Raw genomic sequence first — 461,373 nt, forward strand, 5'->3', positions numbered from 1 at the left:
CATAGAGGAAAACAATCCCGATCAAGCCCAACTTCTGATCATGCGCTTGGCGAAACAACCCTTGACTCCAACTCAGCAGGCGCAGTGGCAACTGCTGCGCGCTCAGTTATTAGCCAATACCGAACAATATCAAGAAGCTCTAGAGCAACTGAGTTTCCAAGCCAATTGGTCGTTACCTCAAGTTCAATGGCAGCAATATCACCAGCTTCGTGCGGACATATTCACGGCTCTGGATCGCTCTTTTGACTCCACTCGCGAGTTAGTGGCGCTGTACGCCCTTTCATCCAACAAGGACAAAGAAGCATTAGCGGATCAAATCTGGGCAAACCTCAATCACTACTCCGCCAGCAAAATTATCAAGCTTTCTGCTGAGCCCGATGAAGCGCAGTTGGATGGCTGGCTACAGCTTGCGATCTATATGAAAACGCTGGGTAGCGATCTACCACAACTGAAAAATACCTTAGAAAAATGGCTGGCTGAAAATCCGCAGCACCCAGCGGCAATTTATACCCCTAAAGCCATTACCGATATTTTGGCTTTAGAAATCGTCAAGCCGACTAACACCGCTTTACTGTTACCCTTGACAGGTAAATTTGCTAAGCAGGCTCAATTTATTCGTGATGGATTTGTGTTTGCCATGATGAACGATGCCGATCGCCAAACAAACGCGACGTTGACGATCATCGATACCAATGCCGAAACGCTCGAATCTGTTGATGCGATTCTGACCAGCAAACAAATTGATTTTGTTGTGGGTCCACTGATCAAAGGTAATATCGAAAAACTGCAGCAATTCCAACAAAGCCGTGGCCAAATGATCCCAACGTTGGCACTGAACATCCCGGATCAAATTGATACGACGGCGGGCGCTTGCTATCTCGCTCTATCACCTGAACAAGAAGTCGCACAAGCGGCAAAACATCTGTTCACTCAAGGCTACCGTTACCCACTGATCCTCGCGCCCCAAAACGCTTATGGTGAACGTGTGGTTGAAGCCTTTAATGAAGAGTGGCGTCGTTACAGCAAAAACAAAGTGGCAGTGAATCTTTTTGGCGACAAGCGTCAATTACAACGCAATATCAACTCCATTTTTGGCTTACAGGATAGCCAACAAAACATCGCACAGATGGAATCTCTGCTTGGTATGGGCTTAGAGAGCCAACCTCGTAGCCGCCGTGATATCGATGCTGTGTATATTGTCGCAAACAGCTCAGAACTCACCTTGATCAAGCCATTTATTGAAGTGGCTATCAACCCGGATACCCGCCCACCAAAACTGTTCTCAAACTCGAACAGCAACACAGGTGGTCGCCAATACGAAGATTTGTCAGGCGTGACTTACAGTGATATTCCACTGCTGATACAGCCAGCGCCAAGTATCAAAGAGCAGCTAACCCAAATCTGGCCCGAAAGCTCAAATGCAGAGCGCCGCTTGCAAGCTCTGGGGATGGATGCCTATCGTTTGATGGTGGAACTTCCACAAATGAAAATCGTCGAAGGCTATACGATTGATGGACAAACGGGTGTGCTAAGTATTGATGAACAATGTGTGGTTCAGCGTGAAATCAGCTGGGCAGAGCATGGTGTTCGTTAATTCTAGGCACCAAGGAAATCATTATGAACAAATGGCGGCGGACTATCTTCGCCGCCAAGGCCTTACTCTAGTCACACAAAATGTGAACTACCGTTTTGGCGAATTAGACTTAATCATGCGTGATGGAAACACATTAGTGTTTGTCGAAGTACGCTATCGAAACAACACTCAACATGGTCACGCCGCGGAAACCGTCACAAGAACCAAGCGTGCTCGCTTGATCAAAGCCGCAAATTGTTGGATGCTCGCCAACAAGATGAATAGTCACAGTGCGGATTTTCGTTTTGATGTGATTGCCATTCATCAACAAGGGCAACATATTGATTGGTTAAAAAACGCTATTACTGAAGGATAAACAATGCTCGATAGCATTAAAGACAGTTTTACCGAAAGCATTCAAATTCAAATCGCCGCAGCGGAGGCGTTACCCGATGCCATTATGCATGCCGCACAAGCCATGGTGGCGAGTTTACTTAACGGTCATAAAATTCTCTGCTGCGGTAACGGTGGCTCGTCGGTCAATGCACAACAATTTGTTTCTTGCCTTCTAAATCGCTTTGAGACCGAACGCCCAAGCTTACCGGGAATGGCTCTGACTGCAGATAACACGACGCTCACCGCCGTCGCTAACGACTACCACTATCAAGAAATCTTCTCAAAACAGGTTCGAGCTTTTGGCCAACCCGGTGATATCTTGCTTGCAATATCAACCAGCGGTAACAGTAAAAATATCATCAAAGCAATGGAAGCGGCCGTAACTCGCGACATGACGATCATTGCTCTCACAGGCAAAGATGGCGGTGAAATGGCCGGACTGCTTGGTGAAAATGACGTGGAAATTCGGATCCCATCACACCGTACCGCTCGCATTCATGAAGTTCATATGGTAACGCTACACTGCCTATGTGATTTGATTGATCAAGTGTTATTCCCAGCCCATGAAGAGTAAATATGAAAAGCATTAGACTTCTTATCGTTTCCGGTTTGCTCGCCACTCTAACAGGGTGTGCCGGACTGTTTATCGCGGGTGCCGCAACCACAGCCAATATTGTGACCGATCCGCGCAGCACGCAAGAGATCTGGCAAGATAACAATGTTGAACTTGAAGTTGCAGGCCTTGCCAATAAAGAACCTTACCGCAAAGATGCGCGCATTTCTGCCGTTGCTTACCGTGGAACCGTCGTGTTATTGGGACAGTCACGCAATGAAGCGATCTTAGAGCAATTTATTGCTCAGGCTCGTCAACTCAAAGGCGTCAAAGAGCTGCATAACCAAGTGCAAATTAAAGCGCCACTCTCCGTTGGTGAAATCAGCAACGATAGCTGGATAACTACCAAGGTAAAATCGGCGCTTTTAACGAAATCTGAGCTCAACGGCATTAAAATTAAAGTGGTGACAGAGGATCGCGTCGTTTATCTGTTTGGATACGTTTCTCCTGAACACGCAGAGATGGCCATTGATGTCGCAAGAAATATCATAGGTGTGAAACAGGTTGTGAAGGCGTTTGATTACGCTCAGTAACGATTTTGAGAGTGGGATATGAAAAAGGCAGCGATGACCACTGCCTTTTTGATTTCATGAGATTTATTTACTTCACGACACGTAAACTCGGTTTGCCTCTAGGGCGTGGAGTCTCTTCAGTGTTCTCAACCGCAACATCGCTTTCCAGCTCAATCAAGGAGTCATCTGAATCAATCTCTTCAGGAAAATCCATCATATCTAGATAAGCAGGCTCCGGCTCAAACATAGTGCCTGCGCCATTTTCACGGGCATAAATGGCCTGCACAGCATAAATAGGCACAATAACCAAATGAGGACGACCACCGAAACGGGCATTAAAGGTCACTTCATCATTGCCCAACTCTAGGTTTCCCACTGCTCGTGGAGCAACATTCAGAATAATTTGACCATCTTGAACGTATTCAAGTGGTACCTTCACGCCCGGTAAAGTGGCATCAACGACGAGGTGCGGCGTTAATTCATTTTCCAGTAACCAATCATAAAATGCACGTAGCAAATATGGTCGGCGTGGTGTCATTTGACCAATATCCATTCCGGCATCCATTAGCGAGCCAGACGCATCTCGCGTTCAGCTTCAGTCAGTGAAGCCAAGAATGAATCACGTTCAAATACACGGTTCATATACACTTTCAGCTCTTTTGAGCCAGGGCCAATCAAATCAATGCCCAGCACAGGCAAACGCCATAACAGTGGAGCAAGATAGCAATCGATCAGGCTGAACTCTTCACTCATGAAGTATTCAAACTCAGCAAACACAGGCCCTAAAGTTAACAGATCATTGCGTAGCTTATTACGCGCATTTTCAGCAACTTCAGGAGAACCATTCACTACTTTTTCTGCCAATGAATACCAGTTTCTTTCGATACGATAAATCATCAGACGGCTGTTACCACGTGCAACTGGGTAAACAGGCATAAGTGGCGGATGAGGGAAACGCTCATCTAAGTATTCCATGATGATCTTTGAGTCATACAGAGCAAGCTCGCGATCAACCAGTGTTGGAACTGTTTTATAAGGATTTAGCTCAATCAGTTCCGCTGGAAGGTTGTTCTCATCAACCAACTCAACTTCAAAACTGACGCCTTTTTCAGCTAGCACAATGCGAACCTGATGGCTATACATGTCAGATGCACTTGAAAATAGAGTCATCACAGAACGTTTGTTGGCAGCTACAGCCATGGAGCCCTCCAGTACAGATGCGGGTACAAAAAATCAATGGAGGCTAGAGCCTCCACTGATGAGTTAACAATCGGGAATTAGCGCAGCATAATAGCACAATTAGTGCACATCACGCCAATACTCTTTCTTGAGTGCGACAACGACAATGGTGAAGATCACTAAGAAACCCATTGTCCACCAGCCTAAGTTTTGGCGCTCAAGCTTCATCGGCTCACCGGAATATTCCAAGAAATTCACCAAGTCACGTACTGCTTGGTTATATTCCCCTTCACTCAATTCACCGTTTCCACGTGACTTCACGCCAACCACATGTTGAACCTCATTGCCATCGACGACTTTGGTTTCAAAAATAGGCTCAGGAGTACCTTGAAGCTCTTCAAGAACATGGGGCATACCTACGCTTGGAAACACAATGTTATTCACGCCAAAAGGACGTGAAGGATCCGTGTAAAATGAGCGCAAATAGGTATACAACCAATCGGTTCCACGCACACGAGCAACCAGTGTCAAATCTGGTGGTGGCGCACCAAACCATTTCGCTGCCGATTTATCGGGAATCGCATTTTCCATCAATTGACCAATTTTGGTCTCAGGATCAAAAATCAGGTTTTCCTTCATTAAATCAGCTGGGATGCCAAGATCATTGGCAACCCGTTCATAACGTTGATATTGAGTAGAATGGCAACCAAAGCAGTAATTCATAAACAGCTTGGCACCATTTTGTAGCGAAGCCTGATCCGTCAAATCGTTATTCGCTTTATCTAAATGCACATTTGCTCCAGCCGCCATCGCCAGTGAAGGCAGCATAGCAAACAAAACTACAATCCATTTTTTCATTTGTATGTCACCCTTGTTGGTAATGGCTTAGTGGCTTCGTTTTTGCTGTAGAAGAACAGCAACACAAAGAACATGAAGTAACACAAGCTAAATATCTGAGCCAACAGTGTGTAAGTTGGAGTTGCAGGTAGCGCGCCTAAAATCCCTAAGGCAATAAAGCTTACAGTGAACTGAGCAATATTGAATAAATGGAATTTGCTACGATAACGGTAAGAACGAACCTTACAACGATCCAGCCAAGGTAACAGGAACAATACAACAATCGACGCCCCCATCGCGATAACCCCTAGCAGCTTATCTGGAACCGCACGCAAGATGGCGTAAAACGGCGTAAAGTACCAAACAGGCGCAATATGTTCTGGTGTTTTCAGTGGGTTAGCTGCTTCAAAGTTGGGCGGCTCAAGGAAGTATCCCCCCATCTCTGGATTGAAGAACAACACATAGCAGAACAAGAATAAGAATCCCGCAACACCAATTAAATCTTTCACCGTGCCATAAGGATGGAATGGGATCGAATCGATAATGTCGTACTTCTTAGTGTAGTACTCATGGAATTTAAACTGTGATTCGTAGCCTTCACCCATTGAACCTTTTGGCAATTTGGTCTCAATACCATCAGGGTTATTTGAGCCAACTTCGTGCAGAGCCAGAATATGCAGCACGATCAAAAGCAGTAATACGATTGGCAACGCAATCACATGCAAGGCGAAGAAACGGTTTAGTGTGGCACCGGAAATGACATAGTCACCACGGATCCATAGTGTGAGATCATCACCAATAACCGGAATTGCTCCAAACAGCGAAATGATTACCTGTGCGCCCCAGTAAGACATCTGTCCCCAAGGTAACAAGTAGCCCATAAAGGCTTCTGCCATCAACACAAGGAAAATCAGCATACCGAAGATCCACAATAGCTCACGAGGCTTTTGGTATGATCCATAAATTAAGCCACGGAACATGTGCAGATAAACCACCACGAAAAATGCAGAAGCCCCGGTTGAATGCATGTAACGCAATAACCAACCGTACTCCACATCACGCATGATGTATTCAATCGAAGCAAAAGCGCCCTCTCCCGATGGCACATAGTTCATGGTTAACCAAATACCAGTCAGAAGTTGGTTGACCAAAACCAACATCGCAAGCGAACCAAACAGATACCAAAAGTTAAAGTTCTTTGGCATTGGGTATTCTGAAAGGTGTTTTTTGTACGCATTCATGGCAGGTAGGCGTTTTTCTACCCAATCAAGTAGAGCTTGCATTATGCCTCCCCTGTCTCATCAAGACCAATCACGATCCGCGTATCACTGAGATACATGTGCGGCGGGATAACAAGATTTAGTGGTGCCGGAACAGCTTGGAATACTCGCCCTGCCATATCAAATTTTGAACCATGACATGGACAGAAGAATCCAGACTTAACCCCTTGGACTTGCTCAGAAAAAGAATCTGGAAGATAAGTTGGTGAGCAACCCAAATGAGTACAAATACCGACTGCGATAAAGTACTCAGGCTTAATCGAACGGTAAGGATTCTGAGCATAATTAGGCTGTTGTAGCTCGTCAGAATTCGGATCACGAAGTTGGTTTTCGTGACTTTTCAAACCTTCAACGACAGCTTGTGAACGACGAACCACCCAAACAGGCTTACCACGCCATTCAACACGAACCATCTGCCCTTCTTCGAGTTTACTGATTTCAACCTCGACAGGGGCACCGGCCGCTTTTGCTTTCGCGCTCGGGTTCCACGATTTTATAAAAGGTACGGCAACCGCAACGGCTCCTAAACCACCCACAACGGCCGTTGTAGCGGTCAGAAATCGTCTGCGGCCTTGATTTAGAGGCGCATTACTCATCCAGACATTCTCCCATTTGCTCCTTATGGATCCTGCTTATTCCGTTTAAAGAGCAAGGCTAACAAACACGAGTTTATTTTGTATTTATTTGATAGCAAATGATAAATAAAACCCTACTTTTTGACAAGATAAAGCTACCTTTCTGTAACATTTGTCAATTCAAATCGCTCGCGGCATCACAAAAGGAACAACTTATTTATCGAGTATTGAGAAGAGGGGAATTAGGAATCTGCCAAGCAGACCTTGAGATGTAAAAAACCCGGCCATAAAGCCGGGTTTTTGAACCACATCCAGTAACACTGGAGCGTATTTTTCCAAAAGGAAAAATTAACGCTTAGAGAACTGTGGACGACGACGTGCTTTACGTAGACCCACTTTCTTACGTTCAACGCGACGAGCGTCACGAGTAACGTAGCCAGCAGCACGTAGAACAGGACGTAGAGACTCATCGTATTCCATCAGAGCGCGAGTGATACCGTGACGGATAGCACCTGCTTGACCAGAAATACCACCACCTTTAACAGTGATGTACAGATCCAGTTTCTCTACCATGTCAACCAGTTCAAGAGGTTGCTTAACAACCATGCAAGAAGTTGGACGACCGAAGTACTCTTCAAGGCTACGCTTGTTGATTACGATGTTGCCGCTGCCTGGTTTAATAAAAACACGAGCAGCTGAGCTTTTGCGACGGCCAGTGCCGTAGTATTGATTCTCTGCCATTTCCGAAATCCCCGATTAGATGTCCAGTACTTTTGGTTGTTGAGCAGCATGGTTGTGCTCAGCGCCAGCGTAAACTTTCAGCTTACGGTACATAGCACGGCCTAGAGGACCTTTTGGCAACATACCTTTAACCGCTAACTCAAGTACCATTTCTGGCTTACGCTCAATCAGCTTCTCGAAGCTGAATGACTTCAGGCCACCTGGGAACTCAGAGTGACGGTGGTACATCTTGTTCTTAGCCTTGTTACCTGTAACAGTAACTTTCTCCGCATTAACAACGATGATGTAATCACCAGTGTCAACGTGTGGAGTGTATTCAGCTTTGTGTTTGCCACGTAGGCGAGATGCAATTTCACTTGCTAGACGGCCAAGAGTTTTACCTTCAGCGTCTACAACGTACCAGTCGCGTTTTACAGTTTCTGGTTTAGCAACGAAAGTTTTCATGCTAATAATAACCCGTTAATTTAAATTTACACTTCAAGGAGCTTTCGCTCCCACTGTCTAAGAGCCCAGTCATCACCCCTTCGAGTGGGTGGCACTCTCGGCCACAAAGGACCTGCAGTAACGGTGGGTCGCAGGATTATAGAGAAGGGCGCAGAAAAAATCACCTTTTTTTGCATGAAAAGAGAAAAAAAATCCACGCCTTATAGGGGAAGCCATTTTGTGCTCAGCCCAAGTGCTCCTTCGCTAAGTAATCATGACTTTGCATTTCAATTAGGCGTGATTGGCAGCGTTTAAATTCAAATTCTAACAAACCATCGGTATACAGATCGGTAAGGGGCACTTCAGCAGAAATAACTAACTTTACATGTCGCTCATAAAACTCATCCACCAGCGCAATAAAGCGCCTCGCGGCATCATCGCTACTTTTGTTCATCTGTTTGACATCCGCCAGCAGCACGGTGTGATAAATTTTCGACAGCTCAATATAGTCATTTTGGCTACGTGCCGTTTGGCATAACTGGGCAAAGGTCGCATACAATACTCCGTCTCCAGCTGCTTCAACCGTAATCATTCGGTGATTAACGTCGATTTGCGTCTCTGGAGTCTGCTCTGAGCTGATCAACTGCTGGAAGTAACGCTGTAGGTTATCGGTCGCTTTACTGTCTAAAGGGTAATGATAAATTTCCGCTTGCTGTAAGGTTCTCAAACGATAATCGACACCACTATCTACATTTAGGATCTGACAATGCGTTTCCACCAACGCAATTGCAGGTAGGAATCGGGCTCGCTGTAACCCATTGCGGTACAAATCCTTGGGGGCAATATTCGAAGTGGCTACCAATACGATACCGCGTCTAAATAAGGCCTCGAACAGAGTTCCAAGGATCATCGCATCGGTAATATCCGAGACGAAAAACTCATCAAAACAGATAATGTTTGCCTCAGCACAAAAGCGATCAGCCACAATTTCAAGTGGATCACTGACGTCTGATAAGGTGCGTAATTCATCGTGCACCCGATACATAAAGCGATGAAAATGAACCCTAAGCTTCTTTTCTGTCGGCAAGGCTTCAAAAAAAGTATCCATAAGATAGGTTTTGCCGCGTCCGACACCTCCCCACATATAGAGACCTTGTGGCTGTTGCGTCACTGTTGGCTTCTTACCGATGAGCTTTTGCCATACAGAAGGTCGTACCACTGGCTGATTGAGGTAATTTAGCCATTGGTGATACAAATTATCTAAGGCATCGACGGCACGTGCCTGTGCTTCATCACTATAAAAATCAGTGCGTTGTAAATCTTTTTCGTATCGCTGCTTCGGAGTCATCTTGGTCTACTACAGTTACAAGGAGAGCCATAAACGCAAAATAGCTGACGTGCATTTTGCTTTATCCAACTTGGGTCTCATAGTAACATGTCCCTCGTACATGTGTAACCGATGGGTAAAAAACATGTTAAATAACAACAATAAGGAGCTGTTATGCCTTGGATCTATGCCATTGCTGGATTGCTAGTGGGGATTGCTGTCGGGATGCTGATTGCTCGTTTGACTACCCCTCAATATAAGACGCAGAAGAACCTGCAAAAAGAACTCGAGAGCGCAAAATTCACCTTAGAGCAACAGCGCCAAGAACTGTCTGATCACTTTGCGCAGACAGCAGAAATGCTCGATACCCTAGGAAAAGATTACACTAAGCTGTATCAACACATGGCGAAAACCGCCACCGATTTGATCCCCAATTTACCTGAGCAAGATAACCCATTCAGTAAATTGGCTCAGCAAAAAGAAGAGAGCAAACAGCCAGAAGAGCTCGAACAACCACCTAAAGATTATGCATTGGGTGCCACAGGACTTTTGCGCGGTGAAGAAAAAGCGATCATTCGCTCAGCGGATTTGCTTAACGCCAAAGCCAGCTAATCGATTCCCGCTACTTTACGGTGAACTTTGTAAAGGTTTTTGAGTCATAACTCACAGACTGTCAGTTGAAGTTTCTTGAAATGGACATATTTTCTACTTCAACCGGACGTTAATTTGTTGAGGAGCTTATGATGAAAAAACCTTTACTTGTTTTAACTGCTCTGTCTCTTAGTTTGAGCGCGATTCTCTCGCCTTTGCCTGCAACTGCAGCGCTTCCTCTCTCAGTCAATGGAGAGCAGATTCCTAGCCTAGCCCCGATGCTTGAAAAAGTCACACCCGCCGTGGTGAGCATTGCTGTGGAAGGGACTCAAGTTTCAAGACAGCGTCTGCCGGATCAGTTTCGTTTTTTCTTCGGACCGGATTTTCCGACCGAACAACTCCAAGAGCGGCCTTTCCGTGGCTTAGGTTCTGGGGTCATCATTAGCGCTGATAAAGGGTATGTCGTTACTAACTACCATGTCATTAATGGTGCTGAAAAAATTCGCGTCAAACTGTATGACGGTCGCGAGTTTGATGCAGAACTTGTCGGTGGTGATGAGATGTCTGATGTCGCCTTGCTCAAGCTAAACAAAGCGAAAAACCTCACCGAGATCCGTATCGCGGACTCCGATAAACTGCGAGTCGGTGATTTTGCAGTGGCCATCGGTAACCCATTTGGCTTAGGGCAAACAGTGACCTCTGGCATTGTCTCAGCGTTAGGGCGTAGTGGTTTGAATATCGAAAACTTTGAAAACTTCATCCAGACCGATGCCGCCATCAACAGCGGCAACTCAGGGGGCGCTCTGGTTAACCTTAATGGTGAACTCATCGGTATCAACACCGCGATCCTTGGTCCAAACGGTGGTAACGTCGGTATAGGTTTTGCTATCCCATCCAATATGATGAAAAATCTGACCGATCAAATTCTTGAGTTTGGTGAAGTTAAACGCGGCATGCTGGGCGTGCAAGGCGGTGAAATCACTTCCGAACTGGCTGACGCGCTCGGCTATGAATCCTCAAAAGGTGCTTTTGTCAGCCAAGTGGTTCCTGACAGTGCTGCGGACAAAGCGGGCATCAAAGCGGGTGACATCATTACGTCGCTGAATGGTAAAAAAATCGATACCTTCTCTGAGCTACGCGCGAAAGTCGCGACCCTAGGCGCAGGAAAAACCATTACTCTTGGAGTGCTGCGTGATGGTAAGAATCAAAATATTGATGTAACGCTTGGGGAGCAGCAAAATGCCAAGACCAAAGCAGAATCACTGCATCAAGGTTTGAGCGGCGCGGAGTTAAGCAACACCACTGACAGCGATCCTATTCAGGGCGTTAAAGTTACTGAGGTTCAAAAAGGCTCTGCCGCTGAATCTTACCAGCTACAAAAAGACGACATTATCATTGGCGTGAATCGTAAGCGGGTGAAAAATATCGCCGAGTTGCGTGCGATTATGGAAAAATCACCGAATATTTTGGCATTGAATATCCAACGTGGAGAGAGAACGCTTTACTTGGTTGTTCGTTAATTATCACTCAGCGTTACCGCTCATTGAGCGGTAACGCTTTCTTTCCCTCAAAAAATCCCCAAACTTGCACAAAAACTTATTCATAAGCTACAGATGCAACTTTGGCGAAATGCCTTTCCAGTGTTATTCTTGCCCACTCGCAGTGAGGAATTTAGTCAATATTGAGTTGGGGAAACTATGCTGAAATTTTGGGTTCGCTCAATCAGCCTTGGGTTGTTGGCTGCGATTGCCATTATTATGGTGACACCCTCACTACGCGCCAAATTAATGCCCGTTGTCGAACAACCACGCAACATCGGCGCTCTACAAATCTCATTTAATGAAGCGGTACGCAAAGCCGCCCCTGCCGTCGTCAATATTTATAACCGTAAATACAGCGAAAATGATCGCCGTAAACTCTCGATTCAAGGTTTAGGATCCGGTGTCATTGTCAGCGAAAAAGGCTACATCATCACCAACTACCACGTCGTCGCGCAGGCCGATCAAATTGTCGTTGCTCTACAAGATGGGCGAGCCGCAGCAGCACAATTGGTGGGAAAAGATCGCCGTACCGATATTGCCGTATTACGCGTAGAAGGCACAGGCTTACCGGTAATTCCACTCAATCCAGATTACCATCCCAAAGTCGGGGACGTGGTGTTGGCGATTGGTAACCCTTACAACTTAGGGCAAACCACGACTTTCGGAATTATCTCGGCTACCGGACGTTCATCCATCAGCGCTGATGGTCGCCAAGCCTTTATTCAAACTGATGCCGCAATCAATGACGGCAACTCAGGTGGTGCATTGGTCAATACCCAAGGTGAACTGGTCGGCATCAATACCGCCTCTTTTCAACAAGCCACCGATCTCGAAACTTACGGGATTTCGTTTGCGATTCCCTACTCTTTGGCCAGTAAAATTATGACCAAAATCATTGCTGATGGCCGCGTGATCCGCGGTTATATTGGCGTCGACGGTCAAGATATTAACTCGATGACATCACGTTTGCTGGGGAATGAGCATGTCGGTGGGATCATTATTTTAGGGGTTGACCCGAATGGACCCGCAGCCCGAGCAGGCTTTCTGGAGCAAGATATTTTGCTGAAAATCGACGGTAAAAAAATTAATGGTCGCCAGAATGTCACAGATACCGTCACCGATCTTCGCCCCGGCACTGTGGTGGATTTCACCCTACTGCGTAAGGGTGAAGAGATTGTACTCCCAGTTACGATTGGTGAAGACACTCGTGATTAGACGAGTGTGATTCTGAAAGGTTCCACTCATCGACGATGAGACCTCGACGTTAAAAAATGGAGCACAAAAAAGCGGAGCCCTTGGGCTCCGCTTTTTACTACGAGAACGAGAGTTCTAGCATTACTTCTTAGCCAGCTTCTCTTTGATACGAGCAGCTTTACCAGATAGGTCACGCAGGTAGTACAGTTTGGCACGACGTACTGCACCGCGACGTTTAACTTCAATGCTATCAACTACTGGAGAGTGAGTTTGGAACGTACGCTCAACACCTTCGCCGTTAGAGATTTTACGAACGGTGAATGCTGAGTGCAGACCACGGTTACGGATTGCGATTACGATGCCTTCAAAAGCCTGTAGACGCTCACGGTCACCTTCTTTTACCTTAACTTGAACCACAACAGTGTCGCCTGGTGCAAATTGAGGCAGGTCTTGTTTCATTTGCTCTTGTTCTAGAGCCTTGATGATGTTACTCATTGTCTAAATTCCTAGAATAAACTGATACTAAATTTAATAGGTTACTGATGACGAGTCTCTTTAATGTACTCGGTCAGTAATTGTTCCTGTTCGTCAGTCAGAGCTAGGTTTTCCAGGAGCTCCGGTCTTCTAAGCCAGGTACGGCCAAGCGACTGCTTGAGTCGCCAACGACGAATGTCCTCATGATTGCCGGATTTCAGTACCGCTGGCACTTCTTTTCCGTCCAATACCTCGGGACGCGTGTAGTGAGGGCAATCCAGCAAACCATTGGCAAAAGAGTCTTCTTCTGCTGACGCGAAATCCCCTAATACTCCCGGAATGAACCGCGAGACAGAATCAATCAACGTCATGGCTGGGAGTTCCCCACCCGTCATTACAAAATCACCAATTGACCATTCTTCGTCAACTTCAGATTCAATAATGCGTTCATCTACCCCTTCATAGCGACCGCAAATCAGAATCAGATTCTGGTTTTGCGCCAGCTCTTCCACACCTTGTTGGTCGAGTTTTCGACCTTGCGGAGAGAGGTAAATGACTTTCGTCTTACCCGGTGACGCTTGTTTCGCAGCATGGATGGCATCGCGCAAAGGTTGCACCATCATCAACATGCCGGGACCGCCACCGTAGGGTTTATCATCGACAGTGCGACGTTTGTCATGAGCGAAATCACGAGGATTCCACGCTTCAACTGACAACAACCCTTTTTTAACCGCCTGACCTGTTACTCCAAAATCGGTAACGCTGCGGAACATTTCAGGAAATAGGCTAACGATGCCAACCCACATGTTTCCTCGCTTATTCGATTTTAAGAGTTAAAACGCAGGATCCCAGTCAACTTCGATCCGTTGAGCTTGGCGATCAACAACTTTGATCACTTGCTCTTCAAGAAACGGAATTAACCGTTCCTTTTGGCCGAAAGCATCTTTCAGATTCGCTTTCACCACGAGAACATCGTTGGAGCCTGTTTCCATCATATCGGTTACCACGCCAAGGTCGTAGCCGTTAGTGGTCACTACTTGCATTCCAAACAATTCACGCCAGTAGAACTCATCTTCTGACAATTCTGGTAGTGATGCGGGGTCAATGGCAATTTCAAAGTTAGTCAGCAGATGTGCATCTTCGCGGACATCAAGCCCTTGAAGTTTTACCACCCAACCTTTGTTGTGGCGTTTCCAGCCTTCTACTTTGTATTCCACCCACTCGCCCTTTTGGTCAATATACCAAGGGCTGTAATCAAAAATACTTTCTGGATTGTCTGTGTAGGAAAAAACTTTAAGCCAGCCACGAATGCCGTAAGAAGAACCTAATTTTCCCACAACCAATTTTTCGTTTTGCTTGCTCATCGTCTCTTTACCTTTCATCGACATAAACTAGTTACTACTTAACAGTAATAATTAAGCCGCTTTTTGAGCGGTTTTAACTAGCTGTGCTACGCGATCAGACAGAGATGCGCCTTGTGAAACCCAGTGGTTCACGCGATCTAGGTCTAGACGCAGGCCTTCTTCTTGACCAGTAGCAGTAGGGTTAAAGAAACCTACTTTCTCGATGAAACGGCCAGTTGCTGAGTTGCGGCTGTCAGCTACAACGATTTGATAGAATGGACGCTTTTTCGCGCCGTGACGTGCCAAACGAATGGTTACCATGTCGTCCTCTTTGCTTTTCAAAAATAAAATTAACCCCGAAAACCACTTTGCAAAAAATTCACAAAATCAGTTTAGGGTCTCGTGCCAAAATAAAGCCTCGGGATTTTACTCTTATTCCGAGGCTTTGCAAGGGGTTTAGCTACTTTTTCGCCAGCTTAAAGCGCTACAAATTACCGTGATTCAGTTAACAAATTGGAAAGTTCACTGAACACTCAAGCGGTTGCGTGCGAGTGAATTAACGACCGAAGAAACCGCCGCCGAAACCACCACGGCCACCGCCGCCCATCAGGCCTTGCATGTTACGCATCATGCCTTTCATGCCACCTTGTTGCATTTTCTTCATCATCTTCTGCATCTGGGTAAATTGCTTGAGCAGGCGGTTTACGTCTTGCACTTGGGTACCGGAACCCGCAGCAATCCGCTTTTTGCGTGAGCCTTTGATGAGGTCTGGGTTTTGACGCTCTTTCATGGTCATTGAGTTGATGATGGCTTCCATCTGTTTGAAAACGCGATCATCCACTTTGTCTTTCATATCCGCAGGCAGTTGAGACATTCCGGGCAGTTTATCGAGCATCCCCATCATGCCGCCCATGTTTTTCATCTGACCTAACTGCTCACGAAAGTCTTCTAAATCAAAACCTTTCTTCTCTTTGAATTTTTTCGCGAGTTTTTCGGCTTTCTCTTGGTCAACGTTGCGCTGCAGATCTTCAATCAGCGACAGTACATCGCCCATACCAAGAATGCGTGAAGCAATACGATCCGGATGGAAAGGCTCTAAGGCATCGGTTTTCTCGCCGACACCGATAAACTTAATCGGTTTACCGGTAATATGGCGTACCGACAACGCTGCACCGCCACGGGCATCACCATCGACCTTGGTTAGAATCACCCCGGTCAGTGGCAATGCATCGCCAAAGGCTTTCGCGGTATTGGCGGCATCTTGACCCGTCATGGCATCGACCACGAACAGGGTTTCAACCGGATTGATCGCTTTATGCAGCGCTTGGATCTCCGCCATCATCTGCTCATCAATCGCCAAACGACCTGCGGTATCGACAATCAATACGTCGTAGAATTTCTTCTTGGCGTGATCAATTGCGGCATTCGCGATATCGATCGGTTTTTGATCCGGTGATGATGGGAAGAAATCAACGCCTAAATCGTTGGCTAGGGTTTCGAGCTGTTTGATCGCCGCAGGGCGATACACGTCAGCGGAAACCACCAACACTTTTTTCTTATCACGCTCTTTTAGGAGCTTAGAGAGTTTACCAACGGATGTGGTTTTACCCGCACCTTGCAAACCGGCCATCAAAATAACCGCTGGAGGCTGAGCGGCAAGATTCAAGGCTTCGTTGGATTCGCCCATCACAGCTTCAAGTTGCTGGCGGACGATTTTGATGAACTCTTGACCCGGAGTCAGAGATTTGGAAACTTCGACCCCCACCGCGCCTTCTTTAACGCGATTGACGAAATCACGAACGACAGGCAGCGCAACGTCCGCCTCTAACAGCGCCATGCGCACTTCGCGCAGGGTATCTTTAATGTTGTCTTCAGTAAGACGACCTTTGCCGCTGATATTTTTCAGCGTTTTGGACAATCGATCGGTTAAATTCTCAAACATCTTTTTTCTCTTCGCTAAGCGGCGATAAATTGGCGTGAGTATACCTTAGACAAACGGGCAGGCATACCCGTTACCCAATGCTCACATTCACGAATATCATTTTGAGCCATATTTTGTGCTCTAACCTCTCAAAAACGAAGGTGATACAAAGTAGCCCATTAGCACAGAGCAAGGTATAATTCGCCCACTTAACCCTTATCTATGTGGCAGGTATGGACAACTTAATCGCGATTGCCGCGGCGATGTTATATCTCTTGTCGATTGCGACCATCGTACCCGGGCTGGTCAATCAAACCGGGATCCGAGCAAAAACCGTGTTTATCAGTGCAGCGATTGCACTGCTGTTTCATGGCTGGTTACTGAGTGATTTGATCCTACACAGCAGTGGGCAAAACCTGAGTATCCTTAATGTGGCTTCTTTGATTAGCTTCATCATCTCTTTAGCGATGAGCTTAGCCATGTTCAAAACTCGCCTCTGGTTTTTGCTGCCTGTTGCCTACAGTTTTTCTGCCATTAACCTTTCTGCAGCCACATTCTTACCGGGAACTTTTATTACCCATTTGGAAAGTGATCCCAAACTGCTGCTGCACATCTCTTTAGCGCTATTTTCTTATTCAACATTGAGCATCGGAGCCTTGTATGCGCTGCAGCTTGCTTGGCTCGACCATAAGCTGAAAAGTAAAAAAGTCTTCTCTATCAACCCTAATTTACCGCCTCTGCTGCTGGTTGAGCGTCAGTTATTTAAGATCATTTTGATTGGTAACTTGCTGCTCACAGGTACCTTGTTGACTGGTTTTATCTTTGTGCAAGATATGTTTGCCCAAGGCAAAGCCCATAAAGGCATCCTCTCGTTTGTCGCATGGATTGTATATTCTATTTTGCTTTGGGGTCATTACCGTAAAGGCTGGCGCGGTAAAAAAGTGACTTGGTTTGCGGTCGCAGGCGCTACGTTACTCACCTTGGCTTACTTCGGTAGCCGTTTTGTACGTGAAATCATTCTGCGCTGAACAAGATTCATCGAGCTGTCATTTGACACTCGCAATACATTCAGCCTTTAATTAGAACTCTGTCATAAGGAAAATTCGCGTTTTGGACGACATATCAACGGGTATCTTATTTGCGCTACTCGCGTGTCTCATCATTATTTCCGCCTATTTCTCCGGTTCTGAAACCGGCATGATGGCTCTCAACCGTTACCGTTTAAAGCATTTGGCCAACAGCGGCCATAAAGGTGCTAAACGTGTTGAAAAGCTACTGGATCGTCCAGATCGTTTGATTGGCTTAATCCTGATTGGTAACAACCTCGTCAATATCCTCGCCTCTGCGATTGCCACCATTATCGGTATGCGCCTGTATGGCGATTTAGGTGTCGCAATTGCCACGGGGGCCTTAACTTTAGTGATTCTGGTGTTTGCCGAAGTCACGCCTAAAACTCTAGCCGCGCTTTACCCAGAGCGAGTCTCTTACGCCAGCAGCGTGTTACTGACGATTTTGATGAAGCTGCTTTCACCTTTGGTGCTGTTCGTTAACTTGATGACCAATGGTTTGATCCGTATTCTCGGCATCTCGCCGAAACATGGCAAAGGCGATCATTTAAGCTCAGAAGAGTTACGTACTGTGGTGAATGAAGCGGGAGGACTCATCCCTCGCCGCCACCAAGATATGCTGCTGTCGATCCTCGATTTAGAACACGTCACCGTCAACGACATCATGATCCCGCGTAATGAGATAACGGGGATCAATATCAATGATGATTGGAAGTCGATTGTGCGTCAGTTAGTCCATTCACCACATGGGCGAGTCGTACTGTACCGTGACAAGATTGACGAAGTGGTCGGGATTTTGCGTTTACGTGAAGCCTCACGCTTTATGCTTGAGAAGAACGACTTTAACAAAGAGATGCTGCTGCGCGCTGCGGATGAGATTTACTTTATCCCTGAAGGTACTCCGCTTAACGTTCAACTGCTCAAATTCCAACGTAATAAAGAACGCATTGGTTTAATCGTGGATGAATACGGTGAAATCATTGGTTTAACCACGCTCGAAGATATTTTGGAAGAGATTGTCGGTGAATTTACCACATCCATGTCTCCAAGCTTGGCCGATGAAATTACTCCACAAGGTGATGGCAGTTTCTTGATTGAAGGCAGCGCCAATATTCGTGACATTAACAAGAGCCTAAAATGGAAGCTTCCTACCGATGGACCACGAACCTTAAACGGTTTGATTTTGGAGCACCTTGAAGAGATCCCAGCGAGCCATCTGAGTGTGAAAGTGGCACAGCACAAAATGGAAATCCTCGAGCTGGAAGAGAATCGGATTAAGTTGGTCAAAGTTTACCCAAGAAAAACCAAAGTCAGCTTGGTTTAAGTTAAGCACTCAAACAAAAGCCCGAACTCAACTTCGGGCTTTTGTATTTTTAACGTGTACAGAACCGACTTAGTGAACCTTGAGCTCATTGAGCATAGATTCGGGCAGCGCCAACTCATCGTTACGGTTAACCGAAATACCTGCCGCAATCACGTTTTTCGCAATCGCTTTGGCTTCTTCGAGCGAGTGCATCGCCGCAGTGCCGCACTGGTACTCATTCAGCTCAGGAATTTGCTCTTGGCTTTCGACTTTCAACACATCTTGCATTGCGGCTAGCCATGCTTGTGCCACTTGCTGTTCTGTCGGCGCACCAATCAAGCTCATGTAGAAACCTGTACGGCAACCCATTGGTGAAATATCGATGATCTCCACTTGGCTGCCGTTAAGGTGATTGCGCATAAAGCCCGCGTAGAGATGCTCTAGAGTATGGATACCGCGCTCAGACAAGATATCTTTGTTTGGCATAGTAAAACGCAAATCAAATACGGTAATCGTATCCCCTTTTGGGGTTTGCATGGTTTTGGCAACACGCACCGCCGGTGCATTCATACGGGTATGATCGACGGTAAAACTGTCTAATAATGGCATTTCCTTTCTCCCTTTCTGGCTCGCTTACTGCGCACCACTAAAACTAAATTAACTCACCGCCTGTCAGTATACCCAAACGACTTGGAGCTGCAGGTAGGCGACAAGTAAGTGACAAATTTGTCTGGAACAAATTTGCACAGCCATCGGCTGCCTTTGGTGAGAGCCAAGGATGGCTCTCATAATCCCCATGAGCATAGGCAAACTATGTGATTGGGGTGAACGAACGTAGCCAACACCGCTGCAGCTTCAAGTAGGAAGGGTATAGGCAAAATATTGCGTTAGGTAAGCATCAAAATTGAGCGTCTCTTTCGCTTCAATGTCGGCTTGGGCTTGAGTTGAGCGGCGGACTTCCTGCTCCATCTCATCTTGTGAGTAGAACTGGTATTGGTGCTGTAAATTGACCGCTCGGTACTCGTTACCTAACGCGCAGCCTGTTTTACCTAAGCCGCCGTGCTGTTTAATTTCTGCTAGGATTTGTGCCGAGAGCGTCAGCTCAGGATTTTCGATCCAAGTCTCTAGTTTGGCACACACCGCTTGGTAGGCATCGCCGCCGAGAGCGGCATCCATAGTTTCAGCAATCACACGCAGATCGGCAAACACACGCTTCGCCCACGCTTGCAAGGTCAACACTTCACCATGGCAGCCAATTTGCAGTTCTAAGCCAGGCTTGCGACCTTCCAGTACCACTTTACGCCAGTTGTCGCGCCAACAAGCCAGTTCACAGCCATCCATAGGATCAGAATCTGACAGCGCTGTCCATGCTAAGAATAGGTCGAGGAAACGAACCTGATCTTCATTAATTCCAATCGGGCTAAATGGGTTCACATCGAGCGAGCGCACTTCAATATATTCCACCCCTGCACGCGCTAGGGCTTGCGAAGGCCGCTCGCCACTTTGTGTCACACGTTTCGGACGAATCGGCGCATACAGCTCATTTTCAATTTGCAGTACGTTGCTATTGAGCTGGCGATATTCTCCCTCTACTTTCACACCCAGTTTGGCAAACTCGGCTGAGGGGGTGCGGATCGCTTCATTCAACCCTTGCAGATACTGCTCTATGCTATTGAAACCAATTTGCAGCACACTTTGCGCGCTGTTGGTGTAGCCCAAATCGCTTAGACGCAGCGAGGTGGCATAAGGCAGATACAAGGTTTTACCAATAGACTCGAACGGCAGATCGGTTTTGCGACCTTGTAAAAAAGACGAGCAGAGTGCGGGGGAAGCGCCAAACAGATATGGGATCAGCCAACCAAAACGGTAGTAATTACGAATGACACCAAAATAGGCCGCAGATTTACTCGCTTGACGAGCCGACTCTTCTTGCTCACCAAACAAGGCATCCCAGAAACTTTCTGGGAATGAAAAATTGAAATGTACTCCGGAAATAATCTGCATCAGGCTGCCATAACGACGCTTGAGCCCTTCACGGTACAAGGTTTTCATTTTTCCAGTGTTCGACGAACCGTATTGTGCCAGCACTATCCCCTCTTCACTGCCAACGTAGCAAGGCATGGAGAGAGGCCAAAGTTTTTCATCGCCCAGCTTGGTCTGCGCGAAATGGTGAATATCCGACATCTGCGCCAGCAGAGTATCGACTTCATGCGAGACAGGGGTGATGAACTCCAGCAAGGACTCCGCAAAATCTGTGGTGATCCAACGGTGAGTTAATGCCGCTCCCAGTGCTTTCGGGTGTGGCGTTTGCGTGAGAGCACCTTCCGGCGTGTAACGCAGCGATTCGCGCTCCAATCCACGGCTAAACTTTTGAAATACTTCTGGTTTGTTTGCAACTGTTTGTAGTCGCTCGGCAAATTTACTCAAAATACGCTTCGCTTATGTAGGTGGTTCCAGTCGCACGCCGCCTGTTAAGCGTAGTGCTTAAGCAGCATAGCGAGTTTGGGGCGCAATCCGCCCCACTATTAAATGTGTACTCTAACGGATGATTTCAAGCTCTTCTAGCGGAATGCCTAACTTTTCCAACTGCGGCTTGAGTCGCTTGGCATCGCCCACCACAATAATTTGGTAATCCTCAGGATTGAACCATTTGGCCGCCAGCTCATTGAGTGTTGAGCGATCAACGCTTTTCACTATCTCATTACGTTGCTGCAGATAATCGCGATCTAAACTGTACGTCAGAATACTGGAGACAAGTTGAGCTTTCTGCGCGGGTGTTTCATACATCAGCGCATCTTGTTGACCGACAGCGAGACGTAAAAATTTCATCTCTTCCTCGCTCATCCCCGCTTGGCTGAAATGACGCATCTCTTTGATCATTTCTTGAATCGCTTCAACGGTCACATCCGCACGTACTGGAGCGTTAAATACAATGGCTCCAATCTCACGGTTACTGGCAAAATAGCTTCCTGCGCCGTAGGTATATCCTTTGTCTTCACGCAGATTTTGGTTTATCCGGCTATTGAAGTTACCCGCTAAGTTAAAATTCGCCAATTGAGTTAAGTACAGCTCACCTGTGGCATCAAAAGGAAACCCTTTACGCACCATACGTATGATACTTTGCGGCGCTCCCGGCTTATCCACTAAATAGATTTTCTGCTTAGTTAACGTTGGCACTACTTGTGGGTTAATCAGCGGGGCCGCTTCGCCTTTCCAATCGGCAATAAACTGCAACTGCTGACGAATTTCTCGCGCACTGATATCCCCCACTACCGCAATTTGTGCGCCATGCGGGGTGTAATGTTGACGGTAGAATTGCTTCACATCCTTCAAGGTCAAGGCAGAGATAGAAGCTTGCGTACCATCACCGGAGCGGGCAAACAAACTCTCTCCCCATAAGACTTGGCGGGTGGCTTGCGATGCTAACCAGCTCGGTTGCTGGTGTTGGTAAACCACGCCTTGCAACATTTGCTGCTGTAAACGTGCAAAATCACTCTGTTTGAAAGCAGGTTTGAGCAGCATCTCTTGGGTGATTTGCAACGTCTCCGGCAAGTTTTTCTTCAAACTCGATACCACAATGCTGGTTGAATAGGCTCCCGCCACGACTTGAATGCTTGAGCCGAGTTTATCCAGTTGCGCTTGAATGGCTTCGGCGCTACGGTTTTGGCTGCCTTCTTGCAGCAGGCTAGCGGTTAAGTTAGCCAAGCCTTCTTTCCCCATCGCAACTTGACGCTCGCCCGCAGGCAATTGAATTTCAATCAGTACTGTCGGTGTTTCACGTGTTTGCGTGCCAAGCAATTGTACGCCGTTGTCAAAATAGACATCGTACAGTTTAGGTAAACGTGGCTGAACCGCTTGTGCCACTTGCGGCATCTGCGAGCGATCAAAGCTGTCTTTGACTTCGCGATAGGCAAGCTGCTCGTCACCAATTTTTTGATATTCCGGCAGTTGACGTTCAGGAGTGATAAAGGTTGCCGGACGTACCGCAAAGTCCGTTTTGCCTTTTGCCACTACACTGAGTGTCACTTTCGGCTGGCCATCCAGATAGCGAGTGAATACCTGCTGCACCGACTCTGGTGTCACTGCGCGGATTTTCTCTAGCTGACTTTCAATGCGATCTGGCTGGTCAAAGAAGGTTTGATTGGCCGCCAATTGGCTGACTTTGCCTTTGACACTCTCTAGCGCAAATACAGCACTAGCCTCTTCTGAGCCGATGATCTGTTCTAGACGCGAAGCAGAGACGCCCTGCTGCTTAAACTTTTCCAGCACTTGCAGGGTTTCTTGATACAGTGGGGCGAGCTTACCTTTGGCTCCCGAGGGAGCCATGGCATACACATAAAAGGTACAGGCGAGTTCAGCACAGTCTTGGAATGCGCCCGCATCAACCGCCTTTTGAGTTTTCACCAGCTCTTGATAGAGCAGGCTGTTGTTGCCACTACCTAGGGCACTGGCTAGAGCATCCAGTGCGACTTGATCCTCTGCGCCCAAATATTGCGTTGGCCACCCTATGAGCAGCATCGGCTGCTGCACACGATCTTCCAACGTAATAAAACGATCTTCACTCAACCGTGCTGGCTGCTTCGGTGCATCTACCACATCTGGGCCTTTCGGGATCGAGCCAAAGTATTTTTGAACCCAAGCTAAGGTTTGTTTAACATCCAGATCGCCACCTATGGTTAACACCGCATTATTTGGGCCATACCAACGTAGGAAAAAGGCTTTTAAATCATTGACATCAACTCGGTCTAAATCACTGACATAACCAATCGTTTGCCAAGAATAAGGGTGCCCTTCGGGATAAAGCGCTTCACCCATTTTTTCCCACATCAAGCCATAAGGGCGGTTGTCATAATTCTGAGCGCGCTCATTTTTCACGGTATCACGCTGGATCTCAAACTTGCGCTGCGAAACCGCATCGAGCAAAAAGCCCATTCGATCCGCCTCAAGCCACAACATTTTTTCTAATTGATTGGCAGGAACCGTTTCAAAATAGTTGGTACGGTCGCGGTTGGTGGTGCCATTGAGCGAGCCGCCCGCTTCAGTGATCAAACGAAAATGCTGCTGATCGCCGACATGTTTAGAGCCTTGGAACATCATGTGCTCAAAGAAATGAGCAAAGCCCGATTTACCAATCTCCTCACGAGCGGAACCCACGTGATAGGTTACATCAACATGCACCAAGGGATCGGAGTCATCCGGTGAAAGGATCACGGTCAGTCCATTATCCAAACGATACTTCGAGTACGGGATCATGACTTTACCCGGTTCGGCTTTCACCTCTTCGACCAAGGTGACGCCTTTCGGCAAAGAAGAAAACAGCGGCAACGATGAGTCAGAACTACTGCATCCCGCTAATAACAAAAGAGAAAATCCAAACAACGCGACTTTTCTCATCACATCTCCTTAAAACAAACCGTAATACAACGCAGCAAGCAATGAATAACGCAGCGCCTTACCAATCAAAATCATCAAAAATGCAGGGAGTACGTTTAAACGCAGCCAACCTGCCGCTAAACAGAGTGGGTCACCAATAATAGGCAACCAACTCCCAAGCAACGCCCAATAACCGTAACGCTGCAACCAGAGCTTGGCTTTATGACCTTGTTTTTGTGAATCAGTTCGATGCGGCAGCCATAAACCTAACGCGTAGTTGGTCATGCCACCTAAAGTGTTACCGGCCGTTGACACCGCAACGATGAGCCAAACCGGATGTTGAGCGAGCGATAAACTCGCCAACAACGCCGCTTCTGAGCCGCCCGGTAATAATGTTGCACTGAGAAAACCACTCCAGAACAGTAAGCTCAGCGGCGATTCAGCAAAGAGAGAAGTGAGTAGCGCAGAAGAGCCATTCCACCACTCTAGCATTTCATATCAAGAAGCAACTTGCCTCGCGTGTGTCCGGATTCAATCTGCTCATGGGCTTGCGCGGCGTCTAACAATGAATAGATGTGCTGAATTTCGATTTTCAGTAGCCCAACACTGACCATATACAGCATGGTATCGAGCTGCTCTGGATTCGGATCTACCAACATGCCCGTAGCTTCAAAACCGAGTAGCTTGGCTTTTTCGCAGATAAGCTCGGCGGTTAACGTCGGTACAGTAATGACGCGAGCGTTATCTTTTAGGCATTTAAGCGCATCCAACGCCGCCTCTCCCCCCACCAGATCGATCAACACATCCACCTCTTCTAAACGCTGAGAGACGGGCGCAAATTGGTAATTGATCGCATGAGCGCCAAGCGTGGCCAGATAGTCTAAATTCGCTTCACTGCAAGTGGTAAATACTTCAGCCTTAGCAGCCAGTGCAATTTGCACCGCGATATGCCCAACGCCACCCGCCCCCGCAAGAATTAACACACGTTCACCTTCTTGGACTTGCGCTTTGCTCAAGGCTTGCGCGGCGGTTTGCCCCGCAAGGGGCAGTGCAGCAGCCGCTTCGAGCGTTACTGCATCAGGCACTACACTCAGTTCTTGTTCTGGCACGCAAACATACTGACTGTAACCACCACCGCGCAATGGGAAACCAATAAATCCCGCCACATTATCCCGCTCTTTAAGGCGGCTAACTCCCTCGCCTAACGCCACAACTCGTCCGGAGATATCGTAACCGGGTGTCCACGGCAGTTTGTCTTTATTTTGTGCTGCCGCCCATCCTAACCCCGCCCGGGTTTTCACATCGATAGGGTTCACACTCGCGAAAGCAACTTTCACTAATACTTCACCCGCTTTGGGCGTTGGAATTGGCGCACTTTGCATGGCCAACACATCCGGTGTACCAAATTGGGTAATGACGATTCGTTTGTTTTCCATTTCCACTATCCCTATCGCGCGAATAAAAAGGGATGCCGAAGCATCCCTTTGAATATATACCAATTTCTTTTAAGTCGTTAACTTTGCATCGCCATTTTGCGCAAAGTGCAACCAACTCATGCTTAACCCACTAGAGCCAGCAACACACCCGCCGCCACTGCTGAGCCCAAAACACCAGCCACATTTGGCCCCATGGCATGCATCAATAAGAAGTTTTGCGGGTTGGCCTCTAGGCCCACTTTATTGACGACTCGAGCGGCCATAGGTACCGCAGAAACACCCGCAGCACCGATCAGTGGGTTGATATCCTCTTTGGAAAATTTATTGAGGATCTTCGCCATGATCACTCCACCCGCCGTACCAATACTGAAAGCAGCGGCGCCGAGTGCCAAAATGCCTAAGGTTTCCAAATTGAGGAAGGTCTCGGCTTGCAATTTAGAGCCGACCCCCAAGCCTAAGAAAATGGTGACGATATTGATCAGCTCGTTTTGCGCGGTTTTGGACAAACGATCCACCACACCCGCTTCACGCATCAGATTCCCCAAACAGAACATGCCGACCAAGGGTGTTGCCGCAGGCAAAAACAGAATGGTCATTAGCAGCACCACGAGTGGAAACACGATTTTCTCGGTTTTACCCACGTGGCGTAGCTGAGCCATCTTGATTTTACGCTCTTCCGGCGTCGTCAAGGCCTTCATGATCGGTGGTTGAATAATCGGAACCAGCGCCATATAGCTATACGCAGCGACCGCAATTGCCCCGAGCAAATCCGGCGATAACTGGCTGGCAAGGAAAATGGCCGTTGGACCATCCGCTCCACCAATGATTGCAATCGACGAGGCATCAGCCATAGAGAATTCCATGCCCGGTACAAAGTTGAGCAAAATGGCACCAAACAAGGTAGCAAAAATGCCTAACTGAGCCGCAGCGCCTAACCACAAGGTTTTCGGGTTGGCAATCAGTGCACCGAAGTCCGTCATCGCTCCCACGCCCATAAAGATCAGCAATGGGAAAACGCCTGACTCAATACCGATATGGTAAACGTAGTACAGCAAACCACCGGGCTCGGTAAATCCTGCATTAGGAATATTGGCTAACACCGCACCAAAACCAATCGGCAGCAGCAATAACGGCTCAAAGCCTTTACGAATGGCCAGAAACAGTAACGTACAGCCGACCAAGATCATGATGATCTGTTCTAGCTCAAAATTGGCAATCCCTGTCTCTTGCCATAAGGTGATTAATCCGTCCATGACTTTCCCTTATGCCAAGCTCAGCAGTGATGCGCCAACGCGAACGCTGTCGCCTTCTTTGACATGCAGTTCCTGAATCATACCACTGCGCGCTGCACGGATTTCAGTTTCCATCTTCATCGCTTCTAACACGATAAGCACATCACCTTCTGCCACTTCATCGCCTTGTTCAACTTGGATTTTAAAGATGGTCCCCGCCAAAGGGGCAGCAACCGCTTCTGCGCCTTGAGTGGTTGTTGCAACCGTCGGTTTTAGTGCTGCTTTTTGGCCAGCGGGCACCACTGAGGTCAATTGACCTTGTGGACCCACTTCAACGTCATACACCACGCCGTCCACTTTCACACTGTAGCTCTCGATACCTGCTGCAGGTTTAGCGCTCGCAGGGGCGGTAGCCACCGGAGCGGGCTCTTTGCCGGGCGCAGGTTCAAACGCCTCTGGATTATGGCGATTTTTCAGGAATTTCAGGCCAACTTGTGGAAACAGCGCATAAGTCAGAACATCGTCTACCTGTGCATCCGCTAAGGTGATTTTTTCTACTTGCGCTTTTTCAAGCAGCTCTTTAGTGAGATGGTCAAGTTCATCTTGCAGCAGATCAGCAGGACGACAAGTAATCGCTTGTCCGCCTTCTAATACGCGCGCTTGCAGCTCTGCATTCACGCTAGCAGGCGTTGCACCGTATTCACCTTTAAGAACGCCTGCGGTTTCTTTGGTAATGCTCTTATAGCGCTCACCGGTTAACACGTTGATCACCGCTTGAGTGCCGACAATCTGCGAGGTAGGAGTCACTAACGGAATAAACCCAAGATCCTGACGAACGCGGGGGATCTCTTCCAATACCTCATCGATACGGTGCGCGGCACCTTGCTCTTTCAACTGGCTTTCCATATTGGTCAGCATGCCGCCAGGTACCTGCGCAATCAGAATGCGCGAATCAACACCTTTTAACTGACCTTCAAACTTGGCGTATTTTTTACGAACATCACGGAAGTAAGCCGCGATCGGTTCAAGTTGCTCCAATTTGAGTTGTGTATCACGTGGTGTATCCTGCAGCATAGCGACCACGGTTTCCGTGGGCGTATGGCCATAAGTCTGGCTCATTGAGGAAATCGCGGTATCAAGAATATCAATCCCCGCTTCCACCGCTTTGACTGCCGTAGCCGTAGATAAACCCGTTGTTGCGTGACAATGCAGCGCCAAAGGCACCGCGCAAGACTGCTTAATACGCGTGATTAACTCTTCGGCCTCATAAGGTTTGAGCAGACCCGACATGTCTTTGATACATAAAGAGTGGCAGCCGAGATCTTCAAGGCGCTTTGCTAAATCCACCCAAGTTTGCGTGTTGTGCACAGGGCTCGTGGTATAAGAGAGCGTTCCTTGCGCATGAGCGCCCACATCAATCGTCGCTTTTACCGCTTTTTCAAAATTGCGCACATCGTTCATCGCATCAAAAATACGGAATACATCCATGCCATTGGCATGGGCGCGCTCGACAAATTTCTCGACGACATCATCCGCGTAATGACGATAACCGAGTAAGTTTTGGCCGCGCAGTAACATCTGCATTGGGGTATTCGGCATCGCTTTTTTCAAAGCGCGTAGACGTTCCCATGGATCTTCGCCAAGGAAACGGATGCAAGCATCAAACGTCGCTCCACCCCAAGTTTCCAACGACCAGTAACCGATTTTATCCAGCTCAGCCGCGATCGGCAGCATATCTTCAATACGCATACGCGTAGCAAAGAGCGATTGGTGGGCGTCACGTAGGACGACATCGGTGATGGCTAATGGTTTAGACATGCTCATTAACTCCTTTTAATCCTTGTAATCCAGACTACTGTTTCGCTGTCGCACTGCGGTGCTGATGCACAGCCGCGGCGATTGCCGCCACGACTTGTGGACTAACGGAATCAGTGACTGATTGAACTTTTTGACTTTTCTTGGGCGTTGCAGCAGCCTCGGGTACCTCTTGCGGTATCACACGGGACATAAACTGAACGAGATAAACGAGAAGAGTAAGAAATAGGAATACCACAGCCATTCCGGTGACCATCAGAGTGGCGGCATCCAATAAGAGACTTCCAATATGTGTCATGTTGCTTCCTTTGCGTGTCATCCTGACATTCTTCGGTTTGTGCACATTTTTTGTGCTTAACGCAGAAGAAGTGGGATTATCTCGACTGAACAATAATTGTCAATTTGGTTACAAGCACTCTTTTAGCTCTGGCACAAACTGGAACAATAAATCATCACCTGAGATTGAAAACCAGCACAAGTGCAAAGCCAAGAGGCTGCTTTTTGACCGACTGAAGCTAACTTAGCGCGAAAGAGGGGCAAATACTGCGATGAAGTTAATATAGCGGGGAATATCCTTCACAAAACAATAAGTTGTAGCGCAAGGGTAAATGAGGTGTTTGCGAAATGTAAAAAAGCCCTGCATTTTCATGCAGGGCTTCTAATATGGCGCGCTCGAGAGGATTCGAACCTCTGACCGCCTGGTTCGTAGCCAGGTACTCTATCCAGCTGAGCTACGAGCGCGCAATGTTTAATGATTCGATACCGATACTCAGTATCAGGGTATTACCCTTCTCTCTTAACGAGATAAAAGTGGCGCGTCCGAGAGGATTCGAACCTCTGACCGCCTGGTTCGTAGCCAGGTACTCTATCCAGCTGAGCTACGGACGCGCAGGCTTTGAATGTTTTCACAATCGACTCCCGAAAATTCAGGAGCTTTAAATAGTGGCGCGCTCGAGAGGATTCGAACCTCTGACCGCCTGGTTCGTAGCCAGGTACTCTATCCAGCTGAGCTACGAGCGCGCAATGTTTAATGATTCGATACCGAAAAATCCAGTATCAGGGTATTACCCTTCTCTCTTGACGAAATAAAAGTGGCGCGTCCGAGAGGATTCGAACCTCTGACCGCCTGGTTCGTAGCCAGGTACTCTATCCAGCTGAGCTACGGACGCGCAGGCTTTGATTGTTTTCACAATCGACTCCCGAACATTCAGGAGCTTTAAATAGTGGCGCGCTCGAGAGGATTCGAACCTCTGACCGCCTGGTTCGTAGCCAGGTACTCTATCCAGCTGAGCTACGAGCGCGCAGGTTGTGAACTATATCACAAATATTTTCTTCTAGAACAAAAAAATTGACCATAGGCCAATAAATGGCGGTGAGGGAGGGATTCGAACCCTCGATACGGCTATAAACCGTATACTCCCTTAGCAGGGGAGCGCCTTCAGCCTCTCGGCCACCTCACCACTTTCATATTCCAGAAGAATATGGCGCGTCCGAGAGGATTCGAACCTCTGACCGCCTGGTTCGTAGCCAGGTACTCTATCCAGCTGAGCTACGGACGCGCTGTGGCTTATCGAAATAAGCATTGCAAGAAATGGCGGTGAAGGAGGGATTCGAACCCTCGATACGGCTATAAACCGTATACTCCCTTAGCAGGGGAGCGCCTTCAGCCTCTCGGCCACCTCACCGTCTTGCGGAGGCACATATTACGATTTACCAAAAATATGTCAAACACTTTCTTGGTGAAAACTCGGCAAAACAACTCAACCGTTGGCAAATTAACCAAAGCGCTGAGAATTTGCACTTTCTAAATAAAAACACGGGGATAAACAAAAAGGTCGGCGTTAACGGCCGACCTTTCTTCGATAATTAGTAGTTGCCAGACGCAACGCCACCATTACCTTTTTCAGCTTGAATGCGCATGTAGATTTCTTCACGGTGCACAGACACTTCTTTCGGTGCGTTTACACCGATACGGACTTGGTTACCTTTTACACCTAATACTGTCACGGTCACTTCGTCACCGATCATCAGGGTTTCGCCAACACGGCGAGTCAAAATAAGCATTCTTAGCTCCTTGAGTAATCTCTGTATTTTCTTGCAACCACACTATTATCCATCAAAAGTTATGACATCGTAAACTCTCAATGGTGCCCGTTTAACCTAAAAAGGTTTGTTTTAGACCAAACTCTTGAGGGATTTCCGACGTCACATAGGTCTCGTGCAAAATATTTGCCGCACGATCCACATTTGCAGGGTCTAACATTAGCATAGATGATTGTTCCGAGGCCGAGACATAACGCACATCGATGCCATGTTGCGCTAAGGTCTGACGTGCATGGGCAACTAATGCCCCGGCTTGTATACCGACCTTGGTGATGAGGCTCACGGGCTCTGAACCACGAATTTTATCTGCGCCGACTAATTGTAGCTTGGCATAAGCATCGCGTTTAATCACAAATGCACTATTGGTAGGCTCTTCAATGGTTGTGCAGACTTCAATGCCGAGCATTTGGCACTGCTTGATGATGCTTGGGAAAGATTCACTCTCCACTCTTATCAGCGCCATATCGCGCTGAAGAGCAATACCACATACTGCGTGAGTTGCGGCACTGCCTTTAATTAAACTGCCTTGGTTCACTTCAAAGGTAGAGAGCACTCTGAGTGGCACGGCATGCTTCCAAGCATACTGCACGCACGGTAGGTGCAACACTTTTGCGCCTTTGCGCGCCATCTCTTCCATGGAAGGAAAATCAATCACATCCAGCTTACGAGCACTTGGTACAATGCGTGGATCACAAGTGTATATCCCATCGACATCAGTGAATATTTGGCATTCGTCGGCATTCAGTGCCCCAGCCAATGCCACAGCACTGGTGTCTGAGCCACCACGGCCTAATGTAGTGATATCCCCATTTTCATTAATGCCCTGAAAACCCGCGACTATCACAATAAAATCTTGTTCTAGCAGCTCGGTAATCGTTCGAGTATCAATATGTTTAATCGTCGCGTCATTGTGTTGATTGTCCGTCACAATATTCGCTTGAGCTCCGGTTAGTGAGCGGGCGGCATAGCCCATTTTGTGCAGTGTCATTGCCACTAAGGCCATTGACACCTGCTCACCAGCAGAGAGCAAAACATCAAGTTCTCTAGCGTTTGGTACGCTATCTACTTGTTGAGCTAAACCCACCAGTCGATTGGTTTCCCCTGCCATGGCAGAGACCACTACGACAACTTGATTGCCATCATTCTTCGCCTTAATGATGTGTTCGGCTACGGTTTGCATTCTTTCTATTGAACCCACCGAAGTTCCGCCGAACTTTTGCACGATAAGGGGCTTTTTCACCAGTATTCACCTTCCCAAGACCAAAGTCTCATCGGGATCAAACTTGTTTAACTTACATGTCGAACAAGGTTTGATCGTTACCAAAATAAAACCAAGCGGCTAATTGGCTTAGTCTATATTTGCGCCAATTAAACCACTTGGTAGACCAGATAAAATTACGCTCAATCAACAAATATTGATTGAGCGTAATCTATTTATCACTGTTATAAACGCTCGGCAATCCAAGCGTCGACAGACTCTAAGGCCGATGGCAGAGCGTGAGCATCTGTCCCTCCAGCTTGAGCCATGTCTGGGCGGCCACCACCCTTACCACCGACTTGTAGTGCGACCATGTTGACCAGCTCACCCGCTTTGACTTTATTGGTCAAATCGTTGGTTACGCCCGCAATTAGGCCAACTTTGCCTTCAGCCACATTACCTAGCATGATGATGCCGCTGCTTAATTGGTTTTTGAGATCATCTACCATGCCACGTAGCGCTTTGTTGTCTGCACCGTTGAGCTGCGCAACCAGTACGTTAACACCCGCGATCTGCTTAACTTGGTTGATAAGACCCGCGCTCTCTTTCGCCGCCAGCTTATCTTTCAACTGTTGGATCTCTTTCTCCAGCAGTTTGGCTTTTGCCGCCATTTCAGACACTTTGGCATCATGCTGTGCTTGCTGTGCGTCGAGGTAATCTAATGCGCCTTCACCAGTCACCGCTTCAATACGGCGAATACCCGCAGCAATACCGCCTTCAGAGATGATTTTGAACAGGCCAATATCGCCTGTGTTGCTTGCGTGAATACCACCACACAGCTCAGTTGAGAAGTCGCCCATCGACAGTACGCGCACTTGGTCATCATATTTCTCACCAAACAGCGCCATCGCACCTTTCGCTTTCGCTTCATCAATATTCATGATGTTGGTTTCGATGTTGTGATTGTGGCGGATCTCTTGGTTCACCAAACGCTCCACTTCTTTGATCTCAGCGGACGTCATCGCTTCAAGATGAGAGAAGTCAAAGCGCAGGGTTTCCGCACGCACTAGAGAGCCTTTCTGCGCCACGTGTTCACCCAGCACTTTACGTAGTGCAGCATGCAACAAGTGAGTCGCAGAGTGGTTCAGCGAAATTGCCGCACGGCGCTTTTCATCGACGATGGCATCCACCTGATCGCCTGTCGCCAATACGCCTTGGGCGAGCACACCGTGATGCGCAATCGCGTTACCTAATTTTTGAGTATCTTCAACATGGAAAATACCTGCGTCGGTTTTCAAAACGCCAGTATCGCCGCATTGACCACCTGATTCTGCGTAGAATGGCGTGTTGTCTAGTACGATGATGGCTTTATCACCGGCTGACAGCGTAGAAACTTCCGCGCCCTCCACGAACATTTCGCGAACCACACTTTGGCCACGACTCGCCGTGTAACCGCAGAATTCGGTATTGGTGGCGGATTTGATCAGCGAATTATAATCCGTACCAAATTGGCCGGCTTCACGAGCGCGTTGACGCTGCTCTTCCATCGCTTGTTCAAAGCCCGCTTCATCAATGCTAAAGCCACGCTCACGCGCCACATCATTGGTTAAATCCGCAGGGAAACCATAGGTGTCGTAGAGTTTGAAGACGGTTTCACCATCCAGCACTTGGCCTGATAGTTGATCCAGCGCGTCATTCAGAATGCTCATGCCGCGATCCAACGTACGTCCAAAGTTTTCTTCTTCGATACGTAGCACTTTTTCAACCAGAGCTTGCTGCTTTTTCAGCTCAACGCCTGCAGTACCCATCACTTCCGCCAATGGTCCCACCAACTTGTGGAAGAATGCACCTTGCGCACCGAGCTTATTGCCATGACGAACGGCACGACGAATGATACGACGCAGTACATAACCACGACCTTCGTTAGACGGCATCACGCCATCCACAATCAAAAAGGCACATGAACGGATGTGATCCGCGACAACGCGCAGAGACTGGTTAGTCAGATCTTGGTAACCAATTGCGTCTGCGGCTGCTTTGATCAGCGTTTGGAATACGTCGATTTCGTAGTTGGAGTGCACGCCTTGCATGATCGCGGAAATACGCTCAATACCCATGCCCGTGTCCACAGACGGCTTAGGTAGCGGCTCCATCGTGCCATCCGCATGACGGTTGAACTGCATGAAAACGTTGTTCCAGATTTCGATAAAACGATCGCCATCTTCCTCAGGTGAGCCTGGAGGTCCACCCCAAATGTGGTCACCGTGGTCGTAGAAGATTTCAGTACATGGACCGCAAGGACCGGTGTCACCCATCTGCCAGAAGTTATCCGAATCGAACTTCTTGCCGCCTTTTTTATCGCCGATGCGAATAATGCGGTCAGCAGGAATGCCGACTTTTTTATTCCAAATATCAAAGGCTTCGTCATCGGTTTCATAAACCGTGACTAACAAGCGCTCTTTCGGCAGTTGCAGAACGTCAGTCAGAAACTCCCATGCATACTGGATCGCATCTTCTTTGAAATAGTCACCGAAACTGAAGTTACCCAGCATTTCGAAGAAAGTGTGGTGACGTGCGGTGAAACCGACGTTTTCTAGGTCGTTGTGCTTACCGCCCGCGCGGACACAACGTTGAGCGGTCGTGGCGCGAGTGTAGGCGCGCTTTTCCAAGCCCAAGAAACAGTCTTTAAATTGGTTCATCCCTGCGTTGGTAAACAGCAGGGTCGGATCGTTAGCAGGCACCAGAGAAGAACTTTCTACAATTTGGTGACCTTTGCTTTCAAAGAATGAGAGGAACGCGCGGCGCACCTCATCCGTGCTCATAAACATGCAGCTCTTCCTGAAATACTCAAGTTAGAATTTTGCGCTATTGTAAAGCAAGGATAACAGTTCGCCTAGTTTCTTCTCTTCAGCAAACTGAATGTGTGGCGAGCGGCAGCTCAACCAAGATGCATAAAATCCAGAGCGAGATTAATAAGCGGAATGTAGAGGGTGAAAGCGATTACTCATCACTCTCACTGGCTTGAAGCGCATAACGGATTTGCTCAAAGTTGAAACCACGGTACTGTAAGTACCGAACTTGTTTGGCGTATTGCGAGCGCTCGTGGCTGATGCCGCTTTTGAATTTCTTGTGTGCGACCTCTTTCGCTAGTTCAAACCAATCTATCGTTTGCTCGGCGAGGGCTTGCTCAATCACCTCTTCCGCGACCCGCTTTTCTTTGAGTTGCTGGCGCAAACGCTGCTCACCGTAACCTTTATGAACGATTTGTCGAGCCTGACTCGCTGCGTAACGGGCATCACTCAAATACCCTAGCTCTAAAACGTACTTCACAACCTCATCAATCACTTCTGTAGGATGACCTTTGAGGGCTAATTTTTGGTATAGCTCATATTCGCTATGATCGCGACGGCTCAGAAGTTGTAAGGCACTTTGTCGGCAAGTGGCTAAGTCGAAACTCATGGAACTCCCTATTAGGCTAACGGTGAGTTTTGAGTCACTCACTCAATTGGCAGCCAAAAAGAAGCCCTGCATTGCAGGGCTTCATTCACATCAAGATTGAGAGGCTGAACCTCTTTGCATTCAGCCTGCCGATTAAAACTCTTCTGGCACCGCGCCAAATTCGACGTCATCCGCCGCAGAAGATGATTCAGCGATCAGCTGCATGTTTTCTGGGTTTAACAGCATTTCACGCAGTTTTTTATCTAGAGTTTTCGCAATTTCTGGGTTTTCTTTCAGATACTTGCAGGCATTCGCTTTACCTTGGCCGATTTTATCGCCGTTATAGCTGTACCAAGCACCTGACTTTTCAACCATCTTGTGTTTCACACCAAGATCGATCAATTCACCTTCACGGTTGAAACCTTGGCCGTACATGATCTGAGTGTTGGCTTCTTTAAACGGTGCCGCAATCTTGTTCTTCACAACCTTGATACGGGTTTCGTTACCCACCACTTCTTCGCCTTCTTTGATTGCGCCAGTACGGCGAATATCCAAACGAACAGAAGCGTAGAATTTCAGTGCGTTACCGCCAGTGGTGGTTTCTGGGTTACCAAACATCACACCAATCTTCATACGAATTTGGTTGATGAAGATACACATACAGTTGGATTGCTTGAGGTTACCCGTCAGTTTACGCATCGCTTGCGACAACATACGCGCTTGCAGACCCATGTGGCTATCGCCCATTTCGCCTTCAATTTCCGCTTTTGGTGTCAAAGCCGCGACCGAGTCAACCACAATCACATCTACCGCACCAGAGCGAGCCAGTGCATCACAAATTTCCAGCGCTTGCTCGCCGGTATCAGGCTGAGAAACCAGCAGTTCATCGATATTCACGCCCAGTTTCTTGGCATAGACCGGATCCAACGCGTGCTCGGCATCGATAAACGCACAGGTTTTGCCTTCACGTTGCGCAGCAGCAATCAGTTCCAGAGTCAGTGTCGTTTTACCCGAAGATTCAGGGCCGAAAATCTCAACGATACGTCCCATTGGTAGGCCACCAGCACCCAACGCGATATCCAGAGACAGAGAACCGGTCGAAATGGTTTCTACATCCATCGCGCGGTTGTCGCCTAAGCGCATGATGGAGCCTTTACCAAATTGCTTTTCAATTTGACCGAGGGCGGCCGCAAGTGCCTTCTGTTTATTCTCGTCCATTACTCTCTCCGGATAGTCACTCTCAGGTGATAGGTAATTGTGTCGAAATCGGGTCGACGCTGATTTGTCATGTTGGGGCCCATTATACTGTTGATTTGTACAGTGTCCACCCCTGTATAGAAAAAAGTTTGGCTCAGTTAACGTTTTGAACCTGATCTGCTGCGAGATGTTCAATCAAGCTTTGCAACACATGCGCTATGGCTTGCTGACGCACTTGTTCGCGATCGCCTGCAAAATGGCAGGTTTCCACTTTAAGCCACCCTTGAACACTGACAAAGCCAAAGCAAACGGTGCCAACTGGCTTTTCTACGCTACCGCCACCGGGGCCTGCAATGCCGCTAATCGAAGCTGCTAGCGTAGCCCTTGAATGCAAGAGCGCACCAAGCGCCATCTCTTCAACGGTCTGTTCGGAAACCGCACCAAATTGTTGTAATGTTGCTTGCCGAACACCGAGCATTTCTTGTTTGGCTTCATTACTGTAAGTCACGAAGCTGCGATCAAACCATGCCGAACTTCCGGCCACTTCAGTCACCCAATAAGCCACACCACCGCCGGTGCAAGATTCTGCGCTAGCGAGGATCTGCTGCTGGTTAGCCAGTAGCCCTCCTAGCTGCTCACTCAAGGAATGCAGTGTTTTCATACGCTTGCCTCTCGCTTCTGTTTCATTGTGTCACTGGTATTTCATTTTGCTCGGTAAAACTGCAGGCTAAACTACCGAATTAGGCGCTAATTGCAATCGTCCCAAATAGAAAGAGTGCCCTTGGGCACTCTTTCTCGGTCTAATTTCAACCCTCGTATTTCAAGCATCAGATTTCAAACATCAAGCTACCCGGAGCCAAGAATGGCCAGCGTAGGACGCTCGGGCTACTTTGCCCTTCACTGGCAAAGAAATAGCCCACTTGCGGTGTGGCGAAGACTTGATCGCCGCGACTCAAGCGCTTTTCGCTTAAAGAACGATGTGAAAGTTTGGCTTCCCACAGCTCTTGGCTTTGCCAACCGACAGGCGCTAGCTCAACGCGCACTTCTGCCCCAACCGGGTTAATCGAGACCACTTCAAACGGCAATGAGGCTTGGCTGTTCTCTTTATCCGACAGCGCCAACTCATGGCTGCGCACATACAGCAAACCACTTTGACGCGTCGCGTCACTCTCTGGTGGCTGAATAAAGGCAGAGCCATTAACCCACTGACCATTTTGCCACTCACCCGCAAACTGATTAACGTTCCCAAAGAAATCAAATACAAAGCGGCTATTGGGCTGAGCGTAAAGCTCAACCGGCGAGTCGATCTGCTCAATGCGGCCATTACTCATCACCACCACGCGATCGGAAAGCTCCAACGCTTCATCCTGATCGTGAGTCACAAACACGCTGGTAAAGCCCAACTCGTCATGCAGACTACGTAACCAACGGCGCAGCTCTTTACGCACTTTGGCATCCAAAGCGCCAAACGGCTCATCCAACAGTAGCACTTCAGGTTGAGTTGCCAGTGCGCGAGCCAGTGCAATACGCTGTTTTTGACCACCAGAAAGCTGCTCTGGATAACGATGCGCCAAATGACCAAGCTGTACGATTTCAAGCAGTTGCTTCACGCGCTTTTGAATTTCCGCCGGATTTGGACGCTGAGCACGCTCCATCACCTGCAAGCCAAACGCTACGTTATCGGCCACCGTCATATGACGAAACAGCGCATAGTTTTGGAACACAAAGCCGACTCGGCGATCGCGCACATGCACATTGGTGACGTCACGATTTCGAAAATGAATCGTACCGGAATCCGCCCCTTCCAAACCGGCAATAATACGCAGCAAAGTGGTTTTTCCTGAACCAGATGGCCCTAACAAACCAATCATTTCACCATCTTCAATCTTGAGAGAAAGCGGGGCAAGCGCCTGAAACTGGCCAAAATGTTTAGAGATATTATCTAGACGAATGCTCATAAGGTTCCCTGCTCATTATGCTCGACCGCCTGAAGGCGCTCTTGACGCCACTCGACCAAAGCTTTCAGTAATAGTGTTAATAGGGCGATAAACGCCAGTAGCGAAGCGCTAGCAAAGGCCGCTTGCGATTGATAATCCTCGTACAGAAGCTGTACATGCAAAGGCAAGGTATTGGTTTCACCTCGAATGTTGCCTGAAACCACCGCTACCGCGCCAAACTCCCCCACCGCGCGAGCATTGGTGAGGATCACGCCATAAATCAGCGCCCACTTAATGTTAGGCAGAGTGACTCGGCGAAACAGTTGCCACCATGATGCGCCCAAAATCACTGCGGCTTCTTCATCCGAACGTCCTTGCTGCTGCATAAGTGGAATTAGCTCACGCGCCACAAACGGACAGGTCACAAACACAGTCACCAGTACAATGCCCGGCCAAGCAAACATGATTTGCAGATCGCGCTCATACAACCATTCGCCCAACCAGCCACTGGTGCCATAGAGCAGCAGGTAAAGTAGCCCCGCCACCACCGGAGAAACAGCGAACGGAATATCAATCAAGGTGATCAAAAACTTGCGACCAACAAATTCAAAACGGGTCACTAGCCAAGAGAGCAGCACACCAAACACCAGATTGATTGGCACTGTCAGTAGCGCCACCACCAGCGTTAACCCAATCGCGTGGCGCGTATCGGTGTCATTAAAGTAACTGAAATAAGCGCTAATGCCGTTGGCAAACGCTTGTTGGAAAATACTCAGCAGTGGGATCAGCAGCAGCACGGCCACCAATAGCAGAGCCAATGCGATCAAACTCCATTTCACCCACGGCTTTTCACCAACACGTAAAGGCTGAGAATGTGCCATACACTGATTCCTTATCGTCCGTGAATGCGACGCAGATAAGCGCCTTGCCAGAGGTTAATCATCAGCAGTAACAGAAGTGAAGTCAGCAGCACAACCGAGGCAATCGCACTCGCCGCTGGGAAATCAAACTCTTGCAGACGCACGAAGATCATTAACGAGGTAATTTCGCTGATGTAAGGCATGTTGCCAGCAATAAAGATCACCGCTCCGAACTCCCCTAAACTGCGCGTAAAAGACAACGCCGTTCCTACCAATAAAGCGGGTTTGAGTGAAGGGAGAATCACTTTCCAAAACACAGCAGCGTCGGATGCGCCTAACGTCATGCCCGCTTCTTCTTCTTCACGGGAAATTTCTTCTAACACAGGCTGAACCGTGCGCACCACAAAGGGAATACTGGTAAAAGCCATCGCCACAATAATACCAAGTGGCGTATAAGCGACCTTGATGCCTAACTCAGCAAGTACACTACCAATCCAACCATTGGCCGAATACAGCGTTGCCAAGGTAATCCCAGCCACCGCGGTGGGCAGCGCAAAAGGAAGATCGACCAGCGCATCAAGAATACGTTTGCCGGGAAAAGTGTAACGCACCAACACCCAAGCAAGCAGCAAACCAAACAAGCCATTAAACAGTGAAGCAATCAAGGCCGAGCCAACCGTCACTTTATAACTTGCCACCACACGAGGGTCGGCAATCACTTGCCAATACTCGTTAAAGGTCATGTTGCTGGTCTGCATGATAAGCCCAGTGGCAGGCAGCAGCAGAATCAAGCTGACAAACAGCAAAGAGACACCGAGGCTCAACGCAAAACCGGGTAAAACCCGTTGCTGGCGCGGGCGAGAGTGTGCAAGCGTTTGACCCATAAAACCTCTTTCGATACATCAGGGTGGAATTAAGGTTGCCCATCCATTGGGCAACCTAGAGAAATGTCAGACAAGATTAGCGGCGCAGCAGTTGATCCAATTTAGACCCATTCGCGAACTGGGTTTTCATCGCTTGCTCCCAGCCACCGGCGATCCCTTCCACAGTCAGCAATTCAACGGCGGGAAAACGCTCAGCAAACTCAGCTTGTACCTTGGCATCGTGCACACGGTAGTTAAATTCTGCAAGCAAACGCTGTGCTGGCTCACTGTACAGGTATGAAACGTATTCGGTCGCCACATCATAAGTCCCATTACGTTTTGCCACTTTCTCCACTACCGCGACTGGGAATTCAGCCAAAATCGAGGTTTTCGGAACCACCACTTGGTAATCATCCGCACCGTATTGCTGACGAATGTTATTCACTTCCGATTCAAAGGTGATCAGCACATCGCCAATCCCACGCTCAACGAATGATGTGGTTGCACCACGACCGCCAGTATCAAATACCGCGACGTTAGCCAGAAACTTCTTCAAAAACTCATCTTGCTGCGCTTGGTTATCCTGACCAAATTGTTTTTGTGCAAAGCCTAGCGCTGCCAAGTAGGTGTAACGCGCATTACCTGAGGTTTTCGGGTTCGGGAACACACTTTTCACATCATCACGTATCAAATCACTCCAATCTTGGATGTTCTTTGGGTTGCCTTTGCGCACCAAAAATGCGGTGGTGGAGTAATAAGGCGAGCTCGCGTTTGGTAGCAGGGTTTGCCAGTTTGCTGGGATCAGCTTGCCTTTGTCGTGCAGAATTTGCACATCGGTCACTTGGTTAAACGTCACCACATCTGCCGCTAGGCCTTGCAGAATAGAACGCGCTTGAGCCGATGATCCAGCGTGCGACTGTTTAATTTCGACCGTCTTCCCTGTTTTTTGTTGCCAATGCTCAGCAAACACAGGGTTGTAAGCCACAAACAGCTCACGAGCAATATCATAAGATGAGTTGAGAATGGTTTGATCAGCCGCAGAGGCTTGGAACGAGCCTGCTAGCAGTAACGCTGTTAATGTCGATTTAATTCGGTTCATGTTGTTCTACTCCAGAATCACAAGTGCCAAGATGGCTTCCTTTATGCTGCTAGATTATGAGGAAAATCGTTTATAAAAAAGAACATTAATAGAACGTTTTGGAATAATTTCTAGCAATAAATTGTATGCCGAAGATAAAGTCGTTCTTATACTGCTGACATGAAAATAACGCCGCTGGCAAAGAGCCGTCTTACGCTTGCGCCGTCAATCAACAGAAGCTTTATACCCAAACAACTTGGAGTTGCAGGTAGGCGGCAAGTGAGTGAGTCCCCATGAGCATAGATAGACTATGTGATTGGGGTGAACAAACGTAGCCAACACCGCTGCAGCTTCAAGTAGGAAGGGTATATCGGTTGTCACTATTAGAATAGAAGGATCGCTCTGTGTCTGATTTCCCCACTCTTGAAGATTATGTAGGTCAAACGCCCTTGGTGCGTTTACAGCGCCTCAATGCAGGCCGCTCTACAGTATTGGTGAAGCTCGAAGGCAATAATCCAGCGGGTTCCGTGAAAGATAGACCAGCGCTTAATATGATTGTGCAAGCCGAAGCGCGCGGCAGTTTGCAGCCCGGCGATACCATTATTGAAGCCACCAGTGGTAATACTGGCATAGCGTTGGCTATGGCTTCCGCCATCAAAGGCTACAAGATGATTCTGATCATGCCCGATAACGCCACTCAAGAGCGCAAAGATTCGATGCGCGCGTATGGCGCTGAGCTGATTTTGGTTAGCAAAGAACAAGGGATGGAAGGCGCACGCGATTTAGCCTTACAGATGCAGCAAGAAGGCAAAGGTAAGGTATTGGATCAATTCAATAACTTGGATAACCCTGACGCGCATTTTCGCACAACCGGGCCGGAAATCTGGCAGCAAAGCCAAGGTAAAATCACCCATTTTGTTTCGAGCATGGGCACCACAGGCACCATCATGGGCGTCTCTCGCTACCTGAAACAGCAAAATCCGCAGATCCAGATCATCGGCTTACAACCCTCGGAAGGCAGTGCGATTCCCGGTATTCGCCGTTGGCCACAAGCCTACCTCCCCGGCATTTTTGATGCTGCACGAGTCGATCAGGTGCTGGACGTGACTCAAACTGACGCCGAACAGACCGCACGCGCCCTTGCGCGTGAAGAAGGAATTTGCGCCGGCGTCAGCTCTGGCGGAGCCGTGTTTGCCGCTTTGCAGATTGCCCAGCAAAATCCGGGATCCGTAGTGGTAGCGATTGTGTGCGATCGTGGCGACCGTTATCTATCATCAGGATTATTTTCCTAACTGAGCTTTCCGACACTCGGCTTAGGCTGAGTGTCGAAACCGGTTTGACTTGGTATCCATATCACGCTCCCTACGCGCTTTTCAGTAAACCTCTTGCGGCGATGGCCTGATGAGCCTTAAGGTCATCACCATGCAAAGCAAGAGCTCAATTGCCCCGCCCTAGTCAGGTTTGCTATTCTCTGTAACCGTTTTTAAGTGACCCATGCCCGCCTTGTGATGAAATGCCGCAAGGCCTGCGCAGATGATGATAAGCAGCGATATAAGATTATGATGAAATCGAACGCCTCACCGAGCGAGTCTCTTTCGCACCACACCCCGATGATGCAACAGTATTTAAGACTCAAGGCGGAAAACCCAGATATTCTGCTGTTCTATCGCATGGGTGATTTTTACGAACTGTTTTATGACGATGCCAAACGCGCCTCTGAGCTGCTGGACATTTCCTTAACCAAACGTGGCGCATCGGCGGGTGAACCCATTCCTATGGCGGGTGTGCCTTTCCATGCGGTGGAAGGTTATTTAGCGAAACTCGTCCAGATGGGAGAGTCGGTCGCGATCTGCGAACAGATTGGCGACCCAGCCACCAGCAAAGGCCCCGTTGAGCGCAAAGTAGTGCGGATTGTGACACCGGGAACGGTGACCGATGAAGCCCTGCTCTCAGAGCGAGTCGATAACCTGATCGCGGCGATTTATCACCATAACGGCCGCTTTGGCTACGCGACCATGGATATCACCTCCGGCCGTTTTCAGCTCAGTGAACCGCAAACCGAAGAAGAGATGGCGGCAGAACTGCAACGCACTTCGCCTCGTGAACTCTTGTTTCCTGAAGATTTTTCGCCAGTGCATCTAATGGCAAGCCGCCAAGGCAACCGCCGTCGCCCGATTTGGGAATTTGAGCTCGATACTGCGAAACAGCAGCTCAACCAGCAATTTGGCACGCGCGATCTGGTTGGCTTTGGGGTTGAGCAAGCAAAACTTGGCTTGTGCGCTGCAGGCTGCTTGATCCAATACGTGAAAGATACTCAGCGTACTGCTTTGCCACACATTCGGTCATTGACTTGGGATCGCCAAGATCAATCGGTGATTTTGGATGCCGCGACGCGGCGCAACCTTGAGCTCACTCATAACTTGGCGGGTGGAACAGATAACACGCTTGCAGAAGTACTCGACCATTGTGCGACCCCTATGGGCAGTCGTATGCTCAAACGTTGGATCCACCAACCGATGCGCGATAACGCCACCCTCAATCAGCGTTTAGATGCGATCACTGAGCTCAAAGAAACCGCTTTGTATGGGGAACTGCATCCCGTGCTCAAACAGATTGGCGATATTGAACGGATCCTCGCCCGTCTAGCGCTGCGCTCAGCGCGGCCGCGCGATTTAGCTCGCCTACGCCACGCCATGCAGCAGTTACCAGAATTGCACTCGGTCATGAGCGAGCTTAAGCAGCCTCACCTTACCGAGCTACGCACTCATGCCGAGCCGATGAATGAATTGTGCGATTTACTCGAACGTGCGATCAAAGAAAACCCACCCGTGGTGATTCGTGATGGCGGTGTCATTGCTGATGGTTACAGTGCCGAACTGGATGAATGGCGCGATTTAGCCAATGGCGCAACCGAATTTCTGGAACGCTTGGAAGCCGAAGAGCGCGATCGTCACGGCATTGATACCCTGAAAGTGGGTTATAACAATGTGCACGGTTTCTACATTCAAGTGAGCCGGGGGCAGAGCCATTTAGTGCCTCCCCACTATGTACGCCGTCAAACCTTAAAAAATGCTGAGCGTTACATCATCGAAGAACTTAAACAGCATGAAGATAAAGTGCTCAATTCTAAGTCTCGTGCTTTAGCGTTAGAAAAACAGCTGTGGGAAGAGTTGTTCGATTTGCTGTTGCCGCATCTTGAGCAGCTGCAACAACTGGCGGCTTCCGTTGCTCAATTGGATGTGCTGCAAAACCTCGCAGAGCGCGCAGAAAACTTGGAATATTGTCGCCCAACGCTGGTTCAAGAAGCGGGCATTCACATCCAAGGTGGTCGCCACCCTGTGGTAGAGCGAGTAATGAATGAGCCGTTTATCGCCAACCCGATCGAACTTAATCCACAGCGACGCATGCTGATCATTACTGGCCCGAATATGGGCGGTAAATCGACTTACATGCGTCAAACCGCCTTGATTGCACTGATGGCGCATATCGGCAGTTATGTGCCGGCTGAAAGTGCGTCAATCGGCCCACTGGATCGTATTTTTACCCGTATCGGTGCTTCGGACGATCTCGCCTCTGGTCGCTCAACCTTTATGGTGGAGATGACGGAGACCGCCAATATTTTGCACAATGCGACCCGTAACAGCTTGGTGTTGATGGATGAGATTGGCCGCGGTACCAGTACTTATGACGGACTCTCGCTCGCTTGGGCGAGTGCCGAGTGGCTTGCCAAAGAGATTGGTGCCATGACGCTGTTTGCCACTCACTATTTTGAGTTAACCGAACTGCCGAATGTGTTACCTCATCTAGCGAATGTCCATTTAGACGCGGTTGAACATGGTGATGGCATCGCCTTTATGCACGCAGTGCAAGAGGGTGCCGCGAGTAAATCGTATGGTTTAGCCGTAGCAGGACTGGCTGGCGTACCCAAGCCCGTGATTAAAAATGCGCGCGCCAAGTTACAACAACTTGAGCTATTAAGCTCACAACCTGCCGAGACTCGTAAGCCAAGCCGCGTCGATATTGCCAACCAGTTGAGCTTAATTCCTGAGCCAAGTGCCATTGAGCAAGCCTTGGCAGGCGTAGATCCTGACCAGCTCACACCTCGCCAAGCTCTGGATATGCTCTATCAATTGAAAAAGCTGCTTTAGTTATCGCCCATATCTCAAGCATGAAATCTACAGATTCCAGAAACAACAAGGCACCCCACCGGGTGCCTTAGTTTTGGATGAGTCTGGAAAAAATTAGTTGTCGTATTCGACGTTAAACAGCGCTTCCATATTCAAACCTTGTTTCACCAAAATCTCACGCAGACGACGTAGACCTTCCACTTGGATTTGGCGAACACGCTCACGAGTGAGATTGATCTCACGACCCACTTCTTCCAAGGTCGATGGTTCATAGCCAAGAAGCCCAAAGCGACGCGCAAGCACTTCTTTTTGCTTTGGATTAAGTTCATCCAACCAGTTGAGCAGCGATTCACGAATGTCATCATCTTGAGTTGAAAACTCAGGATCGGCATTGTGTGAGTCTGGCAAAATATCCAGCAGTGCCTTATCTCCATCACCACCAATTGGCGTATCCACTGAGCTGATCCGTTCGTTAAGACGCAGCATTTTAGTGACATCATCGACAGGTCGGTCTAACTCAAGAGCAATTTCTTCTGGTGTAGGTTCGTGGTCAAGGCGCTGTGATAATTCGCGAGCAGTACGCAAATAAATGTTCAGCTCTTTGACGACATGAATCGGTAGACGAATGGTGCGTGTTTGGTTCATCAGCGCACGTTCAATGGTTTGACGGATCCACCATGTTGCGTAGGTAGAGAAGCGGAAACCGCGTTCTGGATCGAATTTCTCAACCGCACGGATCAGACCAAGATTACCTTCTTCAATCAGATCGAGCAGTGCTAATCCTCGGTTGCTGTAACGGCGTGAAATTTTTACCACCAGACGCAAGTTACTTTCAATCATGCGTTTACGTGCGGCTTCATCACCACGTAAGGCACGACGAGCATAAAGCACTTCTTCTTCGGCAGTAAGGAGCGGTGAAAAACCAATTTCGCTGAGATACATCTGGGTCGCATCAAGACTTTTCGCAGAAGCATCAAACTCTTCACGAACGTCTTCACTTGCCCCTTCAACAGCAACTAATTCTTCATCACTGGCGAGCTCGGCATCAGTTTCTAGCACTTCCAGTGCTTCATCTTCAAAATCGAACTCTTCTACTTTGGTTACGGTATTGCTGACACTCATAGCGGCCTCCCCCTGGCAACTTTGCGAGTCATTGCGATTTACAACCTTTGCAGTATGACCTTAGCAATATGAGTTAAGGTAAGTAGCGTTTAGGATTCACTGACTTCCCTTGATAACGGATCTCAAAGTGCAAGCGTACGCTGTTGGTACCAGAACTTCCCATGGTGGCGATCTTCTGGCCTGCTTGCACAGTTTGTCCTTCCTTTGCTAGCAGCTGATCATTGTGGGCATAGGCACTTAAATAGTGCTCATTATGTTTTATGATGATTAGGTTGCCATAACCACGTAATGCGTTGCCCGAATACACTACGGTTCCATCTGCAGTAGCAACGACAGCCTGACCACGTTGGCCAGCAATGTCTATCCCTTTGTTGCCTTGATCGCCCGCAGAAAAGTTCTTTATGACTCTACCTTTTGTCGGCCATAGCCACTTCGCTATCTTCTCATCCGAAGGTTTAGCTTTTGCTACATTAACATTAACATTTTGTTTACCGACAGGTTCAACATACTCCTTTGTTTTTGTTTGATCAACCGTCTTAACTGGATCTTTTTTAGTCAAATTTTGACTATTCGCTGACCCATTTTGTACATTTTTGGTATTAGAGCTTTTGCTCACGGTTTGAGCAACCGTTGCCGTCGTCGCCGCTTTGGCAGCACTTGCACTTGTGCTTGAAGCCACAGCCACGGTAGCGGCACCGCCCGTTCCACCATAAGCAGGAGGAGTATAATTAGGTAACCAGAGCTTAATTTTTTGCCCAGGATGAATGGTGTAAGGTGGAGCGAGATCGTTGTAACTGATCAGATCATTTACATCTTTATCTGTGAGGTAGGCAATAAAATAGAGCGTGTCGCCTTTTTTAACTTCATAGTAACTTCCGCGGTAACTACCACGTTCAACTTTGTTGTAATCTTTACCCAATCCAGAGACTGGTGCTGGCGTAGGTGCAGTACAGCCGAATAATAAGCTGCAAAACAATAATAAGCCCAGTCGGAAAGAGTAAAGCGTCATCAGGCAAGATCTCCCGCGACCAGTGGCACAAAACGCACAGCTTCAACCCGCTCAGAGATAAACTGCCCACCTTGACGCACAATTTTGTACAGATATTGCTCGTCTTCGCCCACAGGGATCACCATACGACCACCCTCAGCAAGCTGATCCAATAGACTTTGCGGCACTTTTGCCGCAGCTGCCGTCACAAGGATCGCATCAAAAGGTCCACGAGCGGGCCAACCTTGCCAGCCATCGCCATGTTTCGTCGACACGTTATAGATATCCAACTGCTTCAAGCGTCGTTTCGCATCCCATTGCAGGGTTTTGATCCGCTCAACAGTAAACACATGATTAACCAGTTTGGCGAGAACTGCGGTCTGATAACCAGAGCCCGTACCAATTTCTAGCACTTTGGTTTCTGGGGTTAATGCCAGTAGCTCTGTCATCTTCGCCACGATATAGGGTTGCGAGATGGTCTGACCTTGACCTATGGGCAGGGCATTATTGTCATAAGCTTGATGCATCATGGCTGGTGCGACGAAAAACTCGCGTGGCAGTGCATGGATTGCCGCCAACACTTGTGGTGAGGTAATCCCCTGCTCAGTTAAAAATTGAATCAGTCTGTCGGCTTTTGGGTTAGCCATTCACCTTTTCCTTTAACCAATGATCCATGCTACGCAGTGACTCATGTGCCGTTAGGTCAACTTGTAGCGGCGTGAGTGACACCCAGCCACGTTCAATCGCATGAAAATCCGTTCCCGGACCGGCATCTTGCTCTTTCCCCGGAGGACCAAGCCAATAAATATCATGCCCACGCGGATCTTTCTGCTTTATCATGCTTTCGGCGTGATGCCGCGCACCTAAGCGTGTGACTTCAATACCTTGAATGAGTTCTAAAGGTCGATCCGGAATATTCACGTTAAGTAAGCGATTGGTCGGAATCGGGTTAGCCAGATGTTGCTCGACCAATTGACGCACAAAGTGAGCAGCGCTAGCAAAATGAGTAGTTCCCGCCAGAGAAAAGGCGATCGACTGCACGCCAAGAAAATGCCCTTCCATTGCCGCCGCCACCGTACCGGAATAGAGCACATCATCACCCAAGTTAGCTCCGTGATTGATTCCGCTCAGTACCAGATCCGGTAGCGCGTCTTTCATCAGTTCATTGAGCGCAAAGTGTACGCAATCGGTCGGGGTACCTTGCACGGAATAGGTATTCTCGGCAATTTGCGACACTCGTAATGGATGTTCTAACGTCAGTGAATTCGAGGCACCACTGCGGTTACGATCCGGCGCGACAATCACAATCTCCGCTAAATTACGCAATGCATCCGCCAAAGCATGAATGCCTTGTGCGTAAACGCCATCATCGTTACTGAGTAGAATCTTCATCTTAATCTTCGCTCTCTGAATCGCGGCTCTCTTGTTCATGGCCTTGATCGTAATGACGCACCACTGGGATCTCTTCGATCAATTCACGCACTAAGGAAGTGGCAAAGCTACCCGCATCCAATGAGAAACGCAGAGTGATTTGATCTTCTTGCACTTGCCAGCTTAATTTTTGCGCTTTTAAGGCGATCGCACGGCGATCATGGCGCATACGATTCCCCCGGATCAGCGCCATTAAATCGGGCTCTGCATCCAATTCAGCTTGTTCCAGTGGCAAGGCTTGACCAGAAGTCGGCAAGGCATTATCGCCCGCCAAAGCCGCTGAAATCGCTACTTCTCCAGCTTGCAAACGCTGATCCCAAAGGGCTAAATCACCATCAACATTAAACATTTGCTGCTCAGCTAAAGCGATATCACCTTCAATAAAGCGGGCAAAACAGCCCTGTTCAATTCGCTTTGAGACAATCTGGTTGAAAATCCACGAACGAGCCGCAGACAGATATAAGCTGCGCTGATTCTGATTGCGCGAACGTACATTGTCACGCCCCCAACGGCGCGCTTCACTGAGGTTATTGCCATGACGCCCAAAACGCTGGCTACCAAAGTAATTGGGTACGCCCAGTTCAGCGACCGTTCCTAAACGGCTTAATACGGCTGGAACATCGCTGACTTCCGATAAAGTGACAACAAATTCATTGCCTTGCAAATCGCCCGGACGCAGCTTTTTGTCGTGGCGAGTCACCTCTAGAATTTCAATGCTAGGGTATTGTGCCAGAAACGCAGAGAAGTCCGGCGTTTCGCCATTCGGCAGATGCACGCTCAGCCACTGCTCGGTAACGGCGTGTCTATCTTTCAACCCCGCCCAACTCACCGCGCGTGAAGGCACGCCACAAGCCTTGGCTAATTCATTGGCCACAAAGCTGGTATTCTCCCCTGTCTTACGAATACGCACCATTAAGTGTTCACCACTGCCAGTTAAGGAGTAACCCAACACTTCGTTGACTTGGAAGTGCTCTGGTAGGGCTTTGAGTTTGGCTTTCGCAGTCGGTTTACCGCACAAATAAGCCAGAGGAGAGAGAATATCAGTCATCTTAATTCCAAAATTTTTTATAGGCTGAGTTAAGCTTTGTGCAAAAGTACAACCGCTTCGCAGGCGATACCTTCTTTACGTCCGGTAAAGCCGAGTTTTTCTGTCGTGGTGGCTTTGACGTTAATATTGCCCAGATCGGTTTCCAGATCCTCGGCAATCGCCGCGCACATCGCCTGAATATAAGGGGCCATTTTCGGCGCTTGGGCAATAATAGTGACGTCCGCATTACCAAGCACATAACCTTGCGCTTTGACACGGCGATACACATCTTTGAGGAGCTCGCGGCTGTCTGCCCCTTTCCATTTATCATCGGTATCCGGGAAGTGGCGGCCAATGTCTCCGGCAGCAATCGCGCCGAGCAAGGCATCACTTAATGCGTGCAGTGCCACATCACCGTCAGAATGGGCGATCAATCCTTGTTCATAAGGGATCTTCACTCCACCAATAATGATGGGACCTTCGCCGCCAAAACGGTGTACATCAAAGCCGTGGCCAATTCTGATCATGATTTTTCCTTATTACGACTTAAATAGAACTCGGCCAACGCGAGATCTTCAGGTTGAGTAATTTTGAGATTATCGGCACGTCCTGCCACTAAAGCAGGCTTTTCACCACGCCATTCAAAGGCTGAGGCTTCATCGGTAATCGTGACTTGCTGCTGTAAAGCGGCGAATAACCTCTCTCGCAGTGATTGGGCACGAAACATTTGCGGTGTCAGCGCATGCCAAAGCGCAGTGCGATCGACCGTATGCTCAATCTGCTGTAAGTGATCGCCACGTTTCATGGTATCCCGCACTGGCGAGGCCAAAATCGCACCAATCGGATGAGCTAAAGCCGTGGTGATGAGCTGAGTGATATCGGCGTGAGTCACACACGGACGCGCCGCATCATGCACCAATACCCATTCACTGAGGCGATGCTGGCAGACATACTCCAGTGCCGACAATACCGAATCTGCCCGCTCTTTGCCGCCATCGACACGAATCACACGCGGATGATGCGCCAGAGGCAAATTCGCAAAATAGGGGTCATCAGCACTCACCGCCACCACGACGTGTTCGATGTGAGGATGTTCTAAAAGATGTTCAATGGTGTGTTCGAGTACCGTTTTACCGAGCAAGGTTAAATACTGCTTAGGGCGATCCGCTTGCATGCGGCTACCCACACCCGCGGCGGGCACAATCGCTGTCATGTTGTTCATTGGCGCGACTCCTCACCGATGATGCGATAGAAGGTTTCTCCATCTTTGACCATACCCAATTCGTTACGGGCACGCTCTTCAATCGCATCTAGCCCTTGGCGCAGGTCATCAATTTCGGCAAACATCTCTTGGTTGCGTAGGTGAAGGTTGGCATTCACCTGCTGCTGCACCTCAATTTCCGCTTGTACAGCGCGAAAATCCATCACACCGTTTTTGCCCCACATCAGGGTATAAAGCAGCCAGACCAATAGCAGGCTTAGGGTCAAAGCAAATACTCGCATAACCAATCCATCTTTCTTTCAAAACCAACGCCACAAAATCGTGGCGTTGGTCACTTGCTCGAATGCTGCCTATTTATACCATAAAGCCTAGAAAAGGCGCTCGCTGGCAGGTGATTATTGAGTTAATAAAAACGCAAATAAGCCTAAACCAAGCACTAAGCGATAAATCACAAACGGGGTCATGCCCATACGAGAGATGAGCTTCAGGAAGAAGTGAATACAGATATAAGCACTGATAAATGAAGTGATGATACCTGTCAGTAAGAAACCGCTGTGTACGGGTTCACCACTGGTCACCAGTTTCAATCCGAGATAACTGCCCGCCAATACGATAATTGGAATCGACATTAAGAATGAAAAACGCGCCGCCGCTTCACGGGTAAAGCCAAGATAGAGCGCAGCAGTGATGGTTGCACCAGAGCGTGAAGTGCCAGGAATAATAGCCACGGCCTGCGCCAAACCAATAAACAGCGCTTTTTTCCAATCCGCTTGATATTCGTCGGCTTTGAGCTCTGCATGTTTATCGACATACCAGAGTAAAAGGCCAAACACGATAGTCGTTGTCGCGATAACCCAAGCGCTGCGCAAATAGAGCTCAACAATATCTTTCATCACAAAACCGAACAGACAAGCCGGAATCGTAGCCAGCACGATCAACCACGCCAATTTGGCTTCTTTGCTGCGATCACCTTTAAAAATCGAAGCAAAAAAAGCACTTAATAACGAAACCACTTCTTTTCGAAAATAGAGCACGACCGCGGCGAGCGTTCCCACGTGTACCGCCACATCAAAGGCCAAGCCTTGATCTTCCCAACCTAAAATAGCCGAAGGCAAGATCAGGTGTGCGGAGCTAGAAATCGGTAAAAACTCGGTAAAGCCTTGAATTAAAGCCAGAATGAACGACTCAAAATAACTCATGATTGTTTCTTCTCGTTAATAGAAAACCAGATCGGTACTGGGGTGAGTGATGCTAAATCCTGCGCTTGTTGCCAAATCTGCTCAACAGTTCGACCATCACCAGCAATCACTCGCTGCGGACAGAGCTCATATAAAGGTTGAATCACAAACGGATAGCGATAGATATCCGGTCGAGGCAGCACAGGATCATTCTCCGATACACAATCGCCATACAGCACAATATCAAGATCCAGTGTTCGATCCTGATACTTTTGTGCATTCGGCAAACGGCCACAACGCAGCTCGATCGCTTTTAACTGCATCATCAATTCAGGCAGCGCGAGCTCTGTCTCCATCTCAACCATCAGATTGAAGAAAGGATGGCTGGCAAACCCAACGGATGGACACTCATAAATCGTGGACAGACGCCACTGGCTCGCCAGCTCGGCTAATGCACGAAGGCCAGCTTCAATCGACTGATGGCGATCCTGATTTGAGCCCACACCAATATAAGCGGTGATCATCCACGCGCTCGCTCGATGATCACGCCGACTCCTTTGGCTTGCGGCACTGCGCCCGGCTTGGTCAAGCGGATGCGTATCCAAGGCACAGCAAAGCGAGTCATGATCAGTTCAGCCACTTCTTCAGCCACACGCTCTACCAGTAAAAAACGCCCTTGTTCGATATACTCCAGCACAGCTTGGCTGACTTGGGCATAGTCCAGAGCATCCGCTACATCATCACTTTTTCCCGCTGCACGGTTGTCGTGCGCCATTTCCAGATCGAGCACCAATTTCTGCTTGATCTGCTGTTCCCAGTCGTAGACCCCAATCGTCGTGATCACTTCCAACTGTTCAATAAACACTTTATCCATGCTCAATCGCTTCCTGTTCACAGGTCGGATACCCAAACCGATGAAAAAATCGTACTATCCGCTCAATCGCGATATGATATACCCAAACCTGTTCAAGATGCTAAATCCTAAAAGATTTTTTCTTATTCAACAGGGAATACAAATACTTATTCGAGATAACTTTTCGAAACACGCAGTTTGAGGCTGTTATGACTCCATTGGCGCTCAGCATGATCATTTTTGCCTATCTACTGGGGTCAATTTCCAGTGCGGTGTTGATTTGTCGTGTTCTGCGTCTCCCCGATCCGCGTGACGTGGGCTCACAAAACCCCGGAGCCACCAATGTACTGCGCATCGGTGGCAAAAAAGCCGCAGTGGCCGTTTTGGTGTGTGACATGCTCAAAGGCACCATCCCTGTTTGGGGCGGTTACTTCCTCAATATTGAACCTTTTATGTTGGGGTTGGTGGCAATCGCCGCCTGCCTTGGTCACATGTACCCGATTTTTTTCCATTTCAAAGGTGGAAAAGGCGTGGCAACCGCGTTAGGTGCAATCGCACCGATTGGGCTCGATTTAACCGCTATGGTGATGGCCACATGGCTTGTCGTTGTCGTACTGTTTCGCTACTCGTCGCTTGCAGCCTTAGTCACTGTGTTGCTCGCGCCCCTCTACACTTGGCTGATTAAGCCACAGTACACGCTTCCAGTTGCCATGTTGTGCTGTTTGATTGTACTGCGCCATCATCAAAACGTGAAGCGCCTGTTTGCGGGTACCGAGCCCAAGGTCGGTGAAAAGAATAAGAAGCCGAGCGATGATGAAGAGAGCCGCGTAGTGTAACCGTGCGCGGCTCAATAGGTGATCGCCATTTCATCAATGGCAGAAAAATCAATATACGGTTGCTAAGAACGTTTGCAGGTGGTGTGTCACCGATTCTGCCTGCTCCAAACTACTGATATGTCCCGCCCCTTCAATCACTTCAAGTTGACTGCCTCGAATCGTATCTTGCATCAGGTAAGACTCTAACGCTGGGCGAGGAGTATCTTCACTGCCGACCATGATGAGTACAGGCAGAGTTAAGTGTTCGATCTCATCCATCAAATCACGACGCCCGAAAATCATGCGCCCTAAACGCGCCACTTCAACAGCACGCTCGCCGCTCAAACCTTGCAGAGCCAAGCGAAATTGCGCCACAACAGGCAACTCGTTTTTCAATGTGTTAGATGCAAAAAACATAGGAACAACCGCCTCCACAATCGGAGCGGGCACCGCTTGTAGCTGAGCAATGGTATCTAACATGGCGAAGTATTTTTTGTGGGTCACTTCCGGTTCAAGACCCACGAAAGTATCCATCATAACCAAAGATTGAACTCGCTTTGGCGCAAGTAAGGCTAGCTCGGCGCCCCACATTCCCCCCACCGACAAGCCAATCACAGAGAAATGCTCAATATGCAGATGATCCATCAGCGCCAACATATGTTGAGCGTAATCTTTGAGATTGCTCATCGCAGCGGGGGCTGCCTCTGAAGCGCCATGCGCCCAAAAATCTGGAACAATACAACGATAGCGTTGACTTAACGCCGCCACTTGCGGAGCCCACATTTGGTGATCCCACAAATAGCTGTGCCCAAAGAGCAACACTTCGCCTTCCCCGACATCAAGGTAAGCCATTTTTTGGCCATCAATCAGCATCGAATTCATTTTAGTTATTTATCCATCAATAAAGTAGACGCTGACTGTAACATGAGATGCAAAGCAGACAACTCTGAGCAGAAATTCAGCATTATCTAATTCATTCTTTTGTTTAGAAAAAACGGCCACTAGCGCGACCGTTTCAATACTATTTCGTAGTACTTATTTCTGAATTGACGTTAACTGATCAATCGGCCAACGCGGGCGAGCTTGCAAGCCAAGTTCACACACATCACCATTTTTCAAACGTTGCATGCCCGCATAAGCGATCATCGCTCCGTTATCGGTACAAAATTCAGTACGTGGGTAATACACTTCGCCACCGATTTTTTTCGCGAGTTTTTCCAAATCAGCACGCAACTGCTTGTTGGCACTCACACCACCCGCAATCACCACACGCTTAAGTCCCGTCTCTTCCAATGCGCGTTTACATTTAATGACTAAAGTGTCACACACGGCCTCTTGGAAGGCGTAAGCAATATCCGCACGGGTCTGTTCATCGTCGCCATTGGCAGCAATGGTATTGGCAGTAAAAGTTTTTAAACCAGAAAAGCTCATATCGAGCCCCGGTCTGTCCGTCATAGGACGGGGAAATTTAAAGCGTCCCGGAGTCCCTTTTTCCGCCAGCTTGGCCAATAACGGGCCACCTGGATAATCCAATCCCATCAATTTGGCGGTTTTATCAAAGGCTTCGCCAGCCGCATCATCGATAGACTCACCTAAAATGCGGTATTCACCAATGTTTTTCACTTCCACCAGCATGGTGTGACCACCCGATACCAGCAAAGCGACAAACGGAAACGGCGGCGGATTCTCTTCCAGCATCGGAGCAAGAAGATGCCCTTCCATGTGATGAACCGGCACCGCTGGCACATTCCAAGCGTACGCTAAACTGCGCCCAATCGTAGCGCCAACTAAGAGCGCCCCAACCAAACCGGGGCCTGCGGTAAAAGCCACACCGTCTAAATCTTGCGGCGTCACGTTTGCCTCTGCCATCGCCGCTTTGATGAGTGGGATGGTTTTTTTTACATGATCACGCGAAGCCAGCTCAGGCACCACACCACCATAATCGGCATGCAGTTTTACCTGACTGTAAAGCTTATGAGACAGCAGTCCTTTTTCGTCATCGTAAATCGCGATACCCGTTTCGTCACAAGAGGTTTCAATACCAATAATGCGCATAGTTTTCTCAGCACGCTGCCATCTAAAATCAAATATGGCGTCATGTTACCTCGCCTTGGCGCGACAAACAAACCTTGTCCAGAATGTAAGCGACAAAGTGCTTTACAAAGGAAGGACGATCGGATTAAAATTCCGCACCATTTTGATCTGGCTGGTTATCGACTTGGCGCACAAGGGTTCTTGCTGCTCTGGTCATCAAAATATCAGCATTAACGAATTAACCCCCGAGGTGAAAGGCATATGCCAGTAGTTAAAGTACGTGAAAACGAACCGTTCGACGTAGCTCTGCGTCGTTTCAAACGCTCTTGCGAAAAAGCAGGTATCCTTTCTGAAGTGCGCCGTCGTGAGCACTACGAAAAGCCAACTACCGTTCGCAAACGCGCTAAAGCAGCTGCTCAAAAGCGTCACGCTAAGAAGCTAGCTCGCGAAAACGCACGTCGCGTTCGTCTGTACTAATAACAGCTTCCTAAACTAAGGAATTTGTTATGGCTCTGATTGAGAATCTCAAAGAAGAGCAAAAACTAGCGATGAAAGCCAAGGATAAACCACGCCTTGGCGCTATCCGTTTAGTGTTGGCCGCTATTAAACAACGTGAAGTCGATGAGCAGATCACTCTGAGCGATGACGACATTGTTGCAGTGCTGACCAAGATGGTGAAACAGCGTCGCGACTCTGTAAGCCAATACGAAGCAGCAGGTCGTCAAGACTTGGCTGATGCGGAAAAAGCAGAGATCACCGTACTTGAGGAGTTTATGCCTCAACCTCTGAGCGATGATGAAGTGAAGGCCCTGATTGACAGCGCAATCACTGAATCAGCCGCCGCAGGCATGCAAGACATGGGTAAGGTGATGGCTGTACTTAAACCGCATATTCAAGGGCGTGCAGACATGGGTAAAGTGAGCGGTTTGGTCCGCGCTAAACTGGCTTAATCCCAACCCAATTACAGCAAGCCGTGCAATCCTTTGGAAAGCACGGCTTGTTTGTATTTGACCCTATCTTTCGGTGCATGCAAAGATTTATGGCAGGACACATCCCCCGCAGTTTTATTGATGACCTCCTTGCTCGACTCGATATTGTCGACGTTATTGACGCACGCGTAAAACTGAAGAAGAAAGGCAAAAACTACAGCGCCTGCTGCCCTTTCCATAACGAAAAAAACCCCTTCATTCAGTGTCAGTCAGGAAAAACAGTTCTATCACTGCTTCGGCTGTGGTGCTCATGGCAATGCCATCGATTTCGTCATGGAATATGAACGCATGGAGTTTCCTGAGGCCATTGAAGAGCTGGCGTCGACCATAGGCCTTGAAGTTCAGCGTGAAGAAAGAACGCCTTCCAGCCCCTTTGCGAAAAATACGCCAGCCGTCAAAAGTGAAGATAAGCGCAGCCTGTATGACTTGATGGGCAGCATCGCCCAGTTTTATCGTCAGCAGCTTAAAGTTCCTGCCAACAAGCACGCGATCGAGTATTTAAAAAATCGCGGGTTATCCGGTGAAATAGTCCAAAAGTTTGGTATCGGTTACGTGGCTGATGAATGGGATCTTGTACGTCGCAACTTTGGCCAACAACGAAACAGCGAAGACATGCTCGTTACCGCTGGTATGCTGATTGAAAACGATAACGGCCGCCGGTATGACCGCTTTCGCGGACGAGTCATGTTTCCAATTCGCGATCGTCGTGGTCGAGTCATTGGGTTTGGTGGCCGTATTACAGAGCAAGGCACACCGAAATACCTGAACTCGCCTGAAACCCCGATTTTCCATAAAGGCAAAGAGCTGTACGGATTATATGAAGTCCTACAAGCCTATCGAGAGCCACCACAAATTTTAGTCGTGGAAGGCTATATGGATGTTGTTGCGCTTGCTCAATATGGTGTCGATTACTCTGTAGCCTCTCTGGGCACCTCAACCACGGGCGATCACTTACAACTACTGTTTCGCCAAACTAACCATGTCATCTGTTGTTATGACGGTGACCGAGCAGGGCGAGATGCCGCATGGCGCGCATTAGAAAATGCACTCAGCTACCTCAAAAGCGGCAATATCTTAAAGTTTCTGTTTCTGCCGGACGGTGAAGATCCCGATAGCTACGTGCGTAAATACGGCAAAGCCGATTTTGAACAACAGGTTGCCAATGCCACACCACTGTCGCAGTACTTATTTGAGAACTTGATTGAACTGCACCAAATTAACTTGGGTAGCCATGAAGGTAAATCGGCACTGCGCGCCGTTGCAACACCACTTATCGACAAAATTCCGGATCCATTTTTACAAGAGGTCCTAGAGAAATTACTCGATGAACGGACGGGTTTTGATCACCAACTGCGCCGTAAAAAAGCACGTAAGACAGAAAATCGACCCGCACCACATAAAGCAATAAAACGGACCCCAATGCGTGATGTTATCGCGCTCTTGATACAAAATCCGAGCTATGCTGAATTGGTACCAGACCTAGCGAGCGTGCGTCATTTGATGATCCCCGGTCTCGATACCTTCAGTGAAGTACTTGAGAAATGTCGTCAATATCCCCATATCACTACGGGTCAATTACTCGAACATTGGCGAGACTCAAAAAATGAGACACTTCTGTCTCGTCTGGCAAGTTGGGAAATTCCCCTTGTCGAAGACAATCAAGAAGAACTATTTTTAGACTCATTGGACAAAATTCTTGCCCAGTGCGTAGAAAAACAAATTGAAAATTTGCAGGCCAAAGAGCGAAGTGTCGGTTTATCAACCGAAGAGAAAAGAGAGCTACAAGACTTGATCTTAAAAGGCTTGAAAGCGTAACTCTGTTGAGATAGTCAGCAAAGAATAAATTTGTTAGTATACGTGGTTTGCATTGCGCATACTTATTCCTTCACCAGATACGAAGTTGGATACCGTCTATGGATCAAAATCCGCAGTCACAGCTTAAACAACTTGTCCTTCGCGGCAAGGAACAGGGCTATCTGACCTACGCCGAAGTAAATGACCACTTGCCTGCTGAAATCGTTGATTCAGAGCAGGTGGAAGATATTATTCAGATGATTAATGACATGGGCATTAAGGTGGTGGAAACCGCACCTGATGCCGATGATCTTGCCCTCAGCGATGATACTACCATCACTGACGAAGATGCTGCTGAAGCAGCCGCCGCGGCACTTTCTAGCGTAGAGAGTGAGATTGGCCGCACCACCGATCCAGTACGTATGTATATGCGTGAAATGGGTACGGTTGAGCTTTTGACACGTGAAGGTGAAATCGATATTGCCAAGCGCATTGAAGATGGTATTAACCAAGTTCAAAGTGCGATTGCTGAGTATCCTGGAACCATCCCTTATATTCTTGAGCAGTTTGATCGTGTTCAGGCCGAAGAGCTACGTCTCACTGACCTGATTTCAGGTTTCGTTGACCCTAACGACATGGAAACCGAAGCGCCAACCGCGACTCACATCGGTTCTGAGCTTTCTGAAGCGGATCTCGCGGATGAAGATGATGCTGTCGTCGAAGATGAAGACGAAGATGAAGACGAAGATGGCGACGGTGAAAGCAGCGACAGCGAAGAAGAAGTCGGTATCGACCCTGAACTGGCTCGTGAGAAATTCAATGAACTGCGCGGTAAGTTCCAAAACCTGCAATTAGCGGTTAATGAATTTGGTCGTGACAGTCATCAAGCTTCTGAAGCGTCAGACTTAGTGCTGGATATCTTCCGTGAATTCCGCCTAACACCAAAGCAATTCGACCACTTGGTTGAAACTCTGCGCACTTCAATGGATCGTGTTCGCACCCAAGAACGTTTGGTGATGAAAGCGGTAGTTGAAGTCGCGAAGATGCCGAAGAAATCGTTCATCGCCCTATTTACAGGCAATGAATCGAATGAAGAGTGGCTGGATAAAGTCCTTGCTTCTGACAAGCCTTACGTAGCGAAAGTCCGTGAGCAAGAAGAAGAGATCCGCCGTTCAATTCAGAAACTACAAATGATCGAGCAAGAGACATCACTGTCTGTTGAACGCATCAAAGACATCAGCCGTCGTATGTCAATCGGTGAGGCGAAAGCTCGCCGTGCGAAGAAAGAGATGGTTGAAGCAAACTTACGTCTGGTAATTTCGATTGCTAAGAAATACACCAACCGTGGTCTGCAATTCTTGGATCTGATCCAAGAAGGTAACATCGGTTTGATGAAAGCCGTCGATAAATTTGAATACCGTCGTGGTTATAAATTCTCAACTTATGCGACTTGGTGGATCCGTCAGGCAATCACTCGTTCTATTGCTGACCAAGCACGTACGATTCGTATTCCAGTACACATGATCGAGACGATCAATAAACTGAATCGAATTTCGCGCCAAATGCTGCAAGAGATGGGTCGTGAGCCACTGCCTGAAGAATTGGCAGAACGCATGCAAATGCCAGAAGACAAAATCCGCAAAGTGCTGAAAATTGCCAAAGAACCCATCTCCATGGAAACACCGATTGGTGATGATGAAGATTCGCATCTGGGCGATTTTATCGAGGATACCACCCTCGAGCTGCCACTAGATTCTGCGACCGCAACCAGCCTTAAAGCTGCCACTCGCGATGTATTAGCAGGCCTAACACCTCGTGAAGCGAAAGTGCTACGTATGCGTTTCGGTATCGATATGAATACCGACCATACTCTGGAAGAAGTGGGCAAGCAGTTTGATGTAACTCGTGAACGTATTCGTCAGATTGAAGCAAAAGCACTGCGTAAACTGCGTCATCCAAGCCGCTCAGAAGTTCTGCGCAGCTTCTTGGATGAATAATTCAAGTTGGTTATGAACTGAAAAAGGTGAGCTGAGCTCACCTTTTCTTTTTTATACAAGCTAAGTGAATAAATTGTAAGCACTATTCAACCCGCTTTGGCTAGACACACCTAACCCCTTCCAATATAATCTGACACCTAATTTGGCCCCTTAGCTCAGTGGTTAGAGCAGGCGACTCATAATCGCTTGGTCATGTGTTCAAGTCACATAGGGGCCACCAAATCCCGATAAGGCGTATGAAGAAATTCATGCGCCTTTATCTTTTCTAGTCCGGTCTATATCCGGTCCGCGATTACTTCCGGTAAGCTCTGGTCCTTCAGGTCAGCCGAAAGACTCCACGTAGTCACCACAGAGTCACATTATCTGTCTCAGAGTGATATCCACCATCAGAACCTTCTCTCGTCTGTACAGCACGAATCAGAGCAGATACATACCACTCAACACCAGAACCTAACCCCAGAAAAAATTCGCGCTGGAACCAACAAAAATATAACCAACATTCCGTTCCATTAGGTCCAGTTATTAATATAAATATAATTTAGATACCTGAATGGGGTTCTAGCTGAGATTACGCAGGAGACTCAGCACCGAAGATTAGGACAAGATGAATGTTGAATCATGATGACCGATTACCCTCAGTGGTAATCGGTCTGTCTTTCTCTAATGTCATTTCGGCCGATAATCATCGACACTCAACCACAGCACCAGAAACAGCAGCTAATCACTGGGCTGGTATTCATACTGGAACCAGAAAAATTAACAGCACACTGGGTTACAGCGCGGATCTGGTATGAGTTAGGGCTAAGAGTTGGGTTAGTCGAATAGGATGTGAATCTAGCTGGTTACTGTCGGGACTGTCACGGCTGTCAGAACCGTCGGCACTGTCATGACCGTCGCAACTGTCAGGACTACAGGGAAAATACATCTACTGCCGCCGCCGTCGGCAAACTGGACGGAAAACCTAAATAGGAAATTGACATTAGGGTTCGTGTCCAGCTCGGTATCTAGCCAAAATCACAGCTAAAGACCGGATAGAGACCGGACCGACGACGCCGTCGCGATAATTACAGAAACTACATCATGCAGGAAGTTAGGCAGGATAAGCCTTAGAAGAAGATTACAGGGCCAGTCTGGTGTGACCGACCCAGCGATCTAGGATTTTAGATTGGGGTTGTTGGGTGGAGTTAGATTGAGGAAAGAATAAAATTAACTTACTAGATGAAAATACCAGTTTACTAATGTTATCGCCTCCTCCCTAAGAAGCACTGGCATCAAAAGTAATCCGCTAATTGCGGTGCCCAAAAATAAGCTTGAAAGCAAAACATTTTTTAGTCGTGTTTTGTATTTATCAACATCGTTCAGCGCAGATATTGTTTTTTCTTTCTCTACCATTAGAGCATGATTTAAAGCTATGACTTTCTGTTCTTGTTGATTATTAAAAGCTTGTAGTTCGTTCTTCACTATTGTTAGCTGCCTTTTAGTTTGCTCAAGATCACCGCTAACACTTTTTAATCGCTCCTCTACAGACTGCTTATCCATGATGATGTTTTTCATACAATTATCAGCGTAATCTGTAACCATAGGATCACTTAGTAAAGTAGCAAACGTCTCTTGGCTAAACCTATCAACTAATCTATTGAAATATATCTCCATATCTTCAGCATCAAAGTCATATCCTTTGACTTCTGGAGGAAAGCGAAAATTTGGGGTTATATATACTTCTAGGATGGCGAAGTTGTGCTCTTTGAGTATATTAACTTTGGCAGGTTCACATCCGTGGGATACCTTAACCTCAATTAAGACTTTACCTCCCCATTTCTTATAGTTAGTTGATCCAGGAACTAAGTAGCCAATAAGGTCGGGATAAAAATATTTCCCTCCACCAATCTGAATCCTGGTGTCTTCACCATCTAAATCGAAGTCCATGAAGTCAAGAATCAACTCACGGTCATTTATTAAAAATGGTATTTTATCCAATTGAGATAAAGCCAAAATCGCCAACTGATGAGTAATGCTCTCTCCATCCCCCCCCTGATTTGAATCGGCAGGAGCATCTCCAGATTTATACCTAAAGTATCCACGAATATCAGGAGTCAAAGGCTTCTTGTTGTGATCACCCTTCTGAGTACTCCAAAAGGTGAGACCCTCATAATCGAACTCAGTATGTGTATCTGGATTTCTTTTATGTTTATTTTCTTCATGAATGCGCCGCAATTTCAACACCTCCCAAATAAAAAAGAGTCTCTTCCGTTTTTCCCCCTCTTGAAGAATGTATTGATCACTGATAGTCGCATGCGCCCATCTTTTCTTTGCCATATGGATAGTTCCAGTTTAATGTGATTTCACTGTATATTTTCACAGTAAATCTTATTTTCAATACAAGGTTTCATATTTTTGCTTATTATTTGACCCGCGTCAGATTTACACGCTGACACCTGATTAAGTGAAACAAAGATTACATAGGGCAACCGATTCAACAGGTTACCCTATACTTCTTGCTATAAATTACTCACGTTATCCACCAACTCAGCCACATTAGCACTAACCTCCCTCAACCTACTCGAAGCTAAGTGAGCATATCTTGTACTGGTCTGTGGCGACTGATGTCCCAACAAATGCTGAACATCATAGAGCGTGGCATTACCACTATTGATTAAAATTGAAGCAAAGCTGTGCCTCAAATCATGAATTCGGAAGTTGTCTGTAATCCCGGCAGCTTTCTTGATTCGAGCAAAAGCCTTCTTCGGATGAGCGATAGGTCTACCGGGTGCATCTCCGGCAAAGATATAGGGGTTCTTCGGTTGTTGAAATCGTCGTTGATCATGGATGACTTCCTTAGCTAAATGGTTGAGCAGGACCGTTCTCGACAGTCCCGACTTAGTGTGTGGTAGAAATAGGCTCCAATTGCCGTCGTCGTCGACGGTAAGACACTCCCATTTCGAACTGGTAATTTCCCCGATTCGCATCCCAGTAAGCAGAGCGAATTTCAACGCATTAGATTGGGTGCGATTCGGCTCTTCATTACATGCCTTGATGAAGGATGAAACCTCGGCCCGTGACAGGAATCGCTGTCTTACATTGTTTTCCTTCAACTTCCTGATGTATTGACCGGGATTAGAGTCGACATAACCCCATTCCATTGCGAGTCTAAACATACGAAGCACTAGCGAACGTAGACGGTTCACCGTTGCAGGTTTCCTACCTTCTAGTAATCCGTCCAACAATTTCTGAATGTCCTGCTGACCGATATCAGTGAGAGGTTTCTTACCCCACTTCGGATAGAAATGGAGCTTTAGACTACCCGCATCACTTTTGGCGGTGAGCTTGTTCATCATTGCATACGGCAAGTAATGCAGCTCTGAGAACTCTTGGAACGTAAGAACGTTGCGCTTTTCGTCTCGAATAGCCTTGGGGTCATTACCTAGAGCAATTTCCCGTTTATGGTCATTCGCTATCTGACGAGCAGTGTTGATATCTAATGCTGGATATTCGCCTAGCTGGATAGATTTCTTGGTTCCGTGGAGTGTGTACCTGAACAAGAAACGCTTCCTGCCTTGGCGGTTGACGATCATCTTGAGACCAGAACATAACTCGTCTGTATATTCCGTTTCCTTACTTTTGCTCGACGGCGGCATCGGTGGTAGTGAGTCGAGTTGGCGCTTATTGAATTTGAATTTTCGGGATTGCATCACTGCCTCCTTAGTCATTCTCGATGGAGAAGTATTGGCGTAATTCGGTGAGCAGTGTCTTAGGCATCAGCATGTAGATACCCTTACCAGAGTCCTCGACAATGCTCAGGGTAAGTACAGCACCGTAGTCTAGATCGTCTTCGAATTCGGTATAGGTCAATGCTCGTTTTAGCATTTCAATATCGTCGACGACGACGGCAGAGAGCTCGGAAATTGATGTGAGGAACCAGAGCTCACATTGCAGCTCATCCCATGTCTGTTGGGTTTCTGCTTCATCGTGAAATGGTTCGATGAGGATGAATTTGACTTGTTCTTGTAGGGTTGTGGTGATTGGTAGGGTTGATAGTGTTTCTAAAGATGCAACCTTGATCATATTAAACTCCATAATTATCAGTATCATGGATTTAATATATGTCTGTCCTTAGCGACTATTCGGTTTGATGGGGCATGGAAGCTATCGAGAGGAAAGGTAATGTTAGATACATATAGAAGAAATGTGGTACGCAAACAAAATGAGATTGCTCGCTTACAACAAGATAAATCCAAAGAGCAGAAGAAAATAGCAGACATCAGTATAAAAATTAATTCAGCTCAACAAGCCATAGGTAGAACCAAATCTGAAAGCACGATAAAAACCAAATTACGGGAAATAGAAAGGCTACAGAAAGATTTAGCGAATACTGAAAAGAAAATTGCAACTCTGGAGACTAAGTTGTCAGCTAAAAATAAAGAGCTAATAAATGAACAAAGCAAAGTTTCTAAAGAAGAAGAGAAGGTTCTTAAGAAACAGACTCAAGAGTCTGAGCGCATCCGAAAGCAACAAGAAGCGAGCTTGAAACGTATAGGTAGCACACTAACCCGTCATGAGAACACCCATAGAGAAATAAGGTCAGATTTGGAGAGATTGAAACAGCTTCCTGAAAAGGTGGTTGTCTTATTCTTAGCTGCAAATCCTAAAGATGCTGGGCAGCTTAGATTGGATGAAGAAGCCAGAGCAATTACGGAAATGTTTAGAAAAGCTAAACATCGAGACTCAGTTGTATTCGAGACTCGTTGGGCAGTCCAGCCGATGGATGTTCTTCAAGCGATCAATGAGCTAAAACCTACAATCGTTCACTTTAGTGGTCACGGTTCTGATACGGACGAAATTGTATTTCAAGACTCTCTGGGCAATGCAAAATTTGTTAGTAAAGAAGCTATCGTACAAACGATGATGGCTTCGAGCTCTGATTTGCGACTGGTATTTTTCAACACATGTTTTTCATTTAATCAAGCTGAAGCCGTTGTTCAGCACGTTGAGGCAGCCATCGGTATGAATAATAGTATAGGTGATGAAGCTGCTAGAGTTTTCGCCTCGCAATTTTATTCTGCAATAGGATTTGGCCTTTCTTTAAACAAGGCATTTAATCAGGCTAAGGCCCTTGTCATGATGGAAGGTATAAATGAAGAAAATACCCCCCAGCTATTTATTCAGCCAGGTTTAGATGCTGATGAGTTGATAATAGTGAAGCCAGAGGAGCTAAAGATAGGAGAACTGTAACCCTCACACCTCCCCAATCTAAAATCCTAGATCGCTGGGTCGGTCACACCAGACTGGCCCTGTAATCTTCTTCTAAGGCTTATCCTGCCTAACTTCCTGCATGATGTAGTTTCTGTAATTATCGCGACGGCGTCGTCGGTCCGGTCTCTATCCGGTCTTTAGCTGTGATTTTGGCTAGATACCGAGCTGGACACGAACCCTAATGTCAATTTCCTATTTAGGTTTTCCGTCCAGTTTGCCGACGGCGGCGGCAGTAGATGTATTTTCCCTGTAGTCCTGACAGTTGCGACGGTCATGACAGTGCCGACGGTTCTGACAGCCGTGACAGTCCCGACAGTAACCAGCTAGATTCACATCCTATTCGACTAACCCAACTCTTAGCCCTAACTCATACCAGATCCGCGCTGTAACCCAGTGTGCTGTTAATTTTTCTGGTTCCAGTATGAATACCAGCCCAGTGATTAGCTGCTGTTTCTGGTGCTGTGGTTGAGTGTCGATGATTATCGGCCGAAATGACATTAGAGAAAGACAGACCGATTACCACTGAGGGTAATCGGTCATCATGATTCAACATTCATCTTGTCCTAATCTTCGGTGCTGAGTCTCCTGCGTAATCTCAGCTAGAACCCCATTCAGGTATCTAAATTATATTTATATTAATAACTGGACCTAATGGAACGGAATGTTGGTTATATTTTTGTTGGTTCCAGCGCGAATTTTTTCTGGGGTTAGGTTCTGGTGTTGAGTGGTATGTATCTGCTCTGATTCGTGCTGTACAGACGAGAGAAGGTTCTGATGGTGGATATCACTCTGAGACAGATAATGTGACTCTGTGGTGACTACGTGGAGTCTTTCGGCTGACCTGAAGGACCAGAGCTTACCGGAAGTAATCGCGGACCGGATATAGACCGGACTAGAAAAGATAAAGGCGCATGAATTTCTTCATACGCCTTATCGGGATTTGGTGGCCCCTATGTGACTTGAACACATGACCAAGCGATTATGAGCGAAGGCCAGCAGCAACCTTCCCGCGCAATCAACATAGAAACCCTGCCCCGAATAACGCCCATATCCACCAGCAAAACCACATCACCCGATTACCCGCATGATTTTACTGACGTCGCCGACGGGAATTGTTGGCCGAGATTAGTACGACGACGCCGACGAGAAAATGTAGAAAACTGTGTTGGAAAGACAGTTAAGAATAGCTGAACTTTATATCTTCTAGTTGATATACTGTCGGTTCTGATATATTGAACTTATCTCTATCAAAGAATACGTAATTCTTACCTTTACCAAAAGAGCTATTAAATATAATCCCATCATAAGTACCTAGAGATTTAAAATACTCACAAAGAAACTGCGTTGGAATATAATCTAATTCAGATAGGTGAGGTTTTATAGGAATAGAAAGTTGAGATGAAAATGACTCTAATAGTTCTATAATAGCTAAGACCTCATCATACTCGCTATCTGAAAACGGTACAATTGAAAACTTTCGCCTTGGTTCTGTTAAGTCTATTAACGTCATTTCACTTTTAAGATTAAATGAAGAAACATAAATATCCCCACCTTTATATGGTCGAACCTCTGAAATGCACGTATCAATATTATCTGCAAGGTATAAGTAAGATATACCTTTTGGATTAGCTCTTCCTGATGATGCTAATTGTGGTTTAGGAGCCCCCATATTTTTGGACGTTAGTTTTTCATCGCTTATTCTAGCTCTATATAGAACATCTTCAGGTATCACCTTTTGTTCTAACTGTTCTAATATTGTAAATAGCCTAGACAAACTTCCATCTAATTTTTGATTAAAAATACTATCGTAAATTTCATTCTTAAGAAAAAATCTATTCGTATGCTTTAACTCATTGCACAATTGATCCCATCCAACTTTATAGTGATCAGTAGATATTCTCACTGAAAACCTCTTTCCAGAGATATTTGCAGAAAGAATATCGTCTAAAAGGGTTTCCTTACATCTAATCTGATCATTAAAGAGTGAAAACAGGCTATCTATTGCCTCACTAGCTTCTTGTCCATTTGAGTCTTCTTCTAGAACCATAAACAAGAACTCAAACTTTTCCGCTAATAAGTTGGAATCACATATTGAAGTATCTCTAGAGTTACAATAAGAGCAACGTCCTAGCTTATTCTTACTGATAATGAATTTTTTTAACTCATTATCATGAAAGCAATTAATACAGCAAGATGACATAACTATTCTCTATATTTTGATAGCGTTTCAATATGATGCTGAATTGATAGTTTTTTAATTTGCCCTAACCCTGGGAAATGGTCTTCTGATTTAAGCCGTCTAAATCCATCTAACCCAATAGTATCATTAAATAAATCAGGGTTGTCATTTGTAAAATTAATTAATTTATCTAGTGCATCACCAAATTTATCACCTGGCCTTGTCGGAGATTTGTCATCGTAAGACTTAAAGTGTCTGACATACATGGCATTAAACTCATCTGGATCTATATAAGACAAATGAATAGCAACAACATATGCTGGACCACCCGACTCTAAAAAGTCATTACCTGTAATGGTGTAGTCGCCAAAACCTACTACATTCTCACCTTCTTTATAATCTGTATGTCGATCTGAAAAGTATGACTTATCAGGATAGTCAGAATTTTTAGTCGCTCGCGAAAAATTATCTTCAACAACAACAACCTGTGGCAGGGACTTAAAAGCGGCTCGATGATACTTGTTTGAAATGACTAAAGATGCGTCAGATAGAAGGGAGACAATATCTTTATTTAACCCTTCTTCGACAAACACAGCAAAAGGTGTAGATGTACTAGATATTAAAGATGAAAGTTCAGAACTAGATAGCCCTTTAGTAGAAAAGCACGGTGTAAATCTCAAACCCTCAATAGTGGATCTTAAGGATTCTTCGATACTAATTTTTCCACTGGCGTCTGAAAAGTCACCAAGGTACGGATTAACTACAACTATTGGTTCAAGATTTTCTTTGTTAAGGTGAGAAATCGTTCTACCTAAAGAGTCCATCTTTTGTCGCACAGGTTCAATAATCGGACAGAACTCTGTGTTACTCAGCACCGTAGCTAACTCTCTAAGAGCTATAAGCTCAAACTGTTTTCCCCTGAGAACTGGGTAGTACATTCAATATCCTTACACAAGTTGTCATCAAGCGCATCAACGAGCTTAATCTGCATCTTGTTGGATAAGCTATAGCTAACCCCAGCGTTTTTCAAGGAGTTCGGTAGTAAATTGAGAAAGCCAGCATCATTTCGTCGAAAATGTTTTAAAACAGTTCTAAAACTCTTTCTCAATATTGGTGAAGGAGTTTCCGAAATGATCTTAGAACATTCTGAAAACATCTTAATGTTGCTTACCTTTGGGACATCTCCTTGAATCAATTCAACTAGACGCTTGTACTCTTCCATGCGAAGAGATTTTATAAGTAAGTCTTTATCGACACTTTGCTGAGAAAGGTCAGTGGCTTTTCTCTTAGTTGAGAGCGTACTTTTGTGAGTGAGTAGAATGACACCCACTTCTATCGGAGTAACATCTAAAACTTTCGCTAAGTGTTTCTCATCACAGACTACATAAACTTTATCAAAGAGACTGGAGTAAGAGTTTAACTGTTCACTTAATCTATCTAGCGAATCGTATTCTGTTTTTATCTCATAACAAGTTGATACGCCATTTAGCATTACGCAATCTGCTATATTTCGTCCAACTCTGAACTCTGAAAGCATTACTGTTGTACGAGGTGAATGCCTACCCAAGAGCTGCTTATTAACTATCGTATTTTTATAAAAATACTCATACCTATATGAGCGACTCAATTGTTGATAAACAGACTCATATAGATCTCTAACTGTTTTAATTGACGATTGTTCCAGCTCTAGGCCCGTATATACGTTGTATAAAAATTCACGATCTCCCTGCGCAAGAGCTTTCAAATAGCCGCTACTAAACAGCCGTGCTGCATCTTTGATTCTCATCGTGATTGACCCCAAACATAACACCAACAAAAACACGTGAACGTTTATCTAAGTTTACACATAATTTCAAATAAGCTTCATAACATCTATCAGCTATTCAAAGAAGGTCACACTAGAACCAACGCCGAGCGCACTATAGCCTACTGTAAGGAACATGTGTAGACCGTGATCTAAACTCAATGAGATAGAAACCTAACTCACATATCCAAAGATAGTTATCGATTGTCGTCGTCGACGTCTATCACCAACCGTCGACGGCGGCACTAAAACAAAAAAATCCGACACCGATGACCAAAGCCACCAATGCCGGATGTGTTGATTAAATCAAAGGTTTATCTGAAACCATAATGTAACGCTCTGCTTCTCGACCAAACTCGAAGTAAATGCCGTTAGCATTCAAGCTTGATTCTTGCCCCTTAATCTTTGCTGATAGTGCGGCTGCGCCTTTAGGTAGATACATATTTTCTTCAAACTCTTGAAGCTTACGCAGAAGCTCAGAAGGTTTGCCTTTCCATGGCTTCCCATTGCCTTTTTTCAGCAAGGCTGTAAAAGCAATAGTTAGGCTATCATCTGCCATACCCGACGCCATTAATGACTCAACGTTCTTCTCGTACACTTTTTGTAACTTGCCCTCTGGAAGTTTCCAGATTTTTTCTAGCGCTCCTATCCATTTGGCATAGTCCATCATGCGTGCTTCGTGCATCACCTCAACATCAGGCAATACAGCCAACGCTTTGGAAGCGAGAGTCAGTAAGGCACCGAATATCTCTGGCATCGATGCTTCTAGCTCAGCTTTCAGTTCTTGTTCAGGACGTCGATTGCCTTTTTTCATCGGCTCCAAGTTGACTCGGAGGCAACGAGAAGCTAGGTCAGACTCTTTAACAAAATCATGAATACCATTTAGCACCAGCGGGCTATGTAGCTCTAGCATCGTCACTTCAGCTGTTTTGTAGAGTGTTCGCTTCGTCATTGTTCCCTTGGTAGCAACGGTACAAAGCAAATCACTTTGTCGCTTGGTTAAGCTTCTAAGGTTATCAATAACAACTAGCGACATACCATTAATGGTCAAGACAAAGTCACTTTGCTTAGGAAAGGCCATCGCAGAAATAGCACTAGGATCTAACAAACCACGAAGCACGTTATTACAAAAGAAGCTTTTTCCCGCCCCTTTTTCACCCTGAATCATCAAAATAGGGTAAGGGACGCCTTTCGCTTTAGGGTGAGCCATTAAGTAAGTCATGTAAGCGACCAACAAGAAGAAGGTATTCGTGTCGGTATTAATGAACTTTCTCAACTTGGCCAAGGCGGATTTGGTGTCATCACATGGCAGCTTAGGCGTAACCATTGGTAGCTGAAAGCTCGGTCGCTGAAAGTAGAGGTCTTCATTACAAGCTGGCATGGTATCCAATACTTCAACACCTTGAGCGCTAAGCTGTACAATCTGACCATTGGATAGGTCGATTGTTATAGTCTCTGAGTTAGATGTCATACCATAGCGTATCTGAGGCTTAATCAACGGTTGTTCATGTTCCCAAGCAACAGCCTTTACCTCATCTAATGCATCTTTAACCATTTTTCCAACTAATCTCAACTCTACTCGCTTAGCAAACTTACGAAGCATCTGCTCTCCCTTATCAGACGCCAATGGGATAGCTTGCTTAGACTCGCCAGTATGCTCAACCAAATATGGTGAGCGTGACTCATCCTGCTTAACTACGCTAGGGGTAAACTGCTCTAAAAATTCTGCGAATGCTGTTTTCTCTGTCATTGTAAAAATCTCCTTTAATACTATTTTTCTTGGGATGGCAGCGTCATTTCGACTGCCACTTTTAAACGGAAACCGTTTAGAACATCGGCGGCGGCGTCGGTGAGAGCCTGAGTTGCCGCATCTAATTGGTTTTGAAATTGTGCTTGTTCTAGCCTCACCAAGAACGAATCGTGGTTAGTGAGTAGAAGTGGGATATTGGCATCATCAAGACGTAGGCAGGCTCGGCGCATAATGTCGGCACCAGTTGCTTGAATCTTCCAATTAGCTAGCGAGAGTTGCCCGTCCAAATCCGAAATGGTGTATTTCCAATCTAAGGAACGAGCGAAACCTTGTTGCCGAATAACATCGGCAGATTTAGCGAGATAGCGGTCAATTGGGTAAATAAGGCGAGATAGCTCATTAGACAGAGATCTGACTCGACTCAAGGTAATACCCAGTTTTTCAGCGAGTGTCCGATAACCGATTCCATACAATCGACCAATGAGAAGTTGCTTACACTGGTCACGGCTAAATTGGCCGCCAACTAACTGAACGAGATTCTTGTATATATCCCCCTTTTGGTACCAATTCATGAGCACCTGACATTGCGCAAAATAAGCAGCAATCATGGGCTCTTGTTGCTGGTAATCTAAAAGGGCATAAACACTGCCTTTAGGTGGGCTTAGTACAGACTTCCAGTACTGCTTAGGAACTTGGTTCAGAGAAGAACCAAGAGCATGATCACGACCTGTTTTAGTATGAAAAGCCGAGACGGTCGGACGATACCAATGTCCGGTAGAATCTGTGTTTAGTGCTTTAACAATGCCTTGATATTGCTTAGCTACGAATTGGCTTGTACCCGACTTTTTCTGTGAGTACGAACCAATTCGCTTAAGCATTGCAGTATGATTTACTCTAATCGCTTCTCTACTCTTTAGATGCTCTATATGCCGCGTAATGCGACGTTGAACATCCAAAGGTGGCAAGCTCGAAACAGATTTAACCTCTTGAGCGATATGGTCTGGCAGGTAACCTTGCGCAGAGTGAGCAAGTAACTGTTTATTCAGCGCATAGGTATGTGGTCCAAGATCATAACGTGCTATTGCAATTCATGGTGCAATATCGTCGAACTCCAAATCATCAAGGTCAATCTCATTTTCAATTTTGATTTTCTCCAATTCTTTTAACTGCTCTGGGGAGTCCGAGAAAATTCCATCTTCGGAAGGATCTCTCACTCTTTCAGCGTCGGCGTCATTACTCACTGGCTTGTGTTCAGTCTCGCCGTCGACGTCAACGAATTCGCCTTTATTTTCCACTAAAGCTTGAGCTACTGGATGATCCAAAGAACCGATGTAGAAGTCACCACCAAATGTTTCATCAAAAGCTTTTGCGACAAGAGATATATCAACATCGAACGGGGCGATATCATGTTCTAGCGAATAACTATATACCCCAGCTTCTTTGTTACGTTTTACTGAGATGACTTTTCCTTTATCACTCACCTTCACCGCATCTAACTTACTACGGTTCCAGGAATTAGAAGGATTTTTACTCAATAGGACAAAGCGAATATCGTCTTTAGTCGTTTGCAGAACATGAAGTACTTTTTGAGAGACTTCTTTTTTTGGTAAAGACTGCACAACATCTGCATCTACATAATATGTAGATTTGTATCCCGTATCGTCGTTGTATCGCTCAATCGTTAGCATTTTCTGTACGTCAAACTTCGCCATAAAGGGAACACCATCTGACGGCATCATGTTTGCCAATGCGTTGCTCGGAATATCCGCTTTAAAGTTCGCTACTTTTTCCGCTTGCTTTGCTAGATTTTCAAATAGACTCATCTTATTTCTCCTTAGTTATCAATCGAAATTGATGCGATTTAATTCAACATCGCAATAGGCAGCCATGCAGCTACCCATTAAGTTGCTAAATCAACATTCAAAAATCGTAGAGCGTTACTTTCCAGATTGTTAAAGAGCATTTACGGAAATTTTTTGATTGAATTCCGATGGTTTAAAGACTTATATTTATCCCCGCTGAGCCACTGCTCAGGGCGTGTTTTGTATTAAACAAGAAGCCGAGTTTGATAGCTGTCATACGCGCTCAGGTTTGTCTTTCACCTTCGCTTCCAATTCGATACCTCGTTGCTATGTCTGTACTTTATAGAACTTGGTTTTCACTGGCTGTCATACGCGCTCGGTTTTGTTGAGACAAAAAAAGGAGAAGCATTGCTGCTTCTCCTTGAGTGGATTGAACGAGGTTATTGCTAAGCTTGGTCTTTACTGCTAGCTAGGATTTGACTGTGAATATAGCCTTTTTCTTGTTTATTATTGTTCCAAGCTGAGAAGTTGTTTTTTAGATCAAGAAAACGAGCATTTACGATTTCCTCATCCGTCAATTCACTATCTTGCTCACCTAATTGCTGCATATCAGACATATAGAAAAAATCATCATCTCTTGCGATATCATCAGCAGCTTGGGATAGAGTTAGGTCATATCGATTAAGGTAAGCGTAAAGCCATGCTTTTATGAATAACCACCGATACTGTGAACGAAGATCTTTAGATTTTGCGAATTTATTTTTACTAATCTCTTTGTAAATAAAGTCTGTCGGCGACGGCGGCGTTTCTGCGCGCATACTCAACTTATTGACCAAAGAGTGGGCAAGAACAACATCGATATACCTTGGAAGCGTCAACGCAAACTCTTTCGTCACATAAGATCTTGACTTAATCGCAAACTCTCTAGTTTTTTTCTGCTTCAACCTCACTCTTACCCAGTACTTTAAGTAGCCCAGAAGATGAGACTCTCTTGAATTCATATAATCTTGTAAGAGCACTTTGGCCAAAACACCATATCGTCCATGCGTATCCAAGGTGCTCAGTTCTCCATGTTCTAGCTCATCGGATTTGGATAGCTCCCATAATTGCTCTCCAATCAGCTGGCACTCATTAATTATCCATTGCTGCAAATCGGCATCGATATGTCTTTTACCTTCAAGGATAAACTGCCCCACCATGCCGAACCAAACATAACAGCACCTTCCAGCCAATTCAGACAAGTCTTTGATTAGCTTAGACTCCTTATCTTGAACTAATTGCTCAAAAGCATTTTTAACCTTTTCAACTCCTTGCTCCTTCTTTCTCCCATAAGGTTTTTCAAAAAAGAGCTGACAATCCCACAAGTAATTATTCACATGGTCATTGTTAAAAAAGGTAAAGGCAAAAGTACAATAGGGATCATCACTACCTGGATATGGTCCATATTCGAATGCTTTCTGTGAGAAATTTTTGTGCTTATAACTTGGTCTGTTTTCTGACTTTCTCTTGAAACGTCTGTACCAAGGGTGAAAATCAGCAATCAAGCGTTCAAACGCTTCCAAGTCCGGATCGTCCTCCGGTATTTTAAAAAACTCTGTCACCAGTACAACTCACTCTGATTCATTAACGTAAGGCGTATTGTACGAACTCAAATTATTCTATAAAGCAATAAATTAGCGTCGTCGACGTATTGTGAATCGACGTCGGCGACAACAAAAAAAGCAGAGGGGTTTCCCCTGCTCTTCTGGCGCTCAGTCATCCATCACCTCATCGGCAACGAATCCCACAACAAAGCCAGCAATACCGCCGACGAGAGCGCCGTATGGTCCGTATCGAGCACCAATAACAGCCCCAATTTTGGCCGCTTTGAGTCCGGTATCCTTGTTCAACGTCGCTTCCGTATCGCTGGTGAATGTTCTCGTTTTCCTGAACATCGCTAATTTCCTTCTGATATGAGAAAGGGCGATACCACTGCTGATATCGCCCTTGTTGATGTTGCATTGCTCTGTTCTGACCGAGAGTCCCCACTTTCAAATCAGAAGATAGAGCAATACAACAAACCTGTTTTTCGAAATGATTACTTATCGGTCTTAGGCTGGCATTTGGCTGCATCCATGACTTTGCCATTCATGGTCCCACAGGCATCGGCATACCACTCAATACGAGGGCCAGACTGAGAGTAAACTTGTTTACCTGCTTTCCCATTCCAGGATTTTTCTATTTTCGAAATGTCGGCTGGATTACCGCCGAACGTACCGCCAGCGAATGATGACGTGGTAGCGAATAGACATGTTAGACCTAGCAGGATGATTGATTTTTTCATTGTGTTGTTTCCTTGAATAATGACGATGCTCAGCGTAGGAGCACGGTTGTTAATTAGTATGATGATTAGGACTGACAGGTTGTGTCAGTCAGTTAAATGATGTTGAGGAAGAAAGGCAGGGCTTAGGTTTCTTGGGCGATGAAACCTATAACAAAATCGGTCACTTATTCTTGGCGACCACGAAATAATGAGGGCTGACACCACCTGTCAGTGAGTCACTACATTATTGAGTCATGAATAAGAGCGAGAAGTTAGCCTACCGATTGAGTCAGATTCTTTCCCGGTTGTATGCGGGAGAGAAGTTGAGCCTTATCGACTTAGAGCAGGAATTCGGAGTGCATGAGAGAACGGTACTTCGGGACTTCAATCGCTTGGCGTTTTTGCCTATCGAAAGAGAAGAGGGTTATTACTACCTGAAGCAATTAGATCATCGTAACCCTAAAGCTCATAAAGCTCTTCATGCCCTATCGAACATGGGCATTGATAAGCTGTTTCCGGACAGGAAAACCATGACTCAGGCGCTGAATCATAAGACACAATCCATACTGTTCCGTCATATTCCTATCGAGGATTCAGCTCGCTTTCGGGATACCTTAGTTTTGATTGCGGATGCGATTCATCAACGAAATACGCTAACTCTGACTTTTCATAATCGGCGTTATCATCAGATGGAGCCTTACCAACTCATTAACGAGCGGGGTTACTGGTATCTGATTGCTGCGCAGAGAACACAGCCGCATTCGTTTCGAGTGGCCGAGATTGCTGAGATAATCCGGCACGATGATATTTATACTCCCTCACCTATCCTCTCCGAGAAGCTGACCAGAGAAGAGCTACATTGGCAGGCTCACGGTGTTATAGAGGTCATAGCTCAGATTGATTCGGGTCGTATTCGCGATTATCAGGAAACCGAACATCACCTGACTATCCGAACCCTGAAAGAACTGGGCTATGGTTCAACGCTTATTAGCATTCAGACCTCGGACATACATTCCCTGATGCCAGTCCTAAAATCCTGGATACCGAGTATCGATATCATTTCTCCATTGTGGGTAAAACAGGCGTTGATGCGAGAAGTTGAAGCCTACCTCTCAACCTGTTCGTAAGATTAATTTAATGGGCACTGTCGGCGTCGTCATTTCGTCGACGACGTCGAGAACCCCATCATGACTTCTGTACGAGTGCTAATAGGTCAGCTTTTTGCTCATCGTAATCTTTCGATTTGATATGCAGATAAATAGATGACTCTGCTTTTGTTGCCAGATTAAGGCCCCGAGCAATTGCAGCACAGAAACCTTGATTGTTGGCAGAGCCGGAAGAATAGAGAGATTTATACACCTGACTTTTCCATGGTTTGTCGCCCTGCGATTCGATAAGGTCTAGCAGCCTACTGAGAAGAATCCACTGTTTTGAATGCAATCCTGCTCCGCCACTTTGTCCGGCAATTCGGAAGTAGAGTTGGTTGTCTTCGCTGTTTTGGGCAATCTCGTAGAGCACCGTTCCTTGAGACTTTGCTCCTAGTTTTGGTGCTTCACCTGTTTTGAGAATGGTAGAGAACGGATTGTCTGCTGATGTGGTTTTAGATGTGTCAGCCTCTGCATTCTTCCTGCTGTTTTTGGACTGGTTCATAGAAACTCCTTTATATGTCGAACTGGAAAGAAGAAGACCCTTACCGGACCAAACCAGTAAAAGTTATTCTAATTCAATAATATAAATTCATTTCTTAGCTTGATACGCCTAGGGGTTTTTCCTGTCTTTTCCGGTACTGCTCCTGTCTTTCCAACACAGTTTTCTACATTTTCTCGTCGGCGTCGTCGTACTAATCTCGGCCAACAATTCCCGTCGGCGACGTCAGTAAAATCATGCGGGTAATCGGGTGATGTGGTTTTGCTGGTGGATATGGGCGTTATTCGGGGCAGGGTTTCTATGTTGATTGCGCGGGAAGGTTGCTGCTGGCCTTCGCTCATAATCGCTTGGTCCCCAGTTCGAACCTGGGAGGGGCCACCAGATTCCAGAAGGTTAGTAGGCCTAGTGCTTACTAACCTTTTTTGTACCTGACGAATTTGGGTCAGACAATGGGTCAAGTAAGCTTATCCTTAACGTTTCTGAACGGTTTAAGACGGCACTCTAACCCACCATTTTATGCTCTAGAAATGGCAACGGGAGCATAAGCTCCCGTCTATTCCAGATCAGCAAATCAAAGGTGTAATGTTGTTTTGATTAGTTGCGTTTTACCCGCCTAAACAAACTAGCATTAAAATTCCTCGTGCATCACACTTTTTGTACAAATTGTGAGCAAATGGACTTATTTCTGAAATTGTCACATAAATTTCAGCTTATTTTCACTGCCTATCACCAAATACCTTGCGGTGACTGTTCAAGGATATTCCGCGCAACAAAAAGCTCATCAGACTGTCGCGATTTTGCAATATGTAGCCTCTAGCCTCTTGGTAAACCATCACATAAGAGGTTGCTATGCTTTCTACTTCTCCATTTGTTCTGCCACGAAAAACCCCATTTGGTTTAGGTGAACACTTAGCGGAATGGGCAACAGGACTGAAACGTCTCAATCAATTCTATGCTCAACGTCCAGCAAGCGGTGATACTCAAGCGTTTTTGCGCTTTACCTTGGATGTTCTTGGTATCGATTATCAAGTAGTACGCGGCAAGCTCACACATGTTCCAGCTCAAGGGGCAACTGTCGTGGTCGCTAACCATCCTTTAGGCTGCGTTGAAGGGGTGATTTTGGCTGAGCTGCTGCTTTGCGTTCGCTCAGATGTAAAAATTCTCGCTAATCAGTATTTAAAGCTGGTACCCGAGCTTGCCTCACTATTTATCGGCGTAGATGTGTTTGAAGGCGCCGATGCCGCAAAATCGAATCTGCATGCACTTCGCCAAGCGCATAAACATCTTGAGCAAGGTGGGTTGCTACTGATGTTTCCTGCTGGGGAAGTCTCCCAATTGGTTGACAGCAAGCAAGGTCGTTTGGAGGACAAAGAGTGGAGTCAATCGGTCAGCCGCCTCGTTAAAAAACATCAAGCGCATACGGTCCCAGTTTATATTGATGGCCATAACTCAACCCCTTTTTACCTTGCAGGAAAAATTCACCCTATGCTGCGCACCTTGATGTTGGGGCGCGAGCTGCTCAATAAGCAGCATACTCAAATTGGTATCGCGATTGGTGAGGGGATTTCACACAGCGAAGTACAGCATCTTTGTGATCAACAGTTGGTCAATTATCTGCGCCTCAATACCTATCTTTTGCAATCTTCTCCCGTGCGCAACAAGACCGCCAGTGATCGATCCTTGCCTCCCGTTGCAGAGCGCCTTCCATTAGCCGATCTACTCGAAGATATCGCGCAGTTGCCTTACGCCGACCATATGCTGCGCCATAACCAATTTGATGTGTATTGCACCACAGCGGATAACATTCCTTCGTTGATGCATGAAATTGGCCGCATTCGCGAATTGAATTTCCGTGAGGTGGGCGAAGGAACGGGCTGTGCGCTGGATATTGATCGATTTGATCGCGATTACCTTCACCTATTCATTTGGGATAGAGAGAAAAATCAGCTGGTGGGCGCATACCGTTTAGGGCTCGTTGATAAGCTTATTGAGCACAAGGGGATCAGCGGCCTCTACTCCAGTACCCTATTTCATTATGATCAACGCTTCCTCAATAACATGGGCAATGCGATTGAAATGGGGCGTTCGGTGATTGACAGCCAATATCAAAAAAGCATGGCGGCCCTGCTGTTGCTTTGGAAAGGCATTGGTACTTATGTCGAACGCCACCCACAATATACCCACCTTTTTGGCCCTGTGAGTATCAGCAACGATTACAGTGAACAAGCCAGACGTTTACTCGCCGATACCATGACTCTGCATTATTACGATAGTGAACAAGCCGAGTTAGTGATGGCCACCAACCCTCTACCTACAGGGCAAGCACAATGGAATGCCAGCCTTTTGACGTCACTTGCCGACTTGCAACTCCTGTCACGAGTAATAGCTCGGATCGATGAAGGAAAGGGAATTCCGGTGCTACTGCGCCAGTATCTAGGATTAAACGGGAAGCTGGTGAGCTTTAATGTGGATCCTGCGTTCAATAACGCACTAGATGGCTTGATCGTGGTTGATCTTCGCAATGTGCCCACGAAAACCTTAGCGCGTTACATGGGGCAATCTGAAGCTCTGCGCTATCTTGCCACCCACCAATATTTCAGCGATATCTAACCCGTCACGCCAAGGTGCTTCATCTTGGCGTGACCCATCAAACATTTCTTGAATCAAAATAAAATGCTATCGAGTCAAATTTTCCTCTTAATATTGCCAGTTTGATACTGACTAGTCATTGGTATCATGCTTCATTTACACGCAAAGTTAGTATTTCAGACTAAAACACTCCTCCCCTTCTGCCACCCTTGATGATTGACTCTTTTTTCAGCAACTTAGACTCTACAGCTTCAATAACGATAACAATGAGGAAGTTATGTCAATCACAACCTATTTAAATAAAAGCCGCATCGTACTGGCCCTTGTCCTGAGCACGGTTTTAGGAACCGCGCAGGCCAACGAACCACCCGTTTATAAACTGACGCTGGCCGAAACGTGGGGGGCGAATACTCCTATCCTCGGCGATGCACCAAAAAACATGGCGAAATTGGCTGCTGAAATGTCCAATGGTCGCATTCAAATCCGTATCGACTCGGCCAACAAACACAAAGCCCCACTGGGTGTGTTTGATATGGTGAAATCCGGTCAATACGATCTCGGTCACTCCAGCTCTTATTATTGGAAGGGCAAGGTTCCGAATACCCTCTTTTTCTCTTCGATGCCGTTTGGCATGATCGCAACCGAGCAATACGCTTGGTTCTATTATGGTGGTGGGATGCCTTTGATGGAGAAGGTGTATGCGCCGCATAACCTCTTGTCGTTTCCGGGCGGTAACTCAGATATTCAAATGGGCGGATGGTTTAAAAAAGAGATCAACAGCGTTGACGATCTGCAAGGGCTGAAAATGCGTATTCCGGGATTTGCGGGTGAAGTGTTGGCAAAACTTGGCGCGAAACCCACGAACATAGCACCGGGAGAGCTTTATACCTCGCTAGAACGCGGCACCATCGACGCACTGGAATGGGTTGGCCCAGCCTTTGATCTGCGCATGGGCTTTCATAAAATTGCCCCTTATTACTACACCGCATGGCATGAACCGGGCTCCGAAACGCAATTTTTAGTCAATAAGAAGAAGTGGGATACGCTACCAAAAGACATCCAAGTGATCTTAGAAACCGCTTTCCGCGTCGCCGCTTTCGATATGTACAACCAAGCGATCGATGCGAATGCGACGAGCTGGGCAGCGATGAAAAGTGAGTACCCAGACATCAAAGTTCGTGATTTTCCACCCGCAGTACTTGCCGCACTACGCCAAGCCAACAATGAACTTCTGCAAGAGCAGGCAGCAAGCGATCCGCTCGCTAAAGAGATCATCGACTCTCAGCAGGCTTACTTAACCAAAGTGCGTGATTGGACTCGGATCTCGACACAAGCGTACTTAAATACCAATCCTTAATGGCAATGCGCTGGATAAACAAAGGGCTACCATCTGGTAGCCCTTTGATTTATTAAACATTTACTCGACAGTTACCGCTTTAGCAAGGTTACGAGGCTGGTCAACATCGGTACCTTTGATTAAAGCCACATGGTAAGAGAGCAGTTGCATTGGGATGGTGTAATAAATCGGAGCCACAATCTCGCTGACATGCGGCATCGCAATGATTTTCATCGTCTCATCCGCTTCAAAGCCCGCCACTTCATCGGCAAATACGTACAGTAAACCACCGCGCGCACGCACTTCTTCAATATTGGATTTAAGCTTTTCTAAGAGTTCATTACTTGGTGCAACCACAACCACTGGCATATCCGCATCGATCAACGCCAATGGACCATGCTTTAGCTCGCCCGCTGCATAGGCTTCTGCGTGGATGTAAGAGATCTCTTTCAGTTTAAGAGACGCTTCTACCGCAATCGGGTAGTATTCGCCGCGCCCCAAGAATAGCGTGTGATGTTTATCGGCAAAGTCTTCCGCGAGCGTTTCGATCTGTTTTTCAAACGACAATGCGGTTTCAATCTGCTTCGGCAGTTGATGCAATGCGTGTACGATCTCAGCTTCCAGTTCACGACCAATGCGCTGTTGCTGCTTACCAAGTGCAGTCACCAGCATCAACAATGTGACTAGCTGAGTGGTAAAGGCTTTGGTTGAAGCCACACCAATCTCAGTACCTGCGCGAGTCATAAAGGCGAAATCCGATTCACGCACGAGAGAAGAACCCGCAACGTTACAAATCGTCATCGCCGCCATATAGCCTTTCTCTTTCGCTAAACGTAGCGCGGCTAAGGTATCTGCCGTTTCACCAGACTGAGATAGAGTGATCAGTAGGCTATTGGGGCGCGTGACAAATTTGCGATAGCGGAATTCAGACGCGATTTCGACATCACAGCTCACACCTGCTAACGATTCAAACCAGTAACGTGCCGTCATCCCTGCATTATAAGAGGTACCGCAGGCGACGATCTGTACATGTTCCACTTTTGCCAAAATCTCTGCCGCGTGCACACCAATGCTTTCCACCACCACGCTGTCATGGGTAATACGCCCTTCCATGGTGTTGATCAGCGCCTTTGGCTGCTCGAAAATCTCTTTTTGCATATAGTGTCGGTAGTGACCTTTGTCCGCAGCATCATGTTCTAGATTGGATTCGCTGATCTCACGCTGTACGGGTTGCCCCAGAGCATCAAATACGCGCACATCACGACGAGTCATTTCCGCCACATCCCCCTCTTCCAGATACATAAAGCGACGTGTCACGTTAAGTAGCGCGAGTTGGTCTGACGCGAGGAAGTTTTCACCGATACCAAAACCAATCACAATTGGGCTACCTGAGCGAGCGACCACTAAGCGCGAAGGGTCGTTACGATCCATCACCACAGTACCGTAAGCTCCTGTAAGCTGTTTAACGGTGGTTTGCACCGCTTCTAGTAAAGACGAAGCACTGCGCAATTCCCACTCCACTAAATGAGCAATGACTTCAGTATCCGTTTGTGAAGTAAACACATAACCACGCTCTTGCAGCATAGTACGCAGCATCTCATGGTTTTCGATAATGCCGTTGTGTACCACCGTAATGTCACCAGAAAGATGGGGGTGAGCATTGATCTCAGAAGGCTCACCATGCGTTGCCCAACGGGTATGCGCGATACCTGTACCGCCCGCGACTTGCGCCGCTTCAACCGCATCCGCCAACTCTTGTACTTTACCCAAACGGCGTAAACGCGTGAGCTGCTTATTGCTATCCACGACAGCTACGCCCGCAGAGTCATAGCCGCGGTATTCAAGACGGCGTAGGCCTTGTACTAAAATTTCAGCAACATCGCGTTGTGCAACCGCACCAACAATTCCACACATAGTTAAACTCCATATTTTTTATACTGTCGCGCCCTGACTTGATAAGTCGCGCTAAGAGATTTTTATTTCACGGTTGCACGGATCACGCGCACTTGGTGAGATTCAATTTGTTTGGCAAATTCGTCACTCAATTCATGATCTGTGACTAAGACATCAATGTTGTCCCAGCTCAGCTCTAAGTTCGGAATTTTGCGGCCCACTTTGTCTGACTCAATCATCACGATCACTTCACGCGAGACTTCAGCCATCACTTTGCTAAGCCCAACCAGCTCATTGAACGTGGTCGTCCCCCGGTCAAGATCGATGCCATCAGCACCGATAAACAGCTGGTCAAAATCGTAAGAGCGCAGTACCGATTCTGCGACTTTGCCTTGGAAGGATTCAGAATGGGTATCCCAAGTACCGCCAGTCATCAGCAGTGTGGGTTCATTTTCTAATTCATTGAGTGCATTCGCGACATGCAATGAGTTGGTCATCACGACCAGCCCTCGCTTGTCATTCAGTTGCTGAATTAACGCCGCCGTGGTGCTGCCACTATCAATCACAATCCGATTATGATCACGGATTAGTTTCGCTGCAGCTTTAGCCAGAGAAATCTTTCGAACTGAAACTTTTTCATTCAATTCATCGTGCATCACTTCTTTCGGTAATGCGATAGCACCACCATAGCGACGCAGCAATTGGCCATTTTTTTCAAGAGAAGCTAAGTCTTTGCGAATAGTCACTTCTGATGTTTCAAACTGAGAAGAGAGAGCCTCAACACTCACCTCACCTTGTTCATTAACCAGCTTAACTATTGTGTGTCTTCTCAGTTGTGTATTTCGTTTCGACATTATAAAACACAATTAAAGTTACGAATCGAAACGAAGTATAGTTAAAACGAAACAAATAAGTCCATTTATTTCGATCCAAAAAATTAATATTTCACGCTAAAACCTTGTCCTAAGACAATTCTTAGACAGTGATATTACTGTCATTCAGTGGTAGAATTCGGCCTCGAAAAGAAAAAAAATTACAGAATTGAGTAAAAATAACGCCCATAGCCCGCGCCATATTGCCGCTAACTGGCGATTTTTCTGAAATTTTTGATCAAACAGTCAGTCATAAAATGACTAAATCTGTTGAAAGACTTTCAGTTTTGGAGTGCTGTGAACTCGTGAGCTAGACTTGGCAATTGACGAAATAAAGTTGCTACTGCCGAGAACACTTCAAAACCACCACCAACTTCAAAATCATTTTGTTTATCGGAGAAACTCTTCCATGAAAAAGACCAAAATCGTATGTACGATTGGCCCAAAAACTGAGTCTGTAGAGAAACTGACTGAGCTTGTAAACGCTGGCATGAATGTTATGCGTCTCAACTTCTCTCACGGTGACTACGTTGAGCACGGCACTCGTATCACTAACTTCCGTAAAGTGATGGAAGTGACCGGTAAACAACTGGCGATCCTACTGGATACTAAAGGTCCAGAGATCCGTACTATCAAGCTGGAAAACGGTGACGATGTGGATCTGGTCGCAGGCCAAGAGTTCACTTTCACAACTGACACGAAAGTTGTTGGTAACAAAGAGCGCGTAGCAGTCACTTACTCTGGTTTTGCAAAAGACCTGAACGTGGGCAACCGTATTCTGGTTGACGACGGTCTTATCGAGATGGAAGTACTGGCGACCACTGACACTGAAGTGAAGTGTAAAGTTCTGAACAACGGCGCTCTGGGTGAAAACAAAGGTGTTAACCTGCCAGGCGTTTCTGTCAATCTGCCAGCGCTGTCTGAAAAAGACAAAAACGACCTGAAATTTGGTTGTGAGCAAGGCGTTGATTTCGTTGCTGCCTCTTTCATCCGTAAAGGTTCTGACGTGAAAGAAATCCGTGAAGTATTAGCTTCTCACGGCGGTCAAAACATTCAAATCATCTCTAAAATCGAAAACCAAGAAGGCTTGGACAACTTCGATGAGATCCTTGAGCTGTCTGACGGCATCATGGTTGCACGTGGCGACCTAGGTGTAGAAATCCCAGCAGAAGAAGTTATCTTCGCTCAAAAGATGATGATCGAGAAATGTAACCGTGCACGTAAAGTGGTTATCACGGCGACGCAAATGCTGGATTCAATGATCAAGAACCCACGTCCAACTCGCGCAGAAGCGGGCGACGTTGCGAACGCGATCATGGATGGTACTGATGCTGTAATGCTTTCTGGCGAAACAGCAAAAGGTAAGTACCCAGTTGAAGCGGTGAAGATCATGGCGCAAATCGCTGAGCGTACTGATCCTGTACTGAAAGCAGAACTGGGGTCACGCCTAGACAGCCCACGTCTACGTATCACTGAAGCCGTATGTAAAGGTGCAGTAGACACCGCTGAGAAACTGGCAGCGCCACTGATCATCGTAGCAACTGAAGCGGGTAAATCTGCTCGTTCAGTTCGTAAGTACTTCCCAACGGCTAACATTATTGCAGTCACCACCAACAAGAAAACAGCAGCTCAGTTAGTGCTTTCTAAAGGTGTAACGCCAGTTGTGGTTGACGCGATTGACAACACTGACGCTTTCTACCACCTAGGTAAAGAGATTGCGCTGCAATCTGGCCTTGGCAAGAAAGGCGACATCGTAGTGATGGTTTCAGGCGCACTGGTTGCTTCTGGCACAACGAACACTGCATCAGTACACGTACTGTAATCGGACGAATGCGACGGCCTCGCCTCGCTGAAAACGATATAAAAACGGAGCCCAATGGGCTCCGTTTTTTATTACCACCCGAAAAACTCTTTGTGATGAGTATTGAGCAAAAGCACCATAGGTAGAAAATAAAGTGCGCTGAGCTTAATGCCTAATACCAACAAACAGCCAATCGTTAGTCTGACCAGAAGATGATTCAACATACACTGCCTCTCAGTTGCTCAGTGTGTTTGATTCCCTATGCCTAAGCACCACAGAAAGTAACTGTCACTTTCTTTCAATCAATGAGCATTATTGATGAAAAGGTCAGCAGTTTACTTATTACTCAGTCTAGCTCAATAAATCAGCAATATTAGACTTTAGTCTAACTGTAATGAAAAAATGACAAACGGTCATTTTTAAATAAATACAATAAGATAGAAAAAGCCGCCCATCTCGAAAAGCGGCTTTGTATAAAATATGAATAAAAATCAGCAAATAGGGGCGACTTTCGTCGCCCCCACTTTTCATCATTATTCTGGCTTAACATTGGCTATGGTGCCAACTTATATACCACATCCACTCGATCACGAATCACCAAGGAAGACTCTTGATAGGTATCTGCCACATCCATTTTTTCGCTTAGATTCGCCGCTCGCATCATGATCGGCTCAACACTTGGCGTGTTGTAGTCTATCCGCCAAACGCCTTCTAAGCGGCGCTCAAATCCCTTAGCTAGAGACTGAGCTTTGAGCTTGGCATCTTCAATCGCCGCCATACGCGCTTGCTGCTGGTATTTCTCTTGATCACGCACCTTCAATTGAATGCTATTGACTTGATTGATACCAGACTCTAACGCGATATCCAGATACTGATTCAGCTTACTCACCTCTTCGACCCTTACGGTAATCGAGCGAGAAGCTTGATAGCCCACTAACTCTGGCTTACCGTTTGCTGGATAGTGATATTGCGGGTTGATGTACAGATTTGAGCTCGAGATATTCTGCTGTGCGACACCGGATTTCACCAATTTTGAGGTGAATTCCGTTACCGCCTTATCCACTGCCGCTTTCGCTTGTTCCGCATTCATTGTCGATTCAACAACCTTCACGGAAAACTCCGCCATATCAGGTACAGCAGTCACTTCACCATAACCTGAAGTCGAAATATGTGGAAAATCCCATTCCTGTGCAAAGGTAGGGCTTGAAAGAACAGAGAGCAGTAAAACCACCGGTGCAAATAATTTCATCGTTTCGATCCTTAATGTCATCGACTGCCCACATCATAAGCGAAGCAGTGCATAGATTCAGTCTCTACGCATAAAAATTACACAACTTTGACTCGGTCAATTATTGGGGTAGTACGCTTTTCGCATAAGCGGTGATCGCTTCGCTAATTTCAAGTAAGACGCCCGTTTCAAGCTGCCAATGATGCCAAAAAATCGGATATGACAGCATAAAATCAGGCGTCATATTGATGAGAGCACCACTTTCCAATTCCGAAATGATCTGCAAACGTGGGATCAAACAGTAAGCCGCGCCAGAAAGCGCTAAACGGACAAAAGCTTCTGAGCTGCCAACCGTGTGGTTGATGACTTTATCACGTGGTACAGCAAAGTAATCCCATAAGAATTTATTGTGCAATTCGTCATATTGATCGTAAGACACCGCAGGCGCTTTGATTAATGAACGCGGGGTGACCCCCTTAGCAAAGTATTTTTGATAGAACTCAGGGCTTGCAACGCACAGATACTCCATCTGACCCAAATACTCAGCACTACACCCAGTGATCGGTTGTGGCTCCAAACTGATTGCACCGACCACTTCACCATTTTTGAGCTTATCGAGGGTACGTGACTCACCATAAATCACCAGATTCAATTCCACTTGGCGGCTTTTCATTACCTTATCCAGCGCCGGTAACAACCAAGTGGCTAGGCTATCTGCATTGGTCGCAATCGACATAGAAACCGGGCGAACATGCTCTTGGTTCGTCAACTCCGGAACCAACTCTTGTTCGATTAAACAGACTCGTCGATAGAGCCCAAGCAACTTTTTGCCAACCAAGGTTGGCCTTGGTGGCTGCTCTCGGATCAACACTGGCTGAGCTAAGTATTTTTCTAACTGTTTAATCCTTTGTGAGACAGCAGATTGGGAGATAAAGAGCTGCTCAGCCGCTCGTTCAAAACTGCCTTTACTCACAACACTATCTAGAGCTTCAATCCACCGATAATCCAGACCACGCATTGCTTTCCTTATCCATTTATTAGCCTTATTAATATGATATTAAAATCATTAATTATACTTATCCACCTCAAATTATTATCTTGCTCAGCCTATCCCTTCGATCTGACGTTGCAACTTCAAATCGGAACGAAATCACACTCCAATCATGCGGTATGAGGTAAAAAATGAACTGGTGGATTCTGCTACAAGGATTCAGCTTAGGAGCGACCATGATTATTCCCATTGGTGCTCAAAATGCTTATGTATTAAATCAAGGGATTAAACGTCATCACCACTTAACCACTGCAGCCACTTGTGGGGTGCTGGATATGATTTTTATCACGCTGGGGATTTTTGGCGGTGGTGCTCTCATCTCGCAAAATACCAGCTTGTTAATTGGTGTCACTTTGGCTGGAATTCTTTTTCTGTGTGGTTATGGGTTTCTTTCTTTGCGTGCTGCGCTCAAACCGCCCCAAGCATCTGAATCCACGGCAAATCCGATGGCTGCAGGACGTAAAGCGGTCATTTTTGGTGCCTTTGCGGTCACTGTGTTTAACCCGCATCTCTATTTGGATACCGTGGTGATCTTAGGGTCAATCGGAGGCCAATTCCAAGGTGATGAGCGTATCTCATTTGCCATTGGTACCATTCTCGCCTCATTCGTGTGGTTTTTTACTCTTTCACTCGGAGCAGCAAAATTGAGCACCACACTCTCTAAACCTAGAGTCAGACAAGTGATTGATATGGCAGTCGCCGCGATGATGTTCATTATTGCCTTCGCGTTGACTAAGAACTTATATCTCAATTACTGGTTAAATTAAGCTATTACCGACAAAAAAGCGGAGTAAACACTCCGCTTTGGTATTTTGTATATAGCAAAACCATTAATTGATTTTGTTCAGATGCACATCCATTTGTGGGAATGGAATTTCGATACCATTGGCATCCAGCGCTTCTTTGATCGCTTGCATTGAATCAAAGTACACCGCCCAGTAGTCCGCAGTTTTACACCATGGACGTACCACAAAGTTGATTGATGAATCCGCCAAAGTCAGCACACCAATTGTCATATCTGGATCTTTGAGGATACGAGGATCTTTTTCCAGCGTCTCACGCAGAACACGTTTGGTTTTCTGCAGATCAGACTTGTAAGAAACCCCAATCACCATGTCGACACGACGCGTTTCGTGACGTGAATAGTTAGTAATAGCGCCGCCAATGACCGCCGAGTTTGGTACCACAACCATTTTATTATCTGGGCTTTTCAGGACAGTTTGGAAAATTTGGATAGAATCAACCGAGCCGGCGACGCCACCAATTTCTACATAATCACCGGATTTGAATGGGCGGAATGCCACAATCAGTACACCGGCTGCAAAATTAGACAACGAACCCTGTAGAGCCAAACCAACGGCCAGACCCGCAGCACCAATCACAGCGACAACCGACGCAGTTTGCACACCAATACGACTCAACGCCGCAATCAACACAATAATAAACAGCGTGTAACGAACAAGACCGTGGATAAAGTCTACGACAGCCTTATCCATCTCTTTCTTTTTCAATACATTCGCCACACTACCTGCAACCCCTTTAACCACAAGGTTACCGATAAATAGGATCAGAATAGCGGAAATCACATTCACGCCGTACTGAATCAAAAGATCCGAATTATTGGTTAACCAAGTATTCACTTGGTTAAAACTTTCGACGATAGGCACTTCAACACCAATCGATTCACCAGCCATAGTGTATTCCTCTTACAAGTAATCAAAAAATTAGCGGAAATAATGAGAAATGATAGACATCCCACTCAAATAACCACCAAAAGTCAGAATTTTGGCAAAATAGCGCATACTTAACGCTTCGCAAAGTCAAAGTTTGGTAAATAATGACAAAACAGAAGGTTACGTATTATTTGCTACGCTCCCGTTACAGGTTAAACAATATTCGATCTCTCTGCTACCCATCCCACTGAGACTGCATAAAAAAAGAAACCCGCACTTGGCGGGTTTCTTCATTCAATCGAATTCGAAATACGAATTACAGTACGTCGATCGCGTTCAGATCAGAGAACGCTTTCTCTAGGCGAGCAACCATGGCTGCTTGACCAGCACGTAGCCATACGCGTGGATCGTAGTACTTCTTGTTCGGTGCATCTTCACCGGTTGGGTTACCGATTTGACCTTGCAGGTAGTCATGGTTTTTCGCTTCGTATTGACGAATACCATCCCATGTTGCCCATTGAGTATCAGTATCGATGTTCATTTTGATCACGCCGTAAGAGATTGACTCACGGATCTCTTCCAGAGAAGAACCTGAACCGCCGTGGAATACGAAGTTCAGAGAGTTTTCTGGCAGACCAAACTTCTCAGAAACGTATTTTTGAGAATCACGTAGGATAGTTGGAGTCAGAACCACGTTACCTGGCTTGTAAACGCCGTGTACGTTACCGAAAGAAGCCGCGATAGTGAAACGGTGGCTGATTGCGTTCAGTTTCTCGTAAGCGTATGCCACGTCTTCTGGAGAAGTGTACAGCTCAGAAGAATCCATATCTGAGTTATCAACGCCGTCTTCTTCACCGCCAGTACAACCCAGTTCGATCTCCAGAGTCATGTTCATTTTCGCCATGCGCTCTAGGTATTTTGCAGAGATCTCGATGTTCTCTTCCAGAGACTCTTCAGACAGGTCAATCATGTGTGAAGAGAACAGTGGTTTGCCGGTTTCTGCGAAGTGTTTTTCACCCGCGTCTAGCAGACCGTCGATCCAAGGTAGTAGGTTTTTCGCTGCGTGGTCAGTGTGCAGAATCACTGGAACGCCGTAAGCTTCCGCTACAGTGTGAACATATTTCGCACCCGCGATCGCGCCCAGAATTTGTGCTTGTTGACCTTCAAGTTTCAGACCTTTACCAGCAAAGAATGCTGCGCCGCCGTTAGAGAACTGCACGATAACAGGCGCTTTCACTTTTGCTGCTGCTTCTAGAACGCCGTTTACAGAGTCAGTACCTACACAGTTTACTGCTGGAAGTGCAAAGCCATTTTGTTTTGCTACTTCAAAAACTTTCTGTACGTCATCACCAGAGATAACACCAGGTTTTACAAAATCAAAGATCTTAGACATGGATGGAATCCTATTTTCTGTCGTTTTAAAAAATAAAAACGGTAAGTTTCAATTCTTGCAAACGTTTGCTCACCAATCGCGGCATTCTACCAAACAAATGCTCGCCTTGCAGCAAACAAGAAAGCGGGAGTCTTCCCCCCGCTCTCATTCGATTATTACGCTTTAGCGCGTGCTTCCAGCATTTCTACTGCAGGCAGTTTTTTGCCTTCAACGAACTCAAGGAACGCGCCGCCACCAGTAGAGATGTAAGAAACATCGGCTTTGATGCCAAACTTGTCGATCGCCGCTAGCGTGTCACCGCCACCTGCAACAGAGAAGCCTTCTGATTGTGCGATCGCTTCTGCGATACCACGAGTACCCGCTTCAAAGTTCTTGAATTCGAATACGCCTACTGGGCCGTTCCACAGGATAGTTTTCGCGTTTTTCAGGATCTCAGCCAGTTCAGCCGTTGAGTTTGGACCCAAGTCGAAAATCATGTCGTCATCTTGAACTTCAGAAACGTGTTTGATTTCGGCTTCTGCGTTCTCATCGAAAGCTTTGGCACAAGCTACGTCAGTCGCCACAGGAATCGCGCACTCTTCCATCAGTTTTTTCGCTGTTTCAACAAGGTCAGCTTCATACAGAGATTTACCTACGTTGTGACCCGCTGCAGCGATGAAGGTGTTCGCAATACCACCGCCAACCACCAGTTGGTCAGCAATTTTTGACAGTGACTCAAGTACAGTCAGCTTAGTTGATACTTTTGAACCACCAACGATAGCTACCATTGGGCGAGCTGGTTTGTCCATCGCTTTGCCTAGCGCTTCAAGTTCGTCAGCCAGTAGAGGGCCTGCACAAGCGATAGGAGCAAACATACCAACACCGTGAGTAGAAGCTTGAGCACGGTGCGCAGTACCAAACGCATCCATCACGAATACGTCACACAGTGCCGCGTATTTCTTAGACAGCGCTTCTTCGTTTTTCTTTTCGCCTTTGTTGAAGCGAACGTTTTCCAGAACAACCAGTTCACCTGCGTTCAGTTCAATGCCGTCTAGGTAATCTTTCACTAGGCGAACTTCGCAATCGAGAGCATCGTTCAGGTAGTTAACCACAGGCAGTAGAGAGAACTCTTCAGCGTACTCACCTTCCGTTGGACGACCTAGGTGAGAAGTGACCATTACTTTCGCGCCCGCTTCCAAGCAGTGCTTAATGGTAGGTAGTGATGCAAGGATACGTGCATCAGAAGTCACTTTGCCGTCTTTTACTGGTACGTTCAGGTCAGCACGGATAAATACGCGTTTACCTGCAAGATCCAGGTCAATCATCTTGATTACAGACATGATTTGTCCTCTCAAACTATTTAAAGAAATGAAAATTCTGCAACTCGGCGACCCTGCCGAGTCGGTAAAATCTTAGCTGTTTACCGATATGGGGATGCGTCCTTCTGGTTTCAATGTTCAAACCTGATTTGAAGTGCATGCTTAACCGCTACTGCGTGGCCTGCATTGCCAATGCGGTATCTAACATCCGGTTGGCAAAGCCCCATTCGTTATCACACCAAACGAGCATTTTTACTAACTGCCCGTTACTGACTCTCGTTTGTGTCCCATCCACAATCGCGCTGTGCGGATCGTGGTTAAAATCGATGGAAACCAAAGGCGCTTCAGTATAGTCAACAATGCCACGTAATGTACACTGAGATGCGTTCACAATGGTTTGATTTACGTCATTAACTTTCACATTTGATTTAATTGTGACACTTAAATCCATCGCGGTCACATTTACTGTCGGTACACGCACCGAAATCGCTTCAAATTTGTTAGAAAATTTCGGAAATATTCTTTCAATACCTTTATGCAACTTAGTATCAACGGGAATGATCGATTGACTGGCCGCTCGTGTGCGTCGTAAGTCATTATGATACGCATCAATTACTTGTTGATCGTTCATCGAGGAATGGATGGTGGTGATGGTGCCAGAATCAATGCCGAATGCGTCATCCAATACCTTGATGATGGGCACAATGCAGTTGGTGGTACAAGAGCCGTTAGAGACGATTTTATGCTCAGCAGTGAGCGTCTCATGATTCACGCCATAGATGATGGTGTTGTCGAGATCGCTAGCACCAGGATGGGAAAATAAAACTAACTTCGCGCCCGCATCAATATGTTGCTGACCATCCTCTTGGCAACCATACACACCTGTACAGTCGAGGACTAAATCCACGCCTAAATCACGCCAAGGTAAGAGCGGAATTTCCGAAAGATGCAGAATGCGGATTGAGTCATACTCACCATTTTGATGGTGAACATAGATATGCTGCTGATCATGGCTGATTTTTTTGCCAAAGCGACCGTGGCTAGTATCGTACTGCAGGAGGTGTGCCATCGCATCTGGCTTGGCAAGCTCGTTCACCGCAACCACTTGAATGCGGTCACGTTTACCACTTTCATACACTGCACGTAATACGTTACGCCCAATGCGCCCAAAGCCGTTAATTGCTACCCTCAGCATCGTATCTCGCCTATCGCTCTCAGATTGGTTGGCAATAGTAACCGATACTCTAAGCTTTGGCACGGCGATCCTGTGCAATAAATGATTCCACCGCCGATCGCAAAACAAACAGAGGATTGGCGCTGCCGCCAATCCTCTGAACCTCTAACAATTAGAAGGCGATGTCTAAGCCCAACCAGTAGCGGCGGCCATCTTCTACATAGCCATACTCCGCGTAATTCACCTCTTGATCAAACAGGTTGTACACCGCAGCTTTAATCGTTGCAGTATCGGTGAGTGCGTAAGTCACGCCAGTATCGATAAAGGTGTAGCTTGGCGCGATGAAATCATCGTTCGACGCCCCACCTTCCGGCTGCATCTCCTTGCCACGATAGTTGAGGTTAGCCCAACTATTGAGGCGATCTGTGGTTTGCCAGCTCAAGTTGGCATTGAACAGATGTTTAGGTAACTGCAGTAGCGGACGGCCAGCAAAATTCCCTGATTTTTGCTCCGAATGGGTGTACGTGTAGCTAGACGATAACTCAACGCTTTCGGTAATCGGCAGACTTAACGTAGCTTCTGCACCATAGGTTTCCGCTTCATCAATATTCACACGATAAGTAGGAGCTGCACCCCATTGGTTTGCTCCATCGGTACAAATATTGGTCGGACAAGCGACGCGAGTGATTTTATCTTTAAAATCATTATGGAAAGCGGTCAACGATGCCGCCAGACCTGAGCCTGTGCTATACATCAAACTCAGTTCTTTGTTCACCGATGTTTCAGGTTTGAGATCTGGGTTGCCATAAATATTACCGCCCTTACTCACTTGTCCCCAATCCGGCGTCACTTCACGTAACTGCGGTGCACGGAAGCCAGTAGAAACACCGCCTTTTACTGTCCATAGAGGATCGAGATTCCATACGCCATACACACGTGGGCTGAAGTGGCTGCCGTAGTTTTTATCATGATCCAGACGGCCACCAAAGGTCAGGCGGAATTGCTCTGCAAACGCCCATTCATCTTCAATGAATCCCGCCCATTGAGTGTTCGAGATATGCGTGCGAGACGAAATTTTGTTGGAGGTTTTATCCTCTAAACTTTCGTGTTTACCTTCCACACCAAAGCTCAACATATGCTCACCAATAGGAGCCACTAACGTGGATTTGAACACCGTATTATCAATGTTCATCTCACGAGATTTATTGGTGTTCTCTTCATATTGCAGATAAGTATCAGACTGCCCAACATCCTGCCAATCCCCTTGGTGAGAAACGGCAACATGGTTGCGACGATACTGGTTATCGGTATTGCTGCATGTACCGCGACATCCGCTGGATTGCGCCGACTTGCCCACGTTATTTTCGCGATCTTGGGCTGATACACCGGCTTCCAGTTGCAATTGATGATCTGGATTAAGCTGGTAGTTGAGCTTTGAGGTTAAGCTGCGCAGTGATTTATCGCCGTAACCATGCTCAATTTCGTCTTCATCGCGTTGCGTGGTTTGCCCGTAGACTTGCAGCGATAGAGCATCACTTAAAGGTCCTGTTACGAAGAAATTAGCGCTTTGTTCATCGCCTGAGGCGCGATTTTCTTGCACCACGGTCGATAGCTGCACATTGCCTGACCACTGCTGCTGATCTTTACGAGTGATGATGTTGATCACGCCGCCAATCGCATCCGAGCCGTACAGCGTAGACATTGGGCCACGGATCACCTCGATACGTTCAATCGCTTGCAGTGGCGGTAACCAACCTTGCTCAATGCCCGGGCCATCGCTGTTTGGGCGGGTCTGGCGTGAGGTTTGGCGCTTACCATCCACCAAGATAAGGGTATAGTTTGAACCCATACCACGAATGCTGATGTCGGTAGTATCGCCCCCTCCGGTGACTGTCACACCCGGTACGCTTTTTAGCGCATCGGTCACATCACGGTAATAGCGAGATTCCAGATCTTCTCTTGAAATCACACTGATACTGGCTGGCGCATTTTGAATCACTTGCGCGTATCCCGCCGCAGTGACCACCATGGTTTCATCCGTTTTCGTCGCGTCTTGAGCAAAAGCGCTAGCCGAAAACATTAAGCCTAGTGTCACAGATAAACTGACGGGGGATGGATTGAATCTGGACATTTACCACTCCTTTAAATGATAATTATTCTTAATTTCAGAAGCGGATTATTCATATATTCTGTACTGGAGATAGATCGACACATGGAATAGTTCGGTCCAAATATGGAACGTCTGTGGTAATTATTCTTTAAGGGTCAAATACCTATGCAAGATCTCAGCGCCGTAAAAGCTTTCCATGCGCTTTGCCAACATAAGAGCCTGACTGCCGCTGCCAAAGCGCTTGAACAACCTAAATCCACCCTGAGTCGCCGTTTGGCGCAACTTGAAGAGGACTTGGGACAAAGCTTGTTGATGCGTCAAGGCAACCGCTTAACGCTCACCAAAGCGGGAGAAGTGTTTGCGGTTTACTCGGAGCAGCTACTTGAACTGGCCAATAAAAGTCAGGAAGCGTTGCAAGAATTGAACAATCAAGTGACTGGCGAACTCACGCTGGTGGTACACCCCAATTTGATCCGCGGCTGGCTCAGCCAAGTACTGGATGAGTTTATGCAGCAGCATTCGACATTGAAGATCCGTCTACTCAGCCAGTTTCAACACAGTGATGAGGTGTTTGAGCCCGATTTGATCATTTGGATTGAACACGCCGCCCCCATGGGTTATCGCAAAGAACGCTTAGGCTATTGGCGCTATGCCACTTACGCCTCTCCCAAATATTTGGCCCATCGAGATAAACCGACCCATCCTCGTGAGTTGATTCATCACCCATGGATTGATTTTATTGCTTGTCGGCGCGCGGAGCTTGAACTGCACCATCCAGAGTTTGGCAGTTATTCACTGCCAGCACTAGAGAGTCGTTTACAAAGCGATAATCTTGCCATGCAAGCCGATGCGATTGCTAAAGGTCGTGGTATTGGTTTGCTTCCCACTTGGTTTGCCAATGGTTTTGAAACGGCGCATCCGGGCAGCCTCATTCCTTGCGTCAACGGATGGCAATCACAGCCAACAGAAATCAACTGCTTCTATCCGCTCGGTCGTCACCCACTTCGGCTGCGCCTATTTATTGATGCGCTCCGCCAAGCAAGGCCCGATGAGTGGCAATAAAAAATCCCGCCGCAGCGGGATTTTTTATCATCGATTTTTCTTTGCGTAACAAAGAAATAAATCGCTTTTAATTACGCCAGCAGTTCTTTGGCTTGTTTCACCACATTTTCAGTCGTGAAGCCAAACAGTTTGAACAGCTCACCCGCTGGTGCTGATTCACCGAAGCTAGTCATACCGATGATGCGACCACCAAAGCCAACGTACTTGTACCAGAAGTCGGCAATGCCCGCTTCAATCGCGATACGTTTGGTCACTGCCGCTGGCAGTACTGCTTCACGGTAAGCGGCATCTTGCTTATCAAATGCATCGGTCGATGGCATAGAGACCACGCGAACCGCTTTGCCTTCGGCGCTCAGTTGCTCGTAAGCGGCAACCGCGAGTTCCACTTCAGAGCCGGTCGCAATCAGGATAAGCTCAGGTTGACCTGAACAGTCTTTCAGGATGTAACCACCTTTAGCGATGTTCGCGACTTGCTCTGCACTGCGTGGTTGCTGCGCGAGGTTTTGACGCGAGAAAATCAGCGCAGATGGCGCATCTTTACGCTCGATGGCCAGTTTCCATGCCATCGCTGATTCCACTTGGTCACATGGACGCCATGTGCTCATGTTTGGTGTCATACGCAGAGAAGCGATTTGCTCAACCGGTTGGTGAGTTGGGCCATCTTCACCCAGACCGATAGAGTCATGCGTGTACACTTGGATGTTTTGCACTTTCATCAGTGCTGCCATACGCATCGCGTTACGCGCGTATTCCATAAACATCAGGAAGGTTGCACCGTAAGGGACAAAACCGCCGTGCAGCGCGATACCGTTGATGATGGCCGTCATACCAAACTCACGCACACCGTAGTGGATGTAGTTGCCTGACGCATCTTCTGCTGTCAGTGACTTAGAGCCAGACCACATGGTGAGGTTAGAAGGCGCCAAGTCAGCAGAACCACCCATAAATTCTGGCAGCAGTTTGCCGAACGCTTCCAGCGCATTTTGTGATGCTTTACGCGATGCGATGTTGGCAGGGTTAGCTTGCAGGTTAGCGATAATCTCGCTGGTTGCGGCTTCCCAATTCGCTGGCAGCTCGCCCGCTACGCGGCGTTTGTATTCAGCAGCTTCGGCTGGGTAAGCTTTCGCGTAAGCGGCGAATTTCTCATTCCAAGCGGCTTCTTTGCTTGCGCCTGCTTGTTTTGCATCCCACGCTGCGTAGATGTCCGCTGGGATTTCAAACGGAGCGTGTTCCCAACCCAAGAATTCACGTGCAGCTTTGATTTCATCGTTGCCCAGAGGCGCGCCGTGACAGTCGTGTGAGCCCGCTTTGTTTGGAGAGCCGAAACCGATGATGGTTTTGGTACAAATCAGCGTTGGGCGAGAGGTTTCTGCTTTCGCCGCTTCAATCGCAGCGTTAATCGCATCTGCATCGTGACCATCAACCGCAGGGATGACATGCCAGCCGTACGCTTCAAAACGTTTTGGCGTGTCGTCTGAGAACCAGCCTTCTACGTGACCGTCGATAGAAATACCGTTGTCATCCCAGAATGCAATCAGTTTGCCAAGGCCAAGTGTGCCTGCTAGTGAACACGCTTCGTGCGAGATACCTTCCATCAAACAGCCATCACCCATAAACACATAAGTGAAGTGGTCAACGATGTCGTGACCCGGTTTGTTGAACTGCGCCGCCAGAGCTTTTTCAGCAATCGCCATACCTACGGCATTGGTGATGCCTTGGCCGAGTGGGCCAGTGGTAGTTTCGATGCCCGGTGCGTAACCGTATTCTGGGTGACCCGGTGTTTTGGAATGCAGTTGACGGAAGTTTTTCAAATCGTCAATCGACAGCTCGTAACCGCTCAGGTGCAGCAGCGAGTAAATCAGCATAGAGCCGTGGCCGTTAGACAGCACAAAGCGGTCGCGGTCAGCCCAATTTGGGTTTTGCGGGTTGTGGTTTAAGTGTGAACGCCACAGCACTTCGGCGATATCCGCCATGCCCATTGGGGCTCCCGGGTGGCCAGAGTTAGCTTTTTGAACGCCGTCCATGCTCAGGGCACGGATAGCATTGGCAAGTTGTTTGCGAGAAGACATGTCGACTCCTAAATGGGAAGTAAGCGAAATGAATGGATGCGGAAAATCAGTGGCGGCTATTGTCGCAAAGCCCCCCTGCTGCTGCAAACGATTTACTGGTGCTTTGCTCCGATTTTGTCACACTTTTTAGCACATTCTCGCTTTGTAGTGGCAAAGCTGACTTTTTTAAGCAAACGTTTGGTTATGCGCTAAATAGAAAAAGAGCTTGTAATTTGAGCGCCCGACACTAGAATAGCCGTCTAGATGTAGAAACGCCTACAAAATGTACGAAATTGATCGATAACGTCATTACCTCTAAGCGACTCAAACCATAGGTCGGGAAGAACTGAGACGTTAGCGAATAACCACAAATATTGGAGCTATCATGGCGATTAAGCACTTGTTTACTTCAGAATCGGTATCAGAAGGCCATCCAGATAAAATTGCAGACCAGATCTCTGATGCAGTGTTGGACGCGATTTTTGAGCAAGATCCTAAAGCTCGCGTTGCTTGCGAAACTTACGTAAAAACTGGCATGGTGATGGTGGGCGGTGAAATCACGACTTCCGCTTGGGTTGATATCGAAGAGATTACTCGTCAAACCGTTCGTGAAATTGGTTACGTGCACTCAGACATGGGCTTTGATGCCAACTCTTGTGCGGTACTGAACACCATCGGTAAGCAATCGCCAGACATCAACCAAGGTGTTGATAAAGCCGATCCTAAAGAGCAAGGAGCGGGCGACCAAGGCATCATGTTTGGTTATGCAACCAACGAAACTGAAGTGCTGATGCCAGCACCGATCACCTACGCGCATCGTCTGATGCAGCGCCAAGCTGAAGTTCGTAAAAATGGCACGCTGCCATGGCTGCGTCCTGATGCGAAATCTCAGGTGACCTTCCAGTATGACCAAGGCAAGATCGTAGGTATTGATGCTGTAGTTCTGTCGACTCAACACAGTGATTCAATCTCTACCGCAGATCTGCGTGAAGCGGTGATGGAAGAGATCATCAAGCCAGTTCTGCCAGCAGAATGGTTGAGCAAAGAGACCAAATACTTCATCAACCCAACCGGTCGTTTTGTGATTGGTGGCCCAATGGGTGACTGTGGTCTGACCGGTCGTAAGATCATCGTTGATACCTACGGCGGCGCAGCGCGTCACGGTGGTGGTGCATTCTCTGGTAAGGATCCATCCAAGGTTGACCGTTCAGCGGCTTACGCAGCACGTTATGTTGCGAAAAACATCGTTGCGGCGGGTATGGCTGATCGTTGTGAAATCCAACTCTCTTATGCTATCGGTGTCGCGGATCCAACGTCGATCATGGTGGAAACTTTCGGTACTGAGAAAGTGTCGCAAGAGATCATCATTGAAGCCGTTCGCCAGTTCTTCGACCTGCGTCCATACGGTCTGCAAGAGATGCTGAACCTGCTGCAACCTATCTACAAGAAAACGGCAGCTTACGGTCACTTCGGCCGTGAAGAGTTCCCTTGGGAAGCCACCGACAAAGCCGCGCTACTGCGTGACTTCGCAGGTCTAAAGTAAGCATTATTTCAACTCATCGCTGACAAACGGCGAGGATTGCAATACAGTTCAAGGCCCTTTCTCATGAAAGGGCCTTTTTTATGAGTTCGATGACAGAGTTTTTAGAGGTAGACATTCGCTAATGGTTCGTTTTGATCTGCACTGCCAAGCTGAGCAGAAAATCAAACAATGTATCGCTACCGCCAGCGAGGCTTTGCAGCGCCCCTTTAAACTGCCCAAACTCAATTACCGTTTACGTGGACGCGCTGCCGGTAAGGCCTATTTGCAGCTGTGGGAAATCCGCCTTAATCCGGTGCTGTTTGCCGAAAACGTCGATGACTTCCTCCAGCAAGTGATCCCACACGAAATCGCCCATCTGATTACGTATCAGCTTTATGGCCGAGTACGTCCACACGGCGTCGAATGGCAACAAGTGATGAGCCAAGTCTTTAAGCTTGAGCCAAAAACCACTCACACCTTTTCTGTCGCTTCAGTACAGGGCAAAACCTTCCATTACCGTTGTGCGTGTCGTGAATACCCGCTCACCATTCGTCGCCACAATAAAGTGCTGCGTGGTGAAGCCACCTATCGCTGTCAAAGCTGCCAACAAAACTTGATCTACCAAGCCTAACCTTTGATTGGCTGAGACCACTTCTATAGGCTTTGCCTTGCTCTCGCCCAAAACTAACAAAAGCATCAACGACAAAGGCAATTTATGAGTGTTAAACTGATAAAAAACCTACTTATCTACGTCTTTTATGATGATTTTTCGTTTCGTTACCACGCTTGCTGCTAGCTTACCTCTACTCTCCTTTGCCGCCCCCATGTCTTTTAGTCATGCCAAAAATGAAGCGGTGAAGATTTATCGTGATCATCCGGTCTCTTTTTACTGCGGCTGCGAGATTCGCTGGCAAGGCAAAAAAGGCATCCCGGATCTGGAGAGTTGCGGCTATCAAGTGCGTAAAAATGAGAATCGTGCTTCGCGGATTGAATGGGAACATGTGGTGCCGGCTTGGCAATTTGGTCATCAGTTGCAATGCTGGCAACAAGGTGGCCGTAAAAACTGCACTCGTACTAGCCCTGAGTTCAATCAGATGGAAGCCGATCTGCACAACCTCACTCCGGCGATTGGCGAAGTGAATGGCGATCGATCCAACTTCAGTTTTAGTCAGTGGAATGGAATTGATGGCGTCACCTACGGCCAGTGCGAAATGCAAGTAAACTTCAAAGAGCGCACTGCCATGCCGCCAGAGCGTGCTCGCGGGGCGATTGCGCGTACATATCTGTACATGAGTGAGCAGTACGGTTTGCGCCTTTCCAAAGCGCAAAACCAATTAATGCAGGCGTGGAACAATCAGTATCCGGTCAGCGAATGGGAATGTGTGCGTGACCAAAAGATCGAAAAAGTGCAAGGCAACTCGAACCGCTTTGTGCGTGAACAATGCCCGAACTGAGGGGCAGAATCTCACCCTGCCCCCTTGTATTTTGCCCAACTTGCATCCATGTTAGAGGCCAGATATCCCTCTTCCAACTGAAGTTACCGCTTTACGTTGGAAGACGGTAACCTCGTTTAATGATTAGGAATTATCCGCATGCGCATCCCTCGAATTTATCATCCAGAACCGATCCACCAGCTTGGCACCGTTGCCCTGAGTGAAGATGCCGCAGGGCATATCGGTCGCGTATTGCGTATGCAAGCTGGGCAAGAAGTGCTGCTGTTTGATGGTTTTGGGGCTGAATTCCCAGCCGTGATCAGTGAAGTTGGCAAAAAACAGGTATTGGTCAATATCACTGAGCGCGTAGAAAACAGCATTGAATCGCCGCTCGATCTGCATCTTGGCCAGGTGATTTCACGCGGCGATAAGATGGAATTCACCATCCAAAAATCGGTGGAATTGGGCGTCACTACCATCACCCCTCTGCTTTCTGAGCGTTGTGGCGTGAAGCTGGATGAAAAACGCTTCGAGAAGAAGATCCAGCAGTGGCAGAAAATTGCGATCAGCGCTTGCGAGCAGTGTGGCCGTAATACCGTACCGGAAATCCGTCCGATTATGGATCTCGAAGCTTGGTGCGCAGAGCCCACCGAGGCACTGAAACTCAATTTGCATCCGCGCGCTAAATACTCGATCAACACCTTACCCACCCCAGTGAGCAAAGTTCGTTTGCTGATTGGCCCTGAAGGCGGCTTGTCAGCGGAAGAAATTGATATGACTCGCCGTTACCAGTTTGAAGAAACCTTGTTAGGCCCACGCGTACTGCGCACAGAAACGGCAGCTCTAACAGCGATAACTGCACTACAAGTTCGTTTCGGCGATCTTGGCTAAATGGAGATAAACCATGATTAAACTCGGTATTGTGATGGACCCTATCGCGTCCATTAACATCAAAAAAGATTCCAGCTTTGCCATGATGCTTGAAGCGCAGCGTCGCGGTTATGAAATCCATTATATGGAGATGAATGATCTACACTTAGAGCAAGGTGTGGCACTGGCCGATACTAAAGTTGTCGAGCTGAAAGAAGATCCGAGCGGTTGGTACCAATTCAAATCTGAGCAAACCATCGCACTTTCTGAATTGGATGCGATTTTAATGCGTAAGGATCCGCCGTTCGACACCGAATACATCTACGCAACCTACATTTTGGAGCGCGCGGAAGATGAAGGCGTATTAGTGGTGAACAAACCACAAAGCCTGCGCGATTGTAATGAAAAACTGTTCACCGCTTGGTTCCCTGAGCTTACGCCGATCACTATGGTGACGCGCAAAGCCGAGAAGATTAAAGCCTTCCGTGAACAGCACGGGGATGTGATCTTAAAACCCCTCGATGGTATGGGCGGCGCTTCGATTTTCCGCGTTAAAGAGGGCGATCCAAACCTCTCAGTGATCATCGAAACCTTAACCAACCACGGCCAGAATTACTGCATGGCGCAGACCTTTGTGCCAGATATCAGCAACGGTGATAAACGCATTTTGGTGGTCGATGGTGAACCTATGCCTTACTGCTTGGCGCGTATCCCCGCCAAAGGGGAAACCCGCGGTAACTTGGCGGCCGGCGGTCGTGGTGAGCCACGCCCACTGAGTGAAACCGATAAGAAAATTGCCCTAGCGGTCGCACCGACTCTCAAAGAGAAAGGGCTGCTGTTTGTAGGCTTAGATGTCATTGGCGATAAACTGACCGAAATTAACGTTACCAGCCCAACCTGCATTCGAGAGATTGAAGCTGCGTACGATATTTCCATCACAGGCAAGCTGATGGATGCCATTGAGCGTCGCTTAAAAGCGACGGCGATGTGAGCAACCATAGCAGTGACATAGAGGTTGGACACAGTATGAATCTTACCAATCATTTTCTGGTTGCCATGCCAAGCATGAAGGATCCTTACTTCAAGCGCAGCGTGATTTATATTTGCGAGCACAACCAAGATGGTGCGATGGGGTTAATGATCAATGCGCCGATCGATATTACGGTCGGCGGCATGCTCAAGCAGGTCGATATTGAGCCCGCTTACCCACAATCGCACCAAGAGAGTTTGAAAAAGCCGGTGTTCAATGGTGGTCCGGTGTCGGAAGATCGTGGGTTTATTCTGCATCGTCCGCGCGATCACTACGAATCGAGCATGAAGATGACCGATGACATCGCCGTCACCACCTCGAAGGATATTCTCACTGTACTGGGTACCGAGGCGGAGCCTGAAGGCTACATTGTCGCGCTGGGCTATTCGGGTTGGTCTGCTGGCCAGTTAGAGGTGGAGCTCACCGAAAACTCGTGGCTCACCATAGAAGCGGATCCTGAGCTGATTTTTAACACGCCCGTGCATGAGAAATGGCAAAAGGCTATTCAAAAACTCGGCATCTCCCCTGCGCAGCTTTCCAGCGACGCCGGACACGCCTAACCATATCCAAGGCTGCGCTCACGCAGCCTCATTTTTACTGTCATTTTTTATTGAACATTTTTTATTAAAAGAGAAATCGCATGTCACGTACCGTTATGGCCTTTGATTACGGCACCAAAAGCATTGGCAGTGCAATCGGTCAAGAGATCACGGGCACGGCGTCTCCGCTGAAAGCGTTTAAAGCCAATGATGGCATCCCGAATTGGGATGAAATTGCAAAGCAGATCAAAGAGTGGCAACCCAATTTATTGATTGTTGGCCTGCCTACCGATCTGCACGGCAAAGATCTGGACACCATCACCCCGCGCGCAAAGAAATTCGCTCAGCGTTTGCATGGCCGTTTTGGTTTGCCCGTAGAACTGCATGATGAGCGTCTTTCCACCACTGAAGCGCGCGCAGAGCTGTTCGCCATGGGCGGTTACAAAGCACTGAGCAAAGGCAATGTGGACTGCCAATCGGCGGTGATCATTCTAGAGAGTTGGTTTGAAAGTCAGTGGGGCTAACCCCACTGCTTTTCTTGGCCGAGTAGAATCGCTGTGATTACTCAGCCAAACCTTCCAATTTGATCAAAGCAAACTGCTTCTTACCGCGTTGCAACACATAGTAGCGATCAAACAGAGCAAAGCCGGATAACACACCCTCTTGCTGTACTCGCTCACCATTGACGCGAATCGCCCCATTCTCCAGCCACTCGCGCGCTTGGCGCTTAGAACTGGCTAAACCTGAGCTAAGCAGAAAATCGAGTAAGGAATCGGTGCGTGATGCCGCCACACAAGGCAAACCATCCAGCTCTAACTGAGCCAACTCACTCAAGCTGAGATAGCTGACATCGCCGCTAAACAGCGCTTGAGTAATCCGCTGCGCCGCGGCGAGTCCCTCTTCACCATGCACAAAACGGGTCACGTGCTCTGCCAAAATCTGCTGCGCTTGTGGCTTGCCTGCACGTAACGCATCGGCTTGACGGATTTCCTCAATCTCAGCGGTACTCAAAAAGGTGTAATACGCCAAGAAACGGTACACATCCGCATCATCACTGTTTAACCAAAACTGGTAGAAACGATACGGCGAGGTTTTGCTGCTCTCTAGCCACACGGCACCACTTTCAGTTTTACCAAATTTAGTGCCATCGGATTTGGTAATGAGCGGCAGAGTTAAACCACACACCTCAGCCCCATTCAGGCGACGGGTCAAATCAATTCCGCTGACAATATTGCCCCACTGATCATTACCACCAATTTGCAGTGTGCAGCCAAACTCACGATTGAGATGCGCAAAGTCATAAGATTGCAGCAAAGAGTAACTGAACTCAGTAAAAGAGATGCCTTGATCCGGACGCGCCAAACGCTGCTTTACCGATTCACGATTGATCATGGCATTGACGGAAAAGTGCTTGCCCACATCGCGGAAAAAATCGATCAGATTGATCTTGCCGATCCAATCAGCATTATTGACGGTCATCAGCGATGCGCAGTTTTCGCTCTGTGAGGCCATCAATTGCGTGATTTGCTGGCTTAAATCACTCACCCACTGCTGCACAGTTTGCGCACTATTGAGCACCCGCTCGTTGGCTTTGAAGCTTGGATCGCCAATCATGCCTGTGGCACCCCCGATAAGCGCAATCGCTTGGTGTCCGGCGTTTTGAAAACGCTTAAGCATCAGCAGTGGCACCAAATGGCCGATGTGCAAACTGCCTGCAGTGGGATCAAAACCGCAATACAGCACTTGCGGTGTTGAAAAGCGCTCAACCAGCGCCTCCAGAGGTGTGCTTTGCGCGATCAAACCGCGCTGCTGTAAATCATCAAAAAGTTGCTGTGAATTCATTCTGCCTCCCAAAAGTCTTGGCAAGCAGAGTAACCAACTTTAAACCTGAGGCGCGATGTCCCTAAAGGGACAATCTTGGTAATTGATGACCGAAGGAAGAGAGACAGCCTAATCCGCGGCTGCGCCAATCAGATGATTGAGAAACAGTTGAAACAGCTCGCTTAACGAGCTGACATGCAGCTGCGCATAGATGCGTTTACGATGATTTTTGACTGTGCCGTGGCTGATGGCCAGTGCCTCGGCAATCTCTTGTGAGTCTAAACCTTGGATGAGCAGTGCAGTGATCTCCTGCTCACGCGGGCTTAAACGCTGCGCGCCAAAACTCTGGATCGCCTGTTCAACCCAATTGCGTAACTCTTGGCTTGGCTGCGCACTTTCCGCTAACCGCAGTGGCTGCTGCTGCCAATGCTGCTGACACAAGGCTTGCAATACCGTAAACCGTTGCTGCAACGCGGCTATCTGTTCACGAGGAAAAGAGCGCGGCTTAAAGCAGCCGAGATACACCACAATCGCACGCTCGCCATCAAGATTGACCACCAAACTCACTTCATCTTGCCAACCGGTTTGCGCATAAAACTGGTGTTGATAGGCTTTTTGCTGTGGATTGAGCGGCATTAAATCGGAAAGATGAAACACCCCTGAGCGCGTGTTGTGCTGCAAAGCGCTATAGAAAGGATCATCAAGATAAGCATGAGTCAGATAACGCTGAAACAGCAGCTCACGCTGGGTCGAGAGCGAGTCATACAGATAAATCGGATGTTTGTTGGGACGATAGCCCAAGATCACCGCGCAATCAAAATCGGCAATACAGCGTAGCACTGCCACAAGATGCGACGTAAATTGCGGCGTCTTTAACGCCGCAATCGCGTCACCTAATGCGAGATATTCTTGAGTCGTGATCGGCATGCGCACTCCACCCATTCAGCCGAGAAAGTGGCAGTATGCCCAATCCAGACTCGAAGCTCTATCCCAAATTCGCTTGAGTTGCAGGGCATAAAAGCAAAGCGCACAAAATAAGCACCGCTACTCCATATCAATCTTCACATTCTGCAAAGAGCCGCTGCCGTAGTCATCTCCACGCTTGGTTTTGAGCATCAAACGCAGATCGTTGGCTGAATCGGCACTGTGCAGGGCATCTTGCTCACTGATTTTGTCATCCACCACTAGCTGGTATAAGGCTTGATCGAAAGTTTGCATCCCCACTTCCTGCGAACGAGCCATGGTCGCTTTCAGCTCATGCAGTTCACCGCGGCGAATTAAATCCGCGATACGCGGGCTATTGAGCAACACTTCAAACACCCCGTGTCGACCTTTGCCATTTTTATCGCGCAATAATTGCTGGGCAATCACGCCTTTGAGGTTGAGTGACAAATCGAGCAAAAACTGCTCACGCTGCTCTTTCGGCACTAAATGCAAAATCCGCTCTAACGCTTGGTTGGCGTTATTGGCGTGCAGCGTGGCCATACACAAATGCCCTGTTTCCGCGAAAGTCATCGCGTATTCCATGGTTTCTCGGCTGCGGATTTCACCAATCAAAATCATATCGGGGGCTTGGCGCAGCGAGTTTTTCAGCGCGATTTCATAGCTTTCGGTATCGAGCCCCACTTCTCGCTGCGTCACGATACAGCGCTTGTGTTCATGCACAAACTCAATGGGATCTTCGACCGTCAAAATATGCCCGGTGCGATGCTGATTACGATAGCCAGTCATGGCTGCCATAGTGGTCGATTTACCCGAACCGGTTGCGCCAACCACCAACACTAAACCGCGTTTGGCAATCGCCAAATTTTGCAGCACTTCAGGCAATTTCAGTTCTTCAAAGGTGGGAATGCGCGTTTCAATCCGGCGGATCACCGCCCCCGGCAATTCACGTTGGAAAAATGCACTGACCCGAAAACGGCCACTGTCACGCACCACAGCAAAATTCGCCTCGCGCGTCTGCTTAAATTCTGCTTGCCTTGCGTCATCCATCATCGCATGCAATAAGGCCGTCACATCCGCCACGCTGAGCGCTTCACCTTGTGCACGCAATTCACCATCGACTCGATACAAAATCGGTGCACCCACCGTAATGTACAGATCCGATGCTTTATGAGTCAGCATGCCATCCAGATATTGATTCAACTCCATCTGTCTTTACCTACCTAAAATGCTTTTAAATCCAACTCGATCTTGCTCTGTACTTCTTGCGCATCCACCACACCACGCGCGATCAGCTGTTTGGCGTTTTGCTCCATGGTTTGCATGCCGTGTGCGGCACCGGTTTGGATGATCGAATACATCTGCGCCACTTTATCTTCACGGATCAAGTTCCGGATCGCTGGCGTTGCCAGCATGATTTCATGACACGCAACACGGCCACCCCCGACGCGTTTTAGGAGTTTTTGCGCAATAACCGCACGCAGCGATTCCGACAACATGGAACGCACCATGTCTTTGTCGCTGCCCGGAAAAACATCGATAATCCGGTCAATGGTTTTCGCCGCCGAGCTGGTGTGCAGAGTGCCAAATACCAAGTGACCGGTTTCTGCCGCAGTAAGCGCCAAGCTAATCGTTTCTTGGTCACGCAGCTCACCGACGAGGATCACATCTGGGTCTTCACGCAATGCCGAGCGCAATGCATTTTTAAAACTGTGGGTATCACGGTGCACTTCGCGTTGGTTGATCAAACACTTATTGTTGCTGTGCACAAATTCAATCGGATCTTCAATGGTCAAAATATGCTTATTGTGATGAGCATTGACATAGTTCACCATCGCCGCCAAGGTCGTCGACTTACCCGAGCCCGTTGGCCCAGTCACTAAAACTAACCCTTTTTCATAATTGGCAATTTTGCTGAAGATTTCAGGAGCATCCAGTTGCTCTAGCGTCGGGATGACAGTGGGAATGGTACGAAACACCGCCGAGCATCCGCGCGCTTGATGAAACGCGTTAACCCGGAAACGGCCAACATTAGGCAGTTCAAAAGAAAAATCGACTTCTAATTTCTCTTCATATTCACTGCGCTGGGCATCATTCATGATCTCAAAAATCAAGCGATGTACATCAGAATGGGTAAAAGCAGGCACGCCAAGCTTCCTAACTTCGCCATCAATCCGTACCATAGGCGGAACACCTGCGGAAAGATGTAGATCTGAGGCGTTATGTTTTACACTAAATTCCAGTAACTCAGCGATATCCATTTAAATTCCTTAATAAAGTCTGGCTATGCGTAGTATTCAACAAAACATTGAACATATCACTGCACAGATTGAGAGCGCACAACAAAAGTGTGGACGCGCTCGAAGCAGTGTGCAACTTCTCGCGGTAAGTAAAACTAAACCCGTCGAGGCAATTCTTGAGGCGACTCAAGCAGGTCAACGCTACTTTGGTGAGAATTATGTGCAGGAAGGTGTGGATAAAATCCGCTATTTTGCCGAACATCACCCGCAGTTAGCACTGGAGTGGCACTTTATCGGTCCACTACAGTCGAATAAAACGCGCTTAGTGGCAGAGCATTTTGACTGGGTTCACACCATTGATCGCGAGAAAATTGCCTTGCGCCTCAGTGAACAGCGCCCTGTGAATATGCCACCGCTGCAAGTGCTGATTCAGGTCAACACCAGCGGTGAAGCCTCAAAATCAGGCATCGAACCGCAGCAATTATTTACACTAGCTGAATTGATTTCTCGTCTGCCAAACCTCACCTTAAGAGGGCTGATGTCAATTCCTGAGAACGTGCCGGATTACCCTGCGCAACTGGCGGCATTTACCCAATTAGCCGAATTGCAGCAACAACTGGCTCAGAAATACCCGCAGATTGACACCTTATCCATGGGTATGAGTGGCGACATGCAAGCAGCGATTGAAGCAGGCAGCACCATAGTGCGTATTGGTACCGCGATTTTCGGCGAGCGCGATTACAGCCGCAACGCTTAACGTTTGGGATGCTCGTTGCAACGAGTGCCCCTTTTAGATTTGAGAGTATCGAATGGAACAGAGAAGCATCGCCTTTATTGGCGCAGGTAACATGGCACGCGCCATCATTGCGGGATTGATTGCCAGTGGTTACGCCGCCGATAAGATCATTGCAACCGCCCCTTCACTCACGCGCCGCGAGCCTCTTGAAGCGCAATACGGTATTCGCACCACCAGCGATAACCTTGCTGCGGCGCAACAAGCGGATGTGGTGGTGTTAGCGGTCAAACCGCAGCTGATGGCTGAGGTGTGTAAACCGCTGCAAGCGGTCGATTTCTCTGGAAAGTTGGTTATCTCGATTGCGGCGGGTGTGTCAGTCAAAAGACTCAATGAGATGCTGGCCACCCAGCTCAATTTAGTGCGTGTGATGCCCAATACGCCATCACTGGTAAACCTTGGCATGAGCGGTTTGTACGCCCCTGATTCGGTGAGCGAAGTGGATAAAGCCTTTACCACACAACTGATGCAAAGCGTGGGCGAAGTGTGCTGGGTAGACAACGAATCTGGCATCAACAGCGTGATTGCCGCCGCAGGGAGTGCTCCTGCTTATTTCTTCTTGTTTATGCAAGCCATGCAGCAAGAGGCGATGGCGCAAGGCTTTGATGAAGCCACCGCCCGTTTGTTAGTACAACAATCGGCTCTCGGTGCTGCCGCCATGGTCAAAGCCAACCCAGAACTCTCACTGGCCACTTTGCGTGAACAAGTGACATCAAAAGGCGGCACCACGGCGCAAGCGATCCAGACGTTTAACGATCACCAACTCAGCGACATCGTTGCCAAAGCGATGCAAGCGGCGGTAACACGCGCGCAAGAGATGGAACAACTGTTTTAATGTTTAAGGCGTCCACTCAAACTGAGCGGTCGCCAAATCAATAAGGGCAACTTATGAATTCACTAAGCTTTCTCATCAACACCCTATTTGACCTCTACATCATGGTGGTCATTTTGCGCATTTGGCTGCAAGCCGCGCGCGCTGATTTCTACAATCCGTTTTCGCAATTTATCGTAAAAGCGACCCAACCCGTGGTCGGCCCGCTGCGCCGTGTGATCCCATCGATTGGCAGCATTGATTTAGCCACCATCGTTTTTGCGTACGTCCTATGCGTACTGAAATTCATGGCCTTAGTCTTGATTGCCTCCAGCGGCTCAGTGTCGTTCAGTGCTGATTTCCTCTTCCTCGGCTTGCTCTCTCTGATCAAAGCTGCAGGCGGCTTGTTGTTCTGGGTATTGTTGATCCGCGCGATCCTAAGCTGGGTCAGCCAAGGCCGCAGCCCAATCGAATACGTGTTCCATCAATTGACTGAACCTATGCTCGCGCCGATCCGTCGCATTATTCCGGTGATGGGCGGCTTTGATCTCAGCATTCTGGTGCTGTTTATTGTGCTGCAATTTGCCAACTTCCTGATGGGCGATGTGATTGGTCCTATCTGGTATCAGTTGTAATGGCTGCCGCATGGCGCGAAGGAGATGACTTACTGCTGCGGCTCTATATTCAACCCAAAGCGAGCCGCGACAGCATTGTGGGTCTACATGGTGAAGAACTCAAAGTCGCCATCACCGCGCCGCCGATTGATGGTAAAGCCAACGCACACTTGAGCAAGTATCTCGCCAAGCTGTGCAAAGTGGCGAAAGGTTCGGTGGTGATCGAAAAAGGCGAGCTAGGACGCCACAAACAAGTGCGAATCCTACAGCCAAGCCAGATCCCAACTGAGATTGCAGCACTGATTGAATAATCACACTCCCTCTTTGAGGGAGTTTTTTCACAAGGAAAATCGATTATGCGTAAATGGATGATGTCACTACTGCTCACCCTATTGGCTTTGCCAGCGAGTGCTGAGCAGCAAAAAACCATTAAAGATATTGAAGTGCACTATTCGGCGTTCAATTCAACCTTTTTAACCCCTAAGGTGGCGAGCAGTTATCAGCTGACGCGCAACGGCTATACCGCAATTCTCAATATCAGCGTGTTAGATCGCGCGTCACTCGGCAAACCGGCGACCGAAGCCAAGCTGACCGGCCATGCCAAAAACCTGATTGGTAACTTGCGTGAACTGAGCTTTAAGCAAGTCAAAGAAGGCAACGCGATTTACTACTTGGCGGAAGTGCCGATCAGCAATGAAGAGATGCTGACGTTTGATATTGATGTCGATGCCGGCCTAAAAGGGGCGGGAAAACTGACCTTCAGCCAAAAGTTCTATACCGAACAGTAATTTTATAGAAGACATGGGGAATCTACGACGCAGCCGTCGGGTTTCCCCATATAAACTACAGAGAACAGCATGAAAAAGATCGTTTTAGCCACGGGCAATCAAGGCAAAGTGCGTGAAATGGCGGACCTATTGTCCGATTTTGGGTTTGATGTCGTCGCGCAAAGCGAATTCAACGTCCCTGAAGTGGCAGAAACAGGCACCACTTTTATTGAAAATGCGATCATCAAGGCACGTCATGCCGCGCAAATTACTGGCTTACCGGCGATTGCCGATGATTCCGGTTTGGAAGTGGATTACCTAAACGGTGCGCCGGGCATCTATTCTGCGCGCTACGCGGGCGAGCATGCCAGCGACGGCGACAATCTCAATAAGCTGCTAGTGGCGATGCAAGATGTGCCAGACGACCAGCGCAGCGCGCGTTTTCATTGTGTACTGGTGTTGATGCGCCACGCCGATGATCCAACGCCTATCGTTTGCCACGGCAAGTGGGAAGGCAAAATCCTCACCGCACCACACGGCAGCAATGGCTTTGGTTACGACCCCATTTTCTGGGTTCCGGAAGAAAACTGTGCTTCTGCTGAGCTAGAACCGGTACGCAAAAAACAGCTTTCACACCGCGGCAAAGCCCTGCAAAAACTGTTCAAAGCGATTGAAGAGCAGCGTACATGCTAACGCCTCCACCGCTTAGCCTATACATTCATATTCCGTGGTGCGTGCAGAAATGCCCGTATTGCGATTTCAACTCGCACGCGCAGAAAGGCGAGATTCCTGAGCAAGAGTATTTGGATGCGCTGCTGGAAGATCTGGATCGCGACATCGAACGTTACCAGCTCAAGGGCGATCCGCGCCTGCTGCACTCGATCTTTATTGGCGGTGGCACACCGAGCCTTATCTCAGCAGAAGGGATCGCGCGCTTGCTGCAAGGCGTTGCCGAGCGTATTGCGTTTAAGCCAGAGATTGAAATCACCATGGAAGCCAACCCCGGCACGATTGAAGCGCAGCGTTTTGCTGGCTATCGCACCGCTGGGGTTACACGTATTTCGATTGGTGTGCAGAGTTTTGAGCCAGAAAAATTAGCGCGTTTAGGGCGCATTCACGGTCAACAAGAAGCGGTACGCGCCGCTCAGCTCGCCCATCAAATTGGCCTCAACAGCTTTAATTTGGATTTGATGCACGGCTTACCAGATCAAACGCCAGAGCAAGCACTGGCTGATTTGGATCAGGCGATCGCGCTCAATCCGCCGCATCTCTCTTGGTATCAACTGACGATTGAACCCAACACGCTGTTTTACTCGAAACCGCCCAAGCTGCCAGATGAAGATGCGCTATGGGATATTTTCGAGCTCGGCCATCAAAAGCTCAGTGATGCAGGGTATGTGCAGTATGAGATTTCCGGCTATAGCAAACCGGGCTATCAGTGTCAGCACAACCTCAACTATTGGCGCTTTGGGGATTACCTCGGGATTGGCTGTGGCGCGCACGGTAAACTGAGTTTTGCTGATGGACGGATTGTCCGTACCACCAAAACCAAGCACCCGCGCGGCTACTTGGCAGCGTTGAACAATCTGGCCAAAGCTTATTTGGATAGCGAGCAGTTGGTTGCCGATCAAGACAAGCCGTTTGAGTTTTTTATGAACCGCTTTCGCTTGATTGAGCCCTGCCCGAAAGCCGATTTTACTGCCACCACGGGACTTACTATTGACGTGATCCGCCCAACCTTAGATTGGGCGCTCAGTGAAGGTTATCTCAGTGAAGATGATCAGCACTGGCAAATCACGGAAAAGGGCAAACTGTTCCTCAATGATCTGCTCGAAGCCTTTATGGCTGATGAAGAAGAATAACCAAGAGGCGCATGCGCCTCTTTATTTTTATCTTTTATACCCAGACTACTTGCAGTTGCAGGTAGGCGGCAAACGAGTGACAAATTTGTCTGGAACAAATTTGCACAGCCATCGGCTGGCCTTTGGTGAGAGCCAAAGATGGCTCTCATAATCCCCATGAACATAGATCTACTATGTGATTGGGGAGAGCGAATACTGCCAACACCGCTGCAGCTTCAAGTAGAAAGGGGATAGCTTAGAAAATTGAGCGACCAATCCGCTGCGCGAGTAACTCTAACGCGCGAGTCCCCGCGAGCGAGTTACCCGATTGATCCAGCGCGGGGGACCACACTGCAATCGTCATTTCTCCCGGCACCACAGCAATAATCCCACCGCCAACACCTGATTTTCCGGGCATACCGACTCGATAGGCAAACTCTCCTGCCCCATCATACAAGCCGCACGTGGCGAGTAAGGCATTGGTTTGTTTGCTTTGGGTTGGGGTTATCACCGTTTCCCCCGTCACCACAGAAACACCTTTGTTGGCCAGATAGCTGAAGGTTTTCGCCAGCTCAACACAGCTCATTTTCAATGCGCAGGCGTGAAAATAGTTGTGCAGTACCGGAATAACCTCATTGTGGAAATTGCCAAAAGAACGCATCAAATAGGCAATCGCCGCGTTGCGATCACTGTGCATCATCTCCGATGCTGCCACAACTTTGTCATAAGCAATGAGCGGCTCACCGCTGAGTTGGCGTACAAACTCCAACAGACGCTGACGAGGTGCAGAGAGGCGACTTTGCAGCATGTCGCACACCACAATCGCGCCGGCATTGATAAATGGATTACGCGGAATTCCATGCTCCATCTCAAGCTGAATCAATGAGTTAAATGCTTGCCCTGAAGGCTCTTTACCCACGCGGCTCCACAGTTCATCTGGCTGATACAAGCCCATCGCGAGCGTCAAGCTCAGCACTTTGGATATCGACTGAATCGAAAACCCTTCCTGCGCATCGCCTGCCGTGATGACTTCCCCTTGATTGGTGAACACGGCAATGCCCAATTTTTCACTCGGCACTTTGGCGAGTGCGGGAATGTAATCGGCGACGATGCCTTTGCTGGTGAGCGGGCGAACTTCTTCAATAATGCTGGCTAAAATCTCTGCTGTTGGCTTCATGGTTGACTCTTTATTATTAGTTTGTCTCAAGCTACTTCAGCTTATCCGTAGCCTGAGGATTAGGGTCAAAAAAGCCAACATCAAATGTTGGCTTAAGCAAAATTTTCTATACCCAAACTACTTGGAGTTGCAGCTAGGCGGCAAGTGAGTTCATCCCCATGAGCATAGACAGACTATGTGATTGGGGTGAATGAACGTAGCCAACACCGCTGCAGCTTCAAATAGGAAGGGGATATTTAAGCAGTGCGTTGGTACTTAATGTCCCACACGCCATGACCTAAACGGTGACCACGCTGCTCAAACTTAGTCAGCGGGCGCTCATCAGGACGCGGAATGTAATCGCCATCGGTAGCCAAGTTAGCAAAACCGGGCGCTTGATTCATCACTTCAATCATGTGTTCTGCGTAGTTCTCCCAGTCGGTTGCCATGTGGAATACACCGCTGCCGATAATGAGCTTTTGGCGTACCATTTCAGCAAATTCAAGCTGCACGATACGGCGCTTGTGGTGACGCTTCTTGTGCCAAGGATCTGGGAAGAATAATTGCAAAGTGTGCAGGCTGTTATCTGGGATCATGTGTGCAAACACTTCCACCGCGTCATGGCACATTACACGCAAGTTAGTCACACCCGCTTCACGCGCCGAAGCCAAACAAGCACCGACACCTGGGCTGTGCACTTCGATGCCGAGGAAGTTTTTCTCAGGTGCGTTTTTCGCCATTTCGACCAAAGACGCGCCCATGCCAAAACCAATCTCCAACACAACCGGATTATCGTTACCAAACACCTGTTGCCAATCCAACAGCTCTGGCTGGTAATCAATCCCCATGGTTGGCCAGCACTCTTTCATTGCGGCTTCCTGGCCTTTGGTCAAACGACCTTCACGACGAACAAAGCTACGAATACGACGCAGCACTTTGCCATCTTCGGTATATTCCTGGGTGATGACTTCGCTCATTTCTATTGCCTGCACATTACTAAATCAGAGCGGGAATTATCCAAAGAATCGTCAACGGTGCAAGTGTTATTACTGACCGTTCACTATCCTGCCCTCAAACTCTTTGCCGCTGCCGCTAACACAACCACAGCTTCAAATTACAAGGAGGGAGAATATCCCCAATGTTTGTCGGTTTTACTTCACCACCAATCTGTGGTGCAATTTTGCTCCACTAGTTTAGACAATAATAATGAGCAAGTCGTGACTCCTTTTGCACAGGCCATCCTTACTTGGTATGACGCCTACGGCCGCAAAAACCTGCCGTGGCAACAAAATAAAAATGCGTATCGCGTTTGGTTATCGGAAATCATGTTACAGCAGACCCAAGTCGCGACCGTGATCCCCTACTTTGAACGCTTTTTAGAACGCTTCCCGAGCGTACACGCCCTCGCGGCAGCACCGCAAGATGAAGTGCTGCATTTCTGGACTGGGCTTGGCTACTACGCAAGGGCGCGCAATCTACATAAAGCGGCGCAAACCGTAGTGAATGAATATGGCGGCGAGTTTCCGACTGATTTAGAGCAGATGAATGCGCTACCCGGTGTTGGTCGTTCCACCGCGGCAGCCGTGCTCTCTTCTGTGTATAAAAAACCGCATGCGATTTTGGATGGCAACGTGAAGCGCACGTTAGCGCGCTGCTTTGCCGTTGAAGGCTGGCCGGGGCAAAAAAGTGTCGAAAACCAGCTTTGGCATTATGCAGAAATGCACACGCCAAGTGTGGATGTTGATAAATACAACCAAGCCATGATGGATATGGGCGCAATGATCTGCACTCGCAGTAAGCCAAAATGCAGCCTGTGCCCAGTAGAATCGTTTTGCCTTGCCAAGCAGCAAGGCAACCCCCAAGAGTATCCGGGCAAGAAACCGAAAACCGATAAACCCGTCAAAGCCACTTGGTTTGTCATGCTCTATCACGACAATGCCGTCTGGCTTGAGCAGCGCCCGCAAAGTGGAATTTGGGGCGGCTTGTACTGCTTCCCGCAATCAGAGATCGCCAATATTCAAACCACCATAGATCAGCGCGCCATCGGCGATAGCACAATAACATCGCAGAAAACCCTGATCGCATTTCGCCACACCTTTAGCCACTACCATCTCGATATCACGCCGATTTTGCTGCAATTAAGCCGCAAACCGGACATCGTCATGGAAGGGAGCAAAGGTCTTTGGTATAACTTAAGCCAACCCGATGAGATTGGTCTCGCGGCACCAGTGAAACAACTGTTGCACAGCTTACCTTTCGACATTGATAGCCACATTTAAAGAGGAAGAGTGAATGGCTCGCACCGTATTTTGTACCCGATTGCAGAAAGAAGCCGATGGCTTGGATTTCCAACTCTATCCCGGCGAACTGGGCAAACGCATTTTCGACAACATCTGCAAAGAAGCTTGGGCACAATGGCAGACCAAACAGACCATGCTGATCAATGAGAAAAAGCTCAACATGATGGATCCTGAGCACCGCAAGTTGCTGGAGCAAGAGATGGTGAACTTCCTGTTTGAAGGTAAAGAAGTCCATATCGAAGGTTATACACCGCCTGCAAAGTAGGAAATTTCGGATTTCATCTGCTTGCAAAAAATGACATCATGCCGCTGGGTTATGATGTCATTTTCGTATCAGGAGTAGCGAAAGTTCGCTTTAGGAGGCGCATGAGAAAGTTAGTGTTATGTATCACCGCTCTATTATTGAGTGGCTGTAGTCGTGAATTTATCGAGAAAATTTACGATGTTGATTACGAACCCACTAACCGTTTCGCCAAGAACTTAGCCGAATTACCCGGACAGTTTCAGAAAGACACCGCCGCACTGGATGCATTAATCAACAGCTTCTCCGGCAATATCGAAAAACGTTGGGGACGCCGCGAGCTAAAAATCGCCGGAAAAAGTAACTACGTCAAATACATAGACAACTACCTTAGCCGCTCTGAAGTCAACTTCACCGAAGGTCGAATCATAGTAGAAACCGTTTCGCCCATCGATCCTAAAGCCCATTTACGCAATGCGATCATCACCACCTTACTGACTCCCGATGATCCCGCGCACGTCGATCTTTTCTCCTCGAAAGATATCGAACTCAAAGGCCAACCCTTTTTGTATCAGCAGGTACTCGATCAAGATGGTCAGCCAATCCAGTGGTCATGGCGCGCTAACCGTTACGCCGATTACCTCATCGCTAACCATTTGAAAGTGAAGCAAGTCGATTTCAAAAAAGCCTATTACGTCGAAATTCCGATGGTCAAAGATCAAATCGATATCCGTGGCTACAAATACGCCAGTATCGTGCGTAAAGCTTCTCGCAAATACGACATCCCGGAAGATCTGATCTACGCGATCATCAAAACCGAAAGCAGTTTCAACCCCTATGCGGTGAGTTGGGCCAACGCTTATGGCTTAATGCAAGTGGTTCCTAAAACCGCAGGACGGGATGTGTTCAAGCTGGTCAAAAACCGCTCTGGCGAACCCAGCCCCGAGTATCTGTTTAACCCAGAAAACAACATTGATACGGGTACGGCCTATTTTTACATCCTGAAAAATCGCTATTTGAAAGAGGTTCGCCACCCCACCTCTCTCGAATACAGCATGATTTCTGCCTATAACGGCGGCACTGGCGGAGTGTTGAGTACCTTTAGCAGTGATCGTCAACGCGCCATGCGTGACCTTAATGCCCTGCAACCTAACCAAGTGTATTGGGCATTAACCAAAAAACATCCGAATGCGGAAGCGCGTCGTTATCTGGAAAAAGTGACCAAATTTAAGAAGGAATTTAACGCGGGATAACAAAAAGCCCGCAGTTTGCTGAAAATAACGGCAATCAAACTGATTTTTCGAAATATTTCAAAAAACAGGTTGACGGGGAAAGGGAAAATCCGTTTAATAGCGCTCCGTTGCCCGGATAGCTCAGTCGGTAGAGCAGAGGATTGAAAATCCTCGTGTCGGTGGTTCGATTCCGCCTCCGGGCACCACGAATTTTAGATTGTTGGTGTAAGACACAAACAGCAAAGGTTACGTGTGCCGGCTTAGCTCAGTAGGTAGAGCAACTGACTTGTAATCAGTAGGTCGCCAGTTCGATTCCGGCAGCCGGCACCACTTAAAATTTGCCTCGATAGCTCAGTCGGTAGAGCAGAGGATTGAAAATCCTCGTGTCGGTGGTTCGATTCCGCCTCGAGGCACCACTATTAAAAGTTGTGCCATAGACACAATAAAAATTGTTCCTCCTTAGCTCAGTCGGTAGAGCGACGGACTGTTAATCCGCAGGTCGCTGGTTCGAGCCCAGCAGGAGGAGCCACTTTTAGAAACCCAGTCCTTGACTGGGTTTTTCTTTATCTGCATTTGGGATTTCGCTTCTCACTTCGCAAACATCCCGCCTCACTTAACCGATCGTTTTCACCTCTTCTTTTTTATTTCGAGGCAAAAATTTAATCCAACTCATACTTTCACACTTATTTCGTATCAATAAATAAGCAAGCTCATTACTATCACGCCGACATCAAACCGTCACAAAAATTTAATCTGCTTACACCTTCCCCATAGGGTTCAAACTATGAAATTAAAAACCCAAGCTTATTTATTATCTGCCATCATTCTCGCCGCACTTCTCGCGCTAACCGCGACCGGGCTGTGGACGTTACGTGTGGCCAGCAATCTCGATAACAAAGCGCGTGTAACCGAGCTGTTTAATAGTGCCTACAGTATTTTGACTGAGGTAGAGAAGCTGGCTCAAGAAGGCAAAATGTCGGAGCCAGAAGCCAAAGCGCTCGCCACCCGCCTAATGCGCAACAATCTCTACAAAGATAATGAATATGTGTATGTGGCAGATGAAAATATGACTTTTGTGGCGACGCCGCTCGACCCACAACTGCACGACACCAGTTTTCACGATTTTAAAGATGGTAAAGGCAATAGTGTTGGCCGCTTAATTCAAGATGTGCTGCGTCATCAATCCGGCAAGTTGGTGGAATATACGTGGACACAAAAGCAAGCAGATGGCTCGATTGAAGAAAAGCTCTCGATCGCCCGCAAAACGCCACACTGGGGCTGGGTTGTCGGCACGGGTATTGGTTTTAACGAAGTGAATGCGCGTTTTTGGTCTACCGCGCAATGGCAACTAAGCTTATGTGTGGTGATCGCCGTTGCGATTTTATCTCTGCTACTGGTCGCGATTCGTAAAATACTGCTGATTATCGGCGGTGAACCCAATGAGGTACGCAGCGCAGTACAAGCGGTGGCACAAGGCCGCATTCGTCGTGAATTTGCGATACAAGCCCCTAAAGAGAGTATTTATGGTGCAGTGCAGCAGATGAGCAGCTCACTTGCAGACTTGGTGGCTAAGCTTGAGCAATCCATGGTTGCTTTACGCTCTGAATTAGCCGGCGCAGGTACTCGTGCTAAAAGCATTGCCGAATTAACGGATAGCCAGCAGCAATCTACCGCCATGATTGCCACTGCAATGACCGAAATGGCCTCTTCAGCGAACCAAGTCGCCGATTCTGCGCGTGATACCGCATTCAATACCGATCAAGCGGATCAGCAAAGCCAGCATACGCAAAAGCTCATCCACAACACGGTAAGCAATATTCAAGGCTTGGCGACTCAATTACAAACTGCGAGCACAGCAGTTGCCGATCTGGATCTGGATGTCAAAAACATCGCTAAAGTACTGGATGTGATTGGTGATATTGCAGAGCAAACCAATTTACTGGCGCTGAATGCGGCAATTGAAGCGGCACGCGCTGGCGAGCAAGGGCGCGGTTTTGCCGTCGTGGCTGATGAAGTGCGTAACTTAGCGGGCCGCACGCAAACCAGTACCAAAGAGATCCAGCAGATGATCCACAATTTGCAGGAAGGGTCGTGTAATGCGATTCAAACCATCCAGATTTGTGGGCAAACCAGTCAAAGCAGTGTGCAAGAGTCAGAAAATGCCGCTTCTGCGCTGGCATTGATTGTGAGCGCACTCGAAAGCGTCTCTTCGATGAGCCATCAAATAGCCACGGCGGCCGCTGAGCAAACCCAAGTCAGCGATGATATTGCGCGCCGAATCAATATGATTGAAGAAAGTGGCTCAAAACTGAGCCGAGTGGTGATGGAGAGCCACAATAGTACGCAAACTCTCACCAAACTCGCCCGCGAGTTAGAACAGTGGGCTGCGCATTTTGAGGTCACTCGTTAAGCATACTTTCAGTTCAGTGATCGCAAAACGTTTCACCGAACTGATGGGTTACCCGTCGTTATGATACCCAAACTTCTTGACGTTGCCTGTCGTCAGCCAGTGCATTCATCCCATGAGCCTACCTACTCTATGATTGGGATGAATACACTTAACCAACACGGCTGCAGCTTCAAGTAGGAAGGGTATAACTGAAAATATTTATCAAGCAGGTATTTTTACGTACTTTGTGATTTTCTGGCTACGCTTAAAACTCTCTATTTCACTGAGCGAGTGGGTCTTGTGGCTCATTTAGCGATATTTTGGCAAGCGAAATGGACAAAAACAGGCCATTAAGTATAGAAAAACAACAAACGATATTTTTTTTAGATTTTCATGTTGACGACTACCACGAAAAACCTTTTAATACACCCCGTCGCCCGGATAGCTCAGTCGGTAGAGCAGAGGATTGAAAATCCTCGTGTCGGTGGTTCGATTCCGCCTCCGGGCACCACAATTTTGATTGTTGGTGCTTGCACGAACAATAACAAATGTGCCGACTTAGCTCAGTAGGTAGAGCAACTGACTTGTAATCAGTAGGTCACCAGTTCGATTCCGGTAGTCGGCACCATTAAAAAAGAATAATTCCTCCTTAGCTCAGTCGGTAGAGCGACGGACTGTTAATCCGCAGGTCGCTGGTTCAAGTCCAGCAGGAGGAGCCAATTTCTCACTTGCCTTGCAAGTAGATTTGCCGACTTAGCTCAGTAGGTAGAGCAACTGACTTGTAATCAGTAGGTCACCAGTTCGATTCCGGTAGTCGGCACCATTAAAAAGAATAATTCCTCCTTAGCTCAGTCGGTAGAGCGACGGACTGTTAATCCGCAGGTCGCTGGTTCAAGTCCAGCAGGAGGAGCCACTTTTAGAAACCCAGTCTATGACTGGGTTTTGTTTTATCTGTCGAAAGTTTTATCTATCGAAAACCGCCCCATTCTAATTGCTCTTTTGACTGCAAAAGAAAGGCAAACGGTTAAGTTTGCCTTAGAAAAGCTAAGCGCATAATGACGATGAGCTTACTTAATGCCTTTCTCCTTTCGGATCAGCTCATAAGCGTGTTGGATTTGCTGAGATTTTTCTTTCGCGACGTTCATCATCTCTGGCGGTAAACCTTTCGCCATCAGCTTATCTGGGTGGTGCTCATTCATCAGCTTACGATAAGCTCGCTTCACCTCTTGTGCACTCGCACTTTCGCTCACCCCAAGCACTTCGTAGGCATCGGCCAATTGATGGCGTGATGAAGGCTGCTGCCATTGCTGCCCACTATGGGATTGCTGCTGCGAACCACCAAAGCCACCACCTTGTTGAAATCGAAACGCCGCTTCCTGCATGCGTAAACGGCGCTCTAACTGCTCGGAAGAAAAACCAAGCCCACGCGCAATACGATGCAGTACTTGACGCTCACTCGGGTGCACATCCCCATCAGCAAACGCGGAAGAGACTTGCAGCTCAAGGAAAAACTGTAGCAGGTCAAAACGCCCGCCCGTGGCGATTTTCACGCGCTCTAACACTTGCTCTAGAGGAAAATCGCTTTCTTTCCCGTCACGAAACGCATCTTGTGCAGCACGTTTTTGCTCTAGGGTCAGGTTCATGCGATCCATCATGATGGTCGCGAGTTGGATCTCTTCTTTGGTGACTTGACCCTTGGCTTTTGCTACATGCCCCATCACCGAAAATGCGGATTTAAAAAACTCCTCTTGGCGCTCAGCTTGGCTAGGGCCTGCACCAAAGGTACCACTTTGAAAGCCAGCCTGATTTAAACGACGAGCCTTATCAAACTGGTGGCCAAGGAAGATCCCAAAGATTGCGCCAAAGGGGCCACCAAATAGGAAGCCAAAAAAAGCGCCAAGAATTTTGCCAAAAATATGCATTATGTGCTCTCAATCTATGAATTTTTCTGGAGTGAAGCGGTCTGATAGTGGCGCAAGCGTCAATTTCCTTTATGATAAGGACCGTTTATATTTCAGGCTCCTAAGTTCGGAATCCATCAAGTTCAACAGGCCACAAGTTCAACAGGATGTACAACCCCATGTCATGCTTTTCCCGCACGTTTTTAGCCGCTTCGATTAGCGCTGCACTCTTTGCACCTCAGATACAAGCAGAAGCGAGTGTGGATGACAATCGCGCTCAATTACCTAATGGTGAGCAGTGTTTAGTCAACCAGCCTGAGCCTACTAATCCCGGCCAACAGCCTATCAATGTCGAAGCGGATAAGCTAGAGGCAATCAATGGGCAGAAGGCGACCTATTCGGGGAATGTCGTTGTCGTGCAAGGTAAGAAACGCATTGCTGCGGATAACGTGACTTTGCATCAACAAGAGAATGTGGTTGTCGCTGAAGGTAATGTTCAGTTCAGTGATGGTGAGATAAAAACACACTCCACCAAAGCGACCAACCATCTCAATACCGATGAAATGACGCTGGAAAATACTCGCTACCAGTTTTTGTGTGAACCGGGCCGTGGTGAAGCGGTGTATGTTTCGAAAACGGGCAAAGCCGTGTATGAAATTGAAGATGGCTCCATCACCTCATGTCCTGATGGTGATAATGCATGGCGGATGCGTGCTTCCAGCATTGATGTGGATCAGAATGAAGAGATTGCGACCTTCTACAATCCGCGTCTTGAAGTGCAAAACGTACCTGTGTTCTATCTCCCCTATTTGACTGTGCCAATCGGTGATACGCGTAAAACTGGTTTTCTATACCCGACGGCCTCTTACGGCTCACGAAATGGCTATTCGTTTGAAGTACCAATCTATTGGAACTTGGCACCCCAATATGACTTAGAAACCACCTTCAACTACATGCAAAAGCGCGGTACACAACTCAATAGTGTGTTCCGTTATCTGACCGATTTTGGTGCGGGGCAAATCAAATCTGAATATCTTGCCGACGATCAGCTGCACACTGAATTAGGCGATCGCTGGGCATTCCAATATGAACATAACGGCATCTATCAACAAGCGTGGAAGTTTGAAATCGACTACTCCAAAGTCAGCGATATCAACTATTTCTCTGACTTAGATTCGGGAGTCGGTAATCGTGAAGATGGACAGCTCATCCAAGAAGGGCGTGCCACTTACCGTAGCGACAACTGGGATTCTGCGCTGTTGGTGCGGGATTTCCAACTACTGACCAAGGATACCACTAGCACGAACTTGCCTTATCGGTTAATGCCGCAGCTCAGCTACAACTACTATGCTCCAGAGACGATGAAGTATCTGGATCTTGACCTTGTCAGCCATGTCTCGCGCTTTGAAACCGATGCAAGAGGCAAACCCTCTGCAACTCGAGTACATATTGAACCTGGGCTAAAAATTCCGTTCAGCAACACTTGGGGCAACTGGACAACCGAAGCACGTGTCTTGGGCACCTACTATCAACAAGATCTTGATAAGACCACAGATGCCAAACTGGAAGAGAGTGTGACACGCGTTATCCCTGAGATTCGCAGTGTAGCTGGCATTGTGCTTGAACGAGATACGGTACTGTTTGATGACTACACTCAAACCCTTGAACCCAAAATTCAATATCTCTACGTGCCAGAAAAATATCAGGACAATATTGGTCTGTATGATTCCACTTTGCTGCAAACCGACTACTACGGGCTATTCCGCAGTCGCAAATACAGCGGCGTAGACCGAATTGAGTCCGCCAACCAAGTCAGCTACGGTGCATCGACTCGTTTCTTTGATAGCAACTATAAAGAGCGCCTCAATATCGCGTTTGGTCAAATTTTCTATCTGGACAGCAAGCTCAATCCGTCCAATAAAAATCCAGACAGCACATCGGATAAAACCAGCTATTCCGCTTGGGCCGTTGAGATGGACTTTAACTTTGCTGACTATCTGTTCTATCACGGCGGCATTCAATACGACATCGATAGCCAAGCCGTTCAACTTGGCAACAGTACATTAGAATATCGAGTCGCCAGCGGTTATATTCAAGCTAACTACCGCTATGTTGCTAAGGATTACATTCGCAATACCGTCGGCGACAGCATTACCAATATTGATGACATTACCCGAGACGGTATTTCACAAGCGGGCATTTTGGCGGGTTACCAGTTGAGTCGTAAATGGTCGGCTAGCGGTCAATATTACTATGATCTGACCACAGACGAGGCGTTAGAGTGGCTGGCTAACCTGACTTACACTTCAGATTGTTGGTATGTGGGCTTTACTTACAGTAACCAATTAAAAAGCTGGAACGGCAACTTTGTTACGGATCCTTACGCGACTCCGATTTATGAGAATAACTTCAGCTTTAACATCGGGATTATTGGTTTTGGCACCAGCATTGGCGCAGGCTCAAGCATGACAGGTGTCGATAGCGCAGGTAACTCACTCGGTTATGGTCGCCCATTCTTCCTGAATAACTAATTCACCTAGCCTGAGGAAACTCAGGCTTAAAACATTTTAGATAGGACTGCACATGAAATTGTGGAAACCCACACTAATTAGCGTTCTTAGTGCGCTGACTCTCTTCAACGCTCACGCAGAGCCCAAACAACTCGATAGCGTGGCAGTGATTGTCAATAGCGGCGTCATACTACAAAGTGATGTGGACAGCGCCCTAAAAACCATCAAGGCCAATGCCAAGCAGAACAAGCAGCCTTTGCCACAAGAAACGGTGCTGCGCGAACAAGTATTGGAAAAACTGATCATCGATACTTTGCAGCAGCAAGAAGCGGATCGGATTGGGGTAAAAATTGATGACAACCGCCTCAACGAAGCGATTAAAGAGATAGCGAAAAACAACCAACAGACTCAGGATCAGTTGATTGCTTCGGTAGCGCAAGAAGGCTTAACTTACCCAGAGTTCCGTGAGCAAGTCCGTAAAGAGATGGCGGCGAGTGATGCACGCAATGCCTTAGTTCGTCGTCGTATCAACATTCTGCCCGCCGAAGTTGATACGTTAGCTGAGCTGCTTGCGCAGGAAACCGATGCCACCGTGCAATACAAAATCAGTCATATTCAACTGCGAGTCGATGACGGACAAGATAAAAGTGCCGCGGAAACCTTGGCCAACAAGCTGGTCAACGACCTAAAAAATGGGGCAGACTTTGCGCAAATGGCGTACGCCTACTCCAAAGGCCCCAAGGCCCTGCAAGGGGGAGATTGGGGATGGATGCGCAAAGAAGAGATGCCAACCATCTTTGCTGATCAGATCAAAATGCAAAACAAAGGCAGCATTATTGGCCCGTTTCGCAGTGGTGTCGGTTTTCACATTCTGAAAATTGACGATGTAAAAGGCCTAGAAACGGTCGCGGTCACAGAAGTTAATGCTCGTCACATTTTGATCAAACCGACCATCATCCTCAGCGATGAAGGCGCGCAAAAGCAGCTCAATGAATTTGTACAGCGCATCAAAAATGGCGAAGTGACCTTTGCAGAATTAGCACAGCAATATAGCCAAGACCCCGGCTCTGCCGCGCAAAAAGGTGAACTGGGCTATCAAACTCCCGATCTGTATGTCCCAGAGTTTAAACACCAGATTGAAACCTTACCCGTAGGCCAAATCAGTGAACCGTTTAAAACCGTACATGGGTGGCATATCGTAGAAGTGCTCGATCGTCGCGAAGTGGACAGAACTGATTCCGCACTGAAAAACAAGGCCTACCGTATCTTGTTCAATCGTAAATTCAATGAAGAAGCCAGTGCTTGGCTGCAAGAGCTGCGTGCCAGCGCCTTTGTTGAAGTATTGAAGGACGAGAAGGATGAGCAGTAAACGCATCATTGTCACAGCTGGTGAGCCCGCGGGGATCGGTCCCGATCTGGTGCTCGCCCTCTCAGCACAAGATTGGCCACATCAACTGGTGGTGTGTGCCGATAAGGCGTTATTGGCGCAGCGGGCCACGCAACTTGGAATACAGGTTAAGCTACTGGATTATCAACGCGATAATCCAGTGCAAGCTCAACAAGCAGGAACCTTGTTGGTTGAGCATATTTCTCTCGCTGAACCCGTCGTCGCCGGTCAACTCAATCCAGCGAATGGACACTATGTGTTAAAAACGCTGGAAAGAGCGGCAAAAGGCTGTATGAATGGCGAATTTGATGCTATTGTCACCGGCCCTGTGCACAAGGGGGTGATCAACCGTGCGGGGGTTGCTTTCAGCGGTCATACCGAATTTTTTGCTGAACAGTCAAAGACTCCCCTCGTCGTCATGATGCTGGCCACCGAAGGCTTACGTACTGCGTTAGTCACTACACATCTGCCACTCGCAGAAGTGCCGCAAGCAATAACTTGTGAACGTCTAGAGCAGATTGTTCATATTCTCCACAAGGATTTAGTCGAGAAATTTGCCATTGCAGAGCCTAAAATCTACGTATGTGGGTTAAATCCACACGCAGGTGAAGACGGTGTATTGGGCATGGAGGAGATCGAAACCATCACTCCTACCCTACAGCGTTTGCGTGAGCAATATGGCATGCAATTGGTTGGTCCTTTACCAGCCGATACTATTTTTAGTGAAAAATACTTGCAACAAGCGGATGCCGTTCTCGGCATGTACCATGATCAAGTGCTTCCAGTGCTGAAATACAAAGGCTTTGGCCGCTCAGTCAATATTACGCTCGGGCTGCCTTTTATCCGCACTTCGGTCGATCACGGTACGGCACTCGATCTGGCTGGAACGGGTCAAGCCGATGCGGGAAGCTTTTGGACTGCATTAGCTTACGCAATTGAATTAGTTGATAAAAAAGCGCAATAACTTAGAGAAAACTATGAGAAATGATGTCCACTTAGGGCACAAAGCGCGTAAACGCTTTGGTCAGAACTTCCTCAATGATCCTTACATCATTGATGGTATTGTGTCGGCAATTAATCCCAAACCGGGGCAAAACTTGGTTGAAATCGGCCCAGGGTTAGGCGCCATCACAGAACCGGTAGGACGTGAAGTGGATAAGTTCACTGTCATTGAGCTTGACCGCGATCTGGCCGAACGCCTGCGTAATCATCCAGAATTAGCCAGCAAGCTGACCATTCATGAAGGCGATGCGATGCGTTTCGACTTCAAACAGTTGGTGAAACCCAATAACAAACTTCGCGTGTTTGGTAACTTACCTTACAACATCTCAACGCCGCTGATGTTCCACTTGTTTGAATTCCACCGTGATGTTCAAGACATGCACTTCATGCTGCAAAAAGAGGTGGTGAACCGATTAGCCGCAGGTCCGGGAACCAAGGCCTACGGTCGACTAACCGTGATGGCGCAATACTACTGTAAAGTGGTTCCGGTACTAGAAGTGCCACCTAGCGCATTTGTGCCACCACCAAAAGTGGATTCGGCCGTGGTACGTTTGGTGCCTTATGAAGATCTCCCTCATCCAGCAACCAGCTTAGAGTGGTTAGATCGCGTGGTACGTGAAGGCTTTAACCAACGCCGTAAAACGGTGCGTAACTGTTATAAAGGTTTGGCTGAACCGGAAACACTGGAAACTCTGGGCATCAACCCAGGTATGCGCCCAGAAAATCTGACCTTGGCTCAATTTGTGGCATTAGCGAACTGGCTTGATGCCACACACAAAACTCACGCATAATCGATAAGGACGACATTCAGTCGTCCTTTGTTTATCTGCCAATATCTGACTACTAAGCTGAGGAGTCGCTCATGGATGTTTCGCTGCCCTGTATCAAAATTCAGGTTCAAACTCGCTACATTGAGGAACAATCAAATCCTGAGTATCAGCGCTTTGTGTTCGCCTATCTCATCACCATCAAAAATCTCAGCTCCCAGACCGTCCAACTGATGAGTCGGCGCTGGTTGATCACGGATGCCGATGGCAAACAGACCGTGGTTGAAGGCGATGGCGTTGTGGGAGAGCAACCTCGCATCAAAGCTAACGATGAATATACCTACAGCAGTGGCACGGCCTTAGATACTCCCGTCGGTGTGATGCAGGGGCAATATTTGATGATCGATGAACAAGGTGAGTCTTTCACGGTTGAGATTGAACCATTTCGTTTAGCCGTTCCGCATGTATTGAATTAAGGGAGTTTGTGTGGCGAATTATATCGTTGGAGATATTCAAGGCTGCTTTGACGAGCTACAGCAACTGCTCAAACAGGCCGAATTTAATTCTCAGCTTGATACGCTGTGGTTTGCGGGAGATTTGGTCGCTCGTGGTCCAAAATCACTAGAAACCTTGCGTTTTGTCTATCAGTTAGGGGATGCAGCACGAGTTGTGCTCGGCAATCATGATTTGCATTTGCTCTCGGTAGCACTCGGTCAGCATCCCGCTAAACGGCGCGATCAAACCCAAGCGATTTTAGATGCGCCCGACGCCGCGCCATTACTCGATTGGCTACGTCAGCAGCCTTTGCTCGCTGAACATCAAGAGTTTGTACTGTGCCATGCTGGCATCTCACCACAATGGGATCTCGCCACTGCACGTCAAGCAGCGCAAGAGGTCGAGTCTGTACTTCGTAGCCCCGAGTGGAGCACCCTGATTGAGCAGATGTACAGTGACCAACCCGACGCATGGCATCCAACGCTACAAGGGATAGATCGCTTGCGTTATATCGTTAACGCATTTACTCGTATGCGCTTTTGTTTCCCAGATGGTCGTTTAGATATGCAATGCAAACTGCCACCACAAGAAGTGACTGACGGTAGCTTACTACCTTGGTTCCAATTACCACAGCGCATTGCTCTTGAAAAGACGGTGATTTTTGGCCATTGGGCGGCATTAGAAGGGTATGTGAGTGAAACGGTGATCGGCCTAGATACGGGTTGTGTGTGGGGCGGAACCCTGACTATGCTGCGTTGGGAAGATAAACACTACTTTAGCCAAGCAGCGCTGCCAACATAAAACAGCACCCGTTGATACGGGTGTTGACAGTGTCTGCTCTGACTATACCTGCTATGACGATACCCAAACGACTTGGAGTTGCAGGTCGGCGGCAAATAAGTGACAAATGTGTCTGGAACCAATTTGCTCAGCCAACACTGCTGCAACATCACGTAGGAAGGGGATTTTGGCGTTCAAAAATCACAAAATCCATCCCGTAGGCATTTTTTTCATCGGCAGGATAATGCTCACGAGAGCGCTCTAGCCAATCACTCCCCCATTCAGGAAACTGAGTATCACCCTCCAGTTTTGCATGGATCTCGGTAATATACAGTTTATGGGCCATCGGTAAACAGGCCGCATATAAGCTACCACCACCGATGATCATCACCTCATCGACCTCACCCGCTTTCGCCAGCGCTGCCTCAATGGAGGTCACCACATCCACCCCCTCAATCTGCAAACTCGCATCACGGGAGATCACAATATTGTGCCGCCCCGGTAAAGGACGTCCGATCGATTGGTAGGTTTTACGCCCCATCACAACAGGCTTACCTAATGTACAGCGTTTGAACCACGCGAAATCAGCCGGTAGATGCCAAGGCATCTGGTTATCTTTACCAATAATGCGCTGGTCTGCCATCGCGGCAATCATACTGATCATCATTTTTCTCTTACCTTAAATAATCGGTTTGCGGCGGTAGAATAACAGTCCAGGTACAGCAAGGCCAACCGCCAAACCCGCAATGATAAACATGGCTTTAAGGAAGTTTTCTAATAAGGCTTCCATCAGCTCGGGCGAAAAACCCACATGGTTAATTTCGACTAACGCGATCATGGCTTTAAATGCAAAAACACCAGGAACCATCGGGATAAGCGCAGCAACCGTAAACACTTTAGGATGAGCCAGAAAACGACGAGACCAATAGACACCAACCATACCCACTAGAGTGGCGGCAAAAAAACTCGCCCACTCAATCGGTACGCCAAAGTGCATCATCAAATAACGCGAGCCATGCCCAAGTGCACCACCTAACGCACAATATTTCAATGCGGGCACAGGCACATTGAAGACTAAAGCAAACCCAACCGCCGGAATCGCGGCAAAAAACATATCGTTGAGTAGTCCAAAAAACAGATCCCAGCTTAACATTACCACCCCCAAATTCCGGTGATGCTCATTGCCGCGACAATACCGAGCGCCGTGGCTAGAGTCAGCAAACTCGCCATCACAAAGCGTGCAATACCCATATTGATATACCCTTTGAGCATATCTGCGACCGCATTAATTAATGGAAAGCCGGGCACCAGCATTAACACGGAAGAGGCCATGACGATCGTCGGTTTGTTGCCGAGTTGATAAATCACAGCTTGGGCAGAAATCACGGAAGTCACGAAAGCCGTTGCCGCAAAATTGATGAGTGGATTGAACTGGCGATGGCCGATTTCTTGGCGAACGATCATCCCAACTGACGAGGCGATCAAGGTAATCAAGAACACCATCCAATCGCCCCCAGCCAAACGGCTGAATGCCGCGCAAGAGAGGCCAATCATGACCACAACTAGCCAACGATTGTAACGCTCTGGACTGATGTGATTGAGTTTTCGCTGCGCTAAGCTGTGATCGAGAATGCCTTTTTCCATCATGATGCAGATCCTTTGAATCTGCGTCACCACACGCATATTGATGCCGCGATCTGGGCTGCGTCGCGCAGTCGTAATGCAGTGCTCTTTATAGACGGTCGTCACCACAAGCGAGCTCGCCGAGAGAGAGACTTCGACTTCACTCATCCCACTCGCCAACCCCATGCGGCGCATTATATCGCCGACTAAAGTACTTTCTGCGCCATGCGCTAATAACATCTGCCCTGCCTGAGCAATCAAACGAGAAACGGCTCTCTGTTTGGATTCCATGATTCCTTTCCTAAAACCTAAATATGCCGAAGAGAGAGTAAGTGTGCCCGAAACAAACTTTAGGAAAGTTGATTTAGACACAAAAAAGCCGCAACTAAGTTGCGGCATACCAGTAAGTTAATCAGTCACGAACATAGATAACGTGGCCGTCATCTTCTTCATCGTCCCAATCATCCCAATCGTCATCATCTTCAGTGATCACTTCACGACCAGCCAATCCGTCTTTATGGTTATAATCCCATGTGAAATCGACTTTTTCGGCTTCTGTTTTCTCTTCCGCTTCTCTTGGTAAGGTATCCATGAACTCGGCAAGCTTCATGCACAGCTCTTTGGTGCCTTGACGATTCGCCGCAGAGATTTTGAAGTAATCGCCTTCCCATGCCAGAGCATCGATGATGTCTTGAATGATCTCATCCGCTTCTTCTTCTGACATCAGATCAACTTTGTTGAACACCAACCAACGTGGCTTTTTCGCCAGCTTTTCACTGTACTGTTCAAGCTCATCAATAATGGTCAACGCATTGTGTGCAGGATCGCTTTGATCAGCAGGCATGATATCAATCATGTGTAGCAGCACGCGACAACGTTCAAGGTGCTTAAGGAAACGAATCCCTAAACCAGCCCCTTCTGCAGCGCCTTCAATCAAGCCTGGGATGTCAGCCACCACAAAGCTTTTCTCCGGCAGCACGCTCACCACACCAAGGCTTGGTACTAGCGTGGTAAACGGATAATCCGCCACTTTAGGTTTAGCCGCAGAAACAGCACGAATGAAGGTCGATTTACCAGCATTTGGCATGCCGAGCATACCAACGTCAGCCAACAGCAGCAGCTCTAAACGAATATCACGCAGCTCACCCTTGGTACCCAAGGTTTTTTGACGTGGAGAGCGGTTCACCGAGGATTTAAAACGGGCGTTGCCCAAACCGTGCCAACCACCTTTGGCGATCATGACTTTTTTGCCATGTTCGGCCACTTCACCAATGATTTCATTGGTGTGAATATCGACGGCACGAGTACCTACCGGTACGCGCAGCTCTTTGTCTTTACCGCTTTTACCCGTACAGTTACCGCCACCGCCGTTTTTACCACGTTCCGCTTCATAAAAGCGCTGGAAACGATAGTCAATCAAGGTGTTGAGGTTTTCATCAGCGACCATATACACATCGCCGCCATCACCACCATCACCGCCATCAGGGCCGCCATTGGTAACGAATTTTTCACGCCAGAAGCTCACAACACCGTTGCCGCCATCACCAGCTTGAACTTTAATTACCGCTTCATCTACGAATTTCATTTTTCCTCCACTCAATCTCGTGGGAAATCTTAATCAGTCTAGTAAACCTGAGAACGTAGATCCCAGAAAACAATCGCCTGCTTGGATCAGGCTACATTCAGGTCTAGGGTCTAGGGTCTAGGGTCGACCACACTTTCGATAAATAAAAAACCCCACCAAACGGCAGGGCTTTTAAATTCATCAAGAAACTTGGCTTATTCAGCAGTTTCGATGCTAACGAATTTACGGTTGTTAGGACCTTTAACCTCGAACTTCACTTTACCATCAGATAGAGCGAATAGAGTGTGGTCTTTACCGATACCTACGTTAGTGCCAGCGTGGAACTTAGTACCACGTTGACGAACGATGATGTTACCTGCAAGTACAGATTCACCACCGAAACGCTTAACACCTAGACGTTTGCTTTCTGAATCGCGGCCGTTACGAGTAGAACCACCAGCTTTTTTGTGTGCCATTGTTGAACTCTCCTAATAACTTAAGCGTTGATACCAGTGATTTTCACTTCTGTGAACCACTGACGGTGACCTTGTTGCTTACGAGAGTGCTTACGACGACGGAACTTAACGATTTTTACTTTATCGCCACGACCGTGTTGTACCACTTCAGCAACTACTTTACCGCCCTCAACCAGAGGAGCACCTACTTTAATGTCTTCACCGTTAGCAACCAGCAGAACTTTATCAAATTCTACAGTTGCACCAGTTTCAACGTCTAATTTCTCTAAACGAAGAGTTTGACCTTCGCTTACACGGTGTTGTTTACCACCAGATTGGAAAACAGCGTACATATTTTACTCCGCTCTTTCCGCACAGCCTATGCTTATATTTTATGCGATAAGGGTGTGCGCTAAACTAATCATCAATAGGGCGCAGATTCTACGTGAATGATGTGCCTATGACAAGCCATATTTTGAAAAAAATGGCGAAAAGCTAATCGCCAAACAAAAGTGCCGCAATCATGCCTTTAAGCCATGTATTAATCAATGATTTTTAGTGTATTATGCAGCGATTCCAGAAGACTAAATGCCTTACACGCTCTTATTTCAGCCGGATTTACGATGGATTTTAAAGCTATCCAAGCGCTTACTGCCAATGACATGGCAAAAGTGAACGAAACGATTCACGCTCAACTCAATTCTGACGTTTCCCTAATCAACCAACTTGGTTTCTATATCATCAGTGGTGGTGGGAAGCGTTTACGCCCATTGCTGGCGGTTTTATCCGCCAAAGCGCTCGGTTATCAAGGGTCACATCACACGACTGCTGCTGCGTTTATTGAATTCATTCATACGGCAACCCTGTTGCACGATGATGTGGTCGATGAATCAGACTTGCGCCGCGGTAAAGCAACCGCCAATGCCGCGTTTGGTAATGCCGCCAGCGTATTAGTCGGTGATTTTATCTACACTCGCTCGTTTCAGATGATGACAGAATTAGGTTCAATGAAGATCCTGAAACTGATGAGTGATGCGGTAAACGTGATCGCTGAAGGTGAAGTACAGCAATTAATGAACTGTAACGATCCTGATACCACCGAAGCCAGCTACATGCAGGTTATTTACTCCAAAACTGCACGTCTGTTTGAAGCGGCAACCCAGATTGGCGCTATCCTGTGTGATGCTTCTCCTGAAGTCGAACTGGCGATGCAAAACTACGGTAAATACCTAGGCACAGCCTTCCAACTGATTGATGATGTGATGGATTACACTTCAGATGGTGATGAGATGGGTAAAAACGTCGGTGACGATCTGGCAGAAGGCAAACCTACCCTACCACTGCTTTATGCGATGCAGCACGGGAATCCTGAGCAAGCCGCGATGATCCGTGAAGCCATCGAGAAAGCCAATGGCATGTCGCGTCTTAATGAGATTCTCGCAGCGATGGAGCAAACCGGCTCTTTACAATACACCATTGAAAAGGCGCTGCATGAAGCGGATAAAGCCATCGCTGAACTTGCGATTTTGCCAGAAAGCGAATACAAACAAGCCTTGATCACGCTCGCCCATATGGCGGTCAATCGCAGTAAATAGTCTGCAAATTCGGTGAGATGACCACAGCAACTCACTCAAAAATGGATTACGTTTTGTTACTAAAGAAACCCCTCAGCTCTACGAGCTTGAGGGGTTTCTTTTATCCGTCCCGAGCTTTAGACAATGTCGACTATGGCATCAACGCTATTTTACCAAGCGCCTTGCCAAAGCATGCCTGCCGCCCCAACGGCAAACAGCAGTAGGGTGCTGGCTCCGACCATTTCTCGGCCGCAGAATGCTTTTACACCTTGCTCACGCTTTGCTTTGAGATAGAAAGCGAAGCCCGGTACATACAACAGGGTTGAGAGCATCAAATAGTGCAAACCTGAAGCATACAGCAACCATAAACCATAAGCCGTTGCGCCAAAGCCAATCAATAGCAATTTCCCTCGATCTCCTTGCTCCAGAGCAAGCTTAAGGGTAAAAGCGCCCACCAGAAAATACGGCACTAAAATCATCTCTGAGGCAAAGATCAATAAGCTATCGTAAGTGCTGGCAGTATAGCGCACCAAGATCAAGGAGACTTGGATACAGAGTGTGGTTAAGAACAAGGCATTAACTGGACTTCCCGCTTGATTCTGCTTGGCAAAATGGCGGGGAAACATCTTATCTTTGGCGGCAAGGAAAGGCGCTTCGGAAGCCAATACCGTCCAGCTCAAAAACGCACCGCAAACCGAGATCAAAAGCCCAACCGCAATAATGTACTTACCCCAAGGACCAATAATCGCAGTCAACACTTGCGCCATAGAAGGATTCGGGTATTGCGCCAACTGATTGACTTGAATCACGCCCATCGACAACAGCGTGACTAAGACATAAATCGACAGAGCCGTGAGTAACCCAAGAATGGTCGCGCGACCGATGTCTTTACGCTGACGTGCTCGGCTTGATACCACCACCGCACCTTCAATCCCCACAAAGACCCAAACCGTGATCAACATAGTTGCTTTGACCTGACCGAGCAGATCAGCGCCTGAAATGTGATGGAGCCCTGCGAAATCCAAGCTAAATGTAGACCAGTTGAACGCCGCAATCGCACACACAATGAAAAGTAGCAAAGGCACCATTTTGGTCATAGTGGTGATGAGATTGATCAGCGCAGCGGTTTGCACCCCTCTTAACACTAAGCTGTGAACACCCCACAATAGTAGAGAAGCGCCACCAATTGACCACCAAGTATTACCTGAGCCAAAGATAATCTGATCAGGCGTATCAAACAGCAGTCCTAAAGTACTGAACACAATCACCAGATAAGAGACGTTCGCGACCATGGCACTAAACCAGTAGCCCCACGCCGAGCAAAATCCGGCAAAATCACCAAAACCTTCACGAGCAAAACCAAACACACCACTGTTCACATGGGGTTTATTGACGGCTAAATATTGAAAAGAGAGCGCAAGAAAGATCATGCCGATCCCAGTGATCGACCAACCGATCATCACTGCCAGTGGACTGGCAACCGCTGCCATATTTTGTGGCAAGCTAAACACGCCCGCACCAATCATTGAACCAATCACTAGCGCCGTGAGAGAGCCTAAACCCAGTTTTTTATCCATTATTTTTTAATCACCAATAACAGAGGTAAAAAGCCATCTTCCCCTTCCAAACATCGGTCACAAACAAGAGAAAATCCGCCTGCAACAGCCGAAGGGCCACCATTCCACTCACAAAACATGAGTCGAAGCATACAAAAAACAGCGCATATTACACGAAAAGCAGTGGGATGAAATGATAATTAGATAAGTAACATAAGAATTCACTAGTGGAAAACCAATGTCTGGAATTTAAAACTGGAAAATCAAATAATTAATTTTAAGACCTCCCAAATCTCAAACTACTTGAAGTTGCAGGTAGGCGGCAAGTAAGTGAATCCCCATAAGCATAGGCATAGGCATAGGCAAACTATGTGATTGGGGTGAACGAGTGTAGCCAACACCGCTGCAGCTTCAAGTAGGAAGGGGATATCATTGAGATAAAAAAATACCGCTCTTCAAGAGCGGTATTTTCCAATGCTTAAATCGTTTTTCGATTATTTTACAAACTCAACACCGATTTGAATGTCGCCTTTGAGCGTATCTAACATGCCATCCAGCGCGGCTTGCTCATAAGCGCTCAGTTTGCCGATATCCAGCAACGCTTCAACGCCATTTTTACCTAGCTTGATAGGTTGGGCAAAGAATGGAGCGTACTCCCCCTCACCTTCTACATACGCGTACTCAACAACATCAGATTCGCCTTGCAGTGCTTTAACCAGTGCAAGACCAAAACGACATGCCGCTTGGCCCATAGAAAGAGTCGCTGAACCACCACCCGCCTTAGCTTCAACCACCTCGGTACCCGCATTTTGGATACGTTTAGTCAAAGCGGCGACTTCTTCATCGGTAAAGCTTACGCCTTCTACTTGCGACAACAGAGGCAGAATGGTAACCCCTGAGTGACCACCAATCACAGGCACACGAACTTGGCCCGGATCTTTATCTTTCAGTGCGGCAACGAAGGTTTCAGAGCGGATCACATCCAGTGTGGTGACACCAAATAGCTTACGCTTGTCATACACACCGGCTTTTTTCAGCACTTCGGCTGCGATAGGGACCGTTGTGTTCACTGGGTTAGTAATAATGCCAACACAGGCTTTCGGACACACCACAGCAATTTTTTCTGCCAATGCTTTCACAATACCAGCGTTCACATTGAACAGATCCGCACGATCCATACCCGGCTTACGTGCAACACCCGCAGAAACCAGAACCACATCCGCACCTTCCAACGCAGGCGTTGGGTCTTCACCCGCATAGCCTTTGATGGTAACTGGTGTTGGGATATGACTCAGATCCGCAGCGACACCCGGTGTGACAGGCGCAATATCATACAGCGCGAGATCAGAACCAGCAGGAAGACGGTTTTTGAGTAACAGAGCAAGGGCTTGACCAATGCCGCCAGCGGCACCAATAACAGCGACTTTCATCGTAAATCTCCTTGAGAGTAATCTCTTATATGTTTGTAGGGTGATTAGGTGTATCCGACCGTCAAACGCTATAGTAATCACAATCTGATTACAATCAATTAACGTCAGCTTTGCGACTTTGCGCAATACTGCTGAGAAGGCGTTACAGCATCGAAGACGATTATCGGTTAATGTTCAATTGAGACAAAGAGTTATACAGCGATCTAACCTGATAACAAAAACATTTACAGTGACAGTGAAGACAATTTTAGCGAGTCGTTTGGTGTGTCATGCATAGGTATGCGAGAATATGCACAAATCGATCATTTAACCAAAGTAAGAAGAACCATGCGTAACGTAGATAAACAAGACAACCTAGTCCGAGCCTTCAAAGCCTTACTAAAAGAAGAACGCTTTGGCTCACAAGGCGATATTGTTGAAGCGCTAAAAAATGAAGGCTTTGACAACATCAACCAATCCAAAGTATCGCGCATGCTGACCAAGTTTGGCGCGGTACGTACCCGTAACGCTAAGATGGAGATGGTTTACTGCTTGCCTGCAGAATTAGGCGTACCGACAGCGAGTAGCTCACTGCGTGAATTAGTGCTGGATGTGGATTACAACAACGCGTTGGTGGTGATCCGCACAGGTCCGGGAGCGGCACAATTGATCGCTCGCTTGCTCGACTCTCTCGGCAAATCCGAAGGCATTCTCGGGGTAGTCGCTGGCGATGACACGATTTTTATCACCCCGACCTTGGATGTTCCAGTGAAAGAGCTGTTCCAATCTGTGTGCGAATTGTTTGAATACGCCGGTTAACCACTTTCTCATTTAATGATGTTTAGTCACGTCATAGTGCGTGACTAAACTCACATCTTAGAAACATCATTACTCACCACTTAAACATACTAAGCATCTGAAATTAAAAGAGTATATTTACGGAATACTCAACACTTTGCTGTTTAATAAATGAGTCAATCACACTATAAATTTTAACAGTTGTGTAATTATCTGTTGTTTTTTTGGTATGATTCCGCTGCTTTATCGTTCTTTGCCGCGAATAAAGCAACGTTTCTCAGGCAGGAAAGCTCGAAGCCGCGCTGACGCTTTGGGTTACATTACCAATGAAGGAAGGGAAATTCATGTCATTACCTAAAATAATCAAAATGGGTGCTATCGCAGCCGCAGTTATCGGCTCTGGTGTCGCCAGCGCACAGGATTTCATTACTATCGGTACCGGTTCGGTTACTGGTGTTTATTACCCGACGGGCGGCGCTATCTGTAAATTAGTGAACAAGGATCGTAAAGATCACAACATTCGTTGTTCCGTTGAATCGACTGGCGGCTCTATTTACAACGTCAACACTATCCGTTCTGGCGAATTGGATTTCGGTATTGTGCAATCAGATTGGCAGTACCATGGCTACAACGGTACGAGCGAATTTGCAGAACAAGGCCCATACAAAAAACTGCGCGCCGTATTCTCAATGCACACCGAGCCTTTCAATATCATCGCGCGTGCTGATTCAGGCATTGAAAACGTGAAAGACCTCGCGGGCAAGCGCGTGAACATTGGTAACCCAGGCTCAGGCGATCGCGCCACTATGCAAGTGGTGATGGATGCCTTCGGTTGGAATAACGACAGCTTTAAACTGGCGGCGGAGCTCAAAGGTTCAGAGCGCTCACAAGCGCTGTGTGACAACAAGATTGATGCCTTCATCTACATGGTTGGCCATCCAAATGGTGCCATCAAAGAAGCGACCACCTCTTGTGCTGCCAAACTGGTTCCCGCTACGGGCCCTGAGATCGAAAAGATCGTCGCCAACAACCCTTACTATGCATACAGCGTTGTACCGGCTGGCATGTACAGCGGCACAGATCAAGAAGTGAAAAGCTTTGGTGTGGCAGCAACGTTAGTCACCACGGAAGATGTGTCTGAAGCGGTCGTCTACAACCTGACCAAAGCGGTATTTGAAAACTTCGATACCTTTACTCGCCTCCACCCAGCGTTTGCTAACTTGAAAAAAGAAGACATGGTAACCGCAGGGAACTCTATCCCACTCCACCCAGGTGCAGTGAAATACTACAAAGAAGCGGGTTTGATTAAGTAACGCGTTTCAATTGAGAAGGGAGAGGAAATCCTCTCCCGTAAAAATAAAAAAAGAGGAGGCAAATGCCTCCTCCTTAGTATCACGTTCACGTTTGGTGATACTACTTTCAGGTACAACACTCTCAGTACCGATGACAAGTCTATGGAACATCAATAATAAGGATAAGGTACATGACGCAGACAACAACACCGTCGCAAGATGTGCAAGAGATGGTGGCGCAAGCAGACACTGGCGCTCGAGCCCCCAAAGGGCTTCCGGGGCGTGTGCTTTGGTTTGTTCCGCTCTGTTGGTCACTTTTCCAACTTTGGTACGCTTCACCACTCCCCTTTATCTTCGACTTCGGCGTACTCAATGATACGCAAGCTCGCTCCATTCACTTAACGTTTGCCGTTTTTCTCGCCTTCACGGCCTATCCGGCAATGAAAGGTTCGCCGCGCGATCGTATTCCTTTAACCGACTGGCTTTTGGCACTCGCGGGCAGCTTTTCCGCTGCTTATATCTATCTGTTTTACGCCGAGCTCGCAGGACGCTCAGGCGCACCCACTCAGTTTGATGTGATCGCCTCTGTGGTCGGCATGGTATTACTCCTCGAAGCGACACGCCGGGCATTAGGCCCACCACTGATGATGGTGGCCGCGCTCTTTTTACTTTACACCTTCGCTGGCCCTTACATGCCCGATGTGATTGCCCATAAAGGGGCGAGCCTAAATAAGGCGATGTCACACTTGTGGCTCACCACCGAAGGGGTATTTGGTGTCGCACTTGGGGTATCTACCTCATTCGTGTTCCTGTTCGTGCTTTTTGGTGCCATGTTGGAGCGGGCTGGCGCGGGCGCTTACTTCATCAAAGTGGCTTTCTCGATGCTCGGGCACATGCGTGGCGGTCCAGCCAAAGCGGCCGTGGTAGCGTCAGGCCTTTCCGGATTGGTTTCTGGCTCTTCAATCGCCAACGTGGTCACCACGGGAACTTTCACCATTCCTTTAATGAAACGTGTCGGCTTTCCCGGCACCAAAGCGGGTGCAGTGGAAGTGGCCGCCTCCACCAACGGCCAACTAACCCCACCGATTATGGGCGCAGCGGCTTTCTTAATGGTGGAATATGTCGGGATTTCCTATGTTGAAGTGATCAAAGCGGCGATCCTACCCGCACTGATTTCTTATATCGCGCTGATTTATATCGTTCATCTTGAAGCGTGTAAGGCGGGCATGAGTGGTTTGCCTCGTCGTCATCAATCGACGGTGGCTCAAAAGCTGCTCTCATTTACCGCCACGATTCTTGGTTTATGCGTGATAAGTGCCGTGGTTTATTACGGTATCGGCTGGACTAAAGAAGCCTTTGGCGACGCAGCAACGCCCATCCTTACTGTGGTGTTATTGGCCGCTTATGTTGGCTTAGTGAAAATCTCCGCCCCCTACGCCAAAGAGGGTTTAGGGATTGATGAGAATTTGCAGTACGTCCCCGATGTCGCCCCGACGCTAAAATCCGGTCTACACTACTTGCTGCCGATTGTGGTATTGGTGTGGTGTTTGACGGTTGAGCGCTTCTCGCCCGGCTTATCCGCCTTCTGGGCCAGCGTGTTTATGATTTTCATCCTACTCACGCAACGTCCACTGATGGCTCTCTTTAATCGCACAGGTTCACTGGGTGATGCGGCGAAAGAGGGCGTGACTGATCTTTTGGAAAGCTTAGTCTCAGGTGCCCGTAATATGATCGGAATTGGGGTCGCGACCGCTGCCGCTGGCACAGTCGTGGGGGTAGTTACCCTGACTGGGATTGGTTTAGTGATGACCGACTTTGTCGAGTTTATCTCTGGCGGTAACTTGATGCTGATGCTGATTTTCACTGCCGTGATCAGCTTAATTCTGGGTATGGGCTTACCAACGACCGCCAACTACATCGTGGTTTCCACCTTGATGGCTCCAGTCATTGTCACTCTAGGCGCTGAACATGGCTTAATCATTCCACTGATTGCGGTGCATCTGTTCGTATTCTATTTCGGTATTTTGGCCGATGATACGCCTCCGGTCGGACTTGCCGCATTTGCCGCGGCGGCGATCGCCAAATCCGACCCGATCCGCACCGGTATCCAAGGCTTTGCCTACGATATCCGCACCGCGATTTTGCCTTTCATGTTTGTGTTTAATACCCAACTGCTGCTGATGGGCATTGATAGCTGGTGGCACTTAATGCTGACCATACTCTCTTCCATTACCGCCATGTTGCTGTTCTCGGCGGCAACCCAAGGGTGGTGGTTAACCAAAACCAAATGGTGGGAAGTCGTCGCGCTACTGGTGCTGACCTTTACCTTCTTCCGCCCCGGTTTTTGGTGGGACATGGTCTACCCAGCTCAAGTCATGTATGCCGGCACTAAGTTAGAGCAGATTGTCGAGCAAGCTCCCGTTGGACAACCGATCCAGATGATCGTCGCGGGAGAGAATCTTAAAGGCGAATACACCTCTAAAACCGTGCAACTGCCGTTTGAAGATCGCGCCGTCAGCGCTCAAGATCGGATCGCCTCGATGGGCTTAACTCTGCTTAATGATAAAAACCGCATGCTAGTAGAAATGGTTGAGTTTGGCAGCCCAGCCGAAGCGGCGGGCATCGATTTCGATTGGGAAATTCGCTCAGTGGTGGTCGATAGCGATCGACCAATGAAAGAGTGGGTATTCTTGCCTGCGATTTTGCTGACCTTACTGCTGGCTTGGAACCAAAAAAGACGGATAAAAAAGGCGTAACAAGGTGCTATGTCAATATGCCTGAGTCAAATCAGGCATATACTTATCCCGTCAATCAATCATCGCCAACGCATCCCTAAGACGCATGTTGCGGGATGACGAATAAACCCTAGAGAGCGTCATGTATAAACATATTCTTGTTCCGGTTGATTTGAATGAACAAGGCTTTGCCGACAAAGCGGTGCAACTTGCTGTCTGGCATGCTAAGCATTCCAATGCCGAAATTCACTTGCTGAACGTGTTGCCTGGTATTCACATGTCCATGGTGGCGACTTATTTTCCCAAAGATGCTGCCGCGCAGATGAAAAATGATGTGCGAGCACAACTCAAAGCCTTTGCGGAGAAGCACATCGCTGAAGAGGTGGTGTACAAACTCCACATCGCCGAAGGCAAACCTTACGCCACTATCCTTGATTATGCCGAGCGCTTAGGGGCTGACTTAATTGTTATGCCAAGCCACAAACGCTCACGCATCGATAAAGTGATGCTCGGCTCCGTGGCCAGTAAAGTGGTAGAAAATTCGCCCATTAATGTCATGGTCGTCAAACCACAAGGTTAATCGGCCCCATCTTCAATCGTTTATTCAAGGCGCATATTGCGCCTTTTTTGTTCACCGATTCCTATCACACTAATTGGTTTTGCCTGTTTGAATAACTGAGAACGATTATCGATACTCAACTCATCGTACAAGATCAGGTGGACTGAATCATGAAAAAGACATTAAGTTTTGCAGCAATACACTTTACCATCGCGTTTACGGTAGCGTATGTACTGACAGGCGATGTCATCATCGGCAGCCTGATTGCAATGCTCGAACCTATGGTGAACACCGTTGCGTTCTACTTCCATGAAAAAGCATGGGTGAAATCCGCTGCTTTACAACGCTTTGCGGGCGACCCAAGAATCAAAACGGCCAGCTTCGCGACGATTCACTTTACCGTAGCGTTCAGCGTGGCTTACCTGTTGACGGGCAGTTGGTTGGTCGGTGGAGTGATGGCGATGATTGAACCCAGCATCAACACTTGTGCCTACTACTTCCATGAGAAAGTCTGGCAAAGCAAACACGCAGGCCATCTTGGCTGTGCTCACTAGGTGCCAAAGTATCTTCAAACGCCTTCTTGATGAAGGCGTTTTGTATTGTCGATGCAAAAAACGTTACAGCGGGAAATGGCTAACACAATGCGCTTCACTCAAGCCAAGTCGAAAACGCTTAACTTGCCCATCCAACTGCACGGTGATCAGATACAGATCTTCTGCTCGCGGGTGACGCACATCGTAGATCTTAGGGGCATCAACCTGAAAGAGTACGCTCGCATGATCGCTACGCACATCAATCGGCACTTGATAGGCTCGCCCGTCAAATTTTACCGCAGCGGAAACCAAGCCCGGCGAATAGGTGGTGAAAAACAGGTTTACCAGCAACTCGCAGCCGCTGTGATGCCAGATTTGCTCAGTTGAAACATGAGTCAGACGCAAATGACGGATGCATTGTAGATAAGGCGCTTTCCAGATCCCCATTCGCTGATCATAATTGGGCTCATCCTGCTCGCCCAAGAAACACAACTCGCTCTCCTCTTCATCCAGCAACCCATCCTCATCCGCTTCTAAAAATAGAATTTCAAATCGGTTGCGTCCCAGCTTCAATAATGGACGAATCTCTTTGCGGTAAATCGCTTGTGAGCCATCACAGTCAAACAGCGCCACACCGTTAAGGCGCACTTCAGCGTGATAATCAATGCCTTCAATAACCAAATCAATAGCGGCAAAGCTCAACAAATCGTCATCCACCTCTATATCGTGCATTAAATGCCACTCTTGCTGCGCAATATCGTCTTCGCTCAATGTTTTGGGCAAAACGGCACTTAATGGCGCTGGAAAGGTGATGTCATCTTGAGGGATGGAGAGATCCGTCAGTGGAGAGAGTTGCCAAAGGCCGGCGAGTGAGAGCTGCATAAGGTTCCAATTCCTGTTGGTTTGCGCGCATTATACCCGAAGTGAAATCTATTGCAGCGTCCATGTAACACAGTGATTGTGGCTTACAATCGATTAGTACAGGCAAAAAAATACCAGCCCTGTGGCTGGTATCTTAGACTCGAGGATTAATGCTCGTCGTCTTCATCCTCATCTTCGTCAGAGTACAAAGCGTCTTCGCCTTCGTAATACGTACCCCAACCGTCATAAATGATGTCAAATTTTTCAGCCAGATTGACCAGTTTTTCCACTTGTTCATCAATCAGTTTGGCATCTAATGCAGACTGCATGGTGGCATCAAAGCAGAGCAGCTTATTGCCATCTTCATCTTCCGTTTCTTCCGCTTCCAGCACTTCAAAACCCATTTTGAACGCTTCAACGGCCGCTTTTTCCAGCTTATCGAAATCTTCTGCAAACAGATGGTGCTCAATCTCATACAAGGCATCTGGATCACTGCCATCTTCGAGCAGGGCCTGAATAATGTCGCGAGTCTCTTCCTTTTGGATCTCGATTAATTCTTCTACAGATAGATAATCATCTTGGTGAGACATGATGTGCTCCAGATAGTCAATGGGATCGGAAATTTGTGCGGCGCACTATCGCATGGATTGAAGGGAATTTCTAGCCACAAAACGATCTGGGAAGATCTTTCACTGAACTCACGATCCTTTCCTTATAAGGTTTTTAACATTTTTTTATCAAATGCCAAATTCAGCATAATCTGTGCTCTCTCTATCCGTTGAAATCGAGCGGCTGATTGCCTGTTTATGGAAAGATAATGCATAGCTAAAAACCGGCTAAAAAAGGGAAAAATGCCACCCTCTCCTTCAAGCACTCACCAATTGTGAATAAATAGTTAATTAAATAACCAAAAATGCATAAACACATCGGCTTATGCTGCGCATAGCTAAGCAAATTGAGCAACAACACACTTCTTAGGTGCAAAAAGAATACAGCGCTAAAAATCACAGTCAAAAAAGACAAATAATCTAAAAAATAAAAACAAGGCGACATTTAATAACACAAAGCCAACTTGCAACTTCATATAAATCTCTTCATAACTATATCGAACCGAAGAATTGGCAAGCAGGATGCTTGTTATACCCAAACTACTTGGAGTGGCAGGTAGGCGGCAAGAGAGTACATCCCCATGAGCATAGATAAACACTGTGACTGGGATGAACGAACGTAGCCAACACCGCTGCAAATAGGAAAGGGATAAGCCATCGCTACCTACACATCGCAATGGGTGGCACAAAAGAGAGGAAGGAAACCCGATGAATCGTTTGTATGTGGGCTCTGAAGTGGGGCAACTGCGCCGTGTATTGTTAAATCGTCCGGAGCGGGCACTCACCCATTTAACCCCCTCTAACTGCCATGAACTCTTGTTTGATGATGTACTGGCCGTTGAAGCGGCGGGCGTTGAGCACGATGCCTTTGCCAATACGTTGCGCACGCAAGATGTGGAAGTGTTACTGCTGCACGATTTACTCGAAGAGACACTCGCCATTCCTGAAGCCAGACAGTGGCTACTGAACACTCAGATCAGCGATTTTCGCTTTGGTCCAACCTTTGCTCGCGAGCTGCGCCACTCTCTTAACCATCTTGATGATCATCATCTCACCACGCTTTTACTGGGCGGGCTCGCTTTTTCTGAATTGCACCTCGAATCGGATTCCATGCTACCGAAAATGCGCCAGCCACTCGATTTTGTGATTGAGCCGCTGCCCAATCACCTGTTTACTCGTGATACCTCATGCTGGGTGTATGGCGGGGTGTCACTCAATCCAATGATGAAACCGGCTCGCCAGCGTGAAACCAACCATTTGCGCGCGATTTATCGCTGGCACCCGACTTTTGCCCAGCATCCTTTTATCCACTATTTCGGTATTGATGATCTGCACTACGACAACGCCAATATCGAGGGTGGTGATGTGCTGGTGATCGGCAAAGGCGCGGTGTTGATTGGAATGTCTGAACGCACTTCACCACAAGGGGTGGAAAATTTAGCGGCCGCACTCTTTAAACATGGTCAAGCCAGCGAAGTAATTGCGATCAACCTGCCCAAACATCGCTCATGCATGCATTTAGATACGGTGATGACTCATATAGATGTGGATACTTTTTCCGTTTATCCAGAGGTCATGCGTAAAGATCTGCCGACTTGGCGACTCACCCCTAAGGGCAACAACGGCGATATACGCGTTGAGCAAGTCCCCAGCTATTTACACGCCATTGAGCAAGCACTTGGAGTCGATTATTTGAAAATCATCACCACAGGTGGCAACAGTTACGAAGCCGAACGCGAGCAGTGGAATGACGCCAATAACGTCCTCACTGTCAAACCTGGGGTAGTGATTGGCTACGAACGTAACGTTTATACCAATGAGAAATACGATAAAGCAGGCATTAAGGTACTGACCATTCCCGGCAATGAGCTAGGACGAGGCCGCGGCGGTGCACGTTGTATGAGCTGCCCGATTGAGCGTGACGGGATTTAATCTCTCAACGCAAAACCACCGCGAATGGCGGTGGTTTTGTGTCGTAGTGTCTATTGTCAGACTAACGGTTAGGCCAACGAACAAGAAAAATTCGGTTACTCAGTCCCACCCACAGTCAGGGCATCCAACTTCAGAGTTGGCTGGCCAACGCCAACTGGCACGCTTTGTCCGGCTTTACCACACACGCCAACACCACGATCCAGCGCCAGATCGTTACCGACCATAGAGACCTGCTGCATAGCTTCAATACCAGAACCAATCAGAGTGGCGCCTTTGATTGGACGGGTGATTTTGCCATTTTCAATCAAGTAAGCTTCAGAGGCCGAGAACACAAACTTACCGGAGGTGATATCCACCTGACCGCCGCCAAAGTTCGGAGCGTAAATGCCTTTTTTCACCGAAGCGATGATCTCTTCTGGTGTGTGCTCACCCGGCAGCATGTAGGTATTGGTCATACGCGGCATCGGCAGATGAGCGTAAGACTCGCGGCGACCGTTACCCGTTGGTGCCACCCCCCATTAAACGCGCATTGAGTTTGTCTTGGATGTAGCCTTTCAAAATGCCTTTTTCGATCAGCACGTTGTATTGACCACTCACCCCTTCATCATCGACATTGAGTGAGCCGCGCAGATCTTTGAGTGTACCGTCATCGACAATCGTACACAGATCGGAAGTGACTTTTTTGCCGACTTTGCCTGCAAATACCGACGAGCCTTTACGGTTAAAATCGCCTTCCAGGCCATGACCGACCGCCTCATGCAGCAACACACCCGGCCAACCAGAACCGAGTACCACAGGCATGGTTCCGGCAGGAGCGGCTACCGCTTCAAGGTTAACGAGCGCTTGACGAATCGCTTCATCGGCGAAAGAAAACGCGATTTTTTGTCCCGCTTCTTCTTGTAAGAAATAGTCGTAACCAAAACGGCCACCACCACCGGCGCTACCGCGCTCACGACGATCGCCTTTTTGCGCCAACACACTGATCGAAAGACGAACCAGAGGACGAATATCCCCTGCATACGTGCCATCAGTAGCCGCTACGAGGATCTGCTCATGCACACCGCTTAAACTGACTGACACTTCGGTGATGAGTGGCTCTTTAGTACGAATGTACGCATCCAGTTGTTTCAGCAGTTCGGTTTTTTGCTGTTTTTCCCAACTTTCCAGTGGGTTATGCGCGCCATAAAACTCAGGATGTTGCGCGCGCTTAAACGCTTGTACGGTGAGGTTTTGACCTTGTTGAGCAATCCCACGCGCCGCGATGGCACTCTGCTTTAAACCTTCTAACTGAATTTGATCAGAGTAAGCAAAACCGGTTTTTTCACCACTGACGGCGCGCACACCGACTCCACAATCAATATTGAATGAGCCATCTTTAATGATGCTGTCTTCCAGCACCAGAGATTCATGCCAGCTGGATTGGAAATAAATATCGGCATAATCAATTTGGCGAGTCGCAATACTGGACAGCGTATCGGCAATATCCTGTTCAGTGAGCCCAGCGGGTGCCAGCAGTGCCGTTTCAATTTGGTTCATCGTCATCAGTGTGTGTTCTCTATTAATTGATGGGTAAAACGCGTGTGCTGTGTAATGGGCATTGCGCGTCTCACAGAATCGAGCGTTGCAAGATCGAACTCGACCACTTTACTTTGTACTTCGGCGCCTAAATTGGCGATCACTTCACCCCACGGGCTAATCACCATGGAATGTCCCCACGTCTCTCGTCCGCATGGGTGATGTCCAGTTTGACCCACGGCAATCACCCAGCATTGCGTTTCAATGGCTCGGGCGCGTAACAAGACTTCCCAGTGGGCTTGGCCTGTCACCGCAGTAAAGGCCGCAGGAACCAGCAAAATCTGTGCACCTTGGCGCCGTAATTCTGCGTACAAGTGCGGAAAGCGCACATCGTAGCAAATCGATAGACCCAACGCTCCAAACGGCGTTGAGGTGACGACCACCTGTTGCCCCGGCGTAAAGGTTTCGGATTCGCGATAACGCTGATGGCCATCGGCGACATCGACATCGAACATATGCAGTTTATCGTAAACCGCCACTCGCTCACCTTGTGCATTCCACAATAGGCTACTGGTGGTGACCCCGTCAGCGCGGCGGATCGGCATACTGCCTATTAATAACCATACACCATATTCTTTGGCGAGGCTCGCTAAGGCGTGCTGAACTGGACCGTGATCCAGAGATTCGGCTTGTTGATGGTATTGTTCACGATTCCCCAACAGCAGGGCATTTTCTGGTGTCACAATCCATTGCGCTCCTTGCTGAGCAAGCTTGGCCACCTCTTGTTTGAGATAAGTCAGATTACGACTTATCTCAGGGCCTGAGGTCATTTGCACCAGTCCAACTCGTTGCATTTTCTTCCCTATTCAGTCAGTTTACGCAGCTTTTCCGGCAACTTGAATTCGCCTTTACTGCGCGAAAGCTCTTTCACCGTCGGTGAATCGAGCGGTCCTTTTACTTCATAGTTAACTTGAGTAAACACTTCCACTACCGGAGAGATCACCGTGGTGATCGCCAGCACATACAAGGCGGTTTGCGGTGTCACCGCAAACGCCGTCAATACCGGAATGCCTGATGTAATGTCCGGGACGAAATTCACTTCTGCATCGACCGTGCGCGTATTGAGATCGGCGAGACCTTTAATCGTCATCTCTCCGGCCACCGCATCCATTTTGATGTTATTGGTGACAAAAATTCCTTGGGAAAGCTCACCACTGCCGGAGATCGAATCAAACGCCATCCCTTTATCAAATACATCGCTAAAGTCGAGCTGCATTTTGCGTATGATTGAATCAAGGCTAAATAGACCAAGTAACCTTGCCGCCCCACTCACATCGGAAATCACCCCTTTTCCAAGTTTGGTATCCACCTTGCCTTGCAAAGTGTTGACCTGCATTGACCACGGAGCGCCATCCCATTGGGTTCTTGCGGTAATCTCAAACGGCGCACGCTGGATACCTGAGTTGATCCCAAAACGTGCCATCAAGTCACTGTTGTTATCGCCCTTCATATCCAAATTCATTTGGGTTCGGCTCTGAGTATCAGTCAGAGTCCAAGTGCCATTAACATGCAGTTGGTTGGTACCACTAGTGAAATCAATGCTCTTCCACAGCAGCGTATCCCCTTGGCGCTGAAAATCGACATTGGCTTGGCCGATTTTGTAGCCTTGCAACCAAAAGTCTTTGATGGTCAACGTAAGGTTAGGCATCCATTGATGGAATTTACGATCAAAATCGGTGATAAGCGGTAATTTCTGACGATCAAGATCAACCAGCAACGCCTCTTCCCCCACCTCGAGCTGAGGCAAAAACAGATGCAGGCGCTCAAGCGCAATACTCAAATCATAAGGCTCAATATAATTGGCTTGGCCTTTGATCTCTTGGCTATCCAGATTGAGAAGCCAGCCGAGGTCTTTGCGCCGCGCATTAAGATCCACGTCATGCCAATCCAACCCTGCAAAGGTCAGCTCTTTAACCGCCGCATCCACTCGTTCTGGCATTGGAAATGCCGGCGTATTTAAACTAGCCAGCTTAGATTTTCGCGATTTAGGCGCAGGCTTTTCATTCAAAATGGAGAGCCAATCATCCAGATTGAACGCTTGGCTACGCAACTGGACATGATGCCCCACCACTGGGCTAATTTTAAAACTGCCCTGCCCAAGCACCAGATTCGTGGCTTTCAGAACCGGTACTTTAGGCGTTAAATCGATCTCGGCCTGATATTTTGCTTGCGGCAGTTGCAAGCGCGCGGAAACCATCTCTTGATTGCCCGAGGCTTGCAACAGAGCCTGCCCTTTCACTTTGAGTGCTTTTTTAAGTGGGAAGGGGTAGCGGCTCTCTAACCCGCGCAAATCCGCCTTACCATCCAATTGGTAAGTAAAGCCCACATCATTGAGTTGAATGTCAACGCTCGCCTGCCAAGGTGCATGGCCTTTCACTCGGCTTAACCAGCGTTCGCCCACAAACGGGATCAGCGGTTTGACTTCCCAATCCCCAACCATATCAATGCCAACCGCATAACCCCGCTTGGCATCTTCGCCTTTAAAATCGATCGAGACGGGCTGTTTGAGCAAACGGGCATCAAGCCCCGCTGCACTCACGCGGTCATTATCGAACTCGATTTTGCCAGACACAGAGGTAAGGCTCATCGGCGGTGTATCAATATCCACCGCGTTATTGCTCAGCTCGGCAAAGCCCCAAGCCCGCGGCTCTGCGCCACTGTGGAATGGAATATTGAGTTGAAACTCTGAGCGCACCGGACCTTTAACTTGAATCGTAGTCAGCGCCGCGCCTACGGAATCGACTAACGGGGTCGCCATCATGTAATTGCGAATCGCGTTACCTTGCTGGGCACTGGCTACCGCTTCAATCTCAATGTGACCCAGCTCGGCCAATTCAGGAATACGACCGGTGATCCGTTCAGCACTGACTTCCATCAAGGTAGCAGAGCGCGAGTCGAGATACATGGCGTCATTTTCAAACAGCAGATCGAGCTGCAAATCGGTGATCGGTGGCCAAGCCGTATCAAAGGCAAATTTGGCCTCTTTTAAACCAACCCAAGCTTGGAACACGCCATTGTGCATACGATAAGGAAACTGATCTAACGCGCCATACCAGATCAGTTTCGCGGTATTGACTTGTCCCGCTTGAATCGCGGTCGAGAGATAATCGGTCAGCTCACGGCCTAACGCCAACGTCGGCAAGTAGCGCCATGTCTCCCCAGCATTAAAGAGATCGGCTTCCGCATAAAATGAGAGGAATGGGCTAGCATCATCCGGAAAATCGAGACGAAATGCGCCCAGCGCTTGCAAATCCGGCGTCGCTACCGTGACTTTATCGGACCAGAGCGACCATCCATATTGCTCTTGCTGCCAGACCAGATTCACTGCGCCTTGGCGGATATTCAGAGGAGCTTGGAACACCTCACCATAGGGCAAGACGTCATCCACCATGCTGGCTTTAATGAGTGCTTTGCTCGGCGAGCCTTGAATTTGCGCTTGCAGAGCATTGACTTGGGGTAGCAACTCCCATTGCGCTATTCCGCCATCAATTAATGATGCCGAATAACGTAATGATTCTAACGTTGCGCCTTTGGCAATGCGCACATCTTCCAAAGTCCCTTTCGGCTTTAAGGTTGTCAGCCAATGATTGAGCGTTTGTGACTCGGGGATCAACTTAGCCAGAGGTAACAGGTTCTCAATATTGAGCTGAGAGAGATTAAGCCGCCACTCATCGGGCTGCCAATCCATCGCCACATCCAAAAGCGGCCATAGCTCATCATCACTTCGTAAACGCAGTGAGTGGGCATTCACTTGCCAACCTTTCTCGGTTGGTTTGAGTTCGACAATCCCTGACTCAAGCAGCAGTTCATGGGTCTGCTCACCGTTTTGCCACACCAACTCCGAAGGCTTAAATTCGACATAGCCATCTTTCGGCTGATTGTGCTCAAGGGTCGCCCAAGCATTTAAGCTTACTTGGCCTTTTTGAATGCCAGTTTGATCTTTTAAATATCGTGTTAACCAAGGTAATACGCGCACTTTATCCGCGCTGACATAGAAATCGCCCGACACATCGCGCAGCGAACCATGATCAATAAAGTTAGCGCTTACCAACAAAGAGTTGATGTTGATGCCTGCAATACTGACCACCCCTTCAGCAAAGTGGCGTAGACCTTGGTTTTGCCAACGCAGTTTTTCAATATCGAGTTGGCGCAGATCGCCGGCAAAAGTGCGATACAAAATCGCTGAGTTTTTGAGGGTGAAATCATCCAGTTGACGCAGTAAGAGATCATCGAGCTGTTTGACTACGCGGCCTTGACGCGACTGTTTCGGATTAGGATTTTGCTCTAAGGCCAGCCAGTCGATCGCCCGTAAATCAAGGACTAAACCATTGACAGTAAGATCGGCAACCACAGGTTGCCGCTGCCACAGTGATTGCAGCAGGTCGAACTCAATCTCGACACTGGCCGCGTTCAGCTGAATATCGTTACTGTCCGGCCAATGGGCTTGTAAGGTTTGCAGTGAGAGGGAGGGGTGCGTATTGCGCCAGTAACCTTGTACATCAGCAATCGCCACTTGTACCGACGAGTTTTGATTCAGCCAATGCTGAATCTCCGCCTGAAAACGGTTCATTTGTGGCAGCAAAATGCGCAGGGCTGTGACGGCCAAAGCCAACACAATCAGCAGGCTGACCAGCAGCCACATAAGGATCCGCCCGAGGCGGGTTACTGTCGAAATCACCCGATGCCCTATTTACATCATCACAACATCAAATTGCTCTTGGTTGTAGAGTGGTTCTGCTTGAATTCGCACTTCTTTACCAATGAACACTTCCAACTCCGCCAAGGCATGTGACTCTTCACCTTGCAAAGTATCGGCCACTGCCGGTGAAGCATAAACCACGAATTTGTCCGCATCGTAGGCTCGATTCACGCGCGTAATTTCGCGCAAAATCTCAAAGCACACCGTTTCCACCGTTTTCACGCTGCCTCGCCCTTCACACGTTGGACAAGTCGAACAGAGCACATGTTCAATGCTTTCTCGGGTTCTTTTACGCGTCATCTCCACCAACCCAAGCTGAGTAAAGCCGTTGATGTTGGTTTTGACCCGATCTTTCATCAACGCCGTCTCTAAAGAGGTGAGCACTCGCTTACGGTGTTCATCCGACGCCATATCGATAAAGTCAATAATGATAATCCCACCTAGATTGCGCAGACGCAGCTGACGAGCAATGGCTTGAGTCGCTTCAATATTGGTATTGAAAATGGTCTCTTCGAGATTACGTCGACCCACAAACGCACCAGTATTGATGTCAATCGTGGTCATGGCTTCAGTCTGATCGATGATCAGATACCCCCCCGATTTGAGCTCCACTTTGCGTTCGAGAGAGCGCTGAATCTCATTTTCCGTATCGTACATGTCAAAAATGGGCTTATCGCCGTGGTACAGCTCTAATTTAGCCGTCAGCTCAGGGACATATTCGGAGGTAAACTCTTTGAGGTTTTCGAACTCTTGTCGTGAATCGATGAGAATTTTGGTCAGTTCGGTGCCGACAAAGTCACGCAAAATGCGCTGCGCCAGACCAAGCTCGCCATACAGCATAGAGCGGTTCTTGTATTTGCTGCGCCGCTCAATCACTTTTGACCACAAACGCTTAAGAAACGCCGCATCTTGAGTCAACTCTTTTTCGTTTGCCCCTTCTGCTGCAGTTCGGATAATGAACCCGCCATGCTCATCGCAATAATGAGAAACGATTTTCTTTAGGCGCTCGCGCTCCGCTTCGCTTTCGATGCGTTGTGATACGCCAACATGGCTTGCCCCCGGCATAAAGACCAGATAACGAGAAGGGAGTGTGATATCGGTAGTTAAACGCGCGCCCTTAGTACCAAGCGGGTCTTTGACCACTTGCACGACAATATCTTGCCCTTGGCGCACCAGCTCGGAAATATCACGCACTTGGAACTGCTGCTTCTCACTTTCGGCAACACACTCGGTGTGGGGCACAATATCCGAGGCATGTAAAAAAGCGGCCTTGTCGAGTCCAATATCCACAAAAGCAGCTTGCATGCCCGGTAATACCCGGCTGACTTTGCCTTTGTAAATATTGCCAACAATGCCGCGTTTGGCTTCACGTTCAATATGGATTTCCTGAAGGATTCCCCCTTCAATCATCGCCACCCGTGTTTCACTCGGGGTGACGTTTAACAGCAACTCTGCACTCATGAGCGCACCTCAATGATTAAAATGATTAGAATTTGTGCAGAAGCTGGTCAGTCTCGTAGAGTGGCAATCCGACTACCGCGTGGTAGCTGCCTTCAATCCTCGTAACAAATCGTCCACCCAATCCCTGAATGCCGTAACTGCCAGCTTTATCGCAGGGCTCACCACTTTGCCAATAGGCTTCTATTTCTTGTTCTGACAAAGTTTTAAACCACACCTCCGTAGTTACCACCACGGAGTGAGTGATGCCGCGGCAAGTCACACTCACCCCGGTCATCACTTGGTGTTGGCTACCGGAAAGTTTGAGTAACATGCGTTTTGCATCAGCAAAATCACGCGGCTTTTCCAACACCTGTTGATCTTTCACAACTATCGTATCTGAACCAATCACGACCGCCTCGGCCGCGACCAAGGCCGCTCCCGCTAAGGCTTTATCGCGAGAAAGCCGTTCAACATATTGCGCTGGCGACTCAGCCGCTGCGCGTTTCTCTTCGACATTCGGAACCACGACTTCAAACTGGTAGCCCATTTGAGCGAGCAGTTCACGACGTCTAGGGGATCCCGAAGCCAACACTAATTTCGATATTGTCATTTCACATGCCAATGGCGTCGAACTCGGCGCAGTAATAAAAACATCCACGGCCAAAGTATACAGGCAATCACTCCACTCCAGAGTGACAACGGATTGAATGTCACATTCTGGATCAGGTACTCACCACAGAAAATCAGCACTTCCAATCCCATCGACAGCAAACCAATCACAATCGCTTGCTGCCATAGAGCCATGTTGCGCAGTACCAAGAAATTCATCGCGACCAGATAGATGATGATCGACATCATCATGCCGCGAATACCTAAGGTGGAACCGAGTAACAGATCCCACAATAAGCCCATGACCAAAGCGCTGCCGACATTTACTCGGTGTGGCAGTGCCAATACCCAGTAACAACAGACCAGCAGCAGCCAAGGTGGCCGGAACAGATCTAAGGTTCCCGGCCATGGGATGGTTTGCAAAATCAGCGCCAGTAAAAATGAGGCAAGAATGACCATGCGGCCTTTAATATCACTGCTGAGCATTGGCTTCTTCCTCTAATAGCACCTGCGGATCAGCCTGCATCACTTTTTGTAAGCGATCTTCGTTTGGCCAAATCAGCAATAAGTAGCGCAAGCGATCAAATTCCACAACAGGATCGGCTTTGATCGAGGCAAACTCACGGCGCGTGTCTTTATCCACCTGTGACACAATCGCCACTGGGTAGCCTTCAGGATAAACCCCGCCCAAGCCAGAGGTGACAAGCATATCGCCGACTTCAATATCGGTACTGGTCGGTATATGTTCCAGTTGGATTTGATCGGTTTGTCCATTGCCTGAGGCGATGACTCGAATATCATTGCGAATGTTCTGTACCGGAATCGCGGTATTAGGGTCAATCAGGAGCAAGACTCGGCTATTGTGCGCCGCCACAAAGGTGACTTGTCCAACAATGCCTTTTTCATTGATGATCGGCTGACCTTCGTACACTCCATCTACGCGGCCTTTATCGATCACAACTTGGTGACGATAGGGCGACGTATCGACCGCCATCACTTCGGTCACCACCTTTTTCTCATCGCGCAAAAAGGAGGAGCCGAGTAACTTACGCAGCCGTTGGTTCTCTTCTTTGTACTGCTCAAGCAGTAACAGATTACTTTTCAGGGTCAGGACTTCACGTTTTAGCAGTTGGTTATTTTCCCGTAACTGCTGATGAGAGCTGATGCTGTCATAAAAATCGTCAAACAGTACGCGCGGCAGATCCGCTGCGTACTGAATAGGCGCAACCAGACTATTGAGCAGAAAGCGTACATGTGAGAATGCACCTAAACGACTATCAGCCAGCATAAGGCTGGCTGATAGCATAACCGCAAAAAATAGCCGTAGCTGCAGAGAAGGTCCTCGACCAAAGATAGGTTTCATCCAATAACCATCCTAACTCTGAGCAAAGTGCCATGCATAAGGCACAACACTACGGTTTATTCTTCGCTAAACAGATCGCCGCCGTGCATATCGATCATTTCTAAGGCTTTACCACCCCCACGCGCCACACAGGTCAGCGGGTCATCGGCGATCACCACAGGAATGCCAGTTTCTTCCATTAGCAGACGATCCAGATCTTTCAGCAGTGCACCACCGCCTGTGAGAACCATACCGTTTTCAGAGATATCTGAAGCCAGCTCTGGTGGACACTGCTCGAGTGCAACCATCACCGCAGACACAATCCCCGTCAGCGGCTCTTGCAGCGCTTCAAGGATCTCGTTCGAATTCAGTGTGAAACTGCGTGGTACACCTTCTGCTAGGTTACGACCGCGCACTTCGATCTCTTGCACGTCATCGCCCGGATAAGCTGAGCCGATTTCGTGTTTGATCTTTTCTGCAGTGGCTTCACCAATCAAGCTACCGTAGTTGCGGCGCACATAATTAATGATCGCTTCATCAAAACGGTCACCACCGATACGCACAGACGATGAGTAAACCACGCCATTGAGCGAGATCACCGCCACTTCCGTTGTACCACCACCGATATCAATCACCATTGAACCGGTTGGCTCAGAAACGCGCAAACCAGCACCGATGGCGGCCGCCATTGGCTCATCAATCAAGTAGACCTCACGAGCGCCCGCACCCAGTGCCGATTCACGGATCGCACGACGCTCAACTTGGGTTGAACCACAAGGCACACACACCAGTACGCGTGGGCTTGGCTTTAACACGCTGTTGTCGTGCACTTGGCGAATAAAATGCTGCAGCATTTTTTCAGTGACGTAGAAATCAGCAATAACACCGTCTTTCATTGGGCGAATGGCTGAAATATTACCTGGGGTTCTACCGAGCATCTGTTTTGCGGCATGGCCAACCGCTGCAACGGTTTTACCGCCACGACCTTTGTCTTGACGAATTGCAACAACAGAAGGTTCATCAAGAACAATTCCCTGTCCTTTGACATAAATAAGTGTGTTGGCGGTACCTAAATCGATCGATAGGTCGTTAGAAAACATGCCACGAAGTTTTTTGAACATATTCTTCGTTCGTCCTGCAAGAAATGAGAAAAGGAAAATTGCACTAAATGTACCAATGCCTTGCCATCACAGCAAGGCGTTGATCCATAAACATGGACTGAAACACGCAATTTCTAACAGTTCTCTAACGGAATGAGAGAAATCTGGATCCATTGAGTGCTTAATCATTAATTCGATTCGCGCCACCAGATCACCCGATCACTGCCGCGATACAAGCCAAATTGCGCTCGACCTTGGGTGGTTTGATCAAAATTGCCGTCACCATCTTTGTCTTCGGCAAGCCACAGCAAGTTGTGCGCATTGAGATCCAACACCGAATCAATCACACCACGAGCCCCCGCTCCCGGCGCGCTAAAGCGAATGGCGCGCTGACCTGAGTTTAAATCAGCCGCCGAATGCTCAGCCAAGACTTGGGGAGGAACCGCAACGCCAGTGGTCAATACGGTATAACCGTTGTTATTAGGATCCGATTGCAAGGTAAAGCCTGTGATCGCAGGCAGTGCGGTGCAACTGTCCTCAATCGTACGAACAAAACCATTGTTGGTGAAATGCTCGACATAGATGGGTTGCTCTAAGGCTTGAGTCTCTGGCCCATACACATCTTGAATGACTAATTTGCCCCAATACAGCGGCATGGCTCCATCAATGTGTGAAAACGTATATCCCGAACAAAGAGGTGAAGCATTGGGTCGATAGCAAACCCCATCCTGATCCGTTAAATCAGAGGCACTTAAGGTTAAGTTAAACGCTGCATTAAATACCGGTTTAGGTTGTAACGGTTTTTGATAACTAAGCCGCTCACCATCAAGTATTACACCACTGGTTGATGCGGTTTGACGCGTCACCGGTTCGTCCAATTGGTTAGTGAAAACGATCGAGAGGTCATTCGCAGCATCGCTATAATCTCTTTCCGTCCATGAGTTTTCATAACGCCACCAATCACCAATTAAATAATTAAGCGTATCAGAACCACTACCTGATTTGGGCTGTAAATAGAGGCCTGGATTGTTGGCATAAGAAAACGGTTGGCCTAGGTAGGTAAAAGGTTGACCGCCTGTCGAACACGCAGCAGCCAATGTAACCGTCATCGGTGAGACGTCAAAATATGCCGGGATAAAGCGGCCTATCGGCCCAGTTGACACAACATCAATCGGTAGATTGGCGCTAGCTAAGTCAAGGCCAAGATAATGGGTGGGGGCGACCAAAGAGAAATCAAACACCCCGACTTCGCTCACTTTTTGCGCAACGGTTGTTGTACCCCCCTGTAGATGAGTGTATTCATTTACACCTAACACGCCCGACTGCCCTGTAGATGGCTGCACCAGAGTGTGTTGTAGCGCGATATTTTGTTGCTGGTAGTTATGAATAGTTAAATCGTCAGAAGCGTCAACAGGGTCGGCAACAACCGCCTCTGCACGAATATTAAGATCAAAGTTTTCATCGGCTCTCGCAAAAACATTGCAACTCATATTTGCTGCAGGGCATTGACCATCACTGTTATAAAAGCTTTTTGCATTCAAAACCAATGCCTTAGGGACACGAATAAAACTAGCTTGCCCTTCGAGAAGCAGATCTTGCTCATCACCACTGCCCGTAAAGCGAGCATTTAAAGCCACATTCCCCGCTTCACGATAGGAAACCGTGAATGCCGCTGTACCATTTTGGTCAAAAGTCAGATTAATTGGCTGAGCATTATTGGCACTTTGTCCCACATTCGTTCCATTCACCACTACAGGCAAAACTTTAAATCCGCTGCTACCACTGCTTGGCTCTAAATAATCACTCCAAAACGCCACTGATTTTTGGACATTGCCAAAACTTGGTAAGCATTGTTGTGAAGCATTATCTTTGCGCACCGCTTTTATGGTGCCCGTCACCGTCTGGTTAGCATAAGCATTGGGTACATCGACAACAAAACCGCTGTCTAGAAAGTTGACCGTGCAATTATTGGCAGAAAAATCACTACCGTTGTAACTGCACTGAGTATTATTAAAAGCCACCGCAGTGGGATTTGAACCAGAAACGCCAACGTCTACAGTACCCGCCTCATTTCGCCTTAATTGAGTCAGTCCAATACCATTATTTAAAGTCAATGTTGAACCATTTACCCATCCCCCTGTGGCGCTCGGTAATGAATTAGGCGTTAAATAAGCCGTAACAGGATCGGTAAAAGTGTTGCTGCAATCACTATTAGCACAAGCTCTAACCGATACATCTGCCACATCACAAGTTAAAGCCTGCTGCGGAAGTGTGATGCGGAAATGGTTAATTTGCGCGCCGACTGGACGAGATTTGAGTGCACAAACGCGAAAGTTATCGATTTCATGGTTGTTGACCGATGCACCAGTAGACCCCGCAAGCGATAAGAAAAACTCTTCAGGTATTGCTCCTTGCTGATTTAAAGGAATAGAGTACTGATTGAGAATAGTTGTCGTACTATTATTGCGGGTACGCCGAATTGAGAGTAGGACTTGACTGGCATTACGGGAATCAATCTCAATTAAATAGCGATCACCTGGCGCAGGTGTATTCGTATTACGAGTATCAATATTCGGGCTTACTGTCTGGTGGGTTAAATATCGATAGTTACTCGCTTGTGATCCTCTTACCGTAATCGACTGAGGCCTAAAGCCAACACCACCTACCCTGCCTTCAGTTGGATTTGCAAAGTTCCCCCATTCATCCAAACCAATACCTAACCATCCACCAGCAAAACCGGGAGTATTAGGATTAGTATCGGTTCTTTGTGCATAACCCAACGAGCCACCAAAGCCACCGGTACGTGGCGTCACGGTAGCATCAGAGAAAATCAGTGAAACACCATCTGCTCCATTACCCGTTAAGTTTGCCCATGCATAATAGTCCAGCTCTACTTGAACTAAGTTGTTAGCTGCAGGGAAAATGCGTTGGTAAGTCACCGCAGTCGCCTGATTTCCAATAGCCTCCGTAAGACGCAAGCGATTACTGACGACTCTCGGTGTAAAGTTACCACTGCTGGTGAAGGGCACCCAATCTTGCTCAAGATTAGGACGATTAAAATCATCGCTGAAACATTGTGGGCTCTCCCCCCCACAGGAATGACGTTGATTGTATAAAGATAAAATTTGTTCATCCGTTAACGCTGAACCATAAATCGTTACTTCATCAATACGGCCATTAAAACTACGACTATCAAAGTTAAAATCACGTCCAATTTCTAAATTAAGAGTATTGGTCCTTAGTGCTCTTGAATCGTTATTGGATGCAACCGCAACACCGTTAATATAGATCCGTTGTCGTTGATTACCTGACAAATTTCGATCATAGCGAATAGTAATGTGTGACCACGTATTTAATGGAATACTTTGAGTAGTTCTTAGTGAATTAGCATTATTATTACTCGTGGCCCAATACCAGTAGACTCGTCCTTGACTATCCAAGTGGAACTCGTAGTTGTCATCTTTTGCAACAATCGTATGCAAACCATCACCAGTGGGACGACTTACCGGATAAACCCAAGCAGATACGGTTAATCTCTCGCTAAATGATAATTGTTGATTATGAGGAATATCTACGTACTGATTTTGGTTACCTATGAATACCCCATAACCACAAGTACCCATATTATTTAAATCGACAGGGAGTGCTGGCGCTGTGTTATTGGTTGTTGCACCATTTATGGCTCGTCCATGTAGAGTATCACTAACCGAGTTTTTCACTTGCCCAACTTGTCCATTCCACTGCGCTTCATCCAGTTGATAAACCGCGATTGGAGCTGGAGAACAGGCATTGAGCGGATTTGATCTCGGCAAACAACTTCCAGTAACCGAACTGTTATTAACTTGTACAACACCGCCTGAATTGTTAACCGTTAAACTACCATAAACAGTAGAATTATTAATTGTGATGTCATTCGAATTTGTCGTAACAGAAATAGGATTGGATAATGAACCTAAAGTACTGTTTGAGGCGTTGAAGCGATTTGACCCAGAAATACTACCACTAGTCATAGTAACCGAATTAAACGTCACTGGATTATTCGCTGACATAGTAATATTTCCACTATAGGTTCCACCTGTTATATTTACAGCATCATTACCACGAATATCTCCACTAAAATTTACATTGTTTATATTTACTGATTTATTCAGACTTATAACATTACCTTCCACCACCCCACTATTTAGAGTAATCACACCACCAGAGGTAATATTTCCGAACAAGGATAGATAACTCAGGTCGATATTAGAACTAGTTGCAGTGATATTCCCATACATTGTCGACGTTTGTGTAGTAATAGTTTGAATGTGTCCATAGTTAGCTTGTAGATTAATTCTATTTATTTGACTACCGATAACATTTCCACGCAACTCAAAACCATTATTAGCCACAAGCGTGGACTCAATATTTGCGATAATCACATCACCGTTATTCAGTGTAACTTTCCCATCCCCCGTACAGGTATAGGTATTTCCTGATTTCTGCCATGATGTGTTACATGGGGGATATTGATTATTTGATAAATTATATTGTTGCGCAGATACAGTACTGCTAAATAAGATTAAGCCAATAAGCCATTTATAATTAATCATTTTCTAAGCCCAACCTCAATCACTCGCTGTAAGCTCCAATCCCCAACCTGACAACGCCCTATTGCGCTGAGTTGGTAGACTTCTTGTCCATTATCTAACGCCCCCAGAGATTGGCACGTTACCGAGGCCACGCACTGCCCCAATCCTTCCCCCGCAAAATCAATATTCTGTAAGGTGCTCGTATGGCAACTACCTGTGGCGGTTTGATAAAAACGACTAAGCTCGATATTAAGTGCCGAGCGGGCGGCCATTTCCGCGCGAGTACCAAGCACCATAGACACCAGTTGTTGGCTACTACGCGCTTGATTGCGATTTGCCACCAGCGCAACAAATCCAACCACTACGATAATAAAAACCACGAGAATCAAGGCATTGCCCTGCTGCTTACGGTGTGTTGTAGACCAGAGCATCATGATCAAACCTTACTTGCTCACCTTTATCGGCAAAAGTCAGCTCAATTTTGACTAATCCATTGCGCTGCAACTGTGGGGCTAACACACTGAAATTGGCTCCACTCAGGCTCTGCGCCATTAACACCCCATTCCCTAAATAGACAGGTGACAAGGCCGTTCTATTCAAACTATAGCCTGCATAGCGGTAGATGCTGTTACCTTGGTAACAATATGCTACGGGGGTAGTATAAAAATAGGCGCGATTCGCGGGCGACTGTAGGGTAAACAAAGTGCCCTGCACTAAGGGGACATTCACCATAGTGCGATCCTGTGGTGGGGTGAAATCAACAGTACTGGCGACTTCGGCAATTTGCCCTGCTGCTGGTAAGAGAGCGGCGCGTAACGCAGCAGGATCATTGGGAGAAATCACTAAACGGTCTCCCGCTTGGATCGACTTAGTGATGGGCAAGAGGCGCAGAGTATTCACGGTATTCGTCGGTAATGACTGATAAATCGCGCTGTTTACAATCGGCAGAAACTCAATACAACCATTGGCCACGATTACGCTATTGGGTACAGCCTCACGCAGTTCACGGCTCATACGTTCCGTTAAAAAACGCCCTTGCTGGATTAAGGCTTCACGCGCAGTGGTATCGACGTAAATCCCCATCGCTTGCCCAGCAATATTGCCCAGAAATAAGCCAACAATGCCAAGCAAGATAATAGTGATCACCATTTCGATTAGGGTGAAACCACGGCTCATCAGTAGTTCCCCTTAATCGCAGCAAACGGATACGCATTACCTTGCGGATCGTAAATCACTAATGCAATACGTTTGTAGTGGGTTCGCTCTGTAGCAGGCGTTGCCGAAAATTGACCGCCATTATCTGATACATAAAACACGTGTATCGATACGGTAAAGCGTTGGTATTCAGAGGAAATATCCGTACCCAGTACATCAGTGACGGGTATTGGGCTTGATGTGATGTAGTCATCCACATCATTGAACTCGGTGTTACTGGCTTCGCTCTCTTTCCCCAGTAACGCAGGTTCAGTGCAAAGCGTACGTCCCGTGGTAACAATAACCACACACTCAGGTAAGCCACCATTTGGGCCTGAGTGTTGATCAAAAGCACGCCCCAAAACTTCATCCAGTACTGCCCGCCCCAATTCTGCGGCTTTCACCGATAACACTTGCTCTGCACTCTGTTTGGAGCGTGGGTATAACGAGGTGGTTACGCCGACCAGTGCAACGCCCAACACCACAATCACGATGATCATCTCAACCAAGGTAAAACCACGCGTAGCAATCATCGGCTTAACAGGCATAAATATACCCTTCGGTATTGATGCAGACTTGGCGAACCTCATTGTGCGTCGAACTGCTGATGCTCACCGTGCACCCAGCACTGATACATTGCGTAGCACGGCCTAAACTATCGAAATCAAGAAAAGAAGCCCCACCCGAACCCGCTAAGGAAAGCGCCACACCACTGGCGGCGCCATCCACCCACGAAGGATCGGTAGGGTTACTGGGAAAAACGCTAAGACAACTGCCTTGCATGGCTTGCGGGGAGACTTGCACTGCCGCAGTGCTGGTGAGCAACCAACGATTACAATACCCCGTACGCTGCATCGCGCGGCTTTGGGTTAACCGCAGTGAGGCTAATATTTCACTCTGCGTGGTTACCACCGCAAAGGAGGAAGGCCCCAAAAATCGGCTCGCCGCATAAGCAGAGAGTATCCCTAGTAGGATAATCACCACTACCAGTTCAATAAGGGTAAAACCTTGCGTTTTCCCCTGACGTAATTCAACTCTGCTTTGCCGCATGGCAAGTGATTCTTAGCTCAGACCGTTAGAGAACAAAGGCCAGACAAGCTGGCCTTTTTATATCTAACAACTCGTTGCAACAATTGTTGTTGTGGGTGCAGCCGTTGACGTAGCCTCTTGGTAATTAACATAACAACCTGAACTCGCATTCCAACCCGTCGTCGTTTGGCCTTTGAATGTATACTTAATATTATCCGTTCCAATCGCAGGCGAAACTTGCAACCAGTCAGAGCTTAAACCTACCACCGCAGCACCAATACCTGCAGGTGTTGCTGCAGGATAGCCAAACACTATATCAATACTATCAACAGAGCCAGTTGGAGTTTTATCTAAACCACTAACAGCTGCTTTTCCATATACAATTCCTGCCGCACCATCAATAGCACCTTTTAGGCCTTGCAGTGATGCCTCTCGCGCATCGCCTTGCAGGTTTAAGAAACGGGGCGCTGCTGTGACGGCCAAGATACCGAGAATTACAATCACCACGACCAATTCGATTAGGGTGAAACCACCTTGTCTTTTCATTATTACCATCTCTCTTTCATGTGAATACGCAGCATTACTGCAAGGTTACGGTCACGCGACCAGTGTTAACTTCATAAACAAATTCATGTTGGCTGCCTTTTTCATTTTGCGCATAAGTGCATGTGGCAGCACCACTATTCGCTTTCGCTGAATATTTGTAATTAGAATTACTCGCTGCTTGAGTTTCCGTGCCCACTTGAGGTGGGTTTTGCAGCAAATTGTTCATTAAATCTATGCAAGCCTGATCCGTGATACCTGAAGGATAAGTCGCATCATCGGTATTCAAACCCAAAGGATAACCATCACGATAGCCGCTGGTTGCGGAGGTGGTTAACCAAAAATTAACTCCATCATAATTAATGGAAGGGTAATTATTGGCGGTCAACGTGGGGCGAGCTTGCGCCTCCCATTGCGCTCGTGCAGAGAGGACACCAGTGGCAAAGCCCCCTGCAACCCCCTCAATACTGGCCTTCTTCGCCTCATCGGTCACATCAAGAAAACGGGGCAAAGCGGCGACAGCCAGTAACCCAACCACCACAATCACGATGACCAGTTCCACCAATGAAAAGCCTTGCTGCATTTTCTTCATATTTTTCAACTCACTTACGTAACGTACGGCGTGCATTATACGCCTATTTTTAGCTTTGATGTGGTTAAAGTGTCAAAAATTCAGCGCATCAAAAAACTGGCATTTATCGCAAAGTAGCGATCCTTCAATTCCACGTCGAGTTGCACCCTACCACCGTATTGATAACGGCACTGGTAACCATTCGCGCGCTGGAAAGCAGTCACTCTTGGTAACCAGTCCAGCACCTTACGATCAGGATAGAGCAAAAATAGCACTTTTTCACAATCAACTCCTTGATCGAGCTTGGGAAAAACCCACCCATGTTGCATTGGAATCTCGACTTGTTCTATCTGTAAGTGTGCAGGACGCCCTTGCAATACCCACTCTTGCTTATAAGCATTAGCCCGATCAATCAGTTGCAACCTTGTCATCTCTAAAGCGGTGTCTAGCGTATCACTGAACATCGACCGCCATACCGAAAACATAGCCGTCAATAAAACCACCACCAAGACAAACCAGAGAACAAATCGGACGCGCTCAAATCCTATTTTCATTATCAGCCCTTGAGTGCATCCATCATGCCCCACATAGGAAGGAAGATGCCCAGCGCCAATACCAGTACCATGGCCGCGACAAACACCAATAAAATAGGTTCAATACGTGCCGTGAGTGTTTTTAAATCATAGTCGACTTCACGATCATAAAAATCGGACACTTCCAACAGAAGTTCATCGATACGCCCGGTTTCTTCACCTACCGACATCATCTGAATCACCAGAGGGGTAAAAATGTTGGCATTGATCGCCGTAGCAGAAACCGCCACCCCAGATTCAATCTGACTTTTCATCTCTAAAATACGCTGCTCTAGAAACTTGTTATCTATCGCTTCTGCCGACAACGCTAGCGATTGGTTGAGCGGCACGCCGGCCGACAGCATCAAGGAAAAAGTACGCGCAAAGCGTGAGAGCTGCGCACGATTCACTATGTCTCCCACAATCGGCATGCGTAGACGCAAATGATCCCACCGAATGCGGCCATTCGTGGTATTAACCCAAGCCCGAAACGCAAACAATAAACCGACTATGATGCCAAGCAGTAAGCCCCAGTAGTTCACAAAGAAATCGGACGTGGTAATCAAAATGCGCGTTGGTAAGGGTAAGTCGACCCCAAAGCGGCTAAACATGCTGGTAAATTGTGGGATCACTTTGACGTTCAAAATAAACATCGCTAGCAGCACAAACGTAATCACGAAAGTCGGATAGCGCATCGCCGTTTTGATTCTTTTGCGCGTTTCCACTTCTTGTTCGTAATAGCCAGCCAATTGCAACAAAGCCTGATCTAATCGCCCTGTGTTTTCTCCCACTTGAATCATGGAAACAAACAAAGGACTAAAAATCGCGGGATGCAACTGCATGGAAGCCGACAAGTTGCGGCCATTGGTCAGCTCATTACAGACTGAATCAAGTGCTGCTTTGAGCTGCTTATTGTGGCAGTTCTGGGCTAAGCCGCGCATAGAGCGCAGTAAAGGCACCCCCGCTTTGGTTAAGCTGAACATTTGTCGGCAAAAAATCACCAACACTTCCAGCGGTACGGAGGGAGTCAGTAGCGCTTTCCAGTTAAAATCGAAGGCACTTTTTTCCGCCGCCCCCTGCGCAATCGAAGTGGGCACAATACCTTTGTTGAGCAGCATTTCTGCGGCTAATTCCTCAGTGGCAGCCTCGACTAACCCAGAGGCTTTGCTGCCATCGGCATTACGCCCCTGATAATAAAACGTCGCCATGCCTACTCCTACAGATAAATCGGTTCAACCAAACCAGAGGAATCACCTTCACCCAGCGACATCACTTCATCAAGACTGACGATGCCTTGTAGCGCTAACTCCATCGCCGAAGCCAGTAGCGGTTTATAATCTGTGTTACTGCGTGCGGCTTTAGAGAAGGCCACAGCATCATTTGCCCGCAAGCAATCCATCATCGGCTGATCCAGCTCAAGCATTTCAAACACACCGATCCGGCCGCGATAACCAGTTAAGTTACAGTTTTGACAGCCGCGTCCACGAGTGAATTTGGCGGCAACTTGATTAGGGAAACGCGTCCCAAGCCATTGGCGACGCGCTTCATCCACCTCATCATGTCCACTACAATCCGGACAGACTTTTCGTACTAAACGCTGCGCAACCACGGCACGTACCGCACTGGCAACCAGATAACCGGGCGCCCCCATATCAATCAAACGCAGCGCGCTATCGACGGCATCATTGGTGTGCAGAGTACTTAAGACTAAGTGACCGGTTAAGGCGGCGCGCAGGCCAATTTCGACCGTCTCTTGGTCACGCATCTCACCGACCAGAATAATATCTGGGTCTTGGCGCAAGAAAGTGCGCAGTAACGTCGAGAAATCGAGATTGATTTTCGGGTTCACTTGCACCTGATTGATCCGTGAAATCCGGTATTCCACCGGATCTTCCGCAGTAATGATTTTTTTGCCGGACGTATTGAGCTCGTTGAGTGCGCCATACAAGGTGGTGGTTTTCCCCGAGCCGGTAGGCCCAGTCACCAGAATCATGCCATGAGGGCGTTTCAACTGATGGCGCAAACGCAGCAATAAATGAGGCGGAATACCTGACTCTTCGAGCTTTCTAACCCCTGCAGATTGGTTGAGCAAACGCATCACCACCGATTCACCGTGCTGGATAGGCATGGTTGACATCCGGATATCGACGGATTGTCCTTTTACACGGATGTTAAAGCGGCCATCTTGCGGAAGGCGTTTTTCTGAAATATCCAGATTCGCCATTAACTTTAAGCGCAGCACTAAGGCTGAGGCGATATTCACTTCATGGAGCAAGGTTTCATGCAATACCCCATCGATCCGTTGACGCAAACGCAGTACGTTGGCATCCGGCTCAATGTGTATATCCGAGGCTCCCACTTGAATCGCATCTTCAAACAGCGAGTTGATCAGTTTAACAACCGTCACTTCATCGCTATCTGCATCGGTGATCTCAAAATCAAAACTATCATTGGTTTTGTGTTCGGCATGCAATTGCTCGGCAAACGAGACAATTTCTTTGGTGCGGCGATAGTAACGATCAAAGCCATCGACCAACTGCTTCTCAGGGGCGATGACAAACTCAAAACCGTAATCAGGCAACTGGTTGAGCAAGGCTTCTTGAGCAAACAGATCCGCAGGATCACTCATGGCTATGCGCAGCGTATCACCACTGCGGCCTATCACCAGCGCACGCAAACGGCGGGCATGAACTTCAGGCAGTAAAGGAACCGCATCAATATCGACATGAGCGCGGCTCAAATCGATCACCGGTAAACTCAATTGCTGCGCCAAAAAGTTCAGCAACTGGGTTTCGCTTAAAAAGCCAAGCGAAATTAAGGTATCCCCTAAGCGGCGTCCGGTATTTTTCTGGGCATTGAGCGCTTGTTCAAGCTGCGCTTCGCTGACAATCCCCTCTTCAACCAGCAAGTCACCAAGCCGTTTACGCAGTTTATTAATTGGCACTTTGTGTCTCCTCTAAACTGGCCAGTAATTGCAAGCGTTGATGAATAAAAGCTTGTGATTGACTGGATAATCCGACTTTATTGAGAGCCTGTTGATAGGCGTGCTGCGCCGCCGGCCATTGCAGAGCGCGCTCTTGTTGAATCGCCAACCCCAGCCACCAACGGCCATTATTGGGATCTTTTTCCGTCAGTTGCTGATAGCTTTCTCGCGCGATCTCATCTTGTTTGGTTTTCTGCGCGAGAGCAGCACGCAGTGACAGATACTCAATCGAGGGCTGCGAAGGAAGATAAGCCAAAGGTACCAAAGCTGAGGCCTCTTGCTTTTCTTTGACCAGTAACTTAGCGAGCGCCAAACGCAGTACTTCACCGTCAGGATTACGTTCAATCCCGGCTTGCATCAGATCAAACGCTTTGCGCCCATCGCCTTTGCCATAATAGAGTGCCGCCAGTTTTTGTCTGGCCATTTCATCATGCGGGGTATAACGCAGCGCTTCTGTGTAGGCGGAGACCGCCGTCTGTAACTCATTACTTTCCATCGCTTTTTGCGCGCGTTGCAGAGCTTTTTGCGCTAACTGTTCCGGCGTTAATGAGACTTGCTCTACGATCATCACCGGCGATGAGCTCGGTAAGCTTGAGACCTCTTCTTCGAAAAAGCTCGGCTCTGAATTATCGGCAAGATTCAGAACCGGCTCTGCGTTTAGCTCAGACCCTAGCGTGGTTTGCTCTCGCTGACGATTCGCCGTTTGCTTGAATGAGGAGGGTGAGCTTTCTACCTTAGCAAGTACTGCGTTTTTGACACTAGTTTCGTTCTTGGGCAACGTTTCTTTTTGGACCAAAGTTTCATTCTTAACCAAAGCTTCGCTGTTAACCGGTGCTTGATATAAGGCGATGCTTTGCTGTGTGGTCTTTTGGGTCGGTGACGGCACTTCTGGCCGCACAACCTCCGCTGACGACGGAATAGTATCCACCGATTGCAATGAGATAGACCAACCACCAACGGCAAGACTGACGCCAAAACCTAGCATCACCCATAACCACGCCGGACGAGCTTTCGGCTTTGCAACATCAATCCGCTCAATATTCGAAAGGCGTGAGTGACTTCGCTGCGCACTCTTTGCTAATGCTTCATTCACCACACTCATGGTTTGCTCCATCCCCACAAAATTGGGGTTTTAAATCTTGGTTTGCAGCTGTCATAGGTGTCATGAATCGCTGCAAAAAGATGATGTTGATTGACCAACGGGCTCTGCTCATGCCAAGCGAGTAACAGCGCCTTATGACAAATTTGATTGATCAAACGCGGGATCCCTTGTGATGCACGCCAGACGGCTTTTTTCAGGGTCGCATTGAACAGCGGATACGGCGCTTGGGCTTTCTGTAGACGGCTCTCAATGTACACCTCGGTTTCAGCTTGAGTTAACGGGCGCAAATTGGCGTTAAAAGTGATCCGCTGCCGAAACTGACGCAAGTGATGCTGCGCGAGTCGAACATCAAGTTCAGGTTGCCCAATTAAGACAATCTGCAGCAGCTTAGTTTGTTCCGTTTCTAAGTTGCCAAATAAGCGCAAAGTTTCTAGTGCTTCATCAGACAACGCCTGCGCTTCATCAACCAAAGCAACCACGCGTTTACCTTGTTGGTGCAGCTCAATCAGTCGTGTTTGGATCTGCTCGACCACTCGCACGGGCGATGCTACATCCAACTGTAATTCCGCGGCGACCGCCTGCCTTAATTCTTCGCCGCTCAGCATAGGATTCGGCAGATAAATCAGCGCCACCTCATCGCCTAAGTGCGTCAACAGCATGCGGCAGACCATGGTTTTTCCAGTACCGACTTCTCCAGTGAGCTTGCTGACACCTTCCCCCATCTCAATCGCCGCACTTAAGGTTTGAATCGCCTCAAAGTGCGGTGCGAGCCCCAGAAACAATTCGGTATCCGGAGTGAGATGAAAAGGTAACTGTTCAAGGCCAAAGTGCGATAAATACATACGCTTATTGACTATCCGGGAACCATTCCTGTAGCAAACTGCGCGAGCGCTCCAGCTCTTTTTGCCAAGTATTTACCCCAACGACCGTCGGCTTGAGCAAAATAACCAGTTCTGTTTTCTGTGTCAGTTTTGTGGTGTTACGGAACAGATGCCCTAACGCGGGAACATCGCCTAAAAATGGCACTTTTGACACTTGGTCAACGGTATTTGACTTCATCAAACCACCGATCACCACTACATCGCCGTCTTTCGCCCGAATAACCGAATCCGACTCTCTAATTGAACTTCTCGCCAATGGCAGCTCAATCTCTTCACTTCGGTATAAAATTTTCTTGGTTTGCTGCTCGACTTCAATCACCGCAGGATGCACATGCAGTAATACGTTGCCTTGATCGTCAATTTGCGGCGTGACATCCAATGAAATCCCAGAGAAGAAAGGCGTAAGCGTAATATCTGGCGACGCTTGCGCGTTATCCCCAGTTCCAACCACACTGGATAAGTCGGTCACATAGTATTCATCCGTCCCGACTTTGATCACCGCTTTCTGGTTGTTGGACGCAGTTACTCGCGGGCTAGACAGAACATTTAAATCACCTTGCGTCGCCATAAAACTGATCACGGCATCAAAGCTGCCACTGGAGATCACCACATTGGATTGACCACCTAACAAATTACCTATCGCATCTAAGCCAGGTAATACAGAAGTGATAGGATTGCCATTACTGTCTTGAGTAATGGATCCGGAACCTATCTTGTAATTGGCACCATTGGAGGAGAAGGCTTTACTCCAATTAATCCCCTGCTGGTAACCATCACTGAGGGTCACTTCAAGAATCTTAGCTTCGAGGATCACTTGTCGATGCATTCGCTGTTGCGAGATCCCCAGAAACTCGTTTACTTGACGAATTTCATCGGGATAAGCGCGCAGGGTTAATACTCCCGCCTGTGGATTGACAATGACCGTTTGGCCACCGCTACCGCCAAGCAACTGAGCCACCGCCTTTTCTAACAAAGGCCAGAAATCACTCTCGTTCGTGGTTTCAATTTCCGTTCCGCCACGAGCATCGCTTCTGTTGGAATTAGAATTGCTCGAAGAACCATCCGAAGAGCTATTACTACTGATGCTGGACGAGGAGCTACTACTTGAATTTGAGTTATTGGTGTCCGTATTGGTGATGGTGCCCGTCGTAATCGACGTTAACGAACGCCCTGTGCGTTTAAATTGCAGATAATCAACCGGAATCGTGACCGTACGCAATCCAGCCGGATAGACTTGGATCACTTTACCCTCTTTTACCACCTCAAAACCGTACAAATCACGCACGACACCTAAGGCTTCATCTAGGGTAACGTCGGTCAAGTTGAGAGTAATTCGCCCAGTCACCGCAGGGTGGATTGCCGCACTGTACTCGGTTCCCTGCACTAAACTGGCAAAAAAGGCCTTCGCTTCGACATCCTCAGCTTGGATTCGAAAACGCTGCAAAGTTTTCGGTTCACTGGCAGTAAGAGTATCCATATCAGGCATCAAATCAGCCTCTACCGAAGGCGGTAATTGGTCAATTTGACGACTGTTCGTCTCGTTAATAGCTTGGTTCAGGGCTTGTTTAGCTTCAACAGGATCACGATGTCCCATTGAGCATCCCACCAAAGAAGTCACCACTGAAGCGAGTACGATTTTACGCATAAGACTCTGTTACCTTATTGTTTTATATCGAGCGTAAACAGGGCTAATCGCCACTCTTTACCTGCCCGGGTGAGTTTCACCTGATCGGGATGGATCGTTGCCACACGATACCCATTCACCACATCCCCCTGTGCTACGACTCTTTGTTCAATGATCGCATAGCAGCTTCGTCCTTCTGCACAAACAATGCTTTGCAGAGTCGGCACCGGATAACTCGGCTTTTGCAATTCGGGTTTAGCGGGGCTTACCCAACCTAAAGGCGCTGTCGGATCTTCACCTGCATAACTGTAGGTGACGGCAATTAACGCCAAGAGCACACCATATCTAACCACCGATAAACTCCTCTCGACTGCCTAAAGTATAGACTTCTAGGATCACCCGAGCCTGTGGGTAGCTTTCCACTCGATAATGAAAGTGACGCCAATAATATTTCACAGGCAAAGCTTCCAAGGCTTGCAGATAATCTCGGATAGCAAAATAGGAGCCCGTTAACTCCATACGCACAGGGTGAATATAGTATTCAGACTCCGATCTCGATTCCGTTGCGCGCACAATCGGCTCTGCGGGTAAGGACTCCAAGGAGACCAACTTCAACTGTTGCCCTTGTTTTAATACGCTTTCGAGCAAATTAGGCATCTCTGATGGAGCAACCATCGAGGTCATTTTGGCCGCCAGCAGCTCGGAAATCTCCTGACTTTGCAACGTCAGTTGGCTCAGCTCCACATCCAACTCTTGGTCTGGATTTTTCGCCAACTGCGCTTGCAGCGCCATGATTTCGCCTTGAAGTTGCAGGTTACTTGACGTCAGGGTTTGCATTTGCAATTGACGTGCTTGGCCCTGTTTTAAGGCGGGCTCAATCAATCCCAGCAATAGCATCATCACAATAAGCACGCTACCGCACAGCGTAATTAACACCTTCTCTCGTTGCGACAGTGCGGAGAAGCGACTTTCAAAGTTTTGCCAACCCGATTTCATCTTTGTTCTCCTCGCTGAGTGTTGAGTTCAAAGGTGATCATGTCTTGATCATTACGGCCAATTTTCAGTTGCTCAAAGCTTCTGCCCATCAGATGCAGTTCTTGTTTAAATTGACTGATCCAGTTTGGAATCGCGGCAGGATCACGAGCGAGTCCCTGCACATTTAATTGCGAGGAATCCAAAGTAATACTGCTTAAAGAGATATCGCTACGCGCCAATTGAGCCAAAGAGTTCAATACGCCGGAATAGCCCGTTTGCTGAGCCACATCAAACTGCCCAATCGCGTCTAATGCTTGCTGTTTGCTAGAGATCTCTTGCTTTATGCGCCCTATCGCCGCCTGTTTAGCGGGCGAAGGAAGATGAACCGCCACCTGCTGACGTAAGTTAGCCGCTTGTTCTGTTAACGATTGATTATGTTGTTGCTGCTCTTGCCACTGCTGTTGGATCACCCAGTTTTGATAACCCACCCCTGCGTACCCAAGCAATAACACAACGCTCAAGGCCAACCACGCTAACAAGAGATTGGTTAAGGTGAACTTTTCACGCTTCGGCTTGAGGTGATCTTGATAGAAATTGATGGTTTCTTGCGGGATATTGCGCGCATAACGTGCCAGTTGTTCACCACAGATGGTCGCTTCACCATCCAATCCTGACGCTCGCACACTTAAGCGCTCATTGAGTCCGGTGATCAAAGCCTGTTGATCTTCACCATCACAACACACTTTTAGCTGTTGTAAAGAGCCGCCCTTTAACTGGGCGGATAAGTAATCAATCGAGCGCTGTAGCTCTAACGCCAAGCTATCTAACTGGAGGGCACTGGCCGCGTTATCAGTCACAGGCGCAGTGATCCCACGTAAAGTGCGTTGAAAACTGCACTGACGATCGACGAAAGCATCCAGCTTAAAGCTGCCACCCATGCTGCGATGCAGCAACAGGAAATGGCTCAATTCTCCGCCCACCAATCCCCAAATCGCTTGCTCGGGGATCACTCGTCCTAGCGTTAATCCCGCCGACACCGCCATGCTTTGCAACTCAAGGATAGTACGCTTGCTGATCACATAGGCTTGTACTTTACCACTGCCGGGAAGAGGGTGAGCATCCGCCACTACATCCGTTACTTTCTCACTCAACATATCTTTGAGCAGGAAAGGCAAGGCTGCCGACCACTCTTCACGCGGAATACTCGGCTGTTCAATCTGATAAGTTTGATAAAGCTGTGAATGCAGTACAAGGTGGATTTGTACATCATGGACGGCGTGCTTTTGCAGCGTTTGCACCAGTACAGCTTGCCAACTTTGTTGCTGCAACGGCTGGGGAGGAATAGGCGATAAATCATCGGATGTGAAGTACAGGTGCTCTGGCTGCACCACAACATATAACTGTTGCGAGGCAACCTTAGGGGCAATCAGTTTCTCTATCCAACTCGGTTTCTTCATTCTCTACCACTGCTATTTGGTTCGCCATCGATTACGTTTGCCGATGGGCTTTACAGAGAGACGCGGGGGGCGCTTCAATGACTCTGGTGGCAAAGGAGGCAACATCTGTTGCTCCTCATCAAACAAGCGACCTTGCACACCACTGACACCCAGCATCTGTAAGGTTTGCCACTCTTGAGTAGTTTCAACCCCAACCGCAACCACTTCTGCTTGAGTACCGCCACATACACCTACCAAACTGCGAACGAACAGCTGATTTTCATGGCGTTGGTCAATTTTCTTTATCAAACTCCGATGAAGTTTAAGATAGTTGACTTTTAAGTCTTTGATATAGTGCGTGCTGACAATTGTTCGCCCCGCTTGTCCCACCACTATCTTGCAACCCAGCCCCGCCAACATGCGAATGATGGGTCGCATATAGTCTAAATGGTTGACCAAATGCGCTTCTGAAAACTCAAAAGAAAGCGCCGTTCTAAGAGAAAAAGGCATCTGCATCAATTCGTTGCGAATCCAGCGAGCATACCGTTTATCGTTAAATGGAACAACGTGCAAGTTTACCGAGAGTGGTTCAACCAGTTCAGAGCGCTTCAGAAAACTCACGACAGAGCTGAATACGGCACGATCCAACATGGCTTCATAACCGACCGTTTCTAAAGCTGAGCTAAAACGCGACGCTTTGAGAATGCCTTGTTGTGGATCCTGAATACGCGCAAATAACTCATAATGTAGGAACTCCCGCTCTCCATTGGCAGAAATACGATAACAGGCTTGGCGATAGAGCAAGATCTCTTCAGGACGAAGCACCTGTTCAAACAATGTACGCCACCGAACGCTACCGCGATCCTCTTGTAACTGTTTAGGTTTTTGAAAACGGCTCCACGCATTCACCCCTTGCAGTTGAGCACTTTTGAGCGCGGTTTCCATCTCATCAATAATCCGTCCACGCCGCTCACCTTCTTGATACATGGTTACACCAATGTGGAACCAATTGTCTTCTGGCAGTGGCTCAGGGGGATTGATGCGCTCAATCAACTTGATCGCCTGTGTCGCCACTTGAGCAATATCTTTACTACCTTGATGAGGAATAAACAGCGCAAACACATCCTCATAGTAGCGAGAAAGTATGGCATCCGGATAACGCTGTACTATGTTGGATAAACACTCCCCCACTTCAATGATAAACTCATCGACCGCACGTTTAGGGCTCTCTTCTCGCGCTGACTCTAAGTCATCGACACGCAGCATCATAACGCCGCCGTGAGCGCCACTCTCCAGTAAAGCCGATTCCAGCTTACTGTCATACAACACCCGATTCGCCGTCCCGGTCAGTTGATCGAGGAAGGTTTGGCTACGAATAAAGGTATCAAAACGGCTACGTTCTTGACGGGCATCTTGCAACTCTTCAATCAGGCGATCTAAGGCTTCACTTGCGGTGAAAGGCCACTCTCGCGGATCCCCCTTGGCATGTTGCTCCACTCGTCCAGCAAGAATCATCCGTCCTCGCTCTTCCAGTAACTCCGATCCTAGTAGTTGCTCTTTCAACCATTTCAGACCGCGGATCAAGAAAAATACGATCAGTAGCACCGCTAAGGTGGTCGACCACATGGCTTGCAGTGAATAGTTATAATTGAGGTAGGGAGGCACCGCTTTAAAATGCATCACGTAACCGGGGTTACGCTTGAGCGGCAAAGCGACTTGATGCAAACGTGAGGCTTCAATGGTGTTGGTGGTGTCTTTAAAACGGTAGACGGGGCCCGCTTCGGAAGTAAGCTGCATTTCAATGATGCCACTCGCTTGGAGCATTTGGGGCATCCAACGCTGCATAGAGTAAGCGGCGTCTGGATCTTCCATCTCCTTATCGACAACCTCAACTATCCCTTGTAGATAGTGGTTGAGGTATTCCTGCCCCAAACGCTGAAAAGATAAGGTACCACCAAGGAACAGGATAAACATGGCACTGATCACCGTCATAGTGACGAACGCCACTAACCGAGTGCTCAGTTTTAATGTCGGTGTATACCTCATTTGTGCCACGTTCCTTATGTGCGCCGCTACCTGTCATTCAGAGGCGAGAAGTGTACATTAAACAATTGAGATAACTATATAAAAAAGCCGCGGAATCCGCGGCTTTTTTCGTCAATTACAATACTAAAACGGGATGTCGTCATCAAAATCCATCGGCGGCTCATTATACTGCGGTTGCGAGTACTGTTGAGGCGCAGATTGTTGCATAGGCTGATGCTGCTTCGCCGGTTGTTGTGGTTGTCCCCAACTTCCTTGCTGCGCTGGTGCATTCATGCCGCCTTGGGCTGGCATTCCACCTTGCTGTTGAGGACGACTGCCCATAATTTGCACTTCACCCGCAGGCCAACGCACAACCACTTCCGTCGTATAACGCTCTTGCCCTTGCTGGTCTTGCCACTTGCGCGTTTGCAGTTGCCCATCAACATAAACTTGGGTTCCCTTACGCGCATATTCACCAATGAATTCAGCGGTTTTACCGAAAACAGACACTCTATGCCATTCGGTTTTTTCCTTTTGCTCACCAGTGGCTTTATCACGCCAAGTTTCGGAGGTTGCAACAGTTAAATTCACCATCGCATCGCCGCTTGGCATATAACGCACTTCAGGATCTTGGCCTAAGTTACCAATCAAAATTACTTTGTTCACGCCACGGCTTGCCATGTTTTGCTCCGTAATCAAGTCATGTCTATCAATTTGAAGTAGTTAGCAAGGATAACACCGTTTTGCTCACTGAACCAATCGAATTCCCTTATTCTGATGGTAGCCGAACTCATTTCACTGACCTTGTTTGCCCATTTTCAAGGCGGCTTCACCGAAATAACTCACTGATAAACTTATCGGTTACTTAGCCTATTGAGGTGCTCCGCAAACTGCTTTTATCGCATAGCGCCATAAGCTATTTTTCGCCATATTAAGTGCATTATTTCATATTAACTGGATCTGCAATTCATCATGCAACGAGCCAACTATGCACGCACGATTTATTTATTAACGACACAGCCGAAAACGTTACATCCCGGAGTTCAAGCCGCCATTGAGCAATTGAACCTGCCCGTCCCGGTGATTGAACCAGAACGCTTATTGCGCGAGTATCAATCCGATAAACACAAAATATTGTTGCTCGACCATGCGGAAAATGGCCTGATTCGCCAGCAATTGGGTCCCCTCAAGCTTACCAGCCCGTACTTCGAAACCATTTTGTTTAATGTCGAGAAACGGTTAAGAACAGAAGATCTGCTCACTTTTGGCAACCTCAAAGGTCTGTTTTATGCCAATGAAGACACAGGCTTTATTGCCCACGGTCTTGGGGAGATCATTAATGGCCAAAACTGGCTACCTCGCCATGTCAGCAGTCAGTTGCTGCATTATTATCGTTACGCTTTCCAAAGCCATCAAGCTCAAGCTACGGTCGATTTAACTGCACGTGAAATTCAGATCCTGCGCTGTTTACAAACTGGCGCATCGAATATGCAAATCGCTGAGAATTTATTTATTAGTGAGTTCACGGTGAAATCGCATCTTTATCAGATATTTAAAAAGTTAAACGTGAAAAATCGAGTCAAAGCGATCGCTTGGGTTAATCAAAATTTACTGTAAAAACGCTCAATCTAGCGGGATGCATTCACCATGAGTGAGTGGAGAAAAATGTAGTAACAATGCGACTTAACACACATTTTTTCGGCCAAGAGCCTCAACGTAATGCAGTCGCGAATCAGAAGTGGTAGAGTCAGCAAAAAATTTCTCCCTAGCACACCATAGAGCAAAAATGATGATTAAGAAGTGTCTATTTCCGGCAGCTGGCTACGGTACCCGATTCCTACCAGCGACTAAGTCGATGCCCAAAGAGATGATGCCTGTTGTTAACAAACCGCTGATTGAGTACGGTGTTGATGAAGCGATTCAAGCGGGTATCACAGGCATGTGTATTGTGACAGGTCGTGGTAAGCATTCGATCATGGATCACTTTGACATGAACTACGAGTTAGAGCACCAAATCCGCGGTACGAATAAAGAAGAGCTATTGGGTGATATCCGTAAAATCATCGAAAGCGCTAACTTTACCTTCATTCGCCAACGTGAGATGAAAGGCTTGGGACATGCGATTTTAACCGGCAAAGAATTGGTCGGTGATGAGCCGTTTGCCGTTGTACTAGCGGACGACCTGTGTGTGAACGAAGAGCAAGGCGTACTGGCACAGATGGTTGCACTGTACAAACAGTTCCGCTGCTCTATCGTCGCTGTGCAAGAGGTTCCAGAAAACGAAACTCACAAATACGGCGTGATCGCAGGTGAGATGATCAAAGACGATCTGTTCCGCGTCGATAACATGGTCGAAAAACCAGAGCCGGGCACAGCGCCAAGCAACCTCGCCATCATTGGCCGTTATATCCTCACACCAGATATTTTTGATCTGATTGAGCAGACCGAGCCGGGCAAAGGCGGTGAAATTCAAATCACTGACGCGCTGCTCAAACAAGCCAAAGCGGGTTGTGTACTGGCTTATAAATTCAAAGGTAAGCGCTTCGACTGTGGTAGCGTTGAAGGCTATATCGAAGCCACCAACTTCTGCTACGAAAACATGTACAAGAAAAACGACCAAAAAGTGGAGCTGGCTAAAAAGTCGACGCATAAAGGTCAGTAATTCGCTATCTAAACAATGCATTTAAAAGCCAACCTGCAACTTCTCAGGTTGGCTTTTTTGCTTTTGATATGACTGTTTTTTTATCCAGTATTTGCTTGCACTTTGTTCACGCTATGTAATACTTGCTGCACTTCGTTTAGCAAAGAGCAACCCAGATGGACAAAATCGAAGTACGCGGCGCTCGTACCCATAACCTCAAAAATATCAATCTGACCATTCCTCGTGACAAATTGATTGTCATCACCGGCCTCTCTGGTTCAGGTAAATCCTCACTGGCTTTTGATACGCTATACGCAGAAGGTCAACGACGTTATGTCGAATCACTCTCGGCTTATGCGCGCCAATTCCTTTCTCTGATGGAAAAGCCGGATGTAGACCATATTGAGGGGCTTTCACCCGCGATTTCGATTGAGCAGAAGTCCACTTCCCATAACCCACGCTCTACTGTGGGTACGATTACGGAAGTGTATGACTATTTACGTCTACTCTACGCTCGGGTTGGTGAGCCACGCTGCCCTGAACACCAAGTGCCACTGAAAGCGCAAACCATCAGTCAGATGGTAGACAAAGTACTGGAATTGCCAGAAGGCAGCAAAATGATGCTGCTGGCAACCATAGTCAAAGAGCGCAAAGGCGAACACGTTAAAACATTGGAAAACCTTGCTGCGCAGGGCTTTATTCGTGCGCGTATCGATGGTGAAACCTGCGATCTGACCGATCCACCGAAACTCGAACTGCACAAAAAGCACACCATTGAAGTAATTGTCGACCGTTTCAAAGTGCGTAGTGATCTGCAGCAACGCTTAGCCGAATCCTTTGAAACCGCCTTAGAACTTTCCGGCGGTATCGTCGTTGTCGCCCCGATGGAAGGCGATGGCGAAGAGCAGATTTTCTCGGCTAACTTTGCTTGTCCACATTGCGGTTACAGCATGCGCGAGCTTGAACCACGCCTGTTCTCCTTCAACAACCCAGCCGGTGCTTGTCCAACCTGTGATGGTTTAGGAGTACAGCAGTATTTCGATCCAGATCGAGTGATTCAAGATGCCAATTTAAGTTTGGCACAAGGTGCGATCCGCGGTTGGGATCAAAAGAACTTTTATTATTTCCAGATGCTGACTGCACTGGCCGAGCACTACGATTTTGATGTACACACGCCCTTCAATAAACTGAGCAAAAAGATTCAGGAAATCATTCTGCACGGCTCTGGTCGCACCGAAATTGAATTTAAGTACATCAATGATCGGGGTGATATTCGCCTTAAAAAACATCCTTTTGAAGGGATTTTGCATAATTTGGAGCGCCGCTATCGCGATACCGAATCCAACTCGGTGCGTGAGGAGCTGGCAAAATACATCTCCAACAAGCCTTGCAGCAGTTGTGATGGTACGCGCTTAAAAATCGAAGCACGCAATGTGTTTATTAATAATACTGCGTTGCCAACGATTGTAGAACTGAGCATTGCTGATGCGCTAACGTTCTTCCAAGAGCTCAAACTGGAAGGCCAACGTGCACAAATCGCTGAAAAAGTGATGAAAGAGATCAACGACCGGCTGCAATTTTTGGTCAATGTCGGGCTCAATTACTTAAATCTCTCGCGCAGCGCCGAGACGCTTTCCGGTGGCGAAGCTCAGCGTATTCGCCTAGCCAGTCAGATTGGTGCCGGTTTAGTCGGTGTAATGTATGTCCTTGATGAACCGTCGATTGGCCTCCACCAACGGGACAACGAACGCTTGCTGCAAACCCTCACCCACTTACGCAATCTAGGTAATACTGTGTTAGTGGTTGAGCATGATGAAGATGCGATTCGCATGGCAGATCACGTGATTGATATTGGCCCAGGTGCTGGCGTACACGGCGGCATGGTGGTTGCCGAAGGCAATGTGCAGGAAATCATCGCCAATCCAAACTCACTCACAGGCCAATATCTCAGTGGCGTGAAAAAAATCGCGGTACCAGAGCAGCGCACACCAAAAGATGCGAAGAAAACGGTAGAGCTTAAAGGCGCGGTCGGTAATAACTTAAAAAATGTTGACCTGTCTATTCCTGTTGGCCTGTTTACTTGTGTGACGGGCGTTTCAGGTTCGGGAAAATCCACTCTGATCAACGATACCTTCTTTAAGATTGCCCATACCGCGCTCAATGGCGCGACGACGGCGACACCTGCGCCTTATCGCTCCATTCAAGGTCTAGAACACTTTGATAAAGTGATCGATATCGATCAGAGCCCAATTGGTCGCACTCCTCGCTCCAACCCTGCCACTTACACCGGAATCTTCACTCCAATCCGTGAATTATTTGCAGGAACACAAGAGTCTCGCTCGCGTGGTTATCAGCCGGGACGCTTTAGTTTTAACGTCCGCGGAGGGCGCTGTGAAGCGTGCCAAGGCGATGGCGTGATCAAAGTTGAAATGCACTTCTTACCCGATGTGTATGTGCCTTGTGATGTGTGTAAAGGTAAACGCTATAACCGAGAAACACTGGAAGTGCGCTACAAAGGCAAGACGATTGATGAAGTTTTGGACATGACCGTTGAAGACGCACGCGAGTTTTTTGACCCCGTACCTGTGATAGCACGTAAGCTGCAAACCTTGATGGATGTTGGGTTGTCCTACATTCGTCTTGGGCAATCAGCCACCACCTTATCAGGAGGTGAAGCGCAGCGGGTAAAATTAGCGCGTGAACTCTCCAAACGAGATACGGGCAAAACCCTGTATATTTTGGATGAACCAACCACGGGCCTACACTTCCACGATATTCAGCAACTATTGAGCGTTCTTCACCGCTTGCGTGACCATGGCAATACCGTGGTGGTGATTGAGCATAACTTGGATGTGATCAAAACGGCTGACTGGATCATCGATTTAGGCCCCGAAGGCGGCCAAGGCGGCGGACTGATTATTGCAGAAGGAACACCAGAAGATGTGGCGCAGATCGAAGCTTCACATACCGCACGTTTCCTCAAGCCTTTGTTGAATTAGAAAAAAAGGCTAAAGTAATGAAACCAGCGAACTGTGCGCTGGTTTCTTTTTTAAGGTGAACTGCATGGCAACTTTGCTGTTAAGTGGCACTCGGTTGGAACCTCACGCTCCGAGCCTACCACTCAATAAACCGTTTCTTTTTGCCTTGGCCGTGGTTTATCTGCTCGCCATGCATTTCTTTATGCCTAACCCCGGCGGTGCTGGACTGGCACTCTCCTTCAATACTACGGTCTGGATCGCGACCAGCATAACACTGGCGATTGGTCTGTATCAGTTGGCGAATAATCAAGCGCTGCGTTATTCCAAGCTGACCATTGGACTTTGGTTAAGCTGTGTTCTGCTAACCCTACCCATCACTTACTCGAATGCCGATTGGTTTCATACTCTTGGCCGCTTAGTGGGTCTCTGGGCTGGATTTACTCTGTTTCTCGTCTTACAACAATTTCGCTTTAGCAACAAACATAAACAGCGTTTGCTGTGGTTTATTCTACTGGGTAGCGTCATTGAAGCCGTGATCGGTTTAATTCAATACTTTTGGTTAGAGCCGGGTAACCCCTTTGGTTATGACACCGAAGCAAATCGACCGTATGGTATTTTCCAGCAGCCAAATGTGATGGCCAGTTTCCTCGCAACAGGGCTGGTGTTGTCAGGTTATTTGCTGGCCAGACAACCGGAAAAATATGACTCGCGCTGGAGCAAAATCGGCATCCTTTACGCGACACCGCTACTCACGGCTCCCTTACTGGTCGTACTCGCCTCTCGCACTGGGTGGCTGGCCAGTTTATTGAGTATCGCTCTGGTTGCCCCTTACTTATATCGATTCGCTTCACGTCGGCGCTTTACGCTCTGGCTTCTTGCCATAGCTCTTGGGATTTGTGCAGGTTTTACCGCTATGTATGGCCAAGGAACCTCTGGTTTTGTCGCGAATAAGGCTGACTTAGAAAGCCCACGTCGTTTCACATTTCCACAAACCATAGATATGATCATCGAAAAGCCTTTTACAGGCTATGGTTATGGCAAATTTGAGGCGCAGTATCTGCTTTATACTGCTCGCCAGCATCAGTTAAATAGCAGCTATCCAGCAGGCTTAGCATCGATGGATCACCCACATAATGAGCTGTTGTATTGGGGGGTAGAAGGCGGATTACTACCTGTAATGGGTATATTACTCGCCGCCTGTTTTTGTGCTCTACGCATTTATGCCGCTAAACGTGGCACTCGCATGGCCATGCTGGCTCTGTTTGTGCCGATCACCTTACACGCTCAATTGGAGTATCCGTTTTACCACTCCGCAATCCACTGGCTCACCTTTATCATCCTCATCTACTGGGTAGATCAACGAGTCGCACGCTATCGACTGGCCAGTTTCACCACGCTCACGAAATCTTTACTGCGCATTACCAGCTTAGTGCTGCCGATTGTCACCAGCTTGTATATGGTCACAGCGTTACACACCAACTATGTGTTAACGCAATTTGAAAAATCTCAGCCACTCAATCCTGAATTGCTGAAAAACGTGACTAACCCATTGGTATGGCAAGACAGATTTGATTGGGATATCTACAGCACCTATCTGAACATCGGGCTCCATGAACAAAAAGCGGAGCTTATCCAACCCTATATCGATTGGTCGTTACAGATCATTCAACATAAACCGCGCCCGGCCTTCTATTCAAACCTGATTTTGGCTTATCAAGGTTTAGGCGATACGAGCCGTGCGCAGCAAATCCGCCGCGAGGCCGAATTTCTGTTCCCCAATCAAGATTTCAGTACAGTCCAGTACCACCCCTCGATAAAGGTCAACAGTGCCGCATCTGATGCTGAAGCTCCCTCAGCCGCGACACCCTAAGCTCTGCGAGAAACAATAAGGGTGGCTTTTAAGCCACCCTTATTTCTCTTTCATACAGCTTTTCTCTTGCGTATGGTATTAAAGCAGCGACTCTTCGAGCGCTCGCAAACAGAGCGCGATATTTTCTGAACGCGCGCCATAGCCCATCACCCCAATGCGCCACGCTTTGCCGGCTAATGCCCCGAGCCCAGCGCCAATTTCCAAATTGTATTCATTGAGTAGATGGCTGCGTACTTTGGCTTCCTCAATACCTTCCGGCACATAAATCGCGTTCAACTGCGGCAAACGATACGGCTCTGCGACCACAAATTGAAAACCGAGTTGCTCTAACCCTTGTTTAAGCTTCTCATGCATCAGACGATGGCGCTGCCACGCGTGATCTAAACCTTCTTGTTGCAAAAGCAGTAACGCTTCGTGCAGCGCGTACAAACTATTAACCGGAGCGGTATGGTGATAACTACGTTTGCCTGCGCCACTCCAATAACCTAATACCAAGCTTTGATCCAAGAACCAGCTTTGAATCGGTGTTTTTCGTGATTGAATCTTCTCAATGGCACGAGGTGAAAACGTCAACGGAGCCAATCCTGGCACACAAGAGAGGCATTTTTGGCTGCCAGAATACACCACATCCAGTTGCCACTCATCCACCAGCAGGGGAACGCCGCCAAGCGACGTCACCGCATCGACAATCGTCAACAAACCATGCTGCTTCGCTAGAGCACCTAACGCTTGCGCATCACTTAAGGCTCCGGTTGACGTTTCTGCTTGTACAAAAGCCAGTATTTTCGCATCCGGATGCTCATCTATCGCGGCTTGCACTTTTTCAACGCTGACTGGGCAACCCCATTCATCATCAACCACCACAACTTCGGCCCCACAACGCACAGCGTTATCGCGCATTCGCTCACCAAACACCCCATTGCGGCAAACAATCACTTTATCGCCCGGCTCGACGAGGTTAACAAAACAGGCTTCCATACCCGCACTACCCGGCGCAGAAACGGCAATCGTAAATTCGTTTTCCGTTTGGAAAGCATATTTCAAGAGCTGTTTCAGCTCATCCATCATACCGATAAACAGTGGATCAAGATGACCAACCGTTGGGCGGCTGAGCGCTTGCAGGACTTGAGGGGAAATAGCCGAAGGCCCAGGGCCCATCAAGATCCGATGCGGGGGGATAAAACTGCGAATTGTCATAACGACTCCTTGTTGTGGCGACCAGAACCATCAGAGTAATGCAATTAAGTTGCAGCAACAATTCGACCTATGTCCAGAGTGTTAATCCTTGTCACACTAATGTCATTTTTATTTGCACTTTTGGAACATTTTGTCGTTGACAAGATTTCACCAACACCGTTCAATGTGTGAGCTATCTAGCAGAAGAGGAGCACTGCCCAGGCAGATGTTTTGTGGAGCCTCAACTCCAATACAGAACATTCAGGGGGAGTAGTGCCGAGGTGAATCAAAGTTGTGGCTTTGGTTTATCGGTTGAATGGGCTGAATCCCTTCAACTGTCATCAGCTCGAATCTGATGAAGAGCTTCTGAGGGAAATCTTTCTATAGTCACTCCTCTATTTTGCTCTATAAAAAACACTCTCTTCACAACATTGGACGTTGGGTTACCAACAACTCGTTTTTCAGGAAGTCTGGGAGAATTGCCGTGAGCACATTTAACGTCGCCAAATTTGGTGGTACTAGTGTCGCCAACTTTGAAGCCATGAGCCGTTGTTCGGCCATTATCGAAAACAATCCACAAACACGCTTAGTGGTCAGCAGCGCCTGCTCTGGGGTGACCAATTTATTGGTCGAACTCGCCAATGGCGTGGCCTCAGCTGAACGCCGCCAAGCGATTTTGCAACAGTTGGCCGATATCCATTATGTGATTATCGACCAGCTCGCCGATCCGACACGCGTCGAAAAAGAAGTCAAAGCCGTGCTAGATTCTGTGGCCAGTGCTGCAGAAGCGGCGTCATTTCAATCCAGTAAAAAACTGACCGACCATCTCGTCGCCTGTGGTGAGCTCATCTCCACCTACATCCTCACTCAACTGATGCGTGAGCGTGGTGTCGACGCGGTACGTTTTGATATCCGCGAAGTGCTACGCACTGACGATCATTACGGTCGCGCCGAACCTCAATTGAAAGAAATCGCTCAATTAGCCAAAGAGAAACTGGTACCACTGTGTGAGCAATATGTTGTCGTGACTCAAGGTTTCATCGGCTCTGATGCGCAAGGTAATACCACCACTTTAGGCCGCGGCGGCAGTGATTATTCAGCCGCTTTGATTGCCGAAGCCGTGCAAGCTTGTGGCTTGGAAATTTGGACTGACGTGCCGGGGATCTACAGTACCGATCCACGTATCGCGCCAAAAGCAGCGCCGATTCCTGAGATAAGCTTTAGCGAAGCCTCAGAAATGGCCAATTTTGGTGCCAAGATTTTGCATCCATCTACCTTGCTTCCAGCGGTACGCCATGGCATTCCCGTGTTTGTTGGCTCATCAAAAGAACCGGAAAAAGGCGGCACTTGGATTCGTAAACAAGTCGAAAGCGCGCCACTGTATCGCGCACTTGCACTACGCTGTAATCAAACCATGGTGACACTGCGTAGCGCGCAGATGTTCCATGCTTACGGCTTCCTCGCCAAAGTGTTCGAAATTCTCGCCAAGCATAAAATTTCGGTCGATCTCATCACCACATCAGAAATCAGCGTGTCACTGACACTGGATAAAACCGATACCTCAGGCGGTGCGCCAGAATTGCCTGAAGCGGTGCGCGCCGAGTTAGAGGAGCTATGCACGGTCGAAGTCGAATACAACCTGTGTCTGATTGCTCTGATCGGCAACAAGATGAAAGAGAGCCGCGGCTACGCGAAGCAAGTGTTCAGTGTATTGGAAGATTACAACCTCCGTATGATTTGCTATGGCGCCAGCGCGCATAACCTCTGTTTCTTGCTGCATGAATCTGTCTCTAAACAAGCGGTGCAGAAGCTGCATAAAGAGCTGTTTGAGCAAGAGTAAAATCAAACTCACGAGATAAAACCAGAGGCCACATGATGTGGCCTCTTTTATTGTGGATGGAGGTCTTACTGATTAAGCATCAAGGTTAGGCGCTAGCCACTTTTCAGCTTCTTCCAAACGCCAACCTTTACGCTCAGCGTAGCTGTGCAGTTGATCTGGTTGGATCTGCGCTACCGCAAAATAGCGAGAATCGGGATGCGAGAAATACCAACCGGATACCGAAGCGCCCGGCCACATCGCATAGCTTGTGGTCAGTGACATGCCGATGGTCTCTTCGACATTCAGCATCTGCCACAAAGTCGCTTTCTCGGTATGCTCAGGACACGCGGGATACCCCGGCGCTGGTCGAATGCCCTGATAACGCTCACGGATCAGTTCATCATTGGAGAGATTTTCATCGCTCGCATAACCCCAAATCTCTTTACGCACTTTTTCATGCAGATATTCCGCAAAGGCTTCCGCCAAACGATCGGCCACTGCTTGGATCATGATCGCATTGTAATCATCACCCTGAGCTTTATAAGCATCGGCCAACGCTCGCTCACCAATGCCACCGGTTACTGCAAACGCGCCAATCCAATCACGTTTACCGCTCTCTTTCGGAGCAACATAGTCCGACAAACAGTAGTTGGCTCCTTTCGGCTTTTCGGTCTGCTGACGCAAGTTGTACAGCACATGCGCGACTTGCGTACGCGATTCATCACTGTACACCTCAATGTCATCACCCACGCTGGCTGCTGGGAACAGTGCACACATACCACTGGCTTTCAGTAGTCCTTCTCGCTCTACTTTATCAAGTAAGGCATTGGCATCATGAAACAGACGTTTGGCCTCTTCACCAACCTCTTCATGCTCCAAAATAGCAGGGTATTTGCCCATAAGCGACCAAGTCATAAAGAAAGGCGTCCAGTCGATATAAGGACGTAGTGTGGCTAACGCAATGTTTTCAAACACATGCACACCCGGTTTCGCAGGAGCGGGCGGCGTGTAATTTGCCCAATCCAGCGCCGCTTTATTAGCACGTGCCTGCTCTAACGTGACTGGACGCGATTTGGGCGTTTTACGCGCATGCTGATCACGCGTGCGCTCATAATCGAGATCCAAACGTTCGATAAATCCGGAGCGCAGTTCATCAGACAATAATGATGTGCACACCCCTACCGCGCGCGACGCGTTATTCACGTACACCACAGGCGCATGATAATTCTGTTCAATCTTCACCGCAGTATGCGCTTTAGACGTTGTTGCCCCACCAATCAAGAGTGGTAGTTCAAACCCTTGTCGCTCCATCTCTTTCGCCACGTGTACCATCTCATCCAAAGACGGCGTGATAAGCCCAGAGAGACCGATGATATCGACATTTTGCTCGCGTGCGACTTTGAGGATCTGCTCGCAAGGCACCATCACACCAAGATCGATGATCTCGAAGTTATTACACTGCAGCACGACGCCAACAATGTTCTTACCAATGTCATGCACATCGCCTTTTACGGTCGCCAGCAAAATCTTACCATTTGAAGTGCTACCACTTTTTTGCGCATTAATGAAAGGCTCAAGATACGCAACGGCTTGTTTCATGACACGCGCGGATTTTACGACTTGCGGTAGGAACATTTTCCCTTCCCCGAACAAGTCACCGACCACGTTCATGCCATCCATCAGCGGCCCTTCAATCACTTCCAGCGGTTTACTGGCTTGCTGACGTGCTTCTTCAGTGTCTTGGACGATAAATTCGGTGATGCCTTTGACTAAAGCGTGCTCTAGGCGCTTAGCCACAGGCCATGCGCGCCACTCTAACGCAGAAGCATCCTCTTCTTTACCAACACTGTTTTCGCGATACGCTTCTGCGATCTCAAGCAGTCTTTCCGTGCCATCGCTACGTCGATTGAGGATCACATCTTCCACTGCCTCACGCAGTTTCAGCGGAACGTTATCGTAGATTTCAAGCTGCCCTGCGTTGACAATCCCCATGTCCATACCATGTTTAAAGCAGTGATAAAGGAATACAGCATGGATCGCTTCACGCACATAGTTGTTGCCGCGGAAAGAGAAGGAAACGTTAGAAACACCGCCAGAAATCATCGCATGCGGTAGCTCACGCTTAATGTCCGCCACTGCATTAATGAAATCCAGCGCATAGTTATTGTGCTCATCAATTCCGGTCGCAACGGCAAAGATGTTCGGGTCGAAAATAATATCTTCCGGTGGGAAGCCCACTTCATCGACCAAAATATGGTAAGCCCGACGACAGATCTCTAATTTGCGCTCACGGGTATCGGCTTGGCCCACTTCGTCAAACGCCATCACAATCACGGCTGCACCATAGCGACGCACCAATTTGGCTTGGGCAATAAACTTCTCTTTCCCTTCTTTTAGAGAGATAGAGTTAACGATGCCTTTACCCTGAATGCATTTCAGACCCGCTTCAATGACTTCCCATTTAGAGGAGTCGACCATCACCGGAACTTTGGATATTTCTGGTTCAGAGGCGCATAGATTCAAAAAGCGCACCATGCACGCCTCGGCGTCCAACATGCCTTCATCCATATTGATATCGATGATCTGCGCGCCGTTTTCGACTTGCTCACGCGCCACATCGAGCGCTTCGTCGTATTGCTCTTCTTTAATTAAACGCTTAAAACGCGCTGAACCGGTGACGTTAGTACGTTCGCCCACGTTAACAAACAAGGTTTCAGGGCCAATATTGAGCGGCTCTAAACCCGAGAGACGACATTCTACTTTCAGATCTGGCAGAGCCCTTGGTTTCACACCCTCGACGGCTTTGGCAATGGCGGCGATATGCTCAGGTGTTGTACCACAGCAACCACCGACTAAGTTAAGAAAGCCTGCTTGCGCCCATTCCGCAATATGTTCTGCCATCTCCTCGGCAGAGAGATCGTATTCGCCAAACGCGTTGGGCAGTCCGGCATTTGGGTGCGCGGAAACATAGCATTCTGAAATGCGTGAAAGCTCTTCCACGTACTGGCGCAGCTCATCAGGGCCTAACGCACAGTTCAAGCCAAACGAAATCGGCCGTACATGACGCAAGGCGTTGTAGAAAGCTTCCGTTGTCTGTCCTGACAGAGTTCGCCCAGAGGCATCGGTAATCGTGCCGGAAATCATCACAGGTAAGCTGATGCCCAGCTCTTCAAATACGCTATCGACAGCAAACGCACAGGCTTTGGCGTTCAGTGTATCGAAAATGGTTTCAATGAGGATCAGATCGCTGCCACCTTTGATCAAAGCGCGCGTCGATTCGGAATAAGCTTCAACAAGCCCATCAAAAGTGACGTTACGAAATCCCGGATCGTTCACATCTGGCGAAATAGAGCAAGTACGGTTGGTTGGCCCAAGCACACCAGCCACATAACGTGGCCGACTTGCATCTTTAGCCGTCCACTCATCCGCGACTTCACGTGCAAGCTTAGCGGCGGCAAAGTTAATTTCGGCGCTGAGCGATTGCATGTCATAGTCTGCCATGGCAATCGTGGTTGAGTTAAAGGTGTTGGTCTCAAGAATATCCGCCCCAGCTTCAAGGTAAGCGGAGTGAATCTCTTTAATAATTTGCGGCTGAGTAAGCACTAAGAGGTCGTTATTTCCTTTCAAATCACAGTGCCAATCGACAAATCGTGCACCGCGATAGTCTTCCTCTTGTAACTTATAACTCTGAATCATGGTACCCATACCACCATCAATCAGTAGGATACGTTGTTTCAATTGCTGTTCGAGTTGTTGTCTTACTTCTTTTCCCACAATACCGCCTCATTCCTTATGCGTTTGCCACATCCTATCACACAAAATTCAGAAATCTAGACGTCTAAAACAACCATTCTTTCGTGACTCACCATGATGATGTGAGCTGAACCCTATGTGATGAAAAAGTATTTGCTATTTACTCAACAGAGAAAGACAATTTCGTTCACAAATTGTTACACACACTGAGAAGAGAATGTCCGTCTACTACACTTTGTGCTTCCTCTCTGCGGCAGCCATGTTGATTGCATTTATTAATAGCAAGATCAGCCGAATGCAGACTACCATCGCAATCACCGCAGGTTCGATGATGTTATCGTTACTGATCTTGATCGCGGGTCAAAACGACTGGTTTCATCTCAATCAAATCGCCACCGAAACCGTCACCAGTATTAACTTTGAAAATTTTCTACTCAAAGGGATTTTAGGGTTTCTTCTTTTCGCTGGAGGTCTTGGCATTAAGCTGCCAAATCTAAAAGATCAGAAATGGGAAATTACGGTATTGGCTCTTGGCGCAACGCTGTTTTCGACTTTCTTTATTGGATTTACTCTCTATGGTTTCTGCCAATTAATCGGTATCCAGTTTGATTTGGTTTACTGCTTGTTATTTGGCGCACTCATTTCCCCCACCGACCCAATTGCGGTCCTCGCGATTGTCAAAAAGCTCAAAGCACCGAAACGTATTTCTACCCAAATTGAAGGCGAATCACTGTTTAACGATGGTTTTGGCTTGGTTATCTTCGTGACCATCTTTACCATCGCTTTCGGGCATGAAACACCAACGGTTGGCAGCGTTACCCTTCTCTTCATCCAAGAAGCGATCGGTGGCATTGTTTACGGTTTCTTATTAGGTCTCCTGTTCCACTACCTGATTTCAGCAACCGATGACCACTCTATGGAGCTGTTGCTGACGATTGGTATTCCGACCGCTGGTTATGCATTTGCCGATGTGATCCATGTTTCTGGTCCACTCGCTATGGTCGTATCTGGGATCATGATTGGTAACTGGACTCGTTTCATAGGCTTCTCAAAAGAGAGTGAAGAGCATCTCGATCACTTCTGGGAACTCGTAGACGAATTTCTCAACGGCGTCCTATTCCTGCTGATTGGTATGTCAATGCTACTGTTTGAGTTCCATCAAGAAGACTGGATTTTAATGGCTTTTGCAGTTCCACTGGTGTTATGTGGCCGCTACCTCAGCGTATTTGTCTCCTACATCGGATTTAAACGCTACCGTAGTTACAACCCTTGGTCGATTCGTATTCTGACTTGGGGTGGCTTACGTGGGGGACTCGCGTTAGCGATGGCGCTCTCAATACCCTCTGGAATCATGGTAATTCCTGAGAAATTGATTGATGTAAAAGAGCTGATTCTGGTGATGACTTACGCCGTGGTAGTGTTTTCTATCCTAGTTCAAGGCTCAACCATTACTCCTATGATTGAGAAAGCTAAAAAGGCTGAAAAAGCCCTCCAAGCTGAAAGAAATACAGACAATCAATCCCCTATACCTCAGCAAGAACAACAGCACTAATCTCCGTTGTTTTATCGACAAACCGCAGTTAAACACTGCGGTTTTTTATTACCCTCAGAATCCTTTCGATGACTAGACGACTTAAACGACTTGGAGCTGCAGGTAGGCGATAAATGAGCAAATACCTATGTGCATAGATTCATTCCTAGTTACCTAAGCCTTGGTTTGTGGACTTGAAGCTACAGCAGTTTCGGCTGTATTTGCTTACCGAGTTTTCTCCAAACACTGCATATAGACTCTGATGGATAAGCTTAAGGATAACGTTGATAAAGTACACTCGTAGGATAAACGCAAAAAGACAAAGACAAAAAGAGCAGTAAGAAGAGTTGGACAGCTTGGGATGATTGAACATCGTAGAGGATGAGTACTGGGATAGGCGATAAGCGGTAATTACCTATGGCTTTCAATGATTTCCAGAAAGCAAAAAACCCAGTCCTAAGACTGGGTTTCGTAATAAGTGGCGGAGCGGACGGGACTCGAACCCGCGACCCCCGGCGTGACAGGCCGGTATTCTAACCGACTGAACTACCGCTCCGCTGTCTGGTTAGACCAAATTAAAAGCCTGGCGATGTTCTACTCTCACATGGGGAGACCCCACACTACCATCGACGCTGTTTCGTTTCACTTCTGAGTTCGGAATGGAGTCAGGTGGGTCCAAAACGCTATGGTCGCCAAGCAAATTCTGTTTTTGATTTCACTTTTTCTTAAAAAGTGATAACCAACAATTCTGGAAAGCTGTCTTCGTTCTCACACACATTCTTATGCGCTTAGCTTTGAGTCCACTACAAAACCCCTTGGGTGTTGTATGGTTAAGCCTCACGGGCAATTAGTACAGGTTAGCTCAACGCCTCACAACGCTTACACACCCTGCCTATCAACGTTCTAGTCTCGAACAACCCTTTAGGATACTTAAAGTATCAGGGAAGACTCATCTCAGGGCTCGCTTCGCGCTTAGATGCTTTCAGCGCTTATCAATTCCGAACTTAGCTACCGGGCAATGCGTCTGGCGACACAACCCGAACACCAGAGGTTCGTCCACTCCGGTCCTCTCGTACTAGGAGCAGCCCCCTTCAATCTTCCAACGCCCACGGCAGATAGGGACCGAACTGTCTCACGACGTTCTAAACCCAGCTCGCGTACCACTTTAAATGGCGAACAGCCATACCCTTGGGACCGACTTCAGCCCCAGGATGTGATGAGCCGACATCGAGGTGCCAAACACCGCCGTCGATATGAACTCTTGGGCGGTATCAGCCTGTTATCCCCGGAGTACCTTTTATCCGTTGAGCGATGGCCCTTCCATACAGAACCACCGGATCACTATGACCTGCTTTCGCACCTGCTCGAACCGTCATTCTCGCAGTTAAGCGGGCTTATGCCATTGCACTAACCTCACGATGTCCAACCGTGATTAGCCCACCTTCGTGCTCCTCCGTTACTCTTTGGGAGGAGACCGCCCCAGTCAAACTACCCACCAGGCACTGTCCTCAACCCAGATAATGGGTCTAAGTTAGAACATCAAACATACAAGGGTGGTATTTCAAGGACGGCTCCAACGCAACTGGCGTCACGTCTTCATAGCCTCCCACCTATCCTACACATGTAGGTTCAATGTTCAGTGCCAAGCTGTAGTAAAGGTTCACGGGGTCTTTCCGTCTAGCCGCGGGTACACTGCATCTTCACAGCGATTTCAATTTCACTGAGTCTCGGGTGGAGACAGCGTGGCCATCATTACGCCATTCGTGCAGGTCGGAACTTACCCGACAAGGAATTTCGCTACCTTAGGACCGTTATAGTTACGGCCGCCGTTTACCGGGGCTTCGATCAAGAGCTTCGCTTGCGCTAACCCCATCAATTAACCTTCCGGCACCGGGCAGGCGTCACACCGTATACGTCATCTTGCGATTTTGCACAGTGCTGTGTTTTTAATAAACAGTTGCAGCCACCTGGTATCTGCGACTCTCGTCAGCTCCATCCGCGAGGGACTTCACCATCAAGAGCGTACCTTCTCCCGAAGTTACGGTACCATTTTGCCTAGTTCCTTCACCCGAGTTCTCTCAAGCGCCTTGGTATTCTCTACCCGACCACCTGTGTCGGTTTGGGGTACGATTCCTAACTATCTGAAGCTTAGAGGCTTTTCCTGGAAGCATGGCATCAATGACTTCACTGCCGTAGCAGCTCGACGTCGTGTCTCAGCCTTAGAGAGAGCCGGATTTACCTAACTCTCAAGCCTACGCACTTGAACCAGGACAACCGTCGCCTGGCCCACCTAGCCTTCTCCGTCCCCCCATCGCAATAGTCAGAAGTACGGGAATATTAACCCGTTTCCCATCGATTACGCCTTTCGGCCTCACCTTAGGGGTCGACTCACCCTGCCCCGATTAACGTTGGACAGGAACCCTTGGTCTTCCGGCGAGGAGGTTTTTCACCCCCTTTGTCGTTACTCATGTCAGCATTCGCACTTCTGATACCTCCAGCAAACCTTACGATTCACCTTCAACGGCTTACAGAACGCTCCCCTACCCAATGTCTAAAAGACATTGCCGCAGCTTCGGTGTATTGCTTAGCCCCGTTACATCTTCCGCGCAGGCCGACTCGACTAGTGAGCTATTACGCTTTCTTTAAATGATGGCTGCTTCTAAGCCAACATCCTAGCTGTCTGAGCCTTCCCACATCGTTTCCCACTTAGCAATACTTTGGGACCTTAGCTGGCGGTCTGGGTTGTTTCCCTCTCCACGACGGACGTTAGCACCCGCCGTGTGTCTCCCGGATAGTACTTACTGGTATTCGGAGTTTGCAAAGGGTTGGTAAGTCGGGATGACCCCCTAGCCTTAACAGTGCTCTACCCCCAGTAGTATTCGTCCGAGGCGCTACCTAAATAGCTTTCGGGGAGAACCAGCTATCTCCGAGTTTGATTGGCCTTTCACCCCTAGCCACAAGTCATCCGCTAATTTTTCAACATTAGTCGGTTCGGTCCTCCAGTTGATGTTACTCAACCTTCAACCTGCCCATGGCTAGATCACCCGGTTTCGGGTCTATATCCAGAGACTGAGCGCCCAGTTAAGACTCGCTTTCGCTACGGCTCCCCTATACGGTTAACCTTGCCACTGAATATAAGTCGCTGACCCATTATACAAAAGGTACGCAGTCACACCACGAAGGTGCTCCTACTGCTTGTACGTACACGGTTTCAGGTTCTATTTCACTCCCCTCACAGGGGTTCTTTTCGCCTTTCCCTCACGGTACTGGTTCACTATCGGTCAGTCAGGAGTATTTAGCCTTGGAGGATGGTCCCCCCATATTCAGACAGGATATCACGTGTCCCGCCCTACTCGATTTCACGCTCGATGAAGCGTCGGTTACGGGGCTATCACCCTGTATCGCCAAGCTTTCCAGCTTGTTCACCTACTTCACCGAGTGCTTAAGGGCTAATCCAGGTTCGCTCGCCGCTACTACCGGAATCTCGGTTGATTTCTTCTCCTCGGGGTACTTAGATGTTTCAGTTCCCCCGGTTTGCTCTGTTAACCTATGTATTCAGTTAACAGTAACTGCTTATGCAGTTGGGTTTCCCCATTCGGAAATCGCAGACTCAAACGGCTCTTACTGCCTTATCTGCGCTTATCGCAAGTTAGTACGTCCTTCATCGCCTCTGACTGCCCAGGCATCCACCGTGTACGCTTAGTCACTTAACCATACAACCCGAAGGAGTTTCGGGTTGCTATTAAACAACCTAAGTTGTCTCGCGTTTAATTTACATGAGTGCGAGACAGATTTTGCCGGACTCAAATTTGAACAAGACCGAAGTCTTATTCGATACCAAGCACACTTGAATGTGTTGTTGGTGTTTATCTTTCGATAAACATTGAGAACTTTACAAACAACAATAATTTGTTGTTTTGTCAGCTTTCCAAATTGTTAAAGAGCAAGATTTTCTGATGAAAACCATTTTTAAACATTCTCAGCGAAAACGCTTAAAGATGGTATCCCGTAGGGGAGTCGAACCCCTGTTACCGCCGTGAAAGGGCGGTGTCCTAGGCCTCTAGACGAACGGGACACTAAGATACTCTTCTCTAATCTAAACCGAATCAATCTGTGTGGACACTCATCACGATAACCATCGTGTAAGGAGGTGATCCAGCGCCAGGTTCCCCTAGCGCTACCTTGTTACGACTTCACCCCAGTCATGAACCACAAAGTGGCAAGCGTCCTCCCGAAGGTTAAACTACCTGCTTCTTTTGCAGCCCACTCCCATGGTGTGACGGGCGGTGTGTACAAGGCCCGGGAACGTATTCACCGCAACATTCTGATTTGCGATTACTAGCGATTCCGACTTCATGGAGTCGAGTTGCAGACTCCAATCCGGACTACGACGTACTTTGTGAGATTCGCTCCACCTCGCGGTATCGCTGCCCTCTGTATACGCCATTGTAGCACGTGTGTAGCCCTACTCGTAAGGGCCATGATGACTTGACGTCGTCCCCACCTTCCTCCGGTTTATCACCGGCAGTCTCCCTGGAGTTCCCACCATTACGTGCTGGCAAACAAGGATAAGGGTTGCGCTCGTTGCGGGACTTAACCCAACATTTCACAACACGAGCTGACGACAGCCATGCAGCACCTGTCTCAGAGCTCCCGAAGGCACTCCAGCGTCTCCGCTAGATTCTCTGGATGTCAAGAGTAGGTAAGGTTCTTCGCGTTGCATCGAATTAAACCACATGCTCCACCGCTTGTGCGGGCCCCCGTCAATTCATTTGAGTTTTAATCTTGCGACCGTACTCCCCAGGCGGTCTACTTAACGCGTTAGCTCCGAAAGCCACGCCTCTAGGGCACAACCTCCAAGTAGACATCGTTTACGGCGTGGACTACCAGGGTATCTAATCCTGTTTGCTCCCCACGCTTTCGCATCTGAGTGTCAGTATCTATCCAGGGGGCCGCCTTCGCCACCGGTATTCCTTCAGATCTCTACGCATTTCACCGCTACACCTGAAATTCTACCCCCCTCTACAGTACTCTAGCTTGTCAGTTTCAAATGCGATTCCTAGGTTGAGCCCAGGGCTTTCACATCTGACTTAACAAACCACCTGCATGCGCTTTACGCCCAGTAATTCCGATTAACGCTTGCACCCTCCGTATTACCGCGGCTGCTGGCACGGAGTTAGCCGGTGCTTCTTCTGTAGGTAACGTCAAATGATTAAGGTATTAGCTTAACCACCTTCCTCCCTACTGAAAGTACTTTACAACCCGAAGGCCTTCTTCATACACGCGGCATGGCTGCATCAGGCTTGCGCCCATTGTGCAATATTCCCCACTGCTGCCTCCCGTAGGAGTCTGGACCGTGTCTCAGTTCCAGTGTGGCTGATCATCCTCTCAGACCAGCTAGGGATCGTCGCCTTGGTGAGCCCTTACCTCACCAACTAGCTAATCCCACCTGGGCATATCCGGTAGCGCAAGGCCCGAAGGTCCCCTGCTTTGCTCTTGCGAGGTTATGCGGTATTAGCCATCGTTTCCAATGGTTATCCCCCTCTACCGGGCAATTTCCCAGGCATTACTCACCCGTCCGCCGCTCGCCACCCAAGGAACAAGTTCCTCTGTGCTGCCGCTCGACTTGCATGTGTTAGGCCTGCCGCCAGCGTTCAATCTGAGCCATGATCAAACTCTTCAATTAAAAGTTTTGTGAAGCTTTCGCTTCGGCTCAATGAATACTGATTACATTCTTTGCTTAATAAAAAGCGAAGTAATGTTGAATTGACTGTGCTGAATGATTGCTCATTCAAATGGTCACTCAGTTCATTGATAAATCTTTTTTGATTATCATCAACGAGTGCCCACACAGATTGATTGGTTTACATTGTTAAAGAGCGTTCTTCTTGGCGGTCTGCTTCAGAAGAGGCGGCCATTTTAGCGAGAATCGATTTTGTGTCAAACACTTTTTTCAATTTTCTTTTCTGGCCTGTTGAGGCATCGATTTGGCTGTGAGCCCTTGCTGCGTCAACGAGGGCGCATTATAGAGATCCGCTTCACACTGGCAAGTGTTTTTTGAGAAAATTTATAGAAATAGCGCTTAACCGCTGCATTTGCGCGCAATGGCTTATTTATCCAACTTTACTCAGACCTTGATGATAACTTATCCACAGAGTTATTCATTTGTAGGCTGAGATAAAGCAAGAGGCTACATCACGGCAGCCTCTCTTTATTATGTGTAAATAGAAAATGAACGCGTTTATTGATGTGTATCGTTATTATCTTCGTGTAACCCACACTCACGCTTTAAACCAAAGAAGCGAGTTTGCTCTTCACTCATCCCCGGTTGCCATTTCTGAGTGGTGTGTGTATCACCTACCGAAAGATAACCTTGTTCCCAAAGTGGGTGGTAAGGCAGATCATTATCCTTGAGATAATAGTGCACCTCTTTATTGGTCCAATCGATCACAGGCAGGAATTTAAACACGCCATTTTGTACCGATAAAATCGGTAAGCTTGCTCGTGATTGTGACTGCTCACGTCGTAAGCCCGAGAACCAAGTGCCAATGTTGAGTTCATCCAACGCTCTACGCATCGGTTCTACTTTATTGATCTGGTTGTAGCGTTCGATTCCCTCAACACCTTGCTCCCATAGCTTTCCATAGCGAGCTTCTTGCCAAGCCGCTGATACAGGCGCTGAGTAAACTTTTAGGTTCAGATTGAGGCGCTCAGTCAGCTCATCAATAAACTGATAGGTTTCGGGGAACAGATAGCCGGTATCGGTGAGTACAACGGGAATATCACTTTTCACTGAAGTTAATAAATGAAGCATCACTGCGGCTTGGATACCAAAGCTCGATGACAGTGCATGATTGCCTTGCAGATTTTCTAGAGCCCATACGACGCGCTCTTGCGCGCTGAGGGATTCCAGATGTTGATTGACTTCCGTTAGGCGCAGCGTTTGCTGCACCTTATTTAGCGTTAGTAACTCTTCTAGTGTTGGAACGGTACGATTAGGCATAGAAATCCCTCTTCGAGATGATTACCTCTTCGATAATGCCTGCACGAATAGTGAAATCACCAAATCCTTCACCGTCCAGACGCTCGCTAGCCCAACGTCCCACCAACTCATCAATTTCTTGAAGGATTTGCGTATCGGTAATGTTTTCTTTATACATCTTAGGAATGCGCGTTCCATTTCGATTGCCGCCTAAATGGAGGTTGTAGCGACCCGGTGCTTTACCGACTAGGCCAATCTCAGCCAACATGGCTCGACCGCACCCATTCGGGCAGCCCGTCACACGCAAAATGATGTTCTCTTCTTTTGGTAACGCATGTTTTGCCAAAATACCTTCCACTTCTGTGACAAAAGAAGGGAGAAAACGCTCGGCTTCCGCCATCGCCAATGGACAAGTTGGGAAGGCGACACACGCCATAGAATTGATGCGCTGCTCACTCACACCATCATCAATCAAGCCATGTTCACGTGCGAGCTGCTCAATGTGCTGTTTCTGATCCGCTGGCACACCAGCCACAATCAAGTTTTGGTTAGCCGTCATCCGGAAATCGCCTTGATGCACCTTAGCAATTTCAGCGACACCCGTTTTCAGTGGCTTACCCGGAAAATCCAATAAGCGGCCATTTTCAATAAACAGGGTTAAATGATGTTTGCCATCGATGCCTTCAACCCAACCAATCCGATCGCCACGGCTGGTAAACTCATAAGCTCGGCTTGGTGCAAACGCAATTCCCGCGCGTTTTTCAACTTCGGCTTTGAATACCTCAACCCCGACACGATCTAAGGTGTACTTGGTTTTGGCATTTTTACGGTTAGAACGGTTACCCCAATCGCGTTGCGTGCTCACGACTGCAGCCGCCACCTCCAAGGTTTTTTCCAGAGGAATAAAACCAAAGTCATCGGCACGACGCGGATAGGTGGAAGTATCGCCGTGCGTCATCGCAAGGCCCCCACCCACCAACACGTTAAAACCGACCAACTGGCCATTTTCACCAATCGCGACAAAGTTCAAATCATTGGCGTGCACATCCACATCATTGTGTGGCGGGATCACAACGGTCGTTTTGAACTTACGCGGCAAATAGTTTGAACCTAAAATGGGCTCTTCATCGGGTCCTTCGATCTTTTCGCCATCCAACCAAATCTCGGCATAAGCGCGTGTTTTCGGTAGTAGGTGTTCACTGATCTTTTTTGCCCACTCGTAGGCTTGCAGATGCAGTTCAGATTCCACGGGGTTAGAGGTGCACAATACGTTACGGTTCACATCCCCTGCGGTCGCAATCGAATCGATACCAATGCTGTTTAAGGTTTGATGCATCAGTTTGATATTCGGCTTAAGCACACCGTGAAACTGAAACGTTTGTCGTGTGGTTAAACGGATACTGCCGTACAGAGTATGTTCAGTTGCAAACTTATCGATCGCGAGCCACTGGTGAGGAGTGATGATCCCTCCCGGCATACGCGCACGGAGCATGACATTATGCAAAGGCTCAAGCTTCTGCTTGCTACGCTCAGCACGGATATCACGATCATCTTGCTGATACATGCCATGAAAGCGGATGAGCTGGAAGTTATCCGCGGTAAAGCCGCCGGTAATGCGATCTTGCAGATCTTGCTCGATCGTCCCACGTAGAAAATGACTCTCGCGCTTTAGGCGTTCATTATCCGACCATGGGCCGAGCACTTCGCCAAGCACCTCTTGTACTGATGGGTTTTGATTTGCGCTCATTAGTAGACATCCCTTTGATAACGTTTTGCTTTACGCAGTTCACTCACATACTCTTCAGCTTGCTCACGATTCAAGCCACCTTGTTGCTCGACAACAGTAATTAATGCTTGGTGCACATCCTTCGCCATGCGTGATGCATCACCACATACGTAGAAGTAAGCGCCTTCTTGTAACCATTGCCATACCAACTCTGCTTGTTCTAAAAGGCGATGCTGCACATATACCTTTTCGTGCTGGTCGCGACTAAAAGCCACATCTAAGCGATTTAACACACCAGACTTCAGGTACTTTTGCCACTCGACTTGGTAGAGGAAATCTTGGGTAAAAGTGCGGTCACCAAACAACAGCCAGTTTTTTCCTGCTGCACCACGGTTTTCGCGCTCTTGGATGAAGCTACGGAAAGGGGCAATTCCGGTTCCTGGGCCAACCATGATCAGCGGCGCATTATCATCACTCGGCAATTTGAAGTTGTTATTGTGTTCGACGAAGACTTTAACCGGAGCGCCCTCTTCTAATTGATGAGCTAAGAAGCTGGATGCACCACCCAAGCGTTGCTCTCCCTCATACTCATACTCGACCACCCCAACCGTCAGATGCACCTCTTCCCCCACCTCGCTTTGACTAGAGGCAATCGAATAAAGACGCGGCGTTAAACGACGGAGAAGTGATAACAGTTGAATCGCGGAAAGGGTGACTTTTTCTTCGCGCAACACATCAATCACTTGCGTACGCGTCGCGTATTCACGCAGTGCCTCTTTATCTTGGGCTAAAGAGGTGAGCTTTTCGCTTTGTGCAAGCTCAGCAAATTGCGCCACCAACTGCGGATTAGCTGCAGTAATTTCATAATGATGAGTCAGTGCCGAATGCAGAGAAAGCGTTTCGCCATCCACTTGTACTTCTTCATGACCAGAAAGTCCTACGCTATCGAGTAGGGCATTAACCAGCTGTGGACGGTTTTCATACCACACACCTAATGCATCACCCGGTTGGTATGTGATGCCAGAATCGGCCAAATCAATTTCGATGTGGCGTACATCTTTGCCTGAATCACGGCCAGTAATTTTTTGGCTCGTCGATAAGCTCGCCGTGTAAGGTTGCTCTTTACTGTAGTGACTCTCAGCTGTCTGGCTCACTGCGAAAGTAGCCACGCTCGTCACTGCCGCGGCTCCTGTCAGCTCATCTTTCAAAATAGACAGGACTTGCTTGCGCCACTCGGTCGCTGCAGCCTGATAATCGACATCCGCATCTAAGCGCTCAACCAGACGTTGCGCCCCAAGGTTTTCTAAAAACTGATCAAAGTCTTTGCCGGTTTGGCAGAAAAACTGATAACTGGAATCCCCCAATCCTAAGACGCCATATTTAAGATTAGGCAGCTTGGGGGCTTTTTTGGATTTGAGAAACTCATGCAGTGCCAGTGCATTATCCGGCGCTTCACCTTCACCATTGGTTGAGGCGACAAAAATTACATGGGTTTCTTTGGCTAAGTCTTTGCCTTTGTAATCGCTCGCGTCAAATAACTGGGCCTGAATACCTGCAGCTTGCGCTTCTTTCAATAACGCCTGAGCAACGCCTTTCGCATTTCCCGTTTGCGAAGCGAAAATGATCGTCAGCTTACCCGAAGCAGCAGACGCAGTCTGCCCAGCGGAAATGTGTGGAACGCTCAATGCATTGGATTGACTCAATCCCCAGAAATAACCACTGACCCAAGCTAATTGCTGAGCATTCAGTTGGGTTACGGTTTGTTGGAGTTGATTGAGCTGTGCATCATTTAACGGACTAGCGAGTGCCGCTAGCGCCGGGGGTAAAGTGTTTCCTGTAGACATCGTCACGACTTCCCTATTCATTGCATGACGATAGATTAATCACTCTTTTTAATAACAAGAAAGAATAGATGTGAATGTTTTATAACTTTTTGACTTAACCATCTCGCTACTGGTTTTCAATCCGAACTTGACGAAACCCAACCGCCATGGCGGATTGCGAAGCGCTATCGAGATCGATATAACGACACTCTTCGCCATTTTCATCGGTGAGCAGCACGAATCCCCCCATTTGATGGCGAAATTCGACAATCCATTCCCCTTCTTGAAAGGAGGGCTCAATAATGGCCTCAACGAGCTGCTGGGTTTGATATAGCTCTCTTAACTCCGGAATCGTCATTTTGCTTTCCATCCTTGGCTTATTGATAAAACTAAGCATGGTCCAAATAGTAAAAATGAGCCAACTTGTGGCTCATTTAAAACGTATTGGTTAGCAAAAAACTCAATAATGAGAAATTCATCAGAAGCTAAATTGAGCCCCCACAAACCAACCATCGGCAAAAACAAAAGATTGCTTTACATCGGTGGACTGCTTAGCCAGTTCAGTGAACTCAAGATCTACCACTCGATAGCCCGCTTTGAATGCGAGGTCTCCCGCTCGGATCGGCAGATGGTATTGCAAGCCAGCCATCACATCGGATGATTTCAGGTCACTATTGTTACCAAAATCAAACTGACCAATCACATCAAAAGGCGTATGAGGAATGGTAATTTCGGCGCTGGCATACCAGTTAAACGTGGTTTGATCAAAATCGTAGCGACGGGCATCTGGCGCACGGTAATCACTGTTCGCATATTGGGTTAGAGTGATACCCGCATCGAACTTCATCAATTCGCGATTGAGCAATGGATAATAAAAGGTGTAATCGATCTTATCGAACGAAGCGAAATCCGCTTCTAAATTGGTATAACGCAAGCCCACATTCGGCAGGTAAGGAAAACCGTGCTCAAACGTAAAATAAAGGTTAGGCGCGTTCGCATCATCACGACGAGTATTATCAATTTTCGTGCTCGCTAACCACATCTCAGCGCCCACTGACGCAGTATAAAATGATTCAGCGGCAGAGGCCGATAAAGGCATGACCATCAGTGCGGTGACCAGCGCCGCCGATGCAGTTCGGTTCATGAACTATGCTCCGTTCGATTTCAATTCAATATTTTTGAGGCGATGATGGTAACACAAACCTATTCTCGATATAGGGTTTTGTCATCTCCTAACGTGCAGCCTTCGCTTTATCGCGCATCAGCCAAACCACCACCAATACCACCAGTAACCAAGGCAGTAACTTTAATACTATGCCCAACATGCCAAACAGCGCCATGATCAAAAAAGCCAACGCCATCGCACCGAATACACTCATTAAAGTGATGCCAGTGACCAATAGTGTAGCGGCAAAGACAAAAATAAAGATTAATTCAAACATCATCAGCACTCCTCTGCGTCATTCATTGTGAATTTGCAGTTTTCACGCCAACTTTACAAAGAAGCCAACCATTTGATTAAGATAGAAAAAATAAGCCAAGCGACGTCATCTCACTTGGCTTATCAAAAAACAGTAAGCATTTTCGCTAATGTTTGGTGTTTTTTACACACCTAACTCTTGGTAAGGGATCTTAGCCAACGCCTGTTCAACCACTTCCAATCCCGCTCCAGGCTTGTGCGCATTCTCACTGATATGGCGTCGCCATTGGCGTGCACCCGGCATATTTTGGAACAGTCCTAACATATGGCGAGTCATATGACCAAGATGGGTGCCTTGTGAAAGTTCACGCTCAATATAAGGCATCATTTCATGGATGACTTGTGAGCGCTTTTTCACAGGCGTTTCTAAGCCAAAAATCTGCTGATCCACTTCAGCCAGTAAATACGGATTTTGATACGCTTCTCGACCGATCATCACACCATCAAGATGTTGCAGATGCAGTTTCGCTTCTTCCAAGCTCTTCACCCCACCGTTAACTGCAATGGTTAAGTGCGGAAAATCACGTTTGATCTGGTACGCTCGTGGGTAATCCAGTGGGGGAATTTCACGGTTTTCTTTCGGGCTCAGACCACTTAACCAAGCTTTACGTGCATGGATAGTAAATTGCTCACAGCCACCTTTTTCCGCAACCGTGGCGATAAACTGAGTTAAAAACTCGTACGAATCTTGATCATCAATACCGATACGTGTTTTGACCGTCACCGGAATGTCGACAACCGCACGCATGGCGGCGACGCACTCCGCCACCAAGTCCGGCTCGCCCATCAGACAAGCGCCAAAGCGGCCATTCTGCACCCTATCGGATGGACAGCCGACGTTGAGGTTAATTTCATCATAGCCTCGCTCTTGAGCCAGCTTGGCACAATGCGCTAAATCCTTCGGATTGGAACCACCAAACTGTAGCGCTACAGGATGCTCTTCTTGGTTGTACGCCAGAAAATCGCCACGACCATGGATGATCGCGCCAGTCGTCACCATTTCGGTGTACAGCAGAGTCTGCGCAGAGAGCAGACGGTGGAAATAACGGCAGTGGCGGTCGGTCCAATCAAGCATTGGAGCAACTGAGAGTCTGCATGAGTGAGTCATAGGTGAACGTCCCCATTTCAGTCAAAAACAACCACCGCACGGTGGCGAAAAATCGAAGTCCGGCATTTTAATCGCAACTTAGCGTGAGCGCCATGCCTTGTTCAGTAAATCGCTTTTACAGTAAATGGGCCCAACCAGCAGGTTTCGTGAGCCAAATAAGCTTGATCTTAGTCGGCTTGCCACGATTTCCTTACCACAACTAATAAGCTTAACAGTATCGTTTTTGAGCAAGATAAGGTAATTTACGTCTATTCAACAGGATGAGTTGACCTCGCATCTACTTTCATGTGGATTTTATTTTGTCGGTCAACGATATTCATCTCGACATAGTATATTATTACTAAAGTCCAACAGTGATGGTGATGGTTTTGGACAACAAGCTAACCAAGCAAATTGAAGAAATATGTGCAGCAAGAGGGGTTCGCCTCACATCACAGCGTAAAACTGTGTTTGAGCTGATCTGTGCCAGTAAACGCTCATCAAGTGCGTATGAACTGCTGGAAGATCTGAAAAAAAGTGAACCGCAAGCTAAACCTCCAACTGTATATCGAGCACTGGATTTTTTGCTAGAACAAGGCTTTATTCACCGAGTAGAGTCGACTAACAGCTTTATCTCTTGCTGTTCATGTAACGCTCATAAGCACTTCTCACATCTGTTGATTTGTGACCAGTGCGGTAACGTGATTGAATCTCGGGATGATAGTCTGGTAGCCTTGCTAGCAAGTAACGCGGAGAAACACGGTTTTACGATAAGCAACCATGTCATCGAATCACATGGGGTTTGTCAGACCTGTCTCTCGAAAGAGAAGAAGCAACAATAGAAGAAGGTTATGCGCGCTGAATTTGTAAACCCGTTTTTAGCGTCTTTGATGAACGTGTTGAAAACCATGGCTTCCCTTGAGTTGAAGCCACAAAAACCACGGATTAAAAAAGACGAAATCGCTCGCGGCGATGTTTCTGGTCTGATCGGCATGATTGGCCCAACGACGCGCGGTTCTATGTCGATCACTTTTGACGAGAGCCTTGCTTTGGAAATCATGCAAAATATGCTGGGTGAGCGTCCGAATGGTTTAAATGAAGAAGTGACTGATATGGTCGGCGAGATCACCAATATGGTCACAGGTGGAGCGAAGCGAATTTTGGCAGAAAGCGGCTTTGATTTTGATATGGCGACCCCCGTTGTCGTCTCCGGCCGAGGACACACAATTCGTCATAAGTGTGAAGGGGCAATCATACTGATGCCGTTTTCTTCTCCTTGGGGCAATGCGTTTATCGAAATCTGTTTCGAGTAATTCAGCGCTCACGTTGGCAGCCACTGTTAGTTCATCGCTCTCAATGATCTTGATTAAACCGGACATATTTGTCCGGTTTTGTTTTCTCTGCTATCCCCGAGCACTGGGGGTGACATTTACACCACCATCAGCAGCAATAATAAAGAACACGCTAAGCCCATTTGCCAATATCGAGCACCACTCATGGGCTCATCAGTTTCTAAACCTTGCCACCAAGCGTGGCTTGCACTGTGGTTTGCCATGGTTAGGCTTTCTCCTGCCATAGGGGTTAGCAAAGTGATCGACTGCTCTTGGCAATGCTTAACCAGATCGGCAATCGGCTCATCCCATTGGTGGGTAAACAACTCGTAAGTCGCCCAGTGAATCGGCAGCAGTTTTTTGGCTTGTAAGTCCCAAAAAGCTTGAACTGTGTGTTTCGCCTGCATGTGTCCCCAATTTTCAACGGGATAACCTTGGTGCTGCTTAACATCGGCGGCCACTTCTAGACAAGCCAAATCAATCGGCCCACAGCGCTCAGCAATCTTTGCAAAATGTGTATCATAGGCACTATCACCACTGAAATAGAGTGTTTCTTGATGGCCTTTTATGACCCATGAACACCACAAGGTCGCATTATGATCGAGATAATAACGTCCTGAATTGTGATTAGCTGGAGTACAGATAAACTCGACGCCTTCTCGTTTTATCTGCTCCCACCAATCGAATTCGATAATTCGTTCAGGGGAGACTCCCCAGCGAATCAAATGCTGCCCGACACCCAGCGGAACATAGAAGGTGACCGAATGCGCGGCATAATAGACAACACTGGCCTGCTCTAAATGATCATAGTGATCGTGAGAGATCACAATCACATCCGGCAGTGGTAACTGCTCCCGCACACCACTATTAGGCAGGTTTCTGGCAAACCACGCTTTCGCAATCCAAGGCGAAGCGTAATCAAACACCGGATCGGTCAATACTCGTAGCCCATCGACTTCAATAAACAAACTAGAGTGTCCAAGCCAAGTGACTCGAAGTGCCTGGCTGCGTGTTTGCAACGCTTGCAGGTTGAGAGGTGCTACGGGCAACTGAGCATTAGGCTTGAGCTGAGCTCTCCCCCCAAAGTAACTCCAAGCTGTCTGCCACCATGATGGTGTAGCGGTAATATGAGGCATAGCGTTGATCACTTTGCCCTGTCGAAATTGAGGTGAGTGGGAGATCCGGCGCTCTAACTGCGAGCGATAGTGTTGAACATGGTGGTGAGCAAACACCTTGCGTTGACGTGCTTGTGTTTTAGTCTGAATGGCCGTTTCTGACATACCAGCATAAGCCCTATCACTCTGACAGTGCGTTTAGTTAAACCCTGCTGCATGTCTGTTTTATGACCAAATCGGTAGGAAAAATGAACTTTCAATGGCAATACAAAAAAGGAACTTCGCCACGTACAGAGAAACTCAAAGACAAGAAAAAGGCCTTACTGCACAGGTAAGGCCTTGTCTATCAATTGTTTATTCGGCGTAATTAGGCACGAAACGCTTTAAAGGCGTTGATCAAACCGTTGGTCGAGCTGTCATGTGACGTCACGGCTGCGCTATCCGCTAACTCAGGCAGGATTTGGTTCGCCAGTTGCTTACCCAGTTCCACGCCCCATTGATCGAAACTGAAGATGTTCCAAATCACACCTTGCACGAAGATTTTGTGTTCGTACATCGCAATCAAGTTACCCAGCGTGCGTGGCGTAATCTGCTTAACCAGAATCGAGTTGGTTGGGCGGTTACCTTCAAACACTTTGAACGGCACTAACGCTGCAATTTCTGCCGCCGATTTACCCGCTTTTTCCAGTTCCGCTTGCACGGTTTGCGCAGATTTTCCGAAGGCTAAGGCTTCGGTTTGCGCGAAGAAGTTAGACATCAGCTTTTGGTGATGATCGCCAACCAAATTATGACTCACCGCTGGCGCGATAAAATCACATGGGATCAGCTTAGTGCCTTGGTGGATAAGCTGATAGAAAGCGTGCTGGCCGTTCGTACCGGGTTCACCCCAAATGATTGGGCCCGTTTGGTAAGTCACTGGGTTACCATCGCGGTCAACATACTTACCGTTCGATTCCATGTTGCCTTGTTGGAAGTAAGCGGCAAAACGGTGCAGATACTGATCATAAGGCAGGATCGCTTCAGATTCAGCACCATGGAAGTTGTTATACCAAATGCCAATCAGCGCAAGAATGACCGGAATATTACTTTCAAACGGCGTGTTCACGAAATGCTGATCCATTTCATGCGCCCCCGCTAGCAGCTCGACAAAGTTGTCGTAACCGATAGACAGAATGATAGAAAGACCAATCGCTGACCACAGTGAGTAACGACCGCCTACCCAATCCCAGAATTCAAACATGTTGTCGGTGTCGATACCAAACTCAGCCACCGCTTTACCATTGGTTGATAGCGCCGCAAAGTGCTTAGCAACATGTGCTTCATCTCCTGCCGCTTTCAAGAACCAATCACGCGCCGTGTGGGCGTTGGTCATGGTTTCCTGGGTAGTGAAAGTTTTGGAAGCCACTAAGAAGAGGGTGGTTTCAGGATCGACGTTTTTCAGTGTCTCCGCCATGTGTGTACCATCGACGTTTGACACAAAGTGCATGGTCAAATGGTTCTTATAAGGCACCAGAGCTTCTGTGACCATGTAAGGACCGAGATCGGAGCCACCAATGCCGATATTAACGACATCAGTAATCGCCTTGCCGGTGAAACCTTTCCACTCACCGCCAATCACACGCTCAGAGAAGGCTTTCATTTTCGCCAACACAGCGTTTACTGCAGGCATTACATCCTCACCGTTCACCAACACAGGTGAATTGCTACGATTACGCAGCGCAGTGTGCAGTACCGCACGATCTTCCGTTTGGTTGATCGCTTCACCTTTAAACATCGCGGTGATGGCAGATTGCAGATCCGTTTCTTTAGCCAACGCAAACAAGTGTTGCATCGTTTCCGCATTCACTAGGTTTTTCGAATAATCGACCAGAATGTCCTGACCAAAGCGCGCAGAGTATTTGGCAAAACGCTCGCTGTCTTGCGCAAAAAGTGCTTTGAGGTCCATATCCTGAGCAGATTCAAAATGCGCGGTCAGCGCTTTCCAAGCTTGGGTTTGCGTTGGATTGATATTTTTCAACATGGCATCTATCCCGATGTTACTGTGGTTTTATTCCAATACGCTAAAGGCGGAGCTTTAACGTTGGAATCCCCGATTTAAGCAAAAAGAATAGGTTAAAAATGAGTATTCCGCGCCGGAATCACATGTAATTAATTTTCAGTGCATCATTATGAGCGAACTCATTGACACCCACTTTGCGATAGGTCACGTAAACACCGACCGTCACTCATTTTTGTCTGGTAATTTCTGTCGCTCACCTTACCCTTAAACCTTCACTTTGCCAATACACTTAAGGAGCGGGCTTTATGTGGCATCAGCACACCATCCAGTTACGCCCACGAGCACGTGGTTTTCATCTGATCACTGATGAAATTGAACAACAATTGCCGCAAATCAAAAGACTAAATGTCGGTTTATTACATTTATTTGTACAGCATACTTCGGCAAGTCTCACCATCAATGAGAATGCCGATCCGACGGTGCGCCAAGATATGGAAGCCCATTTTAACCACGCTGCTCCTGAAGGGGCGCCTTATTATCAGCACATTGATGAGGGCGATGATGTACGGGTTATATAGACACGGATTATCGTACCGGGTTATGTGGTGACTATATAGACATCAGGTTTCTTAGTTAATAAACTTTCTTGCAGAACTATAAGTATGATGTTTGCTCTGATCTGCTCTTTACTGGCAAACATCTAGTTCTTTAAAGCCTGAACTTACCCGATATGGCGACAGGATGAGAAACAGCTAAATATTCCTGCTGATAAAGAGTGAACAACAGCGGTGTAAACCTTGTAATGCAACACTATGTTATCTTCTCTTGATTTGACAAAGTCCACTCAAGCATCTAGGCAAACGGTTATTCTTTTTTAAAACGGAGTTCATCAAGTTCCTCCGGTACTTCCAAGATTACATTTTCATCGGCTGTTATTAAGCCACCATCTTTATAGCCGTAGATTGGCTCATTAAAACTTGAATTTAGTATGTTCTGTCGCTGCTTCTCGATTTCTTTAAGGGAAAGTGCCATATCCTTTGGACAAGGTGACCGTCCCCACCAGTTCAAAAGCAGTTCTATTTTATGCTTTGGTGGTAAGTCTTGCAGAATGCTATTCATGAGTGTGCAGCATGCAACTTGGTTGGTAAATCCTTGGTAATCCCCCATTGAGCTTGGAATGATGTGTTCAATAGATGCATCACGCTCAAGAAGCGGCTTTCTACAGTAAAAGCAAAAGCCACCTTGCCGGTGAATCAAAGTGTTTAGCTTCATGTTGTTATCCAAGTGTATTGAAATCGTAATATCAGATTAATGCAAAATGAGCGATATATCCCGTGGTGATATAGACTGCATTTGGTGATAGTTCTGTCTTTTAGGCAGAGCAATTATGAAAGATCCGCGCTTGGTCGCTTTTGGTGAAAAAGTTCGTCAAACGAGAAAAGAGAAAGGTTTATCTCAGGAAGCGTTGGCTGATCTTGCAGGGATCGACCGTAGTTATATGGGACACATTGAACGAGGAGATCAGAACATTACCCTCACCAAGATCTATCAGATATCTGAAGCTTTGAGGGTGTCAGTTTCCGATTTGATTTCTGGTTAGCTGTTGCGTAGTCGTGCATTTATTTGCTCCTATGAATTCAGTAATCAATTTGCGATAACAGTAGCCATCCCATCCAACCGCTCTTTCGTCTTTTCCCACCTTGGCATTACCTGACCCAATAACCGATAGAACCGCTCGCTGTGGTTATGTTCGGCGATGTGGCAAAGCTCATGCAAAATCACATAATCAATGCACTCACGAGGCGCTTTAACCAGGTGTGGGTTCAGGGTGATGCGGCCATTGGGTGAACAACTGCCCCATTGGGTTTGCATGGTCAGTATGCGCAGAGGTGGTCGTTCCTCTACCCAAAGGGCTTGTTCCAGCATCGCATCGAGGCGCTTGGCGAAGGTTTCCTTAGCCCGCACTTTGTACCAATCTGTAAGTAACTCTTTAACCTTGTCAGCGGATTTTGTTCTTACAGAAACTTCCAACTTGCCACGTAGTAGTTTCACGCCTTGAGCCTGCTCCGGCGCTTCAATCACTTTCAGCAGGTACTGTTTCCCTAGGTAGTAATGACTCTCGCCACTGATGAATTGCCGAGGAGTGGTGAATTCAAGCTGCTTGCGGAAATCTCTCAGCTGTTCGTATATCCAACGTCCACGCTTTTTAACAGCAGATAATACGGCTTCGCTCTCAGCCCCCTCAGGAGCCGATGCGATTACTCGACAATCGGGATGAACCTTAATTAACACCTTGCCAGTGGCTTGCGGGCGCTTAACTCGCTCAAACGTAATCTGCTCGTCACCGTAGCGGAAACTCATGGTCTGACTTTGAGGTTTAATCGGCACATTCATCTGGTTAGTTCCGTTCAAGCACCGTTCAACCCGACCCGAGTGATCTGAACAATCATCTCAACAATCTTCTTGGCCTGATCCATTCCGCCCCCAATCGCTTTGCACTCCTGGAACATGCGCGGTAGTAGCTTTTTACGAATATCGGCTTCGATGTTCTGTGGATTGATGGAGTTTTCCGCGACAGAGCTTTCTACCGCCTGGTCAATTTCAAAGGCAACTTTTACCCACTTATCCTGAACCTGGTTGTCGAGCACAGCTAGAGCTTCAGGCAGCACTTTCTTGAACACACCAAAGTAAGCCTGAGCATGGCGATTCCCAGCAAAGGCATCGGGTATGTCGTTCAAGCGTCTGTCTTGAACTTGCTCTTCAAATTCACGGAACAGCATGTACTGTTTCAGTGGGTGGTCGAATAGCTTTTCGGCCTCTTCAATGGCTTGTCGCAGCAGTTTTGAGAACGCTTCCTGAGCGTAAGGGTCATCCCGTAGCTCTTGTTCAATCATGCGGGTTACGCGGGTTTTGATGATGTCGGTTTCGTTGCGGGTTTTATCTTCGCTCCAGTCTTCAGGCTGTTGCTTTTGCCCCATCTTACCCACTTCATACACGCCACCAGGCTCTTTAACCTCGACACCCACCACATGCTTATCCAGCAGCTTTTTCACTTGTTCGGCGTATTCGTCGTAGTCAATCCTCTCACCGGCATCTTGCTGAACCAGTTGGCGCAGGCTGGAAAATTGCTTCACTGTTTCTTTGTAGTGACGACGATCCTGGTCGCTAAAGCTCTTGTCTTCAAAGAAGGTAGCCGATTGCAGCGCTACCTTCAAGCAGCTGGCGAAGGCCGTCAGGGCTTCGTAGAAGTCCTCTCGCACTTTCAGGTGCACGTCAACGAGCTCGCCGCCACGCTCTTCAATCTTTGGTACCAGTACCTGACGCAATTGCTCAATGTCGCTCTTGTTTTTCACGCCATCGAATATGGCCCATAGCTGCTTATACAACTGTGGCAGGCGCTTATACTCGGTACTCATCTGATTGTACAGGCCAGCAATATCGTTAATGTCGTAACCGCCCTGAGTACGGGAGGCCAGATCCTGATATTTTTGGATGGTGGTATCCAGTTCCGCCAGAATGCCGCGATAGTCGATGAGCAGACCAAATTTCTTTTTCGGGTGCAGGCGGTTTACCCGTGCAATCGCCTGGATCAGGTTGTGCTCTTTTAGGGGTTTGTCGATATATAAGACAGCGTTTTTAGGTTCATCAAAGCCGGTAAGCAGCTTATCAACCACGATGAGTATCTTCAGAGAATCATCTTTGTCGAAGCGCTCAATCAGATGCTTGGTGTAAGCCTGTTCATCTTGACTACCCACGTTGTCTTTCCACCACTGGGTCACTTCCGGTGTGGTGGCCTCATCGACAGCAGTGTTACCTTCACGGCTATCAGGCGGGCTCATCACCACGGCAGATTCAAACAAGCCTGCTTCGTCCAGATACTTTTTGTACTTGATAGCCGAGGCTTTGCTGTCGCAGGCTAACTGGCCTTTCAAACCTTCATCGATGTTCTTTACGAAATGGTTGGCAATATCCAGGGCAATCAAACGAATGCGGTCATCCGCACCGTATACTTGGCCTTTCTTGGCAAACTTGCGCTTTAGGTCGGCCTTTTGCTCGCCAGAAAGGCCTTCGGTAATCCGCTCAAACCAACTGTCGATGGCGCGTTCATTCACATCCAGGTCGGGAATACGCTCTTCGTACAACAGCGGTGTCACCGTCTGGTCTTCCACCGCGCGCTGCATGGTGTAAGCGTGCACAATGGGGCCAAACTTATTAGTGGTCTTGTCGTCTTTTAACAGTGGTGTGCCAGTGAAGGCGACAAAGGCAGCATTAGGCAGCGCCTGCTTCATACGGATGTGGTTTTCACCACCCTGGCTGCGGTGGCCTTCATCAATCAGCACAATGATGTCAGAGCTGTTGTTCACACACTCCGGCATTTTGGTAGCGGTATTAAACTTCTGGATGAGCGAGAAGATAATTCGCTCCGTGCCTTTACCAATCTGTTCGGCCAGGCGTTTGCCCGAGGTTGCCATCGCCGCTTCTTTGTCTTTCTTCCCGGCCAGCTCGCCGCCAGATGCAAAGGTTTTGCTCATCTGGGTTTCCAGATCTACTCGGTCAGTCACCACCACAATACGGCATTGCTTCAGGCTTTCGTGTAGGATCAGCGCCTTACTTAGAAACACCATAGTAAATGACTTACCCGACCCCGTGGTATGCCAGATCACGCCGCCTTCACGGCCCCCGGTGACGCTGCGGGTATTGATGCGTTCAATCAGTCGCTTGATACCAAACACCTGCTGATAACGGGCGACGATTTTGCCAGCCTTTTTATCGAACAAGGTGAAATAACGGGTCATCTCCAGCAACCGGGCAGGGCTTAATAGACTGATCAGTAATTGATCCTGACCAGTCACAGCAAGCTCCCCCGCGGCGGTCAGGCTCTGGTACCAATCCAGGTCTTTTGCCGGACGGTGGCTGAATAGGCCTGCTAACTGTTCATCTTTGAGTCTTTTGTTTTTGATGGCGTACATCTCAGCATCAGAGATGTCTTCTTCACGCCAGGCGGCCCAGAACTTAGCGGGTGTGCCACAGGTACCATAGCGGCCTTCGTTGCCGTTTATGGATAACAACATTTGGCTATAGGAGAACAGTAACGGGATTTCGTCATGGCGCTGGTTACGCAGGCTTTGCGAAATGCCTTCGTCAATGGTGGGGCCCTTTTTCGTATTGCCATCTGGGCGTTTCGCCTCAATTACAACCAGAGGAATACCGTTCACAAAGCAGACAATATCCGGTCTGCGGTTTTCCACGCCGCCCGAGCGGGTAACGGTAAACTCTTCGGTGAATACAAAGCTGTTATTGGCTGGGTTTTGCCAATCAATTAGCGCAACGGTCGGGCTGGCCTTTTTGCCATCCACAAACTCAGTGACGGAGATACCATACAGCAGGTGGTTGTACAGGCGTTCGTTAGCCGTTAACAATCCTTCGTTAAGCGCCGGGCTGCACACCTCTGCGATCAGGTTGTCGATAGCCTTTTCAGAGAGCGGGTAGCTTTTACCGGCAAAGATGAAAGTGCGCTTTTGAAGCTCACTTCGCAACACCTGGCGTAAAACCACTTCATCGGCCTTACCACCACGGGCAGCTAACGCGAGTTCAGGAGAGAGGAACGACCACCCGAGGTTGGTCAATAACGTCAGAGCCGGTAACTTGGCACTGTATTCTTCCTGAAATTTGGGTGTGTATTGTGTCATTCGTTATCTCTCTTCAACCCCTGATACCCGAGGTGCAGTAAGTTCATCGACTGAGTACCGAATCGCTGTCATAACCTGGGGGGAGATGTTTAAAATAATCTTTTGAGCCTGGCTTTGATTTGTATTGAAAATCCCTAAGCCCCCTAATGTCGAGTTTCGTAGTCAGTACACAAGGGTTGTCGCCACCTTTGACATAAAGCATTGTTTTACTCTCGGTTTTGGTTGGTCTCAATACGCAAGACCCCCCATATTGCGAGGTATTTGCTTGAACTGTGTAGCAATGCAGATCCCGGACAGCGGACTCCAGAATATGTTGATAGTAATTTGTGTCTTTATTCCAAACACATGCAAATAGAAGATCTATTTGTGATTTGAATAAAACTCTGTGGGTGATGTCTGATAGTTCGAAGCAGTTGTATGTCGCAAATGACAAACCACGCCACGATACTTTGTGGTAATAGGCATTTTGCTTGAGTACAAGATTGCCAGGCTTAAGCCGTACTGCTTCTAAAAGCTCTAGTTCGGCAGGAGCATAATGATTTTTTACGCGAGCTGTCATTACACAGGACTTGTACTTGCCAGACACTCTAAATGGCAGCGCTTCTATGATCAAATTATATGCGACGTCATTCGATACCCAGTGTTCAAGTCCGAAAACAAGACCAATTTGATGTCTACGTGAAAATGACACCATAAATGGAAGCCAACTTACAGGTATGGCCACTTCAGGCATCACCAATAGATCCGCTTTCTCATAAAGAGCCGAATTTAGGATGCTATAAAGGTCCTCCTGACGTTTAAAGCTAAGGTTTGGCTGTCGATCTCGACGGACAGCACTACTGATATCCTCTTCATTTACTCTAAGATTTGCGATTGCCAAGTTAATCTGGTCTTTAGACTCCTTGTCAGAAACCGATAGGCTGGATTTAACAATTCCAGCGGTGTCTGCATCTTCAGATGTAAAATCAACAGGAAATTCGTGCCCAAAGAATCGATTCTTATAGGCATATATAGTTTCTGTTAACCAGCCATTCAAATCATTCTCGGTGGCGAGATGTTTTCCCAAATGAAAGAGCTGCCATTCGTCGAAGTGTATAAAACGGGGCGAATGAGTAAGTTTGTTCTCATCTAAAGAAACATTCTCATTGCTTGTGAAATCATTCTCTAAAGTTAGATCAGATTCTTGACTAGAGTAGTTAGCCAGTGGCCAAGCGACGAGATGGTGGCGAATTAAGTTTGAGCATCTTAACTGCCATGCAAAATGATGGATATCAGATGCATATGTAATCAATTCATTTAACTCTGATTTATGCTTATGAAATGCACTGGTATGAGGAATAGATGGCCAGAAGAAACCAGAAAGGTTCTTTATATCCAACAGCCCGGTGGTAATTGCCAACGCAATCTGGTTGTATAAATGAAGGTCTTCATTTAGCTTCTTAGTAAACCGATCGGAAGGCTTCCTAGAGTTTGGCATAATGCCAATAATCTTGTTTATTTCGGCTTCAACATACTGATAAAAGAAAGAAGCAAATCCGTAATTTCTGGTAATTACCGAGTATTGGTAGAGTTTTTCCCATAAACGGAAAAATTGAAGTGCGTTCTGTCCCTTAAAGAACTGCTTCAGTTGTGGAAGAACCACATCTCTATTGTTTAGTTTGCAAAGTCGATGAGCCGTTATATGGCTGGATAGATACTTTGCTAGTTCTGTCTCATTTTCAGCTAGTCCAACAATACTGCGTAACTTATTGGCAGACCCATCGTAGAGTACATCGTATGCAAATCTGTCGAGTTCTTTGTCAATATGATCACTTGGCAAAAATTTGAATGCGCTGCTTCTTTCATCAAGCTCTTGCTTAAAGACCTCCAATCCGGCGCGGCTATGCTCCCTATCAAAGAACTGCAATATGAGCTTATCTTGCTGCATTGGCAACGTATTGTCAGCAACTGATATTACATATTCGGTATTATCGCCGATTGCTGTGAGCACAGAACTTAAATAATTATTTACAAATGATGGTATTGGGTTTTCTACATCAAACTTAGGACGTTTGAAGACCATTATAATGTCATCGACATAGCGACCATAATAGGCAGGCCTAACATCGTCACCAATAGAAAAATCAAATTCTGAAAGATACCAGTTGGCGATGATGGATGCTGACGCCATACCGATAGGCAAACACTTTTTATCTTTGCACTTAATATGAGTTTGCTTGATTCTAGGTGCGATAACTTGCTGGTAACGCGTGTAAATTGCTTCCAATGCAAGGTTAAGCTTTAACGCAAACTCTGTGAGTTGGGCATTGTTTGAATAGTGATTTTCAATTTCAGCTTCAATGTTTTCAAAATCTAAATCCACATGATAGAAGTATGATTTCAAGTCGAGCGATAAAAGTGCCACATCATCGCCATTCTTAGATACTTGAGTTGCAACCTCTAAGGCCTGATCGCGCCATTGGTTGTATTGGTCGATATACCGCCTGAAGACCTCTTGGCCGGAAAGGTCACTATCTTTTGAAAAGTTAAGAGCCGAGGAGTGCATCCGATTTCCATAGCTGTCCTTGCTCATGCCTTTCTCAAGAGCAGGGCCAACAAACAGACACCACAGCATTTCAATGATATGGATTTCTACCGGAGCATTGATGAAGTAGTTAACTTTGGAAACCTGATATTGCTCAGAATCACGGACATTACTAATGAATAATCCTGTATTCTGGCTTGGTTTGTCTTCGTTGCGCTCTACAAGCTTTGGTAGCAAGTGGTAGTTAATACTTTTCAGCCAATCCTTGAAATACTTTTGGTTACAAGGGTTTTCTTGATCAACGACCTCTATTATGGATTCAAACACCTCATCCAGTTCAGTGTGGCAGGTCTCGAACTCTGCCACTCGTTGTTTAAGAAACAGATTAAGGTTCTCATGGTATGCGTAGCTCTTAACGAAGAGGTACGCTTTTTTAATATGCTCAATATTTAATTCCATGAGAAACACTCCTTATTTTTCAGTTTGAACCTGAGTCTGTATGCATGGCAATAATAATTTTTATTCATTGCTTTTCGATGTAGTACAGGAGAGAGGAACGACCACCCGAGGTTGGTCAATAACGTCAGAGCCGGTAACTTGGCACTGTATTCTTCCTGAAATTTGGGTGTGTATTGTGTCATTTGTTATCTCTCTTCAACCCCTGATACCCGAGGTGCAGCTTCAGGTTATGGCTTTGTTCTGTTTTGTCTGCGCATGTTTTCTACAGCCAATGCAAAATCAGCATTGGTAACGTCTTCTTGCCAACGAGACCAGAAATCTATTGTTGCGCTCAATGGTTTTTCAGTAGGAGGATCAATTTTTATTCTACTCGGCAGCAGTACCGAGTCTCCTACAACCATGGCTTCGCCAACATCCATGATGGGTAATGCTTCTAAGAGGCTTTCTAGGCTTTCTGGTAGTAATTTTCGAACAGTTGCTTGGTCATCCGCGTTCGTTAAACGCAATGAAATGATGTTGTTACACTGGCTTAGAATGGTGGCACTTACATCTGAAGGCCGTTGGCTCACAATCATGAGTGCAACGCCATATTTTCGACCTTCTTTAGCTATTTTCTCAAATGCTTCGACCGCTCTGCGCTCAACTGGGTTGCCTTCTTTTCTTGGTAGATATAGGTGAGCCTCATCGCAGACAAAAGCAACTGGTCTGCGGCTATTCGGATCAGTCCAAAATTGAACCTGATAGATAATACGAGCAACTAGGCCAATGATGACTGGCAGTATGTCAGCAGGAACCTCTGAGAAGTCGATTACTTTAATGCTTTGCTTTTGATTGCCAAAACCCATCAATTTTTCAGCAATCATACTCAATGAATCGTATTGGTTGTATTTATCCGGACTATTAAATAGGAATCCGTAGCGACGATCATTCAAGCGGCTGGCCATGCGAACTAACAGTCTAGAAAATTCGCCATTGAATGGGCCGTTTTTGGGGCCTCGTGATCCTTCAACCTTCTCTTCGTTTAGATATTTAAGCTTTCCAATAACTTCATCTAAGGAGTATGGAATCGGACTGTCTAGAGTAAAAGACTGCAACAGATCGGTTCGACCATGCGCTTGTAAGAATGCTTTCTTTTGCTCTGTTATGGCATCTTGCACAACCACCACTTGGTTATGTGCACTGAACTCGCTGCGATCAACGAATAATGATTGAATCTCTTCTGAATTGAGCAACCAATACGGCAGAAAAAGCAGTGAGTCATCCTCTACGTCAACCTCATCCGGCCCTGGTACTCTTAGCTGCTTAGCATAAGAAAGTTCCTTGTATTCACCATGCAAGTCGAATACAACAAGGTTTGAAGACGGTAGCTGCGAGCTTCTTTCCAAAATAGAGGCAACCGTCCATGATTTACCAGAGCCGGTACTGCCAAGCAAAGCGGCATGCCGCTGGAAAAGTTTATTGCCATCAACATAAGCGCGGGCGTTTTCATTAAGCTTATAAGAGCCAAGTTCCAGCGAGTGCTCTCCATCGCCACACTCAGAGATCACTCGCATGAATTCTTCTAGGTGAGAGTCTTTAAGCACGTAGCAGGTTGAGTCGATTTCAGGGACGTGATCAAGCGATCGTGAAAACTTATATTTTTGAGCGATTGCATCCCAGCGGGCTGCACCCATCAGCGTGATCTTAACTGTATTGACTACACTATCTTCAAAAGCATCTATCTCGTCAGCATCATCTTCGTCTATTTCCAGCGTAACTGGCTGAGTGACTACCGCTTTGATGACTTTATCAATCATGCCAATCAGCCAACATTCAGTTGCACCGCTGAGTTGCACAGTTACAAGCTGCCCAACTCTGGCTTTACGCAGATCTTTATCACTGTTAACCAGAATGGTTACTTTTCGGGTGTCAACTTCACGGATGTTGCCAAGTGTATAGCTGTCATCATTGAAAGTAAAAAGTGCCATGTTACCCTCCTAAAAATTCGTTGGTAAAAGCGTCAAAACGCCATAATTCCTTGTCATCAATATGTAGCCAGTTTTTATACTTTGAGTTGTAGATCCTGCTTTTTTCTGAGTCAGCCTGTTTGCAGATGAGCCACATGTTCGGACATTTATCTAGCCACTCTTCAATTCTTAGGTTCGAATCCCGAGTGATCACCAAAGCACGGCATTGGTCTTGTTCAAGCTTTTGTCTAAATGCGTTGTTAACAAGCTGGGAATCGTTAAAGCCAAACCCCAAAAATAGGAAGCTAGTATGGTTTCCTACAGCGGTGTCATACTCAGCTAGCTGCGCTCTGTCCTTGTGTAATCGTTGATATTTGGCCGTACCTGGAGTGATCATGGCTCGTACAACGCCGTCAGGCTTGTTGAGTATCCAGCTGTTACATTCAATAAGCTGAGCTTCCCATTCAAATGTATTTAACGAACCATGTGGCTTGTGTAGTCGGATATGCTTGCACTCAACAATTCGTAATGGCGGCCTTGTCTTACCAAGAGCTTTCTGAATGGATTGAACAGACTTTTTTGCCTCAGCCCAGTCGTAACGCCGAAGGAAACCACCGTGAAACCCGGTAATGTAGGGGATTTTGTGTCGGACGAAGGCGTATTCAGCCAGCAAATCGTAATTTGGTGTAGCGACGTGAAGTTGTTTATCAGCCTGCGGCAAAGCTTCAACCAGCTTTTTCAATAGTGAGCCAGCAGGCCAATCGCATGAGCCTGACATGATTGAGTGAGCGTAAGCATTATCGTGGTGCGCAACAAAACTGGCAGTAAGTTCGACTATTCGATTGGTCAGAGCCTCATCTTTGATGAAGTCCATTGCAGATTCAAAATCATGACTACCAGCATCAAGAGCAGAGACCACTTGCTGCCATTGCTGTTCTTGTACTTCGCTCATTCCATGAGCAAGCTCGGCTCGAAGGTGGCGCTCAAGAGCTGGCATCCCAAAACTCAGATCAAGTGCACATGAAGTTCCTGTGCCAAATAATACAAACGGCTTGTCTGTAAAAAACTCAGCAATCGCTTGATATGCAACATCCTTTGTTAGCTCCACGTGCATCCCCTTAGCTCACCAAAACTCTTCGTTTACCCGTCAACAACTGCTGCATCAGGGCTTTTTTCTCTTGCTTTAGTGCGTCAAGCTTCAGTTGTAGCTTATTGATAGTTTCGCTTGATGCATGAAGAACATCGGCAATTTGCTCCTGCTCATCGAAACACGGTACTGGAACTTTGGTATTCATAAACTCAGCAGGTTTAATATTCAGAAGTCCGTTGTTTCTGACTCCCGTATTTACCAAGGCACCAAGTTGAGGTTTAAGGTAGTCAGCTTCAAAAAGGTACTTGAAATAGCGGTGGCTAAGCCCTTGATGAAGTTTGAAACATACGTACACGTGGGGTACCAACCCCGATTTATAACTATCAAGATCAAAAATGCAGCCAAACTCGTAAGTTTTTGAGTTTCCTTTGTTGTATGCAAATTCACCTTTTTTCAAAAGAATGTAGTTTTTAACACTCTCGCCTGCCATATATCTGCTGTAGCGTTCATCCTGTCTAACAAACCCAGATAAAGATGAAATAGTGAGAATAGGATGATCTTCACCATCGGATTTACGCTGGATTCTTTTGGAAATTTGACTAATGCTTTGGAATTTCCACTCCCCACTAAACCTAACCCCATTGTTATCAAGCAGGCGCTTTTGGCCAGTGAGCAGTTGTTGCATTAGGGCTTTTTTCTGCTGTTGGCTGTTGGCGAGCAATTGTTCAGTGGTGGTGATGGCCTTATCCCAAGTGGAAAGGATTTGGGCGATTTTCTTTTGTTCGGGAAGTGGGGCACAAAGAACCTTTACCTTCCTAAGTTCTTCTAATGAGATCTCTTTGAATGTACTTCCTTTGCTCAAGGCGTTAACACGATTCAAAATCTTCTCAGAAGCGAGTTGATAATAGTGAAATAGATTAGAGTGTTCGACTGAAACGGAAATCCGCGCTGTTCCCTGAGTTAAGTTAGCTTCGGGCAAACTGGCAGGAACAATCGCTGATTCTCCGATGTTTCCGCGTAGAGAAAATACAATATCACCTGGGTGAACAGATGAGCGTCTATATTTGAAGTGTATTTCCTGGCTAGTTCTTTGCAGCGCGTCAGGGTTAATAGTTCCTCTGACGTCAGAACTTTTGATGTAAGGTATGCCATCTGGCACATGGGGACCAGCTTGGACAATCCCATATGAGATTTTTTCTTTTACAATATCCGCTAACGGCTTTGTATTCCATCCATTAGGCACCATAACCCAACTCCTCAAGATACTTTGCCATCTCGATTTCCAGCTCAGTCAGTTGCGCTTTCAACTGCTCGCGCTCGGCTCGCACCGCCATCAGATCGATTTCTTCCTCTTCTTCAAAGGTATCGACATAGCGCGGGATGTTGAGGTTGTAGTCGTTCTCTTTGATCTCTTCGAGGCTGGCAACATAGGCGTATTTATCGACATCGTTTCCAGCGTGATAGGTAGCGACGATTTTGGCGATATTCTCTTCCGTCAGCAGGTTCTGATTTTTACCGGCTTTGAAGTCGCGGCTGGCGTCAATAAACATGACGTTATCGTCACTCTTATTTTTCTTAAATAGCAGGATTGCCGCTGGAATGCCGGTGCCGTAGAACAGCTTTTCTGGCAGGCCGATCACGGCATCGAGCAGGTTTTCGTCGATCAGTTGCTGTCGAATCTTGCCCTCAGACGAGCCACGGAATAACACGCCATGTGGCACTACAACGCCCATTCGGCCTGTTTTTGGTTTGAGTGTTTCGATCATGTGCAGGATAAAGGCGTAGTCACCTTTGGTTTTCGGCGGTACACCCCGACGGAAGCGGCTGAACTTGTCGTGTTCGGCTTCGTCGTGGCCCCATTTATCCAAGCTGAAAGGTGGGTTGGCGGTCACAATATCGAACAGCATCAGGTCGCCGTTTTTATCGAGCAGCTTGGGGTTACGAATGGTATCGCCCCATTCAATTTTGTGGTTATCTTCCCCATGCAGGAACATGTTCATTTTGGCCAGCGACCAGGTAGATCCGATGGCCTCTTGCCCATACAAGGCGTATTGCTTGCTGCCGTGGTTTGCTACCACTTTGCGGCCACACTTCATTAGTAGCGAGCCAGAACCACAGGCAGGGTCGCAGATGCTGTCGCCCGGTTGCGGGTCTAACAGTTCAGCGATCAGGTCACTGACTTCTGGCGGGGTATAAAATTCACCGGCTTTTTGGCCACCACTGGCGGCGAAGTTTTTGATTAAGTATTCGTAGGCGTTACCGATCACATCCAGGGTGCCGACACGGCTGGGTTTTAGGTTCAGCTCGGGTTTGGCAAAGTCTTCCAGCAGGTGACGCAGAATGGTGTTTTTTTGCTTTTCTTCACCCAGTTTGTCGGTGTTGAAGCTGATGTCTTGGAAAACACTTTTACCTGCGTCTTTCAGCTTGGTGCCGTTGGCTTCTTCAATGGCGTGCAGTGCTTGGTCAATGCGCTCACCATTACCGGGTTCATGACGGCGTTCGTAAAGGGCATAAAAGCTGGCTGCTTTGGGCAGTACAAAGCGCTCGTTTTTCATCATCTCTTCGATGAGTTCCGGCTCGTCGCCGTACTCGGCCTTATAGCCATCGTAGTGATCTTGCCATACATCGGAGATGTACTTGAGGAACAGCATGGTGAGGATGAAGTCTTTGTAAGTATCGGCGCTGATGGTGCCACGGAAGGTATCGCAGGCGTTCCACAGCGCTTTGTTGATGCTGTCTTGGTTAATTTTATCGTTACCGCTCATGGCTGTATCGTTCATCCATTACTTCCTTTTATGTGGGGCCAATCAATGACAGGCCCGGTTCAAATCTTAAATTAGTTGTGCAGGCTGTTTAGTGGCCATGCGCCTGGTATAAGTCGTTGGCGATTGCGCCCATCATGCGCTCACCGTTGTTTACTAGCCTTTGTATCAGCCTCTGCTCTTCACCCAAAGTGTTGGCCATCGCAATAATTGCTCGCTGCTTGGCAAGGGGCGGAACAACGACTGGGGCATCTTCCAGCACACTGCGGCGAATACTTTTTGTTAGGGTGCCTTCGGCATTTTGCTCAAAGTAACGTTGAGCCGGTGCCTGATTAAGTAACCACACCATAAACTCGGGCAGGATGTCTTTCTTCTTCTTCAGGCTGACCACAAAAAAGTGTGGCGCAGCAACGGCCTGCTTGCCTGTAGAAGCCAATAACTGATCCACCTGTACGGCGTAGTTATGGCTGCCACGTGCGGCCACTAAAATATCACCTGTGGTGAGGTAGTCGGGTTCGCGCTTGCCGGGGAGCGTGGTTTCCAAACAGTCTGACCAGCGAATCCCTTCGGTTAGCGAGACATCCTTCATCTGAACCGCTACCACGGCAGAGCCTGGCACTTCAGGAATTTTGCCCCTAAATGGATAGCCTGCATTGATGGTTGCGATCTGTTTCAGCTTCACGCCTTCACCTGTTCATAGTCAATGATGCAGAAATAATCTGTTGATCCTGGTTAAATGTCAAGCTAAAGTTGTTTCATCGCCTTTGATGCAAATAAACTGCTCAAGGGATTATTATTGAGCGAGGTAGTTGCGTCATTGTCTATGAAGCTAAATTTTCGTGTCAGAGTCGAGGTGATTCGCAAGCTGGAATGCTATGAGCCGTCAACTATAGAACTTGTGGGTAGCCATGTATGCAGTGCTACCGCCAAAAGTCGTGACTATTATCGGCACCCGGCGCAGGACGTGGCACATGACGTGTTTTACCACTACCCGATGATTGTTGACCCGGACGGTTCACTCTGGGCAGAGGCTAATCGCTATCTACTAAGCAGACTTAACGGATTTGTGCCTGTAAAGCACAGAACTCTCGAATCTATAGCGGGGGATCTGGCGCATTTCAGGCGGTGGCTACTGGAAGAGGAAATCGATTTTCTGTCCATATCTGCCCGGCCTAGGGCCAGGCCTACGTATCGCTATTGCACTTATTTGCACGATGAAATTCGTCAGGGAAAGCTAAAGGCACGCACGGCTAAACGACGCATGAGTAGTTTGCAGAATTTCTATCGTTGGTTGGAAACTGAAGGTTTTAAGTTTGCTCATCCGTTGTGGCTTGAAGATGAGGCCGCACTGATGTTCAGAGATGCGCGAGGTTTTCAGCGCAGAAAGTCAGTAAAAAGTACAGACCTGACTCGATCGTTCAGGGTAGTGAAGAGCAATGATGACTACAGCGAGTACATTGATGACGGCGGTAAGCTCAGGCCTTTACCAAAAGATGAGCAAGCGGCCTTAATTCAGGCTCTGAAAGCCATTGGTAATACCGAAATGACATTGGCGTTTTTTCTTGCTTTGGCGACTGGCGCACGGTTGCAAACTGTTTTCACGCTTCGTCGGCAGAATTTTTTGGATGAGCCGTATAAAGGCGCAGTGTCTCACAGGATAAAGGTCGGTGGCGGAACACCTGTCAGCACCAAATATGGCAAGCAGATGGTGTTACTTGTACCGTTATTTCTGTATCGCAGAGTGCAAATCTATATGAATTCTGAGCGTTGTCATCAACGAATGAAGTTGTCGAAGCATATATATCCAGAAGATGGCGATCAATATTTGTTTCTGACTCGCGCTGGTCAGCCTTACTACATGGCTGAGAATGACCCTTTCGCGCTCTTGTATCGAAGCCCGCCAAGGGGTAACGCCGTCACTCAATTCATCAGACAGCAATTAAAGTCAGAGCTGTACCGCCATGGGTACGAATTTGAATTCCGTTTCCATGATCTGCGAGCAACCTTTGGAATGAATCTTTTGGAAAGTTTTGTTAACCAAATGTCGAAGGCCGAAACCCACTTGGTTGTAAAGGCAGATATGACAAAAGCCCTGATGCTGGTTCGCTCCAGGATGGGGCATACAAGTATTCGGGCGACAGAAGCCTACTTAAACTACCGCGAAAAATACCGCGTCGCGCTTGATTTGCAATCGGAGTATGAGGCCTACCTCGAATCCATGCTGAACGAGGTAAATACCGATGACATGGAGTAAGCGAAAGACCGTTTCATATACCATCGAACAGTTGCCCACGGATGAAACGGGAAACGTGGTGCTGATAGATCCTTCAGCTGTGAAGGTTTTTATCCCAGGATATAAATATGCGGTGGATATTGGTAGTTGGTGTTACACCAAAAGACGGCGTATGACGGCAGACACTTCAACCGAAGCTTGCGCGTCTAATCTGGTGAATATGGAAAGCTATCGGTCTGCCAGAAAAGAGTTTGTCTCTTTGTATATCGAGTTTTTCCTTCATCATATAAAGATGGGAAGGTCTGCACACTCGCTTAAAACAAATTTCGGGCAGTTTAATAGCTTTGTACGGTGGTGTGATTCAAGTTGTATTCGAGGGCTTGATTCTATGGATGATTTTGCAGAGGCCGTAAGGTTGTTTACGGAATATCTGATTCATAAGGTCAGAGCTAGTGATATGAACGTTAATACTGCTGCAACTTTGCAGCAGTTGACAATGGGTGTCGGGCGCCATGTCTATGGTGATCCTTACGGAGATCTTTTTCGAAATGTCAGGAAAATAAGGAGATCTCTGAAAGCAGTTAATAAAACTGAGATACCAGAAGATACAAGTGTGGCTCGCACTCTGACTGTCTATCTTCAAGTATTTAATCAACTATCCGACTTTGTTGTTGATTTTCAGAAGTTCCCAAAAGAGATAGTCATTGAGAATAATCGCTTCTGGTTCTTTCCCGTATCTGTGCCCTTCGGAGGGAAATCGACTGTTAGTAATAAAGCAGCATTGAAAGATCGCTTTTTGGCATATAACTATATAAGCGGCTGTATTCGAACTGTAGAGGAAATAACGAAACTTTCAAAGACTAATCTAATCGCTAGTCATCGAGCATCCCATAATAATGCAATCAGTAAAATGGAGATCGCCAATTCATCCCGATTTCATAATAGGCGCATAGATGCTTCCCGAATGGCATTTCAGGCTTTTGTTATGCTATTTTCTGCAAACACTGGCATGAATCTGGGGCAAATGTTGCAACTCCCGTGGTCGGGTGATCATGAGGTTCTAAAAGACAAACTGGGATTTAAGGGGATTAAATATAGAGCGGGGAAGAGAGAAGTCGTTTTTCATATATCTTCGACCTTTTACCAAACTTTCAAGAAGTTTCTGTTACTTCGACAGTACATACTGGATGCACTCAATATACATTCTTATCCCTTGCTATTTTTTAAGATTACATTTAACCAGGCCGAGCCACTATCTATGGGTATTGCGGGCGACCTTCATCGACGTTTGAATGTATGTTTTGGCTTTGATTTAAAAATAACAACAAGAATGTGGAGGGCGTATAAGGGCGATTGGTTAATAAGGAATACAGATGTCGCAACGACCTCAATTGTTTTACAGAATAGCCCTGTTACGGTACTAAGACATTATTCGGAAGGTAGTAAAACTCGCAATGATAGCCAAATTGGCAGCTTTTTCGATTCTTACAAGGCCATGATTATAGATATACATGCCAAGGCGAAAAGCACACCTGTTGGTCAGTGTATCGGAAGTAGTCCTGCCGCCATCGGAGATACACCCATTGAACCAGATTGCAGGACGCTTGAAGGCTGCTTGTTTTGTAAAAACTATAAAGTTCATCCTGATATCGAAGATGTTCATAAATTAATCAGCTTTAAGTACCTGCTTAAAGAGTCTTTAATACTCGCGCATTCAGAAAAACACTTTAATGAGAAGGTGTTACCTGTTTTAAATCGTGTAGAACAAGTGCTTGATGTCATTAAATCAAATTTCAATGGTAATATTGGTCAATTAGATAATATTGAACGCAATGTTTTTGATAGGGAGATCCTATCTGAATATTGGCAAATGAAACTGGACACTTTGATTGAAATTGGAGTGTTTTCATGAGTGCGAAGATATATCGTGCTAACTTCGAATGTTTTGTAAAATATAATAAAGCATCATTTCCTGACGCCTTTGAGATAAATGGGAGAATTCAAGTACCTTCTGATGAGTTTGTCGTTTCTCGAAATAAACAAGGAATTCCAATATCCCGATACGGTGATGATGTTTGGGATTTCAGATTCTATCGTTTAGCTGGAGATTCAGGCTCAGCTCGGATTAACTTCGAATTTGCACAAAAGAGTTATCGGAATGAGGCTAAATGGCTTGCGTTTCTTCTGATCTATTGTGCTGAATCATCAGTAAATTACGGCATTAGCATAGCCACAATAATGAACTATATGAAGTCTGTACGTCGGCTTATTGGTTATGCTTCAAGTCAATCAAGATCAATCGCAACTCTCCTGTCCGAGAAAAAACACCTTGATGAATTCATCAGCACACTTGAAACGCGAACACTTCTGACTGGTTTTTCTTCTTTGGTTGGTCATTTGGCACATATTCCGAGCGATATTTCTGGGTACAAAATATCCAGTCTATATTCTAGTTTTTTGGCCAGAGAAAAGTCGAAAGAACTGCCCGTAGATTTTCAGCACCCTGTAATACCTCCGCGGCTATTGTCTTCATTAATTTCTGATCTGGAAATGTTCCTTAATGAAATTCTGGCGAGTATAGATAACCTCATAGGATTTACTAAAAACATAATACACGACCCTTTGTTTGCTCGCTGTGATTCTAAGCAACGCCAGTTGGGTGTTCAAAGGCGAGGAATGGCCCCATTTTTTTATGAAGCTTCATCTATATATGGGCTTGGAGAATTATTATTTAAGTATAGCGTCTCAAATATTCCTGGGTTGAGTAAGTTCCTAACCAGAATACAACATGCCTGTCGCATATACATTCATATATACACAGGGATGAGACATTCTGAATGCCTTAGCCTCAAAAACAACGCCTTAGTAATCGAAAAGATGATGGGTCGGAATGTCTATAAAGTTTTTGGGGACACAAGTAAATTTGTTGGACAAAAGAAAAGAGTCGCTTGGGTGACCAGCAAAGAGGTTGTCAAGGCGTTTGAAATTGCACAGAAGATATCTATTTTAATCTGTTCTCAGTGCGACATCTTACAGGATGACGCGCCATTATTTATAAGCGTGAGCTACTTGAGGTTTACTGGTGCGAATATTGACTTGAACGCTCCCTTGATTATTCAAAAGCATGCGAATAAAGATCAGGAGATATTTAATTTTTTTCCCTCAGAGCCATATGCAATAGAGGATTCTGATTTTGAGCATTTAGTTGCCATTGATCCGTTTCGTACATGGCACAAAGAGAAGGCTTTTCAACTAGGTTCTGTGTGGCGTTTTACTACTCATCAGCTTAGGAGAACCTTGGCGTTTTATGTGTCTCAGTCAGCGAATGTATCCATTCCGGCACTTAAGAGTCAGTTAAAACATATATCGAGAGAGATGACACTCTATTATTGCAATGCCTCTGCTTGTATTTCCGAATTCGATCATGATGAGCATATATCGCACCTGATGAGGGAAATTAAACCTGAGAGTGATGCTCATGCATACTTAGCAGTTGTTGCAGATCGAACTGAACCTTTGTTTGGTACTTATGGGCGGTTTGTCGATCGCAACGTTACCGAACGAGAAAGCGAAGGCCTGCTGCTCAACGATCGTAAGGAGTTGGTAAGCCGTTTCAAAAAGGGTGAGCTTGCCTATAAAGAGACACCTCTGGGGGCATGTATGACGACATCTCCATGTGACAAAAAACTACTTCGCCTGGTTTCTGCCTGTATTAGCTGTGATAAAGCAATCATCAAAACAAGTAAACTGGAGCGAGTCATTGCTCGTCAAAAGGTCTTGGTTGATGAGTTAAAAAGTAAGGATGATTCGAGTATTGCACTTAGAACTGAGTTGTCAGAATTAGAAGACCTCGAAAGTTACCAGCGTCGGATTGCCCTTTTGAAGAATAAGGAGGTTTAGCATGCAAGAGTACTGGGATGCGCTAGAACGTTTGAAGGCAGGATGCCCGAGCCGAGTTCCACTAGGTTCTTCGATTAACAAGGACACCGTAGCATTGGAGGCTGGCAGAAAGCGTGGGGCAATTAAGAAATCCAGGATCAGCTTCGGGAAGTTGATTGCAGCAATTGACACAGCGAACAGAGAGGTTGATGTACAAGCTAGCCAACCTAGAGATTTGTTTCGAAAAGTCAGAGCAGAGAAGCAAAGTTACAAAGAGCTCTATCATCAGGCTTTGAATCGAGAGTTGATGTTGCTTGATAGGTTGGCCCGCTTGGAGAAAGAGTTGGCCCGTTTTTCAAATGTACTGCCAATTAGAAAATAGAATTATGTGGATTCAAAAAGAAGTAAAAATCTCACCCAAGAAACGAGGATTTCATCTGATTACAGATGAAATTGTAAGGCAGGTACCTGAGTTGTCACAGGTATCAGTAGGACTTGCTCATATTTTCATCAAACACACATCGGCGTCTTTGACGATCAACGAAAACGCAGATCCTACCGTACGTGATGACTTTGAAAGCTTCTTTAGCCGTGCGGTTCCCGAAGGTGAACCCTATTACAAACATATTTATGAGGGGAGTGACGACTTGCCCAGCCATATTAAGGCCAGTCTGCTTGGGAGTAGTGTTTCTGTTCCTGTGTCCGATGGAAGCTTTAACATGGGAACCTGGCAAGGTATTTATCTATGTGAACATCGTAATCATGGTGGCTCTCGCTGTCTCTTGGTTACCATCCAGGGAGAAGTCTCATGATGTGCCACAATAACGATTTGTATGGACAATCTTTGGCCATACGTCTAAGTATCGGTATGGACGAGTTAGAATATCAAATGTCTGGGACTATAAAGGCTAGAGTTGTCCATAATATGGACACATCATCCGTATAGTGGATATGCCCGCGCATATCAAGTCTTCACTACTTGGATGTAGCGTCAGTATTCCCATTCAACAAGGCAGGTTAGCGCTCGGTACTTGGCAAGGTATCTATTTGGGTGAGCATCGCAATCACGGCGGAATAAGAAGGGTGATCGCGACCATTCAAGGCGAGTAACGCCCAAAGAGTGCAAGAGAAGAGAGTGACATGCATGGCCACAGCGATAAGCGGTGGTCATGCACGGACAACACCAAGCAGGCTAAACGCCTGCTCCATAATAAGACATTTCCACTCGCGAGGTGAGTTTCGTCACTAACTCATACCCTATCGTACCAATATGTGCGGCCACTTCTTCTACAGGCAGCTCATTACCCCACAGCATGGCTTCATCACCGACGCGATCGCAAGCATCCGGCCCTAAATCTACCGTCAACATATCCATAGATACGCGCCCAGCAATCGGCACCCGACGCCCATTGACAACCACTGGCGTCCCATTCGGCGCAGTGCGTGGATAGCCATCACCATAACCAATCGCAATCACACCAATTTTGGTGTCTCGCTGGCTGGTCCAAGTACCACCATAACCGACACTCTCCCCCGCTTTCACTTCGCGGACAGCGATCAAGTGCGACTTTAAGGTCATCACTGGCTGGTAACCTAACTGAACCGCGCTCTTTTCCACAAAGGGAGAAACGCCGTACATAATAATTCCCGGCCTTACCCATTCAAGCTGGCTTTGCGGCCAAGCTAATAATCCGGCAGAAGCGGCCAGCGAACGCTCACCCTGACAGCCTTGCGTCAGGGATAAGAACAGTTCCGTTTGCTCTACCGTCGTCGATTTATCTAACTCATCGGCACAGCCGAAATGGCTCATGTAACGCAGGGGTTTAGCCACATTCTCACACTGGTGCAAACGAGCCACGAAATCTTGATATTGTTCAGGGCGAACCCCTAGCCGATGCATCCCACTGTCGACTTTCAGCCATACCATGACTGGAGTCTCTAGCTGAGCTTGCTCCAGCGCTTGTAACTGCTCTTCACAATGTACGACGGTCTGGATGTTGTTGGTAACCAATACTGGCAAATCACCGGGAGAATAAAATCCCTCAAGCAACAAAATGGGTTTCACTACGCCACTGGCGCGCAGCTGTAAAGCCTCTTCAATGCGCGCCACGCCAAAGGCATCCGCCCCGAGGGCGTGACGTGCGATATGGCGCAGCCCGTGTCCATAACCATTGGCTTTCACCACCGCCATGATTTTACTCTCTGGCGCTTGCTGCTTAACGCGCTGCAAGTTGTGCTGCAACGCCTCTAAATTGATGTAGGCGGTGGCCGCCTTCATATAGTTCATCGAATTACTCATCGTCAAATGCAGGTCCAGCATAGTTGTCGAAACGAGAATAGTGACCTTGGAAAGTCAAACGCACCGAACCAATCGGGCCGTTACGTTGCTTACCAATAATGATTTCCGCCGTGCCTTTTAGCGGACTATCTGGGTGATACACCTCATCTCGATAGATAAACATGATCAAGTCAGCATCCTGCTCAATCGAACCTGATTCACGCAGATCCGAGTTGACTGGACGCTTATCCGCACGCTGCTCCAAAGAACGGTTCAACTGCGAAAGCGCAACCACGGGCACATTCAATTCTTTAGCTAATGCTTTGAGTGAGCGAGAAATTTCAGCAATTTCCAGTGTACGGTTATCGGTCAATGCCGGTACACGCATCAGCTGTAAATAGTCGACCATGATGAGCGACAAGCCTCCGTGTTCACGAGCAATGCGTCGGGCACGCGAGCGAACTTCGGTGGGGGTTAGGCCTGAGCTATCATCGATGTACATGTTCTTCTTCTCCATGAGAATACCCATGGTGGAAGAGATACGCGCCCAATCTTCATCATCCAGTTGACCGGTACGAATTTTGGTTTGGTCGACACGAGATAACGAGGCCAGCATACGCATCATGATCTGTTCGGCGGGCATCTCCAGCGAGAAGATCAGCACAGGTTTATCTTGCTCCATCGCCGCGTTTTCACACAGGTTCATCGCAAAAGTGGTTTTACCCATCGAAGGACGCGCTGCGACGATGATCAGATCAGAGCCTTGCAAACCAGCCGTCTTTTTATTCAGGTCGGTAAAGCCCGTGTTCACCCCAGTGACCCCATCCTGTGGCGTTTTGTAAAGCAGCTCAATCCGCTCTAGCGTGCGCTCTAGAATGCTATCCACGTTTTTCGGGCCTTCGTTTTCACTGGTACGTGCTTCGGCAATCGCAAAAACTTTACTTTCCGCCAGATCCAGCAAATCTTCAGCGTTGCGCCCTTGAGGATCGTATCCCGCATCGGCAATCTCATTGGCAACACCGATCAGGTTACGCACCAAAGCCCGTTCGGCCACAATCTCCGCATAGGCATTAATGTTGGCGGCACTGGGCGTGTTTTTGGCCAAATCGGCCAAATAGGCAAAGCCACCGACATCTTCCAACTGCTCACGCTGCTCAAGATATTCGGACAAGGTGATGAGATCGAGCGGTTTACCCGCCTCCAAAATCGATTTTACCCCGTCAAAAATCAAACGATGCGGGCGGCTGTAGAAGTCCTGAGTCATCACGTGCTCAGAAACCGTATCCCAACGTTCATTGTCGAGAAGCAGGCCACCAATGACGGATTGCTCAGCTTCTAATGAATGCGGTGGGACTTTAATTGCATCGACTTGTGCGTCGGGAATTTTACGGTTTCGATTATCAGTACGTGGATCTGCCATGACTTCGCTTTAAGTAACGTTTGAATGTCCGTCATTATAACGAGAATCCGTCATTTGTAATTAAAGCAACGAAAGTTTGTGCGCCGCCTAACCAGAATTGACCTAGGGTTGACCCAAACTCAGTAATGAATTTTTACTATGCCACCTCAATATTAATCAAAGAGGTTGTTGTGTCCACCAAATGGCTTTTAGGCATTAGCTTGATGCTGTCAACAGTAGCGCAAGCCAATGAAAATTCTAATCAGGATACGGACATCAGCATTCCCTCTCCTTGGAAACATCAAGTCGAGTTTGGCTATCAGGCGCACTCCGGTAATACCGAGTCAGAGTCACTCAATTCACGCTTAAAATCGGAATATACCATGGGTCGTCACCGTACTTATGGGGAGTGGAAGTTTTATAAACTTGATAAAAACGGCAAAGAAGATAAACGCCAGTCCACCTTCGCCTTCCAAAGCGACTATAAACTCGGACCGAAGACGTATTTATACGGCAGCTTTTACGGCACCAACTCGCGTTACACCGCTTATTTCAAAGACCATACCCTATCAGGAGGGCTCGGTTATCAATTCGCATATACCGATGAGATGGTTTTAGAGCTGGAGTTAGGGCCTGGCTTTCGCTACCAAAAACCCAACCTAGACGAAATTGATGATGACGATATCGTTTTTCCCGATCTCGTTCAGGAAGCGATATTTCGTAGCAATCTTAAAGCTGAGTGGCAAGCCTTAGACAACCTCAGATTTGAGGCAGAAATGACCATGGTTTCAGGGCGAAGTAACACCAGTCTTGATAGCAATATCAGTTTAACCAACGACATCACTGATCACATTGCCTTAAAAATTCGCCAATCACGCCAATACCATAACCGAGTGCCGGAAGGATTAAGCAAAGCAGACAGCGTGATTTCGGTTAATCTACTGTTTGAGTTTTAAATGCTACCCATAAAAAAACACCAGCCGAAGCTGGTGTTTTCGTATTCGTCAATAACTGAAATTACTCAGCAACAACTTGTACTTTTGCAGTTGCGAACACTTCAGAGTGAAGTTGAACGCTAACTTCGTAAGCACCAACGTTGCGCAGAGCACCTTCAGGTAGGCGAACTTCGCTCTTAGATACTTTAACGCCAGCTGCAGTGATTGCATCAGCGATATCACGAGTACCGATAGAACCGAACAGTTTACCTTCGTCACCTGCTTTAGAAGCAATAACAACTGCTTCCAGAGCGTTAACTTGGTCAGCGCGAGTTTGAGCGGCAGCCAGTTGCTCAGCAACTTTTGCTTCCAGCTCTGCACGACGGCTTTCAAACATTGCAACGTTAGCTTTAGTTGCCATTACTGCCTTACCTTGTGGGATAAGGAAGTTACGAGCGTAACCAGATTTAACGTTTACTGTATCGCCAAGGCTGCCTAGGTTACCGATTTTATCAAGTAGAATAACTTGCATTGCTTAATCCTCTTTCTTAATAAACGGTGCCAATTACTGATGTTTGTCAGTGTATGGCAGTAGAGCTAGGTAGCGAGCGCGTTTGATTGCACGAGCTAGCTGACGCTGATATTTAGCACTTGTACCAGTGATACGGCTAGGAACGATTTTACCAGCTTCAGTGATGTAGTTCTTGAGAGTTGCTACGTCTTTGTAATCAATCTCTTGTACGCCTTCTGCAGTAAAACGGCAGAATTTACGACGACGGAAGAAACGAGCCATGGGCTATCTCCTGATCTATATTTGAGAAATTTTGTCGGCATGCAGCACTAATTTACCTACGCCATTTCGGCTGGTTTGGTAAGCCAAAAAACCACTTACCAAAATGCTACTGCCTTGTACTAAGTTTTGAGTTAACGCTTCTGACCTAGCCCCACTCACCACCACAGGTAATCGACAAAAAACTTGTCTTGGGAGGCCAGCTTCTACCATCGTAGAGCGATGCTCTAGCCAAAAATGGCAATGTTTAACACCCGATGGACTTTGGCTTCGAACCGGAGCCTTTGCGACAACGCCGCTCAACTCGATTCGATTGGTCATCAAACCATTACTCAACGTCTGCGTCGAACTTCATCTCGTCACGCTTTACACGCTCTTCACGAGCTTTCAGCATGATTGAAGGTTCAGTAATAGCAGCTTTAGTACGCATGATCATGTTACGCAGAACTGCATCGTTGAAACGGAAAGCAGTTTCTAGCTCATCAACGACTGCTTGGTCAGCTTCAACGTTCATCAGAACGTAGTGAGCTTTGTGCAGTTTGTTGATTGGGTAAGCCAGTTGACGGCGACCCCAATCTTCTAGACGGTGGATTTTACCGCCAGCTTCAGTGATTGAGCCAGTGTAACGTTCGATCATGCCAGCAACTTGCTCGCTTTGATCTGGGTGCACCATGAATACGATTTCGTAATGACGCATTATTTGCTCCTTACGGATTATTCAGCTTCCAGAGTTGGCCCGGTCATCCAGAGGAAGCAAGGAACTAATGATAATTGACCGAGAATTAAGGAGCGGGAATAGTACAGAAAGGAAGCAGCTTTAGCAAGGAAATTATCGAGGGGGAAACAGGAAGCGGTTAGGCAGAAAACCACGTTTTCTGCCTAGGAATGATATGTGTTAGTACGGGGGATTATTCGTCATCAACAAACTGAGCTTGCAGATAATTTTGAATACCCGTCATATCGATCAGACCAAGTTGAGTTTCTAACCAATCAACATGCTCTTCTTCATCTTCTAAGATCTCTTGGAACAGATCACGAGAAACGTAGTCACGTACTTTTTCGGCGTAAGCGATCGCCTCTTTGAGATCAGGAATCGCAATCAACTCAAGTTTGAGATCGCACTCCAACATCTCTTGCACATCTTCACCAATCATCAGTTTGCCAAGATCTTGTAGATTGGGAATCCCCTCTAAAAACAAGATTCTTTCCACAATATGGTCAGCGTGTTTCATCTCATCAATGGATTCGTGGTATTCCTTATCGGCAAGATGCTTCAAGCCCCAATCTTTATACATGCGTGCATGTAAGAAGTATTGATTGATGGCGATAAGCTCATTAGCCAGTACTTTATTGAGATGTTGAATTATGACTGGATCACCTTTCATAGCATAGCCCTCCTCTTTGGCTCTATTAACTGTAGAACCAATTAGAGGAGAGTCAAAAAGAAGCTGTGCTTAACTTGCCAGTTTAAACTGAGCAATCAGCGATTCTTCGATGATCTCTTTAGCTTGGCGTACACACTTACCACACTGAGAGCCCAGTGCTGTACAGCGCTTGATGCCCTTGATATCCGTAATACCCTGTTCGGCAACCAATCTCCTAATTTTTTTGTCTGAGACACCATGACACAAACAAACGTACATAACCCAACCTCATTTCATTCATGAACAAAGAATAAAAGAGAATCACTCTTATTTCTACTGCGTTTACTGTTTTGCTCAGATCGGATTGTTATAAGAAAAATGGTGATAAGAAAGAGAAATGCTCAACTGAAAGTGCAGCGCCAACGCTCTGGTCATTTGGTCGAGGCTAATGTGTTGTTTTGATTATGAGCGGGATAAAGCCAAAAGAAGATATAAGTCTAAGATGACTTATAACCAAAAATGAAAAAGGGAAGCCGAAGCTCCCCTTTTTCGATGCAGCGTTGCGCGGCAAGATTAACGCGATTAAGCGATGATCTTAGCTACAACACCAGCACCTACAGTACGGCCACCTTCACGGATAGCGAAGCGTAGACCTTCGTCCATCGCGATTGGCGCAATCAGGTCTACAACCATCTTCACGTTGTCGCCTGGCATTACCATTTCTACGCCTTCTGGTAGCTCGATGCTGCCTGTTACGTCAGTTGTACGGAAGTAGAACTGTGGACGGTAACCTTTGAAGAATGGAGTATGACGGCCACCTTCGTCTTTTGACAGTACGTATACTTCTGATTCGAACTTAGTGTGTGGTGTGATTGAACCTGGCTTCGCCAGTACTTGACCACGCTCTACTTCTTCACGCTTAGTACCACGTAGCAGTGCACCTACGTTCTCACCTGCACGACCTTCGTCAAGCAGCTTACGGAACATCTCTACACCTGTACAGGTCGTTTTTACTGTCTCTTTGATACCAACGATCGCTACTTCGTCACCCACTTTCAGGATGCCACGCTCGATACGGCCAGTTACTACTGTACCACGACCTTGGATTGAGAATACGTCTTCGATTGGCATCAGGAATGCCATGTCTACTGCACGCTCTGGCTCTGGAATGTATGTATCCAGTGCTTCTGCTAGCTCAACAATCTTCGCTTCCCACTGTGCTTCGCCGTTTAGCGCGCCTAGTGCTGAACCTTGGATTACTGGCAGGTCATCACCTGGGAAATCGTACTCAGACAGCAGCTCACGAACTTCCATCTCTACCAGCTCTAGAAGCTCTTCATCGTCAACCATGTCACACTTGTTCATGAATACGATGATGTAAGGAATACCTACCTGGCGACCCAGCAGGATGTGCTCACGAGTTTGTGGCATTGGACCGTCAGTTGCCGCTACAACTAGGATACCGCCGTCCATCTGTGCTGCACCGGTGATCATGTTCTTAACATAATCCGCGTGTCCTGGACAGTCTACGTGTGCGTAGTGACGGTTTGGAGTATCGTACTCTACGTGAGAAGTATTGATTGTAATACCACGCTCACGCTCTTCTGGTGCGTTGTCGATTGACGCGAAGTCACGAGCTTTACCGCCGTATACTTTTGCAAGTACAGTACAGATAGCTGCAGTTAGAGTTGTTTTACCGTGGTCAACGTGGCCGATAGTACCAACGTTTACGTGCGGTTTCGTACGTTCAAATTTTTCTTTAGACACGATCGTGTTCCTTCCTAGTTATGATTCGCTTTGGGTAAGCAGTACCCAAGGCGCGCCAGAAATTGCTATTTTATGCGCCAACTCACGTCAGCGCAATAGATTCGTTATTAACCAAACAACGGTTAACCACGCTCTGCGATAATTGCGTCAGCAATATTTTTCGGCACATCAGCGTACTCAGCAAACTCCATAGAGTAAGAAGCACGGCCTTGTGTGGCAGAACGCAGGTCAGTTGCATAACCAAACATCTCAGACAGTGGGACTTTAGCGTGGATGATTTTCAGTCCCGCATGGCCTTCATCCATACCTTCGATGATGCCACGACGACGGTTTAAGTCACCCACAACATCACCCATCCAGTCTTCTGGAGTGGTTATTTCAACTTTCATTAACGGCTCAAGAAGAACAGGTTGAGCTTCAAGCGCACCTTTCTTGAATGCCATAGAACCAGCGATTTTAAACGCCATTTCGCTGGAGTCGACATCGTGGAATGAACCATCAAACAGGGTAGCTTTGACATCCAGCACTGGATAGCCCGCTAACACACCGTTGTTCATTTGCTCCTCGATACCTTTCGCAACTGGGTTGATAAATTCTTTTGGAATCACACCACCCGCGATTGCGTCAACGAAGACAAAACCTTGACCAGGCTCAGCAGGTTCAATTTTCAGCCATACGTGACCGTATTGACCACGACCACCTGACTGACGAACGAACTTACCTTCCACTTCCGATTTACCACGAATGGTTTCACGGTAAGCCACCTGAGGTTTACCTACGTTACAATCGACACCAAACTCACGTTTCATGCGATCGACGATAATATCTAGGTGAAGCTCACCCATACCAGAAATCAGCGTTTGACCCGTCTCAGCGTCAGTCTCAACGCGGAATGATGGGTCTTCTGCTGCGAGTTTACCTAAAGCAATACCCATTTTTTCCTGATCAGCTTTAGAGCGAGGCTCTACTGCGATCTGAATTACTGGTTCAGGGAACTCCATACGCTCCAGAATCACAACATGATTCGGATCACACAAAGTATCGCCCGTAGTAACATCTTTCAGGCCGATAGCCGCAGCGATGTCACCCGCACGAATCTCTTTGATTTCATCACGCTTGTTAGCATGCATCTGTACGATACGGCCAAAGCGCTCTTTCTTTTGCTTCACTGAGTTATAAACCGCATCACCCGAGTTAACCACTCCAGAGTAGACGCGAATAAAGGTCAGCGAGCCAACAAAAGGATCGGTAGCAATCTTAAACGCGAGTGAAGAAAACGGTTCGTTATCGTCAGCATGACGCTCAACACTGTTTTCTCGATCATCAATACCTTTGATCGCAGGAACATCGGTTGGTGATGGTAGAAACTCAATCACCGCATCCAGAACTGCTTGCACGCCTTTGTTCTTAAATGCACTACCACAAGCTGCGAGAACAATTTCGTTGTTGATGGTGCGCTGACGCAGAGCTTGTTTGATCTCTACTTCGCTAAGTTCACCATCTTCAAGGTATTTTTCCATCAACTCTTCACTGGCTTCGGCTGCGGCTTCCACAAGGTGGTTACGCCACTCTTGGGCAAGCTCAAGCATATCCGCAGGAATTTCTTCATAAGTGAAGCTCATGCCTTGATCGGCTTCATTCCAGTTGATGGCTTTCATCTTGATAAGGTCGATGACACCTTTGAACTCTTCTTCTGCACCAATGTTGAGTTGGATAGGAACAGGGTTCGCACCAAGACGATGTTTAATTTGGCCTACTACGCGTAAGAAATCTGCACCGGCACGGTCCATTTTGTTGACGAATACCATGCGTGGAACGCCGTATTTGTCAGCTTGACGCCAAACGGTTTCAGACTGAGGTTCAACACCTGATGTGCCACAGAATACGACCACTGCACCATCAAGCACACGAAGTGAACGCTCTACTTCGATCGTAAAGTCAACGTGTCCAGGGGTATCAATGATGTTGATGCGATGTTCTTGGAATTGCGCTTCCATACCACGCCAGAAGGTGGTGGTGGCCGCAGAGGTAATGGTAATACCACGCTCTTGCTCTTGGACCATCCAGTCCATAGTCGCAGCACCGTCGTGAACTTCGCCAATTTTGTGAGAGAGGCCAGTGTAGAACAGAATACGCTCAGTAGTGGTTGTTTTTCCTGCATCTACGTGAGCACAGATACCGATGTTACGGTAGCGCTCAATAGGAGTTTTACGAGCCACGATTGTATCCTCTTACTAAGGTCAACCTTAGAAAATAGAAATGTGCTGCGAGAGAACCTCGCAGCACAGAAGGTATTACCAGCGGTAATGAGCGAACGCTTTGTTCGCTTCTGCCATACGGTGAACGTCTTCACGTTTCTTAACAGCAGAACCTTTGTTTTCAGCCGCATCCAGCATTTCAGCAGCTAGACGAGCAGCCATAGATTTTTCACCACGCTTACGCGCAGCTTCAACCAACCAACGCATTGCCAGAGCATTACGACGTACTGGACGTACTTCAACTGGCACTTGGTAAGTTGAACCACCAACACGGCGAGATTTAACTTCTACCGCTGGGCGAACGTTTTCAAGAGCTTCTTCAAATACAGCTAAGTGATCTTTACCAGATTTCTCAGCCATGGTGTCTAGTGCAGTGTAAACGATTTTCTCTGCAGTAGATTTTTTACCGTCAACCATAAGGATGTTAACGAATTTTGCCAGCAGTTCAGATTTGAACTTTGGATCTGGAAGGATCTTACGCTGACCAATGACGCGACGACGTGGCATGGAATATTCTCCGTTGTCTTCTTCAGGTTATCCAAAACTTTTCAGTTTTTTCAAAATTAAAATTTAATTTTAGTGTTTGGCCTTACTTAACGCTTCTCTCATAAGAAGAAGGGCATTAAGACTTAGGACGCTTCACACCGTACTTAGAACGAGCTTGTTTACGGTCATTCACGCCTGCACAGTCAAGTGCACCACGAACTGTGTGGTAGCGAACACCTGGGAGGTCTTTAACACGACCACCACGGATCAGAACAACACTGTGCTCTTGTAGGTTGTGACCTTCACCACCGATGTATGAAGTAACTTCAAAACCGTTAGTTAGGCGTACACGACATACTTTACGAAGTGCTGAGTTAGGTTTTTTAGGTGTAGTAGTGTAAACACGAGTACATACACCACGTTTTTGTGGGCACGCAGCTAGTGCTGGCACGTTGCTTTTAACAACTTGCTTAGCACGTGGCTTACGAACCAACTGGTTAATAGTTGCCATTAACTAGCTCCTGATTTACTTAAAGTAAGCTTGTGAAAAATCTATCCCTTCCATGCAAACAGTTTGCACAAATAGGGACGCAAAATTCTATGCAGCAGTGGGATGTGTGTCAAGAAATATACAGATCTTTTTTACTGATCCTGTGTGAGCGTTGTTCTGCTCAGGATAATTAGAAAAAGGCAACCTACCAGGTTATTGATTTATCATGAGTTACTGTCAAATCAACAAAGTCACTCATGGTGACAACCGAAATACGCGGATCGCACTTTTCTAGCCAACCACGCGCATGCAGATCCTCATAAAGCACCAACCATAGGTTCTGATCGTTAATACTCGCTTGATATGGTGAATGTACTGCCGCCGCGTAGACAGCATTCTCCGTCAATAGAACAACATCACCATCGAGTAAATAAGCACTAAGCAGAGGGAGTTTTTCTAAGTGCTTAACAATATGTAGCATAGGGGCTCCTTAGAAAGTCAGTAACTGATCGTAGTGGTGCAGTAACTGCGCCAGAGCTTGGGCATCAACCACTTCCACCTCAATCAGTAAATCTTGTTCACTCAGCCCCCAGCTAACCAAACTCTGTTGGCAGACATAACGCGCTTCAATGTCGTAGAGATCCAAAAGCTTGAATGCCGAAATATAGTCACGACTTAAAATCGATTCGGGGTGCTGATGATTGACCAACTGCAACACACCTTCGCCAACAAAAAATAGAGCTTGTTCTTCACTGTAGGCCGACGTTGCAAGAATGGCATCTAAGCCTTCTCGCCCTGCCGCGCTACCATGAGGCGGCGTATGAAATACCCATGCGACTTTATTCAAAACTGCACCACCCTATCTTGCTCCAGTAATGCTTGTGCCAAACTGCCCAGTCCCGCTTGAGTGAAATGAGCCGCGAGGTTATGGCTCGCTAAGCCGTGTTGCGACGCTTCTTGCTCACTCACAACACCACGGCGCAGCGCTGCTGCAACACAAGTTTCAAGTTGTACTTGATGGGATTGAGCAAGAGATTGCCAACCTTGTAGCAGGTTAAACTCATCATTGGCTGGTACATGCGTTGCCGAGCCATTAAGCACCCCGTCTTGATAAAAAAACACGCTTTTTAAAATATGTCCTTTCTCAATCAGCGCTTTAGCAAACAGATAGGCGTTGCGAGCCGATTGCGTACCGTATTGTGGCCCGTTCACGACTAAGGTGTAAGTGAGTGGTTTCACTTCTCATCATCCTCAGTTTTACGCTGACGAATATAGAGATACACAGTATGTTTAGAGATATTCAGCCGATCGGCGACTCGGTTGATCGCATCTTTAATGTCGAAAATCCCCTTATCGAACAACGCCATCACGATTTGACGATTTTTGGTATTGTTCGAGACTGACTTATCACCGTTGATTTCTTCGATGGTACGTTCAACTGTTTGATCCACCAGCTCTTCCACATCACTGGCAAAGTTAACCGAAGAGGCCGCCTCTTGGGCTTCTTGAGTTGGCATAAACGATTTCAGTACTTGTGAGAAAGGCGCATCGAGGTTGACGTTGATACAGAGTAGACCAATCACTCGATTCTCACCGTTACGGATCGCAACTGTGATCGATTTCATCAATACGCCACCTTTGGCGCGCGTGAAATAAGAGCGGGAGAAGTTACGCTCAGATCCTTCTATATCACGCAGCATTTTCAAGGCCATATCGGTAATTGGCGATCCCACTTGACGACCTGTGTTTTCACCATTGGCAATCTTGATCGCCGATGTATTGAGATCTTCAAGCGAGTGCAGAACGATTTCACAAAATGGGCCAATCAGGCTCGCGATGCCATCAACTACCGCCTCGTAAGAGCGCAGAATCACTTTATCGTGCTCCGTAAACGGCTTTACGTGCACCGACTCCATCTCAAGCAGTAAATCGACATTCATGGTTTCTGTCATTGTCACTGTGCTTAAACCTTAGAATGAAAAATCAACAAATTGCTGTAAGTTTATCAGAAAATTTTAAACCACGATTCTGCAATATCACCAACAAGTGATTTAGGACAAGTTCTTATTAGAATCCGCGCATACAAAAAGGCCTGCACAACGTCAGGCCTTCTTCTATTCCTCTGCTCGTTTCAACATCGAGCCCGGGATTATTGATTACTGAGCAGCGTCTTTGCCGTTTTCAATTTTCAACAATTCCACTTCAAACACTAAGGTTGAGTTGGCAGGAATGGTTGGCGTATCTTGCTCGCCGTAAGCCAGTTCAGGCGGAATAACCAGTTTAAACTTAGAACCGACTGACATCAGTTGTACACCCTCGGTCCAGCCTGGGATCACACGGTTTAGAGGGAAAGTCGCAGGCTCGCCACGCTCATAAGAGCTGTCGAATTGCGAACCGTCAATCAAGGTACCTTTGTAGTGAACTTGCACAGTATCGGTATCTTTTGGCTTATCACCTTCTGCTGGTGTCATCACTTGATACAGCAGACCCGATTGTGTTTTCACAACACCAGACTCTTTCTCGAATTGGGCGCGGAACTCATCACCTTTCTTCTTGTTCTCTGCTGCTTTTTCAGCGGCTTTGGCTTGCATGGTTTCAGCCACACGCTTATCTAACGCTTCAAGCGCAGCACGTGTCTCTTCTTCGCTCATTTCTGGGTTGCCAGCAAACACATGTTCAATACCTTTCAGTACCAGATCTTTGTTCAGATCGATGCCAATTTCACTTGGCTTCTCAATACTGGTTTTAAGATAGTTTGCAAACGATACGCCAATTGCGTACGCCGCTTTATCATCTTCAGACTTGAACTCAACCGTTTTCGCTGCTGCGGTTTGTGCGGCAGGCGTGGTTTCGGTTTTTGGTGCTTCTTCTTTCTGACAACCAACCGCGAGCATTACCGTCGCAGCCAGCAGTGACACTTTAAAAAGTGATTTCATCGGGTTCTCCAATTATGAGGTAATCCTTTTGGCGTTGTGCACAAAAACCAGCAACCAACTGGTGCACAACAAAGAGTTGTACCAATATAGCGATATGTTTCATGATTGTCTTTACACAACAAACGGATAATTCGACTTGATGCGAAGAATTTATCACTCACTCTGCGCTTTGCTTGTCATCTTAATGTTAAGTGGCTGTTTTTTTACCCACCAAGCAGAGCAGCAATGGGACTTAGCACCTGAAGGTTCAACAGCCTTTGGCTTAAGTCGTGACGGCCGATTTGCTCTTATCTATTCCAAGCAGCAGCAGTTAGTACTATGGGATCTGTTGCAAGATAAGAAACTTGCCGATCTTGGCGCGCAAGATCCACAAGCTAACCCTGTTTCCGTGATCCGTATCGCGGATAGCGAACGTTTCGCAGTCACCGCAAGCCAGAATAACTTTGCAGTTTGGGATCTCGCTTGGACCCAAGGCAAAGGACTTTGGTCGATTACCGATGGGCTGATCCGCGATGTTGATCTCTCCAGTGATGGTGAACAGGTACTGCTCGGATTGACCAATGGCAAAGCGATTTACGTTGACTTAGTCAGTGGGCGGCGCATGGAGTTCCTTGCTCACCGTGAAAAAGTCAATTCTGTCGCGCTCTCTGCCAATGGACGCTATGCGCTCACCGGAGGCAATGACTATCACGCTTATTTATGGGATACCAAAACTGGCCAAATCGTTCGCCAATTTGAACATGAGCAGCGAGTCAATCGGGTCACTTTACAACGAGAAGGTAAACTGGCGTTTACTTCAGATGGTGGCAATCAAGCGCTCATTTGGGATCTCACGGCAGACAGCAAGCCCATCCAGTTACAGAGTTTTCGACGCCAACTGATTTTTTCCACCGCTCGCTTTTCTGATGATGGAAAAAAGCTGATCACGGGAACTCCCTCTGGATTAGTCGAAGTATGGAATACGCAAGATGGTAAGAAAATCGCCAGCTTCGAATCTGAAAACAAAAAAGATCACGGTCCTACCCAAGCTGTCGTGTATGATGCGGCTTTTGACGCCCAACAGCGCGCCGTAGCGGGCAGCTCTGCGGGTATCGCTCAAGCTTGGCGAATGGAGAACTGAAAATGCAAGAGATGTCGCTAACCCAACTTCAAGAGCGCATTGAAGATTTAGAGTGCAAATTAGCTTTTCAAGAGCAAACCATCGAAACTCTTAATGATGCCTTAACCCAGCAGCAACTGCTGCTCAGTAAGATGCAAGATCAGATGAAATACGTGGTCGGTAAAGTCAAAAATATGGACACTTCCACTCTAGCGGATCCTGCGCACGAAACGCCGCCTCCACACTACTGATGGAATCATTTTCCACTGGCAGCCTACGTAATTCGCGATCTTAACGAGCGAAAACGTAGGCTATCACCGCACCAGCCACCACCAAACAACCGCCGATGCGCCGCAACTGATTATCCGGTTGCAAGCTCAATTGTGCCACCATCTGACGCCATCCTCTCGGCGCGAATAAGGGTCCTAGCCCTTCAACGATCAACACTAAACCTAGTGCCACCCAAAGTGTCTGCGACATATTGACTCCAAATAACAAAGGCCCCTTACGGAGCCTTGAATTAATAACGTTAACTCATGCTTACTTGGCGGCTGCGCCTTTCGCATTATTCATGTATTGGAAGAACTCGCTGTTTGGATCCAATACCAGAATATCATTTTTGCTGTTAAACGATTTCTCGTAGGCGCGCAGTGAACGCAGGAAGCTGAAGAACTCAGGATCTTTCTTATAAGCATCCGAGTAAATCTTTGCGGCTTCTGCATCTGCAGTACCACGAGTCACACGCGCCGTCTTATCTGCTTCAGCAAGAATGGTTGCTACTTCAAGCTCGGCTTGCGCACGGATCACTTCCGCTTTTTCACGGCCTTGTGAACGGTGCTTACGAGCTACCGATTCACGTTCCGCACGCATACGGCGATAGATAGATTCGCTGATCTCATCCGGTAGGTTGATCTTTTTCATACGGAAGTCGACCACGTATACCCCTAAGTCTTTCATCGCACTTTCACGAGTATCGTTCAGTACTTCAGACATGATTTGATCACGCTGACCATCAATCTCCATCGCTTCTTTTGCCGCTTCCGTCGTCAATTCAGAAGAATCTGCATTTTCAGGTAACACGGCAACATTGCGAGGGCCAGAAACGATCTGCTTGATTTCACGCGCACCGATTTCAGAACGTAAGACGTCAGTCACTTTACGCTCCAATAGGGCTTCTGCGGTCAACGCATTACCACCACCGGTTGCCAAGTAGTATTGGCCGAAATCTTCGATACGCCACTTAACGTAAGTATCGATGATCACGTCTTTTTTCTCGGACGTCACGAAACGGTCTGAACGGCCATCCATGGTTTGAATACGTGCATCTAAGGTTTTTACACGATCAAACAGCGGCATTTTAAAATGCAGGCCTGGCTCATAAATTCTCGCCAGATCGTTATTGTCTTTCAACACTCGACCAAAACGGATCACGATTCCGCGCTCGCCCTCTGGGATCACGAACATCGACATCAATAAAGCAGCGATGATCAGAACGATACTAGGGATTAATAACTTACGCATTCTTAGTATCTCCCTTGACGTGTGGTGCTACGCGACTGAGTGTCGGTATTCGTTTCTGTCGTTTGTGATTCAAGCTCAATTTGATCGTAGGCTGATGAAGACTTATTTGGACGCGGCTGCGCCGTTTTATTGTCTTGACCCGCTAACTTATCAATCGGCAGATAGAGCAGATTACCGCTCGATTCAGAATCAATCAGTACTTTTGAAGTATTGCTATACACCTGCTCCATCGCATCCAAATAGAGACGGTCACGGGTTACTTTCGGTGCAGCTTGATACTCAGGCAACAGCTTTTCAAACTGAGCAACCTGACCGAGCGCTTCATTGATGGTGCGCTCGTTGTAACCTTGCGCTTCTTTCTTCAGACGCTCAGCACGGCCTGTGGCTTTAGGCAAAATTTCGTTCTTGTAAGCTTCCGCTTCGCGAATGAAACGCTCTTCATCCTCACGGGCTGCAATCGCATCGTCAAAGGCATCTTTTACTTGCTCAGGTGGACGAGCCGACTGGAAGTTCACATCAACAATCATCAAGCCCATATCATAGCTATCAATGACTTGGTTAAGTGTCTGCTGCGTGCTTTGGCGAATTTGCTGACGACCACTGGTTAGGATGCTATCCATCAGTGAGTCACCGACTACGGCACGAAGCGCAGAGTCCGTTGCTTGACGCAAGCTGTCATCCGCATTGGTCACGCGATACAAGTATTTGTATGGATCGGCAATACGATATTGCACATCCATCGATACCGTTACCACGTTTTCATCTTTGGTCAGCATCAAGCCAGAGGCGCGCAGAGAGCGAATCGCTTGCACGTTGACTGGTGTCACTTCATCAATAAAGCGTGGACGCCAGTTCAGACCCGGATCAACAATGCGGTCGTATTTGCCAAGGCGTAGCACAACGCCGCGCTCAGCTTCACCGATGGTATAAAAACCAGTAAAGAACCAAACCGCAACAGCGATAGCTGCAATGACACCAAAGCCAATCGCACCGCCACCGGAAAACGAAGGGCCTTTACCACCTTTGCCACCAAACTTGCCCCCCAGCTTTTGACTCAGTTTATTAAACACTTCGTCTAAATCTGGCGGTCCTTGATCTCGGCCACCTTTGTTACCGCGATTGTTGTTCCCCCATGGGTCATTATCGCGGCCATTGTTGCCGTTATTATTACCAGGCTCATTCCACGCCATTAGAAAACTCCATCATTTGATATGACGTTATACTCTAGCAGTCCTTTAAGTAACTATAAAGTCACATAAATCTGCTTGCTCTCGTTTTTCTAGTCTAGCCCAATCGACCTGTTGCATCCGCACAGTGATCAGTAAATTGCCTTCCGGATCATACTCTTCCTGTTGAATACAGTTCATTTGGAAAAATGTGCTACGGATACGTCCTTGATGTCGCGGCGGAATACGTAAGTGATGCTCCACCACTTGGCTAGCCAAACGCTCACTCAATGCCTCAAAGAGTAGCTCAATACCCGCGCCCTGCATGGCAGAGATCCACACTACTCTCGGAACGCCTTCATCATCCCGTTCTATACGTGGAGATTGCTCTTCGAGATTATCGATCTTATTCATCACCAACAAAGTGGGGACTTCATGAGCATCAATCTCTTGTAAAACAGTCTCTACCGCTTGGATATTCTCACGAAAGCGTTCGTCACTGGCATCAACAACATGTAACAAAATGTCAGCTTCTTGTGTCTCTTGTAACGTCGCTTTAAAAGCCGCAACAAGATCATGCGGAAGATGGCGAATAAAACCTACTGTGTCGGCTAAAACGGCCGGCCCTACATCCACCAGATCGATTTTACGCAAAGTAGGATCGAGTGTTGCGAACAGTTGATCCGCCGCATACACACCGGCTTCAGTGATTCGGTTAAACAGGGTAGATTTCCCTGCGTTGGTATAACCCACCAACGAGATGGTTGGAATTTCTGCACGGCTACGAGCACGGCGCCCTTGTTCACGCTGTTTGGCCACTTTTTCTAAGCGGCGCAAAATCGCTTTAATTCGTTCACGCAGTAAACGTCGGTCTGTTTCAAGCTGGGTTTCACCCGGCCCACGTAAACCAATCCCGCCTTTTTGTCTTTCTAAGTGCGTCCAGCCACGAATTAAGCGAGTAGAGATATGGCGCAACTGAGCCAACTCGACTTGTAGCTTGCCTTCATGGGTACGAGCACGTTGAGCGAAGATATCAAGGATAAGACCAGTACGATCAATGACTCGACATTGGCATAGCCTTTCGAGGTTACGTTCTTGGGCAGGAGAAAGAGCGTGGTTAAAAATCACCACATTAGCGCCATGCATTTGCACGGCTTCGGCGATTTCTTGGGCTTTGCCCTCACCAACGAAATATTTAGGGTGAGGGGTCTGACGACTGCCTGTTACCACATGCAGTGTTGTCACCCCTGCGGAAGAAATGAGCATTTTACATTCGCTCAGATCTTCCCACTCACCCCGTTGCGTGAAGTTGACATGAACAAGTACGGCTCGCTCACCGGCTTCATAACGGTCAAACAAGCGATCAACTCCTTAAATAATTGTGCAAAGAATTACTCTTCAGACTTCTCTGCTGGACGATCCGATGCTGGGCGGTCGCCGCTGTGGTGGCTAACTGGACGAGCAGGAACCACAGTAGAAATCGCATGCTTGTAAACCATTTGGTTTACTGTGTTCTTCAGCAAGATCACAAATTGATCAAATGATTCGATCTGACCTTGCAGTTTAATGCCGTTCACAAGGTAGATAGAAACAGGGATACGTTCACGACGTAGTGCATTCAGAAATGGGTCTTGTAGAGATTGCCCCTTAGCCATTTTGTTTTTCCTTATTTTGTCTTTTCTAGTAATTATTTAGCTAGCGGTGCAGCAGAATTATATGCAGCCTTGCATCTGAGCTAAACGAATCAAAATCCCCGTTGCTACCGATGCTCAACAGAGTACCAATAGCGGATCCTTTCCGGGGTACATCACGCAAAAGCGATCACATTATACACAGCTTATTTCGTTGGAAGCTATCGCATTCGAGAGCGTTTCAACGGCTTGATCAACGTTTTCGCTATCTAACCAAGTTAAATCATCCCAGCTGCGTAACCAGGTGATCTGTCGCTTGGCCAATTGACGGGTGGCACAGATGCCGCGATAAATCGCTTCATCTAAGGTTCCATGACCGTCTAAGTAATCCCACATCTGTCGGTAACCGACGCAGCGAATCGAAGGAAGATCCGGATGAAGATCGTCTCTGGCATATAATGCTTTGACCTCTTCTTCAAACCCTGATTCGACCATCTTCTCAAAGCGAAGTTCAATCCGACGATGGAGTTCTGCCCTTTCCTTGGGAGCAATTGCAAACTGCAGCACCCGATAAGGAATTGCTTCCCCTTTGGTTTGCGTCAGTTCAGTAAGAGTTTTACCTGAAATTCGATAAACTTCCAATGCCCGCGACAATCTTTGTGGATCATTGGGATGAATTCGCTGTGCTGAGACGGGATCAATCTGTTGTAACTGATCGTGTAACGCCTGCCAGCCAAGCTTTTCAGCTTCCAGTTCGATCTGCTGGCGAATCACGGGATCCGCGACAGGTAGTGGTGATAACCCTTCGAGTAAGGCTTTAAAGTAGAGCATTGTGCCTCCCACCAACAGTGGGATTTTGCCCTGAGCGACGATATCCGCCATCTCTTTTAATGCATCACGACGAAAATCGGCAGCCGAATACGCTTCACTCGGATCGAGAATATCGATCAAACGGTGCGGTGCGAGTGCTAGCTCTTGAGCATCCGGTTTTGCGGTGCCTATGTCCATCCCTCGATAAATCAGTGCCGAGTCGACGCTGATGATCTCCACCGGATATTTCTGACGTAAGCGAATGGCTAAATCCGTTTTGCCAGAGGCCGTTGGGCCCATTAAGAAGAGGGCGAGAGGTAACTTTTGAGTCATGAGTGTAATGCTGTAATTGAGGCGGAAAAATCCACCAAAGTAATAAAATGCGGGTCTTGCAATGGCAAGTTGCCTTGCCAGAGCTGCTCCAGCTCTGCGATCAAGCCGATCGCCTCGGCTAAAGTGTAGTCTCTTTTTTCTACAACGATGCGTTGAGTTAACCAATCCGCCAACGCTTGATGGCTCAAGGCTTGGCTTTCCGAACAACTCGCCGCGTAAGATAACAGATCCGGCAGCAATTGCTGTAAATTTTGCTGGCGCAGCGGCTGCGGAACAGCCATCACCATAATGCTGTGATTGGTGCGCGATTTCAGCTCAATACCCAGTTGCAATAGGGCCGATGAATGACGCTGCGCCACTTGCCATTCAGATTCATTCAGTTTTAGCGCGAGTGGCACCAGCAGTGGCTGCGCTTTCAGCGCACCATGCTGAGCATTGAGTAATCCACGCAGTTTGAGTTGCTGAGCTTGGTATAGCGAGATAAGCACACAGCCTTGTGGGCTACTCATCAACAGGTACTGTCCCGCCACCACTTGGATCGCTTTACCCAGTTTTTCGATAGCAGTATTAGCCTTGACGGCTTCAATTGATGAGACGATGGTGCTGGCAGTACTCGGTTCTTCATCCGATAAATCGGGAGTTTGCATCAAGGTTTGATAAACCGCGGCCTCTTTTTTGCTGACGGATGCCGAACCATATCTTTCTTTGCCAGTACTTGCAGTCTTGGGTGAAGCTACCCAAGGATTACTGACCGCTCGCTCTCTAACCTGCTGATTATCGCTCTCATCCCTATCGTTATCATGTGGAGCTTTGCGTGGATAATCTGGCGTATTTTGCACCGCTTGCCACACTCTTTCTTGTTGCGTGGTCTCGATCATCGGCACAACCGGAGGATTCACCTCTTCCGCGCAGTGAGGTAAATGAAACGCTCCTTCATTAATGGTCGGAGCCATCACCTGCGCACTTTGTACTAGCGCACTGCTTAAGGCTTGATAGATGAAATCATGAACGAGGCGAGCTTGATGGAAGCGCACTTCATGCTTGGCTGGATGGACGTTGACATCCACTTGATGAGGATCGAGTTCAATAAACAGCACATAGGTAGCAAATTGATCGGCACGTAAGCTGGTTTCGTAGCTTTGGCGAATCGCATGATTGATCAGCTTATCACGCATCATCCGGCCATTTACGTAACAGTATTGCAGATCGCTCTGCTGGCGCGCTCCTTCGGGTGTGGTGATCCAGCCATGCAGTTTAAGCCCTTGGTGCTCTAACTCAATGCGTAACATATGTTGCACAAACGGGTTGCCACACACCGCAGCTAAACGTTTTTCCTGCTGCGGTAAAGTCGTTGCAGCGCGATACTGACGCACGATTTTTCCGTTATGGCGCAGAGTAAAGCTGACATCAAAACGGCTCAGAGCAATTCGTTTGAGCAGCTCATCAATATGGGTAAATTCGGTTTTTTTCGGTGCGCAGAAATTTACGCCGTGCCGGGGTATTGAAAAAGAGATCCAGCACTTCCACAGTCGTACCCACGGGGTGAGCCGCGGGCTGTAACTTGACCGCCATATCGCGGCCTTCACTGTAGGCTGACCACGCTTCTTCTTGAGCTACCGTGCGCGAAGTAAGGGTTAAGCGTGAGACTGAGCTAATACTGGCTAAGGCCTCGCCACGAAAACCAAGGCTCACGATCGCTTCCAGATCATCGAGGGTGTGAATTTTAGAGGTCGCGTGACGACTCAGCGCAAGCCCTAGTTCGTCCTTATCAATACCCGAACCATTATCGCGAATACGAATGAGCTTAGCGCCCCCCTTCTCGATATCAATATCAATTCGAGTGGCTCCGGCATCTAAACTGTTTTCCACCAACTCCTTGACTACTGAAGCCGGTCTTTCTACAACTTCACCCGCTGCAATTTGGTTGGCTAAACGGGCGGGTAGGATTCGAATCGTCATGAGCGCTTATTTATTGGGGATAATCAGTTGCTGCCCAACCAACAATTGGTCAGAGCGTAGCTGGTTGGCTTGGCGAATGCTATCAACGCTAACATTGTATTGATCAGCGATTTTGCTCAGGAATTCACCGCGCTGCACCTTGTGCTTACGCAGTGGCTTATCTTTTAAACTCACCGTGATTTTCAGCTTCTGCCCGAGCACTAGAGTATCCGATTTCAGATTGTTCTCTTTTTTTATCGAGGCCACTGAAACCTTATAGGTGGTGGCAAGTTTACCGAGAAAATCGCCCGTTTTTACCACATGGGTAATAGTTTCCGTTTCTACAGGATTTGCCATCACAGGAACAGGTACTGGGTTTGGTGCTGAAGAAGCTGGAATAGTCAGCAGTTGCCCAACCGAAATCGTCGAAGACTTGAGGTTGTTGGCTTTTTTCAAAGCATCGACACTAACCCCATACTGGTTAGCAATCAGACCAATTGATTCTCCACGCTGCACTTTGTGTTTCTGCGCTTTACCTCGATTGGCAAACAGTGTGCCCTCTGGCGGATTATCTTCAAAGTACTGCACAATCGCCGTGGCTAAAGCGCGAGCTAACTTATCTTGATGACTGCGCTGAATCAGCAATTTTTCTTCTGATGGGTTAGAGATAAAGCCCGTTTCCACCAGTACCGATGGGATGTCTGGTGACTTCAATACCGCCAAACTTGCATTAACGGGTTCGGTTTTATGTAGATGCGCTACCTTGCCCATTTCACGCAAAATATTCGTCGCGACCTTATAGCCCTCTTTTTGCGAATGGCTAAACTGCAGATCCAGTAGGGTCTGACTCACGTTACGATCGTTATTAGTTTTCGAAAGTACTTCGCCAGCACCGCCCAGCAATTCAGATTGTTGCTCGTGATTTTCCACCCAACGGGCAATTTCGGTATTGGCACGGCGGGTATTCAGCACAAACACCGATCCTCCGCGCGGCTGTGGAGTATGAAACGCATCCGCATGCACCGAAACCAACAAGTGCGCCTTGCTACGACGCGCAATTTCCGTACGTTTATTCAGATTTACAAAATAGTCACCACGGCGAGTCAGTACCGCTTTCATTCCCGGCACTGCATTGAGTTGATCTGCTAACTTTTTAGACACGCTCAAGGTGATGTCTTTTTCATATTTGCGTGTAGGACCAATGGAACCGGGATCTTCACCGCCATGTCCCGCGTCAATCGCCACCACAATATCGTCATTCCCTAAGAGTTGAGAGGCATCTTTACTGACTTGCGCGGGTGAACTCGGTGTGCTGGCGGAAGAACTCTCACTCACTTTGCCATGTGGCATATCAATGACTAAACGATGGCCATATTGACCACCGGGTGTCGGAGCTAATTTAAATAAGGTTGGTGTTGTTTTTTGTTTGAGCTCAAACACCAAACGAAATGTACTTTTTTCAGGGGGAGATGAAGCGCGAACTTTCGATAAAATTCCACTTTCAGTGACATTAACCGGTAACTTAGCGCGAGAGGTACTCTGTTTGAGGTCAACCACCAAGCGCTCAGGAGAGCTGAGGGTAAAGTAGCTGTAATCCACCTCGGATTTGACATCTAATACCACTCGTGTCTCATCAGGAGAAGGCCACACGCGCACGCCTTCCAAAACGTTCGCCCAAGTTTGAGGAGCGATCGCGAGTAAAACGAATCCAAAGAGTAAGAATACAAAACGGCTAACGTTCAACATAACTCCAACTGACTCAAAAGGTCGCATCCATAATGGTTATTGGCTGTCAGCGTAGCAACTCGCTGCTCGCCGTCGTAACGCAAATCGATATCAAGATCCGCATTTGGCAATAGTCCATGCCCTTTTTCTGGCCACTCGACTAAACAAATGGCATCTGCACTAAAGTAATCGCGAATCCCCATAAATTCGAGTTCTTCAGGATCCGCTAAACGATAAAGATCAAAATGATAGACCTGCCACATACCGAGTTGATATGGCTCAACCAGTGTGTAGGTTGGGCTTTTGACGTTACCTTGATGGCCCAAGGCACGAATAAAACCTCGGCTGAAAGTCGTTTTTTCCCGCGCCAAGATCGCCATGCAGATAAAGCGTTGTCTGTTGTGAGCATATCAGCGCTAACGCACGACCTAATTCAATCGTAGCTTGCTCATCTTTTAGGGAAAAAATCTTGCTGTTCATTACGCTTTTCTCGACAGGGTCTTTGTTGACTATAAAGAAATCAAAAGAACTGGAATAGTAAACTGGGTTGGAATTGAGAGACAAGATCTGTTCTGTTAACAAAGCGAAAAATATCGTAGATCCTGCAAGCTCTCACAAGGATTAACGCTAGAAGAGGGCAAAAAGATCCGTTAAGATCCTCGCCCCTTATCCTGAGTACCCGACATGGACTACCAACAACTGGCAAATCAGATCAAACAATGGGCGATCGAACTCGGCTTTGAAAAAGTCGGGATTTGCGACGTCGATTTGAGTGAACATGAACCAGCATTGCAGGCTTGGCTAGACGCAGGTTATCACGGTGAAATGGATTGGATGGCGAGGCACGGCATGATGCGCGCACGCCCTGCAGAACTCTTACCCGGAACGCTTAGGGTGATCAGTGCTCGCATCAACTATCTCCCACCACAAGCACAGTTTGCTTCCAACTTAAGCGATCCCAACCAAGCTTATATCAGCCGTTACGCTTTAGGACGTGATTACCATAAGCTTGTTCGAAACCAGCTCAAAAAACTGGGGGAAAAAATCGAACAAGAAGTGGGAAAACTGGGTTACCGTCCTTTTGTCGACTCCGCCCCGATTCTTGAACGCCCTCTGGCACAAAAAGCGGGATTAGGTTGGACAGGAAAACATTCGCTGATTTTAGATAAAGAGAACGGGTCTTGGTTCTTCTTGGGCGACTTACTGGTTGATATTCCCTTACCCGTTGATGAACCGAGCGAAAATCAATGCGGCAAGTGTACAGCGTGTATAACAAGCTGCCCAACCAATGCCATCGTTGCCGAAGGCGTGGTGGATGCACGACGCTGTGTTTCTTACCTCACCATTGAGTATTCAGGGGTTATCCCCTTGGAGTTTCGACGCGCAATGGGCAACCGAATTTACGGTTGTGATGACTGCCAACTCGTCTGTCCTTGGAATCGCTTGGCCCCTTTAACTCAGCAAAGTGACTTTCATCGCCGACAAAGTCTCAACAATGCGGATTTAGTAGTGTTATTTGAATGGGATGAGGCGACTTTCCTGAAAAATATGGAAGGCTCAGCCATTCGGCGAATTGGTCACCAGCAGTGGCGGCGCAATTTAATCATCGCCATGGGCAACGCTCCTTACTCTCCGCGGATTATCGATACACTCCAACGTCATCTGGGGCAAAGTGAATTACTTGATGAGCATATTCATTGGGCTTTGGAAGAACAGACCCAAAAGACCGCCACACCTCGCCAGCATGCTCGCCTGATTCGCATTATTGAAAAGGGGCTGCCAAGGGATGCATGAATAGAGCAACTTGCATAATTAAGGAAATGATTATTTGATGCCCATCCCAATTTGCGCTATGTGGACAACATTTTTAATCAGACGCTGTTTTCTATCGCTAAAAAAAGTTAATCACAACCTAGGTAAATGACTAGGATCAAGTTTTTAGACTGCAATGATCTTAGAGCTCTATTTTTTGCTCAGAGAGAAAAACGATAAGTTAATAAAAAACAATAACTTAACCACAAACCCTCACTAGACCAGGCCTTATAAGCAAGCAAAGATCCTCAGAGAAGTCAACTCGAAAAGCTAAGATACAGAGTTTATCAACTGTTTTATCCACAGATTTTTTTTGTGGATAACTCTGTTAATGAACACACCAAAGTAAGCGAAATCCGTAGTCAGCGTGTACGCTTTCGGCTGCTTGAAAAGAGAATATTTGATACATGGGAGCGATATTATTGAGCTGACGCGCAATGAATGACTCACTGAGATGATGCTTCACAGCATTATAGAAAGAGCTTTAGCAAAATGCTAAACACCCTAAAAAAAGAAAAATCTGCGCATGAGCACAGTCTCTCTTTAGAGAATTGGTTGCGGGGGCTGGATTTGAACCAACGACCTTCGGGTTATGAGCCCGACGAGCTACCAAGCTGCTCCACCCCGCGTCCGTATTGTGTCACTGTTAAGCACAGTGAAAGCTTTGAAATTGGTTGCGGGAGCTGGATTTGAACCAACGACCTTCGGGTTATGAGCCCGACGAGCTACCAAGCTGCTCCATCCCGCGTCCATGTATATCGCTAAACGCAATAAGTCTTTTCTTCAGTTTTCTGTAGTAGGCAAGAAACTGGAGCGACACACGAGGTTCGAACTCGTGACCTCAACCTTGGCAAGGTTGCGCTCTACCAACTGAGCTAGTGTCGCATTTGTCGTGATGCTACTGCATCTACGAAAGATTTGGTTGCGGGGGCCGGATTTGAACCGACGACCTTCGGGTTATGAGCCCGACGAGCTACCAAGCTGCTCCACCCCGCGTCCGTGTGTTATCGTTAAGCACGATAAGGGCTATGAAACTGGAGCGACACTCGAGGTTCCCTTCTTTAAAACAAAAGGCGTGACCTCAACCTTGGCTAGGTTTGCTCATCAACTGAGCAAGAGTGGCACACTTCATCGTTAAGTACGGTGACAACTATTAATTTGGAGCGACACACGAGGTTCGAACTCGTGACCTCAACCTTGGCAAGGTTGCGCTCTACCAACTGAGCTAGTGTCGCACTTCATCGTTAAGTACGGTGACAACTTTAATGTGGTGCGACACACGAGGTTCCCTTCTTTAAAACAAAAAGGCGTGACCTCAACCTTAGCTAGGTTTGCTCATCAACTGAGCTAGTGTCGCATTTCATCGTTCAGTACGATGACAACTATTAATTTGGAGCGACACACGAGGTTCGAACTCGTGACCTCAACCTTGGCAAGGTTGCGCTCTACCAACTGAGCTAGTGTCGCATTTCATCGTTCAGTACGATGACAACTATCAATCTGGAGCGACACACGAGGTTCCCTTCTTTAAAACAAAAGGCGTGACCTCAACCTTAGCAAGGTTTGCTCATCGACTGAGCAAGAGTGGCGCACTTCATCGTTAAGTACGGTGACAACTTTAATCTGGAGCGACACACGAGGTTCGAACTCGTGACCTCAACCTTGGCAAGGTTGCGCTCTACCAACTGAGCTAGTGTCGCATTTCATCGTTCAGTACGGTGACAACTTCAATCTGGAGCGACACCCGAGGTTCCCTTCTTTAAAAGAAAAAGGCGTGACCTCAACCTTAGCTAGGTTTGCTCATCAACTGAGCTAGTGTCGCATCTCATCGTTGAGTACGATGACAACTATCAATCTGGAGCGACACACGAGGTTCGAACTCGTGACCTCAACCTTGGCAAGGTTGCGCTCTACCAACTGAGCTAGTGTCGCATCAACAACGTTTTCCGTCGTTTAGGGCTGCGAATTATAAGAGCATTTTCTTGTGATGCAAGAGCTTCTCGTGAAAAAAACTCTTTTTTTTTCGCTTGCCGAAAAAGCATGCAAGATGTCGAACAATTGCTCTTTTTATAGCATTGAATACCCGATATTAGATCTTGAATACCGCCTTACGATAGAACTGAAGCTCAGCAATTGACTCTCGAATATCATCCAAAGCAAGATGGCTACCTGTTTTACTGAACTCTTTTAGCACTTCAGGCTGCCAGCGGCGAGTCAGCTCTTTGATGGTGCTGACATCAATATAACGATAATGGAAGTACGCTTCCAAACGCGGCATGTGTTTGTAAAGGAAGCGTCTATCTTGGCCAATACTGTTACCACAAATCGGGGATTTGCCTTCCGGCACCCACTGCTTTAAAAACGCGAGCGTTTGATCTATAGCTTCTTCTTCACTTACTTTGCTTTGACGCACACGCGCCACCAAGCCACTTGCGGTGTGCGTTGTGGTACACCATTCATCCATTTTCGCGAGTTCGGATTCGGGTTGATGAATCGCAATCACTGGGCCTTCAGCTAAAATGTTTAACTCACTGTCAGTAACAATGGTCGCCATCTCAATGATTTTGTGCGTTTCAGGATCAAGTCCCGTCATCTCTAAATCAATCCAAATCAGATTCTGGTCGCTGAAAGACATAATGGTGCGCCTATAGGGGTTTATTCACAAAAGAGGTACTATACCCAAATTCAGATCGACAGGATACGTATCAAATTGAGATTTGATACGCCTTATATCTAGCAGAGAGTAAGTAGAACACTGTGACAAAAAAGAAAAAGCTTACACACGGTCAAGTACGCCGGGTTAGAAATAACCAACATAAAAAACTCAAACAAGAAGAGTCTATCGTTTGGGATGAGGCCTTGCTCGGCAGTGCGCAACCGGGATTAGTGATTACCCGCTTTGGTCAACATGCCGATATTGAAGATCCAGCGACGGGGGAAATTCATCGCTGTAACCTGCGTCGCGGCATCGAAAGTTTAGTATCCGGCGATAACGTCCTGTGGCGCCCAGGGGCTGAGACTCTCGCGGGCATTTCCGGTGTGGTAGAAGCGGTGGAAGCTCGCAGCTCTGTATTAGTGCGCCCAGATTATTACGATGGCCTCAAACCCGTTGCAGCAAACGTAGATCAAATGGTGATCGTGTCCTCGGTATTACCCGAGCTCTCTCTGAATATTATTGATCGCTACTTGATTGCTTCTGAAACCTTAGGGATTGCACCACTCATCGTACTGAACAAGATTGACCTACTCAGCCCAGAGCTTCGCGAACAATACAGCACATGGTTAAATGATTACCGCGCCATTGGCTATGACGTACTCTACGTCAGTAAGAAAACCGGTGAAGGGATTGCGGATCTTGAAGTGAAACTGCGCGATCGCACTAACGTGTTTGTCGGTCAATCGGGTGTTGGCAAATCCAGCTTGGTCAATGCATTACTTCCAGAATTGGAAGAAGATGTGGAAGAAGGGGCGATTTCTGAAACCTCTGGCTTAGGCCAACACACCACCACCGCCGCACGGCTCTATCATATTCCGAGTGGAGGTAATTTGATTGACTCACCCGGGGTACGTGAATTTGGTTTGTGGCACTTAGAAACCGATGATGTCACTAAAGCTTATGTCGAATTTCGTCCTTACTTAGGCGGCTGCAAATTTCGTGATTGCAAACATGGGGATGACCCGGGTTGCTTGTTGCGTGAGGCCGTAAGCAAGGGAGAAATCAGCGCACTGCGTTTTGATAATTACCATCGGATTGTGCAAAGCATGACGGAAAACAAAGCCAATCGGCAGTATTCGCGCAGCAAAAAAGCCGATCTGTAAGAGCAAATTGTTAGCAAGTTTAGAGCATCTACTGACAGAAGGCGCGATTTTCAGTAACATCTCGCGCCCATCACCACTCTATTGGAATGTAAACCATGGATAAGATTAAAGTTGGACTGCAATATTGGATTCCACAACATGCCCTGACCCGCTTGGTTGGCAAGTTGGCGTCTGCGCGTGCAGGCAGCCTGACCACGGCCATCATCCGCTGGTTCATCAAGCAATATAACGTCAACATGGACGAGGCTCTGCACTCTGACCCGACCCACTTCAAGACGTTTAATGAATTTTTTGTACGTGAGCTAAAAGCTGGCGTGCGCCCTATCGCTGAAGGCGAAAAGGTGATTACTCATCCTGCCGATGCATGCGTGAGTCAGTTTGGTGCGATTGAAGACGGTAAACTGATCCAAGCCAAAGGCCACACTTACTCAGCCCAAGAGCTGCTCGGTGGTGATGCCAAGCTCGCGGAAGAATTCCGCGATGGCGATTTCGCCACTCTGTATCTCTCGCCACGGGATTACCACCGCGTACATATGCCTTGTGATGGCACATTGCGTCAAATGATCTACGTACCGGGCGATCTGTTCTCGGTCAATCCTCTGACAGCGGAAAATGTACCGAACTTGTTTGCCCGCAACGAGCGTGTGGTGTGTATTTTCGATACAGAATTTGGCCCAATGGTACAAGTGCTGGTTGGTGCCACCATTGTCGGCAGTATTGAACTGGTTTGGGCGGGCACCGTGACTCCGCCGCGTGGCAACACCGTTTATCGTTGGGACTACCCAACCAACGGTAACCAAGCCGTGGTTCTCAAAAAAGGCGAAGAGATGGGTCGCTTTAAACTGGGCTCCACCGTGATCAACCTGTTTGCCAAACAAGCCATCCGCTTTGATGACAGTATGGCACTGGGCGCACCAACCCGCATGGGTGAGCCCTACGCACACCAAGCTTAATATACGACTTAGAGTTGCAGCCAACACCAACGCTGCTTCAAGTCGGAAGACTCAACATCCCAGCTTCGGCTGGGATGTTGTCTTTTGAAGCTCGCCACACATCTGCACTGTCACTGATAGCAAAACCCAAAAATTTAACCGCCCTCTAAGACCCATAGATTTCAGTCGCTTACTCTAAGCTTTCACTTGAGCTAAGAGGGAAAGCCCATGCCGCAACTGGAACGAGGTCTACTCGTCAAACTCCTGATCTGTTTCTTACTGCCGTTGGGCGTACTATTGATGCCGATTGATGCAATCCCGATTCAAGATCTCACCTTGGTTCAACACCGTTTACTGGCCATTTTCCTTCTTGCTGCACTGCTGTGGGTGTTGGAGCCTGTTCCTGTGTTTGCCACGTCGATCCTGATCATTGCCCTTGAACTCGTCATGATTTCCGATAAAGGTTTGCATGGCTTTCGAGTGCCCGATCCGCATCATCCGCTCGGTGAACTCCTTAAATACACCGATATTTTCAGTGCCTTCTCCTCTCCCATTATCATTTTGTTTATGGGCGGTTTTGCTTTAGCCATCGCCGCATCTAAATACGAATTGGATAACAACTTAGCACGAGTACTACTCAAACCTTTTGGCCACCAGCCTAAGTACATCATGCTCGGGTTAATGCTGATCACCTCAGTTTTCTCGATGTTTATGTCCAACACAGCGACCACAGTGATGATGTTGGCGCTGCTTGGCCCTATTGTTGCGTCTGCCCCCAAAGGGGATTTAGGCATCAAAGCTCTGGTGCTATGCATTCCGATTGCGGCCAACACAGGGGGCATCGCAACCCCGATCGGCACGCCACCTAACGCTATCGCACTGCAGTATCTAACGGGCGAAAACAGCATTGATTTTCTGTCATGGATGATGATGGGGTTACCGTTCGTATTGGTACAACTGACGATTGCTTGGTTCTTACTGCAAAAGCTTTTCCCCTCCTCACAAGCCACAATGACCTTGAAACTCAAAGGCGAATTTCAACGCGGCTGGCGTGCCATGCTGGTCTACATCACGTTTGCTTTAACTATTGTGCTGTGGATGACCACCACATGGCACGGCATGAACACTTATGTGGTGGCGATTATTCCACTGGCCGTGTTCACCCTCACTGGCATCATGGGCAAAGAAGAGCTGAAACAGATCAACTGGGATGTGCTTTGGTTAGTTGCCGGCGGGATAGCGATTGGTATCGGCCTTGAACAGACGGGACTCGCCCAAGCGTTAGCACACGCCATCAACTATCAATCTCTCTCACCTATGCTGATTGTGATTGCCCTTTCACTGGTGTGCTGGCTGATGGCCAACTTCATGTCTAACACGGCGACTGCCAACTTGATCATGCCGATTGCTGCAGCGATTGGTACTTCGATGAGTAGTCTTGAGCAAGTCGGCGGCTTACAAGCGCTGTTAGTCGTGGTCGCTTTTTCCGCGTCACTGGGGATGATTTTGCCCGTTTCGACACCGCCCAACTCGCTCGCTTACTCAACGGGACTTATCGAAAGCAAAGATATGGCCAAAACTGGCTTGGTCATCGGGGTGATTGGTCTTGGCATCGTTTATTTGATGGTGTTCCTACTCGGATAAACTCCCTCTTCCCCCTCTCCTTCACACCTTGTCGTCACTTTTGATACGGCAAGGTGTGAACCCTCTAATCGCACAGAAATTGGTTTTGTTTTCCTGATAGCTTAATGGCATATTGAGTGCCCTCATCACTCCCAACCGCAAGGATGACGCAATGGGTTACGAATGGCTGGCACTTGCAGCGGCCTGTCTTTGGGCTATCGCCAGTTTACTTTCTATTACTCCCGCGAAACACCTCGGCTCTTTTGCTTATAGCCGCTGGCGTATGGGGTGTACCTCCGTCATCTTAACCACCATTGCTCTCTTCAGCGGAGGTTGGTTAACCGTACACAGCAGTGCGATTCCAGCCATGATGTTGTCGGGGTTTATTGGAATTTTCATCGGTGATACCGCGCTTTTTGCTTGCCTGAATCGCATGGGGCCAAGGCAGTCCGGCTTACTCTTCTCCTGTCATGCGGTGTTTTCTGCCGTGCTCGGTTATTTCCTGTTTAGTGAAAGCATGACCAAGCAAGAGCTATTCGGCTCTACTTTAGTGTTTAGCGGCGTTCTGATGGCGATTTTCTTTGGTCGCCGTGGGCAAACTGGGCCTAGTTTGGATAGCATCAATGGCAGTGTGTGGGTTGGAATTGGACTCGGCTTAACCGCCGCCTTATGCCAAGCCCTCGGGGGCATTATTGCCAAACCCGTGATGCAAACAGAGATCGATCCGATTGCTGCCTCTGCGATGCGGATGATCACCGCCTTTGCGGCTCACTCTTTACTGCGTTTAACCGGCGCACGCATTGCTCGTCCTACACAAATCATCACGCTCAATATCTTTTTGGTCACGGCACTCAACGGCTTTATTGCCATGGCGGTTGGTATGACGCTGATCCTCTACGCTCTGCGTGAGGGGAATGTCGGCATGGTCGCACTGCTCTCTTCGACCACACCCATCATGCTACTACCACTGCTTTGGATCTACACTAAACAGTGCCCAAACCGCTATGCTTGGTTAGGGGCTATCCTTGCCGTTGGGGGCACCAGCTTATTGGTGTCTTAAACGCGATTTTGATCAATAGGCTACATTTACTTGCATTGATAGAGAGAATCATTGATCTTAACCGGATGCAAAGCGTCTAGATTGTAGTAAAATTACGCTAATTTTACGTTTCAGTTATTTTGATTTTGACGAGGTTAGAACTATGTCAGCTAAGAAGCCAATGGCTCTGGTGATCCTAGATGGTTGGGGTTACCGCGAAGACAACGCAAATAACGCGATCAACAATGCGCGTACACCTGTGATGGATAGCCTAATGGCCAACAACCCTCACACTCTGATTTCTGCTTCTGGTATGGACGTAGGTCTACCTGATGGTCAAATGGGTAACTCAGAAGTGGGTCACACCAACATCGGTGCTGGCCGCATTGTTTACCAAGACCTAACTCGCATCACCAAAGCGATCATGGATGGTGAATTCCAACAAAACGAAGTTCTGGTGGCTGCGATTGATAAAGCAGTTGCTGCGGGCAAAGCGGTTCACCTGATGGGTCTGATGTCTCCAGGCGGCGTACACTCACACGAAGACCACATCTACGCAGCAGTAGAAATGGCGGCCGCACGTGGCGCAGAAAAAATCTACCTGCACTGCTTCCTTGACGGTCGTGACACACCACCACGCAGCGCAGAAGCGTCACTGAAACGCTTCCAAGATCTGTTTGCCAAACTGGGCAAAGGCCGTATCGCTTCTATCGTGGGTCGTTACTACGCCATGGATCGTGACAACAACTGGGATCGCGTTGAAAAAGCCTATGACCTGCTGACTCTGGCGCAAGGTGAGTTTACTTATGACTCAGCGGTTGAAGCACTGCAAGCGGCTTACGCTCGTGAAGAAAACGATGAGTTTGTGAAAGCAACCGAAATCCGCGCAGCGGGTCAAGAATCTGCCGCGATGCAAGATGGCGATGCCCTGTTGTTCATGAACTACCGTGCTGACCGCGCGCGTCAAATCACCCGTACTTTCGTGCCTGATTTCGCAGGCTTTAGCCGCAAAGCCTTCCCAGCGCTGGATTTTGTGATGCTGACTCAATACGCAGCAGACATCCCACTGAAGTGTGCGTTTGGTCCAGCCTCACTGGAAAACACCTACGGTGAGTGGCTATCAAAAGCGGGTAAAACTCAGCTACGTATTTCTGAAACCGAGAAATACGCGCACGTAACCTTCTTCTTCAACGGCGGCGTTGAAAATGAATTCCCAGGCGAAGAGCGTCAACTGGTGGCTTCACCAAAAGTGGCCACCTACGACCTACAACCAGAAATGAGCTCTAAAGAGCTGACTGACAAGCTGGTTGCAGCGATCAAATCAGGCAAATACGATGCGATCATCTGTAACTATCCAAATGGCGACATGGTCGGTCACACTGGCGTTTACGAAGCTGCCGTGAAAGCGTGTGAAGCCGTAGACGAGTGTATTGGTCGTGTGGTTGAAGCTATCAAAGAAGTGGATGGTCAACTGCTGATCACCGCTGACCACGGCAACGCGGAAATGATGATTGACCCAGAAACGGGCGGCGTACACACAGCGCACACTAGCCTACCTGTACCACTTATCTATGTCGGCAACAAAGCGATCAGCCTAAAAGAAGGCGGAAAGCTATCGGATCTAGCTCCAACCATGTTGGCGCTGTCGGATCTGGATATTCCAGCAGACATGTCAGGTCAAGTGCTGTACAGCTAAGCTGACTCGATGATGATGAAAGCCCTGAATACTCAGGGCTTTTTTATTGTCATCCCTAAACCACCGCTTTTAGCGGTGGTGATTGTTTCTAGGGGCTTTTGCCCGAAAATGCGCCCATGTTAGAAGACAAACTCTTATTCACCATAAGTAAGAGGATTCAAATAACATGGGCGACTACAGAAGTTCATCACACGTCTATTGGCGTTGCAAATATCATATCGTTTGGACACCAAAATTTCGTTTTAAGATCTTAAAAGGTAATGTAGCCAAAGAGCTAAATCGTTCGATCTACATTCTTTGTAATATGAAAGATTGTGAAGTTTTGGAACTCAATGTTCAGCCAGATCATGTCCACTTAGTTGCGATAATTCCGCCCAAAGTATCGATTTCGACGTTGATGGGAGTTTTAAAGGGTAGGAGTGCAATTAGGCTATTCAACAAGTTTCCACATATCAGGAAAAAGTTATGGGGAAATCATTTTTGGGCGCGAAGCTATTTTGTGGATACGGTAGGTGTAAATGAAGAAATCATTAGACGGTATGTACGGCATCAAGACAAAAAAGAGCTTGAGCAAGAGCAGCAGTTAGAGTTATTGAGAGACTAACAGCGTCGTGGCCCCCTTTTAGGGGGCTTATATTAAAACCGCCTTCTAAGAAGGCGGATTTTTATACGCATTTCCCACCGAGTGCGATGAGAATTGCAAACTTTTGACATCACAGGCTCGCCTGATGCCAAGCTTTGGGTATACTGAAGCACCCGTTTTTTATTCACTAACACTAGACCAAACTCAATGACAGCAACGGATCCGCACGCGATTTTCAGTGACTTTCTAGGAAAAACCTTGACCCGACGTCTGCTGGCCTGCCTGTTATTTATGGTTTCGCCGTCGCTCTTTGCGGCTACGCAACAGGAATTAACGGGGGTAAAAAGTGAAATATCTCGCCAACAACAATCACTGGCAGAACAACAAAAATCGCTCGACCAACTACAACAAGCCCTGAAACAACAAGAGCTTGGCATCAACAGTATCGAAAATCAGATCACGAAAACCAAAAACGATCTGGAGAATGCCAATCGCAACATTGCTCAGCTCAATAGCAATATTCAGGCGCTGGAAACTCAGAAACAGCAACAAGCCGATAAACTCGAACGCCTACTGCAGACCTACTATCTCACTAAACGCTCACTGACGAATGGTCAATTTTTTCATCGCAGTGCCGATGAAGACCGCATCAGCCAGTACTATCAACATTTGGCAAAAAGCCGCGCGCAAGCTATCGAAGCTTTAGAAAAAACCCAAGCCGATCTCAATGCCAGTCAACAGCAGAGACAAGCTGAGCGTGAACAGATTGAGAAATTACTGGCAGAGCAGACCCAACAGCGAGACAAACTGGCTAAAACGCAAAGTGAGCGTAAGCAAACCGTAAAGAAAATTGAGAGCAGCATTTCCGGCGACAAAGTCTACCTTGCCGAATTGCAGCGCAACGAAACGCGCCTCAAAGCTGAAATAGCCAAAGCCGCCAAACGCAATGCAGTATTGATGAATGGCATTGCGAGTCAACGTGGCAAACTACCGTGGCCACTGAAAGGGCGTGTGCTACATAACTTCGGTGAACGCCAAACTGGGCAGATTGATTGGAAAGGTTTGGTCATTGATGCCAATTACGGCCAAGAGGTCAAAGCGGTTTATCCGGGCACGATCGTGTTTGCCGAGTATCTGCGAGGTTATGGCTTGGTTGTGCTCCTCGACCACGGCAAAGGTGATATGACACTGTATGGCTTCAACCAAACTCTGCTCAAGAAAGAGGGCGACAAAGTCATCGCCGGTGAAACCATTGCTCTTGCGGGTGATACTGGTGGCCAATCACGCCCTGCCCTCTACTTTGAAATCCGTCGTAATAGCCGCGCGGAAAACCCTTCGCAATGGTTACAGCGCTAAGAGGCGTAAAATGCCTCGACAACCGCAATCACGTTATCGAGCAGCGCATAGGGGAGTTGATTGATTCCCCCGGCCGATTCTCGCCCCCCACCAGAAGGAAACTGGGCACACAAAGCTCCCGCGCCTCGTTTATCGCTCAAGGGCGCACGTAAAGAGAGCGTGTAATGCTGCTCATCCGCATACGTCACAATCAAATGCGCACGTTGCACATCCTGATTAGCAAGATGATTGGCGAATGCGCCGCTCACGCGCTGCGCTGCTGCCCAATCGGGTAAGATCACCACGGTGACACTTGAGCTCCGATAATAAGCCGGTTGCTCAAGGGCAAAAGCAAAATCTTGCTGATAAGCGCTGCGTAATTGGTAAAAAGGCGAGTTGAGATCGGCCAGCACAGCCCACGGTGTTTGATAAGCGAGTAAAGTTTGATACAACGTATCAGGCGCGAAATGCAGTTCAGATACGGTGCGGCCATAGCCATTGTAGTTAATCAGCGTTCCTAATTCACAAAGGGCATCGGTTTGTGCGGCATCGAATCCCGCTGCTTCCGCCAGAGTGTGTGCCACACGGTGTAAGTTATCGCCAAACGCTGCTGTTATCGCCCAGTCACGAAAACGCCCTTTCAGTAGCCGATCAATGATCAATGCCGTACAGAGATTGGCATCGGTATCAATATGCGCTTGCAGTGCAGAATGGGCAGGAATATCGCCGGGCTGATGATGGTCGGCATAAAATACATGGGCTCCCGCTTGCAAAGCTCGCTGCAAGCCAAGCTGATTTTTAGCCATGGAGATATCCAATACCACCAGCTCATCACCAGCCGTTACCGTCAATCGTTCGAGTAAGGCAATATCGCGCTTAACGCCCGTGACTAGCTGAGTCGATTTAGGATGCGCTAGACGCCATTGCACAAGAGAAAGAATGCCATCAGCATCCCCATTAAATACATCGTAATCCACGTAAAGCTTCCTTTCTGGCTGGAAATGTTCAGGAAGTTAGCAACGAATCGGCTCCATGCCCAAGACAGATTGGTTATAACTCATGCTCAGGCATGCATAGCTCGCACACCTTCTTCAAGCAGTTGAAGCTGTTCACGCCCCGCCTTAGTGGCACAAGGTTTAACGACCGAGATCATCTGCAACATGCCTTGATGAATCACCTCTTCCGTGATCTGAGTTTTGTGTGACATCGCCGATTGATAACCAAGCCAGCTAGACGCAATCAGATGCAGAGTCCGCACCAGTTTTGGCATCTCATCCTCATTCAACTCCAGCAGTTGCAGATTGACAAAATTGCGCACGATATCAATCAAATTGGTCTGTAATCGTTCTTGAACCCGAATGTAGTCAGCATGCAACTCTTCATCGCGCTGCAAGATTTCCGGCAAATTGGCATAAAAAAAACGGTATTTCCACATCAGAGTGAAAATCGAATCCAAATAGTGCTTGAGTAGAGAAAGGCTCTCATACTGACCTTGTAGCGGAGTAAAACGCTCAATCAGCTCCGCCGAGTAGAGCGCAAAAATATCACGCACTATCTCCTGCTTATTGCGAAAGTGGTAATACAAATTACCTGGGCTGATCTCAATATGAGCAGCGATATGGTTAGTCGTGATGTTACGTTCACCTTGCTGATTAAACAGCTCAAGTGCCGCATGCACTATGCGATCCTTAGTTTTCATCATGCTTCGCTTCGTCTTTCTGTCTGGATTACCGAAGTATAAAACAGTCGGGCTCAAGATGTGAAAAGCGTCTGACCTGCAGACGCTTTTCACGTTTACTATGGATGGTACGGCTTCGAAAGCTCATGCACCGCTTCAACAAACACACCGGCATTTTCAGGCGGCACGTCCAAATGAATACCATGCCCCAAGTTGAACACGTGGCCTGTGCCACCTTGGCCAAATCCAGCCAAAATACTCGCCACCTCTTCACGAATTCGTGGGGCAGGAGCATACAGAATGGAAGGATCCATATTGCCTTGCAGTGCCACTTTGTCTCCCACACGCGCTTTAGCGTCGGCGATATTGATCGTCCAATCTAAACCCACAGCATCACAACCTGTAGCCGCGATCTGCTCCAGCCACATGCCACCATTTTTGGTAAACAGCGTGACTGGTACACGGCGGCCCTCGTTTTCACGAATCAAGCCATCGACAATCTTGTGCATGTATTGCAAAGAGAACTGTTGATAATCACGCGGTGTTAACACGCCGCCCCAAGTATCAAATACCATCACCGCTTGGGCGCCGGCTTTAATCTGAGCATTCAGGTAGCTGATCACACTGTCAGCTAATTTATCTAACAGCGCATGCAGTACGGCAGGCTCGCTGTACATCATCTTTTTGATTTTGGTGAAGGCTTTTGAACTGCCACCTTCAACCATATAAGTGGCGAGCGTCCAAGGACTGCCAGAGAAACCAATCAGCGGCACTTCACCTTGCAGATCTTTACGAATTTGACGCACCGCGTTCATCACATACTGCAATTCCCCTTCTGGATCGGGAATACCAATCTTATCGACATCGGCTTTGCAGGTGATGGGACGCTCAAAGACCGGTCCTTCGCCAGCCGCAAAACGCAGCCCAAGTCCCATCGCATCAGGAATCGTCAAAATATCAGAAAACAGGATCGCAGCATCAAGCGGAAAACGTCGCAGCGGCTGTAAAGTCACTTCTGAAGCCAACTCTGCATTCTTGCACAGCGCCATAAAATCACCCGCTTGAGCACGAGTAGCACGGTATTCAGGGAGATAACGACCCGCTTGGCGCATCATCCATACAGGAGTGTAATCGACTGGCTGCTTGAGCAAAGCACGCAGGTAGCGATCATTTTTTAATTCAGTCATGGTGATTCCCACTTTTTCGGCTTCTTTACTTTGGCGCGTATTCTAACATCGTTTGTCCCACAAAAGCGGTTGGCTTTGCAAGCGGGATCAAGTTATTAACTTTTAAATCAATGCTTAAATTGCGTCCAACCCTTAACGGTGTTAAAAATTTGTTCGCTAGCGAAAACTATAATCATAAACTGAGTCCTCGACTCAGCATCTCATAACGACATCTTACTTACCCCCTCCTTAACCGGAGGGTTTTTTTTTGCCTTTTAAGCCTGATCTTGGGCAATATCGGCCAACGTCTGCTCAATCAAAGCGCGGGCAATCGTCCCTCGCGGTGCAACAGGAGGAAGGTTTTCGATACCAAACCAATTGGCATCACTCAATTCACTGTAATCGGGTTTAAGCTCACCAGTGTCATAATCGGCTAAAAACGCCATCATCATACTCGACGGAAATGCCCAAGGTTGGCTGCCAAAGTAGCGAATATTGGTCACGACGATACCAGTCTCTTCCAACACTTCACGCGCAACACACTGTTCAAGCGTCTCGCCTACCTCAACAAAGCCGGCAATCACGGTGTACATACCATTGCGATGGCGTGGGTGCTGCGCCAGCAAAATTTGCTGCTGTTTACGTACGGCAACAATAATGCAGGGAAAAATACGCGGATAGTGCAGGGTTCGGCAATCGTGGCACTGCATTGCCAGTTGCTGATGATTGAGATAGTTACGCCCCCCACATTGCGGACAAAATCGTATGGTTTGGCTCATATGGCCATATTGCACCGCTTTGCTTGCAGCAAGAAACAGCGCCTCATCCACACCCAATAACTCACGTAATGAAGTGAGCGGACGATCCTGCTCAATATCTGCAGCATTCAGCCAGTAGACAGGGGAGTTTTGGTAACGATCCACCAAGATCGCCTTCTCTTGTGGCAGATCCCACTGCTCTGCGCTGCCATAAGGAATTTGGCCATCCACCAGCCAAAGATCGCTGCCTGAAACAACACACCAATAAGCGTTCTTGCCGTCACTCTTTTCCACTCTGCTTCTCCTGATTGCTTGCAGTCGGATCATTTTACTGGCAATCTAAATTCACACCACAATTTGTCAGCACAAGAATTATTGACTATAACTTTTTGTGAGGGCAGTAGTGATATCTTATTGATATTATTAAAAAGGCAAAGGAACGATCGTCAGTGACGATCCGATCATGAGGACATGGTCATGCTAAGAAAATTCAAAAACGTCCAAGAACAATGGGGTGGTTCGAGTGATATCATTGACCATTGGCTGGATAAACGACAGCATGTGATCGTTGAATATTGTAAGCTGGCGGCACTGCAACCTTGTACAACCAAAGCTGCGGTTTCTGAACTCCCTTCTCCACAGGCTCTGCTGTATTTTTGCCAAGAATTAGTGGATTACATCTCTGAAGGCCATTTCAAAATCTATGACATGGTCATGGATAAGTGGCACGCCACCGGTTTTAAAGCGACCGATGAGATCAATCAAGTCTACGGTAAAATCGTCGCTACCACCGAACCCCTGCTCAATTTTAATGATCAGTACGCAACGGTGACTGAATACGATGAACTGCTCGATCTAGATCGTGACTTATCAAAAGTTGGCGAAGTGCTTGAGCTACGCTTTTCTCTTGAAGATCAATTGATCCAGTTAATTGCGGATAGCCTTGCTGTGCCTCCGGGTGCTTAGCAGAACGCTCGTTTCCAACCGGTGATTTCCGCTCGAAGATGAATGTAAAAATGAGACCAATAAAAAAGGCACCTTAAGGTGCCTTTTTTCATAGCTTGATGACTTACTCGTCGTCAGAAGAGAAACCTGCATTCAACAGTGCAGCGAGGTTGTCAGTGGCTTGTTCAGCCGATGGACCTTGCTGTTCTTGTGCACGTTTGGCTTGACGATCTTGGTGGTACGCAAAACCTGTACCAGCCGGGATCAGACGGCCAACGATCACGTTCTCTTTCAGACCGCGCAGATCGTCACGCTTACCAGATACCGCTGCTTCCGTTAGAACGCGAGTGGTTTCTTGGAACGATGCTGCTGAGATGAAAGACTCAGTCGCCAGAGATGCTTTGGTAATACCCAACAACTCACGCTCGAAACGAGCTGGCTCTTTGCCTTCTTCAACCAGTTTACGGTTCGCGATCTTCACTTGTGAGTACTCAACTGTCTCGCCAGGCAAGAACTCTGAGTCACCCGCGAAGGTGATCGTACACTTACGCAGCATTTGACGAACGATAGTCTCGATGTGCTTATCGTTAATCTTAACGCCTTGTAGACGGTAAACTTCCTGAACCTCGTTCGCGATGTAAGTGGTCACTGCATGGATACCACGCAGACGCAGGATGTCATGTGGCGACTCTGGGCCGTCCGCAATCACATCACCACGCTCAATGCGCTCACCTTCAAACACGTTCAATTGACGATGTTTAGGGATCATCTCTTCGTAAGTGTCACCGCTGTCACGAGTGATGATCAAACGACGCTTACCTTTAGTCTCTTTACCGAACGATACGGTACCTGAGTGCTCAGCCAGAATCGCAGGCTCTTTTGGCTTACGCGCTTCAAACAGGTCAGCAACGCGTGGTAGACCACCGGTGATGTCCTTGTTACCGCCAGACTTCTGAGGAATACGAGCCAGTGTATCACCCACATTCACTTCAGCGCCGTCGTCCAAGTTCACAATCGCTTTACCTGGCAGGAAGTATTGAGCTGGCATGTCAGTACCTGGGATCAGGACATCTTTACCATTTGCGTCAACCAGTTTAATGGCTGGACGCATGTCTTTACCTGCTGCAGGACGCGCTGCGGCTTCAGTCACTTCACTTGAAGACAGACCAGTCAGATCGTCCGTTTGACGAGAAACGGTTACGCCATCGATCATATCCACAAACTGTACGCGACCTGCCACTTCAGTGATGATTGGCATGGTATGCGCTTCCCAGTTCGCTACGGTTTCGCCCGCAGCCACTGCATCACCATCGGCTTTGCTCAGCATAGAGCCGTATGGCAGTTTGTGTTTCTCTTTGGTACGACCAAATTCGTCAATGATGGTCAGCTCAGAAGCACGAGAGGTGATAACAAGCTTGCCATCTTTATTGGTTACGAACTTCGCATTGTGCAGTTTCACAGAACCGTTGTTCTTAGCTTGGATGCTGTTTTCTGCTGCTGCTGTTGATGCCGCACCACCGATGTGGAACGTACGCATCGTCAGCTGTGTACCTGGCTCACCGATTGACTGTGCCGCGATAACACCGACCGCTTCACCTTGGTTCACCAAGTGACCACGTGCTAGGTCACGACCGTAACACTGCGCACAACAACCGAAGTCAGAATCACAAGTTACCACTGAACGTACTTTGATTTGGTCAACAGAGTTATCGTTGATCACCTTACACCACTTTTCATCCAGCAGTGTATTACGAGGGATCAACACTTCATCTGTACCTGGCTTGAGGATATCTTCCGATACCACACGGCCCAGTGCCAGTTCAGTCAGTGCTACTTTAACGTCACCACCTTCGATGTGCGGTGTCATCACCACGCCTTCTAGGGTGCCACAGTCATGTTCAGTCACCACAACGTCTTGCGCTACGTCTACCAGACGACGAGTCAGGTAACCGGAGTTCGCTGTTTTCAGTGCCGTATCCGCCAGACCCTTACGAGCACCGTGCGTTGAGATAAAGTACTGAAGAACGTTTAGACCTTCTTTAAAGTTTGCCGTGATTGGCGTTTCGATGATCGAGCCATCTGGACGCGCCATCAGACCACGCATACCCGCCAACTGACGGATCTGAGCAGCAGAACCACGAGCACCTGAGTCGGCCATCATATAGATGCTGTTGAACGACTCTTGTTTTTCTTGTTCGCCTTGACGGTTGATCACCTGCTCAGAAGAGAGGTTTTCCATCATCGCTTTCGCTACGCGATCGTTGGTTGATGCCCAAATATCGATCACTTTGTTGTAGCGTTCGCCAGCGGTCACCAGACCAGACTGGAACTGCTCTTGAATTTCGCGTACTTCTTCTTCCGCTTCAGCAATTTCCGTGTACTTAGCCGCTGGAACTACCATATCGTCGATACCAACCGATACACCAGACAGTGCCGCGTAAGCGAAACCGGTGTACATGATTTGGTCAGCGAAGATAACGGTGTCTTTCAGACCCAGCTTACGGTATGCCTCGTTGAGCAGGTTAGAAATTTGCTTCTTACCTAACTTCTGGTTCACCAAGCTGTATGGCAGACCTTTCGGTACGATTTGCCACAACATGGCACGGCCAACGGTCGTATCAATCATCTTGGTTTCAGTGGTCAGCTTACCGTTTTCATGCTTGATGGTTTCGGTAATACGTACTTTAACGCGAGCGTGCAGCTCAGCAGTCTTAGTACGGTACGCCTTCTCAGCCTCAGCAGGGCCAGTCAGGTACATACCTTCGCCTTTCGCATTGATCTTTTCACGGGTCATGTAGTACAGACCCAGTACCACGTCCTGAGACGGCACGATGATTGGATCACCTGACGCAGGCGACAGAATGTTGTTGGTTGACATCATCAGGGTACGAGCTTCCAACTGCGCTTCAAGCGTCAGAGGAACGTGTACCGCCATTTGGTCACCGTCGAAGTCCGCGTTATACGCCGCACACACTAGTGGGTGCAGTTGGATCGCTTTACCTTCGATCAGAACCGGTTCAAACGCTTGGATACCCAAACGGTGAAGTGTTGGTGCACGGTTCAGCAGTACTGGGTGTTCGCGGATCACTTCATCCAAGATATCCCATACGACCGCTTCTTCGCGCTCAACCATTTTCTTAGCGGCTTTGATCGTCGTTGCTAGGCCACGAGTTTCCAGCTTGCTGTAGATGAATGGTTTGAACAGCTCAAGAGCCATTTTCTTCGGTAGACCACACTGGTGCAGACGCAGGTATGGACCTACGGTGATAACCGAACGGCCTGAGTAGTCAACACGTTTACCCAGCAGGTTCTGACGGAAACGACCTTGCTTACCTTTGATCATGTCAGCCAGAGACTTCAGCGGACGCTTGTTCGAACCCGTGATCGCACGACCACGACGGCCGTTATCCAGCAGCGCATCCACAGACTCTTGCAGCATACGTTTTTCGTTACGTACGATGATGTCTGGTGCCGCCAGTTCAAGCAGACGCTTCAAACGGTTGTTACGGTTGATGACGCGACGGTACAGATCGTTCAGATCCGACGTTGCGAAACGACCGCCATCCAGTGGAACCAATGGACGTAGATCAGGTGGCAGAACTGGTAGTACAGTCAGGATCATCCATTCAGGTTTGTTACCTGATGCGACGAACGCTTCAACCAGCTTCAGACGCTTAGTCAGTTTCTTACGTTTGGTTTCAGAGTTAGTGGTATCCAGCTCTTCGCGCATCTGCTCTGCTTCTGCAGGCAGATCCATCGATGCCAGCAGATCTTTGATCGCTTCAGCACCCATTTTCGCGGTGAACTCATCGCCCCACTCTTCTAAACGGTCGAGGTACTCTTCCTCAGTCAGCATTTGACCACGTTCAAGGTCAGTCATGCCTGGCTCAGTCACTACGTACATTTCAAAGTACAGTACGCGTTCGATGTCACGCAGAGGCATGTCCATCAGTAGACCGATACGAGATGGCAGAGACTTCAGGAACCAGATGTGCGCAACTGGAGAAGCCAGTTCGATGTGGCCCATACGGTCACGACGAACTTTAGTTTGGGTGACTTCAACGCCACACTTCTCACAAATCACACCACGGTGTTTCAGACGCTTATATTTGCCACAAAGACATTCGTAGTCTTTTACCGGGCCAAAAATACGCGCACAGAACAGACCATCACGCTCAGGCTTGAACGTACGATAGTTGATGGTTTCAGGTTTTTTCACTTCACCAAAAGACCATGAACGGATCATGTCTGGTGAAGCCAGACCGATTTTGATCGCATCAAATTCTTCGGTCTTATGCTGTGCTTTTAGAAAGTTTAATAAGTCTTTCACATTCAGCTCCTGTAAGGAGTTAAAAGGAACTCGCTGCGATTGGCAACGAGCACCTTCCTACCGAAACCGGTAGGCTTCCCCTTGCGGGGAAACCTTAGGGTTTATTATTCGTCTTCTAGCTCGATGTTGATACCCAGCGAGCGAATCTCTTTCAACAGTACGTTGAACGATTCTGGCATACCAGGTTCCATCGCGTGATTGCCATCTACGATGTTCTTATACATCTTAGTACGGCCGTTCACGTCGTCCGATTTAACGGTCAACATCTCTTGCAGGGTATACGCAGCACCGTATGCTTCCAGTGCCCACACTTCCATCTCACCGAAGCGCTGACCACCGAACTGAGCTTTACCACCCAGAGGTTGCTGAGTAACCAGACTGTAAGAGCCTGTAGAACGAGCGTGCATCTTGTCGTCAACCAAGTGGTTCAGTTTCAGCATGTACATGTAACCCACGGTAACAGGACGCTCAAATGCGTCACCCGTGCGGCCATCGAACAGAGTCAACTGACCTGAAGCTGGCAGATCAGCCAGTTCCAACATAGCTTTGATAGACGATTCAGGAGCACCATCGAAGACTGGCGTTGCGACCGGTAGACCAGCACGCAGGTTATGCGCCAGTGTACGAACATCTTCATCACTGAGTTCTGAGATATCAACACGTTGACGAGTATCGCCTAGATCATAAACCTTCTGCAGGAACTCACGCAGCTTCGCCAGCTCTTGTTGTTCCTTGATCATTTGGTTGATCTTGTCACCGATACCTTTCGCCGCCAGACCCAAGTGAACTTCTAGGATCTGACCGATGTTCATACGTGATGGTACGCCCAGTGGGTTCAGTACGATGTCAACCGGCTGACCGTTTTCATCGTATGGCATGTCTTCGACAGGGTTGATCTTAGAGATAACACCCTTGTTACCGTGACGACCCGCCATCTTATCACCCGGCTGGATGCGACGTTTCACTGCTAGGTAAACCTTAACAATCTTCAGTACGCCAGGAGCCAGATCATCACCTTGGGTGATCTTACGACGCTTAGCTTCAAACTTCTTATCGAAGTCTGCTTTCAGTTCATCGTACTGTTCTGCCAGTTGCTCTAGCTGGTTTTGCAGCTCTTCATTTTCAAGCGTCTGCTCTAACCATTTCTTACGTTCGATTGAACCCAGTTTCGCTTCAGTGTAACCACCCGCCAGCAGTACAGAACGAACACGCGCCAGAAGACCGCCTTCCAGAATTTGGAACTCTTCAGTCAGGTCTTTCTTCGCTTCTTTCAGCTGCATCTGTTCGATTTCAAGCGCACGCTTGTCTTTTTCTACGCCATCGCGAGTAAAGACTTGTACGTCGATAACCGTACCTGCTACTGAGTTCGGTACACGCAGAGACGTATCTTTCACGTCTGAGGCTTTCTCACCGAAGATCGCACGCAGCAGTTTCTCTTCTGGAGTCAGTTGAGTTTCACCTTTTGGTGTCACTTTACCAACCAGAATGTCGCCGCCTTTCACTTCTGCACCGATGTACACGATGCCAGATTCGTCAAGCTTAGACAGAGCCGCTTCACCCACGTTAGGGATGTCAGCCGTGATCTCTTCTGCGCCCAGCTTAGTATCACGCGCCACACAAGAAAGCTCTTGGATGTGGATAGTGGTAAAGCGGTCATCTTGAACTACGCGCTCAGACACTAAGATCGAGTCTTCGAAGTTGTAACCGTTCCAAGGCATGAATGCGATACGCATGTTTTGGCCAAGAGCCAGTTCGCCAAGGTCAGTTGAAGGACCGTCTGCCAGTACATCGCCACGAGCTACAGGTTCACCCGGCATCACACATGGACGCTGGTTGATACAAGTATTCTGGTTCGAACGGGTGTACTTAGTCAGGTTGTAGATGTCGATACCCGCTTCGCCAGGGATCAACTCTTCTTCGTTCACTTTGACTACGATACGAGAAGCGTCAACTGACTGGATAACACCGCCGCGTTTCGCCACCGCTGTTACACCAGAGTCAACCGCGACGTTACGCTCGATACCCGTACCAACCAGTGGTTTCTCTGAACGCAGAGTTGGAACCGCCTGACGTTGCATGTTCGCACCCATCAAAGCACGGTTCGCATCGTCGTGTTCTAGGAACGGGATCAAGGATGCCGCGATCGATACAACTTGGTTTGTCGCAACGTCCATGTAGTCAACGTGTTCACGTGGGTGAAGACCTGACTCGCCTTTTTGACGTGCGGTAACCAGTTCATCAGCAAAACCGCCTTCTTCTGTCAGCTTAGCGTTCGCCTGAGCGATAACGAATTGACCTTCTTCAATCGCAGAGAGGTAATCCACTTCGTCAGTCACAACACCGTTGACTACGCGACGGTAAGGGGTTTCTAGGAAACCGTACTCGTTGCAGCGTGCAAACGCAGACAGCGAGTTGATCAAACCGATGTTTGGACCTTCAGGTGTTTCGATAGGACATAGACGACCGTAGTGCGTTACGTGTACGTCACGTACTTCGAAGCCAGCACGCTCACGAGTCAGACCGCCAGGGCCCAATGCAGAAATACGACGCTTATGCGTCACTTCTGACAACGGGTTGTTCTGATCCATAAACTGAGACAGCTGAGAAGAACCAAAGAATTCTTTTACAGCAGCAGAAATTGGTTTCGCATTGATCAGGTCTTGTGGCATCACGTTGTCCAGATCGCCCAAGCTTAGGCGTTCTTTCACTGCGCGTTCAACACGTACCAGACCAACACGGAATTGGTTCTCTGCCATTTCGCCGACACTACGGATACGACGGTTGCCAAGGTGGTCGATATCGTCCACTTCGCCTTTACCGTTACGAATCGAGATCAGCTTTTTCATCACTTCGATGATGTCAACTTCATCCAGCGTGCCTTGCTCTTCCGCATCTTCACGACCGATTGAGCTGTTGAACTTCATACGGCCAACAGTCGACAGATCGTAACGCTCTGCAGAGAAGAATAGACTTTCAAACAGCGATTCCGCGGCTTCTTTCGTTGGTGGCTCGCCAGGGCGCATCATGCGGTAGATCTCTACCAGTGCAGAGATGCGATCTGTCGTGCTATCAACACGCAGGGTTTCTGACATGAACGGACCGTGGTCCAGATCATTGGTAAACAGAACTTCTAGCTTTTTGTAACCGGCTTGAGACAGGTTCGCTAGCGCTTCCAGGCTGATTTCCTGGTTCGCGGTAATGATCAGTTCGCCAGTCGCTTCATTCACGTAATCTTTCGCAGATACTTTACCTACGATGTACTCAACCGGAACTTCAATAAAGTTCACGCCATCTTTTTCAAGTTGACGGATGTGACGTGCAGTCACACGACGGCCTTTCTCTACGTAAACCTTGCCATCCGCTTCGATATCGAAGGTCGCAGTTTCACCACGCAGACGCTCTGGAACCAACTCCATCATTAGAGTTTGATCTTTCACTTCGAAATTCACTTTTTCGAAGAAGATGTCCAGGATCTCGGCGCTAGTTTTACCTAGTGCACGCAGGATGATCGATGCAGGCAGCTTACGACGACGGTCAATACGTACGTACAGGTTGTCTTTTGGATCGAACTCAAAATCGAGCCATGAACCACGGTACGGAATGATACGTGCGTTATACAGAACTTTACCTGAAGAGTGGGTCTTACCCTTATCGCTGTCGAAGAACACGCCTGGGCTTCGGTGCAGCTGGGATACGATAACCCTCTCAGTACCATTGATTACGAAGGTACCATTTTCTGTCATGAGCGGAATTTCGCCCATGTAGACTTCTTGTTCTTTAATATCTTTGACAGTACCTGCTGGCGCGTCTTTATCAAAGATCACTAAGCGTAATTTCACGCGTAGCGGTTTTGAATAAGTTACACCACGGATTTGACATTCTTTAACGTCAAAAACTGGCTCACCAAGACGGTAGCTAACGTATTGCAGCTCTGAATTGCCGTTATAGCTCTGAATTGGAAATACAGAACGAAAAGCGGCTTCAAGACCGTATTGTCCTTCAGGATCCTGTTCGATGAACTTTTCGAACGAATCGAGCTGGATCGATAGCAGGTATGGAATGTCCAACACTTGTGGACGAGTACCAAAGTCCTTACGGATGCGCTTTTTCTCGGTATAAGAGTAAACCATGGGGTTCCTCAGCTCGCTGATAAGTGACCCAAACTGTCCGCCTTTCAGGTTAAAAAGGGTGAGGACAGTGACTAATCGCTGTTTACTGTAGTGTGAATTCATTGCGTTGAAATGAACTCATTTGCATGAATATGGAACGCTTAAACAGCGGGAAAATTCGTCCATACCCTACAGCGCAAAAAGGCCGGTGGTTATTAAACCACCAGCCATTAGCCTTTCGGCTAAGAAATTAAGTAGGAATTACTTAACTTCAACAGTTGCACCAGCTTCTTCAAGCTCTTTCTTCAGTGCTTCTGCTTCTTCTTTAGATACAGCTTCTTTAACAGATGCTGGAGCGCCGTCTACAAGAGCTTTAGCTTCTTTCAGACCTAGGCCAGTTGCGCCACGTACTGCTTTGATAACAGCAACTTTGTTCGCGCCAGCAGCAGCCAGAATTACGTTGAATTCAGTTTGCTCTTCAACTGCAGCAGCAGCAGCTGGACCAGAAACAACTGCAGCAGCAGCAGAAACACCGAACTTCTCTTCCATAGCAGAGATCAGTTCAACAACTTGCATTACAGACATTTCTGCAATAGCGTCTAGGATTTGCTCGTTAGTAATAGACATAACAATTCTCTTTTAAGTCAACAATAAGTTTATTTAGCAACCAGTAAAAAGCAAAAGCGATTTTGCTTATGCAGCTTCTTTTTGATCGCGGACAGCAGCGATTGTACGAACCAGCTTGCCAGCAGAAGCTTCTTTCATGCACATCATCAGGCGTGCAATCGCTTCGTCGTAAGTTGGTAGTGTCGCTAGTACTTCAGGGTCAGTCAGTACACCTTCAAATGCAGCTGCTTTGATCTCGAATGCTTTGTTCTCTTTAGCGAAGTCTTTGAAAAGACGCGCTGCAGCACCTGGGTGCTCGTTAGAGAAGCCGATCAAAGTAGGGCCTACGAATACGTCTTTCAGACATTCGTAAGCTGTGCCTTCTACTGCGCGACGTGCCAGTGTGTTACGAACAACTTTCAGGTAAACGCCCGCTTCACGAGCTTGTTTACGCAGATTAGTCATCGCAGCAACTTGAACACCACGAGAGTCAGCAACAACTGCAGAAAGTGCACCACTGGCCGCTTCGTTGACTTCAGCAACAATTGCTTTTTTGTCTTGAAGATTTAAAGCCATCTTGGATTAACTCCTGGTTGTCGTTACACCGCTCACTATTATCAACAACAGTGAGAGCTTTTTTGGTGCAGTCCCAGAAGAAAGGTAACTTAAAAAGTAGATCTTTCTGTCAGTTCGGGCACCATCTACGTAGGTTTTATTAAGTTATCCGAGGATAACGCCTACGGTCTTGGACGGAGACTGGGTTTTCACCACGAGGTAAAAGTTCAGCCCCAACCACAAATATTAGGCGCAGAATTATACACAAATTCTGCGCCTAAGCAAATGCATTAAACTTGTGCGCTCAGAGTATTCTGATCGACAGCAACGCCAGCACCCATAGTAGTAGAGATGCTTACCTTCTTCACGAAAACGCCTTTCGCAGAAGATGGTTTTGCTTTCTTCAGAGCAACCAGCAGAGCTTCTAAGTTCTCTTTCAGTTGGTCTGCTTCGAACGTCACCTTACCGATAGTGGTATGGATGATACCGTTCTTGTCGTTACGGTAACGAACCTGACCTGCTTTCGCGTTCTTAACCGCTTCAGCAACGTTAGGAGTTACAGTACCAACTTTCGGGTTTGGCATCAGACCACGTGGGCCTAGGATAGTACCTAGTTGACCAACAACGCGCATTGCATCTGGAGATGCGATAACTACGTCGAAGTTCATTTCGCCTTTTTTCACGAGATCAGCCAGATCTTCCATACCAACCAGTTCTGCACCAGCTGCTTTAGCTGCTTCAGCGTTAGCACCTTGAGTGAATACCGCTACGCGGATGTCACGGCCAGTACCGTGCGGCAGTACAGTAGCGCCACGAACGTTTTGGTCAGATTTACGAGCATCGATACCCAGGTTAACAGCAACGTCAACTGATTCAACGAACTTCGCAGTTGCCAGCTCTTTCAGCAGAGCAACAGCTTCGTTGATGTCGTACTCTTTAGTTACATCCACTTTTGCGCGGATAGTACGCATACGCTTAGTTAGTTTTGCCATTGTATTAACCCTCAACCACTAGGCCCATTGAGCGAGCAGTACCTGCGATAGAACGCTTCATCGCTTCGATATCAGCACCAGTCATGTCAGCTGCTTTAGTTGCAGCGATTTCTTGGATTTGAGCGTCAGTGATTGTGCCCACTTTAGCAGTGTTAGGACGTGCAGAACCAGACTTGATGCCAGCTGCTTTCTTCAGAAGAACAGATGCTGGTGGAGTCTTAGTTTCGAACGTGAAAGAACGGTCGCTGTACACAGTAATAACTACTGGGATTGGTAGACCTTTCTCTAGAGATTCTGTACGTGCGTTGAACGCTTTACAGAATTCCATGATGTTAACACCGCGTTGACCTAGAGCAGGACCAACTGGTGGACTTGGGTTTGCCATGCCAGCTGCAACTTGCAGCTTTACATAAGCTTCAACTTTCTTAGCCATGATATTTCCTAGATTATGGGTGCAAACGCTAATCGATTGATCAGCTCCCCGGTTTTCATAAAGAACCTGTAAAAAGGCGCGAAATTATAGTCATAATCCACGCCCCAGACAAGCCTAAAGAGATGCTTTTTTAATCAAGCTTTTCCACTTGACCAAATTCGAGTTCAACAGGTGTTGCACGACCAAAGATCGAAACCGACACTTTCAAGCGGCTTTTCTCGTAATCCACCTCTTCAACGGTACCGTTGAAGTCAGCAAATGGACCGTCGTTAACACGCACGACTTCACCTGCTTCAAACATGGTTTTAGGACGTGGTGCTTCGCTGGCTTTCTCAAGACGATTCAGAATCGCATCCGCTTCCTTATCTGTGATAGGAGCTGGGCGATCTGATGTACCACCGATGAATCCCATCACGCGAGGTACGCTACGTACCAAGTGCCAAGATTCATCATTCATGATCATCTGCACTAGCACATAACCTGGGAAGAATTTACGTTCACTTTTGCGGCGTTGGCCAGCGCGCATTTCTACCACTTCTTCTGTTGGTACTAACACTTCACCAAACAGCTCTTCCATACCGTGCATTTTGATATGTTCACGAAGTGACTGAGCAACACGTCCTTCAAATCCCGAGAAGGCTTGAACTACATACCAGCGTTTTTTGGGAGCTTCACTCATGTATTAAACCCTCTACTATACTCCGGTCGCAAAGGCCACTAGACGAACCATAATGCCGTCAATACCCCAAAGCGCCAGAGCCATTACAATACTTACTGCTAAAACGATCAGTGTGGTTTGCATAGTTTCTTGGCGTGTTGGCCAAACTACTTTGCGAACTTCCATGCGAGATTCGCGAGCAAAAACGATCGCTTCTTTGCCTTTTGTTGTTGTCGCAGCAACACCAAGTGCTGCAGCAATCAACACAATTACACCTGCGGCGCGAGCCACCACAGACAGTTCACCATACAGGTAATTACCCACAACAGCGGCAACCAGCAGAACAAAAGTGGCTACCCACTTTAGAGTGTCTGCTGCATTTGAGCTATCAGGAGCTTCAGCGTTGTTTGCTTTCATAAACCAACCTGTCACATATCTGACTTCTAGACGACAACGACCCCGCTGTTGCAGGGCAAATCCATTCGGTCAACGCAATGCGCTGATTCCATACTAAAGAGCGAGAAAATACTCTCTCAACCCCAAATTTTGGCTGCGTTTGATCAAGAAATCGACACATTATTGCGCAGCGCAGAAAAAGGGCATCAAATGATGCCCTTTTTAGTAGTGCTTAGTCAAATAATTAAGCGATGATCTTAGCTACAACACCAGCACCTACAGTACGGCCACCTTCACGGATAGCGAAGCGTAGACCTTCGTCCATCGCGATTGGTGCAATCAGGTCTACAACCATCTTCACGTTGTCGCCTGGCATTACCATTTCTACGCCTTCTGGTAGCTCGATGCTGCCTGTTACGTCAGTTGTACGGAAGTAGAACTGTGGACGGTAACCTTTGAAGAATGGAGTATGACGGCCACCTTCGTCTTTTGACAGTACGTATACTTCTGATTCGAACTTAGTGTGTGGTGTGATTGAACCTGGCTTCGCCAGTACTTGACCACGCTCTACTTCTTCACGCTTAGTACCACGTAGTAGTGCACCTACGTTCTCACCTGCACGACCTTCGTCAAGCAGCTTACGGAACATCTCTACACCTGTACAGGTCGTTTTTACTGTCTCTTTGATACCAACGATCGCTACTTCGTCACCCACTTTCAGGATGCCGCGCTCGATACGGCCAGTTACTACTGTACCACGACCTTGGATTGAGAATACGTCTTCGATTGGCATCAGGAATGCCATGTCTACTGCACGTTCTGGCTCTGGAATGTAAGTATCCAGTGCTTCTGCTAGCTCAACAATCTTCGCTTCCCACTGTGCTTCGCCGTTTAGCGCGCCTAGTGCTGAACCTTGGATTACTGGCAGGTCATCACCTGGGAAATCGTACTCAGACAGCAGCTCACGAACTTCCATCTCTACCAGCTCTAGAAGCTCTTCATCGTCAACCATGTCACACTTGTTCATGAATACGATGATGTAAGGAATACCTACCTGGCGACCCAGCAGGATGTGCTCACGAGTTTGTGGCATTGGACCGTCAGTTGCCGCTACAACTAGGATACCGCCGTCCATCTGTGCTGCACCGGTGATCATGTTCTTAACATAATCCGCGTGTCCTGGACAGTCTACGTGTGCGTAGTGACGGTTTGGAGTATCGTACTCTACGTGAGAAGTATTGATTGTAATACCACGCTCACGCTCTTCTGGTGCGTTGTCGATTGACGCGAAGTCACGAGCTTTACCGCCGTATACTTTTGCAAGTACAGTACAGATAGCTGCAGTTAGAGTTGTTTTACCGTGGTCAACGTGGCCGATAGTACCAACGTTTACGTGCGGTTTCGTACGTTCAAATTTCTCTTTAGACATGAGTTGTCCCTCTAGGTACGGATTTAGGTGGCTTTTGAGATGACCACGCAACCAAAAAATATCGGTAGTAAAGTATATATCAAAAGGAAAACTTTGCTTAGAGGCTTAGAGCTGGTGCTGATAGGCAGAATCGAACTGCCGACCTCATCCTTACCAAGGATGCGCTCTACCATCTGAGCTATATCAGCACTCTAAAATGAGTGGAGCGGGCAGCGGGAATCGAACCCGCATCATCAGCTTGGAAGGCTGAGGTAATAGCCATTATACGATGCCCGCAACACGTAACTCTGAGAGCTATTTCCTTAAGAATATGGTGGAGGGGGACGGATTCGAACCATCGAAGGCGGAGCCGGCAGATTTACAGTCTGCTCCCTTTGGCCACTCGGGAACCCCTCCAAATTTTTGACCATTTTCACTGCTAGTGGAGAAAATGGTGCCGACTACCGGAATCGAACTGGTGACCTACTGATTACAAGTCAGTTGCTCTACCTACTGAGCTAAGTCGGCATAAGTGGTGCGCATTCTAGTGAATGATCTTGGGGGTTGCAACCCTTATCTTGAAAAAAAACTCAATTTTCAAAGGATTTTGCTTGTTCGTTGTTTTTTCAGTCAAATTAGAGCGCAATCGCTAATTCTCGCATCTTTCTATTTTGTTTTATCTTGTGCTTATTGTATTTTCGCTTTCCTTATTCTCAACCGGCATGATTGAACCAATTATGAGCCCTTATTTAACCTTTGATCGCCAACACTGGGCCCAATTGCGCAATTCAGTACCTATGACGCTCTCTGAAAGCGATCTAAAAGAGTTACAGGGCATCAATGACCATTTATCGATGACCGAAGCGGTTGAAATCTATCTTCCCCTCGCTCGTCTACTGAATTTGTATGTGGCTGCGCGTCAAAGTCGTAATGGTGTGTTGCATCAGTTTTTGGGTAATACCGAATCAGCCCCCCCTTTTGTGATTGGCATAGCAGGCAGCGTTGCCGTCGGTAAAAGTACAACGGCTCGCTTACTGAAAGCTCTCTTATCACGTTGGGAGAATCATCCAAAGGTCGAACTGATCACCACAGACGGCTTTTTATACCCCAATAAGGTACTGACTGAACGTGGCATTATGCATAAGAAGGGCTTTCCTGAATCTTATGATATTCGCCGCTTGGTGGAATTTGTTTCTGAGGTTAAAGCTGGCCAGCCCAATGTAACCGCCCCCGTTTATTCACATCTCACTTATGATATTACCGATGAAATGAAAGTGGTCGACCGCCCGGATGTGCTGATCATTGAAGGCTTAAATGTACTGCAAAGTGGTATGGACTACCCTCATGACCCACACCGCGTATTTATCTCTGATTTCCTGGATTTTTCGATTTATGTCGATGCCGATAGTCAACTGATAGAAAAGTGGTATATCGAGCGCTTTATGAAATTTCGCCAGGGTGCATTTAAAAAGCCCGGCTCCTATTTCAGCCACTACACTGCACTCACTGAAGCCCAAGCTGAACAGAAGGCGCGTTCCATTTGGGAAACCATCAACGGTAAAAATCTGGTTGAGAACATCTTGCCGACCAAAGGTCGTGCACATTTGATTTTACGCAAAGGGCTTAACCATACGGTAGAAGAAGTCCTGCTCCGTAAATAGTGCTCAAGAAAAAGAGGCTGACGCCTCTTTATTTGATTTTAATTCTGCTCTAGTCGTTTTTACGTAGGGATATCTCACCACCAATAAAACTTTTCAACCCCTCTTCGGTTTCTAATAATACGCCGCCGTGTTCATCAATCCCACGCTCAATACCGCGCACCTCATTCGCCCCCATCAGCAGTTTAACTGGACGACCGATGAAGTTATCCCAACGATTCCAACGCTCAACAAAGTTTTGCATACCTGAAATTTCATACTGGCGTAAGGTGCGATCTAGCGCAGCAATCAGATTAATCGCTAAAGCATTACGATCAATCCGGCTTTGTCCAGTCACTTCTGCAAGGCTTATCCAAGGCTGATCGATATTGCCCTCGTTATCGCGCATAGCAAGGTTGATCCCCATGCCGATCACTAAATGTGCTGCCGCACCAGCTTGACCAGACATTTCGACTAAAATGCCCGCCAACTTTTTATCTTGATAATAGAGATCGTTTGGCCATTTGAGTTTAACGCCATCCACTCCCATGGCTTCCAGCGCTTCAACAATGGCCACACCAACGACTAAACTTAGCCCCATCGCGGCTGCCATACCGGCATCTAAACGCCAATAGATCGAGAGATAAAGATTAGCGCCAAATGGAGAAACCCAATGCCGACCACGCCGACCACGACCACTGGCTTGATATTCTGCTAAACAGACCGTTCCCGATACCAGCGTCTCGACATGATCGAGCAGATATTGATTGGTCGAGCCAATAATCGGGTGCAACTCGACAGGATTATTCACTTGCGATTGGATTACCGATTGATCGAGCAACGTCATCGCTTGAGCAAGTTGATACCCTTTACCCTGTACACGAAACACATCCACACCCCATTCGCGGATACCCTGAATATGCTTACTGATGGCTGCTCGCGAGATCCCAAGCTGAGCACCTAACACTTCACCGGAGTGAAAATCGCCATCGGCTAACTGTTTGAGTATGGCTAGTTTAGCGCTGTGTTCTTTCATGCTTGTTCACTCATCCATTGCTTTAAATTGGTTTCTTCACTTTCGCCAATAAATCGCACTTCATGTTCAAGTTCAATGCCATAGCAGTTGAACACGCGCTGCTGAATATCAGCCGCCAGCATGAGTACATCATGCGCACTCGCGTCACCCGTATTAACGATCACCAGAGCTTGTTTAGGGTGAACTTTCGCTCCTCCGATTTGGTGACCTTTCAAACCCGCTTGATCAATCAACCATCCGGCCGCCACCTTGACCCCTTTTTCAGCCGGATATGCCACCACATCGGGATGCTCAATTTGCAGTCGAGCAAAGGCTTGCTCACTGATCACAGGGTTTTTAAAGAAACTACCCGCATTCCCCATCACAGCAGGATCAGGCAGTTTTTCCATTCGCGTAGCACAGACTCTCTGATAAACATCATGAATAGCACAGTCCGAGGACAAATCTTTTAATGGGCCGTATTGGATAATCGGCTGCCAAGCTTTAGCGAATTTTAACCCTACCGCAGTCACGACTGCTTTTTGATAAAGCTGATGTTTGAAAATGGAGTCACGGTACCCAAATTGGCACTCTTCCACCGTCAAACGCTTCACTGTGCCAGTCTCTAGGCATAAGTAATCGACGTAATCACAAACATCTTTAAACTCAACGCCATACGCGCCAATATTTTGGATTGGTGCAGAGCCAGCACAACCAGGGATCAAAGCAAGATTCTCTAAACCGCCGATCCCCTGCTCCACACACCAACTTACGAGTGAAGGCCAATCTTCACCACCGGCCACATGCAGCCGATGGTAATCATCATCTTGTTGATGCTCTATACCATTGAGGCGATTAACCACTACCATACCTGTATAGTGACAAGTAAAAAGCATATTACTGCCTTTGCCTATAATAAGCTTAGGTAGGCCAGCCCATTCAGCAGAGCAATAGAGCGCCTTAAGATCGTCAATCGATTCCGCCACGACCAATTGAGCAGCTGACTGTTCAATACCAAAGGTGTGGTAGGGTTTGAGGTTCGCACCGAGTTGAATTTGCATGGTCGTCTTTGGATAACTTAAACTGGCCATATTCTACCTCAGATGACCGACAAGCACGAAAGACCAATGTTAGAGTTTCAGCAATTTGACCCCATTAAGCTCCCGCTTATCAAACGCTTTTATAAAAACCACTATCCGGGGAGCAAACCCAAAAGTGATGAACAGGTGATTGTTGCTCTCAAGGATCGTGAGATTGTGGGCGTGGTACGTTTTCGTATGATTGGTCAATATCGCCTACTGACTGGCATGGCAGTGGAAGCCCAGAGCCGTCAACAAGGGATTGGCAAGCAACTGCTCGACTACTGCCAAAAGCAATGGCTCAATCCAGCAACCTTTTGTTTTGCTTATACCCATCTCGAACATTTCTATCAGCAAGGCCATTTTATTCAAATTGCACCTAATGCTTTACCCGCCGAGCTCCATCTACTCTTTGAGCGTTACTCGAGATCTGGTAAGGATCTCATTCCGATGCAATATCAAGCGAAGTATTGTCAAGAATGGTCGCCATTTCTAGCCTTTTCTTAACCAGTTTTGGTAATATCCACTGCTCGCAATTTTGCACACAACAAGGTAATGCATCCCAATGATTGCTCGAAGAAACCCAATCGAACAACTACCAGCGATTGCGCAAGATCCTGACAAATTTGGCGTACTGCTCTCGGCTGCAGAATTTCGAACTCATTTGGTTGAATCGATTCGTCAGGCACGCAAACGTATCTACCTCGTTGCACTTTATTTAGAAAATGACGATGCTGGCCGTGAAATTCTTACTGAACTCTATGCCGCCAAGCAGCGTAACCCAGGACTCGAAATACATATTTGTGTTGACTGGCACCGTGCTCAGCGTGGCTTGATCGGTGCAGCAGAATCCGAAGGCAATGCAGCCATGTATCGTGACTTTGCTCAGCAACATGAGCACTGTATTCCTGTTTATGGCATACCGGTTAGAGGGCGGGAAGTCTTTGGCGTTCTGCATCTAAAAGGCTTCATTATTGATGATCAAGTCATCTACAGCGGTGCGAGCCTCAATAATGTCTATCTCCAGTTTCATGGCCGCTATCGTTTTGATCGCTACCATACCTTAGAAAATGCTGAACTTGCCGACAGCATGGTGCATTTTATCCAACAAGAAATGCTGGCTCACCCGGCTGTCAATAACCTCGCTTGTGGTAGCAAACCCACCACAAAAGAGATTAAGTCTGATATCCGCCAATTCCGAGCTTCACTTGCTCAAGCCAATTACCAATTTGCTAAACAGAAAGTGAATGAAGGTCAAGTCGCTGTCACACCCTTGGTTGGACTCGGTCGACGCAGAAATCGGTTGAACCAAAGCATTATCCAATTGTTAGCCTCTGCTAAAGATGAAGTGTTTATCTGCACGCCATACTTTAATTTCCCGCCGAGCATCGCTAAAGAGGTGAAAAAAGCACTGCGACGTGGCGTGAAAGTGCATATTGTGATTGGCGATAAAACCGCGAATGATTTCTACATTGCACCAGAAGAGCCATTCAAGACTATCGGTGGCTTACCTTACTTGTATGAACTTAATCTGCGCCGCTTTGCGAAAGCCAATGAAGCACATATTGCAAGCCGCAAGCTCTCAATCCACCTCTGGAAGCATGAAAATCACAGCTTTCATCTCAAGGGAATTTGGGTGGATAAACGTTATATGCTCATCACAGGTAATAACCTCAATCCACGCGCTTGGAAGCTCGACCTCGAAAATGCAATTTTAATTCGTGATGATTACCATCACCTTACTACCAAATTTGAAGCTGAAATTGACAATATTCTGCAGCATACTCAGTTAATCTGTACTTATAAGCAAATTGAAAAACCCGAGCACTACCCAGAAAAGGTACAACGCTTAGTACGCCGAATCATGCGTCTAAAAGCCGATCGTGTCCTCAAACAAATCTTATAATCAACGCTTACACTACCAGCCGATGCATTCGCATCGGCTTTTTTATTGCTCAATATAGCCATCCGAAACGACTATGCACTGACAGAAGCTTTATTGAAAAATTCCGATGGATAAACGCAAAAAGACAAAGACAAAAAGAGCAGTAAGAAGAGTTGGACAGTTTGGGATGATTGAACATCATAGAGGATGAGCACTGGGATAGACGATAAGCGGTAATTACCTCTGGCTTTCAATGATTTCCAGAAAGCAAAAAACCCAGTCCTAAGACTGGGTTTCGTAATAAGTGGCGGAGCGGACGGGACTCGAACCCGCGACCCCCGGCGTGACAGGCCGGTATTCTAACCGACTGAACTACCGCTCCGCTGTCTGGTTAGACGTTTCGTCTACTTTTTTTGCCTTTAGATTTTTCTTAAACATCTAAAAACAACAAGTTAAAGCCTGGCGATGTTCTACTCTCACATGGGGAGACCCCACACTACCATCGACGCTGTTTCGTTTCACTTCTGAGTTCGGGATGGAATCAGGTGGGTCCAAAACGCTATGGTCGCCAAGCAAATTCTGTTTTTGATTTCACTTTTTCTTAAAAAGTGATAACCAACAATTCTGGAAAGCTGTCTTCGTTCTCTCAACACATTCTTATGCGCTTAGCTTTGAGTCCACTACAAAACCCCTTGGGTGTTGTATGGTTAAGCCTCACGGGCAATTAGTACAGGTTAGCTCAACGCCTCACAACGCTTACACACCCTGCCTATCAACGTTCTAGTCTCGAACAACCCTTTAGGATACTTAAAGTATCAGGGAAGACTCATCTCAGGGCTCGCTTCGCGCTTAGATGCTTTCAGCGCTTATCAATTCCGAACTTAGCTACCGGGCAATGCGTCTGGCGACACAACCCGAACACCAGAGGTTCGTCCACTCCGGTCCTCTCGTACTAGGAGCAGCCCCCTTCAATCTTCCAACGCCCACGGCAGATAGGGACCGAACTGTCTCACGACGTTCTAAACCCAGCTCGCGTACCACTTTAAATGGCGAACAGCCATACCCTTGGGACCGACTTCAGCCCCAGGATGTGATGAGCCGACATCGAGGTGCCAAACACCGCCGTCGATATGAACTCTTGGGCGGTATCAGCCTGTTATCCCCGGAGTACCTTTTATCCGTTGAGCGATGGCCCTTCCATACAGAACCACCGGATCACTATGACCTGCTTTCGCACCTGCTCGAACCGTCATTCTCGCAGTTAAGCGGGCTTATGCCATTGCACTAACCTCACGATGTCCAACCGTGATTAGCCCACCTTCGTGCTCCTCCGTTACTCTTTGGGAGGAGACCGCCCCAGTCAAACTACCCACCAGGCACTGTCCTCAACCCAGATAATGGGTCTAAGTTAGAACATCAAACATACAAGGGTGGTATTTCAAGGACGGCTCCAACGCAACTGGCGTCACGTCTTCATAGCCTCCCACCTATCCTACACATGTAGGTTCAATGTTCAGTGCCAAGCTGTAGTAAAGGTTCACGGGGTCTTTCCGTCTAGCCGCGGGTACACTGCATCTTCACAGCGATTTCAATTTCACTGAGTCTCGGGTGGAGACAGCGTGGCCATCATTACGCCATTCGTGCAGGTCGGAACTTACCCGACAAGGAATTTCGCTACCTTAGGACCGTTATAGTTACGGCCGCCGTTTACCGGGGCTTCGATCAAGAGCTTCGCTTGCGCTAACCCCATCAATTAACCTTCCGGCACCGGGCAGGCGTCACACCGTATACGTCATCTTGCGATTTTGCACAGTGCTGTGTTTTTAATAAACAGTTGCAGCCACCTGGTATCTGCGACTCTCGTCAGCTCCATCCGCGAGGGACTTCACCATCAAGAGCGTACCTTCTCCCGAAGTTACGGTACCATTTTGCCTAGTTCCTTCACCCGAGTTCTCTCAAGCGCCTTGGTATTCTCTACCCGACCACCTGTGTCGGTTTGGGGTACGATTCCTGACTATCTGAAGCTTAGAGGCTTTTCCTGGAAGCATGGCATCAATGACTTCACTGCCGTAGCAGCTCGACGTCGTGTCTCAGCCTTAAAGAGAGCCGGATTTACCTAACTCTCAAGCCTACGCACTTGAACCAGGACAACCGTCGCCTGGCCCACCTAGCCTTCTCCGTCCCCCCATCGCAATAGTCAGAAGTACGGGAATATTAACCCGTTTCCCATCGATTACGCCTTTCGGCCTCACCTTAGGGGTCGACTCACCCTGCCCCGATTAACGTTGGACAGGAACCCTTGGTCTTCCGGCGAGGAGGTTTTTCACCCCCTTTGTCGTTACTCATGTCAGCATTCGCACTTCTGATACCTCCAGCAAACCTTACGATTCACCTTCAACGGCTTACAGAACGCTCCCCTACCCAATGTCTAAAAGACATTGCCGCAGCTTCGGTGTATTGCTTAGCCCCGTTACATCTTCCGCGCAGGCCGACTCGACTAGTGAGCTATTACGCTTTCTTTAAATGATGGCTGCTTCTAAGCCAACATCCTAGCTGTCTGAGCCTTCCCACATCGTTTCCCACTTAGCAATACTTTGGGACCTTAGCTGGCGGTCTGGGTTGTTTCCCTCTCCACGACGGACGTTAGCACCCGCCGTGTGTCTCCCGGATAGTACTTACTGGTATTCGGAGTTTGCAAAGGGTTGGTAAGTCGGGATGACCCCCTAGCCTTAACAGTGCTCTACCCCCAGTAGTATTCGTCCGAGGCGCTACCTAAATAGCTTTCGGGGAGAACCAGCTATCTCCGAGTTTGATTGGCCTTTCACCCCTAGCCACAAGTCATCCGCTAATTTTTCAACATTAGTCGGTTCGGTCCTCCAGTTGATGTTACTCAACCTTCAACCTGCCCATGGCTAGATCACCCGGTTTCGGGTCTATATCCAGAGACTGAGCGCCCAGTTAAGACTCGCTTTCGCTACGGCTCCCCTATACGGTTAACCTTGCCACTGAATATAAGTCGCTGACCCATTATACAAAAGGTACGCAGTCACACCACGAAGGTGCTCCTACTGCTTGTACGTACACGGTTTCAGGTTCTATTTCACTCCCCTCACAGGGGTTCTTTTCGCCTTTCCCTCACGGTACTGGTTCACTATCGGTCAGTCAGGAGTATTTAGCCTTGGAGGATGGTCCCCCCATATTCAGACAGGATATCACGTGTCCCGCCCTACTCGATTTCACGCTCGATGAAGCGTCGGTTACGGGGCTATCACCCTGTATCGCCAAGCTTTCCAGCTTGTTCACCTACTTCACCGAGTGCTTAAGGGCTAATCCAGGTTCGCTCGCCGCTACTACCGGAATCTCGGTTGATTTCTTCTCCTCGGGGTACTTAGATGTTTCAGTTCCCCCGGTTTGCTCTGTTAACCTATGTATTCAGTTAACAGTAACTGCTTATGCAGTTGGGTTTCCCCATTCGGAAATCGCAGACTCAAACGGCTCTTACTGCCTTATCTGCGCTTATCGCAAGTTAGTACGTCCTTCATCGCCTCTGACTGCCCAGGCATCCACCGTGTACGCTTAGTCACTTAACCATACAACCCGAAGGAGTTTCGGGTTGTTGTTTAAACAACCTAAGTTGTCTCGCGTTTAATTTACATGAGTGCGAGACAGATTTTGCCGGACTCAAATTTTGAACAAGACCGAAGTCTTATTCGATACCAAGCACACTTGAATGTGTTGTTGGTGTTTATCTTTCGATAAACATTGAGAACTTTACAAACAACAATAAATTGTTGTTTTGTCAGCTTTCCAAATTGTTAAAGAGCAAGATTTTCTAATGAAAACCATTTTTAAACATTCTCAGCGAAAACGCTTAAAGATGGTGGAGTTATGCGGGATCGAACCGCAGACCTCCTGCGTGCAAGGCAGGCGCTCTCCCAGCTGAGCTATAACCCCAAATATGGTGGGCGATACCGGGTTCGAACCAGTGACCCCCTGCTTGTAAGGCAGGTGCTCTCCCAACTGAGCTAATCGCCCACATGTTTTACTTCCTGTGGAGGAAGGAAATGGTGGGTCGTATAGGATTTGAACCTATGACCAATTGGTTAAAAGCCAACTGCTCTACCACTGAGCTAACGACCCATTAACTTCTCAAGGGAAGTGGTATCCCGTAGGGGAGTCGAACCCCTGTTACCGCCGTGAAAGGGCGGTGTCCTAGGCCTCTAGACGAACGGGACACTAAGATACTCTTCTCTAATCTAAACCGAATCAATCTGTGTGGACACTCATCACGATAATCTTCGTGTAAGGAGGTGATCCAGCGCCAGGTTCCCCTAGCGCTACCTTGTTACGACTTCACCCCAGTCATGAACCACAAAGTGGCAAGCGTCCTCCCGAAGGTTAAACTACCTGCTTCTTTTGCAGCCCACTCCCATGGTGTGACGGGCGGTGTGTACAAGGCCCGGGAACGTATTCACCGCAACATTCTGATTTGCGATTACTAGCGATTCCGACTTCATGGAGTCGAGTTGCAGACTCCAATCCGGACTACGACGTACTTTGTGAGATTCGCTCCACCTCGCGGTATCGCTGCCCTCTGTATACGCCATTGTAGCACGTGTGTAGCCCTACTCGTAAGGGCCATGATGACTTGACGTCGTCCCCACCTTCCTCCGGTTTATCACCGGCAGTCTCCCTGGAGTTCCCACCATTACGTGCTGGCAAACAAGGATAAGGGTTGCGCTCGTTGCGGGACTTAACCCAACATTTCACAACACGAGCTGACGACAGCCATGCAGCACCTGTCTCAGAGCTCCCGAAGGCACTCCAGCGTCTCCGCTAGATTCTCTGGATGTCAAGAGTAGGTAAGGTTCTTCGCGTTGCATCGAATTAAACCACATGCTCCACCGCTTGTGCGGGCCCCCGTCAATTCATTTGAGTTTTAATCTTGCGACCGTACTCCCCAGGCGGTCTACTTAACGCGTTAGCTCCGAAAGCCACGCCTCTAGGGCACAACCTCCAAGTAGACATCGTTTACGGCGTGGACTACCAGGGTATCTAATCCTGTTTGCTCCCCACGCTTTCGCATCTGAGTGTCAGTATCTGTCCAGGGGGCCGCCTTCGCCACCGGTATTCCTTCAGATCTCTACGCATTTCACCGCTACACCTGAAATTCTACCCCCCTCTACAGTACTCTAGCTTGTCAGTTTCAAATGCGATTCCTAGGTTGAGCCCAGGGCTTTCACATCTGACTTAACAAACCACCTGCATGCGCTTTACGCCCAGTAATTCCGATTAACGCTTGCACCCTCCGTATTACCGCGGCTGCTGGCACGGAGTTAGCCGGTGCTTCTTCTGTAGGTAACGTCAAATGATTAAGGTATTAGCTTAACCACCTTCCTCCCTACTGAAAGTACTTTACAACCCGAAGGCCTTCTTCATACACGCGGCATGGCTGCATCAGGCTTGCGCCCATTGTGCAATATTCCCCACTGCTGCCTCCCGTAGGAGTCTGGACCGTGTCTCAGTTCCAGTGTGGCTGATCATCCTCTCAGACCAGCTAGGGATCGTCGCCTTGGTGAGCCCTTACCTCACCAACTAGCTAATCCCACCTGGGCATATCCGGTAGCGCAAGGCCCGAAGGTCCCCTGCTTTGCTCTTGCGAGGTTATGCGGTATTAGCCATCGTTTCCAATGGTTATCCCCCTCTACCGGGCAATTTCCCAGGCATTACTCACCCGTCCGCCGCTCGCCACCCAAGGAACAAGTTCCTCTGTGCTGCCGCTCGACTTGCATGTGTTAGGCCTGCCGCCAGCGTTCAATCTGAGCCATGATCAAACTCTTCAATTAAAAGTTTTGTGAAGCTTTCGCTTCGGCCCAATGAATACTGATTACATTCTTTGCTTAATAAAAAGCGAAGTAATGTTGAATTGACTGTGCTGAATGATTGCTCATTCGAATGGTCACTCAGTTCATTGATAAATCTTTTTTGATTATCATCAACGAGTGCCCACACAGATTGATTGGTTTACATTGTTAAAGAGCTTGGCTTTCAGTGTCTTAGCACGTCAGCGAGGTGCGTATAATACGCTTCCCACTTTGAAAGTCAACATAAAACTCTAAAATTTTTAGAGCTTTATGGTGACTCGTCTATTGCTAGACCAGTCGGACCTTTTGTCTTCACTTTTAAAAAGTGAAAATAAATAGGAGCCTGGCGATGTTCTACTCTCACATGGGGAGACCCCACACTACCATCGACGCTGTTTCGTTTCACTTCTGAGTTCGGGATGGAATCAGGTGGGTCCAAAACGCTATGGTCGCCAAGCAAATTCTTTTTCTCTATTTCTAGAGAATAATCTGGAAAGCTGTCTTCGTTCTCTCAACACATTCTTATGCGCTCAGCTTTGGGTCCACTACAAAACCCCTTGGGTGTTGTATGGTTAAGCCTCACGGGCAATTAGTACAGGTTAGCTCAACGCCTCACAACGCTTACACACCCTGCCTATCAACGTTCTAGTCTCGAACAACCCTTTAGGATACTTAAAGTATCAGGGAAGACTCATCTCAGGGCTCGCTTCGCGCTTAGATGCTTTCAGCGCTTATCAATTCCGAACTTAGCTACCGGGCAATGCGTCTGGCGACACAACCCGAACACCAGAGGTTCGTCCACTCCGGTCCTCTCGTACTAGGAGCAGCCCCCTTCAATCTTCCAACGCCCACGGCAGATAGGGACCGAACTGTCTCACGACGTTCTAAACCCAGCTCGCGTACCACTTTAAATGGCGAACAGCCATACCCTTGGGACCGACTTCAGCCCCAGGATGTGATGAGCCGACATCGAGGTGCCAAACACCGCCGTCGATATGAACTCTTGGGCGGTATCAGCCTGTTATCCCCGGAGTACCTTTTATCCGTTGAGCGATGGCCCTTCCATACAGAACCACCGGATCACTATGACCTGCTTTCGCACCTGCTCGAACCGTCATTCTCGCAGTTAAGCGGGCTTATGCCATTGCACTAACCTCACGATGTCCAACCGTGATTAGCCCACCTTCGTGCTCCTCCGTTACTCTTTGGGAGGAGACCGCCCCAGTCAAACTACCCACCAGGCACTGTCCTCAACCCAGATAATGGGTCTAAGTTAGAACATCAAACATACAAGGGTGGTATTTCAAGGACGGCTCCAACGCAACTGGCGTCACGTCTTCATAGCCTCCCACCTATCCTACACATGTAGGTTCAATGTTCAGTGCCAAGCTGTAGTAAAGGTTCACGGGGTCTTTCCGTCTAGCCGCGGGTACACTGCATCTTCACAGCGATTTCAATTTCACTGAGTCTCGGGTGGAGACAGCGTGGCCATCATTACGCCATTCGTGCAGGTCGGAACTTACCCGACAAGGAATTTCGCTACCTTAGGACCGTTATAGTTACGGCCGCCGTTTACCGGGGCTTCGATCAAGAGCTTCGCTTGCGCTAACCCCATCAATTAACCTTCCGGCACCGGGCAGGCGTCACACCGTATACGTCATCTTGCGATTTTGCACAGTGCTGTGTTTTTAATAAACAGTTGCAGCCACCTGGTATCTGCGACTCTCGTCAGCTCCATCCGCGAGGGACTTCACCATCAAGAGCGTACCTTCTCCCGAAGTTACGGTACCATTTTGCCTAGTTCCTTCACCCGAGTTCTCTCAAGCGCCTTGGTATTCTCTACCCGACCACCTGTGTCGGTTTGGGGTACGATTCCTAACTATCTGAAGCTTAGAGGCTTTTCCTGGAAGCATGGCATCAATGACTTCACTGCCGTAGCAGCTCGACGTCGTGTCTCAGCCTTAGAGAGAGCCGGATTTACCTAACTCTCAAGCCTACGCACTTGAACCAGGACAACCGTCGCCTGGCCCACCTAGCCTTCTCCGTCCCCCCATCGCAATAGTCAGAAGTACGGGAATATTAACCCGTTTCCCATCGATTACGCCTTTCGGCCTCACCTTAGGGGTCGACTCACCCTGCCCCGATTAACGTTGGACAGGAACCCTTGGTCTTCCGGCGAGGAGGTTTTTCACCCCCTTTGTCGTTACTCATGTCAGCATTCGCACTTCTGATACCTCCAGCAAACCTTACGATTCACCTTCAACGGCTTACAGAACGCTCCCCTACCCAATGTCTAAAAGACATTGCCGCAGCTTCGGTGTATTGCTTAGCCCCGTTACATCTTCCGCGCAGGCCGACTCGACTAGTGAGCTATTACGCTTTCTTTAAATGATGGCTGCTTCTAAGCCAACATCCTAGCTGTCTGAGCCTTCCCACATCGTTTCCCACTTAGCAATACTTTGGGACCTTAGCTGGCGGTCTGGGTTGTTTCCCTCTCCACGACGGACGTTAGCACCCGCCGTGTGTCTCCCGGATAGTACTTACTGGTATTCGGAGTTTGCAAAGGGTTGGTAAGTCGGGATGACCCCCTAGCCTTAACAGTGCTCTACCCCCAGTAGTATTCGTCCGAGGCGCTACCTAAATAGCTTTCGGGGAGAACCAGCTATCTCCGAGTTTGATTGGCCTTTCACCCCTAGCCACAAGTCATCCGCTAATTTTTCAACATTAGTCGGTTCGGTCCTCCAGTTGATGTTACTCAACCTTCAACCTGCCCATGGCTAGATCACCCGGTTTCGGGTCTATATCCAGAGACTGAGCGCCCAGTTAAGACTCGCTTTCGCTACGGCTCCCCTATACGGTTAACCTTGCCACTGAATATAAGTCGCTGACCCATTATACAAAAGGTACGCAGTCACACCACGAAGGTGCTCCTACTGCTTGTACGTACACGGTTTCAGGTTCTATTTCACTCCCCTCACAGGGGTTCTTTTCGCCTTTCCCTCACGGTACTGGTTCACTATCGGTCAGTCAGGAGTATTTAGCCTTGGAGGATGGTCCCCCCATATTCAGACAGGATATCACGTGTCCCGCCCTACTCGATTTCACGCTCGATGAAGCGTCGGTTACGGGGCTATCACCCTGTATCGCCAAGCTTTCCAGCTTGTTCACCTACTTCACCGAGTGCTTAAGGGCTAATCCAGGTTCGCTCGCCGCTACTACCGGAATCTCGGTTGATTTCTTCTCCTCGGGGTACTTAGATGTTTCAGTTCCCCCGGTTTGCTCTGTTAACCTATGTATTCAGTTAACAGTAACTGCTTATGCAGTTGGGTTTCCCCATTCGGAAATCGCAGACTCAAACGGCTCTTACTGCCTTATCTGCGCTTATCGCAAGTTAGTACGTCCTTCATCGCCTCTGACTGCCCAGGCATCCACCGTGTACGCTTAGTCACTTAACCATACAACCCGAAGGAGTTTCGGGTTGTTGTTTAAACAACCTAAGTTGTCTCGCGTTTAATTTACATGAGTGCGAGACAGATTTTGCCGGACTCAAATTTTGAACAAGACCGAAGTCTTATTCGATACCAAGCACACTTGAATGTGTTGTTGGTGTTTATCTTTCGATAAACATTGAGAACTTTACAAACAACAATAATTTGTTGTTTTGTCAGCTTTCCAAATTGTTAAAGAGCAAGATTTTCTGATGAAAACCATTTTTAAACATTCTCAGCGAAAACGCTTAAAGATGGTATCCCGTAGGGGAGTCGAACCCCTGTTACCGCCGTGAAAGGGCGGTGTCCTAGGCCTCTAGACGAACGGGACACTAAGATACTCTTCTCTAATCTAAACCGAATCAATCTGTGTGGACACTCATCACGATAACCATCGTGTAAGGAGGTGATCCAGCGCCAGGTTCCCCTAGCGCTACCTTGTTACGACTTCACCCCAGTCATGAACCACAAAGTGGCAAGCGTCCTCCCGAAGGTTAAACTACCTGCTTCTTTTGCAGCCCACTCCCATGGTGTGACGGGCGGTGTGTACAAGGCCCGGGAACGTATTCACCGCAACATTCTGATTTGCGATTACTAGCGATTCCGACTTCATGGAGTCGAGTTGCAGACTCCAATCCGGACTACGACGTACTTTGTGAGATTCGCTCCACCTCGCGGTATCGCTGCCCTCTGTATACGCCATTGTAGCACGTGTGTAGCCCTACTCGTAAGGGCCATGATGACTTGACGTCGTCCCCACCTTCCTCCGGTTTATCACCGGCAGTCTCCCTGGAGTTCCCACCATTACGTGCTGGCAAACAAGGATAAGGGTTGCGCTCGTTGCGGGACTTAACCCAACATTTCACAACACGAGCTGACGACAGCCATGCAGCACCTGTCTCAGAGCTCCCGAAGGCACTCCAGCGTCTCCGCTAGATTCTCTGGATGTCAAGAGTAGGTAAGGTTCTTCGCGTTGCATCGAATTAAACCACATGCTCCACCGCTTGTGCGGGCCCCCGTCAATTCATTTGAGTTTTAATCTTGCGACCGTACTCCCCAGGCGGTCTACTTAACGCGTTAGCTCCGAAAGCCACGCCTCTAGGGCACAACCTCCAAGTAGACATCGTTTACGGCGTGGACTACCAGGGTATCTAATCCTGTTTGCTCCCCACGCTTTCGCATCTGAGTGTCAGTATCTGTCCAGGGGGCCGCCTTCGCCACCGGTATTCCTTCAGATCTCTACGCATTTCACCGCTACACCTGAAATTCTACCCCCCTCTACAGTACTCTAGCTTGTCAGTTTCAAATGCGATTCCTAGGTTGAGCCCAGGGCTTTCACATCTGACTTAACAAACCACCTGCATGCGCTTTACGCCCAGTAATTCCGATTAACGCTTGCACCCTCCGTATTACCGCGGCTGCTGGCACGGAGTTAGCCGGTGCTTCTTCTGTAGGTAACGTCAAATGATTAAGGTATTAGCTTAACCACCTTCCTCCCTACTGAAAGTACTTTACAACCCGAAGGCCTTCTTCATACACGCGGCATGGCTGCATCAGGCTTGCGCCCATTGTGCAATATTCCCCACTGCTGCCTCCCGTAGGAGTCTGGACCGTGTCTCAGTTCCAGTGTGGCTGATCATCCTCTCAGACCAGCTAGGGATCGTCGCCTTGGTGAGCCCTTACCTCACCAACTAGCTAATCCCACCTGGGCATATCCGGTAGCGCAAGGCCCGAAGGTCCCCTGCTTTGCTCTTGCGAGGTTATGCGGTATTAGCCATCGTTTCCAATGGTTATCCCCCTCTACCGGGCAATTTCCCAGGCATTACTCACCCGTCCGCCGCTCGCCACCCAAGGAACAAGTTCCTCTGTGCTGCCGCTCGACTTGCATGTGTTAGGCCTGCCGCCAGCGTTCAATCTGAGCCATGATCAAACTCTTCAATTAAAAGTTTTGTGAAGCTTTCGCTTCGGCTCAATGAATACTGATACTATCTTTCGACAGTGAATTGACTGTGCTGAATAATTGCTCATTCAAATGGTCACTCAGTTCATTGATAAATCTTTTTTGATTATCATCAACGAGTGCCCACACAGATTGATTGGTTTACATTGTTAAAGAGCGTTCTTCTTGGCGGTCTGCTTCAGAAGAGGCGGCCATTTTAGCGAGAATCGATTTCGTGTCAAACACTTTTTTCAATTTTCTTTTCTGGCCTGTTGAGGCATCGATTTGGCTGTGATCCCTTGCTGCGTCAACGAGGGCGCATTATAGAGATCCGCTTCACACTGGCAAGTGTTTTTTGAGAAAATTTATAGAAATAGCGCTTAACCGCTGCATTTGCGCGCAATGGCTTATTTATCCAACTTTACTCAGACCTTGATGACAACTTATCCACAGAGTTATTCTTTTTAAGCTTTTGTTCTAGTCTATCTATAAAGAAAAAGTCATAAAAAAGCCCAACGATTTAGCGTTGGGCTTTGTCTTGTGTCTTGTTTATAGCTGCGCGTTAAATAAAGGCGTAAGCATCGGCAAACATTCGATCGCGTCGAGCTTGTTTGTTTTGAGTAAATTGCTCACGTGCGGCTCCAGCCATCTCAAAGCGACCTGCTATATAGATGTCAAATGCTTCTAAACTTGCAAAGTCGTTGTTAATCGCTTGCAGTACATTGCCAACTTTTCCAGTCCAGCCATCTTGTGCTTGCTCGACCACTGGAACAACCTGCAAATGAGCATGTTGCTTGGCCAGCTCTCGCAACTCATTCAGTGCGTACAGCTGAGCTGCATCACGCGCGCCCCAATACAGGTAGATAGGCTGAGTTTTACCTTGCGAGAGGCAATGATCTAAGATGGAACGCACATAGCTAAAGCCGGTCCCGCCAGCGATTAAGAGTAGAGGTCGCTCACTCTCTTGTAATGCGGCATTGCCATGTGGCACATCCACTTCAACCCATGTCTGATTAAGATGGGCTTGCTGAAATTTTTCCACGACTTGGTGGGCAAAGGCGCTGTGATCCGCCGCACCAATATGCAGTTCGAGCTCGCCATTGCTACGGCAAGGACTACTAGCAAGTGAGAATGGTCGCTTATCTTTTTCGCCCATCACCACCATTAAATACTGCCCGGCTTGGTAAGCCACCGCGTGCTCGGGTTGTAATAGGATTTGGTAAGTATGCGTCGCCAGCGGCTGCACAGACTTAACTTGGCATTGAATTATCATTGAACTTCCTCTGGCTTACTCTTCAAAAGTCAGCACTAAATCAGTAATTGCGCAGGCTTGGCAGGCAAATATCCACCCTGTCGCTTTTTCTTGTTCGGTCAATAACGGTTCGAGTTCATACTCCACCTCACCTTCAACCAACTTACATAAGCAAGCGGCACAGGCGCCGATTCGGCAGCGGTGGGGAAAGGCTATTTGCTGGTTGAGCGCAGCATCAAGCACCGTTTCACCTGAGTGAATTATAAATTGTCTATCATTAGGCACGATGCGGACGGTATAGGTCATACAATGCCTAACTCATCCCATAACGAATCGATTTTCGCGACTAGCTTAGGATCTTTTCGGATCGGAGTACCCCATTCACGTTCGACTTCGTCAGGCAGTTTATTGGTTGCATCAAAGCAGATCAAATCTTGGCCAACGATTCGTAAGCTATCACGTGCCGGATCCATGCGTGTGGTCATTGCCCAGATCACATCATTCCAGTCATGGATATTCACGTCATCATCGCACAAGATCACAAACTTAAGCGGCGAGTCACCATTGAGTTTATCGACTACACGCTGTAACAGTTGCTGTGCCTGCCCAGCTTCCTGCTTATTAATAAGTAGAAGAACCAACTTATCATTCGCCGCCTCCGGTAATGCAACATCCAACACATCCGCTTCATCACTCAAGCAGGCTTTTAGCGCTTCCAGTGAAAGTTCCGTTGTCTTGTCACTCTGGTCAGAATTAGAAACCGCCAGCTCTGCAGGCCATTTGACGGTAGCATCCAAACCGATTTTTGAGCCTAAACCCACCACTGGTGAAGCAAAATCCAGCGAGTCAATCGGCGTATGCTCAATAAATAGAGTATCGCGCAGAGGCGACATGTGATTGACCATAGCGGCAATCACTTGTGGCCAATCGCGCGCATTCACTTGTTCATCACACACAATCACAAACTTGGTGTACATAAATTGACGTAGGAATGACCACACACCCAGCATCACCCGCTTAGCGTGTCCCGGATACTGTTTCTTAAGTGTCACTATCGCCATGCGATACGAGCAGCCTTCTGGCGGCAGATAAAAATCGGCAATTTCAGGAAACTGCTTTTGTAAGATAGGTACGAAGACTTCGTTAAGCGCCACACCAAGCACGGCGGGTTCATCGGGCGGACGCCCTGTATAGGTGCTGTGATAAATCGGCTTATTACGCATGGTCACATGAGTGACAGTGAACACATGATGGCGCTCAACCTCGTTGTAATACCCCGTGTGATCGCCATAGGGACCTTCATCTGCAAATTCGTTAGGATCGATATAGCCCTCGAGCACGATTTCAGCACTCGCCGGAACTTCCAGATCGTTACTGATCGACTTGACCACTTCAGTACGACTGCCACGCAACAGTCCAGCAAACGCGTATTCAGATAAGGTATCTGGGACGGGTGTTACTGCACCGAGAATGGTCGCCGGATCGGCACCAAACGCCACGCTGACAGGAAAAGGCTCTCCGGGATGTTTTTCCATCCAATCCCGCAAGTCTAATGCCCCTCCGCGATGGGCTAACCAACGCATGATGACTTTATTACGGGCGATTTTTTGCTGACGATAGATCCCAAGGTTTTGGCGCTTTTTATGTGGGCCACGCGTAATGGTTAAACCCCAAGTTAAAAGTGGCGCAACATCGTCCGGCCAGCAGCTCATCACAGGGATTTTATCGAGATCAACCTCATCACCCTGCCACACGATTTCTTGGCAAGGAGCACGACGCAAGCGCTTAACTGGCATATTGAGCACTTGTTTAAAAACGGGCAGCTTTTCAATCAGCTCTTTTAAACCACGAGGCGGTTCTGGCTCTTTAAGATAAGCCAACCACTGACCGACATCACGCAGCTCTTGAACCTGCTGTCGCCCCATGCCCATAGCAACGCGTTCTGGCGTACCAAACAAATTGGTTAGCACTGGAAAGTCGTAACCTAGCGGATTTTCAAACAACAACGCTGGGCCTTTAACACGTAACGTCCGGTCGCTGATCTCGGTCATTTCATAATGCGGATCAATCGGATGGGTAATACGTTTTAGCTCACCACGTTGCTCTAAATAGTCAAGAAAATCCCGTAAGTCCTTAAAATTCATAGGTCTACTACTCGTTGACAGCGATAGCGGCAGTATAACAAACCTCAAGATTGTTCTGCGCCATTTTCTTACATTTGTTGGTTATGGATTCAGTACCGCTAAAATCGCTTGCTGTTTCACCGCGCGATTCGAGCTGACTAACTCATGCAACCATCCTTGATAACCCGATTGAGCAAGCATACTCGCAACCTGAGAGGCATTTTCACTTTGTCCTAGTTTCTCAATTAAGAATTGCTCAACCTCCATCGACATAGGGCGTATTTCAATCAATGCTTGCAGTGCCTCTTGCTTAAGGCTAGGATTTTCGACAGCAAGCATTAATTGCTGCTTAGCAAAACCATCGGCTTGCGCCCCTAAACGAGCAACCTCTTGCCTAATTTCATCATTAGCCTTCATTAACCAAAGCCTTTGATACAAGGTATGGCTTTGACTACGCTGCGCAAATTGCACCATCACCGTTGCAGAGGGCAGCCAACTCGTCACCTGCTCAGTGGTGATTTGGGCAATCAAACGCTCCATGGCTTGCGGTGATAAACGATGCAACTCTGTGAGTAATAAGCGCTGACGAACATCTACTGATTGAGCCGAAGAACCAGAAAGCCACTCACGCAGATTGAGTTCGCCATTTTCTGCTTGTAACACAAACATCACGATATCTTGTTGCTGCTGTGCTTGTTTTAACAGTCGATGGGCGATAGCGGCATAATCAAAAGCGGGGACAGAGAACTCATAACCGTCGCCCCGTTCAGCAATCAAATAATTGGGTGTCTGTGATTTTTGAACAGCAATGAATACGGCAAGCTCCTCCGTCAAGATCAGCTGGCCTTGTTCAAATTTTTGCAATAGAAGAAAACGCACGACTTCTTGTGCGGGATAACTGATACGCTGCAAATTGAACTGTAAGCGATCTACTTCATTGTGCAGTGCGAGCAGATAAAGCTCTTCGGCTTTCTGTTGGGTCTGTGGCTCCGCAAGCCAAAGCTCACGCTCTGTTGCCGTGATATCACCACCAAGCGCGTAAGGCGGCAAACCTAACAAAAAGAGAAGAACGAGGCACAACCATCCTTGTTGCATATACTCCTCCTTGTTCGTTCTACATCAGTGTGGACACCACTGGTCTAGAACGCAAACAAAAACACCACCGCAAGGGTGGTGTTTGAGATAACGTTCAATTACTGTCGACGCATCGCGTCAAAGAACTCATCGTTGGTTTTGGTCATGGCTAACTTATCAATTAGGAATTCCATCGCATCGGTTTCGCCCATTGGGTGAACGATCTTACGTAGAATCCACATCTTTTGTAGCTCATCGGTCTTAGTCAGTAACTCTTCACGACGCGTACCTGAACGGTTGAAGTCGATAGCTGGGAAAACACGTTTTTCAGCAATCTTACGGTTCAAGTGCAGTTCCATGTTACCTGTACCTTTGAACTCTTCGTAAATCACTTCATCCATCTTAGAACCGGTATCAACCAGCGCAGTAGCGATAATGGTCAAGCTACCGCCTTCTTCTACATTACGTGCAGCCCCAAAGAAACGCTTAGGACGATGCAATGCGTTCGCATCCACACCACCGGTCAGTACTTTACCTGATGCAGGAACCACAGTGTTGTAGGCACGCGCTAGACGAGTAATTGAATCCAGTAGGATCACCACGTCTTTCTTATGTTCAACCAGACGTTTGGCTTTTTCAATCACCATTTCTGCCACTTGTACGTGGCGCGATGCTGGCTCATCAAAGGTTGAAGCAACCACTTCACCTTTTACTAGGCGCTGCATCTCAGTCACTTCTTCTGGACGCTCGTCAATCAGCAGTACCATCAGCACACACTCAGGGTGATTGCTGGCGATGCTTTGAGCGATGTTTTGTAGCAGCATGGTTTTACCCGCTTTTGGCGGAGCAACGATCAAACCACGTTGACCTTTACCAATCGGTGCTGCCAAATCGAGAACACGCGCCGTGATGTCTTCTGTGGAGCCATTGCCACGTTCCATCACCATACGTTCATTGGCGTGTAGAGGAGTTAAGTTCTCGAAAAGGATTTTGTTGCGGGCGTTGTCTGGACGGTCATCGTTTACAGTGTTCACTTTGAGCAATGCAAAGTAACGTTCACCCTCTTTCGGCGGACGAATTTTCCCGGCAATTGAGTCGCCTGTACGTAGGTTAAAGCGACGAATTTGGCTAGGTGACACATAGATGTCGTCAGGGCCAGCAAGGTATGAACTGTCTGCACTACGTAAGAAACCAAAACCGTCTTGAAGAATTTCCAGAACCCCATCGCCAAAAATGTCTTCACCACTTTTTGCGTGTGCTTTGAGGATTGCGAAAATAATGTCTTGTTTGCGTAGGCGTGCCAGGTTTTCAAGGCCCAGACTTTCGCCAAGCTTAACCAGATCAGACACAGGGGTGTTCTTCAGTTCTGTTAGATTCATTGTGGTGGATACTTAGTTAGTCAAAAAGGATCGTTGTTAAGTTAAGATGGATATGGTCTAAGGATTGACCAAGAAGTGAACAACTGTTTAATTAACGTGCGATAAACTAGCACTAAATATTAGCCTAGTCTAGAAATTGTTTTTTGCCAAAAACAAAACCGTACATATTGCTATGTACGGCTTGGCGGTCTGACTCATTACAGGTTCGCGTCTAGGAACTCTTTCAGTTGAGTCTTTGATAGCGCACCAACTTTAGTCGCTACCACACTGCCATCTTTAAACAGCAGCAGTGTTGGGATGCCGCGGATACCAAACTTAGGTGGCGTTCCCGCGTTATGGTCAATATTCAGTTTACCGATAGTGAGTTTGCCTGCGTATTCGTCAGCCACTTCATCTAGGATCGGGGCAATCATCTTACAAGGACCACACCACTCCGCCCAAAAGTCAACCAGAACCGGGCCTGCAGCTTTGATTACATCGTTCTCGAAACCGTCATCGGTCAGCTGCAAAATTTTGTCACTCATCTTTCACTCCAATGTGATTTTCTGCACTGGTGATAACTCAACCAGTAAATAGATGCTCTATTGGAATGTATTTACTTCCGTATTGCAAGCGTAAGCTGATATTCTATAGCCATGAAAAAGACGCATATCACAGAGCATAAGTTCGCCGACTTTGGTTTACAGCCACAAGTTATTGATGGACTGGAAAAAAAGGGGTTTGTTTACTGTACCCCTATCCAAGCATTGGCGTTGCCGGTACTGCTCTCCGGCCAAGACATCGCAGGCCAGGCCCAAACAGGGACTGGTAAAACGCTCGCGTTTCTTACTGCTACCTTCAACCATTTATTGACCACACCAGCCGCTGAAGGCCGAGCAGAAACTCAGCCACGCGCCATTATTATGGCCCCGACTCGTGAACTGGCAATTCAGATCTTTAATGATGCCGAGCCTTTGTTGGCCTCAACCGGTCTGAAAGCGGCTTTGGCTTATGGTGGCGAAAGCTATGATAAGCAACTCGCAAAATTGCAAAGTGGCGTCGATATTCTGATCGGGACCACCGGACGCATTATCGATTTCTACAAACAGCGTGTATTCAACCTCAATCACATTCAAGCAGTGGTACTGGATGAAGCAGATCGCATGTTTGATCTCGGCTTTATTAAAGACATTCGCTTCTTGTTCCGCCGTATGCCTGAGCCCAAAGATCGTCTCAACATGCTGTTCTCTGCCACCCTCTCTTACCGCGTGCAAGAGCTGGCTTTTGAACACATGAACAACCCTGAACATGTGGTGGTAGAGCCTGAGCAAAAAACCGGTCATCGCATTCAGGAAGAGCTGTTCTACCCATCGAACGAACACAAGATGGCGCTGCTACAGACTCTTATCGAAGAAGAGTGGCCAGATCGCGCAATCATTTTTGCTAACACTAAACACCGCTGTGAACAGATTTGGGCACATTTGGCGGCCGATAACCACCGTGTTGGCCTACTGACTGGTGATGTACCGCAGAAGAAACGTGAGCGTATTTTAGAGCAGTTCACCCAAGGTGATGTGGACATTCTGGTTGCGACCGACGTTGCGGCACGCGGCTTGCACATTCCTCAAGTGACCCACGTGTTTAACTACGATTTGCCTGACGATTGTGAAGACTATGTACACCGTATTGGCCGTACGGGTCGCGCGGGCGCAAGTGGCCACTCGATAAGCTTTGCGTGTGAAGAGTACGCGATTAATTTGCCGGCGATCGAAAGCTACATTGAGCATGCGATTCCAACCTCAGACTACGATCCTTCAGCTCTGCTGACGGACTTACCTGCGCCTCTGAGCCTACGTTCGTCGCCACAACAGCGCCGCACCAATACCGCAGGTTCTCGCAATAGCAATAATGGTGGCAATCGCAAACCTCAGCAACGCCGCCCACGCGCACCACGCCCGAAAAAGGAAGCCTGATTTCGCTATGAGCCAAGCCGTTTCTTCACCCTTGTATGCTGCCATTGATTTAGGTTCCAACAGTTTTCACATGTTGGTCGTGCGTCATATCGATGGCAGTGTGCAGACAATGGCAAAAATCAAACGTAAGGTGCGTCTGGCAGCAGGTCTAGATGAACACAACGCCTTGAGCTTAGATGCGATGCAAAGAGGGTGGGATTGTCTCAGCCTTTTTGCCGAGCGACTGCAAGATATTCCCGCAGAGAATATCCGAATTGTAGGGACCGCAACCCTGCGTACCGCCACCAATGCCGTTGAATTTATCGCTAAAGCGAACCAGATTTTAGGCCATCCGATCGACGTTATTTCCGGTGAAGAAGAAGCGGCCACTATCTATAAAGGAGTCGCGCACACTTCGGGGGGGTTAGGGCGTCGCTTGGTAGTGGATATTGGTGGTGCGAGTACCGAGCTGATTATCGGTGAAGGTTTTGAAGCCAAAGCCCTCACCAGCTTGAAAATGGGCTGTGTGACTTGGTTAGAGCGCCATTTCAAAGATCGTCAGCTGACGGCCACCAACTTTAATAACGCCATTTTAGCCGCCAAACAGATGCTGGATCCGATCCTCACTCAATACACTGAGCTTGGCTGGAATGTGTGTGTTGGAGCCAGTGGTACGGTACAAGCACTGCAAGAGATCATGCTGGCGCAAGGCATGGATGAAGTCATTACGCTGACCAAACTCAAGCGTTTACAGAAGCAAGCCATGCTGGCCGATCATCTCGAAGAGCTAGATATCGAAGGGTTAACGCTGGAACGTGCTCTGGTTTTCCCAAGTGGCCTATCGATTCTGATTGCGATTTTTGAATCACTGAACATCGAAGCGATGACACTGGCGGGCGGTGCCCTGCGTGAAGGTCTCGTCTATGAGATGGTTCAAGACCTACGCCAAGAAGATATTCGAGCGCGCACCATTCGCTGTGTACAAACCCGTTATCAGATCGATAGCGCTTATGGTGATCAAGTCGCCACTCTCGCCAGTAAACTGCTCGCGCAATGTGGCGGTGAAGCGTGGATCAATGAACCACAAGCAGAGATGTTGCTGCGTACGGCAGCTAAGTTGCATGAAATTGGTCTCACCATCGATTTCAAAAAAGGGGGGGAGCACAGCGCTTACCTACTCCAACATCTTGATCTGCCCGGTTATACCCGCGCCCAAAAACATTATTTAGGTGAAATCGTACGTCGCTATCGCGAACAGTTAACTTCGTTACCTGAACAATATGCACTGTCAGGCACCAGTGGTAAACGCGTACTGCGTTTGCTGCGTCTTGCTGTCCTCTTAAGCCATCGACGCAGCCCGGCGTTAGAGCCGATGGTAGAATTGAGCGCACAAGAGGACAAGCTGACGCTCACGCTTGACGGTGAATGGCTGGCAAAAAATCCACTGACTCGTACAGAGTTAGAGTTAGAAGCCAACCGTCAAACCGATATTGGTTGGCCTCTGTCGATTGAATGCCACTAAGCACTCATAAGCATTAAGCCCTCATCTGAGGGCTTAATGCTTACTGTACCTTCAATATTCCCAAACGACTTGAAGTTGCAAGTAGGCTGCGTATAGACGGTTGTTTTAAACAGACCATCGGCTCAAGACAGACTATTCAGTAAGGCTCTCAGTTTGAGGGGCTTAATCGGTTTAGCCATAAAGCGAAAACCGCTTGATTCGATCCCATCCAAAATATCGGGATTGCGATCGGCACTGATGATCACGCCAGCGAAACAATCCCCCAAACGCAAGCGGCACTGCTGCAGCACTTCAAGCCCTGTCCGTCCGTTATCCAAGCGGTAATCAGACAAAATCACATCGGGGATCCATTGACCTTCCAAGGCTTTGAGGCTGCCATGAATATCGGTCGCGGTTTTGACTTCACACCCCCAACGCTCCAGCAAATCACGCATCCCAACCAAAATATCTGGCTCGTTATCGACACACAGCACACGCAGATGTTGCAGCTCTGAACCTTTCTCATTGACCATCGCAACCGTCTGAGTGAGTGACGACGGCATGGGTTGAGCGCGATCTAAAGTAATCGAGAAAACACTGCCCTGCCCCGGCCAAGAGCGCATCGAAATGTGATGACCCAGTACATGGGCAATCCCTTTCGAAATCGCCAGCCCAAGCCCTAGACCTTGGTCGGAGCGTACCTGCCCACCGCGGTTAAACTCCTCAAAAATTTCCTGCTGCTTATCTTGCTCAATACCAATCCCGTTATCCCACACATCAATACGCACTTGCCCGGTGGCGACTCGGCGCACCCCGAGAATCACTTTGCCGTTCGGGTTATAACGAAACGCATTAGTCAGGAAATTTTGGATTACTCGGCGCAGCAATTTGGGATCTGAATGCACCCAAAGTGATGATGGCACTAGGCTAAATTGCACACCTTGTTTAGCGGCGAGGGCACTGAACTCGGCATTGAGATTCGACAATACGTCCATAATCGCAAAACTGTGCGGATGCAGATCGATTTTGCCGGACTCCAAACGCGAAATATCCAGCAAATCGCTGATCAAATCCTCCGCCGCGCCCAAAGCACTTTCAATATGATGGGCAAGTTTCTGCACCTCCGCCTCTTTAGCCACTTCAGATAAGGATGAGGCAAACAGGCGTGCGGCATTCAATGGCTGCATCAAATCATGGCTGACCGCCGCCAAAAAGCGCGATTTGGATTGCGACTCGCGCTCCGAACGCTGGGTCGCGGTGACTAACTGTTTATTGAGCTTTTCTAGCTCCAAGGTACGCTGCAGTACACGCTCTTCCAGCGTTTCGTTGGCCATTTTCAGGCTTTGTTCCGCTTCTCTAAACACCGTAATGTCAGTAAAGCTCATCACAAACCCACCGCCGGGCATCGGGTTCCCCTGCACCTCAATCACTCGCCCATCCGCCCGCACTCGCGAGGAGGTGTGACTTGTCCCTTGCTCTAAGTGGTAGACCCGTCGCCGTACGTGATCTTCTGGATCGCCCGGCCCACACAAACCTTGCTGCGCGTTATGGCGGATCACATCCGCAATCGGCCGTCCCACTTGAATCAATCCCGGCGGAAACTCAAACAGCTCAAGATAGCGCTGGTTCCATGCCACTAAACGTAACTGTTTATCCACCACGGCAATACCTTGGCCGATGTGTTCAATCGCCCCTTGCAACAAGCCGCGGCTGAAATCGTACAGCTCAGACGCCTCATCGACTATGGTCGCCACTTCCTCAAGCTGCATTTTACGTCCTTGCAGCGCCGAGGTGAGCACCAACTTAGCGGACGAAGCACCAAATACCCCAGCCAGTACGCGTTCGGTATGGCGGATCAAGGCGGAAGAGGCTTGCTGATTCGGTAGCAAGGTTTCACGCTGCTGACTCCAGTATTGAGCAAAGGCGTTGCGTACCCGAGTCCGCCCCACAAAACGTGAGGCCAACATTTCAAGCTCACCCACAGTCACGCGACTTTGGTAAAGGCTCATGTTTTCGTTTTCAGGCAGCGGTGTACCGACAAACGCCGCGGCTTGCAAACGCTCACTTAAGCTGGCGCGCGTCACCAAAGACACACCGATATAGCACAAGGTATTAAGGGTCACGCTCAGTAGCATGCCCCAATCCGCACTTTTTAACCCTAGAGCCACCAACCAATCTGGCGGAGTGATCACCCACAGCAAGACGTTATTGCTGGCATCGCCCGCCAGCATATCGGTGGCACTCATCAAGGTGATAAGCCACAGGGTAAAACCGACCGCTAAACCAACATAAACCCCTTTACGATTGCCTTCTCGCCAGTACATACCGCCAAAAATCGCAGGGGCAAACTGGGTAATCGCCGAAAACGATAGAAACCCAATCGCCGATAACGAAGGAATACTGTCGAGTACCAGATAAAAACCCCATGCACCGAACAGCAAAAGTAGGATTAAGGTGCGGCGGATCACCACCAACAAACCGGAAAAATGGCGATGAGTGCGCTGCGACAAGCGCATCCGGCGCAGCAATAAAGGCATCACCAAATCATTGGATACCATGATCGCAAGGGCAATGGTCGAGACAATCACCATCCCCGAAGCTGCCGATGTTCCGCCCAAAAAAGCCAGCAATGCTATATCGTGAGCCCCAGCAAACACAGGTAGGCTAATCACAAACGTATCGGGTGAAGTGTTCGGCAGTAAACCTTGTCCCGTCCAAGCAATCGGCAACACAAACAGGCTCATTAAGAGAAGATAAACGGGGAAGAGCCAGCGCGCGGTGTGCAGATCTTGCGGGCGCTCGTTTTCAACGACCATGGTATGAAACTGGCGCGGCAGACACACAATCGCAATCATGGTCAGCAAGGTATGAATCAATAAGGTCGGCCAGTTTGGGGCTTGGTAGGTGCTGGCCGCAATCGTTGAAAGCTCTAATCCATCGGTACGCCACGCCAGATACGCGATAAATACCCCAACGCAGAGAAAGGCCACCAATTTGACGATCGATTCAAACGCGATCGCCATCATCATACCGCGGTGATGCTCGGTATTATCAATATGCCGAGTGCCAAACAACATGGTAAACAGAGCCAGTGCCAATACCACAAACCAAGATACATGCGATTCTTGATAGCCGTACACTGTCATTAAATCGGGAGCGACAATATTCAATCCCATCGTAATGCCGCGCAGTTGTAGCGCGATATACGGCAAAATACCCAAGACCGCGATCACCGTCACCGCTACGGCCAAACCCTGCGACTTGCCATAACGGGCGGCAATAAAATCGGCAAGCGAAGTAATGTGCTCACGTTTAGCAATCAAAATCAGCCGCGCTAAAACGCGCCAACCAAACACAAACATCAAGATTGGGGCGATATAGATAGGCAGAAACGACCAAGGATTGACACTCGCCTGCCCGACTGTGCCGTAAAACGTCCACGAGGTACAGTAAACCGCAATCGACAAGCTATAGATCCACGGCCGCCAATTGGCGAGCCAACGAGTTTGCCTGTCACCATACCACGCAATCAAAAACAGCACGCCGAGATACGCGAGCGAAACGGGAATTACCAACCAACCTTGCATCAGACATCCTTGCTGTTGCGAAATGAAAAAAGCCTCTCGATTGAGAGGCTTCTATTAAAACGAGGTTGTTTTTTGAACTCAATCAGCACGACTTAATTCTGTGCTTCAGGCTCCGCTTTCAGTGCATTGCCATCTTGTACCGTTGAAGGCGGAGTATCAACGCGGATCAATAATGCCAATCCGCCCATTGCGGCCATCGCCCAGAATACGGCTGCGCCCCAATGCTCATAGCCCCAACCACTGAGAGTGGTCACCGCCGCAATCACCGCGCCGAGTGGAATCGCGTTATACAGAGCTTGCAGTGCCACCATTTTATTTTGCGGCGCATGCTGGATGTACTGAATCGCCGCGATGTGCGCGATAGCAAACGTGACCCCATGCAGCAGTTGAATCGCCACTAAGGCCAGGATGGTGGTCGTGGAGGCGGTTAAACCCCAACGTGCAATAACCCCCAACGACGCTACGAAGAATAGTGTGCGCAAACTCCAGCCCGCGAACCAGCGCTTACTGAAAGCAAACACCAAGACTTCCGCGACCACACCTAAGCTCCATAAGTAGCCGATGATGTCTTCTGAGTGACCCGCTTGTTTCCAATAAATCGAGCCGAAACTGTAATACGCCGCATGACTACCTTGGATTAAGGCCACCAGCAGCAGAAATTTCACCACAGGCCACTCGGTAAGAAGCTCCTTCAGCTTCGGGCGCACCGCATGAGCCTCGTGCTCAGTGACTGGCATCGGTGTAATTTGGCGCAAACTCAACAGCCAAGAGACGGCGACACCCACCAGCGCCGTGTACAAAATCATCGAGCTGCCCCACTTGGCGACCAAGAATCCGACCACAGTCGATCCGGCAATAAACGCGATCGACCCCCACAAACGAGTACGCCCATAGTCGAGCATTTTCAGCTTGGCGTAGTAGTTGGCCATGGCATCAGAAATCGGCACCACAGGGCCACAGCATAAGTTAAACAGCACAGTGGCCAGCGCCATCAGCCAAAAACTGCCGCCCGTAAAAAAGTGAAAACCGACAAACAGCATTGCCGCGAAACTGAGCCAACGCAGCGCGGGCATCAGTTGCTCAACACGGTGTAAACGCGGCGTCAGCACCAAATTCGCTACACAGCGCGTCGCAAAACCTATCCCAACCAAGACACCTATGTCGGTCGCTGAAACGCCTTGGTCTTCAAACCAGAGTGACCAAAATGGCAAATACACGCCGTAAGCAAAGAAAAAACCGATGAAATATTGCGAAATCCAACCATAGGGAGTGGGGGTAAACATGATCGTTCCTAATCAAAAAGGGAGGTTTAAAGCGCGCACATTATGCATGTGGATTCGCGTCTAAAAAAGGGAAGATTACGCAACTCATCGTTTCCCGATTGCTTATATCAACAGATTCAGCGTCAAGTTACTGGTGCCAATCGGCGGATCATCGCAGCTTAGAAAAGCCTTTGTTGCCTGCATTAGACCAAAGTCGTCTGGAGGGGCAGGGGAAATTTGTCACACTTAGTGAACCTGTCCCGATGATGAGTGCCACCTCATGCCTGATAAATTCAATATGCAGTCACCACCGTTTAATCGACTGACGGCTGAGCAGCAACATCAATTGCGCAGTGCTTTGGATGTCGCCTATTTCCGCCAGCGCGATGTGTTGATTGATGCTCAGCACCCTGTGACTCATCTGCATATTCTGATCAAAGGCACGGTTGAGGAACGCAGCCCCGACGGCAAAGAGGTTTTTGCACACTACGCCAATGATGATCTGTTTGATGTACGCGCCATGTTTGAAGAACTGAGCAAACATCAATATATGGCGCTCGAAGACACCCTCTCCTACTTGCTGCCCAAATCGATTTTTTTGCAGCTGTACGAGCAAAATGGCGAGTTCGCTGCCTATTTCGATAATAACCTCGCCAAACGGCAAGAGTTGATTGAAGCCGCGGCTCAGCAGAAAAACATTGCCGAATTCATTCTGACCAAAGTCGACCGTTCCATTTATCACCCGCCTTTTATTCTGTCGCCGGAGCAGCCGATCCACAGCGTCACACAACAACTCAAAGAGCGCGGGATTGATGCGGCTTTAGTCGCACTGCATCCCAGCGATCCAAGATTGGCGCACAACCACGCTCACCCTTATGCGATTGTAACGCGAACCAATATGCTGCATGCAGTGATGCTTGAAGGCCGCCCTTTGGATACGCCCGTCGGCGAGATTGCCACTTTTCCGGTATTGCACGTGGACGAAGGTGACTTCTTGTTCAATGCCATGGTGATGATGACGCGCCAACGCATCAAGCGAGTCATGGTGTGCCATGGCAATCAGGCTGTGGGTTTGCTGTCGCTGATTCAAATACTGAGCGCCTTCTCTACTCACTCTCATGTTTTGACACTGGCGATTGCGCGTGCAGCCTCGATTGATGAGCTGGCACTCGCTGCCAACAAACAGCGCGAACTGGTCGAAAGCCTGATGTCACGAGGGGTTCGTACCCGTTTTGTGATGGAGCTGATTGCCGCAGTCAATGAACAGATCATCGAGAAAGCCTTTGAATTAGTGGTTCCTCCAGCGTTGCACGATCAGTGCTGCTTAGTAGTGCTCGGCTCGGAAGGACGTGGCGAGCAGATCCTCAAAACCGATCAAGACAACGCGCTCATCATTCAAGATGGTTTGGAATGGCACCAGTGCCAGCCCATCATGGAGATGCTCACCCATACCCTGCTGCAGCTCGGCTATCCCCTGTGTCCCGGCAAAGTGATGGTCAATAACCCGAAATGGGTGCGCAGCCAGAGCGAGTGGAAACGCACTCTGACTGATTGGGTAAAAGCCGCGCGCCCCGAACAAGTGATGGATATTGCCATTTTTGCTGACGCGCATGCGGTGGCAGGAAATCGTGCGCTGCTTGCGCCTGTGAAAGCGCATTTGCAGCACTTGATGGCCGATCAAGAGCTCATCTTGGCGGAATTTACTCGCCCAGCACTCAATTTTTCGGTACCGCTGACCCTGTTTGGTAACGTGAAAAGCAGCAAGCAAGGGATTGATATCAAGCAAGGGGGGATTTTCCCTATCGTACACGGCGTGCGCGCCTTAAGTTTGGAGCACGCAATTGATGCCAATAACACCTTTGATCGGATTGAAGCTTTAGTCAAAAAACGGGTTTTAGAACAAGAGACTGGCGATAACTTAAGTGAAGCCTTTAAGCTGTTTTTAAAACTGCGCCTTGCCCAGCAGCTTGGCAATCAGCACAGCACCAACCAACTCGACTTCAAACAACTCGACCGTACTGAACGCGATTTATTGCGCCATAGCCTGCATGTGGTGAAAAAATTTAAGCAGTGGCTCGGTTATCACTATCAAATTCGCGATTGAGGTGACTGATGAACTGGTTATTACGCCGTTATTGGCACGCGAAACTCAAAGGTTCTCCCTATCAACGGCTGTTTGAAACCGCGCGCCATCACGAGTACGTCTCGCTCGACTGTGAAACCACCAGCTTAGATCCTAAACGCGCTGAGTTAGTGACCATCGCCGCAACCAAGATCGTTGATAACCGCATTATCACCAGCCAACCCTTTGAGGTGCGCCTGTGCGCGCCACAATCGCTCGACTCGGGTTCAGTGCGGATTCACCGTATCCGCCACCAAGATCTGCACGATGGTCTGAGCGAAAAAGAGGCGCTTCTCCAACTGATTGAGTTTATTGGCAATCGTCCCTTGGTCGGCTACCACATTCGTTACGATAAGACGATTTTGGATATCGCCTGTCGTAAACATCTCGGGTTTCCACTCCCCAACCGACTGATTGAGGTGAGCCAGATCTATCACGATAAACTGGAAAAACACCTGCCCAATGCCTATTTCGATCTCAGTTTAGAGGCGATCTGCCGCCATCTGGATCTGCCACTGCAGGATAAACATGATGCGCTGCAAGATGCGATTGCCGCCGCTTTGGTGTTTGTGCGTTTAACCAAAGGCGATCTGCCACAATTTATTGCACCGGGTGTGTAACGCCGAATGTTGGCGGCGAGATCTCTCCCGCTTGTTTGCCGCTTATTCGTCTTGCACACATATCCCATCAGGCTTTCATCCTAAAGTCTAATTGTAGAAATCCCTGCTCTGACTGAGAGTTATAAACGAAACGAATTTCCTCCTCTCGTGTTTGAAACGCGCCCTTTCAGGAAATTTGCCGAATTCACAAGGAGAACCCGTAATGAGTGAAGCCCATATTTATCCGGTCAAACAGAACATCAAAGCGCATACGCATGCCGATAACGACACCTATCTGGCGATGTATCAACAGTCCATCAAAGATCCGGAAGGCTTTTGGAGCGAACACGGCAAAATCGTCGACTGGATTAAACCTTTCACCAAGGTGAAACACACCTCTTTTGACCCAGGGCACATCGATATCCGCTGGTTTGAAGATGGCACGTTAAACGTTTCTGCCAACTGTATTGATCGCCATTTGGCGACCCGTGGCGACCAAGTCGCGATCATTTGGGAAGGCGACGACCCAACTCAAGACAAAACTCTGACGTATAAGCAACTGCACCAAGAAGTGTGCCGTTTTGCCAATGCGCTGAAAGAGCAAGGCGTACGCAAGGGTGATGTCGTCTGTATCTACATGCCTATGGTGCCAGAAGCGGCGGTTGCTATGTTGGCTTGTACCCGTATTGGCGCAGTGCACACTATCGTCTTTGGTGGCTTCTCGCCAGAAGCACTGGCTGGACGCATTATCGACTCGAACGCCAAATTAGTGATCACTGCCGACGAAGGTGTTCGCGGCGGCCGCGCCGTCCCCCTAAAGAAAAACGTCGATGAAGCACTGTGCAATCCAGAAGTCAAAAACATCAGTAAAGTGATGGTTCTTAAGCGTACTGGTGGCAATGTCGCTTGGCATGAACACCGTGACATTTGGTGGCATGAAGCAACCGCAAAAGCCTCCGATAATTGTCCACCAGAAGAGATGAAAGCCGAAGATCCGCTGTTTATCCTCTACACCTCTGGCTCAACCGGTAAACCGAAAGGCGTATTGCACACCACTGGCGGTTATTTGGTTTATGCGACTATGACCTTCAAATATGTATTCGACTATCAGCCCAATGAAGTGTTCTGGTGTACCGCTGATGTGGGTTGGATAACGGGTCACTCCTATCTGGTGTATGGCCCATTGGCGAATGGCGCAAGAACCATTCTGTTTGAAGGCGTGCCAAACTACCCCACCACCGCACGCATGAGCGAGGTGGTAGACAAGCATAAGGTCAATATCCTTTACACTGCGCCAACGGCGATCCGTGCGCTGATGGCCAAAGGTGATGAAGCGATTAAAGGCACTAACCGTGACAGCTTGCGTATCATGGGCTCTGTGGGTGAACCGATTAACCCAGAAGCGTGGGAGTGGTACTACCGCACGATCGGTAACGAAAAATCACCGATTGTCGATACTTGGTGGCAAACCGAAACCGGCGGTATCTTGATCACACCACTGCCGGGTGCAACGGCGTTGAAACCGGGTTCGGCCACACGCCCCTTCTTTGGTGTGCAGCCAGCGTTAGTCGATAACATGGGCGAAATTGTGGAAGGCGCAACTGAAGGCAACTTGGTGCTGCTCGATTCATGGCCGGGTCAAATGCGCACTGTGTATGGTGATCACGACCGCTTTGAACAAACCTACTTCTCTACCTTTAAAGGCATGTACTTTACCGGTGACGGCGCGCGTCGCGATGAAGACGGTTACTACTGGATCACAGGCCGTGTCGATGACGTACTCAACGTTTCGGGTCACCGTATGGGAACGGCAGAAATTGAATCCGCACTGGTGGCATTCAATAAGATTGCAGAAGCCGCCGTGGTCGGTGTTCCACACGATATCAAAGGCCAAGCGATTTACGCTTACATCACACTCAATGATGGGGTGTATCCGAGCGCTGAACTGCATAAAGAAGTGAAAGATTGGGTACGCAAAGAGATTGGCGCTATCGCGACACCGGATGTCCTACACTGGACCGATGCGCTACCGAAAACCCGTTCAGGTAAAATTATGCGCCGTATTTTGCGTAAAATTGCCACCGGCGATACCAGCAACTTGGGGGATACTTCAACGCTGGCCGATCCAAGCGTGGTTGACCGCCTGATTGCCGAAAAAGCCCAACTTAAATAACAAACCCTGTGGCTTGGCGTTGTAGCCTCAAGTCACAAGGGAATACACCTTTGCTTGCGATTTCAAACTCCGGCGCACCTCATGGCCGGAGTTTTTGTTTTCTCTCGCCTATCTTCTGGGAACATGCGCTGAACTTTCCTGTTCAAGCCGATTAGGCGATGGCAAATCCCTCTAGCCCCCTATTTTGTTCACTTCCTTACCCATTTCACGCCCGAAACTAGGTGATTAGACCAGTAAATTGCTGCCATTTGTTATGAATTGGCTATAATCGTGGGCAATTTAATAAAATCCGCGAACTTTTGACAAAAACTTTATGTCGAATAAGTAAATTTGTGGGAAACTGCTTATTCACCACACAATAAAGGAAGATGACTACACAATGACTGCAACATCTCGCATTCTTGTTCTTAACGGACCAAACCTCAATTTATTAGGTTTGCGTGAACCTACCCACTACGGCTCACAAACCTTAGAACAGATCGTAGCAACATTGCGCGACCAAGCGCAAAAAGCAGACATTGAGTTAGAACATCTGCAATCTAACCGCGAATATGAGTTGATTGAAGCCATTCACCAAGCCTTCGGCAAAGTGGATTTCATCATTATCAATCCGGCGGCCTTTACTCATACCAGTGTGGCGTTACGCGATGCACTGCTTGGGGTGGCGATTCCTTTTATTGAAGTGCATTTGTCCAACGTTCATGCACGCGAGCCCTTCCGTCATCACTCTTACTTGTCTGATAAAGCACAAGGGGTGATTTGCGGTTTAGGTGCCCAAGGTTACGAATTCGCTTTGTCTGCTGCAATCCGAGCATTGCAGGCCAAGCAATAAAGACACTCTGCGGCCCATTCGGGCTGTCTTATTCACAAGATAAAAGAGAAAGAAACATGGATATCCGCAAAATCAAGAAGCTTATCGAGTTAGTTGAAGAGTCTGGCATCGCAGAACTGGAAATTTCTGAAGGTGAAGAGTCAGTACGCATCAGTCGTTATGGCCAACCAGCTCCAGCACCTCAAGTGCACTACGCAGCCGCACCAGCACCAGTGGCTGCACCAGCACCGGTAGCTCAAGCAGCCGCGGTAGCAGAAGCACCAGCAGCCGCAAAAGTGCCAGCAGGCCATAAAGTGCTTTCTCCAATGGTAGGCACTTTCTACCGTTCACCAAGCCCAGATGCCAAAGCGTTTATCGAAGTGGGTCAAAGCGTTTCTGTTGGCGATACCCTATGTATCGTTGAAGCGATGAAAATGATGAACCAGATCGAAGCCGACAAATCTGGCGTTGTGACCGCGATTCTTGTTGAAGATGGTCAGACCGTTGAATTCGACCAACCGCTTGTTGTTATCGAATAATCGAGGCCACCTTTATGTTAGATAAAGTTGTCATCGCGAACCGAGGCGAAATTGCGCTTCGTATTCTTCGCGCTTGTAAAGAATTAGGCATTAAAACGGTTGCCGTGCACTCCACGGCTGACCGCGACTTAAAACACGTACTGCTGGCGGATGAGTCTATCTGTATCGGTCCTGCCAAAAGCATCGACAGTTACCTGAACATTCCACGCATTATCTCTGCGGCGGAAGTGACGGGCGCAGTAGCTATCCACCCGGGTTACGGCTTTTTGTCTGAAAACGCGGACTTTGCTGAGCAAGTCGAGCGCAGCGGCTTCATTTTTGTCGGCCCTCGCGCCGAAACCATCCGCTTGATGGGTGACAAAGTCTCCGCCATCAACGCGATGAAAAAAGCGGGCGTACCTTGTGTTCCGGGTTCAGACGGTCCACTGGATAACGACGAAGCGAAAAACAAAGCGCACGCCAAACGCATCGGCTACCCTGTTATCATCAAAGCCTCTGGCGGCGGCGGTGGTCGCGGTATGCGTGTCGTACGTAACGAAGCAGAATTGACCAAATCTATCCAGATGACGCGTGCGGAAGCGAAAGCCGCCTTCAACAACGATATGGTGTACATGGAGAAATTCCTAGAAAACCCACGTCACGTTGAAGTGCAAGTGATCGCTGACGGTCAAGGCAATGCGATTCACCTCGCTGAGCGTGACTGTTCAATGCAGCGCCGTCACCAGAAAGTGGTAGAAGAAGCACCCGCACCGGGTATCACTGAAGAAATGCGTAAGTTCATCGGTGAACGTTGTACCCGTGCGTGTATCGAAATCGGCTACCGCGGCGCTGGTACCTTTGAATTCCTGTACGAAAACGGTGAGTTCTACTTCATTGAGATGAACACGCGTATTCAGGTTGAGCACCCAGTAACAGAAATGATTACTGGCGTTGACCTGATCAAAGAGCAGTTGCGTATCGCCGCGGGTCAACCGCTGTCTTTCAAACAAGAAGACATCAAAATTCGCGGCCATGCCGTTGAGTGTCGTATTAACGCGGAAGATCCAGAGCGCTTCCTACCTTGCCCAGGCAAGATTGAACGCTTCCATGCACCTGGCGGCATGGGTGTGCGTTGGGAATCACACATTTACTCTGGCTACACCGTACCCGCGCATTACGACTCGATGATCGGTAAACTCATCACTTACGGTGAGAACCGCGATGTGGCGATTGCTCGTATGCGTAACGCACTCAATGAGATGATTGTGGAAGGGATCAAAACCAATATCCCACTACAACAAGCTATCATGGCAGATGAGAACTTCCAGAAAGGCGGTACCAACATCCACTATCTGGAGAAAAAACTCGGCATCAAGTAAGCCGCCGTTTTTACTCTCATCGCGCATAACCCAATCAATCATACCCAAACTACTTGGATTGGCTGATTGCACTAGGAATACGATAAAGCCCACTCCGGTGGGCTTTTTGTTTTGCTTTTTGTTTTAAATCCGCCCACTTTCTGGCCTGAACATCAGTGGCAAATCTGCTACACTCTGCGCCAATCTAAACCCGATGAGATCTTAAGCCATGCCTTGGATTCAAATTAAACTCAATGCGACCAACGACAATGCAGAAGCAATTGGCGATATGCTGATGGAAGAAACTGGCGCTGTGTCAGTCACTTTCCTCGATGCCAAAGATACCCCTGTATTTGAACCTCTACCGGGCGAAACCCGCCTATGGGGCGATACCGATGTGGTCGCACTGTACGAAGCGGATATGGATACCTCGCTGATCCTTCAGCAAATCAAAGCCAGCAACATGCTCGCGGAAGGTTTTGCGCACAAAGTGGAGCAAGTGGAAGACAAGGACTGGGAACGCGAATGGATGGATAACTTCCACCCAATGCAATTTGGCCGTCGCCTCTGGATCTGCCCAAGCTGGCGTGAAGTGCCAGACCCACAAGCGGTGAACGTGATGCTCGACCCAGGCTTGGCTTTTGGTACTGGTACTCACCCTACGACCGCACTGTGCCTAGAGTGGCTGGATAACCTCGACCTAAGCGGTAAAACCGTGATCGATTTTGGTTGTGGCTCGGGCATTCTGACGATTGCCGCCATCAAACTTGGTGCTGCGAAAGTGATCGGGATTGATATCGATCCACAAGCACTACTGGCGTCCAAAGACAACGCTGCGCGTAACGGCGTGGAAGATCAAATCGAAGTTTACCTGCCAAAAGATCAACCCAAAGGCTTGGTGGCTGACGTGGTGGTCGCGAACATTCTGGCCGGCCCACTGCGTGAGCTTTCTCCGATCATCAAAGGACTCCTGAAGCCCGGCGGCCAACTGGCCATGTCTGGCATTCTGGATACGCAAGCCGAAAGCGTGGCGGAATTTTACCGTGACGATCTGGAGCTTGACCCCATCGCAGAAAAGAGCGAATGGTGTCGCATTTCTGGCCGCAAGCTAGGCTAGATAAGACTTTGCGGCCTAATTGACTGATAAATCGACTATTTGGCAAAACAATTTGCCAATGCTCAAATATTAGTCTTTTCAGGCATCAAAAAAATGCGTAAAATGCGCGCCCTTGCTGGTACGAAGCTGTGAAGACGTTTTGAAAATCGGAAACTATCAACTTAAGAACAATCTGATCGTCGCCCCAATGGCGGGTGTCACCGACAGACCCTTTCGAGAGTTGTGTTTACGCTACGGGGCAGGAATGGCGGTCAGTGAAATGATGTCGTGCAATCCTGCGTTGTGGAAAACGGCCAAATCGCAAAACCGCATGGTACATGAAGGCGAATCGGGCATTCGCTCAGTACAAATTGCGGGCAGCGATCCACAGCTGATGGCCGAAGCCGCGCAGTTCAGCGTTGAAAACGGTGCGCAAATCATCGATATCAACATGGGCTGCCCAGCCAAAAAAGTAAATAAAAAGCTCGCGGGCTCTGCACTGCTGCGCTATCCGGATGTGATTGAAGACATCTTGAAAGCGGTAGTGAATGCAGTGAATGTGCCAGTCACACTCAAAACCCGAACGGGTTGGGATACAGACAATAAAAACTGTCTCTCGATTGCTCAATTAGCCGAAGACTGCGGCATACAAGCACTGGCTCTCCATGGACGAACTCGTGCCTGCATGTACAAAGGTGAGGCGGAATACGACAGCATTAAAGCGGTCAAAGCGGCTGTGAGCATTCCGGTTATCGCTAACGGTGATATCGATAGCCCGGAGAAAGCACGCTACGTACTGGAGTACACCGGTGCAGACGCTTTAATGATTGGCCGTCCTGCCCAAGGACGACCATGGATTTTTCAGGAAATCCAACACTTTTTGGAACACGGCACCACAATGCCAGAACTTCCAATTTCGGAAGTGAAAGACATCATGCTTGGTCATGTAACCGCACTCCATCAGTTTTATGGAGAGTACTTAGGCCCACGAATTGCGCGCAAACACGTGAGTTGGTACCTGCAAGAGCATGAACAAGCGAGTGCGTTTCGCCGTACCTTCAACGCCATTGAGACTGCTGACCAGCAACTCGATGCGCTCGAAGGGTATTTTGATAACGTTGCATCATAATTAAGAGAAGAGCTAGACCGAATATGTTCGAACAAAATCTGACTTCAGAAGCTTTAACCGTTACTACCGTAACTTCACAAGACCAAATCACGCAAAAGCCACTGCGTGACTCTGTTAAAGCGTCTCTTAAAAACTACTTGGCTCAACTGAATGGCCAAGAAGTGACTGAACTGTATGAATTAGTTCTAGCTGAAGTTGAACAACCACTTCTGGACACCATCATGCAATACACTCGCGGTAACCAAACTCGCGCAGCAACTATGATGGGTATCAACCGCGGCACTCTTCGTAAGAAACTGAAAAAATACGGCATGAACTAATCTTCATCGACGTTTTTAAGCCCTGACCTTGTCAGGGCTTTTTTATTACCTTTTATTCACCACACACAATGGTTGTACCCATACCGTCACTTCTTCATAATGTTACTCATAACATTTTATAAAAGACTCAATAACCTATGACAAAAAAACAGCGCGCGACATTGCAAGATGTGGCGAATCAAGTTGGCGTAACAAAAATGACTGTGTCGCGTTATCTGAGAAGCCCGGATTCCGTGGCTGCGGCCACGCGGGAGAAGATAGCACTCGCCGTTGAGGCTTTGGGATACATTGAAAATCGCGCCCCCGCGATGCTTTCTAAATCATCCAGTAAGGCGATTGGTATTTTGCTTCCTTCCTTGTCGAACCAAATTTTTGCCTCTTTTGTGCAAGGGATTGAAGCGGTGACCAAAGCCAATGGCTATGAAACCCTACTCGCCCACTTTGGTTACGATGAGGAGGAAGAAGAGCGCAAAATTGCTTCGCTGCTCGCCTATCAAGTCGATGGTCTTATTCTCACCGAAAGTCATCACACTCAGCGCACTTTGCAGATGATTGCCAGCTCTGGCGTGCCTGTCGTCGAAACCATGGAGCTGCCTGCTAACCCGATTGATATGGCCGTGGGTATGGATCACGTTGAAGCCTCATATCAAGCGGTGAAAAAAATTATCGCGGCGGGTAAACGTTCGATTGCCTATTTCGGCGCACGGCTTGATACCCGCACCAAACTGCGTATGCAGGGCTATGACCAAGCGATGCAAGAAGCCGGGCTGCCTATCAAGCACGTGCTGACTGGCTCACACTCCAGTTTCTCTCTCGCCGCTCAGTTGCTTGATGAAGCCTTCGCGCGTTACCCTGATCTGGATGGTGTGTTCTGCACCAATGATGACATCGCGATTGGTACTCTACTGGTGGCGCAGCAGCGTGGGATTCGGGTGCCCGAACAGCTTTCCGTGATTGGCTATAACGCGCTGGACATCGGCCGCACCATCACGCCAAAGCTGACTAGCGTTGATTCGCCACGTTATGCGATTGGTGAAAAAAGCGCTGAGCTACTGATTGCCGCACTCAAAGGTGAACGTGCCGAGCAGCAAGTCGTCGATATGGGCTATCGATTTACTGCCGGTGAGAGTGTGTAACGCTCGCTTGATGCGATGAACCCAAAGTTGGAAGACTCACGGCACCCAAATCCCAGAGGGGTTTGAAGTCCCCAAAGCTTCATCGGCTAGGCCGATATTGAAGCCTCCTCGCCATACCCAAACTGTTGGAATTTGCAGGCAGGCGACAAATCAGTAAATCCCCATGAGCATAGCGATACTATGTGATTGGGGAGAAACGAATGTAACCAACACTGTTGCAACTTCAAATAGGAAACGCCTATCCAAACACATCATCTTTACTCTCACGTCGTGATATTTATTCCAGACACCAAACGAGTTTTACAAAGCTTTTAATCCGCATAAATACTCATGCTAGCATTCATAGGCTAGGTAAATATATTTATAAGAATTTGATTATATTAAAATTTCTTAAACCACTTAGCATCCCTTCTAACTCTTAACCTTTTAGAGATGAATGATGCACAATAAAATCATAACTCCCCTTTTTCTCGCTGTGGCATTGGCCTTGCCCCATGTCTCTTGGGCTACCAATACTCTGCCTAATGGTAATGAAGCCTCCATTCAGCAAGCGCCTTTTGATAAGGCGTGGCAGCTGCATTTCACCCAAGATTATGCCGAGTTGATTCAGGCTATACCGGACCCAGTCGGCGTCGCCTCACGTAAGCTGAAAGCGGCTTTAGTCAAGCATGGTTACCCAAACATTGATCCCGATAAGGTGTTCTATCATCGCTTCAATGGTGCTATGAGCAGCCCTCGCACCTACAATGGCTGGGCACATGATGAAACGCCTGTTGAGTCATATACCTTGACGCAAGCGGTCATGCTCAATGTGTTTAATCAGTTTCGAGATACCCCACCCAATACGATTGATGTCGAAACTGGGGTATACACCCAAGGAACGTCTGCCAAGCAGTACGACGAACATAATGAAGTCCGCCTGCTCTCTTCTGAATTATGGAATATTGCTTACTACAATCTCGATATTCAAAAAAGTTACAGCCAAGCGCTGAATCAGTTTTGGACACAATACAGCAAACGCTACACCCAGTTACTGCGCGACAACTATGCCTTTTCTGCTCATCAGCAGTATCGTCTTGGCTTACTCGACCAAGCTCAGTATCAACTGGCAACCTCATTACTAAGACATCAGCGTCCACAAGATATTCATGTCTGCCGTTTTGACATTTACGGTTACGATTCGACCGATATTTTATTGATCGAACAAGAGGGTCATAATGCTGGGCTGCTGTACATCCCCGGCGCACCTCAGCCCTTCTTACCTTATAGTGATGAGCGCCAACTCAAAAAAATCCTATTTAAAAGCCTGAAAAACACCAGTAACCGCCAAGCCTTAGCCAAACATTTCAGCCTGGCACTAAGACAAGATGGGGGGACTTACTCAGGCATCGATACGGCGCTGAAAGGCTTCGCATCGGGGACATGGGACGAGAGCTATTTGATGCTCAAGCATCATGCTGTATATGGCGATGTGTTTGCACGCATCACCGAGCAGGTGAAGAGTCGTTTAGAAAGCGATGGCGACACTCAGATCAAATCCAACAGTGAAGCGCAGCGCGATTACTTTCTCTCGCTCACTTACAGTGTCATGACCTTATTCCCCGTGGTTGATCTTATCGCACCGGAGGTAGGGATTCCGCTCAGTATCGAGCTCAGCAGTACTCAATTTGGCTTAAGTCTCGATAAAGCAGTACATGGCGATACGTTAGCTGAACGAATGGAAGGTACGCGAATGAGCGCCATCAATGGTGCTATTCTTGGCGCGACAACACTTGTGCCAGCTCTCGCCCAATATGGCCGCTCACTCAGTGAATCGGTGAACGTCGCCAATCATGCTTTAGAAAATACCATAGTCGTCAATCGCGGCTTCCCAGCTGAAGAGCTGCATAACTTTGTGGCTATGCCGCGTATCGTCACTCATCCACAAACCGGTGAAGAACTGATTGGGGTCAAACTGACCCAAAGTGGTCGCGGAGCGCTGCTGCGTCCTGATGATTGGGGTTATTACCGCGAAGTGGATGCTGCCAGTGGCCGAGTGCTAAACAGTAAGCCGATTCGTCGAGCGCTTGATATGGAAACGGGCGAACCACAGTGGTTAGAAAATGCCGGATTACAAGGGGGAGGCGATGATCTGGAGAGCGAGGTCGATTCTGCAACCAACAGTCATCGTAGTGATTTACCGGATATTTTACTGCCCGAAGATTTACCTAAGCGTCCCGGCTTGGGCGGCTCTGGCTATGCCGACATGGCAGGTGGGCGTGATTTAGAAGCCGCTCGCGATTTCTGGGAATTGGAGCAGCAAGTCGATCCACAAGCCTATTTAACCGATGTCAAAGCACTGCACAGAGTGAATCAACAAGCGCAGCAAGAGATCCTCAATATCCCCTTCTTGCGCTCCTATCAGCCCGAGCTAAAAGGAAGTTTAGTGTTCCGAGGTGATACTCGTTTACCGGATGAATTATTCCATTCCGGTTTTAATCGTCGAGTGGGTCCTGTCGAATATATTCGATTGGCTGAGCATACTCGTGCGATCCGTGGGGTGATTTCAACCAGTACGGAACAATCTGTGGCCGTCAATTATGCGCTCGGCCATCAGCGAGGCTACGTGTATGCAGTTGAATTAAATCAAGGTGGCGTTGCTGTCGACACCAGCCTGCGCGGTAAAACACTGCATGAGATTGCAACCCTGAATATTCCACCTGAGGATATTATCTTCGCCGTAGGTCCATTGACGGGTGAAGATATTGGCTACTTCGATCTGGTGCATGAGCCAAATCAGCGTACCGCTGAACTGCTGATCAATCCCCACGCAACCGCAACACCAGAGGTAGCAAAACAAGCGTTTGAACGACTCAAGGTCACCCTCAAATACGATTTGAGTCCAGAGATGTCGTTTGAGGAACGTTATGCCAATCGCGCCGATTTACTCTGGCATGAAGATGAAGCACCGGTAACCGATGCCGTTACTCAGCATTAAAATGGGAAGAGCTTGGCTAAATTAGCCACGCATAACTGCCACAGATAATTAACCCGCAGGAGTCATCCTGCGGGTTGCTTTTTGAGCAGTGTAACGAAGAGAAATTACTGATGCTCAAACATCAAAAACAGATAAACCACGAACAGTACAAGATGGGTCGCACCATGTAACACATTAGTACGACCACTGCTGAAGGTGACCTTACAAACCATCAAGGTAGTGACGAGTAAAACTAAATCGGCAGGATCAAGCCCAAGACGCACTTCTTGATCCATCATTGCGCCAATAAACAGCACAGAAGGCACAGTGAGTGCTATCGTCGCAAGTACGGAACCAAAATAGAGATTCATCGCTCTTTGTAATTGATTGTTGAACGCCGCTTTGAGTGCACCCACAGCCTCTGGCGCTAATACGATACACGCAACAATAAAACCACCTAACGCAGCAGGAGCCTCCATCACGTGTACCCCATAGTTAATGGGGATCGCTAATGTTTTGGCGAGCAAAATCACTACCACTAAATACGCTACCAGCAGCAGCGTGTGATAAGTATTACTTTGCAGCGGACCGTGACTCTCCTCATAGTCCTCCTGATCACTATCCACAAAGAAGTGACTATGACTGCGGGTTTGAATCAAAAGAAAAACACCATAAAGCAAAATCGAGATGATGATCAGCATCCATGACATAGCGCTCGATAGACTTCCAACACTTCCACCCTCAGTGAAGTTAGGCAGGACCAAACAAAGTAACGCGAGAGGAATGATCGCCACTAGGTAAGATTTCACACCATCTAAGTTGAAGCTTTGGGTATGGTAACGCCAGCCGCCAAATAGCAGAGTGAAGCCAACTAAGCCATTCGTCACCAGCATCACCACCGCAAACATGGTGTCACGAGCCATAGTTGGGTTAGGCTCACCAGTCAGCATAACCGAGGAGATCATCACCACCTCAAGTGAAATCACAGATAAGGTAAGGATCAGTGTTCCAAAGGGTTCACCCAGTTTGATCGCCAAAGCATCCGAATGGCGAACGACGGAAAATATCGCCCACGTCACCACAACCAATAGACCGAAAGAAGTCGGTAGATAAATCCCAAGCGGAGTAGTATCGGTGAGCAAACTCTCACCCCATGTTTTGAAAAACAGTAGCGTCAACAAACCAAAAGGCAAAGCAATCTCTTGCCGTAACATTTTTTTCATAGGCAATAGTCTTTTCTTAAAACAGCCTGCACTGTTTGAAATAAAAGAATACTGTTCGCTCTATTCGAGCGAACAGTGACCAAATGCCTATAATAGAGGCTTATTTCGCACGCCAACAAACTCTTTTTGGCATTGCCGCAAACATTGACTGATTTGGCTTAAACAATAAAGCTCGCCCCTTGTTCGGCGGAAGACACCGCTTGGCGCATCACTTTAAACAATTCGCGTCCCCACATTTGCTGATCGCGCTCGGTATCTAAAGCGAGAGCTTGGCGATGGCTCATGTCGGTTAAGTTCTCAAGCGTGCCTGTTGTGCAATCCAAGCGCAGCAAATCCCCATCACGCACTAAGCCAATCGCACCTCCGCGTACCGCTTCTGGTGACACGTGAATCGCAGATGGAATTTTACCTGACGCGCCCGACAAACGACCATCGGTCACCAGCGCGACTTTGAATCCGGCTTTTTGCACGTTGCCCAAAATCGGCATCAATTTGTGCAATTCAGGCATGCCATTCGCCGCGGGGCCATTGTGGGTCACGACCACAATGCAGTCTTTATTCAGTTCACCACGCTGGTAAGCCGCTTCTACTTCGTGCTGGCACTGGAAAACTACCGCCGGCGCTTCAATGATGCGTTGTTCTTCTTTCACCGCCGAAACTTTGATCACCGCGCGGCCTAAGTTCCCGTTCAGCATTTTAGTGCCGCCAGTGGTTTGGAAGCACTCGCCACTCGCCGCGATCACTTGTGCATCACGCGTGCCTTCGCACGCCATCCAACGCAGCTCGCCATCCACCAACTCAGGCAGCGTCAGCTGATCACTAAACTCACCAAACACCGGTGTGACATCCGAGTGCAGCAACTTGGCTTCATGCAAACGCTTCATCAGTGCGGGGACACCACCCGCTTGTTGGAAGGCATTCATATCCGCGGGGCCATTCGGGTAAACCTTAGCCAGCAGTGGAACCACATCCGACAGATCACTGATGTCCTGCCAGGTCAGCAAAATCCCCGCGGCACGTGCCACCGCCAACATATGAATGGTGTGGTTCGTACTGCCACCAGAAGCCAGCAGAGCGACAATCCCATTGAGCAGACTTTTCTCGGTGACCACTTGATAGAGCGGACGATACTGCGCTGAACCTTGGGTCATGCTGGCAATTTTTACCGTCGCGTCATCGTTCAATGCTTGGCGCAGCGCCGAATGAGGATGCACGAACGCCGAGCCAGGCAACATCAGCCCCATGGCTTCAAACACCAATTGGTTGGTGTTGGCGGTGCCGTAGAAAGTACACGTACCGGGCGCGTGGTAAGCCTGACACTCCATATTGAGCAGTGCCTCTTTCCCCACTTCCCCCGCCGCATACTTCTGGCGAATATCCACCTTCTCTTCATTGCTGATGCCGGTTTCCATTAAACCCGCAGGCATAAATGCGGTCGGCAGATGGGCGTACGAGAGCGCGCCCATCAATTGCCCCGGCGCGATTTTGTCACAAATACCGAGCAGTAAAGTGGCATCAAACACATTGTGACTGAGGGATAGTGCGGTCGCCTGCGCAATCAAATCACGGGAAAACAGCGACATATCCATCCCCGGCTGACCTTGCGTCACGCCATCGCACATGGCGGGTACGCCACCGGCGACCTGCGCGGTATGGCCGTACTCGGCTAACACCATCTTGATGCGGTCTGGATAGTGCTGATAAGGCTGATGCGCGCTGAGCATATCGTTATAGGACGTCACAATCGCCACATTACTGCGCGTGAAATCGAGGATCGCTTTTTTCTCTGTGCTGCAAGAGGCCGCCACTGCGTGGGCTAAATTACCGCAAGAGAGTGAGGTGCGACCTTTGCCGGCTTTTTCTTGTGCTTGACTGCGTGCAATGAAGGCCGCACGTGCTTCACGGCTACGCTCCGTCAGGTTTTGAGTGACCTTGGCTAAAATAGGATGAATCATAGCCCCTCCTGCTCTTGCAGCGCTTGAATCGCACAGCTCACCACTTCCTGCACTGAACAATCAATAGGGATGATCAGGGTTTGCGGCTCACCATCAGGGCGCTCTAAGGTTTCAAACTGACTGTTGACCATGTTCTCTTTCATGAAATGGCCTTGGCGAGCACGCATACGCTCCATGATCAGTTCTTTCGAGCCATCCAAGAACAAGAAGGTCACGTTTTGGTTGCCTTCGCGGATCTGGTCACGGTACTGCTTTTTGAGTGCCGAGCAGACAATCACCCCATGTTCGTTTTTGCTTTCGAGGCTGTAAGCGGCATCACGAATGCGCTCTAACCAAGGTTTACGATCTTCATCATTGAGCGGCTGGCCGGAGGCCATTTTCTGAATATTGGCACGCGGATGAAGATCATCGCCATCAATGAATTTTCGCCCAGTCTGCTTTGCCAATAACTCACCAATGGTGCTTTTACCGCAAGCACAAACCCCCATCACAATGATGCTACTACCGGCCATAACGACTCCTTAAAACCAAACTTGCGCGTGATCGCATTTTTAAAATTCACTTCGAAATATGGGTTTATCTTATTCATGTTATGGGTAACATGTTACCGGTAACTTCACTAAATGTGAGCTATAACACAAACTATAAATCTGGACGGTGAACTCATGGACCCCTTACTACAAACCTCTGATCCTACGTATCTATTAACCGTGGCGGCGGTCGCCATTATTGCGCTACTGCTGCTGATTATTCGTTTTAAAATCCACGCTTTTGCTTCACTGACCTTAGTCAGTTTAGGCACTGCGATCGCCACTGGCGTGGCGTCTGACAAAGTGGTGTCGACCATGATGACAGGCTTTGGTGGCACGCTGGCTTCGGTCGCGCTGCTGGTCGGCCTTGGCGCTATGATTGGTAAAATCTTGGAAGTGACGGGCGGTGCGAAAGTGCTGGCGGATACGCTGATCGGCCGCTTTGGCGAGCAGCGCGCACCGTTTGCACTCGGTGTGGCATCACTACTGTTTGGCTTCCCCATCTTCTTTGATGCTGGCCTGATTGTGATGATGCCGATCATCTTCAGCGTCGCGAAACGCTTTGGTGGCTCCCCCCTTAAATACGCGCTGCCTTCAGCAGGTGCGTTTGCGGTCATGCACGCCTTTGTGCCACCGCATCCGGGGCCGGTTGCAGCGGCAGAACTGCTCGGCGCAAACATCGGCTTGCTGCTGATTGTTGGCTTACTCGTAGCCATCCCGACTTGGTACTTGGGCGCTTACCTATTTGGTCTGTATGCCGGTAAGAAATTCGATATTCCTTTGTCGAAAGCCTTCTTCAATACCGATGCGATCATTGACGAAGCCAAGCTACCCAAATTTGCCACGGTCATGACCATTCTGGTACTGCCAGTGCTGCTGATTTTTATGGATACCGGTTTGAACACCCTTGCGGTCGCGGGCATGATTGATGGTAAAGCTCCCGCAGTCGAATTCCTGCGTATGCTGGGTAAAACACCGATTGCTCTGCTGATCACTCTGCTCGTCTGTATCGCAGCGTTCGCCAAAGATTACGGCATGGCACGCCTAGAAAAACTGTGTGGTGATTCGCTTGCCCCCATCTGCGCGGTGATTTTAGTCACCGGTGCGGGCGGCATGTTCGGTGGCGTACTGCGCGCGAGTGGCATTGGTAGCGCACTGGCTGGCGTGCTGTCGGATACCGGTATGCCCGTTGTGGTCGCCGCGTTTGTGATTGCGACCTGTTTACGCGTCGCTCAAGGTTCGGCCACGGTCGCTCTGACCACGACGGCAGCCCTGATTGCACCGACGGTGGCGGCGACCACTGGCCTGTCTGAGCTTGACCTGTGCTTTATCGTGATTTCGATTGCCGGCGGTGCTACTGTGCTTTCACACTTTAACGATTCTGGTTTCTGGCTGGTGTCGCGTTTGATGGAGATGGATGAGAAAACCACTCTAAAAACGTGGACTGTGATGGAAACCCTTTTGGGCGGTATCGCCTTCCTGATTGTGGCAACACTCAGCTTTATTCTGTAGAGGTATGGACTCATGACCATTGAACAACGCTTACGAGCGATCAAAATTGTCCCTGTTATTGCGATTAATGATGTCGCCCACGCACTGCCACTGGCCAAAGTGCTGGTTGAAAACGGTTTGCCTTGTGCAGAAGTCACTTTCCGCACCGCTGCGGCCGCGGAATCGATTCGCATCATGCGTGAGGCGTATCCAGACCTGCTGATTGGCGCGGGCACTGTACTCACGACAGCGCAAGTGGATGAAGCGATTGCGGCGGGAGCTGATTTCATCGTGAGCCCGGGTCTGAACCCGACCACAGTGAAATACTGCCAACAGCGCAATATCGCGATCATTCCGGGCGTCAACAACCCAAGTTTGGTGGAACAGGCCATGGAAATGGGTCTGCGTACCCTGAAGTTCTTCCCGGCCGAGCCATCTGGCGGCATTGCGATGCTGAAAGCGCTGAGCGCGGTGTACCCAGTGAGCTTTATGCCAACGGGCGGTATCAATCCAAACAATGCGCAAGAGTATCTGGCGCTCAAATCGGTTGTCGCGTGTGGCGGCACTTGGATGGTACCGACTGACCTGATGGACAAAGGCGACTGGGATACCCTCGCCGAGCTCGTACGCAACGTATAAGCCTTTTCAACTCATTCCCCCACCAAAGACCAAACGCTCCGTTTGGTCTTTTTTTATATTGCGCGTTAACTCGTTGAGCAGAATGAGATATCACCAACAAGGATGAAATGCACAAATAATACTTGAATCAATAATGAAAATTACTATCATTTGCGATTCATTTTTGTGGCGAATGTTTGCCACTGACATTATTCGTCAATAATAAATAGAGTTAATCCTTCATGTCTCATTTTACTCGCTCAAGAACCTGGGTCAGTCTAGCCGTTTTCGCCGCTTGTGCCCCCGCCCATGCCGAACAAGAAACCTTGGTCATCACCAGTCAACAAAGCCAACTGCCCGAAGTCGCCACCGCAACCCGCACCGCCACACCGGCGAAACTGGTGCCGCAAACCATTGATTCACTTTCTGCGGAAGAGTTGACCGCGTTTGGCGCTCCCAGCCTAAGCGAAGCGTTAGCTGGGGTACCGGGGGTCAACGCCAACGGCGATACCCGTTTTGACGGCATCAATATTCGTGGATTTTCCGCCAGCAACGATTTTTATCTCGATGGTTTTCGTGATGATATGCAGTACACCCGCGATCTCGGCAACATCGAGCGTATCGAAGTTCTCAAAGGCCCAGCGGCGGTGTTGTATGGCCGTGGTAGTACAGGGGGGATCGTCAACCGCGTCAGCAAAGTGCCACACGCAGGTGATGCCGCGAGCGTTTCTGCACGCATTGGCAGCCATGATTACCAACGCCTTGCCGCGGATCTCAATGGTGAGGTCAATCAGCAAGTACAAGTTCGCCTCAATATTGCTCAAGAAGATTACGGCAGTTTCCGCCATGGCGTGGAAGGCAAACGCACTTTGCTTGCTCCGTCTCTGAACTGGGACATCAATGATGATGTGAGCTGGCTTATCCAGTATGAGCAAAACTCCCATAATCGCGTGCCAGATCGTGGTATTCCGGCGGTGAACGGCTCTCCTGCTGAGGTTCCTGCGAGCAGTGTTTACAGCGATACCAGCCGTGACTTTATTGATGATGATGTGGCCACCACGCGCTCACGCATTACTTGGGCATTCCACCCAGAATGGCAACTGCGCCAACAACTGAGCTACACCAAGCTCGATAGTCAGTTTGATAACACTTACGTAGCTCGCGTCAGTGGCGACCAAGTCACGCGTCAACGCTTCCAACAAGATCTGCAAGCCAACAACCTGATCAGCAATACCGAAACCGAAGGCACCTTCAATACGGGCCCGATTGCTCACCGAATTCTGATCGGTCTAGAGCAGGGCTGGCAAGAGCGCTCGCCGAAACTGTATCGCAACGCCAACAGCATCCCGAGTGGTAACCTGTACCAACCTGAGTCACTGCCGACATACAACGGACCTATGTCAGTATTTAGTGATGCCACTCATAAAGTGCGGAGCTACGGTATTTATGTCCAAGATCAACTGCAATGGGGAGATTGGATTGTGTTGGCAGGTCTGCGTCACGATGATTTCACCGTCACCACTCATCGCCACGATACCAATAAAGAAGAGACCATCTCATCCAACAGCTTAAGCCCACGTTTAGGTGTGGTATGGACCCCTGTGCAAGAGCATGCGTTGTACGCTTCCTACTCACAAACCTATTCTCCGGTTGGTGGTGGCGTTATTGGCATTACGCCGGGAGACAAACATAACCACCTCGATCCTGAGCACTCACGCCTGTATGAAACTGGCGTCAAAAGCGATTGGCTAGAGGGACGCATCTCAACCACTTTATCCGTCTATCGCTTAGAAATGTATAACCGCCGTATGCGTGATCCGAATGATCAGGAGCGTATTATTCTCACCGGATTACAACGTACCGATGGTATTGAGCTGAGCAGCCGTGCTCTTCTCACCGATGAATTTTCTCTGCGTGGCGGCATTGGTCTGCAAGATGCAAAATACGTCGAAGCTGATGCCAGTGAGCAAGGTAAACGCCCAACCAACGTATCGCGCCTCAATGGTGAGCTGTTTGTCGCTTATCAATCAGCAAGCGATGGCTGGTTTGGTGAGACCGGTTTTGTGGCGGTCGGCGATCGCTATGCCGATCGTACTAACACCACCAAACTGCCCGGTTATGCCCGTTTCGATGCACGTCTCGGCTACCAATGGCAAGCTTGGCGCACTCAACTGAGCGTAGAAAACCTGCTCGATAAGGATTACTACCTGAGTGCCACCAGCAGCACACAAATTCAGCCGGGTGCACCGCGTGAGTTCTACCTCACAGCGTCTTACCAGTTCTAAACGATTGATCCCCATTTGGCATGCAGCGGCAAGTCAAAGGGGATAACCACAGGAGAGCTGGCCTAACGGCCAGCTTGATTATGCAACGTCGACGCCTGCCTCTACACAACAATAAATGGGTCCGCCGCCTTCATGCATGGTGCGGCTTCTTTACCCTACTCTTAATGCTGTTGTATGGCCTCACTGGCCTTTGGTTATCTCACCGCGCAGTCTGGCCACTGCCCGGGCCACACACCAGCAAAAGTGAATGGCAACTCTCGCTGACTGAACCCATCGATTCAGTCAGCACTTTTCAAGCGCAGCTCAATACCGAATATGGCGAACATGAGTGGACGATACGCGAAATCGCCGCGCAGCAGTTGCCCACGCCACAACAGCCGTTATTGATCCCAGCCCGCTGGGAAGCGCGCGCCACCAGCGTGACCGATACCTTTAGCGCCCAATACGTGCCCGGTACCTTAGTCATTCAAGCTCAGCATCAAAAAGCCAACTGGGCCGCTGTGCTTAACCGCTTGCATCGCGGAATGGGAACGGGTCTTGGCTGGCAGTTGTTTTCCGACCTTGCTGCGGTTGCCATGCTCCTGCTTGCCCTGACCAGTTTACTGATGTGGACCAAACTCCACGGCTCCCCGAAACGAGCAGGATGGCTATTGATAGGTGGCAGTGTCGCGACCACACTGTTCGCTATCTTTGGTTAATTGACTCCCCACGCGGCGACCTCGTCGCACCCGACAATCTAACCACACAGGTTGCAGCCCACGTCGCTGCAACCTTTGGTGACGCTGGCGCTCACTGATTGCGCGCTTTCACATTTCTGCTGCGGACTTGAAGCGAAATTCGACATCGTGCACAACTTCACCACTTTGCCTCTTTAGTCGCATTTACCGCTCTGAAAACAATCTGTTACAGTCTTGCGTACCATGAAATATTCATCATGCGTGTCATATCTCAAGGAGTGATGTTTATGACTTCCGTTAGCCTGCGCCACCTCTCAATCCGTAATCGCTTATTTCTGCTCACTGTGGTGATTCTGGTACTGCTGGCGATACCGTTTGCCATTATGGTCAAAGATTATCGACACGACCTGATGCAAGAAAAGCAAGTTCAAACTCAGCATTTAGTCGAAAGTGCTTACACACTGCTTGAGCACTATGCTCAGCAAGCTACCCAAGGCACACTCACGACCGAACAAGCGCAAAACACGGCAAAACAAGCGATAGCTCAATTGCGTTATGGCGCGAACGACTACTTCTGGATTAATGATGCGCAGCCTGCCATGGTGATGCATCCGATGAAACCGGATTTGAATGGCAAAGATCTGCGCAGCTTTAAAGACCCGAACGGCAAAGCTTTATTCGTCGAAATGGTCAATGTCACACAAAGAAATCAGCAAGGTGTAGTCGAGTATCAGTGGCCTAAACCGGGTGCCGAACAACCCGTCGATAAAGTCTCTTACGTCAAACTGTTTAAACCTTGGGGCTGGATTATCGGTACGGGCATCTACGTCGATGATGTGAATGCGCTGGTGATGCAGCGCCTGAGCTCAATACTGGTTTGGGTTGTGGGCACGCTGCTGGTATTGATTGTGCTTGCCAGCTTGATTGGGCGCAGCATCACTCAACCTTGCGAAGAGACACTCGCAACGCTGAAAAATATCGCCCAAGGTGAAGGGGATCTTACTCGCCAATTAACCGTGACGGGAAAAGATGAACTGGCACAAATCGCGCAAGCCTTTAACCTGTTCACCAATAAAATTCGACATATTATTCAAGAAATTACGCCAATCACCGAAAGCGTGACGGGCTCTGCCGATGAACTGACTCAAGTAGCGCAAAGTGCATCCAGCAAAGCGTATGACCAGCACCAAGCGGTGGATACCGTCGCTTCCGCCATGAATCAGTTGCATGCGTCCAATCAAGAAGTCGCGCAATCTGCCCATCAGGCTGAACAAGCGGCGCACAGTGCCAATCAAGCGGCCAGCCAAGGGCGCGAAATGATCACACTCACCTCGACTCAAATGCAGAGCTTGCGCGATCAACTGACCCGTACCGAACAAGAAACTCAAGTGCTGGCCAGTGAAACGCAATCGGTCAGTGCAGTCTTGGAAGTGATCCGTGGTGTGGCCGAGCAGACCAACTTACTGGCACTGAATGCGGCGATTGAAGCGGCACGTGCTGGTGAGCAAGGCCGCGGCTTTGCTGTGGTCGCAGATGAAGTGCGCACCCTCGCCACTCGCACCCAAGCCAGCACCAATGAGATTGAGCAAATCATTGCTCAGTTACAGAAAAAAGCGCAGAGCGTCAGCCAATCCATGACGCAAACCCAGCAGCAATCACGGGTGACGCAACAGCAAGCCGAGCAAGCGCAGCAGATGCTCAATGAGATTGAAGCGCAGATCAAAACCATCTTGTCCTTCAACCAACATATCGCAGGCGCGAGCGCCCAGCAATCCGAGGCTACCGACGAAATTACCCGTAACCTCACCCAGATTGCCGAGCACAGCACCCAAGCCTCAGCTCAAGCTAACCAAGTGGCAGCCGCCAGTGAACAGTTGATGGAAAATGGCCAGCATCTGGCTCGCAGCTTAGCGGTGTTTAAAATCTGATCCCGCGACCACGCTTTTCAGCCTAGATTGAGTCATAAAAAAGAGAGAGCAGTTCGGCTCTCTCTGTGTATCAGCGTCCATTGGGGAATTACGCTGTCTTTATGGGGGTAAAGCTGGCTCAGTCTTTCAGCACTTTTACGGTGTAAGAGCCATCTTTTTGGCGATACAAACCATGAATGTCGGTCTCAAATCCTGGGTAATGCGCGCCGATTTCACACAGCATTTCCAAGAAATCCAACACAGGGCGAGAGCTGTCTGTCACCATTTCACCTGGCAGTACCAATGGCACGCCTGGAGGATAAGGCAGGATCATATTGGCGCTCACGCGACCCACCATCTCGTTAAGCAGGATCTCTTCAGTTTGACCACGCAGCTCTTGTTGCCATGCCACGTGTGGCGTGACTTTCATCTCTGGCAGCACATCGAACGCTTTGTACATCAGCTCTGGCAGTTGGTATTTACGGGTTAAATCGTGAATGCCTTGCGCCAACTCTTGAATACGCATGCCTTCGTAGAAAGCTGGGTCTTCACGGTACAGTGAAGGCAGCATGGTACGAATGGTCAGGTTCAGATCGTAACCACGTTTGAACTCCGTCAAGCCGCGCAGCAACTGCATCGCTTTTGACTTATCAATACCGATAGAGAACAGGAACAGCAGGTTGTAAGGGCCGGTTTTCTCAACCACGATACCGTGTTCATCAAGGTATTTAGAGACCAGTGATGCCGGAATACCGCTCTGCTCCAATTCGCCATCTTTGCTCATTCCCGGCGTGAGCAGAGTGATTTTGATGGGGTCAAGGTACATGTGGTTGTCATCAAGATTCTTGAAGCCGTGCCAATCTTGGTTTGGATCGAGTTTCCAGCACTCGGTAGTCTCAATGTTCTCAGGTTGCCACACATCGAAGAACCAGCCTTCGCTCTCGCCTTTCAGACGTTTGATCTCTTTACGGAAGCGAATCGCACGATCAATCGAATCTTGCATCAACTTACGGCCAGTGTTGCCACGCATCATCGCCGCAGCGGTTTCCGTCGATGCCACAATACCGTACTGTGGTGAGGTTGAGGTGTGCATCATAAAGGCTTCGTTGAACGACTCGCGGTCAAACTCACCTTTGACATGAATCATCGAAGCTTGCGAGAACGCCGCCAGCAGTTTGTGGGTTGACTGGGTTTCGTAGAACACTTTGCCAGGCATCGCTTCGCCACTCATGCCGCATTTGCCTTCATAAATACGGTTGAAGTTAGTGTAAGGCACCCATGCACTGTCGAAGTGGATGTGTTTGCAATCCAGCGACTCTTTGATGAACTGGGTGTTGTACAGCAGGCCATCGTAAGTCGAGTTGGTGATCACCGCGTAGCTTGGCGCGCTCGCCCCCGGAGTGTTTGCCACTTTCTCTGCAATCACTTCACGGCTGAATTCGCTCTGTGGAATACCACCGAGAATACCGTAAGCGTTACGGGTTGGGCGGAAGTAAATGGGGGTCACGTCCGTCATCATCATCAGGTGAGTCAATGATTTATGGCAGTTACGATCCACCAGCACTGTGCTGCCCGCCGGTGCGGAGAACATACCGACGATCTTGTTCGAGGTCGATGTACCGTTGGTCACGATGTAAGAAGCATCGGCATTGAACGTGCGCGCGATGTATTCTTCCGCTTCTTTGTGTGGACCGGAGTGATCGAGCAGTGAGCCCAGTTCTGGCATCGAAATCGATACGTCCGCTTTGAAGGTATTAGGGCCGTAGAAATCGTAGAAAATGCTGCCAACAGGGCTTTTCTGGAACGCAGTACCGCCCATATGGCCCGGAGTACAGAAGGTGTATTTACCCTCTTCCACGTATTTGAACAGCGCCTTAGTAAACGGAGGCATGATCGCGTCTTTGTACTCTTGAGTCGCTTGGTTGATCTTGATGGCGATATCGTCGGCCATGCCCAGAGCGTATTCGAAGAAATGCACGTTGAGGCGCAGGTCGGTTAGCGAAATATCTAAAGTCGATTGCTCGTTAGCAAAGGCATGCACTGGCAGTTTTTCATTGACTTTACTGATGCGCTCACACAGCTCTAGCGAGTATTTATCCCAGTCGAACAGCACGCCGCAAATGCGTGGGTTCATCTCAATCATCTTGATCAGATCTTTGTCATCCACCGGATAAACCACGTCGTAACCGGCTTTTTCTAATGCTGCATGCAGTTGGCGAACAGGCTCTTCTTTAAAGAACACACCCATGTGGTTCAAGATAGCGAAAATATTCATTTGGACATCTCCAAGGCGAAAAAAGGCGCTCTCTGTGCACTGCACAGTGAGTAAGACGAGCGCCATAGTGAATTCAGAAAGCTGGCGTGGCAGACGCCAGCAAGGTCAATCAGAACTGAGCCGAAGCTTGTTGTGGATGAGTCTCGAGATATTTATCCAAACCCGCTTTTTTGCTGTAGAACATCAAAATAATCAGCGACATGATGAAGGTTGCAGTCAGGGTTGAACCCTCTGCACCAGCCAGCGCAACCATACAGAACAGGCTGGCAATACCGGAGAACAGCATCACAAACGTATTGCGAGTGGTCATGCCTTCGAAGCGGATCAGGTTAATGCTGGAGTAGAAATAAGGCAGCATGGTCAGCAGAACCGCATCGGTAGTCAGTTGGTTAAACAGATCGGAAGCGTGTGCAGTTTCTGAGCTGAAGAACATCAGTACCAGCATCAGCAGTGTCATCATGCTGGAAGCAATCAGCAGACCTTTTTTCGGCACACCGTTGCGATCGGTTTCACCGAACACTTTCGGGAAGTTACCATCGTTAGCGGCACGTTTGCCCGCTTCGCCGACCAGCATCATCCAAGAGCCAAGTGACGTGAAACACGCTAGTGCAGTAAAGGCAGACACGAATGGCGCAGTCCAGCTACCAAACAGTGCCGTGGTCGCCAGTGCAAAAGGTGCACCGGATGCCGCCACTTCAGACGCAGGGAACATGCCGCTGATCATTTGAGTTGATAGCACATAGATAAGGCCCGCAAGACCAGTACCTAACATGGTTGCCAGTGGCACCGTGCGTTTTGGGTTTTCGACCATACCGGAAGAAACCGCCGCCGATTCGACACCCACGAAAGACCACAGACAAATCAGCACTGCGGTGATCACCGCATGGCCATCGCTACCGGCAGACACGTTCCAGTTTTGGCTGTAGAGCACGCTGTCAAAGTGCGTCCAACCAAACAGAGCCGTACCGACTACAGGGATCAAAATCAGCACCAAACCAATGGTACATAAACGGCTTACCCAGCTACCACCAAGCAAGTTGACTAAGGTAAATAGCCAAACCGAAGCAATGGTCGCTAAACCAGCAGGGATCGGGTTATTCAGCACTGGGAAGAACACCGAAAGGTAAGAAACACCGGTAATCGCAATCGCCAAATTACCAATCCAGTTAGCGTGGTAGTAAAGCACGCCCGTTTGGAAACCAAACACCGGTGACACTTCCCCTGCATAAGCAATCGGGCCACCCTCTTGCGGGTTTTTGGTTGCCAAACGAGCAAACACAAACGCCAAACTGAGTGCGCCAACAATGCAGATCAGCCAGCTATAAATGGAAATTGAACCTACGCTCGCTAGCGTAGAAGGAAGCAGAGCAATACCACTGCCCATCATGTTGCCAGCCACCACACCCGTACAGGCGATCAGGCCGATTTTTTTTGCATTTGATGACATAACATCTCCAAATCGATTCTACTTAAGTTATACAAAACTCAAACTGAATGGGTTAGCGAGATGTCATGAGTGCAATCACCTGCGCTACCTCGCTAAATTTCGAAGTGCAGAGTACGCCCAAAAAAACGAAAAAAAATAAACTTCCGCTTATCAATAAAATGATGAGCCAAGCATGAGTTTCTTGATATCAACCTGATAAACACCACCTATAAACCTCTTTATTTTCATGTTGTTAATAAAAAACCTAAAAATATCAGGAGAGACAACTAAAAATATCAAGGTGAAAACATCACGCTAAATACTGTTCTGCGGAGGTATCAGGAGGGAGGTTTATCGCCAAAAAACTGTTGGTCTTGCCATAAGATTTGTCACTCCACTGGCAAGACGCCCGATGAAGCGACATCCATCGGCACAGAATGCCAATGACGCTCACTGAATTTGACTGGGGGAATATGCTCAAACGAATGGCGATGAGAAGTTAAACGGCTAGTGAGTACATAGACATCGTTCGATGTTGTTGGCGGGCGTTTTTCAGTCAGAAGGATTCCGAGAGATAAAGCGACGCGCCCTCCCCTCTAAACCGTGCTAAAGCCAGTTCGGAGAAAGAAGGCGCAAGTTCGCTCTATCCCCTTCTTACCAGTCATTCCAAGTCATTTGGGGATAGAGAGATGAGATTGATCGTAGACAAGCGTTACAGTAAACGAACCACCGAAGGATGCACCGAGCGGTACATGGCGTAATCAATGGATTTTAAGTTGGAGTGGAACACCAAGTTTTCGCACAACAGATAAGTTTCCAGCGACGTATCCATATAAAACGCTTCACTGTAGGCATCGCTTGCGCCATCCAGATCGCCTTTGAGTTCAGCGTGCTTGCCTTGCAGCACATATGAAAGCACCGATTCCCGCAAACCCTGAGCTTGCGCCAAATAGCGCGTGGCCGCTTCCACTTGGTTTTCGACTGTTGCTTGCAGTGCTAACGCCTCATAAATGCGTGGCTGCACCACCGCTTGAGGGGAGTAACTCACCTGCTGCAACTGCTCACTCAACACCAGCATGCGATCTTGATTGAGCGCCTGATCTGGGCTGATCGCTTGCTGCACATGGTAGGCAATCAGTAATTCGGCTTGGACATAATGGTTGTCCGGCTCTAATTTCAGCACTTGCTCCAATAAATAAATGCCTTTTTGGAACTGCTGACGATCGGCAACGTTCAAATAATGATTGGCGCGCACATACAGCCCTAACGCCGCGGGTTGACGCGGAAAATCCACCAACAAACGCTGTGCTTGCTGCTCTGCATTCGGGATTTTCAACGCTTGCATCACATCCCATTCCGCACTTTTCAGCACAGAGGCCAGATGTTGGCTATCGAGCGGATATTGGCGACTAAACAGCACCGCATCGGAAGAGTTATTCTTAAGCTCAAGATCTAAAAACTCATGGCCGTCTTGGTCATTGACTCGCACCATGATTGACTTACCGGGCAAAATGCCTGAGCTGTAAGCCGTTTTACCGAGAATGACCCGATAATCACTCACTTGGGTCAGATCGGCCATCAGCTTTTGTGCGATACCATCGGCAAGCTCATGCGTGAGCGCCTGAGCATGAAAACCGTCTTGGAATTTAAATTCAATCAGATGGGTATCCACCACTTGGGTGATGCGCACTTGAGACTGCTGCACAGTAAAAAAGCCCATCGCTACAATCACTAAGCCAATCCAGATCGCATTGAGCAGGTTTAAGCGCCAACGGCTGACATTCGGCTTGCTTGATTTCTTCGGTTGCTGACTTTGGCACACGGCGCGCGTTAACGGGCCGGCAGGAAATACGATCTCGGGAACGGCTTCTTCCACGTCGTCGATATCGTCCGCCAAACAGACATCACTGGCTGTCGACTCTTCTTGGCGAGAAACATAGGGATTGCCATCGAGACGCTGCACATTCGCGACTAACTTATAGCCACGCTTAGGCACCGTCACCACATAGCTGAGGTTTTCTTCGCGTCCGTCGCGCAATAGCTTACGCAACTCAAAAATGGATTGAGTGACCACTTGGTCGGTGACAATCGCCCCGTCCCAGACATGTTGAATGAGTTCCTCACGGCCGAATACCTCTCCGGCATGCTCCGCAAGAAAATGCAGCAAGTTAATAAGACGCGGCTCAGCCGAGACCTCCCTATCTTGGCGATACAGCTTATTCTCATCAATGCACAGAACCCAGTCATTGATTTGAAAACAGATTCCAATCATAGAATAGCTCTTTGTATCAGGAAGATAGCATCGGTAAGAGGCAGAATATGCTCGAGCACCACACACCGATGAAGAGCGAAATTATAAGTGCACTACTCTATTTCACCTACTATTGATAAGGCTAAAAATTGCAAACTTAGGTTGTTTAACCATCAGACAACGTCATTCATAGTGGTAAAAACTAAATTACCCTTATCAATCAGAATATAAATTAGGCGTTATTTCTCTACTCTAACGCGGCTAAAATCGAGCAGTGGCTGGCGTTATCTTCGACATGTCCACAGCAGGCATCATTGATTTTTTTCAGCGCGCTGCGAATACGGGTCAGCTCTTCAATTTTTTGATCGATCACCGCCAGCTTAGCGCTGGTGATCGCTTTCACCTCGGCGCAGCTGTGTTCGGTCGCTTCCAAACGTATTTCGAGCAGCTCTTTAATCTCTTCGAGGCTCAGCCCTAACTCTTTAGCTTTTAAAATAAACGTGACTTGTTGCTGGCTCTTTTCATCGTACAGTCGATAGCCCGACTCGGTACGCGTTGCCGGAGCAATCAGCTCATTTTTTTCATAGAAACGCAGTGTATCGGTGGAAACGCCGCAGCGTTTGGCTAACTCTCCAATCTGAAACATCACTCCTCCTCCTCCCTGACTACTTGGAGTAGTTTGGGGAAATTTAAGCTTTCGTTAAAATTTGTGCTTGAAAAACCGTTTTTTAGCGATTATTTTTCCCATGCCAAACGATTGCGCGAGATCTTTTGTAATAAATTGGTTAGAATACGCGCCATTGAAATCGCGGCGGATAAGGTATTTCCCCAAATGGCTCTGTTGTTTTTTGCGCAGTGAGGCTTTGAAGCGAGCTTCCCCAACACCGCACAGCAGATCACTTTCGGCAAATATCTTTTAAAGGAAAATGGAAGCATGAACAACGCTCGTCCTATTCACCGTGCGCTTCTCAGCGTATCAGATAAAACCGGCATTGTTGAGTTCGCAAAAGCGCTTGCAGAGCGCGGCGTTGAACTTCTCTCCACCGGTGGCACCGCTCGTCTATTGGCTGAGCAAGGCCTGACGGTAACGGAAGTCTCCGATTACACCGGTTTCCCAGAAATGATGGACGGACGCGTCAAAACCCTGCATCCGAAAGTGCATGGCGGCATTTTAGGCCGTCGTGGTCAAGACGATGCGGTGATGAACACCCACGGCATTCAGCCTATCGATATGGTGGTGGTGAACCTCTATCCTTTCGCCCAAACGGTAGCTAACCCAAATTGCACGCTGGCTGATGCGGTGGAAAACATCGATATCGGCGGGCCGACTATGGTGCGTTCTGCTGCGAAAAACCATAAAGATGTGGCCATTGTGGTGAATGCGCACGATTACGAGCGTGTGATCCGCGAAATGGATGCCAACCACAACTCCCTGACCTTAACCACGCGTTTTGATCTGGCGATTGCCGCTTTTGAACATACCGCGGCGTACGATGGCATGATTGCGAACTACTTCGGCACACTCGTACCTTCTTATGGTGATAACAAAGAAGGGGATGAAGAGAGCAAATTCCCACGCACGTTCAATGCGCAATTCATCAAAAAGCAAGATATGCGTTACGGCGAAAACAGCCACCAAGCAGCCGCTTTCTATGTGGAAGCCAATCCACAAGAAGCCTCAGTCGCCACCGCACGCCAAATTCAAGGTAAAGCTCTCTCTTACAACAACATTGCCGATACCGATGCCGCACTGGAGTGCGTCAAAGAGTTCAGCCAGCCAGCCTGTGTGATTGTGAAACACGCGAACCCATGTGGTGTAGCGCTGGGCGATGATCTTCTGCAAGCCTATAACCGCGCTTATCAAACTGACCCAACCTCGGCATTTGGCGGCATCATTGCCTTTAACCGCGAGCTGGATGGCGAAACCGCAAAAGCGATCATCGAGCGTCAGTTTGTGGAAGTGATCATTGCGCCGAAAGTCTCGCAAGCCGCGATCGACGTAGTCGCAGCAAAACAAAACGTACGTTTGCTGGAATGTGGTGAATGGCAAGGCCAAACCACAGGATTTGATTTGAAGCGCGTGAATGGTGGCTTATTGGTGCAAGATCGTGACCAAGGCATGGTGGCACAAGATGACCTACAAGTGGTTTCGACTCGTCAACCTAGCGACGCTGAGCTGAAAGATGCCCTGTTCTGCTGGAAAGTAGCGAAATACGTGAAATCCAACGCGATTGTGTACGCCAAAGGCGACATGACCATCGGCATCGGCGCGGGTCAAATGAGCCGTGTTTACTCCGCGAAAATCGCCGGCATCAAAGCCGCCGATGAAGGCTTGGAAGTCGCGGGCAGCGTGATGGCATCGGATGCCTTCTTCCCCTTCCGTGATGGGATTGATGCTGCGGCCGAAGCAGGCATCACCTGTGTTATCCAACCGGGTGGCTCAATGCGCGACCAAGAGGTGATTGATGCGGCCAACGAACACGGTATGGCGATGATCTTCACCGGTATGCGTCACTTCCGTCATTAATTGGCATGATTGGTATGGGGTGCAACGCGCCCCATCTTGTTTAAGTAAGGATTTCACAATGCAAGTTCTCATCATCGGCTCTGGCGGTCGCGAACACGCACTGGCGTGGAAAGTGGCACAAAACCCACAAGTTGACACCATCTACGTCGCGCCCGGCAATGCGGGTACTGCCCTTGAGCACAAGGTGCAAAACGTCAACATTGGCATCACCGACATTTCAGCACTGGTTGCCTTTGCCCAAGATAAAGCGATTGAGCTGACCATCGTTGGCCCAGAAGCACCACTGGTGATTGGTGTGGTGGATGCGTTTCGCGCTGCAGGTTTACCGATTTTTGGCCCCACCCAAGGCGCAGCGCAACTGGAAGGCTCCAAAGCCTTCACTAAAGATTTCCTCGCGCGTCACAACATCCCAACTGCAGCTTACGCCAACTTCACTGAAATTGAGCCAGCTCTGGCTTATGTGCGTGAAAAAGGTGCGCCGATTGTCGTGAAAGCCGACGGTTTAGCGGCGGGCAAAGGCGTAATTGTTGCCATGACTCTGCAAGAGGCCGAAGACGCAATTCAAGACATGCTAGCTGGCAATGCGTTTGGTTCAGCAGGCAGCCGAGTGGTGGTTGAAGAATTCCTTGATGGAGAGGAAGCGAGCTTTATCGTCATGGTTGATGGTGAAAACGTCCTGCCTATGGCCACCAGCCAAGATCACAAACGCGTGGGCGATGCCGATACTGGCCCGAACACCGGCGGTATGGGAGCTTACTCACCAGCGCCAGTGGTGACACAGGACGTCCATGATCGCGTGATGCGTGAAGTGATTTACCCAACCGTGCGCGGCATGGCAGCCGAAGGCAACACCTACACAGGCTTCCTCTACGCGGGTTTGATGATTGATAGCACTGGTGCACCGAAAGTGATTGAGTACAACTGCCGCTTTGGTGACCCAGAAACCCAACCGATCATGATGCGTCTGCAATCGGATCTGGTTGAGCTGTGCCAAGCAGCAATTGCGGGCAAGCTGGATCAGGTGGAATCGAAGTGGGATCCACGCGCCTCGATCGGTGTGGTTCTCGCCGCTGGCGGCTACCCAGGCGATTACACCAAAGGTGAGGTGATTTCAGGTCTACCGACTCAAGAAAGCGCAGGACAAAAAGTGTTCCACGCAGGCACCGAAACCCAAGGAGACCAAGTGGTTACGAATGGCGGTCGCGTATTGTGTGCCACTGCACTCGGCAATACCGTATTAGAAGCGCAGCAACGCGCTTACCAACTGGCGGATCAAATCCACTGGAATGGTATGTTCTGCCGCCGCGATATCGGTTATCGCGCGATTGCACGCGAGCAAGCCAAGTAAGCGGGCATCCATCTCCTTATCAATAGAAAAAAGCGCGAACTTCGCGCTTTTTTCTTCGATAGTTTTTTATTCGATTGGATTGGCAAACATGGGCCGATTTAATCAAGCAACTCCGGCTCTTTCACACAATCGTGACCCGCATCATCGAGCAACAGCAGCTCGTCGATATGCACTTTGCCGTTACGGATCTTGCCTAAAAACGCCACATAGCTTTCGATAGAAGCTAGGCGGTTAAACACAAAGCTGGGCAAACTTTGATTAAACTCGACGCGCTGATACTCAACGCCCTGACAAGTCTCAAAGGTTTTACCATTCCAGTAGCCTTGGATCAGCTCTAAACCTTGTTTGTCCTGCTCTTTGGTTGCCTCTGCCACCGCTTTGGCTTGCAAAACGTAGTGAGCCAGTTGCTCTTCATTCATCGGCAGTACTTTTCCGCCCAACCGATACTGCTGGTACACCGCTTCGCCTTCTTTGCTAAAACGAATATGGACGCGAAACGGCACCAACTTCTTACCATCCAGATGCTCACCTTCACGGCGAATCTCACGCACTTGTCCCTCTTCCCAGCGATAGCTGGTTTGATAACTGCCGTAGTCACCGGAGGTCACGTAGTCTGAGGCTGAGCTCGGTTTTTGAAAGCGTTCGGTATACCAGTAAAAACTGGTCGCATCACCAATCGTTTTACCACCAGTAAATTGATTGATCTGCTCTACATTGGGATTAGGAGTAGACGAGCACCCGGCTAATAAGCCAGAGAGCAAAAAAAGGAAGGATAACTGCTGCTTCATAAACAAAAACGCCGAGATGTTCAATCTCGGCGTAGTATAAAGCAATTACTTGATCGCGTCTTTCAGCGCTTTACCTGCTACGAATGCAGGAACGTTAGCTGCCGCAATTTTGATCTCTTCACCGGTCTTTGGATTACGGCCAGTACGAGCAGAACGATGATTAACTTTGAATGTACCAAAACCAATCAGTTGTACTTGGTCGCCGTCTTTCAGAGCACCTTCAACCGCACCCAGAGTCGCTTCAAGAGCTGCTTTCGCTTGCACTTTAGTCAGGTCCGCTTTCTCTGCGATAAAGTCGATCAATTGGGTCTTGTTCATTTAGGTTTCCCTTCTCAATAGGTTATCGAATCGAGCTCACTCTAAAACATAAATGCCCGCTCTGGCAAAGGTTTGTCGCGCAACTTTCGCTTTTATGACGCACTTTTAACCGTAATCTGAGTAACAACTCACAATTTGTTACTAATCCAGCCACAGGTTTACTTGTAATTGAGTGAGAGAAACCTTATTTAAAAAGGGCTAATCGACTGGGAAGCCTGTCATTTCAATCGATTTAGTGACTGAAAAAAGCACTTTCGGCTCCTTCAGGCGAAGCGATTTTTCTTCATATTCTCCCTGTACTTTGCGGCCTTTACCACGAAGATTGTGAGAAGAAAAGAGTTCGAACGTGCACTTTAAAACCAAGGAATTTTATGTTTCTGCTTGCGATATATATCTCTGTCGCGATTGGCGTATCGTTTATCTGTTCAGTTTTAGAAGCGGTACTCTTAAGTATTACTCCAAGCTATCTAGCCCAGTTGCGCCAACAAAGCCACCCTGCGGCTAATCGCCTAGCAGGCCTAAAGGCGGACATCGACCGCCCACTCGCCTCGATTCTGACCCTCAATACCATTGCGCACACCATAGGTGCTGCGACGGCTGGCGCACAAGCGGCGGTGGTGTTTGGTAGCCAGTGGCTAGGTTTGTTCTCTGCTGTGCTCACCCTAGGCATTCTGGTGCTGTCGGAAATCGTGCCCAAAACCATAGGTGCGACCTACTGGCGTGAACTCGCTCCCCAAGCTTCTCTCGTGCTGCGTTGGATGGTATGGGCGCTGACGCCGTTCGTCTGGTTCTCTGAGCAGATCACTAAGCGCCTCGCGCGCAAAGTCGAAGCGCCAAAGCTACGTGACGAGATCTCCGCGATGGCGATGTTGGCCAATGAAAACGGTGAGTTTGCTGAGGGCGAATCAAAAATGCTGAACAACTTACTGGCGATTCAAAATGTGCCAGTAACGCAAGTTATGACGCCGCGCCCGGTACTGTTTCGCGTTTCTGCGGATCTAACGATTGATGAATTTATCGAGCAGCACCGCGATACGCCGTTCTCGCGCCCGCTGATTTACAGCGAAGAGAAAGACAACATTGTCGGCTTTGTGCACCGCCTTGAGTTGTTTAAAGAGCAGCAAAATGGCCAAGGAAACTTGCTACTGGGTGATGTGATGCGCCCAATCCATGTGGTGCTCAACACCTTGAGCTTACCAAAAGCCTTCGACCAGATGATGCAAAAGCGCTTGCAACTGTCGGTCGTGGTAGACGAATACGGCTCAGTGCAGGGTTTGCTGACCTTAGAAGACATCTTCGAGCACTTGCTCGGCGAAGAGATTATCGATGAAGCCGACCGTACAACCGATATGCAGCAACTGGCCACCGAACGCTGGGAGCACTGGAAGCGCCAGCATCGTATGATCGAAAGCCGCGACGAAGTGGAATAAAAAACGGATGGACTCTAACCCCCAACGTTCAAAAGTGTTTCGTCAATACTTACGCAATAATATGACGCATCCTGAACAACGTTTATGGCAACACCTGCGCCATTTTCAGCTAGGCGTTAAATTTCGTCGCCAATTTGGGGTTGGTAATTACGTTCTGGACTTTTACTGCTCTACATACAAGTTGGCGGTAGAGATTGATGGCGATTCTCATTTTTCCGAAGGTGGAAAAATTCATGATGAGCAACGTACGGCCTACTTGAAACGGCATGGTATTCGGGTTGTTCGTTATACAAACCAAGAGGTAGAACAACAGCTCACAGATGTTATTGAGGATATCTTTCGTCATTTACAGGCTTGCATCCGCGAGCATCAAAATACCCCACCCTAACCCTCCCCTAAAAGGGGAGGGAAACAAGCTTAATCTTGTTGATTAATAAAGAGATGGCTCTTACACCTCTCCCTTATAGGGCAACCTAAACAACCGATCTTGCCCCTCCCCCTTCTAGGGGGAGGATGGGAGGGGGTATTTCACACCAAACCAAGCAACGTAGGCATCGGTGAGCGCCAAAGACCCCACTCTAACCCTCCCCTACAAAGGGAGGGAAACAAGCTTAATCTTGCTGATTGATAAAAAGAATGGCTCTTAAACCTCTCCCTTATAGGGCAACCTAAGCAACCGATCTTGCCCCTCCCCCTTCTAGGGGGAGGATGGGAGGGGGTATTTCACGCCAAACCAAGCAACGTAGGCATCGGTGAACGCCAAATACCCCACCCTAACCCTCCCCTACAAGGGGAGGGAAACAAGCTTAATCTTGCTGATTGATAAAGAGAATGGCTCTTAAACCTCTCCCTTATAGGGCAACCTAAGCAACCGATCTTGCCCCTCCCCCTTCTAGGGGGAGGATGGGAGGGGGTATTTCACGCCAAACCAAGCAACGTAGGCATCGGTGAGCGCCAAATACCCCACCCTAACCCTCCCCTACAAGGGGAGGGAATGATGATAAAGAGGAAATTACAACTCAACCCCAATATTGCTGACCCCTTCTTCGCGCAGCTCTTTGCGTAGGTCTTTGATGAGATCAATGTCGCGCTCAACCGCTTCACGTAGCGGACGGAAAATCGCCCACTGTACGTCCCACTCGGCGCACACGGCTTCATTCTCTTTTTGGTTATCGTTGGTGATAGCTTCACCGGTTTGTGCTTCTTCCAGTTGAGCGACGGTTTGTACCGAAATCTGGCTCACTTTGATCATAGATTCCGCTAAATCATCACGATCCAACAAACCATGCAGCAGGGTTGCCAAGCCTTCACAGGCATCAATCGCGGGATACACGGCGTACAGATCAAACGCATCCGAAGTTGGGATCAGCTCTTCGAGCTTTTCAAGCTGATGCTCAAAGTTCACTTTGGCATTTTTTACCGTCATCAATTCCCACACGCTGTCGAGAATGTCACGGTAGATACGCGCCTCAGCAAACTGCGTGTGCTCACAGAACATAGCGTAATTCGGATACATACGTTCACACAGACAGGCCATAAAGGTAATCTGTTGCCAAGGTTCAAACTTCTCAAGACGAAGCTGTAGAGGGTTTTGTAACATAGTCACTTCAAATCGTTGCGGAAAAAGACAGCGGAAGTGTACTGGATAACCATAAGGGAAAAAAGACGCGCCTATGAACAATTTCCACCAGCTGTATATTCTGACTGAACATGATGAACACTACCGCGAGCTGATCCTTGAGCGCCAACTGGAAGGGCTCGCCTTGACCGAAGATCGCGCCAAGGCCACGATTTTGTTGGCCGCACCGCCGATGGCCGCCCGCCGTTTGGATGAGTTTCCGCGCTTGCAATGGCTGCATTCTGCCTATGCCGGCGTCGATACCTTGATGGACCCCAAACTGCGCAAAAACTATCTGCTGACCAACGTCAAAGGCATCTTCGGGCACCTGATCGCCGAGTATGTGATGGGTTACGCTATCCAATATCAGCGCGATTTTCGCCTGTATCAAACCCAACAAGCTAAGCGCCTTTGGCAGCCGCGCCCTTACTCTTCACTTGCCAATCAAACCCTAGTGATTTTGGGCACTGGCTCGATTGGTAGCCATTTAGCCCATGTGGCTAAACAGTTTGGGCTGCGAGTAGTGGGCGTCAACCGCACCGGCATTCCGGCCAAAGAAGGGCATTTTGATGCCACTTATCACATCAGTGAACTGCCAGCCGCTTTAATGCGCGCCGACTTACTGGTGAATACGCTGCCCAATACGCCGGCAACCGAAGGGCTGCTCAACCGAGAGAATCTTCGCCACTGCCACCAAGCGCTGCTGTTTAACGTCGGGCGTGGCAAAACGTTAGTGGAGCAGGATCTGCCGGATTTAATTGCAGCAGGACACATTCGCCACGCGTTTTTGGATGTGTTTATCAAAGAGCCACTCGCTCAAGATCACCCATTTTGGGACAATCCGGCGATCACCATCACACCGCACATCGCGGCGGTCAGCTTTCCAGAGCAAGTGGTCGATATCTTCGCCGATAACTACCAACGTTGGTGCGATAACTTGCCACTGCGTAACCAGATTGATTTTGAAAAAGGCTACTGATGCTTGAGTCACTGCTGACGGAAATTCGCCAGTGCACAGTGTGTGAACCCCATTTACCTTTGGGCGCGAATCCGGTGATCCGCGCCCATTCTGCGGCGAAGATTTTAATTATTGGTCAAGCACCGGGCACTAAGGTGCACAACACTTCAATTCCGTGGAATGATGCCAGCGGTGAGCGGTTGCGTCAGTGGTTGGGTTTAGATCGCGAAGCGTTTTACTGCGAAGAAAACATCGCCATCATGCCCATGGGGCTTTGCTATCCGGGCAAAGGGCGCAGCGGAGATTTACCGCCGCGTAAAGAGTGTGCGCCACTTTGGCATGCTAAAGTGTTGGAGCAACTGCCCAATCGGCAACTCACTCTCCTGATTGGACAATATGCACAGCATTATTATCTGTCGGATAAACCCAGCACCTTGACCGAAACGGTACAGCAGTGGCAACGCTGGGCGCCTTCGGTCTTACCGCTGCCGCATCCCTCTCCACGCAATACCTTATGGCTGAGAAATCACCCTTGGTTTGAGCAAGATATCGTGCCCTACCTACGCCAACGAGTGAAGCAAGTACTTACATAGCAAGCCGTTAGGGTTTGAGGTAGTATGGCGCGCAGATTGATTAAGGAGTAAGCCATGCTTGAAACTTTAACCTTGTGGTTACAGAAGTTTGATATTGAAGTTGAACGCGTGATCCAGCTTGCGGAAGCGCTCGGGCTGATCGCAGCCATTTCGATTGCCATTCATCTCGTGTTACACCGTGGAGTGCTGCTGTGGCTCAAACGCCATACCCACCATGAGCAAAGCGTTTGGCGCAATGCTCTGTTTAAAGAGCACCTATTTAGCCGCGTTGCCTTACTGATCCAAGGTGTGGTGATTGCGGTGCAAACCCAGTTGTGGCTAAGCCCTAACACCTTTGCTTACGATGTTCTGCACACCCTGACCTCACTGTGGATTGTGGTGTTTGGCATGCTGGCCACTTACTCCGTACTCAACGTGCTGGAGCTGCTGATCAGCCGAACCCAAGTGGGTAAAAACCTGCCAACACGCGGCATTTTGCAAAGCATCAAGCTGATTGTGTTTATTATCGCGGCGCTGTTTTTCACCTCAATTTTAATCGGTAAGTCGCCGGTTATTCTGCTCAGCGGCTTAGGTGCGATGACCGCGGTCTTTATGTTGGTGTTTAAAGACCCGATCCTCGGCTTAGTTGCAGGGGTACAACTTTCGGCCAACAAAATGCTCTCAGTCGGTGACTGGTTGGAAATGCCCAAATATGGCGCAGATGGCTCAGTGATTGATATCAGCCTAACCACAGTCAAAGTGCAGAACTGGGATAAAACCATCACCACCATTCCAAGCTACGCCCTGATTTCAGATTCCTTTAAAAACTGGAAAGGCATGCAAGAGTCCGGTGGTCGCCGCATCAAACGCAGCATTTTGATTGATGCCACCAGCGTGCACTTTTTAACAGAAGAAGAGAAACAAACGCTGAAAAAAGCGCAACTGCTTGAGCCGTACTTGGCGGAAAAAGAACAAGAGATCAGCAGCTACAACCAACAAAAACATTGGGATTTGGCCTGCCGTATCAATGGCCGTCGCCTGACCAACATCGGCAGTTTCCGCGCCTATTTAGAGCGCTATCTGCGCACTCACCCCAATATTCACCAAGATATGACGCTGATGGTACGTCAGTTAGCGCCCACTCACGATGGCATTTCGCTAGAGGTGTACTGCTTTACCAGCACCACAGTGTGGGTGGAGTATGAGCGTATTCAGTCTGATATTTTTGATCATATTTACGCGGTACTGCCCGAATTTGACCTGCGCGTCTCGCAAGCCCCCACAGGCAATGACTTTCGCGCACTGAGAGGCTAAACACCGCCCCTCCATTCGAGAGCAGTTGCTCTTACTCCCCTCCCTTCGCGCGCATCGATCTTACCCCTCCCCCTTCTAGGGGGAGGACGGGAGGGGGTATTTCACACCAAGCCAAACAGAAACTACACAACCTAAGCATCCGCAAGCGCCAAATACCCCACCCTAACCCTCCCCTAAAAGGTGAGGGAAATTAAGTACACACTTACTTAATCTGCAGCCCATACTGTTCAATATGAGCCAGTAGTTCAGGAGACATGATCTTGTGTTTAAGCTGCAAATCCACCCTAAACGGTAACGTTGAGTATTCAAGGCGCTCTAACATTCGAGCCATATCATCCAGAGTTAATGCCTCTCCCTCTAAAGCAATATCAATATCTGAGCTATCTTTATACGTACCCAACGCTCGTGAGCCAAAAATCCAAGCGCGCTCGACTCGCGAATCTTGCAACACGGCCTCACGAATCAACGCATACTGATGAGGTTTTAACCCGATCTTTGTCAGAGAAATAGAACTACTGAGCACTTTTTTCCTCAAGATATTGAGTCACTTGTGCAATAACTGGCGCAAAGTTCTGCACAATCAGTTACTGCGCTTGCAGCACATTATTTTCATCATAAGTATGAGCCAATAGGTTACGCTTCATTAACGCTTCGAGTAACACTTCACACTGCAATGAGGAAATATGCTGCGCTTCTAGAGCGGTTCGCAATACGCTGCGTGGCGAAGCGGCATCAAAACCTTCAAATTCGAGTAAATCTTTTAAGGTTTTCCACATCAGCTCAAAGGAAAACTCAAACGTCTGAACCAAACCTGCCAACTCAAGATCGTTGTAACTCTCCTGCTCACAAGCTTTTTGCAGACGAGATTGTGCCTTAGATAAATTTTGTAGTCGCTGCTTCCAACGTTCAGGATTTACCGTCATATCTTATCCTTCATTAAACTTGCACACCGAACCACTCGTACAAATTATTCACTTCAATATGAGCTAGAGTATCAAGTGAAACATGGTTAAAGGCAACCGCCTTGCTCCCCTCCCTTCGCGCGCATCGATCTTACTCCTCCCCCTTCTAGGGAGAGGTTGGGAGGGGGTATTCACACCAAGCCAAACAGAAAATGCACAACCTAAGCATCCGCAAGCGCTAAATACCCCACCCTAACCCTCCCCTAAAAGGGGAGGGAAACAAGCTTAATCTTGCTGATTGATAAAGAGATGGCTCTTGCACCTCCCCCTTCTAGGGGGAGGCTGGGAGGGGGTATTCACACCAAGCCAAACAGAAACTACACAACCTAAGCATCCGCAAGCGCTAAATACCCCACCCTAACCCTCCCCTAAAAGGGGAGGGAAACAAGCTTAATCTTGCTGATTGATAAAGAGATGGCTCTTGCACCTCCCCCCTTCTAGGGGGAGGTTGGGAGGGGGTATTTCACACCAAGCCAAACAGAAACTACACAACCTAAGCATCCGCAAGCGCCAAATACCCCACCCTAACCCTCCCCTAAAAGGGGAGGGAAACAAGCTTAATCTTGCTGATTGATAACGAGATGGCTCTTACCCCTCCCCCTTCTAGGGGGAGGTCGGGAGGGGGTATTTCACATCAAACAAAGCTTCCCACTCAAAGCACCGAATATCCGAGTAGAGTAAGCTCAGCCGCGAACGCTTGCTTGGCTGAGGCTTCACCGTGGATCAGGTGCACTTGCTTGGGCTTTTCAGGAATGCCGGTAATAAAGCGCAGCAAATCCGCTTTATCGGCGTGGGCGGAATAACCGGACATCGTATGAATATGCGCGTTGACTTCCACTTCAGTTCCCTCAATCCAGACCGAAGGTTGACCACTTTGAATACTGCGCCCGAGTGTACCTTCTGCTTGAAAGCCGGCCAAAATCAGGTCAGTTCGCTTATCCGGCAGCAGCGCTTTTAAATAATCCATAATGCGGCCACCCTGACACATCCCCGAAGCCGCCACCACAATCGCCGCCTCTCCGGTTGAGGCTAAACGGTTGACCAAGCGCTCATGGGTTCGGTGATATTCCACCGTAATACACTGCTCAAACGCCAAAGGATGCCGATGCATTTGCAGCCGCGCTTTGGCTTCTCGTCCCCATAACTGCTTAAAGCGACGATAAGAACGCGTCACCCGCTGCGCCATCGGCGAATCGAGAATAATCGGCAAATTAGCATCGATTTGCTGAGAAAAGATGAGCTGCTCAATATCAAAGAGCAGCTCTTGGGTACGCCCGACACTGAACGCCGGGATCAAAATTGCACCGCCGTCAGTCAGTGAGCGCTCAATCATCGCGCGCAGCCGCTGCCCTCGGCTCTGCACATCCTCGTGCTGCTTATCACCATAAGTGGTTTCAATAAACAGATAATCTGCCCGCTCTGGCGACTGCGGATCGGGCAACAAAGGCGTATGGCTTGGCCCCAAATCCCCCGAAAACACTACCACCTCACCATTCGGACGCCGAATTTCCACATACGCCGAGCCCAAAATATGCCCCGCAGGCTGAAAGCGCACCCAGAGCGAATCAGCACGCATAGGCTGCACCGCAAACCACTTTTGGTAATCTTGCACCCGCAGCAAACGGCGCACCTCGGTCAGTACGCGCTCACTCTGCTTGGGAGACATCCCTAACTGCAGCTTTAAACCATCTTCCAGCATCAATGGCACCAGCTCCGCCGTTGCCGCCGTGCAGTAAATCGGCTGCTTAAAACCCGCCGCCAATAACCAAGGCAAACGGCCAATATGGTCGATGTGCGCATGGGTTAAGATCAGAGCATCCACATGCCCCAGCGCAAACTCCACCGCCAACGGGCGTTCATCCGCCCCTTGAAACAAGCCGCAATCAATCAGCAGCGCTTGCCCATCGGCTCGCAATTCATGGCATGAACCCGTGACACTCGCCTTCCCTCCGTGATGAACCACTTCCATGTTGTTTCTCCTGTTTTGCGCCACCTTGCCGTGGTTAGCTCGCCTCAGCAACGCACCGAGCCACCAAACTGCGAGCCAATCACCACAAACTCAGCGATAAGCAACAGCCCATCGACAAAACAGTGCGTAAATCACCACACCCAACACCACACCCGCGCCATTGGCAGCCATATCTGCCCATGAGAACTCACGCCCAATCGATTCTTGAACAAACTCCGCCACCACACCAAAACCAAACAGCAGCAGCGGCGCAATCCATACTCGGCGTGATAATCCTGCACACCCGAGCAGCGTCAGCACCAAATAAGCCAAAGTATGCTCCGCTTTATCAATGTAGGGCACATCGATCACCTTAACTAAAGACGGAGAAAAAGAGAGATAACACACCGCAGCCAACACCAGAATACCGAGATAGCGAGCAAGTTTAGAACCATTAATATTCAGAATTCGATTTTTGAAGCCCATTAATTCCCACACAAAAATTACCAGTAAAACAGGCCATAAATTGACAAAAAATCATTCCTTCTGATGATTTATTAACCTGATTAATTAATAACAAAAATGCCAATAATAAAGAAATGCTCAATCTTTCGACACAGATAACACTCAAGTAAATATCCTGATTCATGGCTCCATCTTGAAACAAGTTTACCTATAAACAACAATAAACAATGAAATTCATCGCATTATTCAGCCGATAAATTAATCAATTCACTACCAAAAGTGGACACAATTTAATCAATAGAATTCAAATACATAAAAACAAAGTGAGATCAAATTAAAAAACACAAAGAGAATCTCAATTCAACACAAAATAACTGACAAAAAACACACCTAACACAATGACTAATAAACAATAAAACTCTTTATCAACCAAAAGCATTAGACTAAAATCGCGCCACTTAAAAATTTATAAAAATAGTTGGCAGAATCGATGTTCATGGAAATATCAATCATCTTTGCGCTCTCTACAACATTACTTTTTGTAATGAGAAAAATCGCAAAAAAAATCGAGCTCGTTGATAAGCCGAACGCAAGAAAACTCCATCAAGGCGTTATCCCTCTTGTCGGCGGAATATCGATATGCTCAACACTAACGTTTTATTTACTGTTTAACCCTAATCTATTTCCACACCAAACGCTCTACCTCATGTCGATTATCGTTTTAACTCTGGTTGGTGCATTGGATGATAAATACGATCTCAGCGTTAAAGCCCGTATGACGGTACAAGCGCTACTCTCTATTTTGATGATGTATCAAACAGGGATCGATCTAAACTACATAGGCAATATCTTAGGGATGGGTGATATTCACCTTGGCATGTTTGCCGCGGTCGTCACCATATTGGCCGTGATTGGCGCGATAAACGCATTTAATATGGTAGACGGTATTGATGGGTTGCTTGGCGGCCTTTCGATGGTGACCTTCGGCGGGATTGGTATTCTGGCGTTTGTGAATGGAAGCTTAGGTTTTAGCCAGCTCTGTGCTCTGCTCGTCATCACTATGTTGCCTTACATCATGTTCAACTTGGGCATTTTTGGCCGCAAACGCAAAGTATTTATGGGTGATGCAGGCAGTATGATGATTGGTTTTACCGCAATCTGGTTACTGCTTGGGTTAAGCCAGAATGAAAACCAACATACCATGCGCCCAATTACCGCATTATGGTTAATTGCGATTCCACTGATGGATATGGCCGCGATTATGATCCGCCGTATTCGCCGCGGACATTCTCCGTTTAAACCTGACCGCGAACATCTGCACCACATTTTCCAACGTTTAGGGTTAAGCTCACACCAAACCTTAGCGGTGATTTGTGCATTCGCTGCTTTATTTGCCGCGTTTGGTATTTACGGCGAAATGAAAAAGATCCCAGAACCTGTCATGTTCTTTAGCTTTATGCTCTGTTTCTTGGTGTACTCCCTACTACTCGCGTACGTTTGGCGAATCACCAGCTTCCTACGCAGAGTTTTTGGCCGAGGCGAGAAAGAGCTGGAACAGTCCATCAGCAACTTCTAAGAATTGGTCTACAAACAATAACACCGCCACAAGGCGGTGTTTTTTTATGTCGAAGATTCTTGAGTGCCAATAACAGCCATAAAAAAGGCCGCTTTAAAAAGCGGCCAAGACAAATTATGAAAAAACTAGCTGTGATAGGATTTTTATTTATACTAAGAAAGATAAAATCATTACATATTAATAAACAGACTCATAAAGTCGAGATATTTCTCTCCATGTATATCTACGATTTGCAATTTCTAACATAGCCGAACCATTATTATTTAGCATTTCTTCTTTCGCATCAAAGATTAGTTTCCTCAATTCTGTAGAATTTGAAAAATACATTGCCTTATCTTCAGTGCTATATCTATTAAAACTACAATCAAATGCAAAAATTGGAACACCAAAATGCATCATTTCAACAAGTGAAGGATTCGTTCCTCCGGCTGAATGTCCATGCACATAAAAGGAACAACCCCGTCTTAACCTATAAAGCTGATCAAGTTCGTAAATTGGGTCTATCAAATCTATGTTAGGAAAACCGGAATACTTCTTCTTCAATGTTTTTCCAAAGTGACTAGACTGCCAGTTTCCAACGAATTTTATTTTTTTATCTATATTTTCGAATGCTTCAAGAATTAAATGTACATTATTTTCAGGTTCGACCCTGCATACGCCAAGGGCATAGCACTCTTTGCTAGTCGGGAGATCTTCGTCACACAAGGCATGATCACCACCGTAAGCTATAGTAATACTTTCTCTTGCATATTCATTTTCTACATAGTCACCTATAGCCTTATTATCAGTCACTATAGTATTAGAAAATCTAACCGCAATAGCTTCAGACCATTTAAGAAAATTTTTAGCCCAATTAGCCCACTTGTCCCTTTTCCATTCTAGCCCATCTATATTCGTAATAATTTTCGATTTGGAAAAAAATTTAAATACAGGAAGAAATAAACAACCAGAAACACCTAAAATCAGTACTGTGTCGGGTCTTAAAAACAAGCAGTAAATCATTGAATAAATATCATACAAGATACTTTGAAATCCATTAGCTTTTAATGGAATATAGATTAATTTAGCACCATTATGTGTTTTAAGCTTTTCAGAGTATGTGTCTGAAGAACAAAAAACATAGTATTCAATATCACTAGAACTATATTGAGTTAAATTTTCAACTAAAGTCTCGAATCCCCCATAACATGCTGGTATTCCGACAGTTCCTATAACAGCAACTCTTTTCATTTAAATAAAACCTGATATTTAATTTGTTTAGCATTAGCATCCTTTTGAGAAAGAACAGGTAAACCTATAACAGGCCACACAATTCCAATGTCCGGATCATTCCACAATAACGAATGCTCAGCTGTCGGGTTGTAATAATCCGTGCATTTATACACAAACTCCGCCTCATCACTGGTCACATAAAAACCATGCGCAAAACCTTCAGGCACCCAAAGCTGACGTTTGTTTTCCGCAGACAGATACACACCCACCCACTTTCCAAAAGTCGGCGAGTCTTTACGAATGTCTACCGCGACATCAAACACTTCACCAGAAACCACACGCACTAATTTGCCTTGCGTGTTTTCCGTTTGGTAATGCAAACCTCGTAAAATCCCTTTTTTAGATTTTGAATGATTGTCTTGCACAAACTGGGTTGGCTTACCCGTCACCAGCTCTTCAAAACGCTTTTGATTCCACGTTTCCATAAAAAATCCGCGTTCATCACCAAACACCGCGGGCTCAATGATTTTGACATCAGGAATGTCTGTCTCTATCACTTTCATTATTCTTCACTCTTATAATCGATGAGATGGTTCAATGCAGTCTGCCAATCACTGGCAACTACACCGAAGTGTTGATAGATTTTCTGGGTGTCTAACCGAGAGTTAGCCGGTCTCTTCGCCGGAGTTGGGTACTCTTGCGTAGTGATTGCATTGACTTGCAAGGATTTATTCAATACCCCTTGGTCACGGGCTTTATCAAAAATGGTGCAAGCAAACTCATGCCAACTGACATGCGGTAATCCAGAAAAATGATATACACCAAAAGCGGTAGATTTCCCCTCCACAATCGCTTTCGCCATCATCAGTAGCGCGTTGGCAATATCTCCCGCATACGTCGGGCCACCACACTGGTCTGCTACCACGCCTAGGGCATCGCGTGTTTGTGCTAAACGCAGCATGGTTTTCACAAAGTTATTGCCATGCTCACCAAACACCCAAGCCGTGCGCAAGATAATGTGCCGAGGGCAGGCTTGAGCGACCGCGATTTCTCCCGCTAATTTGCTTTCGCCATACACGCCCTGTGGTGCGGTAGGGTCAGTTTCGAGATATGGATTCGGTTTATCACCGGAAAAGACATAGTCTGTCGAAATGTGCAGTATCGCAGCACCAACCTTATTTGCCGCTTGGGCTAGGTAGTGAGGGCCATCTCGGTTAATCGCGTAAGAGAGCTCAATCTCTTGCTCTGCACGGTCAACGGCGGTATGCGCCGCCGCATTGATGATGATGTTAGGCTTGAATTCGTTCACCACCGCATCCACTTGAGCGGGATAGGTGATATCCAGTTGGTCGCGGTCTACCGCTAAAAACTCAACCTCTTTCATGGTACTGAGCTGCTGGACTAAGCAGTACCCCACTTGACCACGGCTGCCCGTCACTAGAACACGCATCATCCGTGGCGCTCCTCTTTGACTAATCTTTCCAAATACTGGCCATAGTCATTTTTAAGCATCGGCTTTGCGCACTCAAGAAGCTGCTCAGAGGTGAGCCAACCATTACGCCAAGCAATCTCTTCCAAACACGCTATCTTCAACCCTTGAATGTGCTGCACCGTTTCTACAAAGGAGGAAGCTTCATGCAAGCTTTCATGGGTGCCCGTATCTAGCCAAGCAAAACCACGACCTAGTAGCTCGACATTGAGCGAGCCATCATTCAGATACATCTCATTAAGAGTGGTGATTTCTAATTCACCACGCGCTGACGGCTTCACTTGCTTGGCAAGCTCTACCACTCGGTTGTCATAGAAATACAGTCCAGTAACCGCATAGTTTGACTTAGGTTTGGAGGGTTTCTCTTCAATGGAGATAGCACGCATCTGCTCATCAAACTCCACCACACCAAAACGCTCGGGGTCTTTGACTTGGTAACCAAATACGGTTGCACCGTGCTCACGCGATGCCGCATGGCGCAAAGTTTTACTGAACGATTGCCCATAGAAAATGTTATCGCCAAGCACAAGACAAACCGAGTCGTTACCAATGAACTCTTCACCAATTAAGAAGGCTTGCGCTAAACCATCAGGACTCGGCTGAATAGCATATTGAAGATGAATGCCAAAATCACGGCCATCGCCCAATAAGCGTTTAAAACTTTCGTTATCTTCGGGCGTGGTAATAATCAAAACGTCACGAATTCCCGCCAACATTAGTGTCGAAAGCGGATAGTAAATCATCGGTTTGTCGTAAATGGGGAGCAGCTGCTTTGATACGCCGCGGGTAATGGGATAGAGACGAGTGCCTGAGCCACCCGCTAAAATAATGCCTTTCATGCTATTGCCAACTTCATTGATTGTTATTGTCCGGTACCTAAACGCTCACGACTGTATGAGCCGTCCAACACTCGGCTCCACCATTCACGGTGATGTAAATACCACTCTACGGTTTTGCGAATACCGGATTCAAAGGTCTCTTCTGGCTTCCAACCCAGCTCTCGCTCGATTTTCGACGCATCAATCGCATAGCGAACATCATGCCCAGGGCGGTCTTTGACGTAAGTAATGAGGTCGGCGTAGTGCGCAACACCCGCGGGCTTATTCGGTACCAACTCTTCAAGTAATGCACAGAGTGTGTTTACGACTTCAATATTGGCTTTTTCATTGTGACCACCAATGTTGTAGGTTTCACCCACTAGACCTTCGGTCACCACTTTATACAGTGCTCGTGCGTGGTCTTCGACAAACAGCCAATCACGAATTTGCATACCATCGCCATACACAGGCAGGGCTTTCCCTTCCAGTGCATTCAAAATCATCAATGGAATGAGCTTTTCTGGAAAATGATACGGGCCGTAGTTGTTTGAGCAGTTGGTGACTATAGTGGGTAAGCCATAAGTACGTAGCCAAGCGCGCACCAAGTGGTCACTGGATGCCTTAGACGCAGAATAAGGACTACTGGGTTCATAGGCGGTCGTTTCAGTAAAGAGGTCGTCCGTACCTTCTAAATCGCCATACACCTCATCGGTTGAAATGTGATGAAAACGAAACACGGCTTTACGTTCACTCTCTATATGGCTCCAGTAATGACGAGCCGCTTCGAGGAGGGTATAGGTGCCAATAATGTTGGTTTCGATAAAGGCCGCTGGACCATCAATAGAGCGGTCAACATGAGATTCTGCCGCCAAGTGCATAACCGCATCGGGTTGATGCTCTGCAAAGACACGGTCGAGCTCGGCACGGTCACAGATATCGACTTGCTCAAAAGCATAACGTTCGCTACCAGCCACTGACGCTAAAGATTCTAAATTGCCTGCATAAGTCAATTTATCTAAGTTCACGACACTGTCTTGAGTGCTCTGGATGACATGACGAACAACAGCAGAGCCAATAAATCCAGCTCCTCCTGTAACTAATATCTTCATTTTATTCCCTTCATAACATCTAATGCTAACCGATAACCTTCAAGGGTCTGTTGTGCTGTATGCTGCCAAGTAAAATTAGATATGATTTTCTCTTTTAAGCCTGAATCGAACTCTTTCTCCATCACTGCAATTACACCTTTACGAATAGACTCAATATCTCCAGGTTCACAATACTCTGCATAATCTTCAAAATAAAACTCTGTATCGCCACGATTAGTAACCAATAAATTACACTCCATCATAGCAGCCTCTAAAGAAGATAATCCGGGAGTTTCCATCCAGGAAATAAGGGCATGGGCTTTAGCAACCTTATACAATTCAGCAAGCTCATCCTGCTCAACATGATTAATAAAAATAACGTTATCGCCTGCCTCTTTTAGACACTCATCATAATAATCTTGGCTATTAGGACTTGGTTTACCGACAATGACTAATGTATACGGCAAACCTTTAACTGCCTTGATGAGATCAAGCTGGCATTTGCGAATTTCAACTCGAGCTGCACTCAGTAAACAACCATCCAAGTGTTTATACTTACCTGTGGAATCTTTATCCATATTAAAAACACCGACATCTACTGCATTCGCGACCCACAAGCCCTTATAATTTTTCAACTTCATGTCAGACACAACTCTTTCTAGCTCTGTCGGACTATTTGGAAGGAGCACGTTTACAGAATGCGCAATTTCACGCTGAGAATTATAATGCCCCTTGATAAGATAACTAAGCATACCTTTGTGAAAATTTTTATTAAAAACAATTCTTGCAGCCGTTTTCAAATACTCTAAAAAGTATTCAGATACATTATTTGCAATCCAACCTTGAAATCCTTTCCTAGTTTTTCTATCACATTCATTATAACTCCCCCAAATAGTTGACAGAACGCTAGGTATTCCTTTCAGCTTGGCTAAACGCACTGTTGATAAAATATCCTGAGGGTTTCTTAAATTAAAAAAATGAATAATATCATAACCATCTACAATAGGCTCAGAGCTAGTTGCTATATCAATCTCGACACCTAGACGCTCTAAATATGTCTTTGTTTTTAAGAGCTGGACTGTATCTCCTCCCGGGCCAGAAAAAACTGTAGGTCTTGTAACAAAGAGTACCCTCACATTTTCACCTCATGTTCATGTATTTTTTACTTTTACAATTTGAATCAACAACAACCAACTTATGAATTAAAAAAGCAACTGATATATAAAATGACAAAAACAGAAACTCATGAGTCATGAATTGCACAATAAGAGTTAATGACAAACAATAAAAGACAAAATTCCATTTATAGTCAAAAGACAGATTAATCATTCGATATAAAAAGTAAACATTCAAAACAATATAACCAAAAAAACCTACAAATCCAAAATAGTAAATAAGATACATGAAACCATTTTCAATATATTTAACATTAGATTCATAAATATAGAATTCAGGAACTTTAAAAGACCCCAAAAGCAGCTCAAAAAATGAAAGAGAAAGAATATATGTAAGGACATTATTCATCATAACAGTCCTGCTTGATAGTGTTTGTGTAGTCAGAAAACCTTCATCAACATAAATATATACATATGATGCAGAAAAAAATAAAACAATGGCAAATATCAAAAAGTAAAATTTATGCTTCAAAGCACTAAGGAATATGAAAATCCCCAATATAGTTCTATTTATCGAGCTAAACATGGCGATTGTCCCAATCAGTTTACTGAGTACATTTTTTTCCCCAATTGTCATCATCCAGTATAACAAACATAGTGATGCGAATGTCTGAGGAATTGATGTAAAACCAGTGAAGGCATTTATATCAATTAGCCCTTTATTATGTAAAGAGTGTACAAAAAAATCATGCCCCAAAAAATAGGAAGAAAGAGAAGCCAAAAAACCTAAAAGAATCGAGTAAAACACACTAATTCTAATCATATGAAAATATTTAATACTATCATGTGGAATGGTTATAAAAACCATTAAATTCAGATAGATAACCATAGGAGAGAAGTCCCAATCACCTATGATGAAATATTCAAGGACCGAATATTTAAATATAAAATAGGATGTCATTAAAAATAACAAGACATATATTTTAAAATCAAATCTAAAATAACAAACATTTAAGGCGAATATAAAAAACAAAGAAAGCTTACTAAAAAAACCACCAAATAAAGCAGGAGATAGACTTATAAAAAACAAAAATGACAAAATAAGCAAAAATAATAAATCAGGCTCTTTTACCGTATTTTTCTCGGATGCCATCAGCTATACCTTTGATAGAATTTGTTAAGAAAGCAAGATTATTTTTTGAAATACTATTTAGAAGTGCGGATAAAAGAGATCTTAAAATAAATAAACCATGTGATACAATTCCCCTTCCTACTGGCCACCTCCTTTTTATAATAAAGCTATTTCTCAAATAATAATAATAAGCGTTTGATGTTCTTTCTATACTATTACATTTTCGGATTATATGACTTCTGGTTGTAGTAATTAGTACATATCCAGCATCTCGTAGACGAAGTGATAAATCGACCTCCTCCCAGTATAAAAAGTAATCAGACTCAAAAAGACCAATTGCAGCTACTGCATCACGAGATATTAACATGCAAGAACCAGCACAATAATCCGTTACATTAATTTGATTCTCTACTAGATGAACATACTGCTGACTGAAACCATTTAATTTTATTGTGTCATATAATAATACATTATCATGATTAAAAGTACGAATCATGACTGCACCTATATTTTTCAGGTGATTTTTTGCAAAAATCAGCTCATCAATACTATCTTCACAAAATATAACATCCGGATTTACTACAAGTATATCACCCAGTAAGCCATGAGAATCTATATAGTATAGACCTGTATTATTACCTTCAGCATATCCAAGATTATCATTATTTTTAATAATATGAGTTTCAAAACAATGTTCGTATTTTTCTGATAATGACAATAACTCCGTCCAATCATCTGAACCATTATGAATTAAAATAATCCTAAACAATTGATTATTTGATTTTTTCAAAGAATTCAGAAGATTATCAATATCATTAGTGCTATTCCAATTTAGAATAAATATATTAATCACATTTTACCCTTTAAAACACGCAATAATGAACCTGTAAAGACTCGCATTTGTTTATAAATACTAAGATTTGAGAACACAATGAATATACGTTGTTTAGGAAATTTAATGATTGTTAAATCACCTATCATTTTGGCTAACCCTCTAACCAAAATTGTTGATTTTCTCTCAAACTGAGTAATTTGTACATTTGCGAGATCATCCATGTTATAAGGAGAAACAGAAATTAATTTTTTTTCCATCATTTGGCTTACTAGTTCTCTGCCTAACGTAGATCTAGCCAATACAAGACCTTGACCATCAGATTCGGTAAATATTGGATACCCTCTAGAGTCACAATGCCAAACATCTGCGCTAACGATATCTGCAACTTCTCCTGTACCATCAGCACATAACTTACATCTATTTTGAATTGTTGGACCTAATAAGCTTCCCCATGATTTTGAATAATCTATAGCATTAATTGAACTATTTTGAACTAAAGTAGTCTTTCCTGGCCAGCCCTTGCCTCTATAATAAAAGTCATTAACTGGTTTATTGTTATCATACTCTAGTGCCTCCAAAACTTTTTTTACACCAGTACGGCTAGGGGTTCCTGCACAGAAAAAGCTAACTATAAGAGTAATTGATCTATTAACATCATCATTTATCGACATTAAATTTCTCAATGCAACACAATCACAAGGCTTTCCTACAAAGGCAATTTTTTTGTTTGGATTGTCATTTACAATTTGAATGATGTTCAAAAGAGGAGATGAAGGACTATACCTAGAGCCGGTGGCTTCGATTAGATCATTTCTACTTTTACTTATCTTGACTATATTTTCTATGGGATTATTTATATCTGATGCAACCTGAACTACCATATCTGCCAATTTTGAGTCCAATGCATATAGTAATGTTTGGGTAACAATACCTCCAGATGATCCTCGGTACCGGATCTCTGCATCATTAGAAAAACCAATGCCAGCACTCTGTACGGGGCCCCAGACAGGGTGAACATTTTTTCCAGAGATACTTGCCTGATTTATTCCAGGACAAATCTGGTTAAAGATCTTAGTTTCAGTTTTACTTAGCTTTTGATTAACAACAGGTCTATTGTAATCAGCATTCTGAATTTCGATCTTTCCATAAAACACCGATGAACAAACCCCACAACCTGTACATAATTCTTTCTTTATAACATGCTCTATTGTTTTCATATTATTTTGCCAGTAATAACTTTAGTTCTTCTACGTACTTTGCAGTGAGAAGATTCTTACGCTCTGAACACATAGCTATTTCTTGGCGTAGAGTGTCTCTATTAAAAAAGTGCTCAATATTTAATTGTACAGCATCTATCAGATCAATTTCTTTTGCTTCTAATACTTTGTTATAACCTAATGTGCTGTATAGCCCTTTAAACTTTCTGCTATAGGCATACGGCGTGACTGGTACACCACTGGAATATGCAGCAATAGTTGCGTGCATCCTTGCTCCAGTAAAATAATCCATAGAGCTAATATAATTTTTAGCAGTTATTGGATTAGTAAATCTAGGGGCTACTTTACAATCTGGAAATCTTTCTTTTAATTCAAGACAAGCTGAATAATCATCCTCCACTTGCTGAATTGGAGATGTAGCAATAACATGAGATATTAAGTGAACATCTACATTTTCAATTTCAAGAAAACTTTCTATAAGTTTATAAACATATTCTTTATAATTATGAGCTAGACCAAATTGGTTATTATTGGTATATCCACCATTCCATAGCAACCCCGATACGTTGATTCCAACTTTAATTGAACTCGTGTCACCTATTATATTATTTTTAAAAGGCATAGATAAGGCGACATCAGTTCCTAGATAACATGAAGCATATTTAATCCCTACATCTAGGCTTATAGAATCTCGAGCAAATACAACATCTGTCTTATTCAGAATAACACTAGCAACTTTTTCTGCAAATGATGATTTGAAAGGACCTATTGTCTGTGGAGATAAAATAGATTTCTTTGCAAAGATAGCATTAACGAACTTAGTAAAGACCTGTATTGTAAATCTTTTCTTTCCATATATATCAGAAAAACTGTCACCAGCACCAATATCCAGCACGACATCTAAGCTATTTATATACTTAATGTAATTAAATAGTAATACAGGATTAAGTATCAGCTTTTTGACGTTTATCACTTTATGGCTAAAACTTATTCCAATTTGAGATTCAACTAAAGATTTATTGTTTTCATCTGATATCTCCTCATCCCCTATTGTGATAAATTCTGCTGAAATACCAATTTCTTTACAAGCCTTGTTAACAAGGATCATGTTACTAATTGATAACGCCCCTACACCTAGATTTCCTGAAGAAACGTTATGCCACAAAAATCCAATTTTCATTTTCTTACCACCAAAATAGAATAAAATATAAATATCGTTAAATAGGCTATGCTCATCGATATTGGTATTACAAATATACTGTCTTGTATTCTATGCAATGCAAATAATGCTGTAAAAAATACAACAATTGATATAGTCTGAATCAATACTCTCGACTTTACTAGTCCTAGTGCAAATAGATATACACCTAAACTTGATGAAAGCCACTTTAGTATGACAGGGATCATTAAGTATAATAAAAGTGGAGAATATTCCTTATAAGATTCACCTAATAAAATTAAGATTATTTCATCACCTAAGAAAAATAAAAAAGAAGACAGTATCGAACCCATAAAAAAGAAAATTGAAACACCTAATAAAAGCCAACTGTGCTTCCTTTTCTGTGCATCTAACGCAATCTTGCTGAATAGCACATTTGTCAAAACTATAGACAAGCCACTTATTCCATTGCTAATTCTCGTATATGATGAGTATATACCAAATATATAATTTGAATATATCAGCCTAACTATCAGACCATCTAAGAATGACCATACATTGGTTAGTGTGAAATCTAAGAAATAATATATATGAGAAATTAAACCTTTTATTACTGCCATTTTATAACTGAGATCAACATGCAATGCTTCTTTTTTTATTAGGAATAATAAAACTATTACCCTTGCTAGAAACATCGCTAATGAAAGAAAGAAAATACTATCATCGAGATATAGAGCAGTTATTGAAAAAGCAAAAAACAACACATTATTAACAAATGCATACCAAGCTTCATCTTTAAATCTACCAGATGATCTAAGATTGATTAACATAAAATCATATGCACCATTAATCAAGAATGAGACACATAAAAATAACGCAGACAATGCCTGAACATATAAAGAATATGTAATTGAAATTAAAGTTGAGATCAAAAAAAACAGTAATTTTATCATCACCAATTCATTTATTACTTCACATTTTTCACTTATAGATAATGCTTTAAAGTAACGTTGATGTATGCCACTATCAGAGATCATAAAGATTATCGTACAAGCAAGTACATACGTACTAAATTGACCAAATTTCTCAGGCCCAAAAAATCTTGCGATTATTATATAAATGACTACATTTGATAATAACCTTAAAGAAAAACTTAATAATGACCATAATGTATTAGTGATAAAGTTATTCATTTATATATTCTAATATCTTACTTGACGCCAAGCCATCTCCATAAGGATTATGAGCAAAACTCATTGCCTGATAAGCACTATTGCTAGTTAGCAGAATATTTATATTTGAAATGATCTTTTCAATATCTGTACCTACTAGCTTTACTGTTCCAGCAGCAACTGCCTCTGGTCGCTCAGTCGTATCTCGCATCACCAAAACGGGTTTACCGAGAGATGGGGCTTCTTCTTGAATACCACCTGAATCGGTCAAAATAATATGTGAACGATCCATTAGATATATAAATGGTAGGTACTGTTGGGGTTCAATCAAGAAGATGTTATCAATGCCATTAAGGATACGGTTTACCGGCTCGCGTACATTCGGATTTAAGTGGACAGGATAAAGAATCTGCACATCTTGATGTTGTTTCGCAACTTCCGCTAACGCTTCGCAGATACGCTCAAAACCACCGCCAAAACTTTCACGGCGATGGCCCGTTACTAAAATCAATTTCTTACTTTCATCAAGATAAGGAAATTGAGCAGCCAACGTTGCCTTGAGATCAGCATTAGCATCAATTTTGGCTTTAACCATCAACAATGCATCAATAACTGTATTACCAGTCACATAGATATTTTCTGGTGGGTAATTTTCTTGTAGCAGATTCTGCTTTGAGGTTTCTGTTGGCGCAAAGTGGTAACGAGTGAGTGCGCCTGTCAATTTACGGTTTGCTTCTTCTGGCCAAGGTGAATAAATGTTACCCGTACGTAACCCCGCTTCCACATGTCCTACTGCAATTTGCTCATAGTACGCCGCTAAGCTGGCAGCAAATGTTGTGGCGGTATCACCATGTACTAATACCACATCAGGTTTAAATTCTTGTAATACAGGTTTCAGTTCTAGAAGAATTCTGGCGGTCACTTCATTGAGTGTTTGCCCTGCCTTCATAAGATTCAGATCGTAGTCAGGTTTGATGTCAAACAGCTCTAATACCTGATCCAGCATCTCACGATGCTGTGCTGTGACACATACTCTTGCTTCAAAACGCTCATCTTGAGCAAGAGCATGAACTAAAGGTGCCATTTTGATTGCTTCTGGACGTGTACCAAACACTGTCAGAATTTTCTTCTTTTCCATATTAACCAACACGTTTACTTTTTTTGGGGATAGAAAAGCAGCTTAGTGAAACAACAATAAGCTGCTGATTTTTTTATTAGATTATTAGGGGATATAGAGCTTTTATTTATCGCTATAGGAATAGTTGTAATACCCATAGCCATAGGTACTTGATGCTTTCTTCTCAACGGCGTTAAAAATCACGCCTTTCACTTCAATACCAGATTGCTCAAAACGGTGGCGGGCCACATCAATCTCTTTTGCGGTATTTTGGCCAAAACGCGCCACCATTAAGGTGGTACCGGCGTGGGCACCAACAATACTTGGGTCGGTCACGGCCAATACAGGCGGGGTATCCACAATCACCAAGTCATAATGCTCAGAGGCCCATTGCAGTAGCTCTTCCATGCGCTTATGCATCAGCAGTTCTGAAGGGTTGGGCGGCACTTGGCCACGGGTGATAATCGCTAGGTTTTCCACTGGGCTGGTTTTAATGCAGCTTTCTAGGGCTAACTTGCCGGCAAGGTAATCAGAAAGACCATTTTCCCACTGCAAACCAAACGGCTTTTGTAGGTAGCCTTTTCGCATATCGGCATCAATCAATAGGACTTTTTGACCAGTTTTCGCGGCGACCGCAGCAAAGTTGGTCGAAACGAACGATTTACCAATACCCGGCGCTGGGCCAGAAATCATCAGGATATTGTTTTTCGCTTCCATCATCGCAAAGTGCAAACTGGTGCGAAGGCCACGCAGCGCTTCAATCGAGAGATCGGCCGGGTTGTATTCGGCCAATAGTGTGATCTCATCCTTTTTCCGGCGCTTCATCAGCTTGTCAAAACCTTGCTGCATTTCTGATTTCGGGACACTGGCATACACCGAAAGCCCTAATGCTTCAATATCATCTGGGTTTTCAACGCCGCGATGCAGCGCCGCTTTCACCAATACAAAACCGACACTCGCCATCGCGCCTAATAAGGTCGCTAATACAGCGATCAGCGGTTTTTTCGGTTTGACCGGTTGGGCATAGGCTTGTGCGTTATCCAAAATACGCACATTACCAACCGTGCCCGCTTTAATGACATTCAGCTCTTGTACTTTGTTGAGTAGCTGAACGTAAATTTGTTGGTTGACTTCCACATCACGCGTCATGCGTAGGATTTCGCGCTGGGTTTTCGGCAGCTTTTGTACTTGCTGGTTAATACGCTCACGCTCTTTGAGCAGCACTTGGCGCTTATCCAGCAGCGATTTGTAAGCTGGGTGATCTGTAGTAAAGCGTTGGCTGATTTCGCTCTCTTTAAAGGTCAACTCATTAAGTTGAGCTTCTAGCTTAACCATCACATCCAGCGTGGCTTTCGCTTCTAGGCTTAGATCAATCGATTCGTTGTCTTGACGGTAGCGGTTCAGTACATCTTCCGAACTATCCAAATCGGTTTTGATATCCGGTAGGTGGCTTTGTAAAAAGCTCAGGCTTTTTTCAGCTTCGGCCGAGTTACGTTTTACGTTTTGCAAAAAGTAGTTTTGGCTGATGTTATCCAGCAGCGTGCGGATTTGTGCTGGGTTTTCACCGGTCACTGACAGCTCGACAATGCCGGTCTGTTTGCCTTTTTCAGTAATCGAGAGGTTTTGCTTGAGCTCGTTAATCGCATCCAGCTCATTAATTTTGGCGATGTTGAACGCAAAACCGCTTTCCGCTTCCATCCCCGTCACAAACAAACGGTAGTCATCTTGCTCTGCCAGCTCACCCGCTACGCCTTGCAAAATTACTTTGCCATCACCACGCACCAGCTGGTAAGTGCCTTGCTCGGCATCTTGCACCACGATTTGGTGCTCTAAGGTAGTCGCAAAATCCGGCAGTTCAAAACGGCTGACTTGCAGTTGATTCACTCGGCCGCTTAAACGGGCTATTCCTTTACCGATGACGGGGAAATAATCCGGCGTGACAAGGGTGGTGAGGTTAAATTTTTCAACGGTGTCGCCCAAAATCATCCGCGATTTGATGATTTCAATTTCCGTGGTCGCGGTGGAGTCCGAACTGAACAGTTCGCCCATATCTCCGCCCACCAGCGATGAGATGCCGCCGCCTTTTTTGGCTTCGATCTGGATTAAGGCATCCGCCTTGTAAATGGGAGTGGAAAGAATGGCAAACGCGACCCCAAAAACGGCAAAAACCATTGTGGTAACGAGGATGATCCATTTTCCGTCAAGCAGTAAGCCAAAAAGTTTGCCCAGATCGATTTCGTCAGAGGCGGAGTCGATGGTGCGCTTTGATGTTTGTGCTGTCATAGTTTTTGCTGTTTTTAGGGAGTTTCTGTTTAGGGTTGTCTGTTTTCGGGTCAAAACGCCGCTACACCCAACAAAGGGTGTAAATGAGCAGGTTAAGTATCCCGTTCGGTTAGAGTTTTTTTACCCAAGCCGCGGCCGCTTGTTCGATCAGCGCGTAGGCGTGATCAAACGCTTCTTTACTTTGGCGGTACGGATCGGGAATGTCGCGTTGACCAATCCATTGTCCGAAAAGCATGGTTTTACCACGCGCTTCGGGCGCGATGTCACTCAGGGCGTTAATGTGCCCTTTTTCCATCACGAGGATGAGATCAAATTGACTGCAAAGCTGTGGGGTAAGCTGTTGTGATTGATGGCCATCCAGCGAGACACCGTGTTCTTGTGCGACTTGGATTGCCATATCATCAGCCGATTTGCCGACAAGTCGGCTTTTTTCAGAGGCGAGACCAGCAGAAGCGATATTTTTATGAGGCAGTTGTTGTTTTAGTAATCGTTCACCAATCGGTGAACGGCAGATATTGCCAACGCAGACGACTAATATGTTGTTGAACATGGTGTTTCTTGGGTTTTGTGAACAATTTGGGCTGTTGAGTTTAATTGTGTTTGTTATTTTCTCAACCGCCACACCGCGATTTTTTGATACCTGTGCATGCTTTCCCTCTGCGGGGAGCTTTTGCACCTCCCCCTTCTAGGGGGAGGCCGGGAGGGGGTATTGTTTCCAGTTTCACTCAACCTTTATCACCAAGGCATTGGTGCTGGTGAACTACCCCACCCTAACCCTCCCCTAAAAGGGGAGGGAATTTAAATCCACACCCTTCTATTGCAGAGGGAATTTAAGCTCCCCAAAGGAGAGTGTTTTGCTCCTCCCCCTTCTAGGGGGAGGCTGGGAGGGGGTATTGTTTCCAGCTTCACCCAACCTTTATCACAAAGGTATTGGTGCTGGTGAACTACCCCACCCTAACCCTCCCCTAAAAGGGGAGGGAATTTAAATCAACCCCTTTCTATTGCAGAGGGAATTTAAGCTCCCCAAAGGAGAGTGTTTTGCTCGTCCCCCTTCTAGGGGGAGGCCGGGAGGGGGTATTGTTTCCAGCTTCACTCAACCGTTATCACAAAGGCATTGGTGCTGGTGAACTACCCCACCCTAACCCTCCCCTAAAAGGGGAGGGAATTTAAATCCACACCCTTCTATTGCAGAGGGGAATTTCAGTTACCTTTCGAAAGAAATTACCGACCGAAAGAAATTAAGGCCAGTTTTTAACGCGTAGCGCACCTTCGGTGATTTCATTGAAGCCACTGATGGTTGGGATTAGCTGACGCACCAAGCGGTTCCAACGTGAAATTGGCGCAGCGGTCACGTACACCACATCATAAGGACGCAGTTCAAACTCGGTGCCCATTACTAGCGCAGTCGCATCTTGAATGTTGAGTTGGTAAATGCTGGCGATTGGCTCGTCTTGCCCCATCGCGATACCGTTTTGATTGCTGCGCTCTTGGTTACTACGGATAACAAAAATACCCGTAGCATCGGCTTCCGCTTCGTTGATGCCGCCGACTGTGCTTAAGGCTTCGGTTAAGCTCATGCCAGTGCGGTCAATCTTGAGCATTTGTGGCTGTTTCACTTCTCCCATCACAAACACTTTTTGCGCATCGTTACGTGGAATATGCACGATATCGCCATCACGCAGTAAACGGTTTTGGGTTAAGTCACCCTTTTGAATCAATGCGTACAGTGAAATTTGCTCTTCCACGCCGTTACGAGTCAAGGTGACGTTACGCCAGTCAGCATCTTTCGTAATGCCACCAGCACGGTTAACGGCATCGAGTAAAGTCAGCGGAATGTTGGAAATCGGCTGCTGGCCTGGGCTTGTCACTTCACCTGTGATGTAGGATTTTTGTGAGCGGAAAGCCGCCACGTTGACATCCACTTGCGGCGCTTCAATAAATTTGGCGAGTTTTTCAGCCAGCATGGTGCGCACTTCAGTCACGGTTTTCCCCGCCACACTGACTTGGCCAATGTAGGGATAGAAGATGGTGCCATCAGCGTGTACCCAGTTACCGGCTTCAGCAGAACTGCGGTATGAACCGGCAGGAATGGTCAGCTCCGGGTGATCCCAAATCGTGACGTTCAGTACATCACCCGCACCAATACGGTATTCGTAGTGGGCAATATCTTGCTCTAAAGTGAGGTTAGGTTGAGTCACCACAGCTTGTTGTTGGTATTTAAGCTCTTTGATCAGCGTCGGTGTGACCGGATAAACGTTAACTAACGCCGAGAGCGACTCTTGCTCTTCCGCTTCCCAAGCGACATTTTTATCGCCCGTAGGAAGATGAGCGCCGGGAATGCTACAACCGGTTAGCCCAGCAGAGAGAGTGAGTAAAAGTAGGGACTTCTTTGACACGCGAACAACCTTGCGATTCCGATTTTAATAACTTGAAGCTGTTTGCAGCTTTTTCCTATGCTACCGCCCTGAGGTGTCGTTCCTCCCAACGCGGCTATTCCTTATTTTTATGAGTCAGGCCTATTTATTGCGAGCAATTTCACAAAAAGCCTCAATTAATGATTAAAACATCAGCAAAATATAATTTTTCGAACGAGTCGAAATGTCATCTTAATGACCTAATTTGACGCGGAATCATACAGAGGTTGTCTAGGATTGTGAAGCTTATATTTTGTCAATTTACTAGTTCATTTCTACTCGCAAATTACATCGTTATTATTAATATCTTTCTCTGTAGACTCCTTTATTTTGTTTACATTAAAAGCAATTCTGTTTATCTTTTGCGTCGTCCGCGATTAACGCGGATATACATCGATGTAATTAATATCTTTCATGGAGAAGACTATGAAAAAAACAGCACTTGTGTTGTTGGGGATGTTTGCATTTAGTGGTGTAGCAGTAGCAGCAACAGAAGAAGCGACAGCGACAACTTCTAGCACTTCTACGACTACCACTGCAGCAACTACCTCTGCAGCAGGCGGTGGTGCTGCTGGTGCAGCGGCAGTTGGTACAGTAACAGCAACCGCAGTGGGTATCACTGCTGCAGCTGTTGCAGTCGCAGCAGTAGCATCAAGCAACTCAGGTACAGGCACTACGACCACTGTTACAGCGGCGCAGTAATCTGACCTTTAAAACAACCGCATATTGCGGTTGTTTTCTTATAAACTTTTAGACCAACCTCTCATGCGCAAAATATATTATTTATTTCTTTGTCAGTTATTTCTTCTTTCCGGATGTGCAAAGAATGCGCAGCATTTATCTGACTCTTTGCAACTCGCCATTTTCGGACCAGAACAATCGGTTATTTCTGCAGAAAAAGTCGCCAGTATTCCTTACGCAAGTATCTATATTCAGCAAAATGATAATCCGCTGGCTTTAATGGTTTTGGCTTGGGCTGAACCGGCGAAAAATAATACACATACCGCGTTGAAATGGATCTCGGCCGGGCAGGAAATGGTTGTGACCGAAGGGGGACGAATTACCAAAACCCTTAATTTGGGTGGCGGAAATTTAGTCAATATTGAATCTCACTCTGTCGATCCTTTGCTATTAGGGCTACATAACGCGAGTACGCCGCGCTATTGGGAGTTCTATTTGAGCTGGCAACCCGGCTATCACTTTCACTATTTGGCGCAATCTCGTTTTGTGAGTGAAGGCGAGCAAATCAAGCAGTTGCCCAATGGCGAATCTCGCTCTCTGCTGCTGTTCAATGAACAAATTACGATTGCAGCGCTGGATCAGCAGTATCACAACTATTACTGGATCGACCCGACTTCAGGGGCGGTCGTCGCGACCGAGCAACAATTGGCTCCGGGCTTGAACCGTTATGCCCTCGCGGTGGGTAAATCTTATTTGAATCAAGGAGGCATCTAATGCTGAAACGTTGGGTAACCTTGATTACGTTGGTCGGCGGGCTCAGTGCTCACTCACTGTTTGCCGCACCTTTGGCGACTACGTTAGAAACGCGCTTTGCTGGCAACGCTACTCAGTTGCGCTTTGAGGAGCCGATTCGCCTTGATCAAGCGGTCATGCAAACGCTAGAACATTATCAACTCAGTACATTAGATGTGGAGTGGTCAAGCGCAGGGCTGTTCGATTTAAGTCATCCGTTCTCGTTTAAGCAGCATGTGCTGTTGGTGTTGGCGCATCAGCAATCTGCCGCACCCATGGCGCAAAAAGCCTTATGGGAAACGCTGCGCGATCAATTACGCCTTTCTGCGTTTGCAAAGCGTATTTTTACCCCAATCGATCCTGATTGGACACGGCTTGCCGCGCAAGATAACCCACGCCTAAACGGCCAATGGTTATTAACGCTCAATCCGAGAGTGGCGGAAGTTTCCGTTTACGGGGCGGTGAAAAAGCCCGGAGATGTCACGTGGCGAGGTCGTCAATCGGCTAAGGATTATGCGCAAGCCGCCGGTTTAGTCGATGAGCAGATCAGTGAAATTGTGGTGATTCAACCCGATGGCGTGGTGCAAAAACATTCGGTGGCATATTGGAATATGACCTTTGCTGAGGTTGCTCCCGGGGCCATTGTGTACGTGCCCATGCCGCTGCACGACTCTTCTTTTTATCCTGATACTCCAAGCACTGACGCTAATCAGTTAGTGATCGAACTGCTGAGAAATAGATTACCGCTATGAAAACTGGCCGCTGTCCTCAACTTAATACTTCTCTCTCACTGCTTGCCGTTGTGGTCAGCAGTGCGTTGTTGGTGCCAAGGTATGCCAACGCCGATGAATTCAGCTATCCGCAGCTGCGCCATTCGCAAACGGATTTTGGCGGCGCGGGGCTGATTCAAATGCCGAGTGCGCGCATGATGCCCGAAGGCGAACTGAGCCTCGCGGTGACCAACAATGATGATTACATTCACTATGCGGTTTCGCTGCAACTGTTCCCGTGGCTAGAAACGACGGTACGTTACACCCAAGTGCATGAGCTGCTGTACAGTGGCGATTCAGGGTTTAGCGGTGACACTAAGTACACGGATAAATCGATTGATGCCAAATTGCGCCTATGGGAAGAGAGCTACTGGCTACCTGAGATTTCGCTGGGTCTACGCGATGTCGGCGGTACTGGCCTGTTTGATGGCGAGTACTTGGTGGCGAGCAAGAATTTTGGCTCGCTCGATTTTACTTTGGGTGTTGGCTGGGGTTATTTAGGTAATCGCGCCAATCTCACTGGCGATAAATCCAAGACTCCCGACTGTGGGCGTGATGGTAGCTACGGCGGCAAAGGCGGGATGTTTGATCTCGGCCGAATGTTTACGGGATGTACTGCGCTGTTTGGTGGCGTGGAATATCAAACGCCTTTTGAACCGCTACGCCTAAAGGTGGAATACGATGGCAATGACTACCGCAGTGATTTTCCGGTCACTCGCGGCAAGCAGTCGATGCCCGTCGATACACCTTGGAACTTTGGGGTGGTTTACGCGCTCACTGACTGGGCAGATTTGCGCCTGAGTTATGAACGCGGCAATACGTTTACTGCGGGGGTGACTTTCGGTACTAACGTCGCCGCTCTCACCCCCACATGGGTCGATTCTCCCGCGCCGGCTTACCAGCCTACACCAAGCAAAACCGAACTCACGGATGAAGAATGGCAACGCTTAAGCCAAGATTTGGCGACGGTGGCTGGCTATCAATCGGTGGAAGTGTATCAAGCGGCAGATAGCGTGACGGTGAAAGGGGCACAGGTGAAATACCGTGACCGCCAAGAGGCAGAGCAAAGAGCCGCCACTTTGATTGCCAATACGGGGATTGATGCCAGAACTTATCGCATTATTGAAACGGGTGAAGATCAGCCATTAACCGAGACTCGCTTAAACAGTGCCGCCTTCAAGCGCATTGCCGATCGCGATTATCCGGATGCCAAATTGGATGATGCCAAACAAACCGGTAACCCGGCCCCGATTTCGGGTGACCTAAAAGCCGCACAAATCGAGCGTTGGAGTTTTGGTTTTTCTCCTGTGTTACAGCAGTCGTTCGGTGGTTCAGAAGATTTCTACCTCTACGCGATTGGGGTCAATGCAAATGCCCGTTATAAAGCCGGCGATCACTGGCTATTTTCAGGCACGCTTTATGGCAACCTGACCGATAACTACGACAAGTACAAATACACGGTGCCGCCCGATGGTACGGATTTGAAACGTGTGCGCACGTTGTCTCGCCAATACTATGAAGAAGTGGTACGGGTGGATAATTTGCAGCTGACTTACTTTGACCAATGGAACCAATTCTATGGTCAGGCGTATGCCGGCTATCTGGAAACCATGTTTGCTGGTGTAGGTAGCGAGATTTTGTATCGTCCACTTGGTAAGAATTGGGCGATCGGAGTGGATGGTAACTATGTTAAGCAGCGCGATCCTAGCTCGACTTTTGGTCTGTATGAGCAAGAGCGTCAGTACGATCCACAAACTGGTCGCTATTATCGAGTACAAACGGGCACGGTGACTGGACATGCGACCCTCTATTGGCAGCCGCAATTTTGGTCATTGCTGGATAACACCTTGCTTAAACTGAGTGCGGGACGGTATTTGACAGAGGATATCGGCTTTACGATCGATTTCTCTAAGCAGTTCGCCAGCGGTGTCGTAGCCGGAGCCTTTGCGACTAAGACGGATCTCTCCGCTGAAGAGTTTGGTGAAGGGAGTTTCTCCAAAGGTTTCTATATTTCGATTCCATTGGATTTGATGACTATTCGCCCAAGTACCGAGCGCGTGAACATTTCTTGGCTGCCACTGCAACGCGATGGCGGACAGATGTTAGGACGTCAACATACTCTGTTTGATATGACCGATGCTCGCGCACCTTGGTTTACCCGCCCTATTCAGCCAATTGCCGAGTAAGCCTAAACCCTGATGTTTTAAGCCCTGCTTTCATGCAGGGCTTTTTATTACCTTAAAACTAAGATTTTTTTTGCGACAAAAACCGTCATTTTTATGACATGTAACTAATAATTTTATCTTTATTTCATAGGGTTGCATCCTGACCATTTAATGACTCATAAATCACTAAATGAATGGCAAAATGAGATGAATAGCAAATTTTGCAGAGGCAACTACACTCATAAGGAGCAGTAAAAATCGATCTTGAATGCGCATCTTGATCTCACTATCACAATGAGAATTTTCAGGAGGGCTCTATGCACCTTCTCAGTTTTGATGCGTTTTCATCGAAAACTTTTTTTCGTTTGTTTGTTGCCCCTGTGGCTATCGCACTGACTCTCACCGGTTGTGCTCACAGCAATGGTCAGTTGCACAAAGTGGCAAATGACAATGCTCCAGCAATCGACTTTGAGATGACGGGCATCCCTCTGATCTATTTCGGCTATGGCTCAAGCGTACCGATCACCGAGAATTTAAGCCTCACTGCGGCTCATGTCGCCAAATTGAATTATGATCGCGTGATCGCCTATCACCCCACCTGTGATATTGCCTTGGTGGAATCCGATAACCGCGGACAGAACTTTCCTAAAATGGGGCTGGTTTATCAAGATCAGCCAGTCACAACTTACGGCGTGAGTGCCAGTGGTGATGTAATCTCTGGCTATGGCCACTATCGAATGGATTTAAACTTTGTGAATTATCGCTACTTTAAAGAGTGCCCAGCGAGCATTATGGACGCGCCCATTCAGGCCGGCATGAGCGGTGGCGGTACCTTTAACAGCCGCGGTGATTTGGTGGGCATTATTGCCGCCATGGCCGACACCAAAAATACCCGTTTATTGAATGGCGAAGCCCTACCCTATGAACGCCTAAGTCTATTTGTTTCGATTAACTATGTCCGCGGCTGGTTAGATAACGCCGTCAATCAATATTACGGCGGGCAAAACCAAAGGTTGGTATGGCGGTTAGAGGGAGGGGATGACACGGAGCAACTCGCAAAAACCACTCCATCGCCTCTTTCTTTTCAAGAATAATCCGAACCGCATCTGGATATCCAAGCCGTCCAACTGGACGGCTTGATTGTTATGGCTTAACGCGATCACCCGCTCCCTTGCCTAAAACGGTCTGAATGATATACGTAAAGTAGTTTTTTAAATTCAGCGTTTGAATCATCTGTTGATCAAGCTCTGCAAGCTTTACTGGTGTCGACATATCCACTTCGTTTACTTGAGCCAGTCCCGTAATGCCAGGGAGAACGGTAAACACTCCACGGGATTCTCGTTCAGCAATCAGATCTTGTTGATTAAACAAGCAAGGTCGAGGCCCAACTAAACTCATTTCACCCTTCAGCACATTGATTAATTGTGGAAGCTCATCAAGCTTGGTCTTGCGCAGAAACTGACCGAGCCTAGTGACAGAAGAAGCACCAACCAAATGGGTTGCCACCGACGCCGTATTCTTTGGCATGGTTCGAAATTTAATGAGGGTAAATGGACGCTGATTCTTACCGACTCGCTGTTGGCAGAAAATAGGGGAGCCAGTATCAAAGTAGCCCAAAATGCACACAATCAGTAACACAGGCCAGAGTAACAACAGCCCAACTAGAGCAAAAATAAAATCAAGAAATCGAATAACCATGTTTTTATCACTTAGATGATTGAGATAAGTAGAAATTTACCGTGCGCGCTATGCCCTGTTCGAAACTCACAGGTGGCGACCAGTGTAGTGTTTTTTGGGTATGAGCGATATCCAGTTGTAAGTTACCGCATAAGCGCTGCCCCAGCTCTGGCTTACCCAATAGCCTCAGTAACCACTGCAGTCCGGTTTGTGGAATGGGTAATAATCGGGGGCGAATCTGCATTGCTTGAGCGATAGTTCTAAGAAGCGTGGTCAAAGAAACGTCGTGGTTATCTGAAACTAAAAAAATCTCCCCTGCAGCTTTGGGGTGCTGGCAACAAACTAAGATTAGATCGACTAAATTGTCTAAATACACCAGACTACGCAGATTCCCCACCGCACCAAGAGGTAAGGGAATCTGCTTTTTGACCCAATTCATCATAGAAAGGAAGTTAGCCTTAACCCCTTCGCCATACACTAACGGGGGACGAATGATCACAACTTCAAGTCCAGTTTCTGCTGCGAGCTCTAATAACTGTTGTTCCGCCTCATATTTACTTAAGCCGTAAGGGTCAGAGGGAATATGTTGATCATCATGCTGAAAAGCAGACCCAGCTTTGGTTTGCTCACCGTTGACTTTAATTGAGCTTAAAAAGATAAATCTTTTGACTCCAGCAGATACTGCTTGCTTCGCCAAATTCAGAGTGCCTTGTGTATTCACATCACGATACGCTTTAAGGGCATCCGCTTCTGTTTCTTGCATTTGGTGAACTCTAGCGGCGCAATGAACTACACAATCGACACCGACTAAAGCTCTCTGCCAATCTGTATTTGGTGTGATATCAAGCAATACCTGCTCAAATGAATAGGGTTGTTGGCTGCGCGATTGAGCAACCAGTGCATACCCTTTATTTTGCGCTTGGGTGAGTACTCGCAAACCGACAAAGCCAGATGCTCCAGTCACAAGTATTTTTAATGGTGTTTGATTATCTGGTTCCATCTTGCCCTATCTTTTTACAAAACTATGTCAACGATCAGCATCATGAGTCTGGCAAACGCTACTCAAGCAAACTACAATTCGGGCGATACTAATATAACGCATAACAATATCAACCCGTTGGGTTGGCTAATTATAAGGCGAGCTGCTAAGCAATGTTTACCCCTATTCAACTGCTCTTAAGCGCACAGCGTCATCATAAGCGTATGATAACGTTGCTATATGATGTATTTGCGCTGATATTTTCCCTTTATGCAGCCATCGCGCTACGCTTAGATACTTTAGCATTCACGTTTAACTTCCCAGAGTTTCTGAGCATGATGACAACAGTGGGTGTCACTCTTTACTGCTTTGTCCGACTCGGTATGTATCGCGCAGTGCTACGTTATATGATGCTGCCTGCGATCGGCTATATCTTTTTATCTGTCATCATTTCTGCGGTGACGCTAGCACTGAGCGGCTTTTTCTTTCAAGCCTTTATTCCCCGCAGCGTCCCCTTTATTTATGCCGGCCTAGCAACGCTGACTTTAGGTGGACCTAGAATTTTTATTCGCACCATCTATTACCATTATTACAAGCGTCAGAAACCAAATGTTTTTATCTATGGTGCAGGTTCAACAGGGCGAGATCTGGCCTATGCTCTCATTCAAGGTGATGAGTACCACCCGGTAATCTTCTTAGATGATGATCCAGCCAAAGCGGGACAAATTATTTTTGGGGTGCGTGTACATCACAGCAGCGAATTTGAATCACTCAGAAATCTTTACGAACCTGTAAAGCTGCTGATCGCCATAAATAATATCGGTAAAAATACACGTATAAAATTGCTTGAACGCCTCTCTCATTGGCCTATTGAGATTCAATCTGTTCCCTCAGTGGAAGATATTGCTGCGGGACGCGCAAAATCTACTGATGTACAAGACCTCGATGTCGCAGATTTGCTTGGCCGCGCACCGGTTGAACCCGACTTAGCGCTGTTACAAAAAAACATTACTGAAAAATCCGTCATGGTCACTGGAGCGGGAGGTTCGATTGGCTCAGAGTTATGCAGACAAATCTTGGCTCAAAAACCTAAAACCTTAGTGTTATTTGAACTCAATGAATATAACTTGTATGCCATCGATCAGGAATTACAAGCGATCAAACAGAACTTAAAACTCAACACGAAAATTGTTGCGGCACTTGGCTCAGTACAACGAGAAAATCGCGTCAAAAAACTCATGCAAGCTCATCAAGTTGAAACGGTTTACCATGCTGCAGCCTATAAACACGTTCCCCTCGTTGAAGATAATGTTATCGAAGGCATTCGCAACAATGTCTTTGGAACATTAGCCTGTGCTAATGCAGCCATAGAAGCTGGCGTAAAAAACTTTACTCTGATTTCAACGGATAAAGCCGTGCGGCCAACGAATATCATGGGAGCAAGCAAACGGATGGCAGAGCTGGTACTACAAGCCCTAGCCGATAAAAACAGTGCAACCATTTTTACCATGGTACGTTTCGGGAATGTCTTAGGCTCTTCAGGATCGGTCGTTCCTCTATTCAAAAAACAGATCCGCGAAGGTGGACCAGTAACGGTAACTCACCCTGATATCATCCGATATTTCATGCTGATTCCAGAAGCCGCTCAGCTTGTCATTCAAGCTGGGGCGATGAGTCATAATGGACAAGTCTTTGTCCTCGATATGGGGGAGCCAGTAAAAATCGTCGATCTCGCCAAACGTATGATTCATCTTATGGGAATGAAAGAATTCTGCGATGGAAGAAGTGATGAAGGCGATATCGAGATCAAGTTTACTGGCTTGCGCCCAGGAGAAAAGCTCTATGAAGAGCTACTTATCGGAGAGAATGTGGAAGGTACTAGCCATCAAAAGATCATGACGGCATGTGAAGAAAAACTGAGTTGGGATGCAATGGAAGACCTACTCACGGAACTTGATGTATGCTGTCATAATTTTGATGTGGAATGTATTAAGCGTCTTTTACTTGATGCACCTACGGGTTATAAACCAAATGAGTTTTACTGTTAATGAAACTTTTTATTTCTGTTGTTAACCACAACCATGATCAGATGATCATAAATAATCCAACACTTCAGCAATTGGCAACAAAGCACCATGTAATTTTAAAGTCTAACACTCTAGCCTCACCAGAACTCACGGCATATTGTATTCAAAATCGCATTTCCTTATTACAGGGTACATCATTTAAGGGATTCGGTGCTAATAACAATGAAGTTTATCACTATGCAAAAAATAAACTCGAGATGCATGAAAATGACTTCTTCTTAGTTTTGAATCCAGATGTCGAAATTACACTAGAAAGTATTGACCGACTACTTATTGAAGCTGCGTCATTATCTACAGACATTGCTGCAATAAACCTTTATAGAGATAAACACTTTACTGTCTATGATAATTCGATTCGTCATTATCCAAAGCTGCTTGCCCCAATTAAATCTCTTTTAGGTATTAAGCGAAACGACATATACGATAAAAGTGTGATTGATAAACCAATCAGAATTGAATGGGCGGCAGGTTCATTCCTTCTATTTAAAGCTGCTTGCTATCATGCCTTAAATGGCTTTGATGAACGTTACTTCATGTACTTTGAAGATGTGGATATATGTAGAAGAGCAAACGAACTTGGGTTAAGCATCATTTATTTCCCTCAAATAAAAGCTAAACACCTAGCTGCATATGATAATAGAAATTTCTTTTCAAAGAACTTTAGATGGTACTTAACTAGTTCTCTAAAATATCTTTTTTCTATTAAATAAATAACTTACCAAGGATTACATTTTGAAGCAACTAAAAAATAATAGATGGATTTTTATTTATAGCTCTTTAGCTTTAGTTTCACTCTATATTAGATACAAATATTCTTTTACTTCTGTAGGTGTATGGAACCAAGAATCTACATATCATGTATTATTAACTATAAAGTCATTAATAGGAAATGAATTTAGCTTTCATCATTTATTACCGACGGTAACGCTACCAGGACAAGACAATTACTCAATTTCTTGGGGAGCAACAATGCCGACAGAAAATGGCGCTCAAATTTATACCAGCTTTGGTTCTTTAGGTTTTATTATTGCAGCAATTCCCTACTATATTTTTTCCATAAGCCCAACTTTAACAAGTCTCTATTACTACAATTTCCTTCTATTATTTTTCTCTGGATATTTGTTCCTAATTACAATAAGGAATATGTACGACGATATAGGACAAAAAAGCTTAGATAAAGAACTAGTTACTTTTTCAGTAACATTACTTCTTATGTTTAACTCAGAATCATTGTTATCCCATGGGATAAATTTTTGGGTGCATAGCATTTTCCAACTCGTATTATCAGCAGGAATTTATAGCTTTTACAATTACGTCAATCATAATAAAAATTTTATTCTACTATTATTTATTTGTTATGTTGGCCCGCAAATAGAATGGACAGGATACATTTTTAATATTGGTGTTTTTGTTTTTCTCTTAATCTTTAAGAAAAACGACTATAGGAAATTGCTTTATATAGCGATAACGACATTTGCAGCAGGTACAACGCAAGTTATTCATTTTTCATCAGTACTAGGCTTAAATGAATATATGCAAAATTTGTTCTATCGATTTACATCAAGAAATATAACCAAAAGTAGCTTTTTGGATCTTTATAATGGTTATAAGGATAGCTACGGTTATTTTCTCTTAACAACACTATTTATAGGGACAATAGTATTAAGCAAGAAAAAAACACCTTCAGCTATACTTGCAACAGTTGGTATCTGTATATTTGTAAATCTAGAGAACATTATCATGTTGCAACATGCTGTTCAATTTTCATTTGATAGATTAAAGTTATCTTACTTCTTATCTATGCTCATCCTTTTGACTTTTATAAACGGTAGCCGTATAGTTAAGCATGTGTTTACACTGCTGGTACTCATCTCCGCAGTTTATTCTATATCAACTTTCATAAGTAATATTTCTCAATACAACTACTGGAAAGAAATAAACAAACAAAATTCAGAACTAGCACAAGAGTCTTACAGTAAATTAAATGACAAATGTAAAATAATAGCTTCCAGTGTGGGCGTAAGAGGCTATGCAAATATATTGTTTAATCAATCTATTTATGAGTACATTCCAAAACAATCTTTAGAAGAATTAAAAAACATCTCCAAAGTAAAATGTGGTGACATAGCTGTGGTTTATCTAGAAGGGTGCGGGGGTGATTTCCCAATATATAATAAGATGACTTTCATTTCCGAGGAAAGAACAGATTCAACATATACTGCCATTAACTTCTGCAATTAATTCTTTGGGGTATTAATATAAACATTTAAATACATTCTCTGGAAACTGAAATAACTAAGAAGTATTTAATTACAACTAACAATGTATGGGCAAATGGAAAGACGTTGTAACCGAGAGCCCATACTTTCGACCAAATTTGTTGATATCAATTTTCCTTTAAAATGACCATGATTTACTATTCATATTATATCCCCCTACGTGGACTAGTTGAGTAGGCAAGGCAGTGCACAATGCTAGCTTACTTGTTGTCGCTAGCATCAGTTATTCGAATAACGACATGACGTAATTGTTGAACGGGAAAAGGAGTTGAGTTGTATACCACCTACGGCTTTAGGCTTTAGGCTTTAGGCTTTAGGCTTTAGCAAATTACTAAAAATACTGATACCTTTGGAGAATTTAAATAAACGTCCGATCCCGAAAAATACTTATGTACACAATTAAGAAATTTATAACCGAACTAATAATTTCACCTATTTAGGATTATAAAAACCCAAAGCGACTAGCAACAATTTTTTTATCACTTCAATATTACCTAAAATAGGACTAATTTTAGTTGGCACTTTACCTTTGCTTGGATAACGCCTAATTACTGGTATCTCTACACATTTCAACCCTACTTTTATGGACCGCACAGCCAAATAATAGTGTAGCTCGTACCCATTAAATATATCACGAAAAAGAGATACGTCATTATTAAGAAGAAGGTTAGAGCTGTATGCTCTAAAGCCATTTGTAGTATCTGTGAACCTATAGCCCGATGCCAATCTCATTACTGGTATATGTATCAGTTTCAACCCAATCATTCGAGAAGTTGGAGTGTTGATTGCTTTTCCTCCAGGTATAAATCGAGAACCTTGCACATGATCATAACCTTCTCTCAGCTTGTTGATGAACTCAGGAATGCTTTCAACACTATCTTTGTTGTTACCATCAATAACAATGACACCTTTATAACCTTTCTCCATAGCCCATGAAAAGGCGATTCGCATTTGTGAACCTAGTTTTCCTGAGTCTTTTTTGACCAACAAGGTATTAACATTATTTTTTTTTAAAATTGATATTTCTGTAGAACCATCTGTACTACCACCATCAGAGATAACAATATCTGCAGCAATTTCAATGGCGGACATCCGTTCTAACTGAGCGAGCAATTTCGTCCCTTCATTAATCACAAAAATAACCACACAGTAATCATGATTTTTATCGTTACCAAATTTCACTTCGTAGTTAGGTACTTCGTAATATTTTGGAATTCTCACTATTTATCCCTGCCTGTTTGGACCATGTTAATATCTTCACTTAAAGAGTCAAATAATACATTTTCTCGCTTATCATCTAACATAACAGAGCTATTCTTCTCAAAAATGACATTATATTCTCTATGCTCACTTCTATCATCTAAAAGTCTTGCTAAATATTCACCAAAAAATGAAAGCATCAAAAACTGCAACATAAATAGAAAAGACATAAACAATATCGTTGTAGTCCAACCTTCTGCAACTTTGTCATTTACGAAATTTATCACAATACTATAAATCGAAAATAGCATAGCAACGCTACTTCCAGCTATACCTACAAAACTCATCCATCTTAGAGGTTTCGTCGAATTAAATACCATATAATGTAATATTTCGCTTATACCTTTAACGAGATTTTTCGTAAACTTTTCTTTAGTAGAAAACTCATAAGGTAAAGCTGCAATAGGATATCCAATGTTAGCCATTCTCATATGTAATTTGCAGTAAAATCTGCCTGATTCGGTTATTGCATTAACGGCTCTTCTACTTAAACAAAATGTTCCCGTGGAATTTTCAGGTAAGGTATAACCAATAGTATTGATAACACAATTTGATGCTTTTCTTACTATTTTATAAAAGAAAGAATTTACATTTTTTGAGGTGCCAACAACTATATCATATCCCGTCTTAGATAGTTCAACACAATCATTTATCAGTGATAACGGGTCCCTATCTGGATTAATGTTTATTACAAAATCACCAATAGCATTTTCTATCCCTGCAGCAAGAGCAACGTCGTTGGGAACTTTTTGTGCTAATTTAATATAACGAACAGACTGAATACTAATTAATGCTTTATCCATGACTTTTTCAGTGTTATCTTGAGAGTTTTGATCGATTACTACTATTTCATAATCACTAAACCTAGGCTCAACATAAGAACTAATTTTTTCTAGGTAACTATTTAAGTGCTGAGAGTTATTTTCAACTATAACTATAATAGTTATGAAATTATCACTTTTTTTCATCTATCTAAACCTAAGTCTATAATAGTTTTAATCGCATCATATACATTATCTATTTTCCCACCCATAATACAATGAAACCCGCGCATCGCATAATTTGCTTTAAATAATATAGGTCTTGAATCGTCTGAATCACTTCTAGGTAAAATAGTCTTAACTTCCCATATTGACTCTTTATATTGGATATCTCTAAAAGATGGAATATATCTCTGAGCATCTAACTGCATACTTTTCCAAGCGGATTTTTTTTTGAAAGATTGTAATGCTCATGAGCATCAATATATTGTGAAGACCCATCATTCCATTCGTAATGTGGTGTATATCTAACGTGACTAAATGAGTGAGCATTCTTTGATGGGAAAGGCATAGCAGAGAAAAATGGTCCACACATGACTGTAATACCTAAGTCACTGAAATCGTCGGGCATTTCTACAATAGCCATTTCCGTCATTTCATGCCTAAGAGGGATTAAATCAATGCCAGACCTCGATAACACAGAATTTAATAAAGAATAAGTACAATTAAAAACCTGATTAGCTGTAATAATATTATCACAGAGCTCTGATTCTATAGTTAATTGTAATTCATCAGAAGAACCCGATTTGTTAATATTCACCACCCTAGACTCAAAAAATAAATCTAAGTTAGGCTTATCTAATCTATCTAGCATGATTTCTTTCAAAGTAGACGAATCAAATGCGTATTCTTTTGTTCTATAAATGGCATCGATCATCTGAGGATTGGTTAATTTCCTTATATGATTTGGAGCAGGATCGCAAGTTGCCCCAATACGCTCACAAAATTTAACGAACTGATTTGGAGATACTTTTCCAAGTTTCGTTGATATCATATAGTATTTATCGAAATCACTTTTTATACATGATGAAAACTCATCAACAAAGCGGGGAAAAGAAATTCTAGATCTCAGCGCTGTAAGTATACTTCGCGGATAATGATAACCATTATGTACTCGGGCTTGATTTACATAAGAAGCTCTTTGCATTGCATCAGATTCTTTTTCCAATACCACAACTGATTTACCTAGTTTAGAAAAAAACTCGGCTAGATATAGGCCAAAAAAGCCACCACCAATTATTGCAATTTGATAATTTTTCATAAATTACCTTATAGTTAATGCTACTACGCCACTCATAATCATCAATACACCCAATATATTTAGGATACTCATGCTTTCACCAAACATGGCTACAGATGCTATTGCAACTAATGCTATAGAACCACTTGTTAATATGGGATGCGCAACATTAAGTGGCAATTTGGTTAGTGCCAATGCGTAAAGGACAAACGCAGCCCCATATAAAAGCACACCGATGAATAAAGGCCAATTCGCTAATATAGTTAAGGGCTCTCTAATGCTTATTGCTTGCTTCCGTTCGGTCATAGCGACTTTTATCAAAGTACTGGCAGATGCATTGGATAAAACACCTAAAATTAAAATCAACCATTTCATAATTTAACGCTTATATAGTTTTTGTACTAGATTGACTGCAACTTCAATTTCTTGTAAACATACATCTTTTGAAGTAGTGAGCATTTCAATTGCCAATGGAACATCAGGGAAATATTCATTAACTACAGGTGCTACTTTGGAATGATACTTGCTATCAAACGACAATGGCCTTAGCTGAGGTTCGCTAATATGTATATGTCCTACATATGGGTATATTGATTCTATTATTTCCTTAGGACACTCTTCATTAATATTCATAGCACCGGTGTCCAATTGCATCTTGATATTAGAATGCCCTACTAATTCTACTATTTTTGCAGTGTCTAGACTATTGGTCATAAAGTTTGAATTATAGCATTCAGGATTAGGCTCCAAACAAACTATAACATTGTTGTTTAATGCCATTTCGCCTAGATTGTAAAAAAAAGGTAGCGCAATATCCAATAATTTATTATCTGGTATTTCAGAACGATCTCTATTCCTAGGAGAACCAAAAACGAGCTTTCTTGCATCCATTTTATTGCCGATTCGGCAAATATTAGATAAATGTGCCAGCATTCTATTTTGCACTTCAATGTCGCCAAATAAATTTAGACCAGAAGTACCAAAAAGCAATGATTGCATACCTAAAGGCTTTATACCTTTTGAAGACCAATATGACGTGACTATCCCAATTTCTTCATCAGAAATAGTTTCAGGATTATTAAAATATTTAGCATGCGCGAAATCAACATAATTAACCCCGTAGGATGTAAGTATACCTGCTACCTCATCATCAAAAGCTACATCCCAAGCAATATTTGATATTGAAATCACAATCTCATTCCTTTTATCTCAGACTGAGCGTAGGCTCTAATAGACATTAGGACTTCTTTTTTTGAATACTGATAATTAAGTTTACCTTCATACATATCGACATAATTTGTTTGGAAATCATATTTAGGCGGAATGTCTAACACTTCATTTTGGAAGTATTTTATGCCAAATACTTTATCAGCAATCTCTGCTGTACCAATTGGTTCGGATGTTAAATGAATAATTTTTAAATTATTTTTAATGGCGATTTCTATATCCTGCCAAAGATTAACCATAGGATAAAACTGGAAAACAGACCGACTATCTATTGAAGATATATTATTGTTATTTAGAAAATCATAAATAACATTTTTCTTTAATCCCGGACCAACTAACCCAGGAAGCCTTACAATAAGATAATCATCAAAGTTTTTTTCAACAAACTCTTCTAAAAGCCTTCTATGCAATCCATAAGCATGAAGGTTTTCTTTATTTACAAATGTTTCTTCATTAGACAAATTTGGAGAGCTGAAAACATCAACTGTACTAATCAGAATAAACTTTTTAGCTCTTATCTTTGACAAATGAAAAATCAAATTTTCGATATTTTTCTTGTCACTATCCGGTTCTTTATTCGCCAACCATTTAACAGCTGGAGCTCCAGCGCAAACAATTGTGTCAAAATCACAACCAATAATTTCATCTATGTTAATGGATCTATATAACGCATCAAAATGCCTCTGCTTTAACAAAGTTTGTCCGACAAACCCTGTGTATCCTATTAACCCATCTTTCGACATAAATAAACCTCTAATCTTTTATAAATCGTTTCAAAAATTATACTAAAAAATATAAATATACATATGGAACCCGCCACACTAGGCCAGTATAAATATCTAAAATCCGACGCTGGTAGAAAAACAATATAAGGAGCATAGTAAAGTAAAGATGTTGTAGATAGTAACACTATCAACCTAAATATATTCTTATCTTTTTTAATAAACAACGCAAGTGCCAATGTAAGAATATTAAATACAAGCACATAAAAACCATTGAGAACCCCGTGTATATTAAAATATTCCACAATTGATAAGATGGCCTTCTGACTATTTAACCTAAAATGTTGATCATATTCCCCACTAATATTCTTCATTTCAAAATTAGAAAAAAGCAGCTCTCTACTAGCATCATTTGAAGGCATTTGTGTAGAATAGAACCCACTGAACAAGAAGAATTTCATTAGTGAAAGCCTATGTTTAATATATGCAACTGGCTCTTCGAAAATTGATTTAAGCCATGCATATTTTAATTCAGACAAATTTTCTTTATTAATAGTAAGAGGTAAAATTGCGGGCTCTTTATCTCTTAGAAAGACTAGTTTATTTGCATTCCCAGTAGTTTGTAACGATTCAATATAGTAGCTTTTAACTGTCTCAAAATTATACGCTTCAGATTTTGTTATATACTCAGGGAAAAGAGATGTTCCAATTCTCGTTGAAATACCAGCCAAGTCATACAATTGTAAATACTGGATAGGGTAAGATTCTACGGAGTTAATATTTTTTTTAAATTCACTATTAGCCAAAAATACTAATAACATAATAAAAGAAGTCGTCATTAGTGTTTTTAATAATTTCAGCTTTCCTTTAAACATGTTATAAGATGCGTAAGAAATCATGAAAATAGGAATGAAAACTGCGTTAGTTCTTATACCCACTGCGATAATACTAAATAGTATCGAAGATGTATAAATAAAAAGTAATAAATATCTATTTTTACTGTAGTTAGCAAATAGAAGAATGGACACAGATACGAGAAGAGAAGCTGCTAGGAATACATCTTTCCAAACGACTCCGATAAAATTAACTATATACGGGGTAAATGTTAACAGTGGGGTAAATAAAGCAGCAATATATCTATGCTCAATAATTAAAAATACCGAAACGCCTAACATCCCCAACACAAATAAAACAACTATAATTGAAAATAAAATTGGATAGCTTTGGGTATATGAAAGTAAAATTGACCAAAAAAAGGACATAAGTGGTGGATGCCAATCACTATAATTGGAAGTAATCGCTTGGTGTAGTTGATCTGCTGAATCGTTCGTATATGTACCTGGGTAGAAAGTATATAAAACGATTGATGCAACTATAAAGCTAATAACTGAGACAAGAAAAATACTATACGTTTTCTCTTTCATCAATAAAGAAAGAATATAGCTGAATATAGAAAAAAAAATACATAGAAAAATAAATAGGAAAATATCCAATTTTCCCCATGTATTAAAAGGAGTTATCTCTATAATTTTTTGATATTTACTATACAGATTATAACTATATTCATTCCCATTTGATATAATAGTAACAAGACCTGAATAAGGATGCGTAGCGAAGGTTAGGGATGGTAAAGACTCCGAAGAGAATGTCAATTTTGCTGGTTGTTGGTTGTATGAAACCCATACACCATTTCTATTTTCCCAACCATCATCATGAGACTTAATTCGCCAGTTCTTTCCTTCTATTTTATATAGCCATATTTCTTTACCTTTACTATAATCTGAAGAATTACCTGTAGCAACTATCGTAACCAAATATTTAGATTTAACATCAGAATCTAAATTATTCACAATAGAGTAACATGTAAGGAGAAACGAAAATATGATTCCTACAAACATGTTATAACTAAGCCTTTTCGTATTAGTTTGCATATTATAATAAACTCATTTAAATGAGTAATAAAAAGCAAAAGCGTTCAAAATAACACGCTTAAATATTGAACAACTTTTCGTTTGACTACGTGTCAAATCTTTAATGTTAATAGATTTTTCTTTGAATCTTCTATATTCCACGATTTGCTTTGCTACTATTTTTAACGAATCAATTGTATCTCCAACATAAATTAAGTTATGAGCCAGATTTCTCTTTCTCCTTGCTCCAACCAAATTTCCGCCATGCTGTCTGTATTTGATAGTCGGTTCGCTAACAAATATGGGGCGCCCTATCGAACTTGCCACAACAGCAATCCACCAATCATGCATGGCAATATTATCAATATTTATTATATTCAGAGACTTAAGCACTGCATCTCTTAACTTACTGTTGATCATTATCGTGGCACCTTGAACACAATTTTGATATAAAATACTACCATCCCTAATCGTATTAAAATCTAAATTTTGATACTCAAAGAAACTAGTCTGTGTTATCTCTCCTATTTCATCTATTAATAACGAATCAGAAAAATAAAGTGTAGCGACATTAGTACTATATTTATTAGTTTCTTCTTTATACAATTCAATTTTATTGTCTAACCAGATATCATCTTGATCTGAAAATAACACATACTCACTTGTACTGTGTATTAACGATTGAAGGAAATTATACGTTACCCCTTTCCTTGGTCCATTTATTATCCTGTAATTAGTATAACTCAACTCATGGAATAAACTCTTAACTATTTCTAGCGTATAATCTGTAGAACCATCGTCAGATAAAATAATATTGGCCGGCTTATTTTCTTGACCAATTATACTTTTTATCTGATCCCGAATATATTTTTCTCCGTTATAAGTGCAAATTATAACGTCATATTTAAAATCATTCATCTACGATATTTATCTACTATAGGAACCTACTTTGTATTTTATTTTTCTAAGTTTAAAAAATAGGTTGGGGAAATTATTATTAATATAGTTAAGCACCTTAAACCTTATTCGTTTGTACTTTGAAGAATTTCCAGTTTTAGCATTTTCAACAGACTGACAATAGGTATCCCACATTAAGCTTGCTGCTTTGAAAGAGCTTGTGTAATTATGCATAACTTCAGATCTGACAATGTTTAAACAAATATCGTTAAATAATTTAGAACTACTATCCCAGTCCGGCCAATCATTAGCAGTGTTGAGAGCTTCAAATTTCAAATTGTCAATCATATTTTTATCAGCACACAACTGATTAATAAAGTTTAGAACTTCTTCGTCTTCTCTTGTAAAAGACACTAAAGCATTAGACGAATGTTTTATATATTCATCATAGCCTGTAACATCGTAAGTAATCGATGTACAGCCACAATGGAAAGCTTCTAAAGGTGGTCCAAACATGCCCTCAACTGTAGATAGCTTAACTAAAATATCGCAAGAGGCATATATTTTTCCTACTTTGGATATAGGAACACGGCTAAATAGTTTATCAACACCTTTCATGGCGCCTACTGGTGTTGATGTTAGCAGCCAAACTTCATCTGCATTACTTTTCTTTGCAATTTCTAAAGCTAGTTCGGTATTCTTAAAGGATACATTTAAAGGCCCTTCAATCAATAATCTTGTTTTATTCGGCTCTCTTTTACATATCGGTTCGATTTGTTCATTGAAATACTCTTTGCGCACTCCATTTCTAACTAAGTGAGCATTTACAGCGTAATTATCAAATAAATATTCTTTTATCCAACTGGCTTCAGTTATAAACTCAACTTGAAGCGTGTAAGTTTGTTCAACTAAATTTCTCAGAATAACTTCTTCTTCAGGATAAAACTTTGATTCTATTGATTGGACAAAATATACATAATTTTTTGCTTTAACTTTATGCAATGAGAATGTGGTCTTCCACCATGTAGCAATAGCTAAATCAAAAAATTCGCCCTGAACTTCATTATAAGTTTTCCAAGTGATTTTCTCAGCACCTGGAAACCATTCTATTCTATTTTTACTAACTTTATCATCTGTAACAATAGTTACTTCATTATCAAACTGAAGCATTCTTGTTGCATGCTCAAAAATAACATTCGTGCCACCGCTTATATCGGGGCTCCAAATCAGAAAACAAATATTCATTTTTTATAATCTTCTTGTAACTAATTTTAATACATAGTAAGGATATTTTAGAGTAGCGACACCATGATTCCAAAAGCCTAATGGCTTCCACCATTCACTCCCCATCGTATGCCTAGGTTGAAGCAGTAACTGTTTGAGATATCCGATTCTAGAACGTTTTTTCTCATCAAATGTTGAGAAATCAAAAGACCCGAAGTTTTCATAATGTTTGTACTTTGAAAACTCTAGCATTTCATCATTTGTTGGTAACATCATCCGCTTAAAATAAATAGGAACCAAAATATTGTATAAGGCCTCGTTTGAGATTGAGTATCTCTCACTCAATGAAAAAAGGTCTTCTACAGCATTTTTCAATCTATGCTGTATTGGCCTGATTGACTTCAAATATAGCTCTTTTTCATATTGATTTTCTTCTAACAAAACAACTTTAGGAAAGGGTTGGTAACTTATAGTACTTCCATGAGAGGCAGCGCAGAAAACCTCAAAAGACGCTCTAAATTCATTAAATTCACTAAAGCCTTTACAGATATTTTTAGTATACTCAAATAGTAAGCCATACTTTATATTATCGACATTAGTTATCGCTCCCGACAACAAACCACAATAGTATCCAAAAACCTGTCTATTGGTGGCTTTTTGAATATTATCTTGAATACTTCCTTTCCAACCAACATCCACTAAATGAATAGCACCATCGTGTTCTACAAGACTATCAATATATTCATTGAGATACTGTCTTCGCTTTCGAGACTCGCTATAAAAGATATTTTTAAAAGTTTCCGAGCTTAATAAACAACCAAAATCGCTTGACGCCTTTAAATTTAAATGGTTTCTCTCAAAATCAATTTCAGGATGGAAATTTTTTAATTCATCGATATATTTATCTAAAGACAGAGTTTTCAGTAGAGTTTCTAAATTATTTTTTGGATATTGGTTAAGAAATTTGTCAAAGCAATTCTCATCTAGTTCATATAACGAGGGTAAGTAAGTTCCTCGTCTTGATGCATACATATATTTAGTTGAAATAGATTGTTCGCCAACTAGAGCTAGATATGAGTCAAATATCTCTTTCAAAAACTCACCTTCCCTTGCCAAGAAGATAATCTCTTTGACTGAGTTTGCTTTCAATTTATTGTATAATTCAACTGTAAAAATAAAAAGCGGGATACTCATCCAACTAAAGTTGCTTTTTTTTCTTTCTAAAGAATCGTTAACATCTTTGATTATTTTCTTTACAGATTTATCATCTCTTAATGATTTTTCATAAAAAATGAAATCGCGTTTAACGTGAACTCCAAATATTCCATTAGCTCTCGACATATCCAAATCACTATGGAGGTTATCGCCCACCATAATTACATTTTTAGCTTTAACATTCTCCCTATCTAATACATACCTGAATAAGTTAGCATCTCTCTTTGTCATCATTACATCTGATGATACATATACCTTGTCTATCAATTTATCTATGCCATGGAATTTTATTAAGTCACAAACAAATTCTTTTGAACAATAAAAATCTGAAACGACTACAACTCTCCTACCCAATATTTTTTGCTTTTCAAGGAAGGTTATGACATCACAATTTAAGAATTGATTCCGCTTCTCAATTTCTAACTCTATTTGGTGCAGCTTTTCTCTTAAAAAGCCAATTCTATTTTCACATACTCCGACAAGCCTCAAAAGCTTGTTTATCATATCGATGTGCCTGAATTCAGACACACCATATAAAGTTCGAGATTGCGTTGCCAATTCATCTTCAACTGCAAGCCTTAAATTATATATGTACTCAGTACTATTTCGAATGCTTGTTATTTCAATGAAATGCTTACACCATTTCCTCTTTATTTCTTCCGGATGACATTGACGAGAAACAATTGTATCAAAAAAATCCGTAAAAATGTGTGTAATATGCGATGCTACTGCAAGATCGTTTATCTTACCCTCAGCATGTTCTTTTAATCTATTGTTTATCATGATACCTTACCAAAAATAAACCTCACAATCTTTGGAATTTTAGTTAATTCTCTCTCTAGTTTTTTCATTATATTAAAACGAGCATTCGATATTTCTTCTGTACTTCTTACTAATGCCAATCTTTCTTCTGCAAGATTTTCTGTTAGTTTAATTAATTGATCCTTTTCATTGATTAGATTTTCAGCTTTTTTCAATTGAACCGAATATAAATCAGAAAGATATTTATACTTAAATAAAATCAATTTATCATGGAAATTATCATCTAATAGTTTTTTGTAATTTTGATTCCCCTTTGGAAATAAAATGCCAATACCCCACGAATGATCAGACTCGAAATATGGATAGCTTCCTTTAACTTCATCCCAAAATAACCGTGAACCATAATCAACATTGGCAGCTATATCATGAAATATAACAATACCATTACTTGATAGCTTCGGAAGCCAATTATAATAATCATTTTTTGTAGCTTCATATGTGTGCAAACCATCAATATGGATAATATCTACACTATTGTCATCAAATAACTGGACAGCATCATCAAACAACTTTCTTATTAAAGAGCACTCAATGTCATTAAAATATTTTTTCTTACCATTTTTTATAAAATTAAAAACTTCTTCCCCATAGATACCAGCATGAGACTCTCCCTCCCATGTATCTATTGCATGAACTTTTGTGTCGAGACAATTATCTTTAATTGCTTGTAGAAAACTGAAAAGAGAAACCCCCCAATGAGTACCAAGTTCCACTATGCTTTTTGGTTTAACTTCACTGACAAGATAATATGCAATTTCTCTGTGCCCCCCCCATGGGGTAAATTTTCCATCCGGACGCTCATTGTCTATTTCAAAATCTATATAATTATTCATTTTTAGTATCCATGCTTACAAAAGGAAGATTAAACAAGCTATAGTATATTTTCCCTGGAGCTATCGACTTTATCCCAATGATATTATGTGCCCAACAAACTACGTTGTGATTCAAAGGGTCAATGCCCTCCCCTATACCTAGAGTAATAAAGTATTCCCCTGGCCTTATTTCTGGCCACTCTATCTCAAAAAATATCTTTGTTTTACCTTTTGTTATACTGATCTTTTTATTTAATAGAGGCCCCAACGAGTTGTAACCCAATATACTATTCCCATACTTATCACAGATTAAGAAACCTACTATACCGTCATCTACGTTTCTTTCGCTTATAACATCAAGATTTATTTTAATTATTTTTTTATCTTGTATCAGAAAATTGTTGGGAGAAAGCTTTTCTAAATTAATATTATAGCCAACAATTTTTGAACACATAGAACCTGATAGCTTTTTTGAATCTATATGATTCCAGGATTGCTCTACTCTATTTCCATCTCTAAGATCAGGCTTATTCACTGATATTTGTGTGTTTTTATCTTGCCTTATTGAAAATGATTGATTTTGGTAATGTTTTAAATAAGTCTCAACACCACTTAAAGGCTCACCATAAAAAACAACTTTTCCATCATTAATTAGAATTACCTTATCACACATAGATGTAACAGTATGCATATCATGAGTAACAACAAGCTTTGTTGTTTTATCGAGATCTTTTCTCATAAATTCTAAACATTTATTTTGAAAGAATATATCTCCAACTGCTAATGCTTCATCAACAATCAATATCTCCGGTCGCTGGCATACTGCGACAGAAAAAGCCAATCTCACAAACATACCACTGGAATATGTCTTAACTTGCTCATAGAAATAGTCACCAATATCTGAAAAACTTTTAATCCATGGGATCACCATATCAATTTCAGATTTTTTCATCCCTGATAATGAACAAGATAAATACACATTCTCTTCACCTGTAAACTCAGGGTTAAAACCAGCACCCAACTCCAATAAAGCTGAGATTTTTCCACTAGTATAAATCTCTCCCATATTTGGTGTTAAAGTACCTGTTATAATCTGTAGTAACGTTGATTTTCCAGCACCATTTGCACCTATTATTGCGACAGTTTCACCTTTTCTTATCTCAAAAGAAATATCTTTCAAAACATCAAAGCGCTGAATATTTTTTGATTTAAAACCAAACAGTTTCTCGGCTATATGTGATAGTGGGTTGTTATATCTAAAGTAACTTTTGGATATATTATCAACTTTTATTGAGCATTCATTAGATAACATCAGAAAATCCAGATTTTAATTTTTTAAAAACATTAATGCTTATTATTAAAATAAAAAATGACGCCATTGTATAAATGACAATACCAATAACATCAGGAACATCTTCATATATCATCACAATTCTTGCCTGCTCTATTATATACGCTAATGGGTTAATGTATATGTATATGTGATAATTTTCAGGTATTGCACTCATAGGATAAAAAATCGGACTAAGAAACAGCAGCACTGTTGTTATAAATCCGACTATATATGCTGTATCTTTAATATATGCACCAATAGCTGAAATTAGAAATGCAATTCCTGTCGAAAGTACTAATAGAGGAAAAATTACCAAAGGGAAATATAGCCAATATACCGAAACCTCAAAACTCCCCAATATTATAAAAACCAATAGTATTAAGAAATTCACCGTCAAATTAAAAATAGATGTTAATACTATTTTTAATGGTAAAATCTCCAATGGGAAAACAATTTTTTTAACATAATTAGCATTATATTGCATCAGGTTTGGGCATGAATTTATAACTTCAGCAAGAAATGAATGAATAATTAACCCGCAATACAGAATTACTGCAAAATTCTTATTTACATCCATACCCCACTTTGCTTTAAATACAAGCCCAAAGACAAAACTATAAATAGTAAGCATCAATAATGGGTTAATAAAATTCCAAAGCATCCCCAATATCGAGCCTTTATATCTAGCAATGATATCTCTCTTCGCAAGAGCTAACAGAAGTTCTCTATGCTGCAGAATCACATTTTTTTTCAACTTTTCAACAAGTTCCATTGATCGTACTTTATGTTATTAGAAAATATTATAATTTAATTTTGGGACATCACTAAACATTTGACCATTTATGTCTTTTTCTGAAAGAAATGGTCTAACACTAACAGGCCACTCAATACCAATGTCCGGATCATCCCACAATAACGAATGCTCAGCTGTCGGGTTGTAATAATCCGTGCATTTATACACAAATTCCGCCTCATCACTGGTCACATAAAAACCATGCGCAAAACCCTCAGGCACCCAAAGCTGACGTTTGTTTTCCGCAGACAGATACACCCCCACCCACTTCCCAAAAGTCGGCGAGTCTTTACGAATGTCTACCGCGACATCAAACACTTCACCAGAAACCACACGCACTAATTTGCCTTGCGTGTTTTCCGTTTGGTAATGCAAACCTCGTAAAATCCCTTTTTTGGATTTTGAATGATTGTCTTGCACAAACTGGGTTGGCTTACCCGTTACCAACGCTTCAAAACGCTTTTGATTCCACGTTTCCATAAAGAATCCGCGTTCATCACCAAACACTGTTGGCTCAATGATTTTGACATCTGGAATGTCTGTCTCTATCACTTTCATTATTCTTTACTCTTATAGTCGATGAGATGGTTCAATGCAGCCTGCCAATCACTGGCAACTACACCGAAGTGTTGATAGATTTTCTGGGTGTCTAACCGAGAGTTAGCCGGTCTCTTCGCCGGAGTTGGGTACTCTTGCGTAGTGATTGCATTGACTTGCAAGGATTTATTCAATACCCCTTGGTCACGGGCTTTATCAAAAATGGTGCAAGCAAACTCATGCCAACTGACATGCGGTAATCCAGAAAAATGATATACACCAAAAGCGGTAGATTTCCCCTCCACAATCGCTTTCGCCATCATCAGTAGCGCGTTGGCAATATCTCCCGCATACGTCGGGCCACCACACTGGTCTGCTACCACGCCTAGGGCATCGCGTGTTTGTGCTAAACGCAGCATGGTTTTCACAAAGTTATTGCCATGCTCACCAAACACCCAAGCCGTGCGCAAGATAATGTGCCGAGGGCAGGCTTGAGCGACCGCGATTTCTCCCGCTAATTTGCTTTCGCCATACACGCCCTGTGGTGCGGTAGGGTCAGTTTCGAGATATGGATTCGGTTTATCACCGGAAAAGACATAGTCTGTCGAAATGTGCAGTATCGCAGCACCAACCTTATTTGCCGCTTGGGCTAGGTAGTGAGGGCCATCTCGGTTAATCGCGTAAGAGAGCTCAATCTCTTGCTCTGCACGGTCAACGGCGGTATGCGCCGCCGCATTGATGATGATGTTAGGCTTGAATTCGTTCACCACCGCATCCACTTGAGCGGGATGGGTGATATCCAGTTGGTCGCGGTCTACCGCTAAAAACTCAACCTCTTTCATGGTACTGAGCTGCTGGACTAAGCAGTGCCCCACTTGACCACGGCTGCCCGTCAATAGAACACGCATCATCCGTGGCGCTCCTCTTTGACTAATCTTTCCAAATACTGGCCATAGTCATTTTTAAGCATCGGCTTTGCGCACTCAAGAAGCTGCTCAGAGGTGAGCCAACCATTACGCCAAGCAATCTCTTCCAAACACGCTATCTTCAATCCTTGAATGTGCTGCACCGTTTCTACAAAGGAGGAAGCTTCATGCAAGCTTTCATGAGTGCCCGTATCTAGCCAAGCAAAACCACGGCCTAGTAGCTCGACATTGAGCGAGCCATCATTTAAGTACATTTCATTGAGCGTGGTGATTTCTAATTCACCACGCGCTGACGGCTTCACTTGCTTGGCAAGCTCTACCACTCGGTTGTCATAGAAATACAGTCCAGTGACCGCATAGTTTGACTTAGGTTTGGAGGGTTTCTCTTCAATGGAGATAGCACGCATCTGCTCATCAAACTCCACCACACCAAAACGCTCGGGGTCTTTGACTTGGTAACCAAATACGGTTGCACCGTGCTCACGCGATGCCGCATGGCGCAAAGTTTTACTGAACGATTGCCCATAGAAAATGTTATCGCCAAGCACAAGACAAACCGAGTCGTTACCAATGAACTCTTCACCAATTAAGAAGGCTTGCGCTAAACCATCAGGACTCGGCTGAATAGCATATTGAAGATGAATGCCAAAATCACGGCCATCGCCCAATAAGCGTTTAAAACTTTCGTTATCTTCAGGTGTGGTAATAATCAAAACGTCACGAATTCCCGCCAACATTAGTGTAGAAAGCGGATAGTAAATCATCGGTTTGTCGTAAATGGGGAGCAGCTGCTTTGATACGCCGCGGGTAATGGGATAGAGACGAGTGCCTGAGCCACCCGCTAAAATAATGCCTTTCATGCTATTGCCAACTTCATTGATTGTTATTGTCCGGTACCTAAACGCTCACGACTGTATGAGCCGTCCAACACTCGGCTCCACCATTCACGGTGATGTAAATACCACTCTACGGTTTTGCGAATACCGGATTCAAAGGTCTCTTCTGGCTTCCAACCCAGCTCTCGCTCGATTTTCGACGCATCAATCGCATAGCGAACATCATGCCCTGGGCGGTCTTTCACGTAAGTAATGAGGTCGGCGTAATGGGCAACACCCGCGGGCTTATTCGGTACCAACTCTTCAAGTAATGCACAGAGTGTGTTTACGACTTCAATATTGGCTTTTTCATTGTGTCCACCAATGTTGTAGGTTTCACCTACCTGACCTTCGGTCACCACTTTATACAGTGCTCGTGCGTGGTCTTCGACAAACAGCCAATCGCGAATTTGCATACCATCGCCATACACAGGCAGGGCTTTCCCTTCCAGTGCATTCAAAATCATCAATGGAATGAGCTTTTCTGGAAAATGATACGGGCCGTAGTTGTTTGAGCAGTTGGTGACTATAGTGGGTAAGCCATAAGTACGTAGCCAAGCGCGCACCAAGTGGTCACTGGATGCCTTAGACGCAGAATAAGGACTACTGGGTTCATAGGCGGTCGTTTCGGTAAAGAGGTCGTCCGTACCTTCTAAATCGCCATACACCTCATCGGTTGAAATGTGATGAAAACGAAACGCGGCTTTACGTTTACTCTCTAAATGGCTCCAGTAATGACGAGCCGCTTCGAGGAGGGTATAGGTGCCAATAATATTGGTTTCGATGAAGGCCGCTGGACCATCAATAGAGCGGTCAACATGAGATTCAGCCGCTAAGTGCATTACCACATCGGGTTGATGCTCTGCAAAGACACGGTCGAGCTCGGCACGGTCACAGATATCGATTTGCTCAAAAGCATAACGTTCGCTACCAGCCACTGACGCTAAAGATTCTAAATTGCCTGCATAAGTCAATTTATCTAAGTTCACGACACTGTCTTGAGTGCTCTGGATGATATGACGAACAACAGCAGAGCCAATAAAACCAGCTCCGCCTGTAACTAATATCTTCATTCTACGTCCATTTTTTGTTAGAGGCTTATTACGATACGTCTACATACACATTTACAGAAACGCTACCGCCCTTGGGTAATGCTCCCAATAGCGTGATCGACGAATTTTCATTGCACGAGTCTAAACCAAAACGCTGTGACGGGCGAGCTTTGGAAAGAGACGAGATAGATTTTGTGATTACAGCATTAGAATGACGGGCTATAATGCGTGCAACTGTTCGCATCTATAGGAATTCATAATGATTATCGTAACTGGCGGCGCTGGCATGATTGGCAGCAACATTATCAAAGCGCTTAATGAGCGTGGTATCACTGACATTCTGGTCGTCGATCATTTGAAAAATGGTCGTAAGTTCAAAAATCTGGTTGACCTACAGATCGCCGACTATATGGATCGAGATGACTTCCTAGCTCAGATCATGGCCGGTGATGATTTTGGGTCCATTGACGCCATTTTTCATGAGGGAGCTTGCTCTGCGACCACAGAGTGGGATGGTAAATATGTCATGCTCAACAACTATGAATACTCTAAAGAGCTGCTGCACTACTGCTTAGATCGTGAAATCCCCTTCCTGTATGCCTCTTCAGCAGCCACTTATGGCGAAACCGATACTTTTATTGAGGAACCGCAGTATGAAGGTGCACTCAACGTTTACGGCTATTCGAAGCAGCAATTTGATAACTATGTACGCCGTCTATGGTTAGATGCGAAACAACACGACGAAACCTTATCCCAAATAACGGGGTTTCGTTACTTCAACGTATACGGTCCTCGTGAGCAGCATAAAGGCTCGATGGCTTCGGTTGCCTTTCATTTGAACAATCAAATGAATGCGGGTGAAAACCCGAAACTGTTTGCTGGCAGTGAGCACTTCAAACGTGATTTCGTGTATGTCGGTGATGTCGCGGCTGTCAATTTGTGGTTTTTAGATCATGGCGTATCCGGCATTTTCAACTGTGGTACAGGTAAAGCGGAATCGTTCAACGAAGTGGCGAAAGCGGTGATCGCATTCCATGGTCGTGGCGAAGTCGAAACCATTCCATTCCCAGACCATCTTAAAGGTGCTTACCAAGAGTTTACCGAGGCTGACCTTACCAAACTTCGCGCTGCTGGCTGTGATGTACAGTTCAAAACAGTGGCTGAAGGTGTCGCTGAATATATGGCGCTGATTAATTAATATACTGCAAAGGAGGTTTTCTTCCTTTGCTTCTTAATGATGATTAATTTAATGAGCTTATCACTTATATACTTTATGCCTATATCACTACTATTCCTATCTTTAGGTTTTTCTAAGGCTGGAATAAATATTGGTATTGCATCAATTCTACTTATCTTCATTTATCAATTAACCAGATATTCTAAACTTTTAAAAAAATCATTTGGAATTATTGAAAAACTATCAATATCTCTATTTTTAACGGGTCTGATAGTTTCAATCTTAACAAACTTTGATATAGGTGAAATGTTCAGCTTCTTAAAAAAAGGAATTATTTTTCTTTTATTCCCAACAATAATCCATCTGGTAAGAAATAATGTAAAATTAAATATATCATTATTTTATTTTGGTATCCTAGCTGCTATATGCCATTCACTATCATTCTGGTTTGATATTGGCATTAACAATTGGAATGGTGAAAGAATAGGAAGCTTCTGGGATGTAGGTCGATGGGGGGAAATATTAGCATATTCAATAATATTCACTCTCCCATTTCTATTGGATCGCGACTCATCAAAACTGTTTAAGTTGCTTTTTATATTATTCATTTCCTCGTCAGTCATTTGTTTAATATTATCCGGTAGTCGAGCTCCGATTCTTGCTATAGCTATATCGAGCTTTATACTTATCTTATTCACTCGACCAAAGGTCTTGTTATTTAGTTTCTTTTTATTATGTTTACTATTTTTTAGTCTACAGAAAACGGATTTTGGTGTCACAGCACAAAAAAGATTAGAAAGTATAACTAACACGACGAGTGACGCTTCAAACATTTCACGTATCACAATGTGGCAATCAGGACTAGATTTTTTAAAATTTAAATTTAATCATCAGCCTGAGGACATTATCTTAGGCAGTGGCCTGCTCCATTTTAATGATGAATTTTATAAATTCATGAGTGAAAATTATGATATTGAAGAAATAAAATTAAAAACCATGAATAATTTTTCTTTTTCTGACTCCCATAATTCTTATATAGACATCTTAAATAAACTTGGTTTCTTCTATTTATTATTATATATATCACTTCTAACCTCAATTATATTGCACTTACTAAAAGAAGCACCTACTCCATGGACCCAAGCGGGCATTAGTTTAATATTAACACATTTAATAATGTCATTTTTTTATACCAGTTATCTAGAGTATCAGACAATTGTCTTATTCTCTTTATTGGCACTATGTCTATCAAAAAAGAGAGGAATGACTGATGAGCACTAAATACAAAGCATCATTGATAATTTCATTTTACAATAACATAGATGCGTTGAGATGCATATTTAATGCTTTAACTCCACAATATAAGCACAACCTTTTTGAAGTCATTATTGCAGACGATGGTTCGAAAGAGGAATGTGCAGAAGATATTAAAAAAATTCAAGATAACAGTCCAATTCCGATTATTCATATTCGACATGATGATATCGGATTTAGAAAAAACCGCATATTAAACAAAGCGGTTTCTTTAACATCAAGTCCGTACTTGATTTTTATCGATGGAGACTGCATCCCTCAAGAGAACTTCGTTGAAGATCATATTAATAACAGTTCTAAAAACACGATATTAAATGGAAGAAGAGTCGATCTCGCTGAAATCTACAGAACCCAATTATATTCATGTGACAACCCTCATAAATTTTTCAAAGAAAATTTTCTCTCTATTTTCATCAACTACTTAATCGGAAAAGGCAAAAACATAGAAAAAGGAATTCGGATACAAAACCCTTATATTTTTCATATACTAAATAACAAAAACAAAGGTATTGTTGGATGTAACTTTTCGCTCAATAAAGAAGATTTCCTATCCGTAAATGGCTTCGACAACCGATATGAATACCCATGCATAGGTGAAGATACAGACATTGAATATCGGCTTGTTGCAACGGGGAAATGTATCAAAAACATTTTTCATCAAGCAGTTATATTGCATGTAATTCATCAAGAGCTTCCTCGATTACAGCAATCGATGGATCTTTTCGAAGAAACAAAAATCAAGAAACAGTTCGTTGCAATCAATGGCTACAAAGAAGCATTTATAGAAAAATAAATAACATAAGGAACTATCGAATCATGAACATTCTAATGGCCCTATCCCAACTCGAAGTAACGGGAGCCGAGGTGTATGCCACTAGTGTAGGTAATGAGCTCACTCGACGTGGCCATCAGGTATTTTATGTTTCCGATACGCTCACCAAAGCTCACGATGGCCTGTTTTTTAAACTGCGCTTTAATAAACGCAGCATCCCGCGGCGCTTTTGGCATGTCGCCTATCTGGTTTACCTGATCAAGAAACATCAGATCCAGTTAGTCCATGCTCACTCACGAGCATCAAGCTGGAGTTGCCATATTGCCTGCCGTTTGACTAATACTCCAATGGTGACCACAGTACATGGTCGCCAACCGGTACATGCTTCGCGCAAAAAATTCCATGCAATGGGAGATAAAGCGCTCCCAGTTTGCGAGGCAATACGAGAGCAATTAATCAAAGATCTCGATGTGGCAGCGAGCCAACTGCACGTAAGCCGTAATGGGATAGAAACAAGTACCTTTAAACGTAGCGCTGCACCCAATAATCCTAAACCGGTTATCTCTATCATTGGTCGACTCAGTGGCCCTAAAGGTGAACTTTGCTATAGGTTGCTGACAGAGTGTTTAGACCTCGACCGCTACCAAGTACAAGTGATCACTGGAACACCATTGACCGAGCGTTTTAGCGCACTGCAAGATAAAGTCTCATTTCCCGGCTACAGCGCTAACGTTGAACAGATCATGGCTCAATCAGATTTGGTGATTGGTGCAGGACGAGTCGCGATGGAGGCACTCCTATGTGGCCGACCGACCCTTGCGATTGGTGAAGCAAGCTGCGTGGGGATTATCGAACTGGATAATCTAAACCAAGCCATGGCAACCAATTTTGGCGACATTGGTCCACACGATCTGGCGATAGATTTCCAGCAGATCCCCGCTTTGATTGAGCAAGGCCTAAGTCAACCACACTGCGCTCAAGAGATCACTGAACAGATCAAGCTTAACTATGATTTACAAGTGACTGTCGATGACCTTGAAAGCCTTTATCAGACGGTTTATGTCAACAAGTTACAACGAGAAGTACCCATCATCATGTACCACCGCTTTATTCGTGATGACAGCGAAAAAGGTGTACATGGTACTTATTTGCATGTTCAGCAGCTTGAGAAACATTTTCAGTTGCTTAAAAAAATGGGCTTTGAAACTCTGACCTTCAAAGATCTCTCTGAGAAGGGATTTATTCATCGCTTACAACCAGGTAAGCGTTTTATCATTATGACCGTAGATGATGGCTATCGCGACAACTATGAATTGTTGCTGCCGCTGCTCAAAAAGTATCAATTTAAAGCCGTGGTGTATGTGGTAACTGGCGAGAATTTTAATCGCTGGGATGTCGAAGTGAGTGACAACCCAGAAAAAGTAGTCCCTTTGATGTCACCGGAGCAAGTTAAAGCGTTACATGACTCTGGATTAGTAGAGATTGGTGGTCATACGATGACTCATCCCTTTTTGAGTAAGCTCAGTGAATCGGAACAACGCGAAGAGATATTGCGCAACAAACTCGAACTTGAAGCGCTAATCGGAGAGCCACTGACCTCCTTTGCTTATCCTTATGGTGACCATGATGCAACCTCTAAACAACTGGCTCAGGATCTGGGTTACCCATTTGCCGTAGCGACCAACAGTGGTCCACTTTTGATGCATCAAGATCCCTATCAAATTCGTCGGATTGCGATTTTTCCAAGAACCGACACTTTTGGTCTGTGGCGAAAAGTGAAAGGGAATTACCTTTTCAAGAAGACAAAAAATAGACAGTAAGTTTATCCTATGCCTAACAAAACTCGACTTGTCTCTGGTTTAATATTTAGAAAATACAAAAAATAGACTGGATTATGACTTTCTTAATAATAGGCCCTTCTTGGGTCGGCGATATGGTGATGTCACATAGCTTATACCAACGCCTAAAGCAGCTACACCCTAACGCGCAGATTGATGTTTTAGCGCCAGCTTGGTGCAAACCGATTTTAGAACGCATGCCCGAAGTCAATCAGGCGATTGAAATGACGATCGGACACGGCGCATTCAACTTACTAGGGCGTCGGGCTATTGGCCATGAGCTACGAGACAAACACTACACTCAGGCTTATGTGCTACCCAATTCAGCAAAATCTGCTCTGATTCCGGTATTCGCCAAAATCCCACGCCGTACAGGCTGGAAAGGTGAATTTCGTTATGGATTGCTTAATGACTTACGTCCGGATAAACGTGTCTTTCAATACATGGTTGAAAGGTACGTCGCATTGGCTCATCCAAAAGCGACAATGCGAGCAGACGTTTCATTGGAACACTGTCCAAGACCAAAACTCACCGTTGACCATAAAGCGCAGCAGACGGCGCGTCAGCGACTCGGCTTAGATTCAACGCGGCCAATTATCGGTCTTTGTCCTGGTGCTGAGTTTGGCCCAGCCAAACGCTGGCCCGATCACTATTATGCCGAAGTCGCTCGTTATGTGATTGAAAAAGGTTTTCAGGTGTGGTTGTTTGGCTCAGCGAAAGATCATCCGGTCACAACCCAAATACAACAAGCATTAAGCTCAGAGCAACAAGCATACTGTGCCAACCTTGCTGGAGAAACCTCGTTAATTGAAGCAGTTGACTTGCTTGCTGCTTGTCATACGGTGGTGAGTAATGACTCAGGATTAATGCATGTTTCTGCAGCAGTCGGGTGTAATATTGTCGCCATTTACGGCTCTAGCTCCCCCAAATACACGCCACCACTGACCGATAAACTGGCAATGGTGCATACAGATATTGAGTGTCGCCCTTGCTTTAAACGAGAATGCCCGCTAGGCCATATGGATTGCCTCAATTCTCTATTGCCTTCTCGTGTCATTGAAGCGCTAAACCTATTCGTGCCCGATGCGAAATCGGCACTCGCTAATGAGATATAAACACTTATGAACAACACCGCTAAAGTGATCGCCAACCGACTGATTCGTCTGACTGGCAACCTATTTAAAATGCTCTCTTACCCATTTCATTGGGCGTTTCCAAAGCTGCGTTTTACGATTCCCGCTTATTCACCAGCCAAACTAAAAATGCGCGCTAATGCCACCATTCCGCGCACTATTTGGCAAACCAACTTCACCGATCAAGCTTCACTACCGGTTTACCTTAACTATCTGTTTAACCGCCTGATGTCGCTCAACTGTGACTATCGTTATGTGAGTACCGAAGCGCGTGGTGAGTTCTTAAAAGAACATGCATCACCAGAAGTTTATGACGCTTATTCACGCCTCACGAACGGTGCAGCCCAAGCCGATTTATGGCGTTTAGTGGTACTTAATACCTATGGTGGAGTGTATATGGATATTGATGCCACGCTAGTATGGCCACTTGATAAACTCATCGGTGATGAGCAAAAAGCTATTTATATAAAAATTGATAACAATACTCGCTTTACGAACTATTTTATTGCCTCCGCCCCTAATAATAGTGTCCTAAACAAAGCTATTGAAAAAGTTATACATAATATTGATAACTATGAACCTAAAATGGGGGTTTATTATTCGACAGGACCAGGCGTATTTGATGAATTATTAAAAGATAGAACAGATCTCTGCACAAAAGATAGAAAATACGTTTGCATTCAAGGTAGTTTTACTAACGAACATTTTCAATATATAGATCGCCCTCGTTCAAAATGGACTCACATTAAGCCAGATGATTTGGTTAAAAAAAAGGAACAATAGCGTGTTAATCCGTGGCCTCTATACCTTGCTACTGACCATCATTTGTCCCATTTTAATGTGGGGTTTATATAGAAAGCAACAAGGGAAACCTTGCGTTGGCTCACGATGGAAAGAGCACTTTGGCTTCACTCCGCCACTTAAAGATACGAAGTCGCCTATTTGGATCCATGCTGTATCTGTTGGAGAAACAATTGCAGTTTCTCCACTGATAAAAAACCTGAAATCACAGTATCCTGACCAGTCCATCGTTATTACCACTACAACTCCGACCGGTGCCGAACAAGCGGCTAAACTCCAAGATATTGCTGAACATCGCTACATGCCTTTCGACTTCCCATTTGCCATACGTGGTTTTATCAATTCCATAAATCCTAGCCAGCTACTTATCATGGAAACTGAACTTTGGCCAAATACACTACATACTGTAGCCAGAGCAGGAATCCCTATTACTGTAATTAATGCTCGTCTCTCTGAACGCTCTTGCCAACGATACGCAAGAGTCCAGCCCATATTTAATTTACTCGCGAAAAGCTTAACTCAAGTTTTATGTCAGTACCCGGATGATGCTGAACGCTTTATTAAACTAGGGGTAGAAAAAGAAAAAGTTTCTATCACAGGATCGATTAAGTTCGATATAGAGATTACCTCAAAAATAAAAGAGCAAGGTCAAACGTTACGAAATCAACTTGGTGATAACCGTCCTATCTGGATAGCTGCAAGTACACATAATGGTGAAGACGAACAAATACTTCATGCTCATCGTGAAGTATTAAAAGAGTACCCTAATGCACTACTGATATTGGTCCCTCGACATCCGGAAAGATTTAGCGATGTATTTAATTTATCCCAGCGGATGTTCAATACAGCTCGCAGAACTAACCAAAATAATCGACAGTTGGATAAAGCCTTTCAGGTTTACTTAGGAGATACCATGGGTGAGATGCTGATCCTTATGGAGGCATCTGATGTATGCTTTATAGGTGGGAGTTTATTAGGTGATAAGGTTGGAGGCCATAATTTACTGGAACCAGCTGCTTTATCAAAGCCAATCATAACAGGGCCGAGCTATTACAATTTTTTAGAGATAGCCAAAAGACTTAAAGAAAATAATGCAATTTTAGTAATTCAGTCCTCAAAAGAACTCTCTCAATCCGTAATATCTCTTTTTTCTGATATATCTTACCGTGAAGTATCAGGGAAAAATGCTTACTATGTATTTTCAGAATCATCTGGCTCTATCCAAAATACTATAGATAAGATAATACATCACTTATAGAACCAATAAGCTGTCTTCTGTAAAGAATAACCTGATTTTATGTAGAGATTCATCGCTTTAATATTACTCAGTTGCGTTGCAACAGTTAGGTGCTTACATCCATGCTCAAAAGCATAAGACTCAGCACATTCAATTAAAGCCTTACCTAAGCCAAGGGTTTGATATTCAGGTAATACACCAATAAGACCAATTGATGCATGCTCTCCTTCAACTCTCACTGTTACAAAACCAGCAATCTTTGTATCTACTCGTTTAACCATGCATAGGTCATCAAACTGACTTAAAACCGCTTTTCTGAGCCACTCTCTATAAAAGCTGTCTTTTTCTTCTTCAGTAAACCATGGAGCTTTAAAACGACTCGATAGATATAAGCCATCTGTAAGATTTCTTAACGTTGGTAAGTCATTGACACCCAAACGTTCTACTCCGGTTAAAATATTTACCTGCCGAAGCGGTTTTAAAAATAGAGCCTCTCCCTCACACAGAGTAAACCCAGCTTGATTTAAAATACGTATCTTATCCTCTTCTGTAGAGGATACCTTCGTTGTGATTAAGTCTAGTCTCCTACTCTCACTGCAACTAGGCTCACCTGACCAACTGACATCGCCGATCTGTCTTGAGAAAAAATCACTATCCCAATGTCTTAACTCAAAATTCATAAACACTATTTCTCAACAATCATTTGGGGTAAATTATATCGCACTATACACTCGAAACTTAAGAGTTCACTATGTCTAGCAATATGCATTTTATCCCATTTAACAAACCACCTGTGACTGGCAATGAACTAAAATATATTTCTCAAGCTGTTTCTGGTGATAAGTTATCTGGGGATGGACCATTCGCAAAACAATGTGAGGTATGGCTTGAAAAGCATACTCAAACAAAAAAAGCTTTACTCACACCTTCTTGCACTCATGCACTCGAGCTTGCTGCTTTACTGATTGATATTCAAGCTGGTGATGAAGTGATTATGCCAAGCTTTACTTTCGTTAGTACTGCAAATGCATTTGTCCTACGTGGAGCCAAAATTGTCTTTGTCGATATTCGCCCAGACACTATGAACATTGATGAAACCAAAATTGAATCAGCCATTACCGCTAGAACAAAAGCGATAGTACCAGTCCACTACGCAGGAGTAAGCTGTGATATGGGTACAATAATGGCAATCGCGAATAAGTATAAACTATTTGTTATAGAAGATGCCGCACAAGGGATGATGTCTACATATAAAGAGCAACCTTTGGGCTCTATTGGTCATATGGCCGCATTTAGTTTTCATGAGACAAAAAACTACACGTCTGGAGGAGAAGGAGGCGCACTCCTGATTAACGACCAACGTTTTATTCAACGTGCAGAAATTTTGCGAGAGAAAGGAACTAACAGAAGTTTATTTTTCAAAGGTATGGTGGATAAATACACATGGGTTGATATAGGTAGCAGCATGCTGCCAAGCGAAATACAAGCGGCATATCTGTATGCTCAAATGGAGCAGGCTGTAGAAATCAATCATACTCGCCTCAATATTTGGAACAGCTATCTAAATGCCTTTTCTAAATATCAAGAGTCTGGCGTAATCGAACTCCCATCAATCCCGGCAAACTGTCAACACAATGCTCATATGTTTTACATAAAACTACATAATGTTAATATAAGAGATAAATTTATTATTCATATGAAGAATAATAGTATTCTGACGGTATTTCATTATTTACCTCTACATAGCACAGTAGCGGGAAGAAAATTTAGCTATTTTCATGGTGAAGATATCCACACAACAAAAGAAAGTGAGAAATTAGTTAGACTCCCGCTATACTTTAATCTTAAAGAAGAAGATATGAATCGAATAATTGATATAGCATGTGATTTTTTAGACAGTTATTCTGGTAATAAAAAATGATTATACTCGTTTATTCGCAGAATTTTGATAGCAAAAATGGTGGGGTAGTTGTTCTACATCGCTTAGTACATCTAATTAATACAACTACAGAACATCAAGCCTTTTTAGTGCCGAATAGCTTAAATCTTAATGTTGGAAAATATTCCATATTAGGTATAAAAAATAGTATAAAACATTATAGAAAAACAAAGAATTATACAATCAAGCCACAGTGGAAAACTCCCGTTCTAAATTCTTTGCAAGATATAAATTTATCTGAGGCGATTGTTGTTTATCCTGAAATAGTCTCTAACAATCCACTAAATGCAAAAAATGTTGTTAGATGGTTACTTCACCAACCAGCCCATTTTAGTGGAAAGATAAACTATGGTGAAAATGAATTAATCATTAAGTTTAATTCAGCTATCAAAGATTTCTCATTACCAAATTCAAAAACATCTGAAAATGAGTTAAAAGTAATCTATTACCCAACAGACCTATATAACGAAGAAGGAGCTCTGCCATATACAGATAGAACTTTAACTTGTCATGCTATCCGCAAAGGAAAAAATAAGACTAAAGTTCATCCTGAAGACTCAATTCTAATTGATTCTTTAAGCCATGAAGAAGTAGCAGTTTTATTTAAAAAGGCCAAACGTTTTATTAGCTATGACGACTACACTGCTTATTCTATTTTCGCAAATCTATGTGGATGCGAATCTATCGTAGTACCAGATCCACACACTAGCATTGAACAATGGTATCCAAACATAACTGATCGTTATGGTATAGCTTATGGCTTTAGTAAAGAGCAACTACAGTGGGCAAGAGATACTCAACACTTCGTAAAAGAACATGTAAAAAATGAACATCGTCGTTCAGAAGAGTGTGTAAAAAATTTTATAGAAGAAGCTATGGATTACTTTAAATTATAAGGATATGGTAAAAGTACACCTACTTTTACCATTCACTCCTATAAATATTGGTCGATTCCCTTCTTGCAATAATATATTCCATTTTCGATATTTTTTTTTGTTATCTCTTTATTTACATCAGCAAGTGAACGGCGAGCAGGATGGTCAAGATGATATACTGGTGAGAGAAACTTTATATTTCGCATCTCTAATCCTATTGCCATCATTCTGTGACTTAAATCATCATCTTCGGCACCAACCCCTGGTAGTTCTTCGTTATATCCATTGACTAATTTGAAATCATGAACAAAACATGAAAAATTGCATCCGACCAAGTTAAGATATTTCTTTTTATACATTTTATGCAATAAAGGATTGATTAAACCAACCTCATAATTACGAATGTTATCTTTATGCAAAGAGACTATTTTAAATAGATAATTTAGTGGATTTTGCAGATTGCCAATTTTATTGGGCTCTTGACGTACTAATTTAGAGTATCTTTCTCCTAAAAAGACTCGACGACCAATCAGTACACTACCCTTATTACTTTGCTCTAAATGAATTTCGACATGTTTAAAGTGTGGAATACAGTCACCATCCAAGAAAATTACATAATCAGATTTTGCTTGTGCAACTGCTTTATTTACAGCGGTCATCTTACGCCAGCCGATATCCTCTTGAGTAATATGTACAATTTGAAGATCAGTGTAAGGCATAGAATTCAAAAAGTTGGCGACCTGAGGATCATCTCCATCTTCTGCAATGATTACCTCAAATTCAGAAATAGACTGTTTACTAAGTGCATATAGTATCGAGTTTAATGCCTCGACATCTTTGTACATTGACACAATAACGGAAGCTTTTAACATTTTTTTACTCTATTGCAGGGCTGTATTACACAGTATATCAACACTACCTAACTCGATGATGATATTACTTTGAACTATCTCTTTCTCAAACGACCTCTTCAATCGTTTGAGATTTCCTTGTTTCCAACTATGACCTGATTGCACATAACACTTATCAAAATCAATAATCCATACCTTCTCTTGGTCATCAATCAAGATGTTATGAATATTAAGATCGGTGTGGTTGACTTGCGCATCGTGCATTTTGCGGATCTCACGGCCGATTTTACGATAGAGTTCATCGCTGATCGGGCTTTCTTGCAAGATACTCACCAGATCGCGGGCATTCGGCACTTTTTCACTTAAGAGATCGGCTTTATACAGCAGCCCGTGTTTTTGTACGCGAGCGGCAATCGGGCGCGGCACGTTAACGCCAGCATCGCGCAAGTGATTGAGCAGCATAAATTCTTGATAGCTGCGAGTCTTTTCCCAACCGGTAAACCCGTAAGAATCGGCCACTAGTTTGCCAAACAAACCACCGCGGCGGTAATGACGCAACGCACCTTGTGTCTGTTGCAACTGTACAAACCACGTAGTGCCTCGTCCTGTCGCGCTGCCGAGCACTTTACCATTTTGCTGCCAAAACTCGGGGTTACAGCATTGACTTGGGTCTTCATGCAAAAGCGCGTCGTCAAACCAAACTTTCTGCTGCGCGTCGTTGAACGTCTGTATCAAGGGGCGATTCCTATCGTTATCCGGTAGTTTTGCAGTTTTGCTCTGCATCTGGCGTGCTGCATTTTACATTTTCTGGTCAGCTCTGCATAATTCTGGCTCAATTATCGAATAGTTTTATCGAATAGGCTTGGCTATGGCATTGTTTCAATCAGCCCCACACTCCCTCTGTATCCTGCGTTTATCGGCGATTGGTGATGTCTGTAATACGATAGCTGCCGTACAAGCGATTCAACGCCAATGGCCGCAAACACGCATCACTTGGGTGACGGGTAAACTGGAAGCAGAACTTATCCAATCTCTGCCCGATATTCAGGTCATCGTGTTTGATAAAAAACTCGGATGGCGTGCTTATACTCAGCTTTGGCAGCAATTAAAGTCTGAGCGTTTTGATGCGCTGCTGCACATGCAGTACGCTTTTCGCGCCAGCATTGCAACATTGGGGATCAAAGCGCGCTATAAACTGGGTTTTGATGCGGCGCGCAGCCAAGATTTTCAAACTTGGTTTACCAATGTCAAAGTTCCCTCACCGGACAAAATGCACGTCTTAGATGGCTTATTGGCGTTTGTTGAGCACTTAGGTATTCGCGATATTGAACCCAAGTGGTCACTCACCTGCCAGCCTGACGATCAGGCATGGGCTGAAGCACAGTTTCAGCCCAAGCAACCTCGCTTAGTTGTGGTGCCCGGAGCAAGCAAAGCTTATAAGAATTGGACAGCAGAGGGCTACGCGGCGGTCATTGAACATGCCCAACAGCAAGGCTGGCAAGTGATCTTGGCCGGAAGCCCAGCACCAGTCGAGCGCGATCTGGCCGCGCAAGTGGAGCAAGCACTCGCTCACCCCGTCTTAAACTTGGTGGGAAAAAGCACGCTGCAACAGATGCTCGCACTGATCGCAAAGGCAGATTTGGTGATCGCCCCCGATACCGGACCAGCGCATATGGCTAATGCCATGCATACACCAATTATTGGTCTCTACGCTCACCATAATCCTGAGCGCACAGGTCCATACCATTATCGCCACTATGTCGTGTCCGCTTACCAAGAAGCTTTACTCGCGGAAACCGGTAAAACGCCGCAACAGGTTGATTGGCGCACGCGGGTTAAAGACCCCAATGCGATGCAGCGCATCACCGCGCAACAAGTGATTGCGATGTTTGAGCGTGCCGCTGCTGACATCATGGCCACACGGGTGAACGATTGATACACCTTTTATACCCAGATTTATTCGTAGCGAGGATTTTTCGTGAATAAACCAACGCTTGCTGTCGCATTGATAGTAAAAAATGAAGCGCGTCATCTGGATGAGTGCTTACAAACCGTGCACGACTGGGTTGATGAAATCGTGGTGCTCGATTCTGGCAGTCACGATGAAACCGAGCAGGTCGCGCGTCGTTACACTGAAAAATTTTACGTGAATGCAAAGTGGCCGGGCTTTGGCCCGCAGCGCCAACTGGCCCAATCTTATGTGCAGTCCGATTATGTACTGTGGTTGGACGCCGATGAGCGAGTCACACCTGAGCTTAAACAGAGTATTTTGCAGGCTGTTGCAGCCAATAAGCCCGATACTTTGTATCAATTCGCGCGTTTGAGTTGGGTGTTTGGTCGTTTTATCCGCCATAGCGGTTGGTACCCCGATCGCGTACTGCGCCTCTACCCAACTCAGCAGACTCGCTACAATGACGCATTAGTGCATGAAAAGGTGCACGTTGAACCAAGCATGAAAGTCGAAACTTTAGCGGGCGATGCGATTCACTACACCTATAACGATGTGCATCACTATCTGGTGAAATCCGCGGGTTACGCCAAAGCGTGGGCGGATCAACGTCAAGCGAAAGGCAAGAAGGCTTCCCTTTCTCAAGGCATCGTCCATGCTGTGGGCTGTTTTCTGAAAATGTATCTGCTCAAGCGCGGTTTTTTAGATGGAAAACAGGGATTTTTAATTGCACTGCTCTCTGCACACTCCACCTTTGTGAAATACGCTGATTTGTGGGCACGGGATAATGACGAGCACTACAAACGCTAAGCGGATATCTATCGAGTAAAGTAACAAAGACAAAGGGAGCCGCAGCTCCCTTTTTTAATGATTAAAGCTGCACACTACGTAGCCAAGGCGTAAGCTCAGTCAATACGCTCTTCATATCAATCCGACTCATGTTCTCTTGGTTTGCTTTATCGTCTGCAGGCGGCGGACAAAAAGCGATGTGCTTACCTTGCGAGTTGAGTGGTCGCCAGCGCAGTGGCGTTGCTGAACGCTTGGCTGGGAAGAATCCGACCGTAGGCACATCCAAGGCTGCTGCGATATGCAAAGGGCCTGTCGAGCCCGCAATGAAAAGCTGCGCGCACGCCAGCGAGCGAGTGAAATCCACCAGCCCGTCATTTTTGGCGTACAAGGCTGCTGGCACTCCTTGCTCAGCAAGCAAACTTTGCAATTGCGCCGCTTTCTCTTCTTCGCCAGGTCCTGCGGTGAGTACGATTTGTTTGTACTCATCCACCACGCCTGTCACTAAGTCACTGTATTGCGTCAAAGAGAGATTATTGGCGGAACCACCACTGCCGGCGTGGACAAAAAGCCACGCCTTAGCCGGATTAAGCTCTAGCTGCTCAGCGAGTTTGCTGCGCTGCGCCGCCAACTGCTCCGCAGGAAAGGTCAGATACGGCGCGTTCGGCTCAATAATCGGCTGGCCGATATCACGCAAAAAAGCACGAACCAAATCAAGATTGTATTCGTATTCCGGCTTGGCCGATTGCGAGCGCTTTTGCTTAATGCGGTGCTGATAAAAAATCTGCGCCAATTTGGTCGCCGGAGCTAAACGGTAAGGAATACGTGCTTTCCACACTAAGAGCGCGTTATACATGGTCGAAAACAAGTTGATGGAAGCATCAAACTGCTGTGCTTTAACTGTCTGCACCAGTTGCTTATGCTGCGCCTTATCCGCCTGTTGGCCAGGGTCGATGATCACCGCGTCAATCCATGGACAAAGCTCAGCCAGTGCGGCAGTGTATTTCGGCACCAGCGCGGTGATATGACAATCCGGCAGAGAAGCTTTCAGCATAGCGAAACTTGGCCAAGCCAGCATAAAATCGCCAATTTTATCGTTGCGAATAACCAGTAACTTTTTCATTGTGCTCGATAAGGTGTGAAATTTTGCGTGCTCATCATACCGACTTCATAGGTAAATGTGAGGCTTTTTGTTAGGATGAGGCCACTTCCCTGATTGATGAGTAACGGATTGTGAGCCAAAAACGTCTTTCCCGAGTGATTTACCCCGGCACTTTTGACCCCATCACTAACGGTCATCTGGATCTGATTGAGCGCGCCGCGCAGATGTTTGATGAAGTGATCATCGCCGTGGCCGCCAGTCCGAGTAAAAACACTCTGTTTACGCTCGAAGAACGGGTCGAGTTCGCGCGCCATGTCACCTCTCATCTGGATAACGTCAGCGCGAAAGGCTTTTCCGGATTGTTAGTTGATTTTGCCAAAGCCGAAAAAGCGAATGTCTTGATCCGCGGCTTGCGTACCACAGTCGATTTTGAATACGAATTTGGTCTCACCAATATGTATCGCCGTTTAATGCCGGGCTTAGAGAGTGTGTTTTTAACGCCCGCCGAAGAGCACGCGTTTATCTCGTCGACCTTAGTGCGGGAAGTGGCGATCCACGGCGGCAATGTGGATGAGTTTGTGCCCACTATTGTCGCTAACGCTCTACATCAAAAGAAAAAAATCTAGCGCTTCAAAGGGATGCAAGCTCGCATCCCTCGATCCCCTTCCTACTTGAAGCTGCAGCGGTGTTGGCTACCTGCAACTCTAAGTCGTTTGGGTATATCAATGCTGGCACTGCGGGCAGAAAAAGGTATTGCGCTGAGCAATTTTCTGCTCGCAAATCAGCTCTCCACAATGAAGGCAAGGCTGTTTGGCTTTGCCATACACTTGCAGCTCTTGCGCGAAATAGCCCGGCTTACCATCGCTTTGGGTAAAATCTTTCAGCGTGGTGCCGCCTTGCTTAATCGCCACTTGCAGCACTTGTTTGATGTTCGCCACTAAGGTTTGCCACTCCTCTAAGCTCAGCGAATAAGCGGGGCGCAGTGGATGGAGGCGTGATGTAAACAGCGATTCATTGGCATAGATATTCCCCACCCCCACGACCGCTGCGTTGTCCATGATGAAAGCTTTTACTGCAATGCGTTTGTTGCGCGCTTTGTCCATCATATATTCAGCGTTAAAAGCTTCGGTCAACGGCTCAGGCCCCAAACGCCCGAGCACTTCATGGCTCTCATCAGGCGCACACCATAACCAAGCCCCGAAGCGACGCGGATCGTTATAGCGCAGCCGTTTGCCGCTGGTCATCACCAGATCCACATGATCGTGTTTCGCAGCAGGAAAATCGCCATCCAAAATACGCAGCGAGCCAGACATACCCAAATGCACAATCGCACTGCCGACTGCGGTTTCAATAATCAGATATTTAGCGCGGCGATGAATCGCGAGAATGGTCTGCCCTTCAAGCTGTTTCAGCTCTTGAGGGATCGGCCAGCGCAACTTGGGTGTACGTAACACTAAGGATTGAATGGTGCCGCCGACCAAATGTGGGGAGATCCCTAATCGGCTGACTTCAACTTCAGGTAATTCCGGCATGACAACCTCTTACAATGGCGCAGGGAATAGATAACTCGCTTCGGCCGAGACCGCAATCCAACGATCTTGCCAGTTTTTTAGCAACCAAAATTGTGGGGTTTGATAGAAGGTGATCCTTTGTGGCTCTTCGCGATCGGCATACCACACTTCTATCGTTTGTGCGTTTGGCAACGTTGGTTGCAGGGCGCGATACGTCGCCTCATCCACTTCTGTCCCAGTGAGTGCATGCCAACGCTGCACTAATTCTTGCCCATCAACACTCAACTCAGGCTCCGACTGCCACTCTTCGCGGCTTTTTTCTAATGAAAACGCAGGGAAATGCAACGCCTGTAAGGTGGCGTCCGCTCTCAGTAAGCTTGGAAACTGGCTCTCCGGATCGGGCAATAAATAGCTTTTAATCACGGTCGGCAGATTAATCACCGCGATAAAAGCAATCACTGACAAAATCAGAATGTTGTTCCAACGGCGACGTCGATTGGGAGAAACGCGCATAATCACTCCTTGCGATAAGCAAACGTTTTGAGATTAACAAAGTGCTTAGTGAGATCCTAGTCATCCCCTTGCTACTTGAAGCTGCAACGCCAAGTAGTTTGAGTATAAGAGGAGCTCTATACCTTGGGCTTTCTGTTATTGGCAGCCAAAACCCAAATAACAGGCAGAAAAAAAACCCAACCAAAGGCTGGGTTTTTTTACAACACTGTAAACAAGAGCTAAATCAATTACTTGATTTTTGCTTCTTTGTACACAACGTGCTGGCGAACTACAGGATCATATTTCTTGATCTCGAACTTGCCAGGCATATTGCGCTTGTTCTTATCAGTGGTGTAGAAGTGACCTGTACCTGCAGATGATACTAGGCGGATTTTTTCGCGAATGCCTTTAGCCATTGCTCAATTCCTCTTAAACGTTTTCGCCACGTGCACGGATCTCTACAAGAACAGCATCGATGCCTTTCTTGTCGATGATACGCATACCTTTAGCAGTTAGACGTAGTTTAACAAAACGTTTTTCGCTCTCTACCCAGAAACGATGAGTTTGTAGGTTCGGCAGAAAACGACGCTTAGTAGCATTTTTTGCGTGTGAGCGGTTGTTACCAACTGCAGGACGCTTACCAGTTACTTGGCATACTCGTGACATGAATGTCTTCTCCAAATCGTTTCAGCTCGATATCAACCTTGGTGGCCGAACCTCTCTCTTTCCAAAATCAGAAGTTGAGGTTAAAAACCGTTATGGAATACCCATACAAGGCTATCAAAGGTCGCGCATTATACTAACTTGCCGCACATTGCTCAAGACCCGAACAGATCCTTTTCGCAGGATTTGCTGATCTTTTTACGGTGCGAGCTGAATCAGGGTTAAAAAATGTCGGGGCATATTAGCAGATTCTCGCTAACTCACAAGCTTAAAAATGCCGCAAACCATAAGTGTTGACTATATCCAGCCACGTTCAGCAAAAGAGACCACTTCCCCATCACCGACGACAAAATGATCCAGCACACGAATCTCAACCAAACCGAGTGCATCACGCAGGCGATCGGTGATCCTTCGATCGGCTTGACTCGGTTCCGCAACACCCGATGGGTGGTTGTGTGCCAGTATTACCGCAGCGGCATTATGGTGCAGCGCCCGCTTAACCACTTCTCGTGGGTAAACGCTCGCCGCATCAATCGTCCCTTCAAATAAAATCTCATCACGAATGACACGATGTTGGTTATCCAAAAACAATATATAGAAGGCTTCTCGTTGGCGATCGCGCAGCACGCTCGATAAATAAAGTTTGGTTTGCTGCGGACTGGTGAGGGCATCACCGCGCTTTAAGGTTTCAGCGAGATAACGCTGCGTCATCTCCAATACCGCTTGTAATTGAACAAATTTGGCTTCGCCCAACCCTTTGTGGCGACAAAACTGCTCCTTGGAGGCACAGAACAGTGCGCGCAGTGATCCAAAATCGCGCAGCAGCAGATCCGCCAAGGCGAGTACATTCATACCATGCGTGCCTGTACGTAGGAAAATCGCCAGCAATTCCGCATCACTTAATGATTGCGGGCCGCGTTGCAGCAATTTTTCGCGCGGCATCGATTCGGTGGGTAACTCTTTCAGACTCATCTCTTTTCTCGGCGTCGGTTTTGCTTACTCAAGCCAGAGAAAAGGAAGGGCCGCAAGCGGCCCTTCTCAAGTTTCGAATCACCTCAAGCGGCGATGCAATTTCACTGTTGATTAAAGCTTAAAATGCCCAACCAAAGTGCCCATCTGTTGCCCAGAATGGGACAAACTTGCGCTCACGCTTTCGGTCTGTTTAAAGCTTTCACTGAGTTCATTGACAATCTGCTGAATCGCGACCAGATTTTGGTTGATGTCTTCTGCTACGGCGCTTTGCTGCTCAGCCGCAGAAGCCGTCTGAATGCCCATATCATGAATTAGGCTTACTGCTTTGGAGATCCCCGCTAAGCTCTCTTTAATCTGCACCGATTCCAGCGCGGTTTTCTCACCACGCTCTTGGCTGATGTTCATGCTCTGCACCGCTTTACTGACCCCTTGGTGCAGCGCATTGAGCATTTCACCAATCTCTTTAGTGCTATTTTGAGTACGACTCGCCAGTGAGCGTACTTCATCGGCCACCACAGCAAAGCCGCGCCCCTGTTCACCCGCTCGCGCCGCTTCAATCGCCGCATTCAGTGCCAGTAAATTGGTTTGCTCAGCAATATCGCCAATCACTTTCAGCACTTGGGTGATCTTCGCCGCCTGTTGGCTGAGATCGCTTACCGCGGCAGAGGTTTGGTTCACTTCGTTGACCAACTCACCAATCCCATCAATCGCCAGATTCACCTCTTTCTGCGCGACAGCAATTTGGCTGTTAGCCGACTCAATCGCTTGCGCGGTCGAGTAAGTGTTGCTCGCCACTTCGCGCGCCGTGGCGCTCATTTCAGTCACCGCAGCGACAACTTTATCGGTCTCTAAACAGTGACCGTCCATCTTATGGCTGGCTTGCGAGGTTTGTTGATCCAATTCCTGCGCAGCCGCTTCGACCGTATTGGCCGAGGCGCGGATATCGGTCATGAGCGGATGCAGCTTATCCATAAAAGCGTTAAACGCTTTCGCCACATCGCCAATCTCATCTTGGCTCTCAACTTTAATTCGCGCGGTTAAATCGCCGCCACCCGCAGCCACCGCCTGTAGTGAACTCACCACATGTTGCAGTGGTGCAATGCCGCGAGACACCAAAACACTCACCGCAATAATAGTGAACACCAAACCGACAACCGAAAGCCCAATCGCGGAGATCATTTGATCGTAGAGATCCGCCTCGCGCTGCGCGCGAAACTCTGCCACTTGGGTATCGACATCATCAATATAGATGCCCGTCCCCAATACCCAATCCCATTTCGGTAGGTATTCGGCATAACCCAGTTTCGGCGCTTGAGCATTAATCGTCGGTTTGTGCCAAGAGAAATAGAGGAATCCATCGCCCGTTTTTGAGGCATCAATTAAACCGGCAATCACCGCCACACCATTTTCATCTTTCATGCCGTAGAGGTTTTTGCCTTCTAATTCAGGCTTAATCGCATGTAGGGTATTGACCCCTTGTGAGTCGTATGCAAAGAAATAGCCATCGCTGTCAAAACGCATCGCTTTGAGGATTTGTTTGGCTTGCGCTTGGTTTTCACCGGCTTTATCACTCTCATATAAAGGTTTCACCGCCGTCACCCCCATCATGAGATAGGCTTGCAGCTCTTTTTTCTTGGCATCAATCAGATCGGTGCGGTAGTTTTCTAGCTCTTTTTGTAAGGTAGATAACCCACTCTGATAATTCACCGCCATAACCAAGGCGGTAATGACGATCAGAGGAATGACCGTCAATAGCAGTAATTTGGTACGGCTTCGTAGAGAAGACAGCATAAGATTCCCTTTCATTATTGTTAGCTTTGTGAATGACTTATCTCATATTCATGGTCTATTGTCTGTGAAATGACCGATGCTTTGCAGCTCGACCAGTGGCGCGATGCACAGCGGCGGTTGTGACTCCAACTTTTAGCTCGAGCTGTGCTAACATAGCGCGCAGATTTTTTGAGGGATCCCAAATGCAATCATTGGCAGGCAAAAAGATTCTGCTCGGTATCAGTGGCGGTATCGCAGCGTATAAGTGTGCAGAATTGACTCGTCGATTGGTGGAGCGCGGTGCGACCGTGCAAGTGGTGATGACCCACGCCGCCAAAGAATTCATTACTCCGCTGACCATGCAGGCCGTTTCCGGACGTCCCGTGTCGGATAGCTTGCTTGACCCTGCGGCAGAAGCCTCAATGGGGCATATTGAGCTCGCTAAATGGGCCGATTTGGTGCTGCTGGCACCGGCGACTGCCGATCTCATCGCGCGCATGGCCACAGGCATGGGCAATGATTTGCTCACCACGCTCATTCTGGCCACCAGCGCACCAGTCGCGATTGCGCCAGCCATGAATCAGCAGATGTATCGCAATATCGCGACCCAAGAAAATCTACAAACGCTTATCCGCCGTGGTTATCTGACTTGGGGTCCTGCAGCTGGCGAGCAAGCCTGTGGAGATGTCGGCCCAGGTCGTATGTTGGAGCCGATGGAGTTAGTGGCGCACTGCGAAAACTTCTTCGCCCCGAAAATTCTTGTCGGTAAACGCGTGCTGATCACCGCAGGTCCCACTCGTGAAGCGCTCGACCCAGTACGCTACATCACCAACCACAGCTCAGGAAAAATGGGCTTTGCGCTTGCCAAAGCCGCCGCGCAGCTCGGCGCTGACGTCACACTGATCAGCGGGCCGGTGCATCTGCCAACGCCAGTGGGCGTCAATCGCATTGATGTGCAAAGTGGATTAGAAATGCACAGCGCAGTGATGAAAGATGCAACCTCACACCAGATCTTTATCGCGTGCGCCGCGGTAGCCGACTACCGCCCACAAACCGTGGCCGAGCAGAAGATCAAAAAGAGCCGTGATAACGACACATTGACCATTGAGATGGTGAAAAATCCCGATATCGTGGCGTCCGTTGCGGCTCTGACTGAGAATCGACCGTTTACCGTTGGCTTTGCGGCAGAAACGCAAGATGTCGAGACCTATGCGCGTAGCAAGCTCGTGCGCAAGAATCTGGATATGATCTGCGCTAACGACGTCTCGATTGCTGGCCAAGGCTTTAACAGCAATGACAATGCCTTGACCCTATTCTGGAAAGAAGGGCAACACAGCCTACCTTTAACCAGTAAAGACGCGCTCGCTAGCGCAGTAATGCATTTGATTCATGAGCAAATGTAGGCGTTATTTTCGCCACCTACTTCAACCATTTTTATCAACACGCTTCGAACAACCTCTGAGCTTAGTTACACTTCAAAGGTTTCATCTTTGTCGCAGGCGCTGAGTCTGCGACGTAGTTGTTGTTCATCAGCAGTGATAACCAAAAGGAAAAACGGGGCATGGCCGGCAATAAAAAAATCAATCGACGCGAAGAAATCCTGCAAGCTCTAGCCGAGATGCTTGAATCCAATGAAGGGGCTTCACGCATCACTACCGCAAAACTCGCTAAGCAAGTTGGCGTGTCCGAAGCCGCGCTGTATCGCCATTTCCCGAGCAAAGCTCGTATGTTTGAAGGCTTGATTGAGTTTATTGAAGAATCCTTGATGTCGCGTATCAACCGCATCTTTGATGAAGAAAAAGACACGCTCAATCGCATTCGTTTGGTGATGCAATTGCTGCTCGCCTTTGCCGAACGTAACCCAGGCTTGACACGCATTCTCTCTGGGCATGCTTTAATGTTTGAAAATGAGCGCTTGCGCGATCGCATCAATCAGTTGTTTGAACGGATTGAAACCTCTTTGCGCCAAATTCTGCGTGAACGTAAACTCCGCGAAGGCAAATCCTTCCCGGTGGATGAAAATATCCTCGCCGCGCAGCTGCTCGGTCAGGTGGAAGGCAGCTTGAATCGCTTTGTGCGTTCTGATTTCAAATACCTGCCAACCGCGAATTTTGATGAATACTGGGCGCTGCTAAGTGCACAGATTAAGTGAGTACAATGAGTCAAGATAAATACAGCAAACCTGAATTCTCCTTCTCTTTATTGCACCCAAAATACTGGGGAGTCTGGCTTGGTTTTGGCCTACTCGCCCTGCTGGTTAACCTGCTGCCTTATCCTGTGCTGCTAAAAATCGGCCGCGGTTTAGGCCAATTTTCGATGCGCTTTGGTAAAAAGCGTGTCCATATCGCCAGACGTAATCTGGAACTCGCCTTCCCAACCATGAGCCAAAGCGAGATCGATGCGTTTGTTTTGGAAAACTTCAAAAACACCGGTGCGGCCCTGATTGAAACTGGGATCACTTGGTTCTGGCCAACCTGGCGCTTTAAGCGCATTTTGATTGATAAAGATACCCAAGCCATTCGCCAACATGCAAAAACAGGCCAAGGGGTTTTGCTGTGTTGCGTACATGCACTCAATCTGGAAATCACCGCGCGCGCTTTTGCTGTGCTAGGCATCGGTGGCTATGGCGTATATCGTCCGCACAGTAATCCTGCCTATGAGTTCATTCAGTACCGTGGTCGAACACGCAATGGCAATCAGCTTATCAACCGAACCGATATTAAGCAGATGATCCGCGTGTTACGCCAAGGCGAGCGTCTGTTCTACCTGCCAGACCAAGACTATGGCCACAATAAGTCGGTGTTTGTGCCTTTCTTTGCGGTAGAAGAAGCTTGTACCACCACCGGCACCAGTATTTTGGCTTACACCAGCCACTGCGCGATTGTCATCGGCTCCGGTTTCCGTAACGCGCAAGGGCGTTATGAGATCATGGCTGATAAATCAATTGAAGCGGACTACCCACAAAAAGATGAAACCGCTGCCGCGGCTTACATGAATAAATTTGTCGAAGAGATTATACTGCGCGCCCCCGAGCAATGGATGTGGCTGCACAAACGCTTCAAATCTTTGCCGGACTACGAACTGACCAACTCGCGCTATCAGTAAAGGTGAATTTGTGAGCGATCAAGACAAGGGCATTGCACGCCATCTACATAACCCGCAATTTGAGTGGCGCTTTCTGCACCCCAAACACTGGGGCACTTGGATCGGCATCGCTTTCGCGGCACTGTTGGCCTTTATTCCATGGCGCATACGAGATCGATTAGCCAAGCCCTTGGTGCCATTTATCATTAAGAAAAATGGCCGCGTAGTCCGCCGCGCTCGGGTTAACCTCGCCTACTGTTTTCCAGAGAAAAGCGAGCAAGAGCGCGAGCAGATCCTGCACGATACGTTTGTGAAAGCCTCGCAGTTTATGCTCGGTTATTCAGAGCTGTTGGTGCGCTCGACCCGCTACAACAACGCACGGGGCGAACTGATTGGCGAAGAGAACTTGCTGCCGCTGCTAGATAGCGGCGAGCGCGTGATTTTGTTAGTCCCGCACTCTTGGGCGATTGATTACGCCGCCGTTATGCTGGCGGCTCGCGGCTACAAAGTCGCCAACATCATGAAACCGCAGCGCAACCCGATTGCCGATTGGCTGATGCACGTCCAACGTATGCAGTATGGTGGCCGAATTTTCACTCGTGAATCGGGCATTAAACCTTTCTTGCGTTCGATTCAATCCGGCTATGTTGGCTACTGGGTGCCGGATGAAGATCACGGCCCGCAAAACTCCGTGTTTGTACCGTTTTTTGCTACCGAAAAAGCCACGCTCAAAGGGTTTGGCAAAATGGCTAAGCTGTGCAAAGCGCATGTAGTACCTTTGATGTCATGCTACAACAGTGATTCAGGCCGTTATGAAGTGCACATTTTGCCTGCGCTGCAAAACTTCCCAACCGGCGATGAAGAAGCCGATGCACTGGCGATGAACCGTGCGATTGAAGCACTGGTCACGCCACAGCCGGAGCAGTACATGTGGAACTTGTCGTTGCTGAAAACTCAGCGTGATGGACGAGAGATTTACGACAACTCCCATCATGGCGATCAAAGCTAAGTGTTTTGTTCTTGAGCTTAATGCTAGAAAAACAGCCTCATTTTGAGGCTGTTTTTTCGTTTTAGGCTTAGTTGGATGAATGCGCTTAAATGCCGTACTGTGCACGATACGCTTTCACCGCCTCTAGATACTCAGTGTTGTTACCTTGCTGTTCAAGATAGGTGATGAGATCGGTCAGGCTCACAATCGAAATGACCGCACAACCAAAATCACGTTCCACTTCTTGAATCGCTGAGAGCTCGCCCTTGCCTTTCTCTTGGCGATCGATCGCGACCAGCACGCCGGCTAAATCAGCCTTGTTGGCTTGGATAAGCTCCATCGATTCACGAATTGCCGTACCAGCGGTGATCACATCATCCACCAGCATCACGCGACCTTCTAACTTGCTGCCCACCAGATTACCGCCTTCGCCATGATCTTTGGCCTCTTTGCGGTTAAAGCAGTAAGGCGTATCCACATCGTGGTGGTCCGCCAATGCTACTGCTGTGGTGGTAGCAATCGGAATACCTTTGTAAGCAGGACCAAACAGCACATCAAACTCAATACCAGAATCCACTAGCGCTGCCGCATAAAAACGGCCCAAGCGCGCTAAATCACGGCCAGTATTAAACAGACCAGCGTTAAAGAAATAAGGACTTTTACGGCCTGATTTCAAAGTAAATTCGCCAAACTTCAGCACCTGTTTTTCTAGGGCAAACTCAATAAATTCACGCTGGTAAGCTTTCATCACATCTTCTCTAAATTTACGATTTAAGAACAATTCATCTTCTAAGATATTGGCGTGAGGGCAAGGCAGCAAAACTTTGAGTCCCTAGGAGCTTACTGAAGTAAGTGACTAGGGCAAAAAGTACTTGCTAACGCAGCCATCGCGTCAATACCGACGAAGATGAGGGCAAAAAAATAGCCCCCAATTGGGAGCTACTCAATCAATCTAACAACGATGCCTTCTGCACTGCGACAATATCGGCAATGCCTTTTTTCGCGACAGCCAGCAATTCCAGCAACTGCTCATGACTGAACGGCTCACCTTCAGCAGTGCCTTGAATTTCAATCATTTTGCCTTCTTCGGTCATGACCACGTTCATATCCGTATCAGCGGCAGAATCTTCGACATATTCCAGATCGCACAGCACATCTTCACCTAAGATACCAACCGAAACCGCAGCCACATGGCCTTTCATCGGGTTCTTCTTCAGTTGGCCTTTAGCAATCAGATGGGCAAAAGCATCGGCCAGTGCCACGCTTGCACCGGTAATCGAAGCGGTACGCGTACCGCCATCGGCTTGAATCACATCACAATCAACGGTGATCATGATTTCGCCCATCGCTTCCAGATCCACCACAGCACGTAGGCTGCGCGCGATCAGACGCTGGATTTCCATGGTACGACCGCCTTGCTTACCATTGGTCGCTTCACGGCGCGTGCGTGAATGGGTTGCACGCGGCAACATGCCGTATTCCGCCGTCACCCAGCCTTTACCTTGGCCTTTTAACCAACGTGGCACACCTTCTTCAATGCTGGCATTACACAACACTTTGGTGTTGCCAAATTCCACCAACACCGAGCCTTCTGCGTATGCAGTGTAGTTGCGGGTGATTTTGATGGGGCGAACTTGGTCCGCAGCGCGGTTATCTGGACGCATAGGGTCTCGACCTTCTTGTGGCTGTATCAATTCGGTTGGGGCGGGATTATAGCCCAAAGCCCCTACAGGCGCTAGGTTAACGAACTCAGCACGGTAGCGCCGTTTTGCCTGCTTTGCTACTATTAGCGCCAGTCACAAAGAGATGAAAGCAAAGGACATCCTGATGATTTACAGCATGACTGCGTACGCACGCAAAGAAGTCAAAGGCGATTGGGGCAGCGCCGTGTGGGAAATTCGCTCGGTTAACCAACGCTATTTAGAAACGTACTTCCGCCTGCCTGAGCAGTTCCGTGGTTTAGAGCCACTGCTGCGCGAGCGTTTTCGTCAGCGCCTGTCACGCGGTAAGATCGAGTGTCATTTGCGCTTTGAAGCGAATCCAGCCGCGCAAAGCCACCTCACCATCAATGAAGGACTCGCCCAGCAAGTGATTAATGCCGCTAACCAGATCATGCACATGACCGGTGAACTCAGCCGCATTAACCCATTCCAAGTGATGCAGTGGCCGGGCGTGATGGAAACGCCTGAGCAGGATATGGACGCCATAAACCAAGCACTACTCAGTGCGTTTGATGAAGGCGTGGACGAATTTATCGCCGCGCGTGGCCGTGAAGGCGATAACATGAAAGCGCTGATTGAGCAGCGTTTGCAAGCGATCAGCGCCGAAGTGGTCAAAGTACGCGCACGCATGCCAGAAATTCTGGAATGGCAACGCGAGCGTCTGTTCAGCAAATTTGAGGAGGCGAAAATCGAGCTTGATGCGAGCCGCGTAGAGCAAGAGCTGATCCTGCTGGCACAAAAATCGGATGTAGCCGAAGAGCTGGATCGTCTCGACTCTCATGTCAAAGAAGCGCGTGAAGTGCTGAAAAAAGGTGGCTCATGTGGCCGTAAACTCGATTTCATGATGCAAGAGTTCAACCGTGAATCGAACACCTTGGCTTCGAAATCCATCTCAACCGATATCACCGCCTCCGGTGTGGAGCTGAAAGTACTCATCGAGCAGATGAGAGAGCAGATCCAAAACATCGAATAACCCTTAAAGCCTCGTTGATTCGGGGCTTTTATTTAATCCCCTAACTTCTTAGTAATTGGAAACCTATGGAACGTTTGATCGAAAAACTTCTCTATTCTTCACGTTGGATTATGGCGCCGATTTATCTTGGCTTAAGCCTGCTGCTGCTCGCGCTGGGCATTAAATTCTTCCAAGAAATTTTCCACCTACTGCCAAACATTTTTACCATCAAAGAAGTGGATCTGATCCTAGTCGCACTCTCTTTGATTGATGTGTCGCTGGTGGGCGGCCTTATCGTGATGGTGATGTTTTCCGGATATGAGAACTTCGTGTCTAAACTCGATGTCGATGAGAGTGAAGATAAACTCGGTTGGCTGGGCAAGCTTGATACCAGCTCGCTGAAAAACAAAGTATCTGCTTCGATTGTGGCCATCTCATCAATTCATCTGCTCAAAGTGTTTATGAACACCGAAAACATCGAAAGTGACAAAATCAAATGGTACTTGCTGCTGCACATTACTTTTGTGGTCTCGGCTTTTGCGATGGGCTACTTGGATAAAATCACCAAGAAGTAGCGTCTTGAATCGTTGAAAAACTTCAATCGTTGAAAAGAAAGCGCCCTAGATTGGGCGCTTTTACTATCCCCCCGTCCGTTAAGGGGATAACCTACAGGGAACCAACTTAGCTCAGATCGACGTCTTTACAACCGAAGAAGTAGGTAGCAGCAAAGCCAACGGTATAAGAGATGAGCAAACCACCGACAAATACCGCCATACCCGCAAAAATACCGTCGGCTGAAGTCATCAGGGGAATCGCCACCACACCGGATGGGCCAAACACCGTATTGAGGCCAACCGGCAAACCCAAATAAGAGATGAGGCCGATAAAGAAGCCACCCGCCGCACCGCCAATACAGGCAGTGACAAAAGGTTTCACTCGCGGTAGCGTCACGCCATAAATCAGTGGCTCACCAATGCCGAGAATACCCGGGATGATCGCCCCTTTAATTTGAGTGCGAATCGTGGTCTCTTTTTTGGCTCTCGCGTACAGCGCCAGTGAAGCACCGACTTGCCCAGCGCCTGCCATGGCAAGGATCGGGAACAGTGAGTTAAAGCCTTGCGCTTCCATCAGCGCGAAATAGACCGGCACAAAACCTTGATGAATACCAAACACCACCGAGATTAAGAACAAACCGGCTAAGATGGCAGCACCGAGTGGGTTATCGTTGAGGTTTAAAAACAGCCATGACATGCCTTTAAACAGCTCACCGCCGATAGGCATGATGATGAGGAAAGTCACCGCGCCCATGATCAGCAAAGTCACCACCGAAGTCAGGATCATATCCAAATCATCCGGCATGTATTCACGCACTTTACGTTCCACTTGCGCGCCTAAAATTGCCGCCAGTAATACCCCGATGATGTTGCCACGCGGGTCAATTGCAAAGCCGAAGAACTCACTCATCCCCGAGTAAATGCCTTTGGTTGCTTCTGGGTCATAACCGAGTACAAACAGCGAAGCCAGAATCGCCCCGTTCACGCCAGAGCCGCCAAATGCCTGCTGCGCGTTATAGCCAATCAAGATGCTGAGAAACGCAAACAGCCCTTTGCCAAACACTTTGAGATAAGCCACCAGATCGAGCATAAACTCGCTCGGGGTTTGGCCAACCACATAGATTTGCTCAAGCAGAGTCGCAATGCCCAGCAGCAAGCCTGCGGCAATAAATCCGGGGATCAGCGGAGTAAAAATGGTGGCAAACTTGCTCAAAAAGCGTTGTACCGCACTGGTTTGCTTGCTCTTCATCTGCTTTTTCTGCTGCGCGGCAATCGTGGAGAGATCCGCCTCGCTCACTGCAGGTGCCACGTTGTCGCCCGATTCAATCAAGGCATTCATCATATCCGCGGCCGTTTGTGCTTTACCGGGACCGAGGATGATCTGCAGTTGTGCGTCACTTTCAACCACACCCATCACTCCGGAAATTTTTTTCAATGCCGCATGATCGGCGAGCGCAGAATTATTCAGCGTTAAACGCAAGCGAGTCATGCAGTTGCCACATTTGGCGACGTTACCACTGCCGCCCACCAGAGACAGCACTTGTGCCATCATGGTTTGGGTTATTTTGGCCATCATCGGCTCCTTCTCTCTGCTGTTTATTCTTGGTTGAGCGCTGCGCGGATAAAACCTTGGTGCTGCGCCAGTTTTTGTGCGGCTTGCTCTGCGCTAAAACCGCCCAAAATCATCAAAATCGCAGTCTTGCAGTGGCGACCACACGCGGCCAATGCCGCTTCCGCTTGCTCAGCGCTTACGCCTGTCGCTTCTACTACAATATTGGTTTGCCGTTGGATGAGCTTGGCGTTGGTCGCTTCCACATCCACCATCAGGTTGCCAAACACTTTGCCACTTTTGATCATCGCGCCCGTGGTCAGCATATTGAGCACCAGTTTCTGCGCAGTGCCCGCTTTCATGCGTGATGATCCCGTAACCACTTCCGCACCGACTACGGGGGTAATCACAATATCCGCGCACGCCTCCATCGGGCAGCCCGGGTTACACGCCAGTGACACGACGGTGGCACCGACCGAGCGTGCGTACTCCATTCCCCCAATCACATAAGGGGTACGGCCACTGGCGGCGATGCCAACCAGTACATCCTTTTCATTAAGGTTCAGGGCCTTAAGATCGCTTTGGCCTAGCTCGCGGTTGTCTTCGGCATTTTCGACTGCTTTCAAAATCGCCGTATGTCCACCGGCGATCAAGCCAATCACCTGTTCAGGCTTGCTACCGTAGGTCGGCGGACATTCACTCGCATCGAGAATCCCTAAACGACCAGACGTACCTGCGCCCATATAAATCAAGCGTCCACCTTGAGCAAAAGCAGCGGTAATCGCTTCCACCGCTTGCGCGACTTGTGGCAAGGTTTGCGCGACCGCCAAGGCGACCAACTGATCTTGTTGGTTGATCACTTGCAGCATGTCCAACGTGGACAAGGTATCAATCTGCTCACTGGCTGGATTACGGCTTTCGGTCACTAAGCGGGTTAAATCAATCTTCATAAGGCTTCTCGGCAAATTTCGAATTGAGGCGATTCTATGGAATAAAATATTCCATTTTGGTGATAAGAATCACAATTAAGGTTATTCTTTAAGCAGGCGTTTTTTGGAATAATCGTGAAAAGCATCGAGAAAAATAAACGCTCAACCATGAAACCATTGATTGAGAAAGCATGAAGCGTGGCAGGCATTATTCCTACGATGGAATAATTTATTCATAAGGAGTGTAAAAAATGTCCGTACTACAACGCATCGTCAGCCGTCGCACCCAACTTTCCGAGAGTGGCCGCCAGATTGGTGATTGGGTTCTCGCCAATGCGGCGCAGGCGGCAGCAATGACCAGCCAAGATTTGGCCGCGTGGGCCAATGTGAGCCAATCGAGCATAGTCAAATTTACCCAACGGCTTGGTTTTAAAGGCTACAGCGAATTTAAACTCGCCCTCACCGAAGAGCTGGGACGCAAACAAGTCATGGTCAACCAGCCTTTACACAGCAACATCTTGGCCGATGACCCCGTCGCCGTAATTGCCCAAAAACTGGTGCAAACCAAAACCGAAGCGATGTTTCACACGACCAATGCCCTGCGTTTGGATGAGTTCAGTGAGGCGATCAGCTGGATTCAGCAAGCGGTGCGGGTACAGATCATCGGGATTGGTGGCTCAGCGCTGGTCGCCAAAGATCTCGCATTTAAGCTGCTCAAGCTCGGCATTACCGCGCTCACGGAGCAAGATAGCCACGTGCAGATCGCGACTGCTCGCACCTTACATAGCCAAGATGTGCTGATTGCGATTTCATTTTCCGGAGAAAAGCGCGAAATTCTGATTGCAGCACAAGCGGCCAAACAGCAAGGCGCGAAAGTGATTGCCCTAACTACACCGAACAAAAATCGCTTACGTGAACTGGCCGATCTGGCGCTGGATACGATTGCCGATGAAACGCAGCACCGCAGCTCTGCGATTGCTTCGCGTACCGCGCAAAACGTGCTGACCGACCTGATTTTTCTCACCCTCACTCAGCAGCGTGAAACGTCCGCGCGGCAGTTGATCGATGACATTTCTTCCGACATTCGCCAGATGCGTTGAGAGGCAAGCGCCTCTCAACTGAGGGTTTAGCGTGCACGCTGACTGAGTAACAGCAGCAGGAAATAGCTGCCACCAATGATTGCCACTAGCGTGCCTGCGGCGATTTGCGCGGGGAATAACAAGGCTTGCCCCAACCAGTCTGCCCACAACATCAAAGTGCCGCCCACCAAGGCGGCCAGCAGAAGTTGAGATGGAGCACGCTGCGCGCCGAGCATCATCGCCATGTGTGGCGCAATCAAACCGACAAAGCTGACAGGCCCCATGGTCGCGGTCACCAAAGCGCACAACAGCGCGACCAAGATCAGCAAAACTAAGCTGGCGCGACTCGCACTCAAGCCGCGAGCAGTAGCAAAACCGCGCCCAATTGAGATCAAGGTAAGCCAACGAGACAAGCCAAGCGCCAACAGTGTTAACCCCACCACACCCACGCTGAGCAGCAAAGCTTGCTCGCCCGTGACACGATAAGTTGAGCCCGATAGCCACAGCAAAATCTGATAGCTGTCGCCCGTTCCTTTAGCCAAGGTAAATTGCACCAAGGCTTCCAACAGTGCGGTGATAGCAATCCCAGTCAAGATCAAGCTAGACGGTGCGTAATGATGGCGCCGCCCAAGCAGCAACAGCACCACCAATACCGCAGCGCTGCCAAGCAGTGCTGTCATCCAGTGGGAGCTCTGCAAACTTTGCCCTAAAAACAAGCTAGCAAACACCAAGGCAAACGTAGCTCCCGAAGAGACGCCCAAAATATCGGGGCTGGCTAACGGGTTATAAATCAGCCGTTGCAGTAACGTTCCCGCGATCGCCAATCCCACCCCAGCAAACAGCGCGGTGAGCATGCGCGGCCAACGAAGCGGCCATTGAAACTCACTCGGCAGCGCCCAGCTTGCACTTTCCATCTGCCAACCAATATGTAAACCCAGAGCCAACAACAAAGTCGCCGCAATGAGCATCACCGCCCATCGAGAAGACGAACGGCGATGTGAAGACAAGGAGATAGAGAGCGAATCCTGCGCTTGGAGCGGACGGCGACTAAACCAGATCAGCGCCGGAGCACCAATCACGGCGGCAGTAATGCCGCTAGGTACGACTTCCTCCGCCCACACGCTCAGCCCCATGGCGAGCATATCGGTAGCAAGCAGCAACAACGCGCCAAGCAGCGCACTGCTGTACAACTCCATTTTGGGCGTGCGCGCCCCCAGTGAACGGGCGATATTCGGGGTTAATAAACCGATAAAACCGATCACCCCAACCGCAGTAATCGATGCGGATACCAACCAAATCCCACCCGCCATCAAAAGTAAAAAGGCAGGCAATACCGCTAAACCACGCGCCGCCGCCCCTTCATGGCCGAGCCGAAGCAAAGTCAGCACTCGCGGTGCAAACAGCAGTAACGGGAACACCAAAACCAAGCGCGGTAGCAACCAAGTGAGCCACTCCCAGCCGTTTTGCGCTAAATCACCGGCACCCCACATAAACACATTCTGGGCGAACTCTTCGTTCAGCAGCACCAAGGCCGTGGCAATCGAACCCAGCAAAATGTTCACCACCATGCCGGAAACAACTAGCGGTAATCCGGTGAGATTGCGTAGCCCCGCAATCGAGATTATCAGTGCGAAAGCGAGCAGTGCTCCAGCCATCGCAGCCAATGCGCTGTAATCGGCCACCCAATCACTGAACCAGATATTGACGATAATCAGCCCCAACCAAGCACCGGATGAGGTTCCCAACGTCAGCGGTGAGGTGAGTCGGTTTTGGGTCAACTGCTGCATCAAGCTGCCCACCAACCCAAGCACCGCGCCCACCACTATGGCCATCACCGCACGGGGTAGCTGCGCGTAGATAAAATTCACCTGCGCGAAACTTTGCGCGGCTTGATTACCGAGCACCAATTGCCACTGCTCATTGAGGGTTAAATTGTGCCCCCACTGCACACTCACCAGCGCCAACAGCAGAGTCAGCGCCCCCAAACCAGTTAAACGCAGCACACTCATGATTGCGGAGCCACCGCCAGCAAGCTTTCGGTGATCGCTTCTGCGCTATAACGCAGCGACATCGCCCCGCCATAGCTCCACACAGAACGCACGGAATTGACACGTCCCGCCTGCACAAACGGCATCGCTCGCCACAACACCGATTTTTGCACTTTTTTCTCTTCCGCAAACGGCAAGAAATAGAGCACATAGCCTTGCTCAACGTGTTGCAACTCACTCAAGCGTTTTTGCACTATGCCCCACTCTTTCGGCGGCTGCGGCAGCGCTGACGATAAACCGAGCTGTTCTAGCACATATTGCGGCGTGGAGTTTTCGGTATACAAAAACACCGAGGTTGGGTTGGCAAAACGCAGCGTGACCACCGCAGGTAAAGTGTCACCAAAGGCGTGCTGTAACGAAGCTTTCAGCTCAGCAAAACGGGCATACATCACTTCCAGTTTTTGCTGCGCCACCGCCTCTTTACCAAACAAGGTCGCTAAGGTTTTAAAGTGGGAAATCGCCACTTGGGCAGCGTTATCTTGCTCGGAAAAATTGGGTAGATACACCACTGGCGCGATGCGCCCTAAGGTGGCCAGCAAATCTTGTTGCGGCCCTGCGGCTAAAATGACATCCGGTTTAAGTGCGGCGATTTTCTCTAAATTCGGCTCAGTACGAGTGCCAATATCTTGCACCGAACTTGGCACCTCGGGTTGCACAACCCACTGCACGTAAGAACTCAATTCCGGCGCGCCAACGGGCTGAATGCCCAGTTCTAGCACTTGCTCAAGCAAATCCCAGTTCAGCACCACCACTCGCTGTGGAACCTCAGCAAAAGTGTGCGTCCCTTGGCTATCCGTCAGCATAATTTGTGCTTGCACGGGCAGTGAGAATAGACAAAGCGCGGCAAACCAGCCAAAAACCGCCTTCGATCGGCAAATGTTCCGCAAACGAACATTCCATTGACTCATCAAGCACATACGATCGCAACCTTATTAGTAGAAAAGTGGGCAATGGGATTCGGGTGATCGATCAAACGAATCGGTGAGTGATACAGATCCGACAACCGCTGCTCATCGAGCAACAACTCAGCACCGCCTTCAAAAGCGATCTGCCCCTGCTTAAGCGCCACAATGTGGGTCGCGTAGCGCAGCGCCAAATTGAGATCATGCAAAATCACGATAATACCCACGCCTTGGGTTTGATTGAGCTCCGCCAGCAGCGCCATCAATTGATATTGGTGATGTACATCAAGCGCCGACGTCGGCTCATCCAAAATCAGCACTGGAGATTGCTGCGCAAGCAGCATGGCCACCCAAGCGCGTTGACGCTCACCGCCGGAAAGCTCATCCGCCAAGTTATGCGCAAAACCACTCACACCCGTTTTTTCGAGTGCCGCATCGATAATCTGCTCATCTTCCTTGCGCCAACGACCCAAGGTGCCGCGCCACGGAAAGCGCCCTAAACGCACCAACTCACGCACGGTTAATCCGGCACTGGTTGGCAATTTCTGCGGCAAAAAGGCCACGGCTTTGGCGAGGGTTTTACTCGGCAGCGATGAGAGTGATTGACCATTGAGGGTCACTTGACCGCAATCGGGCGACTGTTGGCCCGACAGTAAACTGACTAAGGTGGATTTGCCGGAACCGTTGTGACCGAGCACGACTGTCAGCTCATTGGTCGGAATGGTCAAATGATCGATCGCCAAAATGGTGCGCCCACCGCGAACCATTTGAATATCAGCCAACTGAAACATTGATCCCCCTAATAATTGGCATTCAATAAAAACAACAAATCCCGCCAGAAGCGGGAGTTGTCTGGCAGCCAATCATCCAAGAATACGGACAATTGACTACCCCAAACGGCAAGTTCACAACAATTGCCGATTACCAGCGATAGTTGGCACTGAGTACCGCGCTGCGTGATTGGCCGTAGTAACACCAGTAATCACAGCCAGAAACGAACTCACGATCAAACAGATTGTTGATGTTGAGCTGCGCTTGCCAGTTTTCTGTGATTTCATAGCCCGCCATCAGATCGACCAAGGTCACGCTCGGTACAGTACGATCGCTCGAACGCGGATTATCTTTTGACTCGCCGACATAACGTACGCCGGAGCCAAACGTCCAACCTTGTAGGCCAAGCTGCGTCGCATCGTAATCCAGCCACGCTGACGCTTGATGTTTCGGGATCAAACCGGCTTGTTGTGTGCCCTTGCCACCCGTTTCATCGGTTTTGGCATCGGTGAAGGTGTAGCTGGCGGTCAGTTTGAGGCTATCAGTGATATAACCTACGCTTTCGACCTCAATGCCTTGGGCAGTCATTTCACCCGTTTGCGTCGCCACAAAAGTCGTTGGGTTGGTCACCAGCGCATTTTGTTGGGTGATATCAAACCAAGCCAAGTTGATGTAACCGTCATAAAACTCTGGCTGGTACTTCACGCCGACCTCGGTTTGCTCCCCTTTCAGTGGCTTATACAACTCACCCGTCGCGCTATCGATGGTGCTGAGCACATCAAACGATTGTGAGTAGCTGAGGTAAGGTGATACACCATTGCTGGCCAGATACATCAAACCCGCATTGAATGAAAACTCCGCATCGCTGCGGCTTTTACGCTGCGCGTTCTTTTGGCTTTCGTTTTCAGTATCGACCCAATCCATACGGCCGCCAATCAGACCAATCCACTGCTGATCCAGCTTGATTTGGTACTGCGCATACAAACTTGCTTGCTCTTTGGTAATGGTGCGATCCGCTGCGGAAGATTCATCGATAGGCGTGTAATTGCCATAATTCGGGTTGAACGGATTGATGGTGCCAAAGCTGTAGTTACCTAACTCAACACCTTGAGTCTGGTGGCGTTGCAGCTCTAAGCCCATCAACAGCGTGTTTTCAACACGGGCAGAATCCCACTTCGCCACCGCTTTGTTATCTAAGCTCAAGCTTTCGGTTGAACCATCACGGAACACAATGCCTTGCGTTAATGTGTCTTTACTTGGGTCATCATTCGAGAAAGCGTAGCTGCTGCGCAGATAGAGATCGTTATCGCCGTAATTGAAGGTCTGTGACAGCGCCCAGACATCATTAAGATCATGTTCGAACAAGTAACCCAATGACACCTGACGACGCTCATACTTGTCGTAATCCGGTTGCCCTAAGTTGGTAGAGGGATCGATATGACCAAAGTTGGAATCGATTAAGGTGCCCGCCGCAGGGAAAAATGGGTTAGTCGGCACACCGCTGTCTTCCAAAAAGCTCGCCAACAGGGTTAAACGGGTTTGCTCAGAAATATCGATGCTGAGACTTGGCGCAAGGTAGTTACGGCTAGTTTGCGTACCGTTCAACTGACCATCATTCTCTTTCATCAACGCGACTAAACGGTAACGCACGGAACCGTCTTGGTTCGCGTAATCGGAGATGTCTAAGGTTAAGGTGCGCAGCGCATCATTACCCACTAGTAGGCCAACCTCACCTTGTGGAATGTCGGTCGGTTTCTTCTGCACCGCATTGACCACTCCACCTGGAGGTGCCTCACCATACAAAATCGAAGCAGGACCTTTCAGCACTTCAATACGCTCTAAAGCGTAAGGTTCGATAAGCCAAGTGTAGTAACCATCACGGAACAGGCGGCTGCCATCTTGATAGGTCGCAGCATCAAAACCACGCACTTTGAGCCAATCAGTATCATTGTCCGCGCCATAAGGTTGAGCGGTGACGCCAGAAGTATAGCGCAGCGCTTCATCCAATTTTTGTGGCGCGCGAGCCACAATCTCTTCTTGAGTGACAATCGATAGCGCTTTTGGCGTTTCTTGTGCGGGTGTTTCCACTTTCAAGGCTGAAGCGGTCACCACTAAGGTTTCTAACTGCTCAGTTTCTTGGTTGGTATTGGCCATTGCACTCGGTGCGGCAACCAAAACAACAGGGATGAAGTGCAAGCGAAGCGCACGACGAATAAATTGTCCGAGCTGACTCGGGCGAATATTGCGCATGATAAAACCTCTGCTATAGATTTGAGAATCATTTTTATTAGTATTAATTTTACGCAATTTTAGTGATAATTATCTTAATTAAAAGCAAAAAATTGCGAATCTTTCTCAATTACTTTCATTAAGGCACCTTGTTCATGTTCCAATGGTTTGAAAAACTGACCGAACCTTTCCCGGTTCAAGAGCCGCAAACACCGCCTAAATCTTTGGTTGCTTTCTGTCGTTACTACACGCAAGGCTTTGAAAAACCGCTGTTATTGATGTCGCTACTCAGCGCCTGCGTAGCGATGGCGGAAGTCACACTCGTACGTTACATGGGGGAGATTGTTGATATTCTCAGCACTCAAGAACGCCTCCAGTTTTGGGAAATGCACGGCGAACGGCTGTGGACGATGGCGGCACTGGTACTGGTAGTGATGCCGATTCTGGCACTCGTACACTCGATGTTGCTGCATCAAACCATTTTGGGTAACTACCCGATGTCGATCCGCTGGTCGACTCATCGCTATTTACTCAAACAAAGTATCGGCTTCTTCCAACGTGATTTTGCTGGGCGCGTTGCGACAAAAGTGATGCAAAATGCGAATAGCGTGCGCGAAACGGTGCTGAAATTGGTCGATCTGTCGGTCTATATCGCGGTGTATATGGTGTCGATGCTGGTGATGATTGCCGAGGCTGACAAAATTTTGGTGGTGCCGATCCTCGTTTGGCTGCTCTTCTATATCGCGATTCAGGTCTACTTCGTACCACGCCTAAAAACCATCTCGACCGATCAAGCCAACGCACAATCGCAAATGACCGGGCGGATTGTTGATACCTACACCAACATCACCACCGTGAAACTTTTCTCCCATTCTCAGCGCGAAACCACCTACGCCAGAGCAGGAATGACGCAATTTTTGCACACGGTTTATCGCCAAATGCGTACCTTAACCTCGCTTCTCTACAGTGTGGATCTGATCAACTATCTGTTGCTGTTTAGCATTGCTGCTCTCTCGATCCAGTTATGGCTCGCAGAAACGGTCACCGTCGGGGTGATCGCAATTGGCATTACCATCGCGCTGCGCATGCAAGGCATGTCGAAATGGATCATGTGGGAAATTCGCGCTCTGTTTGAAAGCGTTGGCACCGTGATTGACAGCATGAACACCATAGCGAACCCAGTGGAAATTGAGGATCGCCCACAAGCAAAATCGCTCCAAGTGAAATTTGGTGAGCTGAGCTTCTCGCAAGTTCGTTTTGGTTACAGCGCGCAAAAAACCGTGTTTGACGATCTCAACTTGGTAATTCAAGCCGGAGAGAAAGTCGGCATTGTCGGCCGCTCTGGCGCGGGCAAATCCACGTTAGTCAATCTACTGCTGCGCTTTTATGATGTGCAAAGCGGTCAGATTCGAATTGATGGGCAAGACATTAGCCATGTCAGCCAAGAGTCGCTGCGCCGCCATATCGGCATGATCACCCAAGATACTTCACTGCTGCACCGCTCGATCCGCGATAACATTTTGTACGGCGACCCGGATGCCGATCAAGCCGCCATCGAAGAAGCCGCCAGCCAAGCTCATGCTCATGATTTCATTCAGGAGTTGCAAGATGAACAAAGTCGCACTGGGTATGATGTTCAAGTCGGTGAACGTGGCGTGAAACTGTCTGGCGGCCAACGTCAACGTATTGCGATCGCACGCGTGCTATTGAAAAACGCGCCAATATTGATCATGGACGAAGCAACTTCCGCACTCGATTCTGAAGTGGAATCGGCCATTCAAGAGAATCTGCACACTCTGATGGCAGGCAAAACCGTGATTGCGATTGCGCACCGTTTATCGACGATTGCCGCGATGGATCGGCTGATTGTGATGGATGAAGGGAAAATCGTAGAGCAAGGCACGCATCAAGAGCTACTGGCGCACAAAGGGATTTATGCCCAGTTGTGGGCGCACCAGACCGGCGGTTTTATTGGCGAAGCCTAATTCTTGGTACACGATAAAGCCCCGCAAGGGGCTTTTTACTGCGCCTCTTCGGCACAGTGCATGCGGTGAAACACGCGGTGAATAGCGGGGGCAAATAAAGTAGCAAGGGAGACAAAAAACACTGTCTCAATGAATAAGCTATAAAAAGCCAAAAAGAGGTGTAAGGCTGCAGATTGGTGGAAATCTGCCACCGGATAAGGGAGCTCAAGGCCGCTCACCATCGAGAGTGCGTTAAGCCAAGCTTGAGCAGCAGCCAGCTCCGCCAGCAACATAAAGCCAATCACCCCTGGCAGCAGACCAACGAGCAATACCAATAAAGCAATCAACGCATAGCGCAGGCAACGCCACACAAACCGCTCAAACGAAATGACTTCTTGATGAATCGACTCTAAACGCATTCGCCTCTCCTCCATTGGTCATAGGTGGATTATCCGTAAGTGCTAAGACCTATAGGCACTAAAAACCATAAGTGCTAAAACCCATAAGTGGATGAGTCTTAGCATAAGGGGCGAAAAATAAAAGGAAAGCACAGACTGCGCGCGATGGAACAACGCTCGACTTTACTGGCTTAGATGCGCTGCAAGAGCTTGGCAATAAACGCCAGCTCCTCATCACCCTGACCTGCGGTTAGGGTTTCCAGCCACAATGATTGGCTGTAATGCTCGCCGCGCAGCAGTAAATGGCAGCCTTCAAAATCAATTAGCCAAGTGTATAGATCTGCATCGCACTGCTTTTCCAACACCCGAGCGGAAAGCAGGTTCACCAAACGCAAAGCGGTTTCAGCAAAAGCCTCAAAATCGAAGTTTTCGGCGCGCACAATCAAGCGCCCTTCCGCGGCAAGATAGTCGCCTAAACCGAACTCAGCCATGATAGGTCAAATGCTCCTGAATCAGATCCAAAAACGGGTCGGCGTATTTTTCCAGCTTGCGCTGCCCAACCCCATTCACCGCCAATATTTCGCCGTAAGAGGTCGGCATGATCTCCGCCATATCAATCAAGGTGGCGTCACTGAACACCACATACGGTGGTAAGCCTTCATCATCGGCGATCGATTTACGCAGCTTACGCAGTTTGGCAAACAGCTTTTTGTCGTAGTTTTTGCCCGACAATTTGTCGGATTTCGCGGCGCGCGCCGCGGTATCTAAACGCGGCACCGCCAGCTCAATATTCATTTCTCCGCGCAGCAAGGGGCGCGCTTCTTCGGTCAGTTGCAATGTCGAGTTACGCGTGATGTTTTGGTAGAGCATGCCTTTGTGGATCAGTTGGCGGAAAATACTCACCCAGTAATCGTGGCTGTGATCGCGGCCGATGCCGTAGGTGGTGATTTTGTCGTGGCCATGCTCGCGAATACGGATGTTCTGCATCCCGCGCAGCACTTCCACCACATAACCAATCCCGAAGTTTTGATTGACGCGATAGACACACGACAAGGCTTTGCGTGCCTCTTCCGTGGCATCAAAACGCTTGGGTGGGTCGAGGCAGATATCGCAGTTACCACAAGGCTTATCGCGATATTCGCCAAAATAATTGAGCAGCACTTGGCGGCGACAAGTTTGCGCTTCAGCAAACGCGCCCATGGCGGTGAGCTTGTGGCTTTCGACCTGTTTTTGCGCGCCATCGGGCTTTTCATCGAGCATGCGGCGCAGCCAGTTCATGTCGGCAGGGTCGTACAGCATCATGGCTTCAGCAGGCAGACCATCACGCCCTGCGCGGCCAGTTTCCTGATAGTAGGATTCAATGTTGCGTGGAATATCAAAATGCACCACAAAGCGCACGTTGGGTTTATTAATCCCCATGCCAAACGCCACGGTCGCCACCACAATTTGCAGGTCATCACGCTGAAACGCTTCTTGCACCCAAGCGCGTTCATCGGCATCCATCCCGGCATGGTAACTGGCGGCACGAATGTGGTTGCCGCACAGCTTTTCGGTGAGCATTTCCACTTTTTTACGGCTACCACAATAGATGATGCCGCACTGCCCGCGCTGCGTTTCCAAATAGCGAATCACTTGCGAAACCGGCTTATGTTTTTCCACCAGCATGTAGCGGATGTTCGGGCGATCAAAACTGCCCAGATACTGATGCGGCTCATTGAGCTGCAAACGCTGCATAATGTCGTGACGGGTCGCGTCATCCGCAGTCGCCGTCAGCGCCATCACCGGCACATTCGGGAAACGCTGCTTAAGCTGGCCTAATGAGGCGTATTCAGGGCGAAAATCGTGTCCCCATTGCGAAATACAGTGCGCTTCATCAACCGCAATCATGGCTAACGGCAGATGGCTGAGCCGTTCGATAAACTCGGCGGTCAATACCCGCTCTGGCGACACATACAGCAGCTTGAGCTGGCCAGCATGCATGCGGTTATAAATCGCGATCAACTCCTCGCGCGCCAAGGTGGAATTGACACACTCGGCGGCGACACCGTTGGCTTTAAGCTGGTCAACCTGATCTTTCATCAGCGAAATCAGGGGAGAAATCACTAACGTGACCCCTTCCAGCACCAGTGCAGGGATCTGGTAACAGAGCGATTTACCACCGCCAGTCGGCATAATGACCAAGCTATCACGCCCAGCCAGCGCCGCCTCAATCACCTCTTGCTGACCGACGCGAAATTTCTGATAGCCAAACACCTCGTGCAAAACACGTTCAGGAGTGGCAAAGAGAGCAGAAGATTCAGCCATTAAAGTCGCGGTCATATCGATAGAGTGCAAAGTAAGAGTCATGGGTCGCCAACAAGCTGGCTATTGTAGAGGGGTTACTCGGTGAATAAAACCGCAAAATACGTACAGTGTACGATTCTCAGGTTATACTTCGCTGCTACCGCCGCCAAAGCGGTCATCACCATAACCAGAGAAGTTGTTCATGACACCCGACCAACAAGATGCCAAAAAAGGAATTTTGCTCGCGATCAGCGCATACACCATGTGGGGCATTGCGCCGATTTATTTCAAAGCACTTGGCGCCGTATCGGCGCTGGAAATCCTTAGCCACCGGGTGGTGTGGTCATTTGTGTTGCTCGCAGTACTGATTCACCTCGGTCGGCGCTGGCGCAGCGTCGTTGGCGTAATACACACTCCGCGCAAATTTTGGCTGCTGTTAGTGACCGCTTTGCTCGTGGGGGGGAACTGGCTGATTTTTATCTGGTCAATCAACGCTAACCATATGCTGGATGCCAGTTTAGGCTACTACATTAATCCGCTACTCAACGTGCTGCTCGGCATGCTGTTTCTCGGCGAGCGCCTGCGTAAATTGCAGTGGTTTGCGGTCGCACTTGCCGCGATTGGCGTGGGCATTCAGTTAGTGGTGTTTGGCTCAGTGCCGATTGTGGCGATTGCCCTTGCCACCAGCTTTGGCTTTTATGGTCTACTGCGTAAAAAGATCCAAGTTGATGCGCAAACAGGCTTGTTCCTTGAAACCCTGTTTATGCTGCCCGCCGCCGCCATCTACCTAATCTGGCTCGCCGATACACCAACCAGTGATATGGCACTCAACACTTGGCAGCTCAATCTGCTCTTGGTTTGCGCTGGCGTCGTGACTACCTTGCCCCTGCTCTGTTTTACCGGAGCCGCAGCGCGTCTCAAACTCTCAACGCTTGGGTTTTTCCAATATATCGGCCCGAGTTTGATGTTTTTGCTCGCAGTTCTGGTCTACGGTGAAGCCTTTACCAGCGATAAAGCGATCACCTTTGCTTTTATTTGGAGTGCGTTGGTCATCTTCAGTGTTGATGGGTTAAAAGCAGGACACGCCGCACGGCGTGCACGTTAGAGCTCGCTACCGAGGTAAGCTATCCCGGCTTACCTCCCTATTCCACCTCGTCTAACTCGTTCAATCCTGAGACATTGCTGCATAAATCATCGATTTAGCCAACAAGCCGCTAGAACAAAACTTTAACCCAACGTTAACATGACCTCTTCATAACAACGAAAATGGAGATGGGCATGAATTGGACTCATACCCCCTTGGCGCTTCCTGCGCTGATGTTTGCGATGGCTGCACAAGCTACCCTGAATCAAGCCACCGATGCGGTTGCGCCAGAACAAGCCACTGGCTTTGAGCACAAATCGTTAGTCAAAGCCAAAAACTGGATGGTCACGGCGGCTAACCCACTGGCGAGCGAAGCAGGGGCTTCGATTTTACGCCAAGGCGGCAACGCGATAGATGCCATGGTGACGACACAACTGATGCTGGGCCTAGTTGAGCCTCAATCATCCGGCATTGGCGGTGGATCGTTTTTGGTCTACTGGGATGCCAAGAAAAAAGCGCTCACTACGTTCGATGGCCGCGAAACCGCGCCACTCAACGCCACACCTGAACTGTTTTTAGATAGTACAGGTCAGCCAATGAAATTTTACGATGCCGTGGTCGGCGGTCGCTCGGTTGGTACTCCCGGCACGGTCAAACTGCTGTGGGAAACCCATCGCCAATACGGCAAGCTGGAATGGGCGCGCTTGATTGAACCTGTCGCCAAACTCGCCGAGCAAGGCTTTGAGGTAAGTCCTCGCCTCGCAGCACTTATTGCAGAAGATAAAGAGCGTTTAGGCCGTTTTCCTGCCACCAAAGCCTATTTCTTTGATGCACAAGGTGAACCCCTCAAAGCTGGCACTTTACTGAAAAACCCTGACTACGCTGCCACGCTCAAAGCCATTGCACAGCAAGGTGCGGCGGCTTTCTATCAAGGGGATATTGCCAAAGACATCATCGCCACGGTGCAAAATGCGCCGGGCAATCCCGGTGTGCTCGCTCAGCAAGATTTTGATACGTACCAAGTCAAACAGCGTGCGCCCGTGTGTGCCGCTTATCAAAGCTATCAAGTCTGCGGCATGGGGTTACCCAGCTCAGGTGGCCTGACGGTGGGACAAATTCTCGCCCTCACCGAACAATACGATCTCAAAGGTTGGGGCGCGCAGGATGTGAAATCATGGCAAGTATTGGGTGATGCCTCACAGCTGGCGTTTGCCGATCGCGGCTTGTACATGGCCGATCAAGATTATGTGCCCGTTCCGACCCAAGGCTTATTGGATAAAACCTATCTGGCCGAGCGCGCTAAACTCATCCAACCCGGCAAAGCGCTGACCAGTGCGCCAGCAGGCAATCCGCCTTGGCATCATGCGCAGCTACGCAGCCCCGATCAGTCGATAGAACTGCCCTCCACCAGCCACTTCAACATTGTTGACCGTGAAGGCAACGTGGTTTCCTTCACCACCTCGATCGAAAACGCGTTCGGCTCACGCTTGTTGGTGCGCGGCTTTTTACTCAACAACGAACTGACCGATTTTTCGTTTGCCACGCAAAGTGAAGGCCGCCCGATTGCCAATCGCCTAGAGCCGGGCAAACGCCCACGCTCATCGATGGCACCGACCATTGTCTTGCAGGATAACCAACCCTATCTGGCGATTGGCTCACCCGGTGGCAGCCGAATTATTGGCTATGTGGCGCAAGCACTGATTGCGCACATTCAGTGGGATATGGACATTCAAGCCGCGATCAATCAACCGCATGTGCTGAATCGTTTTGGCGAAATCGAGCTAGAACAAGGCACCTCCGCCGAGCAGTTCAAGCCCGCGCTGGAAAGCTTGGGAGCGAAAGTAGGGATCAAAGAGCTCAACTCAGGTCTGCACGCCATTCGTATTACCGCGCAAGGTCTTGAGGGAGCCGCTGACCCTCGCCGTGAAGGCGTCGCCATCGGCGAGTAAGCGTTAACTCAAAAAGTGATGGGCAGAGTCTGTCCATCACTTTTTACTCGTACCTCATTTTTCCCACCCACGCGCAGAGGCACTGATCATTTTTTACAAGACAAGCTCTGACTCACCGCTTAAGATTTTGGCAACTTAGCCTACTTTTTGGTCCCTATGGATACAGTGAATTATCGCCCCAGCGCTTACCCCGCGATCAGTCTGATTGAAGCCGACTATCGCCAGTTTGCGTTTGAGCGTCACTATCATCTGGATATCCATATCGGTCTCATCACCCAAGGTGTACAACGTTTTTATCACCAAGGGGCTTGGCATCAAGTGGGACAAGGAGGTGTGGTACTGATGTCACCCGATGAATTGCATGATGGCCACGCGCACAGTAATACGGGCTATCAAGTACAAGTATTCTCCATTGAACCTGAATGGTTACAGCAGACGCTCGAAGCCAACCAGATTGAGCAAGTGATCGGCTTTGAGCAGTTGATTGTACAAGACCCGACCCTATTTCACTCCTTGCAGCAACTTCACCATTTGCTGCGACAGGACAACCTCAGCCAGCTCGCCAAAGATTGCTTACCTTATCAAGGCTTTGCTCCGCTGCTTGAGCGTTATAGCTACCTAAAACAACCCACCGTCAAACCGCTTGGCCAACACAATCTCGCCCTACTCAAAGAGTGGGTACTCAGCCAGCTTGACCAACCGATCCGGCTCGAACAGTTAGCGCAACTGTGCCAACTCTCCCCAACTCAATTTCAGCGCCATTTTAAAGCGCAAACGGGGCTCACGCCTTACGCTTGGTTACGACGGCTACGCCTAGAGCAAGCAATGAAACTGCTGCAAAATGGCAAACCAGGCACAGATGTCGCGTATCAGGTCGGCTTTTATGATCAGGCCCATTTCAGTAAAGCCTTCAAAGCCACTTATGGCCTTTCGCCTTCTTTGATCACTCGCTTTTCTTAACCACGCTGTCAAAAATTTACAAGCTCCTCGCGCTCGCCCCGCGGCATACTCCGTGAATAATGTGAGGAGAAAGCATGAACGAAATGTCCATTTTAGCCACCTTAGCCGGTGTGCATTTTATTGCCTTATTAAGCCCAGGTCCTGATGTCGCCTTAGTGGTGCAAAACGCCACACAGCACGGGCGTAAAACTGGCGTAATGATCGCGTTAGGTTTGTCGTGCGGCATTTTAGTCCATTTGATTTTGAGCCTGACCGGCATTAGCTACTTAGTCAAACAGCAGCCAATGCTGTTTAACCTGTTACAACTGGCTGGCGGCAGCTACTTGCTTTATCTGGGGGTCGGCGCTTTGCAATCAGTGATGGCGCAAAAAAACGCCAGCACACCGACGCACAGCCCTGCGCCCTCCATTCTCGGCAACCGCCGTCAAGCCTTCACAAAAGGCATGATGACCAATCTCTTGAATCCCAAAGCTCTCGTGTTTTTTGTCAGCCTGTTATCTAGCCTGATCCCAGCCAGCATGTCCGTGTCTGGTAAAGTGAGTGCCGCTGCGATTTTGGTTGGTTTATCCCTAACTTGGTTCTCCTGTTTAGCTTGGCTACTTACCACGTCAGCCATGCAACAACGCATGCAGCGCATTACGCGATCCGTCGATGGCATATGCGCTGCGGTGTTTATCTTGGCCGGTGGCGTGATTTTATGGCAAGCAAGCCGCGCTATAGCACAAACCTTCGGATGGCTATGATCCGACTTTGGCCGATCATGCTGTGCGAGATCTCTTACAAAGCGGTAGGACAAATTCGCTTTCTGCGATAAAAAACACTGACAAAAACAACTTAAATAATTGTTTTTAAATAAAATGTTAAAAATTTCATTATTTCGAACATCAAGAAATCGCTTCGCTTTGCTTGTTCAGAAAGCTCAGCTCAGTAAGATGAATCTCGTCGGAAGGATACTGACACGGAACAGGAAAGCACCAAGGATTGGTGATCTTCAGGAAGAAGAAGCGAACATTCAGGATGAATGCTCGGCAAGGAAAGCGTAATTGGACATTGAACGGACGCAATCGTTGCTAGGATGGTAACGACAAGGATGGGAAATGGACACCTCTGGACGAGGCAAGGACTGAACATCAGGATGATGGCAGGGACACCGCTCAGGGAACAAGTGATGTGAACTCGCTAGGATTGTGAGTTGTAATGGAAAACACAGGACACCGCTAGGATGGCGATGCAAGGATTGAGCTGACGGATTGCAGCGTACTATCAAGGATTAGATGCAGGGAGCACCTTTTAGTAGCTGGAATGCTGCGAGTAAGACTCTAACCCCGGTGGGCTTGCCCCCGGGGTTTTCTTTTTTCTCCCGAAAAGTCATCACCACTTAACTCCTCAACAGAAACGTTAATCGTTACTTTGTATCTAGGGGCAATTTGGCAATTTCTTCCCGACCTCCCCCTAAAATGGGGAGCCACGTCGCCGCCCTATTCTATCTACACCTTCTCTAATCTCGCGTAAGCCGTGACTAACCACTTAATACCTTCGCCATTAAACGCCACTTGCACTCGGCTTTGCGGGCCACTGCCTTCAAAGTTAATGATGGTGCCTTCACCAAATTTCGGGTGACGGACTCGTGAGCCCAAATTAAAACCGGTTTCGTTAAAGCTTTCTTTGACTACGGTTTGGCTAAAGCGCCCTGTACTGGTTGGACGGCTGACTTGCGCCTTCATGCGCACTTCATCCAAACAGCCTTCTGGCAGTTCACGAATAAAGCGTGAGGGTTTGTGATACTTATCTTGCCCGTACAAGCGGCGCATTTCCGCGTAGGTGATGTAGAGCTTTTGCATCGCGCGGGTCATACCGACGTAACACAGGCGACGCTCCTCTTCGAGACGCCCCGCCTCTTCGGCAGACATTTGGCTCGGGAACATGCCCTCTTCCACGCCGACCATAAACACCAGCGGAAACTCTAATCCTTTGGCACTGTGCAAGGTCATCAGCTGTACCGCATCATCATGCTCATCGGCTTGGCCTTCACCGGCTTCCAGTGCCGCATGGGTCAAAAACGCGGTCAGCATGGTCATCTCTTGCGCTTCTTCTGGCTTTTCAAACTGGCGCGTCGCCGTGACCAGCTCTTCCAAGTTTTCAATCCGCGCTTTGGATTTTTCGCCTTTTTCTTGCTGATACATCTCCAGCAGACCAGAGGTTTTTACCGCATGGTCAGTCAGCACGTGCAGCGGCATGTCGATGCCTTCCTCTTCCAAGGCATTGATCAGTTCAACAAAGCGGCTCAGCGCGCTAGCTGCACGCCCAGTTAAGACTTGGTCATTGAGCAGACCGACACTGGCATCCCACAAGGTGCAGCCACGATCGCGCGCGGCAAAGCGAATGGTCTCTAGGGTTTTATCACCCAAACCGCGCGGCGGCGTATTAATCACTCGCTCAAAGGCGGTGTCGTCATTACGGTTATTAATCAAACGCAGATAACTCAGCGCATCTTTGATCTCTTGGCGTTCGAAAAAGCGCATCCCGCCATAAATGCGGTAGGCCAAACTCGCTTGCAATAACGCCTCTTCCAGTACCCGTGACTGGGCGTTGTTACGATACAAGATCGCACAATCGGTCAGTGTGCCGCCTTGCTCCTGCCAGCCTTTGATTTTGCTGACCACAAAGCGCGCTTCATCGAGCTCGTTATACGCCGAGTACACTGAAATAGGTTCGCCAACCAAGCCCTCAGTCCACAACTGCTTACCCATCCGCTCGCTGTTATTGGCGATCAGTGTGTTTGAGGCTTCCAAAATGGTCT

Annotated in this window: 394 protein-coding genes, 38 tRNA genes, 9 rRNA genes, 7 pseudogenes and 1 riboswitch (2 of these 449 only partly in view); of the genes and pseudogenes, 156 read left to right on the plus strand and 292 right to left on the minus strand. The window is 47.1% G+C overall.

Annotation, left to right across the window (positions count from 1 at the left end):
* The 4 genes in view from F0316_RS10960 to F0316_RS10975 are tightly spaced (at most 3 nt apart) and all read left to right on the plus strand, a layout consistent with a single transcriptional unit that may run on beyond the window.
* A protein-coding gene (locus F0316_RS10960; protein ID WP_149560563.1) for a penicillin-binding protein activator crosses the window boundary here: on the plus strand, window positions 1-1,594 show its 3' portion. It extends 212 nt beyond the left edge of the window; 1,594 of the gene's 1,806 nt are visible here — the last part of the coding sequence; its start codon lies off the left edge, out of view; the stop codon is at window positions 1,592-1,594.
* Window positions 1,581-1,949, plus strand: coding sequence for a YraN family protein (locus tag F0316_RS10965; RefSeq protein WP_001893625.1), 369 nt, complete (start codon window positions 1,581-1,583; stop codon window positions 1,947-1,949). The genes F0316_RS10960 and F0316_RS10965 overlap by 14 nt, the downstream gene beginning before the upstream one ends.
* Window positions 1,950-1,952: 3 nt before the next feature.
* The gene (locus tag F0316_RS10970; protein WP_000887295.1) at window positions 1,953-2,543 is read left to right on the plus strand and encodes a phosphoheptose isomerase; all 591 of its coding nucleotides are present in this window, start codon (window positions 1,953-1,955) and stop codon (window positions 2,541-2,543) included.
* Between the two features lie 2 nt (window positions 2,544-2,545).
* Window positions 2,546-3,115, plus strand: a complete 570-nt coding sequence (locus tag F0316_RS10975; RefSeq protein ID WP_000836325.1) for a BON domain-containing protein — start codon at window positions 2,546-2,548, stop codon at window positions 3,113-3,115.
* Between the two features lie 67 nt (window positions 3,116-3,182).
* Here the strand turns inward: F0316_RS10975 and sspB are convergent, their stop codons facing one another.
* The 8 genes from sspB to zapE form a co-directional block, all read right to left on the minus strand.
* Window positions 3,183-3,647, minus strand: coding sequence for a ClpXP protease specificity-enhancing factor (sspB, locus tag F0316_RS10980; protein WP_033930661.1), 465 nt, complete (start codon window positions 3,645-3,647; stop codon window positions 3,183-3,185).
* A gap of 11 nt (window positions 3,648-3,658) precedes the next feature.
* Window positions 3,659-4,294 (minus strand): stringent starvation protein SspA, encoded by a 636-nt coding sequence (sspA, locus tag F0316_RS10985; protein ID WP_000257304.1) that lies wholly within the window; start codon window positions 4,292-4,294, stop codon window positions 3,659-3,661.
* Window positions 4,295-4,393: 99 nt separating this feature from the next.
* Window positions 4,394-5,131, minus strand: coding sequence for a cytochrome c1 (locus tag F0316_RS10990; protein WP_000758871.1), 738 nt, complete (start codon window positions 5,129-5,131; stop codon window positions 4,394-4,396).
* Window positions 5,128-6,393, minus strand: a complete 1,266-nt coding sequence (locus F0316_RS10995) for a cytochrome b (protein WP_001148353.1) — start codon at window positions 6,391-6,393, stop codon at window positions 5,128-5,130. Before F0316_RS10995 ends, F0316_RS10990 begins: the two co-directional genes overlap by 4 nt.
* The gene (gene petA / locus F0316_RS11000; protein ID WP_000063600.1) at window positions 6,393-6,986 is read right to left on the minus strand and encodes a ubiquinol-cytochrome c reductase iron-sulfur subunit; all 594 of its coding nucleotides are present in this window, start codon (window positions 6,984-6,986) and stop codon (window positions 6,393-6,395) included. The genes F0316_RS10995 and petA overlap by 1 nt, the downstream gene beginning before the upstream one ends.
* Window positions 6,987-7,313: 327 nt before the next feature.
* Window positions 7,314-7,706, minus strand: a complete 393-nt coding sequence (rpsI, locus tag F0316_RS11005) for a 30S ribosomal protein S9 (protein WP_000829823.1) — start codon at window positions 7,704-7,706, stop codon at window positions 7,314-7,316.
* A gap of 15 nt (window positions 7,707-7,721) precedes the next feature.
* Window positions 7,722-8,150, minus strand: a complete 429-nt coding sequence (gene rplM, locus F0316_RS11010; protein ID WP_000847599.1) for a 50S ribosomal protein L13 — start codon at window positions 8,148-8,150, stop codon at window positions 7,722-7,724.
* Between the two features lie 223 nt (window positions 8,151-8,373).
* Complete coding sequence (gene zapE / locus F0316_RS11015; RefSeq protein WP_149560476.1) at window positions 8,374-9,477, minus strand: cell division protein ZapE; 1,104 nt, start codon at window positions 9,475-9,477, stop codon at window positions 8,374-8,376.
* A 153-nt stretch (window positions 9,478-9,630) separates the two neighbouring features.
* On the opposite strand from zapE, the gene zapG reads away from it, so the two are divergent.
* From zapG to degS, 3 genes are all read left to right on the plus strand, one after another.
* Window positions 9,631-10,068 carry a Z-ring associated protein ZapG gene (zapG, locus tag F0316_RS11020; RefSeq protein WP_001145863.1) on the plus strand — a complete coding sequence of 146 codons (438 nt, stop codon included), beginning with the start codon at window positions 9,631-9,633 and terminating at the stop codon, window positions 10,066-10,068.
* Between the two features lie 131 nt (window positions 10,069-10,199).
* Complete coding sequence (locus tag F0316_RS11025; protein WP_000743136.1) at window positions 10,200-11,567, plus strand: DegQ family serine endoprotease; 1,368 nt, start codon at window positions 10,200-10,202, stop codon at window positions 11,565-11,567.
* Between the two features lie 177 nt (window positions 11,568-11,744).
* Window positions 11,745-12,803 carry an outer membrane-stress sensor serine endopeptidase DegS gene (degS, locus tag F0316_RS11030; protein ID WP_000911599.1) on the plus strand — a complete coding sequence of 353 codons (1,059 nt, stop codon included), beginning with the start codon at window positions 11,745-11,747 and terminating at the stop codon, window positions 12,801-12,803.
* 120 nt (window positions 12,804-12,923) lie between these two features.
* Here the strand turns inward: degS and rplS are convergent, their stop codons facing one another.
* From rplS to ffh, 5 genes are all read right to left on the minus strand, one after another.
* Window positions 12,924-13,277: a 50S ribosomal protein L19 gene (rplS, locus tag F0316_RS11035; RefSeq protein WP_000065250.1), complete on the minus strand. Its 354-nt coding sequence runs from the start codon at window positions 13,275-13,277 to the stop codon at window positions 12,924-12,926.
* Window positions 13,278-13,318: 41 nt separating this feature from the next.
* Window positions 13,319-14,062, minus strand: a complete 744-nt coding sequence (gene trmD, locus F0316_RS11040) for a tRNA (guanosine(37)-N1)-methyltransferase TrmD (protein ID WP_000270017.1) — start codon at window positions 14,060-14,062, stop codon at window positions 13,319-13,321.
* 27 nt (window positions 14,063-14,089) lie between these two features.
* Window positions 14,090-14,644: a ribosome maturation factor RimM gene (gene rimM, locus F0316_RS11045; RefSeq protein WP_000061906.1), complete on the minus strand. Its 555-nt coding sequence runs from the start codon at window positions 14,642-14,644 to the stop codon at window positions 14,090-14,092.
* Window positions 14,645-14,671: 27 nt separating this feature from the next.
* Complete coding sequence (gene rpsP, locus F0316_RS11050) at window positions 14,672-14,920, minus strand: 30S ribosomal protein S16 (RefSeq protein ID WP_000256449.1); 249 nt, start codon at window positions 14,918-14,920, stop codon at window positions 14,672-14,674.
* A 235-nt stretch (window positions 14,921-15,155) separates the two neighbouring features.
* Window positions 15,156-16,541 (minus strand): signal recognition particle protein, encoded by a 1,386-nt coding sequence (ffh, locus tag F0316_RS11055; protein ID WP_000462715.1) that lies wholly within the window; start codon window positions 16,539-16,541, stop codon window positions 15,156-15,158.
* A 212-nt stretch (window positions 16,542-16,753) separates the two neighbouring features.
* Between ffh and F0316_RS11060 the strand changes: the two genes are divergently transcribed.
* Both F0316_RS11060 and F0316_RS11065 read left to right on the plus strand, forming a co-directional pair.
* Window positions 16,754-17,548 carry a cytochrome C assembly family protein gene (locus F0316_RS11060; RefSeq protein WP_000369278.1) on the plus strand — a complete coding sequence of 265 codons (795 nt, stop codon included), beginning with the start codon at window positions 16,754-16,756 and terminating at the stop codon, window positions 17,546-17,548.
* Window positions 17,549-17,630: 82 nt separating this feature from the next.
* Window positions 17,631-18,911 carry an HlyC/CorC family transporter gene (locus tag F0316_RS11065; protein WP_000340990.1) on the plus strand — a complete coding sequence of 427 codons (1,281 nt, stop codon included), beginning with the start codon at window positions 17,631-17,633 and terminating at the stop codon, window positions 18,909-18,911.
* 69 nt (window positions 18,912-18,980) lie between these two features.
* Here the strand turns inward: F0316_RS11065 and luxS are convergent, their stop codons facing one another.
* The 26 genes from luxS to cysP form a co-directional block, all read right to left on the minus strand.
* A complete protein-coding gene (gene luxS, locus F0316_RS11070; protein WP_001130227.1) occupies window positions 18,981-19,499 on the minus strand; it encodes an S-ribosylhomocysteine lyase in 519 nt (172 codons plus the stop codon).
* A 246-nt stretch (window positions 19,500-19,745) separates the two neighbouring features.
* Window positions 19,746-21,317, minus strand: a complete 1,572-nt coding sequence (gene gshA / locus F0316_RS11075; protein ID WP_000032609.1) for a glutamate--cysteine ligase — start codon at window positions 21,315-21,317, stop codon at window positions 19,746-19,748.
* A 111-nt stretch (window positions 21,318-21,428) separates the two neighbouring features.
* Window positions 21,429-24,284, minus strand: coding sequence for a M16 family metallopeptidase (locus F0316_RS11080; protein ID WP_172626017.1), 2,856 nt, complete (start codon window positions 24,282-24,284; stop codon window positions 21,429-21,431).
* 9 nt (window positions 24,285-24,293) lie between these two features.
* The gene (locus F0316_RS11085; RefSeq protein ID WP_000895360.1) at window positions 24,294-24,755 is read right to left on the minus strand and encodes a YqaA family protein; all 462 of its coding nucleotides are present in this window, start codon (window positions 24,753-24,755) and stop codon (window positions 24,294-24,296) included.
* Entirely contained in the window at window positions 24,749-25,699 is a 951-nt protein-coding gene (locus F0316_RS11090; protein ID WP_000428699.1) for an NADP-dependent oxidoreductase, read from the minus strand. Before F0316_RS11090 ends, F0316_RS11085 begins: the two co-directional genes overlap by 7 nt.
* 122 nt (window positions 25,700-25,821) lie before the next feature.
* A complete protein-coding gene (locus F0316_RS11095; protein WP_000348843.1) occupies window positions 25,822-26,952 on the minus strand; it encodes a sodium ion-translocating decarboxylase subunit beta in 1,131 nt (376 codons plus the stop codon).
* 9 nt (window positions 26,953-26,961) lie between these two features.
* Window positions 26,962-28,749: a sodium-extruding oxaloacetate decarboxylase subunit alpha gene (gene oadA, locus F0316_RS11100; protein ID WP_172626018.1), complete on the minus strand. Its 1,788-nt coding sequence runs from the start codon at window positions 28,747-28,749 to the stop codon at window positions 26,962-26,964.
* A gap of 34 nt (window positions 28,750-28,783) precedes the next feature.
* Entirely contained in the window at window positions 28,784-29,044 is a 261-nt protein-coding gene (locus tag F0316_RS11105; protein WP_148530947.1) for an oxaloacetate decarboxylase subunit gamma, read from the minus strand.
* A gap of 366 nt (window positions 29,045-29,410) precedes the next feature.
* Window positions 29,411-29,487 (minus strand) — tRNA-Arg (locus F0316_RS11110).
* Between the two features lie 70 nt (window positions 29,488-29,557).
* Window positions 29,558-29,634: transfer RNA gene (locus F0316_RS11115), tRNA-Arg, on the minus strand.
* Between the two features lie 55 nt (window positions 29,635-29,689).
* A tRNA-Arg gene (locus F0316_RS11120) sits at window positions 29,690-29,766 on the minus strand.
* A 72-nt stretch (window positions 29,767-29,838) separates the two neighbouring features.
* Window positions 29,839-29,915 (minus strand) — tRNA-Arg (locus F0316_RS11125).
* 55 nt (window positions 29,916-29,970) lie between these two features.
* A tRNA-Arg gene (locus F0316_RS11130) sits at window positions 29,971-30,047 on the minus strand.
* A 66-nt stretch (window positions 30,048-30,113) separates the two neighbouring features.
* Window positions 30,114-30,206, minus strand: a tRNA-Ser gene (locus F0316_RS11135).
* Between the two features lie 22 nt (window positions 30,207-30,228).
* Window positions 30,229-30,305 (minus strand) — tRNA-Arg (locus F0316_RS11140).
* Between the two features lie 33 nt (window positions 30,306-30,338).
* Window positions 30,339-30,431, minus strand: a tRNA-Ser gene (locus F0316_RS11145).
* Window positions 30,432-30,612: 181 nt separating this feature from the next.
* Window positions 30,613-30,810: a carbon storage regulator CsrA gene (gene csrA, locus F0316_RS11150; RefSeq protein WP_000906485.1), complete on the minus strand. Its 198-nt coding sequence runs from the start codon at window positions 30,808-30,810 to the stop codon at window positions 30,613-30,615.
* Between the two features lie 91 nt (window positions 30,811-30,901).
* Window positions 30,902-32,089 (minus strand): aspartate kinase, encoded by a 1,188-nt coding sequence (locus F0316_RS11155; RefSeq protein WP_001912545.1) that lies wholly within the window; start codon window positions 32,087-32,089, stop codon window positions 30,902-30,904.
* A 203-nt stretch (window positions 32,090-32,292) separates the two neighbouring features.
* A complete protein-coding gene (alaS, locus tag F0316_RS11160) occupies window positions 32,293-34,875 on the minus strand; it encodes an alanine--tRNA ligase (RefSeq protein ID WP_060780108.1) in 2,583 nt (860 codons plus the stop codon).
* Between the two features lie 172 nt (window positions 34,876-35,047).
* A complete protein-coding gene (gene recX / locus F0316_RS11165; protein ID WP_114776961.1) occupies window positions 35,048-35,506 on the minus strand; it encodes a recombination regulator RecX in 459 nt (152 codons plus the stop codon).
* A gap of 132 nt (window positions 35,507-35,638) precedes the next feature.
* Window positions 35,639-36,703 carry a recombinase RecA gene (gene recA, locus F0316_RS11170; RefSeq protein WP_001914087.1) on the minus strand — a complete coding sequence of 355 codons (1,065 nt, stop codon included), beginning with the start codon at window positions 36,701-36,703 and terminating at the stop codon, window positions 35,639-35,641.
* A 133-nt stretch (window positions 36,704-36,836) separates the two neighbouring features.
* A complete protein-coding gene (pncC, locus tag F0316_RS11175; RefSeq protein WP_060780109.1) occupies window positions 36,837-37,343 on the minus strand; it encodes a nicotinamide-nucleotide amidase in 507 nt (168 codons plus the stop codon).
* Between the two features lie 166 nt (window positions 37,344-37,509).
* On the minus strand, window positions 37,510-38,640 hold the full coding sequence (locus F0316_RS11180; RefSeq protein ID WP_002051153.1) for a sulfate/molybdate ABC transporter ATP-binding protein: 1,131 nt from the start codon (window positions 38,638-38,640) through the stop codon (window positions 37,510-37,512).
* The gene (cysW, locus tag F0316_RS11185; RefSeq protein WP_002031020.1) at window positions 38,637-39,500 is read right to left on the minus strand and encodes a sulfate ABC transporter permease subunit CysW; all 864 of its coding nucleotides are present in this window, start codon (window positions 39,498-39,500) and stop codon (window positions 38,637-38,639) included. Before cysW ends, F0316_RS11180 begins: the two co-directional genes overlap by 4 nt.
* Window positions 39,501-39,511: 11 nt before the next feature.
* Window positions 39,512-40,363, minus strand: a complete 852-nt coding sequence (cysT, locus tag F0316_RS11190) for a sulfate/thiosulfate ABC transporter permease CysT (protein ID WP_040073390.1) — start codon at window positions 40,361-40,363, stop codon at window positions 39,512-39,514.
* A gap of 76 nt (window positions 40,364-40,439) precedes the next feature.
* Window positions 40,440-41,441, minus strand: a complete 1,002-nt coding sequence (cysP, locus tag F0316_RS11195) for a thiosulfate ABC transporter substrate-binding protein CysP (RefSeq protein WP_149560479.1) — start codon at window positions 41,439-41,441, stop codon at window positions 40,440-40,442.
* A gap of 383 nt (window positions 41,442-41,824) precedes the next feature.
* On the opposite strand from cysP, the gene cysM reads away from it, so the two are divergent.
* A complete protein-coding gene (gene cysM / locus F0316_RS11200) occupies window positions 41,825-42,712 on the plus strand; it encodes a cysteine synthase CysM (RefSeq protein WP_149560480.1) in 888 nt (295 codons plus the stop codon).
* Between the two features lie 267 nt (window positions 42,713-42,979).
* A complete protein-coding gene (gene mutS, locus F0316_RS11205; protein WP_033838995.1) occupies window positions 42,980-45,568 on the plus strand; it encodes a DNA mismatch repair protein MutS in 2,589 nt (862 codons plus the stop codon).
* A 93-nt stretch (window positions 45,569-45,661) separates the two neighbouring features.
* Here the strand turns inward: mutS and rpoS are convergent, their stop codons facing one another.
* From rpoS to folB, 11 genes are all read right to left on the minus strand, one after another.
* On the minus strand, window positions 45,662-46,669 hold the full coding sequence (gene rpoS / locus F0316_RS11210) for an RNA polymerase sigma factor RpoS (protein ID WP_000116735.1): 1,008 nt from the start codon (window positions 46,667-46,669) through the stop codon (window positions 45,662-45,664).
* Between the two features lie 73 nt (window positions 46,670-46,742).
* Window positions 46,743-47,678: a murein hydrolase activator NlpD gene (gene nlpD / locus F0316_RS11215; RefSeq protein ID WP_000177559.1), complete on the minus strand. Its 936-nt coding sequence runs from the start codon at window positions 47,676-47,678 to the stop codon at window positions 46,743-46,745.
* The gene (locus tag F0316_RS11220) at window positions 47,678-48,304 is read right to left on the minus strand and encodes a protein-L-isoaspartate(D-aspartate) O-methyltransferase (RefSeq protein WP_000002982.1); all 627 of its coding nucleotides are present in this window, start codon (window positions 48,302-48,304) and stop codon (window positions 47,678-47,680) included. Before F0316_RS11220 ends, nlpD begins: the two co-directional genes overlap by 1 nt.
* Complete coding sequence (gene surE / locus F0316_RS11225) at window positions 48,297-49,049, minus strand: 5'/3'-nucleotidase SurE (protein ID WP_172626019.1); 753 nt, start codon at window positions 49,047-49,049, stop codon at window positions 48,297-48,299. Before surE ends, F0316_RS11220 begins: the two co-directional genes overlap by 8 nt.
* Before the next feature lies 1 nt (window position 49,050).
* The gene (gene truD, locus F0316_RS11230) at window positions 49,051-50,136 is read right to left on the minus strand and encodes a tRNA pseudouridine(13) synthase TruD (protein ID WP_149560482.1); all 1,086 of its coding nucleotides are present in this window, start codon (window positions 50,134-50,136) and stop codon (window positions 49,051-49,053) included.
* A 29-nt stretch (window positions 50,137-50,165) separates the two neighbouring features.
* Complete coding sequence (ispF, locus tag F0316_RS11235; RefSeq protein WP_000619207.1) at window positions 50,166-50,642, minus strand: 2-C-methyl-D-erythritol 2,4-cyclodiphosphate synthase; 477 nt, start codon at window positions 50,640-50,642, stop codon at window positions 50,166-50,168.
* Entirely contained in the window at window positions 50,639-51,337 is a 699-nt protein-coding gene (gene ispD, locus F0316_RS11240) for a 2-C-methyl-D-erythritol 4-phosphate cytidylyltransferase (protein ID WP_001061954.1), read from the minus strand. The genes ispF and ispD overlap by 4 nt, the downstream gene beginning before the upstream one ends.
* Complete coding sequence (gene ftsB / locus F0316_RS11245) at window positions 51,334-51,618, minus strand: cell division protein FtsB (RefSeq protein ID WP_001263189.1); 285 nt, start codon at window positions 51,616-51,618, stop codon at window positions 51,334-51,336. Before ftsB ends, ispD begins: the two co-directional genes overlap by 4 nt.
* A 114-nt stretch (window positions 51,619-51,732) precedes the next feature.
* Complete coding sequence (locus F0316_RS11250) at window positions 51,733-52,536, minus strand: undecaprenyl-diphosphate phosphatase (RefSeq protein WP_000119812.1); 804 nt, start codon at window positions 52,534-52,536, stop codon at window positions 51,733-51,735.
* A complete protein-coding gene (gene folK, locus F0316_RS11255; RefSeq protein WP_000627009.1) occupies window positions 52,533-53,039 on the minus strand; it encodes a 2-amino-4-hydroxy-6-hydroxymethyldihydropteridine diphosphokinase in 507 nt (168 codons plus the stop codon). The genes F0316_RS11250 and folK overlap by 4 nt, the downstream gene beginning before the upstream one ends.
* Window positions 53,036-53,389 carry a bifunctional dihydroneopterin aldolase/7,8-dihydroneopterin epimerase gene (gene folB / locus F0316_RS11260; protein ID WP_046122242.1) on the minus strand — a complete coding sequence of 118 codons (354 nt, stop codon included), beginning with the start codon at window positions 53,387-53,389 and terminating at the stop codon, window positions 53,036-53,038. The genes folK and folB overlap by 4 nt, the downstream gene beginning before the upstream one ends.
* A 188-nt stretch (window positions 53,390-53,577) precedes the next feature.
* Here folB and plsY point away from each other — a divergent pair, with 188 nt between their 5' ends.
* Window positions 53,578-54,204, plus strand: a complete 627-nt coding sequence (gene plsY, locus F0316_RS11270; RefSeq protein WP_000188024.1) for a glycerol-3-phosphate 1-O-acyltransferase PlsY — start codon at window positions 53,578-53,580, stop codon at window positions 54,202-54,204.
* A 48-nt stretch (window positions 54,205-54,252) separates the two neighbouring features.
* Here plsY and F0316_RS11275 read toward each other — a convergent pair whose 3' ends face one another.
* Together F0316_RS11275 and tsaD are read right to left on the minus strand one after the other, a co-directional pair.
* Window positions 54,253-55,065, minus strand: a complete 813-nt coding sequence (locus tag F0316_RS11275) for an alpha/beta fold hydrolase (protein ID WP_114725749.1) — start codon at window positions 55,063-55,065, stop codon at window positions 54,253-54,255.
* Between the two features lie 153 nt (window positions 55,066-55,218).
* On the minus strand, window positions 55,219-56,238 hold the full coding sequence (tsaD, locus tag F0316_RS11280) for a tRNA (adenosine(37)-N6)-threonylcarbamoyltransferase complex transferase subunit TsaD (protein WP_001220126.1): 1,020 nt from the start codon (window positions 56,236-56,238) through the stop codon (window positions 55,219-55,221).
* A 240-nt stretch (window positions 56,239-56,478) separates the two neighbouring features.
* On the opposite strand from tsaD, the gene rpsU reads away from it, so the two are divergent.
* Both rpsU and F0316_RS11290 read left to right on the plus strand, forming a co-directional pair.
* Window positions 56,479-56,694 (plus strand): 30S ribosomal protein S21, encoded by a 216-nt coding sequence (gene rpsU / locus F0316_RS11285; protein WP_001145625.1) that lies wholly within the window; start codon window positions 56,479-56,481, stop codon window positions 56,692-56,694.
* A gap of 29 nt (window positions 56,695-56,723) precedes the next feature.
* The gene (locus F0316_RS11290) at window positions 56,724-57,167 is read left to right on the plus strand and encodes a GatB/YqeY domain-containing protein (protein WP_001173892.1); all 444 of its coding nucleotides are present in this window, start codon (window positions 56,724-56,726) and stop codon (window positions 57,165-57,167) included.
* 11 nt (window positions 57,168-57,178) lie between these two features.
* On the opposite strand, the gene F0316_RS20005 is transcribed toward F0316_RS11290, so the two are convergent.
* Window positions 57,179-57,385 (minus strand): hypothetical protein, encoded by a 207-nt coding sequence (locus F0316_RS20005; RefSeq protein ID WP_228006396.1) that lies wholly within the window; start codon window positions 57,383-57,385, stop codon window positions 57,179-57,181.
* Between F0316_RS20005 and dnaG the strand changes: the two are divergent.
* The 4 genes and pseudogenes from dnaG (at window position 57,311) to F0316_RS11310 (ending at window position 61,791) form a co-directional block, all read left to right on the plus strand.
* Window positions 57,311-59,021: pseudogene (gene dnaG / locus F0316_RS11295) on the plus strand (DNA primase). The gene F0316_RS20005 and the pseudogene dnaG overlap by 75 nt on opposite strands.
* A 98-nt stretch (window positions 59,022-59,119) precedes the next feature.
* On the plus strand, window positions 59,120-60,997 hold the full coding sequence (gene rpoD, locus F0316_RS11300) for an RNA polymerase sigma factor RpoD (RefSeq protein WP_000372618.1): 1,878 nt from the start codon (window positions 59,120-59,122) through the stop codon (window positions 60,995-60,997).
* A gap of 144 nt (window positions 60,998-61,141) precedes the next feature.
* Window positions 61,142-61,217, plus strand: a tRNA-Ile gene (locus F0316_RS11305).
* A gap of 388 nt (window positions 61,218-61,605) precedes the next feature.
* Window positions 61,606-61,791 (plus strand): hypothetical protein, encoded by a 186-nt coding sequence (locus F0316_RS11310; protein ID WP_149560483.1) that lies wholly within the window; start codon window positions 61,606-61,608, stop codon window positions 61,789-61,791.
* Window positions 61,792-62,203: 412 nt separating this feature from the next.
* Here F0316_RS11310 and F0316_RS11315 read toward each other — a convergent pair whose 3' ends face one another.
* The 3 genes from F0316_RS11315 to F0316_RS11325 all read right to left on the minus strand — a co-directional run bounded on the left by F0316_RS11315 (window position 62,204) and on the right by F0316_RS11325 (window position 65,059).
* Entirely contained in the window at window positions 62,204-63,313 is a 1,110-nt protein-coding gene (locus F0316_RS11315; RefSeq protein WP_053037135.1) for a hypothetical protein, read from the minus strand.
* A 182-nt stretch (window positions 63,314-63,495) separates the two neighbouring features.
* Entirely contained in the window at window positions 63,496-64,686 is a 1,191-nt protein-coding gene (locus F0316_RS11320; RefSeq protein WP_172626020.1) for a site-specific integrase, read from the minus strand.
* A 10-nt stretch (window positions 64,687-64,696) separates the two neighbouring features.
* Window positions 64,697-65,059, minus strand: a complete 363-nt coding sequence (locus tag F0316_RS11325; RefSeq protein ID WP_172626021.1) for a hypothetical protein — start codon at window positions 65,057-65,059, stop codon at window positions 64,697-64,699.
* A gap of 99 nt (window positions 65,060-65,158) precedes the next feature.
* Here F0316_RS11325 and F0316_RS11330 point away from each other — a divergent pair, with 99 nt between their 5' ends.
* A complete protein-coding gene (locus F0316_RS11330) occupies window positions 65,159-66,226 on the plus strand; it encodes a CHAT domain-containing protein (RefSeq protein ID WP_149560486.1) in 1,068 nt (355 codons plus the stop codon).
* 388 nt (window positions 66,227-66,614) lie between these two features.
* On the opposite strand, the gene F0316_RS11335 is transcribed toward F0316_RS11330, so the two are convergent.
* From F0316_RS11335 to F0316_RS11385, 10 genes are all read right to left on the minus strand, one after another.
* On the minus strand, window positions 66,615-66,800 hold the full coding sequence (locus F0316_RS11335; protein ID WP_149560483.1) for a hypothetical protein: 186 nt from the start codon (window positions 66,798-66,800) through the stop codon (window positions 66,615-66,617).
* 624 nt (window positions 66,801-67,424) lie between these two features.
* Entirely contained in the window at window positions 67,425-68,294 is an 870-nt protein-coding gene (locus F0316_RS11345; protein ID WP_231111636.1) for an RES family NAD+ phosphorylase, read from the minus strand.
* A 155-nt stretch (window positions 68,295-68,449) separates the two neighbouring features.
* Window positions 68,450-69,364: a sce7725 family protein gene (locus F0316_RS11350; RefSeq protein WP_070382318.1), complete on the minus strand. Its 915-nt coding sequence runs from the start codon at window positions 69,362-69,364 to the stop codon at window positions 68,450-68,452.
* Entirely contained in the window at window positions 69,322-70,212 is an 891-nt protein-coding gene (locus tag F0316_RS11355; RefSeq protein WP_070382319.1) for a sce7726 family protein, read from the minus strand. The genes F0316_RS11350 and F0316_RS11355 overlap by 43 nt, the downstream gene beginning before the upstream one ends.
* Before the next feature lie 319 nt (window positions 70,213-70,531).
* Window positions 70,532-71,980, minus strand: a complete 1,449-nt coding sequence (locus tag F0316_RS11360) for an ATP-binding protein (RefSeq protein ID WP_149560487.1) — start codon at window positions 71,978-71,980, stop codon at window positions 70,532-70,534.
* Between the two features lie 20 nt (window positions 71,981-72,000).
* Window positions 72,001-72,858 carry a DNA polymerase gene (locus F0316_RS11365; protein ID WP_149560488.1) on the minus strand — a complete coding sequence of 286 codons (858 nt, stop codon included), beginning with the start codon at window positions 72,856-72,858 and terminating at the stop codon, window positions 72,001-72,003.
* A 210-nt stretch (window positions 72,859-73,068) separates the two neighbouring features.
* The gene (locus tag F0316_RS11370; protein WP_149560489.1) at window positions 73,069-73,803 is read right to left on the minus strand and encodes a hypothetical protein; all 735 of its coding nucleotides are present in this window, start codon (window positions 73,801-73,803) and stop codon (window positions 73,069-73,071) included.
* A 425-nt stretch (window positions 73,804-74,228) separates the two neighbouring features.
* The gene (locus F0316_RS11375; RefSeq protein ID WP_039452745.1) at window positions 74,229-75,383 is read right to left on the minus strand and encodes a hypothetical protein; all 1,155 of its coding nucleotides are present in this window, start codon (window positions 75,381-75,383) and stop codon (window positions 74,229-74,231) included.
* Between the two features lie 150 nt (window positions 75,384-75,533).
* Window positions 75,534-75,716 (minus strand): hypothetical protein, encoded by a 183-nt coding sequence (locus F0316_RS11380; protein WP_000488920.1) that lies wholly within the window; start codon window positions 75,714-75,716, stop codon window positions 75,534-75,536.
* 143 nt (window positions 75,717-75,859) lie between these two features.
* The gene (locus F0316_RS11385; protein ID WP_053037602.1) at window positions 75,860-76,105 is read right to left on the minus strand and encodes a hypothetical protein; all 246 of its coding nucleotides are present in this window, start codon (window positions 76,103-76,105) and stop codon (window positions 75,860-75,862) included.
* Window positions 76,106-76,338: 233 nt separating this feature from the next.
* Between F0316_RS11385 and F0316_RS11390 the strand changes: the two genes are divergently transcribed.
* Entirely contained in the window at window positions 76,339-77,211 is an 873-nt protein-coding gene (locus F0316_RS11390) for a helix-turn-helix transcriptional regulator (protein ID WP_149560490.1), read from the plus strand.
* A gap of 58 nt (window positions 77,212-77,269) precedes the next feature.
* Here the strand turns inward: F0316_RS11390 and F0316_RS11395 are convergent, their stop codons facing one another.
* Window positions 77,270-77,734 (minus strand): hypothetical protein, encoded by a 465-nt coding sequence (locus F0316_RS11395; protein WP_149560491.1) that lies wholly within the window; start codon window positions 77,732-77,734, stop codon window positions 77,270-77,272.
* 846 nt (window positions 77,735-78,580) lie between these two features.
* On the opposite strand from F0316_RS11395, the gene F0316_RS11405 reads away from it, so the two are divergent.
* On the plus strand, window positions 78,581-80,341 hold the full coding sequence (locus F0316_RS11405) for a lysophospholipid acyltransferase family protein (RefSeq protein ID WP_114728772.1): 1,761 nt from the start codon (window positions 78,581-78,583) through the stop codon (window positions 80,339-80,341).
* 256 nt (window positions 80,342-80,597) lie between these two features.
* The gene (locus F0316_RS11410; RefSeq protein WP_002051122.1) at window positions 80,598-81,677 is read left to right on the plus strand and encodes a TRAP transporter substrate-binding protein; all 1,080 of its coding nucleotides are present in this window, start codon (window positions 80,598-80,600) and stop codon (window positions 81,675-81,677) included.
* A gap of 60 nt (window positions 81,678-81,737) precedes the next feature.
* On the opposite strand, the gene glmS is transcribed toward F0316_RS11410, so the two are convergent.
* Both glmS and F0316_RS11420 read right to left on the minus strand, forming a co-directional pair.
* The gene (gene glmS / locus F0316_RS11415; protein ID WP_000334139.1) at window positions 81,738-83,570 is read right to left on the minus strand and encodes a glutamine--fructose-6-phosphate transaminase (isomerizing); all 1,833 of its coding nucleotides are present in this window, start codon (window positions 83,568-83,570) and stop codon (window positions 81,738-81,740) included.
* 62 nt (window positions 83,571-83,632) lie between these two features.
* Window positions 83,633-84,403 (minus strand): DeoR/GlpR family DNA-binding transcription regulator, encoded by a 771-nt coding sequence (locus F0316_RS11420; RefSeq protein WP_001906605.1) that lies wholly within the window; start codon window positions 84,401-84,403, stop codon window positions 83,633-83,635.
* A 427-nt stretch (window positions 84,404-84,830) separates the two neighbouring features.
* Between F0316_RS11420 and pykF the strand changes: the two genes are divergently transcribed.
* Window positions 84,831-86,243 (plus strand): pyruvate kinase PykF, encoded by a 1,413-nt coding sequence (pykF, locus tag F0316_RS11425; RefSeq protein WP_000751457.1) that lies wholly within the window; start codon window positions 84,831-84,833, stop codon window positions 86,241-86,243.
* A gap of 532 nt (window positions 86,244-86,775) precedes the next feature.
* On the opposite strand, the gene F0316_RS11430 is transcribed toward pykF, so the two are convergent.
* Both F0316_RS11430 and F0316_RS11435 read right to left on the minus strand, forming a co-directional pair.
* Entirely contained in the window at window positions 86,776-87,471 is a 696-nt protein-coding gene (locus tag F0316_RS11430) for an oxidative stress defense protein (protein WP_000764703.1), read from the minus strand.
* Window positions 87,472-87,571: 100 nt separating this feature from the next.
* Window positions 87,572-88,468 carry a LysR family transcriptional regulator ArgP gene (locus F0316_RS11435; protein ID WP_001214483.1) on the minus strand — a complete coding sequence of 299 codons (897 nt, stop codon included), beginning with the start codon at window positions 88,466-88,468 and terminating at the stop codon, window positions 87,572-87,574.
* Between the two features lie 164 nt (window positions 88,469-88,632).
* Here F0316_RS11435 and F0316_RS11440 point away from each other — a divergent pair, with 164 nt between their 5' ends.
* Complete coding sequence (locus F0316_RS11440; RefSeq protein ID WP_149560492.1) at window positions 88,633-89,268, plus strand: LysE/ArgO family amino acid transporter; 636 nt, start codon at window positions 88,633-88,635, stop codon at window positions 89,266-89,268.
* 63 nt (window positions 89,269-89,331) lie between these two features.
* Here the strand turns inward: F0316_RS11440 and mscS are convergent, their stop codons facing one another.
* From mscS to F0316_RS11470, 5 genes are all read right to left on the minus strand, one after another.
* Complete coding sequence (gene mscS, locus F0316_RS11445) at window positions 89,332-90,195, minus strand: small-conductance mechanosensitive channel MscS (protein WP_000896746.1); 864 nt, start codon at window positions 90,193-90,195, stop codon at window positions 89,332-89,334.
* 295 nt (window positions 90,196-90,490) lie between these two features.
* On the minus strand, window positions 90,491-91,567 hold the full coding sequence (gene fbaA, locus F0316_RS11455) for a class II fructose-bisphosphate aldolase (RefSeq protein WP_000034368.1): 1,077 nt from the start codon (window positions 91,565-91,567) through the stop codon (window positions 90,491-90,493).
* A 155-nt stretch (window positions 91,568-91,722) separates the two neighbouring features.
* Window positions 91,723-92,886, minus strand: a complete 1,164-nt coding sequence (locus F0316_RS11460) for a phosphoglycerate kinase (protein ID WP_114771788.1) — start codon at window positions 92,884-92,886, stop codon at window positions 91,723-91,725.
* Between the two features lie 148 nt (window positions 92,887-93,034).
* Window positions 93,035-94,060, minus strand: coding sequence for an erythrose-4-phosphate dehydrogenase (gene epd, locus F0316_RS11465; protein ID WP_000946626.1), 1,026 nt, complete (start codon window positions 94,058-94,060; stop codon window positions 93,035-93,037).
* Between the two features lie 151 nt (window positions 94,061-94,211).
* Complete coding sequence (locus F0316_RS11470) at window positions 94,212-96,170, minus strand: ligand-gated channel protein (protein ID WP_149560493.1); 1,959 nt, start codon at window positions 96,168-96,170, stop codon at window positions 94,212-94,214.
* Between the two features lie 144 nt (window positions 96,171-96,314).
* On the opposite strand from F0316_RS11470, the gene F0316_RS11475 reads away from it, so the two are divergent.
* Window positions 96,315-97,211 carry a LysR family transcriptional regulator gene (locus F0316_RS11475; RefSeq protein ID WP_001153532.1) on the plus strand — a complete coding sequence of 299 codons (897 nt, stop codon included), beginning with the start codon at window positions 96,315-96,317 and terminating at the stop codon, window positions 97,209-97,211.
* A 71-nt stretch (window positions 97,212-97,282) separates the two neighbouring features.
* Here the strand turns inward: F0316_RS11475 and tkt are convergent, their stop codons facing one another.
* Complete coding sequence (tkt, locus tag F0316_RS11480) at window positions 97,283-99,280, minus strand: transketolase (protein ID WP_172626022.1); 1,998 nt, start codon at window positions 99,278-99,280, stop codon at window positions 97,283-97,285.
* A gap of 364 nt (window positions 99,281-99,644) precedes the next feature.
* Here tkt and metK point away from each other — a divergent pair, with 364 nt between their 5' ends.
* From metK to ruvX, 7 genes are all read left to right on the plus strand, one after another.
* Window positions 99,645-100,802, plus strand: coding sequence for a methionine adenosyltransferase (gene metK, locus F0316_RS11485; protein ID WP_000985183.1), 1,158 nt, complete (start codon window positions 99,645-99,647; stop codon window positions 100,800-100,802).
* 121 nt (window positions 100,803-100,923) lie between these two features.
* Window positions 100,924-101,412 (plus strand): SprT family zinc-dependent metalloprotease, encoded by a 489-nt coding sequence (locus tag F0316_RS11490; protein ID WP_000251287.1) that lies wholly within the window; start codon window positions 100,924-100,926, stop codon window positions 101,410-101,412.
* Window positions 101,413-101,539: 127 nt separating this feature from the next.
* Window positions 101,540-102,235, plus strand: a complete 696-nt coding sequence (gene xds, locus F0316_RS11495) for an extracellular deoxyribonuclease Dns (protein ID WP_149560494.1) — start codon at window positions 101,540-101,542, stop codon at window positions 102,233-102,235.
* 138 nt (window positions 102,236-102,373) lie between these two features.
* Window positions 102,374-103,105 (plus strand): 16S rRNA (uracil(1498)-N(3))-methyltransferase, encoded by a 732-nt coding sequence (rsmE, locus tag F0316_RS11500; RefSeq protein ID WP_001222497.1) that lies wholly within the window; start codon window positions 102,374-102,376, stop codon window positions 103,103-103,105.
* Between the two features lie 13 nt (window positions 103,106-103,118).
* Window positions 103,119-104,075 carry a glutathione synthase gene (gene gshB / locus F0316_RS11505; protein ID WP_000593313.1) on the plus strand — a complete coding sequence of 319 codons (957 nt, stop codon included), beginning with the start codon at window positions 103,119-103,121 and terminating at the stop codon, window positions 104,073-104,075.
* 35 nt (window positions 104,076-104,110) lie between these two features.
* Entirely contained in the window at window positions 104,111-104,674 is a 564-nt protein-coding gene (locus F0316_RS11510) for a YqgE/AlgH family protein (RefSeq protein ID WP_001054771.1), read from the plus strand.
* 80 nt (window positions 104,675-104,754) lie between these two features.
* Window positions 104,755-105,177, plus strand: coding sequence for a Holliday junction resolvase RuvX (gene ruvX, locus F0316_RS11515; RefSeq protein WP_000091867.1), 423 nt, complete (start codon window positions 104,755-104,757; stop codon window positions 105,175-105,177).
* Window positions 105,178-105,214: 37 nt separating this feature from the next.
* Here the strand turns inward: ruvX and tyrS are convergent, their stop codons facing one another.
* From tyrS to F0316_RS11535, 4 genes are all read right to left on the minus strand, one after another.
* Window positions 105,215-106,495, minus strand: a complete 1,281-nt coding sequence (gene tyrS, locus F0316_RS11520; RefSeq protein WP_149560495.1) for a tyrosine--tRNA ligase — start codon at window positions 106,493-106,495, stop codon at window positions 105,215-105,217.
* A gap of 108 nt (window positions 106,496-106,603) precedes the next feature.
* Window positions 106,604-107,401: a helix-turn-helix transcriptional regulator gene (locus F0316_RS11525; protein WP_002051047.1), complete on the minus strand. Its 798-nt coding sequence runs from the start codon at window positions 107,399-107,401 to the stop codon at window positions 106,604-106,606.
* Window positions 107,402-107,518: 117 nt separating this feature from the next.
* Entirely contained in the window at window positions 107,519-108,625 is a 1,107-nt protein-coding gene (locus tag F0316_RS11530) for a PilT/PilU family type 4a pilus ATPase (RefSeq protein WP_095471735.1), read from the minus strand.
* A gap of 14 nt (window positions 108,626-108,639) precedes the next feature.
* A complete protein-coding gene (locus F0316_RS11535; RefSeq protein ID WP_000350195.1) occupies window positions 108,640-109,677 on the minus strand; it encodes a type IV pilus twitching motility protein PilT in 1,038 nt (345 codons plus the stop codon).
* Window positions 109,678-109,702: 25 nt separating this feature from the next.
* On the opposite strand from F0316_RS11535, the gene F0316_RS11540 reads away from it, so the two are divergent.
* From F0316_RS11540 to hemW, 7 genes are all read left to right on the plus strand, one after another.
* Entirely contained in the window at window positions 109,703-110,413 is a 711-nt protein-coding gene (locus tag F0316_RS11540; protein ID WP_001256653.1) for a YggS family pyridoxal phosphate-dependent enzyme, read from the plus strand.
* Window positions 110,414-110,465: 52 nt separating this feature from the next.
* Window positions 110,466-111,284, plus strand: a complete 819-nt coding sequence (gene proC / locus F0316_RS11545; protein WP_000437946.1) for a pyrroline-5-carboxylate reductase — start codon at window positions 110,466-110,468, stop codon at window positions 111,282-111,284.
* A 53-nt stretch (window positions 111,285-111,337) separates the two neighbouring features.
* Entirely contained in the window at window positions 111,338-111,895 is a 558-nt protein-coding gene (locus tag F0316_RS11550; protein ID WP_001087261.1) for a YggT family protein, read from the plus strand.
* Complete coding sequence (yggU, locus tag F0316_RS11555; protein ID WP_142576200.1) at window positions 111,895-112,185, plus strand: DUF167 family protein YggU; 291 nt, start codon at window positions 111,895-111,897, stop codon at window positions 112,183-112,185. The genes F0316_RS11550 and yggU overlap by 1 nt, the downstream gene beginning before the upstream one ends.
* 45 nt (window positions 112,186-112,230) lie before the next feature.
* Window positions 112,231-112,662, plus strand: a complete 432-nt coding sequence (locus tag F0316_RS11560; protein WP_001233674.1) for a DUF4426 domain-containing protein — start codon at window positions 112,231-112,233, stop codon at window positions 112,660-112,662.
* Window positions 112,663-112,731: 69 nt separating this feature from the next.
* On the plus strand, window positions 112,732-113,334 hold the full coding sequence (locus F0316_RS11565) for an XTP/dITP diphosphatase (RefSeq protein ID WP_032474046.1): 603 nt from the start codon (window positions 112,732-112,734) through the stop codon (window positions 113,332-113,334).
* A complete protein-coding gene (gene hemW / locus F0316_RS11570; RefSeq protein ID WP_084980914.1) occupies window positions 113,328-114,503 on the plus strand; it encodes a radical SAM family heme chaperone HemW in 1,176 nt (391 codons plus the stop codon). Before F0316_RS11565 ends, hemW begins: the two co-directional genes overlap by 7 nt.
* A gap of 235 nt (window positions 114,504-114,738) precedes the next feature.
* On the opposite strand, the gene glsB is transcribed toward hemW, so the two are convergent.
* Together glsB and trmB are read right to left on the minus strand one after the other, a co-directional pair.
* The gene (gene glsB, locus F0316_RS11575; RefSeq protein ID WP_000805059.1) at window positions 114,739-115,659 is read right to left on the minus strand and encodes a glutaminase B; all 921 of its coding nucleotides are present in this window, start codon (window positions 115,657-115,659) and stop codon (window positions 114,739-114,741) included.
* A gap of 236 nt (window positions 115,660-115,895) precedes the next feature.
* The gene (gene trmB / locus F0316_RS11580; protein WP_000005581.1) at window positions 115,896-116,615 is read right to left on the minus strand and encodes a tRNA (guanosine(46)-N7)-methyltransferase TrmB; all 720 of its coding nucleotides are present in this window, start codon (window positions 116,613-116,615) and stop codon (window positions 115,896-115,898) included.
* Window positions 116,616-116,855: 240 nt separating this feature from the next.
* On the opposite strand from trmB, the gene mutY reads away from it, so the two are divergent.
* The 13 genes from mutY to F0316_RS11645 all read left to right on the plus strand — a co-directional run bounded on the left by mutY (window position 116,856) and on the right by F0316_RS11645 (window position 122,713).
* A complete protein-coding gene (mutY, locus tag F0316_RS11585; RefSeq protein WP_149560496.1) occupies window positions 116,856-117,917 on the plus strand; it encodes an A/G-specific adenine glycosylase in 1,062 nt (353 codons plus the stop codon).
* A 13-nt stretch (window positions 117,918-117,930) separates the two neighbouring features.
* A complete protein-coding gene (locus F0316_RS11590; RefSeq protein WP_000124738.1) occupies window positions 117,931-118,203 on the plus strand; it encodes an oxidative damage protection protein in 273 nt (90 codons plus the stop codon).
* 101 nt (window positions 118,204-118,304) lie between these two features.
* The gene (gene mltC, locus F0316_RS11595; RefSeq protein WP_001230184.1) at window positions 118,305-119,432 is read left to right on the plus strand and encodes a membrane-bound lytic murein transglycosylase MltC; all 1,128 of its coding nucleotides are present in this window, start codon (window positions 118,305-118,307) and stop codon (window positions 119,430-119,432) included.
* 109 nt (window positions 119,433-119,541) lie between these two features.
* Window positions 119,542-119,617, plus strand: a tRNA-Phe gene (locus F0316_RS11600).
* Between the two features lie 48 nt (window positions 119,618-119,665).
* Window positions 119,666-119,741: transfer RNA gene (locus tag F0316_RS11605), tRNA-Thr, on the plus strand.
* Window positions 119,742-119,751: 10 nt separating this feature from the next.
* Window positions 119,752-119,827, plus strand: a tRNA-Phe gene (locus tag F0316_RS11610).
* Between the two features lie 37 nt (window positions 119,828-119,864).
* Window positions 119,865-119,940 (plus strand) — tRNA-Asn (locus F0316_RS11615).
* 255 nt (window positions 119,941-120,195) lie between these two features.
* Window positions 120,196-121,821: a methyl-accepting chemotaxis protein gene (locus tag F0316_RS11620; RefSeq protein ID WP_000769917.1), complete on the plus strand. Its 1,626-nt coding sequence runs from the start codon at window positions 120,196-120,198 to the stop codon at window positions 121,819-121,821.
* 414 nt (window positions 121,822-122,235) lie between these two features.
* Window positions 122,236-122,311 (plus strand) — tRNA-Phe (locus F0316_RS11625).
* 41 nt (window positions 122,312-122,352) lie between these two features.
* Window positions 122,353-122,428 (plus strand) — tRNA-Thr (locus tag F0316_RS11630).
* 15 nt (window positions 122,429-122,443) lie between these two features.
* A tRNA-Asn gene (locus F0316_RS11635) sits at window positions 122,444-122,519 on the plus strand.
* Window positions 122,520-122,547: 28 nt separating this feature from the next.
* Window positions 122,548-122,623, plus strand: a tRNA-Thr gene (locus F0316_RS11640).
* 14 nt (window positions 122,624-122,637) lie between these two features.
* Window positions 122,638-122,713 (plus strand) — tRNA-Asn (locus tag F0316_RS11645).
* A gap of 154 nt (window positions 122,714-122,867) precedes the next feature.
* Here the strand turns inward: F0316_RS11645 and djlA are convergent.
* Window positions 122,868-123,722, minus strand: a complete 855-nt coding sequence (gene djlA, locus F0316_RS11650; RefSeq protein ID WP_000546924.1) for a co-chaperone DjlA — start codon at window positions 123,720-123,722, stop codon at window positions 122,868-122,870.
* A gap of 158 nt (window positions 123,723-123,880) precedes the next feature.
* Here djlA and lptD point away from each other — a divergent pair, with 158 nt between their 5' ends.
* The 6 genes from lptD to F0316_RS11680 all read left to right on the plus strand — a co-directional run bounded on the left by lptD (window position 123,881) and on the right by F0316_RS11680 (window position 130,663).
* Window positions 123,881-126,232: an LPS assembly protein LptD gene (lptD, locus tag F0316_RS11655; RefSeq protein WP_001277605.1), complete on the plus strand. Its 2,352-nt coding sequence runs from the start codon at window positions 123,881-123,883 to the stop codon at window positions 126,230-126,232.
* Between the two features lie 52 nt (window positions 126,233-126,284).
* Complete coding sequence (surA, locus tag F0316_RS11660) at window positions 126,285-127,580, plus strand: peptidylprolyl isomerase SurA (protein ID WP_095477656.1); 1,296 nt, start codon at window positions 126,285-126,287, stop codon at window positions 127,578-127,580.
* The gene (pdxA, locus tag F0316_RS11665; RefSeq protein WP_000095775.1) at window positions 127,570-128,562 is read left to right on the plus strand and encodes a 4-hydroxythreonine-4-phosphate dehydrogenase PdxA; all 993 of its coding nucleotides are present in this window, start codon (window positions 127,570-127,572) and stop codon (window positions 128,560-128,562) included. The genes surA and pdxA overlap by 11 nt, the downstream gene beginning before the upstream one ends.
* Window positions 128,563-128,575: 13 nt before the next feature.
* A complete protein-coding gene (rsmA, locus tag F0316_RS11670) occupies window positions 128,576-129,391 on the plus strand; it encodes a 16S rRNA (adenine(1518)-N(6)/adenine(1519)-N(6))-dimethyltransferase RsmA (protein ID WP_149560497.1) in 816 nt (271 codons plus the stop codon).
* A 71-nt stretch (window positions 129,392-129,462) separates the two neighbouring features.
* Complete coding sequence (apaG, locus tag F0316_RS11675; protein WP_000383338.1) at window positions 129,463-129,843, plus strand: Co2+/Mg2+ efflux protein ApaG; 381 nt, start codon at window positions 129,463-129,465, stop codon at window positions 129,841-129,843.
* A gap of 10 nt (window positions 129,844-129,853) precedes the next feature.
* Window positions 129,854-130,663 carry a symmetrical bis(5'-nucleosyl)-tetraphosphatase gene (locus F0316_RS11680; RefSeq protein ID WP_000035035.1) on the plus strand — a complete coding sequence of 270 codons (810 nt, stop codon included), beginning with the start codon at window positions 129,854-129,856 and terminating at the stop codon, window positions 130,661-130,663.
* Window positions 130,664-130,811: 148 nt separating this feature from the next.
* On the opposite strand, the gene folA is transcribed toward F0316_RS11680, so the two are convergent.
* From folA to rplU, 6 genes are all read right to left on the minus strand, one after another.
* On the minus strand, window positions 130,812-131,309 hold the full coding sequence (gene folA, locus F0316_RS11685) for a type 3 dihydrofolate reductase (protein WP_000973540.1): 498 nt from the start codon (window positions 131,307-131,309) through the stop codon (window positions 130,812-130,814).
* Between the two features lie 12 nt (window positions 131,310-131,321).
* A complete protein-coding gene (locus F0316_RS11690) occupies window positions 131,322-131,795 on the minus strand; it encodes a threonine/serine exporter family protein (protein ID WP_000954087.1) in 474 nt (157 codons plus the stop codon).
* Complete coding sequence (locus F0316_RS11695) at window positions 131,795-132,556, minus strand: threonine/serine exporter family protein (protein WP_000444259.1); 762 nt, start codon at window positions 132,554-132,556, stop codon at window positions 131,795-131,797. The genes F0316_RS11690 and F0316_RS11695 overlap by 1 nt, the downstream gene beginning before the upstream one ends.
* A gap of 121 nt (window positions 132,557-132,677) precedes the next feature.
* On the minus strand, window positions 132,678-133,850 hold the full coding sequence (gene cgtA / locus F0316_RS11700; protein ID WP_000673585.1) for an Obg family GTPase CgtA: 1,173 nt from the start codon (window positions 133,848-133,850) through the stop codon (window positions 132,678-132,680).
* Between the two features lie 194 nt (window positions 133,851-134,044).
* Window positions 134,045-134,305, minus strand: a complete 261-nt coding sequence (gene rpmA / locus F0316_RS11705; protein WP_000940599.1) for a 50S ribosomal protein L27 — start codon at window positions 134,303-134,305, stop codon at window positions 134,045-134,047.
* A gap of 20 nt (window positions 134,306-134,325) precedes the next feature.
* Window positions 134,326-134,637: a 50S ribosomal protein L21 gene (gene rplU / locus F0316_RS11710; RefSeq protein WP_000271393.1), complete on the minus strand. Its 312-nt coding sequence runs from the start codon at window positions 134,635-134,637 to the stop codon at window positions 134,326-134,328.
* A gap of 270 nt (window positions 134,638-134,907) precedes the next feature.
* Here rplU and ispB point away from each other — a divergent pair, with 270 nt between their 5' ends.
* Entirely contained in the window at window positions 134,908-135,879 is a 972-nt protein-coding gene (gene ispB / locus F0316_RS11715; RefSeq protein ID WP_000345929.1) for an octaprenyl diphosphate synthase, read from the plus strand.
* Window positions 135,880-136,028: 149 nt separating this feature from the next.
* Here the strand turns inward: ispB and F0316_RS11720 are convergent, their stop codons facing one another.
* Together F0316_RS11720 and mdh are read right to left on the minus strand one after the other, a co-directional pair.
* Window positions 136,029-137,435: a basic amino acid/polyamine antiporter gene (locus tag F0316_RS11720; RefSeq protein WP_001960407.1), complete on the minus strand. Its 1,407-nt coding sequence runs from the start codon at window positions 137,433-137,435 to the stop codon at window positions 136,029-136,031.
* Window positions 137,436-137,908: 473 nt separating this feature from the next.
* A complete protein-coding gene (mdh, locus tag F0316_RS11725; RefSeq protein WP_000861563.1) occupies window positions 137,909-138,844 on the minus strand; it encodes a malate dehydrogenase in 936 nt (311 codons plus the stop codon).
* A 327-nt stretch (window positions 138,845-139,171) separates the two neighbouring features.
* Here mdh and argR point away from each other — a divergent pair, with 327 nt between their 5' ends.
* The 5 genes from argR to F0316_RS11755 all read left to right on the plus strand — a co-directional run bounded on the left by argR (window position 139,172) and on the right by F0316_RS11755 (window position 144,761).
* Window positions 139,172-139,642 carry a transcriptional regulator ArgR gene (argR, locus tag F0316_RS11730; protein ID WP_069730557.1) on the plus strand — a complete coding sequence of 157 codons (471 nt, stop codon included), beginning with the start codon at window positions 139,172-139,174 and terminating at the stop codon, window positions 139,640-139,642.
* A gap of 323 nt (window positions 139,643-139,965) precedes the next feature.
* Complete coding sequence (locus F0316_RS11740; RefSeq protein ID WP_000056629.1) at window positions 139,966-140,934, plus strand: TAXI family TRAP transporter solute-binding subunit; 969 nt, start codon at window positions 139,966-139,968, stop codon at window positions 140,932-140,934.
* Window positions 140,935-141,104: 170 nt separating this feature from the next.
* Window positions 141,105-143,669, plus strand: a complete 2,565-nt coding sequence (locus F0316_RS11745; RefSeq protein ID WP_000195226.1) for a TRAP transporter permease — start codon at window positions 141,105-141,107, stop codon at window positions 143,667-143,669.
* A 121-nt stretch (window positions 143,670-143,790) separates the two neighbouring features.
* On the plus strand, window positions 143,791-144,228 hold the full coding sequence (locus F0316_RS11750) for a universal stress protein (RefSeq protein ID WP_000276487.1): 438 nt from the start codon (window positions 143,791-143,793) through the stop codon (window positions 144,226-144,228).
* A 149-nt stretch (window positions 144,229-144,377) separates the two neighbouring features.
* On the plus strand, window positions 144,378-144,761 hold the full coding sequence (locus F0316_RS11755; RefSeq protein WP_000753231.1) for a DUF2061 domain-containing protein: 384 nt from the start codon (window positions 144,378-144,380) through the stop codon (window positions 144,759-144,761).
* 63 nt (window positions 144,762-144,824) lie between these two features.
* Here the strand turns inward: F0316_RS11755 and F0316_RS11760 are convergent, their stop codons facing one another.
* Both F0316_RS11760 and rraB read right to left on the minus strand, forming a co-directional pair.
* Entirely contained in the window at window positions 144,825-145,622 is a 798-nt protein-coding gene (locus tag F0316_RS11760; protein ID WP_149560498.1) for a glycosyl hydrolase 2 galactose-binding domain-containing protein, read from the minus strand.
* A 146-nt stretch (window positions 145,623-145,768) separates the two neighbouring features.
* Window positions 145,769-146,191, minus strand: coding sequence for a ribonuclease E inhibitor RraB (rraB, locus tag F0316_RS11765; protein WP_000019331.1), 423 nt, complete (start codon window positions 146,189-146,191; stop codon window positions 145,769-145,771).
* A 726-nt stretch (window positions 146,192-146,917) separates the two neighbouring features.
* Between rraB and arcA the strand changes: the two genes are divergently transcribed.
* Complete coding sequence (gene arcA, locus F0316_RS11775) at window positions 146,918-148,141, plus strand: arginine deiminase (protein WP_149560499.1); 1,224 nt, start codon at window positions 146,918-146,920, stop codon at window positions 148,139-148,141.
* 95 nt (window positions 148,142-148,236) lie between these two features.
* On the opposite strand, the pseudogene tldD reads toward arcA, so the two are convergent.
* The 26 genes and pseudogenes from tldD to F0316_RS11905 all read right to left on the minus strand — a co-directional run bounded on the left by tldD (window position 148,237) and on the right by F0316_RS11905 (window position 179,093).
* Window positions 148,237-149,683: pseudogene (tldD, locus tag F0316_RS11780) on the minus strand (metalloprotease TldD).
* Window positions 149,683-150,510, minus strand: a complete 828-nt coding sequence (locus F0316_RS11785) for a carbon-nitrogen hydrolase family protein (RefSeq protein WP_001189989.1) — start codon at window positions 150,508-150,510, stop codon at window positions 149,683-149,685. The pseudogene tldD and the gene F0316_RS11785 overlap by 1 nt, the downstream one beginning before the upstream one ends.
* Window positions 150,511-150,518: 8 nt before the next feature.
* A complete protein-coding gene (locus F0316_RS11790; protein WP_032467975.1) occupies window positions 150,519-154,394 on the minus strand; it encodes a YhdP family protein in 3,876 nt (1,291 codons plus the stop codon).
* A 12-nt stretch (window positions 154,395-154,406) separates the two neighbouring features.
* Window positions 154,407-155,876, minus strand: coding sequence for a ribonuclease G (gene rng, locus F0316_RS11795; protein WP_001271880.1), 1,470 nt, complete (start codon window positions 155,874-155,876; stop codon window positions 154,407-154,409).
* Between the two features lie 25 nt (window positions 155,877-155,901).
* Window positions 155,902-156,465, minus strand: coding sequence for a Maf family protein (locus tag F0316_RS11800; protein ID WP_000155857.1), 564 nt, complete (start codon window positions 156,463-156,465; stop codon window positions 155,902-155,904).
* Window positions 156,462-156,950 (minus strand): rod shape-determining protein MreD, encoded by a 489-nt coding sequence (mreD, locus tag F0316_RS11805; RefSeq protein ID WP_000952871.1) that lies wholly within the window; start codon window positions 156,948-156,950, stop codon window positions 156,462-156,464. The genes F0316_RS11800 and mreD overlap by 4 nt, the downstream gene beginning before the upstream one ends.
* Window positions 156,937-157,827, minus strand: coding sequence for a rod shape-determining protein MreC (mreC, locus tag F0316_RS11810; RefSeq protein WP_000802448.1), 891 nt, complete (start codon window positions 157,825-157,827; stop codon window positions 156,937-156,939). Before mreC ends, mreD begins: the two co-directional genes overlap by 14 nt.
* A gap of 56 nt (window positions 157,828-157,883) precedes the next feature.
* On the minus strand, window positions 157,884-158,927 hold the full coding sequence (locus F0316_RS11815) for a rod shape-determining protein (RefSeq protein ID WP_000473772.1): 1,044 nt from the start codon (window positions 158,925-158,927) through the stop codon (window positions 157,884-157,886).
* Window positions 158,928-159,094: 167 nt separating this feature from the next.
* On the minus strand, window positions 159,095-162,955 hold the full coding sequence (locus tag F0316_RS11820) for a DUF6701 domain-containing protein (RefSeq protein ID WP_407047560.1): 3,861 nt from the start codon (window positions 162,953-162,955) through the stop codon (window positions 159,095-159,097).
* 539 nt (window positions 162,956-163,494) lie between these two features.
* Window positions 163,495-163,911, minus strand: coding sequence for an MSHA biogenesis protein MshP (locus F0316_RS11825; protein ID WP_162806073.1), 417 nt, complete (start codon window positions 163,909-163,911; stop codon window positions 163,495-163,497).
* Window positions 163,883-164,653 carry a PilW family protein gene (locus tag F0316_RS11830; protein WP_149560501.1) on the minus strand — a complete coding sequence of 257 codons (771 nt, stop codon included), beginning with the start codon at window positions 164,651-164,653 and terminating at the stop codon, window positions 163,883-163,885. Before F0316_RS11830 ends, F0316_RS11825 begins: the two co-directional genes overlap by 29 nt.
* Window positions 164,653-165,219 (minus strand): prepilin-type N-terminal cleavage/methylation domain-containing protein, encoded by a 567-nt coding sequence (locus tag F0316_RS11835; RefSeq protein ID WP_001144518.1) that lies wholly within the window; start codon window positions 165,217-165,219, stop codon window positions 164,653-164,655. The genes F0316_RS11830 and F0316_RS11835 overlap by 1 nt, the downstream gene beginning before the upstream one ends.
* Complete coding sequence (locus F0316_RS11840; protein ID WP_149560502.1) at window positions 165,209-165,721, minus strand: type II secretion system protein; 513 nt, start codon at window positions 165,719-165,721, stop codon at window positions 165,209-165,211. The genes F0316_RS11835 and F0316_RS11840 overlap by 11 nt, the downstream gene beginning before the upstream one ends.
* 63 nt (window positions 165,722-165,784) lie before the next feature.
* A complete protein-coding gene (locus tag F0316_RS11845) occupies window positions 165,785-166,246 on the minus strand; it encodes a type II secretion system protein (RefSeq protein ID WP_000828589.1) in 462 nt (153 codons plus the stop codon).
* Window positions 166,247-166,280: 34 nt separating this feature from the next.
* Window positions 166,281-166,835, minus strand: coding sequence for a prepilin-type N-terminal cleavage/methylation domain-containing protein (locus F0316_RS11850; RefSeq protein WP_000738707.1), 555 nt, complete (start codon window positions 166,833-166,835; stop codon window positions 166,281-166,283).
* An 80-nt stretch (window positions 166,836-166,915) separates the two neighbouring features.
* Window positions 166,916-167,368 carry a hypothetical protein gene (locus F0316_RS11855; RefSeq protein ID WP_032468787.1) on the minus strand — a complete coding sequence of 151 codons (453 nt, stop codon included), beginning with the start codon at window positions 167,366-167,368 and terminating at the stop codon, window positions 166,916-166,918.
* A 2-nt stretch (window positions 167,369-167,370) separates the two neighbouring features.
* Window positions 167,371-168,594 carry a type II secretion system F family protein gene (locus tag F0316_RS11860; protein WP_000190444.1) on the minus strand — a complete coding sequence of 408 codons (1,224 nt, stop codon included), beginning with the start codon at window positions 168,592-168,594 and terminating at the stop codon, window positions 167,371-167,373.
* An 8-nt stretch (window positions 168,595-168,602) separates the two neighbouring features.
* Window positions 168,603-170,330, minus strand: coding sequence for a GspE/PulE family protein (locus F0316_RS11865; protein WP_119780857.1), 1,728 nt, complete (start codon window positions 170,328-170,330; stop codon window positions 168,603-168,605).
* Window positions 170,320-171,471 carry a tetratricopeptide repeat protein gene (locus F0316_RS11870; RefSeq protein WP_162796892.1) on the minus strand — a complete coding sequence of 384 codons (1,152 nt, stop codon included), beginning with the start codon at window positions 171,469-171,471 and terminating at the stop codon, window positions 170,320-170,322. The genes F0316_RS11865 and F0316_RS11870 overlap by 11 nt, the downstream gene beginning before the upstream one ends.
* Window positions 171,468-172,313, minus strand: a complete 846-nt coding sequence (locus F0316_RS11875; RefSeq protein ID WP_000281360.1) for an ExeA family protein — start codon at window positions 172,311-172,313, stop codon at window positions 171,468-171,470. Before F0316_RS11875 ends, F0316_RS11870 begins: the two co-directional genes overlap by 4 nt.
* Window positions 172,314-172,317: 4 nt before the next feature.
* Window positions 172,318-173,997 (minus strand): pilus (MSHA type) biogenesis protein MshL, encoded by a 1,680-nt coding sequence (gene mshL, locus F0316_RS11880; RefSeq protein WP_001227124.1) that lies wholly within the window; start codon window positions 173,995-173,997, stop codon window positions 172,318-172,320.
* 14 nt (window positions 173,998-174,011) lie between these two features.
* Window positions 174,012-174,329, minus strand: a complete 318-nt coding sequence (locus tag F0316_RS11885; protein WP_000252812.1) for an MSHA biogenesis protein MshK — start codon at window positions 174,327-174,329, stop codon at window positions 174,012-174,014.
* Entirely contained in the window at window positions 174,322-174,972 is a 651-nt protein-coding gene (gene gspM / locus F0316_RS11890; protein ID WP_000835144.1) for a type II secretion system protein GspM, read from the minus strand. Before gspM ends, F0316_RS11885 begins: the two co-directional genes overlap by 8 nt.
* Window positions 174,969-176,408, minus strand: a complete 1,440-nt coding sequence (locus F0316_RS11895) for a PilN domain-containing protein (RefSeq protein WP_000743255.1) — start codon at window positions 176,406-176,408, stop codon at window positions 174,969-174,971. The genes gspM and F0316_RS11895 overlap by 4 nt, the downstream gene beginning before the upstream one ends.
* Window positions 176,409-176,420: 12 nt before the next feature.
* The gene (csrD, locus tag F0316_RS11900) at window positions 176,421-178,433 is read right to left on the minus strand and encodes an RNase E specificity factor CsrD (RefSeq protein ID WP_172626023.1); all 2,013 of its coding nucleotides are present in this window, start codon (window positions 178,431-178,433) and stop codon (window positions 176,421-176,423) included.
* A gap of 123 nt (window positions 178,434-178,556) precedes the next feature.
* A complete protein-coding gene (locus F0316_RS11905; protein WP_001887866.1) occupies window positions 178,557-179,093 on the minus strand; it encodes a single-stranded DNA-binding protein in 537 nt (178 codons plus the stop codon).
* Between the two features lie 291 nt (window positions 179,094-179,384).
* Here F0316_RS11905 and F0316_RS11910 point away from each other — a divergent pair, with 291 nt between their 5' ends.
* The 4 genes from F0316_RS11910 to F0316_RS11925 all read left to right on the plus strand — a co-directional run bounded on the left by F0316_RS11910 (window position 179,385) and on the right by F0316_RS11925 (window position 185,901).
* The gene (locus F0316_RS11910; protein WP_114728798.1) at window positions 179,385-180,029 is read left to right on the plus strand and encodes a LuxR C-terminal-related transcriptional regulator; all 645 of its coding nucleotides are present in this window, start codon (window positions 179,385-179,387) and stop codon (window positions 180,027-180,029) included.
* 172 nt (window positions 180,030-180,201) lie between these two features.
* A complete protein-coding gene (galU, locus tag F0316_RS11915; RefSeq protein WP_001920788.1) occupies window positions 180,202-181,074 on the plus strand; it encodes a UTP--glucose-1-phosphate uridylyltransferase GalU in 873 nt (290 codons plus the stop codon).
* A gap of 155 nt (window positions 181,075-181,229) precedes the next feature.
* Window positions 181,230-184,052 (plus strand): excinuclease ABC subunit UvrA, encoded by a 2,823-nt coding sequence (gene uvrA, locus F0316_RS11920; protein WP_057563367.1) that lies wholly within the window; start codon window positions 181,230-181,232, stop codon window positions 184,050-184,052.
* 64 nt (window positions 184,053-184,116) lie between these two features.
* Window positions 184,117-185,901, plus strand: coding sequence for an oligosaccharyltransferase (locus F0316_RS11925; protein ID WP_000212628.1), 1,785 nt, complete (start codon window positions 184,117-184,119; stop codon window positions 185,899-185,901).
* A 78-nt stretch (window positions 185,902-185,979) separates the two neighbouring features.
* Here the strand turns inward: F0316_RS11925 and F0316_RS11930 are convergent, their stop codons facing one another.
* On the minus strand, window positions 185,980-187,098 hold the full coding sequence (locus F0316_RS11930) for a pyridoxal-phosphate-dependent aminotransferase family protein (RefSeq protein ID WP_000155553.1): 1,119 nt from the start codon (window positions 187,096-187,098) through the stop codon (window positions 185,980-185,982).
* Between the two features lie 175 nt (window positions 187,099-187,273).
* Window positions 187,274-187,451, plus strand: a riboswitch (Lysine riboswitch).
* Window positions 187,452-187,561: 110 nt separating this feature from the next.
* Between F0316_RS11930 and lysC the strand changes: the two genes are divergently transcribed.
* Complete coding sequence (gene lysC, locus F0316_RS11935; RefSeq protein WP_000102982.1) at window positions 187,562-188,917, plus strand: lysine-sensitive aspartokinase 3; 1,356 nt, start codon at window positions 187,562-187,564, stop codon at window positions 188,915-188,917.
* A 72-nt stretch (window positions 188,918-188,989) separates the two neighbouring features.
* On the opposite strand, the gene metH is transcribed toward lysC, so the two are convergent.
* Window positions 188,990-192,670, minus strand: a complete 3,681-nt coding sequence (gene metH / locus F0316_RS11940; RefSeq protein WP_149560504.1) for a methionine synthase — start codon at window positions 192,668-192,670, stop codon at window positions 188,990-188,992.
* 196 nt (window positions 192,671-192,866) lie between these two features.
* Between metH and F0316_RS11945 the strand changes: the two genes are divergently transcribed.
* Entirely contained in the window at window positions 192,867-194,201 is a 1,335-nt protein-coding gene (locus F0316_RS11945) for a cation:proton antiporter (RefSeq protein ID WP_000118231.1), read from the plus strand.
* Between the two features lie 458 nt (window positions 194,202-194,659).
* On the opposite strand, the gene F0316_RS11950 is transcribed toward F0316_RS11945, so the two are convergent.
* The 13 genes from F0316_RS11950 to dusA form a co-directional block, all read right to left on the minus strand.
* Window positions 194,660-194,736, minus strand: a tRNA-Asp gene (locus tag F0316_RS11950).
* A gap of 25 nt (window positions 194,737-194,761) precedes the next feature.
* Window positions 194,762-194,877, minus strand: a 5S ribosomal RNA gene (gene rrf / locus F0316_RS11955).
* A 129-nt stretch (window positions 194,878-195,006) separates the two neighbouring features.
* Window positions 195,007-197,893 (minus strand): 23S ribosomal RNA (locus F0316_RS11960).
* 286 nt (window positions 197,894-198,179) lie between these two features.
* A tRNA-Glu gene (locus F0316_RS11965) sits at window positions 198,180-198,255 on the minus strand.
* Window positions 198,256-198,323: 68 nt separating this feature from the next.
* Window positions 198,324-199,866 (minus strand): 16S ribosomal RNA (locus tag F0316_RS11970).
* The 16S, 23S and 5S rRNA genes sit together here with 2 tRNA genes alongside, the layout of an rRNA operon.
* Window positions 199,867-200,421: 555 nt before the next feature.
* Entirely contained in the window at window positions 200,422-201,183 is a 762-nt protein-coding gene (locus F0316_RS11975; RefSeq protein WP_001133785.1) for a phosphoadenylyl-sulfate reductase, read from the minus strand.
* Window positions 201,176-202,909, minus strand: coding sequence for an assimilatory sulfite reductase (NADPH) hemoprotein subunit (cysI, locus tag F0316_RS11980; protein WP_114709430.1), 1,734 nt, complete (start codon window positions 202,907-202,909; stop codon window positions 201,176-201,178). The genes F0316_RS11975 and cysI overlap by 8 nt, the downstream gene beginning before the upstream one ends.
* On the minus strand, window positions 202,909-204,732 hold the full coding sequence (locus tag F0316_RS11985) for an assimilatory sulfite reductase (NADPH) flavoprotein subunit (protein WP_000103469.1): 1,824 nt from the start codon (window positions 204,730-204,732) through the stop codon (window positions 202,909-202,911). Before F0316_RS11985 ends, cysI begins: the two co-directional genes overlap by 1 nt.
* Before the next feature lie 106 nt (window positions 204,733-204,838).
* A complete protein-coding gene (locus F0316_RS11990) occupies window positions 204,839-205,069 on the minus strand; it encodes a hypothetical protein (RefSeq protein ID WP_000154955.1) in 231 nt (76 codons plus the stop codon).
* Window positions 205,066-205,224: a hypothetical protein gene (locus F0316_RS11995; RefSeq protein ID WP_001918194.1), complete on the minus strand. Its 159-nt coding sequence runs from the start codon at window positions 205,222-205,224 to the stop codon at window positions 205,066-205,068. Before F0316_RS11995 ends, F0316_RS11990 begins: the two co-directional genes overlap by 4 nt.
* A complete protein-coding gene (locus F0316_RS12000; protein ID WP_001082167.1) occupies window positions 205,190-205,855 on the minus strand; it encodes a TIGR04219 family outer membrane beta-barrel protein in 666 nt (221 codons plus the stop codon). Before F0316_RS12000 ends, F0316_RS11995 begins: the two co-directional genes overlap by 35 nt.
* Window positions 205,856-205,943: 88 nt before the next feature.
* On the minus strand, window positions 205,944-206,156 hold the full coding sequence (pspG, locus tag F0316_RS12005) for an envelope stress response protein PspG (RefSeq protein ID WP_000971084.1): 213 nt from the start codon (window positions 206,154-206,156) through the stop codon (window positions 205,944-205,946).
* Between the two features lie 159 nt (window positions 206,157-206,315).
* Window positions 206,316-207,299, minus strand: a complete 984-nt coding sequence (gene dusA / locus F0316_RS12010) for a tRNA dihydrouridine(20/20a) synthase DusA (protein WP_001884460.1) — start codon at window positions 207,297-207,299, stop codon at window positions 206,316-206,318.
* Window positions 207,300-207,655: 356 nt separating this feature from the next.
* Here dusA and zur point away from each other — a divergent pair, with 356 nt between their 5' ends.
* Both zur and F0316_RS12020 read left to right on the plus strand, forming a co-directional pair.
* Window positions 207,656-208,120 (plus strand): zinc uptake transcriptional repressor Zur, encoded by a 465-nt coding sequence (gene zur / locus F0316_RS12015; RefSeq protein ID WP_000245564.1) that lies wholly within the window; start codon window positions 207,656-207,658, stop codon window positions 208,118-208,120.
* 9 nt (window positions 208,121-208,129) lie between these two features.
* Window positions 208,130-208,591, plus strand: coding sequence for a chemotaxis protein CheX (locus F0316_RS12020; RefSeq protein ID WP_001200951.1), 462 nt, complete (start codon window positions 208,130-208,132; stop codon window positions 208,589-208,591).
* Between the two features lie 116 nt (window positions 208,592-208,707).
* Here F0316_RS12020 and F0316_RS12025 read toward each other — a convergent pair whose 3' ends face one another.
* Window positions 208,708-209,889, minus strand: coding sequence for an MBL fold metallo-hydrolase (locus F0316_RS12025; RefSeq protein ID WP_000004745.1), 1,182 nt, complete (start codon window positions 209,887-209,889; stop codon window positions 208,708-208,710).
* A 202-nt stretch (window positions 209,890-210,091) separates the two neighbouring features.
* The gene (gene pgi / locus F0316_RS12030; protein ID WP_000916642.1) at window positions 210,092-211,744 is read right to left on the minus strand and encodes a glucose-6-phosphate isomerase; all 1,653 of its coding nucleotides are present in this window, start codon (window positions 211,742-211,744) and stop codon (window positions 210,092-210,094) included.
* 284 nt (window positions 211,745-212,028) lie between these two features.
* On the opposite strand from pgi, the pseudogene F0316_RS12035 reads away from it, so the two are divergent.
* Window positions 212,029-212,286 (plus strand): annotated as a pseudogene (locus F0316_RS12035) (secondary thiamine-phosphate synthase enzyme YjbQ); the annotation flags it as partial.
* Window positions 212,287-212,587: 301 nt separating this feature from the next.
* Here F0316_RS12035 and F0316_RS12040 read toward each other — a convergent pair.
* Window positions 212,588-212,995, minus strand: a complete 408-nt coding sequence (locus F0316_RS12040) for an HNH endonuclease (protein WP_057567653.1) — start codon at window positions 212,993-212,995, stop codon at window positions 212,588-212,590.
* Between the two features lie 115 nt (window positions 212,996-213,110).
* On the opposite strand from F0316_RS12040, the gene F0316_RS12045 reads away from it, so the two are divergent.
* Window positions 213,111-213,323, plus strand: coding sequence for a helix-turn-helix domain-containing protein (locus tag F0316_RS12045; protein WP_000654747.1), 213 nt, complete (start codon window positions 213,111-213,113; stop codon window positions 213,321-213,323).
* Between the two features lie 44 nt (window positions 213,324-213,367).
* Here F0316_RS12045 and F0316_RS12050 read toward each other — a convergent pair whose 3' ends face one another.
* The 8 genes from F0316_RS12050 to F0316_RS12090 all read right to left on the minus strand — a co-directional run bounded on the left by F0316_RS12050 (window position 213,368) and on the right by F0316_RS12090 (window position 226,876).
* On the minus strand, window positions 213,368-214,117 hold the full coding sequence (locus F0316_RS12050) for a M48 family metallopeptidase (protein ID WP_149560505.1): 750 nt from the start codon (window positions 214,115-214,117) through the stop codon (window positions 213,368-213,370).
* A 14-nt stretch (window positions 214,118-214,131) separates the two neighbouring features.
* The gene (locus F0316_RS12055) at window positions 214,132-217,413 is read right to left on the minus strand and encodes a type I restriction endonuclease subunit R (RefSeq protein WP_149560506.1); all 3,282 of its coding nucleotides are present in this window, start codon (window positions 217,411-217,413) and stop codon (window positions 214,132-214,134) included.
* A gap of 43 nt (window positions 217,414-217,456) precedes the next feature.
* Complete coding sequence (locus F0316_RS12060; RefSeq protein WP_149560507.1) at window positions 217,457-220,396, minus strand: reverse transcriptase domain-containing protein; 2,940 nt, start codon at window positions 220,394-220,396, stop codon at window positions 217,457-217,459.
* Between the two features lie 227 nt (window positions 220,397-220,623).
* Complete coding sequence (locus F0316_RS12070) at window positions 220,624-222,363, minus strand: ATP-binding protein (RefSeq protein WP_140080426.1); 1,740 nt, start codon at window positions 222,361-222,363, stop codon at window positions 220,624-220,626.
* A gap of 1 nt (window position 222,364) precedes the next feature.
* Window positions 222,365-223,450: an SIR2 family protein gene (locus tag F0316_RS12075; protein WP_172626024.1), complete on the minus strand. Its 1,086-nt coding sequence runs from the start codon at window positions 223,448-223,450 to the stop codon at window positions 222,365-222,367.
* Window positions 223,451-223,460: 10 nt separating this feature from the next.
* Window positions 223,461-224,678: a restriction endonuclease subunit S gene (locus F0316_RS12080; protein WP_149560508.1), complete on the minus strand. Its 1,218-nt coding sequence runs from the start codon at window positions 224,676-224,678 to the stop codon at window positions 223,461-223,463.
* A complete protein-coding gene (locus tag F0316_RS12085; protein WP_149560509.1) occupies window positions 224,668-226,212 on the minus strand; it encodes a type I restriction-modification system subunit M in 1,545 nt (514 codons plus the stop codon). The genes F0316_RS12080 and F0316_RS12085 overlap by 11 nt, the downstream gene beginning before the upstream one ends.
* Window positions 226,213-226,285: 73 nt before the next feature.
* A complete protein-coding gene (locus F0316_RS12090) occupies window positions 226,286-226,876 on the minus strand; it encodes a restriction endonuclease subunit S (protein WP_149560510.1) in 591 nt (196 codons plus the stop codon).
* Window positions 226,877-227,047: 171 nt separating this feature from the next.
* Here F0316_RS12090 and F0316_RS12095 point away from each other — a divergent pair, with 171 nt between their 5' ends.
* The 6 genes and pseudogenes from F0316_RS12095 to F0316_RS12120 all read left to right on the plus strand — a co-directional run.
* Window positions 227,048-228,448, plus strand: a complete 1,401-nt coding sequence (locus F0316_RS12095) for a tyrosine-type recombinase/integrase (protein WP_172626025.1) — start codon at window positions 227,048-227,050, stop codon at window positions 228,446-228,448.
* Window positions 228,435-230,339, plus strand: coding sequence for a hypothetical protein (locus F0316_RS12100; RefSeq protein ID WP_032475776.1), 1,905 nt, complete (start codon window positions 228,435-228,437; stop codon window positions 230,337-230,339). Before F0316_RS12095 ends, F0316_RS12100 begins: the two co-directional genes overlap by 14 nt.
* Window positions 230,336-232,327, plus strand: coding sequence for a site-specific integrase (locus F0316_RS12105; RefSeq protein ID WP_113600049.1), 1,992 nt, complete (start codon window positions 230,336-230,338; stop codon window positions 232,325-232,327). Before F0316_RS12100 ends, F0316_RS12105 begins: the two co-directional genes overlap by 4 nt.
* Window position 232,328: 1 nt before the next feature.
* Window positions 232,329-232,688: a hypothetical protein gene (locus tag F0316_RS12110; protein WP_001158934.1), complete on the plus strand. Its 360-nt coding sequence runs from the start codon at window positions 232,329-232,331 to the stop codon at window positions 232,686-232,688.
* Window positions 232,689-232,692: 4 nt separating this feature from the next.
* Window positions 232,693-233,118 (plus strand): secondary thiamine-phosphate synthase enzyme YjbQ, encoded by a 426-nt coding sequence (locus tag F0316_RS12115; RefSeq protein ID WP_032475781.1) that lies wholly within the window; start codon window positions 232,693-232,695, stop codon window positions 233,116-233,118.
* A gap of 136 nt (window positions 233,119-233,254) precedes the next feature.
* Window positions 233,255-233,416, plus strand: a pseudogene (locus F0316_RS12120) (secondary thiamine-phosphate synthase enzyme YjbQ); the annotation flags it as partial.
* Between the two features lie 82 nt (window positions 233,417-233,498).
* On the opposite strand, the gene alr reads toward F0316_RS12120, so the two are convergent.
* Window positions 233,499-234,584, minus strand: a complete 1,086-nt coding sequence (gene alr, locus F0316_RS12125; RefSeq protein WP_001913997.1) for an alanine racemase — start codon at window positions 234,582-234,584, stop codon at window positions 233,499-233,501.
* Between the two features lie 13 nt (window positions 234,585-234,597).
* Window positions 234,598-236,004 (minus strand): replicative DNA helicase, encoded by a 1,407-nt coding sequence (locus F0316_RS12130; RefSeq protein ID WP_000774910.1) that lies wholly within the window; start codon window positions 236,002-236,004, stop codon window positions 234,598-234,600.
* A 170-nt stretch (window positions 236,005-236,174) separates the two neighbouring features.
* On the opposite strand from F0316_RS12130, the gene F0316_RS12135 reads away from it, so the two are divergent.
* Complete coding sequence (locus F0316_RS12135) at window positions 236,175-236,939, plus strand: DUF481 domain-containing protein (RefSeq protein ID WP_000105221.1); 765 nt, start codon at window positions 236,175-236,177, stop codon at window positions 236,937-236,939.
* A gap of 61 nt (window positions 236,940-237,000) precedes the next feature.
* Here F0316_RS12135 and rplI read toward each other — a convergent pair whose 3' ends face one another.
* The 15 genes from rplI to fkpA form a co-directional block, all read right to left on the minus strand.
* The gene (rplI, locus tag F0316_RS12140) at window positions 237,001-237,450 is read right to left on the minus strand and encodes a 50S ribosomal protein L9 (protein WP_001196054.1); all 450 of its coding nucleotides are present in this window, start codon (window positions 237,448-237,450) and stop codon (window positions 237,001-237,003) included.
* Between the two features lie 33 nt (window positions 237,451-237,483).
* Window positions 237,484-237,711: a 30S ribosomal protein S18 gene (gene rpsR, locus F0316_RS12145; RefSeq protein ID WP_000090471.1), complete on the minus strand. Its 228-nt coding sequence runs from the start codon at window positions 237,709-237,711 to the stop codon at window positions 237,484-237,486.
* 15 nt (window positions 237,712-237,726) lie between these two features.
* On the minus strand, window positions 237,727-238,029 hold the full coding sequence (priB, locus tag F0316_RS12150; protein ID WP_033929079.1) for a primosomal replication protein N: 303 nt from the start codon (window positions 238,027-238,029) through the stop codon (window positions 237,727-237,729).
* A gap of 7 nt (window positions 238,030-238,036) precedes the next feature.
* Window positions 238,037-238,405, minus strand: coding sequence for a 30S ribosomal protein S6 (gene rpsF / locus F0316_RS12155; protein ID WP_001216668.1), 369 nt, complete (start codon window positions 238,403-238,405; stop codon window positions 238,037-238,039).
* A gap of 211 nt (window positions 238,406-238,616) precedes the next feature.
* Window positions 238,617-239,093 carry a bacterioferritin gene (gene bfr, locus F0316_RS12160; protein ID WP_000675497.1) on the minus strand — a complete coding sequence of 159 codons (477 nt, stop codon included), beginning with the start codon at window positions 239,091-239,093 and terminating at the stop codon, window positions 238,617-238,619.
* A gap of 69 nt (window positions 239,094-239,162) precedes the next feature.
* The gene (locus F0316_RS12165) at window positions 239,163-239,351 is read right to left on the minus strand and encodes a (2Fe-2S)-binding protein (RefSeq protein ID WP_001884452.1); all 189 of its coding nucleotides are present in this window, start codon (window positions 239,349-239,351) and stop codon (window positions 239,163-239,165) included.
* Between the two features lie 303 nt (window positions 239,352-239,654).
* Window positions 239,655-240,839: an elongation factor Tu gene (gene tuf / locus F0316_RS12170; protein ID WP_000031644.1), complete on the minus strand. Its 1,185-nt coding sequence runs from the start codon at window positions 240,837-240,839 to the stop codon at window positions 239,655-239,657.
* 122 nt (window positions 240,840-240,961) lie between these two features.
* A complete protein-coding gene (gene fusA, locus F0316_RS12175; protein WP_149560511.1) occupies window positions 240,962-243,058 on the minus strand; it encodes an elongation factor G in 2,097 nt (698 codons plus the stop codon).
* Between the two features lie 75 nt (window positions 243,059-243,133).
* Window positions 243,134-243,604, minus strand: coding sequence for a 30S ribosomal protein S7 (rpsG, locus tag F0316_RS12180; protein WP_001138050.1), 471 nt, complete (start codon window positions 243,602-243,604; stop codon window positions 243,134-243,136).
* A gap of 115 nt (window positions 243,605-243,719) precedes the next feature.
* The gene (gene rpsL, locus F0316_RS12185; RefSeq protein ID WP_000201237.1) at window positions 243,720-244,094 is read right to left on the minus strand and encodes a 30S ribosomal protein S12; all 375 of its coding nucleotides are present in this window, start codon (window positions 244,092-244,094) and stop codon (window positions 243,720-243,722) included.
* A 184-nt stretch (window positions 244,095-244,278) separates the two neighbouring features.
* A complete protein-coding gene (gene tusB / locus F0316_RS12190) occupies window positions 244,279-244,554 on the minus strand; it encodes a sulfurtransferase complex subunit TusB (RefSeq protein ID WP_000902450.1) in 276 nt (91 codons plus the stop codon).
* 9 nt (window positions 244,555-244,563) lie between these two features.
* Window positions 244,564-244,920: a sulfurtransferase complex subunit TusC gene (gene tusC, locus F0316_RS12195; RefSeq protein WP_001044895.1), complete on the minus strand. Its 357-nt coding sequence runs from the start codon at window positions 244,918-244,920 to the stop codon at window positions 244,564-244,566.
* A complete protein-coding gene (gene tusD, locus F0316_RS12200) occupies window positions 244,917-245,312 on the minus strand; it encodes a sulfurtransferase complex subunit TusD (RefSeq protein ID WP_000803700.1) in 396 nt (131 codons plus the stop codon). Before tusD ends, tusC begins: the two co-directional genes overlap by 4 nt.
* Window positions 245,309-246,025: a helix-turn-helix transcriptional regulator gene (locus tag F0316_RS12205; protein ID WP_000140991.1), complete on the minus strand. Its 717-nt coding sequence runs from the start codon at window positions 246,023-246,025 to the stop codon at window positions 245,309-245,311. Before F0316_RS12205 ends, tusD begins: the two co-directional genes overlap by 4 nt.
* Window positions 246,026-246,229: 204 nt before the next feature.
* On the minus strand, window positions 246,230-247,009 hold the full coding sequence (fkpA, locus tag F0316_RS12210) for an FKBP-type peptidyl-prolyl cis-trans isomerase (protein ID WP_000838241.1): 780 nt from the start codon (window positions 247,007-247,009) through the stop codon (window positions 246,230-246,232).
* Between the two features lie 184 nt (window positions 247,010-247,193).
* Between fkpA and F0316_RS12215 the strand changes: the two genes are divergently transcribed.
* The gene (locus F0316_RS12215; protein WP_001905483.1) at window positions 247,194-248,129 is read left to right on the plus strand and encodes a WD40 repeat domain-containing protein; all 936 of its coding nucleotides are present in this window, start codon (window positions 247,194-247,196) and stop codon (window positions 248,127-248,129) included.
* Between the two features lie 11 nt (window positions 248,130-248,140).
* Window positions 248,141-248,359 carry a SlyX family protein gene (locus F0316_RS12220; RefSeq protein ID WP_001890311.1) on the plus strand — a complete coding sequence of 73 codons (219 nt, stop codon included), beginning with the start codon at window positions 248,141-248,143 and terminating at the stop codon, window positions 248,357-248,359.
* A 40-nt stretch (window positions 248,360-248,399) separates the two neighbouring features.
* On the opposite strand, the gene F0316_RS12225 is transcribed toward F0316_RS12220, so the two are convergent.
* The 9 genes and pseudogenes from F0316_RS12225 to tsaE form a co-directional block, all read right to left on the minus strand.
* Complete coding sequence (locus tag F0316_RS12225; protein WP_000084201.1) at window positions 248,400-248,588, minus strand: DUF2065 domain-containing protein; 189 nt, start codon at window positions 248,586-248,588, stop codon at window positions 248,400-248,402.
* Window positions 248,589-248,648: 60 nt separating this feature from the next.
* Complete coding sequence (gene hflC / locus F0316_RS12230) at window positions 248,649-249,629, minus strand: protease modulator HflC (protein ID WP_001228766.1); 981 nt, start codon at window positions 249,627-249,629, stop codon at window positions 248,649-248,651.
* 2 nt (window positions 249,630-249,631) lie between these two features.
* The gene (gene hflK / locus F0316_RS12235) at window positions 249,632-250,819 is read right to left on the minus strand and encodes an FtsH protease activity modulator HflK (RefSeq protein WP_000312460.1); all 1,188 of its coding nucleotides are present in this window, start codon (window positions 250,817-250,819) and stop codon (window positions 249,632-249,634) included.
* A 45-nt stretch (window positions 250,820-250,864) separates the two neighbouring features.
* Complete coding sequence (hflX, locus tag F0316_RS12240) at window positions 250,865-252,154, minus strand: ribosome rescue GTPase HflX (RefSeq protein ID WP_000460371.1); 1,290 nt, start codon at window positions 252,152-252,154, stop codon at window positions 250,865-250,867.
* 32 nt (window positions 252,155-252,186) lie between these two features.
* Window positions 252,187-252,450, minus strand: a complete 264-nt coding sequence (gene hfq / locus F0316_RS12245; protein WP_001051872.1) for an RNA chaperone Hfq — start codon at window positions 252,448-252,450, stop codon at window positions 252,187-252,189.
* A gap of 171 nt (window positions 252,451-252,621) precedes the next feature.
* The gene (gene miaA, locus F0316_RS12250) at window positions 252,622-253,569 is read right to left on the minus strand and encodes a tRNA (adenosine(37)-N6)-dimethylallyltransferase MiaA (protein WP_149560512.1); all 948 of its coding nucleotides are present in this window, start codon (window positions 253,567-253,569) and stop codon (window positions 252,622-252,624) included.
* Window positions 253,566-255,528 (minus strand): annotated as a pseudogene (mutL, locus tag F0316_RS12255) (DNA mismatch repair endonuclease MutL). Before mutL ends, miaA begins: the two are co-directional and overlap by 4 nt.
* 6 nt (window positions 255,529-255,534) lie before the next feature.
* Entirely contained in the window at window positions 255,535-257,253 is a 1,719-nt protein-coding gene (locus tag F0316_RS12260; RefSeq protein WP_000935814.1) for an N-acetylmuramoyl-L-alanine amidase, read from the minus strand.
* Window positions 257,247-257,712: pseudogene (gene tsaE / locus F0316_RS12265) on the minus strand (tRNA (adenosine(37)-N6)-threonylcarbamoyltransferase complex ATPase subunit type 1 TsaE). Before tsaE ends, F0316_RS12260 begins: the two are co-directional and overlap by 7 nt.
* A 204-nt stretch (window positions 257,713-257,916) precedes the next feature.
* Between tsaE and queG the strand changes: the two are divergent.
* Complete coding sequence (gene queG, locus F0316_RS12270) at window positions 257,917-259,026, plus strand: tRNA epoxyqueuosine(34) reductase QueG (protein ID WP_149560513.1); 1,110 nt, start codon at window positions 257,917-257,919, stop codon at window positions 259,024-259,026.
* Window positions 259,027-259,596: 570 nt separating this feature from the next.
* On the opposite strand, the gene F0316_RS12275 is transcribed toward queG, so the two are convergent.
* The 9 genes from F0316_RS12275 to orn all read right to left on the minus strand — a co-directional run bounded on the left by F0316_RS12275 (window position 259,597) and on the right by orn (window position 261,679).
* Window positions 259,597-259,673 (minus strand) — tRNA-Met (locus tag F0316_RS12275).
* A gap of 42 nt (window positions 259,674-259,715) precedes the next feature.
* Window positions 259,716-259,792 (minus strand) — tRNA-Met (locus F0316_RS12280).
* Between the two features lie 61 nt (window positions 259,793-259,853).
* Window positions 259,854-259,929: transfer RNA gene (locus tag F0316_RS12285), tRNA-Gly, on the minus strand.
* A gap of 34 nt (window positions 259,930-259,963) precedes the next feature.
* Window positions 259,964-260,040, minus strand: a tRNA-Met gene (locus F0316_RS12290).
* A gap of 163 nt (window positions 260,041-260,203) precedes the next feature.
* Window positions 260,204-260,279: transfer RNA gene (locus tag F0316_RS12295), tRNA-Gly, on the minus strand.
* A 156-nt stretch (window positions 260,280-260,435) separates the two neighbouring features.
* Window positions 260,436-260,511, minus strand: a tRNA-Gly gene (locus F0316_RS12300).
* A gap of 157 nt (window positions 260,512-260,668) precedes the next feature.
* Window positions 260,669-260,744, minus strand: a tRNA-Gly gene (locus tag F0316_RS12305).
* A gap of 156 nt (window positions 260,745-260,900) precedes the next feature.
* Window positions 260,901-260,976 (minus strand) — tRNA-Gly (locus F0316_RS12310).
* A gap of 157 nt (window positions 260,977-261,133) precedes the next feature.
* Complete coding sequence (gene orn / locus F0316_RS12315; RefSeq protein WP_000010185.1) at window positions 261,134-261,679, minus strand: oligoribonuclease; 546 nt, start codon at window positions 261,677-261,679, stop codon at window positions 261,134-261,136.
* 122 nt (window positions 261,680-261,801) lie between these two features.
* On the opposite strand from orn, the gene rsgA reads away from it, so the two are divergent.
* From rsgA to F0316_RS12355, 7 genes are all read left to right on the plus strand, one after another.
* On the plus strand, window positions 261,802-262,863 hold the full coding sequence (gene rsgA, locus F0316_RS12320) for a small ribosomal subunit biogenesis GTPase RsgA (protein WP_000162639.1): 1,062 nt from the start codon (window positions 261,802-261,804) through the stop codon (window positions 262,861-262,863).
* 95 nt (window positions 262,864-262,958) lie between these two features.
* Window positions 262,959-263,816 (plus strand): archaetidylserine decarboxylase, encoded by an 858-nt coding sequence (gene asd, locus F0316_RS12325; RefSeq protein WP_149560514.1) that lies wholly within the window; start codon window positions 262,959-262,961, stop codon window positions 263,814-263,816.
* A gap of 207 nt (window positions 263,817-264,023) precedes the next feature.
* Window positions 264,024-265,439, plus strand: coding sequence for an SLC13 family permease (locus F0316_RS12330; RefSeq protein WP_149560515.1), 1,416 nt, complete (start codon window positions 264,024-264,026; stop codon window positions 265,437-265,439).
* Between the two features lie 151 nt (window positions 265,440-265,590).
* A complete protein-coding gene (locus F0316_RS12335; RefSeq protein ID WP_000540240.1) occupies window positions 265,591-266,478 on the plus strand; it encodes a DMT family transporter in 888 nt (295 codons plus the stop codon).
* A 142-nt stretch (window positions 266,479-266,620) separates the two neighbouring features.
* Window positions 266,621-268,153, plus strand: a complete 1,533-nt coding sequence (gene gpmM / locus F0316_RS12340; protein WP_001888778.1) for a 2,3-bisphosphoglycerate-independent phosphoglycerate mutase — start codon at window positions 266,621-266,623, stop codon at window positions 268,151-268,153.
* Between the two features lie 166 nt (window positions 268,154-268,319).
* Entirely contained in the window at window positions 268,320-268,757 is a 438-nt protein-coding gene (tnpA, locus tag F0316_RS12350) for an IS200/IS605-like element IS1004 family transposase (RefSeq protein ID WP_149560517.1), read from the plus strand.
* A 186-nt stretch (window positions 268,758-268,943) separates the two neighbouring features.
* Window positions 268,944-270,092 carry a murein hydrolase activator EnvC family protein gene (locus tag F0316_RS12355; RefSeq protein WP_000127366.1) on the plus strand — a complete coding sequence of 383 codons (1,149 nt, stop codon included), beginning with the start codon at window positions 268,944-268,946 and terminating at the stop codon, window positions 270,090-270,092.
* On the opposite strand, the gene F0316_RS12360 is transcribed toward F0316_RS12355, so the two are convergent.
* The 4 genes from F0316_RS12360 to nudC form a co-directional block, all read right to left on the minus strand.
* Window positions 270,089-271,048: a DHH family phosphoesterase gene (locus F0316_RS12360; protein ID WP_149560518.1), complete on the minus strand. Its 960-nt coding sequence runs from the start codon at window positions 271,046-271,048 to the stop codon at window positions 270,089-270,091. The genes F0316_RS12355 and F0316_RS12360 overlap by 4 nt on opposite strands.
* A gap of 86 nt (window positions 271,049-271,134) precedes the next feature.
* Complete coding sequence (locus F0316_RS12365) at window positions 271,135-271,770, minus strand: TetR/AcrR family transcriptional regulator (RefSeq protein WP_001920521.1); 636 nt, start codon at window positions 271,768-271,770, stop codon at window positions 271,135-271,137.
* A gap of 98 nt (window positions 271,771-271,868) precedes the next feature.
* Window positions 271,869-272,936 carry a uroporphyrinogen decarboxylase gene (gene hemE / locus F0316_RS12370; RefSeq protein ID WP_000137605.1) on the minus strand — a complete coding sequence of 356 codons (1,068 nt, stop codon included), beginning with the start codon at window positions 272,934-272,936 and terminating at the stop codon, window positions 271,869-271,871.
* A 254-nt stretch (window positions 272,937-273,190) separates the two neighbouring features.
* Window positions 273,191-273,967, minus strand: coding sequence for an NAD(+) diphosphatase (nudC, locus tag F0316_RS12375; RefSeq protein WP_000415644.1), 777 nt, complete (start codon window positions 273,965-273,967; stop codon window positions 273,191-273,193).
* A gap of 183 nt (window positions 273,968-274,150) precedes the next feature.
* Between nudC and F0316_RS12380 the strand changes: the two genes are divergently transcribed.
* A complete protein-coding gene (locus F0316_RS12380; protein ID WP_001911830.1) occupies window positions 274,151-274,639 on the plus strand; it encodes an Rsd/AlgQ family anti-sigma factor in 489 nt (162 codons plus the stop codon).
* Window positions 274,640-274,742: 103 nt separating this feature from the next.
* On the opposite strand, the gene rpoC is transcribed toward F0316_RS12380, so the two are convergent.
* The 13 genes from rpoC to F0316_RS12445 form a co-directional block, all read right to left on the minus strand.
* The gene (gene rpoC / locus F0316_RS12385) at window positions 274,743-278,948 is read right to left on the minus strand and encodes a DNA-directed RNA polymerase subunit beta' (RefSeq protein ID WP_000653994.1); all 4,206 of its coding nucleotides are present in this window, start codon (window positions 278,946-278,948) and stop codon (window positions 274,743-274,745) included.
* A gap of 104 nt (window positions 278,949-279,052) precedes the next feature.
* A complete protein-coding gene (gene rpoB / locus F0316_RS12390) occupies window positions 279,053-283,078 on the minus strand; it encodes a DNA-directed RNA polymerase subunit beta (RefSeq protein WP_000263118.1) in 4,026 nt (1,341 codons plus the stop codon).
* Between the two features lie 240 nt (window positions 283,079-283,318).
* Entirely contained in the window at window positions 283,319-283,684 is a 366-nt protein-coding gene (gene rplL, locus F0316_RS12395) for a 50S ribosomal protein L7/L12 (protein WP_000028973.1), read from the minus strand.
* Between the two features lie 66 nt (window positions 283,685-283,750).
* Complete coding sequence (rplJ, locus tag F0316_RS12400; RefSeq protein ID WP_001207198.1) at window positions 283,751-284,239, minus strand: 50S ribosomal protein L10; 489 nt, start codon at window positions 284,237-284,239, stop codon at window positions 283,751-283,753.
* Window positions 284,240-284,508: 269 nt separating this feature from the next.
* Window positions 284,509-285,210 (minus strand): 50S ribosomal protein L1, encoded by a 702-nt coding sequence (gene rplA / locus F0316_RS12405; RefSeq protein WP_001096669.1) that lies wholly within the window; start codon window positions 285,208-285,210, stop codon window positions 284,509-284,511.
* 4 nt (window positions 285,211-285,214) lie between these two features.
* The gene (gene rplK / locus F0316_RS12410; RefSeq protein ID WP_001085796.1) at window positions 285,215-285,643 is read right to left on the minus strand and encodes a 50S ribosomal protein L11; all 429 of its coding nucleotides are present in this window, start codon (window positions 285,641-285,643) and stop codon (window positions 285,215-285,217) included.
* Window positions 285,644-285,773: 130 nt separating this feature from the next.
* Complete coding sequence (gene nusG / locus F0316_RS12415; RefSeq protein ID WP_001287510.1) at window positions 285,774-286,322, minus strand: transcription termination/antitermination protein NusG; 549 nt, start codon at window positions 286,320-286,322, stop codon at window positions 285,774-285,776.
* A gap of 15 nt (window positions 286,323-286,337) precedes the next feature.
* Window positions 286,338-286,718: a preprotein translocase subunit SecE gene (gene secE / locus F0316_RS12420; RefSeq protein ID WP_000646629.1), complete on the minus strand. Its 381-nt coding sequence runs from the start codon at window positions 286,716-286,718 to the stop codon at window positions 286,338-286,340.
* 223 nt (window positions 286,719-286,941) lie between these two features.
* Entirely contained in the window at window positions 286,942-288,126 is a 1,185-nt protein-coding gene (gene tuf, locus F0316_RS12425) for an elongation factor Tu (RefSeq protein ID WP_000031644.1), read from the minus strand.
* A 112-nt stretch (window positions 288,127-288,238) separates the two neighbouring features.
* A tRNA-Thr gene (locus F0316_RS12430) sits at window positions 288,239-288,314 on the minus strand.
* A 13-nt stretch (window positions 288,315-288,327) separates the two neighbouring features.
* Window positions 288,328-288,402: transfer RNA gene (locus tag F0316_RS12435), tRNA-Gly, on the minus strand.
* Window positions 288,403-288,437: 35 nt separating this feature from the next.
* Window positions 288,438-288,522, minus strand: a tRNA-Tyr gene (locus F0316_RS12440).
* A gap of 35 nt (window positions 288,523-288,557) precedes the next feature.
* Window positions 288,558-288,633: transfer RNA gene (locus tag F0316_RS12445), tRNA-Thr, on the minus strand.
* Between the two features lie 209 nt (window positions 288,634-288,842).
* Here F0316_RS12445 and coaA point away from each other — a divergent pair.
* Window positions 288,843-289,766 (plus strand): type I pantothenate kinase, encoded by a 924-nt coding sequence (gene coaA, locus F0316_RS12450; protein WP_000075698.1) that lies wholly within the window; start codon window positions 288,843-288,845, stop codon window positions 289,764-289,766.
* Window positions 289,767-289,815: 49 nt separating this feature from the next.
* On the opposite strand, the gene birA is transcribed toward coaA, so the two are convergent.
* Both birA and murB read right to left on the minus strand, forming a co-directional pair.
* The gene (gene birA / locus F0316_RS12455) at window positions 289,816-290,778 is read right to left on the minus strand and encodes a bifunctional biotin--[acetyl-CoA-carboxylase] ligase/biotin operon repressor BirA (RefSeq protein WP_088132362.1); all 963 of its coding nucleotides are present in this window, start codon (window positions 290,776-290,778) and stop codon (window positions 289,816-289,818) included.
* Window positions 290,775-291,848: a UDP-N-acetylmuramate dehydrogenase gene (gene murB / locus F0316_RS12460; RefSeq protein WP_119773747.1), complete on the minus strand. Its 1,074-nt coding sequence runs from the start codon at window positions 291,846-291,848 to the stop codon at window positions 290,775-290,777. Before murB ends, birA begins: the two co-directional genes overlap by 4 nt.
* A 36-nt stretch (window positions 291,849-291,884) precedes the next feature.
* Here murB and F0316_RS12465 point away from each other — a divergent pair, with 36 nt between their 5' ends.
* Window positions 291,885-292,343, plus strand: a complete 459-nt coding sequence (locus F0316_RS12465; protein WP_172626026.1) for a GNAT family N-acetyltransferase — start codon at window positions 291,885-291,887, stop codon at window positions 292,341-292,343.
* A gap of 58 nt (window positions 292,344-292,401) precedes the next feature.
* The gene (pssA, locus tag F0316_RS12470) at window positions 292,402-293,742 is read left to right on the plus strand and encodes a CDP-diacylglycerol--serine O-phosphatidyltransferase (protein WP_000561723.1); all 1,341 of its coding nucleotides are present in this window, start codon (window positions 292,402-292,404) and stop codon (window positions 293,740-293,742) included.
* A gap of 284 nt (window positions 293,743-294,026) precedes the next feature.
* Here pssA and F0316_RS12475 read toward each other — a convergent pair.
* The 18 genes from F0316_RS12475 to trxA all read right to left on the minus strand — a co-directional run bounded on the left by F0316_RS12475 (window position 294,027) and on the right by trxA (window position 311,364).
* Window positions 294,027-294,103: transfer RNA gene (locus tag F0316_RS12475), tRNA-Asp, on the minus strand.
* Window positions 294,104-294,178: 75 nt separating this feature from the next.
* Window positions 294,179-294,294: ribosomal RNA gene (gene rrf, locus F0316_RS12480) — 5S ribosomal RNA — on the minus strand.
* A gap of 130 nt (window positions 294,295-294,424) precedes the next feature.
* Window positions 294,425-297,311 (minus strand): 23S ribosomal RNA (locus F0316_RS12485).
* Window positions 297,312-297,599: 288 nt separating this feature from the next.
* A tRNA-Ala gene (locus tag F0316_RS12490) sits at window positions 297,600-297,675 on the minus strand.
* Window positions 297,676-297,680: 5 nt separating this feature from the next.
* Window positions 297,681-297,756: transfer RNA gene (locus tag F0316_RS12495), tRNA-Val, on the minus strand.
* Between the two features lie 30 nt (window positions 297,757-297,786).
* Window positions 297,787-297,861 (minus strand) — tRNA-Lys (locus F0316_RS12500).
* A 19-nt stretch (window positions 297,862-297,880) separates the two neighbouring features.
* Window positions 297,881-297,956: transfer RNA gene (locus tag F0316_RS12505), tRNA-Glu, on the minus strand.
* A gap of 68 nt (window positions 297,957-298,024) precedes the next feature.
* Window positions 298,025-299,567, minus strand: a 16S ribosomal RNA gene (locus F0316_RS12510).
* Between the two features lie 359 nt (window positions 299,568-299,926).
* Window positions 299,927-300,042: ribosomal RNA gene (rrf, locus tag F0316_RS12515) — 5S ribosomal RNA — on the minus strand.
* A gap of 111 nt (window positions 300,043-300,153) precedes the next feature.
* Window positions 300,154-303,040 (minus strand): 23S ribosomal RNA (locus F0316_RS12520).
* A 288-nt stretch (window positions 303,041-303,328) separates the two neighbouring features.
* Window positions 303,329-303,404: transfer RNA gene (locus tag F0316_RS12525), tRNA-Glu, on the minus strand.
* Between the two features lie 68 nt (window positions 303,405-303,472).
* Window positions 303,473-305,015 (minus strand): 16S ribosomal RNA (locus F0316_RS12530).
* A 559-nt stretch (window positions 305,016-305,574) separates the two neighbouring features.
* The gene (gene fre / locus F0316_RS12535) at window positions 305,575-306,285 is read right to left on the minus strand and encodes an NAD(P)H-flavin reductase (RefSeq protein WP_084980791.1); all 711 of its coding nucleotides are present in this window, start codon (window positions 306,283-306,285) and stop codon (window positions 305,575-305,577) included.
* Between the two features lie 15 nt (window positions 306,286-306,300).
* Window positions 306,301-306,570, minus strand: coding sequence for a 2Fe-2S iron-sulfur cluster-binding protein (locus F0316_RS12540; RefSeq protein WP_000222789.1), 270 nt, complete (start codon window positions 306,568-306,570; stop codon window positions 306,301-306,303).
* Complete coding sequence (gene ubiD, locus F0316_RS12545; protein WP_084980792.1) at window positions 306,567-308,408, minus strand: 4-hydroxy-3-polyprenylbenzoate decarboxylase; 1,842 nt, start codon at window positions 308,406-308,408, stop codon at window positions 306,567-306,569. Before ubiD ends, F0316_RS12540 begins: the two co-directional genes overlap by 4 nt.
* An 81-nt stretch (window positions 308,409-308,489) precedes the next feature.
* Window positions 308,490-309,482, minus strand: coding sequence for a hypothetical protein (locus tag F0316_RS12550; protein WP_084980793.1), 993 nt, complete (start codon window positions 309,480-309,482; stop codon window positions 308,490-308,492).
* A 98-nt stretch (window positions 309,483-309,580) separates the two neighbouring features.
* Window positions 309,581-310,840, minus strand: coding sequence for a transcription termination factor Rho (rho, locus tag F0316_RS12555; RefSeq protein WP_001054524.1), 1,260 nt, complete (start codon window positions 310,838-310,840; stop codon window positions 309,581-309,583).
* Window positions 310,841-311,037: 197 nt separating this feature from the next.
* Window positions 311,038-311,364: a thioredoxin TrxA gene (gene trxA / locus F0316_RS12560; protein ID WP_001280783.1), complete on the minus strand. Its 327-nt coding sequence runs from the start codon at window positions 311,362-311,364 to the stop codon at window positions 311,038-311,040.
* 111 nt (window positions 311,365-311,475) lie between these two features.
* Here trxA and rhlB point away from each other — a divergent pair, with 111 nt between their 5' ends.
* On the plus strand, window positions 311,476-312,792 hold the full coding sequence (gene rhlB, locus F0316_RS12565) for an ATP-dependent RNA helicase RhlB (RefSeq protein ID WP_000750771.1): 1,317 nt from the start codon (window positions 311,476-311,478) through the stop codon (window positions 312,790-312,792).
* Between the two features lie 7 nt (window positions 312,793-312,799).
* Window positions 312,800-314,293, plus strand: a complete 1,494-nt coding sequence (gppA, locus tag F0316_RS12570; RefSeq protein WP_149560520.1) for a guanosine-5'-triphosphate,3'-diphosphate diphosphatase — start codon at window positions 312,800-312,802, stop codon at window positions 314,291-314,293.
* 122 nt (window positions 314,294-314,415) lie between these two features.
* On the opposite strand, the gene F0316_RS12575 is transcribed toward gppA, so the two are convergent.
* Together F0316_RS12575 and F0316_RS12580 are read right to left on the minus strand one after the other, a co-directional pair.
* Complete coding sequence (locus F0316_RS12575) at window positions 314,416-317,859, minus strand: hybrid sensor histidine kinase/response regulator (protein ID WP_001163254.1); 3,444 nt, start codon at window positions 317,857-317,859, stop codon at window positions 314,416-314,418.
* Between the two features lie 92 nt (window positions 317,860-317,951).
* Window positions 317,952-319,142: a 3-phenylpropionate MFS transporter gene (locus F0316_RS12580; protein WP_000494990.1), complete on the minus strand. Its 1,191-nt coding sequence runs from the start codon at window positions 319,140-319,142 to the stop codon at window positions 317,952-317,954.
* Window positions 319,143-319,401: 259 nt separating this feature from the next.
* Between F0316_RS12580 and F0316_RS12590 the strand changes: the two genes are divergently transcribed.
* From F0316_RS12590 to F0316_RS12640, 11 genes are all read left to right on the plus strand, one after another.
* On the plus strand, window positions 319,402-321,225 hold the full coding sequence (locus F0316_RS12590; protein WP_001112959.1) for a CBS domain-containing protein: 1,824 nt from the start codon (window positions 319,402-319,404) through the stop codon (window positions 321,223-321,225).
* A gap of 8 nt (window positions 321,226-321,233) precedes the next feature.
* Window positions 321,234-321,863: a 3'-5' exonuclease gene (locus F0316_RS12595; RefSeq protein ID WP_001104320.1), complete on the plus strand. Its 630-nt coding sequence runs from the start codon at window positions 321,234-321,236 to the stop codon at window positions 321,861-321,863.
* Window positions 321,864-322,065: 202 nt separating this feature from the next.
* On the plus strand, window positions 322,066-324,015 hold the full coding sequence (gene acs / locus F0316_RS12600; protein ID WP_001287251.1) for an acetate--CoA ligase: 1,950 nt from the start codon (window positions 322,066-322,068) through the stop codon (window positions 324,013-324,015).
* Window positions 324,016-324,394: 379 nt separating this feature from the next.
* Window positions 324,395-324,847, plus strand: coding sequence for a type II 3-dehydroquinate dehydratase (aroQ, locus tag F0316_RS12605; RefSeq protein ID WP_000127556.1), 453 nt, complete (start codon window positions 324,395-324,397; stop codon window positions 324,845-324,847).
* Window positions 324,848-324,903: 56 nt separating this feature from the next.
* Complete coding sequence (gene accB, locus F0316_RS12610) at window positions 324,904-325,365, plus strand: acetyl-CoA carboxylase biotin carboxyl carrier protein (protein ID WP_000354613.1); 462 nt, start codon at window positions 324,904-324,906, stop codon at window positions 325,363-325,365.
* A 14-nt stretch (window positions 325,366-325,379) separates the two neighbouring features.
* Window positions 325,380-326,723 carry an acetyl-CoA carboxylase biotin carboxylase subunit gene (accC, locus tag F0316_RS12615; RefSeq protein ID WP_000884888.1) on the plus strand — a complete coding sequence of 448 codons (1,344 nt, stop codon included), beginning with the start codon at window positions 325,380-325,382 and terminating at the stop codon, window positions 326,721-326,723.
* Window positions 326,724-326,931: 208 nt separating this feature from the next.
* Window positions 326,932-327,819, plus strand: a complete 888-nt coding sequence (prmA, locus tag F0316_RS12620) for a 50S ribosomal protein L11 methyltransferase (RefSeq protein ID WP_149560521.1) — start codon at window positions 326,932-326,934, stop codon at window positions 327,817-327,819.
* A 139-nt stretch (window positions 327,820-327,958) separates the two neighbouring features.
* A complete protein-coding gene (dusB, locus tag F0316_RS12625) occupies window positions 327,959-328,927 on the plus strand; it encodes a tRNA dihydrouridine synthase DusB (protein WP_001905559.1) in 969 nt (322 codons plus the stop codon).
* Between the two features lie 23 nt (window positions 328,928-328,950).
* Window positions 328,951-329,247 carry a DNA-binding transcriptional regulator Fis gene (fis, locus tag F0316_RS12630; protein ID WP_000462885.1) on the plus strand — a complete coding sequence of 99 codons (297 nt, stop codon included), beginning with the start codon at window positions 328,951-328,953 and terminating at the stop codon, window positions 329,245-329,247.
* Between the two features lie 137 nt (window positions 329,248-329,384).
* Window positions 329,385-330,383, plus strand: coding sequence for a LacI family DNA-binding transcriptional regulator (locus tag F0316_RS12635; RefSeq protein WP_149560522.1), 999 nt, complete (start codon window positions 329,385-329,387; stop codon window positions 330,381-330,383).
* Window positions 330,384-330,819: 436 nt separating this feature from the next.
* Window positions 330,820-333,360: a dermonecrotic toxin domain-containing protein gene (locus F0316_RS12640; RefSeq protein WP_149560523.1), complete on the plus strand. Its 2,541-nt coding sequence runs from the start codon at window positions 330,820-330,822 to the stop codon at window positions 333,358-333,360.
* Window positions 333,361-333,464: 104 nt separating this feature from the next.
* On the opposite strand, the gene F0316_RS12645 is transcribed toward F0316_RS12640, so the two are convergent.
* The 3 genes from F0316_RS12645 to F0316_RS12655 all read right to left on the minus strand — a co-directional run bounded on the left by F0316_RS12645 (window position 333,465) and on the right by F0316_RS12655 (window position 337,029).
* Window positions 333,465-334,562 carry a calcium:proton antiporter gene (locus F0316_RS12645; RefSeq protein ID WP_000738527.1) on the minus strand — a complete coding sequence of 366 codons (1,098 nt, stop codon included), beginning with the start codon at window positions 334,560-334,562 and terminating at the stop codon, window positions 333,465-333,467.
* Between the two features lie 158 nt (window positions 334,563-334,720).
* Window positions 334,721-336,517, minus strand: a complete 1,797-nt coding sequence (edd, locus tag F0316_RS12650; protein ID WP_084980797.1) for a phosphogluconate dehydratase — start codon at window positions 336,515-336,517, stop codon at window positions 334,721-334,723.
* Window positions 336,514-337,029: a gluconokinase gene (locus F0316_RS12655; protein ID WP_000919108.1), complete on the minus strand. Its 516-nt coding sequence runs from the start codon at window positions 337,027-337,029 to the stop codon at window positions 336,514-336,516. The genes edd and F0316_RS12655 overlap by 4 nt, the downstream gene beginning before the upstream one ends.
* A gap of 153 nt (window positions 337,030-337,182) precedes the next feature.
* Between F0316_RS12655 and F0316_RS12660 the strand changes: the two genes are divergently transcribed.
* The 6 genes from F0316_RS12660 (at window position 337,183) to F0316_RS12685 (ending at window position 344,046) form a co-directional block, all read left to right on the plus strand.
* Window positions 337,183-338,559, plus strand: coding sequence for a GntP family permease (locus F0316_RS12660; protein ID WP_000371414.1), 1,377 nt, complete (start codon window positions 337,183-337,185; stop codon window positions 338,557-338,559).
* A 12-nt stretch (window positions 338,560-338,571) separates the two neighbouring features.
* Complete coding sequence (locus F0316_RS12665; protein WP_000151466.1) at window positions 338,572-339,177, plus strand: bifunctional 4-hydroxy-2-oxoglutarate aldolase/2-dehydro-3-deoxy-phosphogluconate aldolase; 606 nt, start codon at window positions 338,572-338,574, stop codon at window positions 339,175-339,177.
* A gap of 221 nt (window positions 339,178-339,398) precedes the next feature.
* Window positions 339,399-341,441 carry a TonB-dependent receptor gene (locus F0316_RS12670; protein WP_000017911.1) on the plus strand — a complete coding sequence of 681 codons (2,043 nt, stop codon included), beginning with the start codon at window positions 339,399-339,401 and terminating at the stop codon, window positions 341,439-341,441.
* A 20-nt stretch (window positions 341,442-341,461) separates the two neighbouring features.
* Window positions 341,462-342,139 carry a PepSY-associated TM helix domain-containing protein gene (locus tag F0316_RS12675; protein ID WP_032476707.1) on the plus strand — a complete coding sequence of 226 codons (678 nt, stop codon included), beginning with the start codon at window positions 341,462-341,464 and terminating at the stop codon, window positions 342,137-342,139.
* A gap of 51 nt (window positions 342,140-342,190) precedes the next feature.
* A complete protein-coding gene (locus F0316_RS12680) occupies window positions 342,191-342,316 on the plus strand; it encodes a hypothetical protein (RefSeq protein WP_001905272.1) in 126 nt (41 codons plus the stop codon).
* An 89-nt stretch (window positions 342,317-342,405) separates the two neighbouring features.
* Window positions 342,406-344,046 carry a methyl-accepting chemotaxis protein gene (locus tag F0316_RS12685; RefSeq protein WP_000205011.1) on the plus strand — a complete coding sequence of 547 codons (1,641 nt, stop codon included), beginning with the start codon at window positions 342,406-342,408 and terminating at the stop codon, window positions 344,044-344,046.
* Between the two features lie 118 nt (window positions 344,047-344,164).
* On the opposite strand, the gene F0316_RS12690 is transcribed toward F0316_RS12685, so the two are convergent.
* The 4 genes from F0316_RS12690 to zntR all read right to left on the minus strand — a co-directional run bounded on the left by F0316_RS12690 (window position 344,165) and on the right by zntR (window position 350,623).
* Window positions 344,165-346,300 (minus strand): lysine decarboxylase CadA, encoded by a 2,136-nt coding sequence (locus tag F0316_RS12690; protein WP_001019828.1) that lies wholly within the window; start codon window positions 346,298-346,300, stop codon window positions 344,165-344,167.
* A gap of 109 nt (window positions 346,301-346,409) precedes the next feature.
* Window positions 346,410-347,747 carry a cadaverine/lysine antiporter gene (gene cadB, locus F0316_RS12695; protein ID WP_057568290.1) on the minus strand — a complete coding sequence of 446 codons (1,338 nt, stop codon included), beginning with the start codon at window positions 347,745-347,747 and terminating at the stop codon, window positions 346,410-346,412.
* A gap of 691 nt (window positions 347,748-348,438) precedes the next feature.
* Window positions 348,439-349,998: a lysine decarboxylation/transport transcriptional activator CadC gene (gene cadC, locus F0316_RS12700; protein WP_095477804.1), complete on the minus strand. Its 1,560-nt coding sequence runs from the start codon at window positions 349,996-349,998 to the stop codon at window positions 348,439-348,441.
* 226 nt (window positions 349,999-350,224) lie between these two features.
* Window positions 350,225-350,623 carry a Zn(2+)-responsive transcriptional regulator gene (zntR, locus tag F0316_RS12705; protein WP_000486335.1) on the minus strand — a complete coding sequence of 133 codons (399 nt, stop codon included), beginning with the start codon at window positions 350,621-350,623 and terminating at the stop codon, window positions 350,225-350,227.
* Between the two features lie 33 nt (window positions 350,624-350,656).
* Between zntR and F0316_RS12710 the strand changes: the two genes are divergently transcribed.
* The 3 genes from F0316_RS12710 to purD all read left to right on the plus strand — a co-directional run bounded on the left by F0316_RS12710 (window position 350,657) and on the right by purD (window position 353,852).
* Window positions 350,657-350,836 carry a hypothetical protein gene (locus F0316_RS12710; protein ID WP_046127191.1) on the plus strand — a complete coding sequence of 60 codons (180 nt, stop codon included), beginning with the start codon at window positions 350,657-350,659 and terminating at the stop codon, window positions 350,834-350,836.
* Window positions 350,837-350,911: 75 nt separating this feature from the next.
* A complete protein-coding gene (gene purH, locus F0316_RS12715; RefSeq protein ID WP_149560524.1) occupies window positions 350,912-352,504 on the plus strand; it encodes a bifunctional phosphoribosylaminoimidazolecarboxamide formyltransferase/IMP cyclohydrolase in 1,593 nt (530 codons plus the stop codon).
* Between the two features lie 58 nt (window positions 352,505-352,562).
* The gene (purD, locus tag F0316_RS12720) at window positions 352,563-353,852 is read left to right on the plus strand and encodes a phosphoribosylamine--glycine ligase (protein ID WP_095477799.1); all 1,290 of its coding nucleotides are present in this window, start codon (window positions 352,563-352,565) and stop codon (window positions 353,850-353,852) included.
* 98 nt (window positions 353,853-353,950) lie between these two features.
* Here the strand turns inward: purD and F0316_RS12725 are convergent, their stop codons facing one another.
* Both F0316_RS12725 and hupA read right to left on the minus strand, forming a co-directional pair.
* Window positions 353,951-354,640 carry a DUF1481 domain-containing protein gene (locus F0316_RS12725; RefSeq protein ID WP_000813300.1) on the minus strand — a complete coding sequence of 230 codons (690 nt, stop codon included), beginning with the start codon at window positions 354,638-354,640 and terminating at the stop codon, window positions 353,951-353,953.
* A 45-nt stretch (window positions 354,641-354,685) separates the two neighbouring features.
* Window positions 354,686-354,958 carry a nucleoid-associated protein HU-alpha gene (gene hupA / locus F0316_RS12730; RefSeq protein ID WP_001044507.1) on the minus strand — a complete coding sequence of 91 codons (273 nt, stop codon included), beginning with the start codon at window positions 354,956-354,958 and terminating at the stop codon, window positions 354,686-354,688.
* A gap of 371 nt (window positions 354,959-355,329) precedes the next feature.
* Here hupA and F0316_RS12735 point away from each other — a divergent pair, with 371 nt between their 5' ends.
* Both F0316_RS12735 and F0316_RS12740 read left to right on the plus strand, forming a co-directional pair.
* A complete protein-coding gene (locus tag F0316_RS12735) occupies window positions 355,330-356,388 on the plus strand; it encodes a CNNM domain-containing protein (protein ID WP_000479239.1) in 1,059 nt (352 codons plus the stop codon).
* Between the two features lie 7 nt (window positions 356,389-356,395).
* A complete protein-coding gene (locus F0316_RS12740) occupies window positions 356,396-356,776 on the plus strand; it encodes an endonuclease domain-containing protein (protein WP_000378070.1) in 381 nt (126 codons plus the stop codon).
* A 624-nt stretch (window positions 356,777-357,400) separates the two neighbouring features.
* Here F0316_RS12740 and F0316_RS12745 read toward each other — a convergent pair.
* Entirely contained in the window at window positions 357,401-357,988 is a 588-nt protein-coding gene (locus F0316_RS12745; RefSeq protein WP_000941132.1) for a YjaG family protein, read from the minus strand.
* Window positions 357,989-358,061: 73 nt separating this feature from the next.
* On the opposite strand from F0316_RS12745, the gene F0316_RS12750 reads away from it, so the two are divergent.
* From F0316_RS12750 to F0316_RS12760, 3 genes are read left to right on the plus strand one after another with little or no spacing between them, the layout of a single operon-like run.
* Window positions 358,062-358,985: a D-2-hydroxyacid dehydrogenase gene (locus tag F0316_RS12750; protein WP_149560525.1), complete on the plus strand. Its 924-nt coding sequence runs from the start codon at window positions 358,062-358,064 to the stop codon at window positions 358,983-358,985.
* Complete coding sequence (locus F0316_RS12755; protein WP_114724878.1) at window positions 358,985-359,557, plus strand: uracil-DNA glycosylase family protein; 573 nt, start codon at window positions 358,985-358,987, stop codon at window positions 359,555-359,557. The genes F0316_RS12750 and F0316_RS12755 overlap by 1 nt, the downstream gene beginning before the upstream one ends.
* Before the next feature lie 54 nt (window positions 359,558-359,611).
* Window positions 359,612-360,850 (plus strand): mechanosensitive ion channel family protein, encoded by a 1,239-nt coding sequence (locus F0316_RS12760; RefSeq protein ID WP_149560526.1) that lies wholly within the window; start codon window positions 359,612-359,614, stop codon window positions 360,848-360,850.
* Window positions 360,851-361,052: 202 nt separating this feature from the next.
* Here the strand turns inward: F0316_RS12760 and F0316_RS12765 are convergent, their stop codons facing one another.
* From F0316_RS12765 to F0316_RS12780, 4 genes and pseudogenes are all read right to left on the minus strand, one after another.
* Window positions 361,053-361,373 (minus strand): nucleotidyltransferase family protein, encoded by a 321-nt coding sequence (locus tag F0316_RS12765; RefSeq protein ID WP_032476997.1) that lies wholly within the window; start codon window positions 361,371-361,373, stop codon window positions 361,053-361,055.
* Window positions 361,363-361,773: pseudogene (locus tag F0316_RS12770) on the minus strand (HI0074 family nucleotidyltransferase substrate-binding subunit). Before F0316_RS12770 ends, F0316_RS12765 begins: the two are co-directional and overlap by 11 nt.
* A 691-nt stretch (window positions 361,774-362,464) precedes the next feature.
* On the minus strand, window positions 362,465-363,781 hold the full coding sequence (locus tag F0316_RS12775; protein ID WP_172626027.1) for an MBL fold metallo-hydrolase: 1,317 nt from the start codon (window positions 363,779-363,781) through the stop codon (window positions 362,465-362,467).
* 90 nt (window positions 363,782-363,871) lie between these two features.
* Window positions 363,872-364,246 carry a VanZ family protein gene (locus F0316_RS12780; RefSeq protein ID WP_148502116.1) on the minus strand — a complete coding sequence of 125 codons (375 nt, stop codon included), beginning with the start codon at window positions 364,244-364,246 and terminating at the stop codon, window positions 363,872-363,874.
* 469 nt (window positions 364,247-364,715) lie between these two features.
* Here F0316_RS12780 and wecA point away from each other — a divergent pair, with 469 nt between their 5' ends.
* Window positions 364,716-365,801 (plus strand): UDP-N-acetylglucosamine--undecaprenyl-phosphate N-acetylglucosaminephosphotransferase, encoded by a 1,086-nt coding sequence (wecA, locus tag F0316_RS12785; protein WP_095477793.1) that lies wholly within the window; start codon window positions 364,716-364,718, stop codon window positions 365,799-365,801.
* Window positions 365,802-365,978: 177 nt separating this feature from the next.
* Here wecA and F0316_RS12795 read toward each other — a convergent pair whose 3' ends face one another.
* The 15 genes from F0316_RS12795 to F0316_RS12865 all read right to left on the minus strand — a co-directional run bounded on the left by F0316_RS12795 (window position 365,979) and on the right by F0316_RS12865 (window position 382,834).
* Window positions 365,979-367,031, minus strand: a complete 1,053-nt coding sequence (locus F0316_RS12795; RefSeq protein ID WP_095477789.1) for a DUF1972 domain-containing protein — start codon at window positions 367,029-367,031, stop codon at window positions 365,979-365,981.
* Entirely contained in the window at window positions 367,028-367,576 is a 549-nt protein-coding gene (rfbC, locus tag F0316_RS12800; RefSeq protein ID WP_149560528.1) for a dTDP-4-dehydrorhamnose 3,5-epimerase, read from the minus strand. The genes F0316_RS12795 and rfbC (F0316_RS12800) overlap by 4 nt, the downstream gene beginning before the upstream one ends.
* Window positions 367,576-368,466 carry a dTDP-4-dehydrorhamnose reductase gene (gene rfbD, locus F0316_RS12805; RefSeq protein ID WP_149560529.1) on the minus strand — a complete coding sequence of 297 codons (891 nt, stop codon included), beginning with the start codon at window positions 368,464-368,466 and terminating at the stop codon, window positions 367,576-367,578. Before rfbD (F0316_RS12805) ends, rfbC (F0316_RS12800) begins: the two co-directional genes overlap by 1 nt.
* On the minus strand, window positions 368,463-369,341 hold the full coding sequence (gene rfbA / locus F0316_RS12810; protein ID WP_069212354.1) for a glucose-1-phosphate thymidylyltransferase RfbA: 879 nt from the start codon (window positions 369,339-369,341) through the stop codon (window positions 368,463-368,465). Before rfbA (F0316_RS12810) ends, rfbD (F0316_RS12805) begins: the two co-directional genes overlap by 4 nt.
* A 23-nt stretch (window positions 369,342-369,364) precedes the next feature.
* On the minus strand, window positions 369,365-370,429 hold the full coding sequence (gene rfbB / locus F0316_RS12815; protein ID WP_149560530.1) for a dTDP-glucose 4,6-dehydratase: 1,065 nt from the start codon (window positions 370,427-370,429) through the stop codon (window positions 369,365-369,367).
* Entirely contained in the window at window positions 370,426-371,544 is a 1,119-nt protein-coding gene (locus F0316_RS12820) for a glycosyltransferase family 4 protein (protein WP_095477738.1), read from the minus strand. Before F0316_RS12820 ends, rfbB begins: the two co-directional genes overlap by 4 nt.
* Window positions 371,545-371,548: 4 nt before the next feature.
* Entirely contained in the window at window positions 371,549-372,676 is a 1,128-nt protein-coding gene (locus F0316_RS12825) for a hypothetical protein (RefSeq protein ID WP_095477736.1), read from the minus strand.
* Complete coding sequence (locus tag F0316_RS12830; RefSeq protein ID WP_095477734.1) at window positions 372,642-373,508, minus strand: glycosyltransferase family 2 protein; 867 nt, start codon at window positions 373,506-373,508, stop codon at window positions 372,642-372,644. The genes F0316_RS12825 and F0316_RS12830 overlap by 35 nt, the downstream gene beginning before the upstream one ends.
* Window positions 373,505-374,707, minus strand: coding sequence for a Coenzyme F420 hydrogenase/dehydrogenase, beta subunit C-terminal domain (locus F0316_RS12835; RefSeq protein ID WP_095477732.1), 1,203 nt, complete (start codon window positions 374,705-374,707; stop codon window positions 373,505-373,507). Before F0316_RS12835 ends, F0316_RS12830 begins: the two co-directional genes overlap by 4 nt.
* 1 nt (window position 374,708) lies before the next feature.
* Window positions 374,709-375,887 (minus strand): polysaccharide pyruvyl transferase family protein, encoded by a 1,179-nt coding sequence (locus F0316_RS12840; RefSeq protein ID WP_095477729.1) that lies wholly within the window; start codon window positions 375,885-375,887, stop codon window positions 374,709-374,711.
* Window positions 375,884-377,059, minus strand: coding sequence for a lipopolysaccharide biosynthesis protein (locus tag F0316_RS12845; protein ID WP_095477727.1), 1,176 nt, complete (start codon window positions 377,057-377,059; stop codon window positions 375,884-375,886). The genes F0316_RS12840 and F0316_RS12845 overlap by 4 nt, the downstream gene beginning before the upstream one ends.
* On the minus strand, window positions 377,052-378,176 hold the full coding sequence (gene wecB / locus F0316_RS12850; protein ID WP_095477725.1) for a non-hydrolyzing UDP-N-acetylglucosamine 2-epimerase: 1,125 nt from the start codon (window positions 378,174-378,176) through the stop codon (window positions 377,052-377,054). Before wecB ends, F0316_RS12845 begins: the two co-directional genes overlap by 8 nt.
* 102 nt (window positions 378,177-378,278) lie before the next feature.
* Complete coding sequence (locus F0316_RS12855; RefSeq protein WP_095477723.1) at window positions 378,279-380,438, minus strand: polysaccharide biosynthesis tyrosine autokinase; 2,160 nt, start codon at window positions 380,436-380,438, stop codon at window positions 378,279-378,281.
* A 109-nt stretch (window positions 380,439-380,547) separates the two neighbouring features.
* Entirely contained in the window at window positions 380,548-380,988 is a 441-nt protein-coding gene (locus tag F0316_RS12860; protein ID WP_000482885.1) for an arsenate reductase/protein-tyrosine-phosphatase family protein, read from the minus strand.
* 688 nt (window positions 380,989-381,676) lie between these two features.
* Window positions 381,677-382,834 (minus strand): polysaccharide export protein, encoded by a 1,158-nt coding sequence (locus tag F0316_RS12865; RefSeq protein WP_000039413.1) that lies wholly within the window; start codon window positions 382,832-382,834, stop codon window positions 381,677-381,679.
* 444 nt (window positions 382,835-383,278) lie between these two features.
* Here F0316_RS12865 and F0316_RS12870 point away from each other — a divergent pair, with 444 nt between their 5' ends.
* The 5 genes from F0316_RS12870 to F0316_RS12890 all read left to right on the plus strand — a co-directional run bounded on the left by F0316_RS12870 (window position 383,279) and on the right by F0316_RS12890 (window position 388,354).
* Entirely contained in the window at window positions 383,279-383,554 is a 276-nt protein-coding gene (locus F0316_RS12870; protein ID WP_000750466.1) for a hypothetical protein, read from the plus strand.
* Window positions 383,555-383,617: 63 nt separating this feature from the next.
* Window positions 383,618-384,307, plus strand: a complete 690-nt coding sequence (locus F0316_RS12875) for a YjbF family lipoprotein (RefSeq protein WP_001891755.1) — start codon at window positions 383,618-383,620, stop codon at window positions 384,305-384,307.
* Window positions 384,307-385,077: a capsule biosynthesis GfcC family protein gene (locus tag F0316_RS12880; RefSeq protein WP_057569687.1), complete on the plus strand. Its 771-nt coding sequence runs from the start codon at window positions 384,307-384,309 to the stop codon at window positions 385,075-385,077. The genes F0316_RS12875 and F0316_RS12880 overlap by 1 nt, the downstream gene beginning before the upstream one ends.
* Window positions 385,074-387,281 carry a YjbH domain-containing protein gene (locus tag F0316_RS12885; protein WP_095467727.1) on the plus strand — a complete coding sequence of 736 codons (2,208 nt, stop codon included), beginning with the start codon at window positions 385,074-385,076 and terminating at the stop codon, window positions 387,279-387,281. The genes F0316_RS12880 and F0316_RS12885 overlap by 4 nt, the downstream gene beginning before the upstream one ends.
* A gap of 296 nt (window positions 387,282-387,577) precedes the next feature.
* On the plus strand, window positions 387,578-388,354 hold the full coding sequence (locus F0316_RS12890; protein WP_149560531.1) for a serine protease family protein: 777 nt from the start codon (window positions 387,578-387,580) through the stop codon (window positions 388,352-388,354).
* A 49-nt stretch (window positions 388,355-388,403) separates the two neighbouring features.
* Here the strand turns inward: F0316_RS12890 and F0316_RS12895 are convergent, their stop codons facing one another.
* Together F0316_RS12895 and F0316_RS12900 are read right to left on the minus strand one after the other, a co-directional pair.
* Window positions 388,404-388,958, minus strand: coding sequence for a sugar transferase (locus F0316_RS12895; RefSeq protein ID WP_000236730.1), 555 nt, complete (start codon window positions 388,956-388,958; stop codon window positions 388,404-388,406).
* A gap of 7 nt (window positions 388,959-388,965) precedes the next feature.
* Window positions 388,966-389,937, minus strand: a complete 972-nt coding sequence (locus tag F0316_RS12900; RefSeq protein WP_114710301.1) for a UDP-glucose 4-epimerase family protein — start codon at window positions 389,935-389,937, stop codon at window positions 388,966-388,968.
* Window positions 389,938-390,089: 152 nt separating this feature from the next.
* Here F0316_RS12900 and F0316_RS12905 point away from each other — a divergent pair, with 152 nt between their 5' ends.
* Genes F0316_RS12905 through F0316_RS12915 form a run of 3 tightly spaced genes read left to right on the plus strand, consistent with a single transcriptional unit; the run spans window position 390,090 to window position 394,244 of the window.
* The gene (locus F0316_RS12905) at window positions 390,090-391,964 is read left to right on the plus strand and encodes a polysaccharide biosynthesis protein (RefSeq protein ID WP_114717776.1); all 1,875 of its coding nucleotides are present in this window, start codon (window positions 390,090-390,092) and stop codon (window positions 391,962-391,964) included.
* Window positions 391,964-392,713 carry a glycosyltransferase gene (locus tag F0316_RS12910; RefSeq protein WP_149560532.1) on the plus strand — a complete coding sequence of 250 codons (750 nt, stop codon included), beginning with the start codon at window positions 391,964-391,966 and terminating at the stop codon, window positions 392,711-392,713. The genes F0316_RS12905 and F0316_RS12910 overlap by 1 nt, the downstream gene beginning before the upstream one ends.
* A gap of 22 nt (window positions 392,714-392,735) precedes the next feature.
* Window positions 392,736-394,244, plus strand: coding sequence for a hypothetical protein (locus F0316_RS12915; protein ID WP_001893203.1), 1,509 nt, complete (start codon window positions 392,736-392,738; stop codon window positions 394,242-394,244).
* 470 nt (window positions 394,245-394,714) lie between these two features.
* Here F0316_RS12915 and F0316_RS12920 read toward each other — a convergent pair whose 3' ends face one another.
* The 18 genes from F0316_RS12920 to rffG all read right to left on the minus strand — a co-directional run bounded on the left by F0316_RS12920 (window position 394,715) and on the right by rffG (window position 411,969).
* Window positions 394,715-395,503 (minus strand): glycosyltransferase family 2 protein, encoded by a 789-nt coding sequence (locus tag F0316_RS12920; protein WP_001222476.1) that lies wholly within the window; start codon window positions 395,501-395,503, stop codon window positions 394,715-394,717.
* Window positions 395,503-396,510, minus strand: a complete 1,008-nt coding sequence (locus F0316_RS12925) for a glycosyltransferase (protein ID WP_000747910.1) — start codon at window positions 396,508-396,510, stop codon at window positions 395,503-395,505. Before F0316_RS12925 ends, F0316_RS12920 begins: the two co-directional genes overlap by 1 nt.
* A complete protein-coding gene (locus F0316_RS20010; RefSeq protein WP_233447421.1) occupies window positions 396,507-396,734 on the minus strand; it encodes a hypothetical protein in 228 nt (75 codons plus the stop codon). Before F0316_RS20010 ends, F0316_RS12925 begins: the two co-directional genes overlap by 4 nt.
* Window positions 396,725-397,624, minus strand: a complete 900-nt coding sequence (locus F0316_RS12930; protein WP_233447422.1) for an FAD-dependent oxidoreductase — start codon at window positions 397,622-397,624, stop codon at window positions 396,725-396,727. The genes F0316_RS20010 and F0316_RS12930 overlap by 10 nt, the downstream gene beginning before the upstream one ends.
* Window positions 397,625-397,627: 3 nt before the next feature.
* Entirely contained in the window at window positions 397,628-397,978 is a 351-nt protein-coding gene (locus F0316_RS12935) for a DMT family transporter (RefSeq protein WP_000871579.1), read from the minus strand.
* A 3-nt stretch (window positions 397,979-397,981) separates the two neighbouring features.
* A complete protein-coding gene (locus F0316_RS12940; RefSeq protein WP_000623663.1) occupies window positions 397,982-398,794 on the minus strand; it encodes a sugar phosphate isomerase/epimerase family protein in 813 nt (270 codons plus the stop codon).
* Window positions 398,791-399,573, minus strand: a complete 783-nt coding sequence (locus F0316_RS12945) for a Rossmann-fold NAD(P)-binding domain-containing protein (RefSeq protein ID WP_000031009.1) — start codon at window positions 399,571-399,573, stop codon at window positions 398,791-398,793. Before F0316_RS12945 ends, F0316_RS12940 begins: the two co-directional genes overlap by 4 nt.
* Window positions 399,555-401,402: a hypothetical protein gene (locus F0316_RS12950; protein ID WP_148504036.1), complete on the minus strand. Its 1,848-nt coding sequence runs from the start codon at window positions 401,400-401,402 to the stop codon at window positions 399,555-399,557. Before F0316_RS12950 ends, F0316_RS12945 begins: the two co-directional genes overlap by 19 nt.
* Window positions 401,403-401,495: 93 nt before the next feature.
* Window positions 401,496-402,380, minus strand: a complete 885-nt coding sequence (locus F0316_RS12955) for a glycosyltransferase family 2 protein (protein WP_149560533.1) — start codon at window positions 402,378-402,380, stop codon at window positions 401,496-401,498.
* 9 nt (window positions 402,381-402,389) lie between these two features.
* Window positions 402,390-403,604, minus strand: a complete 1,215-nt coding sequence (locus F0316_RS12960; RefSeq protein WP_102786275.1) for a glycosyltransferase — start codon at window positions 403,602-403,604, stop codon at window positions 402,390-402,392.
* Window positions 403,605-403,607: 3 nt separating this feature from the next.
* On the minus strand, window positions 403,608-405,581 hold the full coding sequence (locus F0316_RS12965; RefSeq protein WP_149560534.1) for an HAD hydrolase-like protein: 1,974 nt from the start codon (window positions 405,579-405,581) through the stop codon (window positions 403,608-403,610).
* Window positions 405,578-406,453 (minus strand): class I SAM-dependent methyltransferase, encoded by an 876-nt coding sequence (locus F0316_RS12970; protein ID WP_102786273.1) that lies wholly within the window; start codon window positions 406,451-406,453, stop codon window positions 405,578-405,580. The genes F0316_RS12965 and F0316_RS12970 overlap by 4 nt, the downstream gene beginning before the upstream one ends.
* Window positions 406,446-407,744 (minus strand): ABC transporter ATP-binding protein, encoded by a 1,299-nt coding sequence (locus tag F0316_RS12975; protein ID WP_102786272.1) that lies wholly within the window; start codon window positions 407,742-407,744, stop codon window positions 406,446-406,448. The genes F0316_RS12970 and F0316_RS12975 overlap by 8 nt, the downstream gene beginning before the upstream one ends.
* Window positions 407,734-408,537, minus strand: a complete 804-nt coding sequence (locus tag F0316_RS12980) for an ABC transporter permease (RefSeq protein ID WP_102786271.1) — start codon at window positions 408,535-408,537, stop codon at window positions 407,734-407,736. The genes F0316_RS12975 and F0316_RS12980 overlap by 11 nt, the downstream gene beginning before the upstream one ends.
* 18 nt (window positions 408,538-408,555) lie before the next feature.
* Window positions 408,556-409,116, minus strand: coding sequence for a dTDP-4-dehydrorhamnose 3,5-epimerase (rfbC, locus tag F0316_RS12985; protein ID WP_102786270.1), 561 nt, complete (start codon window positions 409,114-409,116; stop codon window positions 408,556-408,558).
* Entirely contained in the window at window positions 409,116-410,006 is an 891-nt protein-coding gene (gene rfbD, locus F0316_RS12990) for a dTDP-4-dehydrorhamnose reductase (RefSeq protein WP_102786269.1), read from the minus strand. The genes rfbC (F0316_RS12985) and rfbD (F0316_RS12990) overlap by 1 nt, the downstream gene beginning before the upstream one ends.
* The gene (gene rfbA, locus F0316_RS12995; protein WP_069212354.1) at window positions 410,003-410,881 is read right to left on the minus strand and encodes a glucose-1-phosphate thymidylyltransferase RfbA; all 879 of its coding nucleotides are present in this window, start codon (window positions 410,879-410,881) and stop codon (window positions 410,003-410,005) included. The genes rfbD (F0316_RS12990) and rfbA (F0316_RS12995) overlap by 4 nt, the downstream gene beginning before the upstream one ends.
* A 23-nt stretch (window positions 410,882-410,904) precedes the next feature.
* Window positions 410,905-411,969 carry a dTDP-glucose 4,6-dehydratase gene (gene rffG, locus F0316_RS13000; RefSeq protein ID WP_149560535.1) on the minus strand — a complete coding sequence of 355 codons (1,065 nt, stop codon included), beginning with the start codon at window positions 411,967-411,969 and terminating at the stop codon, window positions 410,905-410,907.
* A gap of 238 nt (window positions 411,970-412,207) precedes the next feature.
* On the opposite strand from rffG, the gene rfaD reads away from it, so the two are divergent.
* The 7 genes from rfaD (at window position 412,208) to waaA (ending at window position 420,241) form a co-directional block, all read left to right on the plus strand.
* A complete protein-coding gene (gene rfaD, locus F0316_RS13005; RefSeq protein WP_000587803.1) occupies window positions 412,208-413,146 on the plus strand; it encodes an ADP-glyceromanno-heptose 6-epimerase in 939 nt (312 codons plus the stop codon).
* Between the two features lie 51 nt (window positions 413,147-413,197).
* Window positions 413,198-414,406 (plus strand): O-antigen ligase family protein, encoded by a 1,209-nt coding sequence (locus tag F0316_RS13010; RefSeq protein WP_149560536.1) that lies wholly within the window; start codon window positions 413,198-413,200, stop codon window positions 414,404-414,406.
* A complete protein-coding gene (locus tag F0316_RS13015; RefSeq protein ID WP_102786267.1) occupies window positions 414,396-415,232 on the plus strand; it encodes a glycosyltransferase in 837 nt (278 codons plus the stop codon). Before F0316_RS13010 ends, F0316_RS13015 begins: the two co-directional genes overlap by 11 nt.
* A gap of 23 nt (window positions 415,233-415,255) precedes the next feature.
* Window positions 415,256-417,031, plus strand: coding sequence for a polysaccharide deacetylase family protein (locus F0316_RS13020; RefSeq protein WP_102786266.1), 1,776 nt, complete (start codon window positions 415,256-415,258; stop codon window positions 417,029-417,031).
* Window positions 417,032-417,105: 74 nt separating this feature from the next.
* The gene (gene waaF, locus F0316_RS13025; RefSeq protein WP_172626028.1) at window positions 417,106-418,164 is read left to right on the plus strand and encodes a lipopolysaccharide heptosyltransferase II; all 1,059 of its coding nucleotides are present in this window, start codon (window positions 417,106-417,108) and stop codon (window positions 418,162-418,164) included.
* Between the two features lie 6 nt (window positions 418,165-418,170).
* Window positions 418,171-418,965, plus strand: coding sequence for a glycosyltransferase family 32 protein (locus tag F0316_RS13030; RefSeq protein ID WP_102786264.1), 795 nt, complete (start codon window positions 418,171-418,173; stop codon window positions 418,963-418,965).
* A 1-nt stretch (window position 418,966) separates the two neighbouring features.
* Window positions 418,967-420,241, plus strand: a complete 1,275-nt coding sequence (gene waaA, locus F0316_RS13035; RefSeq protein WP_114779740.1) for a lipid IV(A) 3-deoxy-D-manno-octulosonic acid transferase — start codon at window positions 418,967-418,969, stop codon at window positions 420,239-420,241.
* Here waaA and F0316_RS20015 read toward each other — a convergent pair.
* The gene (locus F0316_RS20015) at window positions 420,232-420,900 is read right to left on the minus strand and encodes a GNAT family N-acetyltransferase (protein ID WP_001008589.1); all 669 of its coding nucleotides are present in this window, start codon (window positions 420,898-420,900) and stop codon (window positions 420,232-420,234) included. The two genes, waaA and F0316_RS20015, sit on opposite strands and share 10 nt — an antisense overlap.
* A gap of 71 nt (window positions 420,901-420,971) precedes the next feature.
* On the opposite strand from F0316_RS20015, the gene rffA reads away from it, so the two are divergent.
* Together rffA and F0316_RS13050 are read left to right on the plus strand one after the other, a co-directional pair.
* Entirely contained in the window at window positions 420,972-422,141 is a 1,170-nt protein-coding gene (gene rffA, locus F0316_RS13045; RefSeq protein ID WP_000097740.1) for a dTDP-4-amino-4,6-dideoxygalactose transaminase, read from the plus strand.
* On the plus strand, window positions 422,138-423,055 hold the full coding sequence (locus F0316_RS13050; protein WP_000585024.1) for a hypothetical protein: 918 nt from the start codon (window positions 422,138-422,140) through the stop codon (window positions 423,053-423,055). Before rffA ends, F0316_RS13050 begins: the two co-directional genes overlap by 4 nt.
* A gap of 38 nt (window positions 423,056-423,093) precedes the next feature.
* On the opposite strand, the gene F0316_RS13055 is transcribed toward F0316_RS13050, so the two are convergent.
* Window positions 423,094-423,906, minus strand: a complete 813-nt coding sequence (locus tag F0316_RS13055) for a glycosyltransferase (RefSeq protein ID WP_000910031.1) — start codon at window positions 423,904-423,906, stop codon at window positions 423,094-423,096.
* A 9-nt stretch (window positions 423,907-423,915) separates the two neighbouring features.
* On the minus strand, window positions 423,916-424,620 hold the full coding sequence (locus tag F0316_RS13060) for a 3-deoxy-D-manno-octulosonic acid kinase (RefSeq protein WP_000616616.1): 705 nt from the start codon (window positions 424,618-424,620) through the stop codon (window positions 423,916-423,918).
* 133 nt (window positions 424,621-424,753) lie between these two features.
* On the opposite strand from F0316_RS13060, the gene F0316_RS13065 reads away from it, so the two are divergent.
* Together F0316_RS13065 and F0316_RS13070 are read left to right on the plus strand one after the other, a co-directional pair.
* Complete coding sequence (locus F0316_RS13065) at window positions 424,754-425,821, plus strand: glycosyltransferase family 9 protein (protein ID WP_172626029.1); 1,068 nt, start codon at window positions 424,754-424,756, stop codon at window positions 425,819-425,821.
* 42 nt (window positions 425,822-425,863) lie between these two features.
* Window positions 425,864-426,643, plus strand: a complete 780-nt coding sequence (locus F0316_RS13070; RefSeq protein ID WP_149560538.1) for a glycosyltransferase family 2 protein — start codon at window positions 425,864-425,866, stop codon at window positions 426,641-426,643.
* A gap of 61 nt (window positions 426,644-426,704) precedes the next feature.
* Here F0316_RS13070 and F0316_RS13075 read toward each other — a convergent pair whose 3' ends face one another.
* Window positions 426,705-427,742: a glycosyltransferase family 9 protein gene (locus F0316_RS13075; RefSeq protein ID WP_149560539.1), complete on the minus strand. Its 1,038-nt coding sequence runs from the start codon at window positions 427,740-427,742 to the stop codon at window positions 426,705-426,707.
* Between the two features lie 110 nt (window positions 427,743-427,852).
* Here F0316_RS13075 and coaD point away from each other — a divergent pair, with 110 nt between their 5' ends.
* On the plus strand, window positions 427,853-428,347 hold the full coding sequence (gene coaD / locus F0316_RS13080) for a pantetheine-phosphate adenylyltransferase (protein WP_000078886.1): 495 nt from the start codon (window positions 427,853-427,855) through the stop codon (window positions 428,345-428,347).
* A gap of 96 nt (window positions 428,348-428,443) precedes the next feature.
* Here coaD and mutM read toward each other — a convergent pair whose 3' ends face one another.
* The 6 genes from mutM to F0316_RS13110 form a co-directional block, all read right to left on the minus strand.
* A complete protein-coding gene (gene mutM, locus F0316_RS13085) occupies window positions 428,444-429,253 on the minus strand; it encodes a bifunctional DNA-formamidopyrimidine glycosylase/DNA-(apurinic or apyrimidinic site) lyase (RefSeq protein ID WP_001114650.1) in 810 nt (269 codons plus the stop codon).
* 9 nt (window positions 429,254-429,262) lie between these two features.
* Window positions 429,263-429,745 carry a hypothetical protein gene (locus F0316_RS13090; protein ID WP_001266258.1) on the minus strand — a complete coding sequence of 161 codons (483 nt, stop codon included), beginning with the start codon at window positions 429,743-429,745 and terminating at the stop codon, window positions 429,263-429,265.
* A gap of 227 nt (window positions 429,746-429,972) precedes the next feature.
* Window positions 429,973-430,140 carry a 50S ribosomal protein L33 gene (rpmG, locus tag F0316_RS13095; RefSeq protein ID WP_001051801.1) on the minus strand — a complete coding sequence of 56 codons (168 nt, stop codon included), beginning with the start codon at window positions 430,138-430,140 and terminating at the stop codon, window positions 429,973-429,975.
* 13 nt (window positions 430,141-430,153) lie between these two features.
* A complete protein-coding gene (rpmB, locus tag F0316_RS13100; RefSeq protein ID WP_000091952.1) occupies window positions 430,154-430,390 on the minus strand; it encodes a 50S ribosomal protein L28 in 237 nt (78 codons plus the stop codon).
* A 294-nt stretch (window positions 430,391-430,684) separates the two neighbouring features.
* Window positions 430,685-431,359 carry a RadC family protein gene (radC, locus tag F0316_RS13105; protein WP_000053459.1) on the minus strand — a complete coding sequence of 225 codons (675 nt, stop codon included), beginning with the start codon at window positions 431,357-431,359 and terminating at the stop codon, window positions 430,685-430,687.
* 111 nt (window positions 431,360-431,470) lie between these two features.
* The gene (locus tag F0316_RS13110; RefSeq protein WP_162797424.1) at window positions 431,471-433,150 is read right to left on the minus strand and encodes a methyl-accepting chemotaxis protein; all 1,680 of its coding nucleotides are present in this window, start codon (window positions 433,148-433,150) and stop codon (window positions 431,471-431,473) included.
* Window positions 433,151-433,332: 182 nt separating this feature from the next.
* On the opposite strand from F0316_RS13110, the gene coaBC reads away from it, so the two are divergent.
* Window positions 433,333-434,532: a bifunctional phosphopantothenoylcysteine decarboxylase/phosphopantothenate--cysteine ligase CoaBC gene (gene coaBC / locus F0316_RS13115; protein WP_095477092.1), complete on the plus strand. Its 1,200-nt coding sequence runs from the start codon at window positions 433,333-433,335 to the stop codon at window positions 434,530-434,532.
* A 65-nt stretch (window positions 434,533-434,597) separates the two neighbouring features.
* Here the strand turns inward: coaBC and F0316_RS13120 are convergent, their stop codons facing one another.
* A complete protein-coding gene (locus tag F0316_RS13120; RefSeq protein ID WP_001889830.1) occupies window positions 434,598-434,735 on the minus strand; it encodes a hypothetical protein in 138 nt (45 codons plus the stop codon).
* Here F0316_RS13120 and slmA point away from each other — a divergent pair.
* Genes slmA through lpxN form a run of 3 tightly spaced genes read left to right on the plus strand, consistent with a single transcriptional unit; the run spans window position 434,691 to window position 437,222 of the window.
* Window positions 434,691-435,281: a nucleoid occlusion factor SlmA gene (gene slmA, locus F0316_RS13125; RefSeq protein WP_000918350.1), complete on the plus strand. Its 591-nt coding sequence runs from the start codon at window positions 434,691-434,693 to the stop codon at window positions 435,279-435,281. The genes F0316_RS13120 and slmA overlap by 45 nt on opposite strands.
* A gap of 5 nt (window positions 435,282-435,286) precedes the next feature.
* Window positions 435,287-436,234 carry a Kdo(2)-lipid IV(A) acyltransferase gene (locus tag F0316_RS13130; RefSeq protein WP_000076197.1) on the plus strand — a complete coding sequence of 316 codons (948 nt, stop codon included), beginning with the start codon at window positions 435,287-435,289 and terminating at the stop codon, window positions 436,232-436,234.
* A 10-nt stretch (window positions 436,235-436,244) separates the two neighbouring features.
* Window positions 436,245-437,222: a lipid A biosynthesis myristoyltransferase LpxN gene (gene lpxN / locus F0316_RS13135; protein ID WP_001283371.1), complete on the plus strand. Its 978-nt coding sequence runs from the start codon at window positions 436,245-436,247 to the stop codon at window positions 437,220-437,222.
* Window positions 437,223-437,307: 85 nt separating this feature from the next.
* On the opposite strand, the gene pyrE is transcribed toward lpxN, so the two are convergent.
* Together pyrE and rph are read right to left on the minus strand one after the other, a co-directional pair.
* Window positions 437,308-437,949, minus strand: coding sequence for an orotate phosphoribosyltransferase (pyrE, locus tag F0316_RS13140; protein ID WP_095471726.1), 642 nt, complete (start codon window positions 437,947-437,949; stop codon window positions 437,308-437,310).
* 199 nt (window positions 437,950-438,148) lie between these two features.
* A complete protein-coding gene (rph, locus tag F0316_RS13145; RefSeq protein ID WP_032481519.1) occupies window positions 438,149-438,865 on the minus strand; it encodes a ribonuclease PH in 717 nt (238 codons plus the stop codon).
* Between the two features lie 163 nt (window positions 438,866-439,028).
* Here rph and F0316_RS13150 point away from each other — a divergent pair, with 163 nt between their 5' ends.
* Window positions 439,029-439,895 carry a YicC/YloC family endoribonuclease gene (locus tag F0316_RS13150; RefSeq protein WP_000640567.1) on the plus strand — a complete coding sequence of 289 codons (867 nt, stop codon included), beginning with the start codon at window positions 439,029-439,031 and terminating at the stop codon, window positions 439,893-439,895.
* A gap of 65 nt (window positions 439,896-439,960) precedes the next feature.
* The gene (locus tag F0316_RS13155) at window positions 439,961-440,449 is read left to right on the plus strand and encodes a TIGR00645 family protein (RefSeq protein ID WP_000440285.1); all 489 of its coding nucleotides are present in this window, start codon (window positions 439,961-439,963) and stop codon (window positions 440,447-440,449) included.
* 106 nt (window positions 440,450-440,555) lie between these two features.
* On the opposite strand, the gene murP is transcribed toward F0316_RS13155, so the two are convergent.
* A complete protein-coding gene (gene murP / locus F0316_RS13160) occupies window positions 440,556-442,001 on the minus strand; it encodes a PTS N-acetylmuramic acid transporter subunit IIBC (RefSeq protein WP_001074155.1) in 1,446 nt (481 codons plus the stop codon).
* A gap of 23 nt (window positions 442,002-442,024) precedes the next feature.
* On the minus strand, window positions 442,025-442,927 hold the full coding sequence (murQ, locus tag F0316_RS13165; RefSeq protein ID WP_000687206.1) for an N-acetylmuramic acid 6-phosphate etherase: 903 nt from the start codon (window positions 442,925-442,927) through the stop codon (window positions 442,025-442,027).
* 230 nt (window positions 442,928-443,157) lie between these two features.
* Between murQ and F0316_RS13175 the strand changes: the two genes are divergently transcribed.
* A complete protein-coding gene (locus F0316_RS13175) occupies window positions 443,158-444,006 on the plus strand; it encodes an SIS domain-containing protein (RefSeq protein WP_000114972.1) in 849 nt (282 codons plus the stop codon).
* Window positions 444,007-444,032: 26 nt separating this feature from the next.
* Here F0316_RS13175 and fhuB read toward each other — a convergent pair whose 3' ends face one another.
* The 4 genes from fhuB to fhuA all read right to left on the minus strand — a co-directional run bounded on the left by fhuB (window position 444,033) and on the right by fhuA (window position 449,956).
* A complete protein-coding gene (fhuB, locus tag F0316_RS13180) occupies window positions 444,033-445,994 on the minus strand; it encodes a Fe(3+)-hydroxamate ABC transporter permease FhuB (protein ID WP_149560540.1) in 1,962 nt (653 codons plus the stop codon).
* Entirely contained in the window at window positions 445,991-446,950 is a 960-nt protein-coding gene (locus F0316_RS13185) for an iron-siderophore ABC transporter substrate-binding protein (protein ID WP_149560541.1), read from the minus strand. Before F0316_RS13185 ends, fhuB begins: the two co-directional genes overlap by 4 nt.
* Window positions 446,941-447,726 carry an ABC transporter ATP-binding protein gene (locus F0316_RS13190; RefSeq protein WP_000487060.1) on the minus strand — a complete coding sequence of 262 codons (786 nt, stop codon included), beginning with the start codon at window positions 447,724-447,726 and terminating at the stop codon, window positions 446,941-446,943. Before F0316_RS13190 ends, F0316_RS13185 begins: the two co-directional genes overlap by 10 nt.
* A gap of 130 nt (window positions 447,727-447,856) precedes the next feature.
* Entirely contained in the window at window positions 447,857-449,956 is a 2,100-nt protein-coding gene (gene fhuA / locus F0316_RS13195) for a TonB-dependent siderophore receptor FhuA (protein ID WP_060780470.1), read from the minus strand.
* A gap of 134 nt (window positions 449,957-450,090) precedes the next feature.
* Between fhuA and F0316_RS13200 the strand changes: the two genes are divergently transcribed.
* Window positions 450,091-451,920, plus strand: coding sequence for an ABC transporter ATP-binding protein (locus F0316_RS13200; RefSeq protein WP_172626030.1), 1,830 nt, complete (start codon window positions 450,091-450,093; stop codon window positions 451,918-451,920).
* Between the two features lie 35 nt (window positions 451,921-451,955).
* Here the strand turns inward: F0316_RS13200 and F0316_RS13205 are convergent, their stop codons facing one another.
* From F0316_RS13205 to recQ, 3 genes are all read right to left on the minus strand, one after another.
* Window positions 451,956-452,318, minus strand: coding sequence for a hypothetical protein (locus F0316_RS13205; RefSeq protein WP_001235441.1), 363 nt, complete (start codon window positions 452,316-452,318; stop codon window positions 451,956-451,958).
* A 170-nt stretch (window positions 452,319-452,488) separates the two neighbouring features.
* Window positions 452,489-452,788, minus strand: a complete 300-nt coding sequence (locus F0316_RS13210) for a DUF3630 family protein (RefSeq protein WP_000807264.1) — start codon at window positions 452,786-452,788, stop codon at window positions 452,489-452,491.
* Complete coding sequence (recQ, locus tag F0316_RS13215; RefSeq protein ID WP_149560564.1) at window positions 452,781-454,616, minus strand: ATP-dependent DNA helicase RecQ; 1,836 nt, start codon at window positions 454,614-454,616, stop codon at window positions 452,781-452,783. Before recQ ends, F0316_RS13210 begins: the two co-directional genes overlap by 8 nt.
* A gap of 226 nt (window positions 454,617-454,842) precedes the next feature.
* Here recQ and rarD point away from each other — a divergent pair, with 226 nt between their 5' ends.
* The 4 genes from rarD (at window position 454,843) to F0316_RS13235 (ending at window position 459,316) form a co-directional block, all read left to right on the plus strand.
* On the plus strand, window positions 454,843-455,685 hold the full coding sequence (gene rarD / locus F0316_RS13220; protein WP_000264463.1) for an EamA family transporter RarD: 843 nt from the start codon (window positions 454,843-454,845) through the stop codon (window positions 455,683-455,685).
* 173 nt (window positions 455,686-455,858) lie between these two features.
* Window positions 455,859-457,613, plus strand: a complete 1,755-nt coding sequence (gene ggt, locus F0316_RS13225; RefSeq protein ID WP_172626031.1) for a gamma-glutamyltransferase — start codon at window positions 455,859-455,861, stop codon at window positions 457,611-457,613.
* Window positions 457,614-457,769: 156 nt separating this feature from the next.
* Entirely contained in the window at window positions 457,770-458,573 is an 804-nt protein-coding gene (locus F0316_RS13230) for an AraC family transcriptional regulator (RefSeq protein WP_172626032.1), read from the plus strand.
* A 74-nt stretch (window positions 458,574-458,647) separates the two neighbouring features.
* The gene (locus tag F0316_RS13235; protein WP_148526383.1) at window positions 458,648-459,316 is read left to right on the plus strand and encodes a LysE family translocator; all 669 of its coding nucleotides are present in this window, start codon (window positions 458,648-458,650) and stop codon (window positions 459,314-459,316) included.
* 744 nt (window positions 459,317-460,060) lie between these two features.
* Here F0316_RS13235 and uvrD read toward each other — a convergent pair.
* Window positions 460,061-461,373, minus strand: partial view of a DNA helicase II gene (gene uvrD / locus F0316_RS13250; RefSeq protein WP_000566888.1) — the 3' portion only. Its footprint extends 859 nt past the window's final position; the window shows 1,313 of its 2,172 coding nt (coding positions 860-2,172); its start codon lies beyond the right edge, outside the window; its stop codon occupies window positions 460,061-460,063.

Source organism: Vibrio cholerae (genome assembly GCF_008369605.1).
Lineage (GTDB): Bacteria > Pseudomonadota > Gammaproteobacteria > Enterobacterales > Vibrionaceae > Vibrio > Vibrio cholerae.

Coding starts and splice junctions, on each gene's coding strand:
- F0316_RS10965 (WP_001893625.1), top strand. CDS start 1,581: ATGGTGTTCGTTAATTCTAGGCACCAAGGAAATCATTATGAACAAATG.
- F0316_RS10970 (WP_000887295.1), top strand. CDS start 1,953: ATGCTCGATAGCATTAAAGACAGTTTTACCGAAAGCATTCAAATTCAA.
- F0316_RS10975 (WP_000836325.1), top strand. CDS start 2,546: ATGAAAAGCATTAGACTTCTTATCGTTTCCGGTTTGCTCGCCACTCTA.
- sspB (WP_033930661.1), bottom strand. CDS start 3,647: ATGGATATTGGTCAAATGACACCACGCCGACCATATTTGCTACGTGCA.
- sspA (WP_000257304.1), bottom strand. CDS start 4,294: ATGGCTGTAGCTGCCAACAAACGTTCTGTGATGACTCTATTTTCAAGT.
- F0316_RS10990 (WP_000758871.1), bottom strand. CDS start 5,131: ATGAAAAAATGGATTGTAGTTTTGTTTGCTATGCTGCCTTCACTGGCG.
- F0316_RS10995 (WP_001148353.1), bottom strand. CDS start 6,393: ATGCAAGCTCTACTTGATTGGGTAGAAAAACGCCTACCTGCCATGAAT.
- petA (WP_000063600.1), bottom strand. CDS start 6,986: ATGAGTAATGCGCCTCTAAATCAAGGCCGCAGACGATTTCTGACCGCT.
- rpsI (WP_000829823.1), bottom strand. CDS start 7,706: ATGGCAGAGAATCAATACTACGGCACTGGCCGTCGCAAAAGCTCAGCT.
- rplM (WP_000847599.1), bottom strand. CDS start 8,150: ATGAAAACTTTCGTTGCTAAACCAGAAACTGTAAAACGCGACTGGTAC.
- zapE (WP_149560476.1), bottom strand. CDS start 9,477: ATGACTCCGAAGCAGCGATACGAAAAAGATTTACAACGCACTGATTTT.
- zapG (WP_001145863.1), top strand. CDS start 9,631: ATGCCTTGGATCTATGCCATTGCTGGATTGCTAGTGGGGATTGCTGTC.
- F0316_RS11025 (WP_000743136.1), top strand. CDS start 10,200: ATGAAAAAACCTTTACTTGTTTTAACTGCTCTGTCTCTTAGTTTGAGC.
- degS (WP_000911599.1), top strand. CDS start 11,745: ATGCTGAAATTTTGGGTTCGCTCAATCAGCCTTGGGTTGTTGGCTGCG.
- rplS (WP_000065250.1), bottom strand. CDS start 13,277: ATGAGTAACATCATCAAGGCTCTAGAACAAGAGCAAATGAAACAAGAC.
- trmD (WP_000270017.1), bottom strand. CDS start 14,062: ATGTGGGTTGGCATCGTTAGCCTATTTCCTGAAATGTTCCGCAGCGTT.
- rimM (WP_000061906.1), bottom strand. CDS start 14,644: ATGTCGATGAAAGGTAAAGAGACGATGAGCAAGCAAAACGAAAAATTG.
- rpsP (WP_000256449.1), bottom strand. CDS start 14,920: ATGGTAACCATTCGTTTGGCACGTCACGGCGCGAAAAAGCGTCCATTC.
- ffh (WP_000462715.1), bottom strand. CDS start 16,541: ATGTTTGAGAATTTAACCGATCGATTGTCCAAAACGCTGAAAAATATC.
- F0316_RS11060 (WP_000369278.1), top strand. CDS start 16,754: ATGGACAACTTAATCGCGATTGCCGCGGCGATGTTATATCTCTTGTCG.
- luxS (WP_001130227.1), bottom strand. CDS start 19,499: ATGCCATTATTAGACAGTTTTACCGTCGATCATACCCGTATGAATGCA.
- F0316_RS11080 (WP_172626017.1), bottom strand. CDS start 24,284: ATGAGAAAAGTCGCGTTGTTTGGATTTTCTCTTTTGTTATTAGCGGGA.
- F0316_RS11085 (WP_000895360.1), bottom strand. CDS start 24,755: ATGCTAGAGTGGTGGAATGGCTCTTCTGCGCTACTCACTTCTCTCTTT.
- F0316_RS11090 (WP_000428699.1), bottom strand. CDS start 25,699: ATGGAAAACAAACGAATCGTCATTACCCAATTTGGTACACCGGATGTG.
- F0316_RS11095 (WP_000348843.1), bottom strand. CDS start 26,952: ATGGACGGATTAATCACCTTATGGCAAGAGACAGGGATTGCCAATTTT.
- oadA (WP_172626018.1), bottom strand. CDS start 28,749: ATGTCTAAACCATTAGCCATCACCGATGTCGTCCTACGTGACGCCCAC.
- F0316_RS11105 (WP_148530947.1), bottom strand. CDS start 29,044: ATGACACATATTGGAAGTCTCTTATTGGATGCCGCCACTCTGATGGTC.
- csrA (WP_000906485.1), bottom strand. CDS start 30,810: ATGCTTATTTTGACTCGCCGTGTTGGCGAAACCCTGATGATCGGTGAC.
- alaS (WP_060780108.1), bottom strand. CDS start 34,875: ATGTTTATGAGCACGGATGAGGTGCGCCGCGCGTTCCTCTCATTCTTT.
- recX (WP_114776961.1), bottom strand. CDS start 35,506: ATGAGTTTCGACTTAGCCACTTGCCGACAAAGTGCCTTACAACTTCTG.
- recA (WP_001914087.1), bottom strand. CDS start 36,703: ATGGACGAGAATAAACAGAAGGCACTTGCGGCCGCCCTCGGTCAAATT.
- pncC (WP_060780109.1), bottom strand. CDS start 37,343: ATGAAAACACTGCATTCCTTGAGTGAGCAGCTAGGAGGGCTACTGGCT.
- F0316_RS11180 (WP_002051153.1), bottom strand. CDS start 38,640: ATGAGCATTCGTCTAGATAATATCTCTAAACATTTTGGCCAGTTTCAG.
- cysW (WP_002031020.1), bottom strand. CDS start 39,500: ATGGCACATTCTCAGCCTTTACGTGTTGGTGAAAAGCCGTGGGTGAAA.
- cysT (WP_040073390.1), bottom strand. CDS start 40,363: ATGGGTCAAACGCTTGCACACTCTCGCCCGCGCCAGCAACGGGTTTTA.
- cysP (WP_149560479.1), bottom strand. CDS start 41,441: ATGAACCGAATTAAATCGACATTAACAGCGTTACTGCTAGCAGGCTCG.
- mutS (WP_033838995.1), top strand. CDS start 42,980: ATGATGAAATCGAACGCCTCACCGAGCGAGTCTCTTTCGCACCACACC.
- rpoS (WP_000116735.1), bottom strand. CDS start 46,669: ATGAGTGTCAGCAATACCGTAACCAAAGTAGAAGAGTTCGATTTTGAA.
- nlpD (WP_000177559.1), bottom strand. CDS start 47,678: ATGACGCTTTACTCTTTCCGACTGGGCTTATTATTGTTTTGCAGCTTA.
- F0316_RS11220 (WP_000002982.1), bottom strand. CDS start 48,304: ATGGCTAACCCAAAAGCCGACAGACTGATTCAATTTTTAACTGAGCAG.
- surE (WP_172626019.1), bottom strand. CDS start 49,049: ATGAAGATTCTACTCAGTAACGATGATGGCGTTTACGCACAAGGCATT.
- truD (WP_149560482.1), bottom strand. CDS start 50,136: ATGACTGATATTCTCTCTCCTCTGGCTTATTTGTGCGGTAAACCGACT.
- ispF (WP_000619207.1), bottom strand. CDS start 50,642: ATGATCAGAATTGGCCACGGCTTTGATGTACACCGTTTTGGCGGCGAA.
- ispD (WP_001061954.1), bottom strand. CDS start 51,337: ATGAACAACATGACAGCGATTGTGCCCGCCGCGGGTGTGGGTAGCCGC.
- ftsB (WP_001263189.1), bottom strand. CDS start 51,618: ATGCGAGTATTTGCTTTGACCCTAAGCCTGCTATTGGTCTGGCTGCTT.
- F0316_RS11250 (WP_000119812.1), bottom strand. CDS start 52,536: ATGAGTTATTTTGAGTCGTTCATTCTGGCTTTAATTCAAGGCTTTACC.
- folK (WP_000627009.1), bottom strand. CDS start 53,039: ATGATCACCGCTTATATTGGTGTGGGCTCAAATCAGGATCGCCATCAG.
- folB (WP_046122242.1), bottom strand. CDS start 53,389: ATGGATAAAGTGTTTATTGAACAGTTGGAAGTGATCACGACGATTGGG.
- plsY (WP_000188024.1), top strand. CDS start 53,578: ATGACTCCATTGGCGCTCAGCATGATCATTTTTGCCTATCTACTGGGG.
- F0316_RS11275 (WP_114725749.1), bottom strand. CDS start 55,065: ATGAATTCGATGCTGATTGATGGCCAAAAAATGGCTTACCTTGATGTC.
- tsaD (WP_001220126.1), bottom strand. CDS start 56,238: ATGCGCATTATTGGTATTGAAACCTCTTGTGACGAAACGGGTATCGCG.
- rpsU (WP_001145625.1), top strand. CDS start 56,479: ATGCCAGTAGTTAAAGTACGTGAAAACGAACCGTTCGACGTAGCTCTG.
- F0316_RS11290 (WP_001173892.1), top strand. CDS start 56,724: ATGGCTCTGATTGAGAATCTCAAAGAAGAGCAAAAACTAGCGATGAAA.
- F0316_RS20005 (WP_228006396.1), bottom strand. CDS start 57,385: ATGGAAAGGGCAGCAGGCGCTGTAGTTTTTGCCTTTCTTCTTCAGTTT.
- rpoD (WP_000372618.1), top strand. CDS start 59,120: ATGGATCAAAATCCGCAGTCACAGCTTAAACAACTTGTCCTTCGCGGC.
- F0316_RS11310 (WP_149560483.1), top strand. CDS start 61,606: ATGTTGAATCATGATGACCGATTACCCTCAGTGGTAATCGGTCTGTCT.
- F0316_RS11315 (WP_053037135.1), bottom strand. CDS start 63,313: ATGGCAAAGAAAAGATGGGCGCATGCGACTATCAGTGATCAATACATT.
- F0316_RS11320 (WP_172626020.1), bottom strand. CDS start 64,686: ATGCAATCCCGAAAATTCAAATTCAATAAGCGCCAACTCGACTCACTA.
- F0316_RS11325 (WP_172626021.1), bottom strand. CDS start 65,059: ATGATCAAGGTTGCATCTTTAGAAACACTATCAACCCTACCAATCACC.
- F0316_RS11330 (WP_149560486.1), top strand. CDS start 65,159: ATGTTAGATACATATAGAAGAAATGTGGTACGCAAACAAAATGAGATT.
- F0316_RS11335 (WP_149560483.1), bottom strand. CDS start 66,800: ATGTTGAATCATGATGACCGATTACCCTCAGTGGTAATCGGTCTGTCT.
- F0316_RS11345 (WP_231111636.1), bottom strand. CDS start 68,294: ATGGTTCTAGAAGAAGACTCAAATGGACAAGAAGCTAGTGAGGCAATA.
- F0316_RS11350 (WP_070382318.1), bottom strand. CDS start 69,364: ATGTACTACCCAGTTCTCAGGGGAAAACAGTTTGAGCTTATAGCTCTT.
- F0316_RS11355 (WP_070382319.1), bottom strand. CDS start 70,212: ATGAGAATCAAAGATGCAGCACGGCTGTTTAGTAGCGGCTATTTGAAA.
- F0316_RS11360 (WP_149560487.1), bottom strand. CDS start 71,980: ATGACAGAGAAAACAGCATTCGCAGAATTTTTAGAGCAGTTTACCCCT.
- F0316_RS11365 (WP_149560488.1), bottom strand. CDS start 72,858: ATGCTTAAGCGAATTGGTTCGTACTCACAGAAAAAGTCGGGTACAAGC.
- F0316_RS11370 (WP_149560489.1), bottom strand. CDS start 73,803: ATGAGTCTATTTGAAAATCTAGCAAAGCAAGCGGAAAAAGTAGCGAAC.
- F0316_RS11380 (WP_000488920.1), bottom strand. CDS start 75,716: ATGTTCAGGAAAACGAGAACATTCACCAGCGATACGGAAGCGACGTTG.
- F0316_RS11385 (WP_053037602.1), bottom strand. CDS start 76,105: ATGAAAAAATCAATCATCCTGCTAGGTCTAACATGTCTATTCGCTACC.
- F0316_RS11390 (WP_149560490.1), top strand. CDS start 76,339: ATGAATAAGAGCGAGAAGTTAGCCTACCGATTGAGTCAGATTCTTTCC.
- F0316_RS11395 (WP_149560491.1), bottom strand. CDS start 77,734: ATGAACCAGTCCAAAAACAGCAGGAAGAATGCAGAGGCTGACACATCT.
- F0316_RS11405 (WP_114728772.1), top strand. CDS start 78,581: ATGCTTTCTACTTCTCCATTTGTTCTGCCACGAAAAACCCCATTTGGT.
- F0316_RS11410 (WP_002051122.1), top strand. CDS start 80,598: ATGTCAATCACAACCTATTTAAATAAAAGCCGCATCGTACTGGCCCTT.
- glmS (WP_000334139.1), bottom strand. CDS start 83,570: ATGTGTGGAATTGTTGGTGCGGTTGCACAACGCGATGTTGCTGAAATT.
- F0316_RS11420 (WP_001906605.1), bottom strand. CDS start 84,403: ATGTCGAAACGAAATACACAACTGAGAAGACACACAATAGTTAAGCTG.
- pykF (WP_000751457.1), top strand. CDS start 84,831: ATGAAAAAGACCAAAATCGTATGTACGATTGGCCCAAAAACTGAGTCT.
- F0316_RS11430 (WP_000764703.1), bottom strand. CDS start 87,471: ATGAAATTATTTGCACCGGTGGTTTTACTGCTCTCTGTTCTTTCAAGC.
- F0316_RS11435 (WP_001214483.1), bottom strand. CDS start 88,468: ATGCGTGGTCTGGATTATCGGTGGATTGAAGCTCTAGATAGTGTTGTG.
- F0316_RS11440 (WP_149560492.1), top strand. CDS start 88,633: ATGAACTGGTGGATTCTGCTACAAGGATTCAGCTTAGGAGCGACCATG.
- mscS (WP_000896746.1), bottom strand. CDS start 90,195: ATGGCTGGTGAATCGATTGGTGTTGAAGTGCCTATCGTCGAAAGTTTT.
- fbaA (WP_000034368.1), bottom strand. CDS start 91,567: ATGTCTAAGATCTTTGATTTTGTAAAACCTGGTGTTATCTCTGGTGAT.
- F0316_RS11460 (WP_114771788.1), bottom strand. CDS start 92,886: ATGTCTGTAATCAAGATGATTGACCTGGATCTTGCAGGTAAACGCGTA.
- epd (WP_000946626.1), bottom strand. CDS start 94,060: ATGCTGAGGGTAGCAATTAACGGCTTTGGGCGCATTGGGCGTAACGTA.
- F0316_RS11470 (WP_149560493.1), bottom strand. CDS start 96,170: ATGTCCAGATTCAATCCATCCCCCGTCAGTTTATCTGTGACACTAGGC.
- F0316_RS11475 (WP_001153532.1), top strand. CDS start 96,315: ATGCAAGATCTCAGCGCCGTAAAAGCTTTCCATGCGCTTTGCCAACAT.
- tkt (WP_172626022.1), bottom strand. CDS start 99,280: ATGTCTTCTCGCAAACAACTTGCCAATGCTATCCGTGCCCTGAGCATG.
- metK (WP_000985183.1), top strand. CDS start 99,645: ATGGCGATTAAGCACTTGTTTACTTCAGAATCGGTATCAGAAGGCCAT.
- F0316_RS11490 (WP_000251287.1), top strand. CDS start 100,924: ATGGTTCGTTTTGATCTGCACTGCCAAGCTGAGCAGAAAATCAAACAA.
- xds (WP_149560494.1), top strand. CDS start 101,540: ATGATGATTTTTCGTTTCGTTACCACGCTTGCTGCTAGCTTACCTCTA.
- rsmE (WP_001222497.1), top strand. CDS start 102,374: ATGCGCATCCCTCGAATTTATCATCCAGAACCGATCCACCAGCTTGGC.
- gshB (WP_000593313.1), top strand. CDS start 103,119: ATGATTAAACTCGGTATTGTGATGGACCCTATCGCGTCCATTAACATC.
- F0316_RS11510 (WP_001054771.1), top strand. CDS start 104,111: ATGAATCTTACCAATCATTTTCTGGTTGCCATGCCAAGCATGAAGGAT.
- ruvX (WP_000091867.1), top strand. CDS start 104,755: ATGTCACGTACCGTTATGGCCTTTGATTACGGCACCAAAAGCATTGGC.
- tyrS (WP_149560495.1), bottom strand. CDS start 106,495: ATGAATTCACAGCAACTTTTTGATGATTTACAGCAGCGCGGTTTGATC.
- F0316_RS11525 (WP_002051047.1), bottom strand. CDS start 107,401: ATGCCGATCACGACTCAAGAATATCTCGCATTAGGTGACGCGATTGCG.
- F0316_RS11530 (WP_095471735.1), bottom strand. CDS start 108,625: ATGGAGTTGAATCAATATCTGGATGGCATGCTGACTCATAAAGCATCG.
- F0316_RS11535 (WP_000350195.1), bottom strand. CDS start 109,677: ATGGATATCGCTGAGTTACTGGAATTTAGTGTAAAACATAACGCCTCA.
- F0316_RS11540 (WP_001256653.1), top strand. CDS start 109,703: ATGCGTAGTATTCAACAAAACATTGAACATATCACTGCACAGATTGAG.
- proC (WP_000437946.1), top strand. CDS start 110,466: ATGGAACAGAGAAGCATCGCCTTTATTGGCGCAGGTAACATGGCACGC.
- F0316_RS11550 (WP_001087261.1), top strand. CDS start 111,338: ATGAATTCACTAAGCTTTCTCATCAACACCCTATTTGACCTCTACATC.
- yggU (WP_142576200.1), top strand. CDS start 111,895: ATGGCTGCCGCATGGCGCGAAGGAGATGACTTACTGCTGCGGCTCTAT.
- F0316_RS11560 (WP_001233674.1), top strand. CDS start 112,231: ATGCGTAAATGGATGATGTCACTACTGCTCACCCTATTGGCTTTGCCA.
- F0316_RS11565 (WP_032474046.1), top strand. CDS start 112,732: ATGAAAAAGATCGTTTTAGCCACGGGCAATCAAGGCAAAGTGCGTGAA.
- hemW (WP_084980914.1), top strand. CDS start 113,328: ATGCTAACGCCTCCACCGCTTAGCCTATACATTCATATTCCGTGGTGC.
- glsB (WP_000805059.1), bottom strand. CDS start 115,659: ATGAAGCCAACAGCAGAGATTTTAGCCAGCATTATTGAAGAAGTTCGC.
- trmB (WP_000005581.1), bottom strand. CDS start 116,615: ATGAGCGAAGTCATCACCCAGGAATATACCGAAGATGGCAAAGTGCTG.
- F0316_RS11590 (WP_000124738.1), top strand. CDS start 117,931: ATGGCTCGCACCGTATTTTGTACCCGATTGCAGAAAGAAGCCGATGGC.
- mltC (WP_001230184.1), top strand. CDS start 118,305: ATGAGAAAGTTAGTGTTATGTATCACCGCTCTATTATTGAGTGGCTGT.
- F0316_RS11620 (WP_000769917.1), top strand. CDS start 120,196: ATGAAATTAAAAACCCAAGCTTATTTATTATCTGCCATCATTCTCGCC.
- djlA (WP_000546924.1), bottom strand. CDS start 123,722: ATGCATATTTTTGGCAAAATTCTTGGCGCTTTTTTTGGCTTCCTATTT.
- lptD (WP_001277605.1), top strand. CDS start 123,881: ATGTCATGCTTTTCCCGCACGTTTTTAGCCGCTTCGATTAGCGCTGCA.
- surA (WP_095477656.1), top strand. CDS start 126,285: ATGAAATTGTGGAAACCCACACTAATTAGCGTTCTTAGTGCGCTGACT.
- pdxA (WP_000095775.1), top strand. CDS start 127,570: ATGAGCAGTAAACGCATCATTGTCACAGCTGGTGAGCCCGCGGGGATC.
- rsmA (WP_149560497.1), top strand. CDS start 128,576: ATGAGAAATGATGTCCACTTAGGGCACAAAGCGCGTAAACGCTTTGGT.
- apaG (WP_000383338.1), top strand. CDS start 129,463: ATGGATGTTTCGCTGCCCTGTATCAAAATTCAGGTTCAAACTCGCTAC.
- folA (WP_000973540.1), bottom strand. CDS start 131,309: ATGATGATCAGTATGATTGCCGCGATGGCAGACCAGCGCATTATTGGT.
- F0316_RS11690 (WP_000954087.1), bottom strand. CDS start 131,795: ATGTTAAGCTGGGATCTGTTTTTTGGACTACTCAACGATATGTTTTTT.
- F0316_RS11695 (WP_000444259.1), bottom strand. CDS start 132,556: ATGGAATCCAAACAGAGAGCCGTTTCTCGTTTGATTGCTCAGGCAGGG.
- cgtA (WP_000673585.1), bottom strand. CDS start 133,850: ATGAAATTCGTAGATGAAGCGGTAATTAAAGTTCAAGCTGGTGATGGC.
- rpmA (WP_000940599.1), bottom strand. CDS start 134,305: ATGGCACACAAAAAAGCTGGTGGTTCTACTCGTAACGGCCGCGATTCA.
- rplU (WP_000271393.1), bottom strand. CDS start 134,637: ATGTACGCTGTTTTCCAATCTGGTGGTAAACAACACCGTGTAAGCGAA.
- ispB (WP_000345929.1), top strand. CDS start 134,908: ATGGATTTTAAAGCTATCCAAGCGCTTACTGCCAATGACATGGCAAAA.
- F0316_RS11720 (WP_001960407.1), bottom strand. CDS start 137,435: ATGGATAAAAAACTGGGTTTAGGCTCTCTCACGGCGCTAGTGATTGGT.
- mdh (WP_000861563.1), bottom strand. CDS start 138,844: ATGAAAGTCGCTGTTATTGGTGCCGCTGGCGGCATTGGTCAAGCCCTT.
- argR (WP_069730557.1), top strand. CDS start 139,172: ATGCGTAACGTAGATAAACAAGACAACCTAGTCCGAGCCTTCAAAGCC.
- F0316_RS11740 (WP_000056629.1), top strand. CDS start 139,966: ATGTCATTACCTAAAATAATCAAAATGGGTGCTATCGCAGCCGCAGTT.
- F0316_RS11745 (WP_000195226.1), top strand. CDS start 141,105: ATGACGCAGACAACAACACCGTCGCAAGATGTGCAAGAGATGGTGGCG.
- F0316_RS11750 (WP_000276487.1), top strand. CDS start 143,791: ATGTATAAACATATTCTTGTTCCGGTTGATTTGAATGAACAAGGCTTT.
- F0316_RS11755 (WP_000753231.1), top strand. CDS start 144,378: ATGAAAAAGACATTAAGTTTTGCAGCAATACACTTTACCATCGCGTTT.
- F0316_RS11760 (WP_149560498.1), bottom strand. CDS start 145,622: ATGCAGCTCTCACTCGCCGGCCTTTGGCAACTCTCTCCACTGACGGAT.
- rraB (WP_000019331.1), bottom strand. CDS start 146,191: ATGTCTCACCAAGATGATTATCTATCTGTAGAAGAATTAATCGAGATC.
- arcA (WP_149560499.1), top strand. CDS start 146,918: ATGAATCGTTTGTATGTGGGCTCTGAAGTGGGGCAACTGCGCCGTGTA.
- F0316_RS11785 (WP_001189989.1), bottom strand. CDS start 150,510: ATGCAACGAGTTGGACTGGTGCAAATGACCTCAGGCCCTGAGATAAGT.
- rng (WP_001271880.1), bottom strand. CDS start 155,876: ATGAGTGCAGAGTTGCTGTTAAACGTCACCCCGAGTGAAACACGGGTG.
- F0316_RS11800 (WP_000155857.1), bottom strand. CDS start 156,465: ATGACAATATCGAAATTAGTGTTGGCTTCGGGATCCCCTAGACGTCGT.
- mreD (WP_000952871.1), bottom strand. CDS start 156,950: ATGCTCAGCAGTGATATTAAAGGCCGCATGGTCATTCTTGCCTCATTT.
- mreC (WP_000802448.1), bottom strand. CDS start 157,827: ATGAAACCTATCTTTGGTCGAGGACCTTCTCTGCAGCTACGGCTATTT.
- F0316_RS11815 (WP_000473772.1), bottom strand. CDS start 158,927: ATGTTCAAAAAACTTCGTGGCATGTTTTCTAACGACCTATCGATCGAT.
- F0316_RS11820 (WP_407047560.1), bottom strand. CDS start 162,955: ATGTCAGCGAATAATCCAGTGACGTTTAATTCGGTTACTATGACTAGT.
- F0316_RS11825 (WP_162806073.1), bottom strand. CDS start 163,911: ATGATGCTCTGGTCTACAACACACCGTAAGCAGCAGGGCAATGCCTTG.
- F0316_RS11830 (WP_149560501.1), bottom strand. CDS start 164,653: ATGAGCCGTGGTTTCACCCTAATCGAAATGGTGATCACTATTATCTTG.
- F0316_RS11835 (WP_001144518.1), bottom strand. CDS start 165,219: ATGCCTGTTAAGCCGATGATTGCTACGCGTGGTTTTACCTTGGTTGAG.
- F0316_RS11840 (WP_149560502.1), bottom strand. CDS start 165,721: ATGCGGCAAAGCAGAGTTGAATTACGTCAGGGGAAAACGCAAGGTTTT.
- F0316_RS11845 (WP_000828589.1), bottom strand. CDS start 166,246: ATGAAAAGACAAGGTGGTTTCACCCTAATCGAATTGGTCGTGGTGATT.
- F0316_RS11850 (WP_000738707.1), bottom strand. CDS start 166,835: ATGAAGAAAATGCAGCAAGGCTTTTCATTGGTGGAACTGGTCATCGTG.
- F0316_RS11855 (WP_032468787.1), bottom strand. CDS start 167,368: ATGAAAATAGGATTTGAGCGCGTCCGATTTGTTCTCTGGTTTGTCTTG.
- F0316_RS11860 (WP_000190444.1), bottom strand. CDS start 168,594: ATGGCGACGTTTTATTATCAGGGGCGTAATGCCGATGGCAGCAAAGCC.
- F0316_RS11870 (WP_162796892.1), bottom strand. CDS start 171,471: ATGAGTGTGGTGAATGAAGCATTAGCAAAGAGTGCGCAGCGAAGTCAC.
- F0316_RS11875 (WP_000281360.1), bottom strand. CDS start 172,313: ATGTATTTATCGCACTTTGGCCTTGAACAGTTACCTTTTCATCTCACT.
- mshL (WP_001227124.1), bottom strand. CDS start 173,997: ATGCGTAAAATCGTACTCGCTTCAGTGGTGACTTCTTTGGTGGGATGC.
- gspM (WP_000835144.1), bottom strand. CDS start 174,972: ATGAAATCGGGTTGGCAAAACTTTGAAAGTCGCTTCTCCGCACTGTCG.
- F0316_RS11895 (WP_000743255.1), bottom strand. CDS start 176,408: ATGAAGAAACCGAGTTGGATAGAGAAACTGATTGCCCCTAAGGTTGCC.
- csrD (WP_172626023.1), bottom strand. CDS start 178,433: ATGAGGTATACACCGACATTAAAACTGAGCACTCGGTTAGTGGCGTTC.
- F0316_RS11905 (WP_001887866.1), bottom strand. CDS start 179,093: ATGGCAAGCCGTGGCGTGAACAAAGTAATTTTGATTGGTAACTTAGGC.
- F0316_RS11910 (WP_114728798.1), top strand. CDS start 179,385: ATGCAACGAGCCAACTATGCACGCACGATTTATTTATTAACGACACAG.
- galU (WP_001920788.1), top strand. CDS start 180,202: ATGATTAAGAAGTGTCTATTTCCGGCAGCTGGCTACGGTACCCGATTC.
- uvrA (WP_057563367.1), top strand. CDS start 181,230: ATGGACAAAATCGAAGTACGCGGCGCTCGTACCCATAACCTCAAAAAT.
- F0316_RS11925 (WP_000212628.1), top strand. CDS start 184,117: ATGGCAACTTTGCTGTTAAGTGGCACTCGGTTGGAACCTCACGCTCCG.
- F0316_RS11930 (WP_000155553.1), bottom strand. CDS start 187,098: ATGACAATTCGCAGTTTTATCCCCCCGCATCGGATCTTGATGGGCCCT.
- F0316_RS11945 (WP_000118231.1), top strand. CDS start 192,867: ATGTCCGTCTACTACACTTTGTGCTTCCTCTCTGCGGCAGCCATGTTG.
- F0316_RS11975 (WP_001133785.1), bottom strand. CDS start 201,183: ATGCCTAATCGTACCGTTCCAACACTAGAAGAGTTACTAACGCTAAAT.
- cysI (WP_114709430.1), bottom strand. CDS start 202,909: ATGAGCGCAAATCAAAACCCATCAGTACAAGAGGTGCTTGGCGAAGTG.
- F0316_RS11985 (WP_000103469.1), bottom strand. CDS start 204,732: ATGTCTACAGGAAACACTTTACCCCCGGCGCTAGCGGCACTCGCTAGT.
- F0316_RS11990 (WP_000154955.1), bottom strand. CDS start 205,069: ATGACGATTCCGGAGTTAAGAGAGCTATATCAAACCCAGCAGCTCGTT.
- F0316_RS11995 (WP_001918194.1), bottom strand. CDS start 205,224: ATGGTTGGTTTGTGGGGGCTCAATTTAGCTTCTGATGAATTTCTCATT.
- F0316_RS12000 (WP_001082167.1), bottom strand. CDS start 205,855: ATGAACCGAACTGCATCGGCGGCGCTGGTCACCGCACTGATGGTCATG.
- pspG (WP_000971084.1), bottom strand. CDS start 206,156: ATGATGTTTGAATTAATCTTTATTTTTGTCTTTGCCGCTACACTATTG.
- dusA (WP_001884460.1), bottom strand. CDS start 207,299: ATGACTCACTCATGCAGACTCTCAGTTGCTCCAATGCTTGATTGGACC.
- zur (WP_000245564.1), top strand. CDS start 207,656: ATGGTGATGGTTTTGGACAACAAGCTAACCAAGCAAATTGAAGAAATA.
- F0316_RS12020 (WP_001200951.1), top strand. CDS start 208,130: ATGCGCGCTGAATTTGTAAACCCGTTTTTAGCGTCTTTGATGAACGTG.
- F0316_RS12025 (WP_000004745.1), bottom strand. CDS start 209,889: ATGTCAGAAACGGCCATTCAGACTAAAACACAAGCACGTCAACGCAAG.
- pgi (WP_000916642.1), bottom strand. CDS start 211,744: ATGTTGAAAAATATCAATCCAACGCAAACCCAAGCTTGGAAAGCGCTG.
- F0316_RS12040 (WP_057567653.1), bottom strand. CDS start 212,995: ATGAAGCTAAACACTTTGATTCACCGGCAAGGTGGCTTTTGCTTTTAC.
- F0316_RS12045 (WP_000654747.1), top strand. CDS start 213,111: ATGAAAGATCCGCGCTTGGTCGCTTTTGGTGAAAAAGTTCGTCAAACG.
- F0316_RS12050 (WP_149560505.1), bottom strand. CDS start 214,117: ATGAATGTGCCGATTAAACCTCAAAGTCAGACCATGAGTTTCCGCTAC.
- F0316_RS12055 (WP_149560506.1), bottom strand. CDS start 217,413: ATGACACAATACACACCCAAATTTCAGGAAGAATACAGTGCCAAGTTA.
- F0316_RS12060 (WP_149560507.1), bottom strand. CDS start 220,396: ATGGAATTAAATATTGAGCATATTAAAAAAGCGTACCTCTTCGTTAAG.
- F0316_RS12070 (WP_140080426.1), bottom strand. CDS start 222,363: ATGGCACTTTTTACTTTCAATGATGACAGCTATACACTTGGCAACATC.
- F0316_RS12080 (WP_149560508.1), bottom strand. CDS start 224,678: ATGGTGCCTAATGGATGGAATACAAAGCCGTTAGCGGATATTGTAAAA.
- F0316_RS12085 (WP_149560509.1), bottom strand. CDS start 226,212: ATGAACGATACAGCCATGAGCGGTAACGATAAAATTAACCAAGACAGC.
- F0316_RS12100 (WP_032475776.1), top strand. CDS start 228,435: ATGACATGGAGTAAGCGAAAGACCGTTTCATATACCATCGAACAGTTG.
- F0316_RS12105 (WP_113600049.1), top strand. CDS start 230,336: ATGAGTGCGAAGATATATCGTGCTAACTTCGAATGTTTTGTAAAATAT.
- F0316_RS12110 (WP_001158934.1), top strand. CDS start 232,329: ATGCAAGAGTACTGGGATGCGCTAGAACGTTTGAAGGCAGGATGCCCG.
- F0316_RS12115 (WP_032475781.1), top strand. CDS start 232,693: ATGTGGATTCAAAAAGAAGTAAAAATCTCACCCAAGAAACGAGGATTT.
- alr (WP_001913997.1), bottom strand. CDS start 234,584: ATGAAGGCGGCCACCGCCTACATCAATTTAGAGGCGTTGCAGCACAAC.
- F0316_RS12130 (WP_000774910.1), bottom strand. CDS start 236,004: ATGGCAGATCCACGTACTGATAATCGAAACCGTAAAATTCCCGACGCA.
- rplI (WP_001196054.1), bottom strand. CDS start 237,450: ATGCAAGTTATTCTACTTGATAAAATCGGTAACCTAGGCAGCCTTGGC.
- rpsR (WP_000090471.1), bottom strand. CDS start 237,711: ATGGCTCGTTTCTTCCGTCGTCGTAAATTCTGCCGTTTTACTGCAGAA.
- priB (WP_033929079.1), bottom strand. CDS start 238,029: ATGACCAATCGAATCGAGTTGAGCGGCGTTGTCGCAAAGGCTCCGGTT.
- rpsF (WP_001216668.1), bottom strand. CDS start 238,405: ATGCGTCATTACGAAATCGTATTCATGGTGCACCCAGATCAAAGCGAG.
- bfr (WP_000675497.1), bottom strand. CDS start 239,093: ATGAAAGGTGATCCAGTCATAATTCAACATCTCAATAAAGTACTGGCT.
- F0316_RS12165 (WP_001884452.1), bottom strand. CDS start 239,351: ATGTACGTTTGTTTGTGTCATGGTGTCTCAGACAAAAAAATTAGGAGA.
- rpsG (WP_001138050.1), bottom strand. CDS start 243,604: ATGCCACGTCGTCGCGTCATTGGTCAGCGTAAGATCCTTCCAGATCCA.
- rpsL (WP_000201237.1), bottom strand. CDS start 244,094: ATGGCAACTATTAACCAGTTGGTTCGTAAGCCACGTGCTAAGCAAGTT.
- tusB (WP_000902450.1), bottom strand. CDS start 244,554: ATGCTACATATTGTTAAGCACTTAGAAAAACTCCCTCTGCTTAGTGCT.
- F0316_RS12205 (WP_000140991.1), bottom strand. CDS start 246,025: ATGACAGAAACCATGAATGTCGATTTACTGCTTGAGATGGAGTCGGTG.
- fkpA (WP_000838241.1), bottom strand. CDS start 247,009: ATGAAATCACTTTTTAAAGTGTCACTGCTGGCTGCGACGGTAATGCTC.
- F0316_RS12215 (WP_001905483.1), top strand. CDS start 247,194: ATGTTAAGTGGCTGTTTTTTTACCCACCAAGCAGAGCAGCAATGGGAC.
- F0316_RS12220 (WP_001890311.1), top strand. CDS start 248,141: ATGTCGCTAACCCAACTTCAAGAGCGCATTGAAGATTTAGAGTGCAAA.
- F0316_RS12225 (WP_000084201.1), bottom strand. CDS start 248,588: ATGTCGCAGACACTTTGGGTGGCACTAGGTTTAGTGTTGATCGTTGAA.
- hflC (WP_001228766.1), bottom strand. CDS start 249,629: ATGCGTAAGTTATTAATCCCTAGTATCGTTCTGATCATCGCTGCTTTA.
- hflK (WP_000312460.1), bottom strand. CDS start 250,819: ATGGCGTGGAATGAGCCTGGTAATAATAACGGCAACAATGGCCGCGAT.
- hfq (WP_001051872.1), bottom strand. CDS start 252,450: ATGGCTAAGGGGCAATCTCTACAAGACCCATTTCTGAATGCACTACGT.
- miaA (WP_149560512.1), bottom strand. CDS start 253,569: ATGACTCAAAAGTTACCTCTCGCCCTCTTCTTAATGGGCCCAACGGCC.
- F0316_RS12260 (WP_000935814.1), bottom strand. CDS start 257,253: ATGTTGAACGTTAGCCGTTTTGTATTCTTACTCTTTGGATTCGTTTTA.
- queG (WP_149560513.1), top strand. CDS start 257,917: ATGGACTACCAACAACTGGCAAATCAGATCAAACAATGGGCGATCGAA.
- orn (WP_000010185.1), bottom strand. CDS start 261,679: ATGTCTTTCAGCGACCAGAATCTGATTTGGATTGATTTAGAGATGACG.
- asd (WP_149560514.1), top strand. CDS start 262,959: ATGGATAAGATTAAAGTTGGACTGCAATATTGGATTCCACAACATGCC.
- F0316_RS12330 (WP_149560515.1), top strand. CDS start 264,024: ATGCCGCAACTGGAACGAGGTCTACTCGTCAAACTCCTGATCTGTTTC.
- F0316_RS12335 (WP_000540240.1), top strand. CDS start 265,591: ATGGGTTACGAATGGCTGGCACTTGCAGCGGCCTGTCTTTGGGCTATC.
- gpmM (WP_001888778.1), top strand. CDS start 266,621: ATGTCAGCTAAGAAGCCAATGGCTCTGGTGATCCTAGATGGTTGGGGT.
- tnpA (WP_149560517.1), top strand. CDS start 268,320: ATGGGCGACTACAGAAGTTCATCACACGTCTATTGGCGTTGCAAATAT.
- F0316_RS12355 (WP_000127366.1), top strand. CDS start 268,944: ATGACAGCAACGGATCCGCACGCGATTTTCAGTGACTTTCTAGGAAAA.
- F0316_RS12365 (WP_001920521.1), bottom strand. CDS start 271,770: ATGAAAACTAAGGATCGCATAGTGCATGCGGCACTTGAGCTGTTTAAT.
- hemE (WP_000137605.1), bottom strand. CDS start 272,936: ATGACTGAATTAAAAAATGATCGCTACCTGCGTGCTTTGCTCAAGCAG.
- F0316_RS12380 (WP_001911830.1), top strand. CDS start 274,151: ATGCTAAGAAAATTCAAAAACGTCCAAGAACAATGGGGTGGTTCGAGT.
- rpoB (WP_000263118.1), bottom strand. CDS start 283,078: ATGGTTTACTCTTATACCGAGAAAAAGCGCATCCGTAAGGACTTTGGT.
- rplL (WP_000028973.1), bottom strand. CDS start 283,684: ATGTCTATTACTAACGAGCAAATCCTAGACGCTATTGCAGAAATGTCT.
- rplJ (WP_001207198.1), bottom strand. CDS start 284,239: ATGGCTTTAAATCTTCAAGACAAAAAAGCAATTGTTGCTGAAGTCAAC.
- rplA (WP_001096669.1), bottom strand. CDS start 285,210: ATGGCAAAACTAACTAAGCGTATGCGTACTATCCGCGCAAAAGTGGAT.
- rplK (WP_001085796.1), bottom strand. CDS start 285,643: ATGGCTAAGAAAGTTGAAGCTTATGTAAAGCTGCAAGTTGCAGCTGGC.
- nusG (WP_001287510.1), bottom strand. CDS start 286,322: ATGAGTGAAGCTCCCAAAAAACGCTGGTATGTAGTTCAAGCCTTCTCG.
- secE (WP_000646629.1), bottom strand. CDS start 286,718: ATGAAAGCAAACAACGCTGAAGCTCCTGATAGCTCAAATGCAGCAGAC.
- tuf (WP_000031644.1), bottom strand. CDS start 288,126: ATGTCTAAAGAGAAATTTGAACGTACGAAACCGCACGTAAACGTTGGT.
- coaA (WP_000075698.1), top strand. CDS start 288,843: ATGAGCCCTTATTTAACCTTTGATCGCCAACACTGGGCCCAATTGCGC.
- birA (WP_088132362.1), bottom strand. CDS start 290,778: ATGAAAGAACACAGCGCTAAACTAGCCATACTCAAACAGTTAGCCGAT.
- murB (WP_119773747.1), bottom strand. CDS start 291,848: ATGGCCAGTTTAAGTTATCCAAAGACGACCATGCAAATTCAACTCGGT.
- F0316_RS12465 (WP_172626026.1), top strand. CDS start 291,885: ATGTTAGAGTTTCAGCAATTTGACCCCATTAAGCTCCCGCTTATCAAA.
- pssA (WP_000561723.1), top strand. CDS start 292,402: ATGATTGCTCGAAGAAACCCAATCGAACAACTACCAGCGATTGCGCAA.
- fre (WP_084980791.1), bottom strand. CDS start 306,285: ATGATAATTCAATGCCAAGTTAAGTCTGTGCAGCCGCTGGCGACGCAT.
- F0316_RS12540 (WP_000222789.1), bottom strand. CDS start 306,570: ATGACCTATACCGTCCGCATCGTGCCTAATGATAGACAATTTATAATT.
- ubiD (WP_084980792.1), bottom strand. CDS start 308,408: ATGAATTTTAAGGACTTACGGGATTTTCTTGACTATTTAGAGCAACGT.
- F0316_RS12550 (WP_084980793.1), bottom strand. CDS start 309,482: ATGCAACAAGGATGGTTGTGCCTCGTTCTTCTCTTTTTGTTAGGTTTG.
- rho (WP_001054524.1), bottom strand. CDS start 310,840: ATGAATCTAACAGAACTGAAGAACACCCCTGTGTCTGATCTGGTTAAG.
- trxA (WP_001280783.1), bottom strand. CDS start 311,364: ATGAGTGACAAAATTTTGCAGCTGACCGATGACGGTTTCGAGAACGAT.
- rhlB (WP_000750771.1), top strand. CDS start 311,476: ATGAAAAAGACGCATATCACAGAGCATAAGTTCGCCGACTTTGGTTTA.
- gppA (WP_149560520.1), top strand. CDS start 312,800: ATGAGCCAAGCCGTTTCTTCACCCTTGTATGCTGCCATTGATTTAGGT.
- F0316_RS12575 (WP_001163254.1), bottom strand. CDS start 317,859: ATGCAAGGTTGGTTGGTAATTCCCGTTTCGCTCGCGTATCTCGGCGTG.
- F0316_RS12580 (WP_000494990.1), bottom strand. CDS start 319,142: ATGTTTACCCCCACTCCCTATGGTTGGATTTCGCAATATTTCATCGGT.
- F0316_RS12590 (WP_001112959.1), top strand. CDS start 319,402: ATGCCTGATAAATTCAATATGCAGTCACCACCGTTTAATCGACTGACG.
- F0316_RS12595 (WP_001104320.1), top strand. CDS start 321,234: ATGAACTGGTTATTACGCCGTTATTGGCACGCGAAACTCAAAGGTTCT.
- acs (WP_001287251.1), top strand. CDS start 322,066: ATGAGTGAAGCCCATATTTATCCGGTCAAACAGAACATCAAAGCGCAT.
- aroQ (WP_000127556.1), top strand. CDS start 324,395: ATGACTGCAACATCTCGCATTCTTGTTCTTAACGGACCAAACCTCAAT.
- accB (WP_000354613.1), top strand. CDS start 324,904: ATGGATATCCGCAAAATCAAGAAGCTTATCGAGTTAGTTGAAGAGTCT.
- accC (WP_000884888.1), top strand. CDS start 325,380: ATGTTAGATAAAGTTGTCATCGCGAACCGAGGCGAAATTGCGCTTCGT.
- prmA (WP_149560521.1), top strand. CDS start 326,932: ATGCCTTGGATTCAAATTAAACTCAATGCGACCAACGACAATGCAGAA.
- fis (WP_000462885.1), top strand. CDS start 328,951: ATGTTCGAACAAAATCTGACTTCAGAAGCTTTAACCGTTACTACCGTA.
- F0316_RS12635 (WP_149560522.1), top strand. CDS start 329,385: ATGACAAAAAAACAGCGCGCGACATTGCAAGATGTGGCGAATCAAGTT.
- F0316_RS12640 (WP_149560523.1), top strand. CDS start 330,820: ATGATGCACAATAAAATCATAACTCCCCTTTTTCTCGCTGTGGCATTG.
- F0316_RS12645 (WP_000738527.1), bottom strand. CDS start 334,562: ATGAAAAAAATGTTACGGCAAGAGATTGCTTTGCCTTTTGGTTTGTTG.
- edd (WP_084980797.1), bottom strand. CDS start 336,517: ATGATTCATCCTATTTTAGCCAAGGTCACTCAAAACCTGACGGAGCGT.
- F0316_RS12655 (WP_000919108.1), bottom strand. CDS start 337,029: ATGGCCGGTAGTAGCATCATTGTGATGGGGGTTTGTGCTTGCGGTAAA.
- F0316_RS12660 (WP_000371414.1), top strand. CDS start 337,183: ATGGACCCCTTACTACAAACCTCTGATCCTACGTATCTATTAACCGTG.
- F0316_RS12665 (WP_000151466.1), top strand. CDS start 338,572: ATGACCATTGAACAACGCTTACGAGCGATCAAAATTGTCCCTGTTATT.
- F0316_RS12670 (WP_000017911.1), top strand. CDS start 339,399: ATGTCTCATTTTACTCGCTCAAGAACCTGGGTCAGTCTAGCCGTTTTC.
- F0316_RS12675 (WP_032476707.1), top strand. CDS start 341,462: ATGCAGCGGCAAGTCAAAGGGGATAACCACAGGAGAGCTGGCCTAACG.
- F0316_RS12685 (WP_000205011.1), top strand. CDS start 342,406: ATGACTTCCGTTAGCCTGCGCCACCTCTCAATCCGTAATCGCTTATTT.
- F0316_RS12690 (WP_001019828.1), bottom strand. CDS start 346,300: ATGAATATTTTCGCTATCTTGAACCACATGGGTGTGTTCTTTAAAGAA.
- cadB (WP_057568290.1), bottom strand. CDS start 347,747: ATGTCATCAAATGCAAAAAAAATCGGCCTGATCGCCTGTACGGGTGTG.
- cadC (WP_095477804.1), bottom strand. CDS start 349,998: ATGATTGGAATCTGTTTTCAAATCAATGACTGGGTTCTGTGCATTGAT.
- zntR (WP_000486335.1), bottom strand. CDS start 350,623: ATGTTTCAGATTGGAGAGTTAGCCAAACGCTGCGGCGTTTCCACCGAT.
- purH (WP_149560524.1), top strand. CDS start 350,912: ATGAACAACGCTCGTCCTATTCACCGTGCGCTTCTCAGCGTATCAGAT.
- purD (WP_095477799.1), top strand. CDS start 352,563: ATGCAAGTTCTCATCATCGGCTCTGGCGGTCGCGAACACGCACTGGCG.
- F0316_RS12725 (WP_000813300.1), bottom strand. CDS start 354,640: ATGAAGCAGCAGTTATCCTTCCTTTTTTTGCTCTCTGGCTTATTAGCC.
- hupA (WP_001044507.1), bottom strand. CDS start 354,958: ATGAACAAGACCCAATTGATCGACTTTATCGCAGAGAAAGCGGACCTG.
- F0316_RS12735 (WP_000479239.1), top strand. CDS start 355,330: ATGTTTCTGCTTGCGATATATATCTCTGTCGCGATTGGCGTATCGTTT.
- F0316_RS12740 (WP_000378070.1), top strand. CDS start 356,396: ATGGACTCTAACCCCCAACGTTCAAAAGTGTTTCGTCAATACTTACGC.
- F0316_RS12745 (WP_000941132.1), bottom strand. CDS start 357,988: ATGTTACAAAACCCTCTACAGCTTCGTCTTGAGAAGTTTGAACCTTGG.
- F0316_RS12750 (WP_149560525.1), top strand. CDS start 358,062: ATGAACAATTTCCACCAGCTGTATATTCTGACTGAACATGATGAACAC.
- F0316_RS12755 (WP_114724878.1), top strand. CDS start 358,985: ATGCTTGAGTCACTGCTGACGGAAATTCGCCAGTGCACAGTGTGTGAA.
- F0316_RS12760 (WP_149560526.1), top strand. CDS start 359,612: ATGCTTGAAACTTTAACCTTGTGGTTACAGAAGTTTGATATTGAAGTT.
- F0316_RS12775 (WP_172626027.1), bottom strand. CDS start 363,781: ATGGAAGTGGTTCATCACGGAGGGAAGGCGAGTGTCACGGGTTCATGC.
- F0316_RS12780 (WP_148502116.1), bottom strand. CDS start 364,246: ATGGGCTTCAAAAATCGAATTCTGAATATTAATGGTTCTAAACTTGCT.
- wecA (WP_095477793.1), top strand. CDS start 364,716: ATGTTCATGGAAATATCAATCATCTTTGCGCTCTCTACAACATTACTT.
- F0316_RS12795 (WP_095477789.1), bottom strand. CDS start 367,031: ATGAAAAGAGTTGCTGTTATAGGAACTGTCGGAATACCAGCATGTTAT.
- rfbC (WP_149560528.1), bottom strand. CDS start 367,576: ATGAAAGTGATAGAGACAGACATTCCTGATGTCAAAATCATTGAGCCC.
- rfbD (WP_149560529.1), bottom strand. CDS start 368,466: ATGATGCGTGTTCTAGTGACGGGCAGCCGTGGTCAAGTGGGGTACTGC.
- rfbA (WP_069212354.1), bottom strand. CDS start 369,341: ATGAAAGGCATTATTTTAGCGGGTGGCTCAGGCACTCGTCTCTATCCC.
- rfbB (WP_149560530.1), bottom strand. CDS start 370,429: ATGAAGATATTAGTTACAGGAGGAGCTGGATTTATTGGCTCTGCTGTT.
- F0316_RS12825 (WP_095477736.1), bottom strand. CDS start 372,676: ATGGCATCCGAGAAAAATACGGTAAAAGAGCCTGATTTATTATTTTTG.
- F0316_RS12835 (WP_095477732.1), bottom strand. CDS start 374,707: ATGAAAACAATAGAGCATGTTATAAAGAAAGAATTATGTACAGGTTGT.
- F0316_RS12840 (WP_095477729.1), bottom strand. CDS start 375,887: ATGAAAATTGGATTTTTGTGGCATAACGTTTCTTCAGGAAATCTAGGT.
- F0316_RS12845 (WP_095477727.1), bottom strand. CDS start 377,059: ATGAATAACTTTATCACTAATACATTATGGTCATTATTAAGTTTTTCT.
- wecB (WP_095477725.1), bottom strand. CDS start 378,176: ATGGAAAAGAAGAAAATTCTGACAGTGTTTGGTACACGTCCAGAAGCA.
- F0316_RS12855 (WP_095477723.1), bottom strand. CDS start 380,438: ATGACAGCACAAACATCAAAGCGCACCATCGACTCCGCCTCTGACGAA.
- F0316_RS12860 (WP_000482885.1), bottom strand. CDS start 380,988: ATGTTCAACAACATATTAGTCGTCTGCGTTGGCAATATCTGCCGTTCA.
- F0316_RS12870 (WP_000750466.1), top strand. CDS start 383,279: ATGAAAAAAACAGCACTTGTGTTGTTGGGGATGTTTGCATTTAGTGGT.
- F0316_RS12875 (WP_001891755.1), top strand. CDS start 383,618: ATGCGCAAAATATATTATTTATTTCTTTGTCAGTTATTTCTTCTTTCC.
- F0316_RS12880 (WP_057569687.1), top strand. CDS start 384,307: ATGCTGAAACGTTGGGTAACCTTGATTACGTTGGTCGGCGGGCTCAGT.
- F0316_RS12885 (WP_095467727.1), top strand. CDS start 385,074: ATGAAAACTGGCCGCTGTCCTCAACTTAATACTTCTCTCTCACTGCTT.
- F0316_RS12890 (WP_149560531.1), top strand. CDS start 387,578: ATGCACCTTCTCAGTTTTGATGCGTTTTCATCGAAAACTTTTTTTCGT.
- F0316_RS12895 (WP_000236730.1), bottom strand. CDS start 388,958: ATGGTTATTCGATTTCTTGATTTTATTTTTGCTCTAGTTGGGCTGTTG.
- F0316_RS12900 (WP_114710301.1), bottom strand. CDS start 389,937: ATGGAACCAGATAATCAAACACCATTAAAAATACTTGTGACTGGAGCA.
- F0316_RS12905 (WP_114717776.1), top strand. CDS start 390,090: ATGTTTACCCCTATTCAACTGCTCTTAAGCGCACAGCGTCATCATAAG.
- F0316_RS12910 (WP_149560532.1), top strand. CDS start 391,964: ATGAAACTTTTTATTTCTGTTGTTAACCACAACCATGATCAGATGATC.
- F0316_RS12925 (WP_000747910.1), bottom strand. CDS start 396,510: ATGAAAAAAAGTGATAATTTCATAACTATTATAGTTATAGTTGAAAAT.
- F0316_RS20010 (WP_233447421.1), bottom strand. CDS start 396,734: ATGCAGTTAGATGCTCAGAGATATATTCCATCTTTTAGAGATATCCAA.
- F0316_RS12930 (WP_233447422.1), bottom strand. CDS start 397,624: ATGAAAAATTATCAAATTGCAATAATTGGTGGTGGCTTTTTTGGCCTA.
- F0316_RS12935 (WP_000871579.1), bottom strand. CDS start 397,978: ATGAAATGGTTGATTTTAATTTTAGGTGTTTTATCCAATGCATCTGCC.
- F0316_RS12945 (WP_000031009.1), bottom strand. CDS start 399,573: ATGTCGAAAGATGGGTTAATAGGATACACAGGGTTTGTCGGACAAACT.
- F0316_RS12955 (WP_149560533.1), bottom strand. CDS start 402,380: ATGAATGATTTTAAATATGACGTTATAATTTGCACTTATAACGGAGAA.
- F0316_RS12960 (WP_102786275.1), bottom strand. CDS start 403,604: ATGAATATTTGTTTTCTGATTTGGAGCCCCGATATAAGCGGTGGCACG.
- F0316_RS12965 (WP_149560534.1), bottom strand. CDS start 405,581: ATGATAAACAATAGATTAAAAGAACATGCTGAGGGTAAGATAAACGAT.
- F0316_RS12970 (WP_102786273.1), bottom strand. CDS start 406,453: ATGAATAATTATATAGATTTTGAAATAGACAATGAGCGTCCGGATGGA.
- F0316_RS12975 (WP_102786272.1), bottom strand. CDS start 407,744: ATGTTATCTAATGAATGCTCAATAAAAGTTGATAATATATCCAAAAGT.
- F0316_RS12980 (WP_102786271.1), bottom strand. CDS start 408,537: ATGGAACTTGTTGAAAAGTTGAAAAAAAATGTGATTCTGCAGCATAGA.
- rfbC (WP_102786270.1), bottom strand. CDS start 409,116: ATGAAAGTGATAGAGACAGACATTCCAGATGTCAAAATCATTGAGCCA.
- rfbD (WP_102786269.1), bottom strand. CDS start 410,006: ATGATGCGTGTTCTATTGACGGGCAGCCGTGGTCAAGTGGGGCACTGC.
- rfbA (WP_069212354.1), bottom strand. CDS start 410,881: ATGAAAGGCATTATTTTAGCGGGTGGCTCAGGCACTCGTCTCTATCCC.
- rffG (WP_149560535.1), bottom strand. CDS start 411,969: ATGAAGATATTAGTTACAGGCGGAGCTGGTTTTATTGGCTCTGCTGTT.
- rfaD (WP_000587803.1), top strand. CDS start 412,208: ATGATTATCGTAACTGGCGGCGCTGGCATGATTGGCAGCAACATTATC.
- F0316_RS13010 (WP_149560536.1), top strand. CDS start 413,198: ATGAGCTTATCACTTATATACTTTATGCCTATATCACTACTATTCCTA.
- F0316_RS13015 (WP_102786267.1), top strand. CDS start 414,396: ATGAGCACTAAATACAAAGCATCATTGATAATTTCATTTTACAATAAC.
- F0316_RS13020 (WP_102786266.1), top strand. CDS start 415,256: ATGAACATTCTAATGGCCCTATCCCAACTCGAAGTAACGGGAGCCGAG.
- waaF (WP_172626028.1), top strand. CDS start 417,106: ATGACTTTCTTAATAATAGGCCCTTCTTGGGTCGGCGATATGGTGATG.
- F0316_RS13030 (WP_102786264.1), top strand. CDS start 418,171: ATGAACAACACCGCTAAAGTGATCGCCAACCGACTGATTCGTCTGACT.
- F0316_RS20015 (WP_001008589.1), bottom strand. CDS start 420,900: ATGAATTTTGAGTTAAGACATTGGGATAGTGATTTTTTCTCAAGACAG.
- rffA (WP_000097740.1), top strand. CDS start 420,972: ATGTCTAGCAATATGCATTTTATCCCATTTAACAAACCACCTGTGACT.
- F0316_RS13050 (WP_000585024.1), top strand. CDS start 422,138: ATGATTATACTCGTTTATTCGCAGAATTTTGATAGCAAAAATGGTGGG.
- F0316_RS13055 (WP_000910031.1), bottom strand. CDS start 423,906: ATGTTAAAAGCTTCCGTTATTGTGTCAATGTACAAAGATGTCGAGGCA.
- F0316_RS13065 (WP_172626029.1), top strand. CDS start 424,754: ATGGCATTGTTTCAATCAGCCCCACACTCCCTCTGTATCCTGCGTTTA.
- F0316_RS13075 (WP_149560539.1), bottom strand. CDS start 427,742: ATGAAAAAGTTACTGGTTATTCGCAACGATAAAATTGGCGATTTTATG.
- mutM (WP_001114650.1), bottom strand. CDS start 429,253: ATGCCGGAATTACCTGAAGTTGAAGTCAGCCGATTAGGGATCTCCCCA.
- F0316_RS13090 (WP_001266258.1), bottom strand. CDS start 429,745: ATGCGCGTTTCTCCCAATCGACGTCGCCGTTGGAACAACATTCTGATT.
- rpmG (WP_001051801.1), bottom strand. CDS start 430,140: ATGGCTAAAGGCATTCGCGAAAAAATCCGCCTAGTATCATCTGCAGGT.
- rpmB (WP_000091952.1), bottom strand. CDS start 430,390: ATGTCACGAGTATGCCAAGTAACTGGTAAGCGTCCTGCAGTTGGTAAC.
- radC (WP_000053459.1), bottom strand. CDS start 431,359: ATGAGTCTGAAAGAGTTACCCACCGAATCGATGCCGCGCGAAAAATTG.
- F0316_RS13110 (WP_162797424.1), bottom strand. CDS start 433,150: ATGCTGTCTTCTCTACGAAGCCGTACCAAATTACTGCTATTGACGGTC.
- coaBC (WP_095477092.1), top strand. CDS start 433,333: ATGCAATCATTGGCAGGCAAAAAGATTCTGCTCGGTATCAGTGGCGGT.
- slmA (WP_000918350.1), top strand. CDS start 434,691: ATGGCCGGCAATAAAAAAATCAATCGACGCGAAGAAATCCTGCAAGCT.
- F0316_RS13130 (WP_000076197.1), top strand. CDS start 435,287: ATGAGTCAAGATAAATACAGCAAACCTGAATTCTCCTTCTCTTTATTG.
- pyrE (WP_095471726.1), bottom strand. CDS start 437,949: ATGAAAGCTTACCAGCGTGAATTTATTGAGTTTGCCCTAGAAAAACAG.
- rph (WP_032481519.1), bottom strand. CDS start 438,865: ATGCGTCCAGATAACCGCGCTGCGGACCAAGTTCGCCCCATCAAAATC.
- F0316_RS13150 (WP_000640567.1), top strand. CDS start 439,029: ATGATTTACAGCATGACTGCGTACGCACGCAAAGAAGTCAAAGGCGAT.
- F0316_RS13155 (WP_000440285.1), top strand. CDS start 439,961: ATGGAACGTTTGATCGAAAAACTTCTCTATTCTTCACGTTGGATTATG.
- murP (WP_001074155.1), bottom strand. CDS start 442,001: ATGGCCAAAATAACCCAAACCATGATGGCACAAGTGCTGTCTCTGGTG.
- murQ (WP_000687206.1), bottom strand. CDS start 442,927: ATGAAGATTGATTTAACCCGCTTAGTGACCGAAAGCCGTAATCCAGCC.
- F0316_RS13175 (WP_000114972.1), top strand. CDS start 443,158: ATGTCCGTACTACAACGCATCGTCAGCCGTCGCACCCAACTTTCCGAG.
- fhuB (WP_149560540.1), bottom strand. CDS start 445,994: ATGAGTGTGCTGCGTTTAACTGGTTTGGGGGCGCTGACTCTGCTGTTG.
- F0316_RS13185 (WP_149560541.1), bottom strand. CDS start 446,950: ATGTGCTTGATGAGTCAATGGAATGTTCGTTTGCGGAACATTTGCCGA.
- F0316_RS13190 (WP_000487060.1), bottom strand. CDS start 447,726: ATGTTTCAGTTGGCTGATATTCAAATGGTTCGCGGTGGGCGCACCATT.
- fhuA (WP_060780470.1), bottom strand. CDS start 449,956: ATGCGCAATATTCGCCCGAGTCAGCTCGGACAATTTATTCGTCGTGCG.
- F0316_RS13200 (WP_172626030.1), top strand. CDS start 450,091: ATGTTCCAATGGTTTGAAAAACTGACCGAACCTTTCCCGGTTCAAGAG.
- F0316_RS13205 (WP_001235441.1), bottom strand. CDS start 452,318: ATGCGTTTAGAGTCGATTCATCAAGAAGTCATTTCGTTTGAGCGGTTT.
- F0316_RS13210 (WP_000807264.1), bottom strand. CDS start 452,788: ATGGCTGAGTTCGGTTTAGGCGACTATCTTGCCGCGGAAGGGCGCTTG.
- recQ (WP_149560564.1), bottom strand. CDS start 454,616: ATGACCGCGACTTTAATGGCTGAATCTTCTGCTCTCTTTGCCACTCCT.
- rarD (WP_000264463.1), top strand. CDS start 454,843: ATGTGGGGCATTGCGCCGATTTATTTCAAAGCACTTGGCGCCGTATCG.
- ggt (WP_172626031.1), top strand. CDS start 455,859: ATGAATTGGACTCATACCCCCTTGGCGCTTCCTGCGCTGATGTTTGCG.
- F0316_RS13230 (WP_172626032.1), top strand. CDS start 457,770: ATGGATACAGTGAATTATCGCCCCAGCGCTTACCCCGCGATCAGTCTG.
- F0316_RS13235 (WP_148526383.1), top strand. CDS start 458,648: ATGAACGAAATGTCCATTTTAGCCACCTTAGCCGGTGTGCATTTTATT.